The sequence below is a fragment of the Gardnerella sp. DNF00109 genome (assembly GCF_049262845.1).
Classification (GTDB): domain Bacteria; phylum Actinomycetota; class Actinomycetes; order Actinomycetales; family Bifidobacteriaceae; genus Bifidobacterium; species Bifidobacterium vaginale.
In genome coordinates, this window is the sequence record NZ_CP058406.1 from 865,072 (window position 1) to 1,326,444 (window position 461,373).

General features: G+C 40.8%; 364 protein-coding genes, 8 tRNA genes, 10 pseudogenes, 1 CRISPR repeat array and 1 riboswitch (2 of these 384 cut by a window edge). Of the genes and pseudogenes, 119 read left to right on the forward strand and 263 right to left on the reverse strand.

The features are described 5' to 3' along the window. Positions 1-713: the beginning of an ABC-F family ATP-binding cassette domain-containing protein gene (locus HXT20_RS03380; RefSeq protein WP_004111673.1), read on the reverse strand. Its footprint begins 889 nt before the window's first position; only the first 713 of its 1,602 coding nucleotides appear in the window; the start codon lies at positions 711-713; its stop codon lies off the left edge, out of view. 258 nt (positions 714-971) lie between these two features. Here HXT20_RS03380 and uvrA point away from each other — a divergent pair, with 258 nt between their 5' ends. From uvrA to HXT20_RS03510, 26 genes are all read left to right on the forward strand, one after another. Further along, positions 972-3,995, forward strand: coding sequence for an excinuclease ABC subunit UvrA (gene uvrA / locus HXT20_RS03385; protein ID WP_415705045.1), 3,024 nt, complete (start codon positions 972-974; stop codon positions 3,993-3,995). A 47-nt stretch (positions 3,996-4,042) separates the two neighbouring features. Continuing rightward, on the forward strand, positions 4,043-6,274 hold the full coding sequence (uvrC, locus tag HXT20_RS03390) for an excinuclease ABC subunit UvrC (RefSeq protein ID WP_032841089.1): 2,232 nt from the start codon (positions 4,043-4,045) through the stop codon (positions 6,272-6,274). A gap of 88 nt (positions 6,275-6,362) precedes the next feature. Then, positions 6,363-7,493: a GuaB3 family IMP dehydrogenase-related protein gene (locus tag HXT20_RS03395; RefSeq protein WP_004111665.1), complete on the forward strand. Its 1,131-nt coding sequence runs from the start codon at positions 6,363-6,365 to the stop codon at positions 7,491-7,493. Between the two features lie 307 nt (positions 7,494-7,800). Then, a complete protein-coding gene (locus HXT20_RS03400) occupies positions 7,801-8,382 on the forward strand; it encodes a hypothetical protein (RefSeq protein ID WP_020759710.1) in 582 nt (193 codons plus the stop codon). A 211-nt stretch (positions 8,383-8,593) separates the two neighbouring features. After that, positions 8,594-10,654, forward strand: a complete 2,061-nt coding sequence (locus tag HXT20_RS03405; RefSeq protein WP_422114243.1) for an AMP-dependent synthetase/ligase — start codon at positions 8,594-8,596, stop codon at positions 10,652-10,654. 127 nt (positions 10,655-10,781) lie between these two features. Next, on the forward strand, positions 10,782-11,270 hold the full coding sequence (gene def / locus HXT20_RS03410) for a peptide deformylase (RefSeq protein WP_004115099.1): 489 nt from the start codon (positions 10,782-10,784) through the stop codon (positions 11,268-11,270). 270 nt (positions 11,271-11,540) lie between these two features. Next, entirely contained in the window at positions 11,541-12,341 is an 801-nt protein-coding gene (rpsB, locus tag HXT20_RS03415; protein ID WP_004111661.1) for a 30S ribosomal protein S2, read from the forward strand. Between the two features lie 29 nt (positions 12,342-12,370). Next, on the forward strand, positions 12,371-13,222 hold the full coding sequence (gene tsf / locus HXT20_RS03420; RefSeq protein ID WP_004117867.1) for a translation elongation factor Ts: 852 nt from the start codon (positions 12,371-12,373) through the stop codon (positions 13,220-13,222). A gap of 176 nt (positions 13,223-13,398) precedes the next feature. After that, on the forward strand, positions 13,399-14,148 hold the full coding sequence (gene pyrH, locus HXT20_RS03425) for a UMP kinase (protein WP_004111656.1): 750 nt from the start codon (positions 13,399-13,401) through the stop codon (positions 14,146-14,148). 102 nt (positions 14,149-14,250) lie between these two features. Next, positions 14,251-14,805 carry a ribosome recycling factor gene (gene frr / locus HXT20_RS03430; protein WP_004111654.1) on the forward strand — a complete coding sequence of 185 codons (555 nt, stop codon included), beginning with the start codon at positions 14,251-14,253 and terminating at the stop codon, positions 14,803-14,805. Between the two features lie 34 nt (positions 14,806-14,839). Next, the gene (locus HXT20_RS03435) at positions 14,840-15,880 is read left to right on the forward strand and encodes a phosphatidate cytidylyltransferase (protein ID WP_004115096.1); all 1,041 of its coding nucleotides are present in this window, start codon (positions 14,840-14,842) and stop codon (positions 15,878-15,880) included. Between the two features lie 90 nt (positions 15,881-15,970). Beyond that, the gene (gene lgt, locus HXT20_RS03440) at positions 15,971-16,906 is read left to right on the forward strand and encodes a prolipoprotein diacylglyceryl transferase (RefSeq protein ID WP_004115095.1); all 936 of its coding nucleotides are present in this window, start codon (positions 15,971-15,973) and stop codon (positions 16,904-16,906) included. A gap of 64 nt (positions 16,907-16,970) precedes the next feature. Further along, the gene (gene rpe / locus HXT20_RS03445; RefSeq protein WP_004111648.1) at positions 16,971-17,636 is read left to right on the forward strand and encodes a ribulose-phosphate 3-epimerase; all 666 of its coding nucleotides are present in this window, start codon (positions 16,971-16,973) and stop codon (positions 17,634-17,636) included. 101 nt (positions 17,637-17,737) lie between these two features. Next, positions 17,738-18,340: a CDP-alcohol phosphatidyltransferase family protein gene (locus HXT20_RS03450; protein ID WP_004115092.1), complete on the forward strand. Its 603-nt coding sequence runs from the start codon at positions 17,738-17,740 to the stop codon at positions 18,338-18,340. 42 nt (positions 18,341-18,382) lie between these two features. Further along, positions 18,383-19,414 (forward strand): DUF881 domain-containing protein, encoded by a 1,032-nt coding sequence (locus HXT20_RS03455; protein WP_422114244.1) that lies wholly within the window; start codon positions 18,383-18,385, stop codon positions 19,412-19,414. Positions 19,415-19,425: 11 nt separating this feature from the next. Next, the gene (locus tag HXT20_RS03460; protein WP_004111642.1) at positions 19,426-19,758 is read left to right on the forward strand and encodes a small basic family protein; all 333 of its coding nucleotides are present in this window, start codon (positions 19,426-19,428) and stop codon (positions 19,756-19,758) included. Between the two features lies 1 nt (position 19,759). Further along, positions 19,760-20,662, forward strand: a complete 903-nt coding sequence (locus tag HXT20_RS03465; protein WP_004120636.1) for a DUF881 domain-containing protein — start codon at positions 19,760-19,762, stop codon at positions 20,660-20,662. 18 nt (positions 20,663-20,680) lie between these two features. Beyond that, complete coding sequence (locus HXT20_RS03470) at positions 20,681-21,121, forward strand: FHA domain-containing protein (protein ID WP_004111634.1); 441 nt, start codon at positions 20,681-20,683, stop codon at positions 21,119-21,121. Beyond that, the gene (locus HXT20_RS03475) at positions 21,121-21,645 is read left to right on the forward strand and encodes a MerR family transcriptional regulator (RefSeq protein ID WP_004120637.1); all 525 of its coding nucleotides are present in this window, start codon (positions 21,121-21,123) and stop codon (positions 21,643-21,645) included. The genes HXT20_RS03470 and HXT20_RS03475 overlap by 1 nt, the downstream gene beginning before the upstream one ends. Before the next feature lie 167 nt (positions 21,646-21,812). Further along, the gene (locus HXT20_RS03480) at positions 21,813-21,977 is read left to right on the forward strand and encodes a hypothetical protein (RefSeq protein ID WP_004130853.1); all 165 of its coding nucleotides are present in this window, start codon (positions 21,813-21,815) and stop codon (positions 21,975-21,977) included. Positions 21,978-21,991: 14 nt separating this feature from the next. Further along, positions 21,992-22,195, forward strand: a complete 204-nt coding sequence (locus tag HXT20_RS03485) for a hypothetical protein (protein ID WP_004130852.1) — start codon at positions 21,992-21,994, stop codon at positions 22,193-22,195. Between the two features lie 154 nt (positions 22,196-22,349). Beyond that, entirely contained in the window at positions 22,350-22,724 is a 375-nt protein-coding gene (locus tag HXT20_RS03490; RefSeq protein ID WP_032840178.1) for a hypothetical protein, read from the forward strand. Between the two features lie 28 nt (positions 22,725-22,752). Further along, positions 22,753-23,706, forward strand: coding sequence for a hypothetical protein (locus HXT20_RS03495; protein ID WP_018639284.1), 954 nt, complete (start codon positions 22,753-22,755; stop codon positions 23,704-23,706). 2 nt (positions 23,707-23,708) lie between these two features. After that, positions 23,709-23,999, forward strand: a complete 291-nt coding sequence (locus HXT20_RS03500) for a hypothetical protein (RefSeq protein WP_018639283.1) — start codon at positions 23,709-23,711, stop codon at positions 23,997-23,999. Continuing rightward, on the forward strand, positions 23,996-24,694 hold the full coding sequence (locus tag HXT20_RS03505; RefSeq protein WP_018639282.1) for a zonular occludens toxin domain-containing protein: 699 nt from the start codon (positions 23,996-23,998) through the stop codon (positions 24,692-24,694). Before HXT20_RS03500 ends, HXT20_RS03505 begins: the two co-directional genes overlap by 4 nt. A gap of 141 nt (positions 24,695-24,835) precedes the next feature. Continuing rightward, positions 24,836-25,915, forward strand: a complete 1,080-nt coding sequence (locus HXT20_RS03510; protein WP_065189614.1) for a protein rep — start codon at positions 24,836-24,838, stop codon at positions 25,913-25,915. A 45-nt stretch (positions 25,916-25,960) separates the two neighbouring features. On the opposite strand, the gene HXT20_RS03515 is transcribed toward HXT20_RS03510, so the two are convergent. The 12 genes from HXT20_RS03515 to hisS form a co-directional block, all read right to left on the reverse strand. After that, entirely contained in the window at positions 25,961-26,659 is a 699-nt protein-coding gene (locus tag HXT20_RS03515; protein ID WP_004117864.1) for an HAD hydrolase-like protein, read from the reverse strand. A gap of 45 nt (positions 26,660-26,704) precedes the next feature. Next, positions 26,705-27,052: an RNA polymerase-binding protein RbpA gene (locus HXT20_RS03520; protein ID WP_004111625.1), complete on the reverse strand. Its 348-nt coding sequence runs from the start codon at positions 27,050-27,052 to the stop codon at positions 26,705-26,707. Positions 27,053-27,142: 90 nt separating this feature from the next. Then, the gene (locus tag HXT20_RS03525; protein WP_415685801.1) at positions 27,143-29,794 is read right to left on the reverse strand and encodes a DEAD/DEAH box helicase; all 2,652 of its coding nucleotides are present in this window, start codon (positions 29,792-29,794) and stop codon (positions 27,143-27,145) included. A gap of 54 nt (positions 29,795-29,848) precedes the next feature. After that, a complete protein-coding gene (locus HXT20_RS03530) occupies positions 29,849-30,214 on the reverse strand; it encodes a hypothetical protein (RefSeq protein ID WP_102720695.1) in 366 nt (121 codons plus the stop codon). 1 nt (position 30,215) lies between these two features. Then, positions 30,216-32,141 (reverse strand): helix-turn-helix transcriptional regulator, encoded by a 1,926-nt coding sequence (locus tag HXT20_RS03535; protein ID WP_415685800.1) that lies wholly within the window; start codon positions 32,139-32,141, stop codon positions 30,216-30,218. 252 nt (positions 32,142-32,393) lie between these two features. Then, complete coding sequence (locus tag HXT20_RS03540) at positions 32,394-33,821, reverse strand: UTP--glucose-1-phosphate uridylyltransferase (protein ID WP_004115085.1); 1,428 nt, start codon at positions 33,819-33,821, stop codon at positions 32,394-32,396. Between the two features lie 163 nt (positions 33,822-33,984). Continuing rightward, entirely contained in the window at positions 33,985-35,088 is a 1,104-nt protein-coding gene (locus HXT20_RS03545) for an amino acid ABC transporter permease (protein ID WP_004117853.1), read from the reverse strand. A 5-nt stretch (positions 35,089-35,093) separates the two neighbouring features. Continuing rightward, positions 35,094-35,771: an amino acid ABC transporter permease gene (locus tag HXT20_RS03550; RefSeq protein ID WP_422114245.1), complete on the reverse strand. Its 678-nt coding sequence runs from the start codon at positions 35,769-35,771 to the stop codon at positions 35,094-35,096. A 1-nt stretch (position 35,772) separates the two neighbouring features. Beyond that, positions 35,773-36,645, reverse strand: coding sequence for a glutamate ABC transporter substrate-binding protein (locus tag HXT20_RS03555; protein ID WP_020759719.1), 873 nt, complete (start codon positions 36,643-36,645; stop codon positions 35,773-35,775). A 55-nt stretch (positions 36,646-36,700) separates the two neighbouring features. Continuing rightward, complete coding sequence (locus HXT20_RS03560) at positions 36,701-37,471, reverse strand: amino acid ABC transporter ATP-binding protein (RefSeq protein WP_004137994.1); 771 nt, start codon at positions 37,469-37,471, stop codon at positions 36,701-36,703. A 216-nt stretch (positions 37,472-37,687) separates the two neighbouring features. Then, the gene (gene aspS / locus HXT20_RS03565; RefSeq protein ID WP_004111605.1) at positions 37,688-39,484 is read right to left on the reverse strand and encodes an aspartate--tRNA ligase; all 1,797 of its coding nucleotides are present in this window, start codon (positions 39,482-39,484) and stop codon (positions 37,688-37,690) included. Between the two features lie 114 nt (positions 39,485-39,598). Next, positions 39,599-40,999 (reverse strand): histidine--tRNA ligase, encoded by a 1,401-nt coding sequence (gene hisS / locus HXT20_RS03570; RefSeq protein WP_004117838.1) that lies wholly within the window; start codon positions 40,997-40,999, stop codon positions 39,599-39,601. A 96-nt stretch (positions 41,000-41,095) separates the two neighbouring features. Between hisS and HXT20_RS03575 the strand changes: the two genes are divergently transcribed. Beyond that, positions 41,096-42,463 (forward strand): DUF349 domain-containing protein, encoded by a 1,368-nt coding sequence (locus tag HXT20_RS03575; protein ID WP_004111602.1) that lies wholly within the window; start codon positions 41,096-41,098, stop codon positions 42,461-42,463. Positions 42,464-42,526: 63 nt separating this feature from the next. Here HXT20_RS03575 and HXT20_RS03580 read toward each other — a convergent pair whose 3' ends face one another. The 7 genes from HXT20_RS03580 to HXT20_RS03610 form a co-directional block, all read right to left on the reverse strand. Next, the gene (locus HXT20_RS03580; RefSeq protein ID WP_004117833.1) at positions 42,527-43,675 is read right to left on the reverse strand and encodes an Mrp/NBP35 family ATP-binding protein; all 1,149 of its coding nucleotides are present in this window, start codon (positions 43,673-43,675) and stop codon (positions 42,527-42,529) included. A gap of 9 nt (positions 43,676-43,684) precedes the next feature. Continuing rightward, on the reverse strand, positions 43,685-46,567 hold the full coding sequence (gene ligA, locus HXT20_RS03585; RefSeq protein WP_422114246.1) for an NAD-dependent DNA ligase LigA: 2,883 nt from the start codon (positions 46,565-46,567) through the stop codon (positions 43,685-43,687). Between the two features lie 86 nt (positions 46,568-46,653). Then, a complete protein-coding gene (locus tag HXT20_RS03590) occupies positions 46,654-49,953 on the reverse strand; it encodes a tetratricopeptide repeat protein (protein ID WP_422114247.1) in 3,300 nt (1,099 codons plus the stop codon). 270 nt (positions 49,954-50,223) lie between these two features. Continuing rightward, complete coding sequence (locus HXT20_RS03595; protein WP_004117822.1) at positions 50,224-51,123, reverse strand: LysR substrate-binding domain-containing protein; 900 nt, start codon at positions 51,121-51,123, stop codon at positions 50,224-50,226. 89 nt (positions 51,124-51,212) lie between these two features. Further along, on the reverse strand, positions 51,213-52,826 hold the full coding sequence (gene ahpF, locus HXT20_RS03600) for an alkyl hydroperoxide reductase subunit F (protein ID WP_004117820.1): 1,614 nt from the start codon (positions 52,824-52,826) through the stop codon (positions 51,213-51,215). A 75-nt stretch (positions 52,827-52,901) separates the two neighbouring features. Further along, a complete protein-coding gene (gene ahpC / locus HXT20_RS03605; protein WP_004111569.1) occupies positions 52,902-53,465 on the reverse strand; it encodes an alkyl hydroperoxide reductase subunit C in 564 nt (187 codons plus the stop codon). Positions 53,466-53,735: 270 nt separating this feature from the next. Then, a tRNA-Gly gene (locus tag HXT20_RS03610) sits at positions 53,736-53,811 on the reverse strand. Positions 53,812-54,115: 304 nt separating this feature from the next. Between HXT20_RS03610 and adhP the strand changes: the two genes are divergently transcribed. Beyond that, positions 54,116-55,126, forward strand: coding sequence for an alcohol dehydrogenase AdhP (gene adhP / locus HXT20_RS03615; RefSeq protein WP_004111567.1), 1,011 nt, complete (start codon positions 54,116-54,118; stop codon positions 55,124-55,126). Between the two features lie 98 nt (positions 55,127-55,224). Here adhP and HXT20_RS03620 read toward each other — a convergent pair whose 3' ends face one another. Continuing rightward, positions 55,225-56,235 carry a glycosyltransferase gene (locus tag HXT20_RS03620; RefSeq protein WP_004111565.1) on the reverse strand — a complete coding sequence of 337 codons (1,011 nt, stop codon included), beginning with the start codon at positions 56,233-56,235 and terminating at the stop codon, positions 55,225-55,227. Positions 56,236-56,343: 108 nt separating this feature from the next. Beyond that, positions 56,344-56,495, forward strand: a riboswitch (FMN riboswitch). Between the two features lie 5 nt (positions 56,496-56,500). On the opposite strand from HXT20_RS03620, the gene HXT20_RS03625 reads away from it, so the two are divergent. The 3 genes from HXT20_RS03625 (at position 56,501) to HXT20_RS03635 (ending at position 60,054) form a co-directional block, all read left to right on the forward strand. After that, a complete protein-coding gene (locus HXT20_RS03625; RefSeq protein WP_004111564.1) occupies positions 56,501-57,100 on the forward strand; it encodes an ECF transporter S component in 600 nt (199 codons plus the stop codon). Between the two features lie 58 nt (positions 57,101-57,158). Beyond that, a complete protein-coding gene (locus HXT20_RS03630; protein ID WP_004111563.1) occupies positions 57,159-59,504 on the forward strand; it encodes an energy-coupling factor transporter ATPase in 2,346 nt (781 codons plus the stop codon). 244 nt (positions 59,505-59,748) lie between these two features. Further along, on the forward strand, positions 59,749-60,054 hold the full coding sequence (locus tag HXT20_RS03635) for a YhbY family RNA-binding protein (protein ID WP_004111562.1): 306 nt from the start codon (positions 59,749-59,751) through the stop codon (positions 60,052-60,054). 76 nt (positions 60,055-60,130) lie between these two features. Here the strand turns inward: HXT20_RS03635 and HXT20_RS03640 are convergent, their stop codons facing one another. From HXT20_RS03640 to HXT20_RS03655, 4 genes are all read right to left on the reverse strand, one after another. Next, complete coding sequence (locus HXT20_RS03640; protein WP_004111561.1) at positions 60,131-61,504, reverse strand: replication-associated recombination protein A; 1,374 nt, start codon at positions 61,502-61,504, stop codon at positions 60,131-60,133. Between the two features lie 94 nt (positions 61,505-61,598). Continuing rightward, on the reverse strand, positions 61,599-64,127 hold the full coding sequence (locus HXT20_RS03645; protein WP_004111558.1) for a DEAD/DEAH box helicase: 2,529 nt from the start codon (positions 64,125-64,127) through the stop codon (positions 61,599-61,601). Positions 64,128-64,192: 65 nt separating this feature from the next. Continuing rightward, entirely contained in the window at positions 64,193-66,397 is a 2,205-nt protein-coding gene (gene der, locus HXT20_RS03650; protein WP_004115051.1) for a bifunctional cytidylate kinase/GTPase Der, read from the reverse strand. Then, on the reverse strand, positions 66,394-67,167 hold the full coding sequence (locus HXT20_RS03655) for a pseudouridine synthase (RefSeq protein ID WP_004113665.1): 774 nt from the start codon (positions 67,165-67,167) through the stop codon (positions 66,394-66,396). Before HXT20_RS03655 ends, der begins: the two co-directional genes overlap by 4 nt. Before the next feature lie 199 nt (positions 67,168-67,366). Between HXT20_RS03655 and HXT20_RS03660 the strand changes: the two genes are divergently transcribed. Beyond that, a complete protein-coding gene (locus tag HXT20_RS03660) occupies positions 67,367-68,353 on the forward strand; it encodes an MIP/aquaporin family protein (RefSeq protein WP_285069046.1) in 987 nt (328 codons plus the stop codon). A gap of 27 nt (positions 68,354-68,380) precedes the next feature. Here HXT20_RS03660 and HXT20_RS03665 read toward each other — a convergent pair whose 3' ends face one another. The 15 genes from HXT20_RS03665 to HXT20_RS03735 all read right to left on the reverse strand — a co-directional run bounded on the left by HXT20_RS03665 (position 68,381) and on the right by HXT20_RS03735 (position 81,506). Further along, the gene (locus HXT20_RS03665) at positions 68,381-68,770 is read right to left on the reverse strand and encodes a DUF3017 domain-containing protein (protein WP_353582788.1); all 390 of its coding nucleotides are present in this window, start codon (positions 68,768-68,770) and stop codon (positions 68,381-68,383) included. A 106-nt stretch (positions 68,771-68,876) separates the two neighbouring features. Beyond that, positions 68,877-70,517 (reverse strand): bifunctional phosphoribosylaminoimidazolecarboxamide formyltransferase/IMP cyclohydrolase, encoded by a 1,641-nt coding sequence (gene purH, locus HXT20_RS03670; RefSeq protein ID WP_422114462.1) that lies wholly within the window; start codon positions 70,515-70,517, stop codon positions 68,877-68,879. A gap of 73 nt (positions 70,518-70,590) precedes the next feature. Further along, on the reverse strand, positions 70,591-72,186 hold the full coding sequence (locus tag HXT20_RS03675; protein ID WP_004115047.1) for a DUF6350 family protein: 1,596 nt from the start codon (positions 72,184-72,186) through the stop codon (positions 70,591-70,593). Between the two features lie 133 nt (positions 72,187-72,319). Further along, positions 72,320-72,901, reverse strand: coding sequence for an adenine phosphoribosyltransferase (locus tag HXT20_RS03680; RefSeq protein WP_004113656.1), 582 nt, complete (start codon positions 72,899-72,901; stop codon positions 72,320-72,322). Positions 72,902-72,919: 18 nt separating this feature from the next. Then, positions 72,920-73,336, reverse strand: a complete 417-nt coding sequence (yajC, locus tag HXT20_RS03685; protein ID WP_004113655.1) for a preprotein translocase subunit YajC — start codon at positions 73,334-73,336, stop codon at positions 72,920-72,922. A 68-nt stretch (positions 73,337-73,404) separates the two neighbouring features. Then, complete coding sequence (ruvB, locus tag HXT20_RS03690; protein WP_174191130.1) at positions 73,405-74,466, reverse strand: Holliday junction branch migration DNA helicase RuvB; 1,062 nt, start codon at positions 74,464-74,466, stop codon at positions 73,405-73,407. 6 nt (positions 74,467-74,472) lie between these two features. Next, on the reverse strand, positions 74,473-75,111 hold the full coding sequence (gene ruvA, locus HXT20_RS03695) for a Holliday junction branch migration protein RuvA (RefSeq protein WP_004113653.1): 639 nt from the start codon (positions 75,109-75,111) through the stop codon (positions 74,473-74,475). Between the two features lie 48 nt (positions 75,112-75,159). Continuing rightward, a complete protein-coding gene (ruvC, locus tag HXT20_RS03700) occupies positions 75,160-75,741 on the reverse strand; it encodes a crossover junction endodeoxyribonuclease RuvC (RefSeq protein ID WP_004113652.1) in 582 nt (193 codons plus the stop codon). Between the two features lie 6 nt (positions 75,742-75,747). Further along, positions 75,748-76,506 carry a YebC/PmpR family DNA-binding transcriptional regulator gene (locus tag HXT20_RS03705; RefSeq protein ID WP_004113651.1) on the reverse strand — a complete coding sequence of 253 codons (759 nt, stop codon included), beginning with the start codon at positions 76,504-76,506 and terminating at the stop codon, positions 75,748-75,750. 65 nt (positions 76,507-76,571) lie between these two features. After that, complete coding sequence (locus HXT20_RS03710; protein WP_004113650.1) at positions 76,572-77,234, reverse strand: CDP-alcohol phosphatidyltransferase family protein; 663 nt, start codon at positions 77,232-77,234, stop codon at positions 76,572-76,574. 106 nt (positions 77,235-77,340) lie between these two features. After that, positions 77,341-77,411, reverse strand: a tRNA-Gln gene (locus HXT20_RS03715). Between the two features lie 76 nt (positions 77,412-77,487). Continuing rightward, a complete protein-coding gene (locus tag HXT20_RS03720) occupies positions 77,488-78,510 on the reverse strand; it encodes a ribose-phosphate diphosphokinase (protein WP_032833905.1) in 1,023 nt (340 codons plus the stop codon). A gap of 126 nt (positions 78,511-78,636) precedes the next feature. Further along, positions 78,637-79,473 carry a nicotinate-nucleotide adenylyltransferase gene (gene nadD / locus HXT20_RS03725; protein WP_004115024.1) on the reverse strand — a complete coding sequence of 279 codons (837 nt, stop codon included), beginning with the start codon at positions 79,471-79,473 and terminating at the stop codon, positions 78,637-78,639. Between the two features lie 49 nt (positions 79,474-79,522). Then, on the reverse strand, positions 79,523-80,098 hold the full coding sequence (locus tag HXT20_RS03730) for a hypothetical protein (RefSeq protein WP_004113634.1): 576 nt from the start codon (positions 80,096-80,098) through the stop codon (positions 79,523-79,525). A 49-nt stretch (positions 80,099-80,147) separates the two neighbouring features. Next, positions 80,148-81,506: a glutamate-5-semialdehyde dehydrogenase gene (locus tag HXT20_RS03735; protein WP_116437763.1), complete on the reverse strand. Its 1,359-nt coding sequence runs from the start codon at positions 81,504-81,506 to the stop codon at positions 80,148-80,150. 72 nt (positions 81,507-81,578) lie between these two features. Here HXT20_RS03735 and thrC point away from each other — a divergent pair, with 72 nt between their 5' ends. Beyond that, positions 81,579-83,096, forward strand: coding sequence for a threonine synthase (gene thrC / locus HXT20_RS03740; RefSeq protein WP_248902429.1), 1,518 nt, complete (start codon positions 81,579-81,581; stop codon positions 83,094-83,096). Positions 83,097-83,106: 10 nt separating this feature from the next. Here thrC and HXT20_RS03745 read toward each other — a convergent pair whose 3' ends face one another. The 7 genes from HXT20_RS03745 to HXT20_RS03775 form a co-directional block, all read right to left on the reverse strand. Next, positions 83,107-83,832, reverse strand: a complete 726-nt coding sequence (locus HXT20_RS03745) for a regulatory protein RecX (protein WP_013399611.1) — start codon at positions 83,830-83,832, stop codon at positions 83,107-83,109. Between the two features lie 86 nt (positions 83,833-83,918). After that, complete coding sequence (recA, locus tag HXT20_RS03750; protein WP_004113623.1) at positions 83,919-85,073, reverse strand: recombinase RecA; 1,155 nt, start codon at positions 85,071-85,073, stop codon at positions 83,919-83,921. Between the two features lie 212 nt (positions 85,074-85,285). Then, on the reverse strand, positions 85,286-85,519 hold the full coding sequence (locus tag HXT20_RS03755) for a DUF3046 domain-containing protein (protein ID WP_004113620.1): 234 nt from the start codon (positions 85,517-85,519) through the stop codon (positions 85,286-85,288). Continuing rightward, entirely contained in the window at positions 85,506-86,222 is a 717-nt protein-coding gene (locus HXT20_RS03760; RefSeq protein WP_101887982.1) for a CinA family protein, read from the reverse strand. Before HXT20_RS03760 ends, HXT20_RS03755 begins: the two co-directional genes overlap by 14 nt. 7 nt (positions 86,223-86,229) lie before the next feature. Beyond that, positions 86,230-86,844 (reverse strand): CDP-diacylglycerol--glycerol-3-phosphate 3-phosphatidyltransferase, encoded by a 615-nt coding sequence (gene pgsA, locus HXT20_RS03765; protein WP_004113615.1) that lies wholly within the window; start codon positions 86,842-86,844, stop codon positions 86,230-86,232. 63 nt (positions 86,845-86,907) lie between these two features. Further along, the gene (locus HXT20_RS03770; protein WP_048729834.1) at positions 86,908-89,661 is read right to left on the reverse strand and encodes a DNA translocase FtsK; all 2,754 of its coding nucleotides are present in this window, start codon (positions 89,659-89,661) and stop codon (positions 86,908-86,910) included. A 197-nt stretch (positions 89,662-89,858) separates the two neighbouring features. Continuing rightward, positions 89,859-89,934 (reverse strand) — tRNA-His (locus HXT20_RS03775). Positions 89,935-90,067: 133 nt separating this feature from the next. Here HXT20_RS03775 and purT point away from each other — a divergent pair. The 6 genes from purT to purD all read left to right on the forward strand — a co-directional run bounded on the left by purT (position 90,068) and on the right by purD (position 100,269). Then, positions 90,068-91,405 carry a formate-dependent phosphoribosylglycinamide formyltransferase gene (gene purT, locus HXT20_RS03780; protein ID WP_020759741.1) on the forward strand — a complete coding sequence of 446 codons (1,338 nt, stop codon included), beginning with the start codon at positions 90,068-90,070 and terminating at the stop codon, positions 91,403-91,405. Between the two features lie 172 nt (positions 91,406-91,577). Beyond that, positions 91,578-92,360 carry a phosphoribosylaminoimidazolesuccinocarboxamide synthase gene (gene purC, locus HXT20_RS03785; protein WP_004113609.1) on the forward strand — a complete coding sequence of 261 codons (783 nt, stop codon included), beginning with the start codon at positions 91,578-91,580 and terminating at the stop codon, positions 92,358-92,360. 137 nt (positions 92,361-92,497) lie between these two features. Next, complete coding sequence (locus HXT20_RS03790; protein ID WP_101886481.1) at positions 92,498-96,259, forward strand: phosphoribosylformylglycinamidine synthase; 3,762 nt, start codon at positions 92,498-92,500, stop codon at positions 96,257-96,259. 66 nt (positions 96,260-96,325) lie between these two features. Next, positions 96,326-97,813 (forward strand): amidophosphoribosyltransferase, encoded by a 1,488-nt coding sequence (purF, locus tag HXT20_RS03795; RefSeq protein ID WP_004113604.1) that lies wholly within the window; start codon positions 96,326-96,328, stop codon positions 97,811-97,813. A gap of 80 nt (positions 97,814-97,893) precedes the next feature. Beyond that, positions 97,894-98,928 (forward strand): phosphoribosylformylglycinamidine cyclo-ligase, encoded by a 1,035-nt coding sequence (gene purM, locus HXT20_RS03800; RefSeq protein ID WP_004113603.1) that lies wholly within the window; start codon positions 97,894-97,896, stop codon positions 98,926-98,928. 66 nt (positions 98,929-98,994) lie between these two features. Further along, the gene (gene purD, locus HXT20_RS03805) at positions 98,995-100,269 is read left to right on the forward strand and encodes a phosphoribosylamine--glycine ligase (RefSeq protein ID WP_422114248.1); all 1,275 of its coding nucleotides are present in this window, start codon (positions 98,995-98,997) and stop codon (positions 100,267-100,269) included. 25 nt (positions 100,270-100,294) lie between these two features. Here the strand turns inward: purD and HXT20_RS03810 are convergent, their stop codons facing one another. After that, entirely contained in the window at positions 100,295-102,328 is a 2,034-nt protein-coding gene (locus HXT20_RS03810; protein ID WP_415682280.1) for an LTA synthase family protein, read from the reverse strand. Between the two features lie 267 nt (positions 102,329-102,595). Between HXT20_RS03810 and HXT20_RS03815 the strand changes: the two genes are divergently transcribed. Together HXT20_RS03815 and HXT20_RS03820 are read left to right on the forward strand one after the other, a co-directional pair. Continuing rightward, complete coding sequence (locus tag HXT20_RS03815) at positions 102,596-103,972, forward strand: alpha/beta hydrolase-fold protein (protein ID WP_004113599.1); 1,377 nt, start codon at positions 102,596-102,598, stop codon at positions 103,970-103,972. Between the two features lie 3 nt (positions 103,973-103,975). Further along, entirely contained in the window at positions 103,976-106,684 is a 2,709-nt protein-coding gene (locus tag HXT20_RS03820; RefSeq protein WP_009994291.1) for a bifunctional lysylphosphatidylglycerol flippase/synthetase MprF, read from the forward strand. Positions 106,685-106,768: 84 nt separating this feature from the next. On the opposite strand, the gene HXT20_RS03825 is transcribed toward HXT20_RS03820, so the two are convergent. From HXT20_RS03825 to lepA, 9 genes are all read right to left on the reverse strand, one after another. Beyond that, positions 106,769-107,173, reverse strand: coding sequence for a Fur family transcriptional regulator (locus tag HXT20_RS03825; protein ID WP_004113597.1), 405 nt, complete (start codon positions 107,171-107,173; stop codon positions 106,769-106,771). 92 nt (positions 107,174-107,265) lie between these two features. Next, positions 107,266-108,438, reverse strand: a complete 1,173-nt coding sequence (purK, locus tag HXT20_RS03830; protein WP_422114249.1) for a 5-(carboxyamino)imidazole ribonucleotide synthase — start codon at positions 108,436-108,438, stop codon at positions 107,266-107,268. After that, the gene (gene purE, locus HXT20_RS03835; RefSeq protein WP_217430555.1) at positions 108,422-108,886 is read right to left on the reverse strand and encodes a 5-(carboxyamino)imidazole ribonucleotide mutase; all 465 of its coding nucleotides are present in this window, start codon (positions 108,884-108,886) and stop codon (positions 108,422-108,424) included. Before purE ends, purK begins: the two co-directional genes overlap by 17 nt. 150 nt (positions 108,887-109,036) lie before the next feature. Then, positions 109,037-109,675, reverse strand: a complete 639-nt coding sequence (locus tag HXT20_RS03840; RefSeq protein WP_004117754.1) for an ABC transporter ATP-binding protein — start codon at positions 109,673-109,675, stop codon at positions 109,037-109,039. Between the two features lie 158 nt (positions 109,676-109,833). After that, positions 109,834-111,198, reverse strand: coding sequence for an ABC transporter permease (locus tag HXT20_RS03845; protein ID WP_101891969.1), 1,365 nt, complete (start codon positions 111,196-111,198; stop codon positions 109,834-109,836). A gap of 24 nt (positions 111,199-111,222) precedes the next feature. Continuing rightward, positions 111,223-112,593 carry an ABC transporter permease gene (locus HXT20_RS03850; protein WP_004113585.1) on the reverse strand — a complete coding sequence of 457 codons (1,371 nt, stop codon included), beginning with the start codon at positions 112,591-112,593 and terminating at the stop codon, positions 111,223-111,225. A 449-nt stretch (positions 112,594-113,042) separates the two neighbouring features. Beyond that, on the reverse strand, positions 113,043-113,498 hold the full coding sequence (locus HXT20_RS03855; RefSeq protein ID WP_004117747.1) for a tripartite tricarboxylate transporter TctB family protein: 456 nt from the start codon (positions 113,496-113,498) through the stop codon (positions 113,043-113,045). Between the two features lie 45 nt (positions 113,499-113,543). Continuing rightward, positions 113,544-114,809, reverse strand: a complete 1,266-nt coding sequence (gene hemW / locus HXT20_RS03860; RefSeq protein ID WP_421791414.1) for a radical SAM family heme chaperone HemW — start codon at positions 114,807-114,809, stop codon at positions 113,544-113,546. Positions 114,810-114,862: 53 nt separating this feature from the next. After that, on the reverse strand, positions 114,863-116,743 hold the full coding sequence (lepA, locus tag HXT20_RS03865) for a translation elongation factor 4 (RefSeq protein WP_004113579.1): 1,881 nt from the start codon (positions 116,741-116,743) through the stop codon (positions 114,863-114,865). Between the two features lie 255 nt (positions 116,744-116,998). On the opposite strand from lepA, the gene rpsT reads away from it, so the two are divergent. Continuing rightward, the gene (rpsT, locus tag HXT20_RS03870; protein WP_004113577.1) at positions 116,999-117,259 is read left to right on the forward strand and encodes a 30S ribosomal protein S20; all 261 of its coding nucleotides are present in this window, start codon (positions 116,999-117,001) and stop codon (positions 117,257-117,259) included. 144 nt (positions 117,260-117,403) lie between these two features. Here the strand turns inward: rpsT and HXT20_RS03875 are convergent, their stop codons facing one another. The 3 genes from HXT20_RS03875 to HXT20_RS03885 form a co-directional block, all read right to left on the reverse strand. Then, positions 117,404-118,132: a GntR family transcriptional regulator gene (locus HXT20_RS03875; protein ID WP_422114250.1), complete on the reverse strand. Its 729-nt coding sequence runs from the start codon at positions 118,130-118,132 to the stop codon at positions 117,404-117,406. A gap of 300 nt (positions 118,133-118,432) precedes the next feature. Beyond that, positions 118,433-119,818: a PTS ascorbate transporter subunit IIC gene (locus HXT20_RS03880; RefSeq protein ID WP_422114251.1), complete on the reverse strand. Its 1,386-nt coding sequence runs from the start codon at positions 119,816-119,818 to the stop codon at positions 118,433-118,435. A gap of 390 nt (positions 119,819-120,208) precedes the next feature. Beyond that, positions 120,209-121,402, reverse strand: a complete 1,194-nt coding sequence (locus tag HXT20_RS03885; RefSeq protein WP_415703351.1) for an SLC13 family permease — start codon at positions 121,400-121,402, stop codon at positions 120,209-120,211. Between the two features lie 276 nt (positions 121,403-121,678). On the opposite strand from HXT20_RS03885, the gene HXT20_RS03890 reads away from it, so the two are divergent. Next, on the forward strand, positions 121,679-123,394 hold the full coding sequence (locus HXT20_RS03890) for an acetolactate synthase large subunit (RefSeq protein ID WP_004126054.1): 1,716 nt from the start codon (positions 121,679-121,681) through the stop codon (positions 123,392-123,394). A gap of 161 nt (positions 123,395-123,555) precedes the next feature. Here HXT20_RS03890 and HXT20_RS03895 read toward each other — a convergent pair whose 3' ends face one another. Then, positions 123,556-124,512: an ROK family protein gene (locus HXT20_RS03895; RefSeq protein ID WP_285084928.1), complete on the reverse strand. Its 957-nt coding sequence runs from the start codon at positions 124,510-124,512 to the stop codon at positions 123,556-123,558. 277 nt (positions 124,513-124,789) lie between these two features. Here HXT20_RS03895 and HXT20_RS03900 point away from each other — a divergent pair, with 277 nt between their 5' ends. Next, positions 124,790-125,929: an ROK family protein gene (locus tag HXT20_RS03900; protein ID WP_004114978.1), complete on the forward strand. Its 1,140-nt coding sequence runs from the start codon at positions 124,790-124,792 to the stop codon at positions 125,927-125,929. 66 nt (positions 125,930-125,995) lie between these two features. Continuing rightward, positions 125,996-127,939 (forward strand): beta-N-acetylhexosaminidase, encoded by a 1,944-nt coding sequence (locus HXT20_RS03905; RefSeq protein ID WP_004117734.1) that lies wholly within the window; start codon positions 125,996-125,998, stop codon positions 127,937-127,939. Positions 127,940-128,075: 136 nt separating this feature from the next. Here HXT20_RS03905 and HXT20_RS03910 read toward each other — a convergent pair whose 3' ends face one another. Together HXT20_RS03910 and HXT20_RS03915 are read right to left on the reverse strand one after the other, a co-directional pair. Then, complete coding sequence (locus HXT20_RS03910) at positions 128,076-129,041, reverse strand: nucleoside hydrolase (protein WP_004117733.1); 966 nt, start codon at positions 129,039-129,041, stop codon at positions 128,076-128,078. A 17-nt stretch (positions 129,042-129,058) separates the two neighbouring features. Then, on the reverse strand, positions 129,059-130,237 hold the full coding sequence (locus HXT20_RS03915) for an MFS transporter (RefSeq protein WP_004113554.1): 1,179 nt from the start codon (positions 130,235-130,237) through the stop codon (positions 129,059-129,061). Between the two features lie 136 nt (positions 130,238-130,373). Between HXT20_RS03915 and HXT20_RS03920 the strand changes: the two genes are divergently transcribed. The 5 genes from HXT20_RS03920 to HXT20_RS03940 all read left to right on the forward strand — a co-directional run bounded on the left by HXT20_RS03920 (position 130,374) and on the right by HXT20_RS03940 (position 134,294). Further along, positions 130,374-131,075, forward strand: a complete 702-nt coding sequence (locus HXT20_RS03920) for a Crp/Fnr family transcriptional regulator (protein WP_004113553.1) — start codon at positions 130,374-130,376, stop codon at positions 131,073-131,075. A gap of 79 nt (positions 131,076-131,154) precedes the next feature. Next, complete coding sequence (locus HXT20_RS03925) at positions 131,155-131,766, forward strand: ECF transporter S component (RefSeq protein WP_013399619.1); 612 nt, start codon at positions 131,155-131,157, stop codon at positions 131,764-131,766. Positions 131,767-132,006: 240 nt separating this feature from the next. After that, the gene (locus HXT20_RS03930) at positions 132,007-132,627 is read left to right on the forward strand and encodes an energy-coupling factor transporter transmembrane component T (protein ID WP_230454567.1); all 621 of its coding nucleotides are present in this window, start codon (positions 132,007-132,009) and stop codon (positions 132,625-132,627) included. Next, entirely contained in the window at positions 132,611-133,465 is an 855-nt protein-coding gene (locus tag HXT20_RS03935) for an energy-coupling factor ABC transporter ATP-binding protein (protein WP_004113544.1), read from the forward strand. The genes HXT20_RS03930 and HXT20_RS03935 overlap by 17 nt, the downstream gene beginning before the upstream one ends. Continuing rightward, positions 133,449-134,294, forward strand: coding sequence for an energy-coupling factor ABC transporter ATP-binding protein (locus HXT20_RS03940; protein WP_004117732.1), 846 nt, complete (start codon positions 133,449-133,451; stop codon positions 134,292-134,294). The genes HXT20_RS03935 and HXT20_RS03940 overlap by 17 nt, the downstream gene beginning before the upstream one ends. A 45-nt stretch (positions 134,295-134,339) precedes the next feature. On the opposite strand, the gene HXT20_RS03945 is transcribed toward HXT20_RS03940, so the two are convergent. Further along, positions 134,340-137,465: an alpha-mannosidase gene (locus HXT20_RS03945; protein WP_041160638.1), complete on the reverse strand. Its 3,126-nt coding sequence runs from the start codon at positions 137,463-137,465 to the stop codon at positions 134,340-134,342. A gap of 426 nt (positions 137,466-137,891) precedes the next feature. On the opposite strand from HXT20_RS03945, the gene HXT20_RS03950 reads away from it, so the two are divergent. Continuing rightward, a complete protein-coding gene (locus tag HXT20_RS03950; protein WP_004117729.1) occupies positions 137,892-139,142 on the forward strand; it encodes an AGE family epimerase/isomerase in 1,251 nt (416 codons plus the stop codon). A gap of 178 nt (positions 139,143-139,320) precedes the next feature. On the opposite strand, the gene dnaG is transcribed toward HXT20_RS03950, so the two are convergent. The 9 genes from dnaG to HXT20_RS03995 form a co-directional block, all read right to left on the reverse strand. Beyond that, entirely contained in the window at positions 139,321-141,423 is a 2,103-nt protein-coding gene (gene dnaG / locus HXT20_RS03955; RefSeq protein WP_004117727.1) for a DNA primase, read from the reverse strand. A gap of 66 nt (positions 141,424-141,489) precedes the next feature. Next, positions 141,490-142,773, reverse strand: coding sequence for a deoxyguanosinetriphosphate triphosphohydrolase (locus HXT20_RS03960; RefSeq protein ID WP_004117726.1), 1,284 nt, complete (start codon positions 142,771-142,773; stop codon positions 141,490-141,492). 44 nt (positions 142,774-142,817) lie between these two features. Next, positions 142,818-144,173: an alanine racemase gene (gene alr / locus HXT20_RS03965; protein WP_004117725.1), complete on the reverse strand. Its 1,356-nt coding sequence runs from the start codon at positions 144,171-144,173 to the stop codon at positions 142,818-142,820. 126 nt (positions 144,174-144,299) lie between these two features. Beyond that, positions 144,300-144,845, reverse strand: a complete 546-nt coding sequence (locus tag HXT20_RS03970; protein WP_004113529.1) for a histone acetyltransferase — start codon at positions 144,843-144,845, stop codon at positions 144,300-144,302. 60 nt (positions 144,846-144,905) lie between these two features. Next, entirely contained in the window at positions 144,906-145,406 is a 501-nt protein-coding gene (locus tag HXT20_RS03975; RefSeq protein WP_004113527.1) for an S-ribosylhomocysteine lyase, read from the reverse strand. A gap of 182 nt (positions 145,407-145,588) precedes the next feature. Beyond that, complete coding sequence (locus HXT20_RS03980; protein WP_004117724.1) at positions 145,589-147,262, reverse strand: ABC transporter ATP-binding protein; 1,674 nt, start codon at positions 147,260-147,262, stop codon at positions 145,589-145,591. Next, positions 147,252-148,097, reverse strand: a complete 846-nt coding sequence (locus HXT20_RS03985) for an ABC transporter permease (protein ID WP_004113523.1) — start codon at positions 148,095-148,097, stop codon at positions 147,252-147,254. Before HXT20_RS03985 ends, HXT20_RS03980 begins: the two co-directional genes overlap by 11 nt. 8 nt (positions 148,098-148,105) lie before the next feature. Continuing rightward, positions 148,106-149,074: an ABC transporter permease gene (locus tag HXT20_RS03990; protein WP_004114943.1), complete on the reverse strand. Its 969-nt coding sequence runs from the start codon at positions 149,072-149,074 to the stop codon at positions 148,106-148,108. Positions 149,075-149,348: 274 nt separating this feature from the next. Continuing rightward, positions 149,349-151,031 (reverse strand): ABC transporter substrate-binding protein, encoded by a 1,683-nt coding sequence (locus HXT20_RS03995; protein WP_285067304.1) that lies wholly within the window; start codon positions 151,029-151,031, stop codon positions 149,349-149,351. A 520-nt stretch (positions 151,032-151,551) separates the two neighbouring features. Between HXT20_RS03995 and pdxS the strand changes: the two genes are divergently transcribed. Together pdxS and pdxT are read left to right on the forward strand one after the other, a co-directional pair. Further along, a complete protein-coding gene (gene pdxS / locus HXT20_RS04000; RefSeq protein WP_042711222.1) occupies positions 151,552-152,385 on the forward strand; it encodes a pyridoxal 5'-phosphate synthase lyase subunit PdxS in 834 nt (277 codons plus the stop codon). 15 nt (positions 152,386-152,400) lie between these two features. Continuing rightward, positions 152,401-152,994, forward strand: a complete 594-nt coding sequence (pdxT, locus tag HXT20_RS04005) for a pyridoxal 5'-phosphate synthase glutaminase subunit PdxT (protein WP_075038864.1) — start codon at positions 152,401-152,403, stop codon at positions 152,992-152,994. Between the two features lie 94 nt (positions 152,995-153,088). Here the strand turns inward: pdxT and HXT20_RS04010 are convergent, their stop codons facing one another. Beyond that, a complete protein-coding gene (locus HXT20_RS04010; RefSeq protein ID WP_422114252.1) occupies positions 153,089-154,852 on the reverse strand; it encodes a glycoside hydrolase family 13 protein in 1,764 nt (587 codons plus the stop codon). A 334-nt stretch (positions 154,853-155,186) separates the two neighbouring features. On the opposite strand from HXT20_RS04010, the gene HXT20_RS04015 reads away from it, so the two are divergent. Both HXT20_RS04015 and HXT20_RS04020 read left to right on the forward strand, forming a co-directional pair. Then, a complete protein-coding gene (locus HXT20_RS04015; protein ID WP_257960180.1) occupies positions 155,187-155,315 on the forward strand; it encodes a hypothetical protein in 129 nt (42 codons plus the stop codon). 106 nt (positions 155,316-155,421) lie between these two features. Continuing rightward, positions 155,422-156,192 carry a type III pantothenate kinase gene (locus HXT20_RS04020; RefSeq protein ID WP_065189465.1) on the forward strand — a complete coding sequence of 257 codons (771 nt, stop codon included), beginning with the start codon at positions 155,422-155,424 and terminating at the stop codon, positions 156,190-156,192. A gap of 39 nt (positions 156,193-156,231) precedes the next feature. On the opposite strand, the gene HXT20_RS04025 is transcribed toward HXT20_RS04020, so the two are convergent. The 11 genes from HXT20_RS04025 to map all read right to left on the reverse strand — a co-directional run bounded on the left by HXT20_RS04025 (position 156,232) and on the right by map (position 169,447). Further along, positions 156,232-157,722 carry an ABC transporter substrate-binding protein gene (locus tag HXT20_RS04025; protein WP_101891982.1) on the reverse strand — a complete coding sequence of 497 codons (1,491 nt, stop codon included), beginning with the start codon at positions 157,720-157,722 and terminating at the stop codon, positions 156,232-156,234. An 11-nt stretch (positions 157,723-157,733) separates the two neighbouring features. After that, on the reverse strand, positions 157,734-159,641 hold the full coding sequence (gene glmS / locus HXT20_RS04030; protein ID WP_004117713.1) for a glutamine--fructose-6-phosphate transaminase (isomerizing): 1,908 nt from the start codon (positions 159,639-159,641) through the stop codon (positions 157,734-157,736). Between the two features lie 108 nt (positions 159,642-159,749). Next, positions 159,750-160,571: an amino acid ABC transporter ATP-binding protein gene (locus HXT20_RS04035; protein WP_004117711.1), complete on the reverse strand. Its 822-nt coding sequence runs from the start codon at positions 160,569-160,571 to the stop codon at positions 159,750-159,752. 66 nt (positions 160,572-160,637) lie between these two features. Next, complete coding sequence (locus HXT20_RS04040; RefSeq protein WP_065189463.1) at positions 160,638-161,630, reverse strand: amino acid ABC transporter permease; 993 nt, start codon at positions 161,628-161,630, stop codon at positions 160,638-160,640. Between the two features lie 160 nt (positions 161,631-161,790). Then, entirely contained in the window at positions 161,791-162,717 is a 927-nt protein-coding gene (locus HXT20_RS04045) for an ABC transporter substrate-binding protein (protein ID WP_101888680.1), read from the reverse strand. Positions 162,718-162,960: 243 nt separating this feature from the next. Beyond that, the gene (smpB, locus tag HXT20_RS04050; protein WP_004113499.1) at positions 162,961-163,449 is read right to left on the reverse strand and encodes an SsrA-binding protein SmpB; all 489 of its coding nucleotides are present in this window, start codon (positions 163,447-163,449) and stop codon (positions 162,961-162,963) included. 53 nt (positions 163,450-163,502) lie between these two features. Next, a complete protein-coding gene (locus tag HXT20_RS04055; RefSeq protein WP_065189765.1) occupies positions 163,503-164,897 on the reverse strand; it encodes a CHAP domain-containing protein in 1,395 nt (464 codons plus the stop codon). A gap of 153 nt (positions 164,898-165,050) precedes the next feature. Beyond that, positions 165,051-165,974, reverse strand: a complete 924-nt coding sequence (gene ftsX, locus HXT20_RS04060) for a permease-like cell division protein FtsX (protein ID WP_004117704.1) — start codon at positions 165,972-165,974, stop codon at positions 165,051-165,053. Next, positions 165,974-167,332 carry a cell division ATP-binding protein FtsE gene (gene ftsE, locus HXT20_RS04065; protein ID WP_065189535.1) on the reverse strand — a complete coding sequence of 453 codons (1,359 nt, stop codon included), beginning with the start codon at positions 167,330-167,332 and terminating at the stop codon, positions 165,974-165,976. Before ftsE ends, ftsX begins: the two co-directional genes overlap by 1 nt. Positions 167,333-167,450: 118 nt before the next feature. Next, positions 167,451-168,593 carry a peptide chain release factor 2 gene (prfB, locus tag HXT20_RS04070; protein ID WP_004117700.1) on the reverse strand — a complete coding sequence of 381 codons (1,143 nt, stop codon included), beginning with the start codon at positions 168,591-168,593 and terminating at the stop codon, positions 167,451-167,453. Between the two features lie 80 nt (positions 168,594-168,673). Beyond that, the gene (map, locus tag HXT20_RS04075; RefSeq protein ID WP_004107450.1) at positions 168,674-169,447 is read right to left on the reverse strand and encodes a type I methionyl aminopeptidase; all 774 of its coding nucleotides are present in this window, start codon (positions 169,445-169,447) and stop codon (positions 168,674-168,676) included. A 91-nt stretch (positions 169,448-169,538) separates the two neighbouring features. Between map and HXT20_RS04080 the strand changes: the two genes are divergently transcribed. Beyond that, positions 169,539-171,677, forward strand: coding sequence for a M13 family metallopeptidase (locus tag HXT20_RS04080; protein ID WP_004120874.1), 2,139 nt, complete (start codon positions 169,539-169,541; stop codon positions 171,675-171,677). 376 nt (positions 171,678-172,053) lie between these two features. Then, positions 172,054-172,474: a CRISPR direct-repeat array (repeat unit 36 nt; unit sequence GTTGAAAATTAGCTTCTACCATTCTTGATATAATTG). A 50-nt stretch (positions 172,475-172,524) separates the two neighbouring features. Here HXT20_RS04080 and cas2 read toward each other — a convergent pair. Genes cas2 through cas9 form a run of 3 tightly spaced genes read right to left on the reverse strand, consistent with a single transcriptional unit; the run spans position 172,525 to position 177,330 of the window. After that, the gene (gene cas2, locus HXT20_RS04085; RefSeq protein ID WP_004120056.1) at positions 172,525-172,857 is read right to left on the reverse strand and encodes a CRISPR-associated endonuclease Cas2; all 333 of its coding nucleotides are present in this window, start codon (positions 172,855-172,857) and stop codon (positions 172,525-172,527) included. Continuing rightward, positions 172,854-173,762 carry a type II CRISPR-associated endonuclease Cas1 gene (cas1, locus tag HXT20_RS04090; protein ID WP_004120052.1) on the reverse strand — a complete coding sequence of 303 codons (909 nt, stop codon included), beginning with the start codon at positions 173,760-173,762 and terminating at the stop codon, positions 172,854-172,856. Before cas1 ends, cas2 begins: the two co-directional genes overlap by 4 nt. Positions 173,763-173,769: 7 nt before the next feature. Continuing rightward, entirely contained in the window at positions 173,770-177,330 is a 3,561-nt protein-coding gene (gene cas9, locus HXT20_RS04095; protein WP_032841331.1) for a type II CRISPR RNA-guided endonuclease Cas9, read from the reverse strand. 96 nt (positions 177,331-177,426) lie between these two features. On the opposite strand from cas9, the pseudogene HXT20_RS04100 reads away from it, so the two are divergent. Then, positions 177,427-177,540 (forward strand): annotated as a pseudogene (locus tag HXT20_RS04100) (M13-type metalloendopeptidase); the annotation flags it as partial. A 106-nt stretch (positions 177,541-177,646) separates the two neighbouring features. On the opposite strand, the gene HXT20_RS04105 reads toward HXT20_RS04100, so the two are convergent. After that, entirely contained in the window at positions 177,647-178,858 is a 1,212-nt protein-coding gene (locus tag HXT20_RS04105) for a hypothetical protein (protein ID WP_004120048.1), read from the reverse strand. Between the two features lie 393 nt (positions 178,859-179,251). Between HXT20_RS04105 and HXT20_RS04110 the strand changes: the two genes are divergently transcribed. After that, positions 179,252-179,896, forward strand: coding sequence for a single-stranded DNA-binding protein (locus HXT20_RS04110; protein ID WP_020760050.1), 645 nt, complete (start codon positions 179,252-179,254; stop codon positions 179,894-179,896). A 206-nt stretch (positions 179,897-180,102) separates the two neighbouring features. Here HXT20_RS04110 and HXT20_RS04115 read toward each other — a convergent pair whose 3' ends face one another. The 13 genes from HXT20_RS04115 to HXT20_RS04175 all read right to left on the reverse strand — a co-directional run bounded on the left by HXT20_RS04115 (position 180,103) and on the right by HXT20_RS04175 (position 201,284). Continuing rightward, complete coding sequence (locus tag HXT20_RS04115; RefSeq protein ID WP_032841332.1) at positions 180,103-181,932, reverse strand: proline--tRNA ligase; 1,830 nt, start codon at positions 181,930-181,932, stop codon at positions 180,103-180,105. 166 nt (positions 181,933-182,098) lie between these two features. Beyond that, on the reverse strand, positions 182,099-183,556 hold the full coding sequence (locus HXT20_RS04120; protein WP_065189684.1) for a PIF1 family DEAD/DEAH box helicase: 1,458 nt from the start codon (positions 183,554-183,556) through the stop codon (positions 182,099-182,101). Positions 183,557-183,595: 39 nt separating this feature from the next. Next, positions 183,596-184,303, reverse strand: coding sequence for an oligoribonuclease (orn, locus tag HXT20_RS04125; RefSeq protein ID WP_014554534.1), 708 nt, complete (start codon positions 184,301-184,303; stop codon positions 183,596-183,598). Positions 184,304-184,374: 71 nt separating this feature from the next. Next, a complete protein-coding gene (locus HXT20_RS04130) occupies positions 184,375-184,626 on the reverse strand; it encodes a hypothetical protein (RefSeq protein ID WP_004130611.1) in 252 nt (83 codons plus the stop codon). A gap of 136 nt (positions 184,627-184,762) precedes the next feature. After that, complete coding sequence (locus tag HXT20_RS04135; RefSeq protein WP_004120033.1) at positions 184,763-185,002, reverse strand: hypothetical protein; 240 nt, start codon at positions 185,000-185,002, stop codon at positions 184,763-184,765. 183 nt (positions 185,003-185,185) lie between these two features. Continuing rightward, a complete protein-coding gene (gene guaB, locus HXT20_RS04140; protein ID WP_101887945.1) occupies positions 185,186-186,730 on the reverse strand; it encodes an IMP dehydrogenase in 1,545 nt (514 codons plus the stop codon). 81 nt (positions 186,731-186,811) lie between these two features. Beyond that, positions 186,812-187,915, reverse strand: a complete 1,104-nt coding sequence (locus tag HXT20_RS04145; RefSeq protein WP_004113078.1) for an MraY family glycosyltransferase — start codon at positions 187,913-187,915, stop codon at positions 186,812-186,814. Next, a complete protein-coding gene (locus HXT20_RS04150) occupies positions 187,912-188,598 on the reverse strand; it encodes an L-threonylcarbamoyladenylate synthase (RefSeq protein ID WP_004120010.1) in 687 nt (228 codons plus the stop codon). The genes HXT20_RS04145 and HXT20_RS04150 overlap by 4 nt, the downstream gene beginning before the upstream one ends. After that, the gene (prmC, locus tag HXT20_RS04155; protein WP_013399634.1) at positions 188,591-189,499 is read right to left on the reverse strand and encodes a peptide chain release factor N(5)-glutamine methyltransferase; all 909 of its coding nucleotides are present in this window, start codon (positions 189,497-189,499) and stop codon (positions 188,591-188,593) included. The genes HXT20_RS04150 and prmC overlap by 8 nt, the downstream gene beginning before the upstream one ends. A gap of 66 nt (positions 189,500-189,565) precedes the next feature. After that, entirely contained in the window at positions 189,566-190,663 is a 1,098-nt protein-coding gene (gene prfA, locus HXT20_RS04160; RefSeq protein ID WP_009994429.1) for a peptide chain release factor 1, read from the reverse strand. Between the two features lie 167 nt (positions 190,664-190,830). Then, positions 190,831-191,043, reverse strand: a complete 213-nt coding sequence (gene rpmE / locus HXT20_RS04165; RefSeq protein WP_004114884.1) for a 50S ribosomal protein L31 — start codon at positions 191,041-191,043, stop codon at positions 190,831-190,833. A gap of 102 nt (positions 191,044-191,145) precedes the next feature. Continuing rightward, positions 191,146-200,346: an InlB B-repeat-containing protein gene (locus tag HXT20_RS04170; protein WP_422114253.1), complete on the reverse strand. Its 9,201-nt coding sequence runs from the start codon at positions 200,344-200,346 to the stop codon at positions 191,146-191,148. A gap of 320 nt (positions 200,347-200,666) precedes the next feature. Continuing rightward, positions 200,667-201,284 carry a 50S ribosomal protein L25/general stress protein Ctc gene (locus HXT20_RS04175; RefSeq protein ID WP_004114880.1) on the reverse strand — a complete coding sequence of 206 codons (618 nt, stop codon included), beginning with the start codon at positions 201,282-201,284 and terminating at the stop codon, positions 200,667-200,669. Between the two features lie 389 nt (positions 201,285-201,673). On the opposite strand from HXT20_RS04175, the gene HXT20_RS04180 reads away from it, so the two are divergent. Next, on the forward strand, positions 201,674-203,740 hold the full coding sequence (locus HXT20_RS04180) for an AMP-dependent synthetase/ligase (protein WP_119675461.1): 2,067 nt from the start codon (positions 201,674-201,676) through the stop codon (positions 203,738-203,740). A 350-nt stretch (positions 203,741-204,090) separates the two neighbouring features. Here HXT20_RS04180 and era read toward each other — a convergent pair whose 3' ends face one another. The 6 genes from era to HXT20_RS04210 all read right to left on the reverse strand — a co-directional run bounded on the left by era (position 204,091) and on the right by HXT20_RS04210 (position 209,755). Beyond that, positions 204,091-205,164: a GTPase Era gene (era, locus tag HXT20_RS04185; RefSeq protein WP_101886510.1), complete on the reverse strand. Its 1,074-nt coding sequence runs from the start codon at positions 205,162-205,164 to the stop codon at positions 204,091-204,093. A 9-nt stretch (positions 205,165-205,173) separates the two neighbouring features. Continuing rightward, on the reverse strand, positions 205,174-206,706 hold the full coding sequence (locus HXT20_RS04190) for a hemolysin family protein (protein WP_009994156.1): 1,533 nt from the start codon (positions 206,704-206,706) through the stop codon (positions 205,174-205,176). Then, the gene (ybeY, locus tag HXT20_RS04195) at positions 206,696-207,223 is read right to left on the reverse strand and encodes an rRNA maturation RNase YbeY (RefSeq protein ID WP_004114866.1); all 528 of its coding nucleotides are present in this window, start codon (positions 207,221-207,223) and stop codon (positions 206,696-206,698) included. Before ybeY ends, HXT20_RS04190 begins: the two co-directional genes overlap by 11 nt. A 2-nt stretch (positions 207,224-207,225) precedes the next feature. After that, complete coding sequence (locus tag HXT20_RS04200; protein ID WP_064622875.1) at positions 207,226-208,473, reverse strand: PhoH family protein; 1,248 nt, start codon at positions 208,471-208,473, stop codon at positions 207,226-207,228. 3 nt (positions 208,474-208,476) lie between these two features. Then, positions 208,477-208,845 (reverse strand): histidine triad nucleotide-binding protein, encoded by a 369-nt coding sequence (locus tag HXT20_RS04205; protein ID WP_004114864.1) that lies wholly within the window; start codon positions 208,843-208,845, stop codon positions 208,477-208,479. Between the two features lie 112 nt (positions 208,846-208,957). Then, on the reverse strand, positions 208,958-209,755 hold the full coding sequence (locus tag HXT20_RS04210) for a 16S rRNA (uracil(1498)-N(3))-methyltransferase (RefSeq protein WP_004114863.1): 798 nt from the start codon (positions 209,753-209,755) through the stop codon (positions 208,958-208,960). A gap of 144 nt (positions 209,756-209,899) precedes the next feature. On the opposite strand from HXT20_RS04210, the gene HXT20_RS04215 reads away from it, so the two are divergent. After that, positions 209,900-211,054: a succinate dehydrogenase/fumarate reductase iron-sulfur subunit gene (locus HXT20_RS04215; RefSeq protein ID WP_174190716.1), complete on the forward strand. Its 1,155-nt coding sequence runs from the start codon at positions 209,900-209,902 to the stop codon at positions 211,052-211,054. A 16-nt stretch (positions 211,055-211,070) separates the two neighbouring features. On the opposite strand, the gene HXT20_RS04220 is transcribed toward HXT20_RS04215, so the two are convergent. The 5 genes from HXT20_RS04220 to HXT20_RS04240 form a co-directional block, all read right to left on the reverse strand. Then, on the reverse strand, positions 211,071-211,940 hold the full coding sequence (locus HXT20_RS04220; RefSeq protein ID WP_415682341.1) for a TIGR00730 family Rossman fold protein: 870 nt from the start codon (positions 211,938-211,940) through the stop codon (positions 211,071-211,073). A 69-nt stretch (positions 211,941-212,009) separates the two neighbouring features. Next, positions 212,010-213,269: a Na+/H+ antiporter NhaA gene (locus HXT20_RS04225; protein ID WP_422114254.1), complete on the reverse strand. Its 1,260-nt coding sequence runs from the start codon at positions 213,267-213,269 to the stop codon at positions 212,010-212,012. 222 nt (positions 213,270-213,491) lie between these two features. Beyond that, a tRNA-Ala gene (locus HXT20_RS04230) sits at positions 213,492-213,564 on the reverse strand. A gap of 129 nt (positions 213,565-213,693) precedes the next feature. Continuing rightward, on the reverse strand, positions 213,694-214,818 hold the full coding sequence (locus tag HXT20_RS04235; protein ID WP_415682343.1) for a hypothetical protein: 1,125 nt from the start codon (positions 214,816-214,818) through the stop codon (positions 213,694-213,696). A 77-nt stretch (positions 214,819-214,895) separates the two neighbouring features. After that, positions 214,896-215,891 (reverse strand): DMT family transporter, encoded by a 996-nt coding sequence (locus HXT20_RS04240; protein ID WP_004117654.1) that lies wholly within the window; start codon positions 215,889-215,891, stop codon positions 214,896-214,898. An 874-nt stretch (positions 215,892-216,765) separates the two neighbouring features. Here HXT20_RS04240 and HXT20_RS04245 point away from each other — a divergent pair. Continuing rightward, positions 216,766-217,170, forward strand: coding sequence for a pyridoxamine 5'-phosphate oxidase family protein (locus tag HXT20_RS04245; protein WP_004113128.1), 405 nt, complete (start codon positions 216,766-216,768; stop codon positions 217,168-217,170). Positions 217,171-217,332: 162 nt separating this feature from the next. Here HXT20_RS04245 and HXT20_RS04250 read toward each other — a convergent pair whose 3' ends face one another. The 6 genes from HXT20_RS04250 to HXT20_RS04275 form a co-directional block, all read right to left on the reverse strand. Beyond that, a complete protein-coding gene (locus HXT20_RS04250) occupies positions 217,333-217,782 on the reverse strand; it encodes a DUF3021 family protein (RefSeq protein WP_004117652.1) in 450 nt (149 codons plus the stop codon). A gap of 77 nt (positions 217,783-217,859) precedes the next feature. After that, complete coding sequence (locus HXT20_RS04255) at positions 217,860-218,360, reverse strand: LytTR family DNA-binding domain-containing protein (protein WP_004138033.1); 501 nt, start codon at positions 218,358-218,360, stop codon at positions 217,860-217,862. 174 nt (positions 218,361-218,534) lie between these two features. Beyond that, positions 218,535-219,356 (reverse strand): histidine phosphatase family protein, encoded by an 822-nt coding sequence (locus HXT20_RS04260; protein WP_009993488.1) that lies wholly within the window; start codon positions 219,354-219,356, stop codon positions 218,535-218,537. 9 nt (positions 219,357-219,365) lie between these two features. Continuing rightward, positions 219,366-219,803 carry a ribosome silencing factor gene (gene rsfS, locus HXT20_RS04265; protein ID WP_009993484.1) on the reverse strand — a complete coding sequence of 146 codons (438 nt, stop codon included), beginning with the start codon at positions 219,801-219,803 and terminating at the stop codon, positions 219,366-219,368. A 29-nt stretch (positions 219,804-219,832) separates the two neighbouring features. Beyond that, positions 219,833-221,248, reverse strand: coding sequence for a bifunctional UDP-N-acetylglucosamine diphosphorylase/glucosamine-1-phosphate N-acetyltransferase GlmU (gene glmU / locus HXT20_RS04270; RefSeq protein ID WP_013399648.1), 1,416 nt, complete (start codon positions 221,246-221,248; stop codon positions 219,833-219,835). 72 nt (positions 221,249-221,320) lie between these two features. Then, positions 221,321-221,393, reverse strand: a tRNA-Arg gene (locus tag HXT20_RS04275). 249 nt (positions 221,394-221,642) lie between these two features. On the opposite strand from HXT20_RS04275, the gene HXT20_RS04280 reads away from it, so the two are divergent. Continuing rightward, positions 221,643-221,716, forward strand: a tRNA-Leu gene (locus HXT20_RS04280). A gap of 288 nt (positions 221,717-222,004) precedes the next feature. Here the strand turns inward: HXT20_RS04280 and pyk are convergent. The 6 genes and pseudogenes from pyk to HXT20_RS04310 form a co-directional block, all read right to left on the reverse strand. Continuing rightward, positions 222,005-223,444 (reverse strand): pyruvate kinase, encoded by a 1,440-nt coding sequence (gene pyk / locus HXT20_RS04285; RefSeq protein WP_004113139.1) that lies wholly within the window; start codon positions 223,442-223,444, stop codon positions 222,005-222,007. Positions 223,445-223,684: 240 nt separating this feature from the next. Next, entirely contained in the window at positions 223,685-225,799 is a 2,115-nt protein-coding gene (gene uvrB, locus HXT20_RS04290) for an excinuclease ABC subunit UvrB (RefSeq protein ID WP_004113141.1), read from the reverse strand. An 89-nt stretch (positions 225,800-225,888) separates the two neighbouring features. Next, positions 225,889-226,560: a dephospho-CoA kinase gene (gene coaE, locus HXT20_RS04295; protein ID WP_020759460.1), complete on the reverse strand. Its 672-nt coding sequence runs from the start codon at positions 226,558-226,560 to the stop codon at positions 225,889-225,891. A gap of 69 nt (positions 226,561-226,629) precedes the next feature. After that, positions 226,630-227,202, reverse strand: a complete 573-nt coding sequence (locus HXT20_RS04300; RefSeq protein ID WP_020759461.1) for a TM2 domain-containing protein — start codon at positions 227,200-227,202, stop codon at positions 226,630-226,632. A 224-nt stretch (positions 227,203-227,426) separates the two neighbouring features. Next, positions 227,427-227,543 (reverse strand): annotated as a pseudogene (locus HXT20_RS04305) (dephospho-CoA kinase); the annotation flags it as partial. A 55-nt stretch (positions 227,544-227,598) separates the two neighbouring features. After that, the gene (locus HXT20_RS04310) at positions 227,599-228,123 is read right to left on the reverse strand and encodes a GNAT family N-acetyltransferase (RefSeq protein WP_016833167.1); all 525 of its coding nucleotides are present in this window, start codon (positions 228,121-228,123) and stop codon (positions 227,599-227,601) included. 529 nt (positions 228,124-228,652) lie between these two features. Between HXT20_RS04310 and HXT20_RS04315 the strand changes: the two genes are divergently transcribed. Continuing rightward, positions 228,653-230,848 carry a sialidase family protein gene (locus HXT20_RS04315; protein WP_020759462.1) on the forward strand — a complete coding sequence of 732 codons (2,196 nt, stop codon included), beginning with the start codon at positions 228,653-228,655 and terminating at the stop codon, positions 230,846-230,848. A 142-nt stretch (positions 230,849-230,990) separates the two neighbouring features. On the opposite strand, the gene HXT20_RS04320 is transcribed toward HXT20_RS04315, so the two are convergent. From HXT20_RS04320 to HXT20_RS04330, 3 genes are all read right to left on the reverse strand, one after another. Beyond that, positions 230,991-231,320: a TM2 domain-containing protein gene (locus HXT20_RS04320; protein WP_009994376.1), complete on the reverse strand. Its 330-nt coding sequence runs from the start codon at positions 231,318-231,320 to the stop codon at positions 230,991-230,993. 231 nt (positions 231,321-231,551) lie between these two features. Beyond that, on the reverse strand, positions 231,552-233,054 hold the full coding sequence (gene rpsA, locus HXT20_RS04325) for a 30S ribosomal protein S1 (protein WP_004113153.1): 1,503 nt from the start codon (positions 233,052-233,054) through the stop codon (positions 231,552-231,554). Positions 233,055-233,216: 162 nt separating this feature from the next. Then, a complete protein-coding gene (locus HXT20_RS04330) occupies positions 233,217-234,101 on the reverse strand; it encodes a bifunctional methylenetetrahydrofolate dehydrogenase/methenyltetrahydrofolate cyclohydrolase (RefSeq protein WP_020759463.1) in 885 nt (294 codons plus the stop codon). 243 nt (positions 234,102-234,344) lie between these two features. Between HXT20_RS04330 and HXT20_RS04335 the strand changes: the two genes are divergently transcribed. Continuing rightward, positions 234,345-235,418 carry a metal ABC transporter solute-binding protein, Zn/Mn family gene (locus HXT20_RS04335; protein ID WP_004114839.1) on the forward strand — a complete coding sequence of 358 codons (1,074 nt, stop codon included), beginning with the start codon at positions 234,345-234,347 and terminating at the stop codon, positions 235,416-235,418. A gap of 133 nt (positions 235,419-235,551) precedes the next feature. On the opposite strand, the gene HXT20_RS04340 is transcribed toward HXT20_RS04335, so the two are convergent. Continuing rightward, the gene (locus tag HXT20_RS04340; protein WP_009994378.1) at positions 235,552-236,148 is read right to left on the reverse strand and encodes a CarD family transcriptional regulator; all 597 of its coding nucleotides are present in this window, start codon (positions 236,146-236,148) and stop codon (positions 235,552-235,554) included. Between the two features lie 146 nt (positions 236,149-236,294). Here HXT20_RS04340 and glgB point away from each other — a divergent pair, with 146 nt between their 5' ends. Genes glgB through HXT20_RS04355 form a run of 3 tightly spaced genes read left to right on the forward strand, consistent with a single transcriptional unit; the run spans position 236,295 to position 240,461 of the window. Then, on the forward strand, positions 236,295-238,568 hold the full coding sequence (glgB, locus tag HXT20_RS04345; RefSeq protein ID WP_004117613.1) for a 1,4-alpha-glucan branching protein GlgB: 2,274 nt from the start codon (positions 236,295-236,297) through the stop codon (positions 238,566-238,568). A 47-nt stretch (positions 238,569-238,615) separates the two neighbouring features. Beyond that, positions 238,616-239,356 carry a response regulator transcription factor gene (locus tag HXT20_RS04350; RefSeq protein ID WP_004113162.1) on the forward strand — a complete coding sequence of 247 codons (741 nt, stop codon included), beginning with the start codon at positions 238,616-238,618 and terminating at the stop codon, positions 239,354-239,356. Further along, positions 239,328-240,461 carry a sensor histidine kinase gene (locus tag HXT20_RS04355; protein WP_004114833.1) on the forward strand — a complete coding sequence of 378 codons (1,134 nt, stop codon included), beginning with the start codon at positions 239,328-239,330 and terminating at the stop codon, positions 240,459-240,461. The genes HXT20_RS04350 and HXT20_RS04355 overlap by 29 nt, the downstream gene beginning before the upstream one ends. Before the next feature lie 7 nt (positions 240,462-240,468). On the opposite strand, the gene HXT20_RS04360 is transcribed toward HXT20_RS04355, so the two are convergent. Beyond that, the gene (locus HXT20_RS04360; protein ID WP_009994383.1) at positions 240,469-241,254 is read right to left on the reverse strand and encodes a ComF family protein; all 786 of its coding nucleotides are present in this window, start codon (positions 241,252-241,254) and stop codon (positions 240,469-240,471) included. A 118-nt stretch (positions 241,255-241,372) separates the two neighbouring features. Beyond that, the gene (locus HXT20_RS04365) at positions 241,373-242,191 is read right to left on the reverse strand and encodes an HAD-IIB family hydrolase (protein ID WP_004113169.1); all 819 of its coding nucleotides are present in this window, start codon (positions 242,189-242,191) and stop codon (positions 241,373-241,375) included. A 175-nt stretch (positions 242,192-242,366) separates the two neighbouring features. Here HXT20_RS04365 and HXT20_RS04370 point away from each other — a divergent pair, with 175 nt between their 5' ends. Beyond that, positions 242,367-242,795 carry a metallopeptidase family protein gene (locus HXT20_RS04370; RefSeq protein ID WP_004138024.1) on the forward strand — a complete coding sequence of 143 codons (429 nt, stop codon included), beginning with the start codon at positions 242,367-242,369 and terminating at the stop codon, positions 242,793-242,795. 46 nt (positions 242,796-242,841) lie between these two features. On the opposite strand, the gene HXT20_RS04375 is transcribed toward HXT20_RS04370, so the two are convergent. Both HXT20_RS04375 and HXT20_RS04380 read right to left on the reverse strand, forming a co-directional pair. Then, a complete protein-coding gene (locus HXT20_RS04375) occupies positions 242,842-244,443 on the reverse strand; it encodes a DUF5719 family protein (protein WP_422114255.1) in 1,602 nt (533 codons plus the stop codon). 49 nt (positions 244,444-244,492) lie between these two features. Then, positions 244,493-247,792 (reverse strand): glycosyltransferase family 2 protein, encoded by a 3,300-nt coding sequence (locus HXT20_RS04380; RefSeq protein WP_422114256.1) that lies wholly within the window; start codon positions 247,790-247,792, stop codon positions 244,493-244,495. A gap of 104 nt (positions 247,793-247,896) precedes the next feature. On the opposite strand from HXT20_RS04380, the gene HXT20_RS04385 reads away from it, so the two are divergent. The 4 genes from HXT20_RS04385 (at position 247,897) to HXT20_RS04400 (ending at position 253,315) form a co-directional block, all read left to right on the forward strand. Beyond that, on the forward strand, positions 247,897-249,351 hold the full coding sequence (locus tag HXT20_RS04385) for an LCP family protein (protein WP_410314101.1): 1,455 nt from the start codon (positions 247,897-247,899) through the stop codon (positions 249,349-249,351). Positions 249,352-249,492: 141 nt separating this feature from the next. Continuing rightward, positions 249,493-250,878: an LCP family protein gene (locus HXT20_RS04390; protein ID WP_004113177.1), complete on the forward strand. Its 1,386-nt coding sequence runs from the start codon at positions 249,493-249,495 to the stop codon at positions 250,876-250,878. Positions 250,879-250,973: 95 nt separating this feature from the next. Beyond that, on the forward strand, positions 250,974-252,863 hold the full coding sequence (locus HXT20_RS04395) for an FtsK/SpoIIIE domain-containing protein (RefSeq protein ID WP_165844581.1): 1,890 nt from the start codon (positions 250,974-250,976) through the stop codon (positions 252,861-252,863). A gap of 179 nt (positions 252,864-253,042) precedes the next feature. Continuing rightward, positions 253,043-253,315 carry a WhiB family transcriptional regulator gene (locus tag HXT20_RS04400; protein ID WP_004113182.1) on the forward strand — a complete coding sequence of 91 codons (273 nt, stop codon included), beginning with the start codon at positions 253,043-253,045 and terminating at the stop codon, positions 253,313-253,315. Positions 253,316-253,322: 7 nt separating this feature from the next. On the opposite strand, the gene HXT20_RS04405 is transcribed toward HXT20_RS04400, so the two are convergent. Further along, on the reverse strand, positions 253,323-254,807 hold the full coding sequence (locus HXT20_RS04405; RefSeq protein WP_032837358.1) for a sensor histidine kinase: 1,485 nt from the start codon (positions 254,805-254,807) through the stop codon (positions 253,323-253,325). A gap of 88 nt (positions 254,808-254,895) precedes the next feature. Here HXT20_RS04405 and HXT20_RS04410 point away from each other — a divergent pair. Further along, a pseudogene (locus tag HXT20_RS04410) lies at positions 254,896-255,084 on the forward strand (toxin-antitoxin system HicB family antitoxin); the annotation flags it as partial. 38 nt (positions 255,085-255,122) lie between these two features. Here the strand turns inward: HXT20_RS04410 and HXT20_RS04415 are convergent. Next, a complete protein-coding gene (locus HXT20_RS04415) occupies positions 255,123-255,725 on the reverse strand; it encodes a pyroglutamyl-peptidase I (protein ID WP_422114257.1) in 603 nt (200 codons plus the stop codon). Positions 255,726-256,052: 327 nt separating this feature from the next. On the opposite strand from HXT20_RS04415, the gene nox reads away from it, so the two are divergent. Both nox and HXT20_RS04425 read left to right on the forward strand, forming a co-directional pair. Next, positions 256,053-257,393, forward strand: coding sequence for a H2O-forming NADH oxidase (gene nox / locus HXT20_RS04420; RefSeq protein WP_422114258.1), 1,341 nt, complete (start codon positions 256,053-256,055; stop codon positions 257,391-257,393). A 181-nt stretch (positions 257,394-257,574) separates the two neighbouring features. Further along, complete coding sequence (locus HXT20_RS04425; protein ID WP_101890386.1) at positions 257,575-258,699, forward strand: 4-hydroxybutyrate dehydrogenase; 1,125 nt, start codon at positions 257,575-257,577, stop codon at positions 258,697-258,699. Between the two features lie 108 nt (positions 258,700-258,807). On the opposite strand, the gene HXT20_RS04430 is transcribed toward HXT20_RS04425, so the two are convergent. The 4 genes from HXT20_RS04430 to HXT20_RS04445 form a co-directional block, all read right to left on the reverse strand. Continuing rightward, positions 258,808-260,886: a YhgE/Pip family protein gene (locus HXT20_RS04430; protein ID WP_422114463.1), complete on the reverse strand. Its 2,079-nt coding sequence runs from the start codon at positions 260,884-260,886 to the stop codon at positions 258,808-258,810. Continuing rightward, positions 260,876-261,643 carry an ATP-binding cassette domain-containing protein gene (locus tag HXT20_RS04435; protein ID WP_020761271.1) on the reverse strand — a complete coding sequence of 256 codons (768 nt, stop codon included), beginning with the start codon at positions 261,641-261,643 and terminating at the stop codon, positions 260,876-260,878. Before HXT20_RS04435 ends, HXT20_RS04430 begins: the two co-directional genes overlap by 11 nt. Before the next feature lie 610 nt (positions 261,644-262,253). Beyond that, positions 262,254-263,216 (reverse strand): 2-keto-3-deoxygluconate permease, encoded by a 963-nt coding sequence (locus tag HXT20_RS04440; RefSeq protein WP_004113201.1) that lies wholly within the window; start codon positions 263,214-263,216, stop codon positions 262,254-262,256. Positions 263,217-263,227: 11 nt separating this feature from the next. Then, positions 263,228-263,980, reverse strand: a complete 753-nt coding sequence (locus HXT20_RS04445; RefSeq protein ID WP_004113203.1) for an SDR family NAD(P)-dependent oxidoreductase — start codon at positions 263,978-263,980, stop codon at positions 263,228-263,230. Between the two features lie 278 nt (positions 263,981-264,258). Here HXT20_RS04445 and HXT20_RS04450 point away from each other — a divergent pair, with 278 nt between their 5' ends. Then, positions 264,259-265,590, forward strand: coding sequence for a Na+/H+ antiporter family protein (locus HXT20_RS04450; RefSeq protein ID WP_004113204.1), 1,332 nt, complete (start codon positions 264,259-264,261; stop codon positions 265,588-265,590). 233 nt (positions 265,591-265,823) lie between these two features. After that, complete coding sequence (locus tag HXT20_RS04455; RefSeq protein WP_422114259.1) at positions 265,824-268,367, forward strand: hypothetical protein; 2,544 nt, start codon at positions 265,824-265,826, stop codon at positions 268,365-268,367. Positions 268,368-268,555: 188 nt separating this feature from the next. Here HXT20_RS04455 and HXT20_RS04460 read toward each other — a convergent pair whose 3' ends face one another. Together HXT20_RS04460 and HXT20_RS04465 are read right to left on the reverse strand one after the other, a co-directional pair. Then, on the reverse strand, positions 268,556-269,134 hold the full coding sequence (locus HXT20_RS04460) for a LemA family protein (protein WP_422114260.1): 579 nt from the start codon (positions 269,132-269,134) through the stop codon (positions 268,556-268,558). A 97-nt stretch (positions 269,135-269,231) separates the two neighbouring features. Then, positions 269,232-270,218 (reverse strand): DUF3137 domain-containing protein, encoded by a 987-nt coding sequence (locus HXT20_RS04465; protein ID WP_422114464.1) that lies wholly within the window; start codon positions 270,216-270,218, stop codon positions 269,232-269,234. A 400-nt stretch (positions 270,219-270,618) separates the two neighbouring features. Between HXT20_RS04465 and HXT20_RS04470 the strand changes: the two genes are divergently transcribed. The 4 genes from HXT20_RS04470 to HXT20_RS04485 all read left to right on the forward strand — a co-directional run bounded on the left by HXT20_RS04470 (position 270,619) and on the right by HXT20_RS04485 (position 273,745). Continuing rightward, the gene (locus HXT20_RS04470; RefSeq protein WP_004114802.1) at positions 270,619-271,218 is read left to right on the forward strand and encodes a sensor histidine kinase; all 600 of its coding nucleotides are present in this window, start codon (positions 270,619-270,621) and stop codon (positions 271,216-271,218) included. A gap of 78 nt (positions 271,219-271,296) precedes the next feature. Continuing rightward, positions 271,297-272,097: an energy-coupling factor transporter transmembrane component T family protein gene (locus tag HXT20_RS04475; RefSeq protein WP_004138180.1), complete on the forward strand. Its 801-nt coding sequence runs from the start codon at positions 271,297-271,299 to the stop codon at positions 272,095-272,097. Then, positions 272,079-272,933 carry an energy-coupling factor ABC transporter ATP-binding protein gene (locus tag HXT20_RS04480; RefSeq protein WP_422114261.1) on the forward strand — a complete coding sequence of 285 codons (855 nt, stop codon included), beginning with the start codon at positions 272,079-272,081 and terminating at the stop codon, positions 272,931-272,933. Before HXT20_RS04475 ends, HXT20_RS04480 begins: the two co-directional genes overlap by 19 nt. Next, positions 272,930-273,745, forward strand: coding sequence for an energy-coupling factor ABC transporter ATP-binding protein (locus HXT20_RS04485; protein ID WP_422114262.1), 816 nt, complete (start codon positions 272,930-272,932; stop codon positions 273,743-273,745). The genes HXT20_RS04480 and HXT20_RS04485 overlap by 4 nt, the downstream gene beginning before the upstream one ends. A 186-nt stretch (positions 273,746-273,931) precedes the next feature. Here the strand turns inward: HXT20_RS04485 and HXT20_RS04490 are convergent, their stop codons facing one another. Together HXT20_RS04490 and HXT20_RS04495 are read right to left on the reverse strand one after the other, a co-directional pair. Continuing rightward, complete coding sequence (locus HXT20_RS04490; RefSeq protein WP_422114263.1) at positions 273,932-275,716, reverse strand: ABC transporter ATP-binding protein; 1,785 nt, start codon at positions 275,714-275,716, stop codon at positions 273,932-273,934. 271 nt (positions 275,717-275,987) lie between these two features. Further along, the gene (locus HXT20_RS04495) at positions 275,988-276,797 is read right to left on the reverse strand and encodes a nucleoside phosphorylase (protein WP_410310885.1); all 810 of its coding nucleotides are present in this window, start codon (positions 276,795-276,797) and stop codon (positions 275,988-275,990) included. 613 nt (positions 276,798-277,410) lie between these two features. On the opposite strand from HXT20_RS04495, the gene cysK reads away from it, so the two are divergent. After that, positions 277,411-278,343: a cysteine synthase A gene (gene cysK, locus HXT20_RS04500; protein WP_422114264.1), complete on the forward strand. Its 933-nt coding sequence runs from the start codon at positions 277,411-277,413 to the stop codon at positions 278,341-278,343. 129 nt (positions 278,344-278,472) lie between these two features. Beyond that, positions 278,473-279,330: a serine O-acetyltransferase EpsC gene (gene epsC, locus HXT20_RS04505; RefSeq protein ID WP_415681034.1), complete on the forward strand. Its 858-nt coding sequence runs from the start codon at positions 278,473-278,475 to the stop codon at positions 279,328-279,330. Between the two features lie 7 nt (positions 279,331-279,337). Here epsC and HXT20_RS04510 read toward each other — a convergent pair whose 3' ends face one another. The 20 genes and pseudogenes from HXT20_RS04510 to HXT20_RS04605 form a co-directional block, all read right to left on the reverse strand. After that, complete coding sequence (locus HXT20_RS04510; protein ID WP_004122613.1) at positions 279,338-279,760, reverse strand: GNAT family N-acetyltransferase; 423 nt, start codon at positions 279,758-279,760, stop codon at positions 279,338-279,340. A 100-nt stretch (positions 279,761-279,860) separates the two neighbouring features. Beyond that, positions 279,861-281,117 carry a serine/threonine transporter SstT gene (gene sstT, locus HXT20_RS04515; protein ID WP_004117528.1) on the reverse strand — a complete coding sequence of 419 codons (1,257 nt, stop codon included), beginning with the start codon at positions 281,115-281,117 and terminating at the stop codon, positions 279,861-279,863. A gap of 209 nt (positions 281,118-281,326) precedes the next feature. Then, positions 281,327-282,634 (reverse strand): MFS transporter, encoded by a 1,308-nt coding sequence (locus HXT20_RS04520; protein WP_422114265.1) that lies wholly within the window; start codon positions 282,632-282,634, stop codon positions 281,327-281,329. A 419-nt stretch (positions 282,635-283,053) separates the two neighbouring features. After that, the gene (locus tag HXT20_RS04525) at positions 283,054-284,004 is read right to left on the reverse strand and encodes an ABC transporter permease (protein ID WP_422114266.1); all 951 of its coding nucleotides are present in this window, start codon (positions 284,002-284,004) and stop codon (positions 283,054-283,056) included. Continuing rightward, the gene (locus tag HXT20_RS04530; protein WP_422114267.1) at positions 284,001-284,780 is read right to left on the reverse strand and encodes an ABC transporter; all 780 of its coding nucleotides are present in this window, start codon (positions 284,778-284,780) and stop codon (positions 284,001-284,003) included. Before HXT20_RS04530 ends, HXT20_RS04525 begins: the two co-directional genes overlap by 4 nt. Before the next feature lie 10 nt (positions 284,781-284,790). Further along, positions 284,791-285,909, reverse strand: a complete 1,119-nt coding sequence (locus HXT20_RS04535; protein WP_422114268.1) for an ABC transporter ATP-binding protein — start codon at positions 285,907-285,909, stop codon at positions 284,791-284,793. A gap of 664 nt (positions 285,910-286,573) precedes the next feature. Next, the gene (locus tag HXT20_RS04540; protein WP_233486067.1) at positions 286,574-287,461 is read right to left on the reverse strand and encodes a nucleoside hydrolase; all 888 of its coding nucleotides are present in this window, start codon (positions 287,459-287,461) and stop codon (positions 286,574-286,576) included. A 44-nt stretch (positions 287,462-287,505) separates the two neighbouring features. Then, positions 287,506-288,300, reverse strand: coding sequence for an energy-coupling factor ABC transporter ATP-binding protein (locus HXT20_RS04545; RefSeq protein ID WP_014554494.1), 795 nt, complete (start codon positions 288,298-288,300; stop codon positions 287,506-287,508). A gap of 2 nt (positions 288,301-288,302) precedes the next feature. Continuing rightward, a complete protein-coding gene (locus tag HXT20_RS04550) occupies positions 288,303-289,142 on the reverse strand; it encodes an energy-coupling factor ABC transporter ATP-binding protein (protein WP_004117513.1) in 840 nt (279 codons plus the stop codon). After that, entirely contained in the window at positions 289,142-289,879 is a 738-nt protein-coding gene (locus HXT20_RS04555; protein ID WP_004114769.1) for an energy-coupling factor transporter transmembrane component T, read from the reverse strand. Before HXT20_RS04555 ends, HXT20_RS04550 begins: the two co-directional genes overlap by 1 nt. Beyond that, complete coding sequence (locus tag HXT20_RS04560; protein WP_032842046.1) at positions 289,872-290,483, reverse strand: ECF transporter S component; 612 nt, start codon at positions 290,481-290,483, stop codon at positions 289,872-289,874. Before HXT20_RS04560 ends, HXT20_RS04555 begins: the two co-directional genes overlap by 8 nt. 591 nt (positions 290,484-291,074) lie before the next feature. Next, positions 291,075-291,773 (reverse strand): Crp/Fnr family transcriptional regulator, encoded by a 699-nt coding sequence (locus HXT20_RS04565; protein WP_004113258.1) that lies wholly within the window; start codon positions 291,771-291,773, stop codon positions 291,075-291,077. Positions 291,774-292,847: 1,074 nt separating this feature from the next. Further along, the gene (locus HXT20_RS04570) at positions 292,848-293,423 is read right to left on the reverse strand and encodes a hypothetical protein (protein WP_248912040.1); all 576 of its coding nucleotides are present in this window, start codon (positions 293,421-293,423) and stop codon (positions 292,848-292,850) included. A 296-nt stretch (positions 293,424-293,719) separates the two neighbouring features. Further along, entirely contained in the window at positions 293,720-294,073 is a 354-nt protein-coding gene (locus HXT20_RS04575) for a DUF1016 N-terminal domain-containing protein (RefSeq protein WP_004113264.1), read from the reverse strand. A gap of 338 nt (positions 294,074-294,411) precedes the next feature. Next, entirely contained in the window at positions 294,412-295,620 is a 1,209-nt protein-coding gene (locus HXT20_RS04580; protein WP_422114269.1) for an ATP-binding protein, read from the reverse strand. Positions 295,621-295,976: 356 nt separating this feature from the next. Further along, positions 295,977-296,175 (reverse strand): annotated as a pseudogene (locus HXT20_RS04585) (toxin-antitoxin system protein). Between the two features lie 43 nt (positions 296,176-296,218). Continuing rightward, positions 296,219-299,089 carry an ATP-binding cassette domain-containing protein gene (locus HXT20_RS04590; RefSeq protein ID WP_422114270.1) on the reverse strand — a complete coding sequence of 957 codons (2,871 nt, stop codon included), beginning with the start codon at positions 299,087-299,089 and terminating at the stop codon, positions 296,219-296,221. Between the two features lie 100 nt (positions 299,090-299,189). After that, on the reverse strand, positions 299,190-299,624 hold the full coding sequence (locus HXT20_RS04595; protein ID WP_004113272.1) for a hypothetical protein: 435 nt from the start codon (positions 299,622-299,624) through the stop codon (positions 299,190-299,192). Between the two features lie 672 nt (positions 299,625-300,296). Further along, on the reverse strand, positions 300,297-301,256 hold the full coding sequence (locus tag HXT20_RS04600; protein WP_004114758.1) for a hypothetical protein: 960 nt from the start codon (positions 301,254-301,256) through the stop codon (positions 300,297-300,299). 115 nt (positions 301,257-301,371) lie between these two features. Further along, positions 301,372-301,878 (reverse strand): GNAT family N-acetyltransferase, encoded by a 507-nt coding sequence (locus tag HXT20_RS04605; protein WP_004113277.1) that lies wholly within the window; start codon positions 301,876-301,878, stop codon positions 301,372-301,374. 360 nt (positions 301,879-302,238) lie between these two features. Here HXT20_RS04605 and HXT20_RS04610 point away from each other — a divergent pair, with 360 nt between their 5' ends. Then, complete coding sequence (locus tag HXT20_RS04610; RefSeq protein ID WP_009994780.1) at positions 302,239-302,544, forward strand: type II toxin-antitoxin system RelB/DinJ family antitoxin; 306 nt, start codon at positions 302,239-302,241, stop codon at positions 302,542-302,544. After that, the gene (locus HXT20_RS04615) at positions 302,541-302,873 is read left to right on the forward strand and encodes a type II toxin-antitoxin system RelE/ParE family toxin (RefSeq protein WP_004113282.1); all 333 of its coding nucleotides are present in this window, start codon (positions 302,541-302,543) and stop codon (positions 302,871-302,873) included. Before HXT20_RS04610 ends, HXT20_RS04615 begins: the two co-directional genes overlap by 4 nt. 254 nt (positions 302,874-303,127) lie before the next feature. Here HXT20_RS04615 and HXT20_RS04620 read toward each other — a convergent pair whose 3' ends face one another. From HXT20_RS04620 to HXT20_RS04630, 3 genes and pseudogenes are all read right to left on the reverse strand, one after another. Further along, positions 303,128-303,283 carry a hypothetical protein gene (locus HXT20_RS04620; protein ID WP_004114756.1) on the reverse strand — a complete coding sequence of 52 codons (156 nt, stop codon included), beginning with the start codon at positions 303,281-303,283 and terminating at the stop codon, positions 303,128-303,130. Then, positions 303,270-303,352: pseudogene (locus tag HXT20_RS04625) on the reverse strand (toxin-antitoxin system protein); the annotation flags it as partial. The pseudogene HXT20_RS04625 and the gene HXT20_RS04620, both read right to left, overlap by 14 nt. A gap of 22 nt (positions 303,353-303,374) precedes the next feature. After that, complete coding sequence (locus HXT20_RS04630) at positions 303,375-304,568, reverse strand: hypothetical protein (RefSeq protein ID WP_174142883.1); 1,194 nt, start codon at positions 304,566-304,568, stop codon at positions 303,375-303,377. 192 nt (positions 304,569-304,760) lie between these two features. Between HXT20_RS04630 and HXT20_RS04635 the strand changes: the two genes are divergently transcribed. Together HXT20_RS04635 and HXT20_RS04640 are read left to right on the forward strand one after the other, a co-directional pair. Continuing rightward, entirely contained in the window at positions 304,761-304,964 is a 204-nt protein-coding gene (locus HXT20_RS04635; protein ID WP_004113289.1) for a helix-turn-helix transcriptional regulator, read from the forward strand. Next, positions 304,961-305,362 (forward strand): DUF2178 domain-containing protein, encoded by a 402-nt coding sequence (locus HXT20_RS04640; protein WP_101891931.1) that lies wholly within the window; start codon positions 304,961-304,963, stop codon positions 305,360-305,362. Before HXT20_RS04635 ends, HXT20_RS04640 begins: the two co-directional genes overlap by 4 nt. A 23-nt stretch (positions 305,363-305,385) precedes the next feature. On the opposite strand, the gene HXT20_RS04645 is transcribed toward HXT20_RS04640, so the two are convergent. The 12 genes and pseudogenes from HXT20_RS04645 to HXT20_RS04700 form a co-directional block, all read right to left on the reverse strand. After that, positions 305,386-306,030, reverse strand: coding sequence for a helix-turn-helix domain-containing protein (locus HXT20_RS04645; RefSeq protein ID WP_174142884.1), 645 nt, complete (start codon positions 306,028-306,030; stop codon positions 305,386-305,388). A gap of 918 nt (positions 306,031-306,948) precedes the next feature. Beyond that, positions 306,949-307,935 carry a helix-turn-helix domain-containing protein gene (locus HXT20_RS04650; protein ID WP_103013161.1) on the reverse strand — a complete coding sequence of 329 codons (987 nt, stop codon included), beginning with the start codon at positions 307,933-307,935 and terminating at the stop codon, positions 306,949-306,951. Positions 307,936-308,403: 468 nt separating this feature from the next. Continuing rightward, complete coding sequence (locus HXT20_RS04655; protein WP_004113312.1) at positions 308,404-309,687, reverse strand: hypothetical protein; 1,284 nt, start codon at positions 309,685-309,687, stop codon at positions 308,404-308,406. A 13-nt stretch (positions 309,688-309,700) separates the two neighbouring features. Continuing rightward, complete coding sequence (locus HXT20_RS04660) at positions 309,701-309,997, reverse strand: type II toxin-antitoxin system RelB/DinJ family antitoxin (protein ID WP_004113314.1); 297 nt, start codon at positions 309,995-309,997, stop codon at positions 309,701-309,703. 476 nt (positions 309,998-310,473) lie between these two features. Next, positions 310,474-310,911 (reverse strand): GNAT family N-acetyltransferase, encoded by a 438-nt coding sequence (locus HXT20_RS04665; protein ID WP_004114745.1) that lies wholly within the window; start codon positions 310,909-310,911, stop codon positions 310,474-310,476. An 81-nt stretch (positions 310,912-310,992) separates the two neighbouring features. Further along, positions 310,993-311,109, reverse strand: a pseudogene (locus tag HXT20_RS04670) (conjugal transfer protein TraG); the annotation flags it as partial. Between the two features lie 31 nt (positions 311,110-311,140). After that, on the reverse strand, positions 311,141-311,626 hold the full coding sequence (locus HXT20_RS04675) for an NUDIX hydrolase (RefSeq protein ID WP_004114742.1): 486 nt from the start codon (positions 311,624-311,626) through the stop codon (positions 311,141-311,143). Positions 311,627-312,086: 460 nt separating this feature from the next. After that, positions 312,087-313,565 (reverse strand): Lsa family ABC-F type ribosomal protection protein, encoded by a 1,479-nt coding sequence (locus HXT20_RS04680; protein WP_004113321.1) that lies wholly within the window; start codon positions 313,563-313,565, stop codon positions 312,087-312,089. A gap of 107 nt (positions 313,566-313,672) precedes the next feature. After that, complete coding sequence (locus HXT20_RS04685; protein WP_004114737.1) at positions 313,673-313,957, reverse strand: hypothetical protein; 285 nt, start codon at positions 313,955-313,957, stop codon at positions 313,673-313,675. Positions 313,958-314,048: 91 nt separating this feature from the next. Further along, positions 314,049-314,642 carry a DUF4097 family beta strand repeat-containing protein gene (locus tag HXT20_RS04690; RefSeq protein WP_004111245.1) on the reverse strand — a complete coding sequence of 198 codons (594 nt, stop codon included), beginning with the start codon at positions 314,640-314,642 and terminating at the stop codon, positions 314,049-314,051. A gap of 408 nt (positions 314,643-315,050) precedes the next feature. Then, positions 315,051-315,533, reverse strand: a complete 483-nt coding sequence (locus HXT20_RS04695; protein WP_422114271.1) for a restriction endonuclease subunit S — start codon at positions 315,531-315,533, stop codon at positions 315,051-315,053. Between the two features lie 56 nt (positions 315,534-315,589). Then, positions 315,590-316,039: a hypothetical protein gene (locus HXT20_RS04700; protein ID WP_422114272.1), complete on the reverse strand. Its 450-nt coding sequence runs from the start codon at positions 316,037-316,039 to the stop codon at positions 315,590-315,592. A gap of 45 nt (positions 316,040-316,084) precedes the next feature. Here HXT20_RS04700 and HXT20_RS04705 point away from each other — a divergent pair. Then, a pseudogene (locus HXT20_RS04705) lies at positions 316,085-316,607 on the forward strand (transposase); the annotation flags it as partial. 88 nt (positions 316,608-316,695) lie between these two features. Next, positions 316,696-316,842 (forward strand): annotated as a pseudogene (locus HXT20_RS04710) (XRE family transcriptional regulator); the annotation flags it as partial. Between the two features lie 59 nt (positions 316,843-316,901). On the opposite strand, the gene HXT20_RS04715 reads toward HXT20_RS04710, so the two are convergent. The 31 genes and pseudogenes from HXT20_RS04715 to HXT20_RS04865 all read right to left on the reverse strand — a co-directional run bounded on the left by HXT20_RS04715 (position 316,902) and on the right by HXT20_RS04865 (position 354,795). Then, positions 316,902-317,069, reverse strand: a complete 168-nt coding sequence (locus HXT20_RS04715; RefSeq protein ID WP_000336323.1) for a cysteine-rich KTR domain-containing protein — start codon at positions 317,067-317,069, stop codon at positions 316,902-316,904. Positions 317,070-317,187: 118 nt separating this feature from the next. After that, positions 317,188-319,107, reverse strand: a complete 1,920-nt coding sequence (tet(M), locus tag HXT20_RS04720; protein ID WP_000691736.1) for a tetracycline resistance ribosomal protection protein Tet(M) — start codon at positions 319,105-319,107, stop codon at positions 317,188-317,190. Between the two features lie 15 nt (positions 319,108-319,122). Beyond that, positions 319,123-319,170: pseudogene (locus HXT20_RS04725) on the reverse strand (hypothetical protein); the annotation flags it as partial. Positions 319,171-319,483: 313 nt separating this feature from the next. Beyond that, positions 319,484-319,990: pseudogene (locus HXT20_RS04730) on the reverse strand (conjugal transfer protein); the annotation flags it as partial. A gap of 178 nt (positions 319,991-320,168) precedes the next feature. Continuing rightward, the gene (locus tag HXT20_RS04735; protein WP_004574894.1) at positions 320,169-320,786 is read right to left on the reverse strand and encodes an SAP domain-containing protein; all 618 of its coding nucleotides are present in this window, start codon (positions 320,784-320,786) and stop codon (positions 320,169-320,171) included. Positions 320,787-320,981: 195 nt separating this feature from the next. After that, positions 320,982-321,452, reverse strand: coding sequence for a GNAT family N-acetyltransferase (locus HXT20_RS04740; protein ID WP_020759498.1), 471 nt, complete (start codon positions 321,450-321,452; stop codon positions 320,982-320,984). Between the two features lie 399 nt (positions 321,453-321,851). Beyond that, positions 321,852-323,279 (reverse strand): class I SAM-dependent RNA methyltransferase, encoded by a 1,428-nt coding sequence (locus HXT20_RS04745; protein WP_004117453.1) that lies wholly within the window; start codon positions 323,277-323,279, stop codon positions 321,852-321,854. 55 nt (positions 323,280-323,334) lie between these two features. After that, complete coding sequence (locus HXT20_RS04750; RefSeq protein WP_014554438.1) at positions 323,335-324,108, reverse strand: DUF3159 domain-containing protein; 774 nt, start codon at positions 324,106-324,108, stop codon at positions 323,335-323,337. Between the two features lie 56 nt (positions 324,109-324,164). Next, complete coding sequence (locus tag HXT20_RS04755) at positions 324,165-324,971, reverse strand: DUF3710 domain-containing protein (RefSeq protein WP_004114681.1); 807 nt, start codon at positions 324,969-324,971, stop codon at positions 324,165-324,167. Positions 324,972-325,094: 123 nt separating this feature from the next. Beyond that, positions 325,095-325,958 (reverse strand): exodeoxyribonuclease III, encoded by an 864-nt coding sequence (locus HXT20_RS04760; RefSeq protein WP_004113341.1) that lies wholly within the window; start codon positions 325,956-325,958, stop codon positions 325,095-325,097. Between the two features lie 149 nt (positions 325,959-326,107). Further along, entirely contained in the window at positions 326,108-328,135 is a 2,028-nt protein-coding gene (locus HXT20_RS04765; RefSeq protein ID WP_004113343.1) for a dipeptide ABC transporter ATP-binding protein, read from the reverse strand. A 23-nt stretch (positions 328,136-328,158) separates the two neighbouring features. Next, positions 328,159-329,148 (reverse strand): ABC transporter permease, encoded by a 990-nt coding sequence (locus tag HXT20_RS04770; protein ID WP_180372322.1) that lies wholly within the window; start codon positions 329,146-329,148, stop codon positions 328,159-328,161. A 12-nt stretch (positions 329,149-329,160) separates the two neighbouring features. Next, positions 329,161-330,087 carry an ABC transporter permease gene (locus HXT20_RS04775; RefSeq protein WP_004113346.1) on the reverse strand — a complete coding sequence of 309 codons (927 nt, stop codon included), beginning with the start codon at positions 330,085-330,087 and terminating at the stop codon, positions 329,161-329,163. Positions 330,088-330,319: 232 nt separating this feature from the next. Next, a complete protein-coding gene (locus tag HXT20_RS04780; protein WP_004113349.1) occupies positions 330,320-331,951 on the reverse strand; it encodes a peptide ABC transporter substrate-binding protein in 1,632 nt (543 codons plus the stop codon). Positions 331,952-332,495: 544 nt separating this feature from the next. Then, on the reverse strand, positions 332,496-334,163 hold the full coding sequence (locus tag HXT20_RS04785; protein WP_004114673.1) for a CTP synthase: 1,668 nt from the start codon (positions 334,161-334,163) through the stop codon (positions 332,496-332,498). Between the two features lie 60 nt (positions 334,164-334,223). Next, complete coding sequence (gene aroQ, locus HXT20_RS04790) at positions 334,224-334,691, reverse strand: type II 3-dehydroquinate dehydratase (RefSeq protein WP_004113352.1); 468 nt, start codon at positions 334,689-334,691, stop codon at positions 334,224-334,226. 3 nt (positions 334,692-334,694) lie between these two features. Continuing rightward, entirely contained in the window at positions 334,695-336,437 is a 1,743-nt protein-coding gene (locus tag HXT20_RS04795) for a bifunctional shikimate kinase/3-dehydroquinate synthase (RefSeq protein WP_422114273.1), read from the reverse strand. After that, a complete protein-coding gene (aroC, locus tag HXT20_RS04800; RefSeq protein ID WP_285070166.1) occupies positions 336,434-337,621 on the reverse strand; it encodes a chorismate synthase in 1,188 nt (395 codons plus the stop codon). The genes HXT20_RS04795 and aroC overlap by 4 nt, the downstream gene beginning before the upstream one ends. A gap of 534 nt (positions 337,622-338,155) precedes the next feature. After that, complete coding sequence (locus tag HXT20_RS04805) at positions 338,156-338,671, reverse strand: peptidase A24 (RefSeq protein WP_014554432.1); 516 nt, start codon at positions 338,669-338,671, stop codon at positions 338,156-338,158. Positions 338,672-339,252: 581 nt separating this feature from the next. After that, positions 339,253-340,410, reverse strand: coding sequence for an endolytic transglycosylase MltG (gene mltG / locus HXT20_RS04810; RefSeq protein WP_101891809.1), 1,158 nt, complete (start codon positions 340,408-340,410; stop codon positions 339,253-339,255). A gap of 98 nt (positions 340,411-340,508) precedes the next feature. Continuing rightward, complete coding sequence (gene ruvX / locus HXT20_RS04815) at positions 340,509-340,979, reverse strand: Holliday junction resolvase RuvX (RefSeq protein ID WP_004113362.1); 471 nt, start codon at positions 340,977-340,979, stop codon at positions 340,509-340,511. Positions 340,980-341,037: 58 nt separating this feature from the next. Next, the gene (gene alaS / locus HXT20_RS04820) at positions 341,038-343,722 is read right to left on the reverse strand and encodes an alanine--tRNA ligase (protein WP_004114662.1); all 2,685 of its coding nucleotides are present in this window, start codon (positions 343,720-343,722) and stop codon (positions 341,038-341,040) included. Between the two features lie 187 nt (positions 343,723-343,909). Next, on the reverse strand, positions 343,910-344,149 hold the full coding sequence (locus HXT20_RS04825) for a hypothetical protein (protein ID WP_004113365.1): 240 nt from the start codon (positions 344,147-344,149) through the stop codon (positions 343,910-343,912). Beyond that, the gene (locus tag HXT20_RS04830; RefSeq protein WP_422114274.1) at positions 344,149-344,583 is read right to left on the reverse strand and encodes a DUF948 domain-containing protein; all 435 of its coding nucleotides are present in this window, start codon (positions 344,581-344,583) and stop codon (positions 344,149-344,151) included. Before HXT20_RS04830 ends, HXT20_RS04825 begins: the two co-directional genes overlap by 1 nt. 160 nt (positions 344,584-344,743) lie before the next feature. Further along, on the reverse strand, positions 344,744-345,418 hold the full coding sequence (locus HXT20_RS04835; RefSeq protein ID WP_004114659.1) for a histidine phosphatase family protein: 675 nt from the start codon (positions 345,416-345,418) through the stop codon (positions 344,744-344,746). 141 nt (positions 345,419-345,559) lie between these two features. Next, positions 345,560-346,999 carry a galactose-1-phosphate uridylyltransferase gene (gene galT / locus HXT20_RS04840; RefSeq protein WP_422114465.1) on the reverse strand — a complete coding sequence of 480 codons (1,440 nt, stop codon included), beginning with the start codon at positions 346,997-346,999 and terminating at the stop codon, positions 345,560-345,562. A gap of 1,055 nt (positions 347,000-348,054) precedes the next feature. Further along, entirely contained in the window at positions 348,055-348,681 is a 627-nt protein-coding gene (gene rpsD, locus HXT20_RS04845; protein WP_004113375.1) for a 30S ribosomal protein S4, read from the reverse strand. A gap of 419 nt (positions 348,682-349,100) precedes the next feature. After that, on the reverse strand, positions 349,101-349,865 hold the full coding sequence (locus tag HXT20_RS04850) for an ABC transporter ATP-binding protein (RefSeq protein ID WP_055348389.1): 765 nt from the start codon (positions 349,863-349,865) through the stop codon (positions 349,101-349,103). Then, positions 349,855-351,066 (reverse strand): FtsX-like permease family protein, encoded by a 1,212-nt coding sequence (locus HXT20_RS04855; protein WP_103013414.1) that lies wholly within the window; start codon positions 351,064-351,066, stop codon positions 349,855-349,857. Before HXT20_RS04855 ends, HXT20_RS04850 begins: the two co-directional genes overlap by 11 nt. A 21-nt stretch (positions 351,067-351,087) precedes the next feature. Beyond that, a complete protein-coding gene (locus HXT20_RS04860) occupies positions 351,088-351,513 on the reverse strand; it encodes a DUF4418 family protein (protein ID WP_004113387.1) in 426 nt (141 codons plus the stop codon). A gap of 375 nt (positions 351,514-351,888) precedes the next feature. Continuing rightward, on the reverse strand, positions 351,889-354,795 hold the full coding sequence (locus HXT20_RS04865; protein WP_422114275.1) for a UvrD-helicase domain-containing protein: 2,907 nt from the start codon (positions 354,793-354,795) through the stop codon (positions 351,889-351,891). Positions 354,796-355,113: 318 nt separating this feature from the next. Here HXT20_RS04865 and HXT20_RS04870 point away from each other — a divergent pair, with 318 nt between their 5' ends. The 4 genes from HXT20_RS04870 (at position 355,114) to HXT20_RS04885 (ending at position 360,136) form a co-directional block, all read left to right on the forward strand. Continuing rightward, the gene (locus tag HXT20_RS04870; RefSeq protein WP_004113391.1) at positions 355,114-355,695 is read left to right on the forward strand and encodes a xanthine phosphoribosyltransferase; all 582 of its coding nucleotides are present in this window, start codon (positions 355,114-355,116) and stop codon (positions 355,693-355,695) included. Between the two features lie 222 nt (positions 355,696-355,917). Next, positions 355,918-357,168, forward strand: a complete 1,251-nt coding sequence (locus HXT20_RS04875) for a thiolase family protein (RefSeq protein ID WP_009994898.1) — start codon at positions 355,918-355,920, stop codon at positions 357,166-357,168. Between the two features lie 191 nt (positions 357,169-357,359). Further along, positions 357,360-358,685, forward strand: a complete 1,326-nt coding sequence (locus tag HXT20_RS04880) for a hydroxymethylglutaryl-CoA reductase, degradative (protein ID WP_421780072.1) — start codon at positions 357,360-357,362, stop codon at positions 358,683-358,685. Positions 358,686-358,828: 143 nt separating this feature from the next. Continuing rightward, on the forward strand, positions 358,829-360,136 hold the full coding sequence (locus HXT20_RS04885) for a hydroxymethylglutaryl-CoA synthase (protein WP_101886552.1): 1,308 nt from the start codon (positions 358,829-358,831) through the stop codon (positions 360,134-360,136). Positions 360,137-360,345: 209 nt separating this feature from the next. Here the strand turns inward: HXT20_RS04885 and HXT20_RS04890 are convergent. The 6 genes from HXT20_RS04890 to HXT20_RS04915 all read right to left on the reverse strand — a co-directional run bounded on the left by HXT20_RS04890 (position 360,346) and on the right by HXT20_RS04915 (position 371,749). Continuing rightward, positions 360,346-360,430 (reverse strand) — tRNA-Ser (locus HXT20_RS04890). 85 nt (positions 360,431-360,515) lie between these two features. Beyond that, positions 360,516-361,277: a Bax inhibitor-1/YccA family protein gene (locus HXT20_RS04895; RefSeq protein WP_004117411.1), complete on the reverse strand. Its 762-nt coding sequence runs from the start codon at positions 361,275-361,277 to the stop codon at positions 360,516-360,518. 221 nt (positions 361,278-361,498) lie between these two features. After that, positions 361,499-362,305, reverse strand: coding sequence for a GTP pyrophosphokinase (locus HXT20_RS04900; RefSeq protein ID WP_004574898.1), 807 nt, complete (start codon positions 362,303-362,305; stop codon positions 361,499-361,501). A gap of 237 nt (positions 362,306-362,542) precedes the next feature. Beyond that, on the reverse strand, positions 362,543-363,661 hold the full coding sequence (locus HXT20_RS04905) for a class C sortase (RefSeq protein WP_422114276.1): 1,119 nt from the start codon (positions 363,659-363,661) through the stop codon (positions 362,543-362,545). Positions 363,662-363,994: 333 nt separating this feature from the next. After that, complete coding sequence (locus tag HXT20_RS04910; protein WP_422114277.1) at positions 363,995-365,632, reverse strand: SpaH/EbpB family LPXTG-anchored major pilin; 1,638 nt, start codon at positions 365,630-365,632, stop codon at positions 363,995-363,997. A 294-nt stretch (positions 365,633-365,926) separates the two neighbouring features. After that, complete coding sequence (locus tag HXT20_RS04915) at positions 365,927-371,749, reverse strand: Rib/alpha-like domain-containing protein (RefSeq protein ID WP_422114278.1); 5,823 nt, start codon at positions 371,747-371,749, stop codon at positions 365,927-365,929. Here HXT20_RS04915 and HXT20_RS04920 point away from each other — a divergent pair. Further along, positions 371,742-371,966: a hypothetical protein gene (locus HXT20_RS04920; RefSeq protein WP_075038765.1), complete on the forward strand. Its 225-nt coding sequence runs from the start codon at positions 371,742-371,744 to the stop codon at positions 371,964-371,966. The genes HXT20_RS04915 and HXT20_RS04920 overlap by 8 nt on opposite strands. A 981-nt stretch (positions 371,967-372,947) precedes the next feature. Further along, a complete protein-coding gene (locus tag HXT20_RS04925; protein WP_004113418.1) occupies positions 372,948-373,229 on the forward strand; it encodes a DUF6725 family protein in 282 nt (93 codons plus the stop codon). 239 nt (positions 373,230-373,468) lie between these two features. On the opposite strand, the gene HXT20_RS04930 is transcribed toward HXT20_RS04925, so the two are convergent. The 9 genes from HXT20_RS04930 to sufB all read right to left on the reverse strand — a co-directional run bounded on the left by HXT20_RS04930 (position 373,469) and on the right by sufB (position 383,704). Beyond that, complete coding sequence (locus tag HXT20_RS04930) at positions 373,469-374,308, reverse strand: ParA family protein (protein ID WP_004113420.1); 840 nt, start codon at positions 374,306-374,308, stop codon at positions 373,469-373,471. A gap of 53 nt (positions 374,309-374,361) precedes the next feature. Next, positions 374,362-375,369, reverse strand: coding sequence for a site-specific tyrosine recombinase (locus HXT20_RS04935; RefSeq protein WP_101891795.1), 1,008 nt, complete (start codon positions 375,367-375,369; stop codon positions 374,362-374,364). Positions 375,370-375,393: 24 nt separating this feature from the next. Continuing rightward, positions 375,394-376,461: a prephenate dehydrogenase gene (locus tag HXT20_RS04940; protein WP_422114279.1), complete on the reverse strand. Its 1,068-nt coding sequence runs from the start codon at positions 376,459-376,461 to the stop codon at positions 375,394-375,396. Beyond that, positions 376,455-377,483: a prephenate dehydratase gene (locus HXT20_RS04945; RefSeq protein ID WP_004113425.1), complete on the reverse strand. Its 1,029-nt coding sequence runs from the start codon at positions 377,481-377,483 to the stop codon at positions 376,455-376,457. Before HXT20_RS04945 ends, HXT20_RS04940 begins: the two co-directional genes overlap by 7 nt. Positions 377,484-377,635: 152 nt before the next feature. Continuing rightward, positions 377,636-378,070: a hypothetical protein gene (locus tag HXT20_RS04950; protein WP_004574855.1), complete on the reverse strand. Its 435-nt coding sequence runs from the start codon at positions 378,068-378,070 to the stop codon at positions 377,636-377,638. Positions 378,071-378,079: 9 nt separating this feature from the next. Then, positions 378,080-380,002, reverse strand: a complete 1,923-nt coding sequence (gene typA / locus HXT20_RS04955) for a translational GTPase TypA (protein WP_004114597.1) — start codon at positions 380,000-380,002, stop codon at positions 378,080-378,082. Between the two features lie 82 nt (positions 380,003-380,084). Continuing rightward, positions 380,085-380,861: a Fe-S cluster assembly ATPase SufC gene (sufC, locus tag HXT20_RS04960; protein WP_004113429.1), complete on the reverse strand. Its 777-nt coding sequence runs from the start codon at positions 380,859-380,861 to the stop codon at positions 380,085-380,087. Positions 380,862-380,870: 9 nt separating this feature from the next. Beyond that, positions 380,871-382,160: a Fe-S cluster assembly protein SufD gene (gene sufD, locus HXT20_RS04965; protein WP_422114280.1), complete on the reverse strand. Its 1,290-nt coding sequence runs from the start codon at positions 382,158-382,160 to the stop codon at positions 380,871-380,873. Further along, a complete protein-coding gene (gene sufB, locus HXT20_RS04970; protein WP_004125320.1) occupies positions 382,160-383,704 on the reverse strand; it encodes a Fe-S cluster assembly protein SufB in 1,545 nt (514 codons plus the stop codon). The genes sufD and sufB overlap by 1 nt, the downstream gene beginning before the upstream one ends. Before the next feature lie 221 nt (positions 383,705-383,925). Here sufB and HXT20_RS04975 point away from each other — a divergent pair, with 221 nt between their 5' ends. Together HXT20_RS04975 and HXT20_RS04980 are read left to right on the forward strand one after the other, a co-directional pair. Further along, positions 383,926-384,189 (forward strand): type II toxin-antitoxin system RelB/DinJ family antitoxin, encoded by a 264-nt coding sequence (locus HXT20_RS04975; protein ID WP_004113434.1) that lies wholly within the window; start codon positions 383,926-383,928, stop codon positions 384,187-384,189. Next, complete coding sequence (locus HXT20_RS04980) at positions 384,182-384,442, forward strand: Txe/YoeB family addiction module toxin (protein WP_004113436.1); 261 nt, start codon at positions 384,182-384,184, stop codon at positions 384,440-384,442. Before HXT20_RS04975 ends, HXT20_RS04980 begins: the two co-directional genes overlap by 8 nt. Before the next feature lie 9 nt (positions 384,443-384,451). Here HXT20_RS04980 and HXT20_RS04985 read toward each other — a convergent pair whose 3' ends face one another. From HXT20_RS04985 to coaD, 6 genes are all read right to left on the reverse strand, one after another. Next, the gene (locus HXT20_RS04985) at positions 384,452-385,489 is read right to left on the reverse strand and encodes a tyrosine recombinase XerC (protein ID WP_004574908.1); all 1,038 of its coding nucleotides are present in this window, start codon (positions 385,487-385,489) and stop codon (positions 384,452-384,454) included. A gap of 42 nt (positions 385,490-385,531) precedes the next feature. Further along, positions 385,532-386,428: a ribonuclease III gene (gene rnc, locus HXT20_RS04990; RefSeq protein WP_422114281.1), complete on the reverse strand. Its 897-nt coding sequence runs from the start codon at positions 386,426-386,428 to the stop codon at positions 385,532-385,534. A gap of 112 nt (positions 386,429-386,540) precedes the next feature. Further along, positions 386,541-386,735, reverse strand: a complete 195-nt coding sequence (rpmF, locus tag HXT20_RS04995) for a 50S ribosomal protein L32 (RefSeq protein ID WP_004113441.1) — start codon at positions 386,733-386,735, stop codon at positions 386,541-386,543. A 590-nt stretch (positions 386,736-387,325) separates the two neighbouring features. Continuing rightward, positions 387,326-387,967 carry a YceD family protein gene (locus HXT20_RS05000; protein ID WP_422114282.1) on the reverse strand — a complete coding sequence of 214 codons (642 nt, stop codon included), beginning with the start codon at positions 387,965-387,967 and terminating at the stop codon, positions 387,326-387,328. Between the two features lie 2 nt (positions 387,968-387,969). Next, complete coding sequence (locus HXT20_RS05005; protein ID WP_004574876.1) at positions 387,970-388,899, reverse strand: hypothetical protein; 930 nt, start codon at positions 388,897-388,899, stop codon at positions 387,970-387,972. Positions 388,900-388,972: 73 nt separating this feature from the next. Beyond that, positions 388,973-389,542: a pantetheine-phosphate adenylyltransferase gene (gene coaD / locus HXT20_RS05010; RefSeq protein ID WP_016828843.1), complete on the reverse strand. Its 570-nt coding sequence runs from the start codon at positions 389,540-389,542 to the stop codon at positions 388,973-388,975. A gap of 336 nt (positions 389,543-389,878) precedes the next feature. Here coaD and HXT20_RS05015 point away from each other — a divergent pair, with 336 nt between their 5' ends. After that, complete coding sequence (locus HXT20_RS05015; protein ID WP_422114283.1) at positions 389,879-391,288, forward strand: nicotinate phosphoribosyltransferase; 1,410 nt, start codon at positions 389,879-389,881, stop codon at positions 391,286-391,288. On the opposite strand, the gene HXT20_RS05020 is transcribed toward HXT20_RS05015, so the two are convergent. Next, a complete protein-coding gene (locus HXT20_RS05020; RefSeq protein WP_014554407.1) occupies positions 391,285-391,632 on the reverse strand; it encodes a DUF3039 domain-containing protein in 348 nt (115 codons plus the stop codon). The two genes, HXT20_RS05015 and HXT20_RS05020, sit on opposite strands and share 4 nt — an antisense overlap. Positions 391,633-391,771: 139 nt before the next feature. Between HXT20_RS05020 and cysS the strand changes: the two genes are divergently transcribed. The 7 genes from cysS to trmD all read left to right on the forward strand — a co-directional run bounded on the left by cysS (position 391,772) and on the right by trmD (position 399,099). After that, complete coding sequence (cysS, locus tag HXT20_RS05025) at positions 391,772-393,367, forward strand: cysteine--tRNA ligase (RefSeq protein ID WP_422114284.1); 1,596 nt, start codon at positions 391,772-391,774, stop codon at positions 393,365-393,367. A gap of 72 nt (positions 393,368-393,439) precedes the next feature. After that, positions 393,440-395,140: a signal recognition particle protein gene (gene ffh / locus HXT20_RS05030; RefSeq protein WP_004117337.1), complete on the forward strand. Its 1,701-nt coding sequence runs from the start codon at positions 393,440-393,442 to the stop codon at positions 395,138-395,140. A 25-nt stretch (positions 395,141-395,165) separates the two neighbouring features. Next, positions 395,166-396,227, forward strand: a complete 1,062-nt coding sequence (locus tag HXT20_RS05035) for an endonuclease/exonuclease/phosphatase family protein (protein ID WP_422114285.1) — start codon at positions 395,166-395,168, stop codon at positions 396,225-396,227. Between the two features lie 718 nt (positions 396,228-396,945). Next, entirely contained in the window at positions 396,946-397,407 is a 462-nt protein-coding gene (rpsP, locus tag HXT20_RS05040) for a 30S ribosomal protein S16 (RefSeq protein ID WP_422114286.1), read from the forward strand. Positions 397,408-397,409: 2 nt separating this feature from the next. Further along, a complete protein-coding gene (locus HXT20_RS05045; RefSeq protein ID WP_004113470.1) occupies positions 397,410-397,643 on the forward strand; it encodes an RNA-binding protein in 234 nt (77 codons plus the stop codon). An 8-nt stretch (positions 397,644-397,651) separates the two neighbouring features. Beyond that, positions 397,652-398,236: a ribosome maturation factor RimM gene (rimM, locus tag HXT20_RS05050; protein ID WP_004114567.1), complete on the forward strand. Its 585-nt coding sequence runs from the start codon at positions 397,652-397,654 to the stop codon at positions 398,234-398,236. A gap of 32 nt (positions 398,237-398,268) precedes the next feature. Next, positions 398,269-399,099, forward strand: a complete 831-nt coding sequence (trmD, locus tag HXT20_RS05055) for a tRNA (guanosine(37)-N1)-methyltransferase TrmD (protein ID WP_065189543.1) — start codon at positions 398,269-398,271, stop codon at positions 399,097-399,099. A 503-nt stretch (positions 399,100-399,602) separates the two neighbouring features. Here trmD and HXT20_RS05060 read toward each other — a convergent pair. Further along, positions 399,603-400,184, reverse strand: coding sequence for an RsmD family RNA methyltransferase (locus tag HXT20_RS05060; RefSeq protein ID WP_004117328.1), 582 nt, complete (start codon positions 400,182-400,184; stop codon positions 399,603-399,605). A 225-nt stretch (positions 400,185-400,409) separates the two neighbouring features. Between HXT20_RS05060 and HXT20_RS05065 the strand changes: the two genes are divergently transcribed. Both HXT20_RS05065 and HXT20_RS05070 read left to right on the forward strand, forming a co-directional pair. Then, on the forward strand, positions 400,410-401,348 hold the full coding sequence (locus HXT20_RS05065; RefSeq protein WP_004113476.1) for a nucleoside hydrolase: 939 nt from the start codon (positions 400,410-400,412) through the stop codon (positions 401,346-401,348). 28 nt (positions 401,349-401,376) lie between these two features. Then, positions 401,377-402,798, forward strand: a complete 1,422-nt coding sequence (locus HXT20_RS05070) for an MFS transporter (protein ID WP_004114561.1) — start codon at positions 401,377-401,379, stop codon at positions 402,796-402,798. A gap of 125 nt (positions 402,799-402,923) precedes the next feature. Here HXT20_RS05070 and HXT20_RS05075 read toward each other — a convergent pair whose 3' ends face one another. The 18 genes from HXT20_RS05075 to infC all read right to left on the reverse strand — a co-directional run bounded on the left by HXT20_RS05075 (position 402,924) and on the right by infC (position 429,564). Beyond that, the gene (locus HXT20_RS05075) at positions 402,924-404,072 is read right to left on the reverse strand and encodes a PfkB family carbohydrate kinase (protein ID WP_004113479.1); all 1,149 of its coding nucleotides are present in this window, start codon (positions 404,070-404,072) and stop codon (positions 402,924-402,926) included. 254 nt (positions 404,073-404,326) lie between these two features. Further along, entirely contained in the window at positions 404,327-406,744 is a 2,418-nt protein-coding gene (locus HXT20_RS05080; protein ID WP_422114287.1) for an ATP-dependent DNA helicase RecG, read from the reverse strand. Positions 406,745-407,111: 367 nt separating this feature from the next. Further along, on the reverse strand, positions 407,112-407,306 hold the full coding sequence (rpmB, locus tag HXT20_RS05085; protein ID WP_004105392.1) for a 50S ribosomal protein L28: 195 nt from the start codon (positions 407,304-407,306) through the stop codon (positions 407,112-407,114). Between the two features lie 144 nt (positions 407,307-407,450). Next, positions 407,451-409,940 (reverse strand): type 2 isopentenyl-diphosphate Delta-isomerase, encoded by a 2,490-nt coding sequence (gene fni / locus HXT20_RS05090; RefSeq protein ID WP_422114288.1) that lies wholly within the window; start codon positions 409,938-409,940, stop codon positions 407,451-407,453. Then, positions 409,937-411,076 (reverse strand): diphosphomevalonate decarboxylase, encoded by a 1,140-nt coding sequence (gene mvaD / locus HXT20_RS05095; RefSeq protein ID WP_020759554.1) that lies wholly within the window; start codon positions 411,074-411,076, stop codon positions 409,937-409,939. The genes fni and mvaD overlap by 4 nt, the downstream gene beginning before the upstream one ends. A gap of 66 nt (positions 411,077-411,142) precedes the next feature. Beyond that, a complete protein-coding gene (mvk, locus tag HXT20_RS05100; RefSeq protein WP_422114289.1) occupies positions 411,143-412,300 on the reverse strand; it encodes a mevalonate kinase in 1,158 nt (385 codons plus the stop codon). 919 nt (positions 412,301-413,219) lie between these two features. Next, a complete protein-coding gene (locus HXT20_RS05105) occupies positions 413,220-420,794 on the reverse strand; it encodes a peptidase (protein ID WP_422114290.1) in 7,575 nt (2,524 codons plus the stop codon). Positions 420,795-421,864: 1,070 nt separating this feature from the next. After that, positions 421,865-422,311, reverse strand: coding sequence for a 50S ribosomal protein L9 (gene rplI, locus HXT20_RS05110; RefSeq protein WP_004114542.1), 447 nt, complete (start codon positions 422,309-422,311; stop codon positions 421,865-421,867). A 16-nt stretch (positions 422,312-422,327) separates the two neighbouring features. Continuing rightward, positions 422,328-422,576: a 30S ribosomal protein S18 gene (gene rpsR, locus HXT20_RS05115; RefSeq protein ID WP_004105399.1), complete on the reverse strand. Its 249-nt coding sequence runs from the start codon at positions 422,574-422,576 to the stop codon at positions 422,328-422,330. 205 nt (positions 422,577-422,781) lie between these two features. Next, positions 422,782-423,423, reverse strand: a complete 642-nt coding sequence (ssb, locus tag HXT20_RS05120; protein ID WP_004112976.1) for a single-stranded DNA-binding protein — start codon at positions 423,421-423,423, stop codon at positions 422,782-422,784. 74 nt (positions 423,424-423,497) lie between these two features. Then, complete coding sequence (gene rpsF / locus HXT20_RS05125) at positions 423,498-423,794, reverse strand: 30S ribosomal protein S6 (RefSeq protein WP_004112977.1); 297 nt, start codon at positions 423,792-423,794, stop codon at positions 423,498-423,500. A 184-nt stretch (positions 423,795-423,978) separates the two neighbouring features. Continuing rightward, positions 423,979-424,995 carry a ribose-phosphate diphosphokinase gene (locus HXT20_RS05130; RefSeq protein WP_004112979.1) on the reverse strand — a complete coding sequence of 339 codons (1,017 nt, stop codon included), beginning with the start codon at positions 424,993-424,995 and terminating at the stop codon, positions 423,979-423,981. Between the two features lie 67 nt (positions 424,996-425,062). Further along, the gene (locus HXT20_RS05135) at positions 425,063-426,085 is read right to left on the reverse strand and encodes a ribokinase (protein WP_182835734.1); all 1,023 of its coding nucleotides are present in this window, start codon (positions 426,083-426,085) and stop codon (positions 425,063-425,065) included. Between the two features lie 81 nt (positions 426,086-426,166). After that, a complete protein-coding gene (locus HXT20_RS05140; RefSeq protein ID WP_004112982.1) occupies positions 426,167-427,531 on the reverse strand; it encodes a PFL family protein in 1,365 nt (454 codons plus the stop codon). A gap of 19 nt (positions 427,532-427,550) precedes the next feature. Next, positions 427,551-427,844: an ACT domain-containing protein gene (locus HXT20_RS05145; protein ID WP_004112985.1), complete on the reverse strand. Its 294-nt coding sequence runs from the start codon at positions 427,842-427,844 to the stop codon at positions 427,551-427,553. 370 nt (positions 427,845-428,214) lie between these two features. Continuing rightward, positions 428,215-428,598: a 50S ribosomal protein L20 gene (rplT, locus tag HXT20_RS05150; protein ID WP_004114536.1), complete on the reverse strand. Its 384-nt coding sequence runs from the start codon at positions 428,596-428,598 to the stop codon at positions 428,215-428,217. Between the two features lie 56 nt (positions 428,599-428,654). After that, positions 428,655-428,849 carry a 50S ribosomal protein L35 gene (gene rpmI / locus HXT20_RS05155; RefSeq protein WP_004112988.1) on the reverse strand — a complete coding sequence of 65 codons (195 nt, stop codon included), beginning with the start codon at positions 428,847-428,849 and terminating at the stop codon, positions 428,655-428,657. Beyond that, positions 428,830-429,564: a translation initiation factor IF-3 gene (gene infC / locus HXT20_RS05160; RefSeq protein ID WP_013399724.1), complete on the reverse strand. Its 735-nt coding sequence runs from the start codon at positions 429,562-429,564 to the stop codon at positions 428,830-428,832. The genes rpmI and infC overlap by 20 nt, the downstream gene beginning before the upstream one ends. A gap of 302 nt (positions 429,565-429,866) precedes the next feature. Here infC and HXT20_RS05165 point away from each other — a divergent pair, with 302 nt between their 5' ends. From HXT20_RS05165 to HXT20_RS05185, 5 genes are all read left to right on the forward strand, one after another. Then, positions 429,867-430,604, forward strand: coding sequence for a thiamine diphosphokinase (locus HXT20_RS05165; RefSeq protein WP_004112993.1), 738 nt, complete (start codon positions 429,867-429,869; stop codon positions 430,602-430,604). 175 nt (positions 430,605-430,779) lie between these two features. Beyond that, on the forward strand, positions 430,780-431,835 hold the full coding sequence (gap, locus tag HXT20_RS05170; RefSeq protein ID WP_004117281.1) for a type I glyceraldehyde-3-phosphate dehydrogenase: 1,056 nt from the start codon (positions 430,780-430,782) through the stop codon (positions 431,833-431,835). Positions 431,836-431,945: 110 nt separating this feature from the next. Then, positions 431,946-432,446: a Cys-tRNA(Pro) deacylase gene (gene ybaK / locus HXT20_RS05175; protein ID WP_101890336.1), complete on the forward strand. Its 501-nt coding sequence runs from the start codon at positions 431,946-431,948 to the stop codon at positions 432,444-432,446. Between the two features lie 46 nt (positions 432,447-432,492). Continuing rightward, positions 432,493-433,452, forward strand: a complete 960-nt coding sequence (locus tag HXT20_RS05180; RefSeq protein ID WP_422114291.1) for an aldose 1-epimerase family protein — start codon at positions 432,493-432,495, stop codon at positions 433,450-433,452. Between the two features lie 102 nt (positions 433,453-433,554). Then, a complete protein-coding gene (locus HXT20_RS05185; RefSeq protein ID WP_369803150.1) occupies positions 433,555-433,629 on the forward strand; it encodes a 50S ribosomal protein bL37 in 75 nt (24 codons plus the stop codon). 331 nt (positions 433,630-433,960) lie between these two features. On the opposite strand, the gene HXT20_RS05190 is transcribed toward HXT20_RS05185, so the two are convergent. The 3 genes from HXT20_RS05190 to HXT20_RS05200 all read right to left on the reverse strand — a co-directional run bounded on the left by HXT20_RS05190 (position 433,961) and on the right by HXT20_RS05200 (position 437,160). Beyond that, positions 433,961-434,749, reverse strand: coding sequence for a zeta toxin family protein (locus HXT20_RS05190; RefSeq protein ID WP_032834329.1), 789 nt, complete (start codon positions 434,747-434,749; stop codon positions 433,961-433,963). Between the two features lie 38 nt (positions 434,750-434,787). Next, positions 434,788-435,261, reverse strand: coding sequence for a helix-turn-helix transcriptional regulator (locus tag HXT20_RS05195; protein WP_004113003.1), 474 nt, complete (start codon positions 435,259-435,261; stop codon positions 434,788-434,790). A 537-nt stretch (positions 435,262-435,798) separates the two neighbouring features. Beyond that, a complete protein-coding gene (locus HXT20_RS05200; RefSeq protein WP_415690808.1) occupies positions 435,799-437,160 on the reverse strand; it encodes a hypothetical protein in 1,362 nt (453 codons plus the stop codon). 868 nt (positions 437,161-438,028) lie between these two features. On the opposite strand from HXT20_RS05200, the gene galE reads away from it, so the two are divergent. Next, positions 438,029-439,039: a UDP-glucose 4-epimerase GalE gene (gene galE, locus HXT20_RS05205; RefSeq protein ID WP_004113007.1), complete on the forward strand. Its 1,011-nt coding sequence runs from the start codon at positions 438,029-438,031 to the stop codon at positions 439,037-439,039. A 224-nt stretch (positions 439,040-439,263) separates the two neighbouring features. Here the strand turns inward: galE and HXT20_RS05210 are convergent, their stop codons facing one another. After that, on the reverse strand, positions 439,264-439,587 hold the full coding sequence (locus HXT20_RS05210) for a hypothetical protein (RefSeq protein ID WP_004138646.1): 324 nt from the start codon (positions 439,585-439,587) through the stop codon (positions 439,264-439,266). A 37-nt stretch (positions 439,588-439,624) separates the two neighbouring features. Between HXT20_RS05210 and HXT20_RS05215 the strand changes: the two genes are divergently transcribed. Then, positions 439,625-439,828: a hypothetical protein gene (locus tag HXT20_RS05215; RefSeq protein WP_248912108.1), complete on the forward strand. Its 204-nt coding sequence runs from the start codon at positions 439,625-439,627 to the stop codon at positions 439,826-439,828. Positions 439,829-440,031: 203 nt separating this feature from the next. On the opposite strand, the gene galK is transcribed toward HXT20_RS05215, so the two are convergent. Continuing rightward, positions 440,032-441,309, reverse strand: coding sequence for a galactokinase (galK, locus tag HXT20_RS05220; RefSeq protein ID WP_004138635.1), 1,278 nt, complete (start codon positions 441,307-441,309; stop codon positions 440,032-440,034). Between the two features lie 91 nt (positions 441,310-441,400). Continuing rightward, positions 441,401-442,759, reverse strand: a complete 1,359-nt coding sequence (gene galT / locus HXT20_RS05225) for a galactose-1-phosphate uridylyltransferase (RefSeq protein WP_422114466.1) — start codon at positions 442,757-442,759, stop codon at positions 441,401-441,403. Between the two features lie 332 nt (positions 442,760-443,091). Here galT (HXT20_RS05225) and HXT20_RS05230 point away from each other — a divergent pair, with 332 nt between their 5' ends. Next, positions 443,092-443,862, forward strand: coding sequence for an exonuclease domain-containing protein (locus tag HXT20_RS05230; RefSeq protein ID WP_004113025.1), 771 nt, complete (start codon positions 443,092-443,094; stop codon positions 443,860-443,862). A 21-nt stretch (positions 443,863-443,883) separates the two neighbouring features. Beyond that, complete coding sequence (locus HXT20_RS05235; RefSeq protein ID WP_422114292.1) at positions 443,884-445,680, forward strand: UDP-N-acetylmuramoyl-L-alanyl-D-glutamate--2,6-diaminopimelate ligase; 1,797 nt, start codon at positions 443,884-443,886, stop codon at positions 445,678-445,680. 20 nt (positions 445,681-445,700) lie between these two features. Here HXT20_RS05235 and HXT20_RS05240 read toward each other — a convergent pair whose 3' ends face one another. Next, positions 445,701-447,155: a bifunctional folylpolyglutamate synthase/dihydrofolate synthase gene (locus HXT20_RS05240; RefSeq protein ID WP_422114293.1), complete on the reverse strand. Its 1,455-nt coding sequence runs from the start codon at positions 447,153-447,155 to the stop codon at positions 445,701-445,703. 517 nt (positions 447,156-447,672) lie between these two features. Here HXT20_RS05240 and HXT20_RS05245 point away from each other — a divergent pair. Together HXT20_RS05245 and HXT20_RS05250 are read left to right on the forward strand one after the other, a co-directional pair. Beyond that, positions 447,673-448,371 carry an ECF transporter S component gene (locus tag HXT20_RS05245; RefSeq protein ID WP_004116727.1) on the forward strand — a complete coding sequence of 233 codons (699 nt, stop codon included), beginning with the start codon at positions 447,673-447,675 and terminating at the stop codon, positions 448,369-448,371. Positions 448,372-448,516: 145 nt separating this feature from the next. Beyond that, positions 448,517-448,590: transfer RNA gene (locus HXT20_RS05250), tRNA-Ile, on the forward strand. 106 nt (positions 448,591-448,696) lie between these two features. On the opposite strand, the gene HXT20_RS05255 is transcribed toward HXT20_RS05250, so the two are convergent. The 6 genes from HXT20_RS05255 to HXT20_RS05280 all read right to left on the reverse strand — a co-directional run bounded on the left by HXT20_RS05255 (position 448,697) and on the right by HXT20_RS05280 (position 458,132). Further along, positions 448,697-449,593 carry a carbohydrate kinase family protein gene (locus HXT20_RS05255; protein ID WP_422114467.1) on the reverse strand — a complete coding sequence of 299 codons (897 nt, stop codon included), beginning with the start codon at positions 449,591-449,593 and terminating at the stop codon, positions 448,697-448,699. Between the two features lie 248 nt (positions 449,594-449,841). Then, the gene (locus HXT20_RS05260; protein WP_413428960.1) at positions 449,842-451,422 is read right to left on the reverse strand and encodes an aminopeptidase P family protein; all 1,581 of its coding nucleotides are present in this window, start codon (positions 451,420-451,422) and stop codon (positions 449,842-449,844) included. 133 nt (positions 451,423-451,555) lie between these two features. Further along, positions 451,556-454,168 (reverse strand): aminopeptidase N, encoded by a 2,613-nt coding sequence (gene pepN, locus HXT20_RS05265; RefSeq protein ID WP_422114294.1) that lies wholly within the window; start codon positions 454,166-454,168, stop codon positions 451,556-451,558. A 36-nt stretch (positions 454,169-454,204) separates the two neighbouring features. After that, positions 454,205-456,184 carry an RNase J family beta-CASP ribonuclease gene (locus tag HXT20_RS05270; RefSeq protein WP_422114295.1) on the reverse strand — a complete coding sequence of 660 codons (1,980 nt, stop codon included), beginning with the start codon at positions 456,182-456,184 and terminating at the stop codon, positions 454,205-454,207. Between the two features lie 147 nt (positions 456,185-456,331). Continuing rightward, entirely contained in the window at positions 456,332-456,475 is a 144-nt protein-coding gene (locus HXT20_RS05275) for a hypothetical protein (protein WP_004113042.1), read from the reverse strand. A 277-nt stretch (positions 456,476-456,752) separates the two neighbouring features. After that, positions 456,753-458,132, reverse strand: coding sequence for an MFS transporter (locus HXT20_RS05280; RefSeq protein ID WP_004113044.1), 1,380 nt, complete (start codon positions 458,130-458,132; stop codon positions 456,753-456,755). A 399-nt stretch (positions 458,133-458,531) separates the two neighbouring features. On the opposite strand from HXT20_RS05280, the gene HXT20_RS05285 reads away from it, so the two are divergent. Further along, positions 458,532-461,373: the 5' portion of a hypothetical protein gene (locus tag HXT20_RS05285; RefSeq protein ID WP_422114296.1), read on the forward strand. It continues 1,784 nt past the right edge of the window; 2,842 of the gene's 4,626 nt are visible here — the first part of the coding sequence; it begins with the start codon at positions 458,532-458,534; the stop codon falls past the right edge of the window.

Here is a 461,373-nt window from a genome sequence, read left to right on the forward strand (position 1 = left end):
ATGTCTATTTGAGCCAATTGTGCATCTAAATGCCAGACTTTATTTACAACCTCATCTAGCAATTCTGTTGAATGGGATATTACTAAGAATCCACCAGAGAATTTTTTCAAATAGTTTCTCAGCCAAATTATAGAATCTGCATCTAAATGGTTGGTAGGCTCATCTAAGATCAGCGTGTCTGCATCGGAGAAAAGTATTCGTGCAAGTTCAATTCGTCTACGTTGACCGCCAGATAGAGTTCCAAGAGCTTGCTTCATAATTTCTTGTGGAAGCCCAAGGCTGTTTGCCATCGATATTGCTTCCGATTGAACAGCGTATCCACCAGCTTTTTCAAAGTCTTCAATGGCCTTATCGTAGCGATTCATGGCTTTCGTCATAATATCTGGATCTGGATTCGTCATCTCTTTTTCTGCTTTTCGTATACGAGATACGATTGATGAAATGTCGCGAGCGCTCATAATCCTATCTAACGCGCTTTGTTCTGGGTCTGCTGCATGAGTATCTTGTGGTAGATACCCCAATCCACCGCTTACTCGTACAGTTCCGCCAGCTGGGAGCATTTCTCCTGTTATTACTCGTGTAAGAGTTGTTTTTCCAGCTCCATTCCTTCCAACTAAGCCGATTTTGTCGCCTTTTGTTACATGAAAGTCGGTAGGGTTTAATAGCGTACGCGCACCAATTTGTATAGTTAATCCTTGTGCGTCAATAGCCATTTGCACCCACTCCTTAAAATAATGCTTTAATCTGAATATCTTCAAAATGTGTTAGCCAAACTCACGATTATACAGTTAGGCTTGCATAGTTTTTACTAAAGGATTTTATTCTTTATATTTCTATGTATTTCGACAACACGCAGAAAATTATCTACTTCGAACAAGTGTTCTATAATTAATTGTATTATAATTAGTGCTCAATCAATAGTGAGTTTGGTGCAAAGTCTTGATTCTTAAAATAGCTCTTAGGGAGGCAGAATGCAAAGCAAATCAGATTATTCGCAAAACATGCAATTACCTTTATCCCAAGATGCAATTTTAGATAACAAAAACCGTGAATGCACTAAAAAAGCTGACATCTTGCAATCTATGCTCGACTCTGCTCAGCCTGTAAAAGATAATGATAATTTAGTATATGATTTGTCTTCTGTTCCTTCAGATTTAAAGATAACCATACAAGGAGCTAGAGAGCACAATTTAAAAAATGTTAGTTTACAATTGCCTAGAAATCGTATGATTGTTTTTACTGGATTGTCAGGATCTGGTAAATCTTCTCTTGCTTTCGACACTCTTTTTGCAGAAGGTCAAAGGCGTTATGTGGAATCCTTAAGCGCGTATGCCAGGCAATTCCTTGGAAGAATGGATAAACCAGATGTAGATTTTATTGAGGGATTAAGCCCAGCTGTATCTATTGACCAAAAAACTACTAATCGTAACCCTCGTTCTACTGTTGGAACAATCACAGAAGTTTATGATTATTTAAGGCTTCTTTTTGCTAGAGTTGGAATTCCTCATTGCCCTAAATGTGGCGAACTTGTCAGTGCTCAAACACCACAACAAATGGCTAATTCTATACTCTCTTTACCAGAAAGAACAAGATTGCAAATATTAGCACCTGTTGTTAACGGCAGAAAAGGCGAATTCAAAGATACAATTACTCTTCTTAGATCAGACGGCTATTCGAGAGCGCTTGTAGATGGGCAAATGCGCGAGCTTTCTGAAGATATTACTTTAGAAAAACAAAAGAAACACACAATCGAAGTTGTAATAGATAGGTTAATTATAAAAGATGGCATACGTACTCGTTTGACTGATTCTATAGAAACGGCTTTAAAACTTTCTAAAGGAATTGTTATAGCTGATTTTGTAGATGAAGTTGCTGATTCTAAATGCAGACGCCGAAATTTTTCTGAGCACAGAGCTTGTCCTAACAATCACCAGCTTAATTTATCAGAAATAGAGCCTAGAACATTCTCATTCAACGCTCCTTATGGGGCGTGCCCCGATTGCTCTGGAATCGGTTACAATCTAGAGATTGACCCTGCTCTTGTTGTTCCAAATACAGAAAAATCACTTAACGAAGGCGCGATAGAACCTTGGGCACTAAATAAAGCTGCAGGGGAATACTATAGGCATGTGCTACAAGGGCTAAGTGTTGAACTTGGTTTTAGTATGGATACACCATGGTGTGAATTGTCGAAAGATACGCAAAATTCAATACTTTATGGGCATGATTTCGAAGTAAAAGTATCTTATAAAAATAGATGGGGTAGGCAGAGAGAATATTCAACAGGATTCGAAGGTGTAGTGCGCACTCTTATGCGCAAGCATGATGAAACAGACTCAGATCAAATGCGCCAATACTACGAGTCGTACATGCGAGAAGTTCCATGCTTAACATGTAACGGTAAACGATTGCGTCCAGAAGTCTTAGCAGTAACAATAAACTCATACTCAATTGCAGACATATGTGATATGCCAATAGAAAAAAGTCTTGAATGGATTAATTCTTTAAAACTAGAAGGATCAAGCAAGATAATTGCTAAAGAAATTGTAAAAGAAATCAAGGCAAGATTAGGATTCTTAAATGATGTTGGCTTAAATTATTTAACTCTTTCTAGAGCCGCAAAAACACTTTCAGGTGGAGAGGCACAAAGAATAAGATTGGCGACTCAAATTGGATCTGGACTAGTTGGAGTCATGTACGTTCTTGACGAGCCTTCAATAGGATTACATCAAAGAGACAATGAGAAACTCATATCAACATTGCACAATCTTCGCGACTTAGGTAACACTCTTATAGTTGTTGAACATGATGAAGATACAATTCGGCAATCCGACTGGTTAGTAGATATTGGACCCGAAGCTGGAGAAAACGGTGGAGAAGTAGTATATTGCGGACCAGCAAATCACATAAAAGATGCAAAACGTTCAATTACAGGAGACTATATTGCAAAAAGAAAATGCATAGAAGTTCCTAAAAATCGTCGAAAAATAAACAAAAATCGTTTACTAACTATTGTTGGAGCAAAAGAACACAACCTTAAAAATATAGATGTAGAAATACCTTTAGGCATATTTACTTGCATAACAGGAGTATCTGGATCTGGAAAATCTAGTCTTATAAACTCGATACTCTACCCAGTTTTAGCAGATAAGCTAAACGGCGCTCGCATTGTTCCAGGACTTCATAAACGAGTTGTTGGTATTGAAAATTGTGACAAGGTTGTTCACGTAGACCAAAACCCTATTGGTAGAACTCCAAGATCAAACCCTGCGACTTACACTGGTGTCTGGGACAAAATACGTACACTTTTTGCTCAAACACCAGAAGCAAAAGTTAGAGGTTATGGTCCTGGAAGATTCTCGTTTAACGTAAAAGGCGGAAGATGCGAAGCTTGCAGCGGAGACGGAACGCTTAAAATCGAGATGAATTTTTTGCCAGATGTATACGTACGATGTGAAGAATGTCATGGGAAAAGGTACAACAGAGATACTCTAGACGTAACGTATAACGGTAAAACTGTTTCAGACGTGCTGAATATGCCAATTTCTGAAGCTGCTGTATTCTTTAAAGCATATCCATCTATTTCAAGATATTTGGATACTCTTGTACAAGTTGGTCTTGGATATATTAAACTTGGACAAAGTGCTCCAACATTATCTGGTGGAGAATCACAAAGAGTAAAGCTTGCTACAGAGTTGCAAAAACGTTCAACTGGCAAAACTGTTTATATTCTTGATGAGCCTACAACTGGATTGCACTTTGAAGATGTTCGTAAACTTTTAAGCGTTCTTCAATCTTTGGTAGATAAAGGCAATACTGTAATAGTTATTGAACACAATCTTGATGTTGTAAAATGCGCGGATTGGATTATTGATTTAGGACCAGAGGGAGGAGACAAAGGCGGCGAAATAGTAATCACTGGCACTCCAGAAGAAGTTGCAAAATCGACAAAAAGTTGGACGGGCAAATTCTTAAAGCCTATGCTCAAATCTTAAAGGAAATATTATTAAAAAGTATTTTTATGAAAGGAGGTGAAAACATAATGGAAATTGTGAATAATAACATAGATATCAAAGAAGATGCTATAAGCAGTCAAGGCAAATGGAAGAAAACTCATCTGTCTAATTGTGATATAAGTACTACTGACATTTTGAACAATTCAGTTAAAAATAATTTTGGAGCATCACTTTTAGGCGACACGAGAGACTTATTTAGACCAAAAACTTCCGATATTCCAAATCAACCAGGAGTATACAAGTGGAGAGATGAGAAGGGGAAAGTAATATACGTTGGAAAAGCAAAAAGTTTAAGAAATAGGTTGTCTAATTATTTTCAACCGTTAAATCAGCTTCATCCTAGAACTCAGTCGATGGTTTTAACAGCTCGAAGCCTAGAATGGACCGTTGTAAACACTGAGCTTGAAGCTTTAACACTAGAATACACGTGGATTAAGGAGTTTAATCCACGTTTTAATGTTGTTTTTAAAGATGATAAAACATATCCATATCTTGCCGTATCTGTGAATGATGATTTTCCAAGAGTCTGGATCACAAGAAATAGGAATTCTAAATCAACTAGATACTTTGGTCCATATGCAAAAGTGTGGCAGCTAAGGCACAGTCTAGATTCTTTGCTTAAGACTTTTCCTGTAAGAACGTGTAGACAATCCGTTTTTGTCAAAGCTCATAAAACTGGTAGACCTTGTCTTCTTGCAGCCATTGGAAAATGCTCTGCACCTTGCATTGCAAAAGTGGATCGTAAAACTCACAGAAATAATGTTGAACAATTAGTTGGTGTACTAACTGGTTCTATAGGTGATTCTTACATTAACGATTTAACAAGAGAAATGAAAGAATCTAGCGATAATCTTGATTTTGAGAATGCTGCAAAAATAAGAGATAAAATAAACATTTTTAAAACTGTTATGCAACAAAATTCTGTTGTTTTTGACGAGAATGTTGAAGCTGATGTTTTTGGTTTTAGTGGAGATTCTCTAGAGGCATGCGTTCACGCATTCTTTGTTCGCGAAGGCTTATTGCGAGGAGAGAAAAATTGGCAGGTTGAAAGAAGCGAGGATATTAACGATGCAGATATAATAGCGAATTTGCTTATGCGAGTTTATTCAGAATATGAATCAAATAATAATTTGCAATATGAAGACTCTTTGAAAATAGAGCAATCAAGAAATGCATTGCAGATTGACTTGGAGAATACCAAGAGTAAATATATTGACTCAGCGTATCGTGCAAAAACAACAAAAGAGCGTAAAAAAAGGCAAGAATCAACAGGAAGGGGAGATTTACTAGACCCAATTACCCCAATCCCTAGAGAAATAATCATTCCTTTTGAAATATCACAGAATCAATGTGAAAATTTGGAAAATTGGTTAAGCAAATTGCGTGGATCTAAAGTTAGCATTAAGGTTCCTGAACGTGGCGATAAACGAAATCTTATGAATCAAGCAAATGATAATGCTAAACAATCATTAATGAGACTGAAGTCCAGCAGAATCAGCAGTTTAGATGCAAGAAGTAGCGCCATGAACGAGGTTGCCGATGCTCTTGGAATGAGCGAATCTCCTTTGCGTATTGAATGTTATGATATTTCCAATACGGTAAATGGAGAATATCAGGTTGCATCAATGGTTGTATTTGAAGATGGTATTGCTAAACCTAGCGAGTACAGAAGATTCTCCATAAAAGGGTCTGATGGCAACGGAAAACTTGATGATTTGAGCGCATTGTATGAAACTATTTCTAGGCGTTTTAAGCACACAAGTAGTGGCGATGTAGATGATGATTACGGAGAAAATCTTGAAAAATCAAAATATAAAAAATTCGCTTATACGCCTAATCTTATAGTTGTTGACGGGGGTAGAGAACAAGCCAGAGCAGCACAAAAAGCTATGATAGATTGTGGAATAAAAAACATAGTCGTATGCGGTTTGGCTAAAAAGCTTGAAGAAGTTTGGCTTCCTAATAATGAATACCCAATTATTCTTAAACGAAGCTCCCAAGGATTATATTTGCTACAGAGAGCTAGAGATGAATCGCATCGTTTTGCTATAACTTATCATAGGCAGAAACGAAGAAGAGCCATGTTAAATTCGTCACTAGACTCGATTCCTGGTATTGGAGAGTTTTACAAAAAACGTCTTCTTTCCGTATTTGGTAGTGTTAAGAAATTAAAAGATGCGAGTGTTGACGATTTACAAAAGGTTTCTGGAATCGGTCAAGCTAAAGCTAAATCTATTTACGAATCATTGCATAAGTAACACTGATATTCAATAGAATTATCTTATAAATTAGTTAAATAATTTTCGGCATGTTGATTCGTCATGATAAGACACTAGCCTTGTAAGTATGTCTCAGGAAATTGAAATAGGATTGGGCAAAAAAGCCCGAGTTGCTTACTCACTTGACGATATTGCTATACTACCTTCTCGTCGTTCTCGCGACCCGCAGGCTGTTTCTACGTCCTGGCAAGTCGATGCTTATAGTTTTGACGTACCAGTGATTGCTGCGCCAATGGATTCTGTTACTAGCCCAGATACGGCTATTGCAATGGGTCAGATGGGCGCCTTGGGTGTACTTGATTTGGAAGGTTTATGGACTCGTTACGAGGATCCAGAACCACTTCTAAAGGAAATTTCGGAGATTCCAAACGAAATTGCTACGAAGCGTATACAAGAAATTTATTCTGAACCAATTAAGCCTGAACTTATTGTTAAACGTTTGCGCACTATTCGTGATTCTGGAGTTACTGTTGCAGGTGCTCTTTCTCCTCAGCGCACTCAGGAATTCTATTCTACTGTGTTAGAAGCTGGAGTAGATCTTTTTGTTATCCGTGGAACAGCTGTTAGTGCAGAACATGTTTCTAAAGATCATGAACCACTTAATCTAAAGAAATTTATTTATGATCTTGATGTTCCAGTTATTGTGGGAGGCTGTGCTGATTACACTTCAGCTTTGCATTTAATGAGAACTGGTGCAGCTGGAATTCTCGTAGGTTTCGGTGGAGGTGCAGTTTCTGCAACTATGAATACTCTTGGCGTTCAAGCTCCTATGGCAACTGCAATCTCAGATGTTGCCGAAGCTCGTCGCGACTATATGGATGAATCTGGCGGAAGGTATGTTCAAATTATTGCAGATGGCGGAATGGGAACATCTGGCAACTTTATTAAGGCTTTGGCTATGGGGGCAGATGCAGTCATGCTTGGAACTCCTTTAGCACGAGCAACCGAGGCTCCAGGACGTGGAATGCATTGGGGAGCAGAAGCTCGCCATCCATCTTTGCCACGCGGAATGCGTACGAATGTTGGAACTGTTGCTCCGCTGGAGAATATCTTGTTTGGTCCAAGCCATATGGCAGACGGAAAAACAAATTATGTTGGTGCGTTAAGGCGCACAATGGCATCCACTGGGTATGTTGATGTTAAGAGTTTCCAGCGTTGTAGTGTTGTATTTAACCCATTCCATCAGGATGTTCGGTAATTTTTAATACTATTTGTTTACTTCCTTGTGAGCTTAAAACTAAAAATTTAAGTGCACAAGGAAGTAAAAACTATAATGTGCATAACTTAACACTAAATAATCCTTGATTTTTCAACAAAAATCGAGGATTTAATTTTATTTATGCACACTTAGAAATAATACTTTGAATTTTTGAAATAAGTTGTATGCTTTATTTAAACCTTTGCTAGACATTGGTTTTAAATTAAAAATACAAAAAATAAAATAAGGAATTTAAAAATAGAAAATGGGATAAGTAACAAATTTTTTAACGGGAAAGAGCAGGAAAATGAATAATACTCTTGGTACCATAGTCAGCGATAACTATGACGAAAATGATGCATTCTGGGAAGTTGTAAAAAACGACTTTGCTGCAAATGATGATCATCCTACGTTCAAGTGGAATGATCGCAAGCCATTGCCAGTATACGAAGGTTCATTCCTAGTGGGTTCTTCGCATTTTATGGCAACATATCATGTATCATCATGCTTTAATAATTCGGCAGATGAGGAATTGTACTTAGACCTCGCTTTAAGAGCGTGCAAAGTAGCATGTATTGCTAGTGACATTTCTAGAGGAAGACCTATATCGTCACAAATGCGTAAGGCTCTTAGCGAAGAATGTATTTTTAAGCTTGAAAACATGTGGTATTTAATATCTCAATGTTTCTCAGACAAACACGATGAATATACAAGTTGGCAACTACGTTGCAAACCGACTATGCCAAGAATGATAAATGGAATGCTAATTAGTCCAACTCGTTTTGAGGCAGTTGTTTTATTTTCTATTGGAAGCTTAAATTATTGTGCGTCTTTGGCATTTAAATCTCAAAACGGGAGTTGGATATGTACATTAGTTGACTTGGGATGATTGGTAGGAAATATACTAGCCTTTAAATTCCATTGTCAATTAAATAATAGTTAAATACAAAAATATGACTCTTCTGGTTTAGGTAATCATTATTAGTTTGCTTCTAATTATCTAACCAGAAGAGTTTATTTGTAAAGACCACCAATTTTAGGTTGACATTTTTGTATGACTTTCGTTTGTGTCGTGTTAGATATACCGTACAATTAAGACTATGCTGCGAGAATTTGCTGTAGAGGTCATTCACCCAACAAATGACGGTGACACAATTTATTCACTGCTTGCCAATAGGGCAATGCGAGATCCACAAGGCGTAATAGCCCAATGGCAAGACGATGATACTCGTCAATGGCATGATGTTACTGCATCTGAAATGCTATTAAAAGTTCGTGCAACAGCTAAGGGGTTGATTGCTCTTGGCGTTGAACGAGGAAGCAAAGTTGTTATTTATTCCCCAACCTGTTATGAGTGGGGCGTTGCGGATTTTGCTTGCGCTTGCATTGGTGCTGTAACCATTCCGATTTATGAAACAGATTCAGCAATTCAAGCTGCTGAAATTATTTCTGAAGTAAAACCTGTGATAGCTTTTGCAGGTGATGATGAACATGCGCAATGTTTAGAGCGAGTTCGCCAAGACAATAAGCGTATGTCTTTAAAGACTATTTTTAACTTTAAAGCTGCTGGAATAGACGCAGTGATTGATTTTGGAAAATCAATCAGCGATGACGAACTTAATAACAGCATATGTCAAGTAAAAGCTGATGATTTAGCGACTATCGTATACACCTCTGGTTCAACTGGAAAACCAAAGGGTGCAATGCTTTCCAATAGGAATTTTACGCATATTGTGTATGCAGCTTATGACGTTTTAAATGATATGCTTTATAAGCCAAGTAGACTATTGCTATTCCTTCCGTTAGCTCATTGCTTTGCCAGATACATACAGTATGTGGCAATAGGTTCTCACGGTGTTATTGGATATGTGCCAAATGCAAAGCATTTATTAGCAGATTTGCGTAGTTTTAAACCTACATATTTGCTTGGAGTCCCAAGAGTGTTTGAAAAGGTTTATAATGCTGCGTCTCAAAAAGCTGGAGCAGGTATACGAGGTAGGATTTTTGCAAAGGCTGTACAACATTTTATTGAGTGGTCTAAAGATGAAGTTGAAGGTAGAACACACTCAATTTATGCAAAACTTCAGCATGACTTTTATATGAAAACTGTTGGATCTTCCATACGATCTGCTTTGGGACCTAATTTATCATGGCTAGCTTGCGGCGGAGCTCCAATAAACGCTGAACTTGCTCATTTCTTTAACGGGTTGGATGGAATAACCTTTATTCAAGGTTATGGAATGACCGAAACAGCAGCTCCTTGTGTTGTTAATTTTGAGCATGCTAATCAAGTTGGTTCTGTGGGTCGCCCTGGTCCTGGAATTACTATCCGTATTGCAGATGATGGAGAAGTCCTTGTAAAAGGTCCTAACGTTTTTATCGGATATTATGATAAGCCAGATCTTACTTCGGATGTTATTGACGAAGATGGATGGCTCCATTCTGGAGATTTAGGCGAGATCGACGATGAAGGATTCTTGTCTATTACTGGTAGAAAGAAAGATATTATTATCACTGCTGGTGGAAAAAATATAAGTCCAGCGCCTTTGGAAAGTATTATCTCTAAGTGTCCTCTCGTATCTCACTCAGTAGTTGTAGGAGACGGTAAGCCATTTGTTTCCGCTTTGATTGAGGTTGAGCCAGATATGGTTCGTTCTTGGCTTAAGAGTCAAGGAATGGATGAAAATCTTTCTATGAGTGCTGTTGCGGAAAACGATGCTATTCGTTCTGTTGTACAACAGTTTATTGATCAGGCAAATAGCACTGTTTCTAGGGCTGAGTCTATTCGTAAATTTATTATTTTGGATGAAGAATTTTCACAAGAAACTGGCACTTTGACTCCAAGCATGAAAGTTGTGCGTCCTAAGGTTTTGAAGAGGTATTGTGATCTTATAGAGAATCAGCTTTATGCTCCAAAACCAAACAGTAGACCATTACCTGCTACAGTTAAGATTTTAGATAAGACAACTGAGACTGTTAAGCAAGCGCAAGAAACTGTTAAACAGGCTCAAGAAGCGGTTACTCCTAGAGTTAAGCAAGCAATCGATCAGGCTGCTACTCATCTGAAACGTTTTGGTGAGGATTTGCCTACACAGGTTAATGTAAAAGATCAGCATACTGAATATGCTGAGAAGAATAATAATTCTAACGACAAAGAATAGTTATTCGAAACTAAATTAGCTATAAAACGTTAAATAGGCTGATTAAAATTGCAATTTTAATTACACTAAGTCTTGTATAATTGCATTGCATTTTTAATTAGCCTTTTAGAATTTTTAAGGAAGTACTGTGACTATTAGACAGATTCGCATTGTTCCAGATCCTGTTCTTCGAACACCATGTGATCCAATTCGTGAGATTACTCCAGCAGTTAGAAATCTCGTAGAAGATTTATTAGAGACTGTGAACGATCCAGGAAGAGCAGGTCTTAGTGCAAATCAAATAGGTATTAGCCTTAGAGCGTTTTCATACAATATTGAAGGTCATATTGGCTATATTCTCAATCCTGTTATTGAAGAATTGAGTGGTGAACAATATGGGGATGAAGGTTGCTTGTCCGTTCCAAGATTATGGTATAAGACTCGCAGGGCAGATTATGCTAGGGCTAAAGGCATTGATTTAGACGGTAAAACTATTGTTCTAGAGGGCAAGGGTTTAATGGCTCGTATGATTCAGCATGAGTGTGATCATTTAGATGGACACGTTTATTTGGATCGTTTAGAGAAAGATGTTAGAAAACAAGCTTTGCGCCAACTTCGTAATGGATTATCTAAATAATATCTAAATGAGAACTAGCAACAACTATAGTATTAGTTTGTATTATTTATTTAGTATTAAGCGTCTGATATGATTATCTTTTGCGTGTCCATTGAGCATGAATGTTGTCGCGTTATATGATTGCTCGTTTTTTATTGTCTACTCGGATACGCGAATACGCGCCATGTACGCGTCCGTTCGTGTCGGTCGGCTTGGATTTAGACATATGTTATCCAAGTTGCATGCGAACAGGCATGGCCAGGCAAGAACCGACAAGAAAGGTATATAGATATGGCACAGATTACCATGAGTGAAATGCTGAAGGCAGGTTTGCACTTCGGACATCAGACTCGTCGCTGGAATCCAAAGATGAAGCAATTTATTCTAACCCAGCGCAATGGTATTCATATAATCAATTTGTTCAAGTCGCTCGACATGATCGACAAGGCTTATGACTTCATTAAGCAGACTGTTGCTCACAACGGTACTGTTTTGTTCGTGGGTACCAAGAAGCAGGCTCAAGAAGCTGTGCAAAATCAGGCTACTCGTGTGAACATGCCTTACGTGAGCGAGCGTTGGCTCGGCGGTATGCTGACGAACTTCCAGACTGTTTCCACTCGCGTAAAGCGTCTCAAGGAACTTGAGGAAATGGACTTCACTGATGTTCGTGGATCTGGTTTGACTAAGAAGGAGCTTTTGCTTCTTGAACGCGAAAAGGACAAGCTTTCCAAGCAGCTCGGCGGTATTCGCAACATGAACCGTACTCCTTCGGCAATGTTTGTTGTTGATATTAACAAGGAAGCTTTGGCCGTTGAAGAAGCTCACAAGCTTGGTATTCCAGTTGTGGCAATCGTTGACACCAACACTGATCCAGACTCTGTTGAGTATCCTATTCCAGCAAATGATGATGCAATTCGTGGTGTCGAGCTTCTTACTAGCTTGATGGCTGACGCTGTTGCAGAAGGTTTGCTTGAACGTGCTGGAAAGGGCGCAAAGTCCGAAGGTTCTGACGCTCAGCCAATGGCAGCATGGGAAAAGGAACTACTCACTAAGGAAACTGAACAGTCTGAAGACGAAGCCAAGGCTGAATAAGTCTGTTGGCGGTTAATGAGGAGAACAAAATGGCAGCAATTACTGCAGCGTTGATTAAGCAGGTGCGCGAAGAAACTGGCGCTGGCATGATGGACGTTAAGAAGGCTCTTACCGAAGCCGAAGGCGATGTAGCTCGCGCTAAGGAAATTATCCGTGCTAAGGGCATTCAGGCCGCTGGCAAGCGTGAAGGTCGCAAGGCTCAGGAAGGAACCGTTGCTTCTAAGGTTGTTAAAACTGCAGAAGGTGAAACTGGCTATGCAGTTGAATTGAATTCCGAAACCGACTTTGTTGCTAAGACTCCAAAGTTCGTTGAATTCTCCGAAACTGTGTTGAACAATGCTATTGAAGCCAATGCTTCTAGTGCAGAAGAGCTTCTTGCAGCTAAGGCTGGAGATGCTACGGTTAAGGAAGAAGTAGAAGAAGCAGCAGCATTGTTTGGCGAGCACGTTAAGGTTGGGCAGATTGCCAAGATTAGCGGTCCTCACGTTGAGGTTTATGCTCACAAGAAGTCCGTTGAATTACCTCCAAGCATTGTTTCTATGATTGCTACCGACGAAGCGGGCGCTAAGGTTGCTCACGAAGCTGCTTTGCAGATTTCCGCTATGGGCGCTCAGTGGCTTCGCCGCGAAGATGTTCCAGCAGATGTGTTGGAGTCTGAGCGTCGCGTTGCTACAGAAAAGTCTTTAGCTGAAGGCAAGCCAGAGAAGATTGTTCCAAAGATTGTTGAAGGCCGTTTGAACGCCTTCTTCAAGGAAACCGTTCTTCTTGAGCAGTCTTATGTCAAGGATCCTTCCAAGACTATTGGAGATTTGTTCAAGGAAGTTGGTGGCACTGCTTTGGCTTTCGCTCGCGTTGAGGTTGGCAAAGGCTCTGCTGAATAATTTTTAAGCGAAAGCTTATTAAAAATTCATAAAACAAGAATGGGTTTGCGTGATAAGTCATGCAAGCCCATTCTTTTAATTTATACATTATAAAATCGTGTTTTGCTGTGTCGTCATTGAAAGATATCATGGCAAAGATATGCTTGCGTTCGCCGTTATGACTGGAGGAAAGTTTTATGACTATCGCACAAGCGGGGGAAAGCAAGTCTCGTAGAGTTTTATTGAAGCTCTCGGGAGAAGCATTTGGCGGTGGAGCCGTTGGTATTGATACTCATGTTATTCGTAGAATTGCTGGAGAAATTGTAAAAGCAGTGCATGAAGGCGTGCAAGTTGCAATTGTTGTTGGCGGCGGAAACTTCTTCCGCGGAGCAGAACTTCAGCAGGCTGGAATTGATCGTAGCCGTGGTGACTATATGGGTATGCTCGGTACTGTTATGAATTGCTTGGCTCTACAAGATTTTCTTGAACAAGCAGGGCAGGCAACGCGTGTGCAAACTGCTATAACAATGGGTCAAGTTGCAGAACCTTATATTCCACTTAAGGCAATTCGACACCTTGAAAAGGGTCGTGTAGTTATTTTTGGTGCTGGTGCTGGAATGCCATATTTTTCAACCGACACTGTATCTATTCAGCGATCTTTGGAAATACATTGCGATGAGGTTTTGATGGGCAAGAATGGTGTAGATGGCGTTTATAGCGCTGATCCACGGAAAGATAAGAACGCGAAGAAATTTGTAACGTTAAATTATCAACGTGCTCTTGTCGATGGTCTTGCTGTTATGGATGCTTCTGCACTATCTATGGCTAGAGATAACAAGCAGAAGATTCGCGTATTCGGATTAGAGGGTGAAGGAAACGTCACTAGAGCACTGGTTGGTGAGGAAATCGGAACTTTAGTTTCGGATGCTGAACCTACATTTGCTTAAATATGCGAATATTCATAATTTGAATATTTAAAATTTAATAAACATGAATAGATAGTTAAATAATAAATTTTAAAATTGGCACATACCGATAAAGGAGAATACATGCCAGCGATTATCGATCAGGCTCTTGAACAGATGAACAAGTCTGTGGAAGCTACTAAAGAGAACTTCATGGGTATTAGAACTGGACGTGCTAATCCTGCTCTTCTTAATGGCATTATGGTTGACTATTATGGTGCTCCAACACCTATTAAGGCTGTTGCTTCTATTGGTGTTCCAGAGCCTCGCACTCTTTCTGTAACTCCTTTTGATGCTTCGCAAGCTAATGCTGTAGAAAAGGCTATTCGCGATTCAGATTTAGGAGTAAGCCCTAATAGAGATGGAAATGTAATTCGTGTTACAATGCCAGAACTTACAGAAGACCGTCGTAAAGAATACGTAAAACTTGCTAAAACAAAAGCTGAAGAAGGTAAGGTTGCTGTTCGAAATATTCGCCGTAAAACCAAGGAGAATATTGATAAGTCTGTAAAAGATGGTGAAATCGGCGAAGATGAAGGAGAGCGCTTACAAAAAGAGCTTGATAAAGTTACGAAGCAAGTAACTGATTCCTTAGATGCTTTGCTTGATGGCAAGCAGAAGGAAATAATGGAGGTCTGATTCTTCAGAAACTTTTAGGTTGAATGGGTGTCGTATGAATCAAGAAAATCTTGGAGAATTGTCTAACAAAGCTGATTTGTTAACTAATAACAATTTAGTCGGTAATAATAAGTCGGCAAAATCTGATTCTTCACATGAAAAGACCATTAACGGCACCCATGATACTTTAGACGATATAAATCGTCGTACTGGCAGAAATATGCCTCAGGCTATAGCGACTGCGATTTTATTGGTTGCTGTGATTGTTGCTTGTCTTGTAATTAGCATCGATACTTTTGTTATTCTTTTAACCATTTTTATGGTTCTCGCGTTGTGGGAGTTGCATGTAGATTTTGCTACGGCAGGTTTCAGGATTCCATTTCTGTTATTGTCTGTTTGTTCTGTAATCACTATTCTTTCTGCTTTTTATGCAAGATGGCATACTGTTGCTATGGCTAGTGGCATAACAGCATCATTGCTTTTAACTGTTGTTTTTGCTACATTGAATAGCACTGTTTCGCAAAGGACTTTACGCGCTGTAGAAAAAAAGCTCCAGCATCCTACATCATCTAAAAGTGCAAAGGCAAATACTTTCACTAATACGGCAGTCTCATTGTTTGTTGTATTGTATATTCCTTTGCTTGCCTCATGCATTGTTTTGTCTTTAACAAATACTAAGTATGCTATAGCGCATGCGATGCTGCTTGTGTTTCTACCAGCTTTAAGTGACACTGGTGGTTTGTTTGCTGGTGCGTGGCTTGGTAAGCATAAGCTCTCTCCTCGTATTTCTCCTAAGAAATCAATAGAGGGTCTTTTAGGGTCAATGCTTTTTGCTTTGATAGGTGCTTACGCTATCATATCTGGCTTCTATGGATCTTCTTGGATAAAATTCTGGTGGATGCCAGCAATAATGGGTGTTGCATCAGGCATGGTTGGTACCTTTGGTGATTTATGTGCTTCAATGCTTAAAAGGGATATTGGTATTAAGGATATGGGGCATTTGCTTAAAGGTCACGGTGGCGTTTTAGATAGAGTGGATTCTATTCTGCTTTGTGCGCCTGTTCTTATGGCATTGATTAAGGTTGTAGCGTTCTAATTTATAGGTAATATTTTAGATATTAATCGTTTGTTTTGTCATAAAAACATTACAAGTAACCGTCATGGTTTTCTACTAACATGAGGATTTATGACGATTTGTTCTATTCCTAGTCCTAGTATTTCTCAGATTACATTAGGACCTATAACGTTAAGATTTTATGCTTTATCAATTCTTGCTGGTGCACTTGTTGCAATGTGGATTACCACTCGTAGATGGAAACGAGAAGGCGGAGATTTTAATCAGATATTAGATGTTGCACTGGTTAGTCTTCCGTCAGGAATAGTTGGAGCACGTCTTTATCATGTTATTACCACTCCCGAAAAGTTCTTTGGACCTAAGGGAGATTTGTTGGAGATATTTAGAATTTGGAATGGTGGCTTAGGAATCTGGGGAGGAGTAATCCTAGGATCTATTGCTGCAAGCGCACTGTGTACCTATAAAAAATATCCAATAAGCTTGCTTGCAGATGCAGCTGCACCTAGCTTGCTTATTGCACAAGGTATAGGGCGGTTAGGTAATTGGTTTAACCAAGAACTTTATGGTGCTCCAACTACTTTGCCATGGGGCCTAAAACTTAATTATTCTGCTGCAAATGCTATAGGACACAGTGAAAGTTGCTACGATGGTCTCACATGCCCAGAGGGTACTCTGTTTCACCCTACTTTCTTATATGAAATGATTTGGAATTTTGCAGGCGCAGCCTTGCTTATTTCTTTCGGCAAAGTTCTTAAGAGAAAACTTAAATCTGGATCTGAGTTTGTTCTTTACGTAATGTGGTATACGGCAGGAAGAATGTGGATTGAGTCTTTAAGGATTGATTTTTCACATACTTTTCTTGGAGTAAGAATTAACGTATGGGTTTCTATAGTTATATTTATTATTTCAATTATTGTTTTTATGATTTTGCAAAATACCCACAAGTCACGAACAGATCTTGTGAATCGTCTTATTGATATAACTGCAGATGAACGTGAGCGTGAATCTCAATCTAATTCAAATATTAAAACAAAAAGATTATCCTAAAATATTCTTAAATAACATAGATATTTTGTTTTTCTAGTCGCTTGCTTTTCTTAGAATGGAACACATGAATATACAAATAGCACCTAGCATTCTTTCTGCAGATTTTTGCAATCTTGAAAGAGATCTTATAGCAATTTCAAATGCTGATCTTGTTCACGTTGATGTTATGGATCATCATTTTGTACCGAATCTAACTTTAGGGGAGCCGATTGTAAAACGCATTTGCGAAGTTACTAGTCTTCCTGTAGATGTTCATTTGATGATTGAGGATCCTGATCGTTGGGCTCCAGAGTATGCAAAACTTGGTGCTGATTCTGTGAGCTTCCATATGGGTGCCACTCATGCGCCTGTTCGTCTTGCTCGTCAGCTGCGAGACATGGGTTGCAAAGCTTGTTTTGCAGTCCGCCCAGCTGAGCCAGTTGAACCTATTTTCGATATTCTTGATGAATTCGATATGATTCTTATTATGACTGTTGAGCCTGGTTTTGGTGGACAAAAGTTCTTGAGCAATCAAATGGGTAAGGTTCGTCGTTTACGTGATGAAATTACTCGTCGTGGATTGGATACTCATATTCAGGTTGATGGTGGAGTAAGCCCTTCTACAGCTGCTATAGTCGCAGAAGCTGGTGCTGATGTGCTGGTTGCAGGATCTGCTGTTTATGGAGCTGAAAATCCATCAGCTGCTATTGATTCTATTCGTAATATTGCGCAAGAGGCTTGGCGAGCATAAAACTTTTATTGGGGCATTTTTAGAATAATGCCCCAATATTTTATATATGCAAAATAGAATACGATTGGTAAGTCTTTTAAATTGTTTTTAAGGAAATAGGTATGGTTAAGTTCATTTCTAATCAGGAGTACAGTCCTGAAGCACTTGATCGAGTTTTTACTGTACCTAATGTGATTAGTTTTCTGCGTATATGTTCTATACCATATCTTGCCATTTTAATTGCGCAAAATAAAATGGGGGTTGCTCTAATCGTTCTTGCTATATCTGCTTTTTCAGATTGCGTTGATGGTTATATTGCTAGAACTTTTAATCAGGTTAGCAAATTAGGGCAGATTTTAGATCCTGTTGCAGATAGGCTTTTAATAGCATGCAGCATTTTAGCTTTAGCGTTTGCCAAGATTATACCTTGGTGGGCGTTGGCTCTTGTTGTTTTGCGAGACATAGTAATGGCTATTTTGATTGTTATTCTTGCACAATATGATTATGGACCTTTACCAGTGAATTTCATGGGTAAAACTGGAACAGCATTATTGATGATTGCTATCGTATTATTTATGATTGTTTATGCTGTTGCTACTGAACCAATGCTTATTTTGTATGCTGCAGCGATAGCTTGTGCAATTTGGGGAATAACACTTTACTGGTTTGCTGGAGTATTGTATTGCATTCAAGCCTATAAGCTATTAATAAAAAAGTTTAAATAAGGATTATAAGTATTATAAACTGGTTTGAATAACGGACATATTATGGTGCAAAAGACTTCTAATCTAAATCATGATGTGAATAACACTGATAATAGTGTTATTCCAGAGTCTTTTCCTGCTCCAACCGTTATCTTATTTTCAAAACGCAGAGCAGTTTTTTCCAAATCTGTATTTGCTCTTGGTCCTCATCATGTGACTAATTCAAGTTATAACTTTTCTAACCATAATGAAAAAAGACGTCGTATTGAAGACTATTCATTACGCTTAATTGACGATTTAAGCAATAGACCAGTGGATCCTCTTTTTATGGATTCCCGTCTTAATAAGCAGAATGTTAGTAAGATTAATATCTGGATTACTAGAATAATTGTTTTTATTATTTGTGTTGCTCTTGGCACTGTGGGAAGTCAATTTGTGCAAAAATTGCATACGGATTCTCGTAAAGCCATACGTTTATCGCTAGCTAACGAGCTTACTTCTCGCACGAGTCGTTTTGACAATCTTGTTAAAGATGTGACTAGATTGCGTACGAGTGTAGATCGTGAGTCAAAAAGGATTAATACTCCTTATGAAAATCAAGTTGATAAATCTGACAATATGACGAATGGTACACATGGCGTTATAGGGTCTGGAATTGTTTTAACTATTGCTAATCCTATTTCTACAAACAATGACGTTTCTAGCGGTAATATTCCTAGAGAAATGGCTAAGGGAGCAAGAATTAGGGTTGTTACCGATAGAGATATTCAGATTTTTGTTTCTATTCTTTGGGATGCAGGTGCAGAAGCAATATCAATAAACGGTCATAGAATTGGCGCTCAAACGTCGATCCGTACTGCTGGGTCAACTATTCTTATAGGTGTTAATCAGACTCAAAGCCCTTATACGATTGAGGCTATTGGAGATAGTTCTAGTCTTATCGAAAAGTTAAATTCTCAAAAGCGCTCTCCGTGGTTTGTTTCTCTTAGCGATGCAGGTATTAATCCGCAAATTTCTAAGTCAAATGCGCTTAGACTTTCCGCTGCTGGAACTGGTGAAATTAATTTTGCAAAAGAATTATTGAGTAGGAGATAGGAAAATAGGTTATGACAGCTGTTCTTGGATTGATTTTGGGTGCTCTTATTGGGATTGTTGTACATCCTGATATTCCAGTAGTTATTCAACCTTATCTGCCGATTATGGTTCTTGCAGCTTTGGACGCTCTGCTTGGAGCTGCAAGAGCTTATTTTGAGCGTAGTTTCTCTGATAAGGTGTTTGTTATCTCATTCTTTTCGAATGTTATTGCTGCTACTCTTTTAGTTTTACTCGGAAATCAACTTGGAGTTGGAGCACAATTGCAAACTGCTGTTATTGTTGTATTAGGAATACGAATCTTCTCTAACGTTTCTGCAATACGTCGTTTTATATTTAGAGGTTGATATGCGTCATCCATTTTCTAATGCATCAAAAAATAGCATAAAGAACGACAATTTAGACGATACTTTTGATAAAAATGTTGACAAAAATATTGATAAAAATATTGACAATATCGTCAGAAAATTGCATCGTCAGCATGCTAAAGATCGCGAAAGTGACCGTACACAAACAGGTTCTTTCCCGATTGTTAAACGAAAAAATAAGCCTTCATTGCAAGGTCATATTACGCGTACGCGTATTTTAACTGGCTTACTTGTTATGCTTCTTTGCGCATTGCTTGGATTTGCTTATATGATTCAAGTTAATAGAAGTACACTTGTGTATCAGACGATGAGTGAGGATGAGCTTACTCGTTTAATTACAGAAACTAATTCGCAAATACAAAATCTAGAGCAGCGAAAGTTTGAGTTAACTAGCCAGCTTAATTCTTTAAAAGCGTCTGTTAACAAACAGGAGGAAGCTGCTAGAATTGCTAAGCAGAATTCTCAGACGAGTGGTTTAATATCTGGTCGTCTTCCAGCTGTTGGTAAGGGAGTAATTATTCACATTACTGCCGGAGAAAAAGAGCGTGTGGATGCTGCTACAATGTTTCAACTGCTCGAAGAGCTTCGTAATGCTGGAGTTGAGGTTATGTCTGTTAACGACATACGTATAGTGACTTCTAGCTATATTTCTGACACTAAGCATGGGTTATTGTGTGATGCAATTGAGATTAATCCTCCATATGTTGTTAAAGCTATTGGCGAACCTCAGAACTTGCAAAACGCCGTAAACATTGCTGGGGGAGTTGGATCTAGATTAAAAGTTAAATTCGGTGCTTCCGTATATGTTTCAACGCCTGAAGAGGTTGAAATTCGCTCGACACGCGAACCAAAACAGTATCAATATGCAAAACCAGTCGAATAAGAAGGTAAAATAGCAATTATGACTGAACCGATTCCTACTGCTGGCGAAACAACCATTATTGGTATGCCAGCTATTACCATTCCAATAAACTCTAATGCAGATCGTCCTCTTAGACAGGATGATTTAGATACTATAGCAAAGCTGCTTCCTGGTACCGCTTTGCTTATTTCTACACGTGGAGCAGTTTCTGGATCGCGTTATTTACTAGATGAGGACGTCGTGTCTGTTGGACGAGATTCTAGAGCTGATATTATGCTAGACGATTCTACTGTTTCTAGAGCTCATGCTGTTTTTCGTAGAAATGGTACTGTTTTTAGCATTGCTGATGCTGGAAGCCTAAATGGAACGTATGTTAATCGTAACCGTGTTGATGAAGCTATTCTTCATAATGGTGACGAAATTATGATTGGCAAGTTCCGATTAATGTTCTTTACGTGTGACGCTGTTACTAAACGATAATGACTTTTGAAAACTCTCCTGAAGATAGTGCGTTGGCTGATTCTTTAAAGCATGATCATCAACCAACGCAGGGGGAGCTGTTTTCATTTTCGGATGATGAAGAGTATTCCACAGGATACCGTGGAAGTGTTGCTATGAATATCGCTGGTATTACATATAGGCAACTTGATTATTGGGCGCGTAAACACATAATTGAACCTTCTATTAATCCGTCTCATGGTTCTGGGTCTCGTCGTTTATATTCCTTTAAAGACATTGCAATTATGGCTGTTTCTAAGCGACTTTTAGACGCTGGAGTAAATCTTACTAATGTGACTACTGCTATAGTGTTTTTAAATTGTTTTAGCGTAAAGCATCTCGAAAATATGACTATAATTTGCGATGGCCAATCTGTTGTTGAATGCGATAGTAATCAGGAAAATATGCGAGATATGCTTGAATGTGGTACAGCTGTTTTTGCTATCGCTGTTGGTCGTATTGTTAAACAGGTTAAAGCTGATTTAAACTCTGAATTATCTAAGTAAATTTCTTAATATATTTGTATCTTTTATTCCTAAAATATATCTAATCTGACATAACGTACATTATCGGATATTGTCGTCGTTGGCTTAGTTCTCGTGGTTTAACACTATATCTCAATCTTAAAGATGTTCCAAAACTAAAATCTAGATAATTGAAAGGGGGTGATTAAATGACTGATGTTAATGCTACTTTGCGACTTGTGCATGCAACGTCTAAGGCGAATAATCCTTATGATTATGTTGCTGTTATTGTTGCTGGTCAAGAGATTTCTCGTCTTTTTTTGAAACCTCTTGAAGTTAAGTATTTATTTGATTCTAAAAATGTTGTTATTTAGTAAGGAGTTTTATTATGTATTCTGCACAAATTTTAGCTGATGGTTCTGGTATGGCTGGTTGGATTGCTTCGTTTCAAACTGCTTGGAATACTGGAGCAATGTGGAATGAGCTAACTGCAGCGGGTGCTCTTATTGGTCTTGTTGTGGTTTTTTCTTTTGGTTACCGTATTATCCGTAAATTGGTTAAAGGCGTTTCTAAAGGTAAAGCTAATATTTAACGTTTATTGTTGTCATTGGATAAGCTATGTATGATTTTCAACCTTTTTATGATGTTATTGTTGAGTTAGGAAAGACGCTTGTTCCGCTTGCCGTTCCTGCTATTTGTACATGGCTTATCCTTTCCTGGATTTTTGATTTATTGTATAGATCATAATGCGTTTTGTTGATTCTCGTAATACTAAAGGTTTAAGTAAGCCTGTTTATGGTGATTCGTTTTGTATTGTTGATACAAATCGTTTGTTTTCTTATCGTGCTGGTGATTGGTCATCGAGACGTAAGTATGCTGTATATGTTAAGGCTGGTGTAAGTGCTGATGAGTGGTTTTTATCTTCGTATGCGCAAACCTATGATAGTCGTTCTCCTTGTGAGAATTATGAGACGTATTCGGTACAAGTGCAGCCCTCTACTCATTTTTTTACGGCAGAACTCGTTACTGATGCTTTGTTATGTACGACGATTATTTGTTCGATTGTTTGGCTTATTGTGCGTCCTATTTTTCCTCGTCGTTTGCGTTCCGACCGTCGCTAATGCTTCTATTAATACTCCTGTTGATAGCGTGCCCATTAATGGTAACATTACTGTTTCTAATGGTTCTCTTTCAAATTTAGGTACTGGTGCGGTTGCTTTAGCTCGTGGACAAATTATGTCTATTGATGCTATTTATCCCGTTGGTTTGCAAGCTGGTGATATTGTTGCTGTTTCGATTCATCAATTGAATTCTGATACTTCGTTTGGCGTGAAGTGGGGTGCTTTATCGAATTATCCTTATTCTTCCCTTTTACAGCTTGATGTTGCTGCTAAGACAGCGTATTTTAAGTGTCTTTCTTCTTCTTGCGCTTTATCGTCTGTGGCTAAGCTTCAAAATGATGCTAATTATTTCATTACTGCTTTTCGTATTCGGGGTGATAATCTTGCTGATATTAAGGCGTATTTGGATCAGTTTAATAATTGGTTTTCTACGCTTTCTAATCGTCTCATTAATGTGAATGATACGCTTGCTGATATTCGTTCTAAAATTGATGGTATTTTTACTTGGTTTCGTTCAATTAATGATTATCAAGATATACGCACTGGTAAAGTTTTAACTGAATTACATAAGTTAGAAAAGTTGTTGAAAGATCAGGAGCGTGATCGAGAAGAACAGAAGAAAAAAGAACAGCAAGCTAATGCTGATGCAGAAAAAAAGAAAAATGAGTTTTCTAAGAAGAGTGATAATGATACAAAAGCTGAAAATAATGTTAGTAAGCTTTCTTCGCTTTTTACGAATCTTTTTACTACATCTCCTAAACCTCCTAATATTAGTGCATCATATAATGGTGTAAAATTGGATTTTGATTTTGATGCTATTCCTGCTCCTCCTGCATGGCTTATTGCGTTAGAAGCTCTCCCCCTTTTTTATATTTCTTTACGTTGTTTTGCTAAATTGCTTCGTCTAATGCCTGAGCTTGTGCGTGCTTGGCGTGAGCGTTCTATGTCTTTGAGTATGGTTTTTGATTTCTTAGGAGTGTAGGTATGCTTGATTTTGTTCGTGTTGGTATTCGTACTGCTGTTATTACTGCTATTTTTGTGGCACTTGGTGTTCTTCTTGCTGGTTTGTTTAAATTATTTTCTATTATTCCGTTTCCTGATGTTTCGCTTGTTATTGATGCTTTTAGTATTGCTTTTTGGTTTCTTCATCGTTTTGCGCCACCGCTTGTTTGGACAATACTTTTTATTTCTTCTTTAATTGTTTTTAAGTTTACTGTGTATGTGGCGTATTTAGTTAATCTTGCGGCTAGTTGGGTTTTGGAGATATTTCAATGAAAATAGATTTTGAGTCTTTTAGGCATAAGTCACCTAAAGCTTTTACAGGTTTTCCTACAGGAACGCGCGTGTATAAGGGTTTTCAAGGATCTGGTAAAACTCTTAGTATGGTACATTATGCGCTTAAAATTTTAAAAGATTATCCGGATTGCATATGCTATAGTAATATTATTATTAATCATCCACGTGTAAATCTGTTTTTTACGAATGATGAATTAGAAAACATTCTTAATATGACCGTTGGTGATAAAGGGTTATTACTTCTTCTTGATGAAGCGCATCTATTTTTTAATAAGAAACGTGGTATTAGTCTTGATTTTCTTGCTGCGATCTCTCAACAACGTAAAAATCGTTTCCATATTGTTATGTCTTCACAAATATGGGAAGAACTCGACATTAGTTTACGTAAACAGGTAAAAACAATTGTTAATTGCCATAGCTTATTACGTACTATTATCGTTAATGATGTATCAGATGGTGAAACACTTTCTTATGATAAATTACAAGGCGCATATGTAGCTAAAAAATTGTATACGTATGTTTTTCATATGACAAAACGAGAAACTTCACTCTATGACACATACCAGCGTATCGCACGCAATGACGAATACTCACACACTTCTACACGCTCTACGGACTCGTCGTCATCCGCAATTCAAATCAACCTTCCCAAACACGCACTTCTCCGTGCGTAAAAATCAGACCGTCCGAACTGTTCGCACAGTACTGTGCGCAGTTCGAGACGGCAAAATAATACTGCAACCAATGGTTGCAGTATTATCATAATTTTTTTATAATAGCATAATCAATACAATTTCTCTTTAAGGATAATTGAAATGACAGTAAATATCAAGTCTCACAAGCTTCGCCAAGCTCTTGGTAATTCGGAAAAAGCTTTCAATATGCTCTGGTCTTTACGCTCTACAATGCAGAAAATTGCTTCTAAGCATACGTTGAAAGATTGTGGGCATGTTATTAATCATGCTGCTGCGGTTCAAAAAGTAAGATCAGACGGGTCTGCCACATTCGGTGGTCTTTCGACGTGTTCGAATGTTTGGTGTTGTCCTGTTTGCTCTGCAAAAATTTCACATTATCGTGTTGAACAACTAAAAGTTTTGGTTGACTGGGCTAAGCGCAATAACTACGTAGTGAGCTTATTGACATTGACTCAACGTCATCATAAAGGCGATAATCTTGCTGATTTATGGAAAAATATCAGTGCTGCATATGCTCGCTTGCAATCTATGTCTGGCTTTATGAATTTTCGTAATAATATTGTCGTTGGTTCTGTAAAAGCTACAGAAGTTACTTATGGTGACAATGGTTGGCATGTTCATTTTCATATTCTTTTTATAACTACTCGAACTTTTGAAGGTTATCACTGTAATAAACGTGGTGACACTATTCGCGATTATATTGCAGCTAAGTTTGGTTTATTTCTTCAAAAATTCGGTGGTGACTTTATTGCTGCGTCTGGTGGCATGGATTGGCAAATTTGCAAAGACGGCACAGAACGCATAGTCGCCAAATATGTCAGCAAAGTTCACGGAGATATTGCTAAAGAATTAACTTTAGGTAACTTCAAAAAAGCTCGCGTTAAGTCTTCTCGCACTCCGTTTCAGATACTTGCTGATATTCAAGAAGACAACTTTCAAAACAAGCAAGATATAGCTATTTTTCGTGAGTATGAGAAAGCTAGTCATTACAAACGACAAATGCATTTTTCACACGGTCTTTTTGACATGCTACCACTAGAAGATTTAGACGACGAACAAATCTTAGAACAGCGCAGTGATCGTGATACACTTTTCTTCATCTCAAAAGACGATTGGGAAGTCATACGCGAAGACGGTACAGCTCCCCAATTACTCGCTTTTGTTGAGTCTACAGATGACGTAAGAGACATTATCGGATAAATACTCATATATTTTTCAGCACGAAAAACAAATAATATTTCAAAATTATTCAAAATACTCGTTAATGGCATTATTCAAATCAGAAACACTGTCGATAATACGATATGCTCCGTGAGTTTTAAGCTCACCAGGCTCGGCATAACCCCAAGAGCAACCCAAACAATCAATATCGCATGCTAAAGCGCCATCAACATCCGTCCAACGGTCGCCAACCATTAAAGCACGATCCCGTAAAGGATTGAATCCAATATTTTCAAAAACATAGCGAATAACTTGATCTTTATTAATCCTAGACATATCTTTGCTAGCACCATAAATACCATCAATCAAGTTTGTCAATCCAAAATGATCACAAATTGGTTTAACTTGATATTCAGGCTTGCAAGATGCAGTAGCAAGATAATAACCAGACTTTCGTAGCAACTTAAGCTGTTCAGGGATACCATCATAAACTTTGTTCAAAAAATTCCCAGTAATCATATCACCATTTGGATTATCAGGATCTATAAAAGTTGCAACTTCGGAATAATATTTCCTATACAATTTAACGCCTTCAGATTGCAATTCTTTAGGCATATGATTCCTCTGAAAAGATTCAAGTATAGACGGTCCAACAAAACGCAACATTTCAGTATCATCAGGTATCTGCATACCAAGATCAGACATCGCTTTTTTAGCGCACGCAATAATACCAGCATGCGATTGTGTTAAAGTACCATCTAAATCAAGAAGAACAACTTTCATGACAGCTTATTTCCCTTAGAAGTGTTTTGTTTATAAAAATAATTCTCACTCGTAATCAGGAATCCAACCCTCATGATGCATCTTTAAACGCTTATCAAGTAAAGCTTTAAGCTCTTCTTCACTTCTACGCTCTAAAAGCATATCCCAATGCGTACGAGCTGGCTTATTAAAATCATCATCTGGTCTGTCTGCATCGCCTTCCTTATGCGCTAATGCACCACAACGGCATTCCCACTCTTCAGGAATCTCTGCACCTTGAGCAAATGGAAGAATCGTTCTGTGACCCTTAGGGCACACATATGCAACATCGTTACGAGCAGCGAAATCAACATTATCGTCGGATTCCAATGATTTAGCTCCAATACTCATTCCACGTAAACTGCGCTCTGCCATAATATATTATTCTCCTTTTTGTTTTCATTATAAAGCTAGCGAATTGCACGGACGATACACAAAGGTATACCATGATATATCAATAACATATCAAACATCACAATAAGCAACTACCCCGCGATTAATAAGTTTAGCTGCTTCATAAGCATTGTGAGCTAAAGAATCATCTACGTTAGGCAATATTTTCAAATATTCGCTAGCAACAGCAAGTTGATTAAGTAAGTCAATAAGTCTTTTTGCAAATCTGACAAAATCACCACCAGTTATGTCAGTATTTTGCAATATGTCGAGTAAATCAGCACCTTGAGCCCAATCATAAATCATATCGATTGCACCAAAATCAAGAGGTCTTAAAGCATCAAGATGATTATTCAAGCACATATCACTTATACGAATAAATAATTCTTTCATCTTTAAAACTGTATTGAATACAGGCGCATTTAATCCTCCAGGATACCTACGCGGCTCTCCCCCAGCAGGACCCCTAGATTCATACACTAATGCAGATAAACAAGACAATAATTGAATAGGAGTTAGATTATTAAAAATTCCTTCACAAATTGATTGAGCAAAAACAACATCAAGCTCGTTGTAAAGTCTACGAAGCAACTGACCCTTGTCTGTTAACACTAAAGCATCGTTCGTATTTTTTAAATAATCTAATCTACAAAGTACTTCACAAATATTATCGAAACATCTTGCAACTGAGCCAGTGCGAGAATTATAGCGATCCTTAACCTGATTTAGTTCACGCATTTCTCGAGCCCAATAATAACCCCAGTGTAAATGTTCTTGAATATCTGGGCATCCTGCACAAGGATGGTTACGCTCCTCGTTGCGTAAGGTATCGATAGTTTTATCTAATTCTTTAAAAGCTTTAGCACGTTCAACTTCACTAGCAAATATTGTGTGCTTAAGTTTTCTGCGCTGATCATGTTGAGCATCTTTAAGACGCATTCTAAGAGTCATAAACTCAGAAAAATCACCTTGAGTGCAATGAAATGCTTGTTCGTAACCGCTAATAGCTTCTTTAAGATCCTCAACACGACTTAAAAGCCTTTGAGCAGAAGCATTGGCTTCCCATTGAGCAAAAGAACTGCTTAGAGTTATGCGAGCAGTTTTAACATCACTATTATTTAGGAGATTAACAGCCATGTTGAATGTAGGAACAAAGCTAGAATGAAGAGGATACACACGTTTACTAGACAAGGATGCAGCCTTAGAAGGATCAAAATCAGGATTGTCAATTAACACTGCATGACCAATATCATCTATGCCACGTCTGCCAGCGCGACCAGTAAGTTGTGTGAACTCACCAGGAGTTAGCGGAACGTGACCTGTACCATCAAATTTAACGAGTTTTTCAACAACAACACTTCTCGCAGGCATATTTAAACCTAAAGCAAGAGTTTCTGTAGCAAAAATAACCTTAATAAGACCGCGTTCAAAAAGCGTTTCTACAATATGGCGAAAAATAGCAATCATACCAGCGTGATGAGCTGCAAAACCTTGTTCAAGAGCATACCTAAAACGCTCAAATCTAAGTGCCTTTAAATCGCTTTTGCTTAGTTTATTTTCCGCAATCATAGAATCAACTATTCTGCGGATTTCATACATTTCTTCATCGCTAGTAAGAGATAATCCAGCGTTTAAACATTGTTGAACAGCCTGATCGCATCCTGAACGAGAAAAAATAAAATATATTCCTGGTAGCATATCAAGGTAATCAAGCTCATCTATAACAGCCCATCTTTTAGGGGTGTGTCTAACAGCAACTTCTCCCCTATTACTTTTAGATGAATTATCATATCTGTTAGAAAACTTATTCTTAGAAAACTTGCCTTTGCTAAAACGTTTATTTACATTACGATAAGATGCTTTACGTCGTAAAGAGGCATTCTCCCATTGAGTGATTTTTCTTGTTAAAGCAAGATTTACATGATTGGTGCTATTACCATTTTTATCAACATCATATAAGTTAAGTAATTCAGGCTCTGTGCGTCCATCCTTCTGGATAATAACATGTCTTTCAAGTGGAACAGGACGATGCTCATCTACAACCAAATGTGTTTCTCCGCGCACAGAAGAAATCCATGCACTAAAATCTTCTACATTAGAAACAGTTGCAGAAAGACCAATAATCTTAACGCTCTGAGGAAGATGAATAATAACTTCTTCCCACACAGCGCCCCTGAACTTATCTGCAAGATAATGAACCTCATCTAAAACAACAAATCCAAGAGATTTAAGAGTAATTGAACGTTCATAAAGCATATTGCGTAAAACTTCTGTAGTCATAACAACAATATCAGCTTCTGGATTAACCGAAGTATCTCCAGTTAAAAGTCCAACTCTATCTATTCCATAAACTTCACAAAAATCATGATATTTTTGATTACTTAGAGCCTTAATAGGAGTTGTGTAAAATGTTTTAACCCCACGATTTACGCCTAGAAAAACAGCAAAATCAGCAACAACAGTTTTACCTGCTCCAGTAGGAGCTGCCACAAGAACATTATCTCCATTTTCCAGTGCATCAATTGCTTCTGCTTGAAAATCATCTAAATCAAAACTTAAAGATTGTTCAAATTTTGCAGCCATAGTTCGAGAGTGCTTAATAGTTTGCTTAAACAAATTAAACCGTTCAGCTGGAGATAAAGGAATTTCAGAATCATTCTTGTAATCGTTTGAATCAACAAGAATATCATTTTTCTTTTTCTTGCGATATGACGTCTTAGACATAAAAAAGTTTAGTTCTTTCTTCTTAAATCAAAATAATTTTAAGTTCGCAATTCACTAAGATTCTTTTGACTCTTTAAAATTAGGATTATCAATATCTTCTTGACGCAACGACTTTGTATTCCAATTTTGCCAAATGGACTTATGGGTTTCTCTTATACGATTATGACGCTCATTAACCTTAATTCGAGTATGCTCGTATCTACGTGCCGCATCCTTTATAGGACGAGTGAATAGCGGGCTTGTATCATTATCTAAAGAATCATTATTGTCTTGAAGTCTTTCAAAGCAAGAAGAAACTTTTTCAAGAAAACTTGAAGAATTTTCAAAAATCCTAAAAGCATTTCTAATAGCGAAAACAGTCCCGCATGCAATCATACAAAGCATGAAAAGCGTAATAATAATCCAAATCCACCACGGCATTTTAATTCTCCACAATAGGAGAATCGCTATGATCAACACTCAATTCACGTTGAGCACGAGCAATAATCATAGTCCGCAAAGTTTCTGGAGAAACAGCTTTAATATGACGGGCATGCGCAATACAGAAAGCAACAAACCAAGAATCTGAGCAAACAGTCAAATGAACTTTAACGCCACTCCCACAAGGCTCAACCGTAGCACCTGAAAGACTCTTTAAGAAGTTTAAATCAGGTTCATCAGTGATAAAGCATGTTTGCGTACCATTGTCAAAACTCCACTTACGAAGTTCGCTAATAGGAACATCTGGAATTTCTACAGGGCAAACAGGCGTAATTACCTCTGCATGCTCAATGCGAGCAACGCGAAGAACTTGCCAAATTCTAGGCAAACCATTTGCCTTATTGATAGAAGTATCCTTCGCAACTAGACTACGTTTATCTTCTGGAGCCTGATTTTCAACATCAGTCCAAACTGCAACGTAATAAACGCCTTCATCAACAAAAATCTTAGAAGGTGCAACAACTTTCCTACGAGTTCTGCCAGCTCCGTCTGTATACTCCATGTCAATTAGAGCACCAGCATTAATAGCGCTACGAACTATAGAACAGTTTCTAGGCTCTACTTCATAACCAGTAAGGCTCAGCCAAGGAGTTTCACCTGGACGCACATGCCTACGCAAACGCATATACAAAGCCTTAGCCTGGTCTCTCTGTTCAACAGGAAGAAGCGGAGAATGAGCAAGATAATTAACTGATGCGGTCAACATGCTCATATACTGTTGAGAAACGCCAGCCAAGCGCTCAAGCCCTAATGAATTTGTTGCAGAAACAATTCCTTCAGCTTCTAGCAAAGACCAATCAATATCGAAGAACTGACTACCAGCCATCTCTCCATCATCAGATACAGTCGTAAGAGTATTGATATCTTTGTGCAAAATAGCAACAAATCTACGAAGTTCATCTTCACTCTTTGGCTTGCCTATAAATCTAACAGCAAGCTCATCCAATGGGAACTCTTCACCAAGATGTGCAGAAAGGAAGAGCATTAATCGAAGTCTGCGATCAACCTCACTGCCAGTTTGGAAAGATGCTTTCTTTTGGCGTGATTTGTCTGGCTCAGAGCCAGACAAATCCTTATTATCGTCAGAACTATTTTGCGATAAATCGTCTTGCTCAACATAATCCTCATCGCAAGACACAAATTCCGTTGCAGCATTAAGTCTACGATGGAATGCATCTACTGCTTCTTGTGGACTTACAACACAAGAACCTGGATGTTCAAGAACAAACATCGCTAAATCATCTGAATCAGTATAAGCAACATTCAAATGCTCTCCATCAACATCAACTGTTGCAGCGAATCTACGTGAATCAATAACCTTAACTAATGCATCTGGAATTGTCTGAGTTCCTAGACCTGGAGCGATAGAATCAAGACCTAGTCCAGGTATAGGAGTTTGAGGAACTCTCGGAGCTGTGCGAGACGCAGAAGAATGCTGTTGCTCAACTTTACGAGATTCAGAAGAAGAAATGGACATAGACCTAGCCAAATAATTGGCAGCAGCCAAAACAGGAAGTTCTTCTTGCTCGAAACGTATACGAACTCTTGGCTCATCGCCAAGCTGCAATCTATAAGATGCAAAATCTTGCCCTTCGGATTTGGAAGAATATTCTGGCTGTCGTGACTCAATTGCAATTCCCATAGCCGCAAGTTTTGCACGATCCCTTTGGAACTGCTTGGCAAAAGCTGCCTTAGCAGCCTGATCAGCAAGCTCTCCATATGAATCAGCATAAGCTTTAACTCGTTGTGCAATCTGACGCGAAGTCAGCCATTGTGGAAATGCGGAAGACAACACCGCGAGCACATCTAGCTCATGTTTGCCCCACTTATCGGAAAAACGACGTCTTCCGTTACTTCCTTCTGCCATTGGTCCTCACGTATCGTTTCTTTTGTAGTTTCCTTCCATGCATAGAGAATCTGCGATTAATGTAAGACGCTAAATCCTCCACACACACTTTATCTATTTTAATGGTGTTTTGCTATACGTGTGGACATTTTTAAAAAAACTCATGATTTTTCTTATTTTATTATTGTCAAGGGTGAGAAAACCCTTGAAAACAAGCCATTTCACGCGCGACACGCCATAAATATTTTTTAATTCCCAAATTTCACACGCTATTTACACCCATTCATCTGGTTCAATACCCTGAGGCCCAACAAATTCCCCATTTGGAACGTAGCTTGGCTCTCCAGTATCTTCTAAAACAGCATCGGAGAACATAGAAACCTGATTACCAAATGTCCAATCACCACGAATAGTAACTGACTTTGCAGCAGCTAAAGCAGGTACCGAGTAAGGGAATCTTTCATTGAAATCATTGATATTTCGATAATAACGAGGATCGAGATCAATATCTGGGAATATGTAGTTGCCATCCTCCATCTCATAAGAATCAGTAAGATGGAATCTGTCTGAACGCATTATAAACAAATCATTAGTTGTCTTGACAGGCAAGAATCTCATTCTATCTACTTCTACACAAATAGCATCATTAAAAAGCGAAATTGCAGCACCCATCGCAGTTTCCAACTGAATAACTTTCTCGCTTTTTTCATTTGTAGGATCAATAGTTTTTCTATTGCAAATCACAGGAAGAGGAAGAACTCCATTGTATTCTTCCAACTTTTTTTGCAATGCGTCAACGCGAACCCAAATATTATTTGTATTAAAATAGGGATGTTTTTTAATACTTTGAGCACTTCTTCGATCTTCTGGATGAACTTGAGTCATTTCTCGAAGCATCATTCTTCCAGTTTCGAGATCTCTAACAATATGACCACCTTTACGATCGGCTTGAGTACGCTTAGCAACCTCAATCATTATTGAAGCACCCGTGTTTTCAAAGTGCTGAGCAAGAGTACGAGAAGGTCTAGCACCTAAATTATCCGAATTTGAAATAAATAAATATTCAATACCATTTTTCTTCAAAACGTTTAACAATCCTGATTCCCAGATTGTAGAGAAAATATCTCCATGACCTGGAGGACACCACTCTAACTCAGGATCTTCTGGATAAGAAACTGGCTCACAGGTTTCCTCTAGCAATTTCGGTTCTTGATGCTGAATAATTTCAACAGGAATGTTTTCTTGAGAAAATTTACGATTACGCTTCAGAACTTGTAATGTATCTTTAGATGTGCGGAAAGAGTTCATAAAAATAAGGGGTAAATCAACACCTAAGCGTTGGCGTGCTGTAAGAACCTGACCGATTATTATATCTATAAATCGCATTTGTCGAGCTTTGTGCCTACGGACAGGTAACAAAGATTTTGCGCACGACAATCCCATAGACGTTCCCAAACCACCATTAAGCTTAATAAACGCTGTTTTTGCAAAAGCGTTTACAGCTTTATCATGATCAATAGTCTCATAAATTTCGTGAAAATTTGGAACACTCTTAATAGGCTCTACAGTGTTTTCGCGAATAAATTCACCAGACTTATCATTAATCCACGAGTCATAAAGATGTGCAAATTGATTAATCGCAATCTCACTCATACCTTGTTCGCGCATCTTTGCAGCGGACAATTCAAAAGTGTCGCCCATTTAAGACAGCCTCCTTGTATGCATTATGTTTAATAGTTTATCTATTCAATCTACATGTTGCAAACAAGGTGAATTGATTTTATTACTAAACATCAAAAAAATAGCGCAACAGGCGGAATCAAACCCATTGCGCTATTATTCATAATTAATCTAAAAATTAGAATTAATCATGCTTTTTATTATTTTTATCTTGGTTAGTATTTTGACTATCATCTAAATTCTCGTCACCAGTTTCTAGATGATGCTCATCATAGCCTTGCAAGTAACGAGTACGACGCCAATGGTGAATAGAAGCGTTTGTACCGCGATGATGCACGTGGTACTTTCTAGGAGTTCCACCGTACGGAAGCTCTTTAACTTCCTTAGCAACAGCAATCTGATTCACGTTAGAAGGATCCATAATTGCGATTGGCGCAACGGGTTCTGGCTCAGTCGGAGCTGCTGTTCTGCTACTAAGCTTTGATGGGAGCCATTCAGCAAACCAAGAAAGCGCCCAGCAAATCAAGAAGTACACAACTGCAGCAACAGTCAAAGTTTGCAAAATATTAAAGTACATTGATCCAAGTCGTCTAGATTCTTGGAGCAAATCAGTGTACATGATTATGGAACCTAATGCAGTATCTTTTAACACGACAACAAGCTGAGTTACAGCTGCTGGAAGCATTGCGAATATAGCTTGTGGCATTTCGATTTGTGTTAAAGACTGATATTGAGATAGTCCAAGAGCTAAAGATGCTTCACGCTGACCGTTAGGAAGATTTCCAACACCAGATCGAACTAGCTCTGCGACCACGGAACCGTTGTACAAAATCAAAGACAACACAACGGCCCAGTAAGACGCGCCACTTATTCCAGCAAACGCAAATCCTCTCCAAAGGAAAATCATAAGCAAAAGCACTGGAACAGCTCGGCAAAACTCAACTACAACGGCAGAAATGCTACGAAGAATCAAGCTAGGCAATAGTCTTAAAAGACCAAACAAGAGTCCAAAAACTATTGAGCCTACAACAGCAAGAAGTGAAGCTTTAAGAGTCATCCACAATCCTGGAAGATAAAAATCAGTCCACGCTTCTGATTCCACAGCTGGATTCCACAAATCCCACGAAAGCTGATTTTCGCCTTCGGGAGGATTGCTAAGTCTTAAAAGCAAAGCAATAACAATAAGCGCAAACACAACGCACGCAACAATATTTGCAATGCGAATCTTTTTTAAAGCCTTAGGCCCAGGCGCATCAAATAACAGAGATTTTTCTTGTTTTTTTGCCATTTTCATCACCTTCTAACCGCAAGCTTATTAGACAAATAAGTTGTGAAAATACCGATTGGAATAATCAACACAATGTATCCGCACGCAAAAATCAAAAAGATTGGAACAATCAAATCTGCATGCCTTTCAATCATCTCACTCATAAGAGTAGATGTTTCAGTCGTAACAGATGCAGCTGCAGCAACAGTGGAATTTTTAAGCAACGCAATAAAAGTGTTTCCAAGAGGTGCTACAGATCCGCAAAATGTTTGAGGCAAAATCACATTAAAAGCTGATTGGAAGAAGTTAAGCCCAAGCGCCCTACATGCTTCTGCTTGACCCAAAGGTACAGTGTTTAAGCCAGATCTTAAAGATTCGCAAACAAATGCTGAAGTGTAAAAACTCAAGCCAGCTATAGCAAGCCAGAAGAAGTTTACGCTAAAAACAGTTGAAAAACCGAGCTTTAGCTGAGCATACACGCCAAGAACCATAAATACCATGATTATTGTTAGAGGCATATTCTTAAAGAACTCAACGTATGCGCTTGCAATAATTCGAAGCGAATGAATTGGGCAAATCCTCATCATAACTAGAATCACACCAAGAATCGTTGAAAAAAGCACGCTCCACAATGTGATTTCAATATTCACCAAGAATGCTCCTGGAATATTGTATGAAGTAAATAATTGCACAAAGTCTTGCATTTTACTCCTCCCCCTCATTTGGTACTGGCGGATTATACTTTGCGTTTGGCTTAAAACCAGTTCCGCGCATGTTATCGTCTAAAGCTCTTTTCCATGAACCATTTTTAATCATGTCTTTAAGAGCATTATTAATGCGCTTAGCTAGCTTAGTGTTTCCTTTTTTAATGCCAATGCCGTAGTGCTCTTCAGTAAATGGCTTACTAACAAGCTTTAGTCTGCCTCTAGATGCTGTAGCAAGACCAGCGAGAATAATATCGTCTGTTGTAACAGCGTCTACGATTCCAGAGAATAATGCTGTTGCACATTCTGCATAGCCAGGCTGTTGCATAAGTTGAACTTTTGAAGAGTACTTCTCTTTAATAACTATTGCAGACGTAGAACCAGTTACTGAGCATAAACGCTTTCCGTCTAAATCGTCTGGACCGCTTACTTTATGCTCGTCTTTGCGAACTAATAAATCTTGACCTGCAATAAAGTATGGTCCAGCAAAAGAAACAGTGTTTTTTCTAGCATCTGTTATGGAATATGTTGCAACAATCATATCTACATCGCCATTTTGAAGCATTGCTTCACGCTGTTTTGAAGGCGATTCCTTCCAAACAATCCTATCTTCGGAGTAACCCAACTTTTTGGCAACGTACTTTGCAACGTCTACATCAAAACCAACGTAAGTTCCAGACTTTTTAAAGCCAAGACCAGGCTGATCAAACTTAATGCCAATGCGTATTACATCGTTGCGACTATTTTGACTGCAAGCGCTAAGTGGTAGAACGCAGCACAATGCGCAAATCATAGATAAAATTGCGCGATATGTATGTCTTAATCCCAGTTTGTAACGCTTACACTTAAGCGCAATATTGTGTAAATATTTCATAACTACCTCTTAAAGATTTAAAAAATCGCTATTAATGATTTAAAAACGAGTCAAATTAATGAGTCAAAATCTTTGAAAGGAAGTCTTTTGCTCTGTCTGTCTTTGGATTTTCAAAGAACTCTTCTGGTGTATTTTGCTCAAGAATTCTGCCATCTGCCATAAACACGATTTTGTCTGCAGCTTTACGTGCAAAACCCATCTCGTGAGTAACGCAAATCATGGTCATTCCTTCTTTTGCAAGCTCAACCATAACATCAAGAACTTCGTTAACCATTTCTGGATCAAGCGCAGATGTAGGCTCATCAAAAAGCATAACCTTTGGATGCATTGCAAGCGCGCGAGCAATTGCCACTCGCTGCTGCTGACCTCCAGAAAGCTGAGAAGGCATTTTGTTAGCTTGATTATCAACACCAACTCTAGCAAGAAGATCCATTGCCAAACTTTCTGCTTCTTGCTGCTCCATATGACGAACCTTAATAGGAGCAAGCGTAACGTTTTCTAGAATCGTCTTGTTTGCAAAAAGATTAAAAGACTGGAACACCATTCCTACTTCTGCACGCAATGCGGCAAGTTCTTTTCCCTCTTGAGGAAGAGGCTTACCATCAATGCGAATGTCTCCAGAGTCAATAGTTTCAAGACGATTAATCGTCCTGCACATTGTTGACTTGCCAGAACCAGAAGGTCCAATAATAACAAGCACTTCGCCTTTATTAACAGTCAAGTTAATATCTTTTAAAACGTGAAGCTTACCGTAGTGTTTTTCAACATGGCTAAGTTCCACCAACGGCTGTGCTACTTTTTTTGTGTTGTTTAATTTAGTATCCATAAAAAGGATTCTAATGTTCTTTTGTTACATGCGTTTATCGTAATAGTTACTTTTAAACGCTTATAAAGTTACGGAAAACAATAAAAATGATACCAAAATGTTAATTTTAGTTTAAAAATGCCGTTAAGTTCGGATTTCCTAATACAATCACACAACTTAACGGCATTTATTAGCAATATTTAAATTGTAAATTATTGCATTCTATTATATTTACGATTACTCGTCTTCTTCTGGATCGTAATCGACGCCAGTTTCAGCACGCTGTTCGTCAGAAATTGGAGCAGGAGCGCCAGTTAGAGGGTCGCGTCCGCCGCCAGCCTTAGGGAAGGCGATTACGTCGCGAATCGAGCTTGCGCCTGCAAGAATTGCAGCAGTACGATCCCAGCCCAAAGCAATACCAGCGTGAGGTGGAGCACCGTACTTAAAGGCTTCAAGCAAGAAGCCGAACTTTTCTTCTGCTTCCGCTTTGTCGATTCCAAGAACATCAAGCACGCGATCTTGAATATCGTCGCGGTGAATACGAACGGAGCCACCGCCCATCTCGTTACCGTTGCACACGATATCGTAAGAATCGCTCATTGCATGCTCTGGATCTTTATCGAACTTATCAATCCAATCAGCAGATGGCATTGTAAATGGATGGTGCATAGAAGTCCACTTAGAATGGCCAACTGCAACATCATCATCGTCTGGATCATCTGTGCGCTTAAACAATGGGAAGTCAACAACCCAAGTAAACGCAAACTCGTCTGGGTGAAGCAATCCTGCGCGGCTTGCAAGCTCTACACGAACTGCACCAAGCAAAAGCTGAGAAGATTCACGGCTTCCTGCTGCAAAGAATACAGCATCGCCATCTTGCGCACCAACAGCTTCCTTAAGTCCTGCACGCTCTTCTTCGCTAAGATTCTTAGCAACAGGGCCTTTTAGCTCACCATCTTCACCAAAGACTACATAAGCCAAGCCCTTAGCTCCACGCTGCTTAGCCCAATCCTGCCATGCGTCAAACTGACGACGAGGTGTATCTGCACCGCCCTTAAAGAGCACAGCGCCAACATAAGGAGCTTGGAACACGCGGAATGGAGTGTTCTTAAAGAAGTCAGTCAACTCAATAAGTGGGTTTCCAAAACGCAAATCAGGCTTGTCGGAACCGTACTTATCCATAGCTTCCTGCCAAGTGATTCGAGGCAAAGGAAGAGTAATCTCGTGACCAGCTTCCTTCCAAATAGCAGCAATAACGCGCTCTGCCATAGCCATAACATCTTCTTGGCTTGCAAAGCTCATTTCCATATCAAGCTGAGTGAACTCAGGCTGACGATCAGCACGGAAATCTTCATCACGATAGCAGCGAGCAAGCTGATAGTAGCGCTCAACACCAGAAACCATAAGCAACTGCTTTAAAAGCTGAGGAGACTGTGGAAGAGCGTACCAAGATCCTGGAACCAAACGTGCTGGAACAACAAAGTCGCGAGCGCCTTCTGGAGTGGACTTAATAAACGTTGGTGTTTCTACTTCTGTAAAGTCCATATCTTCCAAAGCGTGACGAGCTGCCTTAGCCATATCAGAGCGAAGCTTTAGATTACGCTGCATTGATGGGCGGCGCAAATCAAGATAACGATACTTCAAACGAACATCTTCGCTAGGAAGCTTGTTTTCAGACTCGTTTTCCAATGCTGTAGAAACCTGGAATGGTAACGCATCGGACTTAGCGAGAATTGTCATTTTATTCGCAACGATTTCGATTTTTCCTGTTGCTAAATGGTCATTTTCATTGCCATCTGGACGCAGGCGAACTTCGCCAGTAACCTGAACAACAAATTCACTACGCAATGGTCGCGCAGTTTCCTCATCGTAAATAACAACCTGCACTAAACCTGTGTTGTCACGAACATCTACGAAAGCGACGCCACCGTGATCACGGCGACGATCAACCCAACCAGCAATGGTTACGTTCTGTCCGACCAAGGTCTCAGTCACTTCAACGGCATGGTGTGTGCGATACGCCGTCTGGCTCATAAGTCCACTTCCTTGTTTAAATAATTTTGTTAATTTTTGTTTTGACTTTAATAGTTTACCGCATGAATCGCGCGTTCAAATATTGCAAAATATATTCTTAAAATATAAAGCAAATTATTGAGCGCAAGAAACAGTCTGCCGGGCATAAACAGTATCTGGTTGCCAAGACGTGGCGTCTGCAGAAACTTGTTCCCCAGTAATAATATTCTTCACTTCATCATGGTTAGATTCAGAATCTGCACTATCAGCTGGGAACCACACATAAGGAATACCTAACTTATCTGCATATTTTATCTGCTTACCAAGTTTTGCTGCACTTGGAGAGACATCGGCAGCAATTCCTCTAGCACGAAGCTTTCGAGCAATCTCGTTACAAGCAGACCTATCTTCCTCATCCCAAACTGCCACCAATACTGCAGCAGGAGAAACACGGGAAACAGTGGCACCAGCTGTGTGAAGCATATAAGAAAGTAAACGCGAAAGTCCTATAGAAAGACCTACGCCTGGATACTTTTTATTACCTTGAGAAACAAGATTATCGTAGCGTCCGCCAGAGCAGATTGATCCAAGGGATTCAGCACCATCCAAGAATGTTTCATACACAGAGCCAGTGTAATAATCCAATCCTCGCGCAATCTTCAAATCTGCCACAACAGCACCTGGACGAATTTTTGCTGCATCGTCCACAATCATTGCAAGAGTTTCAACACCTTGTGAAGCTAAAGTGTACGATTCGTTATCTTCACTGCGAGAAATATCATGCTTATCGCATAATTCATCGAAACGAGACTTCAACTCATCTCCTGTTTCAGCAGTAAGTTCAGCCAATTCTAAGCATGCAGCAGCTTGGGAGTCCGTAGCTCCGCACTCTTTTACCAAAAGCTTAGCAACTTCTTCAGCGCCAATTTTGTCGAGTTTGTCTATTTCTCGAAGAACTCCCTCAATATCGCTTAAACCAATACCTCGATAAAAACCTTCAGAAAGCTTACGATTATTGGCGTGAACAGTGGCTTTAGGTAATCCAAATTCGCGCAAACGTTCAAGTGCTTCTACCATAACAAGAGGAAGCTCTACTTCGTAGTGAGACGGCAAATCACCATTCCCCACAACATCAATATCTGCTTGAACAAATTCACGGAAGCGTCCTTCTTGCGGACGTTCGCCGCGCCAAACTTTTTGCATCTGCCAGCGTTTAAAAGGAAAAGCTAAATCGCCAGTGTGTTCAACAACATAACGACTAAGAGGAACTGTTAAATCAAAATGCAAACCTATTCGATTTTCAACAGGAGTGTCGCTTTCATGCCCCACCTCTTGCAATCTAGACAAAAGATATATTTCTTTGCTAGTTTCGCCTTTTTTTAACAGACTTGAACCCTGCTCAACAGCACGAGTTTCAATGCCTATAAAACCATTTAATTCAAATACTTCCCGCAATGTGTCCATAACACGCTGTTCAACAGCGCGCTCACTAGGAAGCCACTCTGGAAAACCAGATATTGATGAGCCTTGTACCATGTCCACTATAATAGGTTATGTTGCGGAAAAATCATGGCTTACCGTCATACTTATTCGTAACACTGTTACCGTGCATTTGCTGTAAGGAGTCGACCCGTGACCGAACAGACTAAACCTGAAGAAACTACTAAACAAACTACCCCAAAGCCGCATGCGCCGTCGCCTGCAAACTTTGCTAACAAGGCTCGCGTTGTTGCTGCGGTTCCAACTATCTCGTATAGCGACGAAGATGTTAAAACCGCTAAAACCTTTGGGCGAGTTGATGAAAATGGAAACGTTTATGTTCGTGAAGGAGCTGACGAACGCGAAGTAGGTCAGTATTCTACTGGTACTCCAGAGGATGCTTTGACTTTCTACGTACATCGTTATCTTGACTTAAAGATCAAGCTTGATCTCTTCGAAAAAAGACTTGAATCGTCTAATGTGAGACCTAAGGAAATTGATGAGACTTTAGCTACTTTAGAGGCGGATCTTAAGGAACCATCGGTAGTTGGAGACATCGCTGCTTTGAATGCTCGACACGCCGAATTGCAAGCTAAGGCTGCGTCTAAAAAAGAAGAACTTGCAAAAGCTCGCAAAGATGAATTAGATAAAGCTCTTAAAGAACGTACTGCTATTGTTGAACAGGCAGAAACGTTAGTTGCTCAAATAGGTGATTCTACAAATTGGCGCTCGCTTTCAGATAAGCTTCGTTCCCTGTTTGACAAGTGGCAGCAACATCAGCGCACTACGATTCATCTCAATAAGGCGGATGCTGACGCTTTGTGGCAGCGATTTTCTAAAGCTCGTTCTGCTTTCACTCAAGCACGCAACGCTTGGGTTAAGGAGCGTGATACTGAAAGAAATACTGCTAAAGAAATTAAGGAAGCCATTATTGCTGAAGCTGAAAGCTTGAAGGAATCAACTAAATGGCGTGAGACTTCTATGAAGTTTAATGCTTTGATGGATCGCTGGAAGAAGGCTGGAAATGCTGGTCGTCAGCACGACGATGAGTTATGGGCTAAGTTCCGTGAAGCTGCAGACACATTCTATCATGCTCGTCAAGAAGATAGAGAAAAGATGAATGCTGGTGAAAAAGAAAATCTTTCCAAGAAGGAAGCTTTGCTTGTTAAGGCAGAAGCTCTTCTTCCTGTTAAAGATGAAGAAGCAGCAAAAGCAGCTCGCAAAGCATTATCTGAGATTCAAGAAGAATGGGACAAGATTGGTTTTGTTCCACGCGAAGATATGCGCAGAATTGAATCCCGCTTAAATGATGTGGATAAGAAGATTAAGGCTGTTGAAGATGCTGCTTGGAAAGATGCTGACCCAGAGGCAGACGCTCGTAAGTCTAGTTTTGCTACGCAATTGAAGGCTCAGCTCGAGGAGCTTGATTCTAAAATTGCAAGTGAAAAAGATGCAAAGCGTAAGGCTAAGCTTCAGGCTGAAAAAGCTACAAAAGAACAATGGTTGAATGCTATTAAGTAATTAATCATTAATCATTTAAATATGGGGTTACTTAAAAATTAAGTAACCCCATATTTAATAGTTTTATTTAACAGTTTCCATTAAAGCTTTAGCAAGTTGAATAAAGGTGTTAGCTAATTGTGAATTAGCTAGGCTTCCATCCTTTTTAAGAACCGCAGGTCTGCCAGACTCTCCAATTTCTCTAATACTCGTATCTAATGGAATTTGTGCTAAAAGAGGCACATTCTTACCAAGAGCTTTACAAAGCTGGTCACTAACGCGTTTTCCGCCACCTGAACCAAAGATTTCCAAGCGCGCTCCATTATTTTCAAACCAACTCATATTTTCTACAACTCCACGCACATTAACTGGAATTTGCAACGCCATAAGACCTGCTCTAACGGCAACATCTGAAGCACTAGGCTGAGGAGTTGTAACAACCACAAGCTCCACATTAGGCAATGATTGAGCAACAGCCAGAGCCATATCTCCAGTTCCAGGCGCCAAATCTAAAAGAAGCACATCTGGGTCTGCCCACCAAACGTCGCAAAGAAACTGTTCAAGAGAACGTTGCAAGCGAGGACCACGCCACAAAATCGCACGATCTGTTCCAGCAAACATTCCAATAGAAATCAGTTTAACTCCCCAAGCTTCCACTGGCATAAGCATGCCATTCAAATTAGTAGGCTGACTTGTAACACCAAACATACGCGGTAGAGAAAATCCATAAACGTCTGCATCTATTGCTGCTGTTTTGTATCCAAGAGCCGCGAAAGTGGCTGCTAAATTGGCAGTTATGGAAGACTTTCCAACTCCCCCTTTTCCAGATGCTATAGCAAAAATTCTTGTTTTAACGCCATTTTTATTAAAAGGATTTTCTTTACGTTCCTCTTTCAAATCCGAAACAAGTTTTGCAAGCTTATCCTTACTCATAGCGCTTATATTTACGTGAGGAACAAGATTTGCATTAGGATATTTTTTTACAGCTGATTGAATTCTCTGTGTAATTACTTGTGCTAGAGGACAATCTGGAACAGTAAGTTCTATGCTTATAGTCACATCATAAGTTGGATAAGAATTATCAAAATCGCATACACTAGTGACATTTTGTTTTCCACTTACGTGTATGCCAGTTACCATATTTAGTTCAGTAACTGAACGACCTAATTCTGGATCAATAACACTTCCTAATAGATCGTAAATGCGAGTTTCGAGTTCAATAGTGCTGCTCATTTTTAACTTTTACGATTCGTTCTTAAAATCAAGTTCGTATTTGCTATCTAGAGCAGATTCAATACTGCCAGTATTAAGCAAAATCTTAAATTGATTCTCATCTAGCATAGGTATACCAAGTTCTTCTGCTTTAGTGGCTTTAGAACCAGCATTTTCTCCTACAATAACGCAATACGTCTTTTTGCTAACAGAAGAGGCTGCTTTTCCTCCCCTAGAAGAAATAGCTTCTTTAGCTGAATCTCTGGTAAAGCCTTCTAATGATCCTGTAACAACAACCGTTTTGCCACTAAGAGTCTGTTCGATACTGTCCGCATTAGAAGAGTCAGAAGATCCAACTACTCCGGCTTCATTCCATTTACGTAAAACTTCACTACGCCAATCTTGAGGATTCTTCGATTTTTCAAACCAATCGTATACAGCTTGAGCAATTTCTGGACCAACTCCATCAATTTGTGTTAAATCTTCAACAGATGCTTTAGAAATATTCTCAATTGAACCAAATCTTGCCGCTATTAGTCTTGCTGTAGGCGGACCAAGTCTACGAATAGACAAAGCCACTAGCACACGCCAAAGTGTTGCAGACTTACCCTTTTGAACTATTTCTTCTAACATTGCTCTTGTTGTTTCGCTTGGACGAGTGTATTCAGGAACACTCACTGTTTGAAGAACATTATTTTTACGAATTTTCTTTTCAACTAACCTTATTACATAAGCGTCAGAAGGAACTTCAAATATTGGGTAATCTGGATTTAAAGATTCCTTAAGCTCATCACTGTTGGAATCATCATTGGATTTTCTTCTTGTAGCTTCTAAAGGTCTAGTCCAGAATGCAGAAACCTGTCTCCACAATCCAGATCCGCCTATTTTTTTAGTTCTTTTCTTTAATTTTCCGTCTTTTCCTAATTCTTTCCATTCTTCAACAAGAGGTATTTCTTTCCAAACTTTAATATTTCGCAAATCGGCTGCAGTAATGTTAAAAATATCCGCTTCGCTTCTTATAACAGGTTCTTGAGATTTTGGAAGATCAAACACAGATTCCGGAATAGTTGGTTGCAAAGAAGAGCCGCGCTGAATTACTATTTTGTCAATATCAGGATGATAGACCTCTGCAGTTGTAGGTCTAGAATCTTCTGGATTTGTTAAAGCTAGTGCAGAAGATTCTCCAAGATTTTCAATGTCGAATGCGTGCCTCGATGCAAGATTAATTATTCTCTCTGTTAATTGTGCTGGGCAGTTTTCTACATTTGGACAACGAATATCCTTGTCTCCCTCTTTAGCAGGTGCAAGCTTAGATCCGCATGATGGGCAATACTCTGGCATAACAAATTTGCGTAATTTGCTTTCATTTCCATCCCTATACTTTAGTACTGGACCAACTAATTCTGGTATAACATCACCAGCTTTACGAACAACAACAGTATCGCCTATAAGCACACCTTTATGCTCAACTTCGTAAGGATTATGCAATGTTGTGCGCGATATTGTAGATCCTGCAACAGTTACTGGGTCCAAAACAGCAACAGGAGTGACTCTACCTGTTCTTCCTACTTGAACAACAATGTCTTTAAGAACAGTATTTACTTCTTCTGGAGGATACTTGTACGCAATTGCCCATCTTGGTGCTCTAGATGTAGACCCTAGTTCTCTTTGCAAAGCACGATCGTCTACTTTAACTACAATTCCGTCTAAGGCATGAATAATAGAGTTTCTGTGTTCTCCATAGTATTCAATCATATCTTCTATTTGTTCAAAAGACGTAACTTTGCGAGTATAAGGAGATACGGGTATCCCCCATTTTTTATACAGCTCGTATGCGTCCGATTGATTAAACGATGTTTGCTTATGTGATTTATGCTCAGAATCATTTTTTACTGAATCTTTCCACTTTAAATCACCTAATCCATGCGCTATAAAGCTTAATCTTCTTGTTGCAGTGATTCTAGGATCCTTTTGTCTTAAAGACCCTGCAGCAGCGTTTCTTGGATTAGCAAAAGCAGGCTTTCCTAAATCTTCTTGCTCAATATTAAGCTTTCTAAAATCCGCCCATTTCATAAAAACTTCACCACGAATTTCCACAAATTCTGGAATATCGTCTGAATTTTCGCATTTAAGCTGAGTCGGTATTTCTTCGATTGTTCTTACATTCAGAGATATGTCTTCTCCAGTAACGCCATCTCCTCGAGTTAGCCCTTGTTCCAAAGTTCCATTTCTGTATATGAGATTTAACGCAAGTCCATCGATTTTTACTTCGCATGTCATTGGCAATGGCTTATTTTGGGGCCATTTTAAATCGCGAATAATGCTATCGTACCAAGATTTTAGCTCTTCTAATGAGAATACATCATCTAAACTCATCATTCTTGATGGATGTTTAACTGACGCAAAATCGTTCGAAAAAGTTCCACCAACTCTATGTGTTGGTGATTGAGGCGTATCTAATATTGGGAATGTAGATTCTAGTGAGCTTAAAACTCGCATTCTTGTGTCATAAGCAGCGTCAGAACTACTTGGTGAATCATCAACATAATAAGCTATCTGATCTGATTGAGCCCAAGCAGCTAATTTTGCCCATAATCTAGCAGCTTGCTCGCTTGTTAAAAGTGAAGGTTCCAGCTTAGATAATGCAATAGCGTCTACATCTGTTGGCTCTAATTTAGAAATCCAATCATTAAAATCTGTAGTTGAACTAAACTCGTGTGATGTGTTAGATGTATTGTTCTCGCCTGGCTCATGAACATTTTGGTTTTGATTCTCGACTTTGCTAATACTTGAAGATAATGAATCGTTGTTAACACTTGATTTATCAGTATTTAGCGAATCATCAAAATCGTCAAAAAGAGATAATTGTTCTCCAACTGCGTGTGACGACTTATCGCTATTAGACGCAATCATAAGCTTTCCCTTCAAAACCTTTTCATTATCCTATCTACCAGACAGGAGTCAATAACTGATTATAATTACTATTTAATAAGAGTTGTTTATGAGTTAAGCGAGCGCAAAAACTGCATTTGAACAACGTTATCTGATGAATTGTTGCTGAACAGCATTCTTGCTCTTGCAACGGAAAGCGTTCGTGCAATAACAAACATTCCCTCGTTTACTGTTATTTTTGCGGCTTCATCTATAATCTCATAAGCTTCAACATCTGGCCATTTTGGAACATTGTTTATTTTTAAAACTTCTTCTACTTGAGACATATCATTAGGAGCTGGAATGCACTGTGACTGCATACGGCTCAGTAATTCATCAAGCTCTATTTCAATAGACTCAATTTTTCCAGAAGATAAATTGTCTGCCATTTTATATGATGCTACAGCAAGAGGGAAATTATCTTGCATCCACTCTGCGTAAGCAAGTCTGTAATATATAAAAGCAGCGTCTTCTCTATCAAAGCATACTGGTAATGCGTTTAGACACACTGCTTCTACAGAAGTCCAATCTTCTTTCTCCGTAAGCTGTGAAGCTAACTTGAGATGAGAAATAACATATGTTGGAGCGTATGAAACCATTGTGTTTAAGTGTTTTAGTGCATCCTCATGCCTGCTGAGTTGAGTTAGTAAGTCTGCTAACTCCATATGCGCGTAAAAAAGACCATCTGGTATAAGTATCATACGTTCATTTTGGGTTGCAAATATTCGATTGTATACAACTCGCTCTGCGTAGGAATTAAAGTATCTTGGTACAACATCGTTGAAGGAAAACATGGAATCGAAATGTTTTACTGCATTTTCGTATTCTTCGATGGCATTTTCCAAGTCTCCACTCATAAATTGCTCATGAGCATGAAGTCTCATATTATAAATATCTTTTGAAACTTTAAAAGATATTTCGGGTATTTCTTTTTCGTCTATTAAAGCGCTTGTTATAAGATTTGCTTTCTCATTTAATTCTGGATCGTCAATACTTTCCACAATATCCATTGCCATACGAGCTTTTTCTGCATTAGATATCATTACTTCTGACGATATGTGATGAAAATCCGCAACAGCCTGTTGTAATAAATCTTCTCTTTGAATTGAAAGACCTTTAGAGTTGGTAGTACCTAATGTTTTTTGAGATTTGATGTCAAAAATTACATCTGAAAACTCAGGTTCCTCCTGTGCTCCATGAGGAGAAAAACAACTATCTCTCAGATCAAAGCTTGGTTCAATCGGGTTTAATGCGCCTTCTTCATCTATTTTCATATTTGCGTTAAATTTTTTGTATGCGCCAAGAGGATTATTCAACCCATTTGCACGAATATGTTTTATAAAAGATTCACGATTGAATGTGACTGTCAATAAAGACTTTACAGTTGGGTATTTGCTAAAAGCATCCATAGGATCAGGTTCAATAGGATCTGATCCAATATCGTTCGTATTGCTATCACTAATCTCAGTATCACTGTAGCTATCACTAGAATTTATCGATTTGCTACCAGTGGCTTTATTACTACTATCAGGCACAGTCACTTCATCTTCGTGAAGAATAGTATGATTAGTGAAGTTTTGTAAATCTTGCACATTCGCTAGTCCGTTATTAACATCTCCATGAATATCTCCATCTTTAGGATCGCCTTTAGAACGAGCTGCCTCACGATTCATATTATTCAAAGCATTAATTGTTTGATTTAGGATTTTACTCATAGCATCATCTTGAGCAGCAACCATTTCTTCTAAGCCTATTGAATCTAATCTTATAGATACATTCTGTACTTCTTCACTTGCTCCAAATGCAAGGGTTGCCAGGATTATTCCAAGTCGAAGATTGTAATCAGTTGTCATACGAGACTTATCTGCATTAGTTAAAGTAATCCATTTTTGGTTAGCAGAATCAAATCTTCTAGTAGGCATCATCGAACTGCCAGTTGCCATAAATGCTAATGCAACATTACCGTCTTCTAGATTAGAGCGAAAATCAGTATCAAACCTAAATGGTAAATAAAGACTTCTAATTAATCCAGATAATCTTTGCCTATAAGACCATTCGCAATTAGAAGATCCATCTGACTTGTAAATATAAAGGTAGTTAGATTTTTTTGCAGTATTCCACAAGTGCATTAATGGGCGAATATTGTCGTCTTGTAAAGGATTACCAAAACTATTCATATCCAATTCGCCGTTAGCACAAAACGCTGGATCTTCTATAAACGATAAATCTATTTCAGATATTTGACCAAAGTTTACAGAATTTTCCGTTAAATTACCGCCATTAGCGCAATTTTCTTCTAAACAACTACTAATGGACTGGAAACGGTTAATAGCACCTTCTATTCGCAATACTTTCAACGCAGCTTTTGCTTCTAAAGAATCATCCCATACTAGGAAATTAGCGTCTGAAACTTGCGACTTTTGCAAATGTAAGCGTTCTGCTCCATGAACAGCTTCAAGCGGACCACTATGTTCTAAAGCGCCAGAATCTAACATAAGATAAGCAAAATATTTTTCCATTGACGAAACACGCAAACCTGCTTTTTCCGCCACTTTTGAATCCATAATGCTTCTTCTAATAGCTCCAAGAGGGGCTTCCTTTGTAAGGCGCCTAAAAATATTGCCAGATCCGAAACCGCTAAACGCTCTAGTTATATCTGGAATAAAGAACGATGCAAAGAAAGATGTTGAAATAGCATCGCAGTATGAAAGATTGCAACGGAGTCTGTCAGGAAGCAAAACTCTAGTTTCTTCAAGAGTATATGCTTCTTTTTTGTCATTAACTTTACGAATCCAAGATGATACCCATTGCATGCCTTCATCTTGTGATAGCTGAACAACTACATCTCCTCTTATAACAACTAAATCAGATTCACGATTATTTTTATTGATTGAATTTACTTTTTTACGCGCATGACTCGCATGAGTAATTTTCCTATCATCAACACCATAGAAACGTAACGAATCTTTAAGAGTCATAGAATTTTGTTCTACAAAAGATAACTCTGGTATTCTTTCCATCGTATCTTCAATAGAAATGTCATGTCCTGTATAAACACGACCTTCAAAATCTGCAACAGCAAGCTGACGAAAACGTTTGCAATCATCATTGAATAATCCAATAGCTATACCATGTTTTTTCCCAGAAAGTTTAATCCAACCTAACTTTACGTTTTTTGGCATCATTGGAAAATCTTTAAAAATATGCTTTTTAGAAAATATCCTAACTGGAATAGATTCTCTATTTTCCCACAATGTTTTAATGGTTTCCTGCACAATCTGCATACTATCATCTGCAATATCTGAGCGATTTTTTTCACTACTTTCGGCAGAATCTATTTTCTTGCTAGATTGCACTTCGTCTTGCATATTCCTCGTTCTTTCGTTTTAAAGCCAACTACTATTTTCGTAACACCCGTAAAACTAAATATTTAAGTGATTTCCATACGTGTTGCATTTATTCTTACTCAAACATTTTAAGTATAGCTGATTATCGGTTCGAAAAACACAATTAGAAGTAGAATATGTTTTAACTCTTTTAGAACAAAATCAAATTATATTTCATTTCAATCTTGTTTTAATCTAACATGTGAATGCTTTAATTGCTTTTAAAGTTTAAAAATATAAATTTTATTAACTTCACTTATGCAAATTCACGCATGCACCAGAAATAATCTTAGCTAAACCGTCCATAATTTGATCCACTGGAGAAGCTGCTCTCCAGTTTAAATACAGCGAACGATATGGTTTTGGATCTTTAAACTCGCGAATTGTTAATCCTGATGGCTGAACAATTGGAGGAAGAATAGAAAGACGCGGAAGCAAAGTCACATCTTTACTTCCAACAACCATGTATCGTAAGGTTTCCAAAGACGTAGCATAAAATTCAGACTGTTTTGCACCAACTTTTTGACATACATCTATCATGCTTCTACGCATGCAATGACCATCTTCTAAAAGTAGCACTTTTTGGCTAGACAATTGCGAAACATCAATCGGAGTTTTTTCATGACCAAACTGCGAATTTGTAGAAGCAGCCAATAAAAAGTCCTCGTCAAAAATATGTTTTACTTTCAAAGAAGATTCATTTAATTGCTCGCTTAATATTGCGCCATCAATCTGACCACTATGCAACATTTCTACAAGGCTAGCAGACTTTTCTTCAACAAATCGAATATTAAAATTCGGCTTAACTTTACGCAAAACTGGCATTATTCTTGGCAAAAGATAAGGGCATAATGTTGGAAAAACGCCTAAAACTATAGTAGATGACCATGGGTCTTCTAATCGCCTTGCTGCTTGATAAATACTTGAAACGTCGGCATGAATACGCTTTGCATAATACACGACTTCTCTGCCTGCTGGAGTTAGAATTTGCCTTCCAGGAGTTCTTTCAATAAGACAAACTCCAAGCAAATCTTCTAACTTTTTAATTTGCGTAGACAACGTTGGTTGAGAAACGTGCATACGTTCAGCTGCTTTTGTAAAACTTTCCTCTTTTGCAAAAGCAATTAAGTATTCAAGTGATTTAATGTTCACGTAATCATCTTTCTTATTAAAAGTAGTAAGAATATAATATATATAAATTTTAAGTATCAAAAGCTTATGCGTTAAAAGTTAATCTAGTTTTACACATTTCTAATTAGATAGTCGAATGCACTAAGAGCCGCGTTTGCTCCAGATCCATATGCTGTAACAATTTGCTTATAAGGCTCATCTGTGCAATCGCCAGCAGCAAAAATGCCATGAACACTCGTGCACCCTTTTCTATCTGTTACTATTTCCGAACGATTATTTAAGCTTAGTTTGTTTGAAATCCATTTAGTATTTGGCATTAAACCAATTTGAACAAACACGCCGTCTGTGTGCAAAATTTTCTCACTATTTTCACCATTATTAGCATTGCGATCTTTATAACGTACTGCAATAACCTTTGTTCCGTCTCCTTCTATAGAACTAAGAGCAGCACCTGTTATTACAGTAGTATTAGAAAGATTATTTAGAGCATTAACTAATATTTGATCTGCTTTAAGCGTGTTCATATACTCGATTAGAGTAACGTGATTTGCAACACCTGCTAAGTCTATTGCAGCTTCGACTCCAGAATTTCCTCCGCCAACAACTACAACATTCTTATTTTTAAATAATGGACCATCGCAATGCGGACAGAACGACACTCCCTTGTTTCTATATTCGTCTTCCCCAGGAATGCCAAGTGTTCTCCATGTAGCGCCTGTTGCAATAATCACTGCTTTAGCTTTTAAGCTTCCGCCAGATTTAGTACTAATTGTGTGCAATCCGTAAGATTCTTCAGCAATATCTAAAGATGTAGCCCAATCGGGAGTAAATACGTCAATGTCATATTGAGCAATGTGGTTTGTTAAATCGTTAGCAAGCTTTGCGCCTGTTGTGTGCGTTTGCGAAATATGATTTTCAATGCTTTCTGTTTCAACAACTTGACCGCCTCTGTGGTCCATAATCATTGCTGTTTTAAGGCCTTTTCTAGCTGTGTAAATCGCTGCGGCGCTTGCAGCAGGGCCTCCACCTACAAGAATAACGTCGTACGGATTTTTGGCGTTCATTTTTTGCGCTAGTGAAGAATCGCCAGAAACCTTAGAATTGCTTGAATCGCTATTTTCCTCTTGACTTAAAAGAATCGCAACTAATTCGTCTATAGATGATCTTCCAGAAGAAATCATTTTTCCGTTTTCAAAAACTGCAGGAACACTCATTACGCCAAGAGAATCTACCTCGTCTTTAAAAGCGCTCCCTTCTACAGCAATATGTTTTACTTTAGGATTAATAATCGAAATTGTATTAAGCGATTGAACAACCTCTGGGCAATTAATGCAAGTAACAGACATGTATGTTGTAACTTCATGACTTCCAATGCTCAAAATTGCTTTGCGCTGACCATCGCTTATTTTGGGAGCGTAACCGCTTACTTGCAAAATCGCTAAAACTAAAGAGCTAAACTCGTGTCCAAGAGGTAAACCAGCAAAGCTTACAGACACATTAGTTTGTGGATTAAGTACTGCGAAACTTGGTTTGCGATTTACGCGACTTTTATCACCTTCTATAACAGTGATTTTGCTGCTTTGATCTGCTACTTCATTTAAAAGCTCAATAACTTTTTGAGAATTTTTACTACTATCAACATATGCAACAAGATTAATAGGATTAACCATTTTTGTTAATAATCCAGCAAGTTGAGTAGTTAAGTTTGAATCCAATAAAGACATTATTTTCACTTTCTATTCTTAAGTAGCAGATCTTTAGCAGTAAATTAATTATTAGAAAATCAGACTTTTAAAAAATCAGATCTTCCCAACCAAGTCAATAGATGGAGCAAGTGTTTCTTCTCCCTGCTCCCACTTTGCTGGACATACTTCTCCTGGATGGGATGCAATAAATTGAGCAGCTTTAACTTTGCGAAGCATCTCATCTGCATTTCTGCCGATTCCATCTGCTGTCATCTCGTAGAATTGAATATTTCCTTGAGGATCAACCAAGAATGTTGCGCGATGAGCTAAACCAGATTCCTCATTCAAAGCATTAAAGTTTTTAGAGAGCGCGCCGTTTGGATCTCCAAGCATTGTGTATTTTACTTTTGCAATAGCTTTAGAGTCATCGTGCCAAGCTTTGTGAACAAAATGGGTGTCTGTTGAAACAGAATAAACTTCTACGCCTAATTTTTGAAGATCTTCGTAGTGATTTGCAAGATCTTCAAGCTCTGTTGGGCACACAAACGAAAAGTCTGCTGGATAGAAGAAGAATATAGCCCACTTTCCAAGAACATCATTATCGCTTACTTCTACAAATTCACCATTTTTATATCCGTTTACTTTAAACGGAAGAATATGCGTACCAATAAGGCTCATAACAACTCCAATCTCTAATTGTTTATTTAAAAAATTTTCATTTTTTGCAATTAGCAATATTTTGACCTATTTGCTAAATCTAATTATTTAGAATCAGAATTCAGCATTAAAATCATGATAGATTATTTATATCAAAAAGACTATATGTATAGACAACATCTATAGCGCTAGATATTGTATGTCAATAACTATTTAATAAATTTATATTTTCATAAAACAAAGATGACTAAAACAAACTAAAAAATATGACAAAAGCAGAAGAAAAAAAAATGGAGCGGACAACGGGACTCGAACCCGCGGTCTCAACCTTGGCAAGGTTGCGCTTTACCAACTAAGCTATGTCCGCAAACAAAATGTCATAATAGCCTGATTTCTTTTTAAATGCAAATTATGAGTAAAAATAAAAATTTATAGTGATTTTTCTGCAATATACATGCAATTTTACGGAGTGTTGAATAAAAGAAAAATATTGATTACGATAATTATTATCATTAAGCCATAAATTTTTATAAAATTTTTCTTAAAATGTGATTTTTATCATGAAAAATCGTAAAAATAATGTAGAATAAAAGATAGCTTTTACCAAACAGGTAAAAGAAACCAAAAAGGTAATGTTTTTCAAAAATGAAGCATAGAACAAGGAGGTTTCTATGAAGGCTATTGTTGCAACCAAAGATAAGAAGGCTCAGGTTGTAGAGAAGGAACTCCGCCCATTGGAATTTGGTGAGGCCTTACTCGATATGGAGTGCTGCGGCGTATGCCACACCGATCTTCACGTTAAGAACCAAGATTTTGGCGATAAAACAGGCGTTGTTCTTGGACACGAAGGTATTGGTATTGTTAAGGAAGTTGGCCCTGGTGTTACAACATTAAAGCCAGGCGACCGTGCATCTGTAGCATGGTTCTTCAAGGGTTGCGGACATTGCGAATATTGCACCACAGGCAGAGAAACACTTTGCCGTAGCGTTTTGAACGCAGGATACACTGCCGATGGTGGCATGTCTCAAGAGTGCATCGTCGCAGCAGACTACGCAGTAAAGGTCCCAGAAGGCTTGGATCCAGCTCCTGCAAGCTCCATCACTTGCGCTGGCGTTACAACCTACAAGGCTATTAAGGAATCTGGCGTACATCCAGGCGAATGGCTTATTTTATTCGGTCTTGGCGGTCTTGGTAATCTTGCGTTGCAATATGCAAAGAACGTATTTGGTGCGCACGTAATCGCAGTAGATGTTAACGATGCTCAGCTTGAATTTGCTAAGGAATATGGCGCAGATTTGTGCGTGAACCCACTTAAGGAAAATGTTCCTGAATTTGCTATGAAGAAGGTAGGCGGCGCTCATGGCGCTGTCGTAACCGCTGTAAGCAAGGCTGCTTTTAACAGCGCAGTTGACTCTGTGCGAGCAGGCGGCACTGTTGCAGCTGTTGGTCTTCCACCAGAAGAAATGGAACTTAGCATTCCTCGCCTTGTTCTTGACGGAATCCGCTTGGTTGGTTCTCTTGTTGGAACTCGTAAGGATTTGGAAGAAGCGTTCCAGTTTGGTGCTGAAGGCAAGGTTCTTCCACAGTGCCATATGCGCAAGATGGAGGACATTAACGACATCTTCGACGAGATGCTCAGCGGTAAGATTCGCGGTCGAATGGTAATCGACCTCTCCCACTGAAAAAGAGATAAAATAAAAAAAAACTAAAAGCCACTTAGCAAATGCTAGGTGGCTTTTAGTTTATGTTTTAAGATGTTTTAAGACTTAATTTTTGTACACTATTTCAACGGAGGCATTGGCTTCCAATTAGGATCATGCAAAATTTTTCTGCTTGCAATCCAACCAGTAAAAAGCTTTTTAACACCACTTAAAATATGCTCACGATCTACAGCAACAAGCCTAATAAACTCTTTTGCAGCAGTTAATGCTGTTCCAAGAGCAAACATAAATGGTCGATAATCGCCATGAATCATAAAGTATCGCGCCATAAAACCACGATTTCGCATAATATGGTAACGATTCATGTCAGAAGTAGAATTTAGTTGACGAACGCCAGCAATATCCCAATTAGGAATATTACGAGTTCTACGAAGAATAACATCTTTTACAACAATCGGATTCGTAACTTTGCTAGCAAGGTATCCGTAAGTTGTGTCATCCCAATAAATAAAATAATGCGGATCTGGCAAACCGATTTTCTCTACAATATTGCGCTTAAATAATCCGCCTTCAAAGCACATAGTGTTCATAACGCGATACCCAGATGGTCCAAATGCTGCTGGAGCAATTGGGTTAGGGATTCCAAGAGAAACAATAAATTTATATTGCCAATAAAAATCGCCACCGTCGTAGTCTAAACGGCTGCCTTGAATCACATCGTGGCTTTTAGTCCACTTTGAAAGACGTTCAATAGATTCTGGAACAGTTTCAACATCATCGTCCATAACCCAGAACCACTGCGCGCCAAGTTCATACGCTTTTTTAACACCAGCACTAAAACCGCCAGCTCCCCCAAGATTGCTGCTTTGAGGCGCGTAAACAACGCGGTTTGAATCGCCAAAATTATCCACGCTAGCAGAACCCCAGCGACGTGTAAGAACATCATCTAAATCTTGCACCATATCACGAGTTTTTTCACTCTTCTCATTGTCTACAACAACAATCCTCCATGGGCATTGATTTAATCGTTCAAAAGATTTAAACAGATTTTCAAGCAACTCCTGACGCTTATAAGTAACTACAACAACAGCAAGCTTATCAATAGTATTATCATTTATAACTTCGCTCATATTTTTAATATTACACTAGCATTGCCATCAATATTATTAATAAAATTCAAATTTTTTAGTACAAACTTCATTTTCAGATAAATGTTCATAGCATAAGATAAAAATAAAGTGTAGTTTCAGGGAAGGTGAAAATCCTTACTGGCGGTAACGAGGTAATTCTTGTATTAGTGAATTTTCTCGAAGCCCGCGAGCGGCAACGCGCTGCTGATTCGGTTAAAATCCGAAGCCAACGGTTAAAGTCCGGATGAAAGAAACGGAGGCTCTAATGAGCATTTCACGCGAAAATAATCATAAAACAAGCAATCACACAGCAAATAATCACGCAACTTACTCTGGCACAAACTATTGGTCAAGCGAAAAAATTGCTAAATACGCGCTATTCGTTGCGCTCTCTATTGCTGTAAGCTTTATAGAATTTCCACTTATTCCAGACGTAAACTACCTTAAATATGATCCTTCGGGAATTGTGTGTTTAATTGCAGGATTTGCATACGGACCATTCGCCGCTGCAATCGTAAGCGTACTAGGATTTGCTCCACACTTCTTTACTAACCCGTTTGGCGCAATAATGGCAATATTGGTTTCAATGGGCGCTTCTGTTAGCGCTGCAATCGTCTACAAAAAAATTAGAACCAAAGAAGGCGCTATTATTTCGCTTATAGTTGGCTCTGTAGTTGCGATTGCTCTTGCAATAGTCGGAAATCTTATTATTACGCCGCTTTATGCGCATATGAGCGTTGAACAAGTTGCCGCTCTTATAGTTCCAGCTCTGCTACCGTTTAACGTGATTAAGCTTGCGATTCATTGCGTAATAACTATGCTTGTTTATAAGCCTGTTTCAAAACTTCTTAACTACAACAAGTAGCAAACAAATAGCATTAGCCAAAATAGCATTAGCCAATTAAGTAAAAAGCAAGCTGATTATGCAAAGCAATAAAGTTATTCAAGATAAAACATGTTGCAAAGTCGAAAAAAGCAATACGGATTATTTTGCTAAAAAAGATAATGCTGTTTCTTTGCAAAAAGTTCGCTTTAGCTACGATGGCGGAAAAACTTGGATTCTAGACGGAATAGATCTTGAAATTGCATATGGTCAAAGAATCGCAATCATTGGCAAAAATGGTAGTGGAAAGTCCACGCTAGCTAAAATTATTGCAGGACTTTCTTCCCCAGATTCTGGAATTGTTACGCTATGCGGAATAAAAGTTTTTGAAGCAAACAATGTTGATTCAAAAGCTTACCAAAAAGCACGAGAATCTATTGGAGCATTGTTTCAAAGCCCAGAAGACCAAATCGTTACAACAGTTGTAGAAGACGATGTTGCTTTTGGGCTTGAAAACTTGTGCGCTTCTAAAGAATTTATGAAGCAAAATATAAGCAATGCTTTACGCGCTGTAAACATGGAAAATCACCGTTTTAACGACCCGAGCAATATGAGTGGAGGTCAGCAGCAGCGCGTTGCTATTGCATCGTCGATTGCTACAAAATCAAAACTTCTTGTATTAGATGAGCCTACAAGCATGCTTGATTCTTGCGCAAAAGAAGATGTAAATAAGCTTTTTAACAAATTGCAAACGAGCGGCACAACAATCGTACAAGTTACGCATAAGATTAGCGAATGCAAAAATGCGGATCGAATATTGATGCTAGAAAATGGAAAATTGCGTGATGTAAGTTTATTGGAATTAGATGAATTTTTCACGGAAAAATCGCCAGCTGTTATTGAATCAAAAAGCATGACGGAAAATGCAAAAAAATCAAATACAGCAATTGAAATATCGAATTTAAATGTGAGCTATACAAATAGTCAAACTCCAATAATAAGAGACTATTCTCTAAGCGTAAAATCAGGCGAAATCGTTGCAATAATGGGAAAAAACGGGTGCGGAAAATCAACGCTCGCAAAAACAATATGCGCACTTATTAAATACGATTCTGGCTCCATTTGCGTAAACGGAATAAAAATTAGCGAAAAAACAAGCAAATCGCAAATGCGAGAAATTCGCAAAAACATTGGTTACGTTATGCAATTGCCAGAACAGCAACTTTTTGCACAAACTGTTTTTGAAGACGTAGCATACGGGCCAAAAAACTTTGGATTAGAAGGACGTGAATTACATTCCAGAGTATTGAACGCACTAAAATCATTGCATATTGAACACTTAGCACAAAAATCCCCATTCGAACTTTCTGGCGGACAGCAACGACTAGCAGCAATCGCAGGTGTTTTAGCTTGCAATCCAAAAATTTTGGTTTTAGACGAGCCTACAGCAGGATTAGATTTTGAGTATGCAAAAATCGTACTAAAAATTTTAAGCGATTTACACAATAAAGGCATAACAATTATTGTTATTACTCACGATCTAAACGAAGCAAAATCGCTTGGAGCGCGCATAGTTACGTTAGAATCGCGCAAAAAGAAGGAGATTCAAGAACACGCGCAAGACGAAAAGCTTGAAAATGCTAGCGAGAATGTTAACGAAAAGAAAAACGAAATCAAAAACAAGTCATTGCTAAGCTTATTCAATACGCGAATCATACTAATATCATGCTTAATTCTTATGTTTAGCGCGTTTAGTATTACAAACTTCTATCAACTAGGAATTCTTGCACTATCAACGCTTGCTCTAATATTTCTCGCTAGAATATCACCTATAAAATTATTGTTGTCATTGCATATGTTTATTGCAATATTCGTATTTTCTGGAATGTTTAATCTTCTAGTTGTGCATTCTGGAAGAGAAATTTTTAAAATTGGACCGCTATTAATAACAGATGATGGAATAAAGTTTGCAATACTTTTCGCTTCAAGATTTTCGCTTGTTATACTAATCGGATCAATAATTGTACTAACAATAAGCCAAACGCAGTTGACTGAAGCGTGCGCGTCTATTATTTCGCCTCTTAGAATCATAGGATTGCCAAGTCAAGAAATTGCTCTTATTATGAGCCTCGCTTTGCGATTTTTGCCGACTCTTGCAAAAGAAGCAGAATCTGTAGCTTTAGCTCAAATTGCAAGAGGCGGAAACATAAAAGACGGGTCTATAAAAAAGCGATTGCAAGCAATAACATCTCTTATAGTTCCAGGATTTGCAAGCGTGATTCGGCACGCAAACACACTGGGACTTGCGCTAGATTCTAGATGCTACGTTCCTGGAGCTAAGCGCACGCACTTACATACGGAGAAAATGCGCTTAAAAGACTTTGCACTTTTAATAATTACATTAGCTATTGTGTGCGGAATAATTTTTGCTGGAATATTTGTATAACTGATAACTGTAATATTTGCATATTGAGCGTATTACTCGTATTGAACGTATTGAACGCGGATTCTTAAGGTTAATGTATAATCCGATAAGCATTGAAAATTTAAGCGTTACAAGTAGATGATCAATAGTCGATAGTTGGTTGTCGATAATTGCGTTTGACAATATAGCGTTTTGACGTTTTAATGTTTTGAAAATTGACGTTTTAGCGTTTTACGCATGTTAAACGCGATTTGGAAGGAAAATAATGGCATTAACTAAAAAGCAGATTAAGCAATTGCGCGCGCTCGCTAACACTTTAAGCCCATTGCTTTACGTTGGAAAAAACGATATTAGCGATGCTGCTGTTAAGCAAGCAGACGAAACAATGCAATCTCATGAGCTTATGAAGTGTGCTGTACAAGATGGCTCTGGATTAAGTGCTAAAGAAGCTGCTGAAGAACTCGCAGAACATCTTGGTGCAGAAGTCGTGCAAGTAATTGGCAACCGTTTTGTGTTATTCCGCGTTTCAAATCGCGAAGATATTGACCACATTATGCTTGTTCGTGAATAAAACTCTCTTAAAAAAAAATAGTAATACTGTATTAAAAGGCTTCTTAGAATTGTAAGAAGCCTTTTAATTATTGACTTTAGTTATTGTCAGCAGATTTGTGGAGAATATTGCGGATTTGAGATAAACGTTGCGAAATCTCGTGCTCGTAGCCGCGATTATTTGGGTGATAATATTCGCGACCAACTAGCTCGTCTGGCATATATTGCTGAGATGCAACAGCACCCGGATAATCGTGAGCATACTTGTACCCATCATGATTGCCCCAACTTTTCATCAAAGCAGTTGGCGCGTTACGCAAATGAAGAGGCACTTGACCGATATTCCCAGTATCAACATCTTGCAAAGCCTTATTAATAGCGTTGTAGCTTGCGTTTGATTTTGGAGCAGTTGCTACAGCAATCACAGCTTCCGAAAGAATAATGCGCGCTTCTGGCATTCCGATTAAAGCAACTGCTTGAGCTGCAGCAACAGTTACTTGTAAAATTTGTGGAGCCGCCATACCAACTTCTTCGGCAGCAGCAATCATAATTCGCCTTGCAATAAAACGCGGGTCTTCACCAGCTCTAAGCATTCGCGCTAAATAATGCAAAGAAGCGTCAACATCACTTCCGCGCATTGATTTAATAAAAGCAGAAATAACATCGTAATGGTCATCGCCATCTTTGTCATAGCGAACTGTAGTAGTATCCATTACGTTAGAAACTATATCAGCAGTAATTACAGGCTTATTTTTACCATGCTGCAACGCAACATCTCCTGTTACTGCTCCTGCTGCCGCTTCTAGAATAGTAAGAGTTTTGCGAGCATCTCCCCCGCTTAAACGAATAATTGAATCTATTGCGTCTTCGTCGATTTTAAGCTGATTATTAAGACCATTTTCGCTAGAAATTGCGCGTTCTATCAGAGTGTGCAAATCTTCTACACTAAGAGACTCAAGTTTAACAACTACTGATCTGCTAAGTAGTGGCTTAATGATTGAAAAACTTGGATTTTCGGTAGTAGCTCCAATAAAAGTTACGTCGCGATTTTCTACGCTTGGAAGCAAAGCATCTTGCTGTGATTTAGAAAAACGATGAACTTCGTCAATAAACAGAACTGTTTCTTGACCTTTACTAACTAAACGCTCATGCGCTCGATCTAACACAGCTCGAACATCTTTAACTCCAGAAGTTACAGCAGAAAGCTCTTCAAACACGCGACCAGACTGTCTAGCCACAATATAAGCAAGCGTAGTTTTACCAACTCCTGGAGGTCCAAACAACACAACAGAACTTGGAGATGTAAGAGAACCTTTAGATTGTGGATTTGCAAGCCTGCGCAAAGGCGAACCTTCTTTTAGCGCATGCGACTGCCCCAACACATCTTCAATACTGCTTGGGCGCATACGCACTGCCAACGGACGCGTAACATCGCTAGGTGCACTACTTGCGGAAAATAAATCTTTCTCCATGAATACCAGCTTACACTACATATAGAACAAACGTTCGATTGCATTCTGCATTCTGTGTTTTGCCTTCTGTGCTCTGTTAGCACATTTTTAAGAATCACACGTGCGACACTCTGTAGTCAAAGAACACAACTTCGCCTGTATCTTGTGTGGAATCCAAATCAACAACACCAGTAATAGCCCAATTATGGTCTCCGTCCGAATCGTCAATAATTTGCCGAACTTTCCACGAATGTTCACTCTTCTCAAGCGAATCATCCAAAATAAACAAGTCGCCACTTCTAGCCTTGGCATCGATACCAACATACTCGTGCTCATCGTAATAGTCGTCAAGCACATCATTCCACTCGTGAACGCCGTAACCCCAAGCCTTGTCAAGCTCTCCTAAAGTATCCGCATCTTCCAAATCCATAAGCTGCACGCGACGGAACATTGCGTTTCTAATCAACACAATAAGTCCACGACGATCCTCAACAACAGACTCAGAAGTTCCAGGCGCAGCCATAGTTACAGCACTAGCTTCAGCGTCCGATCCTCCTGCACTCTCCCACTCGTCAACAAGACTTGAATCAATAGATCGCACAACAAGACGAAGCCACGAAATAATATCACACAATTCTTCGTTAAGCATGTCTTCTGGCACAGTGCGAGCAAGCGAACGATAAGCGTCCGAAAGGTAACGAAGAAGCGTTCCTTCACTTCTAGCAATGCCATAGCGCGAAATATAGCCAGTAAAATCGGACGCTGTTTCAACCATGTCTCGAAGCACAGATTTAGGCTTAATCCAGTAGTCGTTTGCCCACGGAACATCTTTGCGATATTGCGCAAAAGCAGGCTCAAGCAAATCTTCAAGAGGCTTAGGGTAGCTAACTTCCACTAAGCGTTCCATGCGCTCCTCGTAATCAATGCCATCATCCTTCATGCCAGCCATTGCAGCATCGCGAGCCTTACGCTCTTGTGCGCGAAGCACAGGCTTAGGGTCATCTAAAGTTGCTTCAACCATAGAAATTAGATCAAGCGCATAGCTTGGAGATTCTGGGTCTAGAAGTTCCAAAGCTGCGAGCAAGAACGGAGAAAGCGGCTGATCCAGCGCAAAGCCCTCTGGCATAGCAACATCAAGATCATAATCACAAGAACCATCCGAAAGCTCTCTGCATTCAATCACTTGAGTATCGAGCAAAGTTTGGAAAATATCGTTGCAACGCTCGAGCAATTTCTCTTTATCTTGCGGCTTTTGCGCACTATCTTCAATAAGTTTTTCAACGCGTGCTCTAGCATCCCCACCTTGCGTAACTTCGTTCAAAATCATTGAGTGCGTTACAACCATGTGAGGATTCAAAGTTTCTGGAGCGCTTTCAATAAGCTTAGTAAACGTTGGCTCGCCCCAAACTACAAAGCCTTCTGGAGCTTTCTTACGCTTAACTTTTTTAAGCTTCTTAGGATCATTTCCAGCTTTTGCAACAGCGCGCGCATTCTCAATCTCGAACTCTGGAGCCTCTGCAACTACTAAGCCCTCAGTATCGAATCCCATTCTGCCTGCACGTCCTGCAATTTGATGAAACTCGCGAGCACGAAGCTTTCTACTACGATTCCCATCAAATTTTGTAAGAGCTGTAAGAACAACCGAGTGAATTGGCACGTTAATACCAACTCCGAGAGTGTCTGTGCCACAAATAACGGGCAGCAATCCTTGCTGAGCTAACTGTTCGACAAGCCTACGGTAGCGCGGAAGCATACCAGCATGGTGTACGCCTACACCCGTGCGCAGTAGCCTTTGCAAAATTTTGCCGAAACCTGTAGTAAATTTAGTGCCTTTAATAGCTTGAGCAATTTTGTCTCGCTGATCTTTGCTAGAAACCCCCGTGCTTGCAAGCGCTTGAGCTGTTTCTAGAGCTGCATCTTGCGAAAAATGAACTACATAGATTGGCGTTAAACCCTTGTTAAATAAGAGTTCTACAGTTGTTGCAAGCGGCTTATCTGTGTACTCGTATTCGAGTGGGATTGGTCTTGGCGCATTAGCAATAATATCAACACTACGTTTTGTTGATTTTTCTAAACGTTCCGCAATATCCGTTACGTCTCCAAGAGTTGCGCTCATAAGTAAGAATTGCGTATTTGGAAGTGTAAGTAACGGAACTTGCCAAGCCCATCCGCGCTCTGGATCACCATAGTAGTGGAATTCGTCCATTGCAACGCAATCGACTTCAGCGTTTGCGCCTTCGCGTAAGGCTTGATTTGCTAAGATTTCTGCAGTGCAGCAGATTATTGGAGCGTCCGCGTTAATATGCGAATCTCCTGTAATCATGCCAACGTTGTCGCGCCCAAAAATCGCAACTAAATCGAAGAATTTTTCGGAAACAAGAGCTTTAATTGGCGCAGTATAGTAGGAGCGTCTGCCGGTAGCGAGCGCTGCAAAATGCATGCCGAGCGCTACTAGAGATTTTCCAGAACCGGTTGGAGTATTTAAGATAACATGGTCTCCTGCAAGCAAATCCATAACAGATTCTTCTTGATGCGGCCACAAATCTACATGCTTGTTATCTTTAGCCCAATCAACAAATGCTTGAAAAATCTCGTCTTCGCTAGCATGATGCAAATCAAAAGCTAACTCGCCCAGACCAGCCATATTCCGCTCCTACTTTACTTAAGCTTTACTCGTGACTTTAATCGCAAATTTATTTACTTGCGATTTTACTTGCGCTTCTTCTTATCTCGTACTTTTACAGAGATTTGAATAGGAGTTCCCTCAAATCCAAACTCTTCTCGAAGAGAACGCTCAATAAAGCGACGGTAACCGTGCTCTAAGAAGCCTGTTGCGAATATCACGAAACGCGGTGGGCGCGTAGAAGCCTGAGTAGCAAACAAGATTCTCGCTTGCTTTCCGCCTCGCAAAGGATGCGGATGAGCAGACTGAATACGACCTAAGAAAGCGTTGAGCTTGCCTGTAGGAATGCGCTTATCCCAGCTGTCTAAAGCTGTTCGCATAGCGCGCGCAAGACGATTCGTATGCCATCCTGTTTTTGCGGAGAGATTAACGCGCTCAGCCCAAGTTACGCGCTCAAACTCAGTTTTCCACAAGCGTTCCATGCGCTGTCTAGAAAATTCGTCCATCAAGTCCCACTTGTTAAACACAAGTACGATTGCTCGACCCGCGTCTACAGCCTGGCTCATAACTTTCAAATCCTGCTCTGCAATCGGCTGGGAAGAATCGAAAAGAATCAAAGCAAGTTCAGAACGCTCAATCGCAGCTTGCGTACGAAGTGAAGAATAGTATTCAGCACCAGTAAGCTTATGCTGCCTGCGCTTAATACCAGCAGTGTCAATAAACAGCCAGTCTTCTCCATCAACTCGCACAACCTCATCAACAGGATCTCGAGTAGTTCCAGCCAAATCGTTTACAACAGAACGTTCTTCATGAGCTAAATGGTTCAAAAGCGAAGACTTACCAACGTTTGGACGCCCAACTAAAGCAACTCTGCGAAGTCCTTCTGGAGTCAAGAATCCTGAAGTTTTATTCGCTTTCTTCAAAGAGTTAAGAGCCGCGTCAAGCAAATCTCCAACGCCTCTGCCATGCATTGCAGAAATTCCGTAAGGCTCACCCATTCCGAGCTTCCAAAACTCTGCAGTTAAATACTCGCTTCTAGCGTCGTCAACCTTGTTAACTGCCAGAGTAATAGGCTTACCTGCAGCGCGAAGCATTGAAACAATGCGCTCGTCTGTAGCTGTTAAACCAACTTGACCATCTACTAGGAAAATCACAGCATCGCTTAAACGCACTGCCACTTGCGCTTGCTGAGCAATAGAAGAATCAATGCCTTCAACATCTGCTTCCCAGCCGCCAGTGTCAACCAGCTTGAAGTTGGTTCCAGCCCACTCAGCGTCGTAACTTACGCGATCTCTAGTAACACCTGGAGTATCTTCTACAACAGCGACACGATGGCCCAAAATACGATTTACAAGCGTTGATTTTCCAACGTTTGGTCGACCTATAACGGCGATTACTCCAACAGCTTTTGTATCTTTCGATTCATCATCGCTTGCAAAATCACCACTAAGAAGCGCACGATCTTCATCATCAAGATCGTAGCCTTCAAGATTTGCAGCATAACGGTCGTACTCATCTTGCTCAATTGCATCGTCAACAATCTCTACAAGCGCGTCAAGAGTCTGCTCAAAAGTTAAATCAGAATTATCTAGAGTTGTAACACCGTCTGCAGCTTTAAGAAAATTCGTAACTTTAGCATCTTTAGCATCACGAGCGCGAATATCGTCTTCTTCAGATTCATTATTCTTAGATTCATTATTTTGCAAATTTTCTTGCGCAATATCCTGCTTATTTCTGCGAGCTTGACGCACTTCCTCACGAGCAGTAAGAAGCACTCGAACTTGAGCATTTGGAGCCACAACAGTAGTAATATCGCGGCCTTCTGCAACTATTCCCTCTCCGCCTGAGAAAGAATCTTCACTAGACTCTGAAGCAATATACGCGCGCTGAGCAGCAATAAGCATGCGTCGAACTGCAGGAATCGAAGAAACCGTAGACACGTGCGAAGAAACTTCGCTGGAACGCAATTCTTCGCTAATATCTTCACTATCAATTACGACTACAGGATTTTTTGGATCAACACTAAATTCAGCATGATCTTCCGTAAACAATGCTCCAACAGCTTCAACAATTTGATTCAAGCGTTTTGCATCTGCAGAATTCGTTGAATTTCCTTCTTCATCCAACTCAAGCTGCTTGCTTAAATCAATACCTTGCTTCAAGCACCACCAAGCAGCAGCTCGATACATTGCCCCCGTATCTAAATACGCAAAACCATAGTATTGCGCTAAAGCACGAGAAGTAGAAGATTTACCTACTCCTGCTGGTCCATCAATTGCTACGCAAATCACAGGCCAACCTCCTTAGAAAGCGAGCGCACTTCTGTTTGAGAAAGCACTCGATACGATCCAGCTTTTAAGTCCCCTAACTTAATAGGCCCAATTTGAGTACGCACAAGACGCTTTACAGGATATCCTACGGCTCCAAAAATCCTGCGCACAATGCGATTTTTGCCAGAGTGTAAAACAACTTTTACGATTGTTGCATCGTGATTCTGGTCGATTATTGCGCAGCGATCGAGCTTAATCCAGCCGTCTTCCAGATTTACGCCTTGCGAAACCAAGCGGCGGCAAACCATTCCGTTGATCTTTCCTTCAACAGTTGCAATATACGTTTTCTCAACTTCGTACTTTGGGTGCATAACATGCTGGCTTAACTCACCATCGTTGGTCATTAAAATAAGACCTTCAGAATCGTAGTCCAAGCGTCCCATGTGGAAAATTCGCTCGTACTTATCTCCAACAATGTCTCTTAAAGTGAAGCGACCTTTTGGATCATCCATTGCGCTCAAAACTCTTTTAGGCTTATTAAGCGCGAGTGTTACAAGCTTGTGATTAAATTTCACTCTCGATCCGTCTACGCGTATTTTTTGTTTACTTGGATCTACTCGAGTTCCGAGTGTTGTTACAAGCTCATCATCTACTTCAACACGCCCATCTAAGATTATTTCTTCACACTTTCGGCGTGAACCAAATCCCGCTTCAGCAAGTAGCTTTTGCAGTCGAACAGCGTTTTTGGATTCTTGTTGCGCCTGATTGGCGCGGGAATATGCGTTTGGCATCGTTCTCCCAACGTGACCTTATTCGTATTCTTTTAATAAATTAGTAGCAAATTTTCATATTCTGCAATAAATACAGGAAATTACCACGTTTTTCTATGTTAGCGTATGGCATAGCCGTGATACTATAGCAAACGTTTGGTTGTGCTGTAAATAATAAAAACCAGCATAGCGGTGTACACAATTAACGTAAGGAATTGTTATGAACTACACTTCAAATGCAGAATGCTCTGTTTCTAAACAATCATCTGCACCTAGAACTCCGCTCATTTTTAGAATAGGAGCAGAATTCATTGCAAGCGCTTTTGCAATGTTCACTATCTACATGTTCTCATCTATTGTTACTGCAATGTATGGCGTAAATGTTCTTATGATTGCAGTAGGAACTGGTATTGCTTATGCTGCTGCTATTGGTATTGCATCTAAGTTTTCTGGCGGACATGTGAATCCTGCTATAACTATCGCATCTATGCTTACTGGCAGAACTCCTTATATTTCTGGAATTTTATACATTATTGCTCAGGTTCTTGGAGCTATCGCTGCAGCTGGAGTAACTGTTTTTGTTCTGCCACAAACAAAGATGGTTCCAGCTCACACTTGGTTCGCTCCTGTTGTTAATGGTTTTGAAAATGCTTCCATTTCTGCAAACCAACTTAAGAGTGTTAATGCATCTTTTGGCGTTATTACTGCTCTTGTTGTTGAAATTATTGCAGTTCTTGTTATTGTTGCAACAGCAATGACGTACATGAATGACAACGGCAGCACAAAATGCGGATACTCTACTCACATGGGCATTGCTTATGCCGCCGGAGCTTTCATAACGTATCAAATTACTGGAGCTGGTTTAAACCCTGCCCGTTCTACTGGCATTGCCATTCTTGCTCAATCGCAAAAGTTATCCGTCTCCCCATTAAGTCAACTTTGGGTATTTTGGATTGCACCTGTTTTTGCCGCTGCACTCGTAGGATTTGTCATGCTTATTTGCAAGCTTGCAACATCTTCTTCAAATAATCAGAATCCTGTTGCTGCTGATTACTCAAATCAAACTTCTCCTGTTCTACAGAATACTGTTCCTGTAGTTCCAGAACCTCCTGTTAACACAGAGTCTTCAGTAACTCCTTCTACGACTTTGGATTCTACTGGAAACGATAATGTTCCATTTAATCCTTTTAACAGAGATGATAAATAGAATTTCGTGAATTAAATCTATCGGATTCTACATTAAGAAAAAAATTGAAAAATACGTTATCAATAGTCCAATTCCTAGCGAAATGCTTATGAAAGAATCGAAGGCTACAGATCTAACCTTCCATGGACTTTTTTGAGTAAATATTAAGCGTATGATTCCAAGAACAATGGCTGTTGCGGCAATTATTACCGTGGCAGCCATTGTTTTACCCATAAACGCCAATACTGCGCTTACGCATACTATTGCTGCCACAATCCATTGCGCATACGGTTTTCCTTCTTTGACTTCCGAAACGTATATATGGTTTGATTTTTTTGCTAATTCAGATTCATTTACATTTAAAATGTTCTTTTGAATTTTTGCTACATCGTCTTGTTTTTCATACCGATCATTAATTGTCATACTTGTATAATACATAAAAGACCTTAGAAAGTATACGAAAATACAATCCAAGGTCCTTTTTATAGAATACTTGTATTAATTAAAAAATTAATAAATATTTTATTATTCAGTTAAATACTATTTAGTGGAAGAAGTGCCTTGTACCAGTAGTGTACATTGTTACTCCAGCCGCACGCGCAGCTTCAAACACTTCCACATCTCTAATTGACCCTCCTGGCTGCACAATTGCTCGCACACCTGCGTCAATAAGGATTTGCGGACCATCAGCAAATGGGAAGAATGCATCCGAAGCCGCAACAGCTCCACGAGCACGCTCAACACCATCAGCAAGAGTATTAGCACGCTCAACAGCCAAGTGGCAAGAATCCACGCGATTAACCTGCCCCATGCCAATGCCAACAGTAGCATTATCGTGCGCAAGTAGAATTGCGTTAGACTTTACGCAACGAAGCGAGCGCCATGCAAACTCTAAGTCTCTCAAAGTATCAGTATCTGCAGCTTCTCCAGATACAAGAGTCCAATTTTGAGGATTATCGCCAAAATCGTCAATCTTATCTGCGCTTTGTACCAATGCGCCACCATCAATAGGATGCACCTGCAAGCCCAAAACTGGAGGATTTGCAACCTTTAAGATTCGCAAATTCTTCTTCTTAGTGCGCAATAACTCCAAAGCCTCAGGCTCATAACCTGGAGCAATAATTACCTCTGTGAAAATTGGTCGAACACTTTCAGCCATTTCTAGTGTAACAGTTGAATTGCAAGCAATCACACCGCCGTAAGCACTTACAGGATCGCAAGCGTGAGCTTTCTTATGAGCAATAGCTGCAGTTGCACCTATTGCTAAGCCGCAAGGATTATTATGCTTGCATACTGCAACAGCGATTTGTGGGGCAAAATCCCATACTGCACGCCAAGCCGCATCCGCATCAACATAATTGTTGTAGCTCATCGGCTTTCCACCAAGAAGTTCAGCTTGAGCTAAACCTCCCTTATGCAATGGGTCAAGATAAAGCCCCGCCTGCTGATGTGGATTTTCACCATATCTAAGCTCGCGATTTAACTTCCACGTACGCGTATAATCAGTTGGAAGAATCAAATCCTCACTTGTTTTATCAACTGAATTTGCGTCTTCCTCCGACTTGGTCTTCATACTTTCTGGAATTGACCAAACTTCACTTGTCCACTGGCATATTGCAGCATCGTAAGAAGCCGTATGTTCAAATGCTTTATGCGCCAAGTATTCGCGTTCTTCTAGGCTAAAACCTTCTCCAGATAACACTCTTTGGGCAAGAATATTATAATCTGCAGGGTCTGTAATAACAGCCACAGATTTATGATTTTTCGCGGCAGCGCGAACCATAGATGGTCCACCAATATCGATTTTCTCAATAATCTGAGCTTCGCTTCCACCGCTCATAACAGTGTTTACAAACGGATACAAATTCACTACAACAGCATCAAATGGCTCAATATTTAACTCTTTAAGCTGCTTTACATGATCAGGATTGCTCATATCTGCTAAAATCCCAGCGTGAATATGTGGATCGAGCGTCTTAACCCTACCATCTAAGCTTTCTGGGAAACCTGTTATATCAGATACTTCCGTAACCTTTACACCTAATTCTTGGAGTTTTGCAGCTGTTGAACCTGTTGAAACAACCTGAGTTCCGCACTTTTTAAAAGCGTCTGCCAGAGTTTCTAGCCCTTCTTTGCAAAATACTGATACAAGTACTCGCTTGATTGACCTTTTACCTGTGGTTATCAGCACATCTGCACTTGATTCTTGCGCGTGTATCTGTTGCACGGTGGTCTTCCTCCTTGATGTTGGACGAGGATTATTTTTTATTGACTTTCGAACTAACTGTTCTAGGTTTTCTAGTATCAGTTTTGTTCTCAAGCAAAGGTTGTTTTTTAGTGGATTTAACGCTTCGCGGCTGACTTATATTATCTGTTTCATTTTGACTAATTGAACAAGATGAACGCGTTTTTTCTTTTTTTGAAGACATATAATCAGCAGACTTTTCAGACATATTGTTTTCTTTAGGAGTTATTACTGACGTTTCACATGACTGTTCAACTGGTTTTGATTGCGATTTTATGTTCTGATTTTCTTTTGACTTTTCACTAATATTTTCAGATAACTTTTTGGAAAATATATTAAAATTCGACGGCTTAATGGAATCATATTTCTCAAAAATTTTAGAACTTAACGCACGAATAGAAATTATTATTGCGCACACAAATATAACGAGAATCCAGGCCAACCCAAAACCAAATACTGTTAAATGACCTAAAGCACGAACACTTCTACTTACATTTACACCAACATTGGATAAACGATATTTACCTAAATCACCGTTTGCGAACAAGAATAGTATACTCATAACGAGTATTACTAATATGCAAGTTGATACCAAAACTACAGCTGATTCCACAAAAGCAATAACGGTAGACTTCCAATCAAGTTTATCTTTATCGAAATGCAAACGAATATTACAAGACTTAGAATATAAGATCACAAATAACGCAAATACGCCACATAAGGCAAAAACAATACCATTGACAAGAAGCCTATAAAGTGAATCACCTATAGAGTCTGGGAATATGGCAAAGAATGGAACAGGAGGCAAAGACTTACGATTAACTGCATAAATTGTGAAATTAGCAACTGATCCTATAGCAAATCCTGAACCTGAAATCCATGATAATGCCCATAATGCAACGTTTGGAAGCCATACCAGACATGCAATTGTGGTTAAAATTCTTGAACCTAATTGCATTCCTAACTTTGAAAAAACTATCTCAACATTACTTGCTCCAACAATGGACCAAAAGATAATCGTTGATAATGCAATAATTGCATAAATTGACAACACGATTACGGTTGAATAAAGGCAAATTTTTATGCGTTTTAATATATGTTCAGGAACATTTTTTGTTATATTATTTTTGATTAATACAAACAATGAGCTGTATGGGAAAACAGCTATTAACTGTGCAAAAGCATATACACAAGAGCTTTTTAACAATATGACTGGTAACGAATCCAATAACTCAATATTAGTATTTTGAGATATAACTCCATTGATGAAAACCCAAACAAATAAACCAATACAATTTACTAGCGATCCACCTTTTAGTTTTCTCATCAGAATCGCAAGCATTGTAATTATAAGCGAAGTCAAACCAAGTGGAATAACTGTAAGAATAAAATCATCAAAGCCTAGACCAACTCCTTGCGCAAAAAGAAGAGCAGCCCACGTCATCGACATTGATGAATCGGAAAGATTACCAGTTCCTTCTTCTATAGAAATAACAAGAAGGGTTAGTGACATGAATAATCCAACAACTATTGCAAAAATCAAAGTCGCAATAGCGGGTATAGATATCCCCTTCAAAATGCTAATAAGAGAAGACTTCAGTTTTTTCATAACATCATCCTCCCTTATTAGCCGCTTGAAGTTAAATCTAAGTTGTTCGATTTTTTATGATTACAACTAAAAACAATATATGAATAAATGTAGCTGCCCAAGTACAACACAAGCTACTACTCATACACCACTTTTATGCAGGCATCGTCATTAAACTAGAGCATTTATAAGATTGCAACTCATTCATTCCGCTAATTCCTGTTAACTCCATTACAAAGCAGAATCCAGCAACAGTGCCCTGCGACCTTTCAACAAGTCGCGCAGCAGCTTTTGCAGTTCCTCCTGTAGCAATTAAATCGTCAACAATAAGAACACGCTGACCAGGCTTTATAAGATCTTTCTCAATCTCTATCTTAGCTTCCCCATATTCGAGAGAATATGACTCGCTTATGACTTCGGGAGGCAATTTACCTGCTTTTCTTACGGCAACAAAACCTTTATTGAGTCGAGCAGCCAAAGCTGGACCAAACAAAAATCCACGAGCCTCAAGTCCAGCAACTAAATCAAATGAATCTTGAGAAACTGGCAACGAATCTACTAATGAATCAATAAGAATTCGCATACCACGATTATCAGCAAAAACAGGAAGAAAATCGCGGAAAACAATCTTTGGATTTGGAAACCCTGGAATTGTTCTAATAAGAGATGCTAAATATTTAACATCCTCATCACTAACATTCTTCAAAGATTTTACTGTAATATCAGTTGTTGTCATAATCTTATTGTTCTTATCTCAGTTTTCTTTGACTTCACCAGTTTCGCTGGATTCTTGAATCTGCTCAGTTTCGCTCGATTCTTGAGATTCATCTTTATCAGATGCATCAACATCTTCCGAGTTATCAGCTTCATCGTCTTTGTCATAGCTGTTGAAATCTACACGAACATAAACTCTATTCACAGCTCTGAAAGACACTCGAAGTAAACTACCTTCTGAATCTAGAACAATCTCTTCGTGATCAGAATCAACTACGACGACCTTACCGATAATTCCACCAATTGTTATAACTTCAACGCCTGGTTTCAAAGAATCATGGAAGGACTTCAACTCATTTTGACGCTTTTTCATATTACGAGATTGGAACCACATGATACCAACCATGGCAATCACGAGTACAATAAGCATGCCATACTGGCTAACAAATTGGGGCACAATAAACTCCTTATGTATCCAACCCTGAGACGGACAAAACACCGCCCAAAACACTTATTTTATGTTATCTATCTGACATTATCAGGCGCTTTAAGACCTAAGTGTTGCCAAGCTTTTTCAGTGGCAACACGACCTTTAGGAGTCCTAATAAGAAACCCTTCACGCACTAAATACGGCTCACAAACGGTTTCTACAGTTTCTGCCTCTTCTCCAACCATTGCAGCCAAATTATTAAGCCCAACTGGACCACCATTAAATTGATTCACAATAGCTTTCAAAACCGCAATATCTAGACGGTCAAGACCTTGAGTATCAATCTGATACAACGATAAGGCTTCTATTACAGACTCGCGATTTACATCTTTAAGATTATGCACAACTGCCCAATCACGTACGCGTCTTAACAGTCGATTTGCGATTCTAGGAGTTCCTCTGGAACGAATAGCAAGTTCTTTAGCTGCTTGATCAACAAGATGAACGCCAAGAAGAACAGATGAACGTTCAATCAGTTTTTCCAACTCATCGTGAGGATAAAAATCCAAGTGAGCCGTAAAACCAAAACGTGCTCTAAGCGGAGAAGGAAGCATACCTTCGCGCGTAGTAGCACCAACCACAGTAAAATGCGGCAATGTAAGAGGTATAGAAGACGCTCCTGGTCCTTTGCCAACCATAACATCAACTCGGAAATCTTCCATAGCTATATAAAGCAACTCTTCTGCAGCTCGAGGCAAACGATGAATCTCATCAATAAACAGTACTTCACCAGTATCAAGAGAACTCAAAATTGATGCTAAATCACCAGCATGTTGAATAGCAGGACCAGACGTAACTCTAATAGATACGCCTAACTCATTAGCAACAATCATTGCTAATGTTGTTTTTCCAAGCCCAGGAGGACCTGCAAGCAACATGTGATCTGGAGGAACATCACGCAATCTTGCAGCATCCAAAAAAAGTTGTAACTGCGCCTTTAAAAGAGGCTGTCCAATAAATCCATCTAGAGCATGAGGTCTTAATTCTTCATCGCTAATCTGTTCATTTCCTATAGGAGATGATGAAACAATTCTTAATGAATCTTCGGATACGCCAGTATTTAAAACTTGTACGTCGATTCCTTCATCCAAACTCATGAATCATCACCTGCCTCTATCTAACGCTGCCAATGCCATACGCAAAACATTAGGCATATCTGAATCACTGATTGGCAGAGCAATTTTTTCACTATTACACACGTTTTCAACCGCTCTTTGAGCATCTGACTGCTTCCACCCTAAAGACATAAGTCCATCGACAACCTTGCTGATGCCAGATTCATCAAATTCCTTTTTATAAGATTTTGAATCTTTAGAAGTATCATCTTCATTTAATTGAGATACGTCAATAGAACCTTTAAGTTCAAGAACAATTTTTTGAGCACCCTTTTTACCTAATCCTGGAGCAGAAGACAATGCGGTGATATCGCCATCTGCAATAGCCTGCAATAAACGATTCACATTTAAAGTGGAAAGTAAAGAAAGAGCAACTTTAGGACCAACACCACTAACTTTCTGCTGAATTTGAAGAAAAATACGCTTGGCAGGCATACTCGTAAAACCATACAAAGTAACAGCATCTTGACTTACTTGTAAAGACGTATAAACCTTAACATCTTGACCTTCATGCAGCGCAGCCAAATCAGACGATGGCATATAAACTTCATAGCCAACACCACTAACACAGATAAGCGCACATCGAGAATCAACTGATTCAATAACGCCGTTAAGCATACCAATCATCAGCGCTCACCTTTCTAGATAAATAGAACATCTGTTCTATAAAACATACTACATGTCACGTCCGACAGAAGAATGTCTGCTAGCAGAACGCAAAGAAGCAGCCCACTTTCGTTGAGCCTCAGTTAAATGCTGCTCTCGCTCTCCTCCTTGCAAAGCCCCTGCTGGGCGAAGCGCGTGACAAATCGCTTGAGCCAAGGCATCAGCTGCATCTGCAGGAGTCGGTAAAACATTAAGATTTAAAAGACGCGCAACCATGCGCTCTACCTGAGTTTTATCCGCCTTTCCATTTCCAGCAACAGCGAGTTTAACCTCTGTAGGAGTATGCAAAGCTACAGGAATACCTCTCTGAGCAGCAGCCAACATTGCAACACCTGCAACTTGAGCAGTACCAAGAACAGTGTTTCGATTTTCTTGAGCAAAAACACGCTCAATCGAAATAGTATCTGGCGAAAACCTTTCGATTTTCTCCACCAGTCCATTGTAAATTTCGAGCAATCTTAAATCTTGAGAAGTCTTAGGATCACTTCTTAATACATCGACGTGAATAAAAGAAAGCCGACGAGAAACGCCGGCTTCAATCACGCCGACCCCACAGCGAGTAAGCCCGGGATCAACGCCCAAAATCATCATAGGAAACTATTCTGCTTCCTCAAGCTGAGCCATAACCTCATCTGAAGCAGTCCAGTTGCTGTAAATATTCTGAACATCGTCCAAATCGTCGAGATTGTCAATCAAACGAGACACTTTCTGAGCATCTTCAAAGCTCAATTCAACCTCATTGTTTGGATGCATAACGATTTCTGCGGAATCATAGTCGAAACCAGCATCTTGCAAAGCCTTACGAACAGTTACCAAATCGCTAGAATCAGTGTATACGGAATACACATCACCGTCGTCAGCAACATCTTCAGCGCCAGCTTCTGCAGCAATATCAAAAAGCTTGCTATAGTCAACGCCTTCGCTAGGAACCTCAATCAAGCCCTTACGCTCAAAGTTGAAGCTAACAGAACCGCTTGTAGCCAAAGAACCATTGCCCTTTGTAAGAGTGGAGCGAACGTCTGCTGCAGCGCGGTTGCGATTATCAGTAAGGCACTCAATAATCAATCCAACACCTGCTGGAGCATAGCCTTCGTAAACAATCTCTTCGTAGTTTGCGCCGCCTGCTTCTTCACCAGAACCACGCTTAACAGCGCGCTTAATATTATCTGCTGGCATAGAAGCTTTTTTAGCCTTAACGATTGCATCGTACAAAGTTGGGTTACCATCAGGGTCTCCACCACCAAGACGAGCAGCGATTTCAATATTCTTAATAAGCTTGGCGAAAAGCTTGCCGCGCTTAGCGTCAATAGCGGCTTTCTTATGCTTTGTGGTCGCCCACTTGGAATGACCTGACATGATACTCCTAAAAAGTGTACGGTTACGTAAACGTGATGATTTTAATGCTCTTTAGCGACAAATCGTCATGCGCTAGTATTTTTAAGCAAATTTTTAACTTCAAAAATCCTCTGTATAACGGTTATGATACCACCAATACAAAGGATAAACATGGCTAAACTAAGCCATAAAAGCCAGTCAGTTAATCCACTTAATCCCATTGAAATCAATATAATAGCCACTCTGTCTGCTCTAGTAATCAAACCTTTTTTAGCTTCCACCCCAACGGACTCACCTCTTGCTCTAGCATATGACGTTACAAAAGCAGCCATAATTGCTATTAGCGAACAAAGCAATCCGCAATATTTTATAAAACCATTAACATATTCTGGCAAATATAAACATATGTTGATATTTTTAGCACGATATAAGCAAATACAAACACACAAAAATAGAGACCAATCAGCGATTCTATCTAAAGTAGAATCCAAAAACGCACCAAATTTCGTTCCACCATTTTGATTAGTTAAAGCAGCGACTGAACCATCCAAAGCATCTGCAAGGACAAAAATCGTAAGCAAAATTGTACCGAATAAAAGCCAGCCAGTCATAGAAACAAAAATTGAGGTTACTACAACAGCCAAAGTACCGAAAACAGTAATGCCATTTGCTGTACAGCCAAATTTTACAAGCAGCTTAGCAATAGGCGCAATAACACGCTTGAATCCACCTCTTAAAGATTCCAACATATCTAATAAAACGCCTTCCTAGATTAAACAAGCTACTCATACACACACTATCAACAAACTATGTTAATAAAAAACGCCGCTTAAAATTAAGCGGCGCAATTTCTAGCTCCCTCACCTGGATTCGAACCAAGACAAAGGGTTCCAAAGACCCGTGTGCTGCCATTACACCATGAGGGAACGGCGGAAAAAACCGCCAAGTCACTATTATGCCATAACAATTGACATCGTCAAGTTTGGCGTGGCGAAATAGGATTTATGCAAAGAAGAACCCCTTGCCATGATGCTCTGGATAAGTGTCAAACAGCTTTGCAACAGACCCATCTTCAAACACAGCTTTAATAGCACTTGCCAAAAGTGGGGCAATTGAAAGAACAGTTAACCCATCCCAACGCTTTTCTTCTGGAATTGGAACAGTATCCGTTAACACCACTTCCCTAGCTCCGCAATTCTTTAAACGTTCAACTGCAGGACCAGAAAGCACTCCGTGAGTTGCAACAACCGTAACAGACTTTGCACCAGCGTCCTTAAGAACATTACAAGCGCCTGCAATTGTTCCAGCAGTGTCAATTAAATCATCAACCATAACACAATCACGCCCAGCAACATCACCAACAACACGATTTGCTACAGCCTGATTTGGACGAGTAATATCTCTAGTCTTATGAACAAAAGCCAATGGACCTCCGCCTAAACGTTGCGCCCACTGTTCTGCAACTCGGATTCGACCTGCGTCTGGCGAAACAACGGTAACGTTTCCTAAATCTTCGCTGAAACGATCTCGAACGTAATCAACCAGCACTGGCATAGCAATCAAATGGTCTACAGGACCATCGAAGAATCCTTGCGATTGTGCCGCATGCAAGTCAACGCTCATGATTCGATCTGCGCCTGCTGTTTTAAGCAAATCAAACATCAAGCGGCAAGAAATAGGCTCACGACCGCGATGCTTTTTATCTTGTCTAGAATATCCAAGCAACGGGCACACAGCGGTAATAGAACGAGCAGACGCGCGCTTTAATGCGTCGATCATAATTAACTGTTCCATAATGGACTTGTTAACAGGGTCACTATGACTTTGCAACACAAACACGTCTGTTCCTCGCACAGACTGAGTGTAACGAACATACATCTCGCCATTGGCAAAATCATATGCTGTTGTTTCCAATACTTCTATACCAAGCTGATTTGCAACATCTCGAGCAAGCTTCGGATGCGCGCGACCAGTTACGAGAACAAGGTTTTTATCTGGCTTTCCTTCAAGGACGATGCTCACCATATCTCCAAACGCTAGTTCACTAACAGCCCACAAAAAACGGACTGTGATTAATACTATCTATTTGCGCAGACTATAATCATTAAGCCGTTTCATACACAACAAATCATTGCAAAAGATTCCAAATAATCACAAATCGCGTCTGTATAAACCATGCTTAACAATGTATTGAACAACTCCATCTGGAACCAAATACCATACAGGCTCCCCGTGCTCAGCTCGCTTACGAACATCAGTAGAAGAAATTGCTAGTGCTGGGATTTCCAAAATGTCAACTGGGAAACGATGACTGTGACAATTAATCATATCGTCACAAGAATCCGCTGAATACACATGAGCCTCAATTTGAGTAAACTTTTCTGGACTAGAATACCCAGGACGAGTAACAGCCACAAATCTAGCCAAATTCCACAGTTCTCTAGCATCTTTCCATTGCATAATCTCCGCAATAGCATCCGCGCCTGTAATAAAGAAAAGTTCAGCATCTGGATGCTGAGATCGAATATCGCGAAGCGTATCAATTGTATAAGTAACACCTGGTCTATCAATATCCACTCTGGAAACTGTGAACTTAGGATTAGAAGCAGTTGCAATCACAGTCATCAAATATCGATCTTCTGCGTTAGTAACCTTCTTATCAAGTTTAAAAACAGGCTTTCCTGTAGGAACAAATATGACTTCGTCTAAATCATAAACCCACGCAACTTCAGAAGCTGCTACCAAGTGACCGTTGTGAATAGGGTCAAAAGTGCCGCCCATGATCCCTATTCGTGGGCGCTGGTGAACATTACCTCTAGCAGATTGACGGTGTTTAGCAACGCCTGCCACAACAGGCGGCGCAGCCTCAGTGCCATTAAAAGACCCTTGGAACAAGTCAGACATTCTGCGCTCTTCAGAAAAATCTTTTACTTCTGACTTAAGACTATTTTGGGAATCAACTTTAGAGTTGTTTAGATTATTTTGCATTAATTCATTTCCACATTTTGTTCAAAATACACAAAATCAAGCATCGTGATTATTTTGCACCATCAAGCAAATCAGCAGCATCATCTGCCTTAGCTTCACCGATAACACTAGAGGCAACGTTCGCCTTATCAGGATTAATATTGCCCATTTCTTCATTCCACTCATCTTGAACAACCCGTTTAATCTCCTCAAATGTTGGAAGAGGAAAATCAGGCTGGAAAATACTTCTAATCTTTGCAACAGATTCTGTAATCTTAATAAGAATATCTGCCATATTATCTACTTCACCACAACGCTCAAGATTACTGAATTGAGATATATTATCTTCCATTTTTCTCAAATTCTTATTAATCTCATCTAAAGCAGCATTATCCTGAGGCTTGAAAACAGTACGATTATCCCTATCTGGCCAACCCATTAATATTGCATCAGCATATTCAAGAGAAGATCTTTGAGATGCAGACGCAATACCATCTTCAATTTGCACTAAAAACACATAGCGAACTATGGATAAACGCTCAGCGGAAATATCTAAAGCATCTAAAACATTAAAATCAGACACACCATATGATTCGCTTTTCGCGTATACATTATCTGATTTAGTTGATTCCTGCGTATTTGGCATACTCATAACCTTACTCTTAATACCTTATTATCTGTCACAATTTATAACATCAAGCTCTTATTTGACCATCTCCATAACCAATCCACTTTGTGGTTGTCATTTCTCTCAAACCCATCGGACCCCTGGCATGTAATTTTTGAGTGGAAATGCCAAGCTCAGCTCCAAAACCAAATTCGCCGCCATCCGTAAATCTTGTTGAAGCATTTACCATAACAACAGCTGAGTCTACAGATGACACAAAATTATTGATTGTTAAATAATCTTCAGCAATAATCGTCTCAGTATGCCCCGTTGAATACTTTGTAATATGATTCGCAGCATCCTCAACATCTTTTACAATCTTTACTCCTATTTGCAAAGACAAATATTCACGATTCCAATCATCATCATTTGCATGTTCTAACTGCAAACCATTGATATTTGAATCGAATAGAATATTGTAGGATTTTTCATCAGCATGAATCAAAACATTATGTTTAGCTAACTCGCTTGCAATTCTTGGCAGAAAATCTTTAGCAATATCTTGATTTACAAGCAATTTTTCTGCAGCATTACAAACTCCAACTCTTTGAGTTTTTGCATTTACAATAATTTGTATCGCTTTTTCAAAATCTGCTGTTTTATCCACGTAAATATGAACATTTCCAGCTCCAGTTTCTATAACTGGAACTGTTGACTCTTTAACAACTGCAGCGATTAGATTTGCACTTCCTCTAGGAACAAGAACATCAATATGACCATGAGCATGCATCATTGACGTTGCTCCACTTCTTCCAAGATCATCAACAGATTCTATAAGATTTCCACTTACACCAAAATCTTTTAATACTTGCTTGATTACAGAAATTGTCGCATGGTTCGTGCGCTCAGCTGCACTACCGCCTCTTAAAATTACAGCATTTGAAGATTTTATGCACAAAGATGCAACGTCAACAGTCACATTTGGTCTAGCTTCGTAAATAATTCCCATTACGCCTATTGGCACTCTTACTTGAGAAAGCCTAAGACCATTTTCTAGCGTGTATCCACGAACAACTTCTCCAACAGGATCTTGTAATTGCGCTATTTTTCTAATACTTTTTGCAGATTGAAATATTCTTTCTTCATCAAATTTAAGTCTGTCTAGTTTTCCAGCATCCATACCATTTTTTTGAGCTTTTTCTAAGTCTTGCTTATTTGCTTCTTCAATAAATTCTGCATTATTTTCAATAGAATCAGCAATAGCATTTAGAAGATTATTTTTAAAATTGGTATTAGCTTTAGCAAATTCACGCTGTGCTATTCGCGAAGCATCCGATCTAGAAAAAACAATAGAATCTATAGAGTCCCCATAATCTTTAGACATATTGTTTTGTGCATTACTATGCGTTTCATCTAACTTTGTATCAAGATTAATCATATTGAACATATTAGCAATAGCAGTACTTAGGCTCCACCTCTTCAGGTAACATGTATACCAATTAGCACGAATGGAGGAATCATGGCAGAAAACACTACGAATACAGTTATGTTTCACAGCACTAGGTCAAACTCTAAAACCTATGCATCGAAGCAAGCTATTCGTAGAGGAATAGCAGATGATGGTGGCTTGTTTGTTACGGATTGCCTTGGTGAAACTCGTTACGATATTTCTAATCTTTCTGGAAAAACTTATAAACAGATTGCTAAAGATGTTCTTCAAATTCTCCTTCCAGATTTTACATCTAGCGAGCTTGATGATTGTGTAGAGAAGGCTTATGGAAGTCAGTGGGAAGACACTGAAATTACTCCTTTAAAGGCTCTTGGCAATAATAATGACTTTGTTCTAGAGCTTTTCCACGGTCCTACCTGTGCTTTTAAAGATGTTGCTTTGCAAATTTTGCCGCAATTCATTAGTCACACAAAAGATGTATCTGATTCTAATCAAAATGTTATGATTCTTACAGCCACTTCGGGAGATACAGGAAAAGCTGCGTTAGCTGGGTTTGCGGATGTTGAAGGCACTTCTATGGTCACTTTTTACCCAGAAGGTAAAGTAAGTAAAATTCAAGAATTGCAAATGACCACTCAAAGTGGAGATAACGTAAAAGTATGTGCTGTTAGAGGAAATTTTGACGATGCACAAAGCGGCGTTAAACAAATATTTACTAACAATTCAATTAATGAAACAGTTGAAAACAATAATCACGCACTGCTTTCTTCTGCTAATTCGATTAATATTGGCAGACTTATTCCTCAAGTTGTTTACTACTTCTACGCTTATTCTAAACTTGTTGAGCAAGGCGTTATTGAACTTGGTGATGAAGTGGAATTTTGTGTCCCTACTGGAAATTTTGGAAATATTCTTGCTGGATATTATGCGAAAATGCTTGGTCTTCCTGTAAAACACTTGATTGTAGCAAGCAACAGCAACAATGTTTTGTTTGACTTTTTGGTCAGTGGAACATATAACAAGATTCGACCATTTAACCAAACAATTGCACCGTCTATGGATATTCTTGTTTCTTCTAATTTAGAACGCATGCTTTACTACATGTGCGATAAAGATACAAGACTGTTGCAAATGCTTATGAATGATTTACAACAATGGGGCGCTTTTGAAATACCAGATAATGTTCTTTCTAAAATTAGGAAACTTTTTGGTTGCGGATGGGCAAACGAGAAGCAGATTCGCGACTCTATAAAAGAATGTTGGGATAATCATAATTATGTTATAGACCCGCATACTGCTTGCGGATACTTTGTTATGAATCATATTCCTCATGATTCTAATGTTCCGCGTGTTCTTTTGAGCACCGCAAGCCCTTACAAATTCCCGAGGGTTGTTTGCCAGTCTCTGGGATTAAACGTTCAAGACTTAGATGACTTTGGATGCATGGAGCTTCTTGAAAAGAAAACCTCTACTAAGTCGCCTAGTATGTTGAGTGAACTTAAGAATAAGACTGCTCGCTTTAATGATGTTATTAACGTCGAAGATATGCCAGATTATGTTCTTAAGTGCGCTAACGAAATTTGCTGAAGATTTTGGTTTAAGACTTAAACAAAGCATAATATACTTCGTTTAGCGTGCTTAAATCATGACCTTTCCTAGCTCCTGCAGAAAAGAACCTACGTCTTTTTACATTATCTTCTAGGCTTTTGAGTTTTAACGATAATTTTCTGCCTAATTCCCATGCAGCTTCTTCAAAAACACCGTCTTCTCTAGCTTCTTGCAATGTTGAACAGACCACAGTGGAAGAAACGCCCTTTTTTTGTAGCTCAAGGCGAGTCGCACGTTCTCCCAACAATCTAGATACACATGAGCGTATAACGGATCTAGCATATTGTTCATCGTCAACCAAATATAATTCTTCCAAACGAATTATTACGGATTCAACAATATTCTCTTTGTAACCCTTATTTATGAGCCTATTCTTTAAATCATCGGAAGATCTAGCTGAATAATCTAGCATTCGTAAAGCAGATTCTCTACAATCGTCGAAATCAGAGGCTTTTTTGGCATCTACTTTTTTAGCAGCTTTTCTACTATTAAATGAATTATACTTCTTAAAAGCGTAAGAAGAGTTTTCTTCACAATAATCTTCATGATTATTATCTAAGCTATCAAATGACGTATCATAAGCATCACTAACGCCAACTGTTGTTAAATCACAACCATTAACTTCAGATTCTTCTGCTTTTTCACACTCATTTTCTGCAGAATAATAAGAATCAACAGGTTTATGATTGCGAAGAAAACTCTCTACACTAATCATCTTCTATTCTTTTCACTGAATCTCAGCCAATATGATGTGAATCAGCTAAACTCAACTTTGTTTTAATAATTTTATTTAATATAGTTTTATTTGACATCACTGCCTTTTGAAGTGTTTGTTTTACTATCAGCACTTGAAGATGATACTGACTGAGAATTGTCATCTTCATCTTCTACCTCAACGAATTGATCTTCTGGCTTCATTAGCCCAAACGCTACTTTTACTTTATCGCTAATCTCTTCTGTAATAGCAGGATTATCTTTAAGGAATTGGCGAACGTTCTCCCTACCTTGCCCAAGTTGTTCACCTTCATAAGTGAACCAAGAACCAGATTTTTTAATAACATCGCACTGTACAGCCATATCGATTACAGAACCTTCAGTTGATATTCCTTCTCCGTAAAGAACATCAAACTCTGCTGTTTTAAAAGGCGGAGCCATTTTATTCTTTACAATCTTTACCTTAGTACGATTTCCAACAGCCTCTTCACCATTTTTGATAGTAGAAACTCGTCTAATATCCATTCGAACAGATGAATAGAATTTAAGAGCTTTACCACCAGTAGTTGTTTCTGGATTACCGAAGAATACACCAATTTTTTCACGAAGCTGATTAATAAATATTGCTGTCGTTCCAGCTTGAGACAATGCACCAGTCATTTTTCTTAAAGCTTGGCTCATTAAGCGCGCTTGTAAACCAACATGGCTATCTCCCATGTCTCCATCAATTTCCGCTTTTGGAACAAGAGCTGCTACAGAATCAACTACTATAACATCTAAAGCACCAGAACGAATTAGCATGTCGGCAATCTCTAATGCTTGTTCACCATTATCTGGCTGAGAAACAATAAGAGAATCTGTGTCAACACCCAATTTACGCGCATAAACTGGATCTAAAGCATGCTCAGCATCAATAAATGCAGCAATACCACCATTCTTTTGAGCATTAGCAACAATATGCAAAGCTAATGTTGTTTTACCAGAAGATTCAGGACCATAAACTTCCACAATACGCCCACGAGGAACGCCACCAATCCCTAGAGCCATATCTAGAGCTATTGAGCCAGTAGGGATAACCTCCACGTCTTGTAGTGGCTTATCACCCAATCGCATTGCGGAACCTTTACCATATTGTTTTTCAACATTGGCAAGAGCTGTTTCCAACGCTGCTTTTCTACGAGGATCTGCCTTGTCGGCATCAATAAGACGATCCACTGCACCTTTTTTTGCTTGTTGTGCCATATCTGCTACTCCTTTCGCATGCCGATGTATTGATTGACGTTAATGCAATACATAATGACTATGCAAGCGTTTTAGAGCAATGTGGTTAAAGGTTTTACTCAATAACACAATAGGCACTTATCACGCTGCAAGAAGCCCAACAATTGACATTATACACCATAAACGAACATTTGTTCGACAAGTGTGTTGACTTGAAATTCCAACGAAAATATCTATTTTGCAGGCATTGGTGGAGCATTATGATCTTTACCCCACCTCTTACTATCAGGAATATTCATGTGATCACATAAAACATTCCAGACAATTCTTGGCTCTACTCCAGCATCAATCGCCTCACGAGCACTCATACCATTAAGTTTTTGCAGCTCCTGATCTTTTGCGATACTCCTGCCAAACTCCCTGCCAAATACCTCTTCAAGAAGCTCCCAGAATTCACGCTCGCGCATCAAAAATCCAATCTTCAAAAATTATGGAATGCAGAATTTTGATTAACGCATAAACGACACCGTTTCGAACTTCTTCACGATTACCAGAAATATTTAATTGAGCAGAAATCAACAATCCTAAATCACAAGAATAAAAATCACATTTCTCCAAGGAGAAATTACTAATTTTTCCACACTTACAATCAAAAACGCAATTTTTTATTCTATTAAACTTGCAAAAAATCGCATCAGAGTCAAGCGAATAGCAAGATTTATCTGTAACAGTTGGAACAAAAACACCAATATACGCCAACCCAGCTGGCTTACCAGCATCAGAGCCAGGTCCAGCAACACCAGTAGTTGACAATCCAATAATAGGAAAATCAGGATTGTCAACATCTTTTTGTTGCTCAAAACGCTTATAACACCAACCAGATCCACTGTATAATCTTGCTGCACCAAACGCCATTTGCTTTGCTACTCGCGCATCTACAGCACCACACGATTTTAATAAATCGCAATCCACACCAAGTATCTTAGATTTTTCACGAATATCGTAAGTAACAGCAGATCCAAGAAAAACTCTAGAAGCGCCAGGAATCTTTACAAACGAATCTGAAAGAAGACCCCCAGTCAGAGACTCAGCACATGCGATATGCAAAGAATGTGCATCGCAAAAATCAAGAATCTCACTAGCTAAAACACTAACAGAGTCACTACACATATCTATATCAATGCTTCAAAGCGTCGTTCACATAAAGAATACCAGAGTAAGTAGCAAAACCTATTGCAATTCCAATCAAACCGTAAGCAATGGAGTAATAGCAAATCACCCAAAGTGGAATATCATTTGCGCAGAAAATAGGAACAATAGGAACGAGAAGCATTGCAATACCAATTGACTGAGAAAGTGTCTTAAACTTTCCAGCAGAAGATGCTGCAATCACTTTACCGCCCTTATTTATAACATAGAATCGTAAAATAGTTATGCCAATTTCACGAATAACAAACAAAGCAGTAATCCACCAATATAGTTCTCCAAAAGCTGACGCAATAATAAGCGCGGAAAGCATAAGAAGCTTATCTGCTATAGGATCTAGTAATTTACCAAGCTCAGTTACCTGATTGTATTTTCTAGCCATCCAACCATCTAATTTATCTGTAGAAGCTGCAATTACAAACAAAACAAACACTGACCAACGTATCGCAGTAGAAGTATAACCCCAAGGACCTGCAACCAAATATAAGATTATAAATAGAATGGAAAGAATAATCCTTATGTATGTCACTACATTAGGAGCATAATCCCAACCTTCAAGTAATTTAGACTTACTGTTTTTCAACATCTATAAATACCTCCATAAAGCTACACAAATATGGTATAGCAAACGCAAAACTTAATTCAACTTTTACAAAGAATCACTTTCACCGCGAATAAATGCTAAAACTTTAGGCAAATCTTGAGGTTGCACAAGAACCTCACGTGCCTTAGATCCTTCGGATGGACCAACAACGCCACGCGATTCAAGCAAATCCATTAACCTACCAGCTTTAGAAAAGCCAACACGCAATTTTCTTTGAAGCATCGAAGTGGATCCAAACTGAGCGCCTACTACAAGCTCTGCAGCCTGAAGCAGCTCATCCATATCGTCGCCAATATCGCTAGTTTTAAGCTTGCTTTGAGCTTGAGCATCCGCTTTTTGAGCCATTTGTTCAATATCTTCACGATACTTTGGCTTGCGCTGAGTGCGAACATACTCCACAGCTCTGCGGATTTCAGATTCACTCACCCACGAGCCCTGCACACGCTGAGGCTTAGCAGCACCCATTGGAAGGAACAAAGCGTCACCTTGACCAATCAAAGTTTCTGCACCAACAGTATCGAGAATAACCCTGGAATCAGTTGCAGATGAAGTAGCAAAAGCCAAGCGAGAAGGAATATTTGCTTTAATCAAGCCTGTTACAACGTCAACAGATGGGCGCTGAGTAGCAAGAACCAAATGCACTCCTGCAGCTCGAGCAAGCTGAGTAATACGCTGAATAGAACTTTCCACATCGTTCTTAGCAACCATCATCAAATCAGCCATCTCGTCTACAACCACAAGCAAATACGGGTATGGAGCAACTTTTCGATTAGAACCAGCCGGAGCATGAACTTTTCCTTCACGCACAGCCTTGTTGAAATCTTTAACATGGCGGAAGCCGAAGAATTGCAAGTCGTCGTAGCGCGCGTCCATCTCTTTAACAACCCACTCGAGAGCCTGCGCAGCCTTCTTAGGATCCGTAATAATCGGTGTGAGCAAATGCGGAATGCCAGCGTATGCAGAAAGCTCTACTCTCTTAGGATCTACCAAAATCATACGAACCTGTTCAGGTGTTGCTCGCATGATAATAGAAGTGAGCATCGAGTTAATAAAACTCGACTTACCAGATCCTGTAGCACCTGCAACAAGCAAATGCGGCATTTTATCGAGAGCTGCCGTTACGAAATGACCCTCAACATCCTTACCAACACCTGTAAGCATAGGGTTTGGATCTTGGCGCGCTTTATCAGACCTAAGAACATCTCCCAGATTTACAATCTCTCTATCTACATTCGGGATCTCAATACCAATTGCAGACTTGCCCGGAATTGGAGAGAGAATACGCACATCAGTACTTGCTACAGCATACGCAATATTCTTTTGAAGATTCGTTACCTTCTCTACTTTTACTCCAGATCCTAACTCAACTTCATATTGAGTTACAGAAGGACCTCTTAAGAAGCCAATAACCTTCGCATCTACCTCAAATTGTTCAAAGGTAGAAGTTAAAGCTCGAATCACACGATCATTCGCTGGTGTTCTTGTTGCATGAGGCTTTCCATGAACAAGTATGTTCAAATCTGGTAGAATATAAGGTTCATCTTCATAAACATTAGAATCACTATGATTTGAATCGTATATATCTTTGCCAGCAGCGCTATCACTATTATTTTCTTGCGATGACCTATATTTATCTAATTGTTGAGCAGGCATATTTCCCCAAGGATCAGAAGAATATTGCTCGCTGGTGCTTATAGGAGCCTTAGGGAATTCATCAATATATAATTCTGGAGATGTTTTCCAAGAATTAGAATTCGCAGAAGAACCACTTGAAGATACAGACCTAGGAGACTCACGATTATGTGATTTATCAACCGTATTTTCATAACCTTGCGATTGATTATTAAGATCACCATCATGACTATTCGTGCGATCAGCATTATTTGATTCGAAATTACTACCGCCATCTTTTGAAGATGCACAGAGAAAAGCATCATCTCCAGCATACTCATCTAAAAGCTCATTATTACTATCTTTTTTCTTAGTTCCAAATAGTGAATTCCATAATTTAGAAATTAACGAATTATGCAAAGATCTGCGAGACTTTTCAGATTTGTCAGAATCATCATGAGTTGGCACTCCATCAGCAAATTCAAGTGTTTTATCATCATCCTTAGAATCATTATCGTATGAATCTTCCTCAGAATTACTATCTTTACTATCTTTACTATCTTTAGAAAAAGCAGAAAATATAAACTGCGTTATGTCTGTAACATGCAATTTTAAAATCATCAAAAACGAAAAAATTGCGATAATAACAAAAATCACTAGAGCAAAAGTTCTAGATAATCCCCAAGCTAAAGGAGAACCAAGAGAAAAACCTAATAATCCACCAGATTTTTGCAAATCTTCTATGTGAAAATGTTGATTTTTACTAGCAAATAAAATATCTAAAATAGAACATATAGACCACAAAATAAGAACAAAACCACCTATAACACGTGGGTTACCTGATTTTGATCCACTATTTCTCATTAGTCTAATTGCTACAGCAAATAACCAAACTGGTAAAACAATGCTCATAACTCCAAAAACTGCAGATGCTGCGAAGTGAAAAGCAACGCCTATAAAACCACTAACTCTAAACCATTCCGATGCGCAGAAAAGAATAGCAATAATAATCATTACAAAGCACAATCCATCTCTGCGATATGCTTCGTCGTATTCTCCCACACCAAAAAGCGAACGTACTACTTTACCAACAAGTCGCGGAACAAAAAGCAGCGCGGATTCCCAAAAAGGTTCATCATAAGATACATTTGATGACGACTTTGATGACTTACCGCCCCTACCTGCCATATATAAGCTCCTTAAACATAAATTTATGAAACATAACAAATTATGCAATCCACATTATTCTACCCCAACGTGTACTAATATACGGGCATAAACGTGTACTGATAAATTAAAAAATCTAATTGCAAAAAGAATGATACTCAAAGTAAAAAAAATAATCTAGCATAAAAAAAAAATTCGGCTGAAACCAGCCGAAAAAATGGGGTGGCTAACGCGACTTGAACGCGCGACCTTCTGAACCACAATCAGATGCTCTACCAACTGAGCTATAGCCACCATTATGGCGCGAAACCCTTCGGGAATCGCACAACAGAGGAATACTATACACGATTTTTTAAATTTATGCTAGTCAATCTTCATTCGGCGCGTCGCACGACAATTCGACATTGCGTAATGTAAGAATATAGTTATGAGTTTTTCGCAAAAATCAGATTCAAATAATGAATTAAATGAAAGCGTTACAAACGAGCGAATTTTTGGTATTTTTGATTCAAAGTTACATACAACAAAAGTTCTTCTTCTTGGCTCTGGAGAACTTGGCAAAGAGATTGCTATAGAACTTATCAGGCTTGGCATAAGAGTATGCGCGGCAGATAGCTATGCGAACGCTCCAGCAATGCAAGTAGCTCAAGAAAATCGCGTTATAGATATGAGCGACTCTCAAGAGTTGCAAGACTTAATAAACGATATAAACCCAGACATAATAATTCCTGAAATTGAAGCAATATCAACTCAAATACTAAAAAATGTTGTAAAGAGTAAGAAAATTCAAGTTGTTCCAAGCTCTGATATTACTGCAATTGCTATGGACCGCGAAGCTTTGCGAAAAATTTCACACGAAAAACTAGGATTGCCAACAACACCATATCGATTTGCTTCTAACTATGAAGAATTAGAAAAAGGAGCAAAAATCGTAGGATATCCATGCGTCGTAAAACCAATTATGAGCTCATCTGGTCACGGTCAATCAATAGTAAAAAATCCTGAAAACCTACAAAATGCTTGGGTAGAAGCACAAAATGGAAGAAGATCTAAGCATAAGAATCAGAACGCACAAAACGCTGACATATCTCGCGTAATTGTTGAAGCTTTAGCACCATTAGACTACGAGCTAACAGTACTAACTGTAAGCTCTAGCGCTGGAATAACAACATGCGAACCCATTGCACAATTTCAAAAAAATGGCGATTACAGGCAATCATGGCAACCAGCAAATATACCAGAAAACGTTCGAATCAACGCTCAAAATATTGCTAAACGAGCCGTTGAAGGTCTATCTAAAATAGCAAGAGAAAACGGAGAAACTGGGTGGGGCGTTTATGGAGTTGAACTCTTTGTTCTTAAAAACGGTGATTTACTTTTCAACGAACTATCCCCTCGTCCGCACGATACTGGTATGGTTACAATGATTTCACAGTATTACAGCGAGTTTGCTCTGCATGTTTTAGCGATTTTGGGTGTTCCTATTACTCAAAAGCACACTGCTCTTTGTTTAAAAAATAATGAAGTCGCTTTAAGCCATGCACTTGTTGTAGAAGGTAATGGAAAAATTGGATTTGCGAATGTAGCAAAATCATTAAACACTGAAGATTGCGCAAGATGTGATATACGCATCTTTGGAAAGCCAGAAGTTCACGGCTCAAGACGCTTAGGTGTTATTTTGACAGTATCAAACAGCGTGCGTGATGCAAAATCTTGCGCGACACGCATTGCTAGCGAATTACACACTGTAGAACTACCGTCTTAAAACATCGAAAAATCAAGGTTTTTACTGGTTTAAGACATTAAAAGAATAAAAAATAATCTAAAAAAATTGTAGGTAACAATTGTTAGTCTGAACGTGCTGACAAGGTTGGATAAACCTTCGAACAATGTTGGTTTTCGCCTACAGCCATAGATGCAACAAGAGAGGCACGTCAATGGAAAAACTTGACAAGTTGTATGAGGGCAAAGCAAAGAAATTGTATGCCACTGATAACAATAATGTGTTGTGGGTGGAATACATGAATCAGGCAACAGCTGGCAACGGTCTTAAAAAAGCTCAAATTGCTGGCAAAGGCAGCTTAAACAATCAAATAACTTCTTTACTATTCCATCTTCTTGAGGCGCGTGGCGTGAAAAGCCACTTCCTAGGGCGCATTTCTAGCACTGAGCAACTTGTAAAACGCATGAAAATGTTCCCATTAGAAATAATAATGCGAAATACTGCTGCTGGTTCTTTTGCAAAACGTTATGCTGTAAAAGAAGGCACTCCTTTAAAGAAACCATTATTGGAATTCTGCGTTAAATCCGACGAACTTGGCGATCCATTTATTAATCCTGAAGGCGTTGTAGCTCTTGGATTAGCAACCGATGAAGAGATGGCAGAAATTACTCGCCAAGCTCATGCTGTTAATAATGCATTGCTTGATGTTTTCTCTAAGATTGACGTACAGCTTGTTGACTTCAAGATTGAAGAAGGCGTTGACTCTAAGGGAAACATTCTGCTTGCTGACGAAATAACGCCAGATACTTGCAGACTTTGGGATAAGCGCAATACAAATAATTCTGAAGTAAGCCACTTAGATAAAGATTTATTCAGACGAGATTTAGGAGATATAATTCCAGCCTACGAGGAGATATTCTCAAGGCTTAAATCTCTTGCTCAAAGCGAAGGCGTAAACTTCGACGAAATAAATCCAAATAATTATGTTGAAGAATGATTTTTAATGTGGCTCGCATCTTTCGAGGTGCGAGCCACGCGCGTTCTTAAAGCAAAACTAAACAAAATTGAAAAAGAAAACTGAAAAAACAAAACAACCAAAATAGCCAAAACGTACAATTACAAGGCAGGTTTACCGTGGTATTTCGCGTTTATGTTGAAAAGCAATCTGGTTTCGATGTTAAGGCACAGCATCTTAATCACGAGCTTAAAGAAATTCTAGGAATAGATTCTTTAAAATCAACGCGCATAATAAACAGGTATGATGTTGAAGGAATATCAGAAGATCTATTCAACACTGCTATCAAAACAGTTTTTAGCGAACCACCAGTCGATAACACCTATGATTATCTGCCCATAAGCACAAGCGAACATGTTTTTGCTATGGAATTTCTTCCAGGACAATTTGATCAGCGAGCAGAATCTGCAAGTGAATGCATACAGCTTATAAGCCAAGGAGAGCGACCAAGGGTAAGAACCGCGCAAATCTTGGCTTTTAAAGGTGATTTGTCTAAAAAAGATTTGGACGCAATTAAACACTACATAATTAATCCAGTTGAAGCGCGCGAAGCATCTTTAGATAAAGTCAATACTTTGCAAACAGAAACAGTTATTCCAGCAAATGTGGAAGTTATCAACGGATTCAACGATTTAGACGAACAAGGTTTAAAAAAGTTCATAGAAGATCGCGCGCTTGCAATGGACTTGGAAGACGCAAAATTCTGCCAGAACTATTTTAAAAACGAAAATCGCAATCCAACTATTACAGAAATCAAAGTAATAGACACATATTGGTCTGATCATTGCCGTCATACAACTTTTGGCACGCATCTTACAAACATAAAAATAGACGATGAGCAGGTACAAGCCGCATTTAATCGTTATCTTGAAATGCGAGAAGAACTTAATCGCACAAATAAGCCGATTTGCCTTATGGATATGGCAACTATTGGTGCAAAGTATTTGAAGCATAATGGGATTCTTAAGAATCTAGACGAATCCGAAGAAATCAACGCTTGTACAGTAAAAATCAAAGTTGACGTAAACGGGCACGATGAAGATTGGCTGTTTTTGTTTAAAAACGAAACACATAATCATCCTACAGAAATCGAGCCTTTTGGTGGTGCTGCAACATGCATTGGCGGATGCATTCGCGACCCTCTTTCGGGAAGATCTTACGTATATCAGGCAATGCGAGTAACTGGTGCTGCAGATCCTAGAACGCCAATAGCCCAAACTCTTGAAGGAAAATTGCCTCAAAGAAAAATCGTAACGTCGGCAGCTGCAGGCTACTCTTCTTACGGAAATCAAATTGGACTTGCAACAGGCGAAGTACACGAGATTTACCACCCAGGATACGTTGCAAAACGAATGGAAGTGGGTGCGGTTGTAGCCGCTACCCCAGCAGACCATGTTCGAAGAGAAACACCTGAGCCAGGAGACGTGATTATTCTTCTAGGTGGACGAACTGGAAGAGACGGAATTGGTGGAGCAACTGGTGCTTCTAAAGCGCAAGACACTGATAGCATTGAGGAATGCGGAGCAGAAGTTCAAAAAGGAAATGCTCCTATTGAACGCAAGTTACAACGACTTTTCCGCCGCAAAGATGCATGCAGACTTATTAAGCGTTGCAACGACTTTGGCGCTGGCGGCGTAAGCGTTGCAACGGGTGAAATTGCAGATGGCTTGATTATTGATTTAGATAAAGTCTCTAAAAAATATGAAGGTCTTGATGGCACAGAGCTTGCGATTTCTGAATCTCAAGAGCGAATGGCTGTTGATGTTGCAGCAAGCGATGCCGACGAATTTTTGTCATACGCACGTCAGGAAAATTTGGAAGCACAAATTGTAGCCATAGTCACAGAAGAAGCACGAATGAAAATGACTTGGCGAGGAAAAACAATTGTGAATCTAAGCCGTGAATTCCTAGCTTCTAATGGAGCTCCAAAAGAGCAAAATATTCACGTTGAAAGTGGCGAAAACTATACTTCGAAATGGCAAGATATAAGTGGCGAATACGCTAATAAATCTTTTGGCGAGCGCATGAAAAATCTTGTTTCCAACATAAATATTTGCTCAAACAAAGGTCTTAGTGAAATGTTCGACTCCACTATTGGAGCTGCAACAGTTCTTATGCCTTTTGGAGGCAGACGTCAGCTTACTCCTGCACAAGCAATGGTTGCAAAATTGCCAGTTTTTGGAGAAACGAACACAGCTTCTGCAATGTCGTGGGGCTTTAACCCATATATTATGGAAAAGAATCAATTTACTGGAGCTTATTTAGCTGTTGTTGAGTCTTTGGCAAAGCTCACAGCCAGCGGTTTTACTATAGAAAATGCTTATTTAAGTTTGCAAGAATATTTTGGAAAGCCTCATAATGCTCCAGAACGTTGGGGAAAACCAATGGCAGCTATTCTCGGAGCTTTAAGCGCACAAATTGACTTTGGTGTAGGCGCTATTGGCGGCAAGGATTCTATGAGCGGAAGCTTTGAAAATCTTGATGTTCCACCAACACTTATTTCTTTTGCTGTTTCTACAGGAGACGCGAGAAACGTTGTTTCGCCAGAATTCAAAAAAGCCAATAGTAGAATTTTAAGAATATTGCCTAAATATAAGGAAGATGGAATCACGCCTAAATCTCAAAGCTTCTTAGAGGCGATTAGGATTGTGGAAAATCTTACCTCAAATAAGCATGCGCTTTCCGTTAGCACTCCTGGATTTGGTGCTAGTGCGGAAATCTTATTTAAGATGACTTTGGGAAATCATATTGGGTTAAAGCTTAATAATGCGATTAGCAAGAATGATTTGTTTAAGCCAGAATATGGGTCGTTCTATGTGGAGCTTAAAGATGATTCTGAACTTACGTATGCAGATTCAGATCTTGTAAGCGTAGATGTAGTAGGCGAAACTTGTAATGAGTTCGAGTTTTGCGTAGAAAACGAGAAACTTAATTTAGCTAGTTTGCAAGAAGATTGGGAAAATACTTTAGAAGATATATTCCCGTATCGAGAGAAGGGAGACTCAGTTCCTGCTATAAACTCTAGTGAACTGAAGTATTCTCATAACCACATGCGTTCTCATAGAAAAACTCCGATTAGTCACCCACGCGTAATCATTCCAGTTTTCCCTGGAAACAATTGCGAATACGACACTCAAGCAGCGTTTGAAAAAGCTGGAGCAGAATGCAAAACGCTTATAATCAATAATTTAAGCGCTGATGATATTGCTCAATCTGCAAAAGATCTTGTTGATGAGATTAATAAAAGCCAAATTGTTATGATTCCAGGCGGATTCTCTGGAGGTGATGAACCAGACGGTTCAGCCAAGTTCATAGCATCTTTCTTTAGGAATCCTGCTGTTAGTGACGCTGTTCGCGATTTGCTCAATAATCGCGATGGCTTAATGCTTGGTATTTGCAATGGTTTCCAAGCTCTTATTAAACTAGGTCTTGTCCCGTTTGGAGATATTGTTCCAATGGATTCAGAATGCCCGACTTTAACGTTTAACACTATTGGAAGGCATCAAAGCAAGATTGTTAGAACTCGCGTTGCTTCTAATCTTTCTCCATGGCTTTCAAATTGCAAAGTTGGCGATGTTCATAGTGTTGCAATATCTCATGGAGAAGGTCGATTCGTAGCATTGCCAGAAGTTATGGATACTCTTATACAAAACGGCCAAATCGCAACACAATACGTTGACAGCAATGGCGTTCCAAGCATGAATCTTAAAGTGAATCCGAACGGTTCACTTATGGCTGTAGAAGGAATCACTAGCCCAGATGGCAGAGTGTTTGGAAAAATGGGACATTGCGAACGCAGCGGAAACGGTTTGTACGTGAATATTCCAGATTTTAGAACACAAAACATTTTTAGCGCTGGAGTCGAATATTTCACTGCATAATGTGATTTTTGTAGCAAGTTTATAGGAAAATCTTGATTAAGAATCTAAAACAACAGGGGGTGTTTGATGTCTGCAGAGCTCGAAGACATTCATGAAGAGTGTGGCGTTTTTGGCGTTTGGGGTCATTCAGATGCTGCTAGATTAACATATTTTGGATTACATGCACTGCAACACCGAGGTCAAGAAGGCGCTGGAATCGTATCAAACGATAATGGTCATCTTAAAGGTTACAGAAACCTAGGTCTTTTAACTCAGGTTTTTGCAAACGAAGACATTATGAAGAAACTTACTGGAAACAGCGCAATTGGGCACGTTCGTTATGCTACTGCTGGTTCGGGAAGTGTTGAAAACATTCAGCCTTTTCTTTTTTGCTTCCATGATGGAGATGTTGCTTTAGGACATAATGGCAATCTTACTAATTGCACAACTCTTAGGAATAAACTTGAAGATGAGGGAGCAATCTTCCACTCGAATTCGGATACTGAAGTGTTAATGCATCTTATTAGAAGATCAAATAAAACTTCTTTTATGGATAAGCTTAAAGATGCTTTGCAAATAGTTCATGGTGGTTTTGCCTATTTGCTTCTAACTGAAAAGGAGCTTATTGGCGTAACAGACCCGAATGGTTTTAGACCTCTTTCTTTAGGAAGAATGAGCAATGGAGCTTATGTACTCGCATCCGAAACTTGCGCATTAGATATTGTTAGAGCAGAGTTTATTCGCGATATTGAGCCTGGCGAAATAATTGTTATTAATGACGATGGCTACACTATTGAGCAATATACAAAGCACGTACAACATGCAGTATGCTCAATGGAATTTATTTATTTCGCTCGCCCAGATTCTAATATTTACGGTATTAATGTTCATTCTGTGCGAAAGCGTATGGGTGCGCGTTTGGCTAAAGAATCTCCTGTTGACGCAGACATGGTTATTGGAGTACCTAATTCTTCACTTTCTGCTGCTGCAGGATACGCTGAAACAAGCGGAATTCCAAATGAAATGGGATTGATTAAAAACCAGTATGTTGCACGCACTTTTATTCAACCAACACAAGAATTACGCGAGCAAGGCGTTCGTATGAAACTTTCTGCTGTTCGTGGCGTAGTTGCAGGAAAACGCGTTATCGTTATTGACGATTCAATTGTTCGCGGAACTACCTCTAAGCGCATTGTGCAATTGCTACGAGAAGCTGGAGCTAAAGAGGTACATATGCGTATTTCTTCTCCTCCTCTTAAATATCCTTGCTTCTACGGTATTGATATTCAAACCACAAAGGAACTTATTGCAGCAAAACATTCAGTCGAAGAAATACGCGAGTATATTGATGCTGATTCCTTAGCATTTTTGTCTTTAGATGGATTAGTAGAGTCGATTGGATTAAAAAAGCCAGCGCCTTATGGCGGTTTGTGTGTTGCTTACTTTAATGGCGACTACCCTACTGCACTAGACGATTACGGCGAAGAATTCTTGGCTTCACTTACTCCTGAAGAACGCGAACATTTGCAAGAAGTGAGAAAGCACAGCAAATATTCACACGAAAATCTTATATAACTTAATATTTTAATTGTTTACCGCAATTTATAAATAAAATTTAAGAAAATACTTATAACATAGTTATGAAAGGAATCAATATGCCACACGCATATGAAGAGGCTGGCGTAAGCGTAGAAGCAGGATACGAAGTAGTACGTCGTATTAAATCGCATGTGAATCGCACGAAACGCCCAGGCGTTGTAGGTGGCATCGGCGGATTTGGCGGCTTATTTGATTTGGCATCTCTTGGTTACAAAGAGCCAGTGCTGATTTCTGGTACGGATGGCGTTGGAACCAAGCTTGTGATTGCAAAAATGATGAATAAGCATAACACTATTGGCATTGATTGCGTTGCAATGTGCGTAAACGATATTGCAGCTCAAGGTGCCGAGCCTCTTTTCTTCCTCGATTACATTGCGTGTGGGAAAAACAATCCTGAAATACTTGAGCAGGTAGTTTCAGGCGTTGCAGATGGTTGCGTGCAATCAGAAGCAGGTTTAATTGGCGGCGAAACTGCTGAAATGCCTGGAATGTATGACGAAGACGAGTACGATCTTGCAGGTTTTGCAGTAGGCGTTGCAGAACGTTCGAATATTGTTGACGGCTCTGCTATTTGCGAAGGCGACGTGCTTATAGGACTTCCTTCTTCAGGAGTTCATTCAAATGGATTCTCTCTTGTTCGCAAAGCTTTGTTTGAAGAAGCAGGTTTTAGCGTTGACACCAAGTTAGATGAGCTTGGCGGCAAAACGCTTGGCGAAGTTCTTCTTGAACCTACTCGAATCTACGTAAAAGCTTTGAAGCCACTTTTTGCTGAGCATCTTATTAAGGGAGTTGCTCATATTACAGGCGGCGGATTTATTGAAAATGTTCCTCGCATGTATGCGGATGATTTGGCTGCAAAAATTGATACCACTAGCTGGAGCGTTCCACCTATTTTTGGCGTTATTGAAAAAGCTGGAGAAGTTACTCACGCTGAAATGTTCAACGTTTTTAATATGGGAATTGGCATGGTTTTGTCAGTTGATGAAAGCAAAGCAAACGAGGCAATGCGTATACTAAACGAGCATGACGAAACCGCTTATATTATTGGCAAAATGGCTAAGCGCGAAAACGCTGCAGTTGAGTTGTTGTAAACCGCAAAAAACGCAAAAAACGCAAAACAGTAGACAGCAAAATCTTAAAGCAATAAAGGATTAAAAATGAAAGTTTTAGTAGTTGGTTCTGGCGCTCGCGAACACGCTATTGCACACGCGTTACTTAAAGGAGAAAGCGTTGAAGAAGTAACTGTTGCTCCTGGAAATCCTGGTATTGCAGCAGATGGAATTCAAACTGTAAACATAAGTCAATCAGATCATGACGCTCTTATTAAGTTCGTTAAAGACAATAACTACGATTTTGCGTTCATTGGTCCTGAAGTTCCGCTTATGAATGGCATTGTTGACGATTTTGAAGCGCATGGAATTGCCGCTTTTGGTCCAAACAAAGCCGCAGCTCAAATTGAAGGCTCTAAAGATTTCGCAAAAAAGCTTATGGCTCGTCACAACGTTCCAACTGCCTCCTACAAAACATTTGACGCTTTGGAGCCTGCACGCGCATACGTTCTTGAGCATGGTGCTCCAATTGTTATTAAAGCGGACGGTTTGGCTGCTGGAAAAGGCGTTACTGTTGCTATGGATGAGCAAACAGCAGTTGATGCTTTGGAAGATATTTTCGTCGATCATCGTTTTGGTCAAGCTGGAGCAAAAGTTGTTATTGAAGAATTTTTGCAAGGTCAAGAGTTTTCACTTATGAGTTTCGTAAGCAGAACTGATTTTTGGGTTATGCCAATTTCTCAAGACCACAAACGCGCTCACGACGGCGACACTGGTCCAAATACTGGCGGCATGGGAGCTTATAGTCCTGTTCCACAAATTAGCGACGAAACAGTTCAGCGTGCTATTGACGAGATTGTGCGCCCAACTGTTGAAGGACTAGCTAAAGAGGGCACGCCTTTTACCGGTGTACTTTATGCTGGATTAATTGATACAGCTTCAGGGCCTAAAGTTATTGAGTTTAATGCTCGTTTTGGAGACCCAGAAACCGAAGTTGTTCTTCCAAGACTTACTAGCGACTTTGGTGAAGCTATTTTTAACATTTTGCATGGCAAAGAACCAACATTTACTTGGATTAAAAATGGCGTAACTCTTGGAGTTGTATTAGCAAGCGAAGGCTACCCTGGCACTTTAGTTACTGGAACTCCTCTTCCTCAAATTCCTATTGACGAAGATCAAGGTCAGCACGTGTATTATGCAGGAGTAAAAAGCGATGAAGAAAGCGGAAAACTTCTTACTTCTTCAGGCAGAATAGCTCTTGTGCAAGTGCATGGAAACGATGTAAAAGACGCTCAAAACAACGTCTACAGCATATTAGATAAGCTTAATCTTCCTCACATGTTCTTTAGGCATGACATTGCGTCAAAAGCACTAGACCTGTAGAGGATGATCCGACTATCTGATTATCTTAAAAACCAAGAAAGTTTGTGTTTTTAAGATAATGTTTCCCAGCTGTAATGTCGTACTGAATCAAGCGATAATCATGCAATAATTGCTTAGTTTCTTTATTCATACTATTAGCAATCATTGGCTTACCATGATTATTCAGATAGATGGATTGTCCTTCTGGAATCCTATCCCAACCTTGAATCTTATTGACTACAGGAGGCTCCATAGCACTAACCTTATCGTGTAATCTAGTAAGGAAAGCTATATAGGGCGAAACCTTTGAATTAGTATGAGATGCTACTTGAGATATGAAGAAGTTTGGAGACGAATAAGTATTTTTATGAATATTTTTAATCTTATTTGTCTCAATAGCTTTTCTATTTGACCAAATAAAGTAGTCAGTTAAATGCAGATCTAGAGAATTATTTTGATCTGCACTAGCCGTACTGTATACACCAGGAAGATGATCGCCGTAAAACACAACAGTAACAGGCTTGTCAATTGAATCAAGATTCTCTAAGAACTTTTGCGTAGCATGATCCGTGTAATTAACACCCTTAGCATATGTTTCAATTGATGATGTTTCCGATTGTCCTAAATTAGGTGAACCATCTTTTGCTTTTGCAACAAAATCATTATTCTTATACCAATTTCTATAAGGCATATGATTTTGCATTGTGACTACTTGCACAAACTGCGGCTTTTTACTAGCAGAAATTGACTCAAATGCGCTATCGTAAGCTGAAGAATCTGAAACATAAGGAGATTTATCCAACATTTTTTTATGAGAAATAATATTAGGACCTTCAAGAGCATAAAACTTACTAAAACCGAACTTCTTGTAGTTTATTGATCTAGAATACATGCTTGGCTCATATGGATGAAAAGCTACAGAATTTCCTTCACTACCCCAATATCTGTTGATTGTAGGAGTCCAAGAAGAATTTGGAACAAGCTGCTGATACGGGCTTGTAAGAGATGAATTGAAGTTCACCATGCTCAATCCCGTAAGAGACATATATTCGAGATTCGCTGTTCCCCCACCATAACCAGAAGAAAGCATTAAACCACTATCTGTTTTCTCTTTCAAAGAGCTTATAAATGGCATTGGATTCTTATTCAGTTGCAATCCTGGAACCCTCATTGGGTTTGAGAAAGATTCCGAAAGTACATAAACCACAGTATTGTCTGAAATTTTGCTTTTGCGAGAAACATTGATTTTCTTAGCTTCAGTATCATATTTTTTTAGAAGAGCTTTCATAGTGGATTCATTGTAATCCGCTGGTTTATCCATAACTTTTGGATTCACTTGTCTTAAGAAAGCAACTAAAGCACCGTTTCTTTGCGAATCATAAACAGAATCCCACATCGCAGGAGCATCGCCCATAAACTTAGCAAAACCGTTAGCACTAGAACCAACTGTTCCAACCCCAGAAACATACCATCCAAGACTCAAAAAACACACTAAGCATGTAACAACTCTAATTACAATAGAAATGCGAAAATCCTTAGTAAACACGATTTTTCCGCGATTTACATCTACAAAATGCATAAAAATAGCAGCAATAACAGCTACAAGTACAGCAATAATGGAGCAGACAATCACAGCTATAGCATTATCTGGCAGAAAAGATGCGATATTCCCCGTATTACTCTTTAAAAAGTTCAAGTCCGCTGGAAGAATTGTCTCGTATCTAACATTAACCTTCATATACTCGATTACAGAAATTATTACAGATAATGTAATCAGAATAAGTGTAGTAATCCAAAAACGATTTACTACCATCAACAGAATTCCGTAAATTAGAGCAACTATAAGCAGATTCAAAACGAATACAAAATTTAAGCTAATCCACATTTTTGAAATTATGTTCCATGCGCTTGCCGAAAGCGAGGAAGTCATTTCCACTCGTCCAGACCTTTGAACAGAAAGCTGCACAATCATAACCATTATTGCATCAAATAAAACGAACAGAACCGCATACAACCATCGCGGAATCGCAAGCTTAAAACGCTTAAAAATAGTAAGAAAATTGCTTAATGGCAATTTCACACCCTTCTAATTACATGACTAATACATAACTCATTTACGCATCTATGTTACAAATACATTTTAATTATCGCCATCGTCATAAATAAACATAACTTGTAGTAAACAATTGTGTATATTCATACTTTTGACGTATTGCAATAAACTCTGTATCTTTTATCATTATAATTGATGACATAATATAGAAAATTTTAAGGATTACGAATTATATTATCAACGGCTGTATTTTTTGATAGATCTAATCTAGTGAGGTTTTAAGGAACAGTAAGAATGAAGTTTATTGCCACAATTAACCTAATGAACGGCATACTACCTATAAGTATATTCACAATATCTGGATTATGCTTAGCTGTCCTTTTAATAACAAAATCTAAAAAAATAAAGTATCTTCCATCTCTTTTAACACAATTAGGTTCTGCATCATTATTCGCACTTATATTTGGATTTATAACTTGGCTTATTTCAGACGTTTTTCTTGTATTCGGAGTAAGCCTAGGATGGCTTGTGATTTTTTCTATTGCAGGAGGATTTGCGGCTGTAGGATTTGCTTTAAGCGCGGCTATAATATCTAAAGGATATAGAAGAGCTTTTGCAATATTTTCAATTATTTTGTTTATTTTAGCCACAATGATTCGCGTAAACATGATTTATGGCGAATACACAACTATTGGATCAGTATTCGGATTAGGTAATTATCCGAAGCTTGAAGAGCATAATAAACATAATGGGGTTATGGAAATCGCTGATTGGAATTCACTTGCAGCACAAAACAAGCTACCCAAAATACCATCCAAAGGAATAAGTAGATCCGTTAAAATTCCCGCAACAACATCTAACTTCCGTGCCCGCACCGCAAACGTCTACTTACCACCAGCAGCTTTAACAAAATACGCTCCAAAACTGCCTGTAATGGTTCTTCTTTCTGGTCAACCAGGAAGCCCTAATAGGCTATTTGCTGCGAGCGAAATTGTAAACACCTTAGACGCTTATGCTAAGGATCATAATGGTTTAGCTCCGATTGTTGTGTCACCAGATCAAAACGGTACTGCAACACACAATTCTCTTTGCGCGGATACAAAGGTTTATGGAAAAGCACAAACTTATTTGACAAAAGATGTTGTTAATTGGATTCATAAAAATCTACCAGCCAGCAACAATCCAGCACTTTGGCTAATGGGAGGATTTTCTCAAGGAGGAACTTGCGCAACTCAGATTGTGCCAGCTTATCCTAAACTATTTGGAAACATGTATTCTGCAGGCGGAGAACTAGAGCCAACATACAAGAATCGCGATGAAACAATAAAACGTTATTTTGATGGAGATCGCAAAAAATACGAAAAGCATATTCCAGCAAACATAATGAGAAAAAATGCTCCTTTAAAACAAAATTATTACTCTATAGCTGGAGCTTGGGATCCTAAATCGCAAGTAAATCAGTCTAATATTGCTATAGCGGCTCATAAGTCTGGAATAAGCGTTATAACCATGATTTCTAAAGGATCTGGACACGATTGGCATACCGTTCAAAATGGGTTAAAAGTTGTAATCGACCATCTTTGTAAAGATTCTGGAATAACAAGCAATTATCCAGATTTAAACTCTTATAATAATATTCAAGTGGTTATCAATCAGAAGGTGAGGCGATAAATCATGCCAAACTTTTTATCAAAAAATCACGAGTCTACAGCAAAACATCATTTAAGCGTTCTTACCAACGATGTGCGCATGTGGCTATCGCAGCGCGTGCTAGCAGCGAAAATAACTCTAGTTTTCTTGGTTATTAACCTTATTCACTGGGTTTTCAGTACCGTAATGCACATCTATACTTATGGCACCAATGCAACTCTTTCACAATTCTTCTCGTATCATAAACCGAAAATAAGCTCTACTTTTTTGTTTGGGCATAGAAATATTACACAGCTTCTGATTAAACTATTCCACTCGCTATTTTTTGTAAATAGTTTCTCATCTCTAATAGTAAATGCAATACTTTCACTTGTTTTAATAGGATTAGCCGAAACACGTATCGGTAAAATGCGTTTGCTTTTTGTTTCCGTAACAAGCACTCTTATTGGAACAATACTCGGGCTTACTTTAATCGGTAATCTTTCAATGATTATTAGAAACATGCGTTGGATTACTAGAATACCAATTAGACTTTCTCCTTTTACACTTTTTGTTGGAGCTTTTATGGCTGCAGCAACATGCGAATCAATATTGTGGCGTAGACGAATGTTTGTTTTGGGATATGCAATCACGTCTGCAATGCTTCTTTATAGTGGAAATCCTGGGGATTATTGCACAATTTTTGCAGCAATTTGTGGCCATATTATTGGCAATCTGATGAACAAAAATAGCAATGCTAATACAAATACTGTGAAAAGCGCGAACTGGTGGGAAGGAACAGACTACGAGATTAGACGTCTATTTGCCATAACTCAACTTGTTATGGCTTTAGGACCAGTTCTTGCACTATCTTCTAGATCTCATGCTGGAATACTAACTACATTAGGTTTATTCATGTCTCCGCAAATGGGTACGAAACCGTGGCTAGCAAGATGTATATCAAACTATAGTTCAAGCAGTTGCCTGCTTCATTCAGGATTACAACACGCAACAATAGGAGGTCTTTGGATTCGTATTCTTTTGCCTATTGTCACTTTAATGATTATATCTTGGGGACTTTTACGCGGAAGAAGACTTGCAGCTTATGCTGCTATAACAATCAACGGAATTACAGCAGTATATGCAACAATGTATTTTGCTATTTTGCCTTTGATTGCAACTAAACAAACTATGATTTTCCACAAGAATAATGCTACTTCTATAGCCTTTATGCTTACAGCTTTGCCTCCTTTATTAATAGCAATTCTACTGTTTATAAGCATAAAGCATTTTCCAAATCATAGTGATAAGCTTGAGCGCAGAGTTGGATTAGTTGCAATTGTTTTTGCACTATTTTCTACTGGAATAGGATATGTTTGCTTCGGGTTGATTGCACCAAATGAATTTAAGCCTGTAGCAGACTTGCATCATTTACTACGTGATCTTCCAGGGCGTTGGATGCCTATGGGCTTTGGATTAAGGTCCAATGCCATGCTTACACCTATAACTCCTTTGTCTTCAGCAATAACTCAAGGTGTTGGAGTTCTATTCTGGCTTGTTCTTTTTGCTGTTTGCATGGTGTGGTTTAGAAACAAAATAACAATTAATGAAGAAGACCGCAAAAAAGCAAGCGAGTTAGTTCAACTTGGTGGAGACACCATGAGTTTTATGACAACATGGCATGATAACCACTATTGGTTCTCCGCCACTGAACATTCTGCAATAGCATACAGACTAAAATATGGAGTTGCTTTAACTCTAACTGGTCCTTTTGGAGATAAAACAGAATATAAACAAGATTTGAAAGCGTTTATTCAACTTTGCGAACAAAATTCATGGTCTCCAGCATTCTACGCTGTTCACGATGAAGAACGAAAAGCCTTGGAATCTATTGGTTTTTCTTCTATAAAAGTTGGAAGCGATATGCTAGTCTACCCTAAAGAGTGGCAAACTAGGGGTAAAAAGTGGCAGGATATTCGCACTGCCATAAACAAGGCAAAACGTGATGGAATAACAGATGTTCTTAGCACTTACAACGATGCTCCTTGGGAAGTTCAGCAACAAATTATTGAGATTTCGGAAGAATGGGCGGAACTTAAAGCCCTTCCAGAAATGAAGTTTACTCTTGGCGGTTTGGAAGAATTGCATGATCCTAGAGTAAAGATTTTGTATGCGATTGACGAGAACAATCGCGTTCTTGGGGTTACAAGTTGGATGCCGACTTATGACAATAATCGCGTAATCGGGTGGACTCTTGATTTTATGAGACATCGCACGGATAGCCCTAATGGAATTATGGAGTTGCTTATTGCTAGAATGGCGGAACGGTTAAGAGACGAAGGTCTTGAAAATCCAGAATCTGCTGTGGAGTTTATGAGTCTTTCTGCAGCTCCTCTTGCTGGAATAACAGATATTTGTGAAAATTCTACATTAAGCAATGAGGATTCTAGTAAAGATATCCAGGCAAGCCAAAAGCCTACAATTCATGGAGATTCTCAATCTTCAAATCATCATGAATCAAATGATATTATTGTTCATACGCTTGAAATGATGTCCGATATTTTGGAGCCAGCATACGGATTTAAGTCGCTTTATTTCTTTAAAAAGAAGTTCCAGCCTACTAATAGACCTGTATACATATGCTATTTGGATTCTGCAAAACTAGCACAAATATCGTTAGCTGTTACAAGCTCTTATTTGCCAGAGACTAATCCTAAGCAGATTTTAGAAATGCTAAAAACTCTTAAAAAATAGTTCATGTAATGAAAAATCAGCCTAAATTCTAAATCTAGGCTGATTTTTAACTGTAATTAATTAGATTGATTAATGAGTTTGCAATCAATCTACACTCTGATTACAGTCTGGGCATAATCCAAACACTTCCAAAGTGTGATCTATAACCGTATACCCATGAGATTCGGCGATCTTGTGAATCCAACCCTCATCATCAGGAGGCTCTATATCCACGGTTTTACCACACTTTTCACACACAAGATGGTGATGATGAGTATTCTCATCGCAAATGCGAAATAGTTGCTGTCCATTAAAACGAACAGTATCAACATCGCCACTTTGTGCAAGCATATTAAGCTGACGATACACTGTGGCTAAACCAATGATTTCACCATCTTCCACAAGCAGGCGATGCAGATTCTGTGCAGAAACAAAATTACGCGAAGCTCTTAAATGTTCAAGAACAGTTTCTTTTTGCTTAGTGTTTCTGCGTACTGGCTCACCAACCATTATTTAACCTTTTACCTTTCAAACTATTAAAAAATCTAATACTAGTCCAACAAACTATAACTATTTAAATTTTAAGACTAATACTAAATCTTTTAATCAAGCTCGTCATCCCAACAGCCAGTAGCATCTAATTCTGCAGCTTCTTTAACTGTGTCATCACACAAAACAGTAATATGACCCATTTTGCGATTTTTACGAACCTCAGCCTTTCCATAGTCATGAACATGCCATTCTGGATGCTCTAATATAAGAGAACGAGTAGGAGCAACATGTTGACCAAGAACATTAACCATCACTGCAGGAGAAAGCAGCTTAGGCTTTTTTAAAGGCCATCCAACAATACCGCGAATATGTGCTTCAAACTGATCCATATCGCAAGCTTCAATCGTGTAATGCCCAGAATTGTGAGGGCGAGGAGCAAGCTCGTTTACTACTACACGATTATCTTTAGTAATAAATAACTCAATGCCAAGCGTGCCAGCAAGCTCAAAACCTTTAGCCAGTTGAAGCGCTAAATCGTGTGCGGTCTCTTCTACTATAGAATCCACCGCTACAGGTGCGAGAGTCATATGAAGAATGCTATTGTGATGAACGTTTTTTACAAGAGGATAAGTCACAAAATCATTACCATTGCCGGAAACAAGAATTGAAGCTTCAAAAGCAAAGTCAACGAAACCTTCAAGAATAGACGGAGGGAATTTTCCTCCCCTATCGGAACGGTGGTGAATATTAGCAACATCTTCTTCAGTGCGAAGAACATCCTGACCATGACCATCATAGCCACCACGACGAGTCTTAAGAATAGCAGGCAAACCAATTTCTTCGATTGCTGCGTCTAAATCGTCAAGATTATTGACTTCACGCCATTTAGCTGTTTCAATGCCATGTTTATTAATAAACTCTTTTTCACAAACACGATCTTGTGTAACACGCAATAAATCTGTGCCCTGAGGAATAGCTGTTAAATGACGAACCTTATCTAACGCATCTGCGTTAACATTTTCAAACTCGTATGTAAGAACATCACAACGTTCAGCAAGCTCGCGCAAGCCTTCAGGATCATCATAATTTGCCTCAACCTGCAAATCTGCAACCTGAAATACTGGGCAATCAAGCGTTGGATCTAAAACTCCTATGCGGAATCCCATATGTCTAGCTGCAATAGCCATCATGCGTCCCAATTGACCGCCGCCAATAATTCCAATAGTGGCTCCTGGCATCAAACGCTCTACAGCACCATTAGTGACTTCAGATAAGCTCGGCATTAGATTCCTCAACCTTCTCTTTTAATTCTTGACGGTAATCTTCAAGTTCGTCTGCAAGACGATTATCTGTTGTGCTCAACATGCTTACTGCAAGCAAACCAGCATTTGTAGCTCCCGAGTTGCCCACAGCTGTTGTAGCAACAGGAATACCACCAGGCATTTGCACTATAGAAAGCAAAGAATCCCAGCCCGAAAGAGCATGGGATTTTACAGGAACACCAACAACTGGAAGAGTTGTTTGAGCAGCAATCATACCTGGTAAGTGTGCCGCTCCACCAGCGCCAGCAATAATTACGCGAAAACCATTTTTTCTAGCACTGTGAGCAAAATCTGCCATAAGTTCTGGAGTGCGATGTGCAGAAATAACTTTTTTCATATACGGCACTCTGAATCTTTCTAGGATTTCGCAGGCATGACGCATGGTTTCCCAATCACTTGAAGACCCCATAACAACTGCCACAATAGGCTTAGAATCTGACACTTCAGCCACAACAACCTCCCCGTGTATGCACTGATACGCAACTTCTGCGCAAAGGTTACGCACAGGTTTTACTTTACGCAGAAGCACGGAAAAATCGTTGATAATTAGTCTTTTATATTATTTTTTTGTTAACTGTTTGTTTTTGAGAACATATTTTATGTCTGCAGCAGCCGCCACATCGCTCGAATGTGTTACAACAATTACACATTTTCCGTGTTTATGAGCTGCGTCTTTTAAGATTGATATAACTTCTTGTGTTGTATTTGGATCCAAGCTACCTGTTGGCTCATCGGCAAGAATAACAGGAGCAGAAGATACAAGCGCTCGCGCAATAGCCACTCGCTGCTGCTGCCCGCCAGAAAGCTTTGTTATATTTCTAGTTGATTCGTCTTCACTAAGTCCCAGTTCTTTAAGAATCTTGGAATCAGCATTTGAATTAACAAGACGCAAGTTTTCTACAGGAGTCAAGTAGTCGATTAGATTGAAATTCTGAAAAACTAAAGACACATGATTCTTGCGATGATTAGAATATCCACCATTCTTGGAAATATCTTGTCCATCAAACAATACTGTTCCTTTTGTTGGAGTATCTAATCCTGCTAGAAGAGATAGCATAGTGGATTTTCCAGCTCCAGATTGACCTGTAATACTGTATATTTTCCCTGATTCAAAATCCGCATTAACGTTTCTAAGAACAGGAATATTAGTTGCACCATAAGAATAATCAACGTTGTTAAGTTTTAATAAAGTAGTCATAATAAAACTCCAATATTTTCTAAATTTAATATTTCATACTTAATATTTAATACTTGTAAATTTTTAATTTTCTATCAGAATCCGAATCTTATTCTTAATAAAATCCAGTTAAATCCAATCTTCTAATTGATTCATATTAATTATCTAAGAAAATCACCTCAGCTCATTGAATTCAATACAAAGCGAGGCTTTTTAAACATTATTGGCGCAAGAGCAATGCATAGAGATACAAACGCTATAGCAAATCCTATAAGAATAGCAAAAAATGTTTGTTTATTTGGAATCCAAGAAATGCTTAAGTCAGAAATTGTACTATTTGAGACATTAGCCAATAGCATTGATCCTACACTTGAAGATATTGCAGACCCAATTAGAATTGATGCAACTGAACAGAAGGCTGTTATTATAAAAACTTCTATAATCATTTGCAAAGCTATTACAGACTTGTTCATACCAATTGCCATTAGAACTCCAACTTCGTGAATCCTTCCTCGAACCCAAAAAACAAGAACTAAACCAAGCACTATAATTCCGACTAATGCAAGACACATTAAAATCATTGTTACTAGTTGCTTAACTGTTTTTACAGATTGAAGAACAGAGGCAAATCTTTGCGCATTGTTTTCTACAGAAAGCATGCCATCGCCATCGTTTTTAGCGATTTTATTAGCTTCTTCTAAAGCTTTAGTTAGATTATTTGAATTTTGCATAACGCACTTTATAGAACTGCGATTTTTACTTCCAGACAGGTAAAGAGCGGATTCTAAATCAGTTATTACGCGATTTTCGGAAGAGTCTGACGGCAACGCACCTTTTGTTTGCATCTTGCCAGAAAAAATACCAACAACCTTAAGATTAATGCTTTTGCTGCCTTGTTTTAGCTTTAAAACAGAGCCGAGTTTAAGATTATTTTGCTTAGCAAAAGACTTGTGAATTATTGCAGATTTTGCGCGCTTAAAGTCGCCAGGTGCCGAAGAATCAATATGATTACCTTCCTCAAGCTTATATAATCCTTCTTGAAACCCTTGTGATAACTGTGATCTAGTTGTTCCCGTTATTGAAACAAGCGAAAACATCTCATCATTGTCTAAACGCGGACCATTTATTTGCGATACAATTTTAGCGTTAACAGGATTTGCTAAAACATCTTTTTCTTCTGCAATGGTTTTTATTCCACTAATCTTTTTAAATTTTGCAATAAGATTTTCTGGAATTCCTTCGTTTTTTTGCAAATCTTGAGGAATATCTTGCTGCGATTGATTAGAGGAATCGCTGGCGGAGTCACTGGCTGAATCGCCAGCAGAATCAGACTCTGGTAAAGTCTCTCCTCTAGTTTTTGCATAAACGCTAAAGCCTAAGCCAATATTGGAAGTTAATTGATTCTCTAGATTTTTTACAGAAGCAATAACACTCGATTGGCAAATAAGCGCACTAAGAACAACAGCAATAATCAACGCTAAAATAGCATTTCGTCTTGGTTTTCTAACTATAGCTAGCCAAGCTCTTTTTATAATTTGAGTCATTTTACCACCTACTTTTGCAGCCAACTACTTTTGCATGCCAAGCAAATCTCTAGGAGACTTTCGCAAAATAGGAAGATAAGACAACGCAACTGCCACAACAATAACCATCAGAACAATTAATGACGATTGAATTAAACATTCTGTGTTAACTTGAACAGCAATCTTATCTAATGTTCTCGTTGCCATGCTCGATTCTAGATTTCCTCCAGCTTGACCCATCGAACTAAGCTGCTGCGCGGCAGAATTTTTTACTGAGCCTAATGCGCAATCACTAATCCAAGGAGATATTGCGCTCGCAAAACCGTAACCTATTGCAATAGCTGGAATAGCAAGTATCACAAGCTCAGAAATCTGCTGCAATACAAGTGACGCCTTTCCAACACCAATTGAAGTTAGAACACCAATTTCTCTTCTACGCTCATTAATCCAAAGAATAAGCACTAATCCTAAAGCAATTACAGCAAACGCGCTTACTGCAATAACTGTTATGTTCATCATGGATTTTACGCCTTTTGCTGCTCCAATCATGCCTTGTACGAATTGATCATCTCGAGTAATCTGATAGTTTTGCAAATCAATCGGCAGCTTAGACGCTTCTTCAATCACAGAATCTGCGTCCGCTCCTTTTTTAACCTTAAAACTTGCGTCCTGGTATATTTCTTTTCCAGGCTTATATTTGTAAAGTTCTCTAGTTGTTTTTAAATCTGTATACACAGTGTTTGCAGTTAATTCCGCGCGCGTTGCAACTGGGCGATTGTTAGCTCCGCCATAAATTCCAACTATGCGTGTTTTTACTTGCTCCGTAGAATGGTTAAGATTATCAGCGTCAAACGGGTTTGCTTTAAGCGTTAATGAATCGCCTAATTTTAAGCCATTTAATTTTGCTAAATCTTCGTGAATTAAGGAAGCATGCTCATCTGATTCTTGCAAAGCTCTTCCTTTAACCATGTGGATTGATTTTGTTTTAAACGCATTTAAGCCCTTAGAAGAGTTTGTTCCCTCTAGGTTTACAGCGTTTCCAAATTGCTTTTCTCTACGAGCATCGTAGTCTTGAACACCTTTTATTCTGGCTGCTTTTGCGTCAACTAAATCAGCAGTAACATTTTGACGCAAAACATAAGAATCAACGTTTTTTAGTGACGCGATTTTTTTAACATCACTTGGCTTAACAGTTCCTGCTCCCCTAGGAGTTCCAGGATTTACTTGCGGATTATTTGCTAAAACAAAACTAGATTCTGCCTGTTCTTCTACCTTTTTGCCTTCTTTTTCTGCAGCAATCGCAACTGCAGAAGATGCCAGCAGAAGCGTTGAAATTAATGCTAATATTACAAACACTATTGCTGATTTCACTCTTTTTCTCAAAACGTAGCGTATTGCGCGAGAAATAAATGTCATCGACTACCTTCCTCATTGAACACTTGTCATTATGAAATTGTCTGTTACAAAATAGGTACAATAAGTACAATCTCGTAGCTTATATGATTTACCCTTATAAAAAGCTAAGAAAGAACTGTTGATTTTCTTTAAATATCTTAGAAAATTTTATGAAAATTACTGATTTAATCTAAAAAATATGCGCAATATTGTTATAATCATTTTAAATATTTTTAGTTGTCGAATGATTATAGAAGAAAATTACGCAAACAAACTATAAGTTTTACTAATTAAAACTTACTAGTCAAAAAAATTTATTTTGCATGATTTAACTAGAATTTGCATGATCATTTTGCAAGATTTGCATAGATAAAAGCGTGTAAAACAAACAAGGCGCGCACATTGTATTACCAAAGCGCCCGCCTTAATTATTTTTATTTATAAACAAACCTAAATCGACCCAAATCTAACTAAAGCGCGGTACCGTGCTGATCGAGTCGCGGATTTTGCTTAGAGTTGCTAAAGCTAAAGAACAGCCCAAACACGCCCAAAGCAAACAACACTGCAACAGTTATAACAAGCACCATTGGCTGACTTGGCAGCCACATAATTACCAAGAACGCGAATGCAGAAAGCAAGAGAACAGCCCAAGAACACACGCCAATAACTTTGCGAACAGTATTCCAAGTATCATCTCCAGCCTTAGCTCGCTTAATATTACGAGTTAACTGTTCCTCTTGTTCTGTAACGCTAGAAGATGGCTTCCAACCGTCAACGCCGTTTTCTTGGAGCCTTCTTGAATGTTCTTGCAGATTGTATTCGTCAATCATTCCACCGCGACCGCGGCCATTCGTTTGATCGTATTGAGACGGGATTCCCCTACGACTCTGCCTGGCTTTTGCTCTACGCTCTTTGCGGTTTGCCATGATTGATTCCTTTCTGCATTGAATTTTCACACAATACGAATCATTTTAACGCATAACTAAGCCATTTTGGCACGCGTCAACAATTTTTTCGATTAATAAATCGTTTAATAAACGCCCTTTTCGAGTGGCAGCAATACGATTTTTGTTCAACACTGCCAAATCTTCTTTACACACTTCGATTAGCACTTTTTGCAAATAAGAATCGTCAAATTCGCAATTTGCTTTACGCATCTTTGTACACAATTCATCAATACTAAGACCTTCCCTAATGCGCAACCCAAGCATTACCTCTTCTATCAACGCATCCTCGCTATTTATACACTCGTAGTTTTGCCAAGGCACGTTTCCTGCATTAATCGCATGCGCCCAACGTTTTGGATGCAAAATATCCCAAGATCTAAGATTGTAAAACTTGCTTGAATCCGCCAAAAGAGCACAATCATCCATGCTTTGCTTGCTAATGCCGCTAACAGAATTGTAGTGAGAATGAGCCCCTGGGCCAATTCCTGCCCAATCAATGTTCTTCCAATATCCAAGATTATGTTGAGACTCAAAACCAGTGCGCGCCCAGTTAGAAATCTCATACCACTTTAAGCCAGCAGAATTAAAAAACTCGTCTGCAACTTCGTATTTCGCGGCTTCATCATCGTCATCTGGCGCGTGAATTGTGCCAGCAGCAATTTGGCGACCCATTTTTGTGCGCGGCTCTACTGTTAGCGCATACGCGGAAACGTGGTTAACGCCCAGGCTCAAAGCCATTTCTACCGACTTTCGCCAATCGTCTAGACTCTCCCCTGGAGCTCCATAAATCAAATCAACACTCGAACGCAAACCACAAGCATCCGCTGCTTTAACTCCGCGCTCTACATTTTCTGGCGTATGCGTGCGGTCAAGCGTTTTTAACACATGCGGCACAGCCGATTGCATTCCAAAAGATATTCGCGTAAATCCACCTTCTGCAAGCGTCTCAATATAAGACTCGTCTGCAGTGTCTGGATTTGCTTCCGTAGTTATTTCCGCGCCAAGCATAATGCCCCACAAGTTACGTATTTCTTGCAAAATTCGCACTAAATCTTGCGCTTTAAGAACAGTCGGAGTGCCGCCGCCAAAGAAAACAGATTGCGCTTTAGGCTCGAAAATCCCGTGAAATTCCTGCCACTTTTTTACAAGACGCATCTCACGAATCGCAACATCCGCGTACCCTTCACGACTCGCACCTTCGCCCAAATCACGAGCAGTATACGTATTAAAATCGCAATAACCGCAGCGACGCAAGCAAAACGGCACGTGCACGTAAACTTCAAAAGGCATGCTTGAAAGCGAATCTTCACTAGGCTTGTTCGATTCAAAATTCAATATAATCCTCAGCCTTCAGACTTTTGCGCTGCACGAATCTTATCTTTAGTGTCTCTATCGTTTGCGCCATCATCCGTAGCCAAAGCCGCAACAAACGCTTCTTGAGGAACTTCAACATGTCCAAGCATCTTCATGCGCTTCTTACCAGCCTTCTGCTTTTCAAGAAGCTTACGTTTACGCGTAATATCGCCGCCGTAGCATTTAGCAAGCACGTCTTTTCTAAGCGCACTAATAGTTTCGCGAGCAATAATACGCGAGCCAATTGCAGCCTGAATTGGAATCTCAAACTGTTGGCGAGGAATAAGTCCGCGAAGCTTCTTAGTCATCATAACGCCGTAAGAATAAGCCTTATCGCGATGCACGATGGCGCTAAAAGCGTCAACCTTATCTCCCTGAATAAGAATATCAACCTTCACTAAATCTGCAGCTTGCTCGCCATCTTCGTGGTAGTCAAGAGAAGCGTAGCCCTTTGTGCGGCTTTTAAGCTGATCGAAGAAGTCAAAAACGATTTCTGCAAGAGGAATCCTGTAGTGCATTTCCACGCGATCGGCACTAATGTATTCCATTGTGCCCATTTCCCCACGATGATCTTGGCACAAGTCCATAATAGCGCCAATAAAATCTTTTGGAGCAATAATGTCGGCAGCAACCATTGGCTCAATAATGCGCTTGATTTTACCTTCTGGAAACTCGCTAGGATTAGTCACATGATGCTCGGTGCCGTCTTCGCTAGTAACATCGTAAGTTACGTTTGGAGCAGTTGAAATAAGATCTAATCCAAATTCTCGACTTAAGCGCTCGGAAACAATCTCCATGTGCAAAAGACCTAAGAATCCGCAACGGAAACCAAAGCCCAATGCAACAGACGTTTCTGGCTCGTAAATAAGAGCAGCATCGTTAAGTTTTAGCTTATCGAGAGCATCTCTTAGCTCTGGGAATTGCGCGTTATCGATTGGGAATAAGCCAGCGTAAACCATAGGCTTAGGGTCTCTGTAGCCTTCCAAAGGCTCGGATGCAGGATTTACGGCGCTAGTAATAGTGTCGCCAACTTTAGATTGGCTCACGTCTTTTGCACCCGTAATTACGTAGCCGACTTCTCCCGCTCCAAGCGCCTTTGTTGGAGTCATATCTGGGCTAATAACGCCGATTTCAATAGGATCATGCGTCATGCCAATGCCCATCATATGCAATTTTTCACGCGATTTAAGCTCGCCATCAACCATACGAATATATGTGACGATTCCGCGATACGAATCGTAGACTGAGTCAAAAATAAGCGCACGAGCAGCACCATTAGGATTTCCACTAGGAGCTGGCACTTCCAGCACGATTTGGTCGAGAAGATCTTTTACACCTTCGCCAGTTTTCCCAGAAACACGCAAAACTTCATTAGGTTTGCAACCAATTAATCCAGCTATTTCTTCCGCATGCTTGTCTGGCTCCGCACTAGGCAAATCGATTTTGTTTAATACAGGAATAATCGTTAAATCATGTTCGATTGCCATATAAAGGTTAGAAAGCGTCTGCGCTTCAATTCCTTGAGTGGCATCCACAAGCAAAACCGCACCCTCGCATGCTGCAAGCGCACGCGAAACTTCGTAAGTAAAATCAACGTGACCAGGAGTATCAATCATGCCAAGCGAGTACTCTTTACCGTCAAAAGTCCACGGCACGCGAACAGCCTGCGATTTAATAGTAATTCCGCGCTCTTGCTCAATATCCATGCGATCCAAGAAACGGTCTCGCATCTCACGTTCTGGCACAATCCCAGAAAGCTGCAAAATGCGATCCGCTACAGTAGACTTGCCATGATCTATATGCGCAATAATGCAGAAATTGCGTATCAACGATTGATCCGTAAATCCTGGCTGGTTATGCGGTGTAATCAAAGCAAATATCTCCTTTTAAGACACAATGAATATATAGTATAATGTGCATCAAGCACTGTAACTCATTAATGGTAGCAACTTGACTACCCTAGTCCAAGAAGATAAGAACAGCAAGTTATGCACTTAATTACATTTAATGCATGCAGTAAGCATTATGGTGATTAATATTCGTGAAAATTAGTGGTTTTATCCAAGAATCATGCTATGCTTACCCTTTGTATGTCCTTGATATAGCAAACGTCGTTTGGAGTAATAGTGGCAAACATTAAGTCGCAGAAAAAGCGCGTGCTCACCAATGAGAAGGCACACAAGCGTAACGTGGCAGTGAAGTCTGCTTTGAAGACTGCTATCCGCGCTACTCGTGAAGCCATCGCTGCTGGTGACAAGGCTGCAGCTGAAGCTGCATTCGCAGTGGCTGCTAAGAAGCTTGACAAGGCTGCAGGTCGTGGTGTGATTCATAAGAATCAGGCTGCAAACCGTAAGTCTGGTCTTGCTTTGGCAATCAACGCTCTTTAAAATAGTCGCATTAGATTGCGATCTTAATTAGAGTTTGAAAAATCTCCGTTATCATTTGTGTACATTTGGTAACGGAGATTTTCTGTATACTAGAACATTTTTATATAGAAAAACAAGAATCGTTCAAGAATAAATAAAGTAATATCAAACGCTAATATGCATTTTGAATTGAATATCGCCGTACTTTGGTGTATAAACAGCAGCACCAAAGGCTATTACTGAACCAAAAGAGTCCTTAACAATGGATTCAACTGCAAGAGATGGAGTTTTATCTTCAACCTGTAAAACTTTTGCCATGGTTCCACATAGTTGCTCAACATGAACAGACAAATCATTTTCACAAAGCTTTACAGCGTAATCGCTTTCTAGAAACTCTGCTAAAGATTTTTTCGTAAAATCATGAGTCAAAACTTTTGGAAATCTTGAAGCTTCAAGATAAACTACACTGTAATTAGACAAAACGTCATCAACGTACTTTAATCGTTTAACACAAATCAGATCAATTGACTCATCTAAACCAAGCTTATAAGCAGCAGATTCATCTTTAACTACATCATTTTGAATAACTTTGATTCGTATATGTTCTTTGCTTTCAGAATAATTCTGGTAAAAGCCTTGAACCTGGTCTGATATAACTTCACGGTTAACACTGTGAATAACATCTCTTGCTCTAAAAGTTCCTTTGCCTTGTATTCTTACAAGCAGACCTTCCAATATCAGATTATCAACTGCATGTCTAAGAGTAATTCGGCTAACGTTGTATTGCTTACACAATTCTACTTCTGGAGGAAGTTGTTCGTCTGGCTCCATTAAGTCAATGCGTTTCCTAAGATTGTCTCGCACGGCAATATATTTAGGTACACCTTCGGTCACAATCCACTCTCCAAATAGTAATTTTCTTTTAAAAGCTATTAAAAAAAAAATCTTAAAAAATGAAGCTTTTAAGAAAATTTTTACAAATTTGCTTTCAAAACACACAACAGTTACATAGTATCAGTATATTATGCCAATATACGATTAAGGCGTGCCTATACTACAAAAGGCTACAATCTTAAATTATTGATTAAAGTTGCTATTTAATCGCAAATTCAAGATCATAACCTTTTAGACTTATCGTTTCTATTTTTAATTGTGATTTAAGTTTAATTTCTACAATAACTCTTCACAATTGTATTAGTTTTCAATTGCATATTTGACTTTACTATTTTCTCTGCGCGTCAACAATATTGAAGACGCGTAGAAAAGAACATAAGATATTACAACTGCAATAATACTTACGATTTTGCCTCCTGCAACATTCGTGTAACCAAGAAAAACTCCAGTTACACCAAAATCAGCGTCTGAATAAGTGGAGTTTGCAGAACCAAGATTACCCAAAACAGGCAAAAGAAGTAACGGCAAGAATGTAATAACAATACCATTAACAAAACCGCCTACAACGCAGCCTCTTCTACCAGCTTGGCCGTTGCTAAATACGCCAGTAACACCACCAGCCATAAAGTGAGCAACAATTCCTGGAATAACAACTGTTGTTCCAGCCAAAGCCATAATAACCATTCCAACGATTCCGCCCGTAAAGCTTGCCAAGAATCCAATAAGAACAGCATTTGGAGCAAATCCAAAAGTCATAGGAGCATCTAATGCAGGCTTAGCATTTTTAACAAGTTTTTCAGATATTCCTTTAAACGCTGGAACAATTTCATCCAAAACAACCTGTACGCCTGCAAGAATAATGAAAACGCCTGCAGAGAACATTGCAGCCTTAAGAATAACAAACACAATAAAGTTTTGCCCATTAGATAAATGCGATTCAATATATTGCGGCCCCGCAAAAAGTGCTACAACAGCGTAGATAATTGCCATTGAAAGTGCAATGAGAACAGTCGTATCTTTTAAGAATCCAAGAGCAGCTGGGAACTTAATATCTTCAGTAGACTTAGACGGATGCTTTTTAGAAGCTGTAAGTTTTGCAATCAAAGTTCCAATAAGAACTCCACTACTAGTAGGGTGTCCAAGTGCAACATCATCTTTGCCGGAAGCAGTGCGCATAAATGACTGAACCAATGCTGGAGAAATCGTAATAAGTAAACCTTGCGCGAATGATCCGAGAATAATAACGGTTAGAGTATTAAAACCTGCGACATTGAAGATTACTGCGAGCATACTTGCCATATAGAATGCAACGTGACCAGTTAAGTAAATGAACTTAAATCTAGATGTTATTGATAAAACAATGTTAACAATCATTCCAAAGAAGAAGATTAATGCTGCTTCTGATCCATACTTCATAAGAACTGTACCGATTATAGCTTCATTATTTGGTACTACGCCTTGAACATGGAACGCATATTGGAACATGCTCCCAAAAGGATTTAGTGCTTCAGTGACTACTCCAGATCCGGCTGCCAATACTAAGAAACCAATCATTGTACGAATAGAGCCTTGTACTATGTCGGAAATCTTTTTGCCTTGTACTGCAAGACCAATTAGAGAAATCATTGCAACTATTACAGATGGTTGTCTAAAAACATCTAGCAGTATAGACAGAACACCGTTCATAGTCTCTCCTTATATATTTTTATTAGTATGTGAGCTGATTTTGGCATGCATAATTTACAAAATTACAAGAGAGAAAATGTAATTAATGCCAAAAGTCTTTTGCCCAAACTTAACTTAGTGCAAGAAGCCATAATAACGGATAAGCCAAGACATAAATTTGTTATAATGTTATATTCAATTTTTGATGATTTTCGTATATATTTTAAATAAAATGAAAATTATTAAGCATAATTGCGATTTAATAGAAAATAATACAACAAAATCGCAAATAATCTGAAATTTACTAGCATTTCATTGCAGAATAACGTAAAAATATGTGAAAATAATCACAATAATTACAATAAAAGACACACCCACAATGCAAAAATCACGCAAAAAGCCAGAAAAACACTACTCAATAATCCAAGCTAAACCAATCAAAACAGCCAAGAAAAGAAGATTCACAATTGTGTACATAAGCAAATAGCGACCCTTATTATGAGGATACTTATGCGTAATACTCTTGTATGAAATCAAAGATGCCATAGACGCAATAAGCGTTCCCATACCGCCAAGATTAGTACCAATAATAAGCATCTTCCACTGGTCGCAGAAGCCTGAAAGTAAGATAGTAGTTGGAACGTTACTAATCATCTGACTAGAAACAACCGAAACTTCCATAGGATGAGAGCCAACCCACATTTGTGCAATCTCGGTAAATCCTGGGACCCTACGCATGTTTCCAATAAAAATAAAGAACATTATAAATGTAAGAGGCAAAGCCCAGTCTAGAGCGCGGAACACATGCGAATCGCAAATAATAAAGGCAATAACAACTGCCAAAACCATAATCCAGTCTGGAATCCAGCCAGCTACTCCACACAAGCACAAAACAAATAAAAGACTATAAACAATAACTCGCCATTGAGTAAAACCAACACCGTAACCCATAACGCGAATCTCATCTGGCTTAGGTGATTTAGAGTGCGGAGCCAAGACACTTTGTTCAATGTCATCTCCATGCAAGCCCTCAAATTGATCGACTTTTCTAGAGCTAAAGAACACAAACGCAAACGCAATCATAAGAATCGCAGCAGCAAGCGTGTACGGAGCCATAATAGAAAGAAAGTTGCCAGTAGACATTCCAGTAAGCGCTTTAAGATACAAATTGTGCGCGTTGCCAATAGGAGTTAGCATACTTCCAACGTTTGCACCAATCGTCATTAAAGTCACAACAAGAATTGCATGCTTTTCTGCATTTGCCATCATCAAAACAGAAATCGCAAAAGGAACAAAAGTTACAAGAGCAACATCATTAGTTATAAGCATCGCCGAGAAAAACGTTAAAGACATAAGAACCAGAACTAATCCGCGCTCAGTCCTAACTCTTCTAAGAAGATTCGCGCCAATACTTCTAAAAACGCCTATTCGCTGGAATCCGCAAACAACCATCATTAAGCAAACAAGCTGAGAAATAGTGTTTACATGAATGTAGCCAAAATATTGTGCGTCTGGTGGAACAAAAAAGCAAGAAATAACAGCTAAAACGGCAGCCACAATAAGGATGGTTTCACACTTGACCAAATTCAGAAGCCAACGCCTCATCGTTCCTCCGTGACAAAAATACACAACTTGTTCAATTGTATAAGAAACCCAATCCAAAGGGGCAAAAATTTCCGACAAAATCGTTGAAATAACAAGGCATATTGTCTTAAAAGAGCTTTAGTTTTGCCACAAAGCGAATAGGCAAAAATCCGCCCATTTTTATGACACGCGCAAATGGTCGCATGTCGTAGAAGACTATATTATAAATGGAAAAGAAGTCTTGAAGTTTAAGCTTAAAGGCTGAAACAACTTAAAGCAAAAGCGAGAAGCGCAATTATGGCAAACGAAGAATTGCAGAAAACAAAACAAAACAATCATAAAAGAAACACAGCAGATTTGATTGTAGAATGCCTTGTAAATGAAGGCGTTGAAGTTGTTTTTGGAATCCCAGGCGAAGAAAATATTCCGCTTTTAGAAGCAATTGAACGAAATGGAAACATACGCTTTGTGCTTACTCGCCACGAGCAAGGTGCAGGTTTTATGGCCGCAACTTATGCTCATATTACAGGAAAGCCAGGCGTGTGCTTAGCAACGCTTGGACCTGGAGCATTAAATCTTACTCTTCCAGTGGCTCAGGCAAACGCAAGCACAACCCCGCTTGTTGCAATATGCGCTCAAGGAAACGTATCTCGTCTTTATAAAGAATCTCACCAAATCATTGATTTGGTGTCATTATTCCAACCGATCACTCAGTGGTCTTCGATGATGTTAGCTCCAAGCACTGCTCCAGAAATGGTTCGTAAAGCTTTCTCAATCGCTCAAAGAAAGCGTCCAGGAGCCACCTGCCTTGTAATTCCAGAAGACATTAGCGAAATGAGCGTTCCAGAAGATGCAAAGCCACTTCCACTTCCAAGACCTCTGCACATCCTTCCCGCTCCAGATACTATTGACGAAGCTGCTAAAATCATTAGCCAGGCAAAAACGCCGATTATTCTTGCAGGAAACGGTGTTGCACGAAGCCATTCTCAAGACCAGCTACGCGCTTTTGCAGAACAGCTTAATGTTCCAGTTGCAACAACATTTGAAGGCAAAGGCGTGTTCCCAGACAATCACCCTAATGCTCTTGGCGTAGTCGGATTCATGCATAGGGATTATGAGAATTTTGCTTTCGATACAGCAGATTTGATTATTGCTGTTGGATTCTCTATACAACAGTTTGACCCTAAGAAGATTAATCCAAATATTGACAAGACAATTATTCACATAAATACATTTGTTGAAGATACAGACGCTCACTACCCTACTGCACTAAACATTATGGCAGATATTGGTCAGACTCTTAAAACTCTTACAAATGTTCTTAAGGATAGAAATATTACTTTTGATGTAACTCACCCAAAGATTCGTCAAATGATTACAGACGAGCTGCATTCGTTTGAAAACGATAACAGCATTCCTATGAAGCCACAGCGTGTTGTATACGACACTAGGCGCGCTGTTCCAGAAGGAACCAAGGTTCTTGTAGACACAGGCGCTTTAAAAATGTGGATGGCAAGACTTTACCCTACAATGCACCCAAATACTTGCATTATAGACAACAGCCTTTCTACAATGGCTTGGACTTTGCCTGGAGCTGTTGGAGCATCGTTTATTAAAGATAATAGTGGAAAAATCAACACAAAGCCTGTTCTTGCTGTTATGGGCGACGGCAGTTTTATGATGAATGTTCAAGAGATTGAAACTGCTGTTCGCGTGGGTTCTAGAATGGTTGTTCTCGTTTGGGAAGACAACGCTTATGGATTGATTAAGTGGAAGATGGACTTACATGCTGGAGAACACGAATACGTTGATTTTACTAATCCAAATGTTCCAAAATTGGCAGAAAGCTTTGGCGCTAGAGGACATGTTGTACAAAAGCCAGAAGACTTATACAACATGCTTAAAGAAGCTTTGGAACAAGAAAGCGGCGTTGATGTTATAGCCTGCCCAGTGGATTATAGCGAAAACATGAAGCTTATTGAAAAGCTTGGCGACATTGATTTTGGCAACTAGGTTGATTTTAGCAACTAAAGTGCTAATCGCATAAGAAGAATCTCCGCACTTGCATTAATTCAGTTATCATCTGCCAATTTAAAGATAGTTAAAGGTAGTTTTCTGAAGAATAAATGCAATGCGGAGATTTTTATAATACTTTTACAACACGGTTTAAATATTTAATTTTCCTCCTTTGCTTTATCATCGTAGCGTCTGCCAATAAGAGCTGCTCCTAACGCACCAAAGAACACTTCTTGATTTGCAATCACTACACGATCGGGTATTTTTAGTGAGGACAAAAATGACGATTTTTGTTCAAGTCTACAAATGTATTCTTTTACGCCTTTTAATAAAATTGCTCCTGTTTTACTCACTCCTCCACCAATAACAATAATCTCTGGATCAAAAGTAACTGTAATAATCTGTAGTGCACTAACTAAGGTGGAAATGAACTTATTCCATACTTTTTCAGCTTCTTTATTTTTAGCAGAAACATTGCGCAGCAAAGACGCGATAGGATACTCATTCTTTGCTGGCCAAAGTTTAGATAAACCAGTTCCAGAGATTATTGTTTCTACACATCCACACTGTCCACATGGGCAATCCCTACCCTGCGTATCAGCAACTATATGACCTATTTCTCCAGCCACACCAGTGGAGCCGTGGAAAATAGAGCCATTAATGATAATTCCCGCAGAAACTCCAGTACCTAAATTCAAAAACACTAAACTACTAGAATCAGAACCATAATAATTATATGCACCGAATGCTGCAGCATTAACATCATTATCTATTACAGAATTCAATCCAAAACGTTTACGTATTTCAGTCTTAAAATCTATACTATGAGATCCCAAATTTACTGATTCAGATACTTGCCCAGTATGTTGATTAACTAAACCAGGCACACCAATTCCTATAGTGAATTTAGTATCATTGCCATATTTTAGGATAATTTGATTAATCACTTCAGAAATAAGCTTGCACACTTCATCGACAATCTCTACTTCACCTTGCTTGGTAGAAACTTGAGAATGCGCAATCAGTTCATTATTAGTATTGAAAGCTGCACATAATACTTTTGTTCCACCTACATCTACCCCTATGCTTATATGCGACGGTGTGCTGTGCGTCATAATAAACTCCTTAGAAAAATACTTCTGCTTTGAAGTTGAACCCTATTAAACCAATTAAGTACAATTATTGCACTAAAAGATAAAAATGCAAGACTATCTAATATATTTAATAAAAACATTGAAAAATAAAGGAATCTATAGTTCCAATATTTCATATATAAAAAATAAAATTAGAAAATATTTTACAAAAACATGTTTTAGTATATATTCCAAACTATATATTTATCTGATAGAATATCATGTATAAAACAATGGGCATTAAAAGTGGAACGACGACATGAGCATAAAAACAATAGCGAAGCCAATGATTAATCAATTAATGACAGTGTCTCAAAAAACCATACCTGCCGACGCAAGAATAAATAACAGAATGCTAATATTCAACTATTTATTCCCAAAACAAATACTTTCTAGAGCTATGCTCGTAAGAAAAACAAAATTATCAAAAGCATCTATTTCAACCGTCGTGTACGAAATGCTTGAAGACCACATATTAGTAGAAAGTGGTCAAGAGTCAAAAATAGAAAGAGGTAAAAAAGGTACACTACTCGAAGTAGACGCAAACTATTGGAACATTATAACTATAGATCTTTCACAACCTTGTCTCATACAAGGCGCTGTTGTTAATCTGTGCGGAGATATATTAAAAAGATCGGAAATATCGTTATATAAAAGCACAGATGCGAACTGTGAAAAAATCATAGAAGTTTGCAAAACTCTAATAAATAATTCAAATAATCACATACTAGGAATAGGAATTGCTGTACCTGGGATCGTAGACGATGAAGGAAGAGTAGTTCGCTCATCGAATCTTCAGTGGGAAAATATAAACATTAAAGAAGAGTTGATTAAGCATTTTAATTGTCCAATTATCGTTGATCATGACACGAATAGCGCATTACTAGCCGAAAGATTCTTCGGCAACGGCGTACCAAATACAATATTTATACAGTTATCGTTAGGTGTTGGCGCATCAATATTAATAAATGATGCTATTATCACTGGAATAAATAATTCTGCAGGAGAAATTGGTCATATTACAGTAGATCCGCAAGGACCAGATTGTTCATGCGGCAAAAAAGGATGTTTAGAAACATATATTTCCGCGGAAACACTGCATAGAAAAATGTTTACATCAAATAGAAAACCAGAAGATATATTAGCAGAGGCAGGTAATTATTTAGGAAAAGCTCTCACAACAACAATTAATCTTTTAGACCTAACAGACGTGGTAATTTATGGACCATCCGACATTGTAAATAAGGTATTTATAAGCTCTACAGAAAAAGCAATACAAGAATATGGTCCATACAGTCCAAAACATCCTTGTACAGTAAGAAGATGCACTTGCAACAATGACATAACTCTTATAGGAGAATGTATATCAGTAATTCAAAATAGAATCATGAATCTCTAATATATAAAAAGCAAAGAAGCAATCAACAAAAAATTAATGTAAAAACTAGTAGCAAAGAAGCACAAAATGAAAATCGACAATTCAAATATCGAAATAATACCTTCACCACAAAACATATCAATATACGCAAAAGATACTATTACGCTTCCACAATCAAGTCATATTAGTTTCATAAATATTAAACCAGACTTAAGAATAACTACAGCAGCAAAACAGCTATGTGAAGATTTGAAAAACAATCACAATTGCAACTGGAGCATTAGCTACTCAGAAGGATATAAAAGCGCTATATCGGCAGCTATTAACAAAAATCTACGTATTCAAGAATATAAAATTTCATCTAAAATCTCAACCAATCAAACACTTGTAAATATAGAAGCTGGGAGCATAGCGAGTATCTGCTTTGCAATACAAACTATAAGACAACTAATTATGCAATATGGTCTAATACTGCCATCATTACAAATTCAAGACTTTCCAGAAATACCTGTAAGAGCATATTCTTATGATGTTTCAAGAGGAAGAGTGCCAAAACTTTCATGGTTAAAAACTTTAGTAGACCAGTTAAGTCTATACAAATATAATCAACTTCAACTATACGTAGAACATGTTATCGATTTAGATGACACAATTGAATCCTGGATTGGACATTCACCATTAACTTGTAGTGAGATTATCGATCTAGATGAATACTGCTATGCAAGAGGAATAGAACTCGTTCCAACACTTGCAACTTTTGGACACATGTATGAAATACTAAGAAGTAACTCATATAAACAGCTTGGCGAATTCCCAGAACAATCAGAAAGACCCTTCAGTTTTGTTGAAAGAATGATGCATCATACTCTAAATCCTACTAATCCTAACACTATACCGTTTATATCTAAAAGGATTAAAGATTATGCATCACTATTTAAATCTAATAAGTTTAATATTGGCGCCGATGAGACCTTTGACCTTGGATGCGGTGAAAGTAAAAATGTTGCTGAAAAAATAGGAGTGGCAAATCTTTATTTGTCCTATATTAAAAAGCTATGTGAAAAATTACACGAATTAGGTTTGCAGCCAATAATGTATGCTGATATTGCAATAAAACACCCAGAGTTATTAGCTGATATTCCAAAAAATGTTATTTTTGCAAATTGGGATTACTCGGCAAACATGAATGAAAACAATATAAAACTAATAAAAAGTCAGAATCGCGATCAATACGTATGCCCTGGCACACAATCTTGGAATAGGCTTATACCAGATTTTGACTCTGCTATAAATAACATATCCAAAACATGTGAATATGGGCACAAAAATCATGTATTAGGATTTTTGTTAACTGATTGGGGAGATTATGGACATATAAACGATCCCATACTCTCACTTCCGTATGTAATAATATCATCGGAATATGCTTGGAAATCTAATAATATTGCAAAAAAAGATTTAATAAACAAGGTAAGTAATGTATTTGCTAACAGAACAAACTCAAACTTACTTAACATTATTAAACAAGCGTCTCATGCACAAGCATTCAGCTGGTCTGACGCTGTGCAATTCAAAGAACTTGAATACAATAACGAAAATATAGCAAACGAAGATGTACTATTTTCATTAGGATATCCAAAGAACACTTCCCTAGAACAAGCAAGAAGACGATTCTTAAATGAAAGAGAATCACAAATATTAAATGCTAAAGAATATAATCGCACTCTATCAGAATGCTCAAAGAGCATCTACGATATAAATGCTTGCAGCGAAAATATAAACTGTGAAAATATAAACAAAGATTTTATAAGCACTAGCATTTTAAACATTCAAGGTCAACAACTGCTCAACCAATTAGGGTTGTACATACTAAACCAGAGATTTACTCTAGCTGAAGCAAAATCTTTTAAAACAAATTTGAACGAATGGTTCACACAATATCAAAATCGTTGGGAATCAATAGGTAAAACGGCAGACCTGTACAGGATACGAGAAGTATTGGATTGGTATATAAAAATACTAGGGATGTGAGAAAAGTATATTTACTGGACATATACGCATTAAATATAAATACGACCGAGAAAGTTTATGAATAACAATAAACAAACCCGGTCGTATTTAAATGTTATTGCAAGATAGAAAAGCATGTCGGTAAAGACAAATTTTGCTAATCTACAACATGTAAAGTACGATAAATGTAATTTTTATATTTTTCTGGATTAAGCTTACTACATATTTCAACATTCGGAGTCTTCCCAGAGAAGAAATTAGCGTCAACAAGAACTGAACCATAACTTGGTCCAGGAGTTGCATCAACTTGGCAATAATATTTTGTGCATTCGCTTATACATTCAGGATATAGCGCAGCGGCAACAGCAGATGGATCAGCCATATCGAGATAAGCATCCCCAAAACGGCTAATATTCATTTCCATTAATTCCCTATTGCAATCAATGGCAAACTTACCAAGTTTTCCACTTTCGCGAATATTAGCAATTTCTTGTGGATTCAGCATACATTCTCCCAAGCATGCATCCCATCCAACAAACATAATATTTTTAAGACCAGAATCAACTAATATCTTTGCAGCTTCTGCATCTTGCCAAATATTGAATTCTGCTACAGGAGAAACATTTCCACGACCTAGACCAGCAGATCCCATAACTACTATGCGACCAACTTTTTTCATCGCTTCATAATCAACCTTAATAGCTAGAGCAATGTTAGTTAATGGCCCTAATGCAATAATGTCTATTTCACCATCCTCACTGTTTCTCAAAGTTTCAATCATTTTCAAAACAGCATTACCATTACTTTCTTTTAAGCGATGAGGCACTAGACCAATATCACCCATTCCATCTCTGCCATGGGTTTCATGAGCATAAACCAAATCGCGCAATAGCATGCTGCTACTTCCTTTATATACAGGTGGTTCATATGAACCAGCATGCTCGATAGTAGTAAGCGTATTAATAGTCGCTTGTTCCATGCATACGTTTCCTGATACAGTGGAAAACATTAATATCTTATATCTAGGATCATTTAAAGCCATGGCAATTGCCATAGCATCATCCGAACCACAATCTGTATCTATTATTATTTTCTTTTTAGAATAAATTTCTTTATTTTCCATAAACTCTCAACACCCTATCAATTAATAGAAACTGTATCTTCAAATGTAACTATCTTTAGCAGTGCAGCCGAAGCAATACATATTGCCAGCATTATAAGCCCAAATGTATATGAGAACCCTACTCCAAATTGCGAAATAACAGCACCAACAACGATAGGAGTTAGCATATCAGCTACGCCACTTGCTGTAGCAACGATAGAGCATGCTATACTCACGCGCTTATACATAATTCTAGAGGCAATTGCAACAATAACACTAAATAAAACGCCTAAGAAAAGACCAGCAACGAAAAGCCCAATATAGTAACTCAAGGCAGTGTTAACAAGCATTGCGGCAAGAATAGCAATAAAGGAACCGATACAATTCATGAGTAGCACTAAGGTACCTTTTACATATCTCAGAATCCAAGTGAAAAGGAAACCTCCAAGGACACAACCTAAGTTAAATAGTGTAAACATAAATGCAGCATTTGATTCGCTTATTCCTTTTGTTATTGCAAAACTTGTTGTATACATACCTATAGCAGTCGATACTCCGCTGAATGCGGCAACTGAAATAACAATTCCAGCATAGGCAAGAATCTTACTCTTAGCATATAGTGGCCTGATATGTTCTTCCTCTTTCTCTGTATCTTTAATTTCAGACGTATCTTTGACTATAAAAGACACCGCACAGATAATAAATGAAAGAATACCTAACACATAATATGACCATGCATAAGATAATTTACCACTCAAGAACAGACCTAATACAAATGGTGAAACTGTAGTTCCTACACCAAATAGTCCTTGTCCAAAAGTCAATGAACTTTCATAATTCTTTTTGAATATGCTACTTAACAATGTTGGGCATGCAGCATCCTGCGTGCCAAATGCAATGCCTCCCGCAAACGCAAGTATTAAACCAGAAACAAAACTAGGAATTGTAGGAATACCAAACATAAATATGCCAGTAATAAAAGTACCAATTCCTAAAACTTTTACTGATCCAATTTTCTCTACAAGAACACCTGTTATGTTAACGGTGAGAATTCTACCAAGAGCATATGCTGATCCAAGTAAACCGACAAGTTCAATCTTCTGTCCATAGGTTTGTACTAACTGTGGCAACGTACTGCCAATCATTACACATGTCGAACCTGCCAAGAAATACATAGCAAATGAAAGAAAAGCTTTTAGCGCATCATTACGCTTCATGATTTCACACTTTCCTAGTTCTTTTAATTAACATTTATAAACCATTAGAGGCTTGCCTAAAAAATATCATGATTTTATAATGCTTAAAATGACACTTGTCATGACTAATTTTGTTCTTAAGGAGTAAAAGTAAATCATGAACAACAAATGTATAGCAACGGCGCTTGCATTTATACTAGATGCAACGGATAGCATGAGTACGATTGTAAAAATAGAGAAAGCAAAACAACTCATTCCTCACCAATTCATACGAACATATCACACTAATGATGTTCTCATAAATATGAATAGTGCAGCAAAATATGTATATATCTTTTTAGATGGTAAAGCTACAGTTCGAGGAAGTTTAAATCGTAACGATGGAGTTATTTCAAATATTGAACCAATAGAAATACTGGGACTTTTTGAACTCGTTACCAATGAACCGCATTATACTGCTTTCGTTATGGCAGAAGAAAAAAGTTTGGTATTTAGAATTCCATCTTCGCTATTTCGCGAAATTGTTCAAGAAAATGGCAAAATTTGCTATTGCGTATTATCAATATTCGCAAAAACAGCGGGAAGAACAATGCAAGAAGCAGCAACGAAAAGACTACTTGAATCAATTGACATTATTGGATATTATTTATATACTCAAGCAAACAAAGATAGACCGTATATATGCCCATATACTCGAGAAGATTTAGCAAAAATACTAAATATTAATTTACGAACTTTATACAGGTATCTAGAATCCATGAAAAAAGAGAATCTTATAACAAGCATAAGAGGAAAATTGGTTATAACGGACCAACATTTTGCTTTGCTACATAAAAGATACTCTTCTATGACTATTTAATTATCAAATGACAAATGTCATTTGATAATTAAATAGTCAAAAAGATAATATTTGTAGTAATCAAATAGGAAGTGATTGCATGAAACAGATAATTAAATCATTCAAGGAAGAATTTACTACTGTTGCAGTTGTCACAATACCATTATGTGTTGCTGTTAATTATATTTCTGGAACTATAGCAGGTATGCTAAAACTACCTATTTTCCTTGATACTATAGGTACTTTATTTGCATGCATGATTTTTGGGCCACTTGTAGGAATAACAACTGGAATGCTATCTTCAATAATTTCATCAATCACTATGCCAACCATGCTTCCATTCATAGTGGTCAATATTGCTCTAGCCTTATGCGCTGGTATTCTAGCAAAACATAAAATGTTTTCAAATTATATGAAAATTTTTATTTCTTCAATAATCATGGCAACAATATCCATTATTATTTCAGCACCGATTGTAGTCCTAGTATTTAGCGGGTTCACTGGCGGAGGATCATCTATTATAGCGGCTTTAATAACTGCATCTGGAATGAATATCTGGATTTCTGTATTCTCTACTGAAGGATTCTTTACATGGGTTGATAGAGTATTAACAATCATTATATGCTTAAGCGTTATAAAATGCTTGCCCAATAAATTACTGCTTCTTTTCCCATTAGGTTTACTTTATTTAAAAAATTCAGATTCTGAATAGTAAAAATTAAATCGAGTTTACTATATAAATACAGAGATAAAAGTAATTATGTACATGCATTATATCGATACTATTAATCAAGTAAAAAATACCAAGATACTTGCGACGCTATACCCGACAACAAAATTTATATTGACCATATATTTAATATTAGTAGATATTATATTAAATACTTTTTCATTCACATTATACAATTTGCGACTTTTATTGTTCCCCTATTTTGTTGCTCTACTTGTTCTGATGATTCTATGTGGAATAAAAAAGAATGGATATAAGCTCGTATCAAGTATAGCCATGTTCTCATTATTTGTTGCGATATTTCAAGTCGCTTTCTGTAGACAAGGAAATACAATATTAAGTCTTAATTTTTTGCAGATTACAGATACAGCATTGTCTAATTCTATAACGCTCGGAATGAATACCTTAAATATATCAACTATAGTCATATGTTTTTTCCAAATAACTGATATAGAAGATATTACAATATCTTTAAACAAACTTGGGATGAGCAATAAAACATGTTTCATAATACTTTCTACTTTCCAAACGATTGATTATTTACAAATGCAAATTAAAGCAATAATAACCTCGCAAAAAAGTCGTGGAATAAACTTTAATGGAAATTTAATACGTAGAATTGGCACATTTACTTCGATTTTGCTTCCAGCATTTATTACTTCACTAATAAACATCGAGCAACGCATAATGATGCTTGATTCGCGAAATTTTTTTAGTTCAGAAAAAAAGACATATATTAAACAGGTTAATCATAATGGTCACGAAAAATTAGTACTAACAATAGGAACAATTACACTAGTTTTTCTTATTCTAGGAAGAGTAATTTATGGTTATATCATATAATATTTGCAATTTTTCATACACTTATCCACTTACTTCAAAACCAGCTTTAAGCAAGATAACAATACAGCTAGAATTAGGGAAAATATATGGAGTAATTGGAGCTAACGCTTCAGGTAAATCAAGTCTATGCTTATCTCTTAAGGGATATATTCCTCATTTCTATAAGGGAAAATATTCTGGAAAAATACTATTAAACAACACGATTGATTTATTAAAATCTAATGAATGTGACAGTGTAGGCTTTGTATTTAGCGATCCTTTTTCACAGTTAAGTCATATCAAAAAAACTGTATTTGAAGAAATTGCATTCAGCTTAGAAAATCGCAGTATCCCTATTCAACAAATAGAGAGTCTGGTTACACAAGTTATGCAATTACTTAACATAGAACAACTTGCGCTTCAAAACCCACTAACCCTATCCGGAGGGCAGGTTCAACGCGTTGCAATCGCGTGCGTTATAGTTAATAATCCAGAAATACTAATTCTTGACGAACCTACTTCACAACTTGATCCAGAAGAAACTAAAAATATTTATAATTTTCTACAAAAATACAAAGACGAGGGACATACCGTAATAATTAGTGAACAAGATACAAATTTGTTAGCGGAATATGCAGATAATATCATTGTTCTTCAAAATGGTTTTATCACTCATTATGGAAATAAATATGATGTTTTTTATGATGAAACTTTCCCTTCTGACTGTATTGATATTCCAGAAGTTGTCAAAATTGTGAAAAAGTTACGTAAGTTTGATATCCAAATAACCCCTGACATAACAGATATAGGCGAATTAATAGTTTTATTAAAGGAGAAATGCGATGAGCATCGCAATTAAATTGAACGATGTAAGTTTTCAATATCCTTCAAATGAAAAAATAAAAAATAAAAATAATGATAAACAAGAAAAATCCTGCAGAATACTAAACCACGTAAACATAGAATTCGAAAGTGGTGAATTATGCGCAATAATAGGTAGCAATGGAGCAGGTAAAAGCACTCTCGCCAAAATAATAGACAATTTATTACAGCCAACTTCTGGAGACATAACTATTGAAGGAAAACAATATAAGACATTAAAGCAACACGATATTACATCACTCGTTGGTTATATTTTTCAAAACCCAAATGATCAAATTTTTAACAGCACTGTACATAAAGAAATTACATATGGGATAAAGAATATAAACAATGATCTTTACAGTCGCATTCTGAATCTTACTGGTTTAAACGATAAAGAAAATACAAACCCATTTAATTTGTCATTCGCTGAAAGAAAATTTATTAACATTGCATCTGCACTACTAAGAGAACCACATATTATTATTATGGATGAAGTGACTGGTGGGTTGGATAAACCACAAAAAATGCGACTTGTAAAAATACTTAATTATTTACATACGATAAATGTAACAGTATTATTTATCACCCATGACATGGAATTCGCATACGAAAATTGTCAAAATGCTCTCATACTTGATAACGGAAATGTGTTATACAAAGGGAGCATCGAATCTGCATTCCAGAATGTAGAAATAATAAAACGCGCGCATATTGACCAACCAATCATAGTACATATAATGAATGCGCTCGGAATTAACTATATGCATAAAGATAATCCTATACGTGCTTTAGCTAAATATATTGCGAATCGCAATAATCATTAAGGTATATGCAATCAAAAGCATCAAAATATAAACAAAATATCAACATTAAGATGCAATGCGAATACGCAATGAACATAGTTGGAAAGGACGTAATTCTACATTTAACGCGTCATTATTATTGTGCAAAGCTATAGGCATACCATGCAGCACTGGCATTTCCATAAGATCTACCTCTTCAATTGAGGAATAACGCAAGATTTTATTGAGTTTTATTTGCCCATTTGCATATCCACCAGACGGCTCGTGAATACGTAAGATTATATCTCCAGAACAATCATCAGCCAGCTTAACCCAATCTAATGCAATTAGACCTGAGTTTCTGCGAATCGTAAACAATGGATCGACTTCTGGTAGCATATCAATAATTGGCGAATTCAAAAAATCAGCTGTACTTAGAACTGAATCCATATTTGCATCAGCAATAAATGACCAAGTAAATTCATGCTTACCTTGATCGGTGTTAGGATCGGGGTAAAGAGGCGCAGAAAGCAAAGATAATCTGAGCATAGTTCCATAAGATGAAGAATAATCGCCAATAGGAGCAGTATCAGCGCCATAAGTAGACGAATTTGCAACAGCAACAGCATACGAGGAATCTTCTATGCGAACAAACCTATGTGTGCATGATTCAAACTTTGCATCATCACTACGAGTATTTTTTACTATTGGCCTTTCAACTAAACCATATTGGCACTCATACTGGGCCTTATCTGAACATACGGATGTTGGCATATCTACTTTTAGAAATTGCTCTTTAGCATTCCAATCAACTTGCGCATGGAAATCAAGTCGTTTAACACATGGCTCTAAAATTATACTTGTTTTAATCTTAACATCCTTTTTACATGCCAAGATTTCAACAGATACACCGCCCGATAAAAGCTCTTTAACGTCAACAATTGAAGAATCATCAATCTTACGATTCCTCATAAATGCATCTCGCTCAATATCCCATGCATCCCACTGATACGGCTCATCTTTTAATATCTCATATTGCGCCATGCGATAACCAGATGGGATTAGCTCACGATTAAATTTAATATCTTCAACAGAAGATACTGTGCCATCGCGTTCAATAGTCACACTTAAAACACCATTATTAAGAATTACTCCACCATCATTTTTGTGTTTTACAGTTGTTGTATTATTTTTACAGCTTTCACTACATTGATATAAATTCCAAGCGACCTCATTTTTACCTGTATAAGTCAACAACTTTACATTTTCACGCGCATTAACCGCGTTAACCGTGCTGTTAGCTTTTACAATCGCATTGGCAATATCTGAAATAATTTTACGTAAACAAGAAATATCTCTAGCATATTCTTCTCTAGCTTGCCTATGAACCCATGCAATAGCAGAACCAGGAAGAATATCGTGGAACTGGTTCAATAATAAAGTCTTCCAAATTCTAGTAAGCTCATCGTTATTGAAACGATATTCTGGCGCATACACTCGAGCTAAAACAACAAGATATTCAGCCACACGCAACAATGATTCCTCCATGCGGCAATAACGCTTCATATCTTGCTGAGAAGTAAGAGTTTTTCTATGCAACTCTAGATAAAGCTCACCCTTAAACACTGGCGTATTGCAATTTGAATCGTCAACAATATCTTTTCGTATTTTTTCAAATAACTCATCAGGAGTGCCGAAATCAACTCTAGGAGCACCCTCTAAATTACGATCACGCCTAATACGAGCAGTCATTTCGCGAGTAGGCCCTCCACCGCCATCGCCAAAACCGTATAACAATATTGCGTGATCAGATAAATCTTTATCCAAAAAATTGCGTTGAGAATAAACTAACTCATGCATGCTCACAGATGAAGCATAAGTATTAGATGGAGGAAAATGAGCTAAAATCCTAGAACCGTCTATTCCTTCCCAAAGGAATGAATGATGTGGGAATTTAGTGGTATCATTCCAAGAAATCTTTTGAGTTAAAAACCAATCAAATCCAGCGCGGCGAGCAAGTTGAGGCAATGCGCCAGTATAGCCAAAACTGTCTGGGAGCCAAATGCCATGCGGATCAACACCAAAATGCTCCTTAAAATAGCGCTTACCAAAAGTCATTTGTCGAATTAAAGATTCACCACATGGCATAATTACATCGGACTCAACCCACATACCACCAACAGGTATAAAACGTCCTTCTTTAATCCTATTTTTCATACGCTCAAATAAATCGGGATGCTCGTTTTCTAGCCACTCGTATTGTTGAGCAGAACTCATAGCATAAGTAAAATCAGGATCCTCATCCATAAGAGCTAAAACGTTAGATATTGTGCGTGCGACTTTCCTGTGCGTCTCGCGCACAGGCCATTGCCAAGCAGAGTCAATATGAGCATGTCCAACAGCAATATGCCTTAGAGAACTTGCCGCCGCGGGCTGACTTAATACATTAGTCAACATATTACGAGCATTTTGAACAGTAGAAGAATCATGTTCATCATATGCATTTAAGGAGCGCTGTAAAGCTTTAGCTAGTTTCCAGTATCGCGGATTATCGTCATTCAATTCTCGCATCAAAGAACTTACAGTCTCAAGATCCATATAATAATCAAAAATATTACGATTAAAAACAGTAACGTCAACATACTTCAACATATATTGGCATTCGGTTTTTCCAGTAGCACGCTCACCTAAATCAGTAGGAGAAAACGCAGTAGGTCCTTCAACAAATGGATTGTCTGCAGCTTCCAAATATAAAGTAAAATTACCATTTTCATCAATACTAATCGAACGATTATTATGCTCATCAATCAACGGAACCCAATGATTACAAGGGTTTACAGCTTTTATAACTCTTCCGTCAACGTTATACACTAATCCTTCAGCTTGAAAACCAGGGAAAAGATTACTAATCCAACCTAAATCAACATTTAGCTCAACTTTGCACCCCTTTACCTTTGAAAGATCAATCGACCCTGATATCTCAAACCACGTTGTTCCCCAAGTTGTTCCCCAAACGCTTGGAACATTGAATGAATGAAACACAATATCGTTTCTTTTTAACTTAGAAAAGAATTCGTTAGAAGAAATAGGTTCTCCAGCAATCTCATACGCTCGAATTTTACAATGCAATAAAACAGTATTTATATGCGGGTATAAGCGTTGTTGCATAACTCTTGTACAGCGATTTAATTGCTGCTCAGGTAATAAAAACATAGTTTCTACACTTCTTTCTTACACAATTAAACATTTATACGTAAATCACGTACACGCAAATCACATACGCATAAATCGCATATCTAACATATAAAGACAAAACAAGTATACGATATTAAATCAGTAAAAGTTTATGACAAAAGACAGTAATTAATAAAAATTCATAACTGTTATGAATTTTGGGAAATAAACCTGAATTTTGCTAACCAAAGTTATAATATTTAATCAGCAAAGAGTAATTGTCCATATATAGTGATGAGCTGTTAGAAACTTCAGAAAATATTAAAGATGATATTTTCTAATTGGAATAATTATCTGTAGACAGTATATAAACAGCATAAATGAAGATAGGCAATTATTCATCCCTAACATAACACATGACTCTGTTGATTCAATTTTAAAATTACAATCTACGAAAGGACAATAATGCAAGATTTTGAAACAACTAAATATACGTTTGGCACACAAGCCAACAGAATATTCATGGCAGAACAAACAAAACAATTACTTGATTTCGCAAAAAACTTCCCAGCACCAATAGGAGGGTCAGGATGGCTCAACACAGACGGAACACTAGATAAAACACGCGGAGTACAAACATGGATTACAGCACGAATGACTCATGTTTACTCAATAGGAGAAATGTTAGGATACAAAAAAGCGAATCAACTTGTTGAACGAGGACTCGACGGACTATTAGGTCCTTTACACGATAACGAACACGGAGGATGGTATCCACAAGTAAGTTGGAACAAAGAACCTGAAAAAGACAAAATTTGTTACACTCACGCATTCGTCATACTAGCCGCATCAAGCGCACTACTAGCAGGACATGAACGAGCAAAACAACTATTAGAAGATGCATTAAAAGTATTCGATAAGTACTTCTGGAATAATGAAATAGGTTTAACAGTAGACACATGGGATACAAGCTTCAATAAGCTTGATTCTTATCGCGGGCTTAATGCAAACATGCATACAACAGAAGCATTTCTTGCAGTAGCTGATAGCACAGGAGATGAAAAATATAGAGAACGCGCAAAGCGCATAATCAGCCACGTAATCAATTGGGCATCTAACAACAATTGGCGAATACCAGAACATTTCAACGATCAATGGCAAGCAGACTTAGAATATAATAAAGACAAAAAAGATGACCAATTTAAACCATACGGTGCAACACCAGGTCATGGAATCGAATGGTCAAGATTAATACTCCAATGGGCATACAGTTACTATAAGGAAGATTGCAAACAGCGAAGAGAAGCATTAAACGCTGCAGAAAATTTGTTTAACCAAGCATTAAAAGATGGATGGAATGCCGATGGGCAACCAGGTATCGTATACACAACAGATTGGAATGGAAAGCCTATAGTCCACGACCGTATGCATTGGACACTAGCAGAAGCCATTAATACATCATCAACGCTTTACAGAATCACTAAAAATAAGCAATATGCTACTTGGTATAAAGAATTCTGCAAATATCTAGACTACTCAGTCATTGATCATTCTAACGGTTCGTGGTTCCATCAACTCGATGATAAAAACAATGTTTTAAATACTGTATGGCCAGGAAAATCAGACGCTTATCATGCTTTCCAATCCACTCTGATTCCATTTATAGATCCGACGTGTTCTATAGCAAGTGCTATATACAGAGAGCAACTTGATTAATAATAAAATATTGTTAATTTATTAATTTAATAATCCACATTGCAATTAAATCTGCAGTGTGGATTATTTCATCACATACACTCCAAATATTCCACAAATACGTATGAAAATATGAAAATAAGAAACGTTAAAAAGTAAAGTAAACAGCATTAGGACGTAAATACAATATTGATACACATTATAGAATTTGCGACTGAAGGTCTTTTCGAGCGCTTTCCATTTTAGTGATTTGACCTAAAAGAGTAAGCTTTTCTTGACAATCAGGAAGCTTACTCATACGAACTTTAAAAGCTCCGATTTTTCGCATAAAACCAACGTCTAAAAGCTTAATAAGCAACTCGTTTGCGTACTTTTGCTCTTCTTCACTAGGAACGCGCAAAAGATCAGATGGTCCGCCTTTAGTGCCTTCGCCGCCATAGTCGTAAGCAACCGACGAGTTAAGCGAAGAAGCGCTACTTAAGCCCTTGCTTAAAGACAATGGAAGAGGCATTACAGAAAGCTCGTTAATAACACCTTCTAACATAGGGCCAGCAGCTTTAGTTATAATATGAAGCCATAATCCTTGACTTACATTTGAAGTAGGCAATCCCCCAGCTGCCACAAAAGCCTGAAAAAGCGTTCTAAAAACTGGCGTAATAAAATTATTCAAAGTAAGCTGCGCAAAAAGCTGACTGTTAAACGCTAAAGGAGATTGCATAAGAACAGCCATAAATTGCTGCTCACACATAAACACGGAATCGTCAACCTTATAGTAACTTTGATTTTTGTACGCGCTTCTAAGCATAGCTGTTTTTATAGCAGCTTCATTCATGCTTTGAGAACGCTGATCAAATACGCGAGAATCCGCGGAAACGATAGAAGAATAGCTTTTAGAATAAGCGTCATCGTCTATAACATGCAATCGCCTTCTATTAGACTCCACTTCCCTACGCATAACGTCTAAATCAACACCAATATTTCTAACAGCTTTCCTAGTGTACAAGTCCAACAAAGACCTATCTCGAATTTGCGCAACAAGAGGAGCAACCGCCTTAACAGCACCCATCTGCCCTGTTGCAAAAGACGTGTCAAACTTACGAATAACAGTGTCGATTACAAAATCGTAAAGAGGATTAGCGCGCGCAATCAAAGATCGAACAGCCTCATCTCCCCTTTGAATACGCAAATCACAAGGGTCTAAATTGTTATCTGCAACAGCAACAAAAGTCTGTGTTAAAAACGCTGAATCTAAGCCAAAAGCATGTAACGCAGCTTTCTGACCTGCAGCATCTCCATCGAAAGTAAAAACAATACGCGAACTAACTTTTTGACCTTCTACTTTTACAGGCCCCACAAGCTGAATCGCTCCCAAAGAATCGTCTGCAATAAGACGGCGAATAATCTTCGCATGCTCCGCACCAAAAGCCGTTCCACAAGTTGCAACAGCAGTATCTACACCAGCTAAATGGCAAGCCATAACATCCGTATAGCCTTCCACAATCACAACTTGACGCTTTTTAACAATATTCGACTTAGCAATATCAATTCCATAAAGAACCTGCGTTTTTCTATACAACACAGTATCTGGAGTGTTAATGTACTTTGCACTAATAGAATCGTCGTCATAAAGCTTTCTAGCACCAAAACCCAAAGTTCTGCCTGTAGAATCGCGAATAGGCCACGTTAATCTGCCTCGAAAATAATCGTAAATTCCGCGCTGACCTTGGCGCGCTAAACCTGCGTCCAATAATTCTTGACGAGTAAAACCCTTATTAGACAAATATCTAACTAGAGTATCCCAACTATTCGGCGCATATCCGCAACCAAAACGTTCACATTGCGCTTGAGTAAAATTACGGCCAGCAAGCAAACTACGAGCTGGAGCTGCTTCTTTAGAGTTGATTTGGGACACGAAAAAACGCTGAGCTTCCTCATTTGCTTCTATAAGACGAGCACGCTTAGAACCTGCGTGAGCACTATCTTTACCAGCTTGCGATTGGTCATAATGAACTTCAACGTGGTATCGATCTGCCAACAGTTCTACTGCCTCGCGAAAATCAATGTTTTCTTTTTGCTCAACATACTTAAAAACATCTCCACCAGCACCGCAACCAAAGCAATGCCAGACACCTAAGCCTGGACGAACGCTAAAACTAGGCGTTTTTTCATCGTGAAACGGGCAAAGCCCCACAAAAGTACCCGTCCCAGAAGGCTTAAGCGTAACAGTTGCAGATACAATATCGTACAAATCTGCAGCAGCGCGCACACGCTCAACGTCTTCTTTTACAATCATTCCAGCCATAATCTCTAGCTTATCGCAAGCCGAAGGCTATAGACACTCTATTCATAAAAGCGTAAAAGCGTTGATTTAGCACAAAGCGGCATGAAGAGCTGTAGCCGATCCATCTGTAAGACTTGCAACTTGATCAATCGCAACTCTTAAACGCTCGCCTTCGCTAGAGCAAGTATTCCAATCACTTATAAACACAGCTTCCATAGCATCGTGCGCTCTTGGAGACTTGCTCATAAAAACTTCAACCAAATCTGTTAGAATCTTTTGCTCACGCTTATAAAACTCGCGCTCTCTAGGTTGGATTATAAAATGCACAGCCAAGCTTTTAAGAACGATTATCTCGTAAGATGTTTCTGGCGGAATAACAACATTTGCGCGGTAGCGAATCAAAGCACCGCTCCCATATTTTTCTCGAGTTGCTCTCTCAACTGAGCTTGCAAACCTGCCGATTAAAGCACTAGTAATATTCTTTAAGTGAGCGAGAGACCTTCTAGAACCGTCATAAGAATCGGGGAACATGTTAAGAGCGCGCAAACGCTTAAAAGCCGCCAAAAGACTATCCGCATCCCACTGGCTGCCATACCAATTATGAGCTTCTTGAACAACTTGATCCGCAACGCTTGAATCCCAAACAAGCTCCGTATTAAAAGCGCCAGTCACAATCGCGTCTTCAATATCGTGAACACTGTACGCAATATCATCGGAAAGATCCATAATCTGGCATTCCATAGGTTTTAATTCGCGAGGAGAGCCACTTTTTAGCCAATCAAAAACTTCCCTATCGTCTGGGTAAACGCAGAATTTTAGGTCACGCTCGCCTTTATCGTGCGCTTTTGCTTCATCAAAACCCCAAGGATATTTAACAGCAGCATCCAAGCTTGCACGCGTAAGATTTACTCCTGCACTAGCGCCATTTTCTCTAAAAACTTTAGGCTCTAAACGCGTTAAAAGTCTAAGAGTTTGAGCATTTCCTTCAAAACCACCAATATTGCTGGCGATTTGAGCAAGCGCGCGCTCGCCATTGTGACCAAAAGGCGGATGACCTAAGTCATGAGCTAAGCAAGCACAATCTACAACATCTGGATCCGCGCCAAGCATCGAAGCAATCTGGCGACCAATTTGCGCAACTTCCAACGTGTGCGTTAAGCGCGTTCGAGCAAAATCGTCGGAACCTGCTACAAGCACTTGGCTTTTAGCGCCGAGTCTTCTAAGCGCTGAAGAGTGGATTATTCTGGCTCTGTCTCGTTCAAACGGAGTGCGAGCGCGCGTGTGGTGAGGCTCGCTAGCCCATCTCTCAGTATCGTGCAAGCTGTATTCGCCAACAACTTCGTTATCGGAAGTAATCACATCGTTACACATTAAAAACCTCTTCAACTAATCGCAAGCCGCAAATCGAAAAATACTTAGATTAAGCTTTTTTCATCCAACATTTTTATGTCTTTTTTAGGCAAAACTTCGTAAGCATTCTTATACAATCGAGGAACTCTAGGGCCAATCCCAGTCATAATCTCGTAGCTTATTGTTCCTGCAGCAGACGCCCAATCGTCTGCCGTCGGCTCCGCATATTCTAAGCCTCTTCCTGGCCCAAAAAGCCTGACTGTATCTCCTTCTTTAATCCCAAGCTCTTTAGCACTGCCTTTTAAGTCAACAATAAATTGATCCATGCAAACGCGCCCCGAAACATGCAAAATCCTAGCACCGTTATTAGTTTCTACGCGCACTGGTCCTCCAGGCTTATTAACATGCCGAGATCCTTGCATATCGTATCCGCTAGCGGCGCGCAAAATGCCATCCGCATAGCCGAGTGGAACGATTGCCGTGCTTGTATTGTCTGGCGTTAAATACGTGCGGCCGTACGAAATGCCGTGACCTGCTTCTACAGATTTAACTGTTCCTAATTGCGCTTGTAAAGTCATAGCTGGACGCAAGTCGTAAGTTTGAGGCGCTCCCATAACAGGGTCTGGCTCGTATCCGTACAATCCAATTCCTGGGCGAACAAGCTCAAATCGTATCTCTGGTCTGTTAAGAGTTGCAGCCGTATTAGCTAAATGTCGGATTTTAGGCTCCAACCCAGCTTCGCGCATTCTGCGAGTAAAATCGTGGAATTGCTCAATTTGCCTATCTGTAGATGCCACAAACTCTGGAACGTCTGGGCAATCAGCAACAGCCAAGTGACTCCATTGCCCAATAACTTCGATTAATCCCTGGCTAGAATATTCACTAAGTTTTTCTAAAGCATCACTAAAGCCTGCAGGCGTAAAACCGTTTCTGCCAAATCCTGTATCTACCTTAACGTGTACGCGCGCGGTAGTGCAAACCGATTTAGCAGCGAGCGCAACAGCATCAATTGAATCAAGCGAGCCAACAGAAATATCAATATCCGCGTTTATTAAATCAGCAAAAAGAGACGTTGGAGCGCTGGTGAGCCACGTAAGAATACGGCATCTGCTTGAATCAATTCCACACGCGCGAAGTCGCAAAGCCTCGTAAGGCTGAGCTGTGCCAAGCCAAGTTGCTCCTCCTGCTAGAGCTGCAAGCGCACTAGGAATAAGCCCGTGACCATAAGCGTCTGCTTTAACAACTCCCATAACTGCTGGCGACTTTTGCCCAGGCTGCAAATCTTTAGAAACACGCTCAATCAGCGTTCGCATATTATCCCTGAGCGCTTTTAAATCAACGATTACCTGACCCGGGTATGTACTTAAGGCGCGAGCGTAGTTTTCTTGCAAAATCGCTTGTATACTCGAATTTTTACACATATCTCACGCCTTTACTTTTAGTTTTTAGCTTTATGTTTAATTTTTACTTTTATATTTATTTTTTGTCTACTATATCTGCAACTAATTTTGACTTACATTTTAATACTGCAAATACAGCAAATACCGCTAATACCGTATTACATGATTATGCGAGCGCAACCATTGATACGCGATTCTAGTTGCACTATGCGCGCGATCTGGAATCACAACAAGACCACACTTGCTAAAGCCTTCTCGCAAAATAACTTTTTGCATAATCAAGTTGTCGGGATGAGTGTCGATTCTAACATTAGAGTAGTTGAGCTTAGCCCATTTTAAACACTCTCTTGCCATTTTTGGCTTGACTCCCGAAGATGCAAGTCGATGGATTGTAACGTATGGCAAAACGTCATCTAGCCACGCTCCGTCAATCTTTGCGTAGACTTCATCAAGGCCCTCGCACAGTGCAAATTGCGCCAAAATGCGCTCATTGCCAAAATCTGGGTCCGTGTCTACAAGAAGATTAAAACGGTTCAAACGAATATCTTCTATAACACTAGATGTTAGAGGAAAACGATCTCCCCATTGATGAGGATTGCCATTATTTGCCATAAATACTCTTGCTCTCTCATAAATATTTTCAATATCTTTTAGATCGCTAAGAGATGCTTTCCTCAATCTTATTTCACACATACACCCCCCTATGCTTAGAATATGGCGATTCTACAGTATTACACAAACGAACGCAACAAGTCACACAATCTTACGCTCAAAAGGATCGGAGCTAATGCCCTTGTCTAAAATATCTTTGCACCATTGACGCGCTCCAAACAAACTATGATCGCGGTAGTTTCCGCAAGACTCAATAGTTGTAGCTGGAACATCTTCCCAAGTAGCTTTGTACGCAATAAATTCAAGCGATTCCTTCAACGCGCGCGCAACATCTTCCGTGCTATGAGTGCCCCAAGTTAAAAGGTGGAATCCTGTACGGCAACCAAATGGAGAGCAATCAATGTAACCTTCAATGCGCTGACGCAAAAGAACAGCAATCGTATGCTCAATCGTATGCAAAGCGCCCGTAGGAATAGCCTCTTGGTTAGGCTGAGTTAAGCGAATATCGTAATTAGAAATAACGTCTCCATTCGGGCCTTTTTGCGTGTCAATATAGCGAACATATGGAGCTTTAACTTTAGTGTGATCAAGCTCAAAGCTTTCTGGACGAGGAGTCGGCTGATTGTTTTGATTTTCGCTCATTTTATCTTTCCTAACTTGTAATACATGCGCAAAATGTATGCGTAAATATGCATAAATAACGATTACTAAATAATATTAGACGCTATTCTTGCCAAACACACATAAACGCGAATTTAAAAAATATTTTTTATTGACTTACAAAGCTTATTACTTACAAACTTGCAAGACTTACAGATACAGACTTACAAAGTAGCAGCATCAATAAGTTCACGCGTGTAGCTATGTTTTGGATTAGTTAAAATTTGACTTACATTCCCAGATTCAACAACAACGCCATCTTTTAGAACAACAACACTAGACGCCAAATGCTGAATCATACCAAGATCGTGACTAACGAATACGCACGCCATATTAGGGCGATTCGCACGAATCACATTAAAAGCATCTAAGATTCTTGTGCGCTCAGCAACATCGATTGCGCTCATTGGCTCATCTGCAACCAAAACTCTAGGATTATTGATTAGCGCGCGCGCAATCGCAACGCATTGAGCTTGCCCACCCGAAAGCTCGCAAGGGTATCTTTTGCTAAAAACATTAGGATTTAATCCAACTAAATTCAAAACATCATCTACTTTAGAATCAATAACATGTGAATCAACAGTATTTGAATCAACAGTATTTGAATCAGAACTCATGTTTTTACGCCATATTTCAAGCGGCTCAGAAACACTTTTTCTAACTGTCCAACGCGGGTCTAAAGCTGCAAAAGGATGCTGAAATACAAGCGAACATTGTCTTCTCATATTTACGTAAGCAGAATCTTTTAAACTTAATTTTTTAGCGTTTTTAACAGTTTCAACAACTTTGCCGCAATACTCTATTCTTCCTTCGCTTATTTCTTGCAATCCAAGTAAAGAGCGAATCAAAGTTGTTTTACCACTTCCAGATCCGCCAATTAGCGCTAAAGATTCGCCAACTCTAAGATTAAAATCAACTCCTTTTAATGCTTCAACGCGCGTCTTTGAACTTCCTAAAACAACGTGAACGTTTTTAGCTTTAAAAATGCAATCATCTTTAGAAGAATCATTCTTATTTAAATCGCTTTTACAGTCAAGGCTTAGATCATTATTATCTAAACTTAAATCATTTTTACTAAGACTTAAAGCGCGCGCCGCAAGAACAAGCTGTTTAGTAGAGCGCACCTTAGGATTTTCTAGCAATTCACCAACACGCGCACTATCGACTAATCGCCCAGAATCCAAAACATAGCAACGAGTAGCAGCGCGAGAAAGTACCGAAAAATCGTGAGTAACAAAAAGCATTGAAGCGCCCATATTATCAACTAAAGAAGTGAGCATATTTACAACATCTTTTTGCGTAACAGAATCAAGAGCAGTAGTCGGCTCGTCTGCAAGAATCAACTTAGGGCAAGTTATAAGCGCTGTAGCAATTCCAACTCGTTGCATTTGCCCGCCCGAAAGCTCAAAAGTGCGCTTATTCAAAATATTCGCGCCTAAACCAACTTTTTCAAGCATAACTTTAACGCGATTTTGAATATCGTCTTCGTCTAAATTGTAATGAAGCCTAAGAGGTAATGCGATTTGCTCGCTAACACTCATAACGGGGTTAAGAGCACGATCCGCCTGCTGAAAAACAACGCCAGCATACTTGCCACGAATGTTTGCAAGCGCAGAATCGTTAGCGCCAACAGTTTGGGCATTGCCAACATGGCAAGAGCCAGTGATTTTGCAATTAGACGGAACTAGGCCAATCGCAGCTCTTAAAAGCATTGATTTACCAGAGCCAGAAGATCCAACTAACCCAACGCGCTCACCATCTTTAACGTTAAGTGAAACATCACTTAAAATGCGCGAAGATCCAATGCTAAGAGATAATCCTTTTATATCAAGACTCATTCTTAGACTCCCTATTTGCTGGATTTGTAACACTTCTTAAAACATCGCCAAAAAGATTAAGAGCCAAAACTGTTAAAGTAACAACAAGACCAGGCCAGAGAGCCGCAAGCGGATAAACGTGAATCAAAGTAACCGAAGTAGAAAGAACACGACCCCAGCTCGGCACTCCCGAAGGAACACCAACACCTAGATAAGTCAATCCGCTTTCCGCTAAAATAACAGTTCCTGCAGAAAGCGAAAGCTGAACGGAAGCAATTGGCAAAATATTAGGAAGAACATGCTTTAGTAGAACGTAACTTCTGCTAGCGCCATTAGAAATCGCGCAATCAACATAGTTAGACTTAAGAACAAGAACAGCACTTGGACGTAAAATACGCGCGAGATTTAAGCCGTAGCCGAATCCGCATGCAAGCATGATTACAAGAACGGACGCTCCAAGAGGCACAGCAAGCATAAGCGCAATCAAAACCGTTGGAATGGAAATTAAAGCATCTACTGCCATAATGCTTACGGAACGAATTTTTTGAACACGGCAAATCGTAAAGCTTAAAATCACAAACCCAACAACGCTTGCAATCACAATTGTTGAAATAACAAGCAAAATCTCTACTCTAGAACCAGCCATAAGCCAACTAAGCATATCTGCACCCGTGCCATCTGTGCCAAGCCAATGCTTTAGCGAAGGCTTTTGCCATACCTGGTATCCGTTTGTTTCTAGAAGAGAATAAGGCGTCCACACAAAAGAAAGCGCAGCTACAAAAATCCACAAGCACAAAACAATACAAACAAATTTTCCAATAATTCCGCACCAAATGCGGCTTAAAAACTTAATCATTGCTTGAATCACTCCCCACTTGAATCTTGGCTAAGTCTTGAATCCAACAAACGATGCAACACGTCAATCGCAAACCCAACAAGCAAGAACAATGCAGAAAGCATAAAAAGATTGCCTTGAACAGATATAAGATCTCGCAAACCAACATCGCGCACAAGACCCATACCCATTCCAGGAAGCGAAAACAGATTTTCAATAACCATTACGCCCATAATCATGTGCGCAAAAGTCAAGCCGATTACAGACACAAGCTGCGGCAACGCTAATCGCAAGCCAACGCGCCAAATCATTTGCTTTTTAGTCATTCCACAAGCCATAGTCTGCAAAGCAATATCGCTATTAGAAATCTGTTCTAACGATGCTGCAGTGTAACGCATAAAACCAGATCCAACAATAATGCCAACTGTTAGCGCTGGAAGAATCAAAGACAAAAACGCACTACCAAAATCACGCCAACCATCTGTTGGAAAACCTTGAGTAGGGAAAAGCTCCACCAAACCAATACCCTTGCCAAAAATCATGATTAAAATCATTCCACCCCAAAGAGCTGGGACAGATCCTGCTGTAATAGCACAAAACCTTGCGACTACTTGCGAAGCCTTGCCAGAATGCAAAACTTGCAAGCATCCAAGAGGAATACCAATTGCGAGCGCAATTAAAAGTCCAAGGAAAATAAGTGGAAAAGTTATACTAGCACGCATAGCAATAGTGGATGCAACGGAGCGACCAGTGAGCATTGAAACACCAAAGTCGCCTCTAAAAACGCCAAAAATCCACTCTAAATATTGAACGAAAAGGGGCTTGTTTAATCCTAAATCGCGTCTTAATTGCTCAACTTTTCCATCTGGCGCGTTTAAGCCAGCCATAACTTGAGCAACGTCTCCAGGTAAAACTCTAAGAGCAAGAAATACGATTGCAGAAATAAATAGCAGCGCTACAAAAAACAACGTGATGCGTCGAAGAATCATGCGCTTCATACAAACCCCTTACTTAATATAGCGTTCCGACCTGCCTTTTCGCTTAGAGCGTAGCGCGAAAAGGTAATTCGGAGCGCTGAGCCACTCAAGGCAGAAGCACTGCTTCTGCGTGGCGAAGACGTCCGCGCGCTTAGACCGCGCGGACGATGACCTGCCTTGTAGTGCGATTGTATAGCGACACGCCGTAAATCAGGTACAATCGCACTACAAGTATGCCGAAAATATATTAAAATCACTACATTTTGGCACAAAGTCGTCAATTTTTCAGAGCAAATCAGCTAAGTCGCAAGTTGTATAGCGGCAAAAGAACTTGATTAATATCAAAAGGCATGCCTTCAAGATTCTTTACCTTAGCTGTAACAACCTTATAATTAAGCAACCAATCTGCAGGAGCATCCTTGCTAACAATTCTCGCAGCCTTGGCAAGAAGCTTATTAGACTCCTTAGTATTCGCGCAAAGCATTGCCTTAGCATACAAATCCTGAACCTGCTTATTGTTGTAACCATAGTAATATTTAGGATCTGCCCACTGGCCAAAATCATGGCTTTCATTGTGATCTACCATAGACAAATCGTAGTTTTTATTGTTATAAACGTCGTGAAGCCAAGTAGTAAATTCTACAATGTTTACCTTCAGATCAATGCCAATCTTCTTTAGCTGAGACCTCAACTGGTCACCAAGTTGCGTTCCATAAATATTCGGGTATGTAAGCGAAAGATGCAAAGGATTTGATTCGCTGAAACCAGCCTCCTTCATCAATGACTTAGCGCGCTTAACATCATGAGTGTAAATATTAGTCAAATCCTCATAACCTGGGTCAAGAGAAGGAATCGGTCCGCCAAGCAAAGCATCCGTACCGCCGCGTGAAGCAATAATCTGCTTATGGTCAATAGCATATCGAATCGCTTGGCGCACGCGCTTATCTTTAGTCCGCTCACCATTCATGTTCATAGCAAGCACAAATTTATCGGTACTGTTTCCAGCTTTAACAACATAGCGCTTTGCATCCGCTTTAAAAGTCTTAGCAAGCTGACCTGAAATAGGCGCCAAAGCTTGAACAGCTCCAGAAGAAAGCGCATCTACAGCAGCAACATCATCCACAAAATAGCGAACAACAACTTTTGATGTTCTAGGCTTATTAATACCCTTGTAGCACGGATTTGCCTTTAACACAACACGGTCATTCGGCACAAACTTTTCTACCAAATACGGGCCAGATCCAACAGCTTGAGTTTTAGCATCATAATTCGCAAGCTTATCGAAGACTAAGCCAGCTCTAGAGCACAACGCCCACAAAAGCTTTGCGTTTGGCTCTTTAAGCTTGATTTCAAACGTGTAATCATCTTTAGCTTTAGCGGATTCAACTTTTCCAACCATGTTTGATCCGCGATATTTCTTTGCAACAAGCTCGTTAAAAGACCACTCAGCATCTTTAGCAGTAAGCCTGTGCTTGTTAGAAAACACGACTCCCTTACGCATGTGGAACGTGTACTTTAAGCCATCTTTGCTTATTTCCCAACTCTTTGCAAGGGATGGAACAACCTGATTTTTAGTATTTCTAGCTACAAGACCTTCATACACGTTTCCAATCAATAACTGTTCCAAGGAAGAGCCAGATTGATTGCGAATATCGAGATTTGTAGGAGCAAGTTTTAATCCGATTGACACAGTTTTATTTGATACTTGTGTAGAGGATGTTTGACTTGCGGGATTTTTTTGTGGACCTGTACACGTTGCAATAATAGCGCTAACCACTGCAATTACTACGATTGCTACAGAAACAAGCCAGAATTTTCCTAAACCACGCTTATTAGTTTTATATCCCCTTTTAGACGCAGCGTTAAGCGAAGCATCTGTACTAGAACTAAATTGCGATTGCTCTGCGTTTTCTTGCCCATAGAATTTATCGGTCGCGTCGTTATTGTACGCGCCATCTTTGGGTTCTTTGTTATCCATTCAACAAACCTTTCTGGATTGTAATTAGATACATTATTTATATTTAATTTATATTTATTCTGTTTTACAGCTCGTCGCTTTATCTAGCTGCAACTTTCGCAACCATAAAGTCAACGGCAAACACAATCGTATCCGATTCACAAGTCAAACGAAGATGCGGTGAGTCTAAACAACACATTGCATATTTGCATGATTTTTCAGATATTTTAAGCCTATTTTATTACCATATATCCTACGAATGTGGTTAAATGCCAACAGACGTAAACTTGCAAACGTGCGCAAAATCCTAAAAAGATTAGAATCACGCTAGCTTGCATATTAACAAAATACATACGTTTAATAGATGCATGAAAATGTGTAGTATAACAATGTACAACATAAAAATGCGTTTAATAGGTTTAGTAAAAAGCGAGGAATAATGGCAGAGAACTTGAATACTACGGTAACAGTAAACGAATCCTCGGATCCGCAAAATAACGGCAGCCAAGACCGCACTGCTCTAAATCGCCAGCTTGCACAAATGCTTAAGGGCGGCGTGATTATGGATGTTACTACTCCGGAGCAGGCGCGAATTGCTGAAGATTCTGGAGCTTGCGCTGTTATGGCATTGGAGCGTATTCCTGCCGATATTCGCGCGGCTGGCGGAGTTTCTAGAATGAGCGACCCAGCTATGATTCACGGCATTCAGGAAGCTGTGTCTATTCCTGTTATGGCAAAATGCCGTATTGGTCACTTTGTTGAAGCGCAGGTGCTTGAGGCTATTGAGATTGATTACATTGACGAAAGCGAAGTGCTTAGCCCAGCAGACGACGTTTACCACATTAACAAGCGCGATTTTGCAGTTCCATTTGTTTGCGGTGCAAAAGATTTGGGAGAAGCTTTGCGCAGGATTAACGAGGGTGCTTCCATGATTCGCACAAAGGGCGAGCCTGGAACTGGAGATGTTATTCAAGCTGTGCGCCACATGCGCATGATGAATTCCGCAATACGCAAGCTTACAAGCATGCGCGAAGATGAGCTTTTTGAGGAAGCTAAGACTTTGCGCGTGCCTTTCGATCTTGTAAAGTACGTTGCACAAAATGGCAAACTTCCTGTTGTAAACTTTGCAGCTGGCGGTGTTGCAACCCCTGCAGACGCTGCTTTAATGATGCAGCTTGGTGCAGAAGGCGTTTTTGTTGGCTCTGGCATCTTTAAGTCTGGAGATCCAGCAAAGCGCGCTGCTGCAATAGTTAAGGCTGTGACTAATTACAAAGACGCTAAAATGATTGCTAAGCTTTCCGAGAATTTGGGCGAAGCGATGGTTGGTATTAACGAGCAGGAAATCAAGCTTTTAATGGCAAATCGCGGCGAGTAATTGAGGCGAATTATTTTGGCAAACTCACCTATCAATACAAATAATTGCTCGCATACTGTAGCAGTTTTAGCTGTTCAAGGTGCTTTTCTTGAACATCGCTTAATGCTTGAAAAATTAGGCGCACACGTTATTGAGCTTCGTCAAGCGCGCGACTTGGAGCAGTCTTTTGACCGCCTTGTTTTACCGGGCGGCGAAAGCACTGTGCAATCGAAGCTTCTCAAAGAGCAAAATATGCTCGAACCTTTGCGCGAGAAGATTGCAAACGGAATGCCAGTTCTTGGCACTTGTGCAGGCTTGATTTTGCTTGCAAAAAACGTGGAAGGTAACGAAGTTAGCGGATTTGGCACACTAGACGTTACAGTTAAGCGCAACGCTTACGGCCGCCAGCTTGGAAGCTTCCACTACGAATCTGAGTTTGGAAATCTTGGCAAAGTGCCGATGACGTTTATTCGCGCGCCTTATATTGTGCAAGTCGGTCCTAATGCCGAAACTCTTGCAACAGTAGATGGCAACGTTGTTGCAGCTCGCCAAGGAAATCAAATCGGAACAGCTTTTCACCCAGAGCTTGATGAAGACACTAGAATACACCAGCTTTTCTTAAGCTTATAGATATCTTGCGTTTGTAAATTAAAGTGGCACTTAAATAACTTGATTAAGTGCCACTTTTATTGATTAAATCGCCAGCAAAATCGCCAGCAAATCGCTATTTTGCTTCAAAAATCGCGTATCCAAAAGCTCCAAGAGATTGATTTTGAGCATCATAATTGTAGCTAATAATCGGCTTACAATCAGGCAAAGCACTAAACGAATCGTTAGATTCATTAAACGCATTTAAAGCTACAACAACACGCTTAGAGTCAGTTTCTCGCGCAAACACAAACTTTCCGCGCTCATCATAGTCAAGAACTCTAAAATTACCATGAATAAAGCAATCGTTATTTTTACGCAATTTTATAAGTTCGCGGAATAAATCACGATTATCGCTGACAGGATTTGACCAAGGCATAGGCGCTCGATAATCACACTCTTCAAAACCAATTACACCAAGCTCATCACCATAGAACACGCTTGGGGCTCCAACAGATGTAAGCAAACAAAGCTCAGCCAAGCGGAATCGCTTATCTGCCGTAGAAAAGTCGCAAGCTTCCGAAGAGCTTTGAGCACACAAGCTTCTAAAGCGACTAACGTCATGGCTATCAAGCAAATTCAATTGACCTTGAACAATCGGGAATGGGTATCTTAAAAGCATATCTACAAATCGACTATTAAACTCGCGCGCATTAATCTTGCCAAAAGCAAAGAAATCGCGGCAAACTTTGCGGAATTCGTAGTTCATAGTGGAGTCAAACATGTCTCCTTGTAGCCAACGCTCAGAATTCTCCCAAATCTCAGCAATTAGCACACTATCTTTTTTAGTCTTTTTAGCAACAGAGCGGAAGGCACGCCAAAAGTCTTTATCAACTTCATTCGCAACATCCAAACGCCAACCGTCAACATCAAAATCTTCAAGCCAATAGCGGCAAACGTCCATAAAATAGTCGCGAACTTCGGGATTAGAAGTATTGAGCTTTGGCATTTTACGCTCATACGCAAAACACGTGTAGCTTGGGCGCTTACCATCTTCGGGGCGCTTAACAGGGAACTTTAATCCATAGAACCAATCCTTGTATCGCGAATTTTCGCCATTTTTAACAACATCGTCAAACGCGAAGAAATACCAACTAGAATGATTAAAAACGCCGTCAATAATTATGTGCATGCCGCGATTATGAACCTCGCTAACAAGCTCCCTAAAATCGTCGTCCGTTCCTAAATTAGGGCAAACATGGTAGTAGTCAAGAAGATCGTAACGATGGTATTCTGCAGCTTTAAAAATAGGATTTAAATACAAGCAATTAAAGCCCAAATCCTCAATATAATCAAGATTTTCGATTATTCCTCTAATGGTTCCACCTAAACGAGTGTGTAAAGTTTGGCCAGTTTTCTCATCAAAATAATCTTTTGCCTCGCAACTTATGCCACGCTTAGAATCTGCAAAACTATCTGGGAAAATGTTATAAACAACAGCCTCTTTAAGCCAATTAGGAACGTCGCTAATCTCCTCGCGGCGAATAAATGGGAACTGGTAGACTTCTGTACGATCTTCTGGAAAATCAGTCGCAATAGTATCGGCGTACAAATACAAGCGCTCATCCGCATCTTGCATCTCAAAGTAATAACAAACTCTATCTAAATCGCTGCTTATGTTTGCTTCATAGTAGTCAAAGTAATCGTCGCTTGCAATCTTTTCCATTTTCAGCGTGCAGAACTGATCTAACGGAGTTAAATCAACACGATTTCCGTAGTGCAAAACGCATGAACAAAGATTATCCTTTGCCGCACGCAAGCGAATTGTTAAACAATATTCTGCCGTAGAATACGCGTATTGTGAAAGTGGTCGATGCAATATTGCTTGACGATTTATCATTTACATTTCCTTTCTAGCCTCGCTGCCATTGTTTTCGACTTTATCACCTACTCTTCTACACCGCCACACTTTGATGGTGACTCGCCGAGAGAGAAAGAAAAATCGAGAATCTCGGTGATTAAGCAATACGCAATTGTTCAATCACGTAAGAGGGCTGGGTGATTCTTGGTCGAACAATATAAGAGCGGCAGCCGATACCAAATAATCCAATGATCAACCACTACAAACAAACCTCAACACAAAAACAAAATCAAAACCAAATCGGAACAACCGCAACAACAACCAACACACAAAAGGCAGAGCGTTGTGCGAATCGACGACTTCGAGCTGCATAATGCGCGAGAAGTCACCTCGATTCGCTGAGCCGCTTAGAGCAGAAGCACTGCTTCTGCGCGGCGAAGGCGTGAGCGCGCTTAGACCGCGCGAGCGTAGAAACACCCAGCCCTCGCGCAACACCAAGTAAAGAAAGCTTGTAAAAGCCCACAACAGACTTAGCGTTAATGTAGTATTGCTCTAAAGATGCGCATACTTAAGTTTGGCAACACACAACAAACACAACGGAGGCGAATATGCTTTTAGCAGTAGACATTGGCAACACGAATATTGTGCTTGGATTCTTGGATAACGGCAAGATTGTTGGCACGTATAGAATGACTACAAAAGCAAATCACACTTCCGACGAATACGGCATTATGATTACGCAATTCTTGAATCTTAGCGGTTTTAGCGTAAACGATGTTGAAGATGTTATTGTTGCTTCGGTTGTCCCAAAAGTTATGCACTCTTTTCGTGCAAGCATTGTTAAGTTTTTGCAAATCGACCCTATGATTGTAGGCCCTGGCGTAAAAACTGGCGTAAATATTCGCATTGACGAGCCACGCTCTTTGGGAGCGGACTGCTTAGTGGATTGCGTTGGCGCGTTTTACGAATACGGCGGACCCGTATTAGTTATCGATTTTGGCACGGCTACCACTTATAACTACGTTGATAAAAGCGGAGCAATTACTTGTGGACTTATTTGCACGGGAATTAGTGCGGCTGCGGCAGCTCTATGGGATAATACTGCTCAACTTCCAGAAGTTGAGATTTCTCGCCCTAAATCCGTTCTTACAAAATCAACTCGTCCAGCTATGCAAGCTGGATTGTATTACAGCTTCTTGGGTGGCATTGAGCGCACGATTGAGCAATTCAAAATAGAAATAAATGAGCCTTTTAAGGTTGTTGCTACAGGCGGCTTGGGGCGACTTTTTGAAAAAGACGTTGAAACTATTGATTATTACGATCCAAATTTGATTTTTAAAGGAATGTACGAGATTTATAGACGAACAATCGGCTGCTAGCGACTTTTCCTTTGGATTACAGACCTAAAGTGCATAAGTTTAGCGCACAACAAAACCCTGATTATACCCGTATTCTTTCAAGTCTTTTTTCCAAAGATTAATACCATCTTTAAGACTAATTTTAGGACCAGGGTCGTCTGGAAGTTGAAAATCCTTACCATCGTCTTGTTTAATACCTGCATCAATCATCGACTGCACTGTTAAACGTGCTCTTGATTTTCTGTTCCAATCATAGGCCAAACCGACTGTGAAACGAAAATCGCTACGAGAATATACTTCAAACGGCAAATATTTGTAGCCTGTGTCTACATGATTTGCTGCATCTGCAAAAATACGGTTGAATTGTTGTCCTCCGAAATATGGCACATCGATTCCGCGAGAATCACGAACCATTGTTTTGTTTAGGAACGATTTGTCTCTAAGAGTCACAACGTCTGCTGGGAATGCTCCAGATAAAACTCTTTCTTTAATACCAGTCTGATCATGGCATACAAAATTCACAAAACGCATCGCGGCTTCAGGCTTGCGACTAGACTGAAGGACGCTTAGAGCAGATCCTCCCATTTGCGCATTGTCATTGTTTCCATTCATAGTTGGAACTCTCGCCACACGCCACAATCCTGCTCCGCCTGGAATATCATGCATAAGAAGCGATGTCATCCATGCTCCGGCAAAAACAGATGCAACGCTGCCAGAACCGACTGCACTTTTCCAAGCTGGAGTCCAAGTTGCAAGTCTTGTATCAACCAAATCTTCGTCAATCATTGACTGCCAAAATTTAGTAAAGTCTTTTGTTCCTTTGTCTTTACTTAAGCGAACTGTAACAGTTTTACCATCGTGAGAAGTTATAAAAGGTCTTCCTCCTGCAAGCCAAATCATAGCATTGTAAAAACTTGCATCTCCAGAATCTGCAGCAATATAAACGCCAATATTTTTTAATTTTCTTGCAGCATGTAGATAATCCTTCCAGGTGTGAATTTGCGTAGCATCCACACCTGCTTGGTTGAATACGTCTTGATTATAAAACCATGCTAAGGGACCTGAATCCATTGGCAATCCATAAACTCGTCCTCCTAATTGAACAGAAGACCATGTGCCTGGAGTATAAAATGTTTGAGTTCCTTGAACACGATTTGTAATATCCAAAAGTTGTCCGCTAACCGCGTATTGTGGCAAAGCGTGGTATTCAAGCTGAGCAACATCTGGCATACCGTAACCATCTTGTATGGCACTGTTAAGATTGTTGTATCCGCTTGTATCTTTAACGCTAACTCGAATATCTGGATTTTGTTTCTCAAAATCTGCCGCAATCCGCTTCATGCTTGGTTCCCAAGACCATACTGTTATTTTTGTTCTAGAATCAACAGATCCGCATGACGCACAAAAAGCAACAATAAAAACGCATATAATCGCACAAATTAAGCGTTTTATTGTATGAGTTAAAACGCGATTTATATTACGTTTTATATTACGCCTAACAAAACAACCAAAGTTCTGCTTGCGACTTTTCTGCGGGCTTCTTGCACACATAATATTCACTGCTATTCTACAGTTACAGATTTTGCAAGATTCCTAGGCTTGTCAACATCATAGCCTTTAAGCTTTGCCATATTCATAGCAAAAAGTTGTAATGCTACAACATCTACTAAAGGACTTAACAATGTTGGGCATTTAGGGCGCCAGAACACAATATCTGCGTAACGCTCAGCGTCTGGATCACCATCTTCTGCAACCGCTATTGTAAACGCTCCGCGAGCCTTAACTTCTTCGATTCCCGAGATCACTTTAGCGTGCAAAACGTCTCTGCCTCTAGAAGATGGCACTATAACAACAACTGGCTCGCCTTTGTCTACTAGAGCTATCGGGCCGTGCTTTAACTCTCCTGCCGCAAAACCTTCTGTAAACGTGTATGCAATCTCTTTTAGCTTTAATGCGCCTTCTAAAGCAACTGGGTAGCCAACATGCCTGCCAAGGAACAAGAACGATTTTGCGTCTATTGTTTTCTTTGCGGCTTGCATAATCAAATCAGCTTGCGTATCTAAAACATTTTGGATTTTATCTGGCATTTCTTTAAGCTGAGACACGATTTGCTGAATCTCATCTCTGTACATTGTTCCCTTGACTTGAGCCAAATAAAGCCCAAGCATGTATGCTGCTACGATTTGCGCAACAAATGCTTTTGTAGAAGCAACTGCGATTTCTGGGCCAGCATGAGTGTAAAGTACAGCATCCGATTCTCGCGGAATACTCGAGCCTTGAGTGTTGCATATTGCAAGCACGCGGCTGCCCTGCTCGCGCGCGTGCCTTAACGCCATTAACGTGTCCATTGTTTCGCCAGATTGAGATATTGCGACAACAAGCGTTCTATGCGTTAAAATTGGGTCTCTGTACCTAAATTCGTGAGCCAACTCCACTTCTACTGGCACGCGCACCCAATGTTCAATCGCATATTTTGCAACTAATCCAGCGTAGCTTGCTGTTCCACAAGCCACAACTATTATCTTGTCGATTGATCGCAAAATATCTTGACTAATTCTAACTTCGTCAAGAATAATGTTCCCTTTTGCGTCGAATCGTCCTCGTAAAGTATCAGCTACGGCATGTGGATCTTCGTGGATTTCCTTATCCATAAAGGAATCCCATCCGCCTTTTTCTACTGCAGAAGCATCCCAGTCTACTGTAAAACAACTAGGGTTTTTAATCTCGTTGCCGTCAAAATCAGTAAGACGAAGCTGTGCTTTTTTGTTTCCTTCTATATCTCCGATTAAAACAGCTTGATCTTGACCAACTTCAAGCACTTTATCTGTGTATTGAACAAAAGCAGCAACATCGGAGCCTAGAAAATACTCGTTATTTGAAACACCTACTACAAGCGGCGAATCGTGACGAACAGCAGCAACAATATTAGGCTGTCTAACGTCTACTGCAAGTAGAGTAAAAGCTCCTTTAAGAATTTTTGCAACTCGTCTTATTGCTTCAAAAAGATCTGGCTTACCAGTTTCTTCAATTATTTGATTCGCGATTTTTCCAAGCGCTTTTGCTGCAACTTCCGTATCTGTTTGAGACGAAAACTCTATGCCTTCTTTTTGCATTTGTTCTTTAAGACTAATAGCGTTCTCAATAATACCGTTGTGAATAAGGGCGATTTTTCCATCGGCACTAGTATGCGGATGCGCGTTTAAATCACAAGGAGCGCCATTCGTAGCCCATCGAGTGTGACCTATTGCCACACTCGCTTCCGGCATTGGATCAGCTTCTATATCTTTTCTTAAAACAGCTAAGCGACCAGCTTTTTTGCGAACGCATATAGAATCCATTCCTGGAGCAGCAAGAGCTACTCCAGATGAATCATATCCGCGATATTCTAAGCGTTCTAACCCATTTAAGCAAACTTCTAAAGGCTTTGCGCAAACTGTGCCAAAACCTGCATATCCTACAATGCCACACATAATTTTCTATTGTACGTTATAAAGCGTGCGTGTTTCTACACATGTCGAAAATATGCAAAAATCTTATTAAAATACGCGAAAAACACTTGCAAAACACTTGCAAAACACTTATAAAACGTGATGTAGAAAATCTTTAAATCTTTCTGTTTGTGGGCAATCTATGATTCCTGAAGTACCACATTCAACAACTTTCCCGCCATCCATGAACACAACTTGATCTGCAACTTCTCGCGCAAAGCCAATCTCGTGAGTTACAACAATCATTGTCATTCCATCATTAGCTAAATCGCGCATAACGTTAAGCACTTCACCAACCAGCTCTGGGTCTAATGCAGACGTAGGCTCGTCAAAAAGCATTATTTCTGGTTTCATCGCAAGCGCACGCGCAATGGCAACTCGCTGCTGCTGACCACCCGAAAGCTGAGAAGGATAATGGTCTAATCTATCTGCCATTCCAACACGTTCAAGTTCTTTAATTGCTAAATCGCGTGCAGCGGTTTTGTCCATGTGTAAAACATGAACTGGCGCTTCCATAACGTTTTCAATAGCAGTCATATGTGGGAACAAATTAAAACGTTGGAACACCATTCCAAGCTTTGCGCGTTGCGCTGCAATTTCATTGTCATTTAACGCTTGCAATGCTTCTTTACCATTATGTATAACGGTTTTTACGCCAATGCGCTCGCCATAAATTGTGATTTTACCAGACGTAATTTTTTCTAGCTGATTTATCAATCGCAATAGGGTTGATTTTCCACTTCCAGAAGGACCAAGTATGACTGTTACACTTCCTGGATTAACAGTCATGTCAACTCCCTTAAGGACTTGAAGATTGCCGAAGGACTTGTGTAAATCTTTTATGACTACTGCTGGAGTATCACTTTTAGTAACATTTTGGCTTTGTGTATCAACCGTTAAAATATCAGTCATTTTTCCTCAAATCTAATTACGATTATATAAAATTTGTAATTTTGACGCGGTTTATGCGTTATATGTTTATGCGTTAAAACCTAACATTGTTGCATTATTGCGACCCTTTACAGCGTCACTATTCGCTTTAATCGCATTATCTCCACGTTTTGCAGCATTAGAGTTAATTTGAGCATTGTTTACAATGTCTTTTGCTTCGAATCCTTTACCAAAATGCTTTTCTAACATAACTTGAAAAACCATCAAAATAGACGTAATAATTAAATACCAAATGCTAGCAACTATAAGCAACGGAATCGGCTTATAAATACGATTTGCTACAGCATTTGTGGCAAACTGAAGTTCTAAGGTAAAAGGCACAGCTAAAACCAAAGACGTAGTTTTAAGCATACCGATAGTCTCATTGCCCAAAGGTGGAACGATAATACGCATAGCCTGAGGCAAAACAACCCTGCGCATAGTCAAAGACCTGCCCATGCCAAGAGCTTGAGCCGCCTCAACCTGACCAGCATCCACAGCTTCTAAACCAGCACGAACAATCTCCGACAAATACGCAGCCTCATTAAGAGACAATCCAATAACTGCAGCGTTTAAAGAAGTCATAACAACGTTGGAATCAATGGAGAAAAACTCAACGGATGTAAATGGAATGCCCATACTCAACTTAGGAACAAGTACAGCAAACATTCCCCAAAATACTAGCTGCGTATAAACTGGAGTACCCCTAAAGAACCAAATAAAGAACCAGCTTACGGCTCGAAGAACAGGGTTTACAGACTTACGCATCATTGCTAATCCTATAGCAAGAACAATTGCAATAATCATAGACAAGAATGTGAGTATTAGCGTCCAAACAATGCCTGTAAGAACATTGTCGCTTATTAGATATATGCCTACAACATTCCACTCAAAACGCGGATTTGTAACTATAGAATAAAGCAGCGAGCACGCAATTATAGCTACGATTATGCCAGCTATGATTGGTCCAGGTTTTTTGACTGGTAGAATTCGATCACCATCAGAGTTTTGCGAAAGCTTCTTACTCGCATTATTAAACATATTTTCTCCATTAACATTTTAAATTGTCACATATGCGAATAATAACTAGCGGATTATTAACTAGTAATTAACGCACTTGCGATGCACAAATATATTAAATACAAATAAGGCGTGCGGTTTTCACTATACTAACAGCTACAAACGCACGCCAAATTTAAGATCATACTTCTGGGTTTACTTGCGCTTCCTTAATGGCAACGTTTTCAACACCCCACTTCTTTAGAATGTCTTTGTAAACGCCATTCTTCATAAGCTTATCGATTGCAGCCTTAATGAGCTTTAGCATCTTAGCGTCGCCCTTTTTAACAGCCGCTCCCATTGGCTCCGCGTCGTTGCTGCTTTCAAGAATCTCTAGCTTTCCATCATTCTTTATTGCAGCATAACCAGCTACAGGAGTGTCAGCATACATAACGTCTGCGCGACCAGAGAGTAATGCTGTAGTAGCATCTGTCTGCTCTTTAAAGCTCATGATTTCTAGTGGCTTATCGTTATTTGCCTTGCATTGCTTTTTGGCTTCTTCCATGATTGGCTCGCCAACAGTGCCTGTTTCTAATGTAACTTTTTTGCCGCAAAGATTCTTTGTATCTACTTTAGTTGGGTTTCCTTTGCGAACTTCAAAAGATAAGCCGGCGTTTGCGTACGTTACAAAATCAACGGACTTCATGCGTTCAGCGTTTACGGTAAAGCCTGAGATTCCAACGTTATATTTGCTTCCGATTGCTGGAATAATGGAATCGAATTGAGCGTGCATAATCTTGGCTTTTAAGCCCATCAATTTTGCTAAAGCTTTAGAAAAGTCGATTTCGTAGCCGACTGGTGTTTTGCCATCTGCAGCGAAGAACTCTGCTGGAGCATAGCTAACGTTTACACCAACTGTTAATTCGCCAGTTTTTGCAACGCTTTCTGGAACAAGCTTTGCAATCTCTTCATCTTTTTGAACTTTGCTTACATCGTAGCTGCGCGCCACATCTGGATCTGCTGCTTTAGAATCAGCTGGACCGCACGCGCAAGTGCATCCAATTAATGCAAGAGTTGCAATTGCTGCAATAGGCTTAATTGACTTAAAAATCTTATCCGACTTAAGCATTTCCTTCTCCTATTCAATATTTAAAGAATAAATAACTTATAATTTACAGTGATATGCATAACTATACACGATAACGCTACTAAATTGCGATTATCAAAATGCAAAAACTGAATATTCATAAATTGCCATACATAAATATGCTAAAAATCAGCAAAAAATAACGAATTACAAAATCAAAAACCGTATATTATTCACAGAAATGAATAATATACGGCGTGTCGCAATACAATCACAAGCAGCAAATCACCTAGATTGCATATTCTTGTATCGCATAGCGCGCAACGCTTCTCGCTTATCTTGTTCTTCGCGCAACGCTTGACGCTTATCGTACTCTTTTTTGCCTCGCGCCAAAGCAATCTCAACTTTAGCGTAGCTGCCTTTAAAATAAATCCTCAAAGGCACAATGGTATAACCTTTAGCTTCAATTTGCCTAGAAAGTTTAGCAATTTGAATCGCATGAAGAAGTAACTTACGCTTGCGCTTAGGAGCATGATTATTCCACGTGCCATTTAAATATTCAGGAATATTTGCGCCTTCTAGCCAAATCTCACCACGTCTATCAATATTCACAAACGCCTCAGCTAAAGAAGCGCGACCTTCACGCAAAGACTTAACCTCTGTGCCAGTAAGAGCAATACCTGCTTCATAGCAATCTTCAATCGCATAGTCGTGATTTGCTTTTTTATTTCTTGCAACAGTTAAAGTACCATCTGAACCAGGTTTTTTATCCAAACTACACCAACCTAAATCGAATCATACCTAAATCAAATCATAAAAATTAAAAATTAATAGTGAACATACTCATAGCTGCCAGCATTGCTGATAGTCCTATAAGACGGGAAAGTTGCAAATCCAACGCCACCTTCGGATATAAGCACGGAGCCATCGGAATTTACGCGTTCAACAACAGCAACATGTCCATATGTAGGATCTGATCCAGCAGCTCCTCTAGCAAACACCATAACTGCACCAACGTGTGGAGTGTGGTTAACCAAATACCCAAGTCTACGCCCAGAATTCGCCCAATCAGCACCGTTGCCCATAAAGGATCCTACTGGAAGACCAAGCTGTGATCTGCGCAAATACGCCCAAAGTGTGCATTGACGAGCTGGATAGGCAGAACCTCCAGCTGTGTTACCAGTATTATGACCATAGCAATTGCCAGAACCAGCAGGACAATTCCCAGGAACCGCGTAATTCATACCATTTGCGGCACCATTAGAAAGCGGCAGCGAGGGCAAAGAAGGAGTATTCCAACTGCCGCCGCCTCTAAGCTGTTGACGATTACCATTATTAGGATTCATGCGAGCTGCAGCCGTAGCAGCTAAAGCCCTAGCTTGAGCGTCAATTTGTGACTTCAAAGCAATTATTTCCGCAGCTTCGCGAGCATCTTGAGAAGTAAGACTATTCTTTTGACTCTCTAACTGCTTTCTTAGAATAGTTCCCTGATCTCTTAAAGACTGAAGAGAACGCTGCTTTTCACTGGCAGACTGAGCCGCAGCCTGAGCACTCTGCGCCTCAGAATCAGCTTTTGCTTTTAATTTTTGAATCTCTGTTTCAATAGCAGCTAAGCGCTGACGTCTATTCATAGAATTACTCAAAGTCACAGCAGCATCATTTGCAGCATTTGCTTCGCTACGTGCAACAGCAGCCTCTGACTGAAGTTTTCCAACAAACTGCTCGGTAGTAGTGGAATTAGTCACCATTGCCATTACGTTAGAAGCATTGGAGCCATGGAAACTTTTGCGAGCAAGTTGAGCTACAGCAGCCTTTGCATCATCAAAATCTTCGCCAGTCTGCTTGATTTTTTCTTCTAAATCGCGTTTGTCTTTTTGCGCAGACTGCAAACGCTGATTCGTTGATTCAACAAGGCTCATAGCTTGTTGCGCTTGCTCCTGAGCTTGCTGAGCAGCACGGACTTGATTAGGGATTTGATGTTCGTTTAAATCATTGAGCTCTAGAATCTTATCAGCAAGCTGTTTATTTACTCCAGCAAGACGCTTTTTAAGAGCAGCATTACTTTGAACTTTCCTGTTGTAATCTTGCATGGTAACTGCATCAGCGCGTAGTGGCTGGTAAGCATATAAGGCAATACCAGCGGAAAGCATAAGAAAGCTGCTTGCAATCGCGCTTGCAACAGTGCGCTTACAATATTTTGCATGGCATTTCTTGCTTTCCATATTTACTTCCCTTTCAAGTAGAAAATTCAAACACAACTAATGCGAATTATACATTGAAAATTCTATTATCGATAAAATTTTTCTATTTATGATTTTTTATTTATGATTTTTAATGTTCATAATTTATTGATAATTTAAATTTTGCTTTTATATTTACGCTTGCAGATATCTTCTGAGTGCAACCGCGGAGGCGACTATTGAAAGTAGCACAGCTCCAAGAACCAACACTGGAACTGTCATCCAAACAGTTGTCTGATTCACAAATGGCATCCAACGAACGTTTTGTGCAAGCCAATCTGTAATAAACACTTTAACAACAATGCTTAGCGCGCATCCAGATAGCAGAGATCCTATAAGGGACGCAAAAGCACCTTCTAAAATAAACGGCATGCGAATAGTCCAATTAGACGCGCCCACAAGTCGCATAATCTCCGTCTCTTGTTTTCTAGAGGCTGCAGACATGCGAATAGTTGTACCGGTTAGCATAATCGCAACAACAACCATAACTGCAGCAAGCACAATAGTCACAGCCGTAGCATGATTCAAAACGCTAAACACTGGGTCAAAAATCTGCCTTTGGTCTACTACTTCCTCAACACCATTTCTGCCAGAAAGAACTTCTGAAACAACCTGATATTTTGTTGGATTTGTAAGCTTTAGTCGCAAAGAATCTTGCATATCGGCAGCTGTTAAAGTGCGACCCTGGTATAAGCCATTAGGATATTGCTTAAGAAAAGTGTTCTTGTAAAATTCGCTTCTACTAACATAAGTAATATTCGAAACATCATCACCTAACTCTTGGTTAATAATGTTCTCTAATTTTACAATTTCTTCTTTAGTAGGAGCTTTTCCAGAAGCACATGATGCTGACTGACTTGTACCGTCTGGACAAAGCCATGCTACGACTTCTACCTTGTCATACCAATCGCCTTTGGCTTTTGTGATTTGCGCTTGCATAAGAACAGATGCGCCTATAAACAAGAACGATATGAAGGTAACGAGCATTACCGAAACAATCATAGAAACGTTTCTGCGCAAGCTAATCCACGTTTCTGAGAATATGAACCGCAATCGCATTACTCGTCTCCTTCATTCTTAAGATTTTCGCTTTTACTGGCTTCAGATTTACTGTTTTCATTGGATTCTTTAGATTCAGTATAATCGCCAGTTTCGCTTGAGTTTTCGCCTGCATTGCCAACGTTTTTGCCAGAATTATCTACAGAATTATCGCCAGAATTTTCAATATCGTTTTCGACAATATTTTCTGTATTATTTTTATCTTTTTGATTCTCGCTCAAATCCAAAGAATCACCAGAATCCGAAGAGTCGCCAGAATCTGCAAAATCTGAATTGTTCTTATCTTCAGCATCATTCGACTTTTGCACAGGAGGAGCTGGTGGAATCGAAAGACCACGCCCCCAAGTCATAGTTGTTTCTAAAGGCTGAAAAACTTCACCATATCTACCCGTTCTGCCTGAATGAACAGATTGCGCAAGTCGAGCAATACCCTCATTATCTTCAGAACCATTTTGCAAAGTTTGCGCAACAGCATCCATAGCCTGCTTTGCTTGAGCGGCACGCTTTGCACGTTTAGACATAAATCTGTAATTTTTAGGATCTTCAGAAGACGAGTTAAAACTAGTGTTATCAGAGCCAGAATCTGCCACAGCACGAACACCTGAATCGCCTTCAACTGCCTGCTGAGCTTTCGACTTTTGCTCAACATCTGCATCTGGGAAGTAAAGCGCAGAATCGTAAGATCCTTCTCGCTCATCTCGCACAATATGACCAGCATGAAGCTCCACAACTCGCTTGCGCATTGAGTTCACAATCTCCTCGTTATGCGTAGCCATAACAATCGTAGTGCCCGTGCGATTAATAGCGTCCAAAACTTCCATAATTCCAAGAGAAGTTGTAGGATCCAAGTTTCCAGTAGGCTCGTCTGCAAGAAGAATTTGCGGATGATTAACGTACGCGCGAGCAATCGCAACTCGCTGAGCCTCACCACCCGAAAGCTCATGCGGATAATTATTCTCTTTGCCAGTTAAACCAACTGTTTCCAAAACTCGCGGAACAAGCGACTTAATCGTAGAACGGCTTGTGCCAATAACCTCTAGTGCAAAAGCCACATTTTGATACACGGTTTTATTATTAAGCAGCTTATAATCCTGGAAAATAAAGCCGAGAGTGCGTCTATACTGTGGAACCTGACGATTTACCAAGCGCCTCAAGTCGTTGCCAGCAACGTGAATCTCGCCCTTTGTGGCTTCTTCTTCTCGCAAAAGCAAGCTCAAAAGCGTTGTTTTACCGGACCCGGAAGCACCAACGAGAAACACGAAGTCGCCACGATTAACGTCTAAAGAAATATCGTCCAAAGCAGGGCGCGTACCCTTAGGATAAATCTTCGACACATGTTCTAGTGAAATCAGAGACATATTCTGCAGTTTCCTTTACGAACTATTGAACGATATACTTTAATTTTGTTTTTAACTATTTTATATTTTATTTTTGATTTTTATTCTGACTTTTATCTTGAATTTTACCTAGTGCAGACTAAGCTTGCGACTTTTCCTCGGCTTCTTTTTTAGCTGCAACTCTCTGTTCGTGTCTCCATCGAATTCCAGCTTCAATAAAACCGTCAATATCGCCGTCAAAAACAGCCTGAGTTTGCGAAGTTTCGTAGCCAGTGCGCAAATCCTTAACCATCTGGTATGGGTGAAGCACGTATGAGCGCATTTGGTCTCCCCAACTTGCCTTAATATCTCCAGCAAGCTCCTTCTTTTTAGCAGCTTCTTCGGCATGCTTTAACACAAGTAAACGCGATTGCAAAACCGCCATTGCAGCAGCTCGGTTCTGAATCTGGCTGCGCTCATCTTGCATTGAAACAACCAAACCAGTTGGCAAATGCGTGATGCGCACAGCGGAATACGTAGTGTTTACGCCTTGTCCGCCAGGGCCAGACGCCTGGAAAGTATCCACACGAATGTCAGAATCTGGAATGTCAATATGATCTGTAGCTTCAACAAGAGGAATTACTTCCACGGCACTAAAGCCAGTTTGACGCCTGCCTTGATTGTCGAATGGAGAAATACGAACCATTCTGTGAGTGCCTCCTTCTACAGAAAGGCGACCATACGCATATGGGGCATCTACTTGGAAAGTGGCGGATTTAATACCAGCTTCTTCTGCGTAAGACGTATCCATCATCTTAGTTTTATAGCCGTTTCGCTCTGCCCAACGCAAGTACATTCTAAGAAGCATTTGAGCAAAATCGGCAGCATCCACACCACCCGCACCAGAACGGATTGTCACCACCGCTGCACGAGCATCATATTCGCCGTCAAGAAGAGTTTGAACTTCCATATCGTCCAACTCGTGAGCAATAGAGCCAAGCTCCTCTTGAGCCTCGCTCATAGAATCAGCATCCTCTTCTTCCTGACCAAGTTCAATCAAAGTCTTAGTATCTTCAATGCGTTGCTCAACGGCTTGTAAACGCTTTAATTGAGACTGAGCTGCCGAAAGCTTACTCGTAACCTGCTGCGCATGCTCAGAATCATCCCAAAGTCCAGGCTCCGAAGCCTGCTTTTCTAAATCTGCAATCGTAACTTTCAACGAATCGACATCTAGTGCTTTAGAAATCGAAGAATACTTTGCTTCAACATCATTTAATGCTTGGGAAAAATCAAATTCCGCCATTTACTTAAAGTACCTCTTTACATACCTGTTTTACGCAATTACTACTCGCAAAATACTTACAAAATCAACTATTTATAAGTTTAGCGCACGGTCAAAATCTCAGGACCGTTTTCCGTAATTGCAATCGTATGCTCAGTGTGTGCACCGCGAGAACCATCAGCAGAGCGAAGAGTCCAACCATCCTTAGGATCCTGGTAAATTTCGTCAGTAGTCTTTAAGAACCATGGCTCAATTGCAATTACAAGACCTGGACGAAGCTTGTAGCCGTGGTGAGCAGTGCCATCGTTAGGAACGTGCGGATCACCATGCATAATATGACCGACTCCGTGACCGCCAAACTCAAGGTTTACGCTGTAACCATACTCGTGAGCAACGCATCCAACAGCTGCAGAAATGTCTCCAAGACGGTTTCCAGGCTGAGCCATGTTAATTCCAGCCTCAAGTGCTTCCTCAGTGCACTTAATTAAGCGCAAATCTTCAGGATCCGCATGCTTTCCAACCACGAAACTAATAGCAGAATCTCCAACCCATCCGTCAACGTTAATCGCTAAGTCAAGCGTTAGTAAATCGCCGTCTTTAAGGTTGTAATCAAAAGGAACTCCGTGAAGAACAGCATCGTTTACAGAAGTGCAAATGTAGTGAGCAAAAGGACCAGTTCCAAAATCAGGAGCGTAGTCAACATAGCAAGAAGACGCACCTTTACGGCTCATAATGCGTTGGCGAACAAAGTCATCAATCTCAAGAAGATTTGTGCCAACTTTTGTCATTGCTTTCAAGTCTTTAAGAATACTACCAACGAAGCGACCTGCAGGCTTCATAGCTTCAATTTCGGATGGAGTTTTAAGTTCAATCATGATTTAAGACTAACTCGCAGGCACGAAAATAGCGCAAAATATGGCGAAAATACTAGCTAATGATGTCGCTTAATACTTGTAATCTAGGCACATGCCTAATAACAATGAAAATAATAACAACAATGAGGAATCGCAGAAGGAAATTTCTGCTGTAAATTTTGACCCAGCTTCCTTCTCATCGGTTACTCGACCACAAGACGATTTATTCCGTTACGTAAACGGTCCTTGGATTGACACTTACACTCTTCCAGAAGATAAGCCAATGTATGGTGCTTTCTACAAGCTTGCAGAAGATGCAGAGACGCAAATTCGAGATATTTTAGAAAACGAAGATTGCCCAGCCAAAAAGTCGCGAATCCTATACCGCAACTATTTAGATACTGCATCTATTGAAAAAGCTGGAATTACGCCAATTAAGAGCGATTTAGACGCTGTTGATGCAGCTAGCAGCAAAGAAGACTTAGTTCGCACTATTGCTTCTCTTACTCCATATGGCGGACCTAATGCAATGTTTGCTTTTGGCGTCTACGGAGACCCTAAAGACCCTAAGACGAATATTATGCACATTGAGCAGGCTGGATTGGGCTTGCCAGACGAAGCATACTATCGCGAAGATAATTACGCTCCGATTCGCGCTGAATACGTAAAAATGGTGGCTTCATTGTTGCGCTTAGCTGGATACGGTGATGCCACTACTACAAGAGAGCAATCGGAACGTTTCTTGAAGGTTGAAACACAAATCGCAAGCAACCACTGGGATAACGTAGCAACACGCGATTCTCAAAAAACTTATAATCCTTACGATTATGCGGATTTGGCAAAAACGCTTGAAGCGCTGAATCTTGACGCATTCTTGGATGCTGCTCAAAAATCTTACGACGATTCCGAAGAAGCAAAGAATCAGCCAATAGATTTTCGTAAAGCTTTTAGCAAAGTAGTAGTTCACGAGCCAAGCTTTATAGAAGGATTGAATAAGATTTGGCAAGAAGCCGACTTAGAAGATCTAAAGCTTTGGGCACGCGTGCATGTGATTTTGTGCTGGGCAAGCATGTTAAGCGAGGACTTTGCACAAGCGCGATTCGACTTCTACGGCAAAGTGCTTTCTGGCGCCACCAAGCCACGCGACCGCTGGAAGCGCGCAATCGGAGTTGTTGACGATGCTTGCGGCGAGGAAGTCGGTAAAGAATACGTGCGCTTGCACTTCCCTGAGTCTTCTAAAAAGTATATGGAAGGCTTAGTTGACAATCTTATTAACGCTTACCGCGAGTCGATTTCTCACAGCAGCTGGCTTGGCGAGGAGACTAAGGCGAAGGCTTTGGAAAAGCTTAGCAAGTTTGAGCCAAATATTGGTTACACGAATCATTGGATTGACTACTCTGTGCTAAATATTAAGGAAGACGCTGGCTTAATTGAGAATATGCGCGAAGTTTCTCGATTCGTGTTTGGTAGGTATACTGCAAAAGCTGGAGAACCTGTGGATCGCGAAGAGTGGCAGATGACTCCGCAAACCGTAAACGCTTACTACGATCCGCTGCTTAACGTAATAGTGTTCCCAGCTGCGATTTTGCAGCCGCCATTCTTTAGCCCTAGTGCTCCAGACGCAGCAAACTACGGTGCTATTGGTGCAGTAATTGGCCACGAAATCGGCCACGGTTTTGACGATCAAGGTTGCGAATATGATGGCGACGGCGTGCTTAACAATTGGTGGACTGAAGAAGACAAAACCAACTTCACTGAGCGCACTAAAACGCTTATTGAGCAATACAATGCTTTTACACCAACGCAGCTTATTGTTAAATACTCTCACTTAAAGAGCAAAGAGGAGCGCGATGCAATGCCTCACGTAAATGGTGCTTTAACAATCGGCGAAAACATTGGTGATTTAAGCGGCGTAACTATTGCTCTTAAAGCCTACGCTTTTGCTTTGCAAAAGAGCAAGGGACAAGAAGTCGACGGAAGTGACGATGCGATTCGCGAAACTTTGCTGAACGCTCCTAAGATTGATGGTTTCACTGCTTTGCAACGATTCTTCTTAAGCTACGCACTTGTGTGGCGTTCAAAGGCTCGTAACGAGATTGCGGAGCAATACCTTCAAATCGACCCACACTCCCCTGCAGAATGCCGCACTAATGGCATTGCGCGCAACGTTGACTTGTTCTACGATGCTTTCGACGTTAAAGACGGCGACGAGATGTGGCTTGCTCCAAGCGAGCGCGTACACATTTGGTAAATCGCATATAAAGTCGCATATTATAAAAAACATAATGGGAACGCTGCATTAGTAACGTTCCCATTATGAATATATGGATGCTATCTATGTACATACATACATTCTAAGAATGCACTTTTTAAAAAACGCATATATGTTAAACATAATAATAGTAATATCTCCAACTGTGTCATTCATTGAATATATCGATATGTTAACTTTTCAAATCTTTTAACAAAACTTAAAAAAATTCACTTGTCTTTTGTTTCTTAAAAATGATATATTTGAAGTGCTAATTTTCAATAAGACTGGACTTGTTATCCAGTTTGATTGCTCAGCAGTTTTGATGATTATCACTGCAGGGGAAGCTTTCTAGCTTCCCCGTTTTTATTTATTTGTTGAAAATTAGCTTCTACCATTCTTGATATAATTGCTACGTTAGTGCCAGAAGCCTATCGCAATGTTGAAAATTAGCTTCTACCATTCTTGATATAATTGATCTAGTTTTGAGCCGTTGCCTGGCTGGGTTGAAAATTAGCTTCTACCATTCTTGATATAATTGAGAACCATCAAAACCACCACACACGCTAGTTGAAAATTAGCTTCTACCATTCTTGATATAATTGTACGCCTGTGCCGCCCGTCCAATATATAGTTGAAAATTAGCTTCTACCATTCTTGATATAATTGATACATGCCGCGACTGTTTAGCTTCAGCGTTGAAAATTAGCTTCTACCATTCTTGATATAATTGAAGAGACTTAAGCTTAATGTCACCATTAGTTGAAAATTAGCTTCTACCATTCTTGATATAATTGGTATATCATCAAGAATGGTAGAATTCCAACCATTATAAGACATTTTATGATTAAAAAAGCATAGCAATATCGGGAGCCTCCTCTTTCTTTTCTTGCCTGGCATTGTAATAACGTTGTGCAGATGACCATTGATGATCACTGACATGTAAAATGCGTATTGATCCACGTGGAGGAAGATTATCCTTAATTATTTTTACTGAAGTTCTATTTCCTGTTTGAGTGGGGCTATAACGGACATACACAGAAAATTGTACCATTGCATACCCCATATCAAGCAGCATATTGCGAAATACAGTTGCAGCGTGACGCTCTACTTTTGTTTTCACTGGTAAATCAAACATTACTAAACACCACATGCCACCACTGTCCTCATCGACTTTCATAATTCACTCCTTACAAATTGTGGTACTCGAAAGTCTTCCATGTCTTTTTCCACATAAATACCATATGATTGAGCTAAATCAGATAAAGCGCTAGGAATTGTATGTCCAGAACCATTAAACTGTTGATTAACACTGTCGATCAAATACTTTTTAACTGCTTTATCATTTGGAGTATCTGAGAATGATAATTTTGAAACAGCGTAATCAACAGCTGGTCTAAACGGCTCAATTATGTCATCTGCTAAGCAGAAATAATTAGTACCATTATGATGATTCATACCCATTGTTGGATTAAGACCAGCAGATAAAACTGCACGAATGGAAAAACCACGCAACACCATATAAGCATAGTCAAGTAAAGCATTCCTATCTTGACCAGACCCTGGTTTACGATGAAAATCTTCTTCCTCGGGAAAAATACGTTTCCAATATTCACGAGCAGCTTGGCCTTCTCTATTCGTTACATCTCCAGAACGAACAGTATTAGATAGTCCGCGTAATAATCCACCCCCTTCTTTATTTAATAAATCAAGACAAGCTGCTTGTCCACGTATTTTCGCGCGAACAATCTGAGCCCACGCTGCTTTTCTTCGAGGCACACTCATTGTTGCCTGAGACAATTGACGAACCGTAATTCTCGTAGGAACATTGGTCCACGAATGCATAGCACTGATAGGAACACATCGCCAATCACAGGTCATTACGCAAGTACCATATTCAGCACACTGATGAAGCAGACCTGTAGAACAGTTACAATGCAAACCAATAAGCAATATTGCCGTTTCCGCTAGCGGAATTTCAACTTTCTGCTCTAATGCGTGATCACACACTAAAATCCTACCGCGAATATACCGTAATTCACCTTGTAAATTAGTACAATCAATCACACGCCAAGCATTCTGCATAATTCCTCTATTCTCTATTTTCTCCAGTATCCCAACGCCAAGAAATAGGTAAATGCGAACGTGATACCCAACGAACTTCACCTAACGCATTACGTCGAATAGTTGCTACGTTATACTTGGCCAACACATTAACCGAAACACGCCAACCTTTACCAGCTAGAATCTTATTAATAGATTCTTCATAAGAAGTATAATCGAAGTTATTGCGCTTGCAATTCGAATACAACTTGTCAATTCCTTCAGAAGAAATCATCGATGGTTTAAGTATCAAAGTTGTTTTATCGTCCGTACCCACAACCACCCAATGCTTATATGCTGTACAATCTGCACCTATCTTGTTTAGGAATTCTACAAAGTCACCAATATATCCTGATAATTTAGCATGACTAAAATCAACGATAATCTCATCGCCAGGCACAAGATATCCGAGATAATTAGCATTACCTGTTTGCACAGCATGAGTGACTTCTGTATCAGCATATCTCATTGAGATAGATTGTTCAGGCAAATCACACGAGAATAAATCTTCATGAATATGTTTATGCAAATCATTTTGAAATACACGAATCATTCCATAAGATTTTTTAATTTTTCCACTTTTCAACTTTTCAAAGTATTCATAAATGCGTAGATGATGGATAGAATTACCAATCTCTACAGAACCTTCTCGTACGAAAAGCTGTGCTGCTTGTGCCTTGAAAAAAGTAATTGAATCGTATGCATTTAACTTCTTATTATGCAACAGAATAGTTCTATCTGGATTTTCAGGAAGACCATTGTTTACATCATAATCAGGATTCCGTGTCAACGCACAATAAAGCGCAGGAGTAGAAGCACGTCGGATTGTTTCACTGTCGATTTCATCGCCGACGTGCAACTTTAATAATGCATGTACATCATCTTTGTGAACAGAAGAATTACTGTATCTCAAACGAATAGAATTAACCACAGCAATACGATCAGCTCTCATTTCTTCATTAAGAAGTTTCAATAACGCATTCATACGAACAGACCAATTAGCATATTGCTGATATCCTTGATCATTAGCCGTTGGATATTCTCTCCAATCAATACCACCAGGAACCACTTTATTGCCTTGCAATAACTGTGTTTCACGCAGATTGCATTTAATTGCAAGTATTCGAGCCATTCCTGGAGTCATCATTGCAATTACTGATGCATCAACTGCATGATGTCGTCTATCAAAACGAGTTTTCCTTCTACCATCAAAGAACTCCAGTTTTCCGTCAATTCCAGACATTCTTCTTGCTATAGCAGTAAGCAATCCAGCATAAACTCCAACATTTGTTTGAGCTTTATTACTTATATCGGAAATACCATTGTTTGTTTGATAATTCTGCGAGTTATAATACCAATCAATTCTACGATGCAATTCGTTTGCCATCCATGCAACCGATTCGATAGAACGATTATCAAACGCTTCATCACCAACTTTTTGTTTCAAGCGAGATATAACTTCTTTTTTGAATTGATTAGCACCGCGTTTATCGTATGATTTAGGCGGGAAAATAAAAGCACGAACCCGATTAATAGCGGAATCTACACTAATATCATGATTCTTGCAATATGTAGACTGCTCGCACCAAGTTGCAAAAGGAGTATTACACTTTTGAGCGTTACACGATAAGCAAGTAGCAACTAAATTCTCACGAGTATTCGTAGAACCTGGCCCCTTACGCGGAACAATATGGTCTAGCTCACATGTATGATAAGTAATCTCATAGCCACAATACAAACATTGCCCATTCTGACGTTGAACAGCCTCATAACGGCGTATATCTGCATCTGAAATAGAATCACTCATGCCTAAATGCAAAGAATTCCGCATCATTGCTTTAAGATTTTCTTTACCTTTGGTTCGTTTATCTAATAATTCCTTATATGAATTCGCCATTTTTTTAGATTGGAATCCAGAACGAACATGCTCAATATTAATACGTACAGGATTACCCCAACGATTTTTAGCACTTATAAGGAATCGATGCACAATTTTCAATACTCGATCAACTGAAGGATTACCTGTTGGCTCTGCAATAGGAGCTTCAGATGGACGCCAATTATTTGGTAAATTAAATAACTTTTTGCGCGCTTTAAATAGATCATCATCAGTTTCAAGCATTTGCTTATTGAGTTTATCTAATGTTTCCAAACTATAAGCAGCACGACCATTAGGCAATGAAATATTTTCCAATGCCGCAATTTCTGTTTCATCCATTGAATCAATAAATGCTATTGCTGAACCGTACTTATCTTGATATTCAGGATTATCATGAATTGCTTCTATGTCTACCGTGTTGCTCAATATCTCAATAAGAGCTTCTTTATCTTCTTGCGTACGATTAGCATCTAACCACCACGTGAGCAACGATTGTCTTAAAGATTTATTATTCGCATAAATAATAGCTAACTCACTATTCAACATTGGAGGACGATTACCAACAGATTCTCCATCTCCTATTTGTGATCCTACTCCACGCAACTTATAGCGTTCAATTCCGAGGCAATCAGCTACATCAATCCAAGTGTATAATGGTACTTCAGCGCTTTTCTTTTTTGATGACTCATCAGTCGAAGTTGTTAATAATTTATAAACATTCTGTTTTTCTTCTATTGTTAAACAACGTTCTTTTGAATTTTCTCTTATGCTAAGATTAGAAATAGTAGATATGATTCGATATTTCTGAAACGCTAACGATGCCTTTAGCGCACGCTTACCCTTTCCTGTTATAGCATCTTTGCCAACACGATTTTCTGCAGAGCCACGCGGAGATTTCTCATAAAAAACAGCATTAATAATCTGCTCTCTAACATACTTGTCATCAATATGTTGCACATTGAAAATATTGAGAATCTCAAGCATGCTGTCACTTTGCATTAGCTTACGTGGTAAAACAGGATCTAATGAGTTGGGATGATTTTTCTTTTTATCGTCTGTAGTTATACGTAAACGACGTGAGGGTTTACCTTGTTGTGATAAAAGATAATCGCGTACTAATTGCGCAGGCGTAGAACCTTCACAACCTACTCCTGGCGCAAACTTTTCAATATTTTTTAGCAACTCATTGTAAAATTCAGAATACTCAGTCTCTTGCATCATTGATTTTATTGACTGATAAGGATTGCGCCAACCACGATGTCTAGCAATATGACGAATTGCAACGCTTAACATTTGTTTACGTTGTTCTTCATCCTCAATATATTCATCAGCAAGTTTTGCACGAAAAATCCATGGAATAAACGAATTAGAAAACTCTAAATCCTTGTTTTCAACAACCGGCCAACCCAATGATTGTAATAGAAAATCAAGTTTCTGCAAACGACGTCTGCGCTGACGATATAACCTGCGCACACGCCGCGCGACACCAGAAATTGCTTTACGCGTATCAGATTCTTTTGCCCCATTTGGATCAATACCAGCATCGTGAATAACACTTATTACTTTAAGTATTCTTATAGGCTCCCCATTATCATCTAAGCGAATTGCAGCAAGACCTACTGAATTTAAACCGACGTCAATGCCGATAGCATAAGAAATATTGCCTTCCATATATAAAATCATAATCAATTATTTATATAAATAAAATAAATATCTATAGATTTTCGCGTAATAAATATCTATGGCATAGCATTAACTTAATAACGAGAGTGCCGCACTAATGGCATTGCGCGCAACGTTGACTTGTTCTACGATGCTTTCGACGTTAAAGACGGCGACGAGATGTGGCTTGCTCCAAGCGAGCGCGTACACATTTGGTAAGTTGCAAATAAAACACAAATAAAGTAAATAAGTAAACAAAAGCCTGCAAGCGTTTAAAACGTTTGCAGGCTTTTTAAATGATACTAATCAGATTTACTAATCAGATTCACACGCCAAAGGCGTAGGTCTTAACATCCGACAAATTACCATTCTCATCGTAAGCTTCGAAATGAGTCCAGTAAATGCCTGGGCGTGGGCTCCACAAAGCCCAAGGGCCATCGTATCCTTCAACCCACTGCTTAGCATTGTAATCATAAATCTTAATCTTGGTAGAGCCATTAGGATTATTAGTGGATGCACCAAGAAGAACACTATTGCCTTGCCAACCAGCATAAGTTCCAGTAATAACTGTTTGGCTTGGAACTGTGTAGTGGAAAGCAATTGTCTTTTCTAAAATAACTTTCTTAGTAGAAGGATCACGAGCTTCACAATGCAGCCAATAGTCACCTGGCTTTGTAACCCAAGAAGCCCAGTTTCCAGTACCCCAATCAGCAATAGTAGCCCACTGCTGAGTATTCAAATTGTAAGAAAGCCAACGATACTCAAGCTGCTTGTCGGTGTAAGCATTTGCACCAACAGCAATATCGTTATTACGGATAATCCAAGCAAAATCAAGGTGAGGAGCAACACCTAACTTGCCTTGTGGGTAGTCAGTGTCTCCAACCTGAGTTGAAAGAGTTAAAACAGATACTCTTCCGTATGAGGTACCAGCTACTTCACCATATCCGAAGGAAATGTTTTCTGGATTCAAAATCTGGTAAAGATGAGCATTGTAAGTAGTTTCAGCACCATTAGATTGGTGTAACGCAGACTCCTCTCCAGCGGTCCAATCCGACATAGATTCTTCTGAGCTTTCACCCCAAGCAATGTTTTCGCCCCAAGCCTTACGACCATCGTAGTTTGGAAGGCTCACACCATCCGCAGCAAAATGTCCAAGTTTTCCATGCTGAACAGTCTCATTTGCACGACGATAAGCATCCTCTTCATTAGCACGATCGTAGCGAATATCATTAATATACTGTTCTTTTGTAAGACCCTTAGAAGTAACATAATCTGCAAGAGTCATACCGTTCATAAGGGTAACGCCATCGTCATAATACTTTGAACGCACATCACGAATTGCACCTAAAATGTAGCTTGCAGCCGACTGATTCTTAACTTGCCAATTAGTATTAACATTAGCAACACTGTGATTTTGCACTATAACCAAAGCACTAGCAGATACGGCAGTAGATCCAATCATTGCTACGCAAGCAACAGCTGATGCCGCAGCAGCTAAACATTTCTTTGCAGAAAATACGTGCGACTTATGCCACATAAATGTAGACCTCTCTCCACGTGATTAATAACTACTTTTCAGTAATCCCTGATTCAAATAACACAAACAAGTAGGCAAAAAACTCAAGCTTCACCTTCCAATGCTAATGAAAAACAAAAACTACTTTCGCTAAGTATATCAATCTACATATATTTTACACATTTTAGACTCGCCTACTCAATTTTACATATTTTGTCAAGAGTTTTTAAACGATGTGCATAAAGCATAGGCTTTAACCACATTGATAAAAATAACTTGCAAAACTATTTTTGATACTTCATAGTTGATTCTACTGCGGCGAATTTATTGAAAATCACAATAATCAACACGTGTTGCGTGATGAATTTTGAGATTTAAATTAGTCGCAGTCCAAACTTTTGAAAGGTTAAGAATATGGCACAACAACAAGCAACACTAACAATCAGCGGCTATGTAGGTAGTGACCCTGTGAACTTTAGTCGCAACGAAAACTCACCAGCATGCTCACTTAGAATAGGAAGCACAACGTCTTACTACCATAGCGAGGAAAGACAGTGGAAAGATAGACCGACAACTTGGATGACAGTAAAAGCATACAAGTCTTTAGCTGCAAATGTGCTAAAAAGCGTGCATAAGGGAGATGCGATAGTCGTGTGCGGAAATTTAAACACGGAATCCTGGCACAAAGATGGAGAAGACCGGTCTCGAGTTGTACTAGAAGCCACCGCAATTGGACACGACCTAAATCGAGGAATTAGTGCTTTTACTAAATACTCTTATAATCGTGGAAGAACCGATCAGAGTAACAATAGTAAATATCACACTAATCAAATAAACCAAGAAAATCGGGCAAATCAAGATACTTATTCCAATCAAGATTTGAGCTTGGCGATGAAAAACCCTATGGCTAATACTTATTCTATGGATTCTTCGCAAGAAAACGACAGCCAAGAATACCATTATGATGCTGAATCTTCAGCAAAAGAAACAATAGATTTCGGCTCACAAGTCGAAGAAAACCACTATGACGATATTGAAGGAGGTGTAAATGATTTTTAGAAAGTTTTAATAGAATTAAACATTAAAACTCATTAACATTCTATTCTAATAATTTATATAATTTTTTACTATTCATAGCAATATTGCCGCTGAAAATAATGCGTATAATATGCAAAGCATTACACCAACGGCAATATTGCTTAGTCGTTTAATTGTTTAATAGTTTAATTGCTTAATCGCTGATTCGTTGTTAACAGTTATTGCGATTACAACTGTTCGCGAACGCGCTCTACAATTCGAGCAGCAGCCTCATCCACTGGAACTGCCTCAACGTTTGAACCGTTGCGATCGCGGATTTCAATCGTTCCATTGTTCACAGTATCGCGGCCGGCTACAGCAATCAGCGGAACGCCAACAAGCTCAGCATCCTTGAACTTCACGCCTGGAGAAACCTTTGGACGATCGTCGAAGATTACTTCGATTCCCTGCTTACTAAGCTCTTCAACAACCTTCTCAGCAGCATCGAAAGCAACTTGATCCTTGCCTGTAGCAACGACGTGAACTTGAGCTGGAGCAATCGCCATAGGCCATGCAAGACCAGCATCGTCGTGATGCGTTTCTGCCAAGCATGCAATCACGCGGCTAACGCCAATACCATAGCAGCCCATCCAAACCGGCACAGCCTTACCGTTTTCGTTAAGAACGCTTAAGCCCAAAGCCTTAGAATACTTTAAACCAAGCTGGAACACCTGACCAATCTCAACACCGCGTTCGAAGCTCAATGGACCAGAACCATCTGGGCTCATATCGCCGTCGCGAACCTGAGCTGCTTCAACAACACCATCAGCCTCAAAATCGCGGCCGTAAACAGCGTTATAAACATGCTTTCCGTCTTCGTCAGCTCCTGTAATCCAAGCGCTACCCTTTGCAACGTGAGCATCCATCAAGTAGCGGACAGGATTTTCAATTCCACTACCCTCTTTGCGAGCTTGAGGACCTAATACGCTAAAGCCAATGTAGCCCTTAACAAACTCAGGATGAGCCTTAAAATCATCCTCAGTTGCTTCTTCAATTTCTGCAGGAGCAAACTGAGCTTCAAGACGCTTCATATCTACCTGGCGATCACCTGGAATACCAATAGCCACGATTTCGCGCCATGGCTCCTCGTGCTCGCCGCCCTCAGCATCAGCCGGGTGCTTAACAGCAATAATCAGATTCTTCAAAGTGTCGTCTGCTTGCCATTCGCGGCCGTCTTTGCGTGGATGCAAATCGTTAGAAACTTTAACCAAAGCTTCAATCGTCTTAGCATCTGGAGTATCAAGAGCTTCCATTTTAGGAGTTGCCGAGCAGTCAACATCTTGCATTTCTGGTGTGGTCAAAGCCTCAACATTCCAAGCTTTTCCAGAAGGAGCAAGCGCAAAAGTATCTTCGCCAATTGCCATTGGAGCCAAGAATTCCTCAGAATCCGATCCGCCCATAGGGCCAGAAACAGCGTGAACAATCACATATTTAATGCCTAAACGGTCAAAAATTCGAGCGTAAGCAGCGCGCTCTTCAACATAAGCAGACTTCAAACCATCTTCGTCAATCGAGAACGAATAACCATCCTGCATAATAAACTCGCGACCGCGAATAAGACCTGCGCGAGGACGGAATTCGTCGCGATACTTCGTTTGAATCTGATACAAAGTAACTGGCAAATCCTTGTAAGAAGAATACATATCCTTAACAAGGAGCGTGAAAACTTCTTCGTGCGTTGGAGCAAGAAGATAGTCAGCCTCATGACGATCCTTAAGGCGGAAAATGTTGTCGCCGTATTCTTCCCAACGGTTTGTCGCCTCATAAGGCTCGCGTGGAAGAAGCGCTGGAAAGTGGACCTCCTGCGCACCGATACCGTTGATTTCTTCACGAATAATCGCCTGAACCTTGTTTAAAACCTTGAGTCCGAGCGGCAACCAAGTCCACACACCTGGAGCGGATTTACGAATATAGCCTGCGCGCTGCATAAGTTTTGCGGAAGTCACGTCCGCGTCTGCTGGATCCTCGCGCAGCGTACGAAGGAACAGCTGAGACATACGAAGTACATTGGAATTCATGCGTTCCAATCTATTTGCGCATGAGGACATAAACACTTGTTTACACTATTAAACAATAGCAATAACACTTTCCCGACTTTGTAGCTTAAAACGACGATTAGAGCTACAAAAAGCGGAAGATTTTCCCGACTTTGTAGCTAAAAACAACGATTAGAGCTACAAAAAGCTAGAACTCATCGTCGAAGGAAAATTCGTCATTATACGCGTAATCACTAGAGGCGAAAATATCAAACTCTTGCTGATTTGCAGAATCATCTTCCGCATTATTTGTTACGAAAGCAGCAGCACCGTCGTTAGCAAGCAACTCACTCGCGCGTTTAGAAGCCTCACGCAAGAATCCGTCTAACAGTACAGCATCCGCCGAAACACTAAACGCGCGATCGTTAATACCTTCCAAATAAAGCCCGCCAAGATTTTCCACGCGAGAAAGCGCCACATATCCCATTCCGGGAGCAAAAGTTTTACGCAAATCCATTACCGCACTGTCAAGCGTCATACCTTGCGATTTATGAATCGTAATTCCCCACGCGCATCTAAGTGGCACTTGATTTACGCTAGCAAGAACAGTCTCACCATCCGTCATTTCCCATGCAGCTGGCTTAAGAGTGACAATATTGCCGTTTTCAAACTCAACAATCGGCCATCCACCTTTAGATTCAGGTGCGAATCTCAAAACTCGCCCAACAGAGCCATTCACATATTGCTTATCTTGATCATTTCGCAACGCCATCACTGCAGCTCCAGCCTTTAGTACAAGCCGTTCCGGAGCAAGCATATTCTTTTTTAAACGCTCGACGAGATTTTTAGGGCCGGCTTCTGTTGCCACAAATTCGTGAGGCTCAGCATCAATTGCCGCAAGCTGCACATTATTTAAGCCATCTGCCTGTGAGTTCGTAGGGAAAAGATGAACCGAAACTTCATCGCCTTGCGGATACTCACCGAGGCGACTGGCAAGCACTTGCTTATCTTCGTCGCTTACAAGACCGCCACGAATATCCGTCAAAACTTCAAGCAATTTGCCGTCATCCTGACGATGTTGCTCAGTTAAATAGCACACAACAGGCTTTAAAGCATCCCAGGCGAAAGATTCCGTAATATAGCCTTCTGGATTCTTGCCAGCAGCAGCATACTTTTCGCGCGACTCAATAAACTCTGGACTTGGCTCGAACACATCGCGATTTCGCATAGAAGCACTCACAGGAGGCAGCTGGAAGAAATCTCCCGAAATAACTACTTGAAGTCCGCCGAAGGGAGCAGAGTTTTTGCGCACTTTACGGCATACTTCATCAACCATGTCAAAAAGCCACGCGTGAATCATTGAAACTTCGTCCAACACGAGCACTTCCGTGGCTTTTATGCGTTTCCCTCGCCTAGCTCTAATGGTTTTAAGAAGCGAATCGCTAAGCGCGTTTGAAACTCCAACTCCACTCCACGAGTGAATGGTTTGACCGTTTAAATGCGTTGCTGCGATTCCTGTAGAAGCCGTTACAGCCACGCTTAAACCGTTTTTTCTCATTGCGCGAATAGCTTCGTTTAATACGTAGGTTTTACCTGCACCCGGAGCGCCGGTAATGAAAACGCTTGCACCAGCGTTGATTATGGTTAGGGCTTCGGATTGCTTCATTGGCAGTACCTTTTATTGCGTTTAATAGTCGCGCTTTATTTAATAATCGCGCTTTTCTGCGGAATTTACGTCTTCTAGCGCGTCTCCGCGGCGCTCGTAGTCGCGAAGCAAGCTCGTGCTCTCAATGTGCTGTGCGCCAGCTTTTGCCTGTGCTTCGCTTGGGCCTGGAGCTGGAACAAACATCATGTCACGGTAATATCTCAACTCGTCAATCGACTCAATAATATCCGCGAGCGCACGGTGACCGCCGTGTTTTGCCGGCTTATTGCGGTAAACGTCTGGGTAAAGTCTGCGCGAAATCTCCTTCAACGTGCTTACGTCTATTACGCGATAGTGCAGATTTGCCATTAAATCTGGCATGTAACGGTCGAGGAACTTTTTATCGGAGCCAACAGAGTTGCCAGCAAGATGTGCTTTTCCGTGCTCTGGCAAAAAGCGCTTTACATACTCAACAACCTGCTTTTGTGCTTCTTCTAGAGGCAAACCGTTTTTATTCCACTCGTCAACAAGACCAGAAGATGTGTGCATATTGCGTACGAAATCGTTCATATGAGCCACAGCAGCATCGCTCGGCTTAATCACTAAATCAATACCGTCGTCTAGAACTTTCAAATTAAAATCAGTTGGAACTACAGATACTTCGCATAATTCGTCGTGGAAAATATCGAGTCCCGTCATCTCGCAATCAATCCAAATTAAGCGCGATTCTTCCGGCGTAAACGTAAGATCTTCCTTAGCTTCAGCCATTTTCGTTCCTTTCCTAATATTTTTTCGAACCCATCAGCCTACATCTTCCCAGCGACGACTAACAGCTAAAATCACATCTCTGGCATATCAGAAAGTGAAATTCTAGAATATGATCCATTTTTCTTATCTTCAGGGTGAGGCTCTAAACCGATAATAGTTATTGACATATGATCTGGACCATAAACCCAATACATTCTCATTGCACTACTTGTTTTATTCTCCAAGTAGGATTGCCAAACTCTAACACCATATCTATTTGTCAATTCTTCAATATCATGAGTATGCAATCCTGGATGCCTTGGATTTTCAGATAAAAGTTTCATAGATTTTCCCCATTTCTTATAAAGAGAAAGATCTTTTTTACTTATACTGCCTTCTAGAAACTCTTTCTTCAATCTCTCCCAAATATTAGACATCTCTGGAATACCCATTCTAATATTGAAGTTCATTCACTTACTCCTAGAAGTCAGAGAGATCAACAGGTTCAGAGACTTTGCCAATCTTAAAATTGCGGATTGCTTCATCCATACTTTTAAGAGTTTTAGAAGAGATACTCTTAGGAATAGTAAGCTCACGTGGCTCTAATAAAATACAACCATTATCACATTCTTTAACATTGTAATAAGGGTATTTAGCTCCGCGCAGAGTTACACGCTTTTTACTATCAAGACGAACGTCATAATCTTTCACTACTTCCACAAAACACCTCATTTTTAGTGGGATATCCCACTAACTATACAATAATTTTATACGAATTGTCAAAACAAAAACGACGAAAAGTTAGAAAGTAGCAAAAAAGACTTAGCTAACTCTTCGCCGTTTAATGCAAAATTACTTGCGATTTATACGCAACTTATACGCACAACTTACGCAACTTACGATTTAGTTGTGGAAACCGCTGTAGTTTGGCGCTTCTGCAGTCATCACAATATCGTGAGGATGCGATTCGCGAAGACCAGCATCCGTAATGCGAATAAAGCGACCGCGCTCTTGCATTTCCTTAATATTGTGCGCACCAACGTAGAACATAGACTGATGCAATCCGCCAAGCAACTGGTAAAGCACAGCGTTAAGTGGACCGCGATATGGAACTTCGCCTTCCACGCCTTCTGGAACCACCTTGTCGGAGCTAGTAACGTCTGCCTGGAAGTAACGATCCTTAGAATAAGACTTCTTACCGCGAGGAGCCATTGCGCCAAGCGAGCCCATGCCACGATAAAGCTTATACTGCTTGCCGTGAAGCAAAACCTTTTCACCTGGAGCTTCCTCGCAACCAGCCAAAGTGCCGCCGAGCATAACGGTGTCAGCGCCAGCAACCAAAGCCTTAGCAATATCGCCAGAATAGTGAATACCACCATCAGCAATGCATGGAACGCCAGCAGCCTTGCAAGCCTGAGCCGCATCATAAACAGCAGTAAGCTGAGGCACACCAACGCCTGCAACAACGCGCGTAGTGCAAATAGAGCCTGGTCCAACGCCAACCTTTACAGCGTCGACGCCGGCATCAATCATAGCCTGAGCGCCTTGGCGAGTAGCAATATTTCCGCCAATAATTTGTACTCCGTCAAACGCCTTATCTGCCTTAATTCTGCGAATCATATCGAGAGCCAATCGAGCCTCTCCGTTTGCGGTATCAACCACAAGCACGTCAACTCCAGCTTCCATAAGCGCGCACGCACGCTGCCAAGCATCTCCAAGGAAGCCAATTCCAGCAGCCACGCGCAAGCGACCCTGATCATCCTTAGTAGCATCTGGATACTGCTCAGTCTTCACAAAATCCTTAACAGTAATCAAACCAGTAAGCTTGCCTTCTGCATCAACCAAAGGCAATTTTTCAACTTTGTTGTCTGCAAGCAAACGATGCGCGTCTTCTTTAGAAATATCAGAAGGACCAGTGACGAGATTTTCGCGAGTCATCACGTCTTTGACTTTCAAACGATCATAGTCTTCGGAAGCAATGAAACGCATATCGCGATTGGTAATAATACCAACTAGACGATTTTCGCTATCTACCACTGGCAAACCAGAAATATGAAAACGCCCGCACAATTTATCTAAATCTGCGAGCGTTGCATCTGGGTGAACAGTGAGTGGGTCGGTAATCATACCAGACTCGCTGCGCTTAACAATATCGACTTGCGCAGCCTGATCATCTATAGAAAGATTGCGATGAAGAACACCAATTCCACCATTTCGAGCCATTGCAATAGCCATATCGGACTCGGTTACTGTGTCCATTGCTGCAGAAATTGCAGGAACTTTCATAGTGATTTCGCGAGTTAGATGAGTAGTTGTATCCACTTCGGAAGGAATAACATCAGTCTCATTTGGAAGCAACAGCACATCATCATAAGCAAGGCCGAGCTTCTCGAAAATTGGTGGAACAGGAGCATACACGGATTCCGTGTTCATATCAGTTGTAGCCATAGGGTTACTATACGTTTTTGCTATGACGTTTGTAAAAATCGCGTTTCATAAACTATGATTCGCGAGTATTCGAGTATTATTTTACGAATTTCGTAGCTCTGGCAGCCGCCTGCGCAAATATGGCATCATTGTAAGAACTGTAAGCAGCGCTGCCGCAATAATCATGCCAACAAGCACGTAAATTGCTTTAAAGAACAGAATCATTATTGACCCGAAAGATATAAGCGCCGCCCATCCCCACAAAATAAGTACTGCTCCTTGCACAGAATGCCCAATGCGCAACATTCTGTGATGCAAATGCATGCGGTCTGGATGCATTGGCGACTGCCCTTTTGCAAGCCTTCTGCATATTGCTAAACACATGTCTAACACTGGCAAAAACAGCACTAAAATCGGAAGCAAAATCGGCATAAATACTGGCAAATATATGCTTGTGTGCACTGCAGATGGATCTAAGTGACCCGTCATTATAATAGACGCGCAAGTTATTAAATACCCGATTAGCATGGAGCCAGAATCACCCATAAAAAGCTTTGCAGGATGCCAATTGTGCAAAATAAACCCTAAGCACATTCCAACCATTGCAACATCTATAAGAGTTGCCATTGAAGCATAGCTTGGAGATGTGCGCGCAAGAATATAAGAGTATGTCGCGAAGGCGATTCCGCCAATTGCCACAATTCCAGAAGCCAGTCCATCTAGTCCGTCTACAAAGTTGACTGCATTAATTGAAGCCACGATTAGTATTGCGGTTATTGCGATTGAAAGACTTGGAGACGCTGTAACTAGAGAGCCGAGCGGCAATGTTACGATTTGAAGCCCTCCCCATGCTACAAAAACAGCTATTAGCAATTGACCTGCAAGTTTTAGCATCCAATCTAAGTCCCAAATGTCGTCACAAACACCCAAAAGGCATACGAGTACAGCTCCAGCTAAAACTACCCACGGCTGGTGTGTTCCTGTAAAAAGCCCTGAAATAAAAGGCATGGAGCTTGCAAACGCCATTGATACAGCAAAGCCGAATAGCATTCCCACTCCACCCATACGTGGCGTAGGTATTGTGTGCACGTCGCGAGCGCGCACTTTTCCCACGGCTCCTATGCGAATCGCAAGATGACGTACAAGCGGCATTATTAGCCAAGTTGCGCCTCCTGCGATTGCTGCTATAAACAGGTATACCCTCATTTCTTGCGACTTTCTGCTCTTATCTGTTCTTCACTTATTACGCCTTCGCGCAAAATCACAATTCCGTCTTTATCGCTTGCATCCGCGCCAACTACTGTGCTTGCTACGTGTGAGCGAGTTGGACCAGCATTTAAATACAGCGGAATTTCGTCTCCAAAAGCTGCTACTGCCTCTTCTACGCTGTCTGCGCTCTCGTTTCCGCTGCGATTTGCGCTAGACGCAGCCAAAGGGCCCGTAACTCTTAAAATTTGCATTAATTCTGGGCAATCTGGCACGCGCACGCCTTGCGTTGCTTCAGCTTGGATTTTGTTTTTATTATTGTTTTGAACGTCACTACTATCTGCTTTACAAAGCGTAGCAAGCCTTGTAGCTACCGAATCTTTTCTTGCGCGAGCGATTGGCGAATATCCGCCTGGCAGGAATTTTTCCGCCAGCACGTCTAATGGGCTTGGCAAGTAAAGACCGAGTTTTTCTAAGTCACTTACGCTACTCATAAGTATTTGCAAGGCTTTTGTGCGCGGCCTGCGTTTTAATTGGTAGATTTTCACTACTGCATCCTCGTTAAATGGGTCACATGCTACTCCGTAAACTGTGTCTGTTGGCACTACGATTACGCCGCCTGCGTTGATTATTTGCGCTGCAAGTTGCAATGATTCTTCGTTAATCGTGCAAATTTTACTCATTTTTAGCCTCTTTTTTGCATACTACAAATCTTGCTCTGTTTGTTAAGTCGTTTTTGACTTTTGCGCTGCTAAATCCTACGTTTTTTGCATAATCTGCAAGCGCTTCTCCTTGCGTAATATCGTGTTCCATAATCATTATTCCACCCCTACGCAAATATGCAAAACTCGCTTTTACAATTTTTTGCGGTATTAGTAGCCCATCTTGAGATCCACCATATAGCGCCATTTTAGGGTCGTAGTCGCGAGCTTCAATCTGCTCTACTGGCTGGCTTTCTGGCACATACGGCGGATTTGTGATTACTACATCTACTTTCTCTTTAATCGCAGCTTTTTCAGGCAGATTAACGTTTGTAGCATCACCTAATATTGCGTGATATCTGTTTAAAATATTATATTTTTCCGCGATTTTGTTGTAGTTTTTTTGCAAATATTCAAAAGCTTTGGGAGACTTTTCCACAGCCCACACTTGCGCATCTGCAACTTCGCTTGCAACCGATAATCCAATCGCTCCCGACCCTGCGCACAAGTCTAAAACAATAGGATTTTTTAGATTATTTGCGCGAATCCAATCTAATCCCTCTTGAACTACCACTTCTGTCTCAGGCCGCGGCACAAAAACACCTTTGCCAACTATTAGGTCTATGTAGCGAAAAGTAGCGCATCCAATAATGTGCTGCAATGGCTCGCGCGAAGCACGTCTAGATATAAAATCGCTATATTTGCTAGCATAATTGGGCAAAAAATCCTTAAAATCGCCAAGTATTAGCGCTTTGTTTAAGTCTGCCAAACTTACGCCACAAGCGTGAGCCAGTAGCAAACGTGCGTCGTATTCTGCCGACTCTACTCCTGCATCTTCAAGTTTTTCGGCAGATGCGCGCAAAATGTGCAAAATTTCTTGCATTTTACAAGCCACGTGGTGATTTTACTTATCTTACTTAATTTACTTGGATAACTTAACTTACTTGGCTTACTTGGCTTTAGCTAAGCGATCGGCTTCATCCGCCTGAATATCGCTGTCTATAACAGGCTGCAAGTCTCCGTTAAGCACCTGGTCAAGATTGTATGCCTTGTAGTTTGTGCGATGATCCACAATACGATTTTCTGGGAAGTTGTATGTGCGGATTCGCTCAGAACGGTCCAACGAGCGCACCTGCGAGTGGCGCATATCTGCAGCCTCCGCAGCCTCCTGCTCGTGCTTCATGGCTAGCAAGCGCGATTTTAGCACGCGAAGAGCTGCCGCACGGTTTTGAATTTGCGACTTTTCATCTTGCATGCTAACCACAATTCCAGTTGGAATATGCGTCATGCGAACTGCGGAATAAGTAGTGTTCACGGACTGTCCGCCAGGACCAGAGCTCATGAAGATGTCGATTTTCAGGTCTTTTGGATCGATTTCGATTTCGTCGTCGTCTTCGTCTGCTTCTGGGAACACGATTACGCCGGCTGCGGAAGTTTGAATACGCCCTTGCGATTCAGTTACTGGGATTCGCTGCACGCGATGCACGCCGCCCTCGTATTTCATGCTTGCCCACACGCCGTCTTCTGGAGCAGGCGTGCCTTTTGCACGAATCGCAAGCTGCACGTCTTTTACGCCGCCAAGCTCCGTCGAATTTTCGCTTTGTATTACAGTAGTCCAGCCGCGCTTTTCCGCGTAACGCATGTACATGCGCAATAAATCGCCAGCAAACAGAGCCGCTTCTTCGCCGCCCGTACCAGCTTTGATTTCCATAATCATGTCTCGCGCATCGTCTGGGTCTCTAGGAATCAGCGCTGTGCGCAACTTTTCTTTTGCTGCTGGAATTTGTTCTTCTAATTGTTTTGCTTCTTTTGCTAAGTCTTCGTCTTCGCTTGCCATTTCGTTAGCTACTTCGTAGTCTTCGCAAAGCTGCTTGTAGTTTAGGTACGCGCTTACGATTGACCCGAGTTCTGCGTGTCTACGACCGAGCTTGCGAATTGCGTCTGGATTAGACGCTACTTCTGGCTCTCCCATGCGATTTTCAATATCGCGGTATTCGTTTAGAGCTGTAACCGCTGCTGGGAACTGTTCCTCTACTGACTCAGCCATTTTGTTCCTTTGTAGTCGCGTATAACGCGGATTTTGAATAGAAAATATTAAATATTGAGTTAAGTATTAAATATTAAATAAGACACATGAGCACATGTATGTTTAGCACATAAAACGCCAGCCCCGATTCCGCGAGTTACACGAAAGCAGGGCTGGCGTTTAAAAAGCTACTTAGTCTTCTTACCGTAGCGCTTCTCGAAGCGAGCCACGCGGCCGCCGGTGTCGAGAATCTTCTGCTTGCCGGTATAGAATGGGTGGCACTTTGAGCACACGTCAACCGTCATATGATCGCCATTTGCGGTGGAACGAGTTACGAAAGTGTCTCCGCAGGAGCAGGTAACCTGCACTGCGTGATAGTCGGGATGAATACCCTGCTTCATAATGTCTCCTATGGAATTCGGGCGACCCGGGTCGCAAAGCCCCAATAGCTAAGCGTGAACCGGAACCTTCGTTATTCTAGTCACTACCCTCGACTCAACAAATCAACTTTCGTTATCTTCGTTCTTACGTCTGCGATGCTTAGCAGCAAATCCAGCTAAACCAACAGATGCCAACAAGCTGGCGATTAACGCGGACTGTGTAACGTCACTACCCGTTTGAGGCAGAGCTTCTGACGGCTGTTTTGCAGTATCCTTCACAGCTTCTGGCTCTGTTTTTTGCTTCGGTTCCGTAGCCTGTTCAGGTACGACTTCAGTCAAAGGAGATTCAGGCATTAGAATATACGGATATGATTCTGGCATCGGATATTCTTCTTGTCTTGGCTCTTCTTCTGGCTTTGACGGAGCTGGTGTAGGAGCTGGCAGCACAGGCGTTGGAGCAGGTTTGCTCTCAGAAATCACATCAATTTCAACAGTAATTTCCGCTTCGCGACCATACTTATCGGTAGTAGTAAACGTTAGCTCAACTTTCGGCTTGCCGTCAACAATCTTAGGCGTGCCAGAAATCTTGCATTCAGTACCAGCGCAATTTGCGTTAATGCCGTTTACAGAAGTCAAGCCTTGAGCAACTAACTCGTTAATAGTTAATGTCTTGCCATCTACTGTAACCATTGTGTTATTAACATCTCCTTCAGTCATGTTTTGCAATCTGAAGTTCGTTAGAATACCCTCGCGAGCAGAACCACTAAACTTAAACTTCATAGGAGCCATCTTCTCGAAGTTTGCAGTAATAATGGTTTCGCTTTCTGGGAATACCATTGCAATATCAGCGTCAGTAATACCAGCTTGTACAAGTAAATTCTTCAAAGCTTCAATAGTTGAGTGTTGTGAATTACGAATTATTTTTGCCGTATATGACTTTCCTAATGTTTCAGCAACAATAGCCAATCTATTACGACTTGCTTCATAACTCATATTCTCGTTATTTATAGCTTCAGCAAGAATATTCTTTATAGCCGCAAATGTAGAATTCTTAGATTTGCGGATTACATTAGCTGTAAACGACATGCCATAGCGTTCAGCAATCTTAGCTAATGTTTCACGCTCAATATCAGTTGATTTGTGGTTATCAGCACTGTTATAGATGGTATCAATATGTTTAGAGTAAGATACTTCATCCCAATTCTTGAATATGTAACCTTTGTTAGCAAGAACGTCTGGAATATAATTATTTATTTCAGATATTCTATCTTTACGCACCCAGTATGTATGTACTCGTGACTGCATAGTTCCGCCATTGCCAGCTACATACGTTACCTTTGTGTAGTTTTCTAAAATAAACTTTCCTGCTTGACTGTTACTTGAAGGTAAATCTCTCTCTGCAATCACATTCGGAAGCACTTGAATAGGTACATTTTCATAACGTACTATCTTTGCACCCTTCTTATTTGGATCAGATGTTTCAACCCTCACTCTAACAGTAGTAATGCCCGGCTTTGCAATACGAACGGAATTGGCACCGGAAGAATAAGCTACACCCGCACCATGCATGCCCGCAATCTCTAGGTTATTAGGATCAACACCAGACACAAGCTCATCAGGAGCAGGAACTTCGTCTCCAACACTCTTAACAAACTGAGATACATTCACAGGCATATCAGCAATCTGATTTGCAACATATACGCGAATTTGTCTATTCTTATTTGTGTCAGTTAACGGAACAGGTTTGTTGCCTGCATCATAAACTTCCCACTTGCTAAAGCCCTTAAGCTGTTGCTTTAACTCATTAGTTTTATTATTAACGTCATTTTCATATGTAGTACTATCGGACTTAAAGTAGATAACTTTCGGTTTGTATGAGCCATCATCCCACTTCCTTCCGAAAGCTGGTAAGAACACATACGGCACGTAGTTATCTGGAATTTTCTCATTACTCTTCGCGTCGATGATGTTCATCACCTTTTCATACACTGCTTGGTATGTAGTATTTTCAGAGTACTTTAATTTGCGAATCTCATCATTCGTTAACAACTTTTCACCATTCGCGTTTTGCACATCAACGCTAGTTGCAGATGCTGGTTCACTTACCATCAAAGTAGTGACAGGAATTTCAGGTTGATTTGCTAAGCTTCTTCTTGCACGCGAACGAGCATCAGAATTATCATTATCAACAAAATTCTCAAGCTTCCTCCAGCCTTTGAACACGTAATGGTATCCATCAGCGTCATAATCCTTGCCAACAGCTTGCGGAGCTTTTACGCCCGTAACATCGTCTTTAAGAACGTAGTACAGCTTAGTAGTATCTTTATCAAGGCTGCCCTGATCTTTATGATCAACTTGATTGGCATTTATAAAGTTGACCTTAACATACTTATCCTTATTGAGAACAAGATCACGCTCTGCAGCAACACCCGTAAGAGGATTAGTATCGCCAGGCTGATGTGAAGGCTGAGTACTATCTGGTTTCGGTAGGCTCTTATCGTACATCAACTGGTAAATCACCTTTAAGCGTCCTACAAGTCTATAAGTCTTGTAATCTGCTGCATCCTTATACTTAACTGTAACTTTCAAAGGAACAGTGTACAAAGCAGGTTTCTTAAGCATCTTCTGCTTTAATGTATTTTGTTCAGCTTCAGTTGGTAAATCATATTCGACTTTTATGTCTTCTACGCCATTATTCGTAGCAGCATCTGCTTTGAGTTGAGGCATATTAGTTATAAAATCGGTTAACTTTGGAAGCGTGTCAGGCTTATCTTGCACAGCGACCAAGTAATCAGTCTGCACTGTTGGTTCTGTCCAAGGGGTTTGATCTGCCACGAACTCTTGGAATGGTTCATTGACTTTCCACTTGTCAGTAGAGTCAGCGACATTTGGAATTGAATCAACCTTCTTACCGTCGTTAAGCATGCTGCTTCGAGACCAAGTTCCCTTAGCGCCAGTTAGCTGATTATTAAGCCAAGCTAATGCGCCACTTCCTTCTTTTGTAATCTTCTCAAGATCAGTACCCTTCTTTACGTAGAACACTTTAGGGCCGCTTGTGCCATCCTTCCACAATCGCCCTGGAGCAGGCTTGAAGATTGCGACTACAGCATCCTTAGGAACTTCACCACCGTCAGAAGTGCTAGAGAAGTATTCAATCTTCTTGTAAACAGCGGTGTAAGTTTTGCCAGAATTATCGTCAACAGTAACATCTTTATAACGACCTTCAGGATCGATATCGTACTTCTGCTCTGGATTTGGATTCTCAGCAGTCGGTTCTACAACCTTAGTCGCCCAGCCCTTGAACACATAGTAGTAATTATCTTGACCGTGATCCTTACCGAAGGCTTGCGGCACGCGGATTCTAACTTCCTTACCCTTATAAACGTACGCAGTAAGAGTAGTTTCTCCGCCAGCAGGATGATTAGCATTATCTCCATCGTGACCAACAATAGTGCCTTCATCATTCTTTCCGGTAAAAGTAATCGGCGCATACTCGTCAATATGAGCTTTGCCGTAGTCGCTAGTCTTAAACTTATCCCAATCGCTTGCGTACACCAAATCTGGCAGCACGCGGTACAGCACTTCAGCTTCAGCACTGTTATCACCAAGCTTCACTTGCACTTTAATCTTGTGCAAGCCTGGAGTGTTGTCAAACTTTTCACCATCAGCAAAGCTGAACTTAGCACCATCTGGATAATCACCAGCATTCGTTATAAGCTTCTTAGCATCATCACTATTTGCAATACTAATATTCTCAGTTGGCTTAAGCACTTGCGGAGCTGCAGCAACAGGAGCTTTTAGCTTGAATTTAGCAGTGTAAATTACCTCAGGACTGTTCTGCTCTTCGGAGCGAATCGGCAAGCGACTTACGCCATCAGCATACTGAAGCTTCGTAGAGCCAGCATCATACGAACCAATTTGCGAAGTCCAGCCATCAAACTCATAGCCTTGCTTTGCTTTAACTGTTGGAAGCGGCATCTGGTATGCCTTCGTGCCCTTAATTGCGTCGTACACAAGAGCAGAGCCGTCAGCTACATCCTTGTTCTGCCAGTCAACAACGCTACCCATAGAGCCTTGCTTATCATCCACTTTGAACACGTAGCGCGTGTAGTTGGTTGGGCGATACTGATTATCGTCCTGGCGCTTAAGCACGCGAACGTCTTTATACTTGAAGGTGATTGTAGGGATACCGTTAGTCTGCTTACCTTCGCTATCAGTAGTATAAATAATATTCTTCTGCGTAGTTTCCGGCATAAAGCCTTCAATCGGCTTGTAGAATGCTACGTCATAGTTTCTATTTACAGAGCTGACTTCGCTTTCTGGAAGAAGATCCTTGCCGTTTTGATCAATATACTTTACCTTATACTTGCGCGTATTGTACGTTTGGTAAATAAACTCGCCAGTATTCTGCTTCTCATCACTCGAGGCTTCAAAGCTCGTGAAATGCTTATCCGGGAAGTGCGTTTCGTCACTGTAGACTGCTTCAGCATTGTAGCGCAAATGCTCGCGCAAACCTGAAACCGTTTGAGTAGAAATGTGATCCACCATCGCGGCTTTTTCTGCGTCTGAAAGACCCTCTTTCTTATAGTCAGCAAACGTGTACCTTGGCTTTAAGAATATGTGCTTAAAAGTACCGTTGTAGCGAGTATCCCTAACCCACACTGCATCAAGCTTTATATCTTCTACTACTTTATTGCCAAAAGCGTACGGCAAAGTTTTGCCGTTCTTAGTAATTTCCCAACCGTAGAAGTCGTAGCCCTTACGCGTTGGAACCTTTATATCATTCTTTTCGTCAATAACATTGTAGCGAGCGAACTCTTTTTTCTTAACTACATCTTGGATAGTATTGCCGTTTTCGTCAGTTCCAGGCATATGGTAGTCAAGCGTCACAGTGTGCTTAATATTAGTTGGCTTACCCCAGGCAGCGTAAAGCTTAATGCCGTTGACTGGCATTGTAATATCTTTGTTTTCGCCATTTATAAACTGAGTACCAGCCTGATCAACAGCCCAGCCTTTAAACACATAGTCTTCTGGCAAATCAGCAGGGCGAACGATGGAGTAAGTCTTGCCGTTAAGTGTGAATGTGTACTTGCCATCGAACTGAGTTGCGGTGTTATCACCACCATCTTTAGTTACAGAAGCATCATAAGATGTATCGTTTCCGTATAAATCTTTGTCTTCGCCCGTCAAATCTTTTTTGCCGCGCTTAGTCAAGCTATACTCGAACGGCAGGCTCTCTTTAGCAGAGCCATTGCCGTCCTTTATAGCATTGCCATCCGCATTATAAAACTGCACATCATACGACTTGCGGTCGTATCTAAATTCAATTATTTTGTTTTCTTCAAATTCAGTTGCATCACCAGAATAATCTTCTTGTTCATCTACTGGAACGCCCCTAAATTTTCTAAATTCTAAATGATACTTTTTAGCAAAAGCATTCTTCTCATCATCACTTAAATCATCCCAATTCCCATGACCATGAGATTCGTTATACCACTCTTCCCGTTTATCTTCAAAGTCGTCTGAATCTAACGAATCACTAACTTTTGTCTTATCATAACCATTAGCAGGATTAAAACCTGCAATAGATGGAGCTGTATATTTATAGCTATCGTTGGAAGTATCATCTTTGCTATATGAATCAGTTGAAAGCTCATAATCATTGTCGTCTATATCATCGCCACCGTTTTTAGCAGACGCAATACTTTGCTTCCTAATAATCACCTGTATAGGCGCACTTTTACTACTGGTATCAGCAGTAAGCAAACGCTGATTATCTTTTAACTCATATTGCTGTTCATTAGGATTCGAAGGGTCATCGCTAATTTTAGGTACTATGCCAGCACCATTCTTAAAATCAACACGCAAACTAGGGTCAGCAAATTCTTCTTTAGTAAAACGATACGGAGGAGTGTCACGATAGCAACGTCTACCATCTCCTGCATATCCAAGTGTCCAACCTAAAGAGCCTGTGTTTTCTTTATTAAAATCTAATTCATTTACATCAGGCCAAATATCAGTAAGCCTTTGACCGTAACGAACATTTACGCGGTAACCTTTATGGTTAATTACATTGCCATTATCATCTTCGTTATTATTATCATACTCCGTTGAACAATCGCCGCCGCCAGCATAGCAATAAATAGTTGTTTTGCCGTTTTCGTCTTTTCTTTTTATAGCAGCATTGTTTAAGCTATCATTTTTTATACCAGCAGGCTTAGCAAAAATAAGCTCGTAAGTATTGCGGTCGTAAACTAAGTTAAGAGTGTTGTTTAAGTCGTCAGCGCAAAGCTGCGATTTACTACGTTTGCCTAAATCTGGGCGACCCGGCACAAAATCATGTTGCTCAGTATTAAGCTTTTTAGTAAGCTCCTTATTCACATGGAAGTAGCGCGTAAATAAATCCTTGCCTTTATTTTCAGCGGCACCAGGATTCGCGGTATTGTACCCATCTAAGCTTGTTACAGGCGTATCGTTCATCCAGTTGAACTTTGAAATTAAGCCAGTCTTATGGTCAGAATCTTTTCCCTGCAGCTCTTCTTTAGTTAAGCCAAGCTCTGGGTTTTCTACATAATTATCTTCGTTTTCACCATTAAGCTTATTAGTATCATTAGCAACGCCGGCATCATCCATTTTATTAAGCGCAACTTCACTGTCTGTCTTCACATTCTTGCGCTCAACAAGACCCACAAAGTCGTAGTTTTTAAGCGAATTTGGATTATCTTTGTCAACTAAATCCGCTTTTTGCACCCACACGTTCACACGGTAGCTAGTAGTATTGTTCGCTTCCCAATTAGCGCGGAATTGCACATTGTGATCCGGCATCTTGTAGTCATCAAGAGAAACAATAGTATTCTCATCATAAAGCGGATCACTCTTTTGGTTAGGATCAACTAAAGACCATCCTTTAAAAGTGTAACCGCGCCTAGTTGGTTCCTTAACTTGTGGCACATCTTGCTGGTAATACACTTTTTGAGCAGTAACATCCGTACCGCCAGCAGAATCGTAAGTAACTTCATACGCTTTACGGTAGTAGCGAAGGTTCAAAACAAGCTTGTCTTTTTCATCTTCAGAATCCGAAAGCGGCGAGCTAATAAGATTATGTTCCGGTTCGTAGCCTGGGATGTACGTTGAAACAGCTGTTACATCCGAGCCAACTGTGCCAGTAATCTCCGTAACGTGAATATTCTCAGAAGTGCCATCCTTATGCTTTACAGTAATTACTTTACCTATACCCAAATTCGGAGCATCGTGGAACTCATCCTTATGATCGAGATCTTGCACCAAGTGACGCACATAATACTTAGCTGTTTTAGGAGCGTAGTTGATATTCAACTCGCCGTAGTACTGAATGCCGTCTTCTGCTGGCATCTGCGTAGAGGATGAAGATTGCGGATTTGTAGTTGTTTGAGATGATGAGGCTTGCGGAGCTTGAGCGCCGTTATTTCCCCCAACAGCCTGCCTTTTCTTTACAGCGTATTCTTTAATAAGATTTTTGTCTAGACGCAAGTAGCGAACAGCATCCGCATCCGTACCGTCGTCAATAACGAACTCGTTTTTATCGTTTTTAATGTAGTATTGGTATGTGCCTGAATGATATACAGATGGGCGGTATCCAGCAGACTTTGGAAGCTCAATGTATTCGTACTTGCCATTGCTACCAAGATTATCGAAGCCGGCTTTGTCAATCGTAAGCTCGTACGGCTGCACAAGCTGCTTATTCGCAGCGCCACCAATCGTATAGCGAATTTGCAAATTGTATGTAGCTTTTGGCTTTTTGTCAGTTTGTACCTGTTCGTTGGCTTTATCTGTACTGTCAGCCGTTGGATTATCTGTATTCGGCTTAATTACCTGGCTATTTGGATCAGTTGCTGCGTTATTAGTTGTTGTGCCAGTGTTCTGTGTGCCAGCCGGTGTAGAATCAGGTGAAGGCGTTGTGTCAGAAGCTGAAGGCGTAGCGCTTTTATCTTTGCCAGTGACGCCTGTACCTGTAACTGCACCTTGCGCATTATCATGCGAACCTTGTGCAGTGCCTTGTGCAGTTGGATTTTCTGCACTTGGGCTCGCTGTATTTCCAGCACCAGCGCTAGATTCTGTACCTGCTGAAGGTGCAGAAGCAGACGGAGTTTCAGGCGCATTACTTGCAGGAGTTACACTACTCCCCTTGTTAGAACCGTTTGCACTTTCATCAACACTCCTACGAGAACGCACTTTTGGCTTATTTTCATCGTTTACTGTATTCGCATTTTCTTCGTGAGTGCTTGAAGGTTGTGCGTTTGTATTCTGCTCTGTAGCAGGCTGCTGATTTTCAGCGTGTTCAGTCTGCGCTGGATTCTGATTTGGTTCAGCCTTTGCCTCTGGTTCCGTCTTCGCAACAGTCTTTGCACTTACAGGCTGTGAAGTTTCTGGTTGTGCAGATTGCTTCGCTGCAGGAGCAGCAGCTGGCTTTGTGTATGAAGCCTTTGCATCAGCTGGCTTTGTATCAGCTGGCTTTTCAGTCGTTTTATGTGCAGGTACAGACGCGTTCGACTTTGGCTTCTCCGCAACCTTACCAGTTTCAGCTGGATTGGTTTTCTCATCCTTAGTCTGCGTTGTATCAGACTTCTTCGCAGATTTTACAGGTTTTGCAATCTCAGAACTTGATGTATCTTGCTTACCCTTAGTCGCAGTCTTAGTAGCACTATTATCTGCATTACTGTCTGCACTACTAGCCGCAGATCTATCCTCAAAATTATTAGTATCAAAAGAACGATTTGAAGGCGAAGACGAATCGACATTTGTAACAAAATATTCGCCAGAATCCTTAACACCTACGGAAGAATCGCCAGCAACCGTTTCCTGATTCTCAACGCCTTCAGCGATAGAATTAGAATCAGTATTTTTAACTGAATACTCTTTAGCAGAACCAACCATCTGACGCGTAGTACGATCAAAAGTAGCACCCGTGTTAAGCAATCCATGCTTATATAAGCCGTTTCCATCGCCATCGCCCTTGCCATTACCATTCCCAGCACCTTTGCCAGAAGTCTTAGCAACACTATTTACATAAGACGGATCAAAAGAATCAGGGTTAAAAGAAGTCCTAGCTAAAGCCGCTGCGCCAGGCAACACCATAGACAATGTAGACGCTAAAGCTACAGCTGCAACGCCAAGGCGATGACCAGAAGCACTAGTAGCAGTAGACGAGGAAGAAAGCTTAGCAGCCTTAGCATTTTTCTTAGCGCTCTTAACGTTATTAGCGTTCTTAGCGTCGCCAGAAACACTCTTATGCTTAGCAGATTTAATGCTTAAAACGTCACTACCACTATTTTTAGTTCTAGCCAATTCGACTCCCAAACTCCGTTACATCTAGTACATAGAATCAACATGCACGTTTAGTATTTAACAATCAAAATACACAACATACGGCAATGTTTAGCAACCAGTGCACTCCAAAAAAATACTTAACCTTTATTATTTAAGCACAAGCTATGGATACCCCCCCCCCATAAGCATTGCAATTTCTGTGTTTTTGGTGTTTCTTGTACTAAGTGAAATACCATGCTTGGTAGAGATTCTCGATTTTTCAAAAAAAAAACCGCGCAAACCAAGAAAATCTTGACTATGCGCGGCTTATAAAATCTTAGAAAATCCTAAGCAAAACCTTACTCGGCTGCAGGAGCTTCTGCAGCAGGAGCGGCAGCATCGGCAGCAGGAGCGGCAGCTGTCTCTTCTGTAGCAGCATCTTCTGGAACAGTAACGCTAACAACAGACTCTTCGCCATCCATGTCGAGCACAACGCCCTCAGGAAGCTTAACATCTTTAGCAAACACCTTGGTGCCATCGGTCAAGCCGTCAACATTAACCACCAAGCGCTCTGGCAAGTTGGCAACGTCTGCGCGAACCTTAAGCTCCTGAACGTCTACGAATGCAACAGCAGCACCCTTTGGAGTGCCTTCAACAAACACTGGCACCTCAACGTCAATCTTTTCGCCAGCCTTAACTTCGTAGAAGTCAATGTGCTCAACGATGCGCTTAACAGGGTTGCGCTGAACGTCCTTAACAACTGCGATTCGTGACTCATTGCCGAACTTAATAGTGAACAAAGCGTTTGCGTGACGAAGAGAAAGAGTAGTCTCCCTCATTGGAAGAGTCACGTGTACAGGCTCAGCACCACCAGCGTAAATGCTGGCTGGAATCAAATTGGCAACACGCAAACGGCGAGCAACGCCCTTACCGAATTCATTGCGAACTTCGCCTTCAAGTGTAATCTTTGTAGCCATATCGGTCTCCTTATGGTCTGGATTATGCGGATAATCTTATTTAAATCCAGCTTCAGGCGCACCGACGCGCCGAAAACCACCATAAGTTGGCTATCAGCCCAGTCGATAACGGAACTTACACAACAATCGCAAGCAACCAACGAATCGCAAAGCGCCTATCGCAAGTATCGCAGTGTTATTCCCTCGCCAAAGCAACTTATCTAGTCTATAAAAACACTTAGACAGATAAAGTCTAAAGTCAAATCCAACACCAAAAGGTGACTTGAATCACACCAACGATTATCATGTATATATAGTCAAAGGCGCATAACAAATATGTGCTCGAAACAAGCTGATTTAACCAAAACAAATTAGCAAATTTAAGCATTTAGCAAAATTAAGGAGCAGATGTGTCCGTCCTAAATACACTCCAGCAGCAAGCTTTCAATCTTGCTCGTAAGGCTTTGCAAATTGGCAGCAACTTCGCGCACCCAGTAAGCGACGACATCGCAGGAGAACCAGACTATTCTATTCCACAAGATCAGCAAGACGGATCACAGAATAAACAGAATAATCTGCTTCAGCAAAATCAGCATCTCCCACGAGTAGACGAATGGGGTTCTCAACTACAAACCACCACTTTCCTAGACCCACAAACTGGCTTGCTAACCACAAAAACGGACGGAAACCCGCCATTAGACGAAGGCACAAGCATCTACGACTTGTATGCAGACAGGGCAGCAAGAATGGGAGATGATCCACTTTACACATACAAAGAAAACGATGAATGGGTTACAAAAACAGCCAACCAGTTCCTTACAGAAGTTAGAAAAGCCGCAAAAGGCTTGATTCACTATGGATTGCGCAAAGGCGACGCTGTTGCGTTAATGTGCAAAACCTCGTATGAGTGGGATGTTGTTGATGCTGCAGTTATGGCTTGCGGAGGCGTGTTGGCTACAATTTACGATACGGATTCTGCCGAGCAAATTCGCAACATTGTAAACAACTCCGACTCGCGCTTTTTGATTGTTGGCACAACTGAAATGAAAGACAAGGCAGATGGAGCTATTGAAGAATGCCCAAGCCTTGAGCGCATTATTTGCATAGAAACAGGCGGATTGGCGGAACTACAAGCCTTTGAATACTCCGTTAGCGATGAAGAACTAGACGAGCGAATTGACTCGGTTAAAAAAACCGACTTGTGCTCTATTGTGTACACTTCTGGCTCTACAGCTGCGCCAAAAGGCGTGGAAATGACGCATGAGCATTACTGCACAACCGCGTTAAACTTGCCAACCTACTTACCAGACTTGCTTAGCGAACCTAATGGTTCTGTGCTGTTGTTCTTGCCTCAAGCACATTCGTTTGCGCGCGCAATCAACTATATTGTTGTTGCTAGCACGCTTAGAATCTACATTGCGCAAGGCATTACAACGCTTATATCCGACCTTCAAGTCGCAAAACCAACTGTTATGATTGTTGTTCCACGCGTGCTAGAAAAAGTGTATAACGCAGCTTCGCAAAAGGCAGGTCATGGAGCTAAGGGACTTGCTTTCCAGGGGGCTGTTGTTACGGCTCAGCAATACATGAAGGAAGTTCAGGATTCTGGAGATGCTAAGGCGCTAACAAAGGCTCGCCGAGCTGCTTACGATCCACTCGTTTACCGCCCGATTCGCCAAGCGCTTGGCGGACGCGCACGTTGGATTGTTGCTGGTGGCGCGCCACTAGATCCTGAGCTGATTTCATTCTTCCGCGGCGCAGGCGTGCCAGTTTATGAGGGTTATGGTCTTACGGAAACCACCGCCCCATGCGCGTTCACACCTATTGGCGTTCCATTCCGTGAAGGATCGGTCGGCATTGCTTTCCCAGCTTTCACTTTGCGAATTGCTAAAGATGGCGAAGTGCAAATTAAGGGCACTTGCGTGTTTAAGAAGTATCACAAGAATGAAGAGGCGACAGAAACTTCGTTTACAGAAGACGGATGGTATGCTACTGGCGATTTGGGTCGCATTGACGACGATGGCATGCTTTACATTACTGGTCGCAAGAAGGACTTGATCATTACCGCTGGCGGCAAGAATGTGGCTCCGGGTCCTATTGAAGAAGTGATTAAGCGTTGCGAACTTGTATCTCAAGCTCTTGTTCTTGGAGATAAAAGACCATTCATATCTGCTCTTGTGACTTTAGACGAGGAGATTTTACGCAATTGGCTTAAGACCAAGGGCTTGGACGAGACTATGAGCATGGAAGACGCCGCAAATAACGCGGTTGTGCGCGCGGAAATCCAAAAGTTTGTGGATATTGCAAACGAGGACGTATCGCGCGCGGAATCTGTGCGAAAGTTCATTATTCTGCCAGAAGAGTTTACTCAAGAAAACGGCTTAATGACGGCTTCTATGAAGATTATTCGCCCGCGCGTTATTAAGAAATACGCTAATCTGCTTAACACGCAAATGTATACGATTCGCAAGAAGTAGCGCCTAAAGCGTAACTCGCAAATCGCCCAAAACCGCGGTTAACTGGTCTTATAACTGACTAGTCTTCCGCGGTTTTTTGTATCTACACACGATCCCGCTTTTTGTAGCTCTACACACGAAAATCAGCAACAAAATGCGGAAAAAACGACGCTTCATGTAGTGCGTTTGTATGACGACACGCCGTATTTTAGGTACAAACACACTACAAGGCAGGTCCTCGTTCGCACGGATTAGCCGTGCGAACGTCTTCGCTTGCGTTGAAAGCACACCGTGCTTTCAACCTTAAGCAAGCTCAGCGCTCCGAATTGCCTTTTCGCGCTACGCTCTAAGCGAAAAGGCAGGTCGTCGCGCTAGAACCCCAAGCGCTCAAGCTTCTTAGGGTCACTCTGCCACCCCTTTGCAACCTTCACATGCAAATCGAGCACAGCTTTAGCGCCCGTAATACGATTCACCGCAGTGCGCAAACGCTTCTTAACGCGCACAAGATGCTCCGCACCGCGCCCAATAATAATCGGCTTTTGCGAATCGCGCTCAACATACACCGACACAATCACATGCGCTTTATTATCGTCATATTGTGCATAGTCCTCATCTCCTGGTTGCACAATGCTATCTACAACAACCGCAAGCGAATGTGGCAACTCGTCGTCAAGTTCCTCAAGAAAAGCCCCACGAATCAGCTCCGCAATCATGCTAGAAGGACTCTCCTCGCTAAGCTGATCGTCTGGATACATCTTCGGGCCTTCTGGAAGATTGTCAATCAAAACCTTCTTAACTTCGTCAACATTGTCGCGTTCCAAAGCGCTAACTGGCACAATATCAGTAAAATCAGCAAACTGTTGAATCTCAATCAAATGAGACACCAACTCATCGCGGCTTAGCGTATCAATTTTAGTTACGATTCCAATAAGCGGAACCTTCCACACCCAGTTTCCAGACGCGTCTTTTTTGGCAAAGTCGGAGCGAAGTCGGCTCAAGATTCTTCTATCTCCAGGCCCAATCTCTTGATCTGCTGGAAGCAAGAAAGCGATAGCATCCACATCCGCAAGCGACTCGTCTACAATATCGTTCAAACGTTGGCCTAGCAAAGTGCGCGGCCGGTGGATTCCTGGCGTATCAACTAACACCATTTGCGCGTTTGGAGTTGTTAAGATTCCGCGAATCGCCTTGCGCGTTGTTTCTGGGCGAGAAGACGCGATTGCGATTTGCGTTCCGATTAGCGCGTTCATAAGCGTTGATTTTCCAACGTTTGGTCTGCCTACTACAGCAACAAATCCCGATTTATAGCCGTTAAAATCAGGCACTTCTACGCTCGCTTTTAGAGAAGGATCTAAATTAGCAAACATTTCGTCATTCATATCTTCCATATCTTCCATATCTTCCATATCGTCACTCATATCATTAACATCTTTCATATCATTCATAATTCAACACTATTTATCGCCATCAACTTGCGATGATTCGCTATCTTTACTACTATCTTTATCGCCATTCTTGCCATTATTCTTGGCATCAGCCTTGCTGTCACTCTTTCCGCCGCTCTTTCCAGCGCTATCGTCTTCTTTAAGACCTTGAATATCTTTAAATCCTTGAATATCTCGCTCAACAAGAATCGTGGAGACTTTCTTGCGTCGCCCAGCAGAATCAACCGCGGTTAGCTTAAGACCTCTCGTCACAGCACTCGACCCAACAATCGGCACGTTTCCAAGCAACTTGGTAAGCAACCCAAACACAGTGTCTACATCGTCTTCGTCTATATGAACTTCAAAAATATCTTCCAAATCGGCGATAGGCGTGCGCGCAGGCATTTTCCACACACCCTTACTCACCTCTTGCGGATCCGCGTGCTGAGTGCGATCGTGCTCGTCTTCTAGCTCTCCAACAATTTGCTCAATCGCGTCTTCAATCGTAACAAGCCCTGCAATTCCGCCATATTCGTCTACAACAACGGCAACATGTTGTCGGATTCGCTGCATTTCGTGGAATAAATCATCCACTGGCTTGGACTCTGGTACAAGCATTGGGCTTCGACTAATCGTAGAAACTGCGCGCTCAGATGCTGCTGGATTAAACACGGTTGCGCGCACAGCATCCTTTAAATACGCGATTCCTTCCAAATCGTCAACCGACTCGCCAATTATAGGCACGCGAGAAAATCCAGATCTTGAGCACAATTTTAGGAAATTTTCCAGCGTTTCGTCGTTTTTAACACAAATCATATCGGTTCGCGGAACCATGATTTCGCGCGTTAACGTGTCGGAAAGCGTAAGCACGTTGCGCATCATCTCTGAAACTTCTGGGTCAAAATCGTTTGCTTCCACAAGCCTATCGATACTCGCTTTAGCTTGGTCTAATTGAATATTTTCCAACTCTTCATCGTCGGAAAGAGCAGCATTCTTCTTATGATTTTGGCTTTGATTTTGCGAATCTCCACGACTTGCGATTTTTGCAAACGGATTCATAAAAACAGCAATCGAAATTATTCTAGACAAACGCATCAGCTTAAAAACTGGCTGAGCCGCTCCAACTGCTCTTGGCCGCACAAGAACAGAAACAATTGCAACAATCATTGCAACTATTAGCCCGATTAATAGCGTTAACCAAAGAGGCGCACCAAGAGTCGCCGCGATTGCAGAAAAAGCCACGCCGTCCAACACGTTACACACGATTCGCACAAATGCGCACGCTCCGCTCGTAGCATACCTATCTGCTATAAGCTTTTTTGCTCTGCGAATTCTAGCAAGCTTCCTCAAGCGAACGACTTGACTTTCGTTATCGTTCGTTTGCTCTTCAATCATAAGATTATTAAGACTAGACCTTGTAACTCTTGGCACAGCCCCTTCCGCCGCCGCCATTGCAAGCGAAAGCCACACAAGCAAAACTGCGACTATTGCAATTGCACACAAGCAAGCCCACATATGTGCAGGCAAATCGGGAATCGGCGGAATTGTAATGTTATTTAGCATGATTTTTCTCGTATTCTTCCAGCTCATTTACGGCACCAGCTGGCAAAGTGGCATCGTAAAGCTCGCCAGATCTAGCCGCAAAGAACGTTAGCAAAAGCTGCCTTTGCAAGCCAAACATTTGCTTTTCTTCTTGAGGCGTAGTGTGATCGTATCCAAGCAAATGCAACATTCCGTGAATCGTGAGCAATAGCATCTCTTCCATTGTGCTATGCCCTGCCGCTGCTGCCTGTTGAGCCGCCACCCACGGGCAAATCACAAGGTCTCCAAGCATTCCTTCACTCACTTTGTCGTCGCTTCCAGGAGTCAGCTCGTCCATTGGAAAGCTCATAACGTCTGTAGGACCTTCTAAGTCCATCCACTTTTCGTGAAGACTAGCGATTGGCTCTGGGTCCACAAAAGTAATTGACAAATCGGATTGAACGCTTACTCGCATTTGTTGCAAAACCCACATTCCAAGGTCGGAGAATATTTTTGGGTCGATTTGCCAAACGGTTTCGTTCATCACTTCAACACTCATTATTACTTGATATTCCTCTCAAGATTTTGCGATTCGTTGGCTGCTTGCGACTCAAGACTTTTCCTATTTCTAGCCTTCTCGCGCCTAAAATCAGCCTCGCGATTTTCCCACGCTTCATACGCTTCTACGATTCGCCCAACAAGCTCGGCCCTAACAACGTCTTGCGCATTTAAGTGAACAAACGCAATGCTTTTAACGTCTTTCAGCACGTTCTCAATCGAAGCTAATCCAGATTTTGGAACCGCTAAATCAACTTGCGTTCTATCTCCTGTAATCACCATTGTGGTGTTAAATCCAAGACGCGTCAAAAACATCTTAAGCTGCTGAACAGTAGCATTTTGCGCTTCGTCTAAAATAACAAAAGCATCATTAAGCGTGCGACCTCTCATGTATGCAAGCGGAGCCACTTCCACAACGTTCTCGTCCATGTATCGCTTAAGTTGCGGCGCTCCCAACATGTCGGAAAGCGCGTCGTAAAGCGGCCTTAAATATGGATCCACTTTGTCGTTTAGCGTTCCAGGCAAGAATCCAAGATTTTCCCCAGCTTCTACAGCAGGGCGCGTCAACACTATTCTTCGCACTCGCCCATCTTCTAAAGCTCTAACAGCCTTAGCAACCGCTAAATACGTTTTTCCAGTACCAGCAGGCCCAATTCCAAACGTTACAGTATTTGATTCCATTGCTTGAACATAAGCTGTTTGACCCGCTGTTTTTGCGCGAACAGGATTTCCACCCGCAAACGTTATAACACCTTTAGCCATTCGCGCTTTTCTGCTCATTGCACGCCTTTTAGCATCTTCACTAGATGGCATTAAATCGGCAGAACCGCGCGCAAAATCGCTTTCCATTGCGCCAGTTCCAAAGCCAGATTCAGCTCCAGTACCAAAAGACTTTAATCCGCTAAACGCTCCGCCTAAAACTCCGCCATTGTGCCCAATTCTATCGATTCGCACATTATGCTCGCTACCTTTAAGCACATCTCTTTCTAGCATGCGTTTTACAGCATAAGAATCAACAGGAGCTTCGTAAGCGCAATCAACTATTTTGCGCAACGCGTGTTCGGCTTTGCAAGCGTCTTCCTCACTTCTTGCGCTTCTAGATACGATTCTCACACAATCCGCGTGAACGGAAATATCTATGCTTGGAAAAGCCTTCTCCAACTCTCTTAAGTTTGAATCTGCTGCTCCCAAAACAGCAACTGGGCTTAATTCGCTTGGAATTTGAACAATACGCGTTGTACTATTTGCCACGATTTATAAACTACCTTCTTCAAGTTTTTCGCCTGTTAAAACATGAGCGTGAACATGGAACACGGTTTGACCAGCTCCCAAACCGGTGTTGAAAACAAGGCGATAATCGCCATTATAAAAGTCGTTTGCAATTTTTTGCGCAACACATGCAATATGAGCCAAAACATCAGAATCATTTTGAGCAAGATCTGCAACATTCTTGTAATGATTGCGCGGAACAATCAAAACATGCACCTTGGCTTGCGGATTAATATCTTTAAAAGCCACTACTTCATCGTCTTCATACACTTTGCTGCTTGGGATTTGCCCATCAATTATCTTGCAAAAAATGCAATCGTCGTCAGTTTTGTATGTTTTGCATGCTTTATCCATTATTTTGCCCACTTTTCAATAATTCTTATTGCAATTCTTGTTGCAATTCTTATTGCCGAACACCATTTACTATTTTACACAAAACACGCACAAAGCTTGCAAAGATTGCTTACTACTCATACCTGCCAAGTGCTCTAGAAAGCAACGATAAACATACTGGCCCTGCTGTAGATGCGCGTAAAATATTGCTTCCTAAAACGCAACTTTTAGCTCCAGCGTCTATAAAACTTTGCACTTCTTCTTCGCTAATTCCGCCTTCTGGCCCCACAACTACATAAACAGTGCGCGTTTTGCCATCTTTTAAGCATTTTTCCGTTAAGTCGTTTACGTAGTTTTCGATTTGACTAAAAGAATCCGTTGCGTCTTGATGCAAAACAACTACAAGGCTTCCATAAACGCATGCACGCCTACAAATCGCTAGAATCTGCTTGCTTGTAACTGGTTCTAAAAGCTGTGGAATCCACGCTCTGCGCGATTGCTCCGTTGCAGCCTCAAGCACTTGATTCCATCGCTTATCTGTGCGCCCTGGCTTCCATTTTGAAATCGACCTATTTGCGCACCAAGGAATTACTTCGTCTACACCAATTTGGGTAGCCATGTCTATTGCTTGCTCGTCGTGACCCGTTTTTGCGAGAGCCTGAATAAGCGTTAATCGGGTTGTTGGCGCTGGTTCTTTTATGAACGAATCTACTCTAACTAAGCCGTTTTCGCTGTCTGTAATCGTTGCGTGAATTCGCACTCCTTTGCCGTCCGAAAGGTCTAACGAATCGCCATCCGAAAGTCGCATTGCGCTTATTGCGTGCCTTTTAACGTGTTGAGGCAAGCTAAGAGTCCACCCTTCTTCAATCCCATTTGCAAGAACGGGCGCATCGTCTTTATTCGTATCCAGCAAAAACAAAGCATCTGTCATAATTTAAGCCTAACGTTAGGCGCAGCCAACATTTTTGCTACTTCTGTGATTCGCTCAAGTATTTCTGCTTCTGCATTTTCGCTCAAGTATTTCTGTGCAAGTATTATGGCAAACTAGAATTATATGAATTGGAGGTATGCGCAAATGGTTGACGATTTTAGACGCAACTTTGCGCATTCTAATAATCAAGATTGCACTACAAGCGATGAAGCTTTTGTGACTTTTCGCGTATCTCGTTTTACGCCAAATGACGGTGCTTGCGATTCGTCGGTTACTCGCGACTCCGCGGTTGCTGGCGATTCAGCCACCGATTCAGCACCAATCGCCTCCACTAACTCCCCTGGTTTAGTTAGAAGGCACAGAGAAAGCCCTTTTGCAAAAAAGCGCAAAAGTAGCCCATTTCCAACGCAAAATTCTGGCGATTTACCAGCTAAACCATTAAGCGGAAAACATTGGATTCAAGATTATACGATTCGCGCGCGCAAAAACGACACGATTTTAGACTGCTTGCTTAAAATTAAGCGCACAATAGACCCCACTTTGGCATTTAGATACTCTTGCGGTCACGGCGTTTGCGGATCGGATGCTGCAAACGTAAACGGCATGCCCACTTTACTTTGCACAGCCACAATCGCCCAAAACGCTAGGCAAAATACACAAACTCAAGGTGTTAGATCAAGCGGTTTTAGAAAAACTGGTAGCGTAAAGTCGCAAGCAACCGCAACACCAACACCAACACCAACAGCCGATGAAAATCACAATCTGCAAGTTCAATCTCAAGAGATATCTTCACTAATCCAAAATGGAAGCTTTGGCATTATTGAGGTTGCGCCACTTTCAGGCTTTCCTATTCAAAGAGACCTTATTTGCGACCTTTCCCCAATGATTGCACAGCTTAAAAGACTCGAGCCATATTTGCAAGCGCAAAATGTTCAAACAAGAAACAGCAGCGGAAAACTTGCGATTATTGAGTTTTTGCAGCACCCAGAGCAGCTTGCAAAGTTTGAGCTTTTAAGCAATTGCATAATGTGCGGCGTGTGTGAAGGAATTTGCCCAGTCTATGCAGGCGGAGAAGCGTTTATTGGACCTGCAGCACTTATAAATGCTGCGCGATTTATTAACGATTCTAGAGATAACGCCACTAATCGAAGATTAGACTTGGCGGATTCTAGCGACGGCATAAGCGCGTGCCAATCCGTGCGAGCATGCTCCAGGCAATGCCCACGCGGAATCGACGTTGGAGAAGAAATTTGGCAACTTACAACGCTTATAAATGAGCGAAAAATGAAGGAAAACTAGCCAAAACTAGCTAAGACTAATTAATAAACTTGTCTCCAGTTGCAATTCGCACAGCTTCTAGAGGATCGTCTGTAGTCGCAAGCAAACTAGGGTCAAAAGACGATATAAGTCCTCTTTCTTTAACTGTAGTTTCAATCCAATTCATAAGGCCTTTCCAATATTCACTGCCGAAAAGAACAACAGGAATTTTAGAAACCTTATGCGTTTGAACAAGCGTAAGCGACTCAAAAAGCTCGTCCATTGTGCCAAAACCGCCTGGGCACACAATAATTCCCGAAGAATATTTTAGGAACATTGTTTTGCGAACAAAAAAGTAACGAAATTGCATTCCAAGATTCACCCACTGATTTAGGCCCTGCTCGTGAGGCAATTCGATTCCTAACCCCACGCTTGTTCCGCCAGCTTCTGCCGCTCCGCGATTTGCCGCTTCCATAATTCCAGGACCTCCGCCCGTAATCACAGCAAAACCGCGTTTTACAAGCTCTTTGCCCATTATGCGAGCGCTACTGTATTCTGGATCGTCTGGCTTTATTCGTGCAGAACCAAACACGCTAACAGCTAATCCAAGTTTTGCTAAAGCGTCGAAACCATCAATAAATTCGGCTTGTATTCTAAGAACTCTCCAAGGGTCAAGTCCTTGCCACGCATGATTATCTTGCAAATCTCCGTTAGGCAAATCGTGTTGCAATAGCGTTTCCGTTGTGCTTTCCTTAGGAATCATTGGCCCGCGCATCATTACCGCACCGCTGTAATAAGTGTCTTTCCAAGGTGAGTTTTGTTCGCTTTGCGCGCGCAAGTCGCAAGCATTATCTGGATTATCAGATTTACCAGAATTATCTAAACTATCTAAATTACCTAAATTATCTAAATTATTATTAGAAACCATAAGTCACCTTTAGAACTTTCTAGTCACTTTCTAGTCGTCTTGTAATCGCGTTAAATAAACGCATTAAAGTCACTCTTCAATATCGTCTAATTCTTCTTCCATATGATTCGATTGCTTTGCAAGCATAAATCCCGAAACAGCAGCCGCAATAATAGACGCCACTAGTACTCCGAATCGTGCTTCACCCGAAAGATCCGCGTCGCTGTATGCAAGCGAAGCGATTAGCAAAGACACAGTAAAACCAATTCCGCACGCGCATGCTGTAGGCAAAAGGTCGCGAACGCGCAAATCGTCTGGAACGCGCAAGCCAATAACTTTCTTAGCAAACCAAGCAGTAATCATAATTCCAAGTGGCTTTCCAACAACTAGCGCAATCGTAATCGCAATTAGTATTGGAGACAAGAACAGCTGCCAAGTCAATGTTTCAAAATGAACTCCAGTTGCAAAAAGCGCAAAAACTGGCAGCGCAAACAAAGAAGACAAAGGCTGAATTTTCTGGCGATACCTTTCGGCTCTAAGCGACTTTTCGCCGTGAACAAGATGCGCAGGAGTTAGCAATCCAACCATTACGCCTGCAAGAGTTGGGTGAACGCCAGCTTGATACATCATAACCCACGCAAGCAAGCCAACAAGAGCCACAACAGGCCATGGAACTCGCTTTAATCGCACAAGCATAGTCCATACTAATCCGCATAAAACAACGCCTACAAACCAATACCATGCGTTAAGCGAAGAGAAGAACAATGCGATTAATGCGATTCCAAGAAGATCGTCTACTGTAGCCAGAGTCATTAAAAATGCGCGCAAGGCTTTAGGAAGCGTTTTAGCAAAAAGCGCAAGAACAGACAGCGAGAATGCTATATCTGTTGCCGTAGGAATAGCCCAGCCAGCGCGAACCATGTCTAAAGACGGAAGCGCTCCAGAAGTAAGTCGCATAATCTCTTGACCAGCGTGCAACTCCGAGAATATTGTAACAGTTCCCGCAAAAAGAATAGGAGGAACAACCATACCTCCAATCGCGCAAATCATTGGCATTGCTGCCGCGCGAGGGTCTCTAAGCGATCCTGCAATAAGCTCGTGTTTTAAGTCTAAACCAACTGTAAGAAAGAAAATAGTTAACAAGCCGTCTTGAACCCAGTGGCTAATCGACATGTGAATATTTGTGTACGGAATTCCTATTTGAGTGTGAGAAACAGCTTCAAAAATCGGAGACGTAAATGGCAAATTTGCAAGCATTAATCCAGCTAAAGCAAATCCGAGCATAATTAACCCAGATGTACGCTCATTATTGGCTATTTTGCATACTGTTTTCCAAGAGCGTCTTAGCATGATGTAAATCTTCCCTCCGATTTTCTATCTTTTATTTTCTATTTTCTATTTTTGACTTTTAGTTTTTAGTTTCGACTTTTTACTTTCGACTTTTGTTTAACAATTTACGGCATATAAATTTTATGCGATAAAGTTTATGCACCTAGGACTTATAAGTATATAGGATACGTATCGAAATATAACAAAAAACGCCACCTCGCTTAGAAGTGACGTTTCAAATTGTGGAGCTAGGGGGATTCGAACCCCCGACCCCCTCCATGCCATGGAGATGCGCTACCAGCTGCGCCATAGCCCCGTTTTTAATTGTGCGGCTCAAACGAACCTTTGATAGAATACAACAGATTTTGCTACCAACCAAACTCGGCGTGTCGTAAACTCCTCAATTTTTGTTGTAAAAATATGGATTTCTTGCCGCATAAAACTATTATTCGCCACCACCCGATGATTGTTGCGATCCAGATTCTCCCTGCTGTACAGAAGTACCACCATCTGCACCATTAGGTGAAGAATAAGAAGGAGATGAAGGAGACGAAGCCGATCCAGAATCTGTGTTTTGTGAAGAATCACCCTTAGATCCGCTAGATTTTGAGTCAGATCCAGAATTGTTTAATCCATCCGCACCCTTTGAATCACCACTATTCGAAGAGTTTTTATCATATAAAGAGTTTCCTTCATGATTATTCGCATCTTTTTTATCAGACGGTTTTTTATCCGAACCATTCTCATCATTCTTATTGTCTTCATTAGATTTAGAATAGTTGCCTGAATCTTGATTCTGATTTTGAATACGATTATTCTCACCATTTTCAGGAGTCTGATTTCCCCTATTAGTCTGATTGTTATTTTGCGCAGGATTCTGCGGTAAATTGTTTAAATTATCAGTACCTTTTCCTTGCGTAAACAACAGAACCATGCCAGCAGTAATAATCACCGCAGCAAGAGCGCTAAGAACAGCAACTAAAATAGTAAGTCGTTTGTACCTTGACTCATCATCCACGTATTTTTTCTGCTTTGCATAGTCATAATCACTATTGTTGCCTAATCTACGCTTTGCGTCGGTTAGCGTAAGCAGAGAATCCGAATCTCCTTCCGAAAGCGAATTATCTTCTTCTTTCATCTTTCTTAATGAAGACAATTCCATAATGCTTGTGTTATCAACGCTATTATCAGTATTTTGCCCAGAGGCAGTAGCCATAACTTTTCTAACTGTTTTTATTCTGCGAGGTTCGTTCGCTTCATGAACCTCATATTCTTCTGGCATATCATCCTCTAATGCAATAAATCGTGCATTATTTACAACTTTAGTGTCATCATCTGCATAATGGCTTGAAACTGATTTTAATGCAGAAGAAGACTGGATCTTTTTTGAAGACGCGTGAATAACATTTTGATAAAGTTGCGATGCTACAGCAGACACAATCGAACCTATTGCAACACCAATTACTGATCCTGCTATACCGATTTTTGACGATAGAAGGAATGCTGTAACAGCTGCTAAAGAACCAGCCAGCACTTGCGTAAACGATATTCCTTTGAAGAAGTTCTTCACAAGTACCACCTTACAAAATTATTATTTACTACTATTCAAATTGACAATTATTGACAACTATTTAAATTGACAACTATTTAAATTGTAGATGCTGCTGCAGATGCAACTTTAGACTCTGTTTCAGAAATTTTCTGCTTATTTTTGATTTTTATAAGCTCAATATGCTCTGCCAAACTTGCAAGCAGAATCGCAGCAAAAATCAATGCAAAGCCAATAAAAGCAACGCTTGTTACGCGCTCGTTGTATAGAATGCTAGAAAATAGCAATGTAAACAAGCATTCTGTGCACATAATCACGGAAGCGTTAGCTGTTGAAAGATAAATCAGAGTATAGTTTTGAATAATTTGCGCAAGAACAGTTACTATCACTATAAGATAGAACATGTTTGTAAACGTAATCCAATTATCTTCAGCATTAAAATTAGGCAAAGGCTCACTTATTGCAGCTCCGCACAAAAATAGAACTCCAGAAACACTAAACTGGCCGAATGTTAAAGCAACGGGATTGTATTGTCTAGAATAATACGCTAAGTATGTTAAGTTAAACGCAAAAACAGCCGCGCAAATAAGAGTTAAAACATCTCCGTGAGAAAGTGTAAGAACAAGAGATCCTGGCTTTAATGCAACGAATCCAACGCCCACAACGCATGTTAAAGCAGCAATAATTCCTAAAAGCGTTGGCTTTTTTCTAATAATCATCCAAGCTGAAAATGGCGCTATAACACAGTAGGCGGCTGTAAGAAAAGCACTTCTACCTGGGTCTATCCACCTTAATCCTTCTGTTTGAGTAACTAAAGATGCGTAGTATGTAACACCTGTTAAAAGCGAAGGAATTATCAGCTTTTTAGTAAAATTTTTGCGGATTGTTTTAAAGAAGACTGCGCCCATTATTATGCACGCTCCAAGCATGCGAACTCCCATAAGCCATTGAGGTGGGAATACCTCTAGAGCGTATTTAGATGAGACGTAGCTTCCGCCCCAAATTGCGGCGCATAAGAGCAACATGATTCGCGCGAAGTTTACGTTAATTCGATTGTTCTGTCTTGGTTGAACCGCGCTATTTATTTCACTCATGTCACTCCCCTCAATTTCTTGCAAATCACAAGTCTATAACATTAAATTTTTCTTTAAGGTAGCTAAATTGCCTTATAAACTTTATAGAATAGCCACAAAAACAAGAAAAGTACAACCTATCGGCGTTCCTTCGGAAAATTTCCTAATTGACAACTGAATTGGTTGTACACACTGCGACTTTACCTTAATATTTACGATTAATGATTGATGCGCGACGACCTGCCTTTTCGCTTAAAGCGTAGCGCGAAAAGGTAATTCGGAGCGCTGAGCTTGCTTAAGGTTGAAAGCACAGTGTGCTTTCAACGCAAGCGAAGACATGAGCGCGCTTAGACCGCGCGAACGGTATTCTCTGTTTACTATTGTGAGAGGGCTGGCTAATTCTTGTCTCACAACGCTCCGCCTATTACGTGTAGTCTAGAGTTGCGGTTGTTCCGTTTTGGCTTTTATTTTGTTTTTGGTTGAAGTTTGTTTGTAGTGGTTGATCATTTGTATTATTTGGTATCGGCTGCCGCTCTTATATTGTTCGACCAAGAATCACCCAGCCCTCTTACGTGCTTGAGCAATTGCGTATTGCTTAAACACCGAGATTCGAGATTTTTCTTGCGCGACGACCTGCCTTTTCGCTTAAAGCGTAGCGCGTTAGCGATTTTCCGCTTTTTGTACGTGATTTAGGTCAAATATGGTACAAAGTGCGGAAAATTACGTTTGCACTTTGTACAATTGGTGATTTATGTCACAAGTTTAGGCGTTTTTGCAAAAACTTGTCGAATTTTAAGCCTTTATATGCAGGATTGCGCGTAATCTTAGATGTGATTGAATCATAATCATATGATTGCGCGATTGAAAAAATAATCAGTTGAAGAAAGGACTCAACATGGCAACTCTTAGTGAAGATATGAAGACTTTTATTGAGAACAATTTGGCTTGGATTGCAACGATTAGCAAAGATGGCGAGCTTGATCTTGGACCAAAGATGTCAATGTTTGTTCTAGACGATAATCACCTTGCTTACCATGAGCGCACTGCAGGTCAGCATTTTAAGAACTTGCAAGATGGCAGCCAGTTGGTTGTAGCAGTTGCAAATTTGGCAGAAAAGAAGGGCTATCGCTTCCGCGGAACTGTTACGCTTCACACGGATGACGCGATTTACAATGAGCAAGTTCGCGTTGCCGAAGAAAAGGGCACAAAGAAGCCTGCTGCCGTTCCTGTTATGGAGATTAATGAGATTCAGGATTTGACTTCTGGAGCTAATGCTGGAAAGACAATTACTAAAGATTAGTCAAAATACTAATTTTTAGTAAAAATCTAACAAAACGCCGAATTTTTAGGTCTCTAATACGCGGAATACAATATCGAGTGGCGTTCGTCCTCAATGGCGAAGATGAACACCACTCAATTTTTATTTGATTAATTTTTATTTGATTATTTAATTGTCACTAATTTACTTGTTTTCTTTACGCAATGCTTGCAACCTAGCGTTCATTTCTTCCGCTTTCTTCTTCTCGAAGTAATAAATTATTGCAGCAATCGCAATCGGGAAAATAACAGTGAATACAATCCATCCGCAAATCACAGCTGGCCCATCTTTGAATGAAATCCACCCAACAATCACCGATACAATAAATTGAATAGCAATTGGTGGAACTAGCGCAAAAACGAATTTTGCGAGATTTGACATACGCTCATTCGACCAAAAAATAGCGAACACTCCATAGCCTATGCCTATAACAAACGATGCTACAGCATAAGATGCAATTCTGTTTCCAACTGCGCTATGCGCTAACAGGCTAGATACAAAACTGATTGCAGTAAAAATAGTGCACCCTATGCCAATGCCTTTGACAATGTTTTTTGCCATTGTTTTGCCTAAAGTTGTAACTTGCTTTTCCATAATAATCATTTCCTTTTTAAGTATTAAAAAATTAGTATTAAAATTTTTGATAGTTTTATATTTGACTACGCTTAAAACTACATTCCTAAGCGCTTTTTGAATCCTGCTAAGCATCTGCGACTAATCCACTCAACGCTTCCGTCGTCCATTTTTACGCTCATACTTCCGCCGAATCCTGGATCTACTCGAACAATGCGATTCAAGTTCACGATTGCGGATTTAGATATGCGCACAAACGACGCGAATTGCGGATTGTCAAAATCCATTAGGCGCTTGTAAGAAACGCACTCGCCTTTATCACTGTGGATGATTACGCGCGAATTTTCTACGCAAATCATAATCACATCTGGCTCGTGCATAACAATAATCGAATCGTTAATATAACCATATATAAATGAATTATTGTTGCTATTTTCCGCATTTACAGTATTATTTTCAGTGTTACTTGCTTTTGCATTTTTAGAATCAATGCCTTGCAAATTGGCTATAATGCGTTTAAGATTGTCGTCAATATTGTGAACTGACAATTGAGCGTGCTGCTCCTCTTCTGGCGGCACAATAGCAATCGTTACTTTCATCAAGCCTCCCTTCCGTATACTACCGTTAGCTTTTGCTAACTTTTCTTAGCTTTTGCTAGCTTTTTGTTTTGTAATTTTGACTATACGGCACTGTAAATAGTCTGTCTTTACAAAACCGCTAAACGGTAGTTTTTGGAACATAAGCGGCGAAAAATGAAAAGATTACACAGCTACTTAAGCCGCTCCCCAAATGCGAATAAGACGCTGACTTGTAGGGTCGGCTGCAGGGCCTTGATCGTAAGCATCCAAACGCCAATGGATTGAACCATCCGCGTTAAGACTTGGAATTAAACGCGCCCAACGACCGTTTCCCATTCCACCAATCGTCTTATAAGAAGGATCTACCTTGTCTAATCCAAGAAGCTTATGAACAGTTTGAGATAGGCAAGAGCCGTGCGAAAACACTAGCAAATCGCGATCCGAGCCAGTTTTGCGCGCCCAATCCTCAACAGCTTTCGCCGCGCGCTCGCCAACTTCTTGCTTAGTTTCTGCACCGTGGTTGAGTTCACCACCTTTGCCATCAACCCATGACTTAAAATCTTCAGGCCATTTTTCGTTAATTTGCTGGCGATTAAGGCCTTCCCACTCTCCAAAAAAGCGCTCGCGCACACCATTTTCAACGTGAACATTAAGCTCAATCTTATCTGCAAAAGCATGAGCTGTCTGTTGTGCGCGAATAAGCGGAGAAGCAATTGCAACAAAACTCGCGTCTGCTTCTTCTGGAGTAATGCGCACGTGCTCCTCGCTATTTGGATTCTTTGGGTCTTCTAAGTCGGAAGCTCCAAAAAGAACACGCAAAGCCTTACCAGAGCGAGTCACCTGGTCTATTCCAGACTCATCTAAAGCAATATCAATCATGCCTTGAAGTCTAAATTGTGCATTATAAGGCGTCTGGCCATGGCGAACAAGCATTACAGAACGCGCAATACCTTCGTGAGCGCTGTTTTTATTGGCATTATGCGCAATTTGCGTTGCGCTTTCAACAAAATCAACCATTATCTTGCGCTACCTTTCAGACTCTTGATCGCCATTTTGCGCATCATAGACATAATCGCCATCCGCATCGCTCTCATCATGCTCTGGAAGTTGCAAATCAATTGCAGGGCAATCATTCCACAAACGCTCAAGGCGATAAAACTCGCGCGCTTCCTCGTGCATAATATGAATCACAAAGTCGCCAAAATCAAGCAAAATCCACTGTGCTAGTTCTAAACCTTCTCGAGATAAAGCTTTACGCTTATTGTCTTTTAAGTACAAGTCTTTTTCGATTTCTTCGCTAACAGCTAAGACTTGACGCTCGTTAGATGCAGAAACAACCAGCATGGCGTCTGTAATTCCAAGCAGATTGCTAACGTCAAAAGCCTGGATATTAGTGGCTTTTAACCTATCAGCTGCAGCCGCAGCAATCCTAATCGCGTTAACAGAGCTTTCTAAAGCTGCCATTGTTTCTCCTTAACTATTGAACTATCGAACTAGCGCTCCCAAACTGGCTTCCAGCCTTCTACAACATGCTGCGTATTTTCCGAATACACCATGGAATCCGCTGGAACATCGTGACGCACAACAGATCCTGCACCCGTTGTAACTCCATCTCCAACAGTAACGGGAGCTACAAACAGGTTTCCTGCACCAACATGCGCGTTAGAGCCAATAGTCGTGTGATTCTTATGCACACCGTCGTAGTTTGCTGTAATTGTGCCACCGCCGATATTCGTGTGCTCACCCAAATCAGCGTCGCCCATGTAGCTTAAGTGTGGAACCTTAGTGCCGTTTCCAATATGCGCTTTCTTCATCTCCACAAACGCGCCCGCTTTGCTCTCCTCGCCAAGCACATTTCCTGGTCGCAAATACGTCCACGGACCAATGTTTGCAGCGCGGCAAATATGTGATTCTTGCACACGCGAGCGCTCCACAACCGCGTCTTCATCTACTTGCGCATCGATAAGCGTAGTGTATGGTCCTACAACCGCACCGCTTTTAACAATCGTTTGCCCTTGCAAGAAGCACCCTGGAAGTACCGTAACGTCTTCTTGCAAAACAACATCGTCTTCGATCCACGTGTTTTCTGGGTCTAGAATCGTTACGCCTTCAAGCATCCACTTTTCGCAAACGCGCTTGTTGTATGCTTTTGCAAGCGCAGCTAATTGAACGCGTGTATTTACGCCTTCTACTCTCAACGAATCAGCTGCCGCCATTGCTCCAACACGCCCCATTGTGCGAGCGTGCTCTAGCGCATCCGTTAAGTAAAACTCGCCTTGAGCGTTCTTGGAATTAAGGTTAGATATTGCGTCTGTAAGCACTTCCGCATCGAACACGTACACAGATGTGTTCACTTCCTTAATCGCAAGCTCTCCTGCATTAGCATCTTTGTGTTCAACAATTCTTAGCACATCACCATTTGCTTCTCGCACAATTCGCCCGTAGCCAGTGGCATCGTCTAAAACAGCGGTTAAAACAGTTGCTACATTGCCTTGATTATTGTGAAAATCAATTAATGATTGCAATGTTTGCGTGTCTAAAAGTGGCATATCACTTGCCGCAATTACCACAGAACCTTTAAGCGCACTACCACATTCTTGTTTTGAAGCTTCATTAAGATCTCGCATTGCGCACTGCACTGCCCTGCCCGTTCCAGGCTTATCATCCTGGTTCACAATACGCACGGCGTTATTGTAGCTTTGCGCAGCTGCCGACACTCGTTGCGCTTGAGCGTGCACTACAACAGCAAGCTCCTTAGGGTTTACGCCTGCCATTGCGTTCATTACGCGATTTAAGAACGTTTTTCCAGCGAACGGATGCAATACTTTCGGCGTTGTTGAACGCATGCGCGTCCCATCACCTGCTGCCAGAATTATCGCTGCGGCTACATTATCATTATGCTTTTCCACGCGCGCTCCTTGTTTTTATGAGATATTGTCGAAATGCTTTCGAAATAATACAAGAGCAGAAAATCAAACAAGTGCCCCCGACGCGATTCGAACGCGCAACCAACGGATTAGAAGGCCGTTGCTCTATCCATTGAGCTACAGAGGCGCAAGTCGCAATTATACCAAAATTCTTACATCAACACACCCAGTCTTAAATAATTTGCAAATTAATATTTCTGTTTTGACTCTGTTTTGACTCTGTTTTGATTTATATTTATTTATTTTGATTTTACTTTGGGTTTTTGGTGCTCGGCTGCTAGCGACTTTTCCGCACGCGCAACACGCGGTATATTTGATTACTCTACAAAATGTGGTATAGTCATCAAGTCGCGTTAAAACGCGGATAATTTAAGATGCCCCTGTATCCCAATTGGTAGAGGAAACAGCCTCAAAATCTGTGCAGTGTGAGTTCGAGTCTCACCGGGGGCACGTGCACAACGCCGCTTAACATTCTAAGCGGCGTTTTTGTTATCTTCTCTCTCACGCGATTTTGCACGATACACAAACGACACACCAAACGACACACTTAATCCTCGTAGCGTTTTCATTACTGCGTTTGTTCCCTTTTTGGCTCAAATGGTAAACAAACGCGGGAATAGACGACTTCGAGTTTAAATCGTAGCGTGAGAAATCACCAGATTCATGCTAAACGAAAACGCGCACCCAAAAGGATGCGCGTTTAAAAAAACTAACGATTAACTAGCAATCAACTAGGGATTAATCGCAAGCACCAACGGTGTGAACGTAAATAGAGTCGGTACGACCAGCCTGGCGCTCACCCTGAGCAGTGCTCAAAACAACAATCTTGTCGCCGTCTTCAACCTTACCAGCTTCACGAAGAACCTTGTCGGTGAAGATCATAAGATCGTGACGGTTCATATCGTGGTAGTCCTCGCTAATCAAGAAGCCTTCAGTGCCCCAGCTCAAAGCCAACCAGTGATAAGTGTGCTCATTGTTGGTCAAGCCGTAGATTGGAGCAGCTGGGCGTTCGCGAGAAATGCGATGCACAGTGCGACCAGTCTGAGTGTAAGCAACAATCGCCTTAGCGTTAAGCTTGTCCGCCAAGTCAACAGCTGCAGAAGAAACTGCACCCGTGCTAGACATGTCAAGCTCCACAGATGGAATGCGATCATAGCCATTTTCAGTCGCGTATTGAGAAATACGAGACATGGTCTGAACGGTAACTGCTGGATACTTGCCGACTGCGGTCTCGTTAGATGTCATAGTTGCATCGGCGCCGTCAAGAACAGCGTTAGCGCAATCAGAAGCCTCTGCACGAGTTGGAACTGGAGAGTTAACCATTGATCCAAGAACTTCGGTAGCAACGATTACTGGCTTTGCGTATTGGCGAGAAAGCTCAATGCAGCGCTTGGTAACGAGTGGAACCTGCTCAAGTGGCATCTCCACTGCCATATCTCCACGAGCAACCATAATGCCATCAAAGGTCTTAACAATCTCTTCCAAGTTTGCAACAGCCTGTGGCTTCTCAATCTTTGCAACGATTGGAATGCGGCGGCCTTCTTCGTCCATGATTTCGTGAGCGCGATCAATATCGGTAGCAAAACGCACGAACGACATTGCAATAATGTCTGCACCCGTGCGAATAGCCCAACGAAGATCAGACTCATCCTTTTCGGTCAATGCTGGAAGAGAAACGGCAACGCCTGGAAGGTTAATGCCCTTGTGGCTAGAAACTGGGCCAGCAACAACAACCTTAGTGTGTACGTCGTTGCCTTCTACCTTGGTAACCTCAAGACGAACCTTGCCGTCATCAATCAAAATTGGATCGCCTGCGTGGCAATCTCCTGGCAAACCCTTGAAGGTTGTGGAAGTGCGATGCTCATCACCCTCAATATCGTCTGTGGTAATAACGAACTCTTGGCCCTCTTCCAAATAAACCTTGTCTTCGCCGTCAGCGTTCTTCTTGAACCAGCCGCAACGAATCTTTGGACCTTGCAAATCAACAAGAGCAGCAACATTACGACCAGTGGTCTTTGAAGCTTCGCGCACATTGTTGTAAACGCGCAAATGATCTTCAGGAGTGCCATGCGAACGGTTTAAGCGAGCAACATCCATGCCAGCTTCAACAAGCTTGGTAATACCCTCTAACGATTCGGTAGCTGGTCCAATAGTATCAACAATTTTGGCTTTTCTCATAATGCCTGCCTGTTTCCTTTGTTTATTTTTAAATGGGAAAATACCCACTTTCCGAGTAATAGTGTACCAGCAAATTGTGACCTATAGACAAAACTCGCGCTTATTTATTTATCGCGTCTATTTATTAGGCACACTTATCACTTAGCAACACTCATTTATTAAAGCACGATTACCTTGCGACTAGTCACGATTAATCACTACTAGCTTATTTATACGCGATTAACTCACGATTAATCATACTCACTTATTAGCCTCATCCATTTGACGCAATTCTTTCTTTAGATCGCGTATTTCGTCACGCAATCGCGCTGCAAGCTCGAATTGCAACTGTTCTGCCGCTGTATGCATTTGCTCACTCAGATTCTTAATCAAAGACATAATATCGTCTTGCGGCAACTCAGAAATATTCGCCATACGCTTTTCTTTACTTTGCTGCCCAAGATTCGGCTCTTTTGGCACTCCATAATGCGAGTTCCCAGCCTTATTAGCATTCCTGTAACCGCCTGCTAGCAAAGTTTGAGTATCAACATCCTCTTTAGCAAGCATGTCGTTCACGTCACTAATCTTCTTTCGCAAAGGCTTAGGGTCAATTCCGTGAGCCTTGTTGTACGCGATTTGCTTTTCGCGGCGGCGCTCTGTCTCGCTAATCGCCTTGCTCATAGCATCCGTAACAGCATCCGCATACATAAGAACAGTTCCAGAAACGTTACGAGCAGCGCGGCCAATCGTCTGAATAAGCGAGCGGTAAGATCTTAAGAAGCCTTCTTTATCTGCATCTAAAATCGCAACCAGCGAAACTTCCGGCAAATCCAAACCCTCACGAAGCAAATTAATGCCAACAATCACATCAATTTTTCCTTCGCGAAGCTCGCGCAAAAGCTCCACTCTGCGCAAAGTATCAACATCCGAATGCAAGTACTCAACTTTAATACCAAGCTCCAAAAAGTAATCAGTTAAGTCTTCCGCCATTTTCTTTGTAAGCGTAGTAACAAGCACGCGCTCATCTTTTGCAACACGCGCCTTAATCTCCGCAAGCAAATCGTCAACCTGCCCTTCCACAGGTCGAACCTCAATCTTAGGGTCAAGCAAGCCAGTTGGGCGAATAATCTGTTCAACTACGCCATCCGAAAGTCCCAACTCGTAATCTCCAGGTGTTGCCGAAAGATACACAGTTTGACCAACATGCTCCAAAAATTCTTTCCACTTTAACGGGCGATTATCCATTGCAGAAGGCAGTCTAAAACCATGCTCCACAAGCGTTCTTTTGCGCGAAGCATCGCCTTCATACATAGCTCCGATTTGCGGCACGGTTACGTGCGACTCATCTAAAACAAGCAAAAAGTCGTCTGGGAAAAAGTCAAGAAGCGTATGCGGAGGCGTGCCTGCATCGCGCCCGTCAAAATGCCTCGAATAATTTTCCACTCCTGGACACACTCCAACCTGTCGAAGCATTTCCAAATCGTACGTAGTTCGCATTTCCAAACGCTGAGCTTCCAGCAATTTATTCTGCTTTTTAAGCTGCGCAACTCTTTCGTCACGCTCTTTTTCAATCGCCTCAAGCGCGCGCTCCATGCGCTCCGGCCCCGCAATATAGTGAGATGCTGGGAAAATATGAACACTACTCTCTTGGCGAATCACTTCCCCAGTAAGCGGATGCAACATTGTAATTCTGTCGATTTCGTCACCAAAGAACTCAATTCGCACAGCTAATTCTTCGTAAACTGGAATAATCTCAACCGTATCTCCACGCACTCTAAAAGTTCCGCGCGTAAACGCAATGTCATTGCGCTTGTATTGCATGCTAACAAATTGACGTAATAAATCGTCTCGCTCAAGCTGCTCCCCAACGCTTAACATAAGCATTCGCTCGGCATACTCCTCTGGGGTACCAAGTCCATAAATGCAAGAAACAGTAGCTACAACAACGCAATCCCTGCGCGTAAGCAAATTCGCTGTAGCTGCGTGACGAAGACGCTCAACATCGTCGTTAATATTCGAGTCTTTTTCAATATACGTGTCTGTTTGCGGAATATACGCTTCCGGCTGATAGTAGTCGTAGTAAGACACAAAATAGCTCACAGCATTATCTGGCATAAGCTCGCGAAACTCCGCGCAAAGCTGAGCTGCCAAAGTTTTATTCGGCTCAATAATAAGTGTAGGCCTTTGCAAACGCTCAATTAGCCAAGCGGTTGTAGCAGTTTTACCAGTACCAGTTGCGCCCATTAAAACAACGTCGTTTTCGCCGTTTTCAATGCGATTAGCCAGCTCTTCGATTGCTTGCGGCTGGTCGCCCGAAGGCGCATACGGAGCTTTTACTACAAACGGCTTGTTTGTGCGCTGAATTTTATTCGACATTATTTTTCTCCAAGAGCATCAAGAGCATTTTATTTATTTTACTAAAACCCAACAATCGCGCGGTTGCTTGCGATTTTTCCGCGCGGTATCTAATGCTCCTTACCCATCCACGTTTTAATTTTTGAATCAACGCTTTTAAGCATAACTTCCATAGGCTTTGTAGAATCAACCACAAAATCCGCGATTTTTTTGCGCTCAATCTCTTCAACTTGATTACTTATGCGCTGCTCCGCCTGATTCTGGCTCATTTTGCGCTCGCTTATCATTCTCGCAATGCGAACATCTTTAGGTGCTTCAACTGTAATAATATGATCAAAACTAAATGGAATGCTGTCAATTACTTGCGCGAGAAGCGGAATATCGTGCACAATAACAGATCTTAAAGATGCTCGTTCACTGCAATCTTCTTTAGAAATTTTCCTAGAATACTCGCTTATATACTCACCTTCTAAAGTCTTCGCTAAATCATAAATAGCAGGATGAATAAGCGACTCAATCCTGCTTAACGCTTGCTTATGATTTACATCATCGCCAAAAATATGCTCCGCAATAAACTCGCGATTTAAAGAGCCATCATTCTTAACAGCATTTTCCCCAAAAATGCTTACGATTTTCTGCAAGACTGCGCTTCCCGGTTCCACTACTTTACGCGCTAAAACATCGTAATCTATAACAAACGCGCCAAACGAACGCAAATAATTTACTACTGTAGATTTTCCAGCAGCGATTCCGCCCGTTACAGCAATCCGCATCATTGTCATATTTTGATTATAATTAATGCCCCAGTAACTAATTACCGGGGCATTATATGCTAAATAGTAATTGTAAAATTAGTCTTGAAGTTCAGCACCATCGGCATCCTTATGCCACTTAGAACCAGGCTGAGAGCAAAGAATGCAAATTCCTTCAATAAATGCCCAAATTCCAGAAACAAAAGCCAGCAAGCCGAAAGAAAGAATAGAAATAAGAAGCTGGGCAATAGCCTTGCCTTTAAAACCAAGATAGAAATTGTGCACACCCAAAGCGCCCAAGAAAATCGCTAACAGGCCTGCAGCAATCTTGTTACGAGAGCTTCTGTATGTGTTTGATGAATAATTAGACCCATAGTTAGAGTATGAAGATGCTTGATTGTACTGAGGAGTAGACTGAGAGTACTGACCATATTGCGGCTGAGCATTGTACTGAGGCTGAGCATATGAATTCTGATTATACTGAGTCTGACCATACTGTGGCTGAGCATTGTACTGAGGCTGAGCACCATACTGGGATTGGTTGTTATATTGTGGCTGAGCCTGGTTATACTGCTGGGACTGATCATTGTACTGTGGTTGTCCGTACTGAGTCTGTCCGTCAGAGCCTGAGTAATCTCCAGTTTGCTTATCTAAATCACTCACAATAATCACACTTTCTCTCGTAAGAAATTTATTTTCTTAAAAACTGTATAATAAAAAATTAATAAATCAAAGCGTTATTACTAAAGATATTAAAAGATGCCCCGATGATTACTCACCGAGGGCATCTTATTTATAAGATTTTAGTAGAAAACTACTTCTTTTCGCTCAAAAGCTGTTCACGCAAAGCTGCGAGCTGATCGGAATCAGCTAAAGCACCTTCGGTAGAAGCCTCATTCACGCGCTAAAACATCGTAATCTATAGCAAACGCGCCAAGCGAACGCAAATGATTTGCTACTGTAGATTTTCCAGCTGCAATTCCGCCCTTTACCGCAATCCGCATCATTGTCATATTTTGATTATAAACGATACATTTCTCACAATAACGTAAGTTTTAATTGACCCAACTAAAACTTCTTATATAGCACGCAGTAAATAGACCCGTAATAAGATTTCCAATTATCGGTTAATAAACTGTATCCAAGCTTATTATAAAAATCTAAAGCAACAGCATTATTATCTTTTTCTGTAGATAAAATTATTGTTTTATATAATTTAAGATTTTCGACTTTCTTCATAAGCGCACTGCCAACGCCTATATGCTGAAACTCAGGATCTACAAACAACTCATTTAGCTCTAAGCTTTGATTGTACCAATCATAATTTTCTGATAAAAATGGCTTAATTTTATTCGCATACCAATTATCTTGTAATAATTCTATGCCATATAAAACACCGATAATACGATTATTCATTGTAGCAACAAGTAAAAGCGCACTATTGTTATCTTTCAAACTATCTAATATGCGCTCACGAACATTATCTATACGATCCAGTTCTTTAGGGAATGCTTTTAGATATAAATCTAAAATTATATTCATATTATCTTTGGCTTCTAAATAATCTAATTTTTTAATTTCAATGTTCTTCATAAAAATCCTTTATACAAGCTACTATCCGTATTACAACACAACATATTTAATCGACATATGCATATTTGATTTTACATAACCATCGTTATATAAGTACTAATTATTATTTTCGAAATATTTTCGCTTATATTCACTTAATCAATATAATTTCTTCTTTTTATCATAAAATTCAACATACGTCACATGTCATATGAATGATTTAGAATCTACAGATACGAGGTAATTGTTCTCGCAAACTATAAAGACAAAGATGTAATTTATAGGTAATTACTTATACGCCTTCAATGAAGAAAGGAATATAATGATTGGAACAGCGCATAAAGTTTGCAAAAATATTTTCTCAGCAATTCTTACATCTGCAACAATTGTGTCACTTAGCATAGGTGTAGCATCAGCAACTACCCCCCCCCCCGAACAAACTGAACCAGTAACATTTACGATTACACGTACGGATGATTTAAAAAATGATGTTCGAGTTGGGGATACGCTAAGATATAAGCTGACTTACACAAATAATACTAATCACAATGTGACTGTTTGGCCAACTAAAAGTAATCTCACTGCTGTGGCCGTTGAAGGAAATAATGGTAACTGTAGATGGAGAGATCTACAACCAGGAAAAACTGTATCATGCACGCAAGGATTCCATATAACAGAGAATTCTGACATTAAAGAAAAAGGTTTCACTCCGTCAACCGATTGGAAAATTAGCAAAGATGCAAATGGTAATGAAGTTATATCTACTCCAAAATTAATTGGCGAAAAAGTTACAAATATTAATCCAGTTCCAAGGCCTAGAAAAGACGGGGATCCTATTAGATTAGCAACAATAGGTCAAACTGTGGAAGGACTAACTGGAAAACCTTATTATAGAATACCTGCAATAGCTGAAGCTAACAATGGTTGGATTCTTACAGCTTGGGATTATCGACCAAATGGTGCAGCTGATGCCCCTAATCCAAATTCTATTGTTCAAAGAATATCTAAAGACGGTGGAAAAACTTTTGAAAAAATACAAATCGTAGCAAAAGGAAAAGAAAACTCAAATAAAGATGGACTCTCAAATAAATATGGATTCTCTGACCCTTCATATGTTGTAGACCAAGAAACAGGCAATATTTTCTTATTCTTCGTAAAATCATACGATGGTGGCGTATGGGATTCTACAGCTAGTACAGATAAAAGTGATAGACATATTTTAGACGCTGCTGTTACTTGCTCAAAAGATAACGGTTTAACTTGGAGTGAGCCAAAAGTTATAACTAAAGACATAACTAAATATCCAAAAAATGAACGAGCTAGATTTGCTACTTCTGGGCATGGTATTCAACTAAAATACGGAAAATATAAAGGTCGTTTAATACAACAATACGCAATAGTAAACAGTTCCAATGGAAGTGTGCAAAGAAACAATGAGAAGTGGCAAGCAGTATCTGTATACTCTGATGACCATGGAGTAACTTGGAAAGCTGGAAATCCAGTTGGACTAGGTAAAGAACAAAGCCATATGGATGAAAATAAGGTTGTAGAGCTTTCTGATGGAAGAATTATGTTAAACTCTAGACCACATGAAGGCGGTGCAAATAATCATAGAATCATTGCTTTTTCTAATGATGGCGGAGAAACGTATGGTAAAGCATACAAAGATGAGACACTGCCAGATCCAGGTAATAACGCTCAAATAACAAGAGCATTCCCAGATGCTCCAATTGGATCTGATGCAGCTAAAATCCTCTTATATTCATCTTCTTCTGGTTCTGGAAGAGCAAATGGCTTGATACGTGTCTCATATAATGATGGAGAAAATTGGACAGAAGAAAAGGGATTCAAGAATGGTGCAATGGCGTACTCCACTATTCAAGCTTTAAGCCAAAAAGCAGGAGGCGGCTATGGTCTTCTATATGAGGGCGATAATAATGACATAATGTATACGAGAATTTCTGCTGACTGGTTAAGTATACGTCCTAACATAACCTTAGCTTCCACAACTAAAATTAATCTATCCACCAAAGAGATAAGTCTTCCTGTGGTAAATCCTACGAGTACTAAATATGAAAATATTAAAGCTACGTCTATAAATACAAGTGATTTTACTGCATCAAGCGATTCTATAACAATCGAAGCGAATAAAACTACATATATTCCTTTGAAAATTGAAGTGCCTAAAACAGCAAAAGTTGGAGATAAACTTACTGCAAAAATTCGTATTGCGTCTGCAAACAAAAATCAAGATCGTTCAAGCACAGAATTATCATTTGAAACGAGTATAACTTTAAATGTTGCAAGTGAAACTAAAGATTCTAGTACTCAAACAGATCCTCTACCTAACAATCAATCACATACTGATACACAAACAGGAAAAGATCCTGAAACAACACAATCCGAAGAGGAGATAAATAAGAATAACAATAAACAGAATAGCAGCACATTTAACATAGATAAAGAATATTCTCAAAATTACAGAAAGGATTATTCTAATACAGACGATTCCAGAACGAATTATCATTACTCTTCAAAAGCAAAACAGGATAATTACAATGTGGATAACAACAGCATTGATAATGAAAATAATGATAAGCATTATAGCAAATCTGGCAATGCTTTAGCAAAGAATAGAGGAATGATGCAAAAAACTGGAATCAACACAACTATTCCTTATGCTTTAATGATTCTATTAATAGCTATCTCTGCAGCATTAATGAAATTAAAAAATATGCAATATTAAAGAATAAGTATATTTGCTATATTATTCATTTGTTCTAATGTTTTAGGCATAAAAAATAAAAGATGCGTTTTGGAAATTGAATTCTAAAACGCATCTTTTATTTGTAAAATTACTTATAAATCTTAATACTAAATATTTATTTTTAGTCTTTTAACTCAGCACCATCAGCATCTTTGTGCCACTTACTTCCAGGCTTTGAGCAAAGAATCAAAATACCCTCAACCAATGCCCATATTCCCGTAATAATCAACAGGAAACCAAAAGAAAGAACAGAAATAAGCAGCTGTGCAATCGCCTTTCCTTTAAAACCAAGATAAAAATTGTGCACACCTAAAAATCCTAAGAAAATCGCTAGCAAACCTGCAACAATTTTATTGCGCGAGCTTACTAAAGTTGCTTTAGCGTTTTCCTCATTATTACCATCATACGAAGGGAACTGAGGATTTTTCTGATTGTTATCAAACGTGCTCATAATCTTCACCAATCCTTTTAAGAATTATGATTAATGTTTAAAAGCATCATATAATCATTATTCTTAAAAGAAAATTAATTGTACCTATATTTAATTACAAAACTTGAGTCACAAAAATACTCGTAAAACATACTCAAAACAGTAACCAAACAGTAACCAAACATAAACAAAATTGCCCCGATGGTAACTCATCAGGGCAATTGTTAATAAACTTCTAGTAGAAAGTAGAAACTACTTCTTTTCGCTCAAAAGCTGTTCGCGCAAAGCTGCGAGCTGATCGGAATCAGCTAAAGCACCTTCGCTAGCTGCTTCAGAAGAATAGTTGGAAGCAACTTCTTCCTTCTTTTCTTCCTTAGCTGGCTTCTTTTCAGCTTCTTCGTTCTGACCATCAGCGGCTGCGGATTCTGCTGCAGCTGCGAGTTCCTTAGCGGCAAACACCTTGTGCTGCTCCCACAATTCGTGAGCTGCTGCATACTGTGCTTCCCACTCTTCGCGCTGCTGCTCGTAACCAGCAATCCACTCGTTAGTGTTTGGATCGAAGCCTTCTGGGTACTTGTAGTTTCCTTCTTCGTCATACTCAGCTGGCATGCCGTAGAGAGCTGGATCGAAATCTTCAGAATTTGGATCAACAGCCTCGTTAGCCTGCTTCAAGGAGAGCGAGATACGACGACGATCGAGGTCTACGTCAATAACCTTAACGAATACTTCTTCGCCACCCTTAACAACAGTTTCTGGGTTCTCTACATGACGGTTAGCAAGCTCGGAAATGTGAACCAAGCCTTCGATGCCGTCTTCAACGGAGATGAACACACCGAACTGAACAATCTTGGTGACCTTACCCTTAACAACCTGTCCAGGAACATGGGTACGAGCGAAGCGCTGCCATGGATCTTCCTGAGTTGCCTTAAGGGAGAGGGAGATGCGTTCGCGATCGAGATCAACGTCGAGAACCTCAACAGTGACCTTATCGCCAACCTTAACAACCTCGGATGGGTGATCGATATGCTTCCAAGAAAGCTCGGAAACGTGAATGAGACCGTCAACACCGCCGAGATCAACGAATGCGCCGAAGTTCACGATAGAAGACACAACGCCTTCACGAATCTGACCCTTCTTAAGCTGCGAAAGGAAGGTCTCGCGAACTTCGGACTGGGTTTCCTCGAGGAATTGACGACGAGAAAGTACAACATTGTTGCGATTCTTATCGAGCTCAAGAATCTTAGCCTTAATCTTCTGGCCAATGTATGGGGAAAGATCGCGAACGCGACGCATTTCAACGAGGGAAGCTGGCAAGAAGCCGCGCAAACCGATGTCTACAATCAAGCCGCCCTTAACAGCCTCAATAACGGTACCTTCAACAATACCGTCTGCATCCTTGATCTTCTCAATATCACCCCAAGCACGCTCATACTGTGCACGCTTCTTGGAGAGAATAAGACGTCCTTCCTTGTCTTCCTTAGTTACAACAAGGGCTTCGATGGTGTCGCCAACTTCAACAACATCATCTGGATCAACGTCTTTCTTGATGGAAAGTTCACGGGAAGGGATTACACCTTCAGTTTTGTAGCCGATGTCCAACAATACTTCGTCGTGATCAATCTTTACGACTGTACCTTCAACTAAATCACCATCGTCAAAATTCTTGATGGTTGAATCGACTGCCTTGATGAAGTCTTCTTCGGTGCCAATATCATTAATCGCAACCTTGGCGACTTCGTTATTATTCTCTGCCATTACTTATTAGTGGTTTCTTCTTGGGGTGGATATTACTCGATATTAAATTATGACTTTTGTACGCGCACTATGCACGCGCTCTGTCAATGTTATATATAGGCATAGCCAAAATCGCCGTTTTACTTCGGGCGTGTCGCGCTACTTGATATTTGCTACTTAACACTACTCGCCGCTTGCTGCTCGCTCAGCCATGTCAACAACATTAGCCAATAGCATTGCGCGAGTCATTGGACCCACTCCACCAGGATTTGGCGAATACGCTCCCGCGACTTCTCTACAAGCAACATCAACATCGCCTTTTACACGATATCTGCCCACTTCTTCATCAAAAACGCGCGATACACCAACATCAACCAACACACATCCAGGCTTAACATCGCAAGGCTTTACAAATCCAGTGCTGCCCATTGCTGCAATAATAACGTCGGAGCGCATCATAATATCATGCAAATCGCGCGTGCGCGTGTGGCATAATGTTACAGTTGCATCTACTCCCCTGCGCGTAAGAAGCAGCCCGATTGTTCGTCCAACAGTAATTCCTCGTCCAAGTACGCACACATTTTTGCCTTCAAGATCAATGTTATAAGCATCTAGCAGTGCCAAAATTCCTCGCGGCGTGCATGGAAGAGGTGTAACAATATCTCCCGAAATATGCATAACCAGCTCGCCTAAATTGTACGGATGCATTCCGTCGCAATCTTTTGCAGGGTCTATTGCCTCAATAATCTTCTTAGAATCCACGCCTTTTGGCAAAGGTAATTGCACTATAAAACCTGTGCAGGAAGGGTCATTATTTAATTTTTCGACAGCAGTAAGAATTTCGTATTCGCTAGCGTCTTCTGGCAAATCGCATCGGATTGAGCGAATCCCCACTTCTTCGCAATCCTTGTGTTTTCCAGCAACATACTTCAACGAACCAGGGTCGCTTCCAACTAAAAGCGTTCCAAGCCCTGGATTAATGCCCTTTTCTTTAAGCTTTTCTACTCTATTTTTTAAGTCGCTTTTAATACTTGCAGCTAGCGCTTTCCCATCTAATACAACAACCATGATTCACTTCCCAGCTCGCATGTTAATTCTTATGTTCAACTTACAAATCATCTAATACAATTCGTACACGTAGTATATTCGTATGGATAGGCTATCGTGAGGTATAGAGGTGCGCGACACAACTACTAATAACAGGATATTAATAATAGAATGGTATTTATTATTAGTAATACAACTTATTAGCTGTACCACAGCAGTACCACACTTTTGTACGTGCACGCTGTTTACGGAAGGGGCGCAAAGATGTGTGAAAATACTTTTCATTTAAGTCGCGCAAAGAAAATATGCAAAGCGATTTTAGCTTGCGCAATTGTGCCATCAATGTTGATTGGCATGGCTGGGTGCGGTGCAAATTCACAATCTTCTGAAAAAACAACACATACAAAAAAAGAAATTAAACAAATTAAAGTTGTTTCCACACTTGAATCTTGGGCAAGCTTAGCCAGAGAGATCGGAGGCAACGATGTTGTTGTTAAGTCAATAATAAACAAGCCAGATGTTGATTCCTCCTCATTTAAACCATCCAGTAAGGATTTGCAAAAACTTTATGATGCACAAGTTGTGATTTCTAACGGGGCTGGATATGACAGTTGGATTGCAAAATACTTATCTAAAAAGAGCGAAACAGTAAATGCTGCTTCTACAGTTGGCGCTTTAAATGGTGATAATCCTTACTTATGGTTGTCCAAAGATGCGAGAAGTGCTATGGCGTCTAATATTTGCGACGTTTTCTCTAAGATTCTTCCGTCAAAGAAGAAGATTTTTACTAAAAGACTTAATACTGTTAAATCTCAAGAAAAGAATCTTGACGAGTATATTGAAAAGTTTGGTAAAGATCACAAAAACTTAAAGTATGCGTCGACTAATCCTATTCTTTTCTGGCTTATGTCAGATATGAATATAGAGGATTCTACTCCTAAAGAATATGCTACTCAGGCTGCTCAAGACGATGCTATTGATAAGACTAATGTGGACAAATTCCAGAAATTAATAGAAGAAAGAAAATTTGACGTAATAATCAACAACAGTCAACGCAATAATACTGACATAAGCATTTTGACTGGAACAGCTGGAAGAAGCTACACGTCTGTGATGTGGGTTAACGAGCTCATGCCAACGTATGCAACCGATTTAAGAAAATGGGTTATGAAAATTTGCGAAGACATTGACAATGCCGGTAAAGCTACGATTAACATGAGAAAAGAGTTGGGAAAGCACGAAGCCTCTCAGCAAAATAAGCCTATTACAGAAAAGCCTACAGTTTCTAAGCCAGATCCAAGTAGGTCTAACAAAGGTCAGCAGGATCCTGGAAAGTAAATCTGAAAAATAAAAATAAGTAGAAGATATAGGAAGATATAAAAAAATATAAATAAAGAATAAAATTCACCTCCTAAATTTTTATAACTTAGGAGGTGAATTTTTATGTCCTATTTCTTTTTAGTTTTATGTCCTACTTCTTTTTAGATTTTTTAGACCTCTCGGCAAGCAATCTAAGAGTATCTGCAGCAGCTTCTTCTGGAGCTTGAGTATGGTGTTGCTCATCTCCAGGCAGAGGATCAGCATATCCAAGATTCACATTTAACAAGCGTTCTGCCTGCTCTTCGTCAATCTTTTCAGATAATGCAATTTCCGAAATAAGAATACTGCGAGCGCGAGCAAGCATACGCTTTTCTCCTGCAGACAAACCATGTTCGTCTACATCTCGCTGTGATAAATCTCGAACAACTTCTGCAATCTTGTTAACATCGCCAGTAGCGATTTTCTCAACATTAAGCTTGTATCTACGAGACCAATTCATTTCTTTTTCGAGAATAGGAGTGCGTAAAATTTCAAAAACTTTAGCAACTTCTTTTGCGCCTACAATATCTCGAACGCCAACTTTTTTGACATTGTCTACTGGGACATTAATCTCTAAACCATCTGAAGACAATACAACTAAGCGTAAGTATTGCCTAGTAATACCTTTGACAGTGCGTTCACTAATTTCCTCGACTCGAGCCGCACCATGACGAGGATAGACGACCATATCGCCGACTTGATAACCCACAGAACCCTCCGTATGCACAGAAAAACTCATTTCAGTTTTCCATAAGGCAAAGACTTGAGGCTCGAAAAGATATTTTTTTGACTGATTAGTCAAACTTTGCTCAAAACACACAAGACATACGCAAATAATGTTGTATGATAGACAACATGAGTACAGTATCTAACATCAATGAAGATGCAATCGCAATGGCTGTCCGTCAGGACGTGCTTGCTGCGGTCAGCAACGCAGAATACTACAATCCACACGAGGTCCTTGGTGGACATCTCGGAACTGGCAAAGGCGCTGGTACTGCCACGGTTCGCGTATTGCGACCAATGGCCAAGAAGGTAACAATTCTTACTAAGGGCGGAGAATACGAAGCCAAACACGAATACAACGGTATTTTTACTGCTGTTGTTCCTGCCACAAAGCATTCTAAGAGCAAAGAATGGTCTGTTCCTAGCTATCGTATCCGCACTGTGGAAGTGGATGGAACTGAGTCTGTAGATGATGATCCGTACCGTTACTTGCCTCAGATTGGCGATATGGACATGTATCTGTTTGGCGAAGGCAGACACGAAAGACTTTGGGAAGCACTGGGTGCTCATGTTAAAAGCATTACCGATTCTTGGGGTCTTGTTAGCCCAGAAACAGGCAAGATGGTTAAAAAAGTTACTGGAACTGCTTTTACGGTGTGGGCGCCAAACGCACGCGCTGTAAGAGTTGTTGGCAACTTTAACTATTGGAATGGTCGCCGCCACGCAATGCGTTCTCTTGGATCTAGCGGTATTTGGGAGCTTTTCATTCCAGGAGTAGGTGCAGGCGAAGTTTATAAGTTTGAGATTATGACTCAAGCTGGAAACTGGATTATGAAGGCAGATCCTATGGAGCGCTCTCATGAGCTTCCACCTAATACTGGATCTGTTGTTGTTGATTCCGAATTTAAATGGCACGATAGCGAATGGCTTGAACATCGCGCAAAGACTAATGCTCACGATGGTCCTGTAAGCATCTACGAAGTTCAGGCAAATAGCTGGAATCGCGATTACGATAATTATCGCGAACTTGCAGATCACCTGGTTGATTACGTTCAGCAAGAAGGCTTTACTCACGTTGAGTTTATGCCTCTTACCCAATACCCGTTCTCAGGTTCTTGGGGTTATCAGGTGACTGGTTATTACGCTGTTGACTCTAGGCTTGGAAGCCCAGACGACTTTAAGTACTTGGTAAACAAGCTCCACAAGGCTGGCATTGGTGTGATTATGGATTGGGTTCCAGCACACTTCCCTAAGGATGACTTTGCTTTGGGTAGATTCGACGGCACTGCGCTTTATGAAGACCCTGATCCTCTTCGCGGCGAGCACCCAGATTGGGGAACGTACATATTTAACTTTGGCAGACACGAGGTTCGTAACTTCTTGGTTGCTAACGCCTGCTTCTGGCTTAGCGAGTATCACGTTGATGCTTTGCGTGTAGACGCTGTGTCTTCTATGCTCTACTTGGATTACAGCCGTGAAGCTGGTCAATGGCGTCCAAACATGTATGGCGGACGCGAAAACCTTGAGGCTATTGACTTTATTAAGGAAGCAAACGCTACTGCATACAAGAATAATCCTGGAATTATGATGATTGCAGAAGAGTCCACTGCATATCAAGGAGTTACTGCTCCTACAGACATGGGCGGCTTAGGCTTTGGCTTAAAGTGGAATATGGGCTGGATGCACGACACTTTGCAATACCTTAAGGAAGAGCCGATTAATCGCCGTTGGCATCACAACGAAATCACATTCTCTATGGTTTACGCATATTCCGAACATTATGTGTTGCCTTTGAGCCACGATGAAGTTGTCTATGGCAAGGGATCTCTTCTTGGAAAGATGCCTGGAGACGAGTGGCAGCAATTTGCTGGCCTTCGTGCGCTTTTGGCATATCAGTGGTCTCACCCAGGAAAGAATCTTCTGTTTATGGGTGGAGAAATTGGTCAGTCTTGCGAATGGAACTTCAACAATTCGCTTAATTGGCATGAGCTTCAATGGCCGTTCCATCAAGGTGTACAAAAGTTGGTAGCAGATCTTAACGCTTTGTATAAGAGTTCTAGAGCATTTTGGAGCCAAGACTTTACGCCAGACGGATTCCAGTGGCTTACTAGCGACGATTCTGATCACAATACTTTAAGCTACATTCGTATTGGTGATAACGGTGAAGAAATTGTTGTGGTTGTTAACTTCTCTGGTCAGGCTTGGCAAGATTATCAAGTGGCATTGCCTAAGGGTGGTCAATGGGAAGAAGTTCTTACAACAGACGACGCTAAGTATTGTGGTTCTGATATTCACAATGGCACATTCACAGCCGCTGCTGAAGAGTATCATTCAAGACCATATTCTGCAAGGATTACTGTTCCAGCGCTTGGAGCTGTATTCCTTAAGCCAGTCAGCAAGTAGTTAGTTGATAATTAATAACTTAAGTTAGGAATCTGAATTAGGTTAAAATGTTGGACACTCCATCAGAAAAAGGTGTTCCTCGAACAATTCTTGTTGTAGAGGATGAGCCAGATTTAGCCACAGCTATTGCGCAACGTATTGTTGCCAGAGGTTGGAAGGCTAGAGTTGTTTCTGATGGAGTGTCTGCTGTTAAAGCTGCTTTAACATTAAAGCCTGATCTTATAATTATGGACGTCATGCTTCCTGTTATGGACGGCATTGAGGCGACTCGCAGAATAGTATCTAGATACCCTATTCCTGTGCTGATGCTTACAGCTAGAGATGCTGAGTCGGATAAACTGGCTGGATTAAGCGCTGGAGCAGACGATTATGTTACTAAACCGTTTTCTCCTAGAGAACTTATCGCAAGATGTGCTGCTATTTTGAGGAGAGTTGAAAGAGCTACTTTAATCGCAAATAGAGCGCAATATAACGCTCTATTTAAGTTTGGAGATTTGATTATTGACCCTAGACAGAGGCTTGTTACTCTTAACGGTAAAGAAATTCATTTTACTCCTACTGAATTTTCTTTATTGACTACTTTTGCAAAGCATCCTCATGATGTTTTAAAACGAGAAACACTTTTAGAAGAAGTCTGGGATTGGCCAGATGCTTCTGGAACTAGAACTGTTGATTCACATGTTAAATCTTTAAGACATAAAATTGGTTCTTCTTGGATTCGCACAATACATGGAATAGGTTATGCTTTTGAGCCACCTGATGAAGATTATGACCAAATATTTAACTAGAAATAATAAAAATAACAATAACAATTCTGTTGATAAAGTAGGTAAAGTCGATTCTTTTTCTGAGGTCACTTTGCGATCTGCTTTGCATCCTAATCGTTTTATAGGGTTTTTTGCGTCTTTAAAAGGTGAATTATCTGCGATTATTGTTGTTGCAACAGCTATAGCATTTGTAATGGCTTGGTTTCTTTTAAAAGTTGGGTTAAGCGGATGGATTGCAATGCCTATAACGCTAGCTGTAGCGCTAGGTATAACTTACGCATTTTCCAGAGGATTAACTGCTCCGCTTAGACAAATGCGAGATGCTTCTGAAGCAATGGCAGATGGTGATTATTCCGTGCGAGTTCAGATTGAGAATAGAAAAGACGAGGTTGGAAAATTAACTCTAGCTTTTAACGAAATGGCTGAAGAACTAGAGCATGCTGATAATATGAGGCGTGATCTTATAGCTAATGTAAGCCACGAGCTTAGAACACCTGTTAGTGCATTACAAGCTATGGTAGAAAATCTTGCTGATGGAGTTGTAGAGCCGACACCGTCGAATATGGAGGCTATTCTAAATCAGATTCACAAGTTGGCTGATTTAATCACTTTTCTACTCGATTTGTCTAGAGTAGAAGCTGGTGCAGAAAGTCTTGTTATTACAGAGTTCGATTTTAAAGATTTTCTTAACAGTATTGTCGAACCTATAGAAATAGCGGATGCTGGGCATAATCATCATATAAGTCTTAATGTCGAAAATGATATTACGCTTGTTGGGGACAAAAATCGCCTATCGCAATTGTTTACTAATGTGGTTTCTAATTCTATTAAACATTCTGCAGACAATACTAAGATTCTTATAACAGCAAAATCGAATCATGAGAAGAATACTCTAGTTTGTAACGTTATTAATTTTGGAAACCAGATTCCTAAGGAGGATAGGGCTGATATTTTCCGAAAATTTGTTAAGGGAAGCCAAGGTATTGGAACTGAGTCTGGTGGCACAGGATTGGGTTTGTCTATTGCAAGATGGGCTGCACAATTGCATAACGGTACTGTAAAAGTTGTTGATGATAAGCGTGGAGCTAATTTTGAGATTACACTACCGCTTACGTATAACAAATAACGAGTTATTATAATCCGTATAAAACACTTTCCTTTGACCATACTCCTGCTATAGCAAAACACGCGAAAACTGTTATACCACAATCTTTTAATGCTTCAACACAATTTTTCATCGTAGATCCTGTAGTGATAATGTCGTCTAAAAGTATTACTTTGCATCCTTTTGGCACTATTCTTGTGTCTACTAAAAACCCTTTTGTGGTTCGCAAAGATCGTCCCCTACTTCCTTTAACTTGAACTGATTTTACTTTTATTTTGCCCATTTTGATTGCTTTTACAACCCGTGCATTAATACCATATTCTTTAAGATTTTTAGAAACGTATTTAGCAATAGGATCCATGTGTTTTCTTCCGCGTTTTCTTTGTGATTTAGAAGACGATGGAATTGGTACGATAATAAGATTTTCAATAATATTTTCATCGGTATTTTTGCAATTACTTTCATAACTATTTTTATAATCACTAATAACTTTGATTATCAATTGAGAAACCAAATATGAAAAAGGCTTATCGAGAAGTTGATTACTATGATCCTTCCAACACAACAAAGATTTCCTTACAAAACCTACATAAGTTGAGCACGAATAAATATTTCCGCACATTACGCTTATCAAAGGATCCTTATGCCATTCTTTAAACATACTCGTGCAATCATCGCACAAAACGCAATCAGGAAGATCACATCCTGCGCAGCCAACTGGAAGAATAAGATTAACCATGGTTTTAAAAACAATCGTCCAAGAAATGTTAAGAATAAGCCCATTTATTTTATGAGTTAGATTTTTTAAAAGCATAAATCGACGATAAATATTACAAAATGTAATTGCAATAAAATTAAGTCAATGTGGTTAAAGGCTATTTTAAAATTTGAAAATATTTATGGAATTAGAAAATTGTCTAAAAATCAGCGCACTAGGAATTAAGATGTTTTAACATTCCAGTGCACAAGTTAAATGTGTCACTAGGATCTTTTACTCTAATAGCCAAAGCTCTAGTTAAAGATGTTGGGTAATCATTACCGCCTTCATACATTCGATCTCCAACAAAAGCCATCTTATTTAAAGGAATATGGCAATAGGAAGAAAGAGCCTTAAGAGCTTGAGCCTTATTATCGCCTTTGCTGACAATATCGACACTAGTAAAACCACCAGCACGCACAGAAAAATCAGGCAAATTTTTAGAAATTTCTTGAGCTAAAGTAGTTTTTAAAATTCCACTAGGATCCCACTGTTTTTTAAATTCAACAGGAGCGAGTTGACCTAAAGCTGAAAAAGTGATTTGCGTACCACGATTCTCTATCTGACTCCCCCAAAGTTTCTCATCTGAATCACACTTCCACAAACCCATTTTTTTAGCACAAGATATAATTACTTCAATAACATGATTTGCATCATCGTCAGAAATATTATGCGAGTAAATGCAGTACAATCTCCCATCCGAAATGCGATAATAGCTTGCTCCATTAGTCGGCATAATGTGTAGATTATCAAGTCTTGTATATGCAGGTAAAACATTTAAAATCTGACTTTTAACTAGTCGCAAGTCACCGCCAGTAATAACAGCAATAGGCAACCTATTTATCAAATCACCAAAAACTGTACGCATTCCACTTGTCATAGGCTTTTTTGAACAAGCAAGAGTATTGTCTAAATCAAAACCAATAAGCGAATACGATACAAGATACTCACAAAGTCCTTGCTCATTCCACTCATGAATATTAGACTCCAACACTTGCCTCCTGTACAAACCTTGCAATTCAAGTATTCCATATTATTAACATATTTACTACAACGTGTCTTGCATGTTTTGCAGACCACTCATTTCACCATCTATTTCACCATCTATTTCACCATCTATTCCACTATGAGTTTGTCAAATTGCCCTAGCATACAAATAAAGTTAAAGCATGACGTCTTTAATATGGGAACAGCGAAGATATAAAAATCGACACGGCAGAGGAATGAGAATGCCAATGTTTGGCACAAGACTACCACGGTACAGAACAGCAAGCGGAATGTTTGACTCAATGGTAGCTGGTCAAATACGAAGACTTAATGGAGCATGGTCTAATCTTACAAAAGGCGTGCAGTTTGCTGTAGAAGACGTTCCACCATCTCAACCGGTACTTTGGGAAAGCAACAAAAGAATAATGTCTCAAGTATTTCCAGCTTCCAAAGGAATACCACCTAGAATCGTATTGTACAGGCTGCCGTTATGCACACATGTTACTAGTCGCGCAGAATTACAATACGCCATTCGAGATGAGATGGTCCAACGACTAGCAGAATTGTATGGCAGAAGACCAGAAGAAATAGACCCAGACTGGGGATTATAAAGCTAATTAAAATAATAAAGCTAATTAAAATAGTTTACTAAATAAACTACTTCACAATAGCAGGATTTGCTCTAACCTTAACACTTATTCTGTTAGGATCAAGCGATTTAGAAGGAATCCAAGCAACTCCTGCAAGTCCCGCACTATTTACCGTATTATTTTGAATCCTAGAAGCAAAAGATACGCCAGACTTTGATTTAATCGTAAACATAATTGCTTTAGGATTAATATCTTTTGCAGATATTGTTGAAACAGTATAAGGTTTAATATCAACCACTTTAGAAGATACCTTTATCCCATAAGAATCATAAGCATTTATGGTTACGTGAGAATTATCCACTAAACCATTTGCAATATATAACGAAGTTTCATCTGCAGAAAGCGGAGATACAAAAGCACTATTAGTCATAGGATTAACAGCATTAACAAAAGCAATATCGCTCTGACCATCTTTACCGTTTCTTTCAACAGAAGCCATAATAAAAGTCGGGACAGTGCTTTGAGCAAAAATAGCGCCAACTCCCTTAGGAGCATTTCCTAAATCAACAACCTGAACTTGCCTTGCATTAAGATCTACTTCCTTAATGCTTTTCTTTCCTGAATCATCCAGCCAATATAAATCGAGTTTCCCACTTTTATCAGACCAAATATAAGCTTTGACCTGATCTCCATCTGTAATGCCGGGTAAAACAGGTTCCTTAGACGCTGAGCTTGTTGGCTGAATAATATCCACTCCCTTAGAAACAAGTCCTTGAGAGCGAACGACTTTAACAAAAGATGAAACTGGTGCTTGGTCACTTGAAACTTGAATATACAGCCCATTAGTTTTCTCGACTGCGGCAGAAATGTTAAAAGAAGAGTCACTATGCGCTGGAACAGTAAAAGTACTTCCAGTAGATAGATTCATTTGAGCACCTGATCTACTTGTTGACCACGCTTTAACACTCACAACAGTTGGTTTTGATGAAAGATTAATAGAATTTAATCTTATTGACACACCTTCCGATATTTGCGGAATAATAAAGTTTTGTCGCATTGATGGAGATACGCAAGAAGTAGCAGACAAACCTTTTAAATCCCCATTTGTTGCCCAAGATACACTAGAAGCAACTGATCCAGTACCCGACTGTGCATTAAGAAAATTGCTTTCTAAAATTTGAGAATCTTTGTCTACATTATTTTCAGCAAAATAAGCTTTACTATCATCATCTGAATTAGAAGCATTAGTAAAAGATTTATTGACTAAATCTTTAGAATTCCCAGAATCTTTTAAACCATGTACCGAGGATTTATAAACATTGCCAAAGGATGCATATCGCGCAACCGACTTTAAATCACCTTCGGATTCTTGAAACTCACTATCGCCATAATTTGCTAAATCTGGCAAAGATACTCTAGTCGGACAAACCGTTTGAAAATTAGTAGAACTTACTTGTTTTTCCACACTTCCATTCGGATAAATAGGATCATCCATAATATGTTTAAACGGAGATGTGTAGGATATTACAACAGCAGTAGAAACTAGTATTGCAGCGCTTAAAAGCGACAATGACCATAATTTGAATCTTCTAAAACGAGTAGAAGGATTAACAGAAGCATACTCTTCTGCATGGCGATGACTATTTTTAGAATTCTTATTCGACTTCATTTAAATCTTCCCTGACATATTATTCGTTTAATAAATCATAATCATCTAACTAATCATCTAAACGCTCTATTAAATTGCTATTATTAAAACGCGGCAACGCTACTAAGCAATACAATAATAGGACTAAAGCAAAAACAATAAACCAAGGCATTCTCCATGAAAGTGGACGAGAATGACTATAAATCGATGTTTTTGAAACAGCTTTTTTACTGTTATCAACATCAAAACGGCAGTATGTTCCGTGATCAGATGAAACAACAAGTTGAGTACCATCCGAAGCATTAACGTTCGCAATCAGGTTTTCTGTAGCCTCCTTATTAGAAGTACTATCAGAAGACAAGATGGAATTGTTAGCAGATAAGTTAGTTTTAGCTATGGAATCGTCAACAATATAAATTCCACCTATTCCAAGCTGTTTCAGAGTTTCTATAGACTCATCGTCTGCATGAGAAAGAAGCTTAGAAGCTGCATAATATAGTGTGTTTCTGCTAGGAGAATACCCGTAAAGTACATCTCGAACTTTTAATGCTGGAGATAGATCAATAAGATCACCGCGAACAGTTCGCATAAGTGAAATATCTAGCTCACGACTATTTATTGCTTTAATAGCAAGGACTCGATTAGAGTCATTCTTCCTTAAATAGTCAGAAACAACCATTGGTAAACCGTTATCACTTGCATAAACAGAAGTTAAAGGACCACTTGTTACAGCAAATAATCCGAGCAGAATAGCAACAGCAAAAATACCAAAAGCTAAAATTCCTCTAGCAAGATGAATAATCTTACGGAGCATCGCTTTAGCAGAGCGCCTAATAGCAGCACGCTTAGAAACGCGCGTCGTATAATCGTCTGGATTATTATCAATATTTATATTAGATCTTCGCAAAGGCTCAAAACGATGAACAGCTTTACCAGCAACCATGCACATGCAAGCAAGCACACCAAGCGCGCTTAAACATACGCCTGGAAGAACGCTAGAAGATATAGGTCCATCAAAATCTGCTGCGATAACGACTCGAGATGCAACTAATGAAAGAGCCATACCACTTACTATCACAACCCACATCATTCTAGAAGTTCTTAAAGCAAATGGAAGAGCAAGAGAAGCTAAAGCCATTAACAAAGCGAGAACAGCAAACACAATCATTATAATTCCGCGAAGCTGCATAATAGGCAAAGATTGAGAAGAAAAATGATTCAAATCAATATTGAAAGCTCTAAGTAAAACATCTAAATAGTTGACAACTCTAGGAGCACCATTGATTTTTTGCGATGGAACAGCCATAGTCGCAAAAAGCTGACGCCACATTCCAGATTCAAAATAGCGAACTACACTACCTAGAGTTGGAAGAAGAACCAACACAGAAGGTATAGGCATAAGCGCTAGCATAAAACGATGTGAACGAACCATTATCAATGATGCTACGAAAATAACAATCATAGGTAGGATAAGCTGAGGGCAAGCTGCAAGAGGAATCATAAAGCATAACGACGCGCATGCAGCACATTGTATAGATGGAACAGGAAGCACTGGGTCTTCTGTAACATACATTCCTACAGCGTGGAAAGCAAACGCAAATGCTGCTGGCAAAAACACCATTGTTAGAAGCATTGGTAAGTCGCCTCTAGCGAATATGCCAAATGCCATTGCAATCATTGTCCAACAAATACCAGAACAAACTCTTACAATATCGGAACGAGTAAATACTCCTGCAAGCGCCCAAAAACTTAACAACATTGCTGGAGCTGCAAGGAAGAAAATAACACTTACTGCAGCGATTGTATTGCCACCAAACACAATAGAGGCGAGCATCCAAATAATAAGAAGAGGAGATGGAGGTATTGCAGAGGCAAAACCATCATCTGGAATATAAGATCCAATTGCAGAATTAAAAAGTTGATTAAAACTAGAGCCAGTTGGAAGTAATTGGCTTGAATAAAGCGAGGATCCAGAAAAAATCTTACTAATAGGAGCACCATAAAGGAGCATAACAGCCGCAAACACAAGCAAAGAAGCAAAAATAGCAGCACTCCAACGAAGTAAAATTCGCTTATGCAAATGTCGTCTTGCAAGCGGACTTAGAATGACTCCCTTTTTTTGAGTTTTAAAAGCAACAGTCTTGTCTTTCCAACGTGTAATTTGGCTACGACTTGCTATAAGGGACGAAAGCCTCTTCAAAGACACTTTCGCCACTCTAGATACTCTTCTTCTAGCAAAAATAGCTCTAGGAAATTGCGCTAATGCTATCCACGGGAGCATAAGGTGCATGAATGCCACATATGGTTGCTTAGCAAACAAAGACTGCAAGGCGCGAATTAATGACATAGGCAGGCTACACAACCAAACAATTGGCCACATAATCACACGAATATCCGTGTACAAATATCTTTGTTTTGCCATAATCGAATATGCAGAACCGTAGCAAATACTAGATTTTTCAACAGGTCTTTCTTCTCCACTTCGAGTGCGGATTCCATCAAAACGCGCTCTTCTATGCGCTATGCGAGCTTTTGGCACAACAACTACTCGCCCACCGCTTAAAATAACTCGCCTACAAAAATCGTTAGACTCTTCAAACGTTGTTAACCAAGGTTGAGTCCCTCGCATTGTTTGCCATGCGCTAAGAGAAACAAGAGCACCAGCCAAAGAAACAGAATAAACATCTCCACGAAAATCATACTGCTCCTGATCTGGTTCACCTTCTACAGTAAGAGAATGCACTCTATGTTTCCATGCATACATGCCAACATTGTGCAAAATCTTACCCTGCCAATCCACTTGTTTTGCACCTAGAATACAAGCTGTTGGCGTATTTCTCCATGTTTCTCTTAAAGCCTCAAGACACTTGTTATCGCAAGGTTTTGAATCGTCGTGAAGAAGCCACAAGGATTTAACGCCTTGCAATGGTAAAAGTTTTCTCAAAGATTTTTCTACCGCATCGCCAAAAGATTTTGCAGATTTAATAGGTAGAACAATAACCTTTATCTTTTCGTAAGATTCCTGTATGTAACCCTGATTGTTGTTAGAAAAATCACCACCATAATTACTAACAAAATCTGCGCTAGAAATTAGACCAGATAATGTTGTTGGTTCTATTTGAACATTAAAAGATGTTACAGATTCTTTTTCTACTCTATTAGCACAATCAGCTACAACAATAGTTCCTGGAAGAACAGTTTGATTGATTAAAGCTTGCAAAGTGTCTTCATAAAACCGCGTATCTCTCTCAACACTCATTATTGAAATAATCGACGAATCAACTTCGCGCGGTTGCTTGCGATTTAAAGCTGAAAAAACGTGTAAAACATTATTTTCAAACGTATCAGTCTCAGCGGTTAATGAATCCATACATAATAGTGTACGCAAGGGGTATGTATTATGCATGTTTAGATAATTCTCAATAGAATGCACTATAATAGTGGCTCATATGTGTGTTTACGAAAGAAGGAAGCATGGCAGCCTCTCGCTATGAACAAGACCGCCGGTACCAAACTAACTATTGGGACTCCTCAGCTCCACATCATAGCTTAAGCAATCATATTTTAGATAATTCTCGTAAATTAATTTCTATTGTTATTGTTGCCATTCTAGCCTTCTTTTCTACAATCATAGCAGCTGTTTGGCTTGATTTTTCGTCTACAATACAATCTCGTGTTGTTAACATGATTACAAAAGATGGCAAAAAAGTTCAAGCAGTAGACCCTAACGCTGGTAAAACAATCAACATTCTTGTTCTTGGTCAAGATACTCGAGAAGGCAGAAACCGTGCTTTTCAGGGCGGTGGAGAAGATGAAAATCATCAATCAGATACGGCAATGATTGTTCAAATCAGCGCAGACAGATCCTATATAAATATTGTTTCTATTCCAAGAGACTCAATGGTTAAAGCAGCATCATGCAATACGACTAATGGAAAAATTCCTTCCAGACGCAAAGTGATGTTTAATTCTATTTTTGCTCTTGGGTACGCTAAAGGCGGCGACTTAGCATCGGCAGCATCGTGCACTCTTGCAACAGTAAATGAAATTACTGGATTAGATATAACTAATTTCATTGTTGCAGACTTTAGTGGTCTAAGCGACATGATTAACGCAATAGGCGGCGTAAATTTGTGTATTCCAGTAGATACTAAAGACTACTACACTGGAGTTAATTTAAAGCACGGATTACAGCATTTAGATGGTGTTCAAGCAACACAGTATGCAAGAATGAGGCATGATACTGCAAGCGATGGCTCAGATATTATGAGAACTACTCGTCAACAATATCTACTAAAACAGCTTATTCATCAAGCATTGTCTAAAAACTTGTTCACACAATCTGGTCAGCTATATCAGCTTGCAAAATCTGCTCTAAAATCGCTTAATATAAGCGAAGGATTAGCAAATCCTGCGACACTGGTTGGATTAGCAACAAGCCTTCACAAGTTAAATACTTCTAATATTTATGCACAAACAATACCGATTACAGCTGATCCAGCTGACGAGAATCGTGTTATTCTTGACGACAGTGCAGAAGACGTTTGGGAATTGATGAGAGAAAATAAACCACTTACTAAGCATCTTGCCTCTAAGCAAAGTAAGTCTGAAAAATCTACAAAGAAAAATTCTAAAGAAGATAAAAAATCAACTTCTAAAGATTCCAATGTCTCAAATGACGATTCGGATAATACGAACGGTACAGGTTCCTACGATTCTACAAATAGCGGACCAGCAGGAAAACTTAGCGCTATTAATCCAAAAACTGGATTAGCTAAAGACGAATTAGGCAGACTAATAGACCCAAATAGTGGAGGCATAGTGGATCCAAATGATGGAACAATAAGAGATCCAAATACTGGGCATTACATGGGTATTGCAGATAAATACTTAAATAACACTATTTGCGCAGTTCCAAAAGGGAAATAATAAGAAAGATAGAAAATATATTTTCGACACTACTTTATAACCACAATGCTTTATAATGCCATTGTTAGTTATTGCATTGAGTTAATACGATTAGAAATTATTAATTAGCAAACACATACGAGTTATGCTACAGGAGGATAAATGAGCCAGCAACGTCCAGAAGACGCTTCAGGGAATCAGAATAATCCTCCTAGTTTTGCACCATCTAATCGTAGAAAAAATAAGAATGGCTCTTACTCACACAATACAAGCGCAAATAATGGAAATGCAATACCGAGTTTTCCTCCTAAACAGAATCACAAATTTAAAGAAATAGAAAATCAAAACTCACAAATCAATCAAAAAGCACCATCTTTTGCACCAACATCGCGCAAAAACGGCAACACAAGTCATCCAAAAATATCGAATATAACACCATCAATTAATGTGCAACCGATTAGCACAGCATATTCAAATTCCGAATCGTATATGATTTCACCTGAGTCTTATATAGGAACGTCTAATAAAATCTTTGAAAAACCAGACGATGTAGAATCAATTGATAATCCTGCTAATAACCCTATAGGTTATAGAAAAAAACATCATTTCTTAAAATACTTAACTCTATTGTTAGTAACGCTCTTAATTATTGTAGGAGTGTGTGGAGCGTTATCTTGGAACTGGGTTGATTCACAAATAAAACGCGAACCATGGTTGACTAATACAGAAGACACTCAAGAAACAACATGGCTTATTCTAGGATCAGACCAGAGAGAAGGCGAAGAAGCTAAAGAGATAACAGGCTTTAGAACAGACACTATTCTTGTACTAACAAAACCTGTAAGCGGACACAGCTCTTTAATATCAATTCCAAGAGACTCGCTTGTTTCAATAAATGGTCAGCAAATGAAAATAAACACTGTTGCGCAAGATATTGGAAAACAAGCCTTAACAAAAACAGTCGAAAAAATAACTGGTCACAAAATAGACCATGTAGCAGAAATAAAATTCGAAGGACTTACAAAAGTTGTAAATTCTCTGGGCGGAATAGATTTATGCTATAACCGTACTGTAAATGATGCATACAGTGGTCTTAATTGGACAGCTGGATGCCATAGCGTAGACGGAACAGTTGCGCTAGCTTTTTCCAGAATGAGATACGCGGATCCACAATCCGACTTTGGTAGAGCAGCAAGACAACGCATGGTGATAAGCGCAATAATGAAAAAAGCATTATCTAGCAGCACACTTACAAATTTTGGGACCGTAAAAGGATTTGCAAAAGCATCTCTCGATTCAGCAATGTTAGACGAAAACACAAATCCTGGAACACTACTAAACATGGGGCTTGCGTTTAAAGAAGCTACAGGAAAAGACGGTGTAACGGGAACAGTTTATTGGACAAACCCTGATTATGAGGTTTACGGAGTCGGATCATCAGTATTGTTAGACGACGCCAAGAACATTGAATTATTCAACCAGTTATCTGCAGGAACACATGCTCCTGGAAGCGTAGGAACACTTGCAGAATTAATGAATCAACAATAATACGAATACGATTAACACGATTAACACAAAAGTTTTATCGTATTTAAACCTTTAACCACACTGCTGTATTTTCCTTGCACAAACTGTAAAAACTCATGCATGATTGCGCTATGGAATATAAGGAATGTAAAAACTACGGAAACTATGAAAACAACGCAATCTATAATAAAAACGCATCCTCAAAATCAATGTTTTGGATGCAGATTATCGCTAATATTGTGCCGATTTTTGCCAATATTGCTCTAGCAATAATGGCGTGCTTGCAAAAAAGTTGGATGATGTTAGCTATGGTCGTCCCAAGCATAATGATGTATATTGCTTGCTTAATACCACAAATTATTCAATACAATGTGAATAAGAAAAGTGATAACAAAAACGAAAATAATATTAAAAAACATGTTGAAACACAATTTTCTAAAAGGATAAGTCGCCAGCATGTTCAAGGTGTTCCGAATACGCTTGTTCCAATAAATTTAGAAGCAATACTGATAAATAATGCGAATCAAATAAGCAGCATAAGTAATTCTAAAAATATAGTAAATCATGCTACTCCTCCATGGAAAAATGTTGTTTACTCTTGGCTAAAATCTTCCAATGAGTCAAATAAAAAACTCGTAGCACCAATCGGTATAAGCGAAAACGGATATTTTTGTTTAGACCTTATTAGAAACGGACCACACGCTCTTGTAGCAGGTACAACAGGCTCAGGCAAATCTGTGTTACTAACATCATGGTGTTTGGCTTTAGCATTCAACTACTCCCCCAAATCTTTGCAATTTGTTTTTATGGATTTTAAGGGTGGAGCCACATTTGACGCTCTTTCCACACTCCCACACAGCATTGGGAATGTAGGAGATCTAAACCTTCAACATGCAGTAAGAGCACTTAAAGGATTAGAAAAAGAATTAGATAGAAGAGAAAGATTAGTAGCATGCCAAGGATGCCATGATATTAATCAAGTAAAACCATACCAGCCTTCACTGGCTATTGTTATAGACGAATTTCACGCATTAAAAAATCAATTGCCAGACTACATGAATCGTCTTATACGAATAGCATCAGTTGGAAGATCCTTAGGAATGCACCTTATAGCATGCACACAGAATCCAATGGCACAAGTAAATGCAGACATGAAAGCAAATATGTCTATAAACATATGTTTAAGAGTTAGAGATGCAATGCAATCTCATGAATTATTAGGATCATCTTGTGCAGCGAGCATAAATCCAAACAATCCTGGAGCAGCATACTGCAACACTGGAGATGGAATAATAGCATTACAATGCTCACAAAGCAGAAACAAAGATTCTCTTATACAAGCAATAAAATTAGCTGGAAAATTCTACTACTATAATCAACCTAAACAACTATTCAGTGCTCCATTACCAAGATATTTAGGTTATTCAACAATCAAAAATTATTGCAATAATACTTTTTGCAACAATAAATCTTCTAGGTTTAATTCTGACTTTAGCTATGACTTAAGTAAAGAAGATGGATTGTTAATAGGCTTAAAAGACGATGGCATTAATTTAAGCGAGGCAATTCTACCTACAAATCTGGGAAATATCGCAATTATTGGAGGAAATAAGAGAGGAAAAACTAATCTTATAAACGTAATTTCTAAAGCTATAAAATCAAGAAACACATACAACAATTCGCAAAATATTTATATTTTAGACAATGCAGACTCACTGCTAGAACCTTTTAGTAGCGACACAAAGTCTCAAGAATTTCAAAGTAAACTAGTCAATCCAAAAATAACTGTAATTTTCTGCGCACAAAACGCAAGGCATATTCGCATACCAGAACAAGCACCAGTAAGAATAATATTCCCAACAGGAGATGCTGGAACAGATACAATGCTAGGAATACCATCAGACTTGCTAAAAACTCTTAATGTAGATGATTATCAAACTCCAGGAAGATGCGTAATGGTAATTCCTGGAAGTGCTAATCTATTACAGATTTTAAGTTTTACATAAGGCTTTACATAAAAAATATTTTAAATTATTCAAAAAATTAAAAAAATAAAAAATTCTTAAAAAAGTCTTGAAAAAAAGTTATATTCATGGTTTCCTTGAGTGCGGATAGTTTTTAAAAACAAAGTTTAATAATAGTTTTAACCAGCGTAAGCTACGTTTTTTAAAGGGGATATTTATTTATGAGCAGCGCATTTGATTGGCGTTCAAAAGCAGCATGCAGAGACAAAGATCCTGAGCTTTTCTTCCCAGTAGGAAGTAACAGTGCATCTAATCAGCAGGTTGAGGAAGCCAAAGCAGTGTGCAGAACTTGTAACGTTGCAGACAATTGCCTAAGATGCGCGCTTGAAACAAGCCAAGATTACGGCGTATGGGGTGGTCTTAGTGAAGATGAACGACGATCACTAAAACGCAGGGCTATACGTGCAAGAAGAAACCAAAATGCAGAACTGTAATCTACATCTACTCCACTCCTGGAACTCGTAGCTTAATGTCGAGAAGAACACGAGTTCCACCTTCTCTACGTTGCTCCCATTTAACTGTTCCGCCAAAGTCGTTAGTAACAAAAGTATTGATTAACTGAGTGCCTAACCCAGATCCAGAAGACTTAGCCATACCGTGCAAAGACTCACTTTCAATACCCTCTCCATCATCTTCGACGACGATACTCAGATTATCCCCACCTCTACCAACAGAAATCTTAATATGTCCTTCACTAACTCCCTCAAAACCATGCTCTACTGCGTTAGTCACAAGTTCTGTTAAAACAAGAGAAAGAGGAGTTGCATCTTGTGCTGCCAACATGCCAAACTTGCCACAAAAATCTATCGTAATATTCTGATTTTGCGAAGCAAGCTCAATAGACATTTTAAGCAAACTAGAAATAACCTTATCAAAATCAACAACCTCATCAGCTGTTTGACTTAAACCTTCGTGAACAAGAGCAATCGTCTGAACGCGTCTTTGTGCTTCTTCTAATTCTTTACGTACTTCTGCAGACTTAGTTTTTCTAGCTTGAAGACGAAGCAAAGCAGAAACAGCTTGAAGATTATTCTTAACACGATGATGAATTTCAGAAATAGTAGCATTCTTAGTTTGAAGCTCTTTTTCCCTACGGAGAACCTCTGTAACATCACGACAAAGAACAACTGCACCCGTTCGATCATTTGGACCATACAATGGAAGCGAGCGCATAGAAACAACAGAATTATTAACTTCTAGTTCGCAATCAACATCCGCTTTACCGCTTAGTACAAGAGGCAAACTTTCAGGAACAACATCGTTTGTGTGCAACAATCTTGCTCCAAACTCGCATAGAAACTCGCCTTGCATAGTGTCTAATCCGCCTAATCTACGGAAACAGCTAATTGCGTTAGGAGAAGCATAGCGCACAACTCCGCTTTCTTCTAAAATAATAAAACCATCTGCAACTCTAGCATTGTGGCGCTGATTTAGCATTGAATCGTGGTATGGAAATTGCTCTCGCGAAATCATGTCGAACAGAGTTTTGCCAGCATTAATGCTTTCGGTCTCATACCTACCGTTTGATTCTCTTGTAGCAAGATTTGTTTCTCTAAGAACAAGACCTAACGTCTTGCCATTATGACGCACTGGGGCGTAAACATTACAAACTGTTGCTCTTCCAACAGTTCTTAATACAGAAGAGTGGAAACTTGTTTCCTTACTCATTGCTGCACTTAGTTCTTGATGCATTGATTCATCTAGCTTTACGCCCAACAAATCTTCAGTTCGAAGTGTAATTGCTGTAGACGGACGACATTGTTCTGCCACAACGTAATCACCATTGCCGTTTTGAATAATCAAAAGCAAGTCTGCAAAACTTAAGTCTGCTATTACCTGCCAGTCTGCTACAAGGTGATGCAGCCATTCGCGATCAGACTCATCAAAATCTGGACGCGTTGCAAGAATATGAGAAAAATCAGCCATAACCACAATAATATAGCCACATGGATAAATATCTAAAACTATTTAGAATTTACTCCTAAACTATGGAGGATTTACTCCTACCAATTACGTGGCAACAAAAGAGCCGTCTTACCATGAGCTAAATGATTATTCTGGGCAATTCAAACTGCGTCTTCCAAAGGAATTACATAGGCAGTTGGCTGAACAATCTCAAGCCGAAGGCATAAGCATGAACCAGTATTGCGTTTATCTGCTTTCGCAAAACAACGCTATTGAGCGCGTGCTTGAACGAGCATAGATAATAAATACTTCATACTATTTAAATAAATACTTATACTATTTATTAGCAATCACTTGCAACGCAATTTCAATGCCTCGAAGCATATCAGCTAAACCCATAGAACTCGTGCTCGGCTTATTGAGAACTTGCTCAGGCAAATACGGAACGTGAATGAAACCGCTCTTAATCGGCAATTTCCTAGTCTGGCAATAATTACAAACACTGTAAAGCACGTCATTGCATACGTACGCACCCGCAGAAAAAGACACAGCTGCAGGCAATTTCGCTTTATTTAAAGCGTCAACTATGTTCAAAACTGGCAAAGTCGCTTTATAAGCCACATCACCATCCTGCACAACAGACTCATACCAAGGTTTATATCCACTATTATCTGGTATGCGCGCAGCTCTACAGTTAATGCCAACATACTCAACGTTAAAACAAGCAGAACCGCCAAATTGCCCTAGCGAAAGCACAGCATTAGGGTGAACTTCCTCTATTTTCTCAATAACTTTTTGCGCACCCTTGTTAAATTCCGTAGGAATCTGTAAACGAACAAGTTCCACACCCTCAGGCGCATGCACTGATTGCGCAATCTCCCACGACGGATTTATAGACTCATTATCAAAAGGCGTAAAACCAGTAATCAAAATACGCATTACAATACCCCCTCATTCAACTCTCACTTATCAAAATTTATCAAACTGTATCAAACTTTATCAAAAAACATTGTGAAAACTATATGTACACGAATGCACTTGTATAAAACACTCACAATTCTATTACTTACTTCACGCTCATAGCAAAGATTAAATGGTAATTACAACTTATACAATAATCGCAAAACAACACACCTAGAATCAAAATTAGCAAGACTCGTATCAATGTAATAAGATTTAGTACCAGCGTGTAACTAACAAACAATGTGGTTAACAGCACGCATATGAAAATTAAACAGTAACATCAACGACGAAAAGAGATTACCGATGACCAAGATTATTCAGATTGGCGCAAATCATGCTGGCACTGCCTGCGCTAACACCATTTTGAGCTACCCAGGAAACGATCTTACAATTTACGATCAGAATAGCAACATTTCCTTCCTTGGCTGCGGTATGGCTTTGTGGATTGGCAAGCAGATTCAAAGCAGCGATGGACTGTTCTACCAGAAGCCAGAAGATTTCGTTAAAAAGGGCGCAAAAGTAAATCTTGAAAGCAAAGTTCTAGACATTGATTACGCAAAGAAAGAAGTAACAGTCGAGCTTAAAGACGGCACTGTTATTCACGATTCTTACGATAAACTCGTTCTAGCTACTGGCAGCCTTCCAAACAAGCCACGCATTAAGGGCATTGATTTGGAAAACGTGCAAATGGTAAAGCTTTTCCAGAACGCGCAAACTGTTATTGCTAAGCTTCAAGAGCGCGATTTTAATAACGTTGTGGTTCTTGGCGGCGGCTACATTGGCGTGGAGCTTGCGGAAGCTTTTAAGCGCCTTGGCAAGAACGTGACTCTCATTGACATGGAAGAACATATTCTTAACGGCTACTTTGACCCAGAGTTTTCCGATAATTTGAAGAGAATTATGGAAGATAAGGGCATTAAGTTTGAGCTTGGTCAAGCTGTTGAAGAAATTGTTGGAGATACTGAAGTTAAGGCTGTTAAAACAAGCAAGGGCACTTACGATGCCGACATGGTGATTTGTGCTATTGGATTCCACCCAAATGTTGCTCTTGGAAAAGATCATTTGAAGCAATACGAAAACGGCGCTTTCCTTGTTGATAAAAAGCAGCAAACTTCCGACCCAGACGTGTACGCTATTGGCGATTGCGCTACAATCTACGACAACGCTCGAGACCGCGTAAACTACATTGCGCTCGCTACTAATGCCGTTAGAAGCGGCTTGATTGCAGGCCACAACGTTTGCGGAACTCCTGTAGAAACCGAGGGCGTGCAAGGCTCTAGCGCAATGATGATTTACGACTACAAGCTTGTTTGCACTGGTTTGAGCTTAACGGCTGCTCAAAAAGAGGGCATGGACGTTGATTACGTTGATTTTGAGGATACTCAAAAGCCTGCGTTTATGGAAGTTGAGAATCCAAAAGTTAAGATTCGCATTGTTTACAAGAAGGATTCTAAGGTGATTGTTGGATGCCAATTGGCTTCTAACTACGATATGTCTGCAGCAATCCACCTGTTCTCTCTTGCTATTCAAAAGAAAGTCACGATTAAAGAGCTTGCATTGTGTGATATCTTCTTTATGCCTCACTTCAACCAGCCATACAATTACATTACGATGGCAGCTTACACGGCTTTGTTGAAGGGATGATTAGCTTCTGATTAATCTCTGCTGATTAAGTTCTGCGATTAGCTTAAATCGCGTTTATTAAACCAAGCAATTTGTTCTATAATGGAGCGGTTGCTTGGTTTTTTAATCATCCGCGCACAAATCGCGAATTAAAACGCGCATATTAGCGTAAGACGTACAAATTAAAACAAAGGAGTCTAGGATGAAGCAGCTATCTATTAAGCCAACTATTCACAAATTTGAAAATACGCGCGATTTTGCGCAAGAATTTAAGCTTGGCAAAGACGATTTGGTTATTACAAACAAGTACATTTGGGAGCCTTATTTTGGCGATTTAAATCTTGATTGTAATGTGATTTTCCAAGAAAACTACGGCAAGGGCGAGCCAAGCGACGAAATGGTTGACGCGATTGTTCGAGATATTCACACTACTCCAAGGCGCGTGATTGGCATTGGCGGCGGCACTGTTTTGGATATTTCTAAAGTTTGCGCGTTAAAGCAAACAAGCCCGCTTGAAGACTTGATTGATGGCAAGATTCCTGCGCAAAAAGGCGCAGATCTTATTCTTGTTCCAACTACTTGCGGCACTGGTTCCGAAGTTACAAACGTTGCCGTGTTCTCGCTCACAAAGCGCAACACTAAAAAGGGTTTGGCAAACGATTCTTGCTACGCTACAGACGCGGTTCTTATTCCAGAATTGTTAAAGAGCCTGCCTGATTACGTTTTTGCAACCAGCTCTATTGATGCTCTTACGCATTCTATTGAGTCTGCACTCTCCCCTATTGCAACAGAGCTTACAAAAATGTTTAGTTACAAGGCTTGCGGTCTTATTTTGCAAAGCTACATGCGAGTTGTTAAGGAAGGTAGCAGCGCTAAAGCCCAAGTTGTAAGCGACTTGGTTTCGGCAAGTCTTTACGCTGGCATTGCATTTGGTAATGCCGGATGCGGTTGCGTGCACGCTATGGCTTATCCTCTTGGCGGCACTTTCCACGTGGCTCATGGCGAAACGAACGCCGCGCTTCTTACAAGCGTTTTGCGCTACTATGCTAAGCACGAAGAGAATAGCGCTGAAAACACTGAACTTTCTAAGCTTTTTGACTTCATGGCAAATATTCTTGAATGCCAAAAAGCAGATGTATTAGATAAACTTGACGAAGTTCTTAACACGATTCTCCCTAAGCACAAGCTTCACGAGTATGGAATGACCAAAGACATGATTCGCGATTGGGCTGCAAGCGTTGTTAAAGAGCAGCAGCGACTTTTGAAGAATTCGTACATGCATATGAGCGAAGATGCTATTGCCGAAGTTTACGCATCTACTTTCTAAAGTCGGATAACGTATTTATAAAGTAACTAAATTAAACAAAATTCACTAAAAAATCCCCGCAACCAACAAGAGCTGCGGGGATTTTAATTATCGCGCCTACATGAACGCTTATGCATCAAGCGTTATTACAGGATGCAAATCAAACATTTTTACAGTACGCTTCATGCGGAAGGCAATACTTGTTATAGCAATCGCAATAACGCCGAAAAGCACAAGCATTCCAATGCCTGAAACTATTTCACCACTGTTCTTTCCAGACATTGCTTGACGCAACCCCATAATCGAGTACGTCATTGGCAAATATGGGTGAACAGCTCTAAAGAATGCCGGCGTCATTTGTACTGGGAACGTTCCTGCAGAGCTTGTGATTTGCAACATAAGTAGCACAATCGCAACTATTCGCCCTGGCATGCGGAACACCACCATAATCATTTGCATTATAGCCATAAAGACTATTGACGCTATAATCCCCAGCGCGTAGAATGCACCAACATTATCGATTTGGAACTTCAACGCTCCTTGAACAACGCCCATAAGAATAATCGCTTGCGCAACGCCCATAATCACAAACGGCGTCAAGCTAATAAGCGCGCTTTTAAGCGGATTCATGCCGTTTAGTATCGCTCGCCTATCCATAACTCTCAAAACGAATGTTGTCATAAGAGCACCAACCCAAAGGGCGATAGAAATAAAGTAAGGAGCAAAACCAGTTCCATAGTTTTCAACGTGCGAATACTCGTGCTCTTCCAAGGAAACTGGTGCGCTCATCATCTTACTTTTTTGAACAATACCGTTTACTTTTCCAGACTTTTGAGCATCTTTAAGCCCGTCATGCAATTTCTTAGCACCATCAACAAGCTTTGGAGTATTTTCAGAAAGCTTTTGAACTCCAGAATTCAATTGACTTGATCCATCTACTATTTTTGCAGACCCAAGCGCAGCAGAATTAATACCATTATTGAGCTTTTCACTGCCGTTGCTAACAACGCTAAGACCTTCTGCCAGCTTATTTGCTCCAGCAGAAAGCTGAGTTGAACCGTTGTGAACGCTCGATATTCCTTTAGAAACGGCGTCAACTCCAGCTTTTATCTTTAAACTTCCAGAAGAGAGCGCTCCAACACCTTGACTCAATGCCGAAAGATTTGTATCTAGAAGCTTAGAATTCTCGCTTAATCCTCCTGCAAGATCTTGCAACTTTTCTAGCACAAGCTCTTTAGTTACAAGTGGATTTTGTGCTTCAACAAGCAGCTGAGTAAGCTGATTTTTTGTAGCCTCGTTTCCTGCTTTAACATGTTCTTCAAGCTGCGCACTAGAATCTGAAAGCTTTTGCGCACCATTATATAGTTCGTCTGTTGCGTTATGTAGCGTTTGCACTCCACTATTTAGCTGATTTGCACCATTTGCCAAATCGTTAGTTTTTTGCGCTAAGAATTGCGCTCCCTCTTTGCTTTGCGCATTTGCATTGCTAAGCGTTTGCGCTCCTTTTTGAAGTTCACCCAATCCGTTTTGTAGTTTTTGCAAAGATTGAGTAAGCTTGCTTGATCCATCATTCAGCTTATCTACACCACCATTAAGCGATTGCATTCCCGCGCTTAAATCGCCAGAACCGCTCACAGCAGCATTAAAAGAATCAGAAGCAGAGTTTACTTTTTCAAACATATGCTCCCAATATTCTTGAGCAATTGCCTCGCTAATTTCACTTCTTAAAGTGTGAAACGCTGTTTTGCCTATTTGAGACGCAAGCATGTTACTAGCTTGATCGTATTTTACGTGAAGCTTTGCTTTAGTCGGAGTATCGTATTGCGCAGAAGCAATGCACTTACTAAAAGACGATGGAATAGTTGCTACCATAAAATAATCGCCATTTTTAAGACCTTTGTTTGCTTCAGCACTATTTACAAAATTCCATTGGAAACCTTCACTACCGTCTTTTTGATTCTTTAAACGAGTTTTGATTTCGTTTCCAATGTTTCGCATTTTGCCGTTAATCATAGCGCCATTGTCTTCAACAACAACAGCCACAGGCACAGTATCCAAAGTCTTATAAGGATTTGTAAATGCCCATAAGTAAAGCGATCCGTATAAAAGTGGAATCAAAGCTACGGTTCCAATAACAAGCTTTCGAGCTTTTCCTTTCATCGTATTGTTAATCTCACGAAATGCAAGAGCAATAGTACTAACGTGCATTGTTTTCACCACCATTTACTTCACTTGTAGCAAGTTGAGAATCAGTATGAGAATTTTCTGCTTTCTCATTATTTGGCATAAGTCTTAAGACTTGATCCGCTTGCTTTTCTAACTCACTTTGCAAAACTCCAACAAGGCAGGAGCAGTAGTTTTTGCTAACATATTCGCGAATATCGGAAAGTAAGCATTCGCTTTGCTCGCTAGTAAGCTCTGTTTCAACTCCATCAACAAATAGCAACCACGGTTGCTTTAATAATGCCAACGCAATTGCCAAGCGCATGCGCTCGCACGGAGTCAACTCTCCTATTGCTGTTTTGTGAGGAGAAAATACTTTCCATTGAGCAAGAAGATTGTACGCGTATTGGCGCAATGCTTCGCGATTTTTTACATCATTTTTATACTGTTCGCGAAATAGTGGCGAAGATGATGCGAGTTTTAGCTCACTCATCAAAACTTCTTCTATTGTTTGCATTTTGTAGAATTCGTTAATTCCGTTGAATAATCCCAATCCCACATATTTACGTGATTCTTTAAAATCGTTAGGAAGAGTTGAGTCCGCAATAGTAAGAGTTCCGTTCGTAAATTTCATATAACCAGACAGTGCAAGCAGCAAAGCTGATTTTCCAGAGCCGTGTTCACCTGATATTGCAACGATTTGATGAGGCTCTACTTTTAACGATACGTCCCAAAATGGTGTTCTTCTAAATATTTGTAAGCCTAATTCTTTAGCTTCTAAAAGTGTTTGTTCTTCTTGCATAATTTGTCTGCGGCAAAATACCGATGGCATACATTTTTAAATGGTACACATTTTTAATGTTGCTATCGAAATTGCTATGCATTCCTCCTTTGCATCTAACTTTTTCAATTTTCAATTTTTAATTTTTTGATTTTCCTAACTTCAGACTCAATATTTAATTCTGATATCGCCTATAATGATTTTGGCGACTACCTCATATTGCTATGTTGCAACAAAAGGTTATAAATTAAGAGACCAATTATTGACGTTAATCTCCTGAAAGTACTTTCATCGTACTATTCAAGGCGAACAAATATTAACTTATTTTTAAACATTTTGTTCATTTGTCTATATTTTAGCCATAAAAATACGCTATATATAACAAAATCTCACATTTTTGATTTAATCATGTTACTTCCAAATATCATAAATAATCTTAAATCTATTTATGAAAGTTAAACCACTTGAGACGAGTGCTGGCTTTTGTAAATCATTGCTGGCATGTTTTAGTGTTGTTTACGTCTTTCTAAAATCAATCGCAATAGTAATTCAGCCCCACAAATTTTATTTTGCAGGGCTGAACTAGTTATTTTATTTATTATCTATTTTTTATTTATTTATTATCTATTGATTACTTGCTAGATTTTTTAGCAAATTTTTTACTCACTAGTGCAGTTAACCATGGCGTAGCCAAAGCAGTAATAATTACTGCAGCAGCAATTTGAGGAGTTGCTATTAATGCGGCTTTTGCCAAATTTGGATCTATAGCCATCATTGCAGCTGGTGTTGCAACAGCACTTGCTGCAGTACTACTTATTGCAGCTCCAGCAATACCAGAGCCCCTAGTTAAGAAGCGATCTGCTAATACTGTAAATACAAATCCAGAAAGCACTATAATGCCAAGCAGCACACCAGAAAGTCCACCTTCAACTAGTTGAGCAAAGTTCATGTTTGCTCCTAGAACAAAGCCCAGAATCATGGTTATAGGGATTATGCCATTAACCAGTTGCTTCTTCATGTAAGGGAAACAATTTCCTAGAATCATTCCTAAAACAAGAGGCAAAATTGATCCAACAATCTGCCAGAATGGTATTACGGCTTGCCCAGAAGAGTTCATAACAATCATTGTTACTGTTGGACCAACGCTTATGGTTGTCATAGCAACAGCTCCACGATCTACTTCAGTGCCATAGTTTGCTGTAATACCAGAATAAAGTGCATTATTAGCTACAGTCATTGCGCCTAAAATAGATAACATTGACAATCCAAGTAGATTATTGTTGCAGAACTTGGAAACAAGCAGAGCAATAACAATAGCAGTTAGGATCTTAACGCTAATAATCACAGCACCGCGCCACAAAGCTTTAGGAGCGTTCTTAAATGAAAGACTTGCTCCAATGCAAAGCATGAATGCGCCGACTAAAGGACCAGTTCCGTTAATTACAGCTGTTGTAAAACCACCTATTTTTAAGGTTGCTGGGAAACATGAGTTTACCAAGCATCCTATAAATAGAGGAACAACGATTGTAGCTCCTGGAATTTTTATTTTCTTTAAGTCTATTTTTGTGATTTGGCTTTTTAGGTTTGCGAACATGATTTTCTCCGTCAGCCGTCTAATACGATTCCGCCATCAACATCGCCAATCTCTCCGTTAACGAAGGAGGCTTCTTTAGATGCAAAGAATAGAATCATTTGCGCAATTTCTACAGGTTGTGCTTTGCGGCGCAAAGGAATTGCGTTAATAATTTTCGCTTCCTTTTCCTTATCTTCCTTCAAAGCTTGAGTCATTGGTGTTTCAGTATAAGATGGGCATACTGCATTGCAACGAATGCCATACTTGCCGCCTTCTTTTGCAACGGCTTTTGTTAAACCATTCACACCAGCTTTAGATGTTGCGTATGCTGCTGTTCCTAGTAAACCGCCACCAATTTTTCCAGCAACAGAGCTAACGTTTACTATTCTTCCGCCACCATTTTCCTTAAAATGCTCAAATAAAGCATGGTTTGTTGCGTAAGTGCCGTAAAGATTAATCTTTACTGTTCTATCAAATTCAGCGTCTGTTAACTGTTCAAATGGAACAGTTGATACAACGCCTCCGCAGTTTACCAAAACATCCACTTTGCCAAAATCTTTGATTATCTGCGCAAAAACGTCGTTAACATTTTGAACATCACCAAGATTTATCTTATAGACAAAGATATTATCTGAACCTAATTCAGATTTTGTTTGGTTTGCTTTTTCTTCATTGATATCGGCGATAATTACCTTTCCGCCTCCATCTAGTACGCCTCGCACGACTTCTCTGCCGATTCCTTGGGCGCCTCCTGTTACAATGACCACGTCATTTGTGAAATTCATTGTTTTTACCTTCTTTCTGAAAAAGAGATAATAACATGGCTGAGTCTACTCTTAAATGCTATTGTTAACAAATTTGTATTAATGTATTTAATTAGTGTATTTAACTTTTAAAGAGTACTTTATAAAAAAGTAATTTAAGTTTTACTTTGCAAATAAAACTTTACGTAAATCTTTATGATATTGTCTTTAATTATTAAAATTTAAAAATTATCAAAATTGAAAAACATATTATTTGCAAACATCAAAATGAAGATAACTTTAAAAAGAGGTGAAACAGTATGCAGATTTTAAACATTCTATGCAATCCGGTAATCGTATCGGTTGTAGTGTTATGCGCGTTAAGTCTCGCTAAACTCAATGTTTTACTCGCAATGATTGTTGCATGCGTTGCAGGAGGCATAGCTGGACATCTCCCTCTTTTTGGAGATGGAAGCCATACTATTATGGCTTTGCTATGTGATGGTTTTTCCACAAATGCGCAAACTGCGCTCGCCTACATTCTTCTTGGTACTTTTGCAGAAGCAATTACAGCAACTGGCCTAGCTCAAATCATTTCTAAAAAAATCAGTAAACTTATCGGCACAAACAAATTTATTCTTCTTGCAGTTCTAACAATTATTGCATGCATGTCTCAAAATATTGTGCCTGTTCATATTGCTTACATTCCTATTCTTATTCCGCCAATTCTTTCCATTATGAACAAGCTTAAGCTAGATCGCCGCGCCGCCGCATGCTGCACTGCGTTCGGACTAGAAGTGCCATACATTGCTATTCCATTTGGCTTTGGCTTAATTTTCCAAACAGTTATTGCAACTAATCTTTCTAAAAATGGTATGAAAGTTAGCGTTTCAGACGTTAGCGCTGTGAACTGGTATTTAGGTGCTGCAATGCTTGCAGCCCTCCTATTCGCCGTGTTTGTGCTATACAGAAAGCCTCGCGAATATAAAACAACCGAAGCAGATACTCGCGCAGCGGACGCTGTTGTTGGCCCGCTTACTAAAGCACACTATGTAACCATGCTTGCGATTATTGTTGTTGTAGTAGTTCAAGTTATTAGTAAGGATCTTTCACTTTCTTCTCTTGCAGGTCTTGCAACCATGATTATTTTTAGAGCCGTTGCATGGAAAGATATCGATAAGCAGCTTATGGGCGGCGTTAAGCTTATGGGTCTTATTGCATTTATTATGCTCATTGCTGGCGGCTACGCTAACGTGATTCAAGCTACGGGCGGAGTTAATGAGCTTGTACACTTTGGCGTTGCTTCTATGGGTCAAAACAAGCTAATCGCTGCATTCGTTATTACGATTATTGGTTTGCTTGTAACTATGGGCATAGGCACTTCGTTTGGCACGGTTCCTATTCTTGCAGTTTTGTTCGTGCCTCTTTGCCAAAGCATTGGTTTTAGCACTCCTGCAACAATTATTCTTATGTCTTCTGCTGCAGCTCTTGGAGACGCAGGCTCCCCTGCTTCCGATACAACGCTTGGCCCTACTTCTGGCCTAAATGCAGATGGTCAGCATAGCCACATTTGGGATACTTGCATTCCAACATTCCTTATCTTCAACATTCCACTTATGGCTGCAGGTATTGTAATATCTCAGTTTATTTAGCAGATTATTTCTTAAGATTAGATACTAAATATCTTATATTATTTAGCTAAATATTTAGTTGAATATTCAATAGAGATTAAGTATTTCGAAACGCGAATAAGTGTTTATTGATAGAATTATCAATAAACACTTATATTTTTTATCAAAATCGTTATAATGTAATATGCAATTATGTATTTGTTATATTTTATGAAATAAAGTAACAAAAGTTTAGTTAATTAATTGGGTATTTTATGAATAAGACAGCGAAAATCATTCTGACCTCAACCATGATGGGTATTGCGACCGCAGCTTGCGCAGTATGCATGAGCCAAACCGCTTATGCTGCTGATACTAATGCAAGTAGTGTCAATGGAACTAATGTTGAGAGTGCAAATAGTAGCACAAAAACAAATACCCCCCCCCCACCACATACCGATTCCACTAATCAGCATAATTTAAAAAATGATAAATCTACTAACCACAACAACACTACCAGTGAAGATCGCGACTACGATACAAATACGGTTCAAACAACTGTTGATTCCAAAGGCGTAACGACAGATAAGGATGTTCAGCAAAACACATCACACGCTGATTCAACAAGCAATGAATTAGCATCGGGGACAGCGACCGATAAGAACGGCACACAAGTCAAATGGCAAGTAACGTATAATTCCAGTAATATCAAAGCTACTGACGCGGCAAAAATGAGCGAATATGGCAAACAGCTCAATTATGATTCTAATAATAATAAGCTAATCGCAACTATGAGCAATTTGCCATTCAAGAATGAAGCAGCAAATGTTGTTGCAAGGAAATATAACGAAATTACCTTAAAAGTTACAAACAACAATGAAACGACGCCTACAATCATTAGCAATATTAAAGAAACACCATGGTTCTACAAAAGTCAATATTTAAAGAATATTTTGGATGAAATTGATAAAACAACAATCGGTTCGTACAACTTTACGAGATACAATCAAGAACAAAAAGTTGGCGGCAAACACCTTAGCGGTTTGAAATACAACTTTAGTGCGCGCAAAGTTGAGGGCACGCCAATAATAACAGACTGGCAGGAAGGTGAAACAAGCCGCATAATTCCTGTATACATGGCAACAACCCATACGGGCAAAGATTCAGACTATATAACGTTGGGCATATTGCAAAACATTACTGTAAATAAGCCACAGACACCCGTTGTTCCACCAACACCACAGCCAAAGCCACCTGTTACACCACCAGTCCCAAAGCCACCTGAGTCTGCTACTAATGTATTGGCATCTGGAACTGCAACGGACAGTAACGACAAACAGGTTCAGTGGCAAGTAATAAATAACGATAAAAATACTAATACTGAACAAATAAGGGCGTACGCTCAGTATCTCAGTTACAATCCCAATACAAACGCGTTGACAATGACAGATGTTGCAGCGTTTACAGAAGACGGTAAAGCTATTTCCGCAAGAAAACTCAGCAACGTTACGCTAAAAATCACGAAGGACGGAAAAACAACAGAAGAAAACATCAAAGAAACGCCATGGTTCTTCAAAGATCAAAATTCACAGAAGATGTGGGACTCAATTAACCAGACAACAATAGGCACGTATAGCTTTGCAAAACACAATCTTGAACAAAAAGTCGGTGGCGTAGGGCTGGAAGGTTTGACCTACGACTTTCTGAATAAGAATTTTGATGGCGCTCCTACGATTGCCTGGAAGAATGGCGAAATAAGCCGCGAAATTCCTGTGTATATAGCAACGATCCATAAAGGTAAAGATGGCTCAGACTATATGACGGTAGGTGAATTTAAGAAATTCAAGGCGTATAAAAATAGGAATGATATTTTTGAAGGCGAACCTGGAACTAATCCTCTAACAAAGCAGCAGTATAAATTTAGTGATCTTGGCGACAATAATGTTAGTAGAACAGTAACTGCCATGTATGCTAATGGCCCTATTTATCTTAAGCCGGGAGAAACAAAAACGGTGCCACTCAAGTTTTATCTGGTAGATGAAAATCGTAAGCCAATTAAGGATATTACTGATGAATTTATGAAGGTATTGAATCCAGAACCAAAGGAAGTGGAAATAAAAAAGGTTCTGTTTACTCGAAATCGGCAGACGTCTTTGATGGATATGAATGTGTCGTATGTGCTGCATACGGATTATTCAATTACATTTACCGCGAATAAAGATGCTCAGGTTGGGGATTCTTACAACACAGATGGCTCTAAGTTGGATAATCTTCCAATGGTTCTTAATCCAGCAGAAACGCCAAAATATACCTATGAGCCGGGTATAACGTTACATGAGAAGAACAACCCAGGACATGTTGCTTTTATCAATGCATTCTTTGACGTGATAAAAGCAACACCTAATCCAACACCTAATCCAAATCCTAATCCAAATCCTAATCCAAATCCTAATCCAAATCCTAATCCAAATCCTAATCCAAAATCTCCTAAGCCGGAACCACCTAAACCGGAACCACCTAAACCGGAACCACCAAAGCCGGAACCAACTCCTGTTCCAACTACGAAATCGGAGCCTATTCCAGTTCCTATAATTCCTGCGCTAGAACAAATGCCAATGCCAGTGACAGAACTGGAACCAGAACCGGAACCAACGCAAGAAGAGACTGTGGAAGAAGCACCGACTCTACAAACGCACGAACCGCTTGCACGCGCAGGTTCTACAACCTCAACCATTGCAGGCACTGGATTAGCGTTCCTGCTGTCAGCTTTCGGCGCATTTTCGCTTAAACGCACGCGCATTGGCAAGCACAGCAAGTAACGAGCACAGATAACCAATAACGCAAATAACTAATAAACGCCAGTCAAGTTGAACTAAACTAACTGGCGTTTATTTTTAAAAACACCAATCAACCAATACAAATGTAGCCAATCGATGCAAATTCGCGGGCGATTGCCTACATTAGATATACCGTCTAGCTAAACATTTTCACTAACTAAACATATTCGCTAGCTCAGTATGCTATCAATATTCTTCTTATTGCTTAAATCATCTTCATCAAGAAAATCCATCTGCTTTATTCCGCTTAATCTTGCAATAAGCGAAACTGGGAAAGTAACAATATTTTGATTAAGAGCGCTGATATTACTATTTACAATTCTTTTTGCTGCAGCCAATTGCTCGTTTTCGTCGTTCACTTCTTCTTGCAAATTCAGAAATTGTTCAGAAGACTTTAATTCTGGGTAGGCTTCTGCCAAAGCATAAATCTTCCCTATCGCATGATTCTGATTTTTTATTACCGCACTAGAATCATCAGAGTTTAAGCCTTCTCTTAGACTCACTAAATCCACTAATGTTGTTTTTTCATATTTTGCAAATGACTGTGCAACTTTGAACATTTGGCAAATCGTGTCATATCTTTTAGCGAGCGCAATATCAACGTTTTTCTGCGACTCTTTTATAATCACTCTATATTTTCTTAATCTATTTAAAGTGCCAATAAACCAACCAATAATCATTACAAGCACTATTGCAATAACTATTAAAATGGTGTCCCTATCTATAATGCTATCCATAATGTCACTCATAATGTCTCCTTTAGTTCTAGTCTTTCTCTAGTCTTAGTTTTCTCTAGTCTTAGTTTTTCTGCTTTTGCAATTCGCCAGTATCGCAATTTTCTAGCTTCTAATTTTGCAATTTTTCTCTAATTACGCTGATTATTTCGTAATATTCAGCCAAAACATCTCTAAATCTTGCATATTCTCTTGTTAAAGATAGGTTTTCTATTCCAGATTTTCCAGGATTTCCTAATATATACCGACCAGAATCAAAAGCTGCAATAATATGCTCGCTATCTAGATATATGCAAACTCTCATTCTTTTTTGCAAATTATTCAATAATTCTATAAAACTTGGATCTAATACAAGCTTTGTATAAAAATCGTCTGTAGAAAAGATTGAATACGAGTTGTTAAACTCAATGGATTCTGTTTGAACTTCACTCTCCTCTTTTGTTTTTTTGCCATAGTATCCACTTAGTTTTTGCCCCATAAAGTTCTTTCCAGTAACGGGAACGATTCTAATGTGACCATTTATATTGGTTTTTGCGTTTATTAATAAGACCTGCCCAATAAAATCCGTTTTTTTAACAGTTTTTCCACTTTCACTTCTAGAAGTGTGCATTGCTTGCATGTTTGAAAATTCAGTTTTGAATTCATCGCCAAAAATTATGTGTTTATTTGAATAATAAATACTAGATATTGGCAGAAGATTATTAAAAATACTGTCGTCAATTCCTTCAGAATTTTCTAATACCGTTCCAGGCAGAATCGCATTTAGAATCGGCGTTAAGACATTATTCGCATATAGAGTATTTACATCAACCTTATTTGTTACAAAAAACTTGCCAGCAAAGCAAACAACAAAAGCAATTATTATGAGTAAAGGATATTTATAAGTAGAGTAATCAAGAGAAGGCAGATAATTGCCAACAGCACCAATAATCAGTACAACTGGTATTAATGGGATTAAACGCATTGGGTCAAAAGCGTTATTTTTTACGCCTTCTTTTAACTCATTTAATTTCCCTTGCATTTGAGGAGATTTTTCTAATTTATTAAGTCTTTCTAAAACTTCGGGATTTGTAAACACACCACTATGTTTTACATTCATCGTCATCTCCCTCTTATAATCACCAATATTTTTATAACAATATTTTCGTAACAACATTTTTATAAAAGGCATAAAAATCTCTTATATTTTTTTATCATAAATAATCATTATTTGGAATACTAGAATTTTTGAATAGTTAAATTTGTGATAGCAAAATTTGGAATAGTGAAATAGTCAAATAACAAAATAATAACAACTTTGATTTTGCTAGAGAAGTGGTATAGCTGTGATTATTTTCCGCAAAAATTTAATACAAAATAAATAATAAAGAATCAGTTAAAATAACAAAAAATAAACAAGATTACAATTTATAACACATTAATTTTCAACTACTTTAATAACATTTCTCAAAGCGTATAATGAACTTGAATTTATTCCTTAACTGATAGGAAGTTCAAAAATGGTAAAGAAACTAAAAAATATTTGGAGCGTTAAATTAACTACTGCTTCACTCGTACTAATACCAGCCGCAATCGGCATAAATTATGTTGCGAAACTATTTGCAAGCATGCTAAAACTACCACTTTGGCTTGGCACACTAGGCACTTGCATTTCAGCATGCTTGGCTGGGCCTGTTGTAGGCGGAATTGCTGGATTTTTAACCAATATTGTTTACGGCTTAACAATTGATCCAATTTCTACAGTCTATAGCATTACAGCTGCAGCAATTGGAGTAAGCGTTGGAATCGCTGCACGATTAAAATATATGGACAAAGGCCTACACATTTTTATAACAAGCCTTATTGTTGCAGCAATCGCAATAATCATTTCTACACCTCTAAACATGATTTATTGGGGCGGAACCACTGGAAACGTTTGGGGTGACGCTGTTTTTGCAGCAATGGGTTCCAAAGGCTTCTTTGCATCATTCGTAGATGAGCTTGTTGTAGATATACCAGACAAGATTGTTGTTTTGTTCCTTGCAGCTGGAATTTATAAAGTTCTTCCTAAGAGTTTAATAGCCATATATCAATCAGATGACGAAGATCTTGATAAATAAACGTTTATCACCAGAAAATAAATCGCATAAACGCTAAGTTCTACAAGTTTTAATATAAGCACAATAAGACGAGATAGCATGAAAAGCATCAGCCTATTTGAAGATAAGCATTCGTTTCTAAACGGACTATCTGCAAAAACCAAGCTTGCATACGTAATATGCGCTACAAGTACACCGAGTTTGCTTGGAGGCTATAGTTCTTTCGCTATCTTTATTATTTTGAGCCTAATCTTACTTGCAACATCAAAGGTTCTAGCAAAAATAAAAATCGTAATACAAGTTACTGGTTTTATTATTGTAACTATTTTTATAGTTCAGACTTTCTTTAGATCAGGAAATTACACGATTTTATTCAAACTAGGACCTTTGATTGCTCGCAAAGAAGGTTTTGAAGTAGCTATGAAGATTGTGCTAAATATATTAAATATTTCGTTTGCATTTTGTGTTTTAACGCTTACAACTAAACCTTCTAATATGATGCAAGAGATGATACAAGCTGGATTACCACCTAAGATGGGTTATGTTTTTGTATCTCTATTCCAAATCATTCCTCAAATAACACAGCAAACTTCGACTATTGTTGACGCTCAAAGAAGCAGAGGATTGAAAACAAAAGGTTCTCTTATAACGCGTTTCAAAGCTTTTTTGCCTTTAATATCCCCGATTATAATGTCTTCATTTATGAGTTCTAAAGAAAGAACTATAGCTTTAGAAGTTCGCGGATTTTCGTGCAATAATCAAAAAACATTCATAAAACCATTTAAGCCAAGCAAATACAATACGCTATTTTTATGCGCTTGTTTAATTGTAATAATAGCGTCTATTATTTATGCGTTGCTTCATAATTCAGGATATATAGCATGGCAGCTATTCATATAGAGCACTTAAAATATCGCTATCCTTATAGTAATACTCTTGCACTTAATGACATTTCTTGCGATATTCATAAAGGCGAATTTATTGGAATAATAGGTGCTAATGGAGCTGGAAAATCAACATTATCTCAAGCCATTTTAGGTCTTGTTCCTAATCTTTACCACGGAGCATACGGCGGCAAAGTTGAGGTAGACGGTCTTAATGCAAAAACTACGCCAATAGACAGTCTTTGCAAAAAAGTTGGTTTAGTTTTTCAAAATCCTTTTAATCAAATTACTGGATCTAAACTTACTGTTTACGAAGAAATTGCGTTTGGGCTTGAAAATCTTGGAATTGAGCAAAACGAAATGCAAAGTCGCGTAGAGAAAATCATGGACATGCTCAACATTGCCCATCTTAAAGATTGTTCTCCATACGATTTATCTGGCGGTCAAATGCAGCGAATGTCTATTGCCGCTATTTTAGTTATGCAACCAGAAGTAATAATTTTAGACGAGCCAACTTCGCAACTTGATCCTAAAGGTTCTGAAGAGGTTTTTAAGTCGGTAGAATCCTTAAAAAATCAGGGTCAAACTATTATTATGGTTGAGCACAAAATGGAAAAAATCGCGCAATATAGCGACCGCGTAATGCTTTTAAGCGAAGGAAAACTCATTGATTTTGATACTCCGCAAAAAATCTTTTCTCGCGAAGACTTGGAAGAATATGGCGTAAATCCTCCTGTTTATACTCAAATTTGTAAAAAACTTTCGTTAAAAAACAATAATGGCTTGTATCCAATAACTCTTGAACAAACGTCACACATTTTAAAATCAAATGAAGGGAATCGCTTATCATGACTCCTACTATTCAAATACGAAATGTGTCTTTTTCTCATACTCCAACATCACAAATATTCAATAATCTAAATTTGTCTTTTGCACCTGGAGCATGTGCTATTGTTGGTCAAAATGGCACTGGAAAAACAACTTTACTTAAAATCCTTAGAGGACTTCTTACGCCGAAATCTGGAAGCGTTTTATTAAATGGTAAAGATATTGCAGAATGTACTGTTCCCTCTCTTGCTAAAGATATTGGATTCGTATTCCAGAATCCAGATGACCAGATTTTTGAATCAACGGTTATACGCGAAGTAATGTTTGGACTTTTAAAAATTGGAATTGATAAGAGTCAAGCATTGATCCAAGCAAAAGAAAGTCTAAAACTCGTAGGACTTTTAGATAAAAGCTACTTAAATCCTTACGATTTAAGTCTTTGTGAAAGGAAAATGGTTTCTATTGCGTCAATTTTAGCAATGGATACGAAAGTTGTTATTTTAGATGAGCCTACGATTGCTCAGGACGATCGCGGAAAACGTTGTATTGAATCAATTATTAAGCACCTTGTTTCTCAGGGAAAAACTATTATAGCTGTTCTTCACGATATGGATTTTGTGGCTCGAGTATTTAATCGCGTTGTTGTGCTTTCAAATGGTCGAATTCTTTTTGACGGTGCTGCGCGCGACGCTTTTAGGCGAGACGACATACTTTCTATTGCACAGCTCGACAAGCCAGATGTTGTGAAGCTGTGTGAGAAACTGGGTTATGAAGATACGTTCCTATCTGTTGAAGAATTTGTGAACACTTATCGTGAACGAAATAATTGCAGATAGCAGAAACGGAATAATCAGAGTGCTAATCGCAAAGTATCCAATACCAAAGTAGCCAATCGATGCAAATTCGCGGGCGATTGGCTACTATCGCAGAAAGCATGCTGCGTTAATATTTTTACCGAGATTGAAATTGCACAGCGCATTACAACAAACCAGCGCAAGCCAGCCCAAGCCAGCGCCATATACTCACATAGACACAGTATAAAGCGAGTAGAAGTAAGCCTTCTGATTCATAAGCTCCTCAAAGCTTCCGCGCTCAATAAGCTCGCCGCTTTTCATCACAAGGATCTCATCATATTGCTTAAGCGAATTAGCATCCAAGCGGTGAGTTACAACAAGTCGAAGAATTCCTTGCAAATCCAAAATAGACTGCGTTACGTTCGCGCTCGTCTCGTTATCTAACGCGCTCGTTGCCTCATCAACCAGCAGAATCTCGGACTTTTTAAGCAAGCTTCGCGCAATAGCAATACGCTGCTTTTCACCGCCAGAAAGATGACTACCGTTCTCGCCACACTGATAGTCCTTGCCTTTAGCAGCAATCAAATTATCCAAACCAGCCAAGTGAATCACGCGATCCACCTCCGCGTCCTGAAATGGCTTAAAAAGCGTAATATTATCTAAAATCGAAGCATCAAACATAAACACAGACTGCTGCATAAGAGTCGTCTTATCATAAAGCGAACTCTTGCTCACATTGCTAAGTTCGTGATTATTCAGCTGCACACTACCCTTATAATCCTTGTAGTATCCCATAAGCAAATTAATCAAACTACTCTTACCAGCACCAGAAGGCCCTACTATCGCGTAAGATTTTCCAGCTTGCAAAGTTAGATTTACGTTTTTCAAGACTTTACGATCAGCATCGTAAGAATACGAAACATCTCGCAAAACAATGCTTTTAATAGAATCGTCAATAATATCGCCAGAATCTTCCTTAACGTTACTCATATAATCAGCCATCTTGCTAATAAGCTTCTTAGCACCCTTCATCTCGCCAAACATTTGCGGAAGACTTGCAATAGGCTGAAGCACTCCATTCATCAAATTAGTGAAAGCTAACACCATTCCAGCAGTAATAACACCAACATGAGCGTTAACCATCCAAGCGCCAACAAGCATCACGCCAAGCTGAGTTGCAAGGCTTGAAATCGTTCCAAGAGCAGAAACAGTAATCATCGTTTTTTCGCGAAGATTCTTAGTATGCTCAAGCTCCATCGACTGATTCTGATAACGGTTAATAACCTCCTGCTCCGCCTTAAAACTCTTAATAACCGAAACTCCGTTCAAAACATCCTTAGTCAGAGCCGTATAAGACTCATTCGACTTAGAAACCTGCTCCTCTCGAGTGGCAATTCCATTAGCTGTAAGAATCGAGCACGCCATTGGAAGCACAGAAACAATAAGAGCAATAACAGTGAGCAATGGACTATAGTAAATCATAAGAGCTAGCGAGCTTACAAGCATAAGAACGTCTTGAACAAAGTCAAAAATCTTCTTCAAATACTTTTCTTGAATACGCTCGCAATCATTAGTAAGTACAGAAAGATACGTGCCAGAATTCGCAAGCGAAAAATCACTATAACTCTTTTTTAAAAGCTTCTTAATAACAGACTCTTTATACTGATTCATTGCTTTTTCAAGAAAGCGGGGGTACGCACTGCGCTTCAACGCAAAAATCAGGGAGATTACCAGCATAAAGGAAGCGACAAGCAGAAAAATAGTAGTTAAAGAGAAGGCTCCTTTGCCAGACATATAGTCGAAAATAATTTGCAAAATCCAAGAAATAGCAGTGTAAATCATAGACAGGGCAATAAAAACTATCATCGAAAGAAAAGCTACAAGTTTGTTTTCCTTGAAAAATAGTTTTACGTAATTTTTCACGTCGGGATACAGTTTGGACGATTGCTGATTCGCCACAGTATTTTGATTCGCGGGCGATTGCTGATTTGCCGCGTTGTCAGTTTTACTCATTCTCGCTACCTCTCACTTCCTTTATATCTATACTATTTCTATTATCTCTTCTCTAATAGCATTTTCGCAGCTAGCATCTTCATAAGCTATTTGCTTATTCACTCGCTACAAAGCATTGAAAGCTACACTATCATACTTATCATGATTATTAACCCTTAACGTAATACTTAAACGCATTTATACGTAATTCTTGACAGAAATAATAAGCATAGAGTTAAAAAAAAAATCAAATTAAAACGCTGATTCCATATGTAATATCAGTGTAAACGTGTCAAATGCGCAATGCTGCTTCAATACAAAGCTCAAGCGCATACGCTTTAGAGTCTCCACCCCAATTGCGCTCATCATAATTTTCAACATCGTGCAAAGTATCTGCGGTGTAAAGAATCTCACCCCAAACAATCCCACGCATTTGTGCACAAGCCGCTAAAGCAGAACACTCCATCTCAACAACCGCGCATCCCTCCTGCTTACGGTTAGCAACTTTCGTCTTAGTTTCACGGAAAAACCCATCCGTAGTCCACGTTTTAACCTCATGATAAGGCAAATTGTGCGCTTGCAAAGTTTGTAAAATAGCATGCCTCGAGCGCTCTGAAACATCAACATAACGACTTGGAGGCAAATAATGATAAGAAGTCCCTTCATCCCTTAAAGCTTTATACGGAACCAGGAAAACATTTTCCGCATAATCAACTAGCGATCCGCAAGAACCAGCACTAACAACTTCACTAACACCGTAAGAAATCAGCCAGTCTAAGATCTGAACAGCGGCAGGAGCACCAACTGGAGCCTGCACTAAGCAGATTTTTTGCGTTTCTTCTTCTACTTCGCTGCCTGTATTTTCTCTTACTGTATCTCCTACTTTTTCTTCCAAAACATATATCGGATATTTTTTAGTTGCAGATTCAAAATTTGCTACAATCGTAGCTTTCCTACTTAAAGCATACTGATCAATTTCATCGCCTAAGAAAGCAAAAACCGCTTTAGATGGCAGATGAACAGAAATATTATCGTGATTTGGCATTAAAACTGCACTTTTATCGTAATCATACTCTAAAATCGGCAAATCATATTCTGTCATACAATCAGCTCCGTCATACAATCAACTAATTCTACAAGCCATTCAATCCTATATACCAGCACGCACATTATCGCACAAAAATCACAAATCAGCCAAACACAGCAAATTCGCAACGATTGGCTACTATCGCCAAACAGAGACACTCACGCATAAGAAAGAATACATATCAAAGTTTGACAAACACAAATCCATTCGCTATAGTCTTCACTTATCACCATTTCGACTAGTAAAGGAGTGCGCATGTATCATACAAATATGATGACAAATTGTTGTTGTAACGTATGCTGTTGCGCATTTCTTAATCGAAATGATGTTTGCAAGCACTAAGTATGCATCATCTAGCCTGTGTTAAAAGCATTTACGTTAAAACACAGCAAATTACGATTCAAGAAACAGCGCGCTGTTTCTTTTTTTATGCCAAAAATCGAATATAAGACGTTGAAAAGATAACAATTTAATACGGATTAGATATTAAACAGATAAATGGCATCTTTAGAAACAACTAATAAAGCAATAGTCGCTTTATTAATAAAATCATTTTTTAAAAATTAAAAACAAATCAAACAAAACAAAAACAAACAAGTAAAACAACAAACAAGTAAGGGGAAATATTATGTCTAATATTTACAAGTCCGTGCAAGAACTCGTAGGTCACACTCCACTTATGGAGCTTACGCACATTGAAAAAGAGTATAATCTAGCAGCAAAAATCCTTGTAAAACTCGAATACTTCAACCCAGCAGGCTCTGTAAAAGACCGAATTGCAAAGCAGATGATTGAAGAAGCAGAAGCCGCAGGAACAATTAAACCAGGCTCAGTAATTGTTGAGCCAACCTCTGGAAATACTGGCATTGGTCTTTCAATGATTGCTCAAACAAAAGGATACAAAAGCATTATTGTTATGCCAGAAAGCATGTCTATTGAACGCAGAAAACTTATGAAAGCATACGGCGCAGAACTCGTACTCACCCCAGCTGCAGAAGGAATGAAAGGCGCAATTGCCAAAGCGAAGGAAATCGTTGAAAACACGCCAAACGCGTGGACTCCGGGACAGTTTACCAATCAAGCAAATGTGCACGCGCATTACAACACAACTGGGCCAGAAATTTGGCAAGACACTAACGGAAACGTGGATATTCTAATTGCAGGCGTTGGAACAGGTGGCACAATCACAGGTACTGGCACATATTTAAAGGAACAAAATCCGCATCTTGAAGTAATCGCAGTAGAGCCAGCCGACTCCCCTGTACTCGCAGGCGGCAAGCCAGGAGCGCACAAGATTCAAGGAATCGGCGCAGGATTCGTGCCAGATGTGCTCAACCAAAACATTTACAATCACATTGTTCACGTAACAAATGAAGACGCAATTGAAAACGGCAAGCTTATAAGCAAAAAAGAAGGCGTGCTAGTGGGTATTTCTTCTGGAGCTGCAATCTGGGCAGCAATCCAAGAAGCAAAAAGAGAGGAAAACAGTGGTAAAACCATTGTTGCAATACTTCCCGATTCAGGAGATCGATACTTGTCTACAGCATTATTTGAAGACTAACTACATTTAGGAGCGCTACTGTAAATACGCAAGTTTTGATTAAATAATATATGGATAATAAATAACATTATTAGATAATGATCAAAACTATAAAATAAAGGAAAATAATAAAAATAACGGGAGAAATGTATGAGTGATCGCCTTGACCTTATAAATCAACTAAACTCAATTAACGATTCAGACATAAGGCAAGCTAAATTCATACCTAATTACCGCAATATTATTGCACTCATACATGCGACTCAGGCTCTACTTTTGCCTGAGTTGCATGTGCGCAATGAAAGCAACGAGACTACGCAACTCAACGCTAGTTTGAATAATAACGCTAGTTTGAATACCGTTACTTCAAACGCATTAGACACTATAGAACGCATTATATTTCACGAACTTCAATGCTACACAAGCAACACAATTAAAATTCGAGAAACTTGCAATCAATTTATAAATACTCTTCCTACAATTAAAAAGTTACTTTTAACAGATATTCAAGCCATATACGAAGGCGATCCTGCTTGCACAAGCAAAGTAGAAGTCACACTCGCATACCCTGGTTTTTATGCAATGCTTATTCACCGAACAGCTCACGCACTCTACGAACTTAACGTGCCGCTAATTCCTAGACTTATGAGCGAATATGCACACAGAAAAACTGGAATCGACATTCATCCAGGAGCAAAAATTGGCGCATATTTTTGCATTGATCACGGAACTGGCATTGTAATTGGCGAAACAACTGTAATCGGCGAGCATGTTAAGCTTTACCAAGGCGTAACGCTGGGTGCAAAAAGTTTTGCGCTAGACGAGGATGGAAATCCTATAAAAGGCGGAAAGCGGCATCCAAATATTGGAAATAATGTTGTAATTTACGCAAACGCAACAATCTTGGGCGGAGAAACCACAATAGGAAGCGGAAGTATAATCGCAGCAAACGCGTGGATTAACCGCAGTATTCCTGCAAACACAACCTACCACTTCCCTAAAGCCTAATACACAATCATGCTCTGTCTTTTATAAAACCGCAGCACTCGATTTCTGATAACTCAATAAAACCAGCAGATTTATAAAAAGCAATAGTTTTTTCAGTACAATCCGTTGTTAATTGAATTTGACGAACATTAGGGTAAAAATCCACAATCGCATTTAACAAAGCAGAGCCTATCCCCTGCCTTTGATACTCCGGCAAAACAAGAATATCCTGAATAAGAACAACCGTATATCCGTCACCAACAGCTCTAGCAATTCCAACTAGCTCATCATTTTTATACGCAGCTAAAACCTTGAGTGAATTGTTAAAGCCATTTTCTAAAGCAACTAAATCATCTGTATACGAAGACCAACCAACAGAATCATATAGTCTTAAAATATCTTTGCTATTATATTTTTCGTACTCTTTTATTTGAACATCTGCTAGATTCATTTACAATAACACCTCGCAAAATATAACAAAAGTGCGCGATCTAAAACGTAAAAACGGAAGAACGCGCACTAATAATAATACTTAACAAAAGCTACAACAGCTACTTTTTAAGTTGCACTGGTTCGTGGTCTTTGCCCATCTTAAACTTAAGACCTGCACGCTGCCACATGCGATATTCGCCAACTGCCGTAAAGAGAACATCTGTGGAAGAGTTAAGCGCAGTTTCGCACGAATCTTGAATCACGCCAATAATAAGACCAATAGCAACTACTTGCATAGCAATATCGTTTGAAATACCAAACGATGAGCACGCAAGAGGTATAAGCAAAAGCGAGCCACCAGCAACACCAGACGCGCCTGCAGCGCTAACTGCAGAAAGCACAGACAAAATCACAGCTGTTGGAATATCAACGTAAATCCCAAGAGTGTGAGCAGCACACAAAGCCATAATCGAAATCGTTATAGCAGCACCACTCATATTAATGGTTGATCCAAGCGATATAGAAACTGAGTAATTGTCTTTGTTAAAACCGAGTTTTTCGCACAAATTCATGTTTACAGGGATATTTGCAGCAGAAGAACGCATAAAGAACGCTGTAACTCCCGAATCGCGCAACGTTCGCAATACAAGAGGATACGGATTCTTGCCAGTGAGAGCAAAAACCAAAATTGGATTAACAATCAAAGCAACAACAGCCATAGTGCATACTAACAAGGCAATAACGGAACCATATTCACTAAAAATACGAAGACCATTGCTTGCCACTGTTGTATAAACAAGACCCATAATGCCAAAAGGCGCTGCGTTAATAATCCAGTGAACAATTTTTCCAATAGCAGACGAAACGTTGTCAAAGAATGCTTTAGTGGAAGGCTCAGCCAAACGAAGCGCTACACCGAAGGCAATTGCCCAGAATAAAATACCAATAAAGTTTCCCTTAGCAAGAGCATCTACAGGGTTTACCACAATATTTAACACAAGAGAATTAAGAACTTCACCGATTCCTTGAGGAGATGGCGAAGATGCTGCTTCAACATGCGCAAAAGTGAAGTCAACAGGGAAAATCATAGCTGCACATACAGCTATAAGGCTTGCAGTGAAAGTAGAAATCGCATACAACACGATTACAAGCTTCATGTTTCCAACACTTTTTGCTTTTGCAAGCGCGCCAATCACAAGGCAAAATACCAATATAGGCGCAACGGATTTAAGTGCGCTCACAAACAGCTTTCCAATAAGATCTAACACGTAGACGTGAGCTGGAACAAAAAGACCAAGTGCAGCGCCAAGAAAAAGACCAATGACAATACGCAGAATAAGGTCAATGTTATTCCACTTTTGAATAATCTTGTGCATGAGAGTCTCCTGTAATTTAGTTTGTGCAGAATATTTTATACTCTTTTATTTGTATTCATACTCGCAAGATTTTCTATTTTTACATATTATACGCATATATGCATACATATGCAAATCGTTAAGTTTTAGCGATTTAACAATGCCTTTTGCTTAGAAGATAACACTTATTAATCACATATAAACTTCATATATTCTGCAGCGCAAATCGTCTAATCTGCATAACTCGTATTGGGTAATTGAGGCAAAACAACAAGCAATCCTGCTGTGAAAATCAGCGCGAGTATAGGCAAAAGCTGCCATTGGAACGCCGATGAGAATGCAAATCCAATCCAAGATCCAGTAGTAGCACCAATCGCAAACGCGAGGCGCGCCCAACCAGAAAACTTAGCGAGAGCACTCCCCTTAAACAGAATCTGACGCGCAACAATAATCGGCTCTACTAGTAGCATTCCGCCAATCGCTTCAAGTAAGAATGCAAAGCACATCATTGGCAAAAGATTAATAAACATAAGACAATAAGCAAGCAAGCTCACAGCAATACCTAAAATCGCAACTTTTCTTAAACCGAGTTTTTGAGAAGAGTGCGCATACAAAACGGATGCGAGCACGCTTCCTACACCAGTGAAAATATACAGTATTGTTAAAGATTTAGAGCCATATTGCTTACCAAGACCAAGAAGAATATAGGAAACAGAGCATGCAGGAATAAAAGCAGCCAAAAGAGATCCAGCAAGAAGCATGATTTTACTCTTTAGTAATGGATTCGCAGATTTATTAGATGCAGATTTGTTTACAACGTCATTTTCTTGATTTTCTTTCGATTCTTTCGACGCTTCCTCTACATCTTGCGGTGTTTCCTCTACTTCATTAGATGCTTGCACTTTTCCCTCTACTACGTTAGACGCTTGCGCAATGTCTTGTTTCATAATAAATCGCGTAGCACAAGCCGCAAAAGAAGTCACGGACGAGAAAATCAAAACAGCAGGAATCGACCAGCTTGCAATCCAAGATCCAAGCGGAGAGCCGAGCAAGGTTCCTGTAACACTCGCCAAAACGCTCACAATGCCACTGTAGTTTACAATCATGCCGTCATCGCCGCCTGCAGCATCAACCTCGAAAACTTCGCTAGCAATGTCAATCACTTGACCTGTAATCAACAATGCGCAAGAAAGAGCTACAAGCGACCACTTCCACGCAGGAGAGCCAAGCATAAGAAGCGGTAGTAAACTGAGCACGCCTTCTACGCCTTCAGTCATAGCAAGAGCGCGAAAACCGCCAAGCTTATCAACTATCCAACCAGAGCATGGTGAAAGAAAATCGGCAACCGTCATAAAAGTCTTACGAAAACCAATCACCCAAGCCGGCAAGCCCACAATAATAATAGAAGGCAAAACCGAGCCTTCATACGCTTGATTGCCTAGCATAGAAAAACAGAAACCAACCAGCGCCCATCGCAATGCTGGACTAATAGATCTCATACGAATAAAAATATTATTCTTGCTAAATATTGACTTCACAGCAACCAACTCTCCTCTAAAACTCTTTCAAAATCGCAAATCATAATGCAAGTTTACGCAAATTTACAGGCAAACTTACACAACTACCTTCAAATCGCTATCAAACTTAAATAATTCACTACAAATTACACAAATCCAATAGCTTATTTAGCAAATTTGATAACACTATACTCTTGTTTAAAAAAAAACAAAAATTGCGTTATTATCGCACATGAGTATTTCTACACTTTTTTGAGTGCACACTATGGATAGTGGGTGCACCTTTTAACGATAGGAAAAGCTATCGTTAAAAGGTTTAAGATTGGCTTAATAACTTGCTGAACAATCTTACGCAATAATCAACATGCCACTAGCATTACACCCACTCCCTACCCGCGAATCTAATCCTTATATAATTAACTAAATCCCATATTTATCAGCTAAAACCCTATATTTGTTAAAGTACCTTTACGCTGTTGAACCGCCACACCAACATTCCATATGATCACACCAACAATTGCCCATAACACACCAACAACAAGAATCACAAGTAGCGATACGCCAACATTTACAGAACCATCAACTATACTACGAGATGCTTGAGTAACATGAGTTACTGGAATCACATATAACACGTATTGCATCATCTTAGGAAATACGCCAATCGGAGCAATCACACCACAAACAATAGGAAGTATTGCACTAAGCGCGTTAGAAATAGTATAAACATCATTCATCATCATGCTTATAGCAGCTATAGCAATACCGAATCCCGTAGAAGCAACAGGAACAATAAGGAACAACAGCATCAACGCGCTCATATTAATCACAAAGAAAGCACTCGGGCTTACTACAAGCATTGTTATAAACAAAGTCACAGCATCACTCACTAAAGAAATAGTCACGAGCGCAATAATACGACCGAACCATAATGGTAATGCAACTTTCGCGCTTGTAAGCACGAATGGTGTTGTGCCTTCAAAACGATCCCACGCTAGCGCCTCTGACACAGTCATACTTGTGGAAATAGAACACGCGCCCATAACAGCAGCAAGAGTTGAAGCAATCAAACTATGATTAAAACCCGCGCTAGTTGCAGCACTAGCTGCTCCATTAAATCCTCCACTTACAGCTCCAGCTAGAAAAACGTATAAGAATGTAGATAAAAGAGGCTCAATAATCATACGTATAACAGCAGTATTCCAACTATTTAAGCTAGGTATACTCTGTATACTCACTCTTGCGCCAGTTCGTATACTAGATAACACGCTCACGTGACCATACTGTGAATATTGATTATATTGATGTAGTCTAGCGCACTTACTATTTTGAATAATTTTATTTCGCATTTTATTTCGCATAGTTTCAACCTGATTATTATTTCGTATCATATTATGTTCAAACTTCCATTAAGCGTTGCAAGTCGAATAGCATGACGTAACATAAAGCCTGCAATAACAAGCAGAACGCTGGATAATACAACGCATAACACAATTGCTAACACAGTAGTAGCATTAAACGCTTGCGCATGAGCCACCCACACTGCAGATGTAAGCGGATGAATAAACGCAATAATGCGAGCCGGCAATGGCATTGATTCTACAGGAATCACTATTCCACAAAGCATCCATACAGGAATTAAAATCAAACCTTCATAAACGGTAGCTTTACGGCATAATACAAAAATTCCAGATAATAATGCAGCAGAAGCTACGCAAGCAAGCATAGAAAGTAAGTATCCAACTAGCTGCGTGAATGTTATCATAAAGAACCCATGGCATAAAACAGCCACGGTAATAATCGCAAGCGGCATACCAATGCACCCAAGTAAAGCTGCGGATCCTACAATAGGAAGAAACACTGCAGAAGGTGATATAACACTTAAAGTTAAATATTGTAATGTTCCTAAATAACGCTGGTATCCAATAATTCCAACAGCAGTAGTTGTAGCAGACCATAATCCAGCTATAGAAGAATCAACCCAAATATTATTAAGACAATTAGCACAATTATGAGAAAAACCATAGTATGCAACAATTTTCATCAACGCAAAACATACTGGAGCAAGTATCGCATTTTGCAAGAAAAACATTGTTTTTGCTAAGCTTTTAAGCTGAAACCACATGCCACGAATCACAGAAGCGTATGAATGAGTAGAAGTATTCATATTAAGCCTCCTACTTATTTAATGGGAGCAAGGACGGCGAAGAAGACGGCGTAGCAGCAGCAGAAGTAGAAGTAGAAGTAGAAGTATTTGATGCAGAAATATTATCATTTTGCACAATAGCAAGATACGTTTCTTCCAAACTTGCAGCGCGATCACCTAAACGCGTAATCCCATCAACAGAAATCTTGATATTTCGTTCTTGAGATAATGTTTTGCTCCACGCGATAGTAATATTTAACACTCCATGCGATTCAAAAACATCACACCACAACACTCCATCAAGTTTTTGCAATTCTTCCTTAACACTAGGAGTCCCACTTGATACTTCACCTTCATACGCATACATTGTTACATGATCGATATGCTGCAAAGAAGCCAACTGCTGAACACTTCCCTGAGCGATAATATTACCGTGATTTATTACAGCAACAGTATCAGCTAATTTTTCAGCCTCACTCATCTCATGCGTAGTTAGCAAAATCGCTATTCCTTGATCTCGTAAAGCATGAATAATTTCACGTACTTTCCTAGCATTTTCAGGATCCAAACCAGTAGTAGGCTCATCTAAAAGCATAAGATCCGTTCTAGCGACCAGAGATCGAGCAATATGCAACCGCTGCCACATTCCCCTTGAAAAAGTTTGAACAGCATCATGAGCTTTATCAAGTAAATCAACTTGCTCAAGAGCATCGTGAATACGATTACCTTGCTCCCTATATGGAACAGCAGAAAGATCCGCAAAATAACGAAGATTATCTAATGCACTTAACTTTTGATAAAATCCTCGCTCACCTCCAAGAAGTAATGACACGTGCTTACGTGCTTCTCGAGGATTACTCACAGCATCAATATTGGCAATACGAACACTACCACTATCAGGAGCTAACAACGTACCAACAATTTTTACAGTAGTTGTTTTACCTGCACCATTCGGACCAAGCAAGCAAAATATTTCACCAGAATGAATATCAAAAGATACGTTATGTAAAACTTGGCGAGTTGTCTTCTTACGACCAAATCCACGAGAATAAGATCTTGTTATATTATCAATGCGCAATATTAAGTTGCTAGTTGACTGCTTATTATTGATATCGCGACTATTAGTCGCGTCTTCTATATTATTATTCATTATTATTGCTTCGTTCTTACTTGTTATTAAACCTTAATTCTTACTATTATTGAATAAATTTCAACAATGAAAATTAATTAGATAAAAAGATAACGCTTGCTTACAAGAACGATAAGAACGCGCAACAACATGCAAAAAACGTGCAAAAACTAACACGCATGTGCAAACATAATAACAAACATCATGTGCAATGCGTGTTTAATACTGCTAAAGAATATGTATCTTAAGCTGTTTTATGTGCTTTTATATGCCTTTCAAACCGTTCTTAAGACTAGCGATCATTTGGGCAGTCATAGCGCAACACCTCATAAACTTAAATGTGCTTTACGTGGAAAATTATACGAGCATTACGTCAAAAACTCAAATATAAGCACGCTTAAAACTCTAAAAGAGCTATTGCTGAGTAACAATTATCACATTAACACATAGAAAATAACATTTATGCTCTATTGAAGCATCTTACTTTGCAATTTTTAATATTCATCAAAATCAATCACCTTATCAAATACATCACAATTAGTTTGCGAGCGCAACGCAACATCCAATTCAAGTAGTTATGAAGCAGAATGCAAAGGTAAAGCCGATATGAGACGCTAAGTCTATATCTTTATTTGGTCCATTGCTATATAACTTCTATATTTCAGCAATATGCATTACATCATCTTTACACTTCTTTATCTAACTTTTCCAATCCTTCAACTAGAGTCTCTACAAATTTTTTCCTGTCTACCTGTTTGAGCACAAACACATTATCTTTGTGCTTCGGAACTTTCCTCAGATCAGCCAATGTCTGTCCTCTTGAAATCCCATTATCAGTAACAATATCTACATAATAATTTTTCCCTGAAAAAATATCTGGTTTAATTAGATATTCCACAGCACAAAGATCATGAATAGGACTGTCTACAAATCCAAACTGCTTACCACTTTCGTTATAAAAACTCAAAAGTTCATAAGCTAGATGACTGACTTTCCCTTTATCTTTTAACGTTTTAATCTCATTCAGAGTAATCGCAGCATTCTCTGTGACGTCAAGACCCGCCATGATAACCGATATTCCTGAATGAAATACTATATGAGCAGCTTCTGGATCCACGTATATATTAAATTCTGCCAACTCCGTGCAGTTTCCATGGCTAATGCCACCGCCCATCATGCTGATGCACTCTATTTTTTCTTTCACTTCAGGATGTACTTTTAAAAGAAGCGCAAGATTTGTCAACGGCGCAAGCGCAACTAGCGTGGTTTTCTCTTTGGACTCCATAATTTTATGGTACATATATTCTACTGCATTTTCTGATACAACAGGATAATCAGTTCCATTAAAATACGATCCATCCATCCCACTGTCACCATGTGCCTCTGGCGCTGTATTTAATGGCTTCACCAGGGGCTTATCCTGTCCTTTCGCGAGAGGAATATCCGAATGCACAAATTCCAAAATATTTTTTGCATTTGTTGTAACTTTTTCTATTGTCTGATTTCCTCCAACTGTAGAAATTCCCAAAATCTTTAATTTTTCAGGATTTGCGATAGCCGTAAGAATTGCCATGGCATCATCGTGCCCAGGATCACAATCAATCCATATTTGTCTCATTATTTTGCCACCCCAATCATATCGTCTATTGTTAATACACCCTTGTATCCAAGAAGATTAGCGAACTGGCAGATATATGGCTGTTTTAGATTACTAGATTTTAACAATTCCTCATCCCAGAAAATCTCTTTTGGACTTACATCCCTTCTTTTCTGTTTGTTTGCCATTACAATAACTCTATTGAATTCTTTCACTACGAATTCCATATCATGCGTGATGGTTATAACAATTTTATTCTTTGAGATAAGCCAATTTATTATTTCGCCAAGTCTTTCTGTAGAACCCCTATCCTGCCCCGCTGTTGGCTCATCCAAAATCACCACATCAGTATCCATAGCTACAATTGCAGCAATCGTAATAAATTTTCGCTTTGAATACGATAGATTGTACGGATGTTCTTCCAATACATTCTCTACTCCACAAAGCTTTGCAGCCTCTTCTACTCTTTTATTAACATCTTCCTTTGCTATTCCTCTTTTTGATAATCCAAAAGCAATTTCTTTGTAGATACTATCCTGGAAAATCTGATCATCTGGATTTTGAAACACATAACCCACATTTTTAGCAATTTGCGCTGCTGTAAGATTCGCTGTGCTTGTACCATTTACCAGAACTTCGCCTTTTGTTGGACGCAATAGTCCATTCATTAATTTTACTGTTGTTGTCTTGCCAGCGCCATTCTGTCCAATAATTGCGACTTTTTCTCCCTTTTCAAATTTCATACTGACGTTTTCAACTGCAGTATACCCATTTGAATATTGGAATGATACATTTTTAAGTTCTAAATATGCCATTGTCACTGTACCTCCTTCATAATCTTTTCAACTGCTTTTTTGACCGTAAGCGGAATTTCATTCCCTTTTACACTTCCCTTTTTCAGAAAATAAAGCACAATCTGAGGGAGCTGACCGCCATACTCTAATACTTTTGGATCTGTCAAAACATCTTTCGACTCTCCATGCATCACAAGCTCTCCATTATGCATCAAAAGGATAGAATCACAGTACTCTGCTATAAGATCAATCTTATGCTCAATCAAAATGATAGTTTTGCCCTGTTTTTTTAAAATATTTACGATTTCAAATATATCTTCCGTACTCTTCGGATCGAGCTGTGAAGTTGGTTCATCCATGATAACAACTTCTGGATCTAATGCAATCATGGACGCCAGAGCAACTCTTTGCTTCTGTCCACCTGATAATTCATATGGATTTTTATCCACCAATTCTTCCAGATGGAAAATTTTTACCAGTTCATCTACTCTCTCTATCATCCGCTCCCTTGGGATTCCGATATTTTCCATACCATATGCAATTTCTTCATATACGTTGTCTTTTACACCTGAAATCTGCACAAATGGATTCTGAAAAGAATAACCTACTATAGAAGCGAGTTCACCCGAACCATAAGTATCAATTTTACGACCATTGATTAAAATTTCTCCTTCTAATTTTCCTCTATATAATTCAGGAATAAAACCGCGGATAATGTTACATAACGTTGTTTTTCCGGATTCATTTTCCCCTATAAGCCCGTACACTTTACCCTGCTCGAAACAGTACGTAAAATTACGAACCACTTGCTTTTCTTCCAAAGGATATCGGTAACTTACATTTTTTAAAACAATCTCTGCCATTACATCAACCTCCATACGACATATCCGATAAACAAAATCACGCTTAATACTTCCAGCACAATGTCTAATGCTGTTTTATTAAGAACGTAAACGGAAGTTTTCTTGCCTTTTGCTGAAAATGCTCGCGATTCTAGAGCAAGTACACGTTCTTCTGTCTGCTGAATTGACGAAAGTACCAGAGGACCAAGCATTGGGATAAATGCTTTCATCCTTGTTATCAATCCACCTTCTGTTTCAATTCCTCTTGATTTCTGCGCATCTGTGATTGTTTTTGAAATAATTGACATCTGCGGAATCAATTGGATTGTTGAAGAGATAAGAAATGTTACTTTTCTTGGAGTACCTGCATGTTCCAGAGAATAAGTGATATCTTTTACTTTCGTTGTTTCAAAAAATATCATTATCGCAGAAGCTATTGCTGCAATTTTCGATGTCATAGACAAACTTGTTGCAAGTCCTATCTGAGAAAAGTGAATAAATCCCCAGATTGGTGTCTGATCATCATTAGCAACAATAAATACTTGCATAACAAATATGAACAAAATAATAATAAAAATAGATTTAAAAAATGCACTTAAGAACTGTTTCGTTGTTCCCGCCATAAGACTAATAATCAAAAATACAGGGAGCAATGCGTACTGTAATGCATATCCTGGTGTAAAAATACTAATAATCACGACCAAAAGTGTAATCATAAATTTTGTGGTTGGGTATAATTTACCAATTCTGCTATCCATTGATTTTTGCCCCTTTCTTTTTAATATATTGAAGTCCATAGTTTAATTTGACTAAAAAGCGGTCTGGAATTCTTCGCACAACAATCCATGCAACCGCAAAGTTTACAATTGTATTAATTGTTCCTGAGATTACATTTGTTGTTAATACAGAATTCCAAAGAGCCTGTCCTGATGCAACGAATGCAGCTGTAAGAAGATCTGTTCCAGCTCCAGTAACTCCACCAAACATGAACACCGTGACTACAGCAGCAGATACAGATGACACTACATTTAGAAGAACACAACCGAATACAATCCCAAGAATGTTACTGTATAATTTCCATCTGGAAAGGAATCCAGATACAAGTCCGATCAGCATTGATACTATTGCATAGCCAAAAGCTGTAGGATAGATCATTCCGTTTACTGCATTTCCAAGCAATCCTGTTACCATTCCAACCCATGGCCCCATGAGCATGGATACCAGAATGGTTCCAATTTGGTCAATAAAAATCGGAAGTTTCAATATTTGAGACATCTGATAGCCTACTACGTTAATGGATACACCCACGGGTATCAATACAAGTGCTATCAATGAAAAATCATATTTTAATCCTCTTTTCACTTCTTTTCCTTTCTGCCCGTTTATATAGTTCGTTATATTCCTAAATGGACTCTTATGTTTCCCGCCTGAATACATTTATGGAAAATTCCCATGATTAAAATTTTCAACGCTTACACAATCTATTCTTCATTCTTCATGATTTCCGAGAAAAATACCCTGTAAGCCTACATCCCACTGATGTGGTGAAAATGCTTAGCACATAAAACTACATTGTCAGTGCTTCTTTACAGCTTTTACACACATTGATGCAACTACACTAAAACCCAGCACAATTGCAAGATTCGCACCTTCTCTATCGCAATGATACAACAAGAATCCCAGTGAGTATATCTACAGGCCTTGCATAATGATCCATCTGATACACATAATCAATATTTATAGAACCAAAAACAAGTCCTTTTATCTTGCATTGCTCACATTTTAACCTCCTTGTTCATGTCGCTTATTTTTCATTTATTGTATATACTTTCTATTTCCTTCTAAAGGTCATATGTCCTTTCATAAAATTAACAACAATTTATACAAAAACAGCAGGAATTTCATTACAAAATCCCTGCTGTCATACCAATTATGAATAAATTGTTTTAGTGATTATGAATAAATATTTGTTTGTAGTTCTTTATATTGATGTTTGCTAATAATGATTTTTTTCTGTACATTTTTTAGTTCACCAGTCTCTTTCAATTTCTGTAAATTGCGCCCAACTGTCCTAATACTCATTCCGATTCCATTTGCAATGTCCTTATATTCCGCTTCTATCAGTAACTCACCACTTGCATTCTTCATATTCTGATGACTTTCGTAATATGTAATCAAAAAGAATCTCACTCGATCCAATCCAGACATGTAGTACATAATCCCATCATTTCCCGAACGTTTATATAAATCGTCTGACAGAAGATTAATGCATTTCTTAAGTAATTCTTTGTCTTCCATGATTGTCTTATATACCAACGCTGCATCTATCCGTAATGCCTTCACTTTAGTTACTGTACTAAGCGTTGCAATATAACTATCTCTCCCAGCAAGAATCTCCAATAGACCAATACTCCCGTTAGTACTGTTTAACTGAAAATAACTGTATGTACTTCCATTCATATACTCGCGTATTCCAGCAACTATGCCATACTGTATGAAATATATGTAATATGGTCTCTCGCCCCTAGATACAAGAATACTGTTCTTTTCATATTCTACTAACACGCCTTTTTTTATTATAGACTCTGGCAATGCATGCAAATTAAAATCTCCGTCTGATCTATATTTATCCCATAACTTTTCCAGAATCATACTTATCACCTGCGGCTAATTCCTCTATTATTTTGTTATCTTACTCACCATAGTTTCCACCAACAATTAAGAACAGATTATCTTTATTGCAAATGTTTTAACAATCAAGATTCCAAGTATGAAATGATCTATGTGCACATCATGCTATCAAATCCGCATACTAAATCTTACTTTATTTATTATCCTTTTGCCTTTGTTAATTAACTTGCAGACATTACGCGATACATTGTTTTTGCAGGCGCTTATTGTTGAAGAAAACTTGACTAACGCTCAAAATTTTGCGTTCGTGATTGCACGATTATTCTGCCATACTCTACGTTATCTTTTAGCGCGTATCACATTATTATATATGTTTTGATGCATTTAATCACATAATTATACGCTATGTTAGTGTTTTCATCACATAATTATACGCTATGTTAATCCTAGTATGACAATCGTTACCATACATGCAACCAGAATCCCAACCGTATTAATACAATCCCAACCCTATTAATATCAGAAAGCCTCACTCCGCGAAAAATATCACGAAGTGAGGCAATCAGTCACAAGCAAAACCAGACTAAAAGTCCAGTCTTAACATGCTACTACTTGTTGCAATGACGCGAAACACCACGACGCTTACCAGCGAAAAGTGTTACACAAACAGCAGCCAAAACAGCAGCAAACAATGGATTCTTCGTTACGTTGGCATAAGCATCGCAGGCAGAACGGTAACACTCAAGGTCATAGATACAACACACAAAACAGCACTAGACACTGCTAACACACGATGCTTCATATTTTTCTTCATATCCCTCACCTCGTGATACGCAATAGTCGTTAATTCACGTAAAATGACACATATCCCTTATTTTGCGCACTGACGAAGTTCTACCGTGAACCACACTATTTGCGTTCGCTATACCTTTCATAGTGTACTCCTATAACACTAATCAGTAAATATCCATAAACTATGCGCGAATGTGTTTGACATTACCAATTGATATGTGGGTTATAGATCCAAAAGTGCGTAAAGCTAGGATGATTAATATTTTTGGTTTATACTCCAAGACAATTAGAAACAGAGAGTTGTTAATTTTTTTGTTCAATAATTTTATCGGTAAATGCCTTTAAAAATTCTTTAGAATTACTCCAGCCTGCACCATTGTTTAATCCCGAGAAATCGAACCCAGATATTTCATCTAAAGCTTTACTACAAACCCATTCATACATTCCAGCCTCTTTGCTTTTATATATTATTAGGAACAATGGTTTTATTGCTTTTTTACCTAATAATATGACACTAATATATTGTTTAGAATACATTACATCGTTATACCATTGTCCTGTCAGCCAATAGAATTTATCTTTGCGCCCCTTTTCACCAATCTCATCGCATAGATTTTGTAATTGTTTAGCCACATACGTAAGAACCTTTTTATCTATGTTTTTTATAAGCAAAGTTTCATCAACACCATTTTTACTTACCTCTTTCCAGTCAACATCTTCATTATTTTCTGTGTGTCCTTCATTTTTTGCAGACTTTTGATTTTCTGTTTTTAGCTCTCTATTATTATTGCTAAAACTATTCTGATTCTTACAACCTGAAATAAGTGATATAAGACAAACTACCATAGTCAAAAAAGCATAATGCTTGATATACTTCATTATTTATACCTCCTCTACAACTTAATCTTTACCTAATTGCAGTTACGATTATCATGTTCAATCTTCACTCTGTTATTCACTATCATCTGCCCAATATTCATTCATCTCGTAGTACAAATCATCTTTGAGTCTAATAAAACTGACGGGATGTAAATTATGGACAAAGAATGCAGATCTGCAGCCTGCAAAATAATTGTATCTAAAAATCATCCGATAATCTACAGGATTTTATTTCCATACATAAACAGATGCGTAGGCAAAGTGAATGCACCTTTTAGCAATAGAAGCGAGCAACGTTAAAAGGTTTGCCATTTATTAACAAATCCCAAATGCTTCAAATTCTCTAGAATTGACTTCTGAAATTCTCTTTCATTACCAAGCTCGGGAGCATGGATAAATTCTAAAACATAACTGTCCATAAACAAATTATGCGTCTCTTGTTTTACCCTTTGTATAGCAGGCAAATTATTACTATTTGAAAGCATATAACGCTCATAATAGCCACTGTCCATCTGCCTTACCAACTCTCGGTGAGTTAGATTCTCGTTAATAGCTAAGTTAATGTAGAATTCTCTTTCTTCTTTACTCTTAGATCCAGATATTATTTTCAAATGATTCGACCAGCTCAATTGTGTCAACAACGTTGACACTTTTTCATCATCCTTATCACAGCACTCATCGCTTATAAGTGAAATTTAATGATAAAATCGATAATTTATAAGTTATAACTGATAAAATAGCAAAATCGTATCTAAAATCTCAAGAAGTAAGCTTAAAGCCACAGCACGCTAAACCTTTTAACATTTAGTCCCTACAACCACATTTTTAACCAAAGCCAATCGTCGTACTAATATCCCGCCAAACGTCGGAATAAAAATCCGCCAATTCGCAAGGAAAACAATGAAACATCGCGCTTACGCTTGCAGACTAAACCTTTTAATAATAGCCATCGCGAAACATAATCTACATGAGAGCAAAATCAAGCAGATTACGCATTATCTTCCAGTAGAAAATCTGGTAAATATTTGTGTATAATACCTTCTTGCGAAAAATTCATTGTATCCATAGATAAAACGAATTTAGGATAATTATCCTTAACCAATCGATAAACACCAAATTCCCGGCTACGAGTCTCTTCGCTAGCCATCAAATAAGAGACTTGATAATACTCAGTTTCACCTTGTCTAGTAGCAATGAAATCGATTTCTTGATTATTAATACGACCAACTTGAACCTGAAAACCACGAGACAAAAGCTCAATATAGACAATATTTTCTAGAATACGTTCAATTGACGCAACGTTTGAGAAGCCTACTGCTTGTCTAAAACCATGATCTGTTATATAGTATTTTTCCTCAACCGTCAATAACTTTTTTCCAACACTGTCATAGCGTGGAACTTTTTTCAGAAGATACGCCGCTTGGCAAAAATTCAAGTAATTCAAAATGGTATCAACTGAAACTTTACGATTTTCGCTAACAAAATATTTACGTAAACTATTAGCCGAAAAACTTTGTCCAATATTATCTAAACAAAAAAGTAAAATGCGATTAAATACGTCAACATCTCGGATCGAATTGTATTCAAGTATATCCTTAACAACAACGGTATTATAAATGTCGTTTAAATATCTAAAGCTCGGTTCCTCTTCCCCATTAAAATAATGAAGAGGAGGCATACCACCAATTTTGATATATAGCTGAAATAATTCCTGTATGCTTAAATTCAAACTTTGATACAAATTCACGAATTCGCTAAAAGTAAAAGGAAGCACCTCAAAACTTACATAACGCCCCGCAAGCAAGGTGGCAAGCTCGCCGGACAATAATTTTGAGTTAGAACCAGTCAAATAAATATCGCAATCATAATCAACTCTAAGCGCATTTATAACACGTTCCCAGTGAGAAACTAATTGAATTTCATCAAAGAAAAAATATATTTTACCTTCGATTTGTTGACTACGTTCCGTAATTAATCTCTGCAGATCAAAATCATTTTTCATAGATAAGTATTGAGCTGATTCTAAATTGATATAAATAATACGACTTTGAGGAACGTCTACAAGCAATTCAGATTGAATCATTTTTAACAAAGTGGACTTTCCCACTCGTCTCATACCTGTAATCACCTTCACAATAGGCTTGTCAATAAAAGGTTTGATCTTATTAAGATATTTTTTACGTAATATATATGACATATCCTCACACCTTTCGATTACAGCTTTGCTTACAATTTCGATTATAGTCGATAAATTTATTGTTTTTTATAGTTGTTTCTATTATAAACGAAACAAATTAAAAATCACTTTTGGGTTTTATAATTAAAAAAAAAAATAAAACATCTTTATTCAAACGTCTGCGATCCGTATGCTTTTAATACACAACCTTTGACATCAAGCAAACGTTCTAAACGTGAGATTTAGGAAACTTACGAGTATAGCTACACTGTTTTTCAAGTGCACACTATGGATATTGGGTGCACTTTTTAGCGATAGGAAAAGCTATCGTTAAAAGGTTTAATTTTCTAAAACCAAGCTTACCCCACGGCTGCCAATCAGCGTTCAAGCTCTTCAAAAACATCATCTATCGAACAACTATCACCTTGAACCGCCTGATCATAGCCTTTAGCCATCAACGTGTTAAACGTTTTCTCGATAAAACATGTCAATAGCAGTAGCCCTAGGAACTCCAATCGTTTCCAAAATCTGCTCCGCCTGCTGCTTAATATTTTCCTGTATTCTCACATTCACCATCAGTAACGTCTCAACGAACGCAACTCACAGTACTTTTGGATTCTTAATATTCATCAAAATTAATCACTTTATCAAATACATCACAATTAGTTTGCGCGTGCAACACAACTACAAGCTTGTTATTCCTCGTTTTAGCACATCTGATAGCTTGCACGATTATTTCACGTTCACTACAACCATCAGCATCAGTTACACTTTTGAACGTCTCATCCAGCATAATAACAGTTCGCTGTTGAGAACCAATACACTTTGTGAGCGACGTGAAATCTGGAGCAACAATAGCACCGTCATCATCGAATAAGTAATCTTCAATCAGCATACAATTCTGAGTATTGTTATGATCAAACCAATCTCGTAACAATACTGATTTACCAGCACCACTAGCGCCAATAATAGCAACTGAAGAAATACCACTATCAGCAATGGTCTTACTAAGATTCTGATATGCTAATTCATTCCTCTTATACGCTTGCTGCTTACGCTCATAATTTTCCAAACTGAAAACTCGTTGAGCAGTCTGGGTCAAAACTCCTGAATCTTGCAAAGTTTCAATCACATTTTCCAAGCTTGACGACAGCATTACCACAAAATACAACACAGCACTAGCAGAAGCAAAATTCATTGATGATACTGTAAGCATATAAAGTATTGAAAATTCCAACACTAAAGAAAGACTTTGCATCATGCAATTTCTCACTGTGTAAATATTGATAAAACGACACATACGCTGCCAATACTTATTTTCTGACGAAGCATAATGATACTTGCGCGAACTATCAAAAATAGTACCTTGCGGTAAGCTTCGCGTTGATAATAACGACGATAATGCTCCTAAAAACTTATCGCGATATTGTGCTTGTTTATCCGCAGCCGTATTAAGTAATCGAGAACCGGCATACCATATTAGACAAGATAACGGCACCATAATAATCATTATGTATACGTACTGCGGTACTGCAGCAATTGTCATAACAAGAACTATTACTGTTTGAACAATAATAAAAATAACATGTGCAATAGCACTAGGAATACTCATCTGTAAGTCAGAAAAATCATCCCCAAGTCTACCTAAAACATCACCTTTATTATCAATATTTGAATACTTATGCAAACGCATAATCAAACGATTATGCAGTTTTGTAAGTCTCACAATTGGCACAGCATATACAGGAAAATTAAGAGCAATAATACCAACTACAATAAGCAAGCTTGCAAACAATGCAGAAGACTGAAGCATATTTAAGTTGGTGTTCGTAGCAATATTCTCTACAAACATTAACTCAGCAAGAACTATGAGTATCGTTGCTATCGGCAAACAAACAATACTAGCGGAGAATAATTCGCGCACAGTTCTAATGAACTTACCACGTGATTCTGCACCTGTAGGAATTTTCGATTCCACACAATCCGCTTGCATAGTTTTATCACTACAAGTATTCTGCAAATGATTTTCTTCAACCACACTATGCGTGACTTGCTTAGAGTTGTTACCATAAAACACGCAAGGAATATACTCTGGATTACGTGCAAATAAAACAATATGATGAACTTGAGAACTTAGCATAGCTTGTGAAACTGTTTCTCGAAGCTCTGGATTTAACACAGAAAACACGTCATCAAGCACCAAATATTCCACGTCTTGAACAAACGCCATAGCAAGCACCACGCGTTGACGCTCACCAACAGATAACGTTTCAGGATTATGCAAAAACCTATCCGCAACCTCACGCGACACATTAAATAAACGCAAGAAGTTTTCGTACTTCCGACGAGTATCATCGCTCGCAATATCAAACCAAGCTTCAATAAGCCCCTGCGACATAATAGGATTACAAGGCACCAATATTTTACTACTGCTAACAATGGAATCATACGCATTCAACGCCGAGCCAGCTTCTTTAGACAAAAGAGCGAACTTATTATCAAACACAACAGAATCAGAAATATTAGTAGCATCCGAGCGAGTATTATTCATAGCATTTTGCTCTAATTGAACTAAATCCCTGTCCATTGGAAGAGCAAGCCGAATCACGCGATAATTCACAATATTATTCTGCATGGCACCATACAAATATTTAATCGCAAAAAGAATTCCAACATTAAACAACGCATTTGGAAAAATAGTTACATGAACAAGAACAACACCAGCAAGCAGTAATGTCAACCCACCTTGCTCAACAATATTACTCAATAATTGAGGAAATATGCGCTTATAAAGCACTCTTTCTTCTGCTTTACGTGCATCTTCAATCGCCGTAATACCAACATTATAACGATACACTCTTGAAGCGTGAGGAAGTTTATCAATAATTTTACTGAGAAGATTACGACGTTTACCTTCTAAATCCACATAGTTCTTCCACAATACGCCAATCCAACGTATAAGGAACAAATTACCAACGCATAATAGAACTAATAGTAAAACCGCTACAATACTATTCTCGTGATATTGAACAACACAGATAGCAAAAAGAATAATAAACTGCAATATTGATAACACAAAATCAACACCATAAGCTATCTGACTTATCTGATTTGGATATGTTAATGCCGAAGACTGCAATGTTTCATCATCATTATTCTGAACAGATAAACGCACAAAACGATGGAAAGTAAGCTGACGAAACAAAGCGATAAGAAGCATTTCACAACGATCTTTAGCAATAAAACCAAATGCTTGTAAGAAGAAAGATAACGCCAACTTAAACGCAACAAACCCTTCAAGCAGCGTCGAAGCAGAATGCAACGATCCCATCGTATAAATAAGCAGCAACATTCCAGCAAGCTGTATCAAACCAGTAATAAAAACTGATAACACCTGCGGCATAAGAACTATAAAATATACTAAAGCACCTTTTGTACGTTGATGCTTCGCAACGAACGAATCATAACGAGATACAACCCTATTTAACATATACCTCCAACATACATATTCATTCCAAACCCTCTAATCTACAAGTTTCATTAACTAATTCATCATCAGGGAAACGATTCAAATCAAGTGCAAAATATCACTATTTCTTCTTATAACCTACAGCAACATTACCTGCTTTATTAAGCCCTGGTACTTTAAGAACATCAGAGCCTGGCTTGTCTTTTAAATCAAATTTCCCAACTAAAAATAAAGATTTAAGTCCTGGACCAGGTAAATTGAACGATGAGTCAACTAACTTAATACGCTTATCTCCAAGAGTGACTTTAGACAAATCATAGTGAGAATCAAGAATATCGCGCGACACAAAGAGATACAACTCATCCTTATTCATATAGTTTTCTGGTATACGAAACTCTTCCCGAGACACCGCCACCGTTTCCCAATGATACGACGCAAGCTCCGCCTTCTCTTCATCGTCAGCACATCCCGCAAGAGAAAAGAGAGTACCTATCAGCAGAAGTACAACAAGACAACTTTGAAAAATGGTTTTACCAAAAATAGTTTTACTTCTCATAACACTACTAGCCTCCTTTTCGCTAACACGACTCTGTATCAAATGATCATAAAACAGATTATTAAGCAAACAAGATCTACAATTCACTCTGATTACTGTAATAGTCTTAATAAATATATTATTTTTTTTATTAATTTGTCTAGATTATCAACGCTAATCTCTTCGTTCACTATCAAACTATACTTTTCATAAACAGCAAGGTTCACGAAACAGAAGAACCAGAAGGATCAATATCATCATGCTCGTTTAATGCTTCCAACAATATTCCCTCATAAACGAAGCAATTACCTGCAAATCTTCACCTTCATAATATTCAACAAACAACTTCTTAAACTCAGGAACCCTATTTTCTTGAATAACCAACAAGCCATTACCATGAGAAATCAAATAATGCAGGGAACTTTTTTACAATTTTTACACTGATTTGTTACCTAAAACATAAGCAACTAAATCAATAGGCATTCGAGTAAGAAACAGCCAAAACACGTTCAAAAACTACGAGAACCCAGCCTAAAGACGCCACACGCTAAACCTTTTAACGATAGACCTCGCTAAGCCCTGCTACACAAGGGCAAAAATGCACCCACCTAATCCACACGTGACATCAATACGACACACTCCACGTACGTAGAGCCTTTTGCTCAAAAGAGAAGAAAACAGTCTTATAAAATCTTATGCGGCTACTGCGGTTCTTCTCCGTGGGTGCCACTTGATAACGAGAACAATATTGGTAAGCACAATGCCAACAACTACGCTTACCCATACTAAGCTCGGTGTAAGAAGCCAAGCGAGAACACCGAAGATCAGCAGTCGAAGCAGTACAACAATAGCCAAGAAAGGCCAACTTTTTGTTAGGCATTTCTGTTGATCAGCCTTCAATGCGCCCATCAGAACCATAATCGCAGCCGCCGCGCAAGAAAATAGCATATTGCCCAAGAATATGACGAGTAGCGTGCGCCAGCCAGCGATACTACCCAGCATCCACCATTGCAGCATCAATGCAAGCAAAAATGTGACAACAGCATATACTGCTTCCATCAGCATATTCGCAACGATTAACGAGGAAAATGTTAAAGACACATCTCTAGGAGTGTCTGTTTTACCTTCGCTCGCATGCTGTAATGCAATCTTGTTTCTCACCTCGGCGCGCTTTACGCGTTCTTCTTCAAGCATTTGAACACCAAGCTCAACCGATTTCTTTGAAGCTTCCTGTAATTGCGCATCCGTCATACCTGGCTGCCAAGGCTTTTCAAAAACAAACAGCAACACACTAGTAATCGCTGCACCAATAATAATGCTTAGCAACGTAGTATTGGAAACAAGCAATAAAGCAATACCAGAAGTCACCAGAAGCCTGAGCACAAAATCGATAATTCCTATGAGTAAATCGCCAGATCCGTCATCTGGTCTACGATGCCTATCCCACTGCAGATACGCTGTACTTAGCAGCGAAAACACCACAACACTCAACGCGAGTATGACCACAGTTTCCCAACCTAGTACGCTGTGCCCTACGAACTGCTGTACAAGCAGCGAAATAATAAGCGTGCAAACGCTAGCAACAGTTTCTGTAATCACATGACCCCAAAAAGCATGCTTGAAAAGCACTGGCCTTACATTCGTCTCACTCATCATCTTTCTCCAGAAAATGCAATCACGGAATATCGTGCTTTGATTATACAAAATGTCTAAAAATTGTCCTAAGCCACGATTGAGTAGTCAGTACAGATAAAATTTAATATTTTTCCTATATATTAATCCAATACCTTCTTGTTGTAACGTTTCCTCTTGATAAGCTATTTTTCACTTTGTTTTCTAAAATTCCACCATTATTTTCTATAACTCGTATGGATCCAATATTGTCATCATCACACGTAATCAGAATTTTATGTAGATTCAAAGTCTCTTTACAATATGTAAGTGCCATAGAAAGCATTTTTGTTCCATAGCCCTTCATACATTCAGACTGTCTAATCTCGTACCCTATGTGACCACCATAGTTAATTAAAAAAGAATTTAATTCATGCCTAATATTAATTTCACCAATAAATTTTTCATTATCTATCAGCCAAAATGTAGTAGCTTTAACATAATTTTCAGGCAAATTTATACCATGTTCAATATTATAAGAACTCTCTATAATTGTCTCAGGGTGTATAAAACGTCTTTCTGCATTCGGCCTAAAAATTTCGTCTTCTTCATTTGCTTCTATATAACCTTGGATATATTTACTATCTGGTCTAATTAATTTCATAAGTTCCTCTTATTCTTAATATGCAATTCTAATAAGAATACAATTCTATTAAAATTAGAATCCATAATAGTCTGTTTAGCTTTAATAGTATTACTATTAAAAAAAAAACCATACATACAAACTTTATTAAAGAAAAATTTTTTATTTTTCAAGTGCACACTATGGATATCGGGTGCACTTTTTAACGATAGGAAAAGGCTATCGTTAAAAGGCTTAAAATTGGCTTAATAGCTTGAGTTTGAATCCGAAGATACAACAACGGAAAGCTATAATCTGAATAGTGATTAAACTTTTGCTTTCATTCGCTTGCATATGCTTGCAAGAATTTTGTAAAATAAGGTCAGAAAGGAAGCCAACACAATGACAAACACGAACGCTGTATATGCAAGAATCGATACAAATCTTAAAGAAAACGCCGAAAACATATTGAACCAACTTGGAATAACACCATCTTCAGCAATCCAAATGCTTTACAGCCAAATCGTTTTACAAAAAGGCATGCCATTTGAACTCCGCTTGCCAGTTAATACGCCTACTGCTTTAGGCAGCTTAACAAGAGATGAGTTGGATAAAGAATTACAAAAAGGCATCGACTCTATTTCAACTGGCAAACAATATAGTGCAGATGAAGTAGACCAATTCTTCGCTAAGAAATACGGCGTATGAGCACAACCTATAGCGTCATTTATTCTCCGCAAGCGTTCCTTGATCTCAGCGAATTATACGAGTATATTCGCTTCACATTACAAGTTCCAAAAACGGCGGAAAAACAAGTCAACCGCATTAAGCATGCTATACGTTCTCTTGAGACTATGCCTATGCGATATACGCTTATTAATTGGGAACCTTGGTGTTCTAAAGGAATACGCAGAGTTCCAGTCGACAACTACACTGTTTTCTACCAAGTAGACGAAAACCAAATGACTGTAACAGTTATTCGCATATTCTACTCAGGCAGAAATATAGAAAGTATTGTTAACGACACAAACAACTAATGCGCGTTTGTATTAGAAAAGTAACGAACGAAGTAGCGTAATTTCGAACGTTATAAAACACACTCACCTAATCAGCCTTTGACATCAATACTATAGTCTCAACGTGGATTTAGAGAACTCCTAGTATGGCTACACTCTTTTCAAGTGCACACTATGTATAGTGGGTGCACTTTTTAACGATAGAAAAATATTGCAAAAAGGTTTAAGACCTGCTTAATAACACGTTTACATTACAATTGTTCCAGTTGCCTAGCCTAGTAACTTCTAACGTAAATAACCGCGAGTATTTGAATTTCTTTTCTATTCTCATCAACCAAAAAGTAAATGTAATAATTTTTTACGCGTATTTTTCTAAAACCAAGATTACCCCACGGTTGCCAATCATCGTTCAAGCTCTTAAAAAACATCATCTATCGGATAACTATCACTTTGAGCTGCCTGATCATAGCCTTTGACATCAACGCGTTAAACGTTTTCTCACAACATGAAACAATATATGACTTACAACAAATATATTTTTTCTTTATCAACACATATTTGCGAAGTACGATTGTAAATTTGAGTTATATCCTCCATTTTTTCAACAAACACTTTTGTTTCCGGATCACACAAAACAGCAAACTCCTTTACTGCTTTTGCTCCCATTGCATTAGCATTTTCATGTAATCCGTTTCCTTTATCTTGTAAAAACTCATCAACAGAACCATCTTTAACTAAAGGAATACCACCAATTAGCTTACCAACAGCAGTACCAGCAGTACCTATAGCTTTCACAACGTTGACTTCCACTTCCGAATTACCAAGTTTTTCTAAATATAAAGAGCTTTTTTCAAATTTCTCACAGTAGTCATCAGACAATTTCTTTATCTCATTTTCTGCATTACTAATGTACTCTTCCGAAAAATTACCACTTAACATTATTTCCATCAAAGATGATAGAGAGAAAATATACAACGACAATCTGTAATACTTAAACTTTTTCCCTAAATCAGACAACGTCGAATTTACGTTACTTTTAGACACAATAAACTTCTTTAACAGAAGAATATCAGTAATCTTTTTCTGATAAGCAATAATGTTCTTTCTAGCACGATTCTTAATATCGATAACAAGCTTATGATTATTCGTAACAGAAATTTCATTATCCCAACTGCACTTATAAGTAGAAGCAATCCCCATCAATGACTCAACATCTGCCTCAATCTGTGACTCATTCTCAACTTCCATAAAGGTAAATATCTTTTCCTGCGTCTCTTTAATCTTTTTCATATCTTTTTCAATAGAATAAATAGCCACAGCCATCATTAAAAGAGCAGGATTAAACGGAAGTGCTGTTTTCATAGAACCTTGCAAAGACTCCATCTTTGAAATCTGCATCATTCTAGAACCACCGTCAGCTTTTCTTAAAGATCCCCATAGATTCCCATTTTTTGCGTATTTTAGAGTATCACCTGCAGCTTTATTAGCAATCTTATAAAGACCATCCGTAGGAATTGTTATTGTTTGAGTAACCGTATTACATGCAGGAATTAATGACGATAAACCAGATCCAAAATTCAATAATTCAGATACGGGAACACTTAATACTTTATTGTTGTTCTTAGTAAAATCTTTAACATCCACAAGAAGTTTTTCAGTAAAATCTACTAACGCATTTTCACTGTTACTTGCCGAAAGCTCACTACTGTTACCCATAAGAACAATACTATCTGAAATAGTATCTGAAAGAAAATTATACTTCTATTTTTTCTTACTCTCTTGAATACTATGAAACTTTGCAAACAATATTATCGAAATTAAATCCAATGGAAAGCAAACTTGACATTTACTTTCGAAACGATTATCTTATATGTAAAGCTAGCTTTCCATTAGAAAGGAGAATGTAATGTGAAAAATAGACTTGAACAAATTAGAAAAGAAAAAGGCATAACCCAGGAAGAACTTGCTGACGCACTCGAAGTATCAAGACAAACAGTCGGTTCTTTGGAAAATGGGAGATATAACCCGTCAATCATATTGGCATACAAAATTGCTAAGTACTTTAATTTAACAATCGAAGAAATATTTATTTACGAGGAGGATAAAAAATGAAAAAACAAAAAACCCAGAATTTTTGGTACATAGGTTATGTAATAGGTATTTGCGGATTAATTCTTGCACTGACTCTTAAACTGAATGAATCCGTCGAAATTGTATTGTCAGTTGTTTTTGTTGTGATTATCTCACTTTCACACGTAAAAATCATGCACTATAAGATGATGAAAAAAGACCACACCTACAAAATAAATATGAACGATGAAAGAAACGAGAAAATCAAAGATAAAGTAAATGCAACAATGGCATTCATACTAATGCACCTAATGGGAATAATTGCCATAATTGCATTTATCACAAAAGCATATTTGCCAGCTGCTCTTTTAGCTATTTCGATCGCCTTTTCTCCATTAATCATGTTTTTTATCAACAAATATTATGAGAAAAAATATTAAAACCAGACCCACCCACCCATTTACTACTTATTACGAAGCAAACCAACTTTCATAAATTCCTTATCTCCAATACGGAACTTTTTACTATTAAACGCCACTCCCATAATTCTGCTAATAATATACTCATCAGTTATAAGCACGAAATACTGCTTATCTTTTTTATCCACCAAATAATACTGATCAGCCCCAAGAGTGGCAACAGCTTTACTGAAATCATATATGCCAAACAATGGCAATCCTCCAAAGAAAGTAGAAAACCATCCAACAAAATTATCCACCATTTTCTCAGATGAACTGTTATAAGTCTTAACAACAGTTAGCATATTGATTTCTGAGTCAGGATATTCATCTAGGACAATCTGCTCTTTAACTTTCGACTTCTTAAAACTGCTCAACCTACCGTCGAAACCATATTTATTGAGATTAATAGGCTTCTTAGTAATAGAAAAATCAACACTATTGTTCTCATCCAAAAGATAATCAACACTCACGCTTAGAGCATACGCAATAAATTTCAGATTCTCGATATCTGGCAAACCCCGATTCGTTTCCCATTTTGCTACAGCAGCACGAGATACCATCAATAATTCCGAAAGCTCCTCCTGCGTCAACCCAGCTTCCAGACGAGCCTTTCTAATTTTTTCCCCCAAAGATATAACACTACTCATGACACAACTCCTTTCAAATCACTTATTACACATCATGAAATTACTTGACGGAAACCAAAATAGTATTGAAACATTTGATTTATATACCGCCTAATTACAAACTAACAAATAATTTACAACGGAAAAAGAAACAAGGTGAAACACTATAGTTACCAACTGTAACAGAATAAGAAATCAAATAATGTAGGGAACTTTTTTACAATTTTTACACCGATTTGTTCCCTAAAACATAAGCAACTAGAGCACACAAACACTCGACAGCAGAATAGCAAAATCACATCTAGAATCTCGAGAAGTAAGCTTAAATCCACCGCACGCTAAACCTTTTAACATTTAGTCCTACAACCACATTTCTAAACAAAGCCAATCGTCGCACTAATATCCCGCCAAACATCGGAACAAAATCCAGACAATCGTCGGAATGAAAACCCGCCAATTCGCAAGGAAAACAATGAAACATCGCGCTTGCTCTTGCTTATTAAACCCTTTAATAATAGCCATCGCAAAACATAATCTACATAAGAGCAAAATCAAGTACCTTACGCATTCTCTTCCAATAGAAAATCCGGTAAATATTTGTATATAATCCCTTCTTGCGAAAAATTCATTGTGTCCATCGATAAAACGAATTTGGGATAATTATCCTTAACCAATCAATAAACGCCAAATTCCCTACTACGAGCATCTTCGCTAGCCATCAAATAAGCAACTTGATAACTTGGAGGAATAAGTCTTATCGAGAACAGAAGTAAGCTGGGTGTGGCTATCTAAAAAAATGTCCGCACCCCGACGGTAAAGCCTATATGTGCGACATTTTTAATCATACTTTCACCCTTGGGGGTAATATTAAGCGCAAGCATACCATATTTCGTTCGGATAGCACCTGTTATTCGCCACAAAATCGACGCTGAAAGTCACTTATTTCTTTCCGAGCCTCCACGCTTTGAGCACTACTTCTATTACTCCGTAAGTCAATGCGGACAACGGCCAAACAATCCAACTTTTTCCCCAATCGGACGTGATGAAACTGTAGACTAAATAAATGCAGACAATTATAAGCCAGTAAGCTTGGAGCAATAACCTAATCTTTGCAGGATAGACAATCTTTTTCTTCGGTTGCAGCAAACGGTAATAGGACGAGCGGATAATATTCGCCTGTACAAATAAATAAACAGCTGCTGCCACTAGGGCAATAGCGATAACTACAAAAAAGTCGGATGAAAGTTGATAAAATTCCGGCACTATATCCGAAATTATAAGAAAAATAAAGGCAACCATACATAAAACGACACCGCTGACCGTCCGCAGCACATACGACGGCATGAACCGTTCCAAGCGTTCTTTGAGCACACTGTCAACTCCGTAAGCTGTTTCAAAGTCCTCTTTTTCCAAATATTGATAACGCTTTTCGTGGAAACTCTGAATAATAAAAATAGCTACAGCTACGGCAATAATAGCAACGCTGAATGCTAAGCCAATAGTTTTACCGACTTGCGCATTTACTGTGGTAGAAAGCAAAAGATTACTGCCGATCAACGGGATTGCCGCCAGAATACAAAGAAGAACGCCTAGAGCAACATAGGCGGCAAATGATATTCTGTGAGCAATATAAGCGGAGGCTTCTTCCAGCTCAATTACACGCATGCGGACGCCGGCTTCTTCCTGGCAGGCATTTTCATTTGCGTTGACGTTCTTCCCCATAACATCAATTTCATCTTTTACAAGAAGATCTGTACTAACACCAAACAAACGGCTCAATGCAATTATCCGTTCCATATCCGGGATACTTTGTGCACCTTCCCATTTGGAAACAGCTTGGCGACTGACGCCCAATTTGTCCGCCAATTCTTCCTGCGACCAACCGTTTTGTTTACGCAGTTCCAATATTTTATCTGCTAAAATCATAAAAACATCTCCATTTCAAACTCGAATTCATCATGATCGTGGTGAAATTATAGCTGAAACAGCAGTTGCGTAGTAGCAAGTGCGATTGGCAATTTCCGTTGAAAGCGCAATTTCTGCCGACAAATGAGCGCAACCGACCGCCAATTTGTTTTCTCTCATGTTCGCACCGCATTTTCCAATCATCTTCACTAACGCAAGCAAGCGCATCCGTTACAGACTGCAAATCTTAATCCTCATAATATTCAACAAGCAACTTCTTAAACTCAGGAACCTTATTTTCTTGAATAACCAACAAGCCATTACCATGAGAAATCAAATAATGCAGGGAACTTTTTTACAATTTTTACACCGATTTGTTCCCTAAAACATAAGCAACTAGAGCACACAAATATGGATTCTACTATCTGACAATCACTATCTGGCAATCTTCAGATACTCTTCGATTCTGGCATCCAACGATTCTGCCTACTACCAATCTGCCCTACTGCTCTCTGCAATCAGTCCAGTGCTATATTCATAAGTATAAGTGTTCTGCATATGAGCATCACTCGACGACCAGCTTCCATTTGAAGATTTTGAAGCCTTAAACAGAATATAAAGACCACATTTTCCATCCTGAGAGTCCCTGTTATACTGCAGATAAGTAATGTCCGAACGGCTTTCACTCAGAACAAAGTACATATCCCCCTTGGCGGTATAGTTCTCCTTGAACGCAAAGCCTTTCGCCGCAAAATACTTATCAAATATCTTAAGCGCTGCATTTCTTTCCTTCTTTGATTCTAAATCACGCTCAGCGGCATCATGCAAATCGTAATTTTTATCTGGCTCTTCAACCTTTAATCTTGTATCTTTTAATCTTGTATCTTTCCTGTTATTGCGATCGATTCTGCGATACCACTCAGATTCACTTATTTTTGGATCAGTATCACTTGAATCTGTCATTGGTCGAAGATACTTAAGGAAAAACGGACCTTCAGACCGATAAAGATAATACTCAAAAGGAGCATACATATCATCCACGTGCTCTGTGTATGTACCATTATCATTTTGTTTCACAGAATATCTTCCAACAATAAATAAAACGTCAAAAAATCCAAGACCTAAGATAATCAATACGCAAAGTAGAACAGATAGATAACGAAGTACAATTCTTATACCTATTTTCCGTATACGCGAAATAAGATAGAGATTATAGAAAACACATTCAAGAGCAATCGTAATCATCCAAACAACTGGCATTGCCGCGCATATAACATATACCCAAGTCTGCAAAAGCCACCGATTTGGAAGATGCAACGCAGTTATTTCAAAAAATGCAGTTAGAATACCACTTAACACAAAAAAGCAACAAAGAACCAGTGAGAGTCTACCCTTCCCCTGTTGATTATCATAGCTAAGAAAAGATTTGTTACGCTCTACATTTGCACTCCTAAAACGACTATGTATATTGCGCTGCCCAATAACACAAATAACCCAAATAAGAGACACTACAACAAGAAGAAGAATTGCAAAACAATAGGTGATCCATCCAAAAAGCTGTAGCTTATTGGACGCCATAAAAACAGTTCCAATAATCATTAAGATGGAAAAGATTTCCGCACTCAGTTGTAAAACCTTATACTTGGACAATTCCTTATTTGCACTGTTAAGGTTCTCACATATTTGCTCATGTGATTCACAATATAGTGGATTTTTCTCATCTGTGGGAGTATGTTCCTGCTTTTCCTTCTCTTTCATCGATGAATCTGACATTTTTCTATCCCTATCATCGTTCAAGCTCTTCAAAAACATCATCTATCGGATAACTATCACCGCGAGCCGCCTGATCATAGCCTTTAGTCATCAAAGCATTAAACGTTTTCTCATCCATATCATCTTGTGCTGGAAGCGACTTCGGAATAGTAAGAGAAAACAGAATACCCTTATTAAGAATGATTTGACGATAAAACATGTCAATAGCAGTAGCCATAGGAACTCCAATCGTTTCCAAAATCTGCTCAGCCTGCTGCTTAATATTTTCCTGTATTCTCACATTCACATTCGCACTTTTAGTAACTGCCATATCAACCAATCTCCATACACACACCATAAATACTGTATCGCATATTGCAACACATTTGCACGAATGGGATTTTTTGACTGTCATACACGATTTTTATGTTCGCATTACTGCATCAGATAGTACGATCAAGCGCCGTGATGGTGGGAAGCCCCGCTTATTTTCTCGTTTGAGTTTGAACATAAAAATAGCAGATAAAGGGAAGGAAATGAATTTACACCAAAGTGAGGGTTTGACCGATTCTTATCATCTTATCTCCTTTACTTTCTGTAACATATTTAATGGAACTAACATTTTGTCGTGTATATATTAGTGAGAAGCATTTGAAATACTTTCTTAGCTTCTTAGTGAGTTTTCCCTATTTATTGATAGCAAAACATAGGGAAATTAGGCAAGAAAAAAGACGATAGATTTTTTCTTTTTTCTATCGTCTTACACATTTAGTATTCAATTTTTCAGTTCAACAAACTAGAATTGACTTATTCGAAAATTTTAATAAATCTCTTTTGCGTCTTATCACATACATATCCTATATTTTCATAGAATTTATGTGCTTCCGTTCTTGCTTCTGCTGAGTTTAACCTGATAAACTTAAGTAATTTTTGTCGAGAATCCATTTCTAAATGATTCATCAATTTTTTTCCAATGCCTCTTCCTTGAAACTCTGGTAAAACAGCTAATCCTAGAATATTTAATCCACAATCTGAATAAAGACTCTCATACATTTCAGCATGTATAAATCCAACAACTTTATGTAAATCCTCATCCTCATAAACATAAATCACATGATGCTTTTTATCAGCGGATAGTTTTGTGATTTGATTCTCTACTAACTCTGTAGAAACAGTATATCCTAAAGAAATATCACATATTTCTCGTATAGATTGAGCATCTTCTTTTTTTATTTTTCTAATCATTTCATTACCTCCGCAACTTCAAATTTATCTAGCTCTATTATTTCAGATATACCCTCGACCATATAGTTATAACAGTAAATCTTACAATCTTGTAATTACCGTATTTCTATTAAGCTTAACCTTGCCTTTTCTCTTTATATATTCTTCAATATCAAACACATTATTATTGTCATAATCTTCTAAGAAATAATGTTTATGTAACGATCTCTTGCCATAATAGCGGGATTCATTAATATCTTTCATCTGAAATTATATGCTCTATTCCACTATGCTCCGATTTAAGATATTCTTTCATAAATGTCGGGTAAGCCTTGAACTTATCAAGCTCATCTATAGGTAACCAATGCATTGTCTCTTTAGCACCTGACTCTGTAGTGCTTTGGCTCGTAAAATCTCTTTTGCCCATGGGCTTCATCATGTAGTAGAGTGTAAGCTCATGGAAGTCTACTCCATCTAAGCCGGAGCTACCGATGAATAAGTTCTCGTGTATGACGGCAAGGTGATCTACTTCATAATTAAGACCTGTCTCTTCAAATACTTCTCTCTTAACGGCTTCTTCTGACGTCTCGCCCATGTGAACCGCTCCGCCAACTGAGTAGAAATAGTCATCCTCATCATTTCTTGCAAATAGCACACAACCTTCTTCGACTATGATAGCTGCCGCTCTATATCTAAATGCTTTTTTATCGTTAATAAATCCGCAATTATATTCCATAGTTTACTCCTTTATTTTTTATCTAATGACTGTGACTTATGGTTCAAATGCAAACAAGTTCCCAATCTTAATTGAAAATCCAAGTGATTGATACATTTGTATATCACATTGTGCACAAGCAACAGTCATTGAACTTATTGCACTCGACCCTAGAGCGTCGATATCTTACCTCATACAGAAAAATAGCACTCAAAAATCACGCCAAGCCAGCCTAAAGCAGCCACACGCTAAACCTTTTAACAATAGCCCTCACTAAGCCTTGCTGCACAAGGGCAAAAATGCACCCACCTATTAAGCCCTTGACATCAATACGACAGTCTCACGTGTATCAAGACTACCCTTATGATAACCATGCATCAATAAAAGAGCCTTAACGTTCATTGCAGGAGAGAAACTGGCAAGGGGAATGTCGTATGATGATAAAAGTCTAAGGCACTACAAACTGGGATTTGGATTTTACTTAAAATTGTATTATTTTATTAGCGATATCTTCTACAAATCGCTTATCGTGTTCCACAAATATGAGTGTAGGCTTTGCTTCTTTTATAATTTCCTCAATCTGTATTCTTGATATTACATCTATATAATTCAGTGGTTCGTCCCAAACAAATATATGAGCTGGCTTTGAGAAACTTACAGCAATTAAAACTTTCTTTTTTTGTCCATCACTATAATTCTTCATATCCATTTCAAATAATTCTCTTGAAAAATCTAATTTTCTTAGAATTGTTTTACACAATGTTTCATCAACATCTTGCTTGTGAATATATTCATTTAGGCTACCTGTTAAATTAGATGTGTCTTGAGGAATATACGAGATTTTTAAATTACCTGCTAATTTTATCTCACCTGTATACTCGTGATTTATACCTAATAAAATTTTAATCAAGGTTGATTTTCCGCTACCATTACCCCCATATATAGCCACTATGTCGCCTTGCTTTATCTCGAAACTTACATTATTTAGGATCTGTCTTTCTCCATAGCATGATGATAAATTGCTAACCGATATTAGAGGATTTTTATGATGATGTAATGGATGCAATAATAGACTTTCCTTTGTTTCGATATCTTTTAGTAAACTCTGTTTTTCTTCTATTGCCTTGTTTTGTCTATTCTCCAAATTCTTAGATTTTTTCATCATCTTGGCTGATTGATGACCTATATGTCCTTTGTCTGGTTTTACACCTGATACTTTTACACCATTTTTAGTATTTTCAATTTTATCAGACCAAATTTGACTTTGTCTTGCAGACTCTTTTAATCGTTTAATATCTTTTCTTAATCTCTCATTTTGACTAATTTCAAATTGGTCTTTCATCACTTTGTTTTCATACCATGATGTAAAATTTCCCGATTGGACATCAATAGAATTCCTGTTAATAGAAATAACATGATTGATACAACCATCTAAAAAATCTCTATCATGAGATATAAGCAAAAATCCTTTTTTACTTTTCAGATATTCACTTACAATTTTTCTTCCGTCCATATCTAAATGGTTTGTTGGTTCATCAATAAGTAAAAAGCCATCTTCTCTTGTAAACAAAATAGCTAAAAGGATTTTTGTTTGTTCCCCTTTAGAAAGCGTTTCAAACTCTCTGTAAACAAGGTTCTCATCTACATTTAGCAAACTGAGTTCTCTAAATAACTTCCATTCTTCATCATCTGATATTAGTTCTTTATATAACTCAATTCCTAATTTTGAAGTATCGCTTATATTTGGTGGAAATTTAATAAATTCAACATCCTTGCTTATTTTACCTTGATAAGTTTCTTGATTTAAAAGTAACTTAAATAGAGTTGATTTACCGATTCCATTTCTTCCTATCAATCCCGTTTTCCAGTTTGTATCAAAGGAAAACGATACATTTTTAAATATGGGTTTTACATATCCATAATATGAGAAAGTGAGGTTTTCAATTTTAATTACTGACATAAAACGCCTCCCTAAATTATCATTTACCGCCCGGGTGCAAAGTGTGTGCACCTTTTAACGTTTAGTTTTTCATGTATTACTACGGTTATCACTGCTTTGCTTTTCAGTCATTTCAATTCTCGATTAGGTAATTTTCCAGTTCTCAAAGCGACAGTAACAAACTCAACCTCTTGCAAGCACTTCTCGCAAAGTTCATAACCTTCATTGAAGTTCACTCTTGACCTAAATGTGCTAGCAATGAATTCGCATGGTGAGGTGATCCTTTCAACTACACCGCACCGTTCGCACTCAGCATACACATTCCCATCCTTAATCGGAATAAACATTCCATGATCTTTCTCATTTCCCATGACGCTAACATCTTCGAAATCATCAAATTTTACATAGAGCATATACGGCTTCCTCCTTTATCGGTATGTCTATATACGCTCTAATTCCAACTTATATCAAGTTTTATTGCTTCTTTTTTGATCTATATGTCTGCTACTTCGCAATAGCTTTCCCATTAAGACAGTGCACCATGTAATGCGCAAATCCATCGTTTTTACAATTTACCTTCTTCTTATCTGAAACCTCGGTGACACCATTCTCACAATCTACTTCAAGGCTTGCATCCTTGGTGATTGTTCCTTCTAAAATACTCATGCCATTTAACGTATCAAGCGTACAAACATGAGTTACTTCTACGTTTGTTGCTGAAGCCAACCCATTATAACATTTAAGAAAGACATCATCCGCTTTCAAATTAACAACTTCTACCTTGCCATTGTTCACTTCTACATAAAGCTTACCAATCTCAATATCCGTGATGAGCACTTGATTAGAATCAGATTCAACCTCACAAACTTCCACATCATGTGGCAAACTCACAACAATTTCAGGCATACCCTGAGTAAGCCACCTCACCCAATTCGAAGCTGAGACTTTTTTAGTTTGAATAAGCCTTATAACATTTTGCGCTTCCTCAACCCTCAATATATCTTGTTCACAGTTAACAAAGCTCACACCAAAGGTATCAGCACGTTTCACCGTTAAACGAACATCTTTCGTCTCTGCGATAAACTTCTTATTATCCATTCCTTAAGCACCTCCTCGTGCACATACTAATAATCAGGTTTCATTTTACCTTTTGAGCTATATTTTCCCACTTCACCAGCTGGGTGCAAAGTGGGTGCACTTTTTAACGTTATCCATCCTGTGCACTCAACCCTACACCGTCGACATGTTTCCTCAAACAGCCAAACCGCGCTCAAAAACCACGCCAAGCCAGCTTAAAGCTGCTTCGCATTAAACCTTTTAACGATAGCCCTCGCTAAACCCTGCTACACAAGGGCAAATTTGCACCCACCTATTAAGCCTTTGACATCAATACGACAGTCTCCACGTGGATTGAGAGAACTCCAAGTATAGCTACACTTTTTTGAGTGCACACTATGGATAGTGGGTGCACTTTTTAACGATAGGAAAAGGCTATCGTTAAAAGGTTTAAGATTGGCAATTTACCAGCTTTTTGGCTGTATCAATAACCTTGTCTTTATACTTCACAACGTCTGCAATAGTTAACTTTTCAATGGCTCGAATGTAGCGTTCCATATAGTCAAAATCAGGTTCACCATCAGGAGTTACTGGAAGCGTAAATGTATCTTTTTGAATTTTCCTATTAGATATTGAATCCCCCCAATAATATTTAGACTTCAACGATTTTTGCAAAGAATCAATCATATACATATAAACATATTTTGAAAATATTTTTAAATACTTAGGATATAAAACGAGATTATGGCTATCATTTGAAACAAAATCTTGATCCTGATAGCTAAATGTCAGCGTTTTTCCGCCAATAAAGATACAGTGCCCTTTATCAAGTTGTTCTTCACTGCATGCAATATATGACATAACAGAATTATTTCTATCACTTGCAGTAATATATGGTGTATTACCACTATTAAGTATCAAATCATTTTTCATAAAACATTTCGTGTTTTTTACTTCAAAAATGTCAACTACTTTAAATTTCTTAAACCTTAGTGTCCCATTTTCGCAATCAGTTTCCAAAGAGCCGTTTTCGTTAGATGCGGATTTTCTAGAGAGAGAGAGAGTATTTTCTTATCTTCATCTGTCAGCTCATAGTCATCAAGGTTAGTTACCTTTAGATAAGCATCCAGCTCCTTGATGCGATCTTCCTCCAGCTCCTTGATGCGATCTTCCATATACTGCCAGTCAATGTCATCTACAGTATATTCGTGGTTAAGGTCGGAGTGTTCGATGACGGGAAGCTCAACAACTGTTTCGCTTATTTTTTCTTTGAAATGTCTAACGAGATAACTCTGATAATATTCACTATGTTTATTTAAGATGGCTATAAAATACATAGCGAGATTTTCATTAAATCCCCTAAACTTTGGAATAAGAGTTTTTGTGAATTGACCTGCGTAAAAATCATGTTGCATATAATGAAATTGCATACTAATCATTCCAACCGCAAGAGAATTTCCAGGTATAAGATGAGCATCATCAAAATATTTTACATACCCGATGGACTTAGTGGGGTTAAGACTGCTCTTTTAAGCGTGTTTCCTAACGCAAAATATCAAACTTGTTGGGTTCATTTAATCCGACAATTACAAAAGAAGGTAAGAGTTGAAGATAAAAGAGAATTAGTAGATTCACTTAAGAAAGTTTATCAATCAAACAATAAAGAAGATGCAGAGAAAAAATTAAACGAATTTCTAGAAAACATACACAAACGTTATCCTAAAGTCTGTGCAAGTATTGATTCAGTTTATGACGATTTATTAGTCTTTTTTGACTTCCCTAAACAAATTCGTCAAAGTATTTATACGACTAATTTAATTGAAAGTCTCAATAAGCAACTAAAAAAAAAAACGATTAAAAGCAAAGGAACAGTTTCCAGCAGAGGATAGTTTAAATCGTTATCTAGGAGTATTTTGTATTGAACAAAATGAATTATCTAAAGAAAGAATTCATAGAGGATTTGGATTAGCGTCTTATGACCTGCACGAAAAATTCGAAATCCAATAATATTTGCTTTTCGTAGAAAAGCAAATATTATTGGATTGATAGCTTGATTGACAACTAGTGGAGTTTACACAAAATTCTTGACACTGCCGAATTTTTCTTACCTGCTAATAACTTGGTAAAAAGCACCCGACGATTACAGATAGAGAAATACATGGATAGCTTTACAGACAAAGAACTATCCTTAATGGAATCTTTAGCCAGCGGTATCAACGAAGCAAGAAACATCGAAGACTAATTAAAAGAATCCATACATAACGGAAAGAGCCGATAAAATGAGATTGTATTAATCTCATTTTATCGGCTCTGCGTCTTTGCGTCTGGCTCTGTAATCACAGTTACTTTGAACTGCTTTATTTCAATTAAATTTTCTTGTCTGCATTTCGGACAATAGAGGGGGAATTTTTTTAATTCAGTATCTTCCCTTATCTTTAATCGTGTTTTATTTCCACATACAGGACACAATATCCACTTGTAGTTTATAATAACTATCTCCTCCTTTACACTTTAATTCAAATCTTTATTAAAAAATATTTCATCTTATTTAACAAGAAACCATATTTATATAACAACATAAAATACACTAAGTTATTTTATTGAACATATATCGTACTTTATCTATCCGACTATTTGGACGACGGGGCTGGCAAACAGGTTCACCGGTAGTAACATGGTACCCTTTTAACTCTGTTAAACAAACACTACGTCCATTTGTAAAGAAAGTTAAATCACTACGATATTCTTGAATACACCGAGCAGGGATTTCTCCACTAAGAATGACCTCATTATTTTTCAATTGAGTGTCTACGATGTTCGCACAATATTTAGGAGCATCGTTGTATGCTCGTGAAAGATATTCCTGTGGCGCATAAATTTTAAAACTAAGATATGGCTCTAACAATTCTGTTCCAGCTTTTTTTAAGACTTGTTCCAATACAATAGGAGCAAGCATCCGAAAATCTGCTGGGGTACTAACAGGGCTATAGTATAAGCCATACTTAAAACAGATTTTACAGTCCGTCACATTCCAACCATATAATCCTTGTTCGCAACCATAGCGTATCCCTTCCATAACTGCATTTTGAAATGATTGATTTAAGTATCCAAGAGAAACCGAGCTCTCATACTGCATTCCACTTCCCAACGGAAGCGGTGATACAGATAAACCAATGGAAGCCCAGAAAGGATTTGGCGGCACTTCGATGTGAATGGTATATTCTGCATTTTTTAACGGTCTCTCCATATAAATGACTGTAGGCTCTTTTAGTTCTATCTCCACATGATACTTTTCTTGCAACAGTGCACTAATCACTTCCATTTGTACTTTCCCTAAGAAAGAAAGTATAATTTCATGTGTCGTAGAATCCACGTAATATCGTAGAAGCGGATCACTATCTGAGATTTCCAAAAGGGCATCAAGCAACATTTCTCTCTGTTCAGGTTTACTCGGTTCAACAGTTGTTTGTAGTAGAGGGTGCGGATTTTCAATCTTTTTTCTCTGTGGCAATAGTTTTGTATCTCCAAGAACACTATTTAACTTCAAAAACTCATTTTGCAAAATAACAATTTCTCCAGAATAAGCTCTATCAATCTTACATAATTCACCATTTATTGAAGTATACATTTCTGTAACTTTTATTTTTTCTTTTTCTGATACTCTAACCGAATCTCGTAAATGTAGTACTCCACTATAAAGGCGTATATATGCAAGACGTTGTCTTTTTTTTGTATATTCAATTTTGAAAACATTTCCGCAAAGTTCAGACGGACCTCGATGTGTTGATGAATAAAATTTATTCGTAATCACTTCTATAAGGTTATCAATCCCTATATTACTTTTTGCACTTCCATGATAAAGAGGGAACAGAGAACAATTCTGAAATCTTATGCTTTCCTCTTGTTCGAGTTCCAATGCTTCTAATGATTTACCGGACATATATTTCTCTAAAAGGTCATCGTTTCCCTCTATTACCGTATCCCATTGTTCAGATTCGGTAAAGTTCGTCACACACATATTAGGATACAGTTCTACCTTCTGTTTGATTACAATTTCGGCAGAAAGTTTCTCTTTAATATCCTGATAAACCGTTGATAAATCAATTCCATTTTGGTCAATCTTATTGATAAAAAAGATTGTGGGAATCCCCATTTTCCTAAGTGCATGAAATAATATACGAGTTTGTGCTTGTACGCCATCTTTTGCAGAAATCAGTAGAATTGCCCCATCTAAAACTGATAATGAACGATATACTTCTGCTAAGAAATCCATATGTCCTGGCGTGTCTATGATGTTCACCTTCGTATTTTCCCACTGAAAAGAGGTTATTCCTGTCTGAATTGTAATTCCTCTCTGACGTTCTAAAAGCGTATTATCCGTCCTCGTTGTACCTTTGTCCACGCTTCCTAATTCTGTAATCGCTCCACTGTTATATAATAAGCTTTCTGTTAAGGTAGTTTTTCCTGCATCAACATGAGCTAAAACTCCAATATTAATAATTTTCATGTGATTTTCCTCCATTCAAAAACCCAAAAGGGCATAAAAATCCCAGTGATAAATACTTTTATCACTGGGATTTTTATGCATAACCATAGGTATACAAAGCATACAGATATTCTCTGGATACTTTAGAATCACATGATAAAGGTATTCTTAAACTGGGTACAAAAAACTAAGCCCTCCTAAAAAAGGACATCCAATTATTTGTTCCCACTATCAAATTGACAGTTTATTTAAGAATACCTTGCCGCATATTTATTAACTCCTTTTAAATAGATACTTAAATAATAGCACGTAAGAGCATATTTGTAAAGGAATCTCCAATTTTTTATCAAAGAGAGTACGTGATTACAAAATAGCTGTAATAATGTACCAATATTTGTTATTCTATAATCTTCCAATTACTCCCGTTCTTTTCAAGTACCAAATCAAATTGAGATACCTGCGTTGCTTTGGTCTGCTGGTCGATATACTCCACTGTCAGCGATACCGTGACTTGATTATCCTTACGATTGTGAATAGGATTTACCAGTTCTTGAAAGATGTACTCTTTTCCGATTGGTTTTAATATCCCGTCATTCACATAGTAGGAAAGTTCACTGGCTGTCGCTGTAGGATAGAGCTTGAAGAACGTCGTTAAAAACTCATTGATTTCATTGGTTGTAATGGAATCAACCGTCCCCTCACTTTCAATGGCTTTTGGTTTATAACTTGATTTCTTAGGTATGTTGGTAATGGTCGGATTCTTAACCAGTACCATATTTCCAGAACCATCTACATAGACACTCACTATATAAGCAGAGTGGACGGTCTTTGTATTTTCTCCCTCTGTAATGAGCTGGTCTACACTGTAGGTTACATTAAACTCATTGTCGCCAGTTGCCTGGAGTCAACACTATGGATAAAAAGTTCATTTTTTCGTTTTCGCGAACATATCATTGACTTTTTTTAATGTTTTCCTCGTATTGGTAAACATATCATAGGTTTTTTATACTAGTACGTATTTGGAAACATATCTAGTTTTATATTTTTGATATATAATGCACATTATATAATGTAGAATTTACTCATTTACAATATCCTTTTATTTTATCTGCATATTTGCTTAAAAGCTCTTTTGAATATACTTTACTTTGGTTAGATTCTCTCACTTCGTTCCAAAGAATTGCAGCAACTTTCATCTTATTAGAAAATTTATCACTACGTTCATCTAAGTTAAAATCTTTTACAAACTGGTTCCATTGGTTAGTAGTATTATCATATTTTGCGTAATCAGAGTCTCCATTATATACATCAAGCATATTTTTAATTGTAAAATTTTTGTCGTTCTTTCTTTTTACTTTTCGCCAAGCTTCTGCCATATTCGCATTAAATTTAAATGGCTTAATTCCAGTTTGCTCTGAAAAATAGTCTCTAAATTTTTGATTGAATGAAAATCCACATTCTAGTAATGGAGTATTTAATGTTATATTATCAGTTATCTTTTTATTTTTATTCCTTGAAGATTTTTTTATTTTATTTCCCTTAAAATATTCTTCTATAATATAATTCAGTTCCTTTTTTGTTCCTCTATATTCTAATCCAAGAGACTTACAAACTTTTGATAACTCCTCTCGATACCAATAATATTTGTTGAATTCTTCAAATGATTTTATATCTTTAAATTCAGGTCTACTTTCTAACATACACTTTCCCTCAATTCTCTTTTTTTCTATTCGTTTGTCATCAATACTAGAGCCTCCGCCGCAGCTTTCACATTAAACGAGTAAACACTAGGTATGTCTTATCGACATGTTCGTATGCAGAAACATATCCATGAACCTTTTAACAATTATCTCTGCCTATCGTTAAAAGGTTTCAAGCAAATAAACTTAGAGTTCTCACACTCCTAGATATTTAATATATATTTGACACGGATTCCACTCATACCATAAAGTTGGAAAACATTCCAATTCTTTATATCCCATCGCGATATAAAAATGATTTGTAATATCATATTCTTTGTAGTGTCCCATCTGAACAGTTTTTACCTGTGAGTACGTGTAACCCATCTTCCTTGCCATAGCTTCGTATGCTTTGTTAAGTACCGAGCCAACTCCCATTCTATGGAATTTCTTTTTTATACCCATCACAAAAATCTCTGCACAATCCTTGCTGGTTGCGTTTAACACAATAAACCCAACAAGTTTATCATTAATATAACAAGCAAGAAAAGGCTTTTCCTGTGAATCTTGAATATATTCTTCTGTACTTTCTGGCATTCCAAACCATTCTTGAAGATCATACAATACTTCTCTAGATACAGATTCCTTTTCTAGTTTATTCTCAATTTCTTTTACTTTTATATTCAATCCAGTCCTCCACAAACTCTAATTTATTCTTGTCATCAATACTAGAGCCTCCGCCGTCGAATCTTTCCAATCGAAGCTTCCTATTCGGTCGCTTCTCTTGGAGATTCTTGACATGAGACCTACCTCTGCTTCGCATCGATTAGCTTTGCTAATCGCGCGATAGCAGGGTTAGAGCTTCAACGTTGATTGACATTCCCCACTTCACCAGCTGGGTGCAAAGTGTGTGCACTTTTTAACGTTAACATCCTGTGCACTCGACCCTAAAGCGTCGACATGTTCCCTCATACAGCAAAATCACGCTCAAAAACCACAAGAACCCAGCTTAAAGCCGCCACGCATTAAACCTTTTAACGATAGCCCTCGCTAACCCCTGCTACACAAAGGCAAACTTGCACCCACCTAATCAGCCTTTGACATCAATACAACACTCTCGACGTGATGAGTTTCCGGATATAAGTCGAACGCGCGCAAAGACTGAACGCTGTATCCAAGCTCTCTAAACGTGCCGACATCGCGAGCAAGACTAGTCGGATCGCAGGCAACGTACACAACAGCTCTTGCTCCAGACTTCGCAATCTGCTTACAAACTTGAGCTTTAGCACCAGCGCGCGGAGGATCCAACACAACAACATCTGGATGCGCAAATCGGCGCACAATTTTAGACGATTTACTCGCCTTAAACACCTGCGATTCAAGCGTTTGCGCAACATCCCCTTCAAGCGCTTCAACAATATCTCTGCTAAGCCCTGCGCGCCCAATGTTTCGCCTTGCGTTCTTTACAGCAATCGGCGCACCCTCAATACTAAGCACGCGCGCTGGCTCTGCAGAACCAAAAGTGCCAGTAGTACCAAGAGCACCCACAGCACTAGAAGAATCTCCTCCAACATTAGCCAAAGTCGCAAGCGGAATCGTAAACAAACCCGATCCAGAATACAAATCCCACAAAACCGTATTCTTAGTACGACCACCAAGCGCAGAACGAACTAATCCCAAAACGTAGTTCACCAAATGCTCTGGAGCTGCGCGATGAATCTGCCAAAAACCGCGGGCGTCAACATCGTAATCAAAAGTACGCATACGCGATGAATCTCCATCAACAGCAACGCGTACACGCTCACTCAACAATGCCGATCCTGCAACCAACTCATCATTTACTATAAGCGCATAATTTTCGCCAATCGCACTAAGAAGCGCAGCCTTATCATTAAAATCAAAACCATCAACTCTAGGCTCTGGAACAGCAAGACGAATTTGCGCATTTGGCGAGAAAGAACGATTCCACAAGTCCAAAGAATCCGCAACAGCCAAAACCGCGCGCGACGCAAGTGGCATAGTATCAATCGCAATGCGATCATGCGACTCGCGCTTACGCATAGACAATCGCCCTTCATCATCCGCAACCAACTCCATGCGCGTACGCCAATTAAACCCGTTAAGCTCCTCATCCCCCGGCATGCGCTCAACAGTAATATCGCTATCCGCAACATCCATATGCGCTAAACGCTGGAATTGATTGGCAATTACGGACGCCTTCCAACGAATCTGCCCAGGCAAAGAAACATGAATTAAATCCGCGCCACCAACTCCGCCACCCTGAGCCAAAGGACCAGCGAGTTTCCATTGCGGCTCCACACGATCCGCGCTAGGCTCCAAAACTTCTACAACTTCTCCAGTGAAAAAGTGCGCTTTTGCACGCATTGGCTCATCCATGCGCACAACAACCAGCTCACCAGGTAGCGCAAATCGCACGAATACAACGCGTCCGTCAAGATGACCTACGCATCTTCCTTGATCCGCATATCGCTCGATTCGCATCGTCACTTGCATAAACTACCCCTTAGTTTTGCGTTTTGTTAAGCCGATTCTCTAACGCTGATTTTTGTTAAGCTGATTTTACTTCACTTGAATTTACATCGTTTTGATCTTCGTCAATTTGATTTTCTTCACGATAATTTTCTTCGCGATTTTTATGATGAAGACGCATAAACGGCGTTGCAATAATCAAGTAAGAAACCCAAATTGCGAGCGCCCAGAATGGCAATCCCATAAGCAATCGAACTGTACCGAGCCAGACAACGTTATTCGCCAAATACAGCGGCACTTGCAAAACAAGCCTAAGCGCAAAAACACCAATCCACAATCCAGTAACATACATATACGCTCGCTTAAGCGGCTTATAATCAAGCCATTTGTGCAGCCACGAGCCAAAATTTTCCGTAGGCATTTTGCGAATCGATTCAATCACAAGCCCAAGCGCTGGCACGCGCACAATCAGAGAAATCGCAAGAAGCGCACCATACACAGCGTTTGTAATAAAGCCCATCATGTAGTAGTCGCGAGCTTGATGACTCGTCCACACCCAAATAAGGCAAATCCCTACAGAAACCAACCCACTTAGAGCACCCATAATCGACTGGCGTTGAATAAGTCTAGCTACAACTTGCAAAACTGCAAGAGCTGCAGACGCAATAACCGTTGTTTGTACGTTTCGCGTTACAACAAAGCAAATAACAAACAGCAAGCCTGGCAGCATGGATTCAATTACGCCTCGAACTCCTCCAAGGGAGTCAATAACAGAAAACGTGTTTCCTTCAGATCCAATAGAAGCCAAAGAGGCTAATCCTGAGCGTTTTTTGCCGCGCGAATCTTTTTCCAAGACAATATCCTTTGCTGCCTGACTTTTACTATCGACTCTTAACTATCGACTCTTAACTATCTGATTTCAGAAAACATTGGTCCACGAGTTAGCGTGGTTTTGACTTCTACTTGCTGATCTGCACCAAGTGGACCCTTTGGACGACCTAGATTTTCTTCAGAATCGTCAGAACCAGCAGAACCATCTTTACCTGCATTACTTGGAGCAACCAAATCGTGCATTGGAATCATATCTCTAGGAGCAAGTGGCTCTGTTCCGCGGTCTATAACAATATCACTAAACCACTTGTTAAGAAGCACAGTCTCTTCGCTTGTTTTTTGCGACTCTAAAGCAGCACTCCCAGAAAACACTCCGCGAAGCATCCAACGCGGACCATCCACACCAACAATTCTAGTTTCCACTGTCTTATCGTCAACCTTGACTGGAAGTATGAGTTCCTTGCCAAAAACTCCATTCGCTTCCCTAGCATTAGAGTTTCCCTTAAGCAAATCCGCACGAACTTCACTCCATATTCCTTCTGTTTTAGGAGCTGCAAATGCTTCAACCTCAATGCTAGAAGATTTATATGTAACAGTTATGCCAAGAACTTGACCAGTTTCACGCTGCTTTTTTACTCGCAACTCTATACCTTGTAAATATGGTATATATATGGAGCCGAAATCAACATAAGTACCTAAATTAGGTAGTTTCTCATCAGACATGTCCCATGGACCTCTAAGACTTCCGCGTCCTAAGTACGTGTCTGCATCATATCCGCCTGCAGTCAGATCGCTTAGAGCGGAATTTTGGGATTGAAATTCTGCAAGATTCTCAGCATCATCTTTGGCAGCTTTCGACTTGCGCTTGGATTTAAACCATCCCATGGCTCCTCTTTTCTAATGGATTCTTCTTAATAAGCTCTAATTGCCATTTTTCGATGAATACTTTACATATTTCTAATGGCTATTTTTACTCAACTTCACCAGCCTATCACAAGCAAAGCAAAATCACACATTATATTTTATGTTTAAAGCAGCATGGTCAGACCAGCGAGAATCGTAGCTTTGAGCACGATCAATTACGAATCCGCATGCAGTTTCTGCAATTTCAGGTGTTGCAAACTGATAGTCTAATCTCCATCCAACGTTATTATCAAAAGCTTTACCTCGTTGACTCCACCAAGTGTATGGTCCTTGAATATCGCCAGCAAGCATACGCATAACGTCCACAAATTCATACTCGTTAATCCAACGATCAATATAAGCGCGTTCCTCTGGCAAAAATCCAGCACTTTTCTCATTCGCTTTAGCGTTTTTAATGTCAAGAGGCGTGTGTGCAATATTAAAATCACCGCATAAAATCGCCTGATTTCCGCCACTTGCAGCAATATCTCTAAGTTCCCCTAATCGCTTTAACATAGTATCTAGAAAGCGGAATTTTTGCTGCATTTTCTGTGGATCATCAACGTTTCCAGCGTGAACATACACAGATGCAACAGTAATATCATACCCTTGCGGAGTATGTACGTCGGTTTCTACCCATCGCCCAGAATCAACGTCTTCACTTAAACCAGGCAAACCGTAACGCTGCTCTACAACTGGCAAAGTCGTTACAAGCGCCACACCAGCTCTACCTTTTATTTCACAAATCTGATTTGTAACAGAAAATCGCCTGTCATTTTGACCAGATTCACCACTTTTAGACGTATACAAATCCTTGATTTTACTCATAATCGGATCAATCGCATCTTGCGGAGCGCGAACCTCTTGCATACACCACACATCTGGCGTGTGATCTTGAACCCAATCGAGCATCCCCTTGCGCCAAGCCGCACGAATCCCATTCAAATTTGAAGTCGTAATTGTAATCATAAGTTCCACTCTAATATGCACACAACACAAAGTACGCAAAAATAAAGGTGCAGAAGTTTTGACTCCTACACCTTTATTTTAAATTTAAATTTATTTTAAATTTATAGTTTATAAGACACTAGTTTTAAGGCCCATAAACCAGCTTGCGACTAATCCAAGCCAAGTTCCAAATTTCCACCTGGAATTGCATCGAGAAGATCGCGAGTGTACTCCTTTTGAGGATGATCAAACACTTCGTCGGTTGTAGCATGCTCAACAAGTTTGCCATGTTGCATAACAACAACCTCGTCCGCAATCTGACGAACAACAGCCAAATCGTGAGTGATGAACAAGTAGCTTAATCCTCGCTCCGCTTGCAAATCGTTAAGCAAATGCAAAACCTGATCTTGCACAAGCACATCCAAAGCAGACACAGCTTCGTCGCAAACGATTACATCCGGATCCAATGCCATAGCACGCGCAATCGCAATGCGCTGACGCTGACCACCAGAAAGCTCGTTCGGGAAGCGAGTCATAACAGAAGCAGGCATACGAACCATGTCCAAAAGCTCGCGCACACGATTCTGTCTACTCTTTTTATCGCCAATCTTATGAATTCGCAAAGGCTCTTCAATAGAACGATAAATCGAATACATTGGGTCTAGCGAACCATAAGGATTTTGGAATACTGGCTGCACATGTCGACGGAAGTCAAGCAAATCAGCACCCTTGAAATCAGCAATATTCTTGCCTTCGTAAGTAACTGTTCCACTTGTTGGATTTAGAAGTCGCAAAACCATGTTTGCAACAGTAGACTTACCAGAACCAGACTCACCCACGATTGCCAACGTTGTTCCGCGCTTAATCGAGAACGAAACATCGTCAACAGCCTTGAAAAGCTCCTTCTTGCGCGGAAGCTTAAACTCTCGGGTTAAGTGATCGACTGTAATAATATGCTCGCTCTTTTCAAGAGCTTGCTCGCCTACTACGTGATGCTCAAGCAAATTATCCGCGTTACCACCATGCTCCTTAACAGAAATGATTCGTTGAGAAGCAAGACTTGGAGCGGCAGCAACAAGTCGCTTAGTATAAGGATGCTGAGGATGCTGCAAAACGTCCAAAGATGGACCAGATTCAACAACGCGACCCTTATACATAACAACAACGTGCTGAGCACGAGCTGCAGCCAAACCTAAATCGTGAGTAATGAACAGAACGGAAGTGCCTAGAGAATCTGTAAGAGTATGCAAATGGTCCAGAATGCGCTTTTGCACAGTAACGTCGAGTGCGGAAGTTGGCTCGTCTGCAATCAGCAAATCTGGTCTGCAAGCCAAACCGATAGCAATTAACGCGCGCTGACGCATACCGCCGGAAAACTCGTGTGGGAATTGCCTTGCGCGAGTTGCTGCATCTGGCAAACCAGCTTCATCAAGCAAACCAGCAATGCGGTCTTCAACACTTGCTCCAATAACATACTTTTTTGCGATTTCCCAAGCTTTGTCGTCGTCTACGCCATACTTGATTAAATCGTCTGCAACGCGCCAACGAGTTTCGGAACCTGGAACCCACTCTTTTTTGTAGTATTCCATAGCTTCATTAAACTTTTCGGCATTTGTTTGCTCACTAAGACCAACCTGCGCCAAAGCTTGCTTTGCAGCGTCCAATAATGCGCTCAGTTCTTTAGAGCCAAGGAAGATTTCATCTTCATTGCTTTTGACTTCTACAGCGTCTCCTGCTAAAGCTTCTGCAAGTGCGGAGCGCTTCTCATGACTAACGTCAACGCCATTTGCAAGAAGAGCCTCTTTAACTTGAGTTCCAATTCGCCAAACAGGATTAAGGTTGCTCATAGGGTCTTGCGGAACCAATCCCATTGCTGTACCGCGCAAAGCCGCATAATCTTTAGGCTTTAGATTACTTATTTCTTGACCTTTAAGCTTAATAGAACCACCCGTAACGTGACCTGTTCCTGGAAGCAAGCCTAAAACCGCCATTGCAGAAGTTGACTTTCCAGAACCAGATTCACCCACGATTGCAACCCATTGACCTGGGTAAACGTTGAAGCTCGCATCGCGAACAGCGTGTACGGCTTTTTTAGAATCCGTTGTAAAGTCAACTTGAAGATTTTTAACTTCCAGCAAAGGACCCTGCTCACGTTGCATTGCAAGGGTATCTACATTTTTACGTGTTGCTGTGTTCATAATCACTATTCCTCCACGCTAACTTACGCCTTACGGCTCTTTGGATCCAACGCATCTTTTACGGCGTCGCCCATCATAATAAAGGCGAGAACAGTAATAGCGAGCGCAATAGACGGATAGAACAAAACTTCTGGATTTGTAGTAAGAACATTCCTAGCGGTAGAAATATCTACACCCCAGCTAACGGTCGTAGTTGGCAAACCAATACCAAGGAAGCTAAGTGTTGCTTCCAAAACAATGTAAGAACCAAGGGATGTTGTTCCTACAACAATGATTGGGGCCAGCGAGTTTGGAATAATATGACGGAAAAGATTACGCATTGGAGTTGAACCTAAAGCTGTAGAAGCCGTATTAAACTCAAGATTCTTGGATTCCATAACGGCACTTCTTGCGATTCGAGCAACGCCTACCCATCCAAAGAGAACCATAACAAACACGATTTTCCAAATCGACTTAGATGTGCGGAACATTTGCAAAACTACGATTGCACCCAACAGCATTGGTAGAGCCAGGAAGATATCGGTGATTCGGCTAAGAACCGCATCAATCCATCCGCCAAAGAATCCAGCCAAAGCTCCAATTAGCGAACCAACTAACACCACTAAAGCCGTTGCGAGCAAGCCAACGCTTAAAGATGTACGTGTTCCATATACAACTCGAGCGTAAATATCGCATCCTTGCATGTCGAATCCAAACGGATGTGCAGCAGAAGCTGGCTCAAGCGAATGCTCCAAAACACAGTAATTAGGATTGTGCTTTGTGAGAGCGCCTGGGAAGAGCGCAACAAAAATAATTGCAATAATCAAAATTGCAGAAACAATAAACAATGGATTTCTGCGCAAAGATCTCCAAGCATCAGCCCACATGCTTGTAGCTGGAGCAGATTCGTCTACAGAATCAACTTCTTGAAGAGGCGTATCGTCAAGAGGAGCAACATAGCGTTCCTGACCTGGCAATGTGTTGTAATTTGCATTATTTGTAATCAAATTATCTTCCATCAAATTATCTTCCATAATGTGCTCTCCTTACGCGTAGCGAATGCGCGGATCTAGAGCCGCGTACAACATGTCAACAAGAAGATTGCTGACTACAAATATCAACATAAGAAGCGTAACTATAGAAACAACAAGGTTTCCTTCTCCTTTTAGTATTCCCTGATACGTAAGGAATCCAACGCCATGAATGTTGAAGATTGTTTCCGAAATCATTGCGCCGCCCATAAGAGCGCCCAAATCTTGACCTAAGAATGTAACAACAGGAATAAGCGAGTTACGCAAAATGTGTCGAACAATAACGGAGCCTTCTTTTAAGCCCTTTGCGCGAGCCGTGCGCACGTAATCAAGCGATATGTTTGACGAAATTTCCGACCTTGTAAGTCGAATAATATACGCCATTGACACGGATCCAAGAACTATCGCAGGAAGAAGAAGATCATAGAATCCAGGATCATTGCTTGCTGTAACAGGCATAATATGCCACTTAACACCAAACACGTATTGTCCAATAAAGCCAGTAACAAATGTTGGCACAGAAATAAGAAGAAGTGATACAACCAGGATTACACTGTCGTACCACTTTCCTTTCTTTAAGCCAGAGATTATGCCGAAAGCTACGCCGAACAAGGCTTCAAAGGCAAACGCCATCAACGCAAGCTTAATGGTTACTGGGAATGCGCGACCAATTTCGTCAATTACTGGCTGACCAGCAAAAGTATGTCCAAAATCAAGAGTAAGCGCATTCTTTAAGAACAACAAATATTGAATAATAAATGGCTTATCCAAGTTATACTCGGCACGAATTTGCGCTTCTACAGCATGGTTAATTGGCTTATCTCCAAACATTGCTTTTACTGGATCTCCAGGCAAAGCAAACACCAAAGCGTATACCAACAATGTTGTGCCGAGAACCACAGGAATCATCTGCAAAACGCGACGCAGAACGTATTTACCCATTGGTTTCTCCTTATATATTTACTTAAAAATTCGCATAGCACACACCCAACTTGTGGCTTGCATATTGATTTAACCCAACCTAAGTAAAAACACAAAGTGCTGCCTCGAACAGCGGATAGAATTTTGTAATTTTATTCGCCATTCGAAGGCAGCAGCACGTTTTTACATGCTATTAAATTATGGTTTATTTTTTAATAGCTACTTGATATTAATAGCTACTTGATTTTGATCTTTACTTGTGGAGCTTGTAGTAAAGTGGCATATTCTGCCAATCCATTACAAAGCCCTTCAAGCTTGGAACCATAACAGCCTTAGCGTTCGAGTAGAACAGTGGTACGTATGGAAGATCCTCAAGAAGAATCTCGTTAGCTTGCTGATAAAGCTTAGTTGCCTCAGCTTGCTTAGAAGAAGAAGCCTTCTTAAGCAAAGCATCGAACTTAGGATTCTTGTAATCAGCTTCGTTAGAACCATTGCCATCTGCAGCAACGGAAGCAAATTCCTGAGTCAAGTAGTTTTCTGGGCTTGGGTAATCTGGCATCCAGCCTGCACGCCATGCACCTTTAATCTGACGCTGTTCGCATGCGTTACGGAACTCTTGGAATGTTGGAACTGGAGTGGTTTCAGCATTAATTCCAAGATGATTCTTAAGGGAGTTTACAACTGCGTCGAACACAGACTTAGCGTTGCCATCGGCGTTGTAAGTAAAGGTAAGAGGACCATCATACTTAGAGATCTTATCTGCCTTTGCCCAAAGTTCCTTAGCCTTTGCGGCATTAAACTTAAGGTTTTCGTGTCCCTTAAGATCTGCCTTGTAGCCTGGAGTCAAAGGAGAAGTGAACTCGTTTGCAGGAGATGCTGTACTGTTAAGAACCTTCTTGATGATGGTTTCGCGATCGATTGCCATAGAAACAGCTTGACGACGCAAGCGGCCTTCTTCGGTAGTTACATCGAAGTGTGGCAATTTTGCAGGAATACCGAACTGCTGGATTACGGAACCTGGACGGTTGTATGCCTTAACAGTGGTGTCCTTTTGGAAAGTCTTTGTTTCGGTATCTGGAATATTATCCGTCATATCAAGATTGCCAGACTGAACATCGCGGTAAGCAGCGGTGCCGTCGGTGTAAATCTTAAAGGTAACGCCGTCATTCTGAGCCTTGCGTGGGCCATCGTAATCTGGGTTCTTTACAACTTCGATCTGCTTGTTGTGATCCCAAGACTTAAACAAGTATGGTCCAGAAGAAACTGGCTTTTCGCCGTAAGCCTTTGGATTCTTGTAGAAGGACTCTGGAAGAGGGGCGAATGCAAGGTAACCAACCTTAACAGCAAACACAGAATCTGGCTGGTTCAAATCAACAGTAAAGGTGTACTTATCTACAACCTTTAAGCCAGAAAGCTGCTCGTCGCCCTTAGTATCATTCTTCTGCAAGTCTTCGTAGCCCTTAATGGTCTGGAAGAAGGAAGAGCACTTCTGAGCATTCTTAGCGTTTGCTACAAAGCTCCAAGCCTTAGTAAAGCTTTCTGCGGTGATTGGAGTGCCATCGCTGAACTTCTTATCTTTTTTAAGCTTAACAGTGTATTGGGTCGCATCGGCGTTTGGAGTTACGCTCTCGGCATCTTCGTTTACCGTGTTGCCCTTTTCATCAAAAGTGACCAACGTGGAGTTGACCAATACAGCAGGACGAGCACCAGCATTCTCGTTAATGTTTCCTGGAACAAGCTCGTTCTGAGGCTCGGAGTCGTTTACAGTAATAACAACCTTGCCACCATTTGTTTGAGCGGTCTTCGAGGCAGAAGAACCGCATCCACCTAGCAGCATAGCAACCGAGCACGCAGCTGCGGCAAAAAGTAATGCCTTATTCTTCATATGTTTTCTCCTAACGTTGGGTATGGCAGGATTCAATTAAATATCACGAAAAAGTCTCATTACAAGCTTTACAGGCTTTTACAGGCTTAATAAATAAAATCCACCTAGTATTTATTGCCAGATGGATTCTTTGCAAAGCCAATAAGGAGGCCTCTTCGTTGATTAAAATTCAATCATACGGATTTTATTAAACAACGCAAGCTAAAAGTCTAAATGTAAAATTTACTGTTATTTTGTCTATAAATCATAAAAACAACTATTATAATAGAAAAATATTAGATTAAATCGTATTTTAGATGATATTTTGCCAAGTCTTTTACATTTGTATAGATATTACAAAAATGTAAATTTGCACTAGAAATATGTAACAATTATGTTAAACGATGCAAAATATGCAACAAGATATTCAAATATTAATCAAAATAAAAGTGGTGTAAATTCGCACCCAAACGTACGACTCTACACCACTTAATAAATAAAATCAAATGAATATTGAAATTATTTTTAAAATATTTTTATTATATTTTTCACCTATTGGTAAATACTACTCAGCCTCGCTAGCCTGATGTTCAAGAGCAGCCGCCACTAAACCAGCAAACAGTGGATGAGGCTTAGTTGGTCGAGACTTAAACTCTGGATGAGCCTGAGTTGCCACATAGAATGGGTGAACTTCCTTTGGAAGCTCCACAAACTCAGTCAAATTACCATCTGGGCTTTGACCGCTAATACGCAAGCCGGCTTCGCGCAAACGATCTTTATACGCCACGTTCACTTCATAACGGTGACGGTGACGCTCAGTAACATGCGTAGTACCGTAAAGCTCAGCAACAATAGAGCCTTCTTCAAGAAGAGCAGGATAAGAGCCGAGTCGCATTGTGTGACCCATATCTCCCTTACCGTCCACAATATCCTTCTGCTCTTCCATAGTTGCGATTACTGGATCGCCACAATCCTTCTCGAACTCAGTGGAATTAGCATCCTCAAGACCGAGAACGTGACGAGCGTACTCAATAACCATAGATTGCAAGCCAAGGCAAAGACCAAGCGTTGGCAAACCATGCTCGCGAGCGTAACGCAAAGCGCCAATCTTACCTTCAATACCGCGAATTCCGAAGCCGCCTGGAATAACCATGCCATCCATTTGGTCAAGAGCCGCCGCCGCACCTTCTTGAGTTTCGCACTTGTCGGCAGCAACCCAGCGCACGTTAACCTTAGCCCAGTTTGCAAAACCGCCAGCTTTAATAGCCTCAGTAACAGAAAGATATGCATCTGGCAAATCAATGTACTTGCCAACAATTGCAATGTTTAGCTCATGCTTTGGATGATGCACGCGCTCAAGCAAATCTTCCCACTCGTTCCAATCAACATCGTGGAATGGAAGCTCAAGCTCACGCACAACGTAAGCATCCAAGCCCTCGTTGAACAAAATTTTCGGCACATCGTAAATGCTTGGAGCGTCAACGCAGTTCACAACGCCTTCAGCGTCAACATCGCACATAAGCGAAATTTTGTCTTTAATGCCTTGATTAAGCGGACGATCCGAACGCAAAACAAGCGCGTCTGGAGAAATGCCAAGAGATCGGAGCATCATCACAGAATGCTGAGTTGGCTTAGTCTTTAATTCGTGAGCTGCGGCTATATAAGGCACCAAAGAAACGTGCACAAACATGCAGTTTTCAGGACCTAAATCGCGACGAACTTCGCGAGCAGCCTCCAAAAATGGCTGGGACTCAATATCTCCAACAGTACCGCCGATTTCCGTAATAATCACGTCTACATCGTCGCTAGCCTGCGCGCGCATACGCGACTTAATTTCGCCAGTAATATGCGGAATAACCTGCACGCACTGACCCAAATATTCGCCAGCACGCTCCTTACGAAGCACAGACTGATAAATCTGACCAGTTGTAACATTCGCTTTTTGACTTAAGAAAACATCGAGGAATCGCTCGTAATGACCAATATCAAGATCTGTTTCTGCGCCGTCTTCTGTAACGTAAACCTCACCATGTTGGAATGGGTTCATTGTACCCGGGTCAACATTGATATAAGGATCGAGTTTTTGTTGTAAAACGTGAAGACCACGACTACGCAAAAGTCTGCCTAATGAAGATGCAGTAAGACCTTTTCCGAGGGACGAAACAACGCCACCAGTGACAAAAATATGCTTTGTAATATGCTCCTGAGAGTTACCATGTTTTCTTCTAACCATGGAACTCCATAGTATCTTCGAGCCTCGACTCGGAAGAATAATTGAAAAGTCAAATCAAAGTCAAATCAAATGAGCAACAGCCTCGAGCGCAAGCTTATATCCATACAGTCCCATGCCTGTAATAGTTCCAGTTGCAACAGGACTAATCACGCTTATTTTCCGGAAAGAATCGCGGGCAGAAGGATTAGAAATATGCACTTCCATTAGTGGCACTCCAGCATCTAAAACCATGTGCGCAGCATCCGCGAGCGCATAACTGTAGTGCGTAAAAGCAGCAGGATTCATAACTACTGGCGTATGAGTATCAGCAGCTTCGTGCATCCAATGAACCATTTGCGCTTCGTCGTCGCTTTGGCGAACTTCCACTTGTAAATTAAGCTCTTGTGCCCACTTTTTGCAAAGCGCGCACAACGTTTTAAAATCTTGACTGCCATAAACGTCTGGCTGGCGAACGCCTAATCGCCCCAAATTTGGGCCATTTACTACTAAAACTTTACGGATGTTTATAGTGTTTTCTGCATCTACCATTTTCTAACCTCTAATCTTATTAAACGCTTCGCGAATCGCCTCCAGCGGCGGATTATCTAAGTGAATCGGGTTTCCAATCCCGTCTAAAACAACAAATCGTAAGGTGTTGCCTCTAGCTTTTTTATCTTTATGCATCAAGTCAAGAACCTTAGCAAAAGCATCGTCATTATTGCCGCCGCCATTCCAAGATATTGGCAATCCAAGTGATTTTAAAAGCGAGCGATGATACTCAACGTCTTCTGGACTTAAATAGCCCAAAATTTGCGCAAGGCTCGCCGCAAAAACCATTCCAACAGCAACCGCGTTTCCATGACGCCAAGAAAAATGCTCGATTTGCTCAATCGCATGCCCTAAAGTATGCCCATAATTCAAAAACTCGCGCAAACCTTGTTCTTTTAAGTCGTTAGAAACGTGGTATGCCTTAACGCGCACGCTTTTTTCTATTAGATCGCAAACCATATTATTTAAATCTGCATCGTCTAAAATAGAAGGACCATCAACAGAGCGCAACTTGCTAGCATTTTGAGGATTTTCCAGAATTTTTAAGATGCTAGAATCGCCAATAAACCCTGATTTTGCAACTTCTCCAAGTCCTTCAACAAAAATATCGTTAGGAAGAGTAGAAAACGCGCAAGTATCTGCCAAAACGCCAACAGGAGTGTAAAAACTACCAACCAAATTCTTGCCAGCTGCAGTATTTACACCAGTTTTTCCTCCAGTCGAAGCGTCTACCATTGCAAGAAGCGAAGTCGGGCAATTTACGTAGCGGATTCCACGCATCCAAGTAGAAGCAACAAATCCAGCTAAATCCGTAGCTGCTCCACCACCCAAACCAACAATCGCATCTGAACGCGTAAAACCAGCGTTTGCAAGGCGCGACCACACAAAATCCGCAACCTTAACAGTTTTACCAGCCTCTGCGTCTGGAATAAGAATATCGAAAACATCGTAGCCAGATGCGCGCAAAATAGATCTTGCTTTATCGCTATGTCTTTGAACAGGCTGAGTGTGAATTAAAGCTACTCGAACAGGCTGTTTTCCAAGCATTTGAGGTAAAAGACTCATAGCGCCTGCGCCAATATGAACATCGTAATCTTCAATACCTTTACCATCTACATGAACGATTCGTTGCATAATCATATCTTTTACCTTTCTTGCGGCAGGTTTTGGCGTTAATCCGTAAACGCGAGCGTGTAAATTCGCCACTTTGCAAAACACAGGATCACGCTTATCAAACAAATCCATCCATCGTTTTGCGCCATCTTCGCCGCTTAACATAGGACGATTAGAATTCCAGCTTACGCGCTCAATTGCATCACTTGCATTTACTTGCAAATACACAACACGACCGCCTAGCTTTGTATATTTTCTTAAGACATCTTGCGTCTCCTTACGCATTGGAGCACCGCCACCTAGGGCGACTATTGGGGCGGATTGCTCAAAATCTGGGAAAATAGCATCTCTAACAATTTGAGTTTCAATATCTCTAAAAGACTCTTCGCCAAAATCCTTAAAATATTGAGCAATCGGCATATTGATTTTTTGCTCAATTAAATCGTCTGTATCTATAAAAGGAACATTCAAAATATGCGCTAATTCCTTGCCAACACGCGTTTTTCCAGCTGCAGGCATGCCGATTATAACGGCTAACGGCATTTGAGTTTGCGATACATCTTGCGAAATGTCTTTCAAAGAATATCTAAGCGAATCTGGCAAGGAATCATGCAAGGAATCTTCTTCGCTCATCTCATATGCTCTTTCCAAGATTGAACGTAATTTCTAGCATTTCTAGCGGTTTCTTCTAGTGAATCTCCGCCGAACTTTTCTAACGCATACTTTGCAAGCGTTAATCGAACCATTGCCTCTGCAACTACGGAAGCAGCTGGGACTGCCGTAAAATCGGAGCGCTGATTAATTGCCTGCGCTGGCTGGCCAGTAAGCACATCTACCGTTCGCAAAGCGCGAGGAATGGACGGAATCGGCTTCATTGCAGCGCGCACGCGAATTGTCTCTCCATTTGACATTCCGCCTTCAATTCCTCCAGCACGATTGCTAAGGCGCGTGATTTTGCCATCTTCGCCTGTTACGATCTCGTCGTGAGCAACCGAGCCAGGGCGATTTGCTTCTTCGAAACCGTCTCCAATCTCCACGCCTTTAATAGCTTGGATTCCCATAAGCGCCGCAGCCAGTGCCGCATCCAAACGGCGATCCGACTCTACATACGTTCCAACTCCAGCAGGCATGCCGTATGCCAAAACCTCTACTACGCCGCCAAGCGTATCTGCATTTGCTTTTGCTTCATCAATACGAGCAACCATGCGAGCTTCGGCATCTTTATCTAGAGTACGAACTGGCGAAGCATCCAACGCATCAACATCGTCTGGAGTTGGTAGGGGTAAACTTTTGTTTATATATTCGCCGCCAATTCCAATAACATGCGCAACTGTTCGCACACCCAACGCTTGGTGCAAAAACGCATCAGCTACAGCGCCTAAAGCCACGCGGGAAGCCGTTTCCCTAGCGCTCGAACGCTCCAAAACCTCGCGAGCATCACTAAAACCATACTTTCGCATGCCCGTTAAATCCGCATGCCCTGGGCGAGGGCGGCTTAAAATAGCATTTCTACCAGTTCGCTCAAGCTCATGATCCAAAGGATCCGCGCTCATCACTTCCACCCATTTTGGCCACTCACTATTTGCGATTTCTATAGCAATTGGAGACCCAAGAGTAACACCGTGGCGAACGCCTGTAAGCAAACGCACTTTGTCTTGCTCAAACTTCATTCGCGCTCCGCGACCATATCCAAGTCGTCTACGCGCAAGAGCAGAAACAATGTCTGCGCTAGTAATCTTAACTCCTGCTGGCACGCCTTCAATCATTGCCACCAGTGCTTCACCATGCGACTCCCCTGCCGTTTGCCATCTAAGCATGCCTTCTCCAATCGCGTTGTGCGTTATATTTATTGTTATACTTCTTGCACTTAATACTGTACTTTATTTTAAATCAATACTAGATTCTAAATTCTTTATTTTACTAACAACTAAGTATTGCTAATAATCTATGAAATAAATCGCAAAAAGCCTTTAACCACATTGAGTAAAATTTGTTGCATGCTTTCCTATTTAGCGTTGCGCGAGGGCTGGGTAATTCTTGTCTCACAACGCTCCGCCTATTACGTGTAGTCTAGAGTTGCGGTTGTTCCGATTTGGTTTTGATTTTGTTTTTGGGTTGAAGTTTGTTTGTAGTGGTTGATCATTTGGATTATTTGGTATCGGCTGCCGCTCTTATACTGTTCGACCAAGAATCACCCAGCCCTCTTACGTGCTTGAACAATTGCGTAGTTTTCATCACCGAGATTCTCGATTTTTTCTTGCTGCTTCAGCGAATCACCATTTCATGCTGAGGTTCGCTTCATTCGCTGCGAAAAATCTCGAATCTCTACCTAGCTTGGAGTATTTGTGTAATTACAAAAAACCGCAAAGCATAACGGCGATTATGGAAGATGCAGCTAATACGGGTACAAACGGGATTTTATTTTGTTCATTTTGCACAAGATGCCCGCGGAAAAATCGCAAGCAGACTTTAGAGCAGATTTTCCACACTAAAATCCAAATTAATCCAAATATTCCGATTGATGCAAACCAGTAGATTATGCAATCAAATCCAAATAGCGCCAAAGCTTGAGCGATCATAGAAGCGCATGTAACATCGCCAAATCCAAGTGCTCCGCGCACGCAAAGTTTTTGCACCAAAACGTAGAATGCAAAAACTGATACTGCAAAAAGCCAGCCACGTAAAAGAAAATTAACATTATGAAAAGTAATCAGCGAAAAAATAAGGTTAGCGGCAGATTGCGCAAAAGCAGCTAGTACAACCCAAAGTCTAGGCACAATACGGCTTGTTAAATCCGTCGCACACACTGCAATCATGCATATAAGCGTTGGTGTTGCAAATAAACAAGTAACAATAAACTGACTCATTTGATTATGCTAAATAAGCGAAAATTGCATTGCAACAAATTTCACTCAATGTGGTTAAAGGCTTGTGTGGTTATGCAGATTGCACCAAGTATGGTAGAGATTCGAGATTTTTCGCACTGAATGAGATGTATCGCTCGCGCGTTACAGCGCGCTCACGTCTTCGCCGCACGTAAAGTCCACTGGACTTTACGTTTGAGCGGCTCAGCGAATCGAAGTGCATTAGCGCGCTACGCTCTAAGCGCTCATGCAAGTCGATTCGCAGTCCTCCGATGGTGATTCATCGAATGAAGAAGAAAAATCGAGAATCTCGGTGATTAAGTGGTACGCAATTGTTAAAGATATTCAGAAGGTTTGATGTATTTCTATACGAGCAATAAAAGAGGAGCGTAGCGACGGGACTTGCGAGGAGAGAAATACTCAAACCTCGCGCAACACTAGGTAAGGAAAATCGTTCGCACGCTCTAAGCGCGCGAACGTCTTCGCTTGCGTTGAAAGCACACTGTGCTTTCAACCTTAAGCAAGCTCAGCGCTCCGAATTACCTTCGCGCGCTACACTTTAAGCGCGAAGGTAGGTCGTCGCGCTAGTTGGCGTTTTCGTTAGAACGCTTATACTCGTCGCGAATCTTCAAGAAATCATCGTAGTTATCCGCAAACTTAGTTTCGCCGGTCTTTAAGTTAGTGGTAACAAAATAAATCCATGATCCTTTTTCTGGATTAAGCGAAGCCAGAATAGCATTATCTCCAGGAATACTTATAGGAGTAGGCGGCAATCCTTTGCGAATCCTAGTGTTGTATGGATTACTTGCATCATCTAATTGTGCTTGCGTAAGGTTAATTGCCTTAATTCCAATACCGTAAGCAACCGTAGTGTCCATTCCCAAAGGCATGTCTTTAGCTAAACGGTTTAATATTACGCGCGAAACTTTACCATAATATTCACGATTATTTACTTCCGCTTCCGCAATAGACGCAATTTTGAGAATATCTTGACGCAGTTTTCCTTTAGGAACTCCCAATGAATCAAGTTTCTGAATACGCTTATCTACCATTTTGGCAAGTATTTTAGTAGCAGATTTCATGGATTTTACGTTGTAAACTCCAGGCTCCAACCATCCTTCAAAACTTCCACCCGCTTCTGGCGGCAAAATCCCCGCTCCGTCTGTTTTTTGAATCGCGTTAAATTGAGCAATGTCAATTCCAGAGATTTGTGCAGCCTTACGAATAACGTCTGTTGATCGTTCTCCTGCTTTAACGTCTAAGAATCCGCCTGCTTTACTTTGATCTGAAAGAATATTTACAACATCAATTGAGTTCATATGCTTTTTGAGCGCATAAATTCCTGGGTATAAAATCTTGTTGTTCGCAGCAACAATATTAGAAAAAGTGGATTGCGACTTTACAACTTGCGCTTTAACAAGATTGTTCCCAACTTCTACAGATCCTTGACCTGGCTCTATCGTAAACTCAACGAATCCGTCTCCAGGTCCTGGCCAATCGTCCATAATCGTAGACTGATTGTTAGTTTTTATGTAAACCGCAACCCTGTATAATCCATATCCAAGAACAAATAGTATTGCAAAAATTAGCGTAAGAATAAACGCTATTATACGTTTTCTCTTACTTTTACGTCGTTTTTGTGCTTTTAAATCTTTGCGCGATTTTGGAGGCACAGGTGGATTAGGAGTTTCGTGACTCCACTTAGCGTTTCGATCGAAAAAATCGTCGATATTCTCAGTCATTAAACGCTTCCTCCCGCTTGGACTGCTGGTTACTATTTCACAGTGACATTATTTCAGAATAACATTATTTCACAATATTGTCGTAGCTATTGTCTGCTTTAATTATTTTTGCAATCATTCTTATAATCGTCAATCGCAGATTGCAAAATTAACACTGCTGACTGCTGATCAACCATAGGACGATGCTTCCTAGTAGAAAAATCTGCATCTAACAGTTGTTTATGCGCCGTAACAGTTGTTAGTCTCTCATCTTTCCAAACAACTTCTGGAATAAAATCGAGAGACCAATCTCCATAATCAAAAAGCGACTTCATTCTTTTGACTAAATTAGTACCCCAACGACGCGCTTTTTTAGCAGATTTTCCTTCAGTTCCGTCTAATTGCAAAGGAAGACCTATTACAACACGACTAACACTATTATCTTCGATAATGTTTAAAACATCTTCAATCGCATTAAACGAATCACCATAGGATTGAACATTCCCAGCAGGATGAGCGAAAGTGAGCTCAGGGTCGGAAAGAGCTGTTCCGACCCTTGCATCACCTAAATCAATACCTAACCACACCATTTTTTGTGCCGCTTTTGGTAAAGATCGCATCGTTTTGTTTTAAGCGTGTAGCTACGCACTAGTCGAGCTTAGCCACTTCGCTCTTAACAGCCTCAAGCGCTTCGTCAATCTTAGAAGCGTCTGTGCCGCCGCCTTGAGCGAAGTCTGGCTTGCCGCCGCCACCGCCACCAAGCACCTTGGAAGCAGTACGAACAAGATCGCCAGCCTTAGCACCAAGACCACGTGCGGCATCGTTAGTCGCCACCGCCACCATTGGACGATCCTCCTCATTCACGCCACACAGCGCCACAATCACAGGAGCATCCTCACCTAAGCGAGAACGAACATCAAGTGTTGTTTTGCGCAATGCATCGAAGGAACCAAAGTTTCCAACATTCTTTACAGCAAGCTTAACCGTTGCGCCACTTTGTTTAGCCGCCTCAACCAATTCTGGAACAGCATCATTAAGCTGAGACTCATACACCGAAGAAAGCTTGCGGTCTGAATCCTTCATCTTGTTGAGCAAAGACTCCAAGCGCTCAGCTAACTCATCTGGGCGTGCATTAACCATGCCAGCAAGTTGCGCCACCAAAGCGTGCTCACGAGCACCATATTCATACGCCTCTTCGCCGCACAATGCATCAATACGACGTACACCAGAGCCAATGGAAGATTCCGAAAGAATGGTTACCATACCAATCTTTCCGGTGCTCTTAGCGTGAGTACCACCGCAAAGCTCGCGGCTCCAACCGTCGCCAATCTCAACAACGCGCACAATATCGCCGTACTTTTCGCCGAACAAGTGCATTGCTCCAAGCTTGAAAGCGTCATCGATTGGCATTTCCTTTGGAACAACCTGCAAATCGTCACGAATACGCTCGTTTACGCGAGCTTCTACACGGAGCAGCGCATCTTTATCAACAGCCTTTGGCCACTGGAAGTCAAAGCGCAAGCGGTCTGGATCAACTACAGAACCGCGCTGAGTTGCCTGTGGACCAAGCTCTTCGCGCAAAGCTTTGTGAAGAGTGTGAGTAGCGGTGTGGCTTCGAGCCAAAGCAGCCCTGCGAACCTGGTCAATATTGGTGTTTACTGGAGCACCAACACTAAGAGTACCTTCAGTAAGTCGGCAGCTGTGAACAATCAAATCCTTGATTGGTCGCTGAACGTCGTCAACTTCCAAAATTGCGCCGTCGTCGGAAATAATCTCACCCTGATCAGCAATCTGACCACCGCGCTCAGCATAGAATGGCGTGCGATCAAGAATAACTTCAACGTTTGCAGGAGCGCTAACACTTTTAACAGCACCCTTACCGGCTTCAACAATTGCCAAAACGTTTGAACGGCTTGAGAAGTCAGTGTAACCGAGGAAGTCAATTGGCTTTTCAAGCTCCTTCTTAATATCGTCATAAACGCTAACATCCACATTGTGACGCTTCTTCAAAGCATCCGCGCGAGCGCGACCTTTCTGCTCACTCATAAGCTCGCGGAACTTAGCTTCATCAACCTTAACACCCTGCTCAGCAGCCATCTCAAGAGTCAACTCAATTGGGAAACCGTAAGTATCATGCAAAGTAAATGCGTCAGAGCCGCCAACAATAGGATCATCCTTGTGCTCTTTCTTAGCTTTTTCAACAGCCAAGTCAAGAATAGTTGTGCCCTTTTCAAGAGTTCTGCGGAACGCGTCTTCTTCACCATATGCAGCTTCACTGACTTCATGGAAAGTATTATTAAGCTCTGGATAGCTTGGTTCCATTGCAGCCTTAGAAACTGGGAACAAGGTTGGAAGAACTGGGTCCTGAACGCCGAGCATGCGCATTGCGCGAACAGTTCTGCGAAGAAGACGACGAAGCACGTATCCGCGTCCAACGTTACTTGGGCGCACACCATCACTCATAATCATCAAAGCGGAACGCACGTGATCTGCTACAACGCGGAAACGCACGTCAGCATCATTATTATCGCCGTACTTTACACCGCTAAGCTTTTCTGCAGCTTCAATAACTGGATAAACTTCGTCTGTTTCGTAAATATTTTCCTTACCCTGCATAAGGTAAGCCAAACGTTCCAAACCTGCGCCGGTATCGATATTCTTCTGGTCAAGCTCACCAACAATATGCAAATCAGTCTTAGACTTGACGTTATCTACCTGGAAGTTTTCGAAGACCAAATCCCAAATCTCAATGAAACGAGATTCGTCAGCAGCAGGACCGCCATCCTTACCGTATTTAGGACCGCGATCAACGTAGATTTCGGAGCATGGGCCGCCAGGACCAGGACCACCAGTGGTCCAGAAGTTATCTTCCATACCGAAAACTTGCATGTGCTCTGGGTCGAAGCCTTCGTTCTTCCAAATTGCGCGAGCTTCATCATCGTCGGTATAAGTAGTTACCCAGAGCTTTTCAGGGTCAAATCCGTATCCGCCCTTATCTTGCGGAGTTGTTAAAAGCTCCCAAGCGTAGTGAATCGCTTCTTCCTTAAAATAATCACCAAACGAGAAGTTACCAACCATCTGGAAGAACGTGCCGTGACGAGTAGTCTTGCCGACTTCGTCAATATCAAGAGTACGCACGCACTTCTGGTTAGACGTCATTCTGCGAGAAGGAGGCGTTTGCTCTCCCAAAAGATAAGGTATGAATGGAACCATGCCTGCAATCGTGAAAAGCGTCGTTGGATTTGGTGAAATCAGCGATGCTGAAGGCACGACCATATGACCATGATTACCAAAGTAGTCAAGATAACGCTTTGCAATTTCTGCTGTGCGCATAGGTACGAACTCCTTGTGTTATATTAAAACGCCATGCAACAGGGCGGCACAAAAGAATATCATACCATCATGCTTTAAGGCGCGAGTCGCAGAATGATTAATCTGCAAGACCAATTTTTGATTATAAAACTTTACCTATAAAAACTTTAGTTATAAAAAACTTTCAAGACTTATTAACAAGCTTATTTTATTTAGCATACTTATTAGCATACTTAGAATTAAGCTGCGACTCGTGAGTTTTTCTGCTGGAATTAAAATCCTTAAATAAAGACAAAATCGTGGTTAAAGTAAGATTCTTCGGATCTTTATCAAAGAAAAAATCTCCAACACTTTCTGGGAATTTTCCTTTAATATAAGCGCGAGCCTTAGTAACAGACATCACGCCTATTACTATTCCTACGCAAAGCCAGAATAAACGCTTAAACATCACTCCCCCTTAGACTCACTCGACTCACCAGAATTAGCTGCGTGGCGTGCAGAAGATTCTGAAAAATCCGTTGGAACTGTAGGCTTATTGAAGAATTCGTTAATAGTGTCCTTAAGAGCATATCCAGCTGCAGCAATCTTAATAATAGGTTTTCCAAGAAAAGCACCATACAAATCTGTAAGAGCACCAACATTAGTCGCAGTGGTGCGAGCAGCATCCGTAACAGCATTAACATCTTCTAAGGTTTTGTTTACTTGCTTTACTGTAGTAACAGACTCATCAATAGCAGGCAAAGCATGTTCACCTGATTCCTTAACGGTTTGAGCAATCTGATTAAACATCTTACCCAACCTAATCAGAGGATAAATCATAAAACCAGAAAGAACCGCAAACGAAATCGCGGCAATTAGAGCAGCTATGTCTCCAACGCTCATCGTAACCTCTTTCCTGCTGTTTTTACGCGCGACTAACCCACGCAATGTATTTAAAAGATTAACGAAGAGTCAAGACTCTTCGAGTAAACCACTAACACATATCTTTCTTAATATATCAACCTTAATATATCAATATATAAAAGTGGATTTACAGTACGCTCTACTCGTTGTAACCCTTAATAGTTATAGACTGATCAAGCGGCTTAGAAGTGTCAAAATCTAAACGAGTCACACTACCATTTTGCGGACGCTCGCTCAAATCGTAACCAGCAGGCGCAAAACGATGCATAAGACTTAAAAGCGTGTTCCCGTGAGATATTTGCAAAACACTATCTCCATCTTTTAACACTGGATTGCTGGCGATTATTTTAAAACCGCCCTCAACACGCTTCCAATACTCAATATCCGACTCAGCATCATGGAACGGATCCGCCTCTTTAAGCATATCTCGAGTTGCAGCAAGACCAAATTTTTCAACAATCTCGTTATATGTTTTAGCACCATGAGGAGCACCTGCAGCCCACCAAGCCATATTCATGTCTTGGCCTTCAAAATAGCCGTAGCATTGCTCACGAAAATGCATATCGCTTATGAGTTGTGGTCGAGCATGAGTGTGTTTTTCGTTTTCACTTAAAATACGCTCAGCAGTGATTTGAGCACGAGTTGTATCTGAACAATATGCTGCAGCAAAAATGACATTAGCTAATTTTTCTGCTGCACGATCTGCGTCTGCAAGTCCTTTATCGGTAAGAGGAGAATTTGACCAGCCTTGAAGACGATTGTAGCAATTAAACATGGTTTGACCATGACGAACTAAATAAAGATGCAGCAACATAACTTAATCATCTCACTTTTAATAAATTGTTCTACACAATGTTTTATACAATGCTTTATACAATGCTTTAAACAATGCTTCACACAGTGCTTCACACAAATTGACTTTGTTATTTGTTTAATCAGACTAATACAGGTCAGACTAATCTAAATCAACATCGCCTAATTCTTGGAACCTACTTGCAATCAGCTCTGGCGTTGTATCAGAAATCCAAGATGCCATCCCAGCTTCCGACCCAGCCAAATACTTGATTTTGTTAGCATCTCGCATAAACGAGAAGAATTGTAAATTAAGACGATAATGCGCACGACGAGAATCATGCACAGGAGCCTGATGCCATGCTGCAACATAAGGCAAATCAACAAATTCGCTAGAATTTGCAGCACTAATACCAGAAGATAAGTCGAAAGCAGCCGAACCTGCAAACGATTTAGTACTAGAGTCGCCATTAAAACCAAAGAACTTATTAGCACGTCTAAGAAGTGTTATATAAATTTGTGCCAAATCCCAACGCTCTTGGTCGTCAAGCTGATCCAAAGTAAGAACATCACGAACAGGAGCAACATGCACTTCTAGAGGCCAACGCGCTGCTGCTGGAACATACGCAACCCAACTATGATTATGCATAATCACACGCTTTTTAGCCTCAATCTCCGAATTCATCAAATCCTTAAGAAGATTACTGCCAGTACGCTCAAAATAAGCCTCTGTGTGACGCAACTCCTGCTCCAACCTAGGAGCAATAAACGGATAAGCGTAAATCTGACCGTGAGGATGATTCAAAGTCACACCAATTTGGCTGCCGTGATTTTCAAAAGGATAAATCTGCTTAATGCCATCAATTTGGCTAATTTCCGCGGTTCTAAACGCCCAGGCTTCAACAATCGTACGCATGCGCAAAACAGAAAGATTAGCTGGAAGCATGTTTTCGTTGGAACTAAAGCAAATCACCTCACAACGACCAGCTGCAGGAGCCTGCTTCCACAGCGGATTGCCGTCAACGTAGGTTGTTGTGTTTGGCACTCCTGCAACCTGAGCCATAGCTGGATAACGGTTTTCAAAAACAACAACGTCGTAGTCTTCGTCTGGAATTTCACCATCTTGATACTCAGATTCTGGCTTTCTACCAGCGAATGGGTCGATTCTTGATTGCTGATTGCTATCACTATTTAAGCTATCGCTATTTGAACTCTCTCTAAGAATGGGGGCTGGTCGTTTTGCCCACAGCCTAGACATAGGAATCCAGTCTCCTGTAAGCGGATCCTGACGCATTTGCGGAACTTCGCTAGGAACCTCATTACCTTCGCTATCAAAATGAGATGTAAAGCGATACGCCAACTTTCTAGGGTCAATCAGCTCCCTTGTTTTATGCCCGCTAACATATTCTGGGTTGTCGTCGATGTAGAAAAAGTCACGACCGTCGGAAAGCTTTGTTGCCGTAATACGAATATGCTCACGTGCGTATGTTCCTGGACGATACAACTTATACGGATACTCTCCACCGAAATCTCGAATAGGAGTTTGAACAGTCGGAATTTGTTGCGTTTGATAGAAGGCATTATCTCCTATCGAAGAATGCATTGGCGACTGTAATCCTTGGTATGAGTCCGAATGCATAGTGGATTGCGCAGACTGCACGTTTTCAGCCGCCTCTTCTTCTGCTTGAGCTACAAGACTACTCAGCGAAGAATCTCCAACACCCGTGCTGGTTATTTTGTTAATAACCGAGTGGTTTGCGCCGCCAGCCTTGTTCCTAGCGCGAATTGCATTAATGTCTATTGCATCAAAAGCATCTGTGTCTTCCAAGCTTTTTTCAACTTGACGCTCATCTGCCTTCTTATGCGTAGTGCCATCTTCGTCAATCTCAAATCCTGCTGCAGCGCCACCTTCAAATCCACCGCCAGGACCAGCGAAACCAGCTGTTGTTGGAATATTGTGAAGTCCTGCAACTTTTTTAGGCTTTTCCACAAAATCATCCCCTTCAAAAATGTTATTGTTTATCACGTCTTTTGCGTCTCTTACATCTTCTGCATACTGTGCGTTGTGCGCATTCATATATTGCTGTGCTTCTTGCACCGCTTGCGCATCTTCTTCATTGCTAATTTGAGACATCTTTGACTCCATCGTCTCTTTATTCTTCTTTATCTTCTTTTATTTTCGTATAACTTCTTATTCTTGTATCTTCTTACTTACAACGCTTACTAGACGCTTAGTTATCTATTATATATTTTCTGATTCAACACTCGCAGAATGTTATATTTTGTAATATAACGAATATTATTGTGAATAATTATATAAGATTTTGTTTTTTTATTAAACTGTTTTGTTACAAAATGTACGGTTGCTGGCGACTAATCCCAAACAAAAGTTAATGTGCACTAACATGTAACCAACTTTTACGTAGTTCATACTGATTTTATACAAATGCACTACGATTCGTGCAGTATTTTCCGCACTTTGTAGCTCTAAACAGCGTGTTGAACAACAAAATGCGGAAAAACTTCCGCACTTTGTAGTCCAACACACCAATCAGAACTACAAAACACGGGAAGAATAGCAAATAAAACGCATTGACCCCCACTATGCAATGCACAGCAGGGGTCAAGCGGTATGTCCTTAAGAATGAAATCCAGAATTTAGCGAGCGTAGTACTCGACGACGTACTGGATGTTGACTTCAACTGGAATCTGATCGACTTCCGGCTTACGAGTCAAAGTAGCCTTCAAAGAGGCAAGATTCACATCGAGGTAACCAGGAACTGCTGGCAAAACGTCACGATGAACGCCTTCAGCAGCCATCTGGAATGGCACCATTGTCTGGCTCTTAGCGCGAACCTGAATGGTCTGGCCTGGCTTAACACGGTAGGATGGGCGATCAACAAGATTGCCATCTACCAAAATGTGACGATGCACAACAAACTGGCGAGCCTGAGCGGTTGTGCGAGCAAAGCCTGCGCGCAAAACTAAAGCGTCAAGACGGGTTTCCAAATCGGTGAGCATTGCGTCACCAGTCTGACCTGCAGTGTGCGTACCCTTTTCGTAAGCTGCACGAAGCTGCTTCTCGGAAAGACCGTACTGAGCGCGAAGACGCTGCTTCTCGCGAAGACGTACTGCGTAATCGGACTCGGTACGACGACGAGTGCGGCCGTGCTCACCTGGAGCATATGGACGCTTCTCGAAAATACGCTGAGCCTTTGGGGTCAAAGCGATGCCGAGGGCGCGAGAAAGACGCACCTGACGGCGAGAACGCTGAATATTAGTCATTACTAATCCTTTATTCTGTCGTTATCTGAACGGAACGTGAACCAAACATTTACGATTGTTCACGCTGAGCCGGCCTCTCCAGTGCTTCTTCGTGCTAACACACGAACGCGAAAGCATTAAAACGCTGAAATAACGCCATAATTCTTGCGCGCCGACCCACTGATGGGCTAAGGCTCCAGATAATGCCTACAAAAAATAGGCATCGTTCCTTATACTACTCCGCGGCGTAGAATACGAAACTGTGTACGCTTTTTGTACGTGATTTAGGTCAAATGTGGTACAAAGTGCGGAAATGGTTGACGCTTTTTGTTGCTCAAAACGCTAATTAAAGCTACAAAATGCGTCAATTTTTCCCGAGAATGTAGCTCAAACCAGTAAAAACAGCAACAAAAAGCGGAATATCGCTCGCGCAACAAAGCTCAGTCACAGAGTGCACGAAGTACGCCAGAATCCATTGTGTAAACACTGTTAGCGCTTGCAGCAACAGATTCATCGTGAGTAACGACTAAAACAGCCGCGCCAGAAGCCGCACAATCGCGCAGCAAAGACACCACAGTTTGAGTATTTTGCGAATCCAAATCGCCCGTAGGCTCATCCAACAGCAGTAAACGCGGGTTGTTAATCAAAGAGCGCGCAATCATAACGCGTCTCATTTCTCCGCCAGAAAGCTCACGTGGATAACAATGCGCAAGATCGTCCACATTAAGTCGCTTAAGCAAATCCATAGCGAAGGAAGTCACATTCGCACAATCTTCTGGCTCAAGTTTTTCCGTAAAATCGCCTATTCGCTTAGAAGAAGCATCAAAAATCTTAACAGGCAAAATAACGTTATTTATCACATTCAAATTAGCAAGCAGCGTCTGCGATTGCGTAACAAAACCAATGTTTTTTGCGCGAATCGCAGAAATTTGCTCGTCGCTTATAGAAGGCAGTGAAATATTGCATCCAAAAATCGTAACGTTTCCACGCGTCGGCTTTAAAAGACCTGCAATCATGTTTAAAAGAGTAGATTTTCCATTGCCAGACTTGCCCACAATCGCAACAAAGTCGCCAGCTTTAAGCGAAAAATTAACATTGTCTACAGCAATAAACTTCCTATTTTTGCGTTTAAATTCGCGAGTGACATTTTTAAGATTTACTACTAAATCGTTACTAACAACTTTATTCGCCATTTTATTCGCCATCTCTTAAAGTCAAATACGCTTCCCTGCTTGCGATTCGCCCCACAATAATCGCAGAAGTTACCAAAACACTAGCGAGAGAAAACGCTACAGAAACTGCCGCAAGCGCGCACACAAACCAAACATTCGACTCCAAGTACGGCAGTTGCAACTGTTGAGAAATAACAACATTATATGGGAACAAAATAAGCGAAGCAAAAGCAACGCCAATCACGCCTCCGCCAAAACCAATCGCAGACGATTCACGCGCGACCATCTTTAGAAGCATGCTCTTATTGGCGCCCAAAATCCTAAGAGAAGCAAATTCCCTCTTGCGCTCCGATGTAGAAGACGCAAAAACGCACACAAGAATCAACACACCCACAAGCCAAAACGCAAGAATGCCAAGAAAAATCGCCTTATTTAGCACCTCTAAACTCTTTTTAGTCTGCTCGGTAATTCCGCCTGGAAAGACAACTCCAAGGCTTTTAATTCCGCTAGTTTTACGAATATTTTCCGCAACTTTTTGAGCGCTAAAACCCTTGCTCACTTTTACAAGAACAGCGCTAACTGCCTTGCGTGCATATTTTGCAGGAATCGCAGTGTGCCCAACTTTAGAAGAATATTTAATAACCGCTGGAATCGTGTCTCTGTTTACAAACACTGAGTTGTCTAGGCTAGTGCCCGTTTTAGCAAGTTGCGCAACAATCGGCCATTCGTGCCCATACAAGCGAACCGTGTTTTTGTAAGACACAAGCACGTTTGCGCCTGCAATCATCTGCCCTTTTTTAAGCTCGCTTTTGTGTTGCGAATAAATCCATGGCGCGATTACAAAGTCACTCGTAGGGTCAAAACCTATGATTTGCAACTTTTCTGCGCAGCATCCAGCAGATAGAGAAGATATGTAAGTTTGTACGCTTGCTTTTTCAACGCCTTTTGATTTTCGCACAAAATCCTCAATATTGTTCGTAAAGTAAAACGTGCTCGATCCGCCATTAGTTAGCAACGCTTCCGCACGATTGTAAGTGTTTTGCGGAATAACCATAATATCCGCGCCAAGGCGAGCGCGCATACTACTTAAACCATTAGAAAGATTAAGGGAGATTAGCGAGCCGCCAAAAAACACTGCAGCTAAGCACGCGGAAACCACAATTAACGCGGCGGTTCTAAGCGGCTTTTGCTTTAGGTTTTCTAGCGGCAATCGCTTTAATGTAATAGTGTGCATAGTAAATTACTTAGATGCGCACTAGCAAGCAGATTTAGTGTCAAGATACACGCTAACAGATGCAAACACCAACGCTAGTACAGATAGCACAATCAACGTTGGACGCATAACAGATGCGCAATGCATCATTGGACTTTTGCAAACACCAATAAGAAATGTTGTAGTAGCGATCATAAACAGAGAGTTAACGATTACAGCAATATTTAAGCCAGCACGAACGTGTTCTTTAACAAATAGCGCAATAATGCCTAGAATTGCAATAACTACGCCAATTCCAATAGCCACGCGGCTGGTGTAGTAGCATGCCATAGGTTGCATCATCATAGGCATTTTTTGCATTTTATGCATGCCTCCAGTTGAGCATGGTTTTGCAAATGTCAATGGCGCTATAGCAATAAGAATTCCAAAAATAATTGCATGAAGCGATGCGAATAATTTGTTTTTCATAATAAATACCTCATTAAATCTAGTTATTATTTTTTAGTGTTGCTTTTTAACGCAACACGCTTTACGGCACTCACGTTTGTAAGCGCCACGCCTTTTAAAATCTCGTTTATAAATACAATCGCAATGCTTAAGAGCTTAATCAACTTCCTCTTGAGTCACGAATCTTACACATTTGCGGTTTCGTTTACTTCTATATTTTCCCTACTTTTATATTTTTTCGTATAGCTTAATAGAAAACAAGTCTTGAATATTTTGTTTTAGTGTATATAATCGCGCACTAGTTATAACAATATTACAATTGATATTTTAAAGTAATCTTCAGTAAGATTGCATTATTTTAAGTGCAACATTTATAAAACGAAAAAAATTACAATTTTACAATTTCTCAATTGGTGCAACTCTTAACATAAGTCTTTTTACACCATCCGAACCAAAGTCAACTGTAATAATTGAGTTTCTTCCCTTGTCTTGCGTTTTAAGAACAGTTCCAAGACCGTAAGTGTCGTGCGAAATTTTGTCACCTTCGTGGAAATCATTGATGTTTAAGTGATTGTCCTTTTCTTGCAAACCTTGTTTTTTGTAAGACAACGATGATGAAGATGACTGCAAATTTGATGTGGATGATTGATGCTGGTATGATTCACTAGATTTTCTGGCGATACGCGTGGTGACTTTGCCAGATTTTGAACCATACGACTTGCCATATGAATTGCCATATGAATTGCCATATGAATTGCCATATGAATTGCCATATGAATTAGAGCCATAAGACTTTGAGCCATACGACTTGCCATAATGCGATTTTCTGTAACTCGATCCGCCGTAAGTGGTGTACGAATCGTCGTCCCAACCACCATCGCTTCCAAAATCACTGTCAAAATCGCGGTCAAAATCACTGCCTGCTCCCCTAAGCCCAGCACGCATAACATCTGTTTCCTTGCGCTTCCAAGAAATCAAATCGGCAGGAATCTCGTCCAAAAACTGACTTTGGATCATTTCCGCAGACTTTCCCCATTGCGATCGCTCAGCCGCCCAAGTGACGTACAAAATCTTCTTAGCGCGAGTTATGCCAACGTATGCAAGACGACGCTCCTCGCAAAGCTCCTTTTGGTTGTCAACACAGCGCGAATGAGGAAAAGTGCCCTGCTCCATTCCAGTCAAAAACACAACAGGATATTCCAAACCTTTAGCCGTGTGAAGTGTCATAAGCGTAACTTTTCCAGTATCTTCGCCCTGGTCTGGAAGCTGATCCGAATCCGCAACTAAAGCCGTAGTCTCCAAAAAACCAGCAACATTAGCATCAGGCGTATTCTGCTCATACTCGGCTGCAACCGATTGCAATTGAGACAAGTTATCTACTCTAAATTCGTCTTGAGGATCCTTAGACTCTCGCAAATCCTGCAACAATCCGCTTTCGTTAAGCACGTTCTCTACAACCTTAGAAGGCTTGGAATCGTTAGCTTTCATAAAGTCAATAAGCGAAGTCATAAGATCCCTAAAACTCTTAAGTGCGTTAAAAGTTCGAGATGAAATACCAATTTGTTCTGCAATCTTATCTATTTGACTAAGAGCAGACCAAAAACTTATAGAATTTTCTTTTGCATAAGACGTAATCTGCGACTCAGCACGTGCTCCAAGACCACGCTTTGGAACGTTTAAAATGCGGCGCATATTGACATCGTCATCAGGGTTTGCAATAGATTGCAAGTAAGCAAGCGCATCTTTTACTTCGCGACGCTCATAGAACTTAGTTCCGCCAACAAGCTGATACGGTAAACCCGACTTAATAAGCGCATCTTCCAAGCTACGAGATTGCGAATTTGCGCGATACATAATCGCAATATCCGAGTAGTTTACGCCATCTTCGCCGCGCAAACGCGCGATTTCTTGAGCAACCCAAGAAGCCTCACCTTGCGCATTATCGGCCACATAACCGACAATCGGCGAACCTTTGCCTAAAGATGTCCACAACTTTTTAGGCTTTCGATTAGCGTTGTTGGAGATCACGGCATTTGCAGCATCCAAAATGGTTTGCGTAGAGCGATAATTCTGCTCCAACATAATTGTTGTAGCGTTTGGAAAATCCTGCTCAAAGTCTTGAATATTGCGAATATCTGCACCGCGGAAAGCATAAATCGACTGGTCTGAATCACCAACAACCGTGATCGAAGACTGCGGAAGTTGAGTGGAATCTGGTGAAACTGATGAATCTGGTGAATCTGCGGAATAATCATCCACACCTGCATCATCCACACCTGCAAGCTCACGAATCAACACGTATTGCGCGTGATTGGTATCCTGATATTCGTCAACCAAAATGTAACGGAACTTTCGCTTGTAATACGCGCTAACTTGCGGATTTTGGCGCAAAAGCTTAACCGTTAACATAATCAAATCGTCAAAATCAACAGCATTCGAAACGCTAAGCCTATTTTGATACTCCGCGTAAACAGCAGCGTAAAGCGCATCAGCATTGCCAGCAGCATTAAAGCTAGATGCACCAGATACAGACGCGCCTGGCTTATAATCTGGTGCGTAATTTTTAAGGTTTTCCTGCCAAGTAACCAAATTGTTTTTAAACTCAGATATCTTAGACAATAAAAGTTTAGGCGTAAACTTTTTAATGTCGATATTCAATTCGGATGCGATTATTTTAACAAGACGCTCGCAATCCGAAGAATCGTAGATAGAAAAACCTGATTTTAAGCCGATTGAATCGCCATGAGCGCGAAGAATTTTAACGCAAGCAGAGTGGAAAGTGGAAACCCACATGCTATTTGCGCTATTGCCGATTAGTCTTGCCAAGCGCTCGCGCATCTCCGCTGCCGCTTTATTTGTAAACGTGATTGCAAGAATCTGACTCGGCCACGCCTTGCGATTAGCCAAAATCCACGCGATTCGGCGCGTAAGAACACGCGTTTTGCCGCTGCCTGCGCCAGCTCCGATTAAAAGCGCTGGGCCAGTGTATTGAACAGCCTTGGATTGCTGTGGATTTAAGCCCTCTAAAAGCGATTGTGGATTGATTTCGGGAATGTTGGAAGATTGTGCGTATGTTTGAGCGTATTGGGCAGCGGCAGAAGATTGAGCTGTTTGGGAAGATTGTACGGAATTTGAATATTGTGCGGAAAAATCGCCAGCAACCGTAGAAGCAGAAACTTCGCTCGTCATATCTTTATTAATAGGTGCATCGCTAATAGAAGCATCGCTAATAGAAGCATCGCTCTGCTCGTCTGCATCTTCTGGATTGCCAAACAAATCAAAATCGTAACCGTACTTGCTCAAAAGCCACTCGCTCCTGTGTTTCAAATCGCAAAAATTAAACTCTAACCAATTTTAACGAACGGCAGCCAAACACAAATCGTGCGTTTTGCACTGTACGCATTACACAACTTACGCACTTTGTAGCACATTTGACCCAAATCACGTACAAAAAGCGGAAAAACTGACGCACTTTGTAGCTCTAAACAACGTTTTGCATCGTTCGCGCGCTACGCTTTGAGCGCTCAGGCAGGTCGTCGCGCAAGTGAGTCAAAGCTGGGGGTAAGCTATACAAATACACGCTACACACGCAAAATGCGGCGCAATTTGAAAGGAATAATCGTGCAAGAACTTGAAGAACGTATCCAAAAAGAAGGCATTGTTAAGCCAGGAAATGTTTTGAAAGTTGACGCATTCCTTAACCACCAGTGCGATTGCGCGCTTTTTGACGCAATGGGAGCTGCATGGGCGCAGCATTTTAAAAACACGCAAATCAACAAAATCCTAACAATCGAGTCTTCGGGAATCGGAATCGCGTGCGTTGCTGCGCGTCATTTTGGCAACGTTCCAGTGGTTTTTGCAAAGAAAGCGCAATCAATCAACTTGGATGGCGATCAATACGTGTCTACCGTATTCTCGTTCACAAAGCAACGCGAATTCCCTGTAATTGTGTCTAGAAAATATTTGAGCGCAGACGACCGCGTTTTAATTTTGGACGATTTTTTGGCTAATGGCAAAGCTTTGCAAGGGTTGATTGACATTTGCGATCACGCTGGAGCCACGGTTGCTGGCATCGGTATTGCGATTGAAAAAGGCTTCCAAGGCGGCGGAGATGCGTTGCGCGAAGCTGGATATGACTTGGATTCGCTGGCGATTGTGGAGTCGATGGATCCTAACGATGGGTCAATCACCTTCCGCCAATAGCCAAGTCAATATGATTGTGCGCAAATTGTGAAAAAATTAAACATAATTCTTCACAAATCGCAATTTTGCGTAAAAATACGATAAAGTAGTTCGGTTGGTGTTTGAAACCTATTACTCTAAATGTGCTAGCTTTCAACATGCAATTTTTAATAATTTTCAATAAGATAGCTTGATCAAGATAGCTTTAATCGGCTAGTTTTCAACTGATTGGCGGCTAAACGTATGAGTGATGTTGTGATTGTAAGCGCAGCGCGCACACCGATAGGAAAATTCGGAGGCGCGTTGAAATCGCTCACATCTGTTGAGTTAGGAACAATCGCAGCAAAAGCCGCAATCGAACGCGCAAAAATCAGTCCAAAATCTGTAGATCAAGCGATTTTTGGCAACGTACTTCAAGCAGGCAGCGGTCAAAACGTTGCGCGCCAAATCGCCCTTAGCTCGGGGCTTGACGAGTCAAGTTGCGCAATGACAATCAACGAAGTTTGCGGATCTGGTCTTAAAGCCATTCGCCTTGCGCAATCTGCGATTTGCATGGGAGATGCAAAAGTGGTAGTTGCTGGAGGCACGGAAAGCATGAGCAACGTGCCGTTTTACGCGCAAAACGTGCGATTTGGTGGCCTTCGCTACGGCAACAGCGCACTGGTTGATGGACTAAAAAAAGACGGACTTTGTGACGCTTTTACTGGCAAAGAAATGGGAGTTACTGCCGAAAACGTGGCCGCGAAGTTTGGCATAACGCGCAAGCAGCAAGACGCTTTTGCGTTAAAATCGCACCAGAAAGCCGTTTTCGCGCAAAATAACGGCGATTTTGACGCGGAGATTGCACCCGTGCAGCTTTTGGACGGAACTGTGATTAACAGAGACGAGCATCCGCGCGCCAACACTTCTATAGAGAAGCTTTCTAAGCTTAAAACGTTGTTTGAGGCGGATTTTGACAGGTGCGAAACTGGTGGAATGCGCGAGGCAGATGAAACTCGTGAGGCGTATTCTGGAGCAAAACACTCGCCTACTGTGACAGCCGGAAATGCAAGCGGCATCAACGACGGCTCAGCAGCACTCGTCTTAATGAGCAAAGACTACGCAATCGCGCACGGAATCGACTATTTGGCAGAAATCGTAGGATTTGCAGAAGGTGGAATCAGTCCAGACCTTATGGGCTACGCGCCAAAACACGTTATGGAACGCATGCTAAAAAACACGGGCTACACCGTTGAAAACATTGACCTTTTTGAGATTAACGAAGCGTTTGCCGCACAAAGCATAGCCGTGTGCCAGCAGCTGAACATCAACGAAAGCAAACTGAACATAAGAGGCGGCGCGATTGCGCTCGGGCATCCTTTGGGCGCTAGCGGAGCCAGGATTTTAACAACACTTCTTTACGCACTTAGAGACAATCACATGCAAAACGGTGTTGCAGCTCTGTGCGTGGGAGGCGGAATTGGAGTGAGCATGCAAGTTAGGATGCGAAAGTAGACGTGTGATAGACGTGCACGTGTTGTGACACGCGCGAAGTAAGTCGCAGAACGCATACGGAGTGTTGTGATACGCGCGGTTGCTGGCGGTGAATGTGGCGGTTGCCGGCGACTTGAATAGCGTCAATAGCGTCAAAGCAACATTGCAAAAGTGAAAATCGCGAAAATGACGTCAAAAAAAAATGGAGAAACATGGCAGCTTTTCGAGAATTAAGCGTAGAACAGCGCATAAAAACGCTGGAATCAGAAGGCACGCTTAGCGGCGATTACACGCAACTTCTGCTCGCACAACTCGCGCAAAGCAGCGAAACAAACATTCCTGCAAGCGTTGCAAACAGCATGATCGAAAACCAAATCGGGCGATTCAGCCTGCCAGTAGGCGTTGTGCGCGGCCTAAAAGTAAACGGAGTTATGCAAAACGTGCTGATGGCTACAGAAGAGCCATCCGTAATCGCTGCCGCATGCAACGGTGCAAAAATCGCAGCAAAAAGCCTAGAAAACGGCGTTGTAGCACACAGCGCACATTACGTTACGCGCGCACAAATAGTTTTTGAAGACGCGGACGGAAGCGTAGCCAAAAAACTAGATAGCATAATGCGTAATGAGTCAAAACGCACGGCGATTAGTGAGGTTGCGCGCTCCGCACACCCATCAATATACCAACGCGGCGGCGGATTAGAACGCGCGCAGGCGGCGGCGTTAACAGGCTTCGCCAAGCTAACACTAGACATAAACGCATGCGACGCAATGGGAGCAAACATAGCAAACACCATTGGCGAAGCTGTTAAAACCCAGCTGGAAAGCTGGGTTGGACGCAAGGCGCTGGTGGCAATTCTTGCCAACTCCAGCCGCGCGGCAACAGTCGCCGAAGTGCGCATACCCGTAGAAGCGCTTGTGACTAGCGCAAAAACAGCCGCGGCTGGAGATGCCGACGGCATGCGCCTTGCGCGACGCATCGCCGCCTTAAGCTCCCTGGCCGCCGTAGACGCGGAGCGCGCTGCAACCCACAACAAAGGAATCCTAAATGGAATAGTTGCAGCAGCACTCGTATCTGGTAACGACACGCGCGCATTACAAGCCGCCGCACACGAATGGGCAGCAAAATCTGGTCGTTACATGCCTCTTTCAACCTGGACCTTGCAAAATTCAGGTCAAATCCTTTACGGTCGTATCGAAATCCCGTTGCAAATCGGCACAGTGGGCGGCGCAATCGCCTCGCTACCAATGTCAAAAGTCGCGTTGCAAGTTTCTAAAGTCAATAACGCCAATGATTTCCGTAACGTTCTAGCAGCCGTAGGACTCGTGCAAAACCTGGCGGCCCTTCGCGCACTCGCAGGTCCTGGAATCCAAGCTGGTCACATGCGCCTTCAAGCCGCAAATATCGCTATAGCATCTGGAGCGCGCGGAGACGAAATTCAAAAAGTTGTGCACGCGCTTCTAAACGAAAATTCTTCCGATTTAAACACGAATTCTGCAAGGATGATTCTTGATAATTTGCGAAAAGACAAAAATACTTAGAGTTTAAAATGATAATTACACGTGTTACTCGGTTAACTGCGACTTCCTTCTGTTTGGGATAAGTCGCCAGCAACCACGCCGTAAAATTTACACCACTAAAATCGTCCTTAAAAAAATCGCCTTAAAAAAAAAAATAGGAAATCATGAGCAATACTTCAAAAAACACTCCAAAAGTCGGAATCGACCGCATAACTTTCGCAACTCCAAATTGCTATCTAAGCATGCGCGACCTTGCGATTGAGCGCGGAATAGACCCGAACAAATTCACAATCGGAATCGGTCAAAGCCAACAGGCAGTGCCACCAAACCACCAAGACATCGTAACACTTGGCGCTCAAGCTGCTCTGCCGCTGATGCAGTACATCGACAGCAACCGCCTCAAAATGGTGATCGTTGGCACAGAAAGCGGCGTCGACGCCAGCAAATCCAGCGCGCTTTATATTCACAAACTTCTAAACCTTAGCTCGTGGGTGCGCTGCGTGGAAGTAAAAGAAGCGTGTTATGGCGGAACTGCGGCGCTTATGATGGCTCGTGACTACGTTTTGACGCATCCTGGCGCGCAAGTTTTGGTGATTGCTGCAGACATTGCGCGCTACGGCGTTGGCACTCCTGGCGAGGTGACGCAAGGCGCTGGTGCTGTGGCGATGCTTGTAAGCGAGAATCCACACGTGTTGCAAATCAACGACGACAGCGTTGTAAAATCGGCGGAAATCCAGGATTTTTGGCGTCCCGTATATCAAAGCACGGCGTTGGCTCGCGGAAAGTTTTCAACCGAACAATACATTCGCATGTTCTGCGACGTGTGGCAGCGGTACAGTGCGGAAAACGCCTGCAATTTCAACGATTTTGAGGCGATTTGCTTCCATCTTCCATACACAAAAATGGGGCTTAAAGCGCTTCGAGCTGGGTTGGAGGAAAATTCTAGCGCGCCTATTACAAGCGATACGCGCGAACGTCTTCTTGCGCGATACCAAGACAGCACACAATATAGTCGCCGAATCGGTAATATTTACACTGGTTCACTCTATTTAGGCTTAATTTCTTTACTTGATTTCGATTATTTTAGGAATTTTGACGATTCTGCGGTTGATGGCGATAGTGAGGTTTCTTGCGACTTATCTTCCGCAACACACACAAACGAATCGCCGACATGCCTGTCTCCTTTACTCCCAGGTCAAAAAATCGGCTTGTTCTCCTACGGTTCTGGCGCTGTAGCAGAATTTTTTAGCGCAACACTTGTTCCAGACTGGCGTAGCGCGCTGTTTTCTAATCAGCACTTAAAGTCGCTAAACAATCGCACGCAATTAAGCGTTTCGCAATACGAGGAGATGTTTAACAGCGCAGCGCCTTATTCTCCGCAGGATTTTATAAGCAGCCAGAAGAATCGAAGTGGCGCGCGATTCGTACTTGACTCCATCACATCTCAAGAGCGTAACTATCGTTCTATCTAGCTGTAGTGCGATTGTACTGAATTACGGTGTTTTTTAATACAAACGCACTACACATACACACAAAACCTTAGTGCGATTGTACCTAAAATACGGCAGGCCGTCGCGCAAACACACTACGCATACACACAAAAACAAGCCAAAACGTTGATATTTCAAGGGTTTTCGGCATGAAAAAAGGGTTTCTAGCAATTTGCTAGAAACCCTGTTCGCGGATGAGGCGAGATTCGAACTCGCGGTAGGTTTCCCTACAACGGTTTTCAAGACCGTCTCCTTAGACCGCTCGGACACCCATCCTTGTGTGATTGCTACGCAATATGCGCATCAATCACACAAGCGAATAGCCTACCATAATCCCTAGGAAAAACGCGCATACTCGTATCTAGTCGCGCCTATTTCCCAGCAACTCCAGCAAGTACACAAACATGTTGATGAAGTCCAAATAAAGATTAAACGCGCAAATAATCGAAATACGTTTAATCATTTCTGGCTGATCAGCATACGCTTCAAAAATCGCACGAGTTTTCTGTGCATCGTAAGCCGTAAGACCTGCAAAAATCAGCACTGCAATCGCAGCAATAAATCGCATTGTTCCAGCACTTGGAGCAACAAACATAAGAATTACCTGACTCACGCACAACACCAGCAAAGCCACCATAAGAATAGGACCAGCCTTAAGCATATTCACTTTTGTAGTGAGCGCAAGCATTGTAAGGCACAGGAAGAATCCAGCAGTTAAAGCCAAAACCATTGCAATAGAGCCGAGACTAAACACAGTAAAAATCGTACTAAGCGTAAAGCCAGTAAGCGCAGCATACGCATAGAACATCGCACGCGCAGCAAAAACGCTCATTTTCATAACGCGCATTCCAAGCACAACAGCAAGCACCACTTGCGCAATAATAATGCCGAAGAATCCAAATCGACCCGTAGCATACAAGTAAGAGTAAAGCGCACCCGTACTTTGCGTAAACATTGCCACAAGCGTTGTGACAATTAGTCCAACAGTCATCTCTGCGTAAACTCGACGCACACTCACTCGCTCTGCCTGCTCGCGCACATAAGTAGCCTGCGCGTCGACAATTGTTGGGTTTTGTGCAAAGTTGCCAGCATAATTGCTGTTAAAATTTCCAAAATCTCCCATAATTCCTCCTAAATCCTTATTAAGTATTTAATTATAGTACATTTGTACGACTATGTGTGTCGTGCTACAAAAAGCGGAGATGTAGGTCGTCGTTCGCGCGGTCTACGCGCGCGAACGTCTTCGCCGCACGTAAAGTCCACTGGACTTTACGTTTAAGTGGCTCAGCGCTCCGAATTGCCTTTTCGCGCTACGCTTTAAGCGAAAAGGCAGGTCGTCGCGCGTTACGACTCAGGCGCATCCTCCACGCGCGGCGCACCATTAATATCGCGATGAATACCCTGCATTTGCGCCTCAATTGCCTGCAAATTCTGCGCGCACTCAAGCAGCGTCTTAGAATGCTCCGCCAACTTTGCGTCCGGCAAATCAGCCTTATAGCGCAACGCGTGCTCCAAACTCGCCCAATAATCCATTGCGATTGTACGGAATTGCACCTCCACCGGCGTGTAATGCGCACCCGACGACAAAAACACTGGCACAGCGTAAATTACATGCAAACTGCGGTACCCATTCGGCTTTGGGTTTTTAATATAATCCTTAACCTGCAAAACTTGAATATCCGTTTGCTTGGAAAGGTATTGCGCAACCGCGTACACGTCGTCGCGATAGTTGCAAATCACGCGGATTCCAGCCACGTCGAACAGATTGTCGCGAATCGAACGCGTTGATATGCTTAGGTTTCTGCGGCGTAGCTTCTCAAAAATCGAGTGCACGGATTTTAGTCGCCGCTCCATGTGATGCACGGGATTGTGCGAAAATCGCACCTGAAACTCGCCGTCCAAAATCTCCAGCTTCGTGCTTATTTCGTACATCGCGCCTTCGTACACTTGCATCATGTTTACGAATTCGTCCATTTGATCGGGCGGAAGATGCGGCGTTTCGCTTTTTATAGGTGATTTTTGCGCGGACTTTTCGTCAGCGGTTGCTTGCGACTTTTCCGCGGTGGCGTCTGGCGCCCCACCATCTCCCGCTCCTTGCAAGCTGGCGTAAAGTTCGGCCAAATTTAAACGATTATGACGATCAAGTATCACGGTTCTTATTCTACTCGTAATTTTGTTATAAGTCTGATAATCGCCTGAAAATATGCGCGACGACCTGCCTTCGCGCTTAAAGCGTAGCGCGCGAAGGCAATTCGGAGCGCTGAGCCGCTCAAGGCAGAAGCACTGCTTCTGCGCGGCGAAGACGTGAGCGCGGCTAATCCGCACGAACGATGTGACGCACTTTCTAGCTCTAAACAGCGTGTTGGACTACAAAATCGGGAAATAGCGCTAGCGCAGTTTAATCTCGCCGCGCCCAACCCACAGTATGTGCTTGCCGCGAATATCCCACTTACGCCGCCTCTTACCAGCAACCACAGTGATCATCATGGCAAGAATCGCCGCCGAGAATATCATCGCAATAACAAACAACGTCATCCATAGCGGCCATTGCACATGGTCTTCTGGCGGCGCAACAGGGTCCGGCAGCACACGATACCCCGTAACCAGCAACCTATGCGAGTTCACACCATACGGCGTACAAGTAAGCAGCGTAGCTAAATCGCGCCCCTTCTCGCGCTGCAGCAAACTTATATCGTGCGGATCCACCACGTTTATACGAAACACCTTGTAACGCAAGGTCTCCCCTTGCACATCAAGATAAAAGTAGTCACCCTTTTTAAGGTCTGTTAGCGAATCAAACATGGTTGCGTTCGGCAAACCAGTGTGCGCGGTGATCACAGTATGCCGCCCCTTACCACCCACTGGCAAATCCGTGCCGTACAAGTGCCCCGCGCCTCGCGCCAACGTGTCTTCTTTTGTACCGTGGTAAATCGGCAGCTTTACGCCAATCTTCGGAATCTTTATAATGCCGATAATGCCCATCGGCTCCTCAAGCGTTTTAAGATAACGCTTGTATCCAGGCGTGTTAGTTATATCTTCCTGACCGTCGCCGCCGTACGGGTCGCGCGTGAGCATGTCTTTGCGCGTTGCGTTATAACGTTTCGCATCGCGAATGTGAGCGCGCCGCACGTCGCCAGCCTGATCGTGATTATATTTATCGTACGCTGTCGATATCTCCTTCGAAACGTGATTATTCCACAGCGTTGAGCACACAGGGTAGCTAAAGCACAAAATGCCTGCAAGAACCAGCGCAATCGGCTCTAGAATGCGCATCAGTGCGATTTTCTTTTTAGTTATTTTTTTAGTTTTGTTTATATTTTTGCTTGAGTTGGATCGTGGAATTTGCTCTTCGGCTGCTTGCGACTTATCCGCTAGCAAACCACTCGCACCAGCCACACTGCTCGTGCCAGCCACATTGGAGGTACGCTTCGCCTTATTCTTGAACAATTTAGTAACCGCGCGCGCACGCAGTGAGCGGCACCAATTGCTAATATCGGCTAGCTTCATAACTCCTCCAAGCTCAAGCTATTTAATGAAAGATAATATTTGGTTTGATTTTGCTACAAACGCAGTGGGATTTTGTGCTTTTTGTTGCTCAAAACGGCAAAATTAACAACAAAATCGGGAAAAACTTACCGAAAATGTTGCTTAAAACCACAAAATCAACAACAAAAAGCGGAAAAACGACGGGTTTTGTTGCTTTAACAGTCCACATAGGATTGAGTCTAGGGTTTTTGCCCTAGACTCAATCGTTATAGACTCAATCGTTATAGACTCAATCGTTTATAGATTTAATCTTATAGACTCAATCGTTTATGATTTGCTAATCAACTGAGCAAATCACGCAGCCTGCTGCTCTTCTTCCTTCTTGCGATTCTTAAGGAATATAAACATACCAGAGCCAACGAGACCGAGGCCAATAAGCGCAAAGATAATCACGCCAGCAGCACCAGTCTTTGGAAGGGTGAACCAGAAGCCACCGTCCTTAGTTGGGACATCCTTGAAATCGTAGACGTATGCAGTTGCAGTCGCTTGATTAGCTGGAATAGTAACCTTTTCAACAGCTGGAGACAAAGCAAAATTATCTGGAGCCGCGGTCTCTACAACGTAGAATTCTTGGTTAACCTTTGCCTTGAAAGCAGTAGTCAAACCAGTTTCAGGCGTTCCAGTTGCAGCGTTCGTAAAGCCCTTAGTAGACTTGTTATCGCACTTGTCAGCGGAACGAGTAGAATCCGCTGCGCAAGCCTGTGCATCTGCTAATTTAGCGAAGATTGCAAACTTAGCTTTAGCAAGAGTCTTAGAAGTATCAGTTCCGTTAACCTTCTTAATCTGGAAGTCACGAAGAGTTACCTTAGACTTAGGATCTGGAGTTGGGTTATTAGGTTCTGGCTTAGGATTATCCTTATTATGACCCTGCTGGAAACCATACTTGTTAACAACATCGCCAGCAGAAACATCACTCTTAAGCGTGAACTTAAGCTTAACAGTTACTTTCACGTCATAGTTAGTTTTACGCTGGTTAGCAATCTCAGTAAGACCAGCATCATTAAACGTAATCTTTAAACGAGAATAGCCATTGTCGATGCCATTTGTACCAGTACCAGCCACTGGCTGTTCAACTGTATAGTATTTTTTAGATGCGTTATCTGTTGTGAGATTCTTAGTTCCAACCAAAACTTCAGTTACAGCATCAGTTTTGGCTTCATATGCATTGGTTGGCACATCATCCCAAACCGCATAGTCTTTGAAATCATCTTTCGTATAATTAGCTGCAGGAGTATTACTGGTCGTAATTGCAGAGGCTTTAATTTCGTATGGAACTTCATCCTTTGCACCAACCATGCCAGTGGTATCAACAGTCTTATCAATAGCATCTTTAGTGTATGCGTTCTTAGGATCAACACTTACATCATAAGTGTAAGTGTTATTCTTTTCAGTTGACTTACGAGTGATTTCTGGAACAGTCATGAAGAATGGGTTAGCAAGCTTTTCATAACCATCGTCAACACTTACTTCTTCAACCTTATACAAGCCGATACCAAGACCGTCGAACTCTGCAACACCGTTAGTAGTCGGTTTTTCGGTTGACTTAGTATCTAAAGTGATACTAGCTGTATCATTTGGAGTTGCATTAAGTGTTGGCACTTTAGCAGCAACTGCTAACCAATCCTCTTGTGATGTTAAATTAAGGTCTTTCTTCTGGTTGTCAGATCCAAGAATCTGAGTTACCTTGGTAATCTTAAACTTAGCGTTAACGTGGGTTTTCTTTATGTTATCGCCTTCATACTTCCACTTGTTAATGGTGATTTTACCAGTGCATTGCTTATTGTCCTGATCCCATGGTGCCTTAGAAGCATCGCAGGCAGTCTGAGCAGCCCAAGCGGAGCTGCCAGCAACCACGGCGCCAGCAACGCACAGCGTGCCAGCCATTGCGAGCGAAGCCACCGCGGCAACGCATTGTTTAGTGAACTTATTCACTTTCTTCTCCTTTATATCAGTGCCCTTTTGGGCAGGTTTTTGAGGAAAATACGGTTATTGTTTAATGTTTATTGTTTATTTTGTGTTGCGATATATAGGCAAGCCACAATCTGTAAGCAAGCCACGGTTCGTGATCGATCCACAATTTGCGAACGAGCCACAATTATTCATCGCGCTAATGTTTACGCGAATCGTAGTACGCAACAAGTTTTAGCGAGAATCGCACCGCAAGCTTGCAAGCCAGCGCTACTCTTTCGACTAGCCGACTAGCAGGATTGCGTGCAAATTTTTTCATCAGCATCGCCACCTTTCGCTACGTCGCCTTAAAGCGCGAAGCTTTTTGGCAGTTTTGCAGATAAAATCTTTAATCAGTGTCTTACGCAACAACGCATCAAGCATCGCGCGCCCCCACTTGGTTTGCTCAAGGAAGAACCCAGCTGCCATCACGCCCGTGCCAATCACGCACAGCACGCTCATCAGCATGTTCCAGTTCACGCAATCTTCCCCGCCTGTCTTCGGCAGCTTAAATTGTTCGACCACGTGTACTTTGAAGGATATGCGATCCCAGTCTCTAGATTGCGCTACGCCAGCAAGTTTTACATTCCACATATCGGTTGATGAATAACTACCATCATTCTGAGGAATACCATCTTTAACAGCTTGATTAAAAGCAGTAAGCGCATTATCTTTCAGTGCAAAAACAGAGCAAACATACGTTCCAGTCTCTTTTGGAGCACCTTCGATTTCTTCTTCCCTGCGAGCGGTTGAACTTTCCACGCTTCCTGCCTGAGTATTATTCGCATTCAGCATTCCATACAAAACATGGTCAGCAGAACAATTTCCATTTTCTCTACAATCTTTCTGCTGAGATTCGGTCGCAAAAGTCCATTCAGGAGTGTTTTCGCCATAATCATGACCCAAATGCATGTTCAATGTATCCTCAAGTCCGCGACTCCACTTATTCGTGTTGTCTTTTGAACACATCATACGTAGATGAATCTTGGTCTTATTTTTTACGCTCCAAGCTTGTACAAACGGATTTCTAATAAGACCAATGCCTTTCATAACAGTAAGATCATTACTACCATTAAGCACACTGTTAGTATCTTTAGATTTAGTTAGACTCATTCGCAAATCGTTACCGCTATAGCCCAAATCAGTTACTTTAACTGGAGCATACACAGGGTTCATAGTATTAGTTGCATTATCATCATGCTTAAACTGGTTATTGCCAGCATCTGGATCTTCTGATGTAGAACCATCTGGATAATGCACAACAACATGTGTCTTATAATGGTCTTTTGGAGTAACAGTTACGTCTGGATGGAATGTAACATTACCATACCTAGAGCCTGCACCTATTCCAGTATCATTACCATTGTGATTAAGCGGATTGTTATTATCTCTAGGAGCATTACTATCCTTCTGACCATTCTTCCAGAATGACCAATCATATGCGTCTTCAGATGAAGATGCAGCACTACCGTCATCCTTCTTCAACTCAAACCACGTACCGTCAGGGAACGATACACTGTCTGATATAGCTCCATACGCAAGCGACTTAGTATTTACATGCTTCCCAGTTGGCTTCTTATTCTTTGGCAAACCAGATTGTACTTCATCACCAGCTCGAACATTTACTTTATCATACACAGGATTGTAGTTGTGAGCTTGAGTGTGAATGTGGATTGGTATTGTGCGAGACTCATAATCGACACCTTTTTTAGCCTTAACAATGTTATTGCCACTGCCACTAATATTCCACTGGAAATCTTTTAAAGGATCAGTATTATTTTTACTTGCATCTTTGTTAAGTTTTTTTACTGCATTATCAAAGTTAGTAAGCAAATTATTAGTATCTTTACTGAACTGCTTCTCTTTAATCGCGTACACTACACACTCGTAGTCGCCAGTTTCCTTTGCAGTACCCTTAATCCATCCGCGAGTACGCTCGGTAGTTTTTTGCGAATTACCGTTAGAAATATAGTCGTCGTATAAATGCTTAACTTCACATTCATTGCTATTTTCTTCGCATTTCTTCTGCTTTTCAGGATCTTCAGTATGATCCCACTTTTCTACATTTTGCATAGTAATTCCAGCAATGCCACCAGATTGATAATGAGACTTAGTGCCATCTGGATTATTCCTATAGCAAATAGTGCGCAGGTTAATTTTACCAGGCTTATACTGTGACCATGAATCAAGCCAACGACCCTTACTATTATTAACTGTAAGTTCCTCGTTCTTACTAAGGTTAATCGTAGGATTATTCCAATTACCGCCACCTTCACGATCACTTACATTCAGGTGTAGATTATTAGCATCTTCATCATGAGAACGAAGTACGTTAACTGAAGCAAAGACTGGCTTACCGTTGTTACCAGAATCAGAATCTTCTGATGTAGAACCATCTGGATAATGCACAACAACAGGAGTTTGATCTGGATTATTCTCACTTGTAGCAGGGAACCACTTGTGCGGACGGAATGTTACTTTACCATATAATCCATCTTTGCTTTTAGCTGAATTATTATTATCAGTATTATTTTGCCCATCTTCAAAGAACGAATAACTCAATGGAGGTTTATGAGCATATCCTTTATACATCTTAAACTCAAACCAAGTACCTTCAGGAAGTTCTCCTTCCTGAACCTCACTCTGGTTAAGTTTTGCTTTGTTAGCATCACGAGCACTCTTTGGACGTTCTGATGTTTTCTTAGTACCAGCCTCCATAGTAATGGTCTCATACTTAGGGTTGTAGTAGTGAGCGTCCGAGTGTACGTGAATTGGGAATGTTACAGAGTCCCAATCAACGTGTCTTTGAGTGCTATTCTGAGGATTTGTTTTATCTTGCTTATCTGTTAATACTCTTTTAACAACATCTTCAAACTTACGGTCACCAGGTTTCTTTACAAAGTCATTTACAGCCGTATCAAACTTTTTTTGTAATTCACCATTTTTTCCATTGTATTTAAGTTCTTTAATAGCGTACACAGTGCACACAAAGTCGCCATTATCTTTCACTTTGCCGTGCAGCCATCCCCAAGTGCGAGCAGTAGTATCATTCTCATTACCATATAAGTAATGTTTCGTATCACACTGTTTTTTATCTTTACAATCCTTTTTTTGCTGCTCTGTAGCTATCTTCCATTGAGAAGTTTTACCACCTACAGCATTAACCAAATCACCATCTTTGACATTTTTTCTACCTGCAAGCTTCAAACCGTTTATTCCATCAAGTTCATAACTTTCAGGCTTACCAGTTTCCCTATTCTTTTTATAGCAGAGCATTCGCTGGTAAATAGTTCCTTGTTTCTTGCTTGACCAAGAGTCAAAAAACATTGGTTTAGTATCATTACTACCATCGCCTAACGTTTCACCCTTACGGAAACGCACACCATTTTTATCATTATCTTTAATAAGTCGTCCGCCATGAGTTTCACTATCATAAACTTTCAACTTCAAATCATCATCTGCAACTTCTGTAAGAGTTACAGAGACAGGAGCGTAAATCGGCTTTCCGAGATTACCAGAATCAGAATCTTCCGACGTGGAGCCGTCTGGATAATGCACAATTACAGGAACTAAATAATCTCTTGCTTCTGTAGTCTTTTCTGGTTTAAACGTAATCTTTCCATACCTTTTATCAGTAGTTTTATCTTTCGCCTCATTACTACCATTTTTCTTATTGCTCTGATCTCCTTCAAAATTCGACCAAACAGGCTTTTCTCTAGAATCTTTATGCTTAGAATACTTTTTAAGCTCAAACCATGTGCCTTTTGGCAAATATGTTCCGTCTTGCACTAAATCCTTTTGGCTTTGATTATCAGCTGCAACACCATTGGCACCAGTTTGGCTTACTGGAGCAGCATTCATTACACCTTCTGTATTACCAGCTTGTACACTTACCTTCGTGTACTGCGGGTTATAATAATGCGCGTCAGAGTGAACCTTAATTGGCACAGTTCTAGATGTATAATCAACACCTTCTCTTAGACCATTGAAAGTATTTGTATTAATGATATTAGTAGCAGAACCGTCTGAGCTTTCAATCTTGGAATCTTTTTTCTTTGCCTCTTCAAATCTCTTCAAAGCATTAGGTTTCAAAGCATAGACAGTACACTGATAATTGCCAATCTTTGTTGGTTTCCCTTTAATATGACCACGCGTACGCTCCATGGTATTGCCGGTGCTATCAAATAATTTGTTTGCTGCACAACCCTGACCATTTCGACACTTTTCCTGTTCTTCATCAGTTGCATGCTGCCAAGGTGTATCACCTTCTATTTTTATGCCATTAATACCGTTAAGATGATACTTCAAACTCATAGGATTCGTAGTATCAGCGCACACAGAACGAATACTAATATCTCCAGGCTCACGTACAGACCAAGAATCTATCCATGGCTGTGGAGTAACATCGCGATTCTTGCGGAATACGAATCCATTGGTGTAATCAATCTCTTGACCATTTTGGTTCTTATGAATATGGAGCTGCAAGTCACCTGATTCAGAAGCATCTCTAGTGACTATTACAGGGGCATTAACTGGATTACCATTATTACCAGAATCAGGATCCTTTGAAGTTGAGCCATCAGGATAATACACAACTACAGGTCTATTTTCAGGTTGATTAGGTTTAGAAGCAGGAACCCACTTATTTGGGTGGAAGGTAACAACACCAGTTGACTCATTCTTAATCTTTGCCCAAGTTGGTGGATTCTGATACTTATTATAAGTTTCTGCTCTGAACCTAGTGCCAGAGGGGAATGCTTTGCCTCCCCTATCCCTAGGAGAATTAGAATCTTTACCTTCACCAGCTTTTACTGTAGTAGTGTCGTAGTACGGATTATACAGTGAGGCTTGTGAAACAACGTGTATATCAACGCCTTTAACCTTCACAATTGAATTGTTCATTTTACAATTGTTAGGTCTAGGGTCAGGATAGTTTATTTGAACATCAAAATGTATGGTTTTCCCTCTATCAGAAGGCTTAGGACTATACTTAACTTCGCCTGTTTTTGGATTAATATATGCTTCACCAGGTTTCATATTATTAGGATTATTAACTCTTGTAACACCATCAGGAAGTTCTTCTTTAGTACCGAAACTGGTCTTTTTAAAAGTAAATTCTATTCCAGCATCAGTTGGAATTACCTCAGACGTAGTTCTGATCCCTTGATTTGGCATGTCCTTGTAATATTTAAAATCGCCGGAATATGAATTGCCAACCCACTCACCAGTGTTGATATACGGCTTTACGGAAGTAACTTTACCGTAAACAGCATCATTTTTAGACTTCTTTGGGAATTGGATATCATCATTATTTTTAGGATTTAAACCAAACTTAAACTCTTCCAAGTCTGGTATGCCGTCACCATCGTGATCATAGGGACCAAAAACTGTAAACTTGTGCTTATCTCCTGTGTAGGAAATCCAACCTGCCATAAAAGGTAATTTATAAGGATCAACGCCATCTTCAACTTCTGCAGTAACAATCCAGCGAATAGAATCTGCATCGTTATCTTGTTCCCAAGATTTAAATAATCTACCAAAATTACCAGCTCGACGCCATGTATCGACTTCACATGTTGCATCTGTACCTAAACCACATCGTTCAATAGAGTCTTTCCAGAAACTATCATAATCAGGATCACCCGGTATGCGCGTAGAATTACTAAAAACATTATTAAAATCGCTTGGTACTTGATCTTTGCCTCGTAATTCCCACGCAAACTTGTTGCCACCAATACCGAGAATAGCTTTTGTACGATATCTCGTAATTCTTATGGTATTATCCTTGATGTTTTTTGGCAAAATAAGATAAAAATCAGGTCTACCACTATACGCATGTTGAAAATTGTCAGAAGTACACACTGCATTTGGATTTTCTATTTTTTTAAGTCTGCATCCATTTGCGTTAAAAAGAACATTCCAAGTGATGGTCGTTTTTTTCTTTCCATTAATTGTTATTGTATCTATATCTGGTGGCTGAACATCGAAATCACGATATACATCGTGACTCGCAACAGAATCAGGAGAAATATATCCATTACCAATGTAATCCCAAGCAACATTAGCAGCATTAGCTTCTTTTAGCGGCGGCACGATGAGCATGGTTACTATGGTGGCAAAGGTGACAATTATTGCAAGAATCATGTTTCGGAAGATATGCGATTTTCTTGCTGTTTTACCTACGTATGAGCTTAATGAATCATTCTCAGATGATGAAGATAAAGAAGATGATGAAGATAAAGAAGATGATGAAGATAAAGAAGATGATGAAGATAAAGAAGATGATGAAGATAAAGAAGATGATGAAGAATTTACTTGAATATTTGAGTACGAATAAATTGGCGCACTGTGGTAGTCGGAATCTGGGCGCGTTGAATAGGTAGAGTCAGAACCAGCAGACGTATCTGCCACACTATTCGCATTGTCAGTATCGCTCACAGAAAAAACCTTCTGCGCAATGCGGCACACGCGAGATGCGAAACGAGCAAACTTTGCAGGTAACATAATCGACTCACCTTCGATTGTCATTTTTGGCTAGTTTGTACATCCTAGCCATTTTGGCAATTTCGGCTATTGCATAAGCAACACCCTGCTTTTACACGAATCCCAAAATTGGGCAGAATACTACACGTATCAAGTACAGAAGTACTAAGAGCATTCAAATACATGAACTAGCATTTAGCAATTGCAGCATTTACAAACAACGCTTAATGCGATTCAACATGTGAGCACAACAATAAAGCAGCAGAACGCGCAGCTTTACTAAAGTACTCAAGCAAAAGCATTTAGCAAATATACCCCCCCCCCCATAACGAATTGCAAGAAAAAATAGACTTTAACAGAACTTTAAGGAAAAGTTTTTACAATCGTTCTCTTTTACAAAAAAATCTATTGATTGATTGCTAATAACAGAATAGTTTTATGTAGTAGGTGAAGTGTTTTGCGTGACCTGCGTGTCGTAAAACCACAACATCTTGTGGTTCGGATGCACACTGACCACAAATCGCCAGCTATGTAGTGCGATTGTACTGAATTTCAGCGTTTTTGATACAAACGCACTACATAAAAGCGCTCAAGCAGGTCGTCGCGCAAACTCGGGAAAGCAGATCATTCGTTCGAGCACTGCAGAGTATTACAAAACGTTACGAGTTTGAGAGCACTGCGATACAATTAACAAAGTCAAAGCAAAACACACGGCAAATAACGCGAAGACACAAATAACACGGAAGGCAGCACTACGATTAGCTTAATTAGGCGGCAGATTCTGCCAGAGTTTATACCAGTTGGCGCACGAATTGTTGTGCGAACATACAAAGTCGCGCAATTAGGCGGCGACGAAAGATTGCAAACAGCCACTGGCAGATCGCAAGCAACCGACGCCAGCGAAGAAACAACCGACGCCAAATCGCAAAAAATCGAATACCACGACGCGATTGGTCACGTAATCAGCTGGGACGGAGCAACATTGCATCTTATGCGAGACGCGGCAGCAAACGGAAGCCGACCCGAGCAAGAAATGTTCATTGACGCGCGCACAATCGTAAGGCTAAAGCCAATACCCGAGCGCAAACATCGCAGCTAATCTACGCAAGCTATGTAGTGCGATTGTACTGAATTTCAGCGTGTCGTACCGCGTGCTACGCTTTAAGCAAAAAGGCAGGTCGTCGCGCGAGAGAATGTTGCTCTAATTGGCGTGTCGAGCAACAAAAAGCGGAAAGTTTTCCCGACTTTGTAGCTCAAAACCACAAAATCAACAACAAAAAGCGGAAATATCGTTCGCGCACTACAGCGCAATGCGAAGGCAGATCGTCACGCAAAGCGCTATTCAACAACGCCGTTAGAAATCAGCTCGCGCGCAACTTCGCGATACTCCTTAGCAGTCTTATGCTCCGGAGCAAAAATCGTAATCGGAACCGCCGCAACAGTGGAATCCGGCAGCTTAATCGAACGCGAAATAACAGAATGCAGCACGCGCCCCTGGAAAGCTTCGTAAATCCTTTGCAAAACCTCTTCGCTGTGCAAAGTGCGTGTAAACATGGTAACGAGCACGCCGAACACTTGCAAATCTGGGTTAATTCGGTGCTGTACTTTTTCAATCGACTGCATAAGCAGCGCCACGCCTCTAAGCGCAAAGAACTCCGCAGCAACAGGAATAATCACACCATCCGCCGCCGTAAGCGCGTTTACAGTGAGCAAGCCAAGCGAAGGCTGGCAGTCAATAATAATAACGTCGTATTCGTTACGAACTTTGCGCAACACGCCAGCCAAAATCTGCTCGCGACCAACCTCGGTAACAAGCTGCACCTCTGCAGCAGAAAGATCAATGTTTGCAGGCATAACGTCAATGTTTTCGGTGGCAGTGTGACGAATCACATCGTGCACGTCTACAGAAGAATCAAAAAGCGCCGTATAAACCGTGTTATCAAGCGCGTTCGCATTAATCCCAAGCCCCACCGTTGCAGCGCCTTGCGGATCGAAGTCAACAATTAAAACTCGCCTACCGTATTGACTCAACGCACCAGCGATATTGATGGAGCTGGTGGTTTTACCAACGCCACCCTTCTGGTTACACATAGCAATAATGCGCGCAGGACCGTGCGTTGTAAGCGCATCGGGCGCGCGGAAAGTCTCATATTCGCGTCCAAGTAAATCAGTAGGCATAAACTTCAGTCTATCAAAAGGTATGTTCAGTGAATCGATGCGTCGTTGTGTATCTATCTCGCGCGCGGATGACTCATAACATACGCCTCCATAAGCGCATCTGGGCTTATATGCGTATAAATTTGCGTTGTTGTAACGGACGCGTGCCCAAGCAGCTCCTGCACAGTGCGAACATCGGCGCCGCCCGAAATCAAATGTGTTGCAAATGAATGTCGAAGCGTGTGAGGATGCAATTCTTTGCCAATTTTAGCCATTTTGCCAGCGCGCGAAATCGCCTCCCACGCGGATTGGCGAGATAGTGATTTGCCGCGTTTGTTGAGGAAAATCACGTGAGAATTTGCGGATTTTGATGATGAGTTTAATGGCGACTTGAGTCGCGACTTTGCGGTTGCTGGCGACTTTTGCGCGCGACTTGCAAGAATAGGTCTGGCATTAGCTAAATAATCGCGCAACGCGCGTACCGCACACTTTCCAATCGGCACAAGCCTCTGCTTTTGCCCCTTGCCACTAAGCCGCACAACCGATTCCGTCAAATCAATATCCTCGAATTTTAAGCCAACCGCCTCGCTCACGCGCGCGCCAGTCGCGTACAAAAATTCCACAAGCGCACGGTCTCGAAGCGAGACGGCATCCGTGCTACCAAATCCGCCAGCAGCATCGATTACGCGCTCCACTTCGCTAATGCTGAGCACGTCTGGAAGATGCTCCGCTTGCTTTGGCGCTTTGACTTCTGCAGAAGGGTCGCTTGCGATTTGCGCGTTGGAAAGCATGAATTTGTTCCACTCGTGGATGCTTGCGATTCGCCGCGCAATCGTGCGAGGTCCTAAGTTTTGCGATGACATTGCTTGTGATGACATTGCGCGCACGTATTCTTCAATATCTAGTTGCGTGATTTCATTAACATCGTTTATTTTTCGGGCTTCGCGCAGCCAGTTCGTGTATTTTGTAAGATCCGACTCGTAAGCTTCAACGGTTTTTGGCGAAAGCCCGCGCTCCACGCTTATGTGGTTTAGAAACTGCTGGATTTTTGGGGAAAATGGCGATTGCTGCGATTCGGTCATATGTCAATTATATGCCGCTCGAATCTACCACTTCGAGTTGCGTAATGCGCAAGCAACCGCAGAATCGCTAAACGCCACGCCAACAATCTGCTCGCCGCTTTGCGCGCTTTGAATCAGCTGACTTTGCCAATCACCTGCACAATCAAGCGCAAATCGAAGCTCGCGCAAATCGCCAGCCGACTCATCGCAAGCAACCGCGCGCTCCTTATACTTATATTCGCGCCAAGAATCAGCCTTAGCAAAAAACGCGCGCTCATCGCTAGCAACCGCCGAATCGCCATCGCTCCTCTCAAGCATCTTCTTCGCAAAACTCAACTCCTCAATCACACTCCCAAGCAAATCCGCAACATTTCGCCGATTTTCCGCAACCATTGCACGCGTGCGATCTGGATCCGTAAGCGCCACTCGCGTCATATCTCGCCAAGAACCAGCCGACATTTGCAACGCAACATTGCGATTTTCGCTTCCGCACAAAACGTTCGCCAGCGCTGTAGAAACAACGTGCGGCATGTGCGAAATCAGCGCCGCCGAAGCGTCGTGTATAGAATCGTTCAACACAAGCGCGCGATTGCCACACAACGACACAATAACGCGCAAAACCGCCAAAAACCGCCAAAAATCACTATTCTCATCAACGCTAACTGCCCAAAGCGCGCCGTTCAGCAGCTGCACGCTAGACGCCTGCCAACCCGTAAACTCGCTGCCAGCCATAGGATGCGCGCCAATATAGCAATCACCAAGCCCCGCTGCCTTAACCTGCTCGCGCACAAGCCCCTTAACGCTACCAACATCCGTCAAAGTTGTGTGCTGTTTGTTGATTCCGCGCGAAATCTCGCCAAGAACTTCTGGCATAGAGGCAAGCGAATTGCATAAAATCAAAACATTTGGCTGCATGCGCGCAAGCTCCGCAACGCTTTCAACGCAAGTGATTCCAAGCACCCTCGCCTCTTTATACATTGTTTGATGGCGATTATACGCGTACACTTTGCAGGAGCCAGTCGCAGCCAAACGCTTTGCGATTGATCCGCCAATAAGTCCAAGTCCAACAATACCAACAGAAAATTTTTTAGAAAATCCAACATCTTCTACCATAATAATTCTCTTTCTGCACGCATTGTGTTCAAAGCGCTCAAAGCATCAACTAGAGCATCGCCTGGAGCATCAATACACACTCCGCCATTAGGCAGCATCCAATCATTCATAACCGGATTATCTCTATTATCAGAAGGATACACTGCTAAAACTCGCACCCAATCACCATGTTCAACAACTTCTTGAATCATAGCTTTGCACGTAGAATCCCAAGGAGCAGCATCAACAGTGGCAATAAAACTATATAAACCATCTTGACCTTTAATCGGCCTAGACATAAAAGAAGTCATATTAAGACCATGATCGCGCACAACGTCAAGCAAATTTGCTAGCACTCCAGCACCTGTACAACGCGGAATAAAAGCAATAATCGAAGAAAAAGATGAATAGCATTCGCGATGCATACTAACAAAATTGAAAGCCTCATCTCTAGGAGCTAACACTAAAAACTCAGTGCGCGCGCCAGAAAAATCTTCAACAGCTTCACTCACAATCCGCCTATTGTATAAATCAGCACAAATTTTAGGGCACAAAGCAACTTCGCCAGGAACTAAATCCCTACAAGCAGCAGCGTTTGAAGACGCAGTTTTTTCTTTCAATCCATGCTTTTGAGCAAACTTACGGCATTGTGCCAACGCGTGAGGGTGAGCAACAATAGTCGAACAGTTATCGATTGAATCCGACTGGCAAACAACAGCATCAAAACTTATATCAACGCCCAAGCGAGCAATGCCAACCATATTTTTTGCATCAATTAATAGATCTAAATTAGGTATTACTACGCCTTCAATATTGTTTTCCCACGCAATAATACCCAAATCGTGACAATCTTCAATTTTGCTAGCGATATTACGAATATTCTCACACGCAGTTGGAATAAGACGCAAAGCACCTAACGATTTACATTGTTCTTTAACTTTTAAAGCAGCTTGATGAGTAAAAGAACCTTCCGGCCCTAAATAGCATAATTTACGAGCATTATTACTGTTCTTATTACTATTCATGACTATATTGCTATTCATGACTATTCCTCAAAACTACTCTAAGACTGTAAGACTTTAAGACTCTAAGACTGTAAGTAAGACTACTGCATAATGCTATTTTTGCACAAACATGCAGCAAATTCACCTATAAAAATTCACCTATAAACTAACTTACACTTATTTAGCACCGCTTATTTAGCATCAGAGATAACAAAGAATTTATTAGGGATAAAAAGCAAAACTACGTGAACAATAATAATGCCATAAAGCCAAAAATATCCAGCATTTTGCGCAATCCACGGAAGATTATCCGCGCCAAAACCAACGGCAACAAGCACGCCTCGAAACGCGCCAAAAATCCTAAACCATCCAAGCGCAATCATCCACACAACCGAACAGCACACAATTGCGTGCAAAATAAAGCCAAACATGCCACAAAGCATGCGAGCAAAACACGCGCTCAAAGTAACAAGCAAAAGCGCGATTACAAGACCGTACGGAAAGTTGTACATAGCGCCCATTCGATGCGCAAAAGTGCCCAAAACCGCGCAAAATGCCGCCAAAACGCATAAAGCCGCACACTTGCTAGCAAATAGCACGGAATGCGACTTTATGTTAAACATCATTTTAAGGAATCACGCAGCATTATTTTGACGACGCTGCTTAGCACGCCACTTATACCATTCATCACGGCTCAAAATGATCTTGCGCACGCGAATCGACTCAGGCGTAACTTCCACACACTCATCTTCGTTAGCAAAGTCAAGCGACTCTTCCAAGCTCATCTTAATTGGTGGAGTCAAAGTCTCAAGCACATCTGCTGTAGAAGAACGCATGTTAGTCATATGCTTAGCAAGCGTAATGTTAACGTCCAACTCGTCTGGCTTATTGTTAATACCAACGATTTGACCTTCGTACACAGGGCTTTGCGGATCCACAAAGAACACGCCACGCGCCTGCAAACGCTGCATAGCATAAGGCGTTGCAACACCCTTACGATCGCAAACCATGGAGCCGTTTTGACGAGTTACAATCTGACCAGCCCATGGAGCATAGCCTGCAGAAATAGAGCTTGCGATTCCCGTTCCGCGAGTCGCAGAAAGAAGAGCTGTGCGGAAGCCAATAAGACCACGCGAAGGAACAGTAAATTGCAAGCGAATCCAGCCAGATCCGTGATTGCTCATAGAATCCATGCGACCCTTGCGATCCGCCATAAGCTGCGTAACAGTACCCATGTATTCTTCTGGAACATCAATCGTAGTGTTTTCCATAGGCTCGTTAATTTGGCCGTCAATCGTCTTAGTAACAACTTGAGGACGACCAACTGTAAGCTCGTAGCCTTCGCGACGCATTTGCTCCGCCAAAACTGCCAACGCCAACTCGCCACGACCCTGAACTTCCCAAGCATCTGGGCGGTCTGTTGGAAGAACCTTAATAGACACGTTACCAATAAGCTCGCGATCAAGCCTATCTTTAATCATGCGCGCTGTAAGCTTGTGATCCTTACCTTCTGTGCCAGCAAGCGGCGAATCGTTAATGCCGAAAGTCATGGAGATAGCTGGGTCGTCAACGTGAATCAATGGAAGAGGCTTTGGATCGTTCTGATCTACAATCGTCTCGCCAATCATAATGTCATTAACGCCTGCAACTGCAACAATATCTCCAGGACCTGCAGATGCAACAGGAGTTCGCTCCAAGCCTTGCGTGCGCAAAAGCTCAGAAACACGGAAGTTTTCAATAGAGCCGTCTACACGAGAAAGCCCGTAAGTCTTACCCTTTTCCAAAGTGCCATTGTAGATTCGCACTAAGCCGAGGCGGCCAAGGAAGTCGGAAGAATCAATGTTTGCAACGTGAGCCTGAAGAGGTGCGCCTTCCTCGTACTCTGGTGCTGGAATGTTGGAAATAATGGAGTCAAAAAGCGGCTCCAAATTATCATTGTCTGGCAAACCGCCGTTTTCTGGCTGATTCAAGGATGCATAGCCAGCTTTTGCAGCGCAATAAATAACAGGCAAATCAAGAAGCGAATCAATATCTAGGTCGATTCCTTCTTCAACAACGTCTTGTGCAAGACCGAGAAGCAAATCTGTAGCTTCGCTCACAACCTCGTCAATACGCGCGTCTGGACGATCCGTTTTGTTAACGCACAAAATCACTGGCAACTTTGCCTCAAGAGCCTTGCGTAGAACGAATCGAGTTTGTGGAAGTGGACCTTCGGAAGCGTCAACAAGCAGCACAACGCCATCAACCATGGAGATGCCGCGCTCTACTTCGCCACCAAAGTCGGCGTGACCTGGGGTATCGATTACGTTGATTGTAATTCCCTCTGGGTGACCGTACTTTTCTGCGAGCGGGCCAGTGTATTGCACAGCAGTGTTCTTGGCAAGAATGGTGATGCCTTTTTCGCGCTCAAGGTCGTTGGAGTCCATTACGCGGTCTGGCACTTCTTCTCGCTCAGAGAATACGTGCGACTGCTGAAGCATGGCATTTACGAGCGTTGTTTTACCATGGTCAACGTGCGCTACGATTGCCACATTTCTTATATCACCGCGAACAGTCATTACAAACCTCTTCCGTTTTATTTAGCCAAACCTAGACGAGTTTACTCGCGGCTTTAGACACGCCGCTTATGCAATCGCAGATTCACGCAATCGCAGATTCGCTGGCACCTTCTGGCAAATACTTGTCGTATCCTTCTTCTTCCAACTCGTCTGCAAGCTCCGGTCCTGCCGTCTTTACAAAGTGACCTTGCGCAAAAACGTGAACAATATCTGGCTTAATGTACTTTAGGATTCGCGTGTAATGCGTAACCATCATAATTCCCAAACCAGTGCTTTCTTTGGCGCGATTTACGCCTTCCGAAACAATTCGCAAAGCATCCACGTCTAGACCAGAATCCGTCTCGTCTAAAATCGCAAACTTTGGCTTTAAAATCTCTAGTTGCAAAACTTCCGCGCGCTTTTTCTCGCCGCCCGAAAATCCCTCGTTTACAGAGCGAGACGCAAATTTTGGGTCCATTCTTAAGCGCTTCATTGCTTCGTTAAGCTCTTTAACCCACGCGCGCAAAGTCGGAGCCTCTCCGCTCACTTCTGTTTTTGCTGTGCGCAAAAAGTTCGTCATCGAAACACCAGGTACCTCTACCGGGTATTGCATTGCAAGAAACAGCCCAGCTTTTGCGCGCTCGTCTGGAGTCATCTTCAAAATATCTTCGCCGTCTAAAAGCACCTGACCCGAATCCACTTCGTACTTTGGGTGACCTGCCAAAGTGTATGCGAGAGTAGACTTTCCAGAGCCATTCGGACCCATAATAGCGTGCGTTTCGCCAGAATTAACTGTAAGATTTACGCCCTTTAAGATTTGCTTGCGCCCCTCCTTTGTTTCTACAGACGCGTACAAATCCTTGATTTCTAAAGTTGACATGTTTATCTCCTATTCTTCGGTTGCTGGCGATTTTTCCGCATTTACAGATTCTGCGGCTGCTTGCGATTCTTCCGTCTTAGCTAAACGCCTCTCAATCGCAGCCATCAAATGATCTACGATTTGCGGCACGCCAATCTCCTCAATAAGCTCGTTAAAGAATCCGCGCACAACAAGCTTTCTCGCATCCGCTTCGCTCACGCCGCGAGATTGCAAGTAAAACAGCTCCTCGTCGTCGAATCTGCCGACAGAACTTGCATGACCTGCGCCAATAATATTTCCATTTTCGATTTCTAGATTTGGCTCCGAATCGGCAATCGCGCCAGGAGTTAGCACCAGGTTTCTGTTCAACTCGTACGAATCCGTGCCTGGAGCTTCTGGCTTAATAAGCGCGTTTCCAACCCATGTAGAATGCGCTCCTTTGCCGTAAAGCGCGCCCTTATACACTACTCGCGACTTGCATTCTGGGTGATTGTGCACAACCATCGTACGATGCTCAACATGCTCGCCTGGATCCACAAAATACATGCCAAGCATGTTTAAATCGCCCTTTTCGCCACCAAAATCCTGATCCATGCGGATTCGCACAACGTCTCCGCCAAGCGTGACCATTGTGTGACGAAGAGACGCACCAGCACCCACGTGAATCCTATGATTTCCAACGTGTTTGCTGCCTGAATCCCACTCTTGAATGAACGTTGTAGAAACGTGCGCGTTATCTCCAAGAATGATTTCTACGCCTTCAGCAAGCTTTGCAACTCCCGTGTGCTCTACAATAATATCCGCGTTTGTGCAGGAATCGGCTTCAATCACTAAGTGCAAAGCGTCAAGAGATTTCGCAGCGTCTAGCGATTGCAAGTTATTCCCATGAATTTGCAATATTATTGGCTTTGTAACTTCGCCACAAACATGCAAAACGTACGCCGACTTTGCAGAATTCCACGCAACAGCAGCCACGCGATCCGAAGGCTTCATATCTGTATGCGGAGCCTCGTTTTTAGGCAAAATTTGCATCGTTACATGCGAATCGCCATCAACGCCTTTTAGCTCCACAGCAACGTTGTTAGATGGCTTAAAACTATCAAAAAACTCGGAAATTCGCTCAACTGGAGTGTATCGCCAATCTTCCTGCTTCCTAGTTGGAATCGTAAAGTCTTGCACATTAAAAGAGCGCACGGATTTATCTGCACTAGAAGGCATTGCAGCAGGAACCGCGTAAGGATCATTAGGGTCTGCTACAGGAATATTAATTTCTTTTTCCGTCATTTTATTGCCTAAATTCTTTTTCAGATCTTCGCTCATCACCCCACGGATCCTTCCATTTGCAATTCCACAAGACGATTAAGCTCCAGAGCATACTCCATAGGCAACTGGCGACTAATCGGCTCCACAAAGCCGCGCACAATCATGCCCATAGCCTCTTTTTCTTCAAGCCCTCGACTCATCAAATAGAAAAGCTGATCTTCGGAAACCTTAGAAACAGTGGCCTCATGAGCCATTGAAACGTTATCTTCGCGCACGTCAACATGCGGATAAGTGTCGGACCTTGAAAAATCGTCAACAAGCAAAGCGTCGCACACAACTGAAGAGCTAGAGCCGCTAGCGCCCTTAACAATCTTCACAAGACCGCGGTAAGCAGAGCGTCCACCGCCGCGCGAAATCGACTTAGCAACAATCGTAGAACTCGTGTGCGGAGCCAAATGAATCATCTTCGCACCCGTATCTTGGTACTGACCGCGGCCCGCAAAGCTCAAAGACATGGTTTCTGCTTTTGCGTACGGCTCAGCAAGAATGCATGCAGGATACTTCATAGTAGCCTTGGAGCCAATGTTTCCATCAACCCACTCCATTGTGCCACCTTCGCGCACGTAAGCTCGCTGAGTTACCAAGTTGTATACGTTATTTGACCAATTTTGCACGGTTGTGTAGCGCACGCGCGCATGCTTTTCTACAACAATCTCAACGTTTGCAGCGTGGAGCGAGTCCGTGGAATAGATCGGAGCTGTGCAACCTTCAACGTAATGCACGTACGATCCTTCGTCTGCAATAATCAACGTGCGCTCAAACTGCCCCATGTTCGGCGTGTTAATGCGGAAGTAAGCCTGAAGCGGAATATCTACATGCACGCCTTTTGGCACGTACACAAACGATCCGCCACTCCAAGCCGCTGTGTTAAGAGCCGCAAACTTGTTGTCGTCAACTGGAATCACAGTTGCAAAATACTTTTTTACAAGCTCTGGATACTTTTGAACTGCTGTATCCGTATCCACAAAAATAACGCCTTGAGCCGCTAAGTCCTCGCGAATCGAATTGTAAATAACTTCCGACTCGTACTGTGCTGCAACACCTGAAACTAAGCGCTTTTTCTCCGCTTCTGGAATGCCAAGCCTATCGTAAGTTTTGCGAATATCTTCTGGCAAATCATCCCAAGTTTTCGCTTGATCATGGACAGGGCGCACGTAGTATTTAAAATCGTCTGCGTCAAAACCGCTTAAATCCACGCCCCAATCAGGCATCGGCTTTTGTAGAAACGCGCGATAGCCTTGCAAACGAAGGTTTAGCATCCACTCTGGCTCGTGTTTGTCGGCAGAAATTGCACGAACAACCGACTCATCAATACCCTTCTTAGCAGCTTCGCCTGCAGCATCCGAATCATGCCAGCCATAATTGTACTCACCAAATTCGGCAACGATTTGCTCATCTTGGCGAATTTTCTCTTCGTTTACGCGAGCGCGATCTGCCACATACTGGCTCATTTCAACGTCTGCGGCGCTGGATTCGTTTTGATTCGCTACATTCTCATTCAATGATGCGCTTGATTCAGGCTTATTTGAATCATCAACCACTGTTTTACCCTCCTATCAAGCTTATAAATCGATTATACATTTAGCCACGCAACGCACGCTCCGAGATTTTTGACTTTGCGCGATTTTGCCACCAAACGTGACTCAAATCACATCTTTGCATTCTCTGCATAAACGTTGTCCGCATAAATGAAAATAAAGAAAAATACTTTATTTTTTATTGCATTTTTATTAAAATCTTATTTAGAAAGGTGGTAATTTAGATGACAACAAATACAGTGAACATTAATTTCAAGCTAAATGCAGACGATAAACGACTTATGGAAAATGTTTGCCGAGAACTAGGACTTTCAATGAGTGCAGCATTCACAATATTTGCTAAGAAAGTTGGAAGAGAACACAGAATACCATTCGAAGTTTCAGCAGATCCGTTTTACAATCCAGAGAATATAAGTCGTCTGAAAAAATCCATAGCACACATGGAAGAAACAGGCGGAACTATACACGAGGTCCCGCTCGATGATTAAAGCCTGGACAGATGAAGCGTGGGAAGACTTTGAGTACTGGTCTAAGCAAGATAAGAAAACTCTTAAGAGGATCCTTCAGCTTCTTAAAGATATTGATCGCAACGGATACAACGGCATAGGTAAACCAGAACCTCTGAAAGGTGATTTTTCTGGATACTGGAGTAGACGGATTGATGACTGTAACAGAATAGTTTACCGAATCGATGGAAACATAATGAGAATAGTTCAGTGCGGTTCACATTATGATAGATGATCGCAAAATCTACGCACGCGGGAAGGCTTGCGAGTAACGCTGTTTAAGAGCCTGAATAGAAACATGCGTGTAGCGCTGCGTTGTGTTAAGCGATGAATGCCCCAAAAGCTCCTGAACCTCGCGAAGGTCCGCTCCCCCGTTGAGCATATGCGTTGCAGCACTGTGGCGAAGTGCGTGCGGCGCCACATCGGGCACGTTTGCAGCCGCAGCGGCAGCGTGCACAATATCCCTAACAACGCGCTGATCGATACGTTTTGCGCGCACGCCCAAAAACAACGCTGGCGAGCTTGCGGCAGATTTTTCTTGCAGCGCACTCCTCCCACAGTCAAGCCACTTTTTACACGCTTTTGCAGCAGGAACACCGAATGGTACTACACGCTGCTTGTTTCCCTTACCTGTAACTTTTACAGTGTGATTTTCAAAATCCATATCTTGCACATTAAGACCCGTAAGCTCCCCCACACGCATGCCCGTGGCATATAAAAGCTCTAAAATCGCAGCGTTTCTGAGTGCGATTGCATACTCTTGTTTCGTTTTTATTTGCGATTTTAGTGGCGTATTTTCTTGATGCTCGGTTGCTGGCGACTTATCCACAGCATAATCTTCAGAACGATCCTCAGCACAATCCAACAACTTTTCCGCCTGCGACTCGTCTAAAACCGTAGGAAGCTCATTAACAATCTTAGGTGTATTAAGAATTTGCGCAGGATTCGCATTAATTAAACCAACGTGTGTAGTCCAAGCAAAAAAACCGCGCACAGCTACCACTTTGCGAGCCAAACTAGAGCGCGCGTGATTCTTATTAAGCCAATACATCCATTGACGCAGAACGCTTGTAGACACAGAATTCAAATCAGAAAAATCGTTTACACCACACCATTCAAGGCATTGCAAAACATCTACCCTATATGCGCGAAGAGTGCGACTTCCAAGGCCTTTATTTGAACGCAAATAATCAATATACCGATCGGATAAGTCGGAAGCTTCCGTTGATGATACTAAACCATTGTCAAATAATAAATCATTATTATTACGACTGCTAGCCATAGAACCGCCTCAAATCGACTATATTAAAGCAATCAGAAAGATCTAATTACCGCTTTCTCCGCTAGACTTACGCCTTCTATCCAACACGTGCCAAGCTTTATCTGCAGCAGCAAGCTGAGCCTTACGCTTACTAGAGCCATCCGCCTCACCCAACAGCTCGTCGCCGTTTTCATGCGCCAAAACCGCGCGCGCATGGAACACAGGCGCATAATCTGGACCAGAAACCGACATCCTATATTGCGGCTCGTCAAGCCCCATCTCGTGCGCCAAAACAGTAAGCGAAGTCTTCCAATCTAGAGCAGGACCTTCTGTAAGAACCTCCGCCAAAGTGTCATCAATCAAACGATGCACTACAGCGCGCGCCTCGTCAATGCCATGCTCAACAAAAGTCGCGCCAATAAGCGCCTCAACAATATCGCACAAAATCGAGTCTTTTTGAGCGCCGCCATGCTCCATCTCGCCATGACCCAAAAGAATATACGGTCCAACGTGCAACTTATCTCGCGCAACCGCGCTCAAAGCCCACTCCGAAACAGCCTTAGCGCGAAGCTTAGCCAACTGACCTTCCGTCATATCTGGGTGCGCAGAAAACAGCGTTTCTGTAGAAACAAGCTCCAAAACAGCGTCTCCCAAAAACTCTAGACGCTCGTAGTTTTTAGTGCCTGGATGCTCGTGCGAAAACGAGCGATGAGTGAGCGCCTCAACAAGTAAATCTGGCGAAATCGTAGTACCGAGCGCGCGTAAAAGCTCCTGAGTAGGGTCACCATTTTGCGTGTGTCCGTCTTTAGAACGCGTAACACCTATGCTGCTAGTTCTAGCATTTTCTGGATGATTTGGGTTCTGATAACCGCGATTTTGAACGTCATTTTTTACATCATCTTGAATGTCATGCTGATCTTTTGTATTGTTCCCACTCATATTTTCAACATTATAGCGCATGCGTTGAAGTCGTTGATTTACAACCTCATGCAATTTCAAGCTCAATAAAAGCGTGCAAAAACACAAGAACCCTGCCACCCGTCGATGGCAGGGTTCTTTTTTAAAATACAACCTACTTGGTGTGCGCAGAGCGAATTGCTTCGCGATACACGCGACCGCGGAAGTTACCGCAGGTTGGGCAAGCCATGTGAGACAACGCTGGCGAACCGCAGTTCGGGCAGGTAATAGTCTGCACGGCAGAAGCCTTCCAATTGGCGCGACGCGAATGAGTATTAGCGCGCGAGGTCTTGTACTTTGGCAGTGCCATAATCTTTCCTCTATTTCGTTCAACCGATTGAGCTTAAGCGTTCTGTATATTACAGCAAGCGCCATACATTATTCAGAAACACACTACATGGCAGGTCGTCGTTCGCGCGTTACAGCGCTCTATTCCTCGCGGCTATTAGTAGCCGCTCGGCTGATTTGGCATGTAAAGTCCACTGGACTTTACATTTGAGCCAAATCACGCTTTGAAGGAGCTTGAAATGCGTTATGCAATTTCAAGCTCAGTCAAAGCGCAAGTAAGGTAGAGATTCGAGGTTTTTCGCAGCTAGCGAGGCGAGCCTCAGCATGAAATGGTGACTCGCCGAGAGAGCAAGAAAAATCGAGAATCTCGGTGATGAAAGCTACGCAATTGTTCAAGCACGTAAGAGGGCTGGGTGATTCTTGGTCGAACAGTATAAGAGCGGCAGCCGATACCAAATAATCCAAATGATCAACCACTACAAACAAACCTCAATCCAAAAACAGAATCAAAGCCAAAACGGAACAACCGCAACAACAGACAACACGTAATAGGCAGAGCGTTGTGAGACAAGAAACACCCAGCCCTCACACAACAACAAACAAGGATTTTATTCAGGCAGATTGTTGTGATTCAAGCTTTTGCTTAAGTCCCTCAAGCGCCGCAAAACGAATATCCGTAATATCGTGATGATGATCTGGATGCTCGTTCAAGTTTTCTCCACATTGCGAGCAAAGGCCCTTGCAATCTGGCTCACACAAAGGTTTAAGCGGCAGCTCGCTAACCATTGTGTCCCTAATAAATGCCTCGATATCAGCAAAGTCGCCTCCGCCAACCAGTGGATACACGTTTCCAGAATCGTCGCCCTCGTCCCAAATATCAGCATCTTCTAAATCATCATTATCGCCATTAGATCTATTAGATTTAGAATTATTGGAACGCGCACCACCCTTGCTTTCCACCTGTGCAAAGAACGCGCACACATCGACGCTCCAATTCCTATGCAACGGCATCAGGCATCTAGAGCACTCTGCGTGTACGCGCGCTGTAATCGTGCCCTGGAACATAAGCCCATCCACTACGGAATCAAAGTTGCCGTCTACTGTAACATCGCTCCCTGGCTTCACGCCAATAACGCTGTCTCCTATACCTTCTGGCGCCGGGAACACGCGATGCAATTGCATGCTACTTCCTGCTCGTGCCGCCATTTGCGCAACTGGTACCGCCCATAAAGACTGGGAGGGATGCGATGCCATTTTTAGTTCCTTTCTTCGCTTTCGTTTACAACTTCTCCATTAACTTGTCTGTTAATCTCGTCTTGCACATGCGCCGCCGCACGCCTGCGTTCTTCTAGAACTCGCTGACCTGCTTGAACATCCTGCTCTAGCTTGTCTAACTGCTGTTTTAAACCTTCCATAACCGTAGCACTGTACTGATCTGCACCACGCGTGAGTTTATCAGCCTTTGCCTGAGCCTCGTTTACGATTCCTCGCGCCTGATTTCTTGCAATAGCGACCACGTTTTCTTGCCCAGCCAAGAATTTAGCTCTCTCTTGTGCTTCTTCAATCATCTGAGCAGCCTGGCTTTGCGCAGAGCTTACGATTGAATTTGCTTGAGCCTGAGCTGTGCGCAAGCGTCTCTCTGCCTCTCGCATTAATGCACTCGCGCGCTCAAGTTGCACTGGTAGCATGTCTTTTAACCTAGATAAGTAGTCGCCGAATTCTTCGCGATCAATCTTTGCCATTCCAGCAGAAAACAGCACGCCTTTTGCTTCATTTAACGTAGTTTCCATTGTGTCGATTATGTCGTAAACTGTTGTGAATTCTTCACGCGACTTTGTTCGCACTTCTTCGCTTACTGTTTGCGGATTAGCGGCTTTAAACACGTTTTCTTTTTCATCTTCAAATTCTATTGCACCACCGTCTTCGCGTTCACGCAAATCTGGCATTGGGAACAAGTTTTGCGCATTATCGCCAGCAGCCGCAGAATCAGCAGAAGAATCGCCAGCAACCGTAGAATCGCCAGCATTATCATCCTTAGTCTTATTTGCCGCAGGCACTGCGTCGTAAGATTCAAAAGCAGCACTGGGCGAATCATCGTTGTTTGCAATCACTGGATTTAATGGCAACTTTTGGCTGCGATTTGCCGATACTTGGCTTTCCATTGTGTCGTCTTCGTTTTCGCTCATTTTTTCTCCTTCGCTAAGTAGCTGCTCTCTGTTTCTCCTAATAATTTTATTTTATTATTTTAATTTTATGACTTTATTGTACGTATTTTTGTGATATTGCACTTGTTTTAGAAAAAACGTTCTGTAAAAGTGGAACCACATTATCTGGTACCATTCCAGAAACGTCTCCGCCGTGACGAGCAACATCTTTTACAACGGAGCTAGAAACATGTTCCAAAATAGGGTCTGCAGGCAGGAACATGGTTTCTATCCCAGCAAGCTTGCGATTAACCAGAGCCATTCCAAGCTCCGCCTCATAGTCACCATTTTGGCGCAATCCTTTAACTATTACGGTTGCGCCGACTTTTTTGCAATAATCTGTGATAAGACCATCTGTTGAGGCAACAACTATTTTGCACGCTGGCGACTGTGCTGCTCCGCATAAAGGTGGAGCAAATTCCCCGACTGGAAAATCATTTTTTAGGTTTTTAACAGCATTGCGAATAATATCCACACGCTCCGATTCGGAAAACATTGGCGTTTTTGCCGCGTTAACAGCCACCAAAACATGCACTTCTTTAAAGAGATGCGTACAACGTTGTATCACGTCTAAGTGTCCGGCTGTAACGGGATCGTAGGAGCCTGGGCAAACAGCTATAGTCATGCTTTTAGATTACCACGAATCTGCCACTATCCAGACACAAGCCGCAACTAGCATATTTTGCACGAGTTTGTACTGGATTTACTGCGTATTGTGTCGTTCGCGCGTTACAGCGCGCTCACGTCTTCGCCGCACGTAAAGTCCACTGGACTTTACGTTTGAGCGGCTCAGCGCTACGAATTGCCTTTTCGCGCTACGCTCTAAGCGAAAAGGCAGGTCGTCGCGCACTAATCGTAGATAGGCATAGGACTATGATTGGCTGCAGGTAAAAGTCGCTTATAAAAGTCGTAAAGAACGCGCTTTAAGTTTGATTACTAAAATCGCAAGAAAGGATTGAAAATGCTTGATTCTTTTGATTTCTCAAAGTCCGAAGCAAAGTCCGAAGTAAAGTCTTACACAAACTCTTCCGTACTCATGACAGACATGTACGAGTACACAATGCTCGACGCAGCACTAAAAGACGGCACAGCAAATCGCAAATGCGTTTTTGAGATTTTTACTAGGCACCTTCCTCAAGGCCGCCGCTACGGAGTGGTAGCAGGCACAGGCAGAATCCTAGAGGAGCTAGCGCGATTCCACTTTAGTGACGAGGACTTACGATTTTTGCAAGACCGCAAAATCGTTAGTAAAGACACCATTAAATGGCTAGAAAACTACCATTTTAGCGGCAAAATCCGCGGTTACAGAGAAGGCGAAATGTTCTTCCCAGATTCGCCGATTTTGCAAGTTGAAGGCACTTTTGGCGAGTGCACGTTGCTAGAAACGTTGCTACTTTCCGTGCTTAACTACGATTGCGCAGTGGCGAGCGCCGCCGCACGCATGGTTTCCGCGTCTGCTGGAAGGCCGTGCATGGATATGGGTGGCAGGCGCACAAACGAGTGGTCGGCTGTGGCTGCTTCTCGCGCGGCGGTAATCGGCGGTTTTAAAGGCACGGCAAACCTGCTTGCGGCAAAGCTTTACGGGCTTAAGGCGATTGGAACGGCCGCGCATTGCTTTACGCTTGTGCACGATTCGGAGCGCGATGCCTTTGAGTCACAAATTGCAGCACTCGGAAAAGGAACAACGTTGCTTGTAGACACATACAACGTAGAAGAGGCTGTTAAAACCGCCGTGCAAGTTGCTGGTGCGGATCTTGGCGGTGTGCGCATTGATTCGGGCGATTTGTGCGTTATGGCTCGTCGCGTTCGCGCTCAGCTCGATGCGTTGGGTGCTAAAAATACTAAAATCACGGTTACGAACGATTTGGACGAGTATGCGCTCGCATCTTTGCAAAATGCGCCAGTTGATTCCTACGGCATTGGAACAATGCTTGTTACAGGTTCGGGCGCGCCTACTTGCGCAATGGTTTATAAGCTTACGGAGCGCGAGGGCACAGATGGAGTTATGCAACCTGTTGCTAAGAAGTCTAAGAATAAGGCGACTGTTCCAGGGCGTAAGCTTGCGTACCGTTCCTACGATTTTAGCGGCGGTGCGAATGGCGGCGTGGCTAGCAATGGCGTAGCCGATTGTGAGCATGTAATTTCTGGCTCGGAGAGTGCGCTCGCGACTTTTAAGCCGCAAGATTCTTGGGAAGATTTGCTAGTTGACTACGTGCAAAATGGCGAATTTAATACAGAGTTTATGGGTCATGACGCAATTATGCGCGCACAGGACTATTGTGCTAAAGCACTTAGCAGACTTCCGATTTCTGCTCAAAGTCTTATGCGTGGAGACCCTGCTATTCCTACAGAAATCAACGTTTTAGGCTAAAAGCCCAGATTGTTCATCTCTTCGTAGATTTTTTTGCACTCTGGGCAAACAGGGTAGTCGTTAGCTTCGCGTTTTGGAATCCACACTTTTCCACACAGTGCTACAACTGGGCGCCCAGTCAAGCGCGATTCGATTACGCGATCCTTGGAAACGTAGTGTGCAAAGCGGTCTGCGTCACCGCCATCGTCCATTCGCGCTGATTCATCTACCTCTGGCTTTTCAAGTATGCTCGTGCTTGTGCTAGACCCAGAATCTGGGAGGCTTTGTGAATCGTCTTCCATAACAGCGTTCAAATTAGCAGCGTTTGGATCTTCGCTATACTTTGAATCATTTGAAAACGTCATTGCATCCCTTTCGTACAAATCGCGCTTTGTTGATTGCGACTCATGTTTATACAAGCATAAGTCATAATCGCAACAAATACTCGAATCGACAACTTCGAGCTTAACGCGTGAGTTATTAGCTAAACATATAATTGAGATTATGCTTGAAAATACGAACAGAACTCTTACAGCAGCAGCGGCACGATTGCGCCTATATAACACAGCAACGCACAACACTAGCGGGTTTACAACAGTTACTCCTGGCCACGTTGGGATGTACGTGTGTGGCGCAACTGTGCAAAGCTCGCCTCATATAGGTCATATTCGCGCAGCAATCGCCTTCGATGTTGTTCGCCGATGGCTTTTGCGCCTTGGCTACACTGTTACTTTTGTTAGAAATGTTACAGATATTGACGATAAAATCATCAAAAAAGCTAGCGAAAATGGCCAAACATGGTGGCAGCGCGCCTACATTTACGAGCGCGAGTTTACTGAAGCTTACAACACTCTTGGCGTTATGCCGCCTACTGTGGAGCCGCGCGCGACTGGTCACATAAACGATATGGTGGAGCTTATACAGCGCTTGATTAATCGCGGACACGCATACGCAATAACAGGCGCGAATGGCAATCCTACTGGAAACGTGTATTTTAGTGTGCCAAGTTGGCAAGATTACGGCGCGCTAACGCATCAAAATGGTAATTCAGACGGCAGCAATAGCGACGACAAATCCAGCAAAGCCGACAAATACAATCCAGTTGACCCTGCTGACGCAAGCCCAGATAAGCATGATGCTCGCGATTTTGCGCTTTGGAAGGCACCTTGCGATTTTGACCAAAAAGACGCGCGCTGGAACACGCCGTTTGGAGCAGGACGCCCAGGTTGGCACATTGAATGCTCGGCAATGAGCCACCGCTATCTTGGCGATGCTTTCGACATTCACGGCGGCGGACTAGACTTGCGCTTCCCACATCACGAAAACGAGATGGCGCAAACACTCGCTGCTGGATGGAAAAGCGCAAACGTGTGGATGCACTCCGCGTGGGTTACATCTAAAGGCGAAAAAATGAGCAAATCTCTTGGAAACGGTCTTTCTGTTCCATCTGTTTTGGCTCAAAAATCCGCGTGGGTCGTGCGATACGCGCTAGGCGGCGTGCAATATCGAGCAATGCTTGAGTGGTCGGATCAATCTTTGAACGAGGCACAATCGGCTTACGATCGCATATCTAACTTCCTCGAGCGCGCTGGTCGCGTAATCGAAAATCAGCCAGATTATGCGGAAGTTCAAAGCGTTGATGCAGATAATCTTCCAGAAGATTTTACTAAAGCTATGAACGACGATATTAACGTTTCGGGCGCGTTGGCTGCGATTTTTACTGCGATTCGCTCTGGTAACGCGCTTTTGGATGACTATGCGCAAAATCAAAACGAAAATCAAAGCAACGGCATTAAAAGCCTTATTAAGACTTGTGTTTTGCAAGTTCGTGCAATGCTAGACACGCTTGGACTAGACCCCTACTCTCCACAATGGCGCAGCAACGCGCAAAAATCGCAAGATTTGGGTACGGATGCGAATAATGGCGCAAGCGCGGAGCATAAGGTTCTTGAATCTTTGATTGCAAATCAGCTTGAACAAAGGGCGATTGCACGCGCAGCTAAGGATTTTGCACGCGCAGACGCGATTCGCGACTCTTTAACCGCCGCTGGCGTTGTAATCGAAGATTGCGCACAAGGGTCATCGTGGCATTTGTCTTAAGTAAAAGCAATGTAAACATAATAAAAAGCAATACAACAAAACATTCCAAACAACCTGTAGAATAGAGCAATTATGGCAGCATTTAGTTCGTTAACAGAAAGACTTTCTGGCGCATTCAAACACTTGCGCAGAAAAGGGAAATTATCCGACGCAGACATCGACGGCACGATTCGTGAAATTCGCCGTGCGCTTTTAGACGCAGACGTAGCTCTAGATGTTGTGCGATCATTTACCGCTAAAATTCGCGAGCGCGCACTAGGTGAAGAAGTTTCTAGCGCACTGAATCCTGCTCAGCAAGTTGTGCGAATTGTAAACGACGAGCTTACAAACGTTTTGGGTTCAGGCGTTGATAGACCGCTGAATTTTGCAAAATATCCACCAACTGTAATCATGCTTGCTGGTTTGCAAGGCGCTGGTAAAACAACGCTCGCTGGAAAGTTGGGCTACTGGCTTAAGGATTCGGGTCATACGCCTTTGCTTGTTGCGGCGGATTTGCAACGTCCTAACGCTGTTACGCAGCTTGAGGTTGTTGCAGAGCGTGCAGGTGTGGCGATTTTTGCGCCAGAGCGAGGCGTGCAAAGTGACGGTGGTAGCGAAGTTGTTTCGGCTGGTTTAGCCACTGGGGACCCTGTTAAAGTTGCGCGAGATTCTATTGACTACGCGCGCGCAAAAATGTACGACACGGTTATTATCGATACCGCTGGTCGCCTTGGCGTGGACGATGCTCTTATGCAGCAGGCGCGCGAGATTCGCGATGCTGTTAATCCGCAAGAAATTCTGTTTGTTATAGACGCCATGATTGGTCAGGACGCTGTTCGTACGGCTCAAGCGTTTAACGAGGGCGTTGACTTTACGGGTGTTGTGCTTTCTAAGTTAGATGGCGATGCACGAGGCGGCGCTGCGCTATCTGTTGCAAGCGTTACAGGAAAGCCGATTTTGTTCGCTTCTACTGGCGAAGGTTTGAAGGATTTTGAGATTTTCCATCCAGATAGAATGGCTTCAAGAATCCTCGACATGGGCGATATTCTAACGCTTATTGAGAATGCGCAAAAACAGTTTGACGAGGAAGAGTCTAGAAAAGCTGCCGCTAAAATATCTGAAGGAACTTTTGGACTAGACGACTTTTTGGATCAGCTTCAGCAGGTTAAAAAGCTTGGTTCTATGAAGAAGATTCTTGGTATGATGCCTGGAATGGCAGCGCACAGACAGGAACTTGAGCAGTTTGATGACCGCGAGATAGACCGCACGGAAGCTATTATTCGTTCGATGACGCCTAAAGAGCGCAAAGACACCAAGATTATTGATGGTTCTAGGCGCGCGCGCATTGCAGCTGGCGCAGGTGTTCCAGTTTCTGCAGTGAATGCGCTTTTGCAACGCTTTGAGCAAGCAGCTAAAATGATGAAGCGAATGAGCAATGGCGGCGGCGCAGGAATGCCTGGAATGGGCGGAATGCCTGGGTTTGGCGGTCCTGGCGGAAAGTCGAAGCGTAAAGACAAGAAGAGCAAGAAGAAGGGTGGAAAGTCTGGTAATCCTATGCGTCGCGAGGCCGAGGAGCGCGCGCTTAGAGAACGCTTGTCTGGAAATTCTTCTGCAAATAGTGCAAATGATGACGCGAATGGCGAGTCTGCTTTTATGAAGAAGAAGCAGGACTTGCCTAATAATTTGCCAGAAAATCTTCAAAATCTTATGAGTGGCGAAGGTGACTTTGCTGACGAAATGCCTGATTTACCGCCTAATTTGGGCGGCGGACTCGCAGGTCTTTTCGGCAGATAACGCGAATAATACGAATAATCAGTAGATGATTTACGCTATTTTACTTGCGATTTTACTTGTTGCACTTGTTTTGCTTCTAGCTTGGCAGCTACTTAGGTGGCTGCCAGCTGGAGCGGATAGACTAAAGCCACTGCCATATGTTATTGCATTGCTTCCAATTGCGCCGTTTTGCGCTGCGCTTGGGCTAGTCGTCAGCGCTGTGGCTGCAGTTGCAACACGATCGCAAAATGAATTTTATAAATCTTATTTATTTTTGTGCGTAGCATATGCGCTGTTGTTAGTAATCTCTTTAAAATCGTATACGCCGTATTGGGCAGTAAGATTGCGGCGAATAAAACAGGAAAAATCGCCAGAATTATCACTAGAAAAATCGAGAGAAATCCGCGTTATGACGCTTAATTGCAGATATGGTCGCGCAAACGCAAGTCAAATAATAAAGTTAGCAAAAACGCATAAAATCGATACGATTCTTTTACAAGAAGTAAGCAAAAAACTTGTAAAAAACCTTGAAAAACTTGGGATTAAGCGCGATTTTCCACATGTGCAATTGGGAAGCGCGAGCGGACATGAAAATGGCGGCTTTAACGCGATTTATACGCGACTAAGCAATGTTAAATCTTTTGGTAAGTCGATTAAGATTGATGCAGCAAACGTGCCAATTGTTACGTCGGTCACTTGCGACTCATCCGCGGAAAATCTTTTAATAACATTCGCTTCGGCGCATCCAAAGTCGCCTATGCGCGGATGTGCGGCTTGGAGCAGCGGAATAATGGCGCTTGCAAAAATCGGCGAAAATCACAATGAAAACAACGTCAAAAAAGTCACAATAATCGGCGGAGACTTAAACTCCACTCCAGATCACCCAAGCTTTAGAGCGCTACTAAAATCAGGCTTTTTAGACGCATCAATGCAAATCGGCAAGCGACTAAAGACTTGGCCAACGTGGCAAAAATGGCCGAATCTTGCACTTGACCATGTGCTAGTAAAATCAACAGGATGCAACGCTATAGCCACAGAGCAACGCGCGATTCGCGTGGATGGAAGCGACCACTTTGCGTTAATCGTTTGCGTTTCAATCCACATCTAGTCACCGCCTTCTTCGCGCGAATAACTATGCTCTTTGCATACAATACCCCACTAAGTCAGGTAGAGATTCGAGATTTTTCGCAGCGAATGAAGCAAACCTCAGCATCTTTGATGGTGATTCGCTGAAGTAGCAAGAAAAATCGAGAATCTCGGTGTTTAAGCAATACGCAATTGCTCAAGCACGTAAGAGGGCTGGGTGATTCTTGGTCGAACAATATAAGAGCGGCAGCCGATACCAAATAATACAAATGATCAACCACTACAAACAAACTTCAACCAAAAACAAAATAAAAGCCAAAACGGAACAACCGCAACTCTAGACTACACGTAATAGGCGGAGCGTTGTGCGAATCGACGACTTCGAGCTGCATAATGCGCGAGAAGTCACCTCGATTCGCTGAGCTTGCTCAAAGTTGAAAGCACAGTGTGCTTTCAACGCAAGCGAAGGCGCGAGCGCGGCTAATCCGCGCGAACGTAGAATTAGCCAGCCCTCATACAACACCAAACAGAGAATTTCGCGCGCTACGCTCTAAGCGAAAAGGTAGGTCCTGTCGTTCGCACGGTCTAAGCGCGCGAACGTCCACGCAATCAGTCATAATAGAAAAGTTATTCGCGTGAATCGAAGCCCTCTTATCGACCACGCGAGGAACAGTGGAACTCGCAAGGAGTGCCCCACACCCGAGCGAAATTCTACGACTCTAGTTATAAGGAGAGCCATTTTGGCAACCAAGATTCGTCTTAAGAGATTGGGCAAGAAGTTCTACGCCTTCTATCGCGTTGTAATTTCTGATTCGCGCAACAAGCGTAACGGCAAGTCCATCGAAGAGATCGGCATCTACGATCCAAACAAGCAGCCATCTTTGATTCAGATTAAGTCTGACCGCGCACAGTACTGGCTTGGCGTTGGCGCACAGCCAACCGAACCAGTGTTGAAGCTGCTAAAGATTACTGGCGATTGGCAGAAGTTCAATGGTCTTGAAGGTGCAGAAGGCACTTTGAAGACTGGCGAAGCTGGTCCAGACGCACAGGCTCGCGTTGAGGCTGTAGAAGCCGAAGCTCAGAAGCTTAAGGCTGCTAAGTCCGAAGCCGCTGCAAAGGCTCAGGCTGCTGCAGAAGCCGCTAAGAACGAAGCTGAAGAAGCTCCAGCAGCAGATGCTGAAGCCGAGGAAAAGGCTGAGTAATTATGCTGGCTCAAGCTGTGGAACATCTCATTAAAAACATCGTTGATTTTCCAGATGACGTGTCCGTGCGTTCTCACGAAAACGCTCGCGGCGAACTCTTGCGCGTGCGCGTAAATCCAGAAGACATCGGTAGAGTTATTGGAAGAAACGGTCGTACCGCTAATGCCATTCGCGTTGTTGTACAGGCTTTAAGCCGCCACAACGTTCGCGTTGACATTATGGACGTACGTAAGTGAGATTGAACGTGGCTAAAAACCAACTTTTTGACGACCCTCAGCAAGGTTCAAACAACCTACTGAGGGTTTGTCGTATTGGAAAAGCGCAAGGACTAAAAGGCGAAGTCACTGTCCAAATTTTTACCGACGAACCTTATGAGCGCTTTAAAGCAGGCAATGTGCTTTACACGCAAGACGGCGAGCGCGAGTTTACAATCGAGTCTGCGCGAACGTTTAAAAGCCGTTGGATTTTGCTTTTTGAACAAAGTCTAAATCGCAACGATGCAGAGGCCTTAAACGGTTTAGAGCTTTACACTAAGGCTCAAAGCGCGCAAGAGTTAGAGCAAGAAAATGCTTGGTATATTAAGGATTTGGTGGGTCTTAGCGCGCGCATTTGTGAGAATAATTCACTTGGAGTTGCGCCGCGTGAAATCGGCAAAGTCGTAGACGTTATTGATGGTGCTCAATCATTGCTTAAAATCCGACTTTCAACTCCTGTTGGCGATGATAAAACTGCGCTAGTGCCTTTCGTTCAAGCACTGGTTCCAGAAGTTAATCTTAAAGAAAAATATTTAACTTTAGATCCTCCAGGTGGATTAATCCCAGGAATCTAAAACACATGATTTAAGCTTAAAGGCTTTATAAAATGCAAATCGACATAATCTCCGTGTTCCCTGAATATTTTCGCATGCTAGATTTGAGCTTGCTTGGTAAAGCGCAAGATAATGGCTTGCTTAAAATCAACGCGTATAATCTTAGAAAATGGACGCATGACGTTCATCAATCGGTTGATGATACGCCAGTTGGTGGCGGCGCTGGAATGGTTATGAAGCCAGAAGTGTGGGCGGAATGCCTTGATGAGCTGCTTTATAATGGAGATGACGCCGATAATGACGATAACAAAGCCGATATTGGCGATAACGGCACAGTTCTAATCTTCCCAAACCCTTCTGCCCCACTGTTTTCGCAAAAAGACGCTACACAATTAGCAAGCGCAAAGCGACTTGTATTTGGGTGCGGACGCTACGAAGGCTATGACGCGCGAATCCCAGAATACTATCAATCGCGCGGAGTAGATGTGCGCGAATATTCCATTGGCGACTACGTTCTTAACGGCGGCGAAGTGGCTGTTAGCGTTATGGTAGAGGCCATTACGCGCTTGATTCCAGGCTTTATGGGTAACCCAGAGTCGATTGTTGAAGAGTCGTACACTGGCGCGGATGCGATTCTTGAGCATCACCAATACACTCGTCCCACAACTTGGCGCGATATTAGCGTGCCTGCGATTCTTACTTCGGGCGACCACGCTAAAGTGGATCGCTTCCGCAGAGATGATGCACTAGCGCGCACGAGCCAGATTAGACCAGATTTAATTGAGAAACTTGATTGCAAGTCGCTTAGTAAGCAAGATAGAAAAACGCTGATTAGCCTTGGGTGGGAGGTTTCTGGCGATTCGCCAAAGCGCGCCAACCTGTAAAATTTAGCTGCGCTAGCGCGATTTCTTACTTGATGTTGCGTGAGGGCTGGCTAATTCTACGCTCGCGCGGATTAGCCGCGCTCACGCCTTCGCCGCACGTAAAGTCCACTGGACTTTACATTTAAGCGGCTCAGCGAATCGAGGTGACTTCTCGCGCATTATGCAGCTCGAAGTCGTCAATTCGCACAACGCTCTGCCTCTTACGTGTTGGTTGTTGTTGCGGTTGTTCCGTTTTGGCTTTGATTTTGTTTTTGGGTTGAGGTTTGTTTGTAGTGGTGGCTCATTGGATTATTTGGTATCGGCGCCGCTCTTATATTGTTCGACCAAGAATCACCCAGCCCTCTTACATGCTTGAACAATTGCGTATCACTTAATCACCGAGATTCTCGATTTTTCTTGCTCTCTCGGCGAGTCACCACCTTCGGTGCTGAGGCTCGCCTCGATAGCGGCGAAAAATCTCGAATCTCTACCGCACTTGGTCACGCTCTAAACGCGAATAAAGGTCAATTAGTAGATTGAATGAACATAACAGCAGTTTCGCCATAGTTGCGCGTGTCGAAAATCTCCCACCCAGCACAAATCTTAGGCGCAACACTGCGCGCGCTACGCTCTAAAACAATAAGCGTGTCAGCTGCGGCACTTACAACGCCCTTACTGACCATATTCTCAATCAAAAGCTCAACTTGCTCTGTCTCTAATGCGTACGGCGGATCCACAAACACCAAATCGAACGCTTCACCGCTGTAGTCTTGTACGAACTGCTCTGCGCGTCTTTTATTTACGCGAGCGCTTAAATCTTCACTCCACGCGCCTTGACTTTGTAGTACTTTAACAGTTTTTGTTATTAACGCCGCCGCAGCTGCGTTCGCTTCTACGCACACGAGTTCTCTTGCGCCCCTAGAAATCGCTTCTACACCTAACGCCGCTGTGCCAGCGAATAAGTCGAGTACTCGAGCACCATCGCATACTCCCCATGAGTCGAGCCTAGAAAAAATCGCCTCTTTTGTGCGATCTGTTGTTGGTCTTGTACATGACTTTGCAGCGCATAATGGCGTGCCTTTAAATCTTCCTGCAATTACGTGCATGTTTTAAGCATATCATTTTAAATTACTTAGACTTGTGTCGAATTTTGTTATTGATATACTTGGAACGGTCATTTGTTTATTTATATAAACAAATGTTGCTTAGCACTGGTTTCTGACGATTTATCCCAAACTACGCTAAACAATGAAGTTCGCTAAAAAGCCTAAGCATAAAATATATAAATCCCAACTACAACTGACATATAACTAAACAACTAAGGAGCTAAAATGACCACAATCATTCTAGATTGCGATCCAGGTCATGACGACGCTATGGCTATTCTGCTAGCGCTTGGCAATCCAAACATTGATTTGCTTGGTGTAACAACAGTCGGCGGAAATCAAAGCCTAGAAAAGGTGACTTACAATGCGCGAGCGACTCTAGAAATGGCACATGCTACAAATATCCCTGTTCACGCAGGCTGCGACCGCCCAATGATTCGTCCTCTAGAAGTTGCTGCTGCTGTTCACGGAGAAACCGGCCTGGATGGAGTGACTTTGCCAGAGCCAACTCGTCCTTTAGATGAGGGACACGCAGTAAACTGGATTATTGACACAATAATGAGTCATGAGCCAGGCACGATCACACTTGTACCAACTGGACCTCTTACAAACATAGCTATGGCAGTTCGCTTAGAGCCACGAATCGTTAGCCGAGTTAAGGAAGTCGTTCTCATGGGCGGCGGCTATCACGTTGGCAATTGGAGCGCAGTTGCAGAGTTTAACATTAAGGTAGATCCAGAAGCCGCTCACGTTGTGTTTAATGAAGATTGGCCTATTACAATGGTTGGTCTTGATTTAACTCATCAGGCACTTTGCACTCCAGAAGTACAAGCTAGGATTGACGCTATCGGTACGCCTCTTTCTGCTTTTGCAAGCGGATTGATGGACTTCTTCCGTAAGGCATACAAGAACAACCAGGACTTTATCGACCCACCAGTTCATGATCCTTGCACGGTTGCATATTTGATAGATCACAGCGTTGTACAAACTCGCAGATGCCCTGTAGACGTTGAGATTAAGGGAGATTTGACGCTTGGCATGACGGTAGCAGATTTGCGTGGACCAGAGCCATCGGCTGACAAGTGCCATACTCAAGTGGCAACTAAACTCGACTTTAACAAGTTCTGGGATTTGATTATTGACGCTTTAAAAGAATTGAAATAATTGAGGTAATTGAAAATAGAGGTTAATTATGACTGAGGTTTCATCTAAAAAACCATCTATGTTGGATAAGGGTGGACGATCAATCGTAGCGCTTATGGTAGCGCTGCTTGTGGCGATTTTCGCATTCCAGCTTAACGCATCTATGCTTTCTCCAGCTCTAGCAACAATGACTCGAGAGCTTAAAACAACGGATTCTCAAATCGCCTTAACGCAAACAGTATTCTTTACTGCAGCAGCATTATTCTCGCTGTTCTTGCCGCGTTTAGCTGATCTTGTTGGACGAAAAAAGGTTCTTACTGGAATTTTAATCTCCACTATTTTGGGTTGTGCAGTGAGTGCTATTGCGCCAAATGTAACAGTTCTTATGATTGGACGAATTCTTCAAGGAGCAAGCGGACCTGTTGTACCAATGTGCTTGATTATGCTTCGCGTGCGCGTTAGCGAAGAAAAACGCTACGCAAAGCTAATGGCAATTCTGACTTCTGTGAACGGCGGTATTGCAGGCGTTGATGCGCTTCTTGGCGGCTGGCTTGCAGGAAACTTTGGCTTTAGATCCGTATTCTGGACTATGGCAGCCATTGGTATAATCGCTGTTCTTTTGGTTGCTTTCTATGCTGAAGAATCCCATGCTCAAGATACGCCAAAGATGGATTGGGTTGGAGTTGTAACCCTTGGTATAGCATTCCTAGCAGCATATCTTGCTATCAACGAGATTGGTAAACTTGCTGGCGCGAATTTGAGTCTTGTAGCAGGTCTTGTGGTTCTTGCAGTAGTATTCTTTGTAGTGTTCTGGAACGTAGAGGGCAAAAACTCTGCTCCTCTTGTTTCTACAAAATATATGAGTCAGCGTCGCACTTGGGGCTTGCTTTCTTGCACGCTTCTTACTATGACTGGCGTATTTGCAATTATGAACGGCGTTGTTCCACAGCTAGCTCAAGATGCTAAGGCTGGCGCTGGAATGGGTGCGGACATCGTAAGCTTTGCAACTCTTACACCTTACGCAATCATCGGCTTCGTGTTTGGACCTGTTGCGGGTATGCTTGCTGCAAAGTTCGGGTATCGTCTTGTGCTGCGTGCTGGAATTCTTGTGAGCGTTCTTGGCGTGGTGTTTGGAATTTATGTTGCAGCCTCGCCTTCTGTTTGGTCGCTTGTAGTGCTTTCTTTGTGGCTTGGTATCAGCTATGCTGGCGTTGCAAACATTATGCTTAACGGTCTTGGAATTGTGCTTTCGCCAAAGGATAATCCTGGATATTTGCCTGGAATGAATGCTGGCGCGTTTAATCTTGGTGCAGGCTTGAGCTTTGCGATTCTTTACGCTGTTATGACTAATTTTGTACAATCTGCTGGAGCATCAGCTGGATATATTGCTTCGATGGTTGCTGGAATCGTGCTACTTGCTTTGGCGTTTGCATGCTCATTCTTGATTCCTAAGCCAGAAGATTGCGAGTGATTCACTAATCTAATTCATTCGTTTTCATTCTTTTAATAATTGCCTGAGAATGTTGCAAAAATCATATTTTGCGCACCATTCTCAGGCAAATTTTTTGCTCAACACCAAAGATAGAGATTTGGTATTTACACGCGCTCGTGAATGTTTTCCATCCTCTCCATTACAAGCTCTGGAGTCATCGACTCGTGCACAGCTTCTACCGACTCTGTGTTAAGAGCTGCGGCGGCTACAGCGAATCGCCCTGTCTTCGTGTTATCAAAATGATTATATCTAGCATAGATCAACGCCGCTGTAGCAGCATCGCTTGAACCATTGTCGTTGCCAACCGCGCGCACGCCTTCTCCACCGTTTCCGTGCGCAACAATCATTCTTTGTACACGTTTTAGCGGTACGGGATAGAACGCTACTCCTTCGTCCGCTACGCCATACGCTACTCCTTCGCGCCCCGAGTTAACAAACACATGCCCAACTCCTCGTTTTAGCAATACCTTAGCGCATCTTACTGCAGATTTTTCGTCTACCGCACAAATGCCTGTTAACGCCTGCGATTCGGCTGTGTCTAATATGAGTGTGTCTATGCAGTGTAGTCTGGAAAGTATTCGTGGAGCTTTTGCATCGGTTATTGCGCGCACCATTATTGGTCTATGATAGTTGTCGCACACCCATTCGAAGGATTTTTGTGAAATGTTGGTGTCTAGTGCAACTATGTCTGCGTTTTCTATTATCGATATTCTTTCGCGCAAGAAGTCTGGTGTCATGTAATCGTAGATGCTCATGTCGTCTAGTGCTAAAAGCCTTTGCCCCGATGCGTCTCCTACATACATGTATGATGCTGTCATTGCATCTGGTAGCTGCTTTGAGTATCCTATTTCTAATCCGTTTACAGACGCGTCGACTTTGAATAATTCTCCGTTGTGGTCGCCGCCGTACACGGATACTAGGCTTACTCGTGTGTTCATTCTTTCTAGTGCCACGGCTATGTTTCGTCCGACTCCGCCTAGCGCGTATCGTACTTTTGCAGCGTTTGAAGTGTAGTCCATTAGGTCTCCGCACGCGATTCCCAGCACGTCCATGCTTATTCCGCCTATTACTGTTACGTAGCTAGGTGGTGTGACTATGTATCCTTTTCCTCTAAGGTATCCTTTGCGAATAAGATTGGAAATGTGTGCAGCTACGCCTGATCTTGTTATTCCTGCTAGGTCTGCAAGTTCTTGCTGACTAATCATAGGGTTCTGTTGAATCCACGATAGAATTTGTTGTTCGCGCTCAGTCATCTTTGCCTCATCTCTCGCGATTTTACCTTTCTATATATCTAGGATATTCAAAAATTGTTTTTTTCGCACGTTTATTGTGAAAATATATATTATTTTTTATTATATTATTTTTTATTTGGCGTTTATTTTTTTATTTGGCGTCTGGGTGCTTAATCGTTATCAGCCGCTTTTAATAGTGCTTTTAGCCTATTAAAAGCGATTTTTGTACAAAACTACTTGGGCAATTTGTGTTTCATGAATCTGATTTCATTAATCTAATTGCTTAGTATTGCTGTGCTGCTACCTTGTGTAAAGTCTAAAACTGCTCCGGCGGTTTGTGGATGTTCTAGTAAGGTCGGGTCGTGTTCTAGTAGCGTGTTTGCGTCCTCTCTTGCTTCTGCAATGATTTTTGCGTCTTTTACTACTCTTAATAGTTTTAGACTGGATTTTCCACCTGACTGACTGTCTCCTAGAACGTCTCCAACGTTTCTTAATTCTAGGTCTTTTTGGGCTATTATGGCGCCGTCTAACGAGTTTTCTACTACTTGTAAACGTTCAGCTGCTAACTGATTGTTTGGTGCGTTTGACACTAGGAAAGCCCAGGATTGTGTGCCTGAACGTCCCACTCGTCCTCTGAGCTGGTGTAGTTGTGCTAGTCCGAAGCGGTCTGCGTCGAAAATCACTATACAACTGGCTTTTGCTACGTCTACTCCGACTTCTATAACCGTTGTGGAAACTAGGATTTGTACTTGTCCACTGTCGAATTTGTGCATTATTTCGCGTTTTTCTTCGTCGCTTGTACGACCTGTTAGTTGTGCGAATTCTACGCCTTTGAATTGTGGTAGGTTTTGTAAGCGTTTTGATATTTGTAAAACTGTGTGGACTTCTCGCTGAGCAATTTGTGTATTTTGGGTATTTTGTGAATTTAGAGTGTATGAGTCTTGGGTCTCTTGGTAGATCGCATCAGCATTATTGTAAGTATTGTAAGTATTATCGTTGTTTTCTTCACTGTCTTCACTGTCTATTCGAGCGCATACAACATATGCTCGCTCTCCTGCATCGATTCTGGAGCGAATGTGGTAGAACATGGATGCCATCTTATGCGAGTCTTCTTCGTTTATTACAAAAGTGCGGATTGGTTTGCGTCCGCCTGGAAGCTCTGTTAAATAGGATGCGTCTAGGTCTCCAAACCATGTCATTGCTGCGGATCGCGGTATTGGTGTGGCTGTCATGACTAACAAGTGTGGAACCGCGTTTCCGCTTATCTTGCGTAATAGTGTGTCTCGTTGTTCTACGCCAAATCTGTGCTGTTCGTCGATTATCACCAGCGCTAGGTTTGTTGGTTTAAAGCTTGCGGAGAAAGCTGCGTGTGTTGCCACAATAATCGCTGGCTCTCCACTTGCTACTTTTGCTAGTGCACTTCGTCTGCTGGCTAGCTTCATTCCGCCTGTTATGAGCGTTATTTCAACGTTTATCCCTGCACGCTCAATCATCTGTTGTAGGTTTGTGGCATGCTGTGATGCTAATACTTGTGTTGGGGCTATTAGTACCGCTTGGTGTCCTGATCCTACGGCTTGTAGCATTGCGCTCATTGCTACTATTGTTTTTCCAGAGCCGACTTCTCCTTGCAAAAGACGACGCATTGGTTTTAATGGGGACTCCTCGGTTGCTTGCGATTCGCCTTGCATATCTGCTGTTATTTCGCTAATAACGTTTTTTTGTCCTTCTGTTAGCTCGAATGGTAGGCTTTCTTCAAAGTGTTTTCTTAGCTCGCTGTTTTCGCACGTGTATGCCTTATTTTCCCCTGATTTTTTGCGTGATTGCAAAACTGCTATTTGTGATATGAATGCTTCTTCGTAGCGCATTGTGTGTATTGCGTTTTCAAAGTCGTTTTTGTTTTGTGGATTGTGGATTGATTCGAATGCTGCCGCGCGGTGCATTAGGTTTCTACTGTTTGTGACGAATTGTGGCAGAACGTCTGGCAAAACATCTGAAAGAACATTTGTATCAGGAACATTTGTATCAGCAACACCTGTAGTATCAACATTAAAATCGCTAGAATCGCAAGTCTTAAAAAGTCGCAATAATCCTAAAATCGTCTCGTGAATATGTTCACTAGATATTCTCGAATTTGCGTGGTAAATCGGTTGTGGCGCGCAAAGTTTTTCAATCCCATCTTCTACACTTTGCACAGAAAAATCATCGCTGTTTTGCACGCGCGCATCAGTATTATAAGCAGAATCATCGCTTTCAGCACTCTTTGCTCGAACAGTTAGAATCTGCGGATGTGTAAACTGTAGTCTCCCATTGAACTCGCCGCTTGTGCCTCCTACAACAACGGTTTGTCCTACTGCAATTCTGCCACTAACCCATTGCACGTATTGTCTGTTCTTTGAAAAATACACAATCTGTGCTTGTGCCGCATCTTGCGCTACGTTTACTTCTAGCCGATATCCTCGTCGCGCTGCCATTTGCACTATGTTTATAGATTGTATTGTCGCTGAGAACGCCACTTCTTGACCTGGCAAAATTTGGCTTAAATGCGCGCGTTTTAGCGGATTTGTGACTCTAAACGGGTAGTATGTTAGCGCGTCTTTTACTGTGATTACGCCTAGTGATTTTAGGGAAGACACGCGTCTCTTGTTGCTTACGATTGACGATATTGCTGTGTTTAGTGTTATGCGTGCTGCCATACTTCGATTATAATCGTTGCGCTACGATTTAAGCGAAAAGGTAGGTCGGAGCGCAAGTGAGGTGGAGATTCGAGATTTTTCGCACTGAATGAGATGAACCTCAGCATCTTTGATGGTGATTCATCGAATGAAGAAGAAAAATCGAGAATCTCGGTGATAAAAACCACGCAAAAGTTTTAGATATTCAGAAGGTTTGATGTATTTCTATACGAGCAATAAAAGAGGAGCGTAGCGACGGGACTTGCGAGGAGAGAAATACTCAAACCTCGCGCAACAACAAATAGGAAAGCGTGCTACGATTTAAGCGAAAAATAGGGAAACAAAAAAGCCCCGAGCACTGCTCAGGGCCTTACATCTAACACGCGATTCACGCCTCAACGCGCTGAACCTTACCTGCCTTAATGCATTTTACGCACACACGAAGGCGAACATTTTCGCCATCAATGGTGGTGCGAACCGGCTGAAGGTTCGGGCGGAAGGTGCGCTTATTGCGGATGTGCGAATGTGAAACGCTGAAACCGGTTTGCGGTCCCTTGCCACATACTGCGCAACGAGCTGCCATAATTGGACTCCTATTTTCTTTGACTTGCAAGTCTTGCGTCGCTCACCCACGCAAACCGCCCACGCGACTAACCGACGCTAAATCGCATAAACAAATAAGCATGCTTGAACGCACAACTACACAAGTATATCACTACGCCCGACATTAAATCACACAGGGCTTATCATCAATCAAAATCCGCGAATTTTCGCGCAAATCCTCAATATTCTTGCATCCAAGCAACGCCATAATCACACGAATCTGCGCCTTCCAAGACTCAATTTGCTCAACAAGCGCATCTTCTCCTTCGTTAATAAGCGTGTGCAAAAATTCGCCAGCAACTCCAGCAGCGCTTGCACCAAGCCGCAATGAGCGCACAACATCAAGCGGCGTACGCACTCCTCCGCTTGCAAACACTTGCATTCGCGCACTATTGCAAGAATCCGATGAATCGCGCGGCTCGCGCAAAATCTCATCGCATTGCGCTATGTCTAGCAACGATTCGACAGTTGTAAGCCCCCAGGAATCGAGGAACTCGTAGCCGCTTTCACGCCCACGCCTTGCGTTTTCAATCGCAACAAAATTCGTGCCTCCGCGTCCGCCAACATCTACAGCGCGCACGCCCACATTTTGCAAGCGCAGCACATCACGAGCACCCATTCCGCACCCAGTCTCTTTAACAACAACTGGCACTTTCATTGAATCAAGCGCGCTTACAATTGTCTCAATATTGTTAAGCCACGCACTAAAATCGCGGTCTCCTTCGCTCATCACAAGCTCTTGTGCCGCGTTTAGGTGGATTTGCAACGCGTTTGCTTGCAAAATTTCTACAGCTTTAATCGCCTGCTCAGCGCTCACTCCTGCGCTTACATTCGCCATTACAAATCCATGCGGATTAAAGCGTCGAATCACGCTAAAAGTCCCTGCAAGCCGCGGATTTTTAAGCGCTGCGCTTAGCGAGCCAGAAGCCATTGCTAAGCCAGTTTTTGCAGCTACCCTCGCTAGCGACTCGTTTATATTTTCGCCTTTTTTGCTGCCGCCAGTCATTGCGTTAATATACAGCGGAGTATCCCATTTTGTGCTTTCGTCAAACACGCTCACACTTGTATCTACATCGCTTAATGCCAATTGCGGCAGCGCGTTTGGAATAAACCGCACGTGTTCAAAACCAGATTCCGCGTGCGCATTGTATTGTTCGCACGCGAGTTTTATGTGATCGTCTTTGCGTTGTTCAATAAGCGAGAGGTCGCTACTTTCATCAAATTCTGCGACTTTCAGATTAAGCGCCTCAATACCGCTGTTTTGCCATTCTTCTTCAATGCGAACAAACACAGCATCAAAATCTTCCGCGCGCGCAATCGCGATTCCGCAATCTCCTCCGCCTGCTCCACTTGTTTTGGACGGCAATCCTGCATCATTGGCAACTTCTATTAGCCGCGTGAGTTTTGGCGTTTCGATTAATGTTCCCGTGATTTCGCCAAGATCTTTCAGCAGCGCACGATTTCGCGCAAATCCGCTTAATAACGCGTCTATGCGCCCATTTTCTAGCGCATTTGCGATTTTTTGCACGCATTTTTCGCTTTGTACGCAAAAATCTTCGTATGTTTTAGAGTAAGTCTTAGCGCTTGTTTTAGAGGGATTGTGCGCGGTTAAATCGCCAGCCTTCACTCCAGCTTTTACACTTCCAACAAGTTCTGCGCTGCTGGCAGGATTCCCCGTCCACCCAACTAAGAGTCGCAAGCCTGCGCCTACTTTTAATCGTTTTACTTCAAATCGCGGCCATTTTTTTCTAAGCAGCTTGTGTAGGCTTGAGTCTCCACTTTCAATCATTTCTATTTCTGCTTCAAGCCATTCGCGATTGTACGCGCGGTACATTACCCATCCGCCGTATGCGCTTGCTGCCACGTCTCCGCCGCTTCCTGACTTTTTTACTAGCGACGATGCAATTATGGCTAGCTTGCACAATTCTGGCGTTGTAAGCGTTAATCCGTACCATTTGCACAGCGCTCGCACAGCCGCCACCGTTACGGCTGCAGATGATCCAAGCCCGTATTTTTTGCCTGTTTTTTTATCGTCTAAATCACTTTCTATTTGTAGATTGTATAGGTTTATGGCTGTATTTCCTTCATCTAGTAAAACGTTTTTTACTTCTTTTGTTTCGCGCGCAAAATCGTCTACTATTTGCATTGCGGAAAATACGTATGAATAGATTTTTTTTAATTTTTTTATTTGAGAATCTTGGTTTTGTTCATCGCTGGTTGCTGGCGACTTTTCCGCTGGCAAGTCGCAAGCATCCGTTGAGTCTTTTGCGCTCATAGTTATATCTTCTGCATCTTTTTCGTCTAAAATAAATTCCCTGCCGAAGATTCCACGCTTCCAATAAAGAGGCTTATAGTTTTTAGACTCACTCGTGATTTTTCCGTAAAATGTTGGTAAATCTAGTTTTTTAAGATTATTTTTTTCGGATTCGTTTTTATTAAAGTCGCAGCTGTTATACGTTTTTCCATGACTATCACGTATTAGTAGGTTGTCATCGTCAACTGTAACTTTTACATAACGATTCACAGCTGCTACGATTGCAGCGCATCCATCTACAACAGCGTATTCGCCTGCTATGTAAAGTTTTCCAGGCGCTAAAGCTTGCTCATTAGTCATGATTCTCTCCGTATGCTAACGCCACTTCCTGGGCGTGCAATAACAAACTGCGGATTGGATTGCGCAAAGCTGCTAAATGACGGCGATTCCTGCGACTCGCGCAAACGCTTAATCTCACTCAACACGCGCAAACTCAACTCGTTTTTAACTCGCAAAACTTGCTCCGCGCTAGTTAAAACTTTAACATTCGGACCAGCATCCATTGTAGCCCAAACTGGAAATCCGCTTTCATCGCGCATTTTTCGCACAACGTTAAGCACAACATGCGTTTCATCTGTTAAATAGTTTACGCTTTCAGCAGCCGCGCGCATTGCGTCGTGCATTCCTAAAGCGTTTCTCTCCGACACTTCTCCCAATGCTTGAATATCACAATTTTTGATAGCTGATAACGCCGTATTTAGGTCTTTTTTGCAGTTTTTGATCCAGTCTGCGTAGATTGGTGATGTTTCTACTGTGCGTCGCATTGCTTCACGGCTTGAAATCTTCTTTTTACTAGAGTTTAAAATAACAGTTACCATTGCTAGTTGAAGCTCTTCTGGTGTTTCGATTGGCTCTGCGTAAGACGTTTCGTCGCTTGCGCCAGCGTTCCATAATACTAATCCGCCGTAAATCGACCTGCATGCTGATCCAGATCCTTTGCGAGCTAGAATCGATAAGTTGCGTGGGCTTAGGTTTAATCCTGCGGCGTATGATGCTGCAGACGCAAGTGCCGCAAAACCAGATGCGCTAGAAGCTAATCCTGCGGCTGTTGGAACTGTGTTTACGCTTACGACTTGTGCTTTGCTCTTAATTCCAGCAATTTTTCGCACAATATCTAGCATTTTTACTATTCGTGCACGCTCTGAACTTTGGAGTAAATCGCCTGTAAAGTTTACTCCGTTTAAGCAAATCGAGTCTGCCTCTAGGCAATCATCAAATCGTACTTTTGTTGTTGTGGAAAATCCGTCTAAAGTCAGAGATAATGAGGAAGTATATGGCAAAATCAGAGTTTCATCTCGTTTCCCCCAATATTTGATTAGCGCAATATTTGCGTTTGCTGTAGCTGTAAAAGCGGCTCCGTAATTACTGTTATTAAACGCATCAATATCATCAAGCACATTAAACGCTATTTTTGGCTCAATTTCAACGTTTTCCACGCGTACCCTTTCTTAAGTCTTTAGTCTTTAAAGCGTTTTTAAAGCATACTAACGAATTAGTTATGATTATTGCCCAATTTCTACAATCCACGTTCTAGCTGCTCCAGCGTTTTTAAGCGCTATGCTTACTTTAGACGCATCCTCCTGACTTTGCGCAATTGCTATAATGCATCCACCTCCGCCTCCGCCTGTAAGCTTTGCTCCTAGAGCACCATTTTCGCAAGCATTTTTAACTAGAGCGTCTAAAAATGGCGTACTTATACCTAATTCCGCAAGAATTTTGTGAGCACGAGTCATGCTCGATCCAATATTTTGTATATTGCCAAACTCTAAATCATTCTCTGCGTTAAGAGCGATTTGACCAAGCTCTTGCAAAAGTGCATTTACGATTTTCGGCTGGCTATCGCGTTTTTTGCGTAATGCTTCTACTGTTACTTTTGTTGTTCCTTTGAATCCCGAATCAGCTAGCACAATCCAAGCGCGTATTGTTGGGCTTATGCTCATTCGGCTAAATTTGCCATCCAAGAAGCGAACTGGCTGCTGCAGCATCGCACTGGTTGCTGTGGCGTCTAATCCAGATGCTTTCCCGTGCGCAACGCGTTCTGCGTCTTGCGTAATCTCGAATAGTTTTTCATCGCTGGCATTAATACTGTAGTAGTCGAGTATTGCGCGGATCACTGCTCCTGCCGCTGCCGCCGAAGACCCCAATCCTCGCTCTGGCGGAAAATCGCAAACGGTTTCTATTTGCAATGCTTCGCCCTGCCAATTGGCGAAACGTAATGCCTCTTGTATTGCGGTTTTAATCGACGCGAATCGCGCAGGTGCGCTTCGTAAAAGACCATCAAATCCTAATGCTTTAAGTGTTATGAGGTTTTGCATCTGGCAGCTAAGGTCTTCTGCTGAATCGCATAATTCTGCTCTTTTGCCTTCGTCTGCTGTGGCGCTTGTGTCGTTGAGTGTTCGTGCACTTGTTACTGTTGCGTGCATCTTAAGATTTTGCAATGGAAGCGCTACTGCGCTGTAGCCATAAACAACCGAGTGTTCGCCAAAAAGAATCACTTTTGCGCAAGTTGTGCCTCTGCCAACGCGATTTTTTGCGCGCGCAACCACGAGCATACTATTGAACTCGTTATTGCGCTCTTTATCACGCTCATTCTTGTGCGCATTCTTACTCTCGCACGGATTGGATGCGTGGCGATTCGCTAAAGTGTTGCACTCAGTCACTAATCCTCCTTTGCGACACATATGGCTTACTTGTTGGCACTGCTTAATTGATGCGCGTTTAAGCTTATTTGCCCAACTTTTATAATCTAGTCGCTAAAGCGATTAAACACCACGATTTGCGCTATACGCACACAACACATTCACATTTCCCGAATTTGCGCGACAACCTGCCTGAGCGCTTAAAGCGTAGCGCGCGAAGGCAATTCGGAGCGCTGAGCCGCTCAAACGTAAAGTCCAGTGGACTTTACGTGCGGCGAAGACGTGAGCGTAGCTAACCTGCGCGAGCGACACGACACGCCGTAAACTCGGTACAAACGCACTACATGATTACGCCAAACTAGGTAGAGATTCGAGATTTTTCGCAGCTATCGAAGCGAGCCTCAGCGTCGCTAGATGGCGACTCGCTGAGAGAGTAAGAAAAATCGAGAATCTCGATGATTAAGCAATACGCAATTGTTCAGACTTGTAAGAGGGCTGGGTGATTCTTGGTCGAACAGTATAAGAGCGGCAGCCGATATCAAACAATCCAATGATCAACCACTACAAAAAAACCTCAACACAAAAACAAAATCAAAGACAAAACGGAACAACCGCAACTCTAGACTACACGTAATAGGCGGAGCGTTGTGCGAATCGACGACTTCGAGCTGCATAGCGCGCGAGAAGTCACCTCGATTCGCTGAGCCGCTTAAATGTAAAGTCCAGTGGACTTTACATGCGGCGAAGACGTGAGCGCGGCTAATCCGCGCGAGCGCAGAAACACCCAGCCCTCATACAACAGTAAACAGAGAATGTCGCGCAATACCAAGTAAGGAATAGTGCGCAACACCAAATAATTAATGGCTTGAAGAAACTATCCCCAAGCCATTAATTCACATTACTCCAATCGTAGCAGCATCACACACTGCTACAGATTAAACTAACGAGCCGAATGCTTCCTACGCTTAGACGCAGCACCAACCACTCCGAGCCCAGCAAACACCGCAGCCAAAGCAGCAAACACCGAGGAACTAGCGCCAGTATTAACACCACTCACGTCACCACGCTTAAGATTCACTCCAGCAGAATCACGCGCCGCGAGCATTCCCGCACGCAAAGCTGCACGCGCAGCACGCAAACGAGCCAAAGCCGAATCAACCTGCCCCTGAGTAGCATTCGCGTCCGCTAACACTAAACGAGCATAATTCAAAGCCGCATTAAACTCACTCACCAAGTTAGAATCAGCCACCACGCCATTAGCATTAGCCGAAACATCACCAAGAGCTTGATCAACCTCAGCCTGCAAAGCACCCTTATCAACAACATTATTAACACTAGTAGTATTCGAATCATTAACACCAACACCAGTATTGTCACCAACACCACTGCCACTATTAATAAGTCTGTTATAAGAATCAATCAACTTTTGCTTAGCATCACGAAGCCTACGAAGAGCCTGATCAACCTGATCCTGAGTAGCATTAAGATCCTTAAGCACACTATCAGCATCATTCAACGCCTGCTGATACTCCGCCAAATCAGCAGCCTTACCAATAATGAACGGAATCGACTTACGGAAGTCAGGATCCTTACCAGCTTCAGTGTTCAAATCAGACTTATCGGTCTTGTGTGAATCAGTAAGCTTCTGCTTAGCATCCTGGAGCTTCTTCAAAGCCTCGTCAACCTCAGCCTGAGTTGCATTAGGGTTCTTAAGAACTGCATTAGCTTCATCCAATGCGCGCTTATAAGCCTCAGCCTCTGAGCTTCCTGCAGCATTCTGATACTCAGGAGACTGAGTGAAATCAGAATCCTTACCAGCTTCAGCAGTCAGATCAGTCTTATCAGTCTTATAACCATCCGAAAGCTTCTTCTTAGCAGCTTGCAATGCATCTAGAGCATCGTAAAGCTGCTTTTGAGTTGGAACCGTTGTTACGCCTTCTGGAAGCTTGGTCTTCGGCTTGCCAGTAGTACGATCGAAAGCTTTAAGAAGATCCCTAGCAGTCTTTAGCTTCGTGTTATAGTCTTCAAGAGCCTTCTTGGAATCTTCATCACCCTTAGCAGTCGCGTTCTTGAACGCAGGAGTGTTCTCGAACACGTCATCTCTAGTGTCTTTATCTCCATCCTTAGACTTGTCAACTTCTTGCTGAAGCTCAGTAGAACTGGTCTTATAATCAGCAAGAATTTTATCCTTGATTTCCTTCAGCTTCTGAAGAGCCTCGTCAACTTCCTTCTGAGATGGAACGTCAGTTACATCAGACTTTGGTTTACCGTCATCACCGAACTTTTCAAGCAAAGTCCTAGCTTTCTTCAACGCTTCCTTATAAGCAGAGATGTCAGCATTATCCTTGCCGTCATCAGTCTTCTTAGAATCAGCGTTCTTGAACTCAGTAGTAGCCTCAAAGTCATCTTTACCAACGGTAGTTACACCATCAGCAGTAGACTTCGCAGACTCATCCTTCAAATCCTTAGCATTAGTCGTAAAGGCATCATCGATAGCTTTCTTTGCCTTTTGCAAGGCTTCCAAAGCTTTCTTAACATCAGCATTAGTTGGCTTTTTATCTGGATCAGCATTCGGATCTGGGTTCTTCACTTTGTTAATAAGATCCTGCGCAGCCTTAAACTTCTCGTTATAATCTTGAAGCTTCTTGGTGGCAGAGTCATTACCAGTTGCAGCATCGCCAGTTTCGGACTGCTTCTTATACAGAGCATTCTTGTACGGAATCGACTCCTCGAATGGAGGAGTTACAGGCTTGCCTGTAGCATCCTTGTCGCCAACCTCCTTTTTAAGAGGATCAACAACAGTCTTGTACCCGTTGGTAACTGTATCCATGGCTGCTTGCAGGGTCTTAAGAGCATCATCGACTTCCTGCTGAGTCTTGCCAGTTGGATTCTCGATGATGTCCTTAGCTTTCTTCAAAGCGCCGTTTTCAGTGGTCTCATCCAAAGCTCCAACATCAGTTTTAGCCTTGGATTGCTTCTGCGTATCAGAGGAGTCATCTTTAAGAGCTGACGCATTCTTATACTCAGGAGTCTTCTTAAAGTCACCATTCGCAAAATCTTTAGCAGCGGTTAGCGCATCAAGATTGGTCTTGTAACCATCAGTAATAGTTTGCTTTGCCTTCTTCAAAGCCTCAAGCGCCTCGTCAACCTGCTTCTGCGTTGGGCGTTCACTGTTCTTCTTGCCTGAATCAGTTGCAGCCTTTACAAGATCGCGAGCAGCCTTAAGCGCCTTCTTATAAGCATCAATATCAGACTTTGCCTGCTGAACATCAGGATCAGTATCTGGCTTAACGCTTTGCTTGTAAGATGCGTTCTTGAACTCTGGAGAGTCCTCAAACTGACCAGCGGTTGGAGTAGTCGCAGTATCTGCCTGAGACTTGTCAGCCTCCGTACTCAAAGCATCCGTATTAGTCTTGTATGTGTCAAGCTTGGTACGTGCTTCATCGAGAGCCTTAAGCGCCTCGTTGATGTCTTTTTGAGTTGGCTTTGCGTCTTGCGGCGTATCGGCGCTGTCATGCCTCTTCAAAAGCTCCTGAGCTTTTGTCAAAGCATCATCATACGCCTTCTTGGCTGCGGCTGCATTTTTATTCTTATCCGTATCAGGAACAAGCTTGCCGTCCTGCTCCTTCATGAAGTGAGGATCAGATGCGTTGCGATATGCGTCGGAATCCTTTGTGCCTTCAACAGCCTGCTCAGTACCCGATGCGTCTTTACCGTTCTTATCAACACTCTTCTTCAGTGCTTCAACGTTAGTATCTTGAGCCTTAAGAGCGTCACGCTTCTCATCAAGCTTCTTAAGAGCCGCATCCACCTGCGCCTGGGTAGCGGTTGGATTCGTCAAGAGCTTCTTAGCATCAGCAAGCGCATCGTCGTAGTCTTTAGCCTTTTTCTTGATATCCTCGTATCCAGATTTATCTTCCTTACCATCAGTACCCAGCTTGTGCGGATCCTTGGTGTTCTTATACGCTGGATCCTTCTGAGTATCGGTATCCTTGTTGATGGATTCCTGCAGCTTATCAGTCTTGGTTGCAAACTCATCCAGTTTCTTAGCAGCGTCGTTGAGCTCCTTAAGAATAGCGGTAACATCCCTATCCAAAGGCTCGCCCTTTGCGTGCTGTTGAATATTATCAAGACAATTAGGCTTTGTGGTATCTACATCTGTTCCAGGAGTAATACCTTCAGATATAGGTTGACTGTCTGCGCCCTTATCCTTATCCATCTTGTTGTCGAACGCATTATGAAGCTTCTTGAGAGCAGCATCGTAAGCATCCTTGGCTTTCTTAGCAGCTGATCCTTCAGTACCAGCGGAAGCGTTTTGATACGCAGGACTTGTAGTAATAGCCAGACTGTTAAGCAATGCAGCAGAAATCTTGCTCGTATCAGTTGCGTACTTATCAATAACTTCGCGCGCTTTTTCAAGAGCTGTCTTGGCTTCATTAATCTGTTCTTGATCTGGAGCATCTTTACCAGTCTTAGCTTCTTCTAGCTTTTTCTTAAGCGCCTTAGCCTTCTGATAAGCATCGTTATAATTCTTAAATGCAGTAGCAGCATCTGTATCCCCTTCCTTGCCTTTATCAAATGCATTGAAGTACGCAGGCATAAGGTAACCGCTAAAGTTGTCCGCAATAGCTTTCGTAAGATCGTTAGCATCGGTCTTGTAACCCTCGTGCAACGCCTTTTCAGCAGCTTCGAGCTTTTGCTTGGCTTCATCAACTTCTTTTTGAGTTGCTTTTTCTTTCTTAAGAACATCGCGAGCATTCTTCAACGCAGTGTCATAGTTATTGATGGCAGTTGAAGCAGCCTGATCATTACCATCAGCCTTGGTCTTTGCATTCTTATAGAAGGTACTCTTTGGGCCATTAGTATTATCAGGATCAGGATTATCAAAACTCTGCTTTTCTGCAGCAGCTAGCTTAGACTTATCCGTAGCTTTAGCATCAAGAGCTGCTTTAGCTTTCTTAAGATCATCAATAGCTTTGTTAACGTCCTTTTGTGAAGCGTTTGGATCGGCTGACAAACGAATTGCGTCCTCTAGCGCATTATCGTATGCTTCACGCTCATTTTCAGTTGAATTTTTATATGTTGGGTCAGCTTTATCTAATTTCTGATCAACAGTAAGAGTATTCAGAGTATCGTTCGTATACTCATACACATGACCATGCTGAGCGATGGCATTATTCAACTCATCTTTGTTGGTAGAGTACTTATCAAGCTCCTTACGCGCAGCATCGAGCTTTGCCTTGGCATCGTCAACAGCCTTTTGTGTGGCGTTGTCGTCAGCCTTTACTTTCTCAGCTTCAGCAAGCGCATCATCATAAGCTTTTTTAGCAGCCTTAGCTGCTTCATTCTTCTTGGTATCAGGCTTTCCATCGTCGGTCTGGAATGCTTGATCAGTAACATTCTTATACTTATCAGTAGTTACCGTACCAGGAGTTGCAGCAGTAGCGCCTTCTGGAGCCTTACCATTGGCTTCAATCGACTTATTCAGCTCTTCCTTCTTGGTAGCATCACCATCAAGAGCCTCGCGCGCCTTATTCAAAGTAATAGTCGCGTTATCAACCTCAGCCTTAAGCTCTTCGGTTAAATCAGCATCAGTTTTGTTACCAACTTTTTCAAGCGTTTTTTTAGCAGCATCAAGCGCCTTATCGTACGCATCTTTCTTCTCAGCAGACGCGTTGTAATACTTAGACTCGGTTGGAGTCTTCTTGTCAGCAGCAAGCTTGTGATCGCCAATCGACTTAGAAAGATCATCCTTCTTATGATTCGTCTGCGGTACAAACACCACGTTGATACCCTTAGGAGTATTGCGCAAATTATACTTGTTCTCGCCATACACGTAGTTGTAGTAATACAAGCTATAAGGCTCAATAAACAAGCGCCCGAGCATGAATTTGCCTGTTTTACCAGCAACGTTTACCTTTTTGCTGTCATCGTCAAACGTAAAGTCGCCTACACTTGACTGCTCGTCACCCATCTTCTTGTTGGAGTTATCAACAGGTTTTGCAAAACCGCCATAGCTACTACCATTAAGCTTAACAAGATTTAGAACACCAATTGGCTCTCCTTTGTCGTCAACCGTGTAAGACCTGTGAGTATGTCTAGCTTGCCCGTTCGAACCTTCTCGCTTAACAGTATCAATCTCAGTTCCAAGAAGATTCTCTCGCAACTGTGGGTTATCAGTCTTCACATCAGACTTTACAGTAGCTTTCAATAAACCAAGTACGGCTTTCGTATTGATTTGCTCGCCTTTATCTGGATCGTAACGGTAAACCAGAGTCTTGCCATCTTCCATCCAAGCAAGACCTTCATCGCTTGTGCGCCCACTAATCTTGTTATTGCTAGCCTCCCAGCTAAGCGTGTAATCCTTGCGCAAATCAATCAAACGCGTAAGCTCATGCTTCTGAATGTCGGACTCAAACTGAGCATATGCTTTATCGGTTCTGATAGTAACGGTAATTTTATTTTCATTCATACCGTTGGAAATGCCCGTGTTCTGACCACCACTTGCAGTCGTATCTCCCGTAAGATACTCAAGCGAAATCTGCTTTTCGTAGTCTTTTGCACTTAAACCAAGCTCTTGATTGTCTTTATTAGCTTCGTAAATAGCTTTCTTGATTTGCTTCAACTCAGCTTGCGAGTAACCCAAAGGATTAGCAACAACCACTGCCTTAACCTTCGAGGTATAAGAATCACTTGGAATTGCAACTTTATCAGTAGCAACTCTTGTAAGCACTAAATCACTCAAAGGAATCTTTGGATCATCTTGCGGACTTAATCCATCGAAGTCGATTGTCGCAGTACCACTGCTGTCAAACGTAACTTTGTCGGTAGATACGCCGTTAAGTTTTGCAAGATTCTTTCTGATTTGAGTCTTTTGATCCTCTGTAAGCTTGCTAAAATCAACTGTATCCACAACCGGCTTCTCAATGCGAGTGCTATAGCGCACTACAGTAAGAGGTATTTCCGGAGACTTCATTCCCAAATCTGTTACAAGATACGTTTTAAGCTTTCGCTCGCCAAATGAGTAATCTCCACTATCATTAGTTTTATTAATTTCTCCAAACATAGCTCCGTCATAAGAACCCATGCCCTGCGGAATTTTTGCATCTACCGTATCTGGAGTGTTATTAACAGTGTTTTCATCAACGCGTAAACCAACACCTGTTGACTTACTTTGAGCAACAAGCTGATCAGCTACACTGCTACCAGACTTATGTTCAGTAGGAAGATTTACTGCTTTGTGAAGTACTTCTCGTACTTTATCTGCCGTCAATCTATCGTTATACTTTAAGACGATTGATCCTGCTGTTTTTGGCGGAACAAGCGTTGCAACACGGAAGTTATTAGATGTTTTGTCATGCTGCAAATTAGTCTTATCGTAATACAAGAAGATTGAGCGGTTTGCGCAATAGCCTTGACCCGAAGATATGCCGCCATCCCTGAATGGCTGCTGCATAATCAAGTCCACGCTACCGTCAGTATTCGTCTTTAACTCGTAAATTCCAGAATAACTTTGGTGCATTTCATCTACACGATTAGAATCGAATTCGATGATTTTCTTGTAAGCTTCAGGATCATCAGTATTAATACTATCTTTTGAATCTGGAAGAATTACTACGCGTACAACCGGCTTGCCATCCGCACTCTTTGGCAAATGGTACACAACTTTCTGCTTTTCAAGTTGTGTATCAAACGTGTTGCTAGGAGTTGCCCAACCATAAATGTTTGGCAGATTTTGTGAAAAAACTACCTCATCAGGATTGTGCTCTGTGCCAGCGCGATCTTCTTCCTGAGGTACTGTGCTTGCAGGAGTCTCAGGTTGCTTATTTTCATCTAGCGAACGCTTTGTACGACTCTTCTTTGCAACATTTTCTGCAGGTGCGTTATTTTTCGCAGTGGCGCTACTGGTTGTATTAGTCTTATCAGTTGCAGGAGTCTTATTGGTAGTGGTCTTACTATCTACATACTCAGTGCTCGCAGTATTCTGCTCAGCGATTTTCTTCTGCTCAGCATTATTCTCAATTTGCTTCTTACCATCAGTCTTTACTACAGACTGCACAGAAGCATTCTTACTGCTAGTTAAATTCTGTTCGGTCTTAGACTTGTTATCCTGAGTCTCGGCAACATTCTTGTCTGTAGCAACCTTCTTATCAGCCTGATCATTCTTAGCCGCAGAAGGCTCAGCTTTCTTAGAATCCTCAATCTTAGAAGCATCATCCTTCTTAGTAGTTTCGGTCGCAGTCTTATCAGAATCCTTAGAGCCCTCAGCCTCAGCATTCTTCTTAGCAACTAAATTCTGCTCCTTTGTAGAATCATTCGTATTAACAGGAGCAACATTAGCCTCCACAGCCATTGCAGGAGTTGCGCCAAAAGCAATCGCAGCGCCAGCAATTACGCCAGCAGCGCCAGCCGAAAGAGCAGCCACCTTACGCATATCAACAGCCTTTTCAATCGCTTTACTTACTACAGCATCTAACTTCACAGTATTCGCATGCTTTCTGGATTTTGATACCATGATATACTTCTTTCACTTAGTAATCCGATAACGAGGCAGATTCGCATGCCCGCCTATAGACATGCAAAATGCAAATTTTCAACAACGCTAATTTAAAATTTTCATAGCGCACGTTTATAAAATCGCAAGCTATCTTTGTTAGGTTATTATAACAATTTAAAAATTTTTTTGAAGTCAAATAACATATGTTTAAATCAAAAAAGCCTATAGTACCCCCCCCCCCCCAAGCCATATTTTTCAACGGTTTTAGGGATTAATATTTTTTTGTAAATATTTTGAATAGGGGCGTTTTTTCACAACTTTTCATTAACCAATCTAAACATTTGTTATGATACAAATCACATTTTTAGACCCTCTGTAGTGGGTTTTTCTCTTTTATCCCGCGTTTGTTCCCATATTTGGCATTTCGATAAACAAACGCGGGAATACCCCTCGCGAACGTAGAAACACCCAGCCCTCGCGCAACACCAAACAAGGAATATCGCTCGCGCGGATTAGCCGCGCTCACGTCTTCGCCGCATGTAAAGTCCACTGGACTTTACGTTTGAGCGGCTCAGCGCTCCGAATTGCCTTTTCGCGCTACGCTCTAAGCGAAAAGGCAGGTCGTCGCGCAAGCAAGGTAGAGATTCGAGATTTTTCGCACTGAATGAGATGTATCGCTCGCGCGTTACAGCGCGCTCACGTCTTCGCTTGCGTTGAAAGCACACTGTGCTTTCAACTTTGAGCAAGCTCAGCGAATCGAAGTGCATTCGCGCGCTACGCTATTCCTCGCGGCTATTAGTAGCCGCTCGGCTGATTTGGCATGTAAAGTCCACTGGACTTTACATTTGAGCCAAATCACGCTTTGAAGGAGCTTGAAATGCGTTATGCAATTTCAAGCTCAGTCAAAGCGCCCATGCAAGTCGATTCGCAATAAAAAAGCTCTGTGTGAGTCACAGCAAGTAAAACTCGCCACAACTCACACAGAGCCAATGCTTAAGATCAATCCAAATGGATTGCCTCCCAACGCAAATACAACGCAAATCCTACAAAACTCGCAACACTCGCGTGGGAAGCTGGAACACGTTTAACTACTCAGCTACAACCTTAACAGTAAAGGAAGCGCTGATTTCTGGGTGAAGAGCCACAGTTGCTGGGAACTCGCCAGTGGTCTTGATTACAGCAACGCTAATAGCGCGTGCTTCAACGGCGGCCTTTGGTGCCAAAGCAGCAGCAATCTTATCGGCGGAAATACCACCGAAGAGCTTGCCAGACTCGCTCACCTTAGCAGCGATTTCTACAACAGTACCTTCGATTGCTGCCTTAGCTGCAACAGCCTCTTCGCGAGTGGCAACAGCCTTAGCCAAGCGAGCGCGGCGCATTGCTTCAATCTGGGAAGCAGCACCCTTATTCCATGCAAAAGCTAAGCCTTGCGGAATCAAGTAGTTACGTGCGTAACCAGCCTTAACAGTAATAACGTCACCAGAGTGACCCAAGTTTGCAACGGTCTTGGTGAGAATAACCTTGGTTTCTGCCATGTTCTTATCCTCTCAATCAGCGACCAGTGGTGGCGTATGGGAGCAAAGCCATTTCGCGAGCGTTCTTAACTGCCTTCGCGATCTTGCGCTGTTCCTGTACGGTTACACCAGTAATACGACGGGAACGAATCTTGCCGCGGTCCGAAACGAACTTACGCAACAAAGCAACGTCCTTGTAATCAATTTCAGTAATCTTGGCAGCCTTCAAAGGATTTGGCTTCTTTTTGAAAGGCTTGACCGGTGGTTGCGGCCTCTTACGTGACATAGGATGTCCTCTCTCAAATGCGTTATAAACATTTATTTTTGTTTACACGCTAAACTGATGTTTTTAAGTTTATAAAAGTCAATTTTTAGTTAGATTTTAAATCAAATTCTAAATTATGTTTTAGATTAGACTAACAAGCGCCCAACCAGATAGTCGCAAGCAACCGCGGATTAACCGCCATTATCTCGCCTAGTAAGCTAGTAAACTAGAACTCTGGCTCTTCGTCTGATCCACCAAAATCGGAGCTAGCTCCAAACGTTGCAAATCCGCCATTTGATGGAGCAGAAGCACTCCACGGGTCTTCAACGTTTACGCCCTGATTAGCGCCATTTTGCGCATTCATTCCAGCACCAGCAGCCGCACTATTCGCATAATTCGCGCCGCCAGCATAACCGCCAGTGTATCCACCAGCATTCATACCAGCTCCAGCACCAGCGCCCTGATTGAATCCATTATTGTTCCCAGCAAAACCGCCTTTAGAGCTCAAACGATTAACTTGAGCAGTAGCAAATCGCAGGGATGGCCCAATTTCATCAATCATCAAATCGATGCTGTATCGCTTTTCGTTGCTGTTTTTATCAACGTAGTTGTTTGCACGCAACCTGCCCTGAACAATAACACGCATTCCCTTTGTAAGCGTTTGCGCGCAATGCTCAGCTAAGTCTCCCCATGCAACACATCTAAGCGATAATGGTGTGCCATTAATGTAGCTATTTGTTCTTCTGTCAAAAGTCGAAGAATTAGACACAATTGTGAAAGAAGTTCTAACACTGCCGTTAGAACTGGTGGCAGTTTCTGGCTCTTTAGCCAAATTTCCAATCACCGTTATAACAGTTTCTCCAGCCATTGCAGCCTCATTCCCTACTTTAAGACTTTTCTTACTTTGAGATTTTAGAACAAAAATCCAACTTTATTTTGACTTTACTTTGCGTCCTTGCGAAGAATCTTCGTGCGGACTACAGATTCGTTAAGATTCAAAACACGGTCAAGCTCGTCGCTAAGAGCTGGCTCAGCAGTGTAATTCACTACAACGTAGTTGCCTTCAGTCTTGCCGTCAATCTCATAGGCAAGCTTACGACGACCCCAGTAGTCGGTACCGTCAACGGAACCGCCCTCTTTGGTGACAAGCTCAAGATACTGCTCGGTCAACTTCTTAAGACCGCGCTCATCAAGCTCTGGATCGGCAATGAACATCAGTTCATACTTATGTGCAGACATCACCCACCTCCTTCGGACTATTCGGCTGTGGAATTTCCACAGCAGGAGTGTGTTTGCAAATCATTCGCAAATTAAGTTATTACGCAATATTTTTTGCATAATTTTTTGCATATTTAATTTTACGAACAACCTGTTAAGTCTACATCATGCTGGCGACTCGCCACCGCGCAGCCAATCAACAACACTAATGAGCGTAAATATTTCTGTGCTTCATGTCTTCTGGAAGTGCGTTTCTAAGCGAAACAAGCGATCCAGACCTGAACACAGACCTAATTCCAGCAGCAAGAAGAGGTGCAATCGAAAGAACCGTCATATTCTCTAAGCGCTTTTCTTCTGGAACAGGAACAGTGTCTGTCAAAATGATTTCGCGAGCTCCGCAACCTTTAAGTCGCTCTACGGCAGGTCCTGAAAGAAGCGCATGAGTTGCCACCAAAGTAACAGACTTCGCACCTGCTCCTCTAAGCGTGCGAACAGCTTCGCAAATCGTGCCAGCCGTGTCAATCATATCGTCTACAACAATGCAATCTCTGTCTTGAATATCGCCAATAATTCCGTGCGCTTCCGCGTGATTTGGCCTTGTTGTATCTCGAGTTTTGTGAATAAACGCTAACGGCAATCCACCAAGCTTTGCGGCCCACTGCTCCGAAACCTTGATTCGTCCAGCGTCTGGGGAAACAATCGTAGTGTTTTCTAGGCTCATAGTGTTACGAACGTAATCAATCAACACTGGCATTGCTGTTAAGTGGTCTACAGGTCCGTCGAAGAATCCCTGCTCTTGAGCCGCGTGCATGTCAACGGTAAGAATCCTTTTAGCTCCAGCGGAACGGAATAAGTCAAACATAAGTCGCGCTGTAATTGGCTCACGACCTTGATGCTTTTTATCTTGACGCGAATACCCAAAGAAAGGTGCTACAACGTTTATGCTTCTAGCGGATGCTCGCCTTAAAGAGTCAACCATAAGCAGCTGTTCCATAATCCAATTGTTGATTGGATCGGTGTGCGCTTGCAAAACAAAAACGTCTGCGCCTCGAACTGGCTGCGTAAAGCGCACATACATTTCTCCGTTTGCAAAATCGTAGGCAGTTGTTTCTAGAACGTCTATTCCAAGGTATTTGGCAGTTTCTTCCGCAAGTTGCGGATATGCTCTACCCGTTACTAGCATCATTTGCTTTTTTGGAGTGCCTTCAAGAATTGTTGACATATCTGCCTTCCCATTTGCAAAATCGGTAAAAACGCATACGCGATTAGTCTAGCAGCATACAGCGCCACTACTCAAACGCACGAACCACCTGTTGCGCGCTGCCGTAAGACGATTGCGCTCCAAATCCTGTTGCTGCGTATGCAGAAACATATGTTGCCACTTGCGCACTTTGAGCTAAACTAAATCCAGCGGCGAGTCCTGCCAAAACGGTTCCCATAAATGCGTCACCGCATCCCGTGGTGTCTACTGCAGAAACTTTTTGCGGGCATATGCGAACAGCCTTTTTACCATCTTCCGCATTGTAATCTAAAACAACAGAGCCTTCTGCACCAAGAGTCACAACTGCCTCGTCGAAACCATACTCGTGCATAATGCGCGCCGCATCAAACCAGTCAAAATCATCCCAATTGCCATCTTCTGGCTCGTGAATTTTAAGCAATTGCGCCATTTCATGCTCGTTTACAAGCAGTATGCTTGCGTTTTCAATCAACTCGCGTGGCAGCTCGCTTACAAAAGGCGAATTATTAAGTAAAACTTTTACGCCAGCTGTGCGCGCAATTTTTGCAGCCTCCGTTACAGTTTCCATTGGGCTTTCAAGGCACAATCCTAAAACGCTTGCACTGCTAATAGCCTTCTTAACATCTTCTTGACTAATATATTCCACACTTACTTTTGCATTAGATCCTGGAGCATAGACGATTGTGTTTTCGCCAGCTTTTGCATCTACTGTTATTACTGTTGCGCCACTTTTTATGCCTTCTACGTGCAAAATTTTAGACGTGTCTACACCTGCAGATTCTAGCGTGTTAAGAAGGAATTCTGCGTTTTCGTCGCTGCCTACAGCACCAAACATTTGCACATTCGCGCCGATTTTTGCTGCAGAAACGGCTTGATTCCCAGATTTTCCTCCTGGTAGTACTCGCAAATCACTTCCGTTTACAGTTTCTCCAGGATTTGGAAGACGGTCGGCAACTATTGTGTAATCTGCGTTCATGGAACCTACTACAGCAACATGATTTTGACTTTCGCCTATTTTTTTAAGCGCGTTAGCAAGATTTTCGTTGCTTAACGGAGTAGTTTTTTCTATCATAGAAACCCTTTCATAAATATTCATAAATATTCACAGATATTCACACAATTTTAGACGTCGTCATTTTTAGACGACATCGCCCTAATTTTTAAAGCTATGCACAGGCGCTGGAATTCGCCCACCGCGCGAAACGAATTCCTCGCAGCTTTCGGTGTTTACTGGCATAATCGGAGCATACCCCATTAAACCGCCAAAATTGGCCATTTGCCCAACGCTTTTCCCTTCCACAGGGATTATGCGCACAGCAGTTGTTTTTTGATTTATCATGCCTATTGCTGCCTCATCCGCTATCATTCCAGATATTGTTGCAGCTGTTGTGCTTCCAGGAATTGCAATCATGTCTAAGCCTACAGAGCATACACACGTCATTGCTTCTAGCTTTTCTATTCTAAGGCAGCCTGACTTTGCCGCAGCAATCATGTTTGCGTCTTCCGAAACAGGTATAAACGCGCCAGAAAGCCCACCAACGTAGCTGCTAGCCATTATTCCACCTTTTTTAACTTGATCATTAAGCATTGCAAGAGCGGCTGTTGTGCCAGGAGCGCCAACAGTAGAAAGTCCGATTTTTTCTAAGACTTCGCCTACGGAGTCTCCCACGGCTGGTGTTGGCGCAAGCGACAAGTCGATTATGCCAAACGGCACCCCTAGCCTTCTAGATGCCTCTTGCGCAACCAACTGGCCTACTCGCGTAATCTTAAAAGCCGTGCGCTTAATCGTTTCGCACAAGAACGCAAAATCCTTCCCGCGCGCCTCGTCTAGCGCGCGCGAAACCACGCCTGGTCCAGATACGCCAACGTTTATCACAGCGTCTCCTTCTGTTACGCCGTGGAATCCACCTGCCATAAACGGATTATCGTCTGGAGCGTTGCAGAATGCTACGAACTTCACGCATCCGTAGGAGTCTCGGTCTGCAGTTGCCTGTGCGATTTGTTTGATTACTCGCCCAAGTAACTCCACGCAATCCATGTCAATTCCAGTGCGTGTGGAACCTACGTTTGCGCTTGAGCACACAATATCTGTCTCACTCAAGGCTTTTGGCAATGATTCTATAAGCATGCGGTCGGCTGTTGTCATAGATTTTGCAGGCAGCGCTGAGTATCCGCCGATTAAATCCACTCCAACTTTTTTTGCTGCTTTGTCTAGCGCGTGCGCAATTTGCACAAAATCGTCTGGGCTTTTGCACGCAGAAGCTCCAACTAGGCTTATTGGTGTTACGGTTATGCGCTTGTTCACAATAGGAATTCCGTAGTCGCGTTCAATCGCGCAGCCCGTGCTGACTAAGTCTTTTGCAATGCGCGTAATTTTGTTGTACACGTTTTCGCACACTTTTTGCACGCTTGCGTCTGCACAGTCTAGCAGGTTTATTCCCATTGTTATGGTTCTAACGTCGAGTTTTTCTTGCTCGATCATTGAGTTTGTTTCGCTCACTTCCATAATGTTTAGCATGGGTTTCTCCTACTAATACCTAGATTCTGTGCATGTTTGTAAAAATTTCCGCGCGCTGGCAGTGTATGCGAACGCCGATTTCTTCGCCTAGTTTTGCTAGTTCTTCCGCTAATTCGCCAAATTCTACGCTTATTTCATTTACGTCTACAATCATCATCATGTTAAAAAAGCCATTGACGATTGTTTGAGATATGTCTAGGATATTCGCTTTGCGGCTTGCTAAATGTGATGTTACTTTGGCTATGATTCCTACGGCATCTTTGCCTACTACGGTGATTACGGCTTTGTTTTCATCATGATTAGTGGTGTTCATAATCACTCCTATTGGCGATTTTTCTCTTTTATTGGTCTTATTATTTTTTTTATTTTTTTATTTTTATTAGGCGCAAAACCCTTACCGATCGGCGGTTGCTGGCGACTCATCAGCACGTCACCTGATCTGTTTCGATCTAGTAAAGCGCTGGTTTTTGCTCAATGCTTATACTATTGCCCGTTATGTATAAAACGCAACATACATAATACATATGCAAAATACTTATACAAAAACCCGCCACAATGGGCGGGTTTAAGACAAAAACCTAGCTAAGCTATCTATTTAGCTTAATCCATTCAGTCTAATCTATTTAGTCTGACTAGTCAGCTTAGCTAGAATAGTCAGACCGAACAGGCTAAATCAAACTAAATCAGGCTTCTACTGGAGCATTCACATCAGCTGGCAAAGCAGCCTTAGCAGCTTCAACGATCGCCTTGAAGGTTTCAACGTCGCTAACAGCGAGCTCAGCCAAAGCGCGGCGATCCAATTCGATGCCAGCCAAACGCAAGCCCTGAATGAAGCGGTTGTAGGTGATTCCTTCTGCGCGAACTGCAGCGTTAATACGCTGAATCCACAACTTGCGGAAGTCGCCCTTGCGAGCCTTGCGGTCGCGGAAGTTGTAAGTAAATGAGTGAAGCAGCTGTTCCTTTGCCTTACGATAAAGACGGGAACGCTGACCGCGATAACCCGAAGCCCTATCAAGAACAACGCGACGCTTCTTGTGAGCATTAACTGCGCGCTTTACTCGTGCCATAAGTATTCCTCAGCTTTCTTAAAAAATCTTTAATTGCGTCTTCGCTTTACTGCAACTTACTTAGCCAGCAAGCCCTTCAAATTCTTGCTCTGTGCTGTAGCCAAAACTTTATCTGCAGACAAAGCACGACGCTTGCGAGCAGACTTATGCTCCAAGTTGTGGCGCATTGCGCTACCATCGTGCATTACCTTACCAGTGCCGGTAAGGCGAACGCGCTTGGACGCTGCGGAATTAGTTTTCATCTTCGGCATTGCTGCCCTCCTTATGATTCTGATCAGATTCTACAGAAGCTTGTGCTGCGACTGCTGCCGCATCCTGAGTTCCTTGCTTTGCTGCAAGACGCGCTGCCTGGCGAGCCTGACGTTCTGCGCGCGATTCAGCGCCTCTACGACGCTGCTCAGACTGAGTATGAATCTTCTTGCCCTTAGGAGCGAGAGTCATTATTATGTTACGACCCTCCTGCTTAGGGGCAAACTCAATAGTTCCACTTTCGGAAACCTCATCTGCAAGCCTACGCAATAACTCAACTCCGCCGATAGGACGCGATTGCTCGCGACCACGCAGCATAATGGTGACTTTAACCTTATCGCCGCCATTTAGGAATCGAAGAACATGACCCTTCTTAACATCGAAATCATGATCATCAATCTTGAGTCGGAAACGAATTTCCTTAATCTCAGCTGTGCTTTGATTACGACGCGCTTCACGAGCCTTAATCTTCTCGTTGTACTTGTACTTACCGTAGTCAATAAGCTTGGCTACAGGAGGCTTAGCAGTAGGTGCCACCTCGACGAGATCGAGGTTCGCTTCCTTTGCCAGGTTCAACGCTACCGAGGTCGCGATGACCCCCACTTGCTCGCCTTTCGGACCGATAAGGCGTACCTGGGAGACGCGAATCTCTTCGTTAATGCGTGGTTCGTCGCTAATGATGACTCCAATCCTTGTTAAAACAGTGGAACAGCACACCAAAAGGCAAAGATAAATTCAAGTTCACACATCAATCAAAATAAGCACGCAACCTAAATTCATAGCCGTGCGGCTTTGTAGCAATAAATAAATGCCACGTGACCGAAGTCATGAACCCGAAACCACTTTGGGCTTCCAGGTGGGATATACCACTTTCTTGATTACTCAAGCCAAATGTCTATTCTACTTGGAGCCTTGACATTAATCAATGCCAATAATCAACCGTGCTCAAAAATACTAAACAAATCGCAGTAAAACACGCAAAATAAACGCAATTCCGCGCGCGCGATATTATTAAGTCTATGGAGCCTTTAAAGCGCTGCGTTGTTTTAGCAGCTGGAGATTATTACGACCATACGCGCGAACATGTTCCTGATCGCGCTTTAACTATTGCGGCAGATGGTGGCTGGGACCATGCGTGCAGACTCGGCTTGCACGTTGATGCTCTAATTGGTGACTTTGATTCTGTGCGCTTAAAGCTTCCAACAGATGCTGCCATTACACGACTTCCCGCCGAAAAAGATGATCCAGATTTGCTTTCTGCTCTTAAAGTTGGCTGGGCTAAAGGTTCTAGAGAATTCCATATTTTTGGCGGCTTAGGCGGTCGCGTCGATCACACGATTTCCAATATTCAGCTTATGGTTCGACTTGCCGTTAGAGGCGGAATTGGATTCTTGTATGGAGACGGCACGATTGTTACAGCAATTCACAACGGTTCTCTTGACTTTCCTGCATCTAATGGTCACGAAGGCCGCATGGTTTCTGTGTTCTCACACACGCCCGTTTCTAGCGATGTAAACGAGATTGGTCTTAAATATCAACTTCAGCACGCAACTATGTATGGTGATGCCGTTCAAGGCTTAAGCAACGAGTTACTAAACGACACTCCTGCACATATTGACGTTCATGAAGGCACTCTTGTAATCACATTCCCTATAGATGCTCCACTGCCGCAAGTCAGCTGGTTTAAGCGGCCAGTTGGCGATTTGGGAGATATAAACACTAGCATTTCAAGCGCTCTCGCTGTGCCATCAAAATAGCGTAAATAATCGCAAATTTGCGGTGTAGAGAGCAAAAATGCCTCGTAATGCGTCGTACATACCGCACATTAAAATGAACATGTTAGTTTAAATAACGAAGACCAAAACGTATTGTTAAAAATCGCGAAAAATCGCTAGAACTATGCGTTAAGGTTTCACTCAAGGGAGATCCCATATGACAGTCAAGATTGGTATTAACGGCTTTGGACGTATCGGCCGTTTGGCATTCCGTCGTATTTTTGAGCTTCAGGCTCGTGGCGGTCAAGCTGGCGATATCGAAGTCGCAGCCATCAACGATCTGACCACTCCTTCGATGCTTGCTTACTTGCTTAAGTACGACAGCACTCATGGCACTTTCCGCCACGACGACGGCACCCCAGTTGAGGTTACCTCCACCGAAGACGCAATCGTCGTAGATGGTAAGACTTACAAGGTTTACGCTGAAAAAGACGCAAACAATATTCCATGGGTTAAGAACGATGGCGTTGAGTTCGTGCTCGAATGCACTGGTTTCTACACTTCTGCAGAAAAGTCCCAGGCTCACTTGAACGCTGGAGCTAAGAAGGTTCTTATCTCTGCTCCTGCTAAAGACGAAACCACCCCAACCGTTGTGTTTGGTGTGAACCAAGAGATCTTAAAGCCAACCGACAACATTGTGTCCGCTGGCTCTTGCACCACCAACTCCATGGCTGCAATGGTTAAGCTTTTGCAGGATAACTGGGGCATTAAGTCTGGCTTCATGACCACAATCCACGCTTACACTGGCACCCAGATGATTCTCGACGGCCCACGCGGCTCCAAGCCACGCAACAACCGTTCGGCTGCTTGCAACACAATCGAGCACTCCACTGGTGCTGCTAAGGCAATCGGCAAGGTTGTTCCAGAAGTTAACGGCAAGCTTCAGGGTCATGCTCAGCGTATTCAGGTTCCAGATGGATCTGTTACCGAGTTGACCACTGTTCTCGAGAAGCCAGCAACCACCGAAGAAATCAACGAAGCCTTCAAGAAGGCTTTCGAAAACTGCGAGTACTTCGGTTACAATGCTGATAGCATCGTGTCTTCCGATATTATTGGCGACACCCACGGTGGCGTTTTCGATCCAACTCAGACCGATGTTAACACTGTTGACGGCGTAACTTTGGCTCGTACCGTTACCTTCTACGATAACGAGTACGGCTTTACTGCTAACATGATTCGCACCTTGCTTTACTTCGCTGAGATTGCTGAGTAAAGTTAGCGAAACACGGTAAAGCTAATAAAGCTTAAATAAAAGCTATAAACCCCTTGCGGTGACTCATCGCAGGGGGTTTTCGCAAAGCATTTTGCACACGGGGGGTAAAAATGAGCAAAAAACATGCTACGACAGGTAAAGCAACGCCAGCAATCGCACAGTTAGAAAACGCTGGAATTACGTTCCGCGTTGTTGACTATGAGCACGATGCAGACCACATGGATGATGGGTATGGCATGGAAGCAGCGCAAAAATTAGGCGTAAATGCTGAACAAGTGTGCAAAACACTTATGGTAGACACTGGCGAAAAGCGCGTAGTTGGGATTGTGCCAGTAAACGGTAGATTGAGTATGAAGGCGATTGCTAGCGCAGTAAATGCCAAAAAAGCCAGTATGACAAGCCCAGATGTAGCCCAACGCGAAAGCGGCTACGTGGTTGGCGGAATCAGCCCATTTGGTCAGCGTACTCATCACAAAACCGTTCTGGATGCTAGTGTTATGCACTTTGATGAGATTCTTGTTTCTGGAGGCAAACGCGGTCTTGATGTTGTTCTAAATCCAAACGATTTAGTTAGCTTGCTTAACGCAACCGTAGCAGATATATTGGCTTAAGTAATACAATTCGTATTATTAAAACGTTTTCACACAGGGGTGATTTATGAAATCGTATTCGCTACCACCGCGAACAGGCAACCAATACACGATTTGCCACAAAGATTACAAGGCTACAATAACACAACTTGGAGCTGCACTACGCAATTTTACTTGGAGAAACAGCGATATTGTTGTGCCATTTGAAGCTGACGAGTTACCGCCTTGCTACAATGGACAAATACTGATTCCTTTCCCAAATCGTGTAGATAAAGCGTCTTACAAGTTCCAAAACACGTCTTATACTCTGCCTATCGATGAGCGAGATAGAGACACAGCTTTGCACGGCTACGGATACCGCTCATACTGGCAAACTTTAAGCGTTACACAATCAAGTGTGAGTCTTTTATGGCGATCACCAAATATGGAAGGATATCCTTTTGACATTGTTACCATAGCCACTTGGGAGCTTGACGATTATGGGATTCATTTAACGTTAAATACAACCAATCATGGCAATGATGATGCTCCATGGGCTGCTGCAATGCACCCTTGGCTGTGCAACGGATTACAAGGGCATGGAGACGAGATTGATCAACTAAACTCTAAGTGCAAGCTTAAGCTTCCTGCAAAAACGCATGTGCGCGCAAATGAACGTTTAATACCAGTTGGCACAGAAAGCGTGGACGGAACGCGATTTGATTTACGCGATAATCCATTTTTAGTTAATCAGCCATTTGATGATGCTTGGACTGATTTAATTAGGGATGGCGATGAGTGGACTACTGCGATTTTTACGCGAGCTGACGACTTACAAATAGCGGTGAAAGGCGACAAAAGCGTAACATCATTCCAAGTGTGCACTGCAACTGGTTTCCCTGCAGACAAGCATCCTTGCGGAGTTGCTGTAGAACCACAGACGGCATATGCGAATGCATTTAACACAGGAACAGACTTGACTGTTATAGCACCACAGGAAACTGTTGTTAACCAATTTAGAATTTCACCTCTGATTGAGAATATGTGATAGCTGCATATATGTGACATCTGGTGAAAGACAAAAGCTTGAACGTCTTGGCAATGTGCGATAATCCCTAAGGTTGTTCATTTTAATCGTTAGGAGTTTATTATGGGTATGCGTGGACGTAAGCGCAAGGCACGCCGCAAAAAGGCAGCAAATCACGGCAAAAGACCAAATGCTTAAGTTAGTGATTTATTAACCTTTATTTTTGGTGATTTTAAACTATTTTAAAAAAGACGAGCATATTCACTTTTATTGTGGACATGCTCGTTTTTTATATTAACTACGACAAGTCTTTCTTGATATTTCAACGAAAACTCGAGTTGTTGACACACCTTTTGCCGCTTATCTGAATTTTTTACCCCACAACTCTTCACTCTGCCTATCTCTTACCCCGCATTTGTTTATCAAAACGCCAAATATGGGAACAAATGCGGGATAAAAAAAAAAACAAAATACTACAAAATAACCCACTCGCGCAAATCAGCCGCGCTAATGCAAGTCTCTGCAAATTCTACAAACTTTTATCTATCAACTTGTCTAGTTCATTCAACCTATTCTTAGCGTGGCAAATCAACTTTTTCTCATCAATAGTTTTCTTGCCAAAGAGCACTTCCTTAAGAACACTAGCTGCTGTAATATTTGGACTATTTTTATACGAATCAGAATCATATATACATTTTTCGTCTCGCTTGTAAATCTGAATTCTGTCAAATATTTTCGATTGTTCTAATTTCAACAAGTTATCTACTATATTGTTCACAATATTGTCGTGATGATCCTTAGGAGTTGCCCTAGCACTTTTAGGATCTTCCAAATACATTTCCCTGTAGCGAATCAGTGTACTGATCCATGACAATTCAGGTTTTGTTGCGATGACAGCAAGAGAAACACGGTAACCGCGATCTATCAACATTTTTGCAGTGCTGCTAGGCACTTCAACACTGCGCAAAGTACCTTCAATTATGAGATTATATTTTTTAGAACTTAACTCATCAATTAAGCTTCTTACCATTTTTGCTGAAAAAGCACTCGTATATTTAACACTTTCTTTACCGTATTTATCAAGCAACTCGCAATAATAAGGGTGTTGAGTCCTATAGCTATCAGCATCAAGGATTATTATGTTACCGTTAAATTCTTTTTGTTTTATTACATGAATGGTCGTTTTGCCAGCACCACTTTGTCCACCGAGTAAAACCGCCTTAGGATGCAAATCTGCATGCTTATACATTTGTAAAGAACGTAAATTTCTTAACAAACAGTGAGTAAAATACTCTTCGCTAAAATCTTCTATAACCATAGCAAAATCACACTTACCCATATTTTTCTATACGATTGTTAACTATTTTTATTGCAACTTACGTATTCAAGCAAGCGTTCTATGCCATCTAAATATCCGATATAACGATTTATATCTTCAAAATTTGTAGATGTATAAATCTTTGTATTAATTACATCTGATAAATCATCACTAATTGCAATCCATGCATTAGAAGAATCATCAAATTGTATATTCATACTATCCTCGTATTTATATAAACGAGCCAGTAAAAGTGCGCCACGCTCCTTTAAAACTTCAATCTTCATATTCAAATCGTATTTATCAGATGCAGATAATTCTTTTTCATGTACGATATCAAAAAGAGAAACCTTGAATTTATCACAAATCTTATCTATTAACCTAGTTGAAATAGCACTTGTACCATTTTCGTATCGCACAATGCTATTACGAGATACTCCTAATGCTTCAGCTAACTCTTGTTGAGTTATTTTTTTTGAGCGACGTAGTGCTCGAATATTCACAGAAACCATATATACGCCCTTTTATAAAAAATCTGCAATAACAATTAATTCAAAATTAAGATTTAAGATTTATTTGTGATATAAGCATATAACAAAAAACATTGAAGCACCAATTTTGGTGCAAAATCTTTACAAAATTTTTAAACTCTCACAACACATACAAAAATATTAAATTGCTCAATAATTGAAAATAAAAAGGGTCATAAGCCAAAATAAAAGATTTAAAGAAAACAAAAAGGCTCGGAGAGTTGACGCCCCTAGTAGCATCTATCTCCAAGCCCTTAATAATCACAGCACTATTACTGTCCCTAGCAAAAACAGCACTGCTAATTACCCTCAACAGTCAACTCACAAAACCAGCATCACCAGAATCCACTGCGAAAAAAGGAAATTAAGCAAAACAGTAAAAACCAGTAATGCAATCCTGCAAGAAAACTTGCGACAGAAATCAAAGAAAACTACCACAGTTGAGAGCAAAATCATAGAAGTGAGCGCACTGAAAAATACGCAGCACGCTCACCGATAACACTTAACGTGCTTTTTAACTTAGTGACGCATCTTGCGAACAGCAGCACCCATACCAGCAAGCATAGAAGCAGCCAAAGCAGTCAAAGCAACACCAACACCAGCATTACCAAGCTTCTCGCCAGACTTACCATGACCCTTAGCACTCTTAGCAGCAAGCTCACCCTTAGCAGCAGTCTTACCAGCCTCCTGCTGAGCAGCCTTACCAAGCTTGCCACTAGCAGCATCATTCATAGCCTTAGCAGCACCTGGAACATCCTCAAAATTAGGAGCCAAAGGATCAGAAGTCACAACAGGAGGAAGCTGAGAAGCCTCAACACCGAAAGTCACCGCATCGTTATAGCAAGCCTTGTACTCAGCCAAAGCAGCATTATACTTAGCAGTAGAAGCAACAGCCTTAGCCTTAGCCTCAACATAATCCTTATTAGCCTTAGCAGTCTCAGCAACAGCAAAAACAACCTTAGCCTGAGCACGATCTACAGCATCAGCAAGACGCTGAGCCAAAACAGAATCATTCTTAGCAGAAACATTATAAGCTTCCAAAGCATCCTGAGCAGCCTTCAAAGCCTTCTCAGCAGCTTCCTGAGCAGCTACCTTACCAGCCAAAGTAGCCTTAGCCTTCTCATACTCAGCATAATCCTTAGTATAAGCAGCAAAAGCATCATCAAGATGCAACTTAGCAGTCTTAACAGCCTCAACAGCCTTAGCCTTATCAGCAGCCTTCACATGAACACCAGGAACAACAGGCTTTGTTTCAGGCTTGGATGGCTGTGGAGCTGGAGCTGGAGTGCACTGAGCCTTAGCAAGAGCATCCTTAGCATCCTGCAAAGCGCCATTAGCTTCACGCAAGGATACCTCAGCTTCATAAATCTCATGCTTAGTAGGAGCTGCACCAAGAACTGTATCGAATGTGGTGTCAGCAGGAGCAGCAGCAGTGCCATCTACAGCAATGTCAGTAAATGTGGCTGTCTTGAGCTTTTCATTCTTCTTAGCCTCAGCAGCAGCCTTATTTACTTCCTTAGCAGCCTTCTTAGCAGCATCCTTCTTAGCGCCTTCATCATCTTTTCCAGCAGCGCCATCAGCAGCCTTCTTAGCAGCATCGTAATTCTTAACAGCCTGCTTGAAAGCATCTACAAGACCCTTAGCAGTGTTGTAAGCTTCAGTATCTTCAGCGTACTTATCTTTTTCATCAGCGAGAGTACGCTCAGCCTTGTCAGCCTTACGCTTGGCTTCAGTAACAGCCTGCTTAAGCCCAGCAAGCTTGTCAGCAGCAACTGGAGTGCACTTAGGAGTCTCAGCAGCGAATGCTGGGGTTGCCATTGCGAAGCCGGCAAGCAAAGTAGCGCCAGCAGCGAAAGCGGCGATAGCCTTCTTATTCATCATTTTAATTTCCTTTCTTCTTCTCCTCCACGTAAAACACGCGAAGAGAAATTTTAAACATCCAACAACATTCCGAAATATTGTGGATAACCACCATCTAGAGCATCTAGCTAGCAGCTGTTATTAACATACCCCCCCCCCGTTTAAAAAAGTCAAGAGGCAATCACACAAAACAAACAGAAAAAAATAATGTTATACACAAACTAATCCACAATAAAAACTATTTTCATCATAATATTTGTGGATTAACACTAATAAAACCGTAAAAACACATTGTTTCAAGGTTTTTAAAGAATTTTCCCAGACTTTTCTCAGGAAACTACTCGAACAAGAACACTAACACTATAAAACCATTGAAAAATCAACATTCCACACACATCACACACGCAACACGCCGACACCATGCAGCGCCACACAGCGCCACACAGCGCCACGCCAACACAAACCAACATCAAACGAAATGCCATGCTACAAGGCAATCACACCCAACTAGATTCCCGCGTTTGTTCCCTTTTTTAGCAAAATAGAAACAAACACGGACGCGATACCTGCCTTCGCGCTCAAAGCGTAGCGCGCGAATGCACTTCGATTCCCGCATTGCTTCTAAAAATTTGCTGCAAAAGTACAAATTCTCGAGCAAGTGTTGTATACTAAAATCACAAAAGATAACATATATGAGCAAAAATGAACACAGAACTGATGGAAAATGTGCATATCACAATCTGTATGTTTTTCAATCTTTCTATTTCAGCTTTTGCTTTATATGATGATTTTTTGCCTTAAAAAAATATATAGCGACCTTATACAACCAAGTTCGTATAACAAATCTTATGCAATACTTTTGCGTAAAACATGCAAGAAAGGCTTCAAAATGACAGTCCTTGTAACAGGTGGATGCGGGTACATTGGCGCACACGTTGTTCACGCACTACATCAAGCCAAGCAAAACGTCGTCGTAGTGGATGACCTTAGCTATGGCAAACCAACTCGCATCGAAGGCGCGCGACTTTATGGAATGGATATATCTTCTCCAGACGCTGGTGCGCGACTTGCACAAATCATGAAGGATGAAAATGTTGACTCCGTTATTCACTTTGCAGCGCGCAAGCAGGTTGGGGAATCTGTAGAAAAGCCGCTTTGGTACTATCAGCAGAATATAAACGGCATGCTTAATGTTTTAGAAGCTATGCGACAAAGTGGAGCAAAAAAACTCGTGTTCTCGTCTAGTGCTGCAACATACGGCGAGCCTCCTGTAGAGGTTGTTCCAGAAGACGTTGTGCCAATGCTTCCAATTAACCCATATGGTCAAACAAAGCTCTTCGGCGAATGGATGGCACGGGCATGTGAAAAACCATACGGCATTCGCTTCTGCGCCCTACGCTACTTTAACGTTGCAGGCTGCGGACCTGTTGAGCTAGAAGATCCAGCTATACTGAACCTTATTCCTATGCTTCTTGAACGTTTACAGAAAGGCAAAGCGCCTGCAATTTTTGGCAGCGACTACCCTACTCCAGACGGCACTTGCATTCGCGACTACATTCATGTTTCCGATCTTGCAGACGCACACATTGCTGCACTATCATACTTGGATCGCGACGAGCGCAAGTACGATGCGTTTAACGTTGGTACTGGAAAGGGCACATCAGTGCGCCAGATTGTTGAAGAGATTCGCAAAGTTACGAAATTGCCATTTAAAGAGGCAATTCTAGATCGTAGAGCTGGCGACCCACCTCAGCTAATTGGCAGCCCGAAGCGAATCAACGAAGAAATGGGATGGCATGCAAAATACAACGTGCAAGACATAGTTGAATCTGCATGGAAAGCTTGGCAAGCGAATCCAGAACATCATATTGACGTTGATACTTGGAAGCAGCAAGACTAAAACAAGATACATAAAAATAAAGACGCATAAACAAAGACACATAAACAAAATAGCTCCTTCGTAAAACGCAACATATGAATCTAAATCACAACATATGTTTATAAACGAAGGAGCTATTTACATTATTATTTATAATTATTTAAATTTGCATTATTGCCAACCAGCCAACAATTAACACAAAACCACTAAGCACACAAACACACTAATGCATACATCAACACGCATCAACAAAGTTCGCTTCGCATAACAGCTACACTTTCTCCAAGCAATGACGCATCTTGTTCTAATGCTGGGAATCGCACTCTTACAGCCCCAAATAGCTTGCTATCAATCCTGCTGTTAATCGCAAACTGCATATTAGCAATAAAAGTATCGTTAATAATACTGCTATCACCATTTACTACCACATCTTCAATACCATTCATAGCTATAGGAATGGCTAATATCTTACCCAAAGAAGTTCCAGCCTGAGTAATAATCCTATCTTTTTCCGATGGAGCATCCGCAATACGCTGTTGCAAACGCGGAATCGATATAAGTGTTTCCAAACATCCTCGTTTACCATGTCACGTTGCTGACGAATGGTTGATTCTCTCTTGGCATCGTGAATACGTTAAGAAACTTTCCCAAGCATTGCGAGAAATTTCTTGCGGACACAACGAACAAGCCCAACAATATTGGTACGAATTCCTTGATTTTATTAGAAGGGAAGAAAACAATATTCAACCGAATCTTGATGTTTACAGAGTAATCGAAGTAGCTAAAAACTACGCTGGATTCAAGCTTTAATCAAAAATAATCCAAAAGATCAATAAATTACCATTAAGAAGTGCCTTTGATCGTTTCTACAGGTTGAAAAACAAGTAGAGACTTTCAAAGGCACATTTTGTTTATATATTATTTGTTTATACGTTATATGCTATTTATGCACAATATTTATACACAATCTTTAAGGCGATACTACTTAAGGCATACACCATTTAAGGCAGATACTACAAAATTCGCTCACCACTTGATGACGGTACAGCCGAAAGAGCGCGAGGAGCAGCAAACCCACGTTTTGCAAACTCATCAGCAATAGCCTGAGCAATCGGCTTAGCCCTATTAGTATCAACTAAAGCAATAATGGAACCACCAAATCCGCCGCCAGTCATGCGAGCGCCATAAGCTCCCTCATTGCGAGCCACATCAACAGCAGTATCGAGTTCTGGAACAGTAACCTCATAATCATCTCTTAATGAATTATGTGACTGGTTCATCAATTCTCCCGCAAGAGTAATGTCTGTTTTATGGAAAGCCTCAACAAACTCTCGAACGCGATTTATTTCCGTAACAACATGACGCACTCTTCTCATCATTGTTTCGCCACCAAGCTTCTGCACTCGATTAAGAGTATCTTGTAAAGTCTGCTGTGAATCCTCACTATTAGAAATAGAATCAGCAACAGCACGCAAAGATGACACATTAAGTGCTTGAGCAGCCTCTTGACACATCATTCGACGAGCAGCATATTGACCATCATTAAGCTGATGAGGAGCGCAAGTATCTACAACCAGTAGTTCTAGATTATTCGCCGCCAAATCAAACGGCTGCTGGCTCACGCTTTGTAATGGCGTCAAATCTTTCTTGCAGTCCAACAGAAGCGCATTACCTTCAACACATCGCAAAGAAGCATTTTGATCCAAGCCTCCAGTTGAAGCTCCAGCCATTTCATTCTCTGCCATAATCGCCGCATGAATAAGCTGCACGCGCCCAACATCCGAATCAGATAATCCTAAGTCAAATGCATCACTTAAAGCGAGCGCAATAGAACATGTCATTGCTGCAGAAGAGCTTAAGCCTGATCCAAGCGGAACGCATGAAACAAACGCAGCATCAAAACCACGTACCTTTAAGTAGCCTGCTTTACGCAATGCCCACGCTACTCCAATAGCGTATGCTGCCCAACCTTTTACATCTCCAGCATGTAGATGATCAAGATCCGCTTGTTCGATTGACATAGGGTTAACGCTTGAAACTACTCTAACTTTTGTGTCTCTTCTAGGATGCAACGCAACAAAAGTGCGATGCGGAAGAGCGATAGGCAAGCATAATCCTTCGTTATAATCCGTGTGTTCACCAATAATGTTTACTCGTCCAGGGCTTGCCCATACTCCACCATTATCTTGCAAACGCATTCTGCAATATTCGCCAAAAGTCTCGCTGAATAGTGATGTTGCTTGTCTGGCACCATCATCATTCTTCACTGCTTCAATAAATGATACTGGCATAATAGCACTCCTTTGTACTCACAAATCATAATAACATTTAATATTACTAATATAGTTAATAACATTAGCCTAACTAGTCTAACTAGTCTAACTAGTCTAAATCAACCGCACCGAGTTCATGGAATCGTTGTGCAATAAGTTCTGGCGTAGTATCTGAAACCCACGCAGCCATACCAGACTCAGATCCAGCCAAATACTTGATTTTGTTAACATCTCTGCGGAATGAGAAGAATTGCAAATTAAGACGATAATTTTCACGACGAGGGTCATGCAATGGGGCTTGATGCCATGCTGCAATATATGGAAGATCCATTCCCAATCCATCTCCCTTATCGAAGAATGCGTTTCCGCGACGCAATAATGTTGAATACATTTGTGCCAAATCCCAACGCTCTTGGTCATCGAGCTGATCCAAAGAAAGAACATCTCTAACTGGAGCAACATGCACCTCTAGTGGCCAGCGCGCTGCGGCTGGAACATATGCCACCCAACTGTGATTTCTCATTACAATGCGCGAAGCATTATCAATCTCTGAAAGCATTAAATCTTTCAACAAATTACTGCCAGTGCGTTCAAAATAAGCTTGAGTATGTCGCAATTCTTGCTCAAGTCTAGGCGCAATAAACGGATAAGAATAAACCTGACCATGAGGATGAGCTAAAGTAACGCCAATTTCTGCACCATGATTTTCGAATGGGAATATTTGTTCAATGCCATTAATCTGGCTAATTTCAGCCGTTCTAAAAGCCCACGCCTCTACTACAGTTCGCAAACGAGATACTGGCAATTGAGCCGGTAACATATTTTCGTCTGGTCCGAAGCAAATCACTTCACAACGCCCAGCTGCAGGAGCCTGTTTCCATAGTGGATTGCCATTAAGATAATGAGGTTCACGGCTTACACCAGGAACTTGAACCATGGATGGAAAACGATTTTCAAAAACCACAACATCGTAATCAGTGTCTGGAACTTCCCCATCTTGATATGCAGAACCAGGTTTGCGAGCGGCAAGCGGATTGCCCTTAGTAAGCGCTCCAGGGCCAGCAGTGATTGGTCGATTCATGCGCGCTGTAGACATAGGAATCCAGTCTCCAGTAAGAGGATCTTGACGCATTTGCGGAGCTGCATACTGCACTTCATTACCATCCGCATCAATATGCGAGGCAAACCTATACGCTAATTTTCGAGGATCTTTCAATTCGCGCGTTTTAAGACCGCTAACATAATCTGGGCTATCATCAAGATAGAAAAAGTCACGACCGTCAGACAATTTCGTTGCAGTAATGCGAATATGATTGCGAGCATACTCTCCTTGCTTATATGACTTATAAGAATTATAAGAATATTCGCCATTATTATTATCAGTAGCATTCTGATGATTTTGAACGTCGTTAAGTCCGTCGTTAAGTCCGTCGCCAAGTCCGTCATTAAATCCGTCATTGATGTCCATGTTCATATACACCTTTGTCCTTTTGATTTTAAATCTTTTGCTATTTTGTTATTTTGTATTTATTATTTTGTTTCTTTGCTTTTGCAAAGGTAAATCCACAACGACTCCTAAACAAAAAGCACATCTCAACTCTCAGAAAATGTTACTTTTTGTAACATAACGAGCGTTCTTGATGCTATTCTATCATATAATTGTGTACTTTGAGGGCATTTTATTACATATTTTGCAAAAATTCGCACTAAATAACTCATAGACGCAACATTACAAAAAATAACAATCCACCATTTACTAACACAAACTCAGGGTCTGCAGCGCATTCTACGATTAAGACTATGCCAAACAACATTAACGAGCTTATGGAAGCGCTAAACGAGACACAGCAGCAAAGCGAAAAAACGCCACTCAGCCAATCCTTCCTGCTCGGTTTCGACACAGAAACAACGGGCGCAATTCTCGGCGAAGACTCCATTTGTTCAGCAACTCTTGTGCTCAGAAACCCACAAAATAAGACTCACAATGACGTGATAGCAACCTGGTTAATAAACCCGCACAAGCCAATTAATCCAAAAGCAAGCCAAGTCAACGGATTTACGGACGAGTTCCTACAAGAAAACGGTGGGGAACCAACGGCGGAAATCGAAGCATTGGCTGCGGCAGTAAGCCTCGCGCAGAGCAAAAATATTCCACTGCTTGCATACAACGCTCCTTTCGACGTTGAAATGCTAAGACATGATTTAAAAAAATGGGATTTAACAAGCCTGAACAATCGCCCGAATAGCACAATCAACGATGGAGAAATTCTTGTAGTAGACCCATTAGTTATAGACCGCGCTGTTTCCAAGCGCACAGGCAAGCGAACACTTACGCATACAACACAATTCTACGGCGTAGAGCCAATAGGAGACTTTCACGACGCAACAGCAGACACTGTAGCCGCAGTAGACTTGATTAAGCCTATAAGCGAATTACATGAAGATGTTGCAAATCTTGAATTATGCGATTTAATGACATGGCAACGCAAAGCGTATACAAAGTGGAAAAACAGCTTCGACGAGTGGCTAAAATCCAAAGGAAAACCAGCTAGCAGCGGAAACTGGCTATAATTCAAAATCAAGAGGAACAAAATGAGCGAAAAAACAAATCTTCATATAAACCTGCTAGACGCAAGCACAATTTTAAAAAATTACAGACTTCTACGAGAAATTATCCAAAAACGCCCACAGACTAATACTGAAAACTCAGACGAACAAAACAACTGCATAGAAAACAACTGCATAGAAAACAACGATTTCGTGCATATTCGCAACGAAATCTGGTCTATGAACGCGGACGATTTTAAAAACTACAAAAAAACATACAACCACATAACATACGATTCACGAGATATTAAGAAAAACACTCTTCTGTTCATTAAAGGCAATTTTAAGCCAGAATACCTTAAAGACGCTGATAAAAATGGCTTAACTACATACGTTGCCGAACAAAGTTACGCGGATTACACCAATGCAGTAGGACTTATAGTAACAGACGTTCGTAAAGCAATGAGCTTGCTTTCATCAGAATTCTTTGGAAACCCACAAGAAAGACTTAAAGTTATTGGAATTACTGGAACAAAAGGAAAAACAACAACAGCTTACTTCACTCATGCAATTTTAAACAAACATTCTGAAGGCAAAGCAGCCCTATTCTCCTCCGTTGACAATTGCTTAGATGGAAAAACATATGTTGAATCTAATTTGACTACGCCAGAAAGCCTAGACGCATTCCGCATGATGAGCCAAGCCGTAAAAAACGGCATGAAATACCTCGTAATGGAAGTTTCATCACAAGCATACAAAGTAAACCGAGTATACGGACTACACTTTAATGTGGCAGCATTCCTAAACATAAGCCCAGACCACATAAGCCCAATAGAACACCCAACTTTTGAAGACTACCTGTATTGCAAACGCCAAATCGTAAAAAACACTGACGCGCTTATACTAAATGCAGACTGCGCTCACGCAGACTTAATACTCCAAGACGCACAAAACGAATACGTGGACGTCACAACATTTTCAAGAGTACGAAAAGAAGAAATGGGCGAAAACATCTGCAATTGCCCAGAATGCAGCGATAATTCAGACATTCACCCTTACGAAAAAAACGAAAAATACCCAGAACTTATTTGGACAAAATATGTAGCAATGCCAGTTTCATCAGACGCGCAAGAACATTATGTTGCTGTTTTAGACAACGAAAGCAAGAAAAACAAAAAACAATTCGTACCTAATTACACAACTATAGACAAATTCAATCTAAAAATCGCAGGCGACTTTAACTACGAAAACGCCACTGCAGCAATCGCAATCGCAAACGCATTAGGCATAAACGAGAACACAGATCGAAAAGCCCTACATGCTATAGAAAACGTTCAAATATCAGGGCGAATGGAAGTCTTTAAAGACACAGAATCCAATACAGTTGCCATAGTAGATTACGCACACAACTACATTTCCACAAAATCTGTTATCGACTTCGTATACGACAAATACGGTAACAATGATCTTAGAATCACGCTTGTAACAGGATCCACTGGAGACAAAGCCGTTGACAGGAGAAAAGAAATAGTTCAAGCTGCACAAGATCGAATCAGCCAATTTGTGTTCACTCAAGAAGACACAAATGTCGAAGACGAAATGGACATTTGCAAATACATGCAATCTTGCGTAACCAATACAAACGTTGAATCGCGAATTATTATAAACAGAGCTGAAGCTATTGAGTACAGTGTCGAAGACGCAAGAAAAGATGCGAGAGAGAACAACAGACTCAACATAATACTTGCTATCGGAAAAGGCGACGAACGCTGGATAAAGGTGCACAACAAGCATGTTCCTTACGAAGGAGATTCGTTTATTATTAAACGCTTATTTAGCTAAGCACCTCTCTTTAGCTAAAGTCAATTCGCAATGTTTGGATGAATATTAGCGCGCTGATCCTTAGGCTTCTTCAAGTCTGGATTAACGCGCTCAATAAGCATAGTTCGAGCGTCGCCAGCTGTAACAAAACTGCCGCAAATCAACACTCCATGTCCGTATCCAACTCCAAGCTCATCGTCTTCGTCAACAAGATTCACAGCTTCTTGAATAGCGTCTGGAAGATCGTCAACGCGAATCACTCGATCTCTGCCAAATACGTTAACCGCAATCTTCTCCAAATCTTCTGGATCCATAACGCGATCACGCCAAGAGTTACGAGTAACAATAATCTTCGTTAAAATCGGCTCAAGAACACCCAAGTATTCTTCAACTTGCTTATCTGCCATCATTGCCACAACGCCAATAAGCTGCTCAAAATTATAATTCTCCTCGATTGTTTTACGAAGCGACTCAGCAGCATTAACATTGTGGCCGCCATCAATAATAATTGTCGGAGAAGTGCGCACTTGCTCAATTCGCCCAGGAACCTTAACTTGGCTCAAAGCCTCGGCAACCAAATCGCCATCCAAAGCGCCATTTACAGGCAGAACAACCTCCGCAGCAGCAAGCGCCGCCAAAGCATTATGCGCCTGATGCACACCAAACTTGTCAATCGGCACATCTTCATAAGTGCCATTAGGCGTGCGCAAAGTGGCAACTTGACCGCCAACAGCTGGAGTGCGCGAAATAACCTCTAGCTCGCCACTGCCGTCACTAAAGTCGCGTAAAAGCTTGGCATTATTGCTATTTGCCACCTCTTGAATAATCGGCAAAACTTGCGATTCGTGTGGCTGCGGCCCCAAAATCACAGTGCAATTTGGCTTAATAATGCCCGCTTTTGTGCGCGCAATCTCTTCAACCGTGTTTCCAAGCCATTGCATGTGATCCATGTCTACAGGACCAATAATCGCAGCATCAGCATTCATAACATTAGTGGCGTCCCATTCGCCACCCATGCCAACTTCCATCACGGCAACATCCACAGGAGCATCGGCAAAAGCCCAAATCGCCATAGCTGTAAGCACTTCAAAAAAGCTCATGCGCGGCTTGCCATCAGCATCCATGCGAGCGTCAACCATGTCTATAATGTCTTTCATTTGATCAAACACATCAACGAACTGGTCGTCGCTAATTTCCTCACCATCAATCATGATTCGCTCATTTATGCGCTGCAAATGCGGAGAAGTGTAAAGACCCGTGCGCAAACCATATGCGCGGCAAATCGCCTCCGCCATGCGAGCCGTGGATCCCTTGCCATTTGTGCCAGTAATGTGAATTACGTGCATCGATTGCTCTGGATGCCCCAAAATATCAAGGATTAAGCGCATTCTGTCTAAATCAAGATTCGTCTTATTATGCTCTGGAGCGCGTCGCATGATATCACGCTCAACGTCAATAATGCGCTCGCCGCTACTATTTGGATGTTCCATAGACATTTTGTTTGTACTCCCCCTGATTTAACTCTCGCCATACGCTGTGTTCGTTATATGCGACATTCTTATGCTCATTTTTCCAACTATCTAGATTAGTAACTGTAGTGTTTTTGTTAGTGCGTATCGGCGTGTCGAAGTAGCGACACACTACAAATTCGTTAGATTTATCTCACTCATGATGCATTTGTAACGTTATTTGGCTGTTTTTCGTTACATTTGCATCATTGATGAGACATTTGTAACGCTTTTTGGCTCAAATTCGTTAGATTTATCTCACTCATGATGCATTTGTAACGCTAGCGGTATTTCTTGCTTGGTGTCGCGCAAACGACTTTATAGCGCGTTATAAATTTCTGCAATAGTGAAAAATGTTACAAATCATACAAAAAATTATCCAAAAGGCGTGTTAGTGGAAACTAAATGGTAGAGTACTCGATGTCGTTTCCGCCCAGGCTGCGTAGGTCAAGAGACGATTTTAAAGAAATTACAATACGCAGCGTCTAGTAGTTAAGGGACTATTATGAGTGATATTTTCAATAATGAATCAAATAATGAATCAAATTACACGCAATCCAGCACGCCTATAACAGACAAGGCTCAAAATCAAGAAGAAGTTACGCCTACAATAATTAGCAGTCTTCGCTGGCGAGTGGCAGATATATCACTTGGAGCTGCTTTAGCTGCTTTGTTTGGTGTAATCTACTGGGGCTTTACTATTGTGTTCTTCTCCCAGATTTCACCTATTTTGCGAACGGTTTTGCCTGGTTTTGGAAGCATTTTGCATGGCGTTTGGTACATGTCTGGTCCTCTTGCTCTTCTTTTGATTCGTAAGCCTGGTGCTGCGATTTATGTTAATGTTCTTGGTGCTGTATTCGAAAATATTCTTGGTCAACAATTCTCCGCATTCATGGTTCTTGCTTCTGCCGCTTTACAAGCTGTGTTTAGCGAAATTCCTTTTGCGATTGCCAAATATAAGAAGTATAACCTTACCTTAAGCGTTATTGCTGGTGGTCTTACAGCTATTGAATATGGTATTTATTTGATGTTCGTAATCTACCAAGGTAAGTCTGTAAATTATCTAACAATTCACATGATTTGTGAGTTTATAAGCGGTATTGTGATTGCTGGAATTATTCCTTGGATTTTGTTCGTTGCAGTTCGTAAGACTGGAGCTTTGAGTAATTTCGCTTCTGGAAGAGGACAAGCTACAGTAGCATAATTATTCGAGCTAAAACAGCTGGCGACTAGACTAGCAGAGCACATAAGTGTGCATTGCAATGCGAATTGTATATGAATAGTGTTGCATAGCGTGTTAAACGTTTATGGGTGTGTGCTAATCTAGTCGTTGCTGACTTTGTTAGCGTGGGGCTTTAGCTCAGTCGGTTAGAGCAGCGGACTCATAATCCGCCGGTCCAGGGTTCAAGCCCCTGAGGCCCCACTAGATAATCGCCTTAATGGCGTATAAAAAAGCTTCAACTCGTTTGATTCTAGGAATTACCTAATTCATCTTACAAGTTGAAGCTTTTTGTTTATATTCTTACAGACTACAGTCCTGCTTTAGAAAGATAGTCTGGGATTTCGCTCGTGTACTCTGGCCAGGCTCCTGCTTGAGTGCAAACGTACGCAGCAGTGTTGATTGCAGCACGATGCGCGTCTTTAAGCGAATCGCCAGCCAAAATCCTTGCAGTAAAAGTACCAGAGAACGAATCGCCAGCACCAACTGTGTCATTAACTTCCACATGAGGGGTCGGATATGTGGAGCTTTCTCCCGTCTTAGTAAAGATTGTGCTAAAAGTAGATCCGCCAGTCAAAATCACATAATCCAAGCCGTAGCGCGCCTGGAACCATTTGCAAGCCTCATTGTCTGAAGTTTCGCGAATATTGAACATGTCTCTAAGAAGAAGCAGCTCAGAATCGTTAAGCTTAAAAACAGTAGCCTCTTTTAGCAGAGCATCAATTAAATCTTTTGAATAATGATCGCTACGAATGTTAATGTCAAAGAACTTCATGGCGTTTGGCTTAGTGTGCTTTAAAAGCTCCAAAACAGTGTCGTGCGTTTCTTGCGATCTTAAGCTAAGAGTACCAAAGCAAATCGCGTCTGCTTTGCTAACAAGATCTACAAGTTCTCGCGTATAAACAATATGGTCCCACGCAATGTTTCGCACAATCGTGTATTCTGGAATGCCATTTTTAAGTTCCACATCTACTGTGCTAGTTGGCCAAGCATTGCGCTGAATAACGTGCTTGATCCCTGCTTTTTTAACTTCTTCAACAAGTTCATCACCGAGAGAATCTTCTCCAACCGCACTAATAACATAGCTTTCTGCTCCATTGCATTGCGCGTGATACGCAAAGTTGGCTGGAGCACCTCCAACTCGTTTTCCTTGTGGGAGCAAATCCCACAGTAGTTCTCCAAGCGAAAGAACGATTGGCTTAGTCATTATATTCCTTTCAAGAGCATCAATGATTTTGGCTACAACTTGTTGATTCAACATTTTTACCCGCAGCACGCCGATAATAAAATAATGCTGTTATAACAAAGCGATATAACAACATTATTGCGTTAAGATTAGATAAATTGGGTCTTTAGGATTTTGAACTTTACAACTCAACGGTTAGTTGCCACTTTTCCGCCGAAATATAAGAAAAGTGGCACTAATCTCATCGAAAAAAGTTGCTCTGCCGCACGTTACTTTGACGCGCACTGAGCCATCCAAGCCTCTACATCATCAATCTGCTTAGGAATATCGATAGAAAGCCATTCAGGGCCATTCTCCGTCATCAAAACATCATCTTCAATGCGGATTCCAATTCCGCGCATTTCTGGCGGAAGCATAAGATCATTGGCAGCAAAGTACAAGCCAGGCTCGATTGTGAAAATCATTCCTGGAGTAATCTTCGCACCCTGATACGCCTCGTAGCGAGCTTGAGCGCAATCGTGAACATCCAAACCCAAGTGGTGAGCAACACCACACGCATGCCAACGACGATGCTGCTGACCTTGCGGCGAAAGCGATTCTTCAACGCTAACCTTTAGAATACCCCACTCGTGCAAATGCTCCGCAAGCACGCGCATGCAAGCGTGGTGAATATCGCTGTAAGTGGCGCCTGGCTTAGCCGCCTCAAAACCAGCTTGCTGAGCGTCGAGAACGCACTGGTAAAGCTTCTTTTGCAAGTCTGTAAACTTGCCGTTTGTTGGGAAAGTTCGCGTAATGTCTGCCGTGTAAAGGCTGTTGACTTCTACGCCTGCATCAATCAAAAGAAGATCCCCGCTAGAAACCACGCCCGTGTTGCGCATCCAATGCAAAATTGGAGCGTGCTTTCCAGAAGCAACAATCGTATCGTAGCCAACCTCGTTTCCAACTTCTCGAGCAACGGAGTTAAAAGCGCCTTCAATCATGCGCTCAGAATGCTCTTTGCCTAAAGCTTGAGGTAAACGCGTAAGCATGCGATCAAAGCCTAACTTTGTAGCAGCAACAGCTTTGCGCATTTCACCAATCTCGTAAGCATCTTTAAGCATACGAGCTTCGGCTGCTACTTCGTGCAATTTATCGTCTGCAGCAATATTTGCATCTTCGTCGCTAAATCCGCTCGCTTCTCTTAACTCATCTACACGTGCTGTTAAATCGGAGTCCGCTTCTCGCACAATTCGCACACGCACGCTTTCGGCAGAGCTATTATCGTCGCTAACATTTTTTGCGATTGCGTCGTCAAGCTCCGCAATATCACGCGTTTCAATGCCTGTCATAGCTTTCAACTCTTTGAGTCCTGCGCGAGGACCAACCCAGTATTCACCGTAGTGCGGGTCTTTGTAGAACGCATCAGTGCTATTGTCTGCGCGAGGAGCCACAAAAAGCTGCGGAACGTGAGTTTCGCCAGCCGCTTCCTCGTTACTGCCTGCTTGCACCGGCTCAAGTACAAGAACAGCGCCAGCTTCGTAATCCTGACCCAAGCCAGTGTAGTATGCGAAAGTTGTGTCTGGTCTAAAAGCGTAGTCGCAATCGTTATTGCGTACTTTTGGCTGACCTGCTGGGATAACAAGGCGCTCGCCTGGGAACCTCTTACCAAGCGCTTCTAAGCGTGCTGGCGTGTACTTTGAGGACTCAAGCGGTTCGATTTGTGGCTCCTGGTTATCCCAGCCACTAGTCATAAACTCTTTAAAGGAATCGCTGTTTGGGCGCAAAGATCGATTGTTTACGCGGTCTTGCGCTTTCTGCGTACCATCCGCGTTTAGTTGCTCACCATGTATTGTTGGCGTTGATTGATGCATATCTTCTGCCATCTTGCGACTCCTTGAATTAATCTTTAATCAACCTAATCTTTAATAAACTTAGATTCAATCTACATTTCCCTATTTTCTTATTAGGAATGTACATTGAAAATAGCCATTAACTTGCAAAATACTAAAGCGAAGCGTTGTAATGCTGCACCTTAAGCGTACGGCGAGAAGAATCAAGCTTGCCGAGCACCATACGACGCAAAGCTTGATCCGCATCCTTATGCTCATCAAGCCAGCGCTGTCCGCGCTCAACTAATTCGTCTACATCCGCATAATTTGGATACAAGCCTTCAATCAAAGTTTCCGCCATATGGAATGTGCGATTCTTCCAAATCCACTCAACTTCAGCAAAGTAGCGCTCAACATAAGGCTTAACCAAATCGCCTTTAGCTGTGCTTGCAAAGCCAACAACCACAGCACCCATTTGCATATTAGTCAAATTGAGATTACGCAAAGCCTGTTCAAAAGCCCAATCCTTAGCTTCTGCAGTTGATCGAGCCGCACGAGCTTGGTAAGCGTATTCGCGATTCTCAGTAGTATCGCGCTTTTTAAGTTCCGCGTCAATTCCAGCTTCGTCCAAAGCGTTCACGCCTGCGAGCGCAATAAGAATGCTCCAGCGCAAGTCGTTGTCGATTTCCAAGCCTTCTAAGCGCACGGAACCGTCAAGTAATCCGTTAGCTACGCGCACAAACTCAGCATCTCCAACTTCGCCGTATCCAAGATAAGCCTTGAGCAACTGGAATTGCTCGTCAGAACCTGCAGAAGCTGCCAAAGCCAACTGCCAAAGTTCGTGAGCTACATGCTTTGCGACTTCTGCTTGACGCTCAGGCACCACGTAGTGGCTTGCAGTTACCTTTACTTGACCAAGAGCATAGCGGAAAGTAGTTGATTCGCGCTCAGTTGCCAAGGCTTTAAGGCTGAGTTCCACGAAGCGTTCTGCTGGGAATTCTGCGTCGCGAGTCATATCCCACAATGCGAGCCAAATAAGCGAGCGAGTCAAAGAATCCTTGAAACGATACAAGTTTTCTGCAGCAAACTCAAGCGACTTTGCGTCAAAACGCAACTTTGTGTACGTTAAATCGTCGTCGTTCACGAGAATAAGCGCAGGCATTTTTTCGCCGCGCGCTTCCGCCACTTCCGTCACTTCGCCGTCAACATCTAGTTCGATTCGCTTTGTGCGCTTAATTTCGCCAGTTACTTCATCTACATTGTAGAATCCAACAGCCAAACGGTGTGCGCGAAGAACAGGATGCTCAGCTGGCGCGCTCTGACGCAAACGCAAGGAAGCAATAGTGCCGTCAGCTGCTTCTTCAACTTCGGTAGAAATCGTGTTAATTCCAGCTTTTTCAAGCCACTGAGCACTCCAAGCCTTAAGATCGCGTCCGCTTGTAAGCTCCAACTCGTGCAACAAATCAGCCAAAGTTGCGTTGCTGTATGCATGCTTGCTCAAGTAATTGTGGATTCCTTCAAAGAACTTTTCGCGACCAACGTACGCTACGAGTTGCTTTAATACGGAAGCTCCCTTTGCGTAAGTGATGCCGTCGAAGTTAACGGAAGTGTCGTTCAAATCGTTGATTGGAGCCACGATTGGGTGGGTTGTTGGAAGCTGATCTTGATTAAGCGCCCAGCTTTTTTCGCCAGAATTGAAAGTGCTCCAAGCGTCATGCCATTCTGTTGCTTCAGCAGTTGCAAGCGTAGAAGTGAATTCTGCAAAAGACTCGTTAAGCCACAAATCATTCCACCACTTCATAGTTACGTAATCGCCGAACCACATGTGTGCAAGCTCGTGCAAAACTGTTACAACACGACGCTCAGCATATGCGTCCGTGACCTTGGATTCAAACACGTATTGGTCGCGAATTGTAACCATACCAATGTTTTCCATAGCTCCAGCGTTATATTCTGGCACGTAAATCTGATCGTACTTTGCGTACGGGTATGGCACTCCCCAAGTCTTAGCGTAGAAAGCAAAACCTTTCTTCGTAATATCGAACAAGTAGTCAACGTCTTTTGCAAAAGCGTCTTTAAGTGCCTGACGGCAGTACATTGCCATTGGCACTACGCGACCGTCTTCGTTGTTGTAAGTCGTATGCCACTCAGCATAAGGTCCTGCGCAAATCGCAGTTAAGTAGGAGCTCATTTTTGGAGTTGACTCAAACACCCAGCGCTTCATTCCTTCTACAGCGCCATTTTCCAAAGTGCCTGCTTCAGTTTCGCGGCCTTCCAGCGCTGTTTCGCTCTTAACTGGCATGTTGGAAGTCACAATCCAGCTTTCTGGAGCATCCACGCTAAAATCAAAAACCGCCTTCAAATCTGGCTGATCAAACACTGCGTAAACGCGGCGAGCATCCGGCACCTCGAACTGAGTGTACAAATACACGTTGCCATCGGAAGGATCAACGCTTCTGTGCAAACCTTCGCCCGTGTTGGAATATTGGCAGTTTGCTACAACTTCTACGGTATTATGCTCAAGCAGATTTGCTAGCTCAATTCGACTATCTGCAAAAACCTTAGAAACATCAAGAGATGCGCCATTGAGCACAACGGATTCAACGCTGTTTGCAATCAAATCGAGGAAGCTTGTTCCACCAGCTTTAGCATCAAACTCAATCTTTGTGTGCGATTTAAAATCGCGTTCCCCTTTGCCTAAATCAAGCGCAACATCGTAGTGAATTGGCATTTGAATTGCGCTAAAACGTTCCGCAGCTTCTACGCGAGTCAGATTTGCTCCTGGCATATTTACCTTCCTTTTTATATTTCCTTTATATTTTCCTTATTCTTGATTATTTTCTGAAATATTTGCTACTACTGGCACAATCATTGGCTTCCTACGCAACGCACGCGCAATCCAACTTCCAAGCGTTCTTCGCATAATCTGCTGAAGCTTATACGTGTCTTTCTCGCCATGCATCATAGCGTCTTGAAGCTGGAAAACAATTTGAGATCGAACTTTTTCAAAATCAGACTCGTCTTCTGCAACAGCATTCAAGTAAATCTTTGGACCTGCTACAACATCTGCGCTATCTGTATTTACCACTATAAAGCTAGACACAAATCCTTCTGTGCCAAGGATTCTACGCTTTTCCAGCTCTTCGTCTGTAAGCTCGCCAACGGAATCGCCATCAACATACACGTATCCGCATGGCACAGATCCAACAACGGCGGCGTTTCCGTGGTACAAGTCCACAACATCTCCATCTTCTGCCAAAACAACATTTTTAGGATCCACGCCTGTTTTAACAGCAATCGAACCGTTTGCCACAAGATGCCTGTGTTCGCCGTGAATTGGCATAGCGCATTTTGGCTTAACAATGTTGTACAAGTAGAGCAACTCACCCTCATTGCAATGACCAGAAACATGAATCGCAGCATTATCTTTGTTGATTACGCGAGCGCCCATTTGTACAAGCTTGTTGATTACTTTGTAAACTTCATGCTCGTTTCCTGGGATTAGTGAGCTTGCAAGAATTACGGTATCAAGCTCATTAACTGTAATATCTTTGTGTATTCCGTCTGCGATTCGCCCAAGAGCTGCCATTGGTTCGCCTTGAGATCCTGTGCACATATATACAAGCTTGTCGTCTTGAATATCTTTTGCTTGCTTTAAATCTACAACAGTATTTTCTGGAATATGTAAGTAGCCGAGATCTGCCGCAATAGACATATTTCTAACCATTGAGCGCCCAACGAACACAACTTTTCGACCATACTTGTGTGCAGCGTCTACGACTTGCTGAACGCGGTGAACATGGCTAGAGAAGCTTGCGACGATTATTTTGCGAGTGGCTTCCGCAAACGCGCGATTCAAAGCTGGTCCAATAGTGGTTTCTGGCTTAACGAATCCTGGAACCTCGGCATTTGTGGAATCCGCCATTAATAAGTCAATTCCCTGTTCGCCAAGCTTTCCGAATTCAACTAAATCAGTAAGCCTATGGTCTAGTGGAAGCTGATCTAGCTTTATATCTCCCGTATCAATAAGCGTTCCTGCTGGCGTTTTTACACACACTGCAAGAGCGTCTGGAATGGAGTGTGTTACGTTAATAAACTCCAAATTAAAAGGACCTATTTTTAGCTTGTCTCTGCCTTCTACATGAATCATTTTTGGGTTGATTCTGTGTTCTGCACATTTTGCTTCAACAAAAGCGAGTGTTAATTTAGATCCGATTAGAGGAATGTCTGGACGCATTTTTAGCAAATATGGCACGCCACCAATATGGTCTTCATGTCCGTGCGTAAGTACCAGAGCATCTACTTTATCTAACCTGTTTTGAATGTAGTGAAAATCTGGCAAAATCAGGTCTACGCCTGGCTGCTCTTCTTCTGGGAAAAGCACTCCGCAGTCTATAAGTAAGATATGACCGTTGTATTCTATAACGTTCATATTTCTTCCGATTTCGCCCAATCCGCCAAGCGGAACAATTCTCATTGACCCCTTGCGATATTTTGGCGGAGCGATTAACGCACCATCGCGCTGATCGTTTACCACTGGTGGAAGCGCGTTTTTAACTATTTTAGAACTTTTAGAACTTTGCGTATTTTTGATTTTTTTGCTTGCTTTCAAAGATTCGATATTGTTATCGTTAATCTTGTTATCGCTTGTTTTATTGCTTTTTTTACTTGTATTAGTTGTTTTTTCTTTTTTCACAGTTTTATTTGACTTTTTATTCGTTATTTTTGAAGGTTGGGAGGTTTTTACAGAGTCTACAATTTCTGCAAGAATCTCATCCGTCAATTGCATCGTTGTCTTACTCATCTAATCCATTGTAGCGTTACGCCTCAACGGATTAACACTTAAAAATATGAAGCAAATCGCTTTGAATTTGTCGTAAATAACCTATAAAGCTAAAGCTAAAGCCAAAATGTTAAAGCGTGTGTTGAAACGTGTGTTAAAGCGTAAACTCTAATGCTTACCGTATTTTTTCCAAATCTTGATTCCGATGCCGATTAGTACTACAACGATTGCGAAAATCATTGAACCTAAAATTGCGGAGCCTGATTGAATGTCAGCAAAGCCTGCTGCTGCGAATAAATCTGAACCAAACATTACACACCTTCTAAAATTCTTGTTTATTGTTTATTGTTTTGTTATAAAAACCTATTATTCCTAATTCTACAATACTTTTTTGCAAAAGATAATACTCCGAATTGCCTTCGTGCTACGCTTTGAACGCTCAGACAGGTTGTCGCGCTTATAGCGTAGCGCGCAAGGGTAATTCTCTGTTTGCTGTTGCGAGATATGCGGATTCGTTACATTTGTATTATCGGTGAGGCATTTGTAACGTTTTTTGCTGTGGCATATACCCCTTTTAGTATGAAAAGCGTCAGTGTTGTTTGCGCGTTACAATAATCCACCCAATTGATGCGATTGGAATTGCAACAAGCGTAGAAATCCATGGAACCATCATTCCGCCATGCGAGCTCCACGCGTCAATCGCAAAGCCCGCGACCATTGATCCAAGAGAAGCGCCAGTTGCAGATGCCGTTGGCAGCCACGATAATCCTTCGGTAAGCGAGTGCTCAGGAATCGTGTCTTTAACAATAAGATTTCCAGTTGCAAAAATTGGCGAAACGCATAGTCCGCTTAAAAGCTCAAAAATGCTTAGAAGCACAAGTCTATCTAAGTTAATGTTCATAAGAATAAAGCCAATAGTAAGAAGGCTTAAAAACACGATTAGATGAGACCAATTAGATCCGCGGAATTTGTGAGAACCAAAAATAACAGCTCCAACTAAAGATCCGCATGCAAACAGCGCAAGTTGCAAGCCGATTAATTTGTCTAATCCTTGCGCACGCATTGCTGCAGTAACAGATACGTCAAAAGCGCTAAAACTCATATTAAAAACAAGGAACATAACAACAAGTGGTATGATTCCGCGGTAAAGAAGAACGTTTTTAGGCTTCTTCTTACGATTTTTGTTTTTGAGTTGTTTAAGTGAAAGCCTGTCTATAAGCTTTGTAGTGTTGTTGCTTTTATGTGTGTTTTGTACGTTTTCGCTTTGCTCGCTTATTGCATTTTGCACGTCTTCGTCGTATTTAGGCGCGCTTTCTACTTGCACGATTTTAATAACCGCTGGCTGTGTGTTTTTAAGTGATAAGAACCACGCTCCACCTAGTCCACTTGCTAAAACCGGCACAAAAAGTTGAGATACAGGGTGAACGCTAGTGGCAAGCCATGCTGCAAGAATTGGTCCGAAAATAAACACAATCTCGTCAATTCCAGATTCAAGCGCATATGCAACGTTTAGTAACGTATCGTCGCTTTGACTTTTAAGTGTGTATGCCCAGCGCGTTCTAACAAGCGCGCCGAACGCAAATTGCGTAACTCCCATTAAGATTGCAAGCACAAAAAGTATTGGCAAGGGTACACGTATTAGCGCTGCAACAGCAAAAGATAGCATAGCTACAACTTGCGCGCTTAGAGCAAGTGTTCCAACTTTTCTTTGACCAAATCTATCAAAAAACTTTGCATATAATGGCGTTACGGCTGCTTGTGATAGCACGTATGCGGCACTCATAGTGCCTGCAATAGTCCAATTGTTGTAAATGTGGTTTAGTGCAAGAACGATTCCTAAACCCATCATCGAAATAGGCAGCCTTGCTATTGCTCCAGATATGCAAAATGCTCGCGTTCCTTCAAAAGAGAATAATCTTGCATAATTTGACATAGGCGAAGACTTTTGCTGCGCCGATTTCGATGACATATTCACTTCCCTTAAAATTTGTACGCGTTTAACGTGCTTAACATGATTGATTTTTGAGTATCTTTCTAGTCTACATTATGGCGTCAAAGTTTGCAGATTGATGTTTTGATTTTCCCGTGTTTGTTCCCTTTTTGGTCGATTGGGGAAACAAAATCGGGAAAATCGTTCGCGCATTATGCAGATCGAAATCGTCGATTCGAACGTTAATCCATAGGTATTTGATAAAATCGCATTGAAAACTTGATACCCCCCCCCCGTAGAGCTGTATACTGTTTTCGTATGAAGCAAGGTTTAAAAAAGATCGCAATGGAAGCGAACAAAAATTGCGATTCTCGCACAAAATCTTGTTTAAATAGCAGAGTCTACTATTTTAATCATTAGAAAGAGGAGAGGTTAGTTATGAACGCTAAGCTTGCCGTAGCAATATCTTTAGGCGCAAGTTCTCTTGCATTATTCGGCATGGCAGGTGTTGCCAACGCTGAAACAGTTACTCCACCAAATTCTGATACCAATACGCCACCTGTTGTACAGGCTCCACAAAGTGGTAACGCAAATCCTAGTGGCAATTCAGGTAATGAAAATCCTCAACCTGGAAGCACAAATCCTGGAAACACAAATCAAGGTGGTGCTTCTGGGCAGAATCAACCTGGCAGCACTCCTGCAGGCCAGCAAGTCGGTGGAAATAGCGAGGGAACGAAGCCAGAAGAAAAGAAAAATGAAGCTGCAGAACAAGCTATAAAGGATGCAAAGTCCAAGAGTGAAGACGCTCAAAAAGATGTAGCTACAGCAGACAATGAAGTTAAGCAAGCAAACGAAAAGGCAACTGAAGCCAAGAACACTGCCGAAGAAGCTCAGAATGGTTTAAATGCTGCTAACAAGTCAAAAGATAAAGCAGATAAAGAAAAGACTGAGGCTGACAACAATTTAACAGCAGCTAACAATGAAGTTAACGCCAAAGAGAAAGTAGCTGAAGAAGCTGCAGGCGATGTAGCTGCAAAAGAAAAGACTTTAAAAGACGAGCAAGCTAAGCAGACTGCAGCTGAAGAAGCAAAGAAGAAAGCCGAGAACGAACAGGCTGCGGCTGAAGAAGAAAAGAAAACCGCTGAAAATAATGTTACTGATAAAAACACAGCTTTAGAAAAAGCAAAAGGAACTTTAGAAGCTAAGCAAGACGAGAAAAACGATTACGACAAAAAATTAAAGGAATCACAAGAAAAGTTAGAAAACGAAAAGAAGGAACAAGCTCGTTTAGATGATATAGCTGATAGAGCCAAAACAAAACAAGAACAAGCAGATCTCGCTGTTGAAAATAACAAAAAAGAGCAGCAAGAAAAGCAAAATAAGATTGATGCTCTAAATAATCCGACTACTACCACTAACGAAGAGGTAGAAAGACTTAAGCGTGAAGCATCTGAAGCTGAACAAAAAGCTAAAGATGCTAAGGCAGATGAGGATAAGAAAGATAAAGAAGCTAAAAATAAGCAAAACGATTTAGATAACGCTGGAAAGAATCTCAACTCAGCAGAAGACGCGCTTGAAAAGAACCCAGACGCTAAGAAGTTGAGCGATGCAGAAAAAGCTGTGAAAGACGCTAAGAATGCTGCAGATGAAGCTGCTAAAAATGCTTCTACAACTACAGCAAACTTTGATGGATTCTTGGATTATGTGATTAAAACTTATAAAAATTCTACTAGCAAAGAAGATAAAGCTCTTCTTGCAGACGCTCAGCGCGCTAAGCAGATTTTGAACGGTGAAAGAGTTGAAATCATGAAGCAAGTCCAGAACGGAGACAAAACAGAAAACGTTCTAGACCGCGTTGAAGTACCTATGTGGTATAAGGATCTTGTAAAACTCGGTAAAGTTGGCGGCGCGGATTCATTGCAAAACATGAAGGAAGCTGCAACTTACTACGAGGCACTCAACAAGTTACGCAAAGAAGATAGCGATAAAAACAGCGCAAGTACTGAAGACAAAGCAACTTTGGGCGCTGTTAACGTGCGTCTTAGCTTGATTGCAGAGTCAATTGTAAACTCATTCTATTCTGGTGCAAATCATAATCATGCAATAAACCACCCTGGTTATAAGAGTAGCGAAGTGATGAAAACTAACCCGTACAATGCTACAGAAAATCTTGCGTGGGGCAATTACGACGGAGACTCTAAGGATCATAAGAATCAGGAGTATGGAAGTTGCCATATAACAGCAAATGGCAATACGTCTTGCTCTGTAGATGCTGAAAAATATAACGCTCTTAGCGGCTGGTATACGGTTGAAAAAGAGCGTTACGACAAGGCTGTTGAAGGAACGTTTGTAACTGGCGAAAAAGGTAGTGAAGTAACTCATAAGATTTCTGATGCTGGTAAAAAGGTTCTTAAAGAACATCGTTATGATTTGGGTCGATACATGCGGCAGAATCCAGATACTAAGTTGTTTGAGTCTGCTGATGATAATAGTAAACTCAAGGGCATTTTCTTGGAATCTGTGGGTCATTACACGAATTTTGCTAGCAAAGATATTACTGCTGGCGGATTCGCTGAAAGCGACTTAAGCTTGCAAGAAGTTATAACAACAACCACAGTAAACGGAAAGTCTACCACTAGCAAAGAAGATGTTGTAGGAGATGTAGCTGTATGGCACGGAAGCAACGAATCTTCGATTACTATTGCTAAGTATAAGCAACTTCTTGCTAATTACGAGAGTAGCCTTGATGAAAGCGCTAAGGCAGAGTTGCAAGAGAATGACGCTATAAACAAGCTTAATGCTGAAGCGAATAAAGCAAACTACGATTTGTTTGTTAAAAAGTATGAGCTTCGTAAATTGCATTATGACTTGAACATGAGCGATGCTAACAACTTAGACGCTGCAGATGCCGCTAAACCTGAAGTTGGTTTGCAAGATCAGGAAATTATTGCTCTTGAAAATGATGTTAAAGAAGTTCAAAAGAATATTGACAACATTAGTTCAGAAAAGCAAAAAGCAGCAAACTTTATAAAAGAATATGAAGATCATTTGAATGACATACCTAGTCATTGGCAAAATCCAACTGAAGCAAAAAATGTATATGACAATAACAAACAATATTTGGTGTATGCAGAACAAACTATTGCCAAATTAAATTCTGATTTATCTTCTAAGAAGAGCACATTAGACACCGCTAAATCTGCCATAAATACTGCAAACGCTACACGCACTACTATTGAGAATCTTAAGAAGGCTGTTACAAATGCAAATACTGCGTTTG

Bases quoted from the DNA above. Each gene is read 5' to 3' on its own strand.
- uvrA (WP_415705045.1), top strand. From the start codon at position 972: ATGCAAAGCAAATCAGATTATTCGCAAAACATGCAATTACCTTTATCC.
- uvrC (WP_032841089.1), top strand. From the start codon at position 4,043: ATGGAAATTGTGAATAATAACATAGATATCAAAGAAGATGCTATAAGC.
- HXT20_RS03395 (WP_004111665.1), top strand. From the start codon at position 6,363: ATGTCTCAGGAAATTGAAATAGGATTGGGCAAAAAAGCCCGAGTTGCT.
- HXT20_RS03400 (WP_020759710.1), top strand. From the start codon at position 7,801: ATGAATAATACTCTTGGTACCATAGTCAGCGATAACTATGACGAAAAT.
- HXT20_RS03405 (WP_422114243.1), top strand. From the start codon at position 8,594: ATGCTGCGAGAATTTGCTGTAGAGGTCATTCACCCAACAAATGACGGT.
- rpsB (WP_004111661.1), top strand. From the start codon at position 11,541: ATGGCACAGATTACCATGAGTGAAATGCTGAAGGCAGGTTTGCACTTC.
- tsf (WP_004117867.1), top strand. From the start codon at position 12,371: ATGGCAGCAATTACTGCAGCGTTGATTAAGCAGGTGCGCGAAGAAACT.
- pyrH (WP_004111656.1), top strand. From the start codon at position 13,399: ATGACTATCGCACAAGCGGGGGAAAGCAAGTCTCGTAGAGTTTTATTG.
- frr (WP_004111654.1), top strand. From the start codon at position 14,251: ATGCCAGCGATTATCGATCAGGCTCTTGAACAGATGAACAAGTCTGTG.
- HXT20_RS03435 (WP_004115096.1), top strand. From the start codon at position 14,840: ATGAATCAAGAAAATCTTGGAGAATTGTCTAACAAAGCTGATTTGTTA.
- lgt (WP_004115095.1), top strand. From the start codon at position 15,971: ATGACGATTTGTTCTATTCCTAGTCCTAGTATTTCTCAGATTACATTA.
- rpe (WP_004111648.1), top strand. From the start codon at position 16,971: ATGAATATACAAATAGCACCTAGCATTCTTTCTGCAGATTTTTGCAAT.
- HXT20_RS03450 (WP_004115092.1), top strand. From the start codon at position 17,738: ATGGTTAAGTTCATTTCTAATCAGGAGTACAGTCCTGAAGCACTTGAT.
- HXT20_RS03455 (WP_422114244.1), top strand. From the start codon at position 18,383: ATGGTGCAAAAGACTTCTAATCTAAATCATGATGTGAATAACACTGAT.
- HXT20_RS03460 (WP_004111642.1), top strand. From the start codon at position 19,426: ATGACAGCTGTTCTTGGATTGATTTTGGGTGCTCTTATTGGGATTGTT.
- HXT20_RS03465 (WP_004120636.1), top strand. From the start codon at position 19,760: ATGCGTCATCCATTTTCTAATGCATCAAAAAATAGCATAAAGAACGAC.
- HXT20_RS03470 (WP_004111634.1), top strand. From the start codon at position 20,681: ATGACTGAACCGATTCCTACTGCTGGCGAAACAACCATTATTGGTATG.
- HXT20_RS03475 (WP_004120637.1), top strand. From the start codon at position 21,121: ATGACTTTTGAAAACTCTCCTGAAGATAGTGCGTTGGCTGATTCTTTA.
- HXT20_RS03480 (WP_004130853.1), top strand. From the start codon at position 21,813: ATGACTGATGTTAATGCTACTTTGCGACTTGTGCATGCAACGTCTAAG.
- HXT20_RS03485 (WP_004130852.1), top strand. From the start codon at position 21,992: ATGTATTCTGCACAAATTTTAGCTGATGGTTCTGGTATGGCTGGTTGG.
- HXT20_RS03490 (WP_032840178.1), top strand. From the start codon at position 22,350: ATGCGTTTTGTTGATTCTCGTAATACTAAAGGTTTAAGTAAGCCTGTT.
- HXT20_RS03500 (WP_018639283.1), top strand. From the start codon at position 23,709: ATGCTTGATTTTGTTCGTGTTGGTATTCGTACTGCTGTTATTACTGCT.
- HXT20_RS03505 (WP_018639282.1), top strand. From the start codon at position 23,996: ATGAAAATAGATTTTGAGTCTTTTAGGCATAAGTCACCTAAAGCTTTT.
- HXT20_RS03510 (WP_065189614.1), top strand. From the start codon at position 24,836: ATGACAGTAAATATCAAGTCTCACAAGCTTCGCCAAGCTCTTGGTAAT.
- HXT20_RS03515 (WP_004117864.1), bottom strand. From the start codon at position 26,659: ATGAAAGTTGTTCTTCTTGATTTAGATGGTACTTTAACACAATCGCAT.
- HXT20_RS03520 (WP_004111625.1), bottom strand. From the start codon at position 27,052: ATGGCAGAGCGCAGTTTACGTGGAATGAGTATTGGAGCTAAATCATTG.
- HXT20_RS03525 (WP_415685801.1), bottom strand. From the start codon at position 29,794: ATGTCTAAGACGTCATATCGCAAGAAAAAGAAAAATGATATTCTTGTT.
- HXT20_RS03530 (WP_102720695.1), bottom strand. From the start codon at position 30,214: ATGCCGTGGTGGATTTGGATTATTATTACGCTTTTCATGCTTTGTATG.
- HXT20_RS03535 (WP_415685800.1), bottom strand. From the start codon at position 32,141: ATGGCAGAAGGAAGTAACGGAAGACGTCGTTTTTCCGATAAGTGGGGC.
- HXT20_RS03540 (WP_004115085.1), bottom strand. From the start codon at position 33,821: ATGGGCGACACTTTTGAATTGTCCGCTGCAAAGATGCGCGAACAAGGT.
- HXT20_RS03545 (WP_004117853.1), bottom strand. From the start codon at position 35,088: ATGGCAAAAAAACAAGAAAAATCTCTGTTATTTGATGCGCCTGGGCCT.
- HXT20_RS03550 (WP_422114245.1), bottom strand. From the start codon at position 35,771: ATGCAAGACTTTGTGCAATTATTTACTTCATACAATATTCCAGGAGCA.
- HXT20_RS03555 (WP_020759719.1), bottom strand. From the start codon at position 36,645: ATGAAATATTTACACAATATTGCGCTTAAGTGTAAGCGTTACAAACTG.
- HXT20_RS03560 (WP_004137994.1), bottom strand. From the start codon at position 37,471: ATGGATACTAAATTAAACAACACAAAAAAAGTAGCACAGCCGTTGGTG.
- aspS (WP_004111605.1), bottom strand. From the start codon at position 39,484: ATGAGCCAGACGGCGTATCGCACACACCATGCCGTTGAAGTGACTGAG.
- hisS (WP_004117838.1), bottom strand. From the start codon at position 40,999: ATGGTACAAGGCTCATCAATATCTGGTTTTCCAGAGTGGCTTCCTAGT.
- HXT20_RS03580 (WP_004117833.1), bottom strand. From the start codon at position 43,675: ATGAGCAGCACTATTGAACTCGAAACTCGCATTTACGATCTATTAGGA.
- ligA (WP_422114246.1), bottom strand. From the start codon at position 46,567: ATGATTGCGTCTAATAGCGATAAGTCGTCACACGCAGTTGGAGAACAA.
- HXT20_RS03590 (WP_422114247.1), bottom strand. From the start codon at position 49,953: ATGCAAGACGAAGTGCAATCTAGCAAGAAAATAGATTCTGCCGAAAGT.
- ahpF (WP_004117820.1), bottom strand. From the start codon at position 52,826: ATGTCTTTATTGGATTCAAACTTAACTACTCAACTTGCTGGATTATTA.
- ahpC (WP_004111569.1), bottom strand. From the start codon at position 53,465: ATGAGCCTTATTGGTACGCATATTCTTCCGTTTAAAGTAAACGGATAT.
- adhP (WP_004111567.1), top strand. From the start codon at position 54,116: ATGAAGGCTATTGTTGCAACCAAAGATAAGAAGGCTCAGGTTGTAGAG.
- HXT20_RS03620 (WP_004111565.1), bottom strand. From the start codon at position 56,235: ATGAGCGAAGTTATAAATGATAATACTATTGATAAGCTTGCTGTTGTT.
- HXT20_RS03625 (WP_004111564.1), top strand. From the start codon at position 56,501: ATGAGCATTTCACGCGAAAATAATCATAAAACAAGCAATCACACAGCA.
- HXT20_RS03630 (WP_004111563.1), top strand. From the start codon at position 57,159: ATGCAAAGCAATAAAGTTATTCAAGATAAAACATGTTGCAAAGTCGAA.
- HXT20_RS03635 (WP_004111562.1), top strand. From the start codon at position 59,749: ATGGCATTAACTAAAAAGCAGATTAAGCAATTGCGCGCGCTCGCTAAC.
- HXT20_RS03640 (WP_004111561.1), bottom strand. From the start codon at position 61,504: ATGGAGAAAGATTTATTTTCCGCAAGTAGTGCACCTAGCGATGTTACG.
- HXT20_RS03645 (WP_004111558.1), bottom strand. From the start codon at position 64,127: ATGGCTGGTCTGGGCGAGTTAGCTTTTGATTTGCATCATGCTAGCGAA.
- HXT20_RS03655 (WP_004113665.1), bottom strand. From the start codon at position 67,167: ATGCCAAACGCATATTCCCGCGCCAATCAGGCGCAACAAGAATCCAAA.
- HXT20_RS03660 (WP_285069046.1), top strand. From the start codon at position 67,367: ATGAACTACACTTCAAATGCAGAATGCTCTGTTTCTAAACAATCATCT.
- HXT20_RS03665 (WP_353582788.1), bottom strand. From the start codon at position 68,770: ATGTATTATACAAGTATGACAATTAATGATCGGTATGAAAAACAAGAC.
- HXT20_RS03675 (WP_004115047.1), bottom strand. From the start codon at position 72,186: ATGAAAAAACTGAAGTCTTCTCTTATTAGCATTTTGAAGGGGATATCT.
- HXT20_RS03680 (WP_004113656.1), bottom strand. From the start codon at position 72,901: ATGACAACAACTGATATTACAGTAAAATCTTTGAAGAATGTTAGTGAT.
- ruvB (WP_174191130.1), bottom strand. From the start codon at position 74,466: ATGAGTTTGGATGAAGGAATCGACGTACAAGTTTTAAATACTGGCGTA.
- ruvA (WP_004113653.1), bottom strand. From the start codon at position 75,111: ATGATTGGTATGCTTAACGGCGTTATTGAATCAGTTGATTCTCGATGT.
- ruvC (WP_004113652.1), bottom strand. From the start codon at position 75,741: ATGATGATTTTGGGCGTTGATCCCGGGCTTACTCGCTGTGGGGTCGGC.
- HXT20_RS03705 (WP_004113651.1), bottom strand. From the start codon at position 76,506: ATGTCAGGTCATTCCAAGTGGGCGACCACAAAGCATAAGAAAGCCGCT.
- HXT20_RS03710 (WP_004113650.1), bottom strand. From the start codon at position 77,234: ATGTTGGAATCTTTAAGAGGTGGATTCAAGCGTGTTATTGCGCCTATT.
- HXT20_RS03720 (WP_032833905.1), bottom strand. From the start codon at position 78,510: ATGGTGAGCATCGTCCTTGAAGGAAAGCCAGATAAAAACCTTGTTCTC.
- nadD (WP_004115024.1), bottom strand. From the start codon at position 79,473: ATGCAAAATAATCTAAACAACTCTAAAGTTGATTCCCAAAATAGTCTT.
- HXT20_RS03730 (WP_004113634.1), bottom strand. From the start codon at position 80,098: ATGCCAAATACGCAGGAATCAACTAAATCAGATAATGTATACGCGAAA.
- HXT20_RS03735 (WP_116437763.1), bottom strand. From the start codon at position 81,506: ATGTTCAATATGATTAATCTTGATACAAAGTTAGATGAAACGCATAGT.
- thrC (WP_248902429.1), top strand. From the start codon at position 81,579: ATGGCAGAAAACACTACGAATACAGTTATGTTTCACAGCACTAGGTCA.
- HXT20_RS03745 (WP_013399611.1), bottom strand. From the start codon at position 83,832: ATGATTAGTGTAGAGAGTTTTCTTCGCAATCATAAACCTGTTGATTCT.
- recA (WP_004113623.1), bottom strand. From the start codon at position 85,073: ATGGCACAACAAGCAAAAAAAGGTGCAGTGGATCGTCTTATTGATGCC.
- HXT20_RS03755 (WP_004113620.1), bottom strand. From the start codon at position 85,519: ATGCGCGAGCGTGAATTCTGGGAGCTTCTTGAAGAGGTATTTGGCAGG.
- HXT20_RS03760 (WP_101887982.1), bottom strand. From the start codon at position 86,222: ATGTGTAGTGACTCTGTTAGTGTTTTAGCTAGTGAGATTCTTGATTTT.
- pgsA (WP_004113615.1), bottom strand. From the start codon at position 86,844: ATGTTGAAAAACAGTAAGTCTAAATTACTTGAAGGTTGGGATTATGCT.
- HXT20_RS03770 (WP_048729834.1), bottom strand. From the start codon at position 89,661: ATGGCAGGTAGGGGCGGTAAGTCATCAAAGTCGTCATCAAATGTATCT.
- purT (WP_020759741.1), top strand. From the start codon at position 90,068: ATGAGTTTTTCGCAAAAATCAGATTCAAATAATGAATTAAATGAAAGC.
- purC (WP_004113609.1), top strand. From the start codon at position 91,578: ATGGAAAAACTTGACAAGTTGTATGAGGGCAAAGCAAAGAAATTGTAT.
- purF (WP_004113604.1), top strand. From the start codon at position 96,326: ATGTCTGCAGAGCTCGAAGACATTCATGAAGAGTGTGGCGTTTTTGGC.
- purM (WP_004113603.1), top strand. From the start codon at position 97,894: ATGCCACACGCATATGAAGAGGCTGGCGTAAGCGTAGAAGCAGGATAC.
- purD (WP_422114248.1), top strand. From the start codon at position 98,995: ATGAAAGTTTTAGTAGTTGGTTCTGGCGCTCGCGAACACGCTATTGCA.
- HXT20_RS03815 (WP_004113599.1), top strand. From the start codon at position 102,596: ATGAAGTTTATTGCCACAATTAACCTAATGAACGGCATACTACCTATA.
- HXT20_RS03820 (WP_009994291.1), top strand. From the start codon at position 103,976: ATGCCAAACTTTTTATCAAAAAATCACGAGTCTACAGCAAAACATCAT.
- HXT20_RS03825 (WP_004113597.1), bottom strand. From the start codon at position 107,173: ATGGTTGGTGAGCCAGTACGCAGAAACACTAAGCAAAAAGAAACTGTT.
- purK (WP_422114249.1), bottom strand. From the start codon at position 108,438: ATGCCGAGCTTATCTGAAGTCACTAATGGTGCTGTAGAGCGTTTGATG.
- purE (WP_217430555.1), bottom strand. From the start codon at position 108,886: ATGGGGTCTTCAAGTGATTGGGAAACCATGCGTCATGCCTGCGAAATC.
- HXT20_RS03840 (WP_004117754.1), bottom strand. From the start codon at position 109,675: ATGACTACTTTATTAAAACTTAACAACGTTGATTATTCTTATGGTGCA.
- HXT20_RS03845 (WP_101891969.1), bottom strand. From the start codon at position 111,198: ATGACTCAAATTATAAAAAGAGCTTGGCTAGCTATAGTTAGAAAACCA.
- HXT20_RS03850 (WP_004113585.1), bottom strand. From the start codon at position 112,593: ATGACATTTATTTCTCGCGCAATACGCTACGTTTTGAGAAAAAGAGTG.
- HXT20_RS03855 (WP_004117747.1), bottom strand. From the start codon at position 113,498: ATGGCAAACCGCAAAGAGCGTAGAGCAAAAGCCAGGCAGAGTCGTAGG.
- hemW (WP_421791414.1), bottom strand. From the start codon at position 114,809: ATGCCTTTTGAAGTTTACGTGCACGTGCCGTTTTGCTTGCGTCGCTGC.
- HXT20_RS03880 (WP_422114251.1), bottom strand. From the start codon at position 119,818: ATGAACGGTGTTCTGTCTATACTGCTAGATGTTTTTAGACAACCATCT.
- HXT20_RS03885 (WP_415703351.1), bottom strand. From the start codon at position 121,402: ATGAGGCGTTGGCTTCTGAATTTGGTCAAGTGTGAAACCATCCTTATT.
- HXT20_RS03890 (WP_004126054.1), top strand. From the start codon at position 121,679: ATGGCAAACGAAGAATTGCAGAAAACAAAACAAAACAATCATAAAAGA.
- HXT20_RS03895 (WP_285084928.1), bottom strand. From the start codon at position 124,512: ATGACGCACAGCACACCGTCGCATATAAGCATAGGGGTAGATGTAGGT.
- HXT20_RS03900 (WP_004114978.1), top strand. From the start codon at position 124,790: ATGAGCATAAAAACAATAGCGAAGCCAATGATTAATCAATTAATGACA.
- HXT20_RS03905 (WP_004117734.1), top strand. From the start codon at position 125,996: ATGAAAATCGACAATTCAAATATCGAAATAATACCTTCACCACAAAAC.
- HXT20_RS03910 (WP_004117733.1), bottom strand. From the start codon at position 129,041: ATGGAAAATAAAGAAATTTATTCTAAAAAGAAAATAATAATAGATACA.
- HXT20_RS03915 (WP_004113554.1), bottom strand. From the start codon at position 130,237: ATGAAGCGTAATGATGCGCTAAAAGCTTTTCTTTCATTTGCTATGTAT.
- HXT20_RS03920 (WP_004113553.1), top strand. From the start codon at position 130,374: ATGAACAACAAATGTATAGCAACGGCGCTTGCATTTATACTAGATGCA.
- HXT20_RS03925 (WP_013399619.1), top strand. From the start codon at position 131,155: ATGAAACAGATAATTAAATCATTCAAGGAAGAATTTACTACTGTTGCA.
- HXT20_RS03930 (WP_230454567.1), top strand. From the start codon at position 132,007: ATGATTCTATGTGGAATAAAAAAGAATGGATATAAGCTCGTATCAAGT.
- HXT20_RS03935 (WP_004113544.1), top strand. From the start codon at position 132,611: ATGGTTATATCATATAATATTTGCAATTTTTCATACACTTATCCACTT.
- HXT20_RS03940 (WP_004117732.1), top strand. From the start codon at position 133,449: ATGAGCATCGCAATTAAATTGAACGATGTAAGTTTTCAATATCCTTCA.
- HXT20_RS03945 (WP_041160638.1), bottom strand. From the start codon at position 137,465: ATGTTTTTATTACCTGAGCAGCAATTAAATCGCTGTACAAGAGTTATG.
- HXT20_RS03950 (WP_004117729.1), top strand. From the start codon at position 137,892: ATGCAAGATTTTGAAACAACTAAATATACGTTTGGCACACAAGCCAAC.
- dnaG (WP_004117727.1), bottom strand. From the start codon at position 141,423: ATGGCTGGAATGATTGTAAAAGAAGACGTTGAGCGTGTGCGCGCTGCT.
- HXT20_RS03960 (WP_004117726.1), bottom strand. From the start codon at position 142,773: ATGTGTAACGATGTGATTACTTCCGATAACGAAGTTGTTGGCGAATAC.
- alr (WP_004117725.1), bottom strand. From the start codon at position 144,173: ATGTGTAAAAATTCGAGTATACAAGCGATTTTGCAAGAAAACTACGCT.
- HXT20_RS03970 (WP_004113529.1), bottom strand. From the start codon at position 144,845: ATGTGTGAAATAAGATTGAGGAAAGCATCTCTTAGCGATCTAAAAGAT.
- HXT20_RS03975 (WP_004113527.1), bottom strand. From the start codon at position 145,406: ATGAGCGAAAATCAAAACAATCAGCCGACTCCTCGTCCAGAAAGCTTT.
- HXT20_RS03980 (WP_004117724.1), bottom strand. From the start codon at position 147,262: ATGAGTCTTGATATAAAAGGATTATCTCTTAGCATTGGATCTTCGCGC.
- HXT20_RS03985 (WP_004113523.1), bottom strand. From the start codon at position 148,097: ATGATTAAGTTTTTAAGCCGCATTTGGTGCGGAATTATTGGAAAATTT.
- HXT20_RS03990 (WP_004114943.1), bottom strand. From the start codon at position 149,074: ATGAAGCGCATGATTCTTCGACGCATCACGTTGTTTTTTGTAGCGCTG.
- HXT20_RS03995 (WP_285067304.1), bottom strand. From the start codon at position 151,031: ATGGATAACAAAGAACCCAAAGATGGCGCGTACAATAACGACGCGACC.
- pdxS (WP_042711222.1), top strand. From the start codon at position 151,552: ATGCTTAAGGGCGGCGTGATTATGGATGTTACTACTCCGGAGCAGGCG.
- HXT20_RS04010 (WP_422114252.1), bottom strand. From the start codon at position 154,852: ATGATAAATCGTCAAGCAATATTGCATCGACCACTTTCACAATACGCG.
- HXT20_RS04015 (WP_257960180.1), top strand. From the start codon at position 155,187: ATGCGCGAGAAGTCACCTCGATTCGCTGAGCCGCTTAGAGCAGAAGCA.
- HXT20_RS04020 (WP_065189465.1), top strand. From the start codon at position 155,422: ATGCTTTTAGCAGTAGACATTGGCAACACGAATATTGTGCTTGGATTC.
- HXT20_RS04025 (WP_101891982.1), bottom strand. From the start codon at position 157,722: ATGTGTGCAAGAAGCCCGCAGAAAAGTCGCAAGCAGAACTTTGGTTGT.
- glmS (WP_004117713.1), bottom strand. From the start codon at position 159,641: ATGTGTGGCATTGTAGGATATGCAGGTTTTGGCACAGTTTGCGCAAAG.
- HXT20_RS04035 (WP_004117711.1), bottom strand. From the start codon at position 160,571: ATGACTGATATTTTAACGGTTGATACACAAAGCCAAAATGTTACTAAA.
- HXT20_RS04040 (WP_065189463.1), bottom strand. From the start codon at position 161,630: ATGTTTAATAATGCGAGTAAGAAGCTTTCGCAAAACTCTGATGGTGAT.
- HXT20_RS04045 (WP_101888680.1), bottom strand. From the start codon at position 162,717: ATGCTTAAGTCGGATAAGATTTTTAAGTCAATTAAGCCTATTGCAGCA.
- HXT20_RS04055 (WP_065189765.1), bottom strand. From the start codon at position 164,897: ATGGAAAGCAAGAAATGCCATGCAAAATATTGTAAGCGCACTGTTGCA.
- ftsX (WP_004117704.1), bottom strand. From the start codon at position 165,974: ATGCGATTGCGGTTCATATTCTCAGAAACGTGGATTAGCTTGCGCAGA.
- ftsE (WP_065189535.1), bottom strand. From the start codon at position 167,332: ATGTCTCTGATTTCACTAGAACATGTGTCGAAGATTTATCCTAAGGGT.
- prfB (WP_004117700.1), bottom strand. From the start codon at position 168,593: ATGGCGGAATTTGATTTTTCCCAAGCATTAAATGATGTTGAAGCAAAG.
- map (WP_004107450.1), bottom strand. From the start codon at position 169,447: ATGATTGAACTTAAAACTCCATCCGAAATTGAAGCTATGAAGCCTGCA.
- HXT20_RS04080 (WP_004120874.1), top strand. From the start codon at position 169,539: ATGCCTAATAACAATGAAAATAATAACAACAATGAGGAATCGCAGAAG.
- cas2 (WP_004120056.1), bottom strand. From the start codon at position 172,857: ATGAAAGTCGATGAGGACAGTGGTGGCATGTGGTGTTTAGTAATGTTT.
- cas1 (WP_004120052.1), bottom strand. From the start codon at position 173,762: ATGCAGAATGCTTGGCGTGTGATTGATTGTACTAATTTACAAGGTGAA.
- cas9 (WP_032841331.1), bottom strand. From the start codon at position 177,330: ATGGAAGGCAATATTTCTTATGCTATCGGCATTGACGTCGGTTTAAAT.
- HXT20_RS04105 (WP_004120048.1), bottom strand. From the start codon at position 178,858: ATGTGGCATAAGTCGCACGTATTTTCTGCAAAGAAATGTTTAGCTGCT.
- HXT20_RS04110 (WP_020760050.1), top strand. From the start codon at position 179,252: ATGGCACAACAACAAGCAACACTAACAATCAGCGGCTATGTAGGTAGT.
- HXT20_RS04115 (WP_032841332.1), bottom strand. From the start codon at position 181,932: ATGAATTCCAATGTACTTCGTATGTCTCAGCTGTTCCTTCGTACGCTG.
- HXT20_RS04120 (WP_065189684.1), bottom strand. From the start codon at position 183,556: ATGAAGCAATCCGAAGCCCTAACCATAATCAACGCTGGTGCAAGCGTT.
- orn (WP_014554534.1), bottom strand. From the start codon at position 184,303: ATGGCTGAAGCTAAGGAAGATCTTACGTTTACGCCGGAAGAATCGCGC.
- HXT20_RS04130 (WP_004130611.1), bottom strand. From the start codon at position 184,626: ATGAAACTTTTATCTGAAAATCCAAGGCATCCAGGATTGCATACTCAT.
- guaB (WP_101887945.1), bottom strand. From the start codon at position 186,730: ATGGCTACAACTGATATGAACACGGAATCCGTGTATGCTCCTGTTCCA.
- HXT20_RS04145 (WP_004113078.1), bottom strand. From the start codon at position 187,915: ATGAGGGTATACCTGTTTATAGCAGCAATCGCAGGAGGCGCAACTTGG.
- HXT20_RS04150 (WP_004120010.1), bottom strand. From the start codon at position 188,598: ATGAGTAAAATTTGCACGATTAACGAAGAATCATTGCAACTTGCAGCG.
- prmC (WP_013399634.1), bottom strand. From the start codon at position 189,499: ATGCAAGAAATTTTGCACATTTTGCGCGCATCTGCCGAAAAACTTGAA.
- prfA (WP_009994429.1), bottom strand. From the start codon at position 190,663: ATGGCTGAGTCAGTAGAGGAACAGTTCCCAGCAGCGGTTACAGCTCTA.
- rpmE (WP_004114884.1), bottom strand. From the start codon at position 191,043: ATGAAGCAGGGTATTCATCCCGACTATCACGCAGTGCAGGTTACCTGC.
- HXT20_RS04175 (WP_004114880.1), bottom strand. From the start codon at position 201,284: ATGGCTACAAAGATTACACTTGAAGGCGAAGTTCGCAATGAATTCGGT.
- era (WP_101886510.1), bottom strand. From the start codon at position 205,164: ATGAATGATATGAAAGATGTTAATGATATGAGTGACGATATGGAAGAT.
- HXT20_RS04190 (WP_009994156.1), bottom strand. From the start codon at position 206,706: ATGCTAAATAACATTACAATTCCGCCGATTCCCGATTTGCCTGCACAT.
- ybeY (WP_004114866.1), bottom strand. From the start codon at position 207,223: ATGAGTGTTGAAGTGATGAACGAAACCGTTTGGCAAATCGACCCAAAA.
- HXT20_RS04205 (WP_004114864.1), bottom strand. From the start codon at position 208,845: ATGGATAAAGCATGCAAAACATACAAAACTGACGACGATTGCATTTTT.
- HXT20_RS04210 (WP_004114863.1), bottom strand. From the start codon at position 209,755: ATGACAGATGCTTTGTTTTTGCTGGATACGAATAAAGACGATGCGCCC.
- HXT20_RS04215 (WP_174190716.1), top strand. From the start codon at position 209,900: ATGGTTGACGATTTTAGACGCAACTTTGCGCATTCTAATAATCAAGAT.
- HXT20_RS04220 (WP_415682341.1), bottom strand. From the start codon at position 211,940: ATGGTTTCTAATAATAATTTAGATAATTTAGGTAATTTAGATAGTTTA.
- HXT20_RS04225 (WP_422114254.1), bottom strand. From the start codon at position 213,269: ATGCTAAGACGCTCTTGGAAAACAGTATGCAAAATAGCCAATAATGAG.
- HXT20_RS04240 (WP_004117654.1), bottom strand. From the start codon at position 215,891: ATGAGTGAAATAAATAGCGCGGTTCAACCAAGACAGAACAATCGAATT.
- HXT20_RS04245 (WP_004113128.1), top strand. From the start codon at position 216,766: ATGGCAACTCTTAGTGAAGATATGAAGACTTTTATTGAGAACAATTTG.
- HXT20_RS04250 (WP_004117652.1), bottom strand. From the start codon at position 217,782: ATGGAAAAGCAAGTTACAACTTTAGGCAAAACAATGGCAAAAAACATT.
- HXT20_RS04255 (WP_004138033.1), bottom strand. From the start codon at position 218,360: ATGAAAGTAACGATTGCTATTGTGCCGCCAGAAGAGGAGCAGCACGCT.
- HXT20_RS04260 (WP_009993488.1), bottom strand. From the start codon at position 219,356: ATGGTTGATTTTGTTGAAAGCGCAACGCAAATTGCGCATAATGCCAAT.
- rsfS (WP_009993484.1), bottom strand. From the start codon at position 219,803: ATGGCAGCTTTAGAAAGCTCTGTTAACGCGATTAGGATTGCTGCGGCT.
- pyk (WP_004113139.1), bottom strand. From the start codon at position 223,444: ATGAGAAAAGCCAAAATTGTTGATACTATTGGACCAGCTACCGAATCG.
- uvrB (WP_004113141.1), bottom strand. From the start codon at position 225,799: ATGTCGAATAAAATTCAGCGCACAAACAAGCCGTTTGTAGTAAAAGCT.
- coaE (WP_020759460.1), bottom strand. From the start codon at position 226,560: ATGACAATGATGCGGATTGCTGTAACGGGCGGAATCGCTGCTGGAAAA.
- HXT20_RS04310 (WP_016833167.1), bottom strand. From the start codon at position 228,123: ATGAAGAACATTGAAATTAAAAAATTAGATTATTTAGAAGCCAAAGAT.
- HXT20_RS04320 (WP_009994376.1), bottom strand. From the start codon at position 231,320: ATGAGCACGTTTGATAACAATCAGAAAAATCCTCAGTTCCCTTCGTAT.
- rpsA (WP_004113153.1), bottom strand. From the start codon at position 233,054: ATGGCAGAGAATAATAACGAAGTCGCCAAGGTTGCGATTAATGATATT.
- HXT20_RS04330 (WP_020759463.1), bottom strand. From the start codon at position 234,101: ATGGTTGTTGTATTAGATGGGAAAGCGCTAGCTGCAAGTATTAAAAGC.
- HXT20_RS04335 (WP_004114839.1), top strand. From the start codon at position 234,345: ATGTGTGAAAATACTTTTCATTTAAGTCGCGCAAAGAAAATATGCAAA.
- glgB (WP_004117613.1), top strand. From the start codon at position 236,295: ATGAGTACAGTATCTAACATCAATGAAGATGCAATCGCAATGGCTGTC.
- HXT20_RS04350 (WP_004113162.1), top strand. From the start codon at position 238,616: ATGTTGGACACTCCATCAGAAAAAGGTGTTCCTCGAACAATTCTTGTT.
- HXT20_RS04355 (WP_004114833.1), top strand. From the start codon at position 239,328: ATGAAGATTATGACCAAATATTTAACTAGAAATAATAAAAATAACAAT.
- HXT20_RS04360 (WP_009994383.1), bottom strand. From the start codon at position 241,254: ATGCTTTTAAAAAATCTAACTCATAAAATAAATGGGCTTATTCTTAAC.
- HXT20_RS04370 (WP_004138024.1), top strand. From the start codon at position 242,367: ATGACGTCTTTAATATGGGAACAGCGAAGATATAAAAATCGACACGGC.
- HXT20_RS04375 (WP_422114255.1), bottom strand. From the start codon at position 244,443: ATGAAGTCGAATAAGAATTCTAAAAATAGTCATCGCCATGCAGAAGAG.
- HXT20_RS04380 (WP_422114256.1), bottom strand. From the start codon at position 247,792: ATGGATTCATTAACCGCTGAGACTGATACGTTTGAAAATAATGTTTTA.
- HXT20_RS04385 (WP_410314101.1), top strand. From the start codon at position 247,897: ATGGCAGCCTCTCGCTATGAACAAGACCGCCGGTACCAAACTAACTAT.
- HXT20_RS04390 (WP_004113177.1), top strand. From the start codon at position 249,493: ATGAGCCAGCAACGTCCAGAAGACGCTTCAGGGAATCAGAATAATCCT.
- HXT20_RS04395 (WP_165844581.1), top strand. From the start codon at position 250,974: ATGCATGATTGCGCTATGGAATATAAGGAATGTAAAAACTACGGAAAC.
- HXT20_RS04400 (WP_004113182.1), top strand. From the start codon at position 253,043: ATGAGCAGCGCATTTGATTGGCGTTCAAAAGCAGCATGCAGAGACAAA.
- HXT20_RS04405 (WP_032837358.1), bottom strand. From the start codon at position 254,807: ATGGCTGATTTTTCTCATATTCTTGCAACGCGTCCAGATTTTGATGAG.
- HXT20_RS04415 (WP_422114257.1), bottom strand. From the start codon at position 255,725: ATGCGTATTTTGATTACTGGTTTTACGCCTTTTGATAATGAGTCTATA.
- nox (WP_422114258.1), top strand. From the start codon at position 256,053: ATGACCAAGATTATTCAGATTGGCGCAAATCATGCTGGCACTGCCTGC.
- HXT20_RS04425 (WP_101890386.1), top strand. From the start codon at position 257,575: ATGAAGCAGCTATCTATTAAGCCAACTATTCACAAATTTGAAAATACG.
- HXT20_RS04430 (WP_422114463.1), bottom strand. From the start codon at position 260,886: ATGCACGTTAGTACTATTGCTCTTGCATTTCGTGAGATTAACAATACG.
- HXT20_RS04435 (WP_020761271.1), bottom strand. From the start codon at position 261,643: ATGCAAGAAGAACAAACACTTTTAGAAGCTAAAGAATTAGGCTTACAA.
- HXT20_RS04440 (WP_004113201.1), bottom strand. From the start codon at position 263,216: ATGTTCGCAAACCTAAAAAGCCAAATCACAAAAATAGACTTAAAGAAA.
- HXT20_RS04445 (WP_004113203.1), bottom strand. From the start codon at position 263,980: ATGAATTTCACAAATGACGTGGTCATTGTAACAGGAGGCGCCCAAGGA.
- HXT20_RS04450 (WP_004113204.1), top strand. From the start codon at position 264,259: ATGCAGATTTTAAACATTCTATGCAATCCGGTAATCGTATCGGTTGTA.
- HXT20_RS04455 (WP_422114259.1), top strand. From the start codon at position 265,824: ATGAATAAGACAGCGAAAATCATTCTGACCTCAACCATGATGGGTATT.
- HXT20_RS04460 (WP_422114260.1), bottom strand. From the start codon at position 269,134: ATGAGTGACATTATGGATAGCATTATAGATAGGGACACCATTTTAATA.
- HXT20_RS04465 (WP_422114464.1), bottom strand. From the start codon at position 270,218: ATGAATGTAAAACATAGTGGTGTGTTTACAAATCCCGAAGTTTTAGAA.
- HXT20_RS04470 (WP_004114802.1), top strand. From the start codon at position 270,619: ATGGTAAAGAAACTAAAAAATATTTGGAGCGTTAAATTAACTACTGCT.
- HXT20_RS04475 (WP_004138180.1), top strand. From the start codon at position 271,297: ATGAAAAGCATCAGCCTATTTGAAGATAAGCATTCGTTTCTAAACGGA.
- HXT20_RS04480 (WP_422114261.1), top strand. From the start codon at position 272,079: ATGGCAGCTATTCATATAGAGCACTTAAAATATCGCTATCCTTATAGT.
- HXT20_RS04485 (WP_422114262.1), top strand. From the start codon at position 272,930: ATGACTCCTACTATTCAAATACGAAATGTGTCTTTTTCTCATACTCCA.
- HXT20_RS04490 (WP_422114263.1), bottom strand. From the start codon at position 275,716: ATGAGTAAAACTGACAACGCGGCAAATCAGCAATCGCCCGCGAATCAA.
- HXT20_RS04495 (WP_410310885.1), bottom strand. From the start codon at position 276,797: ATGACAGAATATGATTTGCCGATTTTAGAGTATGATTACGATAAAAGT.
- cysK (WP_422114264.1), top strand. From the start codon at position 277,411: ATGTCTAATATTTACAAGTCCGTGCAAGAACTCGTAGGTCACACTCCA.
- epsC (WP_415681034.1), top strand. From the start codon at position 278,473: ATGAGTGATCGCCTTGACCTTATAAATCAACTAAACTCAATTAACGAT.
- HXT20_RS04510 (WP_004122613.1), bottom strand. From the start codon at position 279,760: ATGAATCTAGCAGATGTTCAAATAAAAGAGTACGAAAAATATAATAGC.
- sstT (WP_004117528.1), bottom strand. From the start codon at position 281,117: ATGCACAAGATTATTCAAAAGTGGAATAACATTGACCTTATTCTGCGT.
- HXT20_RS04525 (WP_422114266.1), bottom strand. From the start codon at position 284,004: ATGATACGAAATAATAATCAGGTTGAAACTATGCGAAATAAAATGCGA.
- HXT20_RS04530 (WP_422114267.1), bottom strand. From the start codon at position 284,780: ATGAATACTTCTACTCATTCATACGCTTCTGTGATTCGTGGCATGTGG.
- HXT20_RS04535 (WP_422114268.1), bottom strand. From the start codon at position 285,909: ATGAATAATAATATAGAAGACGCGACTAATAGTCGCGATATCAATAAT.
- HXT20_RS04540 (WP_233486067.1), bottom strand. From the start codon at position 287,461: ATGGCAATTCTTACGGCTATCGCAAATCCTGAAAAATTAAAGATTTTG.
- HXT20_RS04545 (WP_014554494.1), bottom strand. From the start codon at position 288,300: ATGGCATATTTAGAACTTAAAAATGTATCATTCCAATATTCAAATGGG.
- HXT20_RS04550 (WP_004117513.1), bottom strand. From the start codon at position 289,142: ATGGCAGAGATTGTTTTAAAAAATGTAAGTTACCGATATCCTTTGGAA.
- HXT20_RS04555 (WP_004114769.1), bottom strand. From the start codon at position 289,879: ATGGATAGCAGAATTGGTAAATTATACCCAACCACAAAATTTATGATT.
- HXT20_RS04565 (WP_004113258.1), bottom strand. From the start codon at position 291,773: ATGATTCTGGAAAAGTTATGGGATAAATATAGATCAGACGGAGATTTT.
- HXT20_RS04570 (WP_248912040.1), bottom strand. From the start codon at position 293,423: ATGAAGTATATCAAGCATTATGCTTTTTTGACTATGGTAGTTTGTCTT.
- HXT20_RS04580 (WP_422114269.1), bottom strand. From the start codon at position 295,620: ATGTCATATATATTACGTAAAAAATATCTTAATAAGATCAAACCTTTT.
- HXT20_RS04590 (WP_422114270.1), bottom strand. From the start codon at position 299,089: ATGTTAAATAGGGTTGTATCTCGTTATGATTCGTTCGTTGCGAAGCAT.
- HXT20_RS04595 (WP_004113272.1), bottom strand. From the start codon at position 299,624: ATGAGAAGTAAAACTATTTTTGGTAAAACCATTTTTCAAAGTTGTCTT.
- HXT20_RS04600 (WP_004114758.1), bottom strand. From the start codon at position 301,256: ATGAGTGAGACGAATGTAAGGCCAGTGCTTTTCAAGCATGCTTTTTGG.
- HXT20_RS04605 (WP_004113277.1), bottom strand. From the start codon at position 301,878: ATGAAATTAATTAGACCAGATAGTAAATATATCCAAGGTTATATAGAA.
- HXT20_RS04610 (WP_009994780.1), top strand. From the start codon at position 302,239: ATGACAAACACGAACGCTGTATATGCAAGAATCGATACAAATCTTAAA.
- HXT20_RS04615 (WP_004113282.1), top strand. From the start codon at position 302,541: ATGAGCACAACCTATAGCGTCATTTATTCTCCGCAAGCGTTCCTTGAT.
- HXT20_RS04620 (WP_004114756.1), bottom strand. From the start codon at position 303,283: ATGATGTTTTTTAAGAGCTTGAACGATGATTGGCAACCGTGGGGTAAT.
- HXT20_RS04630 (WP_174142883.1), bottom strand. From the start codon at position 304,568: ATGGGTAACAGTAGTGAGCTTTCGGCAAGTAACAGTGAAAATGCGTTA.
- HXT20_RS04640 (WP_101891931.1), top strand. From the start codon at position 304,961: ATGAAAAAACAAAAAACCCAGAATTTTTGGTACATAGGTTATGTAATA.
- HXT20_RS04645 (WP_174142884.1), bottom strand. From the start codon at position 306,030: ATGAGTAGTGTTATATCTTTGGGGGAAAAAATTAGAAAGGCTCGTCTG.
- HXT20_RS04650 (WP_103013161.1), bottom strand. From the start codon at position 307,935: ATGATTTTAGCAGATAAAATATTGGAACTGCGTAAACAAAACGGTTGG.
- HXT20_RS04655 (WP_004113312.1), bottom strand. From the start codon at position 309,687: ATGTCAGATTCATCGATGAAAGAGAAGGAAAAGCAGGAACATACTCCC.
- HXT20_RS04660 (WP_004113314.1), bottom strand. From the start codon at position 309,997: ATGGCAGTTACTAAAAGTGCGAATGTGAATGTGAGAATACAGGAAAAT.
- HXT20_RS04665 (WP_004114745.1), bottom strand. From the start codon at position 310,911: ATGATTAGAAAAATAAAAAAAGAAGATGCTCAATCTATACGAGAAATA.
- HXT20_RS04675 (WP_004114742.1), bottom strand. From the start codon at position 311,626: ATGGAATATAATTGCGGATTTATTAACGATAAAAAAGCATTTAGATAT.
- HXT20_RS04680 (WP_004113321.1), bottom strand. From the start codon at position 313,565: ATGTCAGTAATTAAAATTGAAAACCTCACTTTCTCATATTATGGATAT.
- HXT20_RS04685 (WP_004114737.1), bottom strand. From the start codon at position 313,957: ATGCTCTATGTAAAATTTGATGATTTCGAAGATGTTAGCGTCATGGGA.
- HXT20_RS04690 (WP_004111245.1), bottom strand. From the start codon at position 314,642: ATGGATAATAAGAAGTTTATCGCAGAGACGAAAGATGTTCGTTTAACG.
- HXT20_RS04695 (WP_422114271.1), bottom strand. From the start codon at position 315,533: ATGAAAAATGATTTGATACTTAATAGTGGTAATACACCATATATTACT.
- HXT20_RS04700 (WP_422114272.1), bottom strand. From the start codon at position 316,039: ATGATTAGTATGCAATTTCATTATATGCAACATGATTTTTACGCAGGT.
- HXT20_RS04735 (WP_004574894.1), bottom strand. From the start codon at position 320,786: ATGTTAGAAAGTAGACCTGAATTTAAAGATATAAAATCATTTGAAGAA.
- HXT20_RS04745 (WP_004117453.1), bottom strand. From the start codon at position 323,279: ATGCAAGTGACGATGCGAATCGAGCGATATGCGGATCAAGGAAGATGC.
- HXT20_RS04755 (WP_004114681.1), bottom strand. From the start codon at position 324,971: ATGGGATGGTTTAAATCCAAGCGCAAGTCGAAAGCTGCCAAAGATGAT.
- HXT20_RS04760 (WP_004113341.1), bottom strand. From the start codon at position 325,958: ATGATTACAATTACGACTTCAAATTTGAATGGGATTCGTGCGGCTTGG.
- HXT20_RS04765 (WP_004113343.1), bottom strand. From the start codon at position 328,135: ATGAACACAGCAACACGTAAAAATGTAGATACCCTTGCAATGCAACGT.
- HXT20_RS04770 (WP_180372322.1), bottom strand. From the start codon at position 329,148: ATGGAAGATAATTTGATGGAAGATAATTTGATTACAAATAATGCAAAT.
- HXT20_RS04775 (WP_004113346.1), bottom strand. From the start codon at position 330,087: ATGGGTAAATACGTTCTGCGTCGCGTTTTGCAGATGATTCCTGTGGTT.
- HXT20_RS04780 (WP_004113349.1), bottom strand. From the start codon at position 331,951: ATGAAGAATAAGGCATTACTTTTTGCCGCAGCTGCGTGCTCGGTTGCT.
- HXT20_RS04785 (WP_004114673.1), bottom strand. From the start codon at position 334,163: ATGGTTAGAAGAAAACATGGTAACTCTCAGGAGCATATTACAAAGCAT.
- aroQ (WP_004113352.1), bottom strand. From the start codon at position 334,691: ATGGTAGATGCAGAAAACACTATAAACATCCGTAAAGTTTTAGTAGTA.
- HXT20_RS04795 (WP_422114273.1), bottom strand. From the start codon at position 336,437: ATGAGCGAAGAAGATTCCTTGCATGATTCCTTGCCAGATTCGCTTAGA.
- aroC (WP_285070166.1), bottom strand. From the start codon at position 337,621: ATGCTTAGATGGCAAACGGCAGGGGAGTCGCATGGTGAAGCACTGGTG.
- HXT20_RS04805 (WP_014554432.1), bottom strand. From the start codon at position 338,671: ATGAGTCAGTTTATTGTTACTTGTTTATTTGCAACACCAACGCTTATA.
- mltG (WP_101891809.1), bottom strand. From the start codon at position 340,410: ATGACTGAGAATATCGACGATTTTTTCGATCGAAACGCTAAGTGGAGT.
- ruvX (WP_004113362.1), bottom strand. From the start codon at position 340,979: ATGGTGTGGTTAGGTATTGATTTAGGTGATGCAAGGGTCGGAACAGCT.
- alaS (WP_004114662.1), bottom strand. From the start codon at position 343,722: ATGCGCACAGCAGAAATTGCAAAGCGTTATCTTGACTACTTTGGTAAT.
- HXT20_RS04825 (WP_004113365.1), bottom strand. From the start codon at position 344,149: ATGTTTAAGCGTTTATTCTGGCTTTGCGTAGGAATAGTAATAGGCGTG.
- HXT20_RS04830 (WP_422114274.1), bottom strand. From the start codon at position 344,583: ATGAGCGTTGGAGACATAGCTGCTCTAATTGCCGCGATTTCGTTTGCG.
- HXT20_RS04835 (WP_004114659.1), bottom strand. From the start codon at position 345,418: ATGTTGCTGCATCTTTATTTAGTTCGTCATGGTCAAACCATGTTTAAT.
- galT (WP_422114465.1), bottom strand. From the start codon at position 346,999: ATGCATTCTTCGATAGGAGATAATGCCTTCTATCAAACGCAACAAATT.
- rpsD (WP_004113375.1), bottom strand. From the start codon at position 348,681: ATGACTAATATTCAGCGTTCTCGCCGTCAGGTGCGTCTTTCTCGCGCC.
- HXT20_RS04850 (WP_055348389.1), bottom strand. From the start codon at position 349,865: ATGGCGAATAAAATGGCGAATAAAGTTGTTAGTAACGATTTAGTAGTA.
- HXT20_RS04855 (WP_103013414.1), bottom strand. From the start codon at position 351,066: ATGCACACTATTACATTAAAGCGATTGCCGCTAGAAAACCTAAAGCAA.
- HXT20_RS04860 (WP_004113387.1), bottom strand. From the start codon at position 351,513: ATGAAAAACAAATTATTCGCATCGCTTCATGCAATTATTTTTGGAATT.
- HXT20_RS04875 (WP_009994898.1), top strand. From the start codon at position 355,918: ATGAGTGATGTTGTGATTGTAAGCGCAGCGCGCACACCGATAGGAAAA.
- HXT20_RS04880 (WP_421780072.1), top strand. From the start codon at position 357,360: ATGGCAGCTTTTCGAGAATTAAGCGTAGAACAGCGCATAAAAACGCTG.
- HXT20_RS04885 (WP_101886552.1), top strand. From the start codon at position 358,829: ATGAGCAATACTTCAAAAAACACTCCAAAAGTCGGAATCGACCGCATA.
- HXT20_RS04895 (WP_004117411.1), bottom strand. From the start codon at position 361,277: ATGGGAGATTTTGGAAATTTTAACAGCAATTATGCTGGCAACTTTGCA.
- HXT20_RS04905 (WP_422114276.1), bottom strand. From the start codon at position 363,661: ATGAAGCTAGCCGATATTAGCAATTGGTGCCGCTCACTGCGTGCGCGC.
- HXT20_RS04920 (WP_075038765.1), top strand. From the start codon at position 371,742: ATGAGCATGGTTACTATGGTGGCAAAGGTGACAATTATTGCAAGAATC.
- HXT20_RS04915 (WP_422114278.1), bottom strand. From the start codon at position 371,749: ATGCTCATCGTGCCGCCGCTAAAAGAAGCTAATGCTGCTAATGTTGCT.
- HXT20_RS04930 (WP_004113420.1), bottom strand. From the start codon at position 374,308: ATGCCTACTGATTTACTTGGACGCGAATATGAGACTTTCCGCGCGCCC.
- HXT20_RS04935 (WP_101891795.1), bottom strand. From the start codon at position 375,369: ATGACCGAATCGCAGCAATCGCCATTTTCCCCAAAAATCCAGCAGTTT.
- HXT20_RS04940 (WP_422114279.1), bottom strand. From the start codon at position 376,461: ATGGTAGAAGATGTTGGATTTTCTAAAAAATTTTCTGTTGGTATTGTT.
- HXT20_RS04945 (WP_004113425.1), bottom strand. From the start codon at position 377,483: ATGAATAGCAATATAGTCATGAATAGTAATAAGAACAGTAATAATGCT.
- HXT20_RS04950 (WP_004574855.1), bottom strand. From the start codon at position 378,070: ATGATGTTTAACATAAAGTCGCATTCCGTGCTATTTGCTAGCAAGTGT.
- typA (WP_004114597.1), bottom strand. From the start codon at position 380,002: ATGACTGTTCGCGGTGATATAAGAAATGTGGCAATCGTAGCGCACGTT.
- sufC (WP_004113429.1), bottom strand. From the start codon at position 380,861: ATGTCAACTTTAGAAATCAAGGATTTGTACGCGTCTGTAGAAACAAAG.
- sufD (WP_422114280.1), bottom strand. From the start codon at position 382,160: ATGAGCGAAGATCTGAAAAAGAATTTAGGCAATAAAATGACGGAAAAA.
- HXT20_RS04975 (WP_004113434.1), top strand. From the start codon at position 383,926: ATGACAACAAATACAGTGAACATTAATTTCAAGCTAAATGCAGACGAT.
- HXT20_RS04980 (WP_004113436.1), top strand. From the start codon at position 384,182: ATGATTAAAGCCTGGACAGATGAAGCGTGGGAAGACTTTGAGTACTGG.
- HXT20_RS04985 (WP_004574908.1), bottom strand. From the start codon at position 385,489: ATGGCTAGCAGTCGTAATAATAATGATTTATTATTTGACAATGGTTTA.
- rnc (WP_422114281.1), bottom strand. From the start codon at position 386,428: ATGCGCTATAATGTTGAAAATATGAGTGGGAACAATACAAAAGATCAG.
- rpmF (WP_004113441.1), bottom strand. From the start codon at position 386,735: ATGGCACTGCCAAAGTACAAGACCTCGCGCGCTAATACTCATTCGCGT.
- HXT20_RS05000 (WP_422114282.1), bottom strand. From the start codon at position 387,967: ATGGCATCGCATCCCTCCCAGTCTTTATGGGCGGTACCAGTTGCGCAA.
- HXT20_RS05005 (WP_004574876.1), bottom strand. From the start codon at position 388,899: ATGAGCGAAAACGAAGACGACACAATGGAAAGCCAAGTATCGGCAAAT.
- coaD (WP_016828843.1), bottom strand. From the start codon at position 389,542: ATGACTATAGCTGTTTGCCCAGGCTCCTACGATCCCGTTACAGCCGGA.
- HXT20_RS05015 (WP_422114283.1), top strand. From the start codon at position 389,879: ATGCTTGATTCTTTTGATTTCTCAAAGTCCGAAGCAAAGTCCGAAGTA.
- HXT20_RS05020 (WP_014554407.1), bottom strand. From the start codon at position 391,632: ATGACGTTTTCAAATGATTCAAAGTATAGCGAAGATCCAAACGCTGCT.
- cysS (WP_422114284.1), top strand. From the start codon at position 391,772: ATGCTTGAAAATACGAACAGAACTCTTACAGCAGCAGCGGCACGATTG.
- ffh (WP_004117337.1), top strand. From the start codon at position 393,440: ATGGCAGCATTTAGTTCGTTAACAGAAAGACTTTCTGGCGCATTCAAA.
- HXT20_RS05035 (WP_422114285.1), top strand. From the start codon at position 395,166: ATGATTTACGCTATTTTACTTGCGATTTTACTTGTTGCACTTGTTTTG.
- HXT20_RS05045 (WP_004113470.1), top strand. From the start codon at position 397,410: ATGCTGGCTCAAGCTGTGGAACATCTCATTAAAAACATCGTTGATTTT.
- trmD (WP_065189543.1), top strand. From the start codon at position 398,269: ATGCAAATCGACATAATCTCCGTGTTCCCTGAATATTTTCGCATGCTA.
- HXT20_RS05060 (WP_004117328.1), bottom strand. From the start codon at position 400,184: ATGCACGTAATTGCAGGAAGATTTAAAGGCACGCCATTATGCGCTGCA.
- HXT20_RS05065 (WP_004113476.1), top strand. From the start codon at position 400,410: ATGACCACAATCATTCTAGATTGCGATCCAGGTCATGACGACGCTATG.
- HXT20_RS05070 (WP_004114561.1), top strand. From the start codon at position 401,377: ATGACTGAGGTTTCATCTAAAAAACCATCTATGTTGGATAAGGGTGGA.
- HXT20_RS05075 (WP_004113479.1), bottom strand. From the start codon at position 404,072: ATGACTGAGCGCGAACAACAAATTCTATCGTGGATTCAACAGAACCCT.
- HXT20_RS05080 (WP_422114287.1), bottom strand. From the start codon at position 406,744: ATGGCAGCACGCATAACACTAAACACAGCAATATCGTCAATCGTAAGC.
- rpmB (WP_004105392.1), bottom strand. From the start codon at position 407,306: ATGGCAGCTCGTTGCGCAGTATGTGGCAAGGGACCGCAAACCGGTTTC.
- fni (WP_422114288.1), bottom strand. From the start codon at position 409,940: ATGACTAATGAGCAAGCTTTAGCGCCTGGAAAACTTTACATAGCAGGC.
- HXT20_RS05105 (WP_422114290.1), bottom strand. From the start codon at position 420,794: ATGGTATCAAAATCCAGAAAGCATGCGAATACTGTGAAGTTAGATGCT.
- rplI (WP_004114542.1), bottom strand. From the start codon at position 422,311: ATGGCAGAAACCAAGGTTATTCTCACCAAGACCGTTGCAAACTTGGGT.
- rpsR (WP_004105399.1), bottom strand. From the start codon at position 422,576: ATGTCACGTAAGAGGCCGCAACCACCGGTCAAGCCTTTCAAAAAGAAG.
- ssb (WP_004112976.1), bottom strand. From the start codon at position 423,423: ATGGCTGGAGAAACTGTTATAACGGTGATTGGAAATTTGGCTAAAGAG.
- rpsF (WP_004112977.1), bottom strand. From the start codon at position 423,794: ATGTCTGCACATAAGTATGAACTGATGTTCATTGCCGATCCAGAGCTT.
- HXT20_RS05130 (WP_004112979.1), bottom strand. From the start codon at position 424,995: ATGTCAACAATTCTTGAAGGCACTCCAAAAAAGCAAATGATGCTAGTA.
- HXT20_RS05135 (WP_182835734.1), bottom strand. From the start codon at position 426,085: ATGATAGAAAAAACTACTCCGTTAAGCAACGAAAATCTTGCTAACGCG.
- HXT20_RS05140 (WP_004112982.1), bottom strand. From the start codon at position 427,531: ATGCTAAACATTATGGAAGTGAGCGAAACAAACTCAATGATCGAGCAA.
- HXT20_RS05145 (WP_004112985.1), bottom strand. From the start codon at position 427,844: ATGAACACCACTAATCATGATGAAAACAAAGCCGTAATCACCGTAGTA.
- rplT (WP_004114536.1), bottom strand. From the start codon at position 428,598: ATGGCACGAGTAAAGCGCGCAGTTAATGCTCACAAGAAGCGTCGCGTT.
- rpmI (WP_004112988.1), bottom strand. From the start codon at position 428,849: ATGCCGAAGATGAAAACTAATTCCGCAGCGTCCAAGCGCGTTCGCCTT.
- HXT20_RS05165 (WP_004112993.1), top strand. From the start codon at position 429,867: ATGGAGCCTTTAAAGCGCTGCGTTGTTTTAGCAGCTGGAGATTATTAC.
- gap (WP_004117281.1), top strand. From the start codon at position 430,780: ATGACAGTCAAGATTGGTATTAACGGCTTTGGACGTATCGGCCGTTTG.
- ybaK (WP_101890336.1), top strand. From the start codon at position 431,946: ATGAGCAAAAAACATGCTACGACAGGTAAAGCAACGCCAGCAATCGCA.
- HXT20_RS05180 (WP_422114291.1), top strand. From the start codon at position 432,493: ATGAAATCGTATTCGCTACCACCGCGAACAGGCAACCAATACACGATT.
- HXT20_RS05190 (WP_032834329.1), bottom strand. From the start codon at position 434,749: ATGGTTATAGAAGATTTTAGCGAAGAGTATTTTACTCACTGTTTGTTA.
- HXT20_RS05195 (WP_004113003.1), bottom strand. From the start codon at position 435,261: ATGGTTTCTGTGAATATTCGAGCACTACGTCGCTCAAAAAAAATAACT.
- HXT20_RS05200 (WP_415690808.1), bottom strand. From the start codon at position 437,160: ATGATGAATAAGAAGGCTATCGCCGCTTTCGCTGCTGGCGCTACTTTG.
- galE (WP_004113007.1), top strand. From the start codon at position 438,029: ATGACAGTCCTTGTAACAGGTGGATGCGGGTACATTGGCGCACACGTT.
- galK (WP_004138635.1), bottom strand. From the start codon at position 441,309: ATGCCAGTATCATTTATTGAAGCAGTGAAGAATGATGATGGTGCCAGA.
- galT (WP_422114466.1), bottom strand. From the start codon at position 442,759: ATGGACATCAATGACGGATTTAATGACGGACTTGGCGACGGACTTAAC.
- HXT20_RS05230 (WP_004113025.1), top strand. From the start codon at position 443,092: ATGCCAAACAACATTAACGAGCTTATGGAAGCGCTAAACGAGACACAG.
- HXT20_RS05235 (WP_422114292.1), top strand. From the start codon at position 443,884: ATGAGCGAAAAAACAAATCTTCATATAAACCTGCTAGACGCAAGCACA.
- HXT20_RS05240 (WP_422114293.1), bottom strand. From the start codon at position 447,155: ATGTCTATGGAACATCCAAATAGTAGCGGCGAGCGCATTATTGACGTT.
- HXT20_RS05245 (WP_004116727.1), top strand. From the start codon at position 447,673: ATGAGTGATATTTTCAATAATGAATCAAATAATGAATCAAATTACACG.
- HXT20_RS05255 (WP_422114467.1), bottom strand. From the start codon at position 449,593: ATGACTAAGCCAATCGTTCTTTCGCTTGGAGAACTACTGTGGGATTTG.
- HXT20_RS05260 (WP_413428960.1), bottom strand. From the start codon at position 451,422: ATGCATCAATCAACGCCAACAATACATGGTGAGCAACTAAACGCGGAT.
- pepN (WP_422114294.1), bottom strand. From the start codon at position 454,168: ATGCCAGGAGCAAATCTGACTCGCGTAGAAGCTGCGGAACGTTTTAGC.
- HXT20_RS05270 (WP_422114295.1), bottom strand. From the start codon at position 456,184: ATGAGTAAGACAACGATGCAATTGACGGATGAGATTCTTGCAGAAATT.
- HXT20_RS05275 (WP_004113042.1), bottom strand. From the start codon at position 456,475: ATGTTTGGTTCAGATTTATTCGCAGCAGCAGGCTTTGCTGACATTCAA.
- HXT20_RS05280 (WP_004113044.1), bottom strand. From the start codon at position 458,132: ATGTCATCGAAATCGGCGCAGCAAAAGTCTTCGCCTATGTCAAATTAT.